412 protein-coding genes, 4 tRNA genes and 4 pseudogenes (2 of these 420 only partly in view) are annotated in these 454,340 nt (G+C 62.9%); 234 read left to right on the forward strand and 186 right to left on the reverse strand.

What is annotated here, in order from left to right; genetic code table 11:
* The 4 genes in view from MRBLMC3_RS13695 to fdhD are tightly spaced (at most 10 nt apart) and all read left to right on the forward strand, a layout consistent with a single transcriptional unit that may run on beyond the window.
* Positions 1-861, forward strand: the 3' portion of a protein-coding gene (locus tag MRBLMC3_RS13695; RefSeq protein ID WP_363829652.1) for a formate dehydrogenase beta subunit. Its footprint begins 720 nt before the window's first position; the window shows 861 of its 1,581 coding nt (coding positions 721-1,581); its start codon lies off the left edge, out of view; its stop codon occupies positions 859-861.
* Positions 858-3,704: a formate dehydrogenase subunit alpha gene (gene fdhF / locus MRBLMC3_RS13700; protein WP_133652774.1), complete on the forward strand. Its 2,847-nt coding sequence runs from the start codon at positions 858-860 to the stop codon at positions 3,702-3,704. The genes MRBLMC3_RS13695 and fdhF overlap by 4 nt, the downstream gene beginning before the upstream one ends.
* 10 nt (positions 3,705-3,714) lie before the next feature.
* Entirely contained in the window at positions 3,715-3,951 is a 237-nt protein-coding gene (locus tag MRBLMC3_RS13705) for a formate dehydrogenase subunit delta (protein ID WP_363737385.1), read from the forward strand.
* On the forward strand, positions 3,948-4,766 hold the full coding sequence (gene fdhD, locus MRBLMC3_RS13710; RefSeq protein ID WP_363829654.1) for a formate dehydrogenase accessory sulfurtransferase FdhD: 819 nt from the start codon (positions 3,948-3,950) through the stop codon (positions 4,764-4,766). Before MRBLMC3_RS13705 ends, fdhD begins: the two co-directional genes overlap by 4 nt.
* Positions 4,767-4,878: 112 nt before the next feature.
* On the opposite strand, the gene MRBLMC3_RS13715 is transcribed toward fdhD, so the two are convergent.
* The 5 genes from MRBLMC3_RS13715 to MRBLMC3_RS13735 form a co-directional block, all read right to left on the reverse strand.
* Complete coding sequence (locus tag MRBLMC3_RS13715; RefSeq protein ID WP_363829657.1) at positions 4,879-6,447, reverse strand: DUF4139 domain-containing protein; 1,569 nt, start codon at positions 6,445-6,447, stop codon at positions 4,879-4,881.
* 8 nt (positions 6,448-6,455) lie between these two features.
* Positions 6,456-7,949: a DUF4139 domain-containing protein gene (locus MRBLMC3_RS13720; RefSeq protein WP_363829659.1), complete on the reverse strand. Its 1,494-nt coding sequence runs from the start codon at positions 7,947-7,949 to the stop codon at positions 6,456-6,458.
* 134 nt (positions 7,950-8,083) lie between these two features.
* Positions 8,084-9,478 carry an NAD(P)(+) transhydrogenase (Re/Si-specific) subunit beta gene (locus MRBLMC3_RS13725; protein ID WP_363737381.1) on the reverse strand — a complete coding sequence of 465 codons (1,395 nt, stop codon included), beginning with the start codon at positions 9,476-9,478 and terminating at the stop codon, positions 8,084-8,086.
* Position 9,479: 1 nt separating this feature from the next.
* Complete coding sequence (locus tag MRBLMC3_RS13730; protein ID WP_025549500.1) at positions 9,480-9,770, reverse strand: NAD(P) transhydrogenase subunit alpha; 291 nt, start codon at positions 9,768-9,770, stop codon at positions 9,480-9,482.
* On the reverse strand, positions 9,767-10,906 hold the full coding sequence (locus tag MRBLMC3_RS13735) for an NAD(P) transhydrogenase subunit alpha (RefSeq protein ID WP_363756034.1): 1,140 nt from the start codon (positions 10,904-10,906) through the stop codon (positions 9,767-9,769). Before MRBLMC3_RS13735 ends, MRBLMC3_RS13730 begins: the two co-directional genes overlap by 4 nt.
* Positions 10,907-11,123: 217 nt before the next feature.
* On the opposite strand from MRBLMC3_RS13735, the gene MRBLMC3_RS13740 reads away from it, so the two are divergent.
* Positions 11,124-11,822, forward strand: coding sequence for a FadR/GntR family transcriptional regulator (locus tag MRBLMC3_RS13740; RefSeq protein ID WP_363755835.1), 699 nt, complete (start codon positions 11,124-11,126; stop codon positions 11,820-11,822).
* A 64-nt stretch (positions 11,823-11,886) separates the two neighbouring features.
* Entirely contained in the window at positions 11,887-12,471 is a 585-nt protein-coding gene (locus MRBLMC3_RS13745) for a TetR/AcrR family transcriptional regulator (protein ID WP_363737379.1), read from the forward strand.
* Between the two features lie 36 nt (positions 12,472-12,507).
* Here MRBLMC3_RS13745 and MRBLMC3_RS13750 read toward each other — a convergent pair whose 3' ends face one another.
* Positions 12,508-13,221: a helix-turn-helix domain-containing protein gene (locus MRBLMC3_RS13750; protein ID WP_363737378.1), complete on the reverse strand. Its 714-nt coding sequence runs from the start codon at positions 13,219-13,221 to the stop codon at positions 12,508-12,510.
* Between the two features lie 127 nt (positions 13,222-13,348).
* Here MRBLMC3_RS13750 and MRBLMC3_RS13755 point away from each other — a divergent pair, with 127 nt between their 5' ends.
* From MRBLMC3_RS13755 to MRBLMC3_RS13765, 3 genes are all read left to right on the forward strand, one after another.
* Positions 13,349-15,082 (forward strand): acyl-CoA dehydrogenase, encoded by a 1,734-nt coding sequence (locus MRBLMC3_RS13755; protein ID WP_363829661.1) that lies wholly within the window; start codon positions 13,349-13,351, stop codon positions 15,080-15,082.
* 181 nt (positions 15,083-15,263) lie between these two features.
* Positions 15,264-15,530, forward strand: coding sequence for a DUF2171 domain-containing protein (locus MRBLMC3_RS13760; protein WP_363829662.1), 267 nt, complete (start codon positions 15,264-15,266; stop codon positions 15,528-15,530).
* Between the two features lie 27 nt (positions 15,531-15,557).
* Positions 15,558-15,749 carry a hypothetical protein gene (locus MRBLMC3_RS13765; RefSeq protein WP_363829665.1) on the forward strand — a complete coding sequence of 64 codons (192 nt, stop codon included), beginning with the start codon at positions 15,558-15,560 and terminating at the stop codon, positions 15,747-15,749.
* A gap of 207 nt (positions 15,750-15,956) precedes the next feature.
* Here MRBLMC3_RS13765 and MRBLMC3_RS13770 read toward each other — a convergent pair whose 3' ends face one another.
* Positions 15,957-17,834 (reverse strand): gamma-glutamyltransferase, encoded by a 1,878-nt coding sequence (locus MRBLMC3_RS13770; RefSeq protein WP_363829666.1) that lies wholly within the window; start codon positions 17,832-17,834, stop codon positions 15,957-15,959.
* A gap of 75 nt (positions 17,835-17,909) precedes the next feature.
* Entirely contained in the window at positions 17,910-21,029 is a 3,120-nt protein-coding gene (locus tag MRBLMC3_RS13775; protein WP_363829668.1) for a TonB-dependent receptor domain-containing protein, read from the reverse strand.
* Between the two features lie 102 nt (positions 21,030-21,131).
* Here MRBLMC3_RS13775 and MRBLMC3_RS13780 point away from each other — a divergent pair, with 102 nt between their 5' ends.
* The 3 genes from MRBLMC3_RS13780 to MRBLMC3_RS13790 all read left to right on the forward strand — a co-directional run bounded on the left by MRBLMC3_RS13780 (position 21,132) and on the right by MRBLMC3_RS13790 (position 26,319).
* Positions 21,132-21,362 carry a hypothetical protein gene (locus MRBLMC3_RS13780; protein ID WP_363829670.1) on the forward strand — a complete coding sequence of 77 codons (231 nt, stop codon included), beginning with the start codon at positions 21,132-21,134 and terminating at the stop codon, positions 21,360-21,362.
* Positions 21,363-21,483: 121 nt separating this feature from the next.
* Entirely contained in the window at positions 21,484-23,358 is a 1,875-nt protein-coding gene (locus MRBLMC3_RS13785; RefSeq protein ID WP_363829673.1) for a gamma-glutamyltransferase family protein, read from the forward strand.
* A gap of 12 nt (positions 23,359-23,370) precedes the next feature.
* Positions 23,371-26,319: an amidohydrolase family protein gene (locus tag MRBLMC3_RS13790; protein WP_363829675.1), complete on the forward strand. Its 2,949-nt coding sequence runs from the start codon at positions 23,371-23,373 to the stop codon at positions 26,317-26,319.
* Here MRBLMC3_RS13790 and MRBLMC3_RS13795 read toward each other — a convergent pair.
* Genes MRBLMC3_RS13795 through MRBLMC3_RS13810 form a run of 4 tightly spaced genes read right to left on the reverse strand, consistent with a single transcriptional unit; the run spans position 26,283 to position 30,874 of the window.
* A complete protein-coding gene (locus tag MRBLMC3_RS13795; protein WP_363829677.1) occupies positions 26,283-27,371 on the reverse strand; it encodes an acyltransferase family protein in 1,089 nt (362 codons plus the stop codon). The genes MRBLMC3_RS13790 and MRBLMC3_RS13795 overlap by 37 nt on opposite strands.
* Positions 27,368-28,591, reverse strand: a complete 1,224-nt coding sequence (locus tag MRBLMC3_RS13800; protein WP_363829679.1) for a polysaccharide biosynthesis protein GumE — start codon at positions 28,589-28,591, stop codon at positions 27,368-27,370. The genes MRBLMC3_RS13795 and MRBLMC3_RS13800 overlap by 4 nt, the downstream gene beginning before the upstream one ends.
* A 25-nt stretch (positions 28,592-28,616) precedes the next feature.
* A complete protein-coding gene (locus MRBLMC3_RS13805; protein ID WP_363829682.1) occupies positions 28,617-29,741 on the reverse strand; it encodes a polysaccharide biosynthesis protein GumK in 1,125 nt (374 codons plus the stop codon).
* Positions 29,738-30,874: a glycosyltransferase gene (locus tag MRBLMC3_RS13810; RefSeq protein ID WP_363829684.1), complete on the reverse strand. Its 1,137-nt coding sequence runs from the start codon at positions 30,872-30,874 to the stop codon at positions 29,738-29,740. The genes MRBLMC3_RS13805 and MRBLMC3_RS13810 overlap by 4 nt, the downstream gene beginning before the upstream one ends.
* 133 nt (positions 30,875-31,007) lie before the next feature.
* Between MRBLMC3_RS13810 and MRBLMC3_RS13815 the strand changes: the two genes are divergently transcribed.
* Positions 31,008-31,976, forward strand: a complete 969-nt coding sequence (locus MRBLMC3_RS13815; RefSeq protein ID WP_363829686.1) for a glycosyltransferase family 2 protein — start codon at positions 31,008-31,010, stop codon at positions 31,974-31,976.
* Between the two features lie 86 nt (positions 31,977-32,062).
* Here the strand turns inward: MRBLMC3_RS13815 and MRBLMC3_RS13820 are convergent, their stop codons facing one another.
* From MRBLMC3_RS13820 to MRBLMC3_RS13860, 9 genes are all read right to left on the reverse strand, one after another.
* Entirely contained in the window at positions 32,063-33,082 is a 1,020-nt protein-coding gene (locus MRBLMC3_RS13820; RefSeq protein WP_363755854.1) for a polysaccharide pyruvyl transferase family protein, read from the reverse strand.
* A complete protein-coding gene (locus MRBLMC3_RS13825; RefSeq protein ID WP_363829687.1) occupies positions 33,079-34,131 on the reverse strand; it encodes a glycosyltransferase family 2 protein in 1,053 nt (350 codons plus the stop codon). Before MRBLMC3_RS13825 ends, MRBLMC3_RS13820 begins: the two co-directional genes overlap by 4 nt.
* Positions 34,121-36,007, reverse strand: a complete 1,887-nt coding sequence (locus tag MRBLMC3_RS13830) for a WecB/TagA/CpsF family glycosyltransferase (RefSeq protein WP_363829690.1) — start codon at positions 36,005-36,007, stop codon at positions 34,121-34,123. The genes MRBLMC3_RS13825 and MRBLMC3_RS13830 overlap by 11 nt, the downstream gene beginning before the upstream one ends.
* A 5-nt stretch (positions 36,008-36,012) precedes the next feature.
* Positions 36,013-36,681, reverse strand: a complete 669-nt coding sequence (locus MRBLMC3_RS13835) for a hypothetical protein (RefSeq protein WP_363829692.1) — start codon at positions 36,679-36,681, stop codon at positions 36,013-36,015.
* Positions 36,678-38,048 carry an exopolysaccharide biosynthesis protein gene (locus MRBLMC3_RS13840; RefSeq protein ID WP_363829693.1) on the reverse strand — a complete coding sequence of 457 codons (1,371 nt, stop codon included), beginning with the start codon at positions 38,046-38,048 and terminating at the stop codon, positions 36,678-36,680. Before MRBLMC3_RS13840 ends, MRBLMC3_RS13835 begins: the two co-directional genes overlap by 4 nt.
* Before the next feature lie 30 nt (positions 38,049-38,078).
* Complete coding sequence (locus MRBLMC3_RS13845; protein ID WP_363829694.1) at positions 38,079-39,257, reverse strand: ATP-binding protein; 1,179 nt, start codon at positions 39,255-39,257, stop codon at positions 38,079-38,081.
* Between the two features lie 94 nt (positions 39,258-39,351).
* Positions 39,352-40,149, reverse strand: coding sequence for a polysaccharide biosynthesis/export family protein (locus MRBLMC3_RS13850; protein ID WP_363755865.1), 798 nt, complete (start codon positions 40,147-40,149; stop codon positions 39,352-39,354).
* A gap of 10 nt (positions 40,150-40,159) precedes the next feature.
* On the reverse strand, positions 40,160-41,359 hold the full coding sequence (locus MRBLMC3_RS13855) for an outer membrane beta-barrel protein (RefSeq protein WP_363829695.1): 1,200 nt from the start codon (positions 41,357-41,359) through the stop codon (positions 40,160-40,162).
* The gene (locus tag MRBLMC3_RS13860; RefSeq protein ID WP_363829697.1) at positions 41,359-42,384 is read right to left on the reverse strand and encodes a glycoside hydrolase family 5 protein; all 1,026 of its coding nucleotides are present in this window, start codon (positions 42,382-42,384) and stop codon (positions 41,359-41,361) included. Before MRBLMC3_RS13860 ends, MRBLMC3_RS13855 begins: the two co-directional genes overlap by 1 nt.
* Before the next feature lie 68 nt (positions 42,385-42,452).
* Between MRBLMC3_RS13860 and MRBLMC3_RS13865 the strand changes: the two genes are divergently transcribed.
* Positions 42,453-43,028 carry a hypothetical protein gene (locus tag MRBLMC3_RS13865; protein WP_363829699.1) on the forward strand — a complete coding sequence of 192 codons (576 nt, stop codon included), beginning with the start codon at positions 42,453-42,455 and terminating at the stop codon, positions 43,026-43,028.
* A 5-nt stretch (positions 43,029-43,033) separates the two neighbouring features.
* Here the strand turns inward: MRBLMC3_RS13865 and MRBLMC3_RS13870 are convergent, their stop codons facing one another.
* Genes MRBLMC3_RS13870 through MRBLMC3_RS13880 form a run of 3 tightly spaced genes read right to left on the reverse strand, consistent with a single transcriptional unit; the run spans position 43,034 to position 46,478 of the window.
* Entirely contained in the window at positions 43,034-44,029 is a 996-nt protein-coding gene (locus tag MRBLMC3_RS13870; RefSeq protein WP_363829701.1) for an NAD-dependent epimerase/dehydratase family protein, read from the reverse strand.
* Positions 44,026-44,754, reverse strand: a complete 729-nt coding sequence (locus tag MRBLMC3_RS13875; protein ID WP_363737354.1) for a class I SAM-dependent methyltransferase — start codon at positions 44,752-44,754, stop codon at positions 44,026-44,028. Before MRBLMC3_RS13875 ends, MRBLMC3_RS13870 begins: the two co-directional genes overlap by 4 nt.
* Positions 44,751-46,478 carry a glycosyltransferase family 39 protein gene (locus MRBLMC3_RS13880; RefSeq protein WP_363829702.1) on the reverse strand — a complete coding sequence of 576 codons (1,728 nt, stop codon included), beginning with the start codon at positions 46,476-46,478 and terminating at the stop codon, positions 44,751-44,753. Before MRBLMC3_RS13880 ends, MRBLMC3_RS13875 begins: the two co-directional genes overlap by 4 nt.
* A 242-nt stretch (positions 46,479-46,720) precedes the next feature.
* Between MRBLMC3_RS13880 and MRBLMC3_RS13885 the strand changes: the two genes are divergently transcribed.
* The 14 genes from MRBLMC3_RS13885 (at position 46,721) to MRBLMC3_RS13950 (ending at position 60,561) form a co-directional block, all read left to right on the forward strand.
* Positions 46,721-47,656 carry a glycosyltransferase family 2 protein gene (locus tag MRBLMC3_RS13885; protein ID WP_363737352.1) on the forward strand — a complete coding sequence of 312 codons (936 nt, stop codon included), beginning with the start codon at positions 46,721-46,723 and terminating at the stop codon, positions 47,654-47,656.
* A 3-nt stretch (positions 47,657-47,659) separates the two neighbouring features.
* Complete coding sequence (locus tag MRBLMC3_RS13890) at positions 47,660-48,637, forward strand: glycosyltransferase family 2 protein (RefSeq protein ID WP_363737351.1); 978 nt, start codon at positions 47,660-47,662, stop codon at positions 48,635-48,637.
* Positions 48,630-49,793 (forward strand): FAD-dependent oxidoreductase, encoded by a 1,164-nt coding sequence (locus MRBLMC3_RS13895; protein ID WP_363755880.1) that lies wholly within the window; start codon positions 48,630-48,632, stop codon positions 49,791-49,793. Before MRBLMC3_RS13890 ends, MRBLMC3_RS13895 begins: the two co-directional genes overlap by 8 nt.
* A complete protein-coding gene (locus MRBLMC3_RS13900) occupies positions 49,786-50,520 on the forward strand; it encodes a hypothetical protein (RefSeq protein ID WP_363829703.1) in 735 nt (244 codons plus the stop codon). Before MRBLMC3_RS13895 ends, MRBLMC3_RS13900 begins: the two co-directional genes overlap by 8 nt.
* On the forward strand, positions 50,517-51,707 hold the full coding sequence (locus tag MRBLMC3_RS13905; RefSeq protein ID WP_363829705.1) for a glycosyltransferase: 1,191 nt from the start codon (positions 50,517-50,519) through the stop codon (positions 51,705-51,707). The genes MRBLMC3_RS13900 and MRBLMC3_RS13905 overlap by 4 nt, the downstream gene beginning before the upstream one ends.
* A complete protein-coding gene (locus MRBLMC3_RS13910) occupies positions 51,704-52,921 on the forward strand; it encodes a polysaccharide biosynthesis protein (protein WP_363755886.1) in 1,218 nt (405 codons plus the stop codon). The genes MRBLMC3_RS13905 and MRBLMC3_RS13910 overlap by 4 nt, the downstream gene beginning before the upstream one ends.
* Before the next feature lie 3 nt (positions 52,922-52,924).
* Entirely contained in the window at positions 52,925-54,721 is a 1,797-nt protein-coding gene (locus tag MRBLMC3_RS13915) for an HAD-IIIC family phosphatase (protein WP_363829707.1), read from the forward strand.
* Complete coding sequence (locus MRBLMC3_RS13920; protein ID WP_363829709.1) at positions 54,718-54,951, forward strand: acyl carrier protein; 234 nt, start codon at positions 54,718-54,720, stop codon at positions 54,949-54,951. The genes MRBLMC3_RS13915 and MRBLMC3_RS13920 overlap by 4 nt, the downstream gene beginning before the upstream one ends.
* Positions 54,952-54,955: 4 nt before the next feature.
* A complete protein-coding gene (locus tag MRBLMC3_RS13925) occupies positions 54,956-55,486 on the forward strand; it encodes an acyltransferase (RefSeq protein WP_363829711.1) in 531 nt (176 codons plus the stop codon).
* Entirely contained in the window at positions 55,483-56,040 is a 558-nt protein-coding gene (locus tag MRBLMC3_RS13930; RefSeq protein ID WP_363829713.1) for an acyltransferase, read from the forward strand. The genes MRBLMC3_RS13925 and MRBLMC3_RS13930 overlap by 4 nt, the downstream gene beginning before the upstream one ends.
* A gap of 10 nt (positions 56,041-56,050) precedes the next feature.
* On the forward strand, positions 56,051-57,511 hold the full coding sequence (locus MRBLMC3_RS13935) for a lipopolysaccharide biosynthesis protein (protein WP_363829715.1): 1,461 nt from the start codon (positions 56,051-56,053) through the stop codon (positions 57,509-57,511).
* Positions 57,512-57,771: 260 nt separating this feature from the next.
* The gene (locus MRBLMC3_RS13940) at positions 57,772-59,706 is read left to right on the forward strand and encodes a PAS domain S-box protein (protein ID WP_363829717.1); all 1,935 of its coding nucleotides are present in this window, start codon (positions 57,772-57,774) and stop codon (positions 59,704-59,706) included.
* On the forward strand, positions 59,693-60,319 hold the full coding sequence (locus tag MRBLMC3_RS13945; protein WP_363737340.1) for a response regulator transcription factor: 627 nt from the start codon (positions 59,693-59,695) through the stop codon (positions 60,317-60,319). The genes MRBLMC3_RS13940 and MRBLMC3_RS13945 overlap by 14 nt, the downstream gene beginning before the upstream one ends.
* Before the next feature lie 89 nt (positions 60,320-60,408).
* Positions 60,409-60,561 carry a hypothetical protein gene (locus tag MRBLMC3_RS13950; RefSeq protein WP_363737339.1) on the forward strand — a complete coding sequence of 51 codons (153 nt, stop codon included), beginning with the start codon at positions 60,409-60,411 and terminating at the stop codon, positions 60,559-60,561.
* Here the strand turns inward: MRBLMC3_RS13950 and MRBLMC3_RS13955 are convergent.
* Positions 60,558-60,959, reverse strand: coding sequence for a hypothetical protein (locus MRBLMC3_RS13955; RefSeq protein WP_363829719.1), 402 nt, complete (start codon positions 60,957-60,959; stop codon positions 60,558-60,560). The genes MRBLMC3_RS13950 and MRBLMC3_RS13955 overlap by 4 nt on opposite strands.
* Before the next feature lie 277 nt (positions 60,960-61,236).
* Here MRBLMC3_RS13955 and MRBLMC3_RS13960 point away from each other — a divergent pair, with 277 nt between their 5' ends.
* Positions 61,237-62,628 carry a sugar transferase gene (locus MRBLMC3_RS13960; protein ID WP_414714648.1) on the forward strand — a complete coding sequence of 464 codons (1,392 nt, stop codon included), beginning with the start codon at positions 61,237-61,239 and terminating at the stop codon, positions 62,626-62,628.
* A 76-nt stretch (positions 62,629-62,704) separates the two neighbouring features.
* On the opposite strand, the gene MRBLMC3_RS13965 is transcribed toward MRBLMC3_RS13960, so the two are convergent.
* The 6 genes from MRBLMC3_RS13965 to MRBLMC3_RS13990 all read right to left on the reverse strand — a co-directional run bounded on the left by MRBLMC3_RS13965 (position 62,705) and on the right by MRBLMC3_RS13990 (position 73,877).
* On the reverse strand, positions 62,705-63,676 hold the full coding sequence (locus tag MRBLMC3_RS13965) for an alpha/beta hydrolase (protein WP_363829721.1): 972 nt from the start codon (positions 63,674-63,676) through the stop codon (positions 62,705-62,707).
* Between the two features lie 25 nt (positions 63,677-63,701).
* Positions 63,702-65,270 carry an alpha-N-arabinofuranosidase gene (locus MRBLMC3_RS13970; protein WP_363829723.1) on the reverse strand — a complete coding sequence of 523 codons (1,569 nt, stop codon included), beginning with the start codon at positions 65,268-65,270 and terminating at the stop codon, positions 63,702-63,704.
* Positions 65,271-65,310: 40 nt separating this feature from the next.
* Complete coding sequence (locus tag MRBLMC3_RS13975) at positions 65,311-67,935, reverse strand: glycoside hydrolase family 3 C-terminal domain-containing protein (RefSeq protein WP_363829724.1); 2,625 nt, start codon at positions 67,933-67,935, stop codon at positions 65,311-65,313.
* A 98-nt stretch (positions 67,936-68,033) separates the two neighbouring features.
* Positions 68,034-69,266 carry a glycoside hydrolase family 43 protein gene (locus MRBLMC3_RS13980; protein ID WP_363829726.1) on the reverse strand — a complete coding sequence of 411 codons (1,233 nt, stop codon included), beginning with the start codon at positions 69,264-69,266 and terminating at the stop codon, positions 68,034-68,036.
* A gap of 111 nt (positions 69,267-69,377) precedes the next feature.
* Complete coding sequence (locus MRBLMC3_RS13985) at positions 69,378-70,922, reverse strand: tryptophan halogenase family protein (RefSeq protein WP_363830438.1); 1,545 nt, start codon at positions 70,920-70,922, stop codon at positions 69,378-69,380.
* A gap of 63 nt (positions 70,923-70,985) precedes the next feature.
* The gene (locus tag MRBLMC3_RS13990) at positions 70,986-73,877 is read right to left on the reverse strand and encodes a TonB-dependent receptor (protein WP_363829728.1); all 2,892 of its coding nucleotides are present in this window, start codon (positions 73,875-73,877) and stop codon (positions 70,986-70,988) included.
* A gap of 268 nt (positions 73,878-74,145) precedes the next feature.
* On the opposite strand from MRBLMC3_RS13990, the gene MRBLMC3_RS13995 reads away from it, so the two are divergent.
* The 4 genes from MRBLMC3_RS13995 (at position 74,146) to MRBLMC3_RS14010 (ending at position 79,061) form a co-directional block, all read left to right on the forward strand.
* The gene (locus MRBLMC3_RS13995; RefSeq protein ID WP_363829731.1) at positions 74,146-74,856 is read left to right on the forward strand and encodes a SapC family protein; all 711 of its coding nucleotides are present in this window, start codon (positions 74,146-74,148) and stop codon (positions 74,854-74,856) included.
* Positions 74,857-74,900: 44 nt separating this feature from the next.
* Complete coding sequence (locus tag MRBLMC3_RS14000; RefSeq protein ID WP_414714649.1) at positions 74,901-75,875, forward strand: cupin-like domain-containing protein; 975 nt, start codon at positions 74,901-74,903, stop codon at positions 75,873-75,875.
* Positions 75,876-75,912: 37 nt separating this feature from the next.
* Complete coding sequence (locus MRBLMC3_RS14005; protein WP_363829735.1) at positions 75,913-76,983, forward strand: alpha/beta hydrolase; 1,071 nt, start codon at positions 75,913-75,915, stop codon at positions 76,981-76,983.
* 110 nt (positions 76,984-77,093) lie between these two features.
* The gene (locus tag MRBLMC3_RS14010) at positions 77,094-79,061 is read left to right on the forward strand and encodes a sialate O-acetylesterase (protein ID WP_363829737.1); all 1,968 of its coding nucleotides are present in this window, start codon (positions 77,094-77,096) and stop codon (positions 79,059-79,061) included.
* 40 nt (positions 79,062-79,101) lie between these two features.
* Here the strand turns inward: MRBLMC3_RS14010 and MRBLMC3_RS14015 are convergent, their stop codons facing one another.
* From MRBLMC3_RS14015 to MRBLMC3_RS14025, 3 genes are all read right to left on the reverse strand, one after another.
* A complete protein-coding gene (locus tag MRBLMC3_RS14015; RefSeq protein ID WP_363829739.1) occupies positions 79,102-80,661 on the reverse strand; it encodes a glycoside hydrolase 43 family protein in 1,560 nt (519 codons plus the stop codon).
* A gap of 11 nt (positions 80,662-80,672) precedes the next feature.
* On the reverse strand, positions 80,673-82,286 hold the full coding sequence (locus tag MRBLMC3_RS14020) for a glycoside hydrolase family 43 protein (RefSeq protein WP_363830441.1): 1,614 nt from the start codon (positions 82,284-82,286) through the stop codon (positions 80,673-80,675).
* A gap of 146 nt (positions 82,287-82,432) precedes the next feature.
* On the reverse strand, positions 82,433-83,425 hold the full coding sequence (locus MRBLMC3_RS14025; RefSeq protein WP_363829742.1) for a glycoside hydrolase family 43 protein: 993 nt from the start codon (positions 83,423-83,425) through the stop codon (positions 82,433-82,435).
* A gap of 223 nt (positions 83,426-83,648) precedes the next feature.
* Here MRBLMC3_RS14025 and MRBLMC3_RS14030 point away from each other — a divergent pair, with 223 nt between their 5' ends.
* Entirely contained in the window at positions 83,649-84,692 is a 1,044-nt protein-coding gene (locus tag MRBLMC3_RS14030) for a LacI family DNA-binding transcriptional regulator (protein WP_363829744.1), read from the forward strand.
* On the opposite strand, the gene MRBLMC3_RS14035 is transcribed toward MRBLMC3_RS14030, so the two are convergent.
* Together MRBLMC3_RS14035 and MRBLMC3_RS14040 are read right to left on the reverse strand one after the other, a co-directional pair.
* Complete coding sequence (locus MRBLMC3_RS14035) at positions 84,656-86,290, reverse strand: glycoside hydrolase family 43 protein (protein ID WP_363829746.1); 1,635 nt, start codon at positions 86,288-86,290, stop codon at positions 84,656-84,658. The genes MRBLMC3_RS14030 and MRBLMC3_RS14035 overlap by 37 nt on opposite strands.
* Positions 86,287-87,531, reverse strand: a complete 1,245-nt coding sequence (locus tag MRBLMC3_RS14040) for an MFS transporter (protein ID WP_363829749.1) — start codon at positions 87,529-87,531, stop codon at positions 86,287-86,289. Before MRBLMC3_RS14040 ends, MRBLMC3_RS14035 begins: the two co-directional genes overlap by 4 nt.
* Before the next feature lie 291 nt (positions 87,532-87,822).
* Between MRBLMC3_RS14040 and MRBLMC3_RS14045 the strand changes: the two genes are divergently transcribed.
* Both MRBLMC3_RS14045 and MRBLMC3_RS14050 read left to right on the forward strand, forming a co-directional pair.
* Entirely contained in the window at positions 87,823-90,768 is a 2,946-nt protein-coding gene (locus tag MRBLMC3_RS14045) for a TonB-dependent receptor plug domain-containing protein (RefSeq protein ID WP_363829751.1), read from the forward strand.
* Between the two features lie 263 nt (positions 90,769-91,031).
* The gene (locus MRBLMC3_RS14050; protein ID WP_363755904.1) at positions 91,032-92,381 is read left to right on the forward strand and encodes a cation:proton antiporter; all 1,350 of its coding nucleotides are present in this window, start codon (positions 91,032-91,034) and stop codon (positions 92,379-92,381) included.
* A 29-nt stretch (positions 92,382-92,410) separates the two neighbouring features.
* On the opposite strand, the gene MRBLMC3_RS14055 is transcribed toward MRBLMC3_RS14050, so the two are convergent.
* From MRBLMC3_RS14055 to MRBLMC3_RS14065, 3 genes are all read right to left on the reverse strand, one after another.
* A complete protein-coding gene (locus tag MRBLMC3_RS14055; RefSeq protein WP_363829752.1) occupies positions 92,411-93,415 on the reverse strand; it encodes an SMP-30/gluconolactonase/LRE family protein in 1,005 nt (334 codons plus the stop codon).
* Entirely contained in the window at positions 93,412-94,515 is a 1,104-nt protein-coding gene (locus tag MRBLMC3_RS14060; protein WP_363829753.1) for a Gfo/Idh/MocA family protein, read from the reverse strand. The genes MRBLMC3_RS14055 and MRBLMC3_RS14060 overlap by 4 nt, the downstream gene beginning before the upstream one ends.
* Positions 94,516-94,653: 138 nt before the next feature.
* Positions 94,654-94,950: a response regulator transcription factor gene (locus tag MRBLMC3_RS14065; RefSeq protein WP_363737318.1), complete on the reverse strand. Its 297-nt coding sequence runs from the start codon at positions 94,948-94,950 to the stop codon at positions 94,654-94,656.
* Positions 94,951-95,262: 312 nt separating this feature from the next.
* Between MRBLMC3_RS14065 and MRBLMC3_RS14070 the strand changes: the two genes are divergently transcribed.
* Complete coding sequence (locus MRBLMC3_RS14070) at positions 95,263-96,612, forward strand: gluconate:H+ symporter (RefSeq protein WP_363737317.1); 1,350 nt, start codon at positions 95,263-95,265, stop codon at positions 96,610-96,612.
* A 40-nt stretch (positions 96,613-96,652) separates the two neighbouring features.
* Positions 96,653-97,330 carry a FadR/GntR family transcriptional regulator gene (locus MRBLMC3_RS14075; protein ID WP_363737316.1) on the forward strand — a complete coding sequence of 226 codons (678 nt, stop codon included), beginning with the start codon at positions 96,653-96,655 and terminating at the stop codon, positions 97,328-97,330.
* A 6-nt stretch (positions 97,331-97,336) separates the two neighbouring features.
* On the opposite strand, the gene MRBLMC3_RS14080 is transcribed toward MRBLMC3_RS14075, so the two are convergent.
* Entirely contained in the window at positions 97,337-97,867 is a 531-nt protein-coding gene (locus MRBLMC3_RS14080; RefSeq protein ID WP_414714650.1) for a gluconokinase, read from the reverse strand.
* Positions 97,868-98,039: 172 nt separating this feature from the next.
* Between MRBLMC3_RS14080 and MRBLMC3_RS14085 the strand changes: the two genes are divergently transcribed.
* The 3 genes from MRBLMC3_RS14085 (at position 98,040) to MRBLMC3_RS14095 (ending at position 107,365) form a co-directional block, all read left to right on the forward strand.
* Positions 98,040-101,129: a glycosyl hydrolase family 28-related protein gene (locus MRBLMC3_RS14085; RefSeq protein WP_363829756.1), complete on the forward strand. Its 3,090-nt coding sequence runs from the start codon at positions 98,040-98,042 to the stop codon at positions 101,127-101,129.
* 145 nt (positions 101,130-101,274) lie between these two features.
* Positions 101,275-104,247, forward strand: a complete 2,973-nt coding sequence (locus MRBLMC3_RS14090; RefSeq protein ID WP_363829758.1) for a TonB-dependent receptor plug domain-containing protein — start codon at positions 101,275-101,277, stop codon at positions 104,245-104,247.
* Between the two features lie 70 nt (positions 104,248-104,317).
* Entirely contained in the window at positions 104,318-107,365 is a 3,048-nt protein-coding gene (locus tag MRBLMC3_RS14095; RefSeq protein WP_363829760.1) for a glycosyl hydrolase family 28-related protein, read from the forward strand.
* Positions 107,366-107,560: 195 nt separating this feature from the next.
* Here the strand turns inward: MRBLMC3_RS14095 and MRBLMC3_RS14100 are convergent, their stop codons facing one another.
* On the reverse strand, positions 107,561-108,466 hold the full coding sequence (locus tag MRBLMC3_RS14100; protein WP_363829763.1) for a DMT family transporter: 906 nt from the start codon (positions 108,464-108,466) through the stop codon (positions 107,561-107,563).
* Positions 108,467-108,742: 276 nt separating this feature from the next.
* Between MRBLMC3_RS14100 and MRBLMC3_RS14105 the strand changes: the two genes are divergently transcribed.
* Both MRBLMC3_RS14105 and MRBLMC3_RS14110 read left to right on the forward strand, forming a co-directional pair.
* Complete coding sequence (locus MRBLMC3_RS14105) at positions 108,743-109,303, forward strand: DnaJ domain-containing protein (protein WP_363737311.1); 561 nt, start codon at positions 108,743-108,745, stop codon at positions 109,301-109,303.
* 106 nt (positions 109,304-109,409) lie between these two features.
* Positions 109,410-109,928, forward strand: a complete 519-nt coding sequence (locus MRBLMC3_RS14110) for a CYTH domain-containing protein (protein ID WP_363737310.1) — start codon at positions 109,410-109,412, stop codon at positions 109,926-109,928.
* A gap of 30 nt (positions 109,929-109,958) precedes the next feature.
* Here MRBLMC3_RS14110 and MRBLMC3_RS14115 read toward each other — a convergent pair whose 3' ends face one another.
* The 5 genes from MRBLMC3_RS14115 to MRBLMC3_RS14135 form a co-directional block, all read right to left on the reverse strand.
* A complete protein-coding gene (locus MRBLMC3_RS14115) occupies positions 109,959-111,299 on the reverse strand; it encodes an alkaline phosphatase family protein (protein ID WP_363829765.1) in 1,341 nt (446 codons plus the stop codon).
* Between the two features lie 4 nt (positions 111,300-111,303).
* Positions 111,304-113,622, reverse strand: a complete 2,319-nt coding sequence (locus MRBLMC3_RS14120; RefSeq protein ID WP_363829767.1) for a TonB-dependent receptor — start codon at positions 113,620-113,622, stop codon at positions 111,304-111,306.
* 159 nt (positions 113,623-113,781) lie between these two features.
* Positions 113,782-114,531, reverse strand: coding sequence for an SDR family NAD(P)-dependent oxidoreductase (locus MRBLMC3_RS14125; RefSeq protein ID WP_363829769.1), 750 nt, complete (start codon positions 114,529-114,531; stop codon positions 113,782-113,784).
* A gap of 70 nt (positions 114,532-114,601) precedes the next feature.
* Positions 114,602-116,869, reverse strand: coding sequence for an amylo-alpha-1,6-glucosidase (locus MRBLMC3_RS14130; RefSeq protein ID WP_363829772.1), 2,268 nt, complete (start codon positions 116,867-116,869; stop codon positions 114,602-114,604).
* A gap of 15 nt (positions 116,870-116,884) precedes the next feature.
* Entirely contained in the window at positions 116,885-117,979 is a 1,095-nt protein-coding gene (locus tag MRBLMC3_RS14135; protein WP_363829774.1) for a glycosyltransferase family 4 protein, read from the reverse strand.
* Between the two features lie 283 nt (positions 117,980-118,262).
* Here MRBLMC3_RS14135 and MRBLMC3_RS14140 point away from each other — a divergent pair, with 283 nt between their 5' ends.
* The 9 genes from MRBLMC3_RS14140 (at position 118,263) to epsC (ending at position 126,964) form a co-directional block, all read left to right on the forward strand.
* Positions 118,263-118,799: a hypothetical protein gene (locus MRBLMC3_RS14140; protein ID WP_363829776.1), complete on the forward strand. Its 537-nt coding sequence runs from the start codon at positions 118,263-118,265 to the stop codon at positions 118,797-118,799.
* Between the two features lie 174 nt (positions 118,800-118,973).
* On the forward strand, positions 118,974-119,414 hold the full coding sequence (locus MRBLMC3_RS14145; protein ID WP_363737303.1) for a hypothetical protein: 441 nt from the start codon (positions 118,974-118,976) through the stop codon (positions 119,412-119,414).
* A 7-nt stretch (positions 119,415-119,421) separates the two neighbouring features.
* Positions 119,422-120,132, forward strand: coding sequence for a response regulator transcription factor (locus MRBLMC3_RS14150; RefSeq protein ID WP_133652844.1), 711 nt, complete (start codon positions 119,422-119,424; stop codon positions 120,130-120,132).
* Positions 120,133-120,337: 205 nt separating this feature from the next.
* Positions 120,338-121,036 (forward strand): carbonic anhydrase, encoded by a 699-nt coding sequence (locus tag MRBLMC3_RS14155; RefSeq protein WP_363737301.1) that lies wholly within the window; start codon positions 120,338-120,340, stop codon positions 121,034-121,036.
* A 4-nt stretch (positions 121,037-121,040) separates the two neighbouring features.
* Positions 121,041-122,537, forward strand: a complete 1,497-nt coding sequence (locus MRBLMC3_RS14160) for a SulP family inorganic anion transporter (RefSeq protein ID WP_363737300.1) — start codon at positions 121,041-121,043, stop codon at positions 122,535-122,537.
* A 292-nt stretch (positions 122,538-122,829) separates the two neighbouring features.
* Positions 122,830-123,675 (forward strand): TorF family putative porin, encoded by an 846-nt coding sequence (locus MRBLMC3_RS14165; RefSeq protein WP_363829779.1) that lies wholly within the window; start codon positions 122,830-122,832, stop codon positions 123,673-123,675.
* 166 nt (positions 123,676-123,841) lie between these two features.
* The gene (locus tag MRBLMC3_RS14170) at positions 123,842-124,552 is read left to right on the forward strand and encodes a response regulator (RefSeq protein ID WP_025549717.1); all 711 of its coding nucleotides are present in this window, start codon (positions 123,842-123,844) and stop codon (positions 124,550-124,552) included.
* Positions 124,549-125,868 carry an ATP-binding protein gene (locus MRBLMC3_RS14175; protein WP_363737298.1) on the forward strand — a complete coding sequence of 440 codons (1,320 nt, stop codon included), beginning with the start codon at positions 124,549-124,551 and terminating at the stop codon, positions 125,866-125,868. Before MRBLMC3_RS14170 ends, MRBLMC3_RS14175 begins: the two co-directional genes overlap by 4 nt.
* 91 nt (positions 125,869-125,959) lie before the next feature.
* Positions 125,960-126,964, forward strand: a complete 1,005-nt coding sequence (gene epsC / locus MRBLMC3_RS14180) for a serine O-acetyltransferase EpsC (RefSeq protein ID WP_363829781.1) — start codon at positions 125,960-125,962, stop codon at positions 126,962-126,964.
* A gap of 121 nt (positions 126,965-127,085) precedes the next feature.
* Here the strand turns inward: epsC and MRBLMC3_RS14185 are convergent, their stop codons facing one another.
* A complete protein-coding gene (locus MRBLMC3_RS14185; protein ID WP_363829784.1) occupies positions 127,086-128,750 on the reverse strand; it encodes an alkaline phosphatase family protein in 1,665 nt (554 codons plus the stop codon).
* 77 nt (positions 128,751-128,827) lie between these two features.
* Between MRBLMC3_RS14185 and MRBLMC3_RS14190 the strand changes: the two genes are divergently transcribed.
* The 9 genes from MRBLMC3_RS14190 (at position 128,828) to MRBLMC3_RS14230 (ending at position 138,758) form a co-directional block, all read left to right on the forward strand.
* Positions 128,828-130,861 carry a protein-disulfide reductase DsbD family protein gene (locus MRBLMC3_RS14190; RefSeq protein WP_363829787.1) on the forward strand — a complete coding sequence of 678 codons (2,034 nt, stop codon included), beginning with the start codon at positions 128,828-128,830 and terminating at the stop codon, positions 130,859-130,861.
* Positions 130,861-131,598: a TlyA family RNA methyltransferase gene (locus MRBLMC3_RS14195; RefSeq protein ID WP_363737294.1), complete on the forward strand. Its 738-nt coding sequence runs from the start codon at positions 130,861-130,863 to the stop codon at positions 131,596-131,598. The genes MRBLMC3_RS14190 and MRBLMC3_RS14195 overlap by 1 nt, the downstream gene beginning before the upstream one ends.
* An 87-nt stretch (positions 131,599-131,685) precedes the next feature.
* Positions 131,686-132,744 carry an efflux RND transporter periplasmic adaptor subunit gene (locus MRBLMC3_RS14200; protein ID WP_363829790.1) on the forward strand — a complete coding sequence of 353 codons (1,059 nt, stop codon included), beginning with the start codon at positions 131,686-131,688 and terminating at the stop codon, positions 132,742-132,744.
* Positions 132,745-132,756: 12 nt separating this feature from the next.
* Positions 132,757-135,861 carry an efflux RND transporter permease subunit gene (locus MRBLMC3_RS14205; RefSeq protein WP_363829793.1) on the forward strand — a complete coding sequence of 1,035 codons (3,105 nt, stop codon included), beginning with the start codon at positions 132,757-132,759 and terminating at the stop codon, positions 135,859-135,861.
* A gap of 20 nt (positions 135,862-135,881) precedes the next feature.
* Positions 135,882-136,430, forward strand: a complete 549-nt coding sequence (locus MRBLMC3_RS14210; protein WP_363829795.1) for a TspO/MBR family protein — start codon at positions 135,882-135,884, stop codon at positions 136,428-136,430.
* A gap of 45 nt (positions 136,431-136,475) precedes the next feature.
* A complete protein-coding gene (locus MRBLMC3_RS14215; RefSeq protein ID WP_363737290.1) occupies positions 136,476-136,766 on the forward strand; it encodes an accessory factor UbiK family protein in 291 nt (96 codons plus the stop codon).
* A gap of 91 nt (positions 136,767-136,857) precedes the next feature.
* A complete protein-coding gene (locus tag MRBLMC3_RS14220) occupies positions 136,858-137,364 on the forward strand; it encodes a YbjN domain-containing protein (protein WP_133652858.1) in 507 nt (168 codons plus the stop codon).
* An 11-nt stretch (positions 137,365-137,375) separates the two neighbouring features.
* The gene (locus tag MRBLMC3_RS14225; protein ID WP_363829798.1) at positions 137,376-138,188 is read left to right on the forward strand and encodes a pyrroline-5-carboxylate reductase family protein; all 813 of its coding nucleotides are present in this window, start codon (positions 137,376-137,378) and stop codon (positions 138,186-138,188) included.
* 66 nt (positions 138,189-138,254) lie between these two features.
* Positions 138,255-138,758 (forward strand): asparaginase domain-containing protein, encoded by a 504-nt coding sequence (locus MRBLMC3_RS14230; protein WP_363737288.1) that lies wholly within the window; start codon positions 138,255-138,257, stop codon positions 138,756-138,758.
* 58 nt (positions 138,759-138,816) lie between these two features.
* Here MRBLMC3_RS14230 and rsmA read toward each other — a convergent pair whose 3' ends face one another.
* From rsmA to MRBLMC3_RS14250, 4 genes are all read right to left on the reverse strand, one after another.
* A complete protein-coding gene (gene rsmA, locus MRBLMC3_RS14235; RefSeq protein WP_363829800.1) occupies positions 138,817-139,674 on the reverse strand; it encodes a 16S rRNA (adenine(1518)-N(6)/adenine(1519)-N(6))-dimethyltransferase RsmA in 858 nt (285 codons plus the stop codon).
* 5 nt (positions 139,675-139,679) lie between these two features.
* Positions 139,680-140,717 carry a 4-hydroxythreonine-4-phosphate dehydrogenase PdxA gene (gene pdxA, locus MRBLMC3_RS14240; protein WP_363829803.1) on the reverse strand — a complete coding sequence of 346 codons (1,038 nt, stop codon included), beginning with the start codon at positions 140,715-140,717 and terminating at the stop codon, positions 139,680-139,682.
* Positions 140,695-142,095, reverse strand: a complete 1,401-nt coding sequence (locus MRBLMC3_RS14245) for a peptidylprolyl isomerase (protein WP_363737285.1) — start codon at positions 142,093-142,095, stop codon at positions 140,695-140,697. Before MRBLMC3_RS14245 ends, pdxA begins: the two co-directional genes overlap by 23 nt.
* A gap of 86 nt (positions 142,096-142,181) precedes the next feature.
* Positions 142,182-144,446 (reverse strand): LPS-assembly protein LptD, encoded by a 2,265-nt coding sequence (locus MRBLMC3_RS14250; protein ID WP_363829805.1) that lies wholly within the window; start codon positions 144,444-144,446, stop codon positions 142,182-142,184.
* A gap of 194 nt (positions 144,447-144,640) precedes the next feature.
* Between MRBLMC3_RS14250 and MRBLMC3_RS14255 the strand changes: the two genes are divergently transcribed.
* From MRBLMC3_RS14255 to ndk, 3 genes are all read left to right on the forward strand, one after another.
* Positions 144,641-146,101 carry a leucyl aminopeptidase gene (locus MRBLMC3_RS14255; RefSeq protein ID WP_363829807.1) on the forward strand — a complete coding sequence of 487 codons (1,461 nt, stop codon included), beginning with the start codon at positions 144,641-144,643 and terminating at the stop codon, positions 146,099-146,101.
* Positions 146,101-146,550, forward strand: a complete 450-nt coding sequence (locus MRBLMC3_RS14260; protein ID WP_363829810.1) for a DNA polymerase III subunit chi — start codon at positions 146,101-146,103, stop codon at positions 146,548-146,550. Before MRBLMC3_RS14255 ends, MRBLMC3_RS14260 begins: the two co-directional genes overlap by 1 nt.
* Positions 146,551-146,644: 94 nt before the next feature.
* Positions 146,645-147,067, forward strand: coding sequence for a nucleoside-diphosphate kinase (gene ndk / locus MRBLMC3_RS14265; RefSeq protein WP_133652867.1), 423 nt, complete (start codon positions 146,645-146,647; stop codon positions 147,065-147,067).
* A 128-nt stretch (positions 147,068-147,195) separates the two neighbouring features.
* Here ndk and MRBLMC3_RS14270 read toward each other — a convergent pair whose 3' ends face one another.
* Positions 147,196-147,870 carry a glutathione S-transferase family protein gene (locus MRBLMC3_RS14270; RefSeq protein WP_363737281.1) on the reverse strand — a complete coding sequence of 225 codons (675 nt, stop codon included), beginning with the start codon at positions 147,868-147,870 and terminating at the stop codon, positions 147,196-147,198.
* A 226-nt stretch (positions 147,871-148,096) separates the two neighbouring features.
* On the opposite strand from MRBLMC3_RS14270, the gene MRBLMC3_RS14275 reads away from it, so the two are divergent.
* On the forward strand, positions 148,097-148,888 hold the full coding sequence (locus MRBLMC3_RS14275; RefSeq protein ID WP_363737280.1) for a sulfite exporter TauE/SafE family protein: 792 nt from the start codon (positions 148,097-148,099) through the stop codon (positions 148,886-148,888).
* 120 nt (positions 148,889-149,008) lie between these two features.
* On the opposite strand, the gene MRBLMC3_RS14280 is transcribed toward MRBLMC3_RS14275, so the two are convergent.
* Positions 149,009-149,716, reverse strand: coding sequence for an IS6 family transposase (locus MRBLMC3_RS14280; protein ID WP_363829812.1), 708 nt, complete (start codon positions 149,714-149,716; stop codon positions 149,009-149,011).
* A gap of 196 nt (positions 149,717-149,912) precedes the next feature.
* Here MRBLMC3_RS14280 and MRBLMC3_RS14285 point away from each other — a divergent pair, with 196 nt between their 5' ends.
* From MRBLMC3_RS14285 to MRBLMC3_RS14295, 3 genes are read left to right on the forward strand one after another with little or no spacing between them, the layout of a single operon-like run.
* Positions 149,913-151,625 (forward strand): TIR domain-containing protein, encoded by a 1,713-nt coding sequence (locus tag MRBLMC3_RS14285; protein WP_363737278.1) that lies wholly within the window; start codon positions 149,913-149,915, stop codon positions 151,623-151,625.
* Positions 151,626-152,225: a hypothetical protein gene (locus tag MRBLMC3_RS14290; RefSeq protein WP_363737277.1), complete on the forward strand. Its 600-nt coding sequence runs from the start codon at positions 151,626-151,628 to the stop codon at positions 152,223-152,225. It abuts the gene before it with no gap.
* A 54-nt stretch (positions 152,226-152,279) separates the two neighbouring features.
* Positions 152,280-153,737: a TRAFs-binding domain-containing protein gene (locus MRBLMC3_RS14295; RefSeq protein WP_363737276.1), complete on the forward strand. Its 1,458-nt coding sequence runs from the start codon at positions 152,280-152,282 to the stop codon at positions 153,735-153,737.
* Between the two features lie 89 nt (positions 153,738-153,826).
* Here MRBLMC3_RS14295 and MRBLMC3_RS14300 read toward each other — a convergent pair whose 3' ends face one another.
* The 3 genes from MRBLMC3_RS14300 to MRBLMC3_RS14310 all read right to left on the reverse strand — a co-directional run bounded on the left by MRBLMC3_RS14300 (position 153,827) and on the right by MRBLMC3_RS14310 (position 158,790).
* The gene (locus MRBLMC3_RS14300) at positions 153,827-154,480 is read right to left on the reverse strand and encodes a Crp/Fnr family transcriptional regulator (protein WP_363737275.1); all 654 of its coding nucleotides are present in this window, start codon (positions 154,478-154,480) and stop codon (positions 153,827-153,829) included.
* 312 nt (positions 154,481-154,792) lie between these two features.
* A complete protein-coding gene (locus tag MRBLMC3_RS14305; protein ID WP_363829814.1) occupies positions 154,793-157,795 on the reverse strand; it encodes a TonB-dependent receptor plug domain-containing protein in 3,003 nt (1,000 codons plus the stop codon).
* A 263-nt stretch (positions 157,796-158,058) separates the two neighbouring features.
* Positions 158,059-158,790, reverse strand: coding sequence for a hypothetical protein (locus tag MRBLMC3_RS14310; protein WP_363829817.1), 732 nt, complete (start codon positions 158,788-158,790; stop codon positions 158,059-158,061).
* Here MRBLMC3_RS14310 and MRBLMC3_RS14315 point away from each other — a divergent pair.
* Positions 158,783-159,124, forward strand: coding sequence for a hypothetical protein (locus tag MRBLMC3_RS14315; protein WP_363829819.1), 342 nt, complete (start codon positions 158,783-158,785; stop codon positions 159,122-159,124). The genes MRBLMC3_RS14310 and MRBLMC3_RS14315 overlap by 8 nt on opposite strands.
* 267 nt (positions 159,125-159,391) lie before the next feature.
* A complete protein-coding gene (locus MRBLMC3_RS14320) occupies positions 159,392-160,408 on the forward strand; it encodes a cation diffusion facilitator family transporter (protein WP_363737272.1) in 1,017 nt (338 codons plus the stop codon).
* A 53-nt stretch (positions 160,409-160,461) separates the two neighbouring features.
* Here the strand turns inward: MRBLMC3_RS14320 and MRBLMC3_RS14325 are convergent, their stop codons facing one another.
* The 7 genes from MRBLMC3_RS14325 to MRBLMC3_RS14355 all read right to left on the reverse strand — a co-directional run bounded on the left by MRBLMC3_RS14325 (position 160,462) and on the right by MRBLMC3_RS14355 (position 163,431).
* Complete coding sequence (locus tag MRBLMC3_RS14325) at positions 160,462-161,076, reverse strand: DUF1003 domain-containing protein (protein ID WP_363737271.1); 615 nt, start codon at positions 161,074-161,076, stop codon at positions 160,462-160,464.
* On the reverse strand, positions 161,073-161,252 hold the full coding sequence (locus tag MRBLMC3_RS14330; RefSeq protein WP_363737270.1) for a hypothetical protein: 180 nt from the start codon (positions 161,250-161,252) through the stop codon (positions 161,073-161,075). The genes MRBLMC3_RS14325 and MRBLMC3_RS14330 overlap by 4 nt, the downstream gene beginning before the upstream one ends.
* A gap of 19 nt (positions 161,253-161,271) precedes the next feature.
* Positions 161,272-161,394 (reverse strand): entericidin A/B family lipoprotein, encoded by a 123-nt coding sequence (locus MRBLMC3_RS14335; RefSeq protein WP_363737445.1) that lies wholly within the window; start codon positions 161,392-161,394, stop codon positions 161,272-161,274.
* A gap of 72 nt (positions 161,395-161,466) precedes the next feature.
* Entirely contained in the window at positions 161,467-162,249 is a 783-nt protein-coding gene (locus MRBLMC3_RS14340; protein ID WP_363829821.1) for an SH3 domain-containing protein, read from the reverse strand.
* Positions 162,250-162,331: 82 nt separating this feature from the next.
* Positions 162,332-162,496: a DUF3309 family protein gene (locus MRBLMC3_RS14345; RefSeq protein ID WP_363737268.1), complete on the reverse strand. Its 165-nt coding sequence runs from the start codon at positions 162,494-162,496 to the stop codon at positions 162,332-162,334.
* A gap of 72 nt (positions 162,497-162,568) precedes the next feature.
* On the reverse strand, positions 162,569-162,967 hold the full coding sequence (locus tag MRBLMC3_RS14350) for a glycine zipper 2TM domain-containing protein (RefSeq protein ID WP_363829823.1): 399 nt from the start codon (positions 162,965-162,967) through the stop codon (positions 162,569-162,571).
* Between the two features lie 104 nt (positions 162,968-163,071).
* Complete coding sequence (locus MRBLMC3_RS14355; RefSeq protein WP_363737266.1) at positions 163,072-163,431, reverse strand: response regulator; 360 nt, start codon at positions 163,429-163,431, stop codon at positions 163,072-163,074.
* Positions 163,432-163,760: 329 nt separating this feature from the next.
* Here MRBLMC3_RS14355 and MRBLMC3_RS14360 point away from each other — a divergent pair, with 329 nt between their 5' ends.
* Positions 163,761-168,044 carry a chemotaxis protein CheB gene (locus MRBLMC3_RS14360; protein WP_363829826.1) on the forward strand — a complete coding sequence of 1,428 codons (4,284 nt, stop codon included), beginning with the start codon at positions 163,761-163,763 and terminating at the stop codon, positions 168,042-168,044.
* On the opposite strand, the gene MRBLMC3_RS14365 is transcribed toward MRBLMC3_RS14360, so the two are convergent.
* Positions 167,968-168,705 carry an AraC family transcriptional regulator gene (locus MRBLMC3_RS14365; RefSeq protein WP_363829829.1) on the reverse strand — a complete coding sequence of 246 codons (738 nt, stop codon included), beginning with the start codon at positions 168,703-168,705 and terminating at the stop codon, positions 167,968-167,970. The two genes, MRBLMC3_RS14360 and MRBLMC3_RS14365, sit on opposite strands and share 77 nt — an antisense overlap.
* Positions 168,706-169,225: 520 nt before the next feature.
* Here MRBLMC3_RS14365 and MRBLMC3_RS14370 point away from each other — a divergent pair.
* Entirely contained in the window at positions 169,226-169,468 is a 243-nt protein-coding gene (locus tag MRBLMC3_RS14370) for a hypothetical protein (RefSeq protein ID WP_363829832.1), read from the forward strand.
* A 218-nt stretch (positions 169,469-169,686) separates the two neighbouring features.
* On the opposite strand, the gene MRBLMC3_RS14375 is transcribed toward MRBLMC3_RS14370, so the two are convergent.
* From MRBLMC3_RS14375 to MRBLMC3_RS14405, 6 genes and pseudogenes are all read right to left on the reverse strand, one after another.
* Positions 169,687-169,980, reverse strand: coding sequence for a hypothetical protein (locus MRBLMC3_RS14375; protein WP_363737261.1), 294 nt, complete (start codon positions 169,978-169,980; stop codon positions 169,687-169,689).
* Between the two features lie 7 nt (positions 169,981-169,987).
* Positions 169,988-170,317, reverse strand: a complete 330-nt coding sequence (locus MRBLMC3_RS14380; protein ID WP_363737260.1) for a hypothetical protein — start codon at positions 170,315-170,317, stop codon at positions 169,988-169,990.
* A 237-nt stretch (positions 170,318-170,554) separates the two neighbouring features.
* Entirely contained in the window at positions 170,555-170,782 is a 228-nt protein-coding gene (locus MRBLMC3_RS14385; protein WP_363737259.1) for a hypothetical protein, read from the reverse strand.
* A 60-nt stretch (positions 170,783-170,842) separates the two neighbouring features.
* Positions 170,843-173,166 (reverse strand): annotated as a pseudogene (locus tag MRBLMC3_RS23015) (IS3 family transposase).
* 164 nt (positions 173,167-173,330) lie between these two features.
* Positions 173,331-173,579: pseudogene (locus MRBLMC3_RS14400) on the reverse strand (transposase); the annotation flags it as partial.
* A gap of 145 nt (positions 173,580-173,724) precedes the next feature.
* Positions 173,725-174,999 (reverse strand): cation:proton antiporter, encoded by a 1,275-nt coding sequence (locus MRBLMC3_RS14405; RefSeq protein WP_363737258.1) that lies wholly within the window; start codon positions 174,997-174,999, stop codon positions 173,725-173,727.
* Positions 175,000-175,630: 631 nt separating this feature from the next.
* Between MRBLMC3_RS14405 and MRBLMC3_RS14410 the strand changes: the two are divergent.
* Positions 175,631-176,014: pseudogene (locus MRBLMC3_RS14410) on the forward strand (tyrosine-type recombinase/integrase); the annotation flags it as partial.
* A 153-nt stretch (positions 176,015-176,167) separates the two neighbouring features.
* Here MRBLMC3_RS14410 and MRBLMC3_RS14415 read toward each other — a convergent pair.
* The gene (locus tag MRBLMC3_RS14415; RefSeq protein ID WP_363737257.1) at positions 176,168-176,752 is read right to left on the reverse strand and encodes a TetR/AcrR family transcriptional regulator; all 585 of its coding nucleotides are present in this window, start codon (positions 176,750-176,752) and stop codon (positions 176,168-176,170) included.
* Positions 176,753-176,857: 105 nt separating this feature from the next.
* On the opposite strand from MRBLMC3_RS14415, the gene MRBLMC3_RS14420 reads away from it, so the two are divergent.
* A complete protein-coding gene (locus MRBLMC3_RS14420; RefSeq protein ID WP_363829838.1) occupies positions 176,858-177,772 on the forward strand; it encodes an SDR family oxidoreductase in 915 nt (304 codons plus the stop codon).
* Positions 177,773-177,955: 183 nt separating this feature from the next.
* Here MRBLMC3_RS14420 and MRBLMC3_RS14425 read toward each other — a convergent pair whose 3' ends face one another.
* A complete protein-coding gene (locus MRBLMC3_RS14425; RefSeq protein WP_363829841.1) occupies positions 177,956-178,234 on the reverse strand; it encodes a hypothetical protein in 279 nt (92 codons plus the stop codon).
* On the opposite strand from MRBLMC3_RS14425, the gene MRBLMC3_RS14430 reads away from it, so the two are divergent.
* From MRBLMC3_RS14430 to MRBLMC3_RS14440, 3 genes are all read left to right on the forward strand, one after another.
* Entirely contained in the window at positions 178,233-179,984 is a 1,752-nt protein-coding gene (locus MRBLMC3_RS14430; RefSeq protein WP_363829844.1) for a ParB/RepB/Spo0J family partition protein, read from the forward strand. The genes MRBLMC3_RS14425 and MRBLMC3_RS14430 overlap by 2 nt on opposite strands.
* A gap of 59 nt (positions 179,985-180,043) precedes the next feature.
* Positions 180,044-180,289, forward strand: coding sequence for a sigma-70 region 4 domain-containing protein (locus MRBLMC3_RS14435; RefSeq protein ID WP_363738185.1), 246 nt, complete (start codon positions 180,044-180,046; stop codon positions 180,287-180,289).
* Between the two features lie 90 nt (positions 180,290-180,379).
* Positions 180,380-181,291 carry a HEPN domain-containing protein gene (locus tag MRBLMC3_RS14440; RefSeq protein ID WP_363829847.1) on the forward strand — a complete coding sequence of 304 codons (912 nt, stop codon included), beginning with the start codon at positions 180,380-180,382 and terminating at the stop codon, positions 181,289-181,291.
* A 10-nt stretch (positions 181,292-181,301) separates the two neighbouring features.
* Here the strand turns inward: MRBLMC3_RS14440 and MRBLMC3_RS14445 are convergent, their stop codons facing one another.
* Positions 181,302-181,664, reverse strand: a complete 363-nt coding sequence (locus MRBLMC3_RS14445; protein ID WP_363829850.1) for a hypothetical protein — start codon at positions 181,662-181,664, stop codon at positions 181,302-181,304.
* Positions 181,665-181,939: 275 nt separating this feature from the next.
* Between MRBLMC3_RS14445 and rlxS the strand changes: the two genes are divergently transcribed.
* From rlxS to MRBLMC3_RS14480, 7 genes are all read left to right on the forward strand, one after another.
* Positions 181,940-184,003, forward strand: a complete 2,064-nt coding sequence (gene rlxS, locus MRBLMC3_RS14450; protein WP_363829852.1) for a relaxase/mobilization nuclease RlxS — start codon at positions 181,940-181,942, stop codon at positions 184,001-184,003.
* A gap of 153 nt (positions 184,004-184,156) precedes the next feature.
* Positions 184,157-184,576, forward strand: coding sequence for a hypothetical protein (locus MRBLMC3_RS14455; RefSeq protein WP_363737250.1), 420 nt, complete (start codon positions 184,157-184,159; stop codon positions 184,574-184,576).
* Positions 184,573-184,800 carry a helix-turn-helix domain-containing protein gene (locus MRBLMC3_RS14460; protein WP_363737249.1) on the forward strand — a complete coding sequence of 76 codons (228 nt, stop codon included), beginning with the start codon at positions 184,573-184,575 and terminating at the stop codon, positions 184,798-184,800. The genes MRBLMC3_RS14455 and MRBLMC3_RS14460 overlap by 4 nt, the downstream gene beginning before the upstream one ends.
* 365 nt (positions 184,801-185,165) lie before the next feature.
* Complete coding sequence (locus MRBLMC3_RS14465; RefSeq protein ID WP_363829855.1) at positions 185,166-185,588, forward strand: hypothetical protein; 423 nt, start codon at positions 185,166-185,168, stop codon at positions 185,586-185,588.
* Between the two features lie 300 nt (positions 185,589-185,888).
* Entirely contained in the window at positions 185,889-186,413 is a 525-nt protein-coding gene (locus MRBLMC3_RS14470; RefSeq protein WP_363829857.1) for a DUF4365 domain-containing protein, read from the forward strand.
* Positions 186,410-187,615 carry a hypothetical protein gene (locus tag MRBLMC3_RS14475; RefSeq protein ID WP_363829860.1) on the forward strand — a complete coding sequence of 402 codons (1,206 nt, stop codon included), beginning with the start codon at positions 186,410-186,412 and terminating at the stop codon, positions 187,613-187,615. The genes MRBLMC3_RS14470 and MRBLMC3_RS14475 overlap by 4 nt, the downstream gene beginning before the upstream one ends.
* A 39-nt stretch (positions 187,616-187,654) precedes the next feature.
* Complete coding sequence (locus MRBLMC3_RS14480; protein WP_363829863.1) at positions 187,655-188,491, forward strand: hypothetical protein; 837 nt, start codon at positions 187,655-187,657, stop codon at positions 188,489-188,491.
* A gap of 189 nt (positions 188,492-188,680) precedes the next feature.
* Here MRBLMC3_RS14480 and MRBLMC3_RS14485 read toward each other — a convergent pair whose 3' ends face one another.
* From MRBLMC3_RS14485 to MRBLMC3_RS14560, 16 genes are all read right to left on the reverse strand, one after another.
* Positions 188,681-189,931, reverse strand: coding sequence for a tyrosine-type recombinase/integrase (locus MRBLMC3_RS14485; protein WP_363829865.1), 1,251 nt, complete (start codon positions 189,929-189,931; stop codon positions 188,681-188,683).
* Positions 189,932-190,093: 162 nt separating this feature from the next.
* Positions 190,094-190,167 (reverse strand) — tRNA-Cys (locus tag MRBLMC3_RS14490).
* A gap of 86 nt (positions 190,168-190,253) precedes the next feature.
* Positions 190,254-191,321 carry a tyrosine-type recombinase/integrase gene (locus tag MRBLMC3_RS14495; RefSeq protein WP_363829868.1) on the reverse strand — a complete coding sequence of 356 codons (1,068 nt, stop codon included), beginning with the start codon at positions 191,319-191,321 and terminating at the stop codon, positions 190,254-190,256.
* Entirely contained in the window at positions 191,263-191,553 is a 291-nt protein-coding gene (locus MRBLMC3_RS14500; RefSeq protein ID WP_363829871.1) for a helix-turn-helix transcriptional regulator, read from the reverse strand. The genes MRBLMC3_RS14495 and MRBLMC3_RS14500 overlap by 59 nt, the downstream gene beginning before the upstream one ends.
* Positions 191,550-191,945, reverse strand: a complete 396-nt coding sequence (locus MRBLMC3_RS14505) for a hypothetical protein (RefSeq protein ID WP_363829874.1) — start codon at positions 191,943-191,945, stop codon at positions 191,550-191,552. The genes MRBLMC3_RS14500 and MRBLMC3_RS14505 overlap by 4 nt, the downstream gene beginning before the upstream one ends.
* Positions 191,942-192,307, reverse strand: a complete 366-nt coding sequence (locus tag MRBLMC3_RS14510) for a hypothetical protein (protein WP_363829877.1) — start codon at positions 192,305-192,307, stop codon at positions 191,942-191,944. The genes MRBLMC3_RS14505 and MRBLMC3_RS14510 overlap by 4 nt, the downstream gene beginning before the upstream one ends.
* On the reverse strand, positions 192,304-192,720 hold the full coding sequence (locus MRBLMC3_RS14515; RefSeq protein WP_363829879.1) for a hypothetical protein: 417 nt from the start codon (positions 192,718-192,720) through the stop codon (positions 192,304-192,306). Before MRBLMC3_RS14515 ends, MRBLMC3_RS14510 begins: the two co-directional genes overlap by 4 nt.
* Positions 192,717-193,859 carry a phage Gp37/Gp68 family protein gene (locus MRBLMC3_RS14520; protein WP_363829882.1) on the reverse strand — a complete coding sequence of 381 codons (1,143 nt, stop codon included), beginning with the start codon at positions 193,857-193,859 and terminating at the stop codon, positions 192,717-192,719. The genes MRBLMC3_RS14515 and MRBLMC3_RS14520 overlap by 4 nt, the downstream gene beginning before the upstream one ends.
* Entirely contained in the window at positions 193,852-194,271 is a 420-nt protein-coding gene (locus MRBLMC3_RS14525) for a hypothetical protein (RefSeq protein WP_363829884.1), read from the reverse strand. Before MRBLMC3_RS14525 ends, MRBLMC3_RS14520 begins: the two co-directional genes overlap by 8 nt.
* Complete coding sequence (locus tag MRBLMC3_RS14530; protein WP_363829886.1) at positions 194,264-194,545, reverse strand: DUF4326 domain-containing protein; 282 nt, start codon at positions 194,543-194,545, stop codon at positions 194,264-194,266. Before MRBLMC3_RS14530 ends, MRBLMC3_RS14525 begins: the two co-directional genes overlap by 8 nt.
* Positions 194,538-194,684 carry a hypothetical protein gene (locus tag MRBLMC3_RS14535; RefSeq protein WP_363829889.1) on the reverse strand — a complete coding sequence of 49 codons (147 nt, stop codon included), beginning with the start codon at positions 194,682-194,684 and terminating at the stop codon, positions 194,538-194,540. Before MRBLMC3_RS14535 ends, MRBLMC3_RS14530 begins: the two co-directional genes overlap by 8 nt.
* Entirely contained in the window at positions 194,681-196,234 is a 1,554-nt protein-coding gene (locus MRBLMC3_RS14540) for a hypothetical protein (protein WP_363829890.1), read from the reverse strand. The genes MRBLMC3_RS14535 and MRBLMC3_RS14540 overlap by 4 nt, the downstream gene beginning before the upstream one ends.
* Before the next feature lie 74 nt (positions 196,235-196,308).
* Positions 196,309-196,464 carry a hypothetical protein gene (locus MRBLMC3_RS14545; protein WP_363829893.1) on the reverse strand — a complete coding sequence of 52 codons (156 nt, stop codon included), beginning with the start codon at positions 196,462-196,464 and terminating at the stop codon, positions 196,309-196,311.
* The gene (locus MRBLMC3_RS14550; RefSeq protein WP_363829896.1) at positions 196,461-197,012 is read right to left on the reverse strand and encodes a hypothetical protein; all 552 of its coding nucleotides are present in this window, start codon (positions 197,010-197,012) and stop codon (positions 196,461-196,463) included. Before MRBLMC3_RS14550 ends, MRBLMC3_RS14545 begins: the two co-directional genes overlap by 4 nt.
* Complete coding sequence (locus MRBLMC3_RS14555) at positions 197,009-197,182, reverse strand: hypothetical protein (protein WP_363829898.1); 174 nt, start codon at positions 197,180-197,182, stop codon at positions 197,009-197,011. Before MRBLMC3_RS14555 ends, MRBLMC3_RS14550 begins: the two co-directional genes overlap by 4 nt.
* A complete protein-coding gene (locus tag MRBLMC3_RS14560) occupies positions 197,179-197,622 on the reverse strand; it encodes a hypothetical protein (protein WP_363829900.1) in 444 nt (147 codons plus the stop codon). Before MRBLMC3_RS14560 ends, MRBLMC3_RS14555 begins: the two co-directional genes overlap by 4 nt.
* A gap of 398 nt (positions 197,623-198,020) precedes the next feature.
* Between MRBLMC3_RS14560 and MRBLMC3_RS14565 the strand changes: the two genes are divergently transcribed.
* On the forward strand, positions 198,021-198,299 hold the full coding sequence (locus MRBLMC3_RS14565; RefSeq protein ID WP_363829903.1) for a hypothetical protein: 279 nt from the start codon (positions 198,021-198,023) through the stop codon (positions 198,297-198,299).
* Here MRBLMC3_RS14565 and MRBLMC3_RS14570 read toward each other — a convergent pair.
* Positions 198,287-199,084, reverse strand: a complete 798-nt coding sequence (locus MRBLMC3_RS14570; protein ID WP_363829906.1) for a hypothetical protein — start codon at positions 199,082-199,084, stop codon at positions 198,287-198,289. The genes MRBLMC3_RS14565 and MRBLMC3_RS14570 overlap by 13 nt on opposite strands.
* Before the next feature lie 80 nt (positions 199,085-199,164).
* Between MRBLMC3_RS14570 and MRBLMC3_RS14575 the strand changes: the two genes are divergently transcribed.
* The 17 genes from MRBLMC3_RS14575 to MRBLMC3_RS14655 all read left to right on the forward strand — a co-directional run bounded on the left by MRBLMC3_RS14575 (position 199,165) and on the right by MRBLMC3_RS14655 (position 214,676).
* Positions 199,165-199,518: a hypothetical protein gene (locus tag MRBLMC3_RS14575; RefSeq protein ID WP_363829907.1), complete on the forward strand. Its 354-nt coding sequence runs from the start codon at positions 199,165-199,167 to the stop codon at positions 199,516-199,518.
* Entirely contained in the window at positions 199,515-199,703 is a 189-nt protein-coding gene (locus MRBLMC3_RS14580; RefSeq protein WP_363829910.1) for a hypothetical protein, read from the forward strand. Before MRBLMC3_RS14575 ends, MRBLMC3_RS14580 begins: the two co-directional genes overlap by 4 nt.
* A complete protein-coding gene (locus MRBLMC3_RS14585; RefSeq protein ID WP_363829912.1) occupies positions 199,696-200,172 on the forward strand; it encodes a phage regulatory CII family protein in 477 nt (158 codons plus the stop codon). The genes MRBLMC3_RS14580 and MRBLMC3_RS14585 overlap by 8 nt, the downstream gene beginning before the upstream one ends.
* A gap of 2 nt (positions 200,173-200,174) precedes the next feature.
* A complete protein-coding gene (locus MRBLMC3_RS14590; protein ID WP_363829914.1) occupies positions 200,175-200,456 on the forward strand; it encodes a hypothetical protein in 282 nt (93 codons plus the stop codon).
* On the forward strand, positions 200,453-200,863 hold the full coding sequence (locus tag MRBLMC3_RS14595; RefSeq protein WP_363829916.1) for a hypothetical protein: 411 nt from the start codon (positions 200,453-200,455) through the stop codon (positions 200,861-200,863). The genes MRBLMC3_RS14590 and MRBLMC3_RS14595 overlap by 4 nt, the downstream gene beginning before the upstream one ends.
* Positions 200,860-201,216 carry an acyl carrier protein gene (locus tag MRBLMC3_RS14600; RefSeq protein ID WP_363829918.1) on the forward strand — a complete coding sequence of 119 codons (357 nt, stop codon included), beginning with the start codon at positions 200,860-200,862 and terminating at the stop codon, positions 201,214-201,216. The genes MRBLMC3_RS14595 and MRBLMC3_RS14600 overlap by 4 nt, the downstream gene beginning before the upstream one ends.
* Positions 201,216-202,958, forward strand: a complete 1,743-nt coding sequence (locus MRBLMC3_RS14605; RefSeq protein WP_363829921.1) for a DNA cytosine methyltransferase — start codon at positions 201,216-201,218, stop codon at positions 202,956-202,958. Before MRBLMC3_RS14600 ends, MRBLMC3_RS14605 begins: the two co-directional genes overlap by 1 nt.
* The gene (locus tag MRBLMC3_RS14610; protein WP_363829924.1) at positions 202,955-203,878 is read left to right on the forward strand and encodes a hypothetical protein; all 924 of its coding nucleotides are present in this window, start codon (positions 202,955-202,957) and stop codon (positions 203,876-203,878) included. Before MRBLMC3_RS14605 ends, MRBLMC3_RS14610 begins: the two co-directional genes overlap by 4 nt.
* The gene (locus MRBLMC3_RS14615; RefSeq protein ID WP_363829926.1) at positions 203,875-204,162 is read left to right on the forward strand and encodes a hypothetical protein; all 288 of its coding nucleotides are present in this window, start codon (positions 203,875-203,877) and stop codon (positions 204,160-204,162) included. Before MRBLMC3_RS14610 ends, MRBLMC3_RS14615 begins: the two co-directional genes overlap by 4 nt.
* Complete coding sequence (gene dnaN / locus MRBLMC3_RS14620) at positions 204,159-205,373, forward strand: DNA polymerase III subunit beta (RefSeq protein ID WP_363829928.1); 1,215 nt, start codon at positions 204,159-204,161, stop codon at positions 205,371-205,373. Before MRBLMC3_RS14615 ends, dnaN begins: the two co-directional genes overlap by 4 nt.
* A gap of 3 nt (positions 205,374-205,376) precedes the next feature.
* Positions 205,377-205,685, forward strand: a complete 309-nt coding sequence (locus tag MRBLMC3_RS14625) for a hypothetical protein (RefSeq protein ID WP_363829930.1) — start codon at positions 205,377-205,379, stop codon at positions 205,683-205,685.
* Positions 205,685-205,891 carry a hypothetical protein gene (locus MRBLMC3_RS14630; protein WP_363829931.1) on the forward strand — a complete coding sequence of 69 codons (207 nt, stop codon included), beginning with the start codon at positions 205,685-205,687 and terminating at the stop codon, positions 205,889-205,891. Before MRBLMC3_RS14625 ends, MRBLMC3_RS14630 begins: the two co-directional genes overlap by 1 nt.
* Positions 205,888-207,249 carry a DNA-methyltransferase gene (locus MRBLMC3_RS14635; RefSeq protein ID WP_363829933.1) on the forward strand — a complete coding sequence of 454 codons (1,362 nt, stop codon included), beginning with the start codon at positions 205,888-205,890 and terminating at the stop codon, positions 207,247-207,249. The genes MRBLMC3_RS14630 and MRBLMC3_RS14635 overlap by 4 nt, the downstream gene beginning before the upstream one ends.
* A gap of 264 nt (positions 207,250-207,513) precedes the next feature.
* Positions 207,514-210,753 carry a DNA primase gene (gene dnaG / locus MRBLMC3_RS14640; RefSeq protein ID WP_363829935.1) on the forward strand — a complete coding sequence of 1,080 codons (3,240 nt, stop codon included), beginning with the start codon at positions 207,514-207,516 and terminating at the stop codon, positions 210,751-210,753.
* A gap of 297 nt (positions 210,754-211,050) precedes the next feature.
* A complete protein-coding gene (locus MRBLMC3_RS14645) occupies positions 211,051-211,731 on the forward strand; it encodes a hypothetical protein (RefSeq protein ID WP_363829938.1) in 681 nt (226 codons plus the stop codon).
* Positions 211,732-211,930: 199 nt separating this feature from the next.
* The gene (locus tag MRBLMC3_RS14650; RefSeq protein WP_363829940.1) at positions 211,931-212,536 is read left to right on the forward strand and encodes a hypothetical protein; all 606 of its coding nucleotides are present in this window, start codon (positions 211,931-211,933) and stop codon (positions 212,534-212,536) included.
* Positions 212,537-212,576: 40 nt separating this feature from the next.
* Complete coding sequence (locus tag MRBLMC3_RS14655; protein ID WP_363829942.1) at positions 212,577-214,676, forward strand: terminase gpA endonuclease subunit; 2,100 nt, start codon at positions 212,577-212,579, stop codon at positions 214,674-214,676.
* On the opposite strand, the gene MRBLMC3_RS14660 is transcribed toward MRBLMC3_RS14655, so the two are convergent.
* Entirely contained in the window at positions 214,673-214,957 is a 285-nt protein-coding gene (locus MRBLMC3_RS14660; protein ID WP_363829945.1) for a zinc ribbon domain-containing protein, read from the reverse strand. The two genes, MRBLMC3_RS14655 and MRBLMC3_RS14660, sit on opposite strands and share 4 nt — an antisense overlap.
* A 321-nt stretch (positions 214,958-215,278) precedes the next feature.
* Here MRBLMC3_RS14660 and MRBLMC3_RS14665 point away from each other — a divergent pair, with 321 nt between their 5' ends.
* The 20 genes from MRBLMC3_RS14665 to MRBLMC3_RS14760 all read left to right on the forward strand — a co-directional run bounded on the left by MRBLMC3_RS14665 (position 215,279) and on the right by MRBLMC3_RS14760 (position 236,123).
* Positions 215,279-215,518: a hypothetical protein gene (locus MRBLMC3_RS14665; protein ID WP_363829948.1), complete on the forward strand. Its 240-nt coding sequence runs from the start codon at positions 215,279-215,281 to the stop codon at positions 215,516-215,518.
* Positions 215,519-215,534: 16 nt separating this feature from the next.
* On the forward strand, positions 215,535-217,217 hold the full coding sequence (locus MRBLMC3_RS14670) for a phage portal protein (protein ID WP_363829951.1): 1,683 nt from the start codon (positions 215,535-215,537) through the stop codon (positions 217,215-217,217).
* Between the two features lie 2 nt (positions 217,218-217,219).
* Positions 217,220-218,656: a S49 family peptidase gene (locus MRBLMC3_RS14675; protein WP_363829954.1), complete on the forward strand. Its 1,437-nt coding sequence runs from the start codon at positions 217,220-217,222 to the stop codon at positions 218,654-218,656.
* Between the two features lie 92 nt (positions 218,657-218,748).
* A complete protein-coding gene (locus tag MRBLMC3_RS14680) occupies positions 218,749-219,417 on the forward strand; it encodes a head decoration protein (protein WP_363829957.1) in 669 nt (222 codons plus the stop codon).
* 87 nt (positions 219,418-219,504) lie between these two features.
* On the forward strand, positions 219,505-220,539 hold the full coding sequence (locus MRBLMC3_RS14685) for a major capsid protein (RefSeq protein WP_363829959.1): 1,035 nt from the start codon (positions 219,505-219,507) through the stop codon (positions 220,537-220,539).
* Positions 220,540-220,619: 80 nt separating this feature from the next.
* On the forward strand, positions 220,620-220,964 hold the full coding sequence (locus MRBLMC3_RS14690) for a hypothetical protein (RefSeq protein WP_363829962.1): 345 nt from the start codon (positions 220,620-220,622) through the stop codon (positions 220,962-220,964).
* Between the two features lie 3 nt (positions 220,965-220,967).
* The gene (locus MRBLMC3_RS14695) at positions 220,968-221,321 is read left to right on the forward strand and encodes a head-tail joining protein (protein WP_363829965.1); all 354 of its coding nucleotides are present in this window, start codon (positions 220,968-220,970) and stop codon (positions 221,319-221,321) included.
* A gap of 3 nt (positions 221,322-221,324) precedes the next feature.
* On the forward strand, positions 221,325-222,053 hold the full coding sequence (locus tag MRBLMC3_RS14700; protein WP_363829968.1) for a hypothetical protein: 729 nt from the start codon (positions 221,325-221,327) through the stop codon (positions 222,051-222,053).
* Complete coding sequence (locus tag MRBLMC3_RS14705) at positions 222,050-222,523, forward strand: hypothetical protein (RefSeq protein ID WP_363829970.1); 474 nt, start codon at positions 222,050-222,052, stop codon at positions 222,521-222,523. The genes MRBLMC3_RS14700 and MRBLMC3_RS14705 overlap by 4 nt, the downstream gene beginning before the upstream one ends.
* 17 nt (positions 222,524-222,540) lie before the next feature.
* Positions 222,541-222,840, forward strand: coding sequence for a hypothetical protein (locus MRBLMC3_RS14710; RefSeq protein WP_363829972.1), 300 nt, complete (start codon positions 222,541-222,543; stop codon positions 222,838-222,840).
* A gap of 42 nt (positions 222,841-222,882) precedes the next feature.
* Positions 222,883-224,046 carry a hypothetical protein gene (locus MRBLMC3_RS14715; RefSeq protein WP_363829975.1) on the forward strand — a complete coding sequence of 388 codons (1,164 nt, stop codon included), beginning with the start codon at positions 222,883-222,885 and terminating at the stop codon, positions 224,044-224,046.
* A gap of 7 nt (positions 224,047-224,053) precedes the next feature.
* On the forward strand, positions 224,054-224,677 hold the full coding sequence (locus tag MRBLMC3_RS14720; protein ID WP_363829978.1) for a hypothetical protein: 624 nt from the start codon (positions 224,054-224,056) through the stop codon (positions 224,675-224,677).
* 125 nt (positions 224,678-224,802) lie between these two features.
* A complete protein-coding gene (locus tag MRBLMC3_RS14725) occupies positions 224,803-224,997 on the forward strand; it encodes a hypothetical protein (protein ID WP_363829980.1) in 195 nt (64 codons plus the stop codon).
* Between the two features lie 6 nt (positions 224,998-225,003).
* On the forward strand, positions 225,004-227,763 hold the full coding sequence (locus MRBLMC3_RS14730) for a hypothetical protein (RefSeq protein WP_363829983.1): 2,760 nt from the start codon (positions 225,004-225,006) through the stop codon (positions 227,761-227,763).
* Positions 227,760-228,386, forward strand: a complete 627-nt coding sequence (locus MRBLMC3_RS14735; protein WP_363829985.1) for a DUF2460 domain-containing protein — start codon at positions 227,760-227,762, stop codon at positions 228,384-228,386. The genes MRBLMC3_RS14730 and MRBLMC3_RS14735 overlap by 4 nt, the downstream gene beginning before the upstream one ends.
* Positions 228,383-229,453, forward strand: coding sequence for a baseplate hub protein (locus MRBLMC3_RS14740; protein ID WP_363829988.1), 1,071 nt, complete (start codon positions 228,383-228,385; stop codon positions 229,451-229,453). Before MRBLMC3_RS14735 ends, MRBLMC3_RS14740 begins: the two co-directional genes overlap by 4 nt.
* Complete coding sequence (locus tag MRBLMC3_RS14745; protein WP_363829990.1) at positions 229,453-229,902, forward strand: NlpC/P60 family protein; 450 nt, start codon at positions 229,453-229,455, stop codon at positions 229,900-229,902. The genes MRBLMC3_RS14740 and MRBLMC3_RS14745 overlap by 1 nt, the downstream gene beginning before the upstream one ends.
* The gene (locus MRBLMC3_RS14750; protein ID WP_363829992.1) at positions 229,895-233,989 is read left to right on the forward strand and encodes a phage tail baseplate protein; all 4,095 of its coding nucleotides are present in this window, start codon (positions 229,895-229,897) and stop codon (positions 233,987-233,989) included. Before MRBLMC3_RS14745 ends, MRBLMC3_RS14750 begins: the two co-directional genes overlap by 8 nt.
* A 13-nt stretch (positions 233,990-234,002) precedes the next feature.
* Positions 234,003-234,722 (forward strand): DUF2793 domain-containing protein, encoded by a 720-nt coding sequence (locus MRBLMC3_RS14755; RefSeq protein WP_363829995.1) that lies wholly within the window; start codon positions 234,003-234,005, stop codon positions 234,720-234,722.
* A 3-nt stretch (positions 234,723-234,725) separates the two neighbouring features.
* Positions 234,726-236,123, forward strand: a complete 1,398-nt coding sequence (locus MRBLMC3_RS14760) for a hypothetical protein (protein ID WP_363829997.1) — start codon at positions 234,726-234,728, stop codon at positions 236,121-236,123.
* On the opposite strand, the gene MRBLMC3_RS14765 is transcribed toward MRBLMC3_RS14760, so the two are convergent.
* Positions 236,098-237,270, reverse strand: coding sequence for an acyltransferase family protein (locus MRBLMC3_RS14765; RefSeq protein WP_363830000.1), 1,173 nt, complete (start codon positions 237,268-237,270; stop codon positions 236,098-236,100). The genes MRBLMC3_RS14760 and MRBLMC3_RS14765 overlap by 26 nt on opposite strands.
* Positions 237,271-237,421: 151 nt before the next feature.
* On the opposite strand from MRBLMC3_RS14765, the gene MRBLMC3_RS14770 reads away from it, so the two are divergent.
* The 5 genes from MRBLMC3_RS14770 (at position 237,422) to MRBLMC3_RS14790 (ending at position 239,747) form a co-directional block, all read left to right on the forward strand.
* A complete protein-coding gene (locus tag MRBLMC3_RS14770) occupies positions 237,422-237,859 on the forward strand; it encodes a hypothetical protein (protein WP_363830003.1) in 438 nt (145 codons plus the stop codon).
* Between the two features lie 62 nt (positions 237,860-237,921).
* The gene (locus MRBLMC3_RS14775) at positions 237,922-238,623 is read left to right on the forward strand and encodes an N-acetylmuramidase domain-containing protein (protein WP_363830005.1); all 702 of its coding nucleotides are present in this window, start codon (positions 237,922-237,924) and stop codon (positions 238,621-238,623) included.
* Positions 238,620-239,006: a hypothetical protein gene (locus MRBLMC3_RS14780; RefSeq protein ID WP_363830008.1), complete on the forward strand. Its 387-nt coding sequence runs from the start codon at positions 238,620-238,622 to the stop codon at positions 239,004-239,006. Before MRBLMC3_RS14775 ends, MRBLMC3_RS14780 begins: the two co-directional genes overlap by 4 nt.
* Positions 239,006-239,326: a hypothetical protein gene (locus MRBLMC3_RS14785; protein WP_363830010.1), complete on the forward strand. Its 321-nt coding sequence runs from the start codon at positions 239,006-239,008 to the stop codon at positions 239,324-239,326. The genes MRBLMC3_RS14780 and MRBLMC3_RS14785 overlap by 1 nt, the downstream gene beginning before the upstream one ends.
* Positions 239,327-239,369: 43 nt before the next feature.
* A complete protein-coding gene (locus tag MRBLMC3_RS14790; protein WP_363830012.1) occupies positions 239,370-239,747 on the forward strand; it encodes a hypothetical protein in 378 nt (125 codons plus the stop codon).
* A 17-nt stretch (positions 239,748-239,764) separates the two neighbouring features.
* Here MRBLMC3_RS14790 and MRBLMC3_RS14795 read toward each other — a convergent pair whose 3' ends face one another.
* Positions 239,765-240,088: a hypothetical protein gene (locus tag MRBLMC3_RS14795; RefSeq protein ID WP_363830014.1), complete on the reverse strand. Its 324-nt coding sequence runs from the start codon at positions 240,086-240,088 to the stop codon at positions 239,765-239,767.
* The gene (locus tag MRBLMC3_RS14800; RefSeq protein WP_363830017.1) at positions 240,088-240,258 is read right to left on the reverse strand and encodes a hypothetical protein; all 171 of its coding nucleotides are present in this window, start codon (positions 240,256-240,258) and stop codon (positions 240,088-240,090) included. The genes MRBLMC3_RS14795 and MRBLMC3_RS14800 overlap by 1 nt, the downstream gene beginning before the upstream one ends.
* Positions 240,259-240,670: 412 nt before the next feature.
* On the opposite strand from MRBLMC3_RS14800, the gene MRBLMC3_RS14805 reads away from it, so the two are divergent.
* The 4 genes from MRBLMC3_RS14805 (at position 240,671) to MRBLMC3_RS14820 (ending at position 245,619) form a co-directional block, all read left to right on the forward strand.
* Positions 240,671-241,303 (forward strand): protein-L-isoaspartate O-methyltransferase family protein, encoded by a 633-nt coding sequence (locus MRBLMC3_RS14805; protein WP_363830019.1) that lies wholly within the window; start codon positions 240,671-240,673, stop codon positions 241,301-241,303.
* Between the two features lie 18 nt (positions 241,304-241,321).
* Positions 241,322-242,794 carry a TolC family outer membrane protein gene (locus MRBLMC3_RS14810; protein ID WP_363830022.1) on the forward strand — a complete coding sequence of 491 codons (1,473 nt, stop codon included), beginning with the start codon at positions 241,322-241,324 and terminating at the stop codon, positions 242,792-242,794.
* A gap of 68 nt (positions 242,795-242,862) precedes the next feature.
* Positions 242,863-243,354, forward strand: coding sequence for a DUF2497 domain-containing protein (locus MRBLMC3_RS14815; RefSeq protein ID WP_363755942.1), 492 nt, complete (start codon positions 242,863-242,865; stop codon positions 243,352-243,354).
* 210 nt (positions 243,355-243,564) lie between these two features.
* Positions 243,565-245,619: a S9 family peptidase gene (locus MRBLMC3_RS14820; protein WP_363830025.1), complete on the forward strand. Its 2,055-nt coding sequence runs from the start codon at positions 243,565-243,567 to the stop codon at positions 245,617-245,619.
* Between the two features lie 35 nt (positions 245,620-245,654).
* Here MRBLMC3_RS14820 and MRBLMC3_RS14825 read toward each other — a convergent pair whose 3' ends face one another.
* Positions 245,655-246,371 carry an alpha/beta fold hydrolase gene (locus MRBLMC3_RS14825; protein ID WP_363830027.1) on the reverse strand — a complete coding sequence of 239 codons (717 nt, stop codon included), beginning with the start codon at positions 246,369-246,371 and terminating at the stop codon, positions 245,655-245,657.
* Between the two features lie 77 nt (positions 246,372-246,448).
* On the opposite strand from MRBLMC3_RS14825, the gene MRBLMC3_RS14830 reads away from it, so the two are divergent.
* Together MRBLMC3_RS14830 and MRBLMC3_RS14835 are read left to right on the forward strand one after the other, a co-directional pair.
* Complete coding sequence (locus MRBLMC3_RS14830) at positions 246,449-249,148, forward strand: valine--tRNA ligase (RefSeq protein WP_363830446.1); 2,700 nt, start codon at positions 246,449-246,451, stop codon at positions 249,146-249,148.
* Between the two features lie 78 nt (positions 249,149-249,226).
* Entirely contained in the window at positions 249,227-250,678 is a 1,452-nt protein-coding gene (locus MRBLMC3_RS14835) for an MATE family efflux transporter (RefSeq protein WP_363830029.1), read from the forward strand.
* Positions 250,679-250,682: 4 nt separating this feature from the next.
* Here the strand turns inward: MRBLMC3_RS14835 and MRBLMC3_RS14840 are convergent, their stop codons facing one another.
* Positions 250,683-252,341 carry an ATP-binding protein gene (locus tag MRBLMC3_RS14840; RefSeq protein ID WP_363830032.1) on the reverse strand — a complete coding sequence of 553 codons (1,659 nt, stop codon included), beginning with the start codon at positions 252,339-252,341 and terminating at the stop codon, positions 250,683-250,685.
* A gap of 194 nt (positions 252,342-252,535) precedes the next feature.
* On the opposite strand from MRBLMC3_RS14840, the gene MRBLMC3_RS14845 reads away from it, so the two are divergent.
* Positions 252,536-253,609 carry an acyltransferase family protein gene (locus tag MRBLMC3_RS14845; protein WP_363830449.1) on the forward strand — a complete coding sequence of 358 codons (1,074 nt, stop codon included), beginning with the start codon at positions 252,536-252,538 and terminating at the stop codon, positions 253,607-253,609.
* Here the strand turns inward: MRBLMC3_RS14845 and MRBLMC3_RS14850 are convergent.
* The 11 genes from MRBLMC3_RS14850 to MRBLMC3_RS14900 all read right to left on the reverse strand — a co-directional run bounded on the left by MRBLMC3_RS14850 (position 253,577) and on the right by MRBLMC3_RS14900 (position 264,427).
* Positions 253,577-254,593, reverse strand: coding sequence for an LLM class flavin-dependent oxidoreductase (locus MRBLMC3_RS14850; protein ID WP_363830034.1), 1,017 nt, complete (start codon positions 254,591-254,593; stop codon positions 253,577-253,579). The two genes, MRBLMC3_RS14845 and MRBLMC3_RS14850, sit on opposite strands and share 33 nt — an antisense overlap.
* A gap of 197 nt (positions 254,594-254,790) precedes the next feature.
* Complete coding sequence (locus MRBLMC3_RS14855) at positions 254,791-255,234, reverse strand: Hpt domain-containing protein (protein ID WP_363830036.1); 444 nt, start codon at positions 255,232-255,234, stop codon at positions 254,791-254,793.
* Between the two features lie 108 nt (positions 255,235-255,342).
* On the reverse strand, positions 255,343-255,558 hold the full coding sequence (locus MRBLMC3_RS14860) for a sulfurtransferase TusA family protein (RefSeq protein WP_363830039.1): 216 nt from the start codon (positions 255,556-255,558) through the stop codon (positions 255,343-255,345).
* Positions 255,545-256,912 carry a ribosome biogenesis GTPase Der gene (gene der / locus MRBLMC3_RS14865; RefSeq protein ID WP_133652891.1) on the reverse strand — a complete coding sequence of 456 codons (1,368 nt, stop codon included), beginning with the start codon at positions 256,910-256,912 and terminating at the stop codon, positions 255,545-255,547. Before der ends, MRBLMC3_RS14860 begins: the two co-directional genes overlap by 14 nt.
* Positions 256,913-257,029: 117 nt before the next feature.
* A complete protein-coding gene (locus tag MRBLMC3_RS14870) occupies positions 257,030-258,373 on the reverse strand; it encodes a PQQ-binding-like beta-propeller repeat protein (protein WP_414714656.1) in 1,344 nt (447 codons plus the stop codon).
* A 14-nt stretch (positions 258,374-258,387) separates the two neighbouring features.
* Positions 258,388-259,086 (reverse strand): tetratricopeptide repeat protein, encoded by a 699-nt coding sequence (locus MRBLMC3_RS14875; RefSeq protein WP_363737235.1) that lies wholly within the window; start codon positions 259,084-259,086, stop codon positions 258,388-258,390.
* 74 nt (positions 259,087-259,160) lie between these two features.
* Positions 259,161-260,033: a 3-methyl-2-oxobutanoate hydroxymethyltransferase gene (gene panB / locus MRBLMC3_RS14880; protein WP_363737234.1), complete on the reverse strand. Its 873-nt coding sequence runs from the start codon at positions 260,031-260,033 to the stop codon at positions 259,161-259,163.
* A 251-nt stretch (positions 260,034-260,284) separates the two neighbouring features.
* A complete protein-coding gene (locus tag MRBLMC3_RS14885) occupies positions 260,285-262,759 on the reverse strand; it encodes a TonB-dependent receptor (protein ID WP_363830045.1) in 2,475 nt (824 codons plus the stop codon).
* A gap of 170 nt (positions 262,760-262,929) precedes the next feature.
* Positions 262,930-263,121 carry a YezD family protein gene (locus MRBLMC3_RS14890; RefSeq protein ID WP_363830047.1) on the reverse strand — a complete coding sequence of 64 codons (192 nt, stop codon included), beginning with the start codon at positions 263,119-263,121 and terminating at the stop codon, positions 262,930-262,932.
* A gap of 99 nt (positions 263,122-263,220) precedes the next feature.
* The gene (locus MRBLMC3_RS14895; protein ID WP_363830050.1) at positions 263,221-263,889 is read right to left on the reverse strand and encodes an RBBP9/YdeN family alpha/beta hydrolase; all 669 of its coding nucleotides are present in this window, start codon (positions 263,887-263,889) and stop codon (positions 263,221-263,223) included.
* A 172-nt stretch (positions 263,890-264,061) separates the two neighbouring features.
* Positions 264,062-264,427, reverse strand: a complete 366-nt coding sequence (locus MRBLMC3_RS14900; RefSeq protein WP_363830053.1) for a PRC-barrel domain-containing protein — start codon at positions 264,425-264,427, stop codon at positions 264,062-264,064.
* A 94-nt stretch (positions 264,428-264,521) separates the two neighbouring features.
* On the opposite strand from MRBLMC3_RS14900, the gene MRBLMC3_RS14905 reads away from it, so the two are divergent.
* Positions 264,522-264,950: an OsmC family protein gene (locus MRBLMC3_RS14905; RefSeq protein ID WP_133652899.1), complete on the forward strand. Its 429-nt coding sequence runs from the start codon at positions 264,522-264,524 to the stop codon at positions 264,948-264,950.
* Here the strand turns inward: MRBLMC3_RS14905 and MRBLMC3_RS14910 are convergent.
* The 9 genes from MRBLMC3_RS14910 to MRBLMC3_RS14950 all read right to left on the reverse strand — a co-directional run bounded on the left by MRBLMC3_RS14910 (position 264,947) and on the right by MRBLMC3_RS14950 (position 275,262).
* Entirely contained in the window at positions 264,947-265,852 is a 906-nt protein-coding gene (locus MRBLMC3_RS14910) for a DMT family transporter (protein ID WP_363737229.1), read from the reverse strand. The genes MRBLMC3_RS14905 and MRBLMC3_RS14910 overlap by 4 nt on opposite strands.
* A gap of 61 nt (positions 265,853-265,913) precedes the next feature.
* Positions 265,914-266,726, reverse strand: a complete 813-nt coding sequence (locus MRBLMC3_RS14915; protein ID WP_363830056.1) for a class I SAM-dependent methyltransferase — start codon at positions 266,724-266,726, stop codon at positions 265,914-265,916.
* 186 nt (positions 266,727-266,912) lie between these two features.
* On the reverse strand, positions 266,913-268,439 hold the full coding sequence (locus MRBLMC3_RS14920; RefSeq protein ID WP_363737227.1) for a CpaF family protein: 1,527 nt from the start codon (positions 268,437-268,439) through the stop codon (positions 266,913-266,915).
* Positions 268,440-268,627: 188 nt separating this feature from the next.
* Positions 268,628-268,882: an ATP synthase F1 subunit epsilon gene (locus MRBLMC3_RS14925; RefSeq protein WP_133652903.1), complete on the reverse strand. Its 255-nt coding sequence runs from the start codon at positions 268,880-268,882 to the stop codon at positions 268,628-268,630.
* 55 nt (positions 268,883-268,937) lie between these two features.
* Positions 268,938-270,383, reverse strand: coding sequence for a F0F1 ATP synthase subunit beta (gene atpD, locus MRBLMC3_RS14930; protein WP_363737226.1), 1,446 nt, complete (start codon positions 270,381-270,383; stop codon positions 268,938-268,940).
* A gap of 25 nt (positions 270,384-270,408) precedes the next feature.
* The gene (locus tag MRBLMC3_RS14935) at positions 270,409-271,293 is read right to left on the reverse strand and encodes a F0F1 ATP synthase subunit gamma (RefSeq protein ID WP_363830058.1); all 885 of its coding nucleotides are present in this window, start codon (positions 271,291-271,293) and stop codon (positions 270,409-270,411) included.
* 114 nt (positions 271,294-271,407) lie between these two features.
* Positions 271,408-272,937, reverse strand: coding sequence for a F0F1 ATP synthase subunit alpha (gene atpA / locus MRBLMC3_RS14940; RefSeq protein ID WP_363737223.1), 1,530 nt, complete (start codon positions 272,935-272,937; stop codon positions 271,408-271,410).
* 2 nt (positions 272,938-272,939) lie between these two features.
* Positions 272,940-273,494 carry a F0F1 ATP synthase subunit delta gene (locus MRBLMC3_RS14945; RefSeq protein WP_133653031.1) on the reverse strand — a complete coding sequence of 185 codons (555 nt, stop codon included), beginning with the start codon at positions 273,492-273,494 and terminating at the stop codon, positions 272,940-272,942.
* A 217-nt stretch (positions 273,495-273,711) separates the two neighbouring features.
* Positions 273,712-275,262 carry a S1C family serine protease gene (locus MRBLMC3_RS14950; protein ID WP_363830061.1) on the reverse strand — a complete coding sequence of 517 codons (1,551 nt, stop codon included), beginning with the start codon at positions 275,260-275,262 and terminating at the stop codon, positions 273,712-273,714.
* 118 nt (positions 275,263-275,380) lie between these two features.
* Between MRBLMC3_RS14950 and ada the strand changes: the two genes are divergently transcribed.
* On the forward strand, positions 275,381-276,439 hold the full coding sequence (gene ada, locus MRBLMC3_RS14955) for a bifunctional DNA-binding transcriptional regulator/O6-methylguanine-DNA methyltransferase Ada (protein ID WP_363830064.1): 1,059 nt from the start codon (positions 275,381-275,383) through the stop codon (positions 276,437-276,439).
* Positions 276,440-276,473: 34 nt separating this feature from the next.
* Here the strand turns inward: ada and MRBLMC3_RS14960 are convergent, their stop codons facing one another.
* The 3 genes from MRBLMC3_RS14960 to MRBLMC3_RS14970 are packed head-to-tail and all read right to left on the reverse strand — an operon-like array spanning position 276,474 to position 279,522.
* Positions 276,474-276,623 (reverse strand): DUF1289 domain-containing protein, encoded by a 150-nt coding sequence (locus MRBLMC3_RS14960; protein WP_363756038.1) that lies wholly within the window; start codon positions 276,621-276,623, stop codon positions 276,474-276,476.
* Between the two features lie 14 nt (positions 276,624-276,637).
* Positions 276,638-278,809: a primosomal protein N' gene (locus tag MRBLMC3_RS14965; RefSeq protein WP_363830067.1), complete on the reverse strand. Its 2,172-nt coding sequence runs from the start codon at positions 278,807-278,809 to the stop codon at positions 276,638-276,640.
* Positions 278,810-278,856: 47 nt separating this feature from the next.
* Positions 278,857-279,522, reverse strand: coding sequence for a DUF2490 domain-containing protein (locus MRBLMC3_RS14970; RefSeq protein WP_363830070.1), 666 nt, complete (start codon positions 279,520-279,522; stop codon positions 278,857-278,859).
* Between the two features lie 146 nt (positions 279,523-279,668).
* On the opposite strand from MRBLMC3_RS14970, the gene fsa reads away from it, so the two are divergent.
* From fsa to MRBLMC3_RS14985, 3 genes are all read left to right on the forward strand, one after another.
* A complete protein-coding gene (fsa, locus tag MRBLMC3_RS14975) occupies positions 279,669-280,322 on the forward strand; it encodes a fructose-6-phosphate aldolase (RefSeq protein ID WP_363737217.1) in 654 nt (217 codons plus the stop codon).
* Between the two features lie 185 nt (positions 280,323-280,507).
* Entirely contained in the window at positions 280,508-280,852 is a 345-nt protein-coding gene (locus MRBLMC3_RS14980; protein WP_363830073.1) for an antibiotic biosynthesis monooxygenase family protein, read from the forward strand.
* Positions 280,853-281,044: 192 nt separating this feature from the next.
* Complete coding sequence (locus MRBLMC3_RS14985) at positions 281,045-283,066, forward strand: acyltransferase family protein (RefSeq protein ID WP_363830076.1); 2,022 nt, start codon at positions 281,045-281,047, stop codon at positions 283,064-283,066.
* Positions 283,067-283,079: 13 nt separating this feature from the next.
* Here MRBLMC3_RS14985 and MRBLMC3_RS14990 read toward each other — a convergent pair.
* Positions 283,080-283,156: transfer RNA gene (locus tag MRBLMC3_RS14990), tRNA-Arg, on the reverse strand.
* 84 nt (positions 283,157-283,240) lie between these two features.
* Here MRBLMC3_RS14990 and MRBLMC3_RS14995 point away from each other — a divergent pair.
* On the forward strand, positions 283,241-283,960 hold the full coding sequence (locus tag MRBLMC3_RS14995) for a queuosine precursor transporter (protein ID WP_363830078.1): 720 nt from the start codon (positions 283,241-283,243) through the stop codon (positions 283,958-283,960).
* 31 nt (positions 283,961-283,991) lie between these two features.
* Here MRBLMC3_RS14995 and truA read toward each other — a convergent pair whose 3' ends face one another.
* Together truA and fmt are read right to left on the reverse strand one after the other, a co-directional pair.
* Positions 283,992-284,738: a tRNA pseudouridine(38-40) synthase TruA gene (gene truA / locus MRBLMC3_RS15000; RefSeq protein ID WP_363830080.1), complete on the reverse strand. Its 747-nt coding sequence runs from the start codon at positions 284,736-284,738 to the stop codon at positions 283,992-283,994.
* Positions 284,739-284,742: 4 nt separating this feature from the next.
* Complete coding sequence (fmt, locus tag MRBLMC3_RS15005) at positions 284,743-285,651, reverse strand: methionyl-tRNA formyltransferase (protein WP_363737212.1); 909 nt, start codon at positions 285,649-285,651, stop codon at positions 284,743-284,745.
* A 124-nt stretch (positions 285,652-285,775) separates the two neighbouring features.
* Here fmt and recR point away from each other — a divergent pair, with 124 nt between their 5' ends.
* Both recR and def read left to right on the forward strand, forming a co-directional pair.
* The gene (gene recR / locus MRBLMC3_RS15010) at positions 285,776-286,372 is read left to right on the forward strand and encodes a recombination mediator RecR (protein WP_133652959.1); all 597 of its coding nucleotides are present in this window, start codon (positions 285,776-285,778) and stop codon (positions 286,370-286,372) included.
* A gap of 48 nt (positions 286,373-286,420) precedes the next feature.
* On the forward strand, positions 286,421-286,951 hold the full coding sequence (gene def / locus MRBLMC3_RS15015; protein WP_363830083.1) for a peptide deformylase: 531 nt from the start codon (positions 286,421-286,423) through the stop codon (positions 286,949-286,951).
* A 112-nt stretch (positions 286,952-287,063) separates the two neighbouring features.
* Here def and MRBLMC3_RS15020 read toward each other — a convergent pair whose 3' ends face one another.
* The 8 genes from MRBLMC3_RS15020 to MRBLMC3_RS15055 form a co-directional block, all read right to left on the reverse strand.
* A complete protein-coding gene (locus MRBLMC3_RS15020) occupies positions 287,064-287,495 on the reverse strand; it encodes a DUF2147 domain-containing protein (protein WP_363830086.1) in 432 nt (143 codons plus the stop codon).
* A gap of 135 nt (positions 287,496-287,630) precedes the next feature.
* Positions 287,631-288,623 (reverse strand): type II secretion system F family protein, encoded by a 993-nt coding sequence (locus MRBLMC3_RS15025; protein ID WP_363737209.1) that lies wholly within the window; start codon positions 288,621-288,623, stop codon positions 287,631-287,633.
* A 13-nt stretch (positions 288,624-288,636) separates the two neighbouring features.
* Positions 288,637-289,635 carry a type II secretion system F family protein gene (locus tag MRBLMC3_RS15030; RefSeq protein WP_363737208.1) on the reverse strand — a complete coding sequence of 333 codons (999 nt, stop codon included), beginning with the start codon at positions 289,633-289,635 and terminating at the stop codon, positions 288,637-288,639.
* Positions 289,636-289,706: 71 nt separating this feature from the next.
* Entirely contained in the window at positions 289,707-290,990 is a 1,284-nt protein-coding gene (locus MRBLMC3_RS15035) for a pilus assembly protein CpaE (RefSeq protein WP_363737207.1), read from the reverse strand.
* A gap of 1 nt (position 290,991) precedes the next feature.
* Positions 290,992-291,663, reverse strand: coding sequence for a CpaD family pilus assembly protein (locus MRBLMC3_RS15040; protein WP_363737206.1), 672 nt, complete (start codon positions 291,661-291,663; stop codon positions 290,992-290,994).
* Positions 291,664-291,680: 17 nt separating this feature from the next.
* The gene (locus MRBLMC3_RS15045) at positions 291,681-293,204 is read right to left on the reverse strand and encodes a type II and III secretion system protein family protein (protein ID WP_363830088.1); all 1,524 of its coding nucleotides are present in this window, start codon (positions 293,202-293,204) and stop codon (positions 291,681-291,683) included.
* Position 293,205: 1 nt separating this feature from the next.
* The gene (gene cpaB, locus MRBLMC3_RS15050) at positions 293,206-294,225 is read right to left on the reverse strand and encodes a Flp pilus assembly protein CpaB (RefSeq protein ID WP_363830091.1); all 1,020 of its coding nucleotides are present in this window, start codon (positions 294,223-294,225) and stop codon (positions 293,206-293,208) included.
* Between the two features lie 52 nt (positions 294,226-294,277).
* The gene (locus MRBLMC3_RS15055) at positions 294,278-294,730 is read right to left on the reverse strand and encodes an A24 family peptidase (protein WP_414714651.1); all 453 of its coding nucleotides are present in this window, start codon (positions 294,728-294,730) and stop codon (positions 294,278-294,280) included.
* A 63-nt stretch (positions 294,731-294,793) separates the two neighbouring features.
* Here MRBLMC3_RS15055 and MRBLMC3_RS15060 point away from each other — a divergent pair, with 63 nt between their 5' ends.
* Both MRBLMC3_RS15060 and MRBLMC3_RS15065 read left to right on the forward strand, forming a co-directional pair.
* Positions 294,794-295,774 (forward strand): alpha/beta hydrolase, encoded by a 981-nt coding sequence (locus MRBLMC3_RS15060; RefSeq protein WP_363830097.1) that lies wholly within the window; start codon positions 294,794-294,796, stop codon positions 295,772-295,774.
* Positions 295,771-296,874 (forward strand): NAD(P)/FAD-dependent oxidoreductase, encoded by a 1,104-nt coding sequence (locus tag MRBLMC3_RS15065; protein WP_363830100.1) that lies wholly within the window; start codon positions 295,771-295,773, stop codon positions 296,872-296,874. The genes MRBLMC3_RS15060 and MRBLMC3_RS15065 overlap by 4 nt, the downstream gene beginning before the upstream one ends.
* Positions 296,875-296,907: 33 nt before the next feature.
* Here MRBLMC3_RS15065 and MRBLMC3_RS15070 read toward each other — a convergent pair whose 3' ends face one another.
* Complete coding sequence (locus MRBLMC3_RS15070; protein WP_363830103.1) at positions 296,908-298,233, reverse strand: lipopolysaccharide biosynthesis protein; 1,326 nt, start codon at positions 298,231-298,233, stop codon at positions 296,908-296,910.
* A gap of 118 nt (positions 298,234-298,351) precedes the next feature.
* On the opposite strand from MRBLMC3_RS15070, the gene MRBLMC3_RS15075 reads away from it, so the two are divergent.
* Positions 298,352-299,119 (forward strand): phosphocholine cytidylyltransferase family protein, encoded by a 768-nt coding sequence (locus tag MRBLMC3_RS15075; protein ID WP_363737199.1) that lies wholly within the window; start codon positions 298,352-298,354, stop codon positions 299,117-299,119.
* Here MRBLMC3_RS15075 and MRBLMC3_RS15080 read toward each other — a convergent pair.
* The 3 genes from MRBLMC3_RS15080 to MRBLMC3_RS15090 are packed head-to-tail and all read right to left on the reverse strand — an operon-like array spanning position 299,107 to position 301,714.
* Positions 299,107-299,535, reverse strand: a complete 429-nt coding sequence (locus MRBLMC3_RS15080) for an HIT family protein (RefSeq protein WP_363830106.1) — start codon at positions 299,533-299,535, stop codon at positions 299,107-299,109. The two genes, MRBLMC3_RS15075 and MRBLMC3_RS15080, sit on opposite strands and share 13 nt — an antisense overlap.
* Entirely contained in the window at positions 299,532-300,626 is a 1,095-nt protein-coding gene (locus MRBLMC3_RS15085) for a CDP-alcohol phosphatidyltransferase family protein (RefSeq protein ID WP_363830109.1), read from the reverse strand. The genes MRBLMC3_RS15080 and MRBLMC3_RS15085 overlap by 4 nt, the downstream gene beginning before the upstream one ends.
* Positions 300,623-301,714 (reverse strand): glycosyl transferase, encoded by a 1,092-nt coding sequence (locus MRBLMC3_RS15090; RefSeq protein WP_363830111.1) that lies wholly within the window; start codon positions 301,712-301,714, stop codon positions 300,623-300,625. The genes MRBLMC3_RS15085 and MRBLMC3_RS15090 overlap by 4 nt, the downstream gene beginning before the upstream one ends.
* Positions 301,715-301,867: 153 nt before the next feature.
* Between MRBLMC3_RS15090 and MRBLMC3_RS15095 the strand changes: the two genes are divergently transcribed.
* The 8 genes from MRBLMC3_RS15095 to lpdA all read left to right on the forward strand — a co-directional run bounded on the left by MRBLMC3_RS15095 (position 301,868) and on the right by lpdA (position 312,064).
* A complete protein-coding gene (locus tag MRBLMC3_RS15095) occupies positions 301,868-302,656 on the forward strand; it encodes a succinate dehydrogenase iron-sulfur subunit (protein WP_025547823.1) in 789 nt (262 codons plus the stop codon).
* Positions 302,657-302,690: 34 nt separating this feature from the next.
* Positions 302,691-303,134: a PaaI family thioesterase gene (locus MRBLMC3_RS15100; protein WP_363830451.1), complete on the forward strand. Its 444-nt coding sequence runs from the start codon at positions 302,691-302,693 to the stop codon at positions 303,132-303,134.
* Positions 303,131-304,243: a cell division protein ZapE gene (zapE, locus tag MRBLMC3_RS15105; protein ID WP_363830113.1), complete on the forward strand. Its 1,113-nt coding sequence runs from the start codon at positions 303,131-303,133 to the stop codon at positions 304,241-304,243. The genes MRBLMC3_RS15100 and zapE overlap by 4 nt, the downstream gene beginning before the upstream one ends.
* Positions 304,244-304,538: 295 nt before the next feature.
* On the forward strand, positions 304,539-305,501 hold the full coding sequence (gene mdh, locus MRBLMC3_RS15110; RefSeq protein ID WP_363737195.1) for a malate dehydrogenase: 963 nt from the start codon (positions 304,539-304,541) through the stop codon (positions 305,499-305,501).
* 104 nt (positions 305,502-305,605) lie between these two features.
* Positions 305,606-306,490, forward strand: coding sequence for a succinate--CoA ligase subunit alpha (sucD, locus tag MRBLMC3_RS15115; RefSeq protein WP_025547828.1), 885 nt, complete (start codon positions 305,606-305,608; stop codon positions 306,488-306,490).
* Between the two features lie 86 nt (positions 306,491-306,576).
* Positions 306,577-309,387, forward strand: a complete 2,811-nt coding sequence (locus tag MRBLMC3_RS15120) for a 2-oxoglutarate dehydrogenase E1 component (protein ID WP_363830116.1) — start codon at positions 306,577-306,579, stop codon at positions 309,385-309,387.
* 8 nt (positions 309,388-309,395) lie between these two features.
* Positions 309,396-310,637: a 2-oxoglutarate dehydrogenase complex dihydrolipoyllysine-residue succinyltransferase gene (gene odhB / locus MRBLMC3_RS15125; RefSeq protein WP_363830118.1), complete on the forward strand. Its 1,242-nt coding sequence runs from the start codon at positions 309,396-309,398 to the stop codon at positions 310,635-310,637.
* A 26-nt stretch (positions 310,638-310,663) separates the two neighbouring features.
* Positions 310,664-312,064 carry a dihydrolipoyl dehydrogenase gene (lpdA, locus tag MRBLMC3_RS15130; RefSeq protein ID WP_363830120.1) on the forward strand — a complete coding sequence of 467 codons (1,401 nt, stop codon included), beginning with the start codon at positions 310,664-310,666 and terminating at the stop codon, positions 312,062-312,064.
* Between the two features lie 165 nt (positions 312,065-312,229).
* Here the strand turns inward: lpdA and MRBLMC3_RS15135 are convergent, their stop codons facing one another.
* The 3 genes from MRBLMC3_RS15135 to gph form a co-directional block, all read right to left on the reverse strand.
* Positions 312,230-313,402: a GGDEF domain-containing protein gene (locus MRBLMC3_RS15135; RefSeq protein ID WP_363830123.1), complete on the reverse strand. Its 1,173-nt coding sequence runs from the start codon at positions 313,400-313,402 to the stop codon at positions 312,230-312,232.
* Positions 313,403-313,541: 139 nt separating this feature from the next.
* On the reverse strand, positions 313,542-314,303 hold the full coding sequence (locus MRBLMC3_RS15140) for an enoyl-CoA hydratase/isomerase family protein (RefSeq protein WP_363830126.1): 762 nt from the start codon (positions 314,301-314,303) through the stop codon (positions 313,542-313,544).
* The gene (gph, locus tag MRBLMC3_RS15145; RefSeq protein WP_363737190.1) at positions 314,300-314,968 is read right to left on the reverse strand and encodes a phosphoglycolate phosphatase; all 669 of its coding nucleotides are present in this window, start codon (positions 314,966-314,968) and stop codon (positions 314,300-314,302) included. Before gph ends, MRBLMC3_RS15140 begins: the two co-directional genes overlap by 4 nt.
* 160 nt (positions 314,969-315,128) lie before the next feature.
* Here gph and glmU point away from each other — a divergent pair, with 160 nt between their 5' ends.
* From glmU to MRBLMC3_RS15175, 6 genes are all read left to right on the forward strand, one after another.
* Positions 315,129-316,421: a bifunctional UDP-N-acetylglucosamine diphosphorylase/glucosamine-1-phosphate N-acetyltransferase GlmU gene (glmU, locus tag MRBLMC3_RS15150; protein WP_363830128.1), complete on the forward strand. Its 1,293-nt coding sequence runs from the start codon at positions 315,129-315,131 to the stop codon at positions 316,419-316,421.
* A 26-nt stretch (positions 316,422-316,447) separates the two neighbouring features.
* On the forward strand, positions 316,448-317,275 hold the full coding sequence (locus tag MRBLMC3_RS15155; protein ID WP_363830453.1) for a metallophosphoesterase: 828 nt from the start codon (positions 316,448-316,450) through the stop codon (positions 317,273-317,275).
* Between the two features lie 83 nt (positions 317,276-317,358).
* A complete protein-coding gene (gene glmS, locus MRBLMC3_RS15160) occupies positions 317,359-319,182 on the forward strand; it encodes a glutamine--fructose-6-phosphate transaminase (isomerizing) (protein ID WP_363737188.1) in 1,824 nt (607 codons plus the stop codon).
* A 513-nt stretch (positions 319,183-319,695) separates the two neighbouring features.
* Positions 319,696-320,367: a TadE/TadG family type IV pilus assembly protein gene (locus MRBLMC3_RS15165; RefSeq protein ID WP_363737187.1), complete on the forward strand. Its 672-nt coding sequence runs from the start codon at positions 319,696-319,698 to the stop codon at positions 320,365-320,367.
* A complete protein-coding gene (locus MRBLMC3_RS15170; protein WP_363737186.1) occupies positions 320,340-321,035 on the forward strand; it encodes a TadE/TadG family type IV pilus assembly protein in 696 nt (231 codons plus the stop codon). Before MRBLMC3_RS15165 ends, MRBLMC3_RS15170 begins: the two co-directional genes overlap by 28 nt.
* Before the next feature lie 98 nt (positions 321,036-321,133).
* On the forward strand, positions 321,134-322,924 hold the full coding sequence (locus tag MRBLMC3_RS15175) for a pilus assembly protein TadG-related protein (protein ID WP_363830129.1): 1,791 nt from the start codon (positions 321,134-321,136) through the stop codon (positions 322,922-322,924).
* A gap of 117 nt (positions 322,925-323,041) precedes the next feature.
* On the opposite strand, the gene MRBLMC3_RS15180 is transcribed toward MRBLMC3_RS15175, so the two are convergent.
* Together MRBLMC3_RS15180 and MRBLMC3_RS15185 are read right to left on the reverse strand one after the other, a co-directional pair.
* Positions 323,042-324,655: a bifunctional GNAT family N-acetyltransferase/carbon-nitrogen hydrolase family protein gene (locus MRBLMC3_RS15180; RefSeq protein ID WP_363737438.1), complete on the reverse strand. Its 1,614-nt coding sequence runs from the start codon at positions 324,653-324,655 to the stop codon at positions 323,042-323,044.
* A gap of 86 nt (positions 324,656-324,741) precedes the next feature.
* On the reverse strand, positions 324,742-325,962 hold the full coding sequence (locus MRBLMC3_RS15185) for an NADP-dependent isocitrate dehydrogenase (protein WP_363755978.1): 1,221 nt from the start codon (positions 325,960-325,962) through the stop codon (positions 324,742-324,744).
* Positions 325,963-326,179: 217 nt separating this feature from the next.
* Here MRBLMC3_RS15185 and MRBLMC3_RS15190 point away from each other — a divergent pair, with 217 nt between their 5' ends.
* Both MRBLMC3_RS15190 and MRBLMC3_RS15195 read left to right on the forward strand, forming a co-directional pair.
* Complete coding sequence (locus MRBLMC3_RS15190; protein WP_133652990.1) at positions 326,180-326,914, forward strand: phosphatidylserine decarboxylase; 735 nt, start codon at positions 326,180-326,182, stop codon at positions 326,912-326,914.
* Positions 326,914-327,690, forward strand: coding sequence for a CDP-alcohol phosphatidyltransferase family protein (locus MRBLMC3_RS15195; RefSeq protein ID WP_363737183.1), 777 nt, complete (start codon positions 326,914-326,916; stop codon positions 327,688-327,690). Before MRBLMC3_RS15190 ends, MRBLMC3_RS15195 begins: the two co-directional genes overlap by 1 nt.
* Before the next feature lie 3 nt (positions 327,691-327,693).
* Here the strand turns inward: MRBLMC3_RS15195 and MRBLMC3_RS15200 are convergent, their stop codons facing one another.
* Positions 327,694-327,921, reverse strand: coding sequence for a hypothetical protein (locus MRBLMC3_RS15200; protein WP_363830131.1), 228 nt, complete (start codon positions 327,919-327,921; stop codon positions 327,694-327,696).
* 248 nt (positions 327,922-328,169) lie between these two features.
* Here MRBLMC3_RS15200 and rpsB point away from each other — a divergent pair, with 248 nt between their 5' ends.
* The 13 genes from rpsB to MRBLMC3_RS15265 all read left to right on the forward strand — a co-directional run bounded on the left by rpsB (position 328,170) and on the right by MRBLMC3_RS15265 (position 340,291).
* Entirely contained in the window at positions 328,170-328,928 is a 759-nt protein-coding gene (gene rpsB / locus MRBLMC3_RS15205; protein WP_133652993.1) for a 30S ribosomal protein S2, read from the forward strand.
* 101 nt (positions 328,929-329,029) lie between these two features.
* Positions 329,030-329,956, forward strand: a complete 927-nt coding sequence (gene tsf / locus MRBLMC3_RS15210) for a translation elongation factor Ts (RefSeq protein ID WP_133652994.1) — start codon at positions 329,030-329,032, stop codon at positions 329,954-329,956.
* A gap of 171 nt (positions 329,957-330,127) precedes the next feature.
* Positions 330,128-330,853 (forward strand): UMP kinase, encoded by a 726-nt coding sequence (gene pyrH / locus MRBLMC3_RS15215; RefSeq protein WP_363737180.1) that lies wholly within the window; start codon positions 330,128-330,130, stop codon positions 330,851-330,853.
* 6 nt (positions 330,854-330,859) lie between these two features.
* Positions 330,860-331,417 (forward strand): ribosome recycling factor, encoded by a 558-nt coding sequence (gene frr, locus MRBLMC3_RS15220; protein WP_133652996.1) that lies wholly within the window; start codon positions 330,860-330,862, stop codon positions 331,415-331,417.
* A gap of 43 nt (positions 331,418-331,460) precedes the next feature.
* On the forward strand, positions 331,461-332,201 hold the full coding sequence (gene uppS / locus MRBLMC3_RS15225) for a polyprenyl diphosphate synthase (protein ID WP_363737179.1): 741 nt from the start codon (positions 331,461-331,463) through the stop codon (positions 332,199-332,201).
* A 4-nt stretch (positions 332,202-332,205) separates the two neighbouring features.
* Positions 332,206-332,985: a phosphatidate cytidylyltransferase gene (locus tag MRBLMC3_RS15230; protein WP_363830132.1), complete on the forward strand. Its 780-nt coding sequence runs from the start codon at positions 332,206-332,208 to the stop codon at positions 332,983-332,985.
* Positions 332,982-334,139, forward strand: a complete 1,158-nt coding sequence (locus MRBLMC3_RS15235) for a 1-deoxy-D-xylulose-5-phosphate reductoisomerase (protein ID WP_363830135.1) — start codon at positions 332,982-332,984, stop codon at positions 334,137-334,139. The genes MRBLMC3_RS15230 and MRBLMC3_RS15235 overlap by 4 nt, the downstream gene beginning before the upstream one ends.
* Positions 334,136-335,269, forward strand: coding sequence for an RIP metalloprotease RseP (gene rseP, locus MRBLMC3_RS15240; RefSeq protein ID WP_363830137.1), 1,134 nt, complete (start codon positions 334,136-334,138; stop codon positions 335,267-335,269). The genes MRBLMC3_RS15235 and rseP overlap by 4 nt, the downstream gene beginning before the upstream one ends.
* Positions 335,270-335,381: 112 nt before the next feature.
* The gene (gene bamA, locus MRBLMC3_RS15245; RefSeq protein WP_363830139.1) at positions 335,382-338,084 is read left to right on the forward strand and encodes an outer membrane protein assembly factor BamA; all 2,703 of its coding nucleotides are present in this window, start codon (positions 335,382-335,384) and stop codon (positions 338,082-338,084) included.
* The gene (locus MRBLMC3_RS15250) at positions 338,084-338,743 is read left to right on the forward strand and encodes an OmpH family outer membrane protein (RefSeq protein ID WP_363737175.1); all 660 of its coding nucleotides are present in this window, start codon (positions 338,084-338,086) and stop codon (positions 338,741-338,743) included. Before bamA ends, MRBLMC3_RS15250 begins: the two co-directional genes overlap by 1 nt.
* 8 nt (positions 338,744-338,751) lie before the next feature.
* Positions 338,752-339,234: a 3-hydroxyacyl-ACP dehydratase FabZ gene (gene fabZ / locus MRBLMC3_RS15255; RefSeq protein WP_363755984.1), complete on the forward strand. Its 483-nt coding sequence runs from the start codon at positions 338,752-338,754 to the stop codon at positions 339,232-339,234.
* A 183-nt stretch (positions 339,235-339,417) separates the two neighbouring features.
* Complete coding sequence (gene rpmE, locus MRBLMC3_RS15260; protein WP_007687040.1) at positions 339,418-339,642, forward strand: 50S ribosomal protein L31; 225 nt, start codon at positions 339,418-339,420, stop codon at positions 339,640-339,642.
* A 229-nt stretch (positions 339,643-339,871) separates the two neighbouring features.
* Positions 339,872-340,291, forward strand: a complete 420-nt coding sequence (locus MRBLMC3_RS15265) for a hypothetical protein (protein WP_363830142.1) — start codon at positions 339,872-339,874, stop codon at positions 340,289-340,291.
* A 262-nt stretch (positions 340,292-340,553) separates the two neighbouring features.
* Here MRBLMC3_RS15265 and aroB read toward each other — a convergent pair whose 3' ends face one another.
* Both aroB and MRBLMC3_RS15275 read right to left on the reverse strand, forming a co-directional pair.
* Positions 340,554-341,666: a 3-dehydroquinate synthase gene (gene aroB / locus MRBLMC3_RS15270; RefSeq protein WP_363737173.1), complete on the reverse strand. Its 1,113-nt coding sequence runs from the start codon at positions 341,664-341,666 to the stop codon at positions 340,554-340,556.
* Complete coding sequence (locus tag MRBLMC3_RS15275) at positions 341,657-342,205, reverse strand: shikimate kinase (protein ID WP_363830456.1); 549 nt, start codon at positions 342,203-342,205, stop codon at positions 341,657-341,659. Before MRBLMC3_RS15275 ends, aroB begins: the two co-directional genes overlap by 10 nt.
* Before the next feature lie 94 nt (positions 342,206-342,299).
* Here MRBLMC3_RS15275 and MRBLMC3_RS15280 point away from each other — a divergent pair, with 94 nt between their 5' ends.
* The 5 genes from MRBLMC3_RS15280 (at position 342,300) to MRBLMC3_RS15300 (ending at position 347,738) form a co-directional block, all read left to right on the forward strand.
* The gene (locus tag MRBLMC3_RS15280; RefSeq protein WP_363737171.1) at positions 342,300-342,488 is read left to right on the forward strand and encodes a hypothetical protein; all 189 of its coding nucleotides are present in this window, start codon (positions 342,300-342,302) and stop codon (positions 342,486-342,488) included.
* Between the two features lie 5 nt (positions 342,489-342,493).
* On the forward strand, positions 342,494-344,308 hold the full coding sequence (locus MRBLMC3_RS15285; protein WP_363830144.1) for a hypothetical protein: 1,815 nt from the start codon (positions 342,494-342,496) through the stop codon (positions 344,306-344,308).
* The gene (locus tag MRBLMC3_RS15290) at positions 344,308-345,225 is read left to right on the forward strand and encodes a tyrosine recombinase (protein ID WP_363830146.1); all 918 of its coding nucleotides are present in this window, start codon (positions 344,308-344,310) and stop codon (positions 345,223-345,225) included. The genes MRBLMC3_RS15285 and MRBLMC3_RS15290 overlap by 1 nt, the downstream gene beginning before the upstream one ends.
* Positions 345,226-345,236: 11 nt before the next feature.
* Positions 345,237-346,181 (forward strand): acetyl-CoA carboxylase carboxyltransferase subunit alpha, encoded by a 945-nt coding sequence (locus MRBLMC3_RS15295; protein WP_363830149.1) that lies wholly within the window; start codon positions 345,237-345,239, stop codon positions 346,179-346,181.
* A gap of 78 nt (positions 346,182-346,259) precedes the next feature.
* Positions 346,260-347,738: a M48 family metalloprotease gene (locus tag MRBLMC3_RS15300; protein WP_363830152.1), complete on the forward strand. Its 1,479-nt coding sequence runs from the start codon at positions 346,260-346,262 to the stop codon at positions 347,736-347,738.
* A gap of 67 nt (positions 347,739-347,805) precedes the next feature.
* On the opposite strand, the gene MRBLMC3_RS15305 is transcribed toward MRBLMC3_RS15300, so the two are convergent.
* Positions 347,806-347,967 (reverse strand): Flp family type IVb pilin, encoded by a 162-nt coding sequence (locus MRBLMC3_RS15305; RefSeq protein WP_363830155.1) that lies wholly within the window; start codon positions 347,965-347,967, stop codon positions 347,806-347,808.
* A gap of 136 nt (positions 347,968-348,103) precedes the next feature.
* Positions 348,104-348,289 carry a Flp family type IVb pilin gene (locus MRBLMC3_RS15310; RefSeq protein WP_363737165.1) on the reverse strand — a complete coding sequence of 62 codons (186 nt, stop codon included), beginning with the start codon at positions 348,287-348,289 and terminating at the stop codon, positions 348,104-348,106.
* Between the two features lie 77 nt (positions 348,290-348,366).
* Between MRBLMC3_RS15310 and MRBLMC3_RS15315 the strand changes: the two genes are divergently transcribed.
* Positions 348,367-348,774: a (deoxy)nucleoside triphosphate pyrophosphohydrolase gene (locus tag MRBLMC3_RS15315; RefSeq protein ID WP_363737164.1), complete on the forward strand. Its 408-nt coding sequence runs from the start codon at positions 348,367-348,369 to the stop codon at positions 348,772-348,774.
* 197 nt (positions 348,775-348,971) lie between these two features.
* Here MRBLMC3_RS15315 and bfr read toward each other — a convergent pair whose 3' ends face one another.
* From bfr to MRBLMC3_RS15330, 3 genes are all read right to left on the reverse strand, one after another.
* A complete protein-coding gene (gene bfr, locus MRBLMC3_RS15320; RefSeq protein WP_013847267.1) occupies positions 348,972-349,451 on the reverse strand; it encodes a bacterioferritin in 480 nt (159 codons plus the stop codon).
* Between the two features lie 150 nt (positions 349,452-349,601).
* Positions 349,602-349,772 carry a (2Fe-2S)-binding protein gene (locus MRBLMC3_RS15325; RefSeq protein ID WP_025547882.1) on the reverse strand — a complete coding sequence of 57 codons (171 nt, stop codon included), beginning with the start codon at positions 349,770-349,772 and terminating at the stop codon, positions 349,602-349,604.
* A 54-nt stretch (positions 349,773-349,826) separates the two neighbouring features.
* On the reverse strand, positions 349,827-351,071 hold the full coding sequence (locus tag MRBLMC3_RS15330; protein ID WP_363830158.1) for a DUF418 domain-containing protein: 1,245 nt from the start codon (positions 351,069-351,071) through the stop codon (positions 349,827-349,829).
* Positions 351,072-351,132: 61 nt separating this feature from the next.
* Between MRBLMC3_RS15330 and MRBLMC3_RS15335 the strand changes: the two genes are divergently transcribed.
* Complete coding sequence (locus MRBLMC3_RS15335; protein WP_363830160.1) at positions 351,133-351,951, forward strand: methyltransferase domain-containing protein; 819 nt, start codon at positions 351,133-351,135, stop codon at positions 351,949-351,951.
* On the opposite strand, the gene MRBLMC3_RS15340 is transcribed toward MRBLMC3_RS15335, so the two are convergent.
* Positions 351,920-352,780, reverse strand: a complete 861-nt coding sequence (locus MRBLMC3_RS15340) for a LysR family transcriptional regulator (protein WP_363756000.1) — start codon at positions 352,778-352,780, stop codon at positions 351,920-351,922. The genes MRBLMC3_RS15335 and MRBLMC3_RS15340 overlap by 32 nt on opposite strands.
* 85 nt (positions 352,781-352,865) lie before the next feature.
* On the opposite strand from MRBLMC3_RS15340, the gene MRBLMC3_RS15345 reads away from it, so the two are divergent.
* Positions 352,866-354,011, forward strand: coding sequence for an isovaleryl-CoA dehydrogenase (locus MRBLMC3_RS15345; protein WP_363830162.1), 1,146 nt, complete (start codon positions 352,866-352,868; stop codon positions 354,009-354,011).
* A gap of 1 nt (position 354,012) precedes the next feature.
* Here MRBLMC3_RS15345 and MRBLMC3_RS15350 read toward each other — a convergent pair whose 3' ends face one another.
* Positions 354,013-354,351 (reverse strand): DMT family protein, encoded by a 339-nt coding sequence (locus MRBLMC3_RS15350; protein WP_363830165.1) that lies wholly within the window; start codon positions 354,349-354,351, stop codon positions 354,013-354,015.
* Positions 354,352-354,414: 63 nt separating this feature from the next.
* Here MRBLMC3_RS15350 and MRBLMC3_RS15355 point away from each other — a divergent pair, with 63 nt between their 5' ends.
* The 4 genes from MRBLMC3_RS15355 to MRBLMC3_RS15370 are packed head-to-tail and all read left to right on the forward strand — an operon-like array spanning position 354,415 to position 359,256.
* Entirely contained in the window at positions 354,415-356,016 is a 1,602-nt protein-coding gene (locus MRBLMC3_RS15355; RefSeq protein WP_363830168.1) for a carboxyl transferase domain-containing protein, read from the forward strand.
* Positions 356,013-357,971, forward strand: a complete 1,959-nt coding sequence (locus MRBLMC3_RS15360; RefSeq protein WP_363830171.1) for an acetyl/propionyl/methylcrotonyl-CoA carboxylase subunit alpha — start codon at positions 356,013-356,015, stop codon at positions 357,969-357,971. The genes MRBLMC3_RS15355 and MRBLMC3_RS15360 overlap by 4 nt, the downstream gene beginning before the upstream one ends.
* Positions 357,971-358,423 (forward strand): MaoC family dehydratase, encoded by a 453-nt coding sequence (locus MRBLMC3_RS15365; RefSeq protein WP_363737156.1) that lies wholly within the window; start codon positions 357,971-357,973, stop codon positions 358,421-358,423. Before MRBLMC3_RS15360 ends, MRBLMC3_RS15365 begins: the two co-directional genes overlap by 1 nt.
* Positions 358,420-359,256 (forward strand): HpcH/HpaI aldolase/citrate lyase family protein, encoded by an 837-nt coding sequence (locus tag MRBLMC3_RS15370; RefSeq protein ID WP_363830173.1) that lies wholly within the window; start codon positions 358,420-358,422, stop codon positions 359,254-359,256. Before MRBLMC3_RS15365 ends, MRBLMC3_RS15370 begins: the two co-directional genes overlap by 4 nt.
* A gap of 48 nt (positions 359,257-359,304) precedes the next feature.
* Here MRBLMC3_RS15370 and MRBLMC3_RS15375 read toward each other — a convergent pair whose 3' ends face one another.
* A complete protein-coding gene (locus tag MRBLMC3_RS15375; RefSeq protein WP_363830176.1) occupies positions 359,305-360,252 on the reverse strand; it encodes a DUF2171 domain-containing protein in 948 nt (315 codons plus the stop codon).
* 227 nt (positions 360,253-360,479) lie between these two features.
* On the opposite strand from MRBLMC3_RS15375, the gene MRBLMC3_RS15380 reads away from it, so the two are divergent.
* A tRNA-Ala gene (locus MRBLMC3_RS15380) sits at positions 360,480-360,555 on the forward strand.
* A 485-nt stretch (positions 360,556-361,040) separates the two neighbouring features.
* On the opposite strand, the gene MRBLMC3_RS15385 is transcribed toward MRBLMC3_RS15380, so the two are convergent.
* The 3 genes from MRBLMC3_RS15385 to MRBLMC3_RS15395 all read right to left on the reverse strand — a co-directional run bounded on the left by MRBLMC3_RS15385 (position 361,041) and on the right by MRBLMC3_RS15395 (position 364,657).
* Entirely contained in the window at positions 361,041-361,808 is a 768-nt protein-coding gene (locus MRBLMC3_RS15385) for a hypothetical protein (protein WP_363830179.1), read from the reverse strand.
* 72 nt (positions 361,809-361,880) lie between these two features.
* Positions 361,881-362,246, reverse strand: coding sequence for a DUF6152 family protein (locus MRBLMC3_RS15390; protein ID WP_363830182.1), 366 nt, complete (start codon positions 362,244-362,246; stop codon positions 361,881-361,883).
* 56 nt (positions 362,247-362,302) lie between these two features.
* Complete coding sequence (locus MRBLMC3_RS15395) at positions 362,303-364,657, reverse strand: TonB-dependent receptor (RefSeq protein ID WP_363830185.1); 2,355 nt, start codon at positions 364,655-364,657, stop codon at positions 362,303-362,305.
* A gap of 478 nt (positions 364,658-365,135) precedes the next feature.
* Here MRBLMC3_RS15395 and MRBLMC3_RS15400 point away from each other — a divergent pair, with 478 nt between their 5' ends.
* The 3 genes from MRBLMC3_RS15400 to MRBLMC3_RS15410 all read left to right on the forward strand — a co-directional run bounded on the left by MRBLMC3_RS15400 (position 365,136) and on the right by MRBLMC3_RS15410 (position 367,699).
* Positions 365,136-365,501, forward strand: a complete 366-nt coding sequence (locus MRBLMC3_RS15400) for a DUF6152 family protein (RefSeq protein ID WP_363737119.1) — start codon at positions 365,136-365,138, stop codon at positions 365,499-365,501.
* Positions 365,491-366,342, forward strand: coding sequence for a hypothetical protein (locus tag MRBLMC3_RS15405; protein ID WP_363737118.1), 852 nt, complete (start codon positions 365,491-365,493; stop codon positions 366,340-366,342). The genes MRBLMC3_RS15400 and MRBLMC3_RS15405 overlap by 11 nt, the downstream gene beginning before the upstream one ends.
* Before the next feature lie 82 nt (positions 366,343-366,424).
* Positions 366,425-367,699: a hypothetical protein gene (locus tag MRBLMC3_RS15410; RefSeq protein WP_363737117.1), complete on the forward strand. Its 1,275-nt coding sequence runs from the start codon at positions 366,425-366,427 to the stop codon at positions 367,697-367,699.
* A 102-nt stretch (positions 367,700-367,801) separates the two neighbouring features.
* On the opposite strand, the gene MRBLMC3_RS15415 is transcribed toward MRBLMC3_RS15410, so the two are convergent.
* On the reverse strand, positions 367,802-369,109 hold the full coding sequence (locus MRBLMC3_RS15415) for a hypothetical protein (RefSeq protein ID WP_363830188.1): 1,308 nt from the start codon (positions 369,107-369,109) through the stop codon (positions 367,802-367,804).
* A gap of 183 nt (positions 369,110-369,292) precedes the next feature.
* Positions 369,293-370,243, reverse strand: a complete 951-nt coding sequence (locus MRBLMC3_RS15420) for a LysR family transcriptional regulator (protein ID WP_363830190.1) — start codon at positions 370,241-370,243, stop codon at positions 369,293-369,295.
* Between the two features lie 445 nt (positions 370,244-370,688).
* Here MRBLMC3_RS15420 and MRBLMC3_RS15425 point away from each other — a divergent pair, with 445 nt between their 5' ends.
* Positions 370,689-372,758: a TonB-dependent receptor gene (locus tag MRBLMC3_RS15425; protein WP_414714652.1), complete on the forward strand. Its 2,070-nt coding sequence runs from the start codon at positions 370,689-370,691 to the stop codon at positions 372,756-372,758.
* A 237-nt stretch (positions 372,759-372,995) separates the two neighbouring features.
* Here the strand turns inward: MRBLMC3_RS15425 and MRBLMC3_RS15430 are convergent, their stop codons facing one another.
* Entirely contained in the window at positions 372,996-374,492 is a 1,497-nt protein-coding gene (locus MRBLMC3_RS15430) for an NAD-dependent succinate-semialdehyde dehydrogenase (protein ID WP_363830192.1), read from the reverse strand.
* Between the two features lie 60 nt (positions 374,493-374,552).
* Positions 374,553-375,761, reverse strand: a complete 1,209-nt coding sequence (locus MRBLMC3_RS15435) for an acyl-CoA dehydrogenase family protein (RefSeq protein WP_363756294.1) — start codon at positions 375,759-375,761, stop codon at positions 374,553-374,555.
* Positions 375,762-376,179: 418 nt separating this feature from the next.
* Here MRBLMC3_RS15435 and MRBLMC3_RS15440 point away from each other — a divergent pair, with 418 nt between their 5' ends.
* Together MRBLMC3_RS15440 and MRBLMC3_RS15445 are read left to right on the forward strand one after the other, a co-directional pair.
* Positions 376,180-377,505, forward strand: coding sequence for a helix-turn-helix domain-containing protein (locus MRBLMC3_RS15440; protein WP_363830195.1), 1,326 nt, complete (start codon positions 376,180-376,182; stop codon positions 377,503-377,505).
* 45 nt (positions 377,506-377,550) lie between these two features.
* Positions 377,551-377,925, forward strand: a complete 375-nt coding sequence (locus MRBLMC3_RS15445; protein WP_363737110.1) for a hypothetical protein — start codon at positions 377,551-377,553, stop codon at positions 377,923-377,925.
* Between the two features lie 104 nt (positions 377,926-378,029).
* On the opposite strand, the gene MRBLMC3_RS15450 is transcribed toward MRBLMC3_RS15445, so the two are convergent.
* From MRBLMC3_RS15450 to MRBLMC3_RS15480, 7 genes are all read right to left on the reverse strand, one after another.
* On the reverse strand, positions 378,030-378,608 hold the full coding sequence (locus MRBLMC3_RS15450) for a cytochrome b (RefSeq protein WP_363830198.1): 579 nt from the start codon (positions 378,606-378,608) through the stop codon (positions 378,030-378,032).
* Between the two features lie 28 nt (positions 378,609-378,636).
* The gene (locus MRBLMC3_RS15455; protein ID WP_363830200.1) at positions 378,637-379,437 is read right to left on the reverse strand and encodes an SDR family NAD(P)-dependent oxidoreductase; all 801 of its coding nucleotides are present in this window, start codon (positions 379,435-379,437) and stop codon (positions 378,637-378,639) included.
* Positions 379,434-380,990, reverse strand: coding sequence for an acetolactate synthase large subunit (locus MRBLMC3_RS15460; protein ID WP_363830203.1), 1,557 nt, complete (start codon positions 380,988-380,990; stop codon positions 379,434-379,436). The genes MRBLMC3_RS15455 and MRBLMC3_RS15460 overlap by 4 nt, the downstream gene beginning before the upstream one ends.
* 73 nt (positions 380,991-381,063) lie before the next feature.
* Complete coding sequence (locus MRBLMC3_RS15465; RefSeq protein WP_363737106.1) at positions 381,064-381,951, reverse strand: alpha/beta fold hydrolase; 888 nt, start codon at positions 381,949-381,951, stop codon at positions 381,064-381,066.
* Positions 381,952-381,980: 29 nt separating this feature from the next.
* The gene (locus MRBLMC3_RS15470) at positions 381,981-382,589 is read right to left on the reverse strand and encodes an amino acid synthesis family protein (protein WP_363737105.1); all 609 of its coding nucleotides are present in this window, start codon (positions 382,587-382,589) and stop codon (positions 381,981-381,983) included.
* A 128-nt stretch (positions 382,590-382,717) separates the two neighbouring features.
* Positions 382,718-383,200, reverse strand: coding sequence for a VOC family protein (locus MRBLMC3_RS15475; RefSeq protein ID WP_363830206.1), 483 nt, complete (start codon positions 383,198-383,200; stop codon positions 382,718-382,720).
* 34 nt (positions 383,201-383,234) lie between these two features.
* The gene (locus tag MRBLMC3_RS15480; RefSeq protein WP_363830209.1) at positions 383,235-384,752 is read right to left on the reverse strand and encodes an aldehyde dehydrogenase family protein; all 1,518 of its coding nucleotides are present in this window, start codon (positions 384,750-384,752) and stop codon (positions 383,235-383,237) included.
* Positions 384,753-384,919: 167 nt separating this feature from the next.
* Here MRBLMC3_RS15480 and MRBLMC3_RS15485 point away from each other — a divergent pair, with 167 nt between their 5' ends.
* A complete protein-coding gene (locus tag MRBLMC3_RS15485) occupies positions 384,920-385,711 on the forward strand; it encodes a 2-keto-4-pentenoate hydratase (protein ID WP_363830212.1) in 792 nt (263 codons plus the stop codon).
* On the forward strand, positions 385,708-386,511 hold the full coding sequence (locus MRBLMC3_RS15490; RefSeq protein WP_363756310.1) for an SDR family NAD(P)-dependent oxidoreductase: 804 nt from the start codon (positions 385,708-385,710) through the stop codon (positions 386,509-386,511). The genes MRBLMC3_RS15485 and MRBLMC3_RS15490 overlap by 4 nt, the downstream gene beginning before the upstream one ends.
* 224 nt (positions 386,512-386,735) lie before the next feature.
* Here the strand turns inward: MRBLMC3_RS15490 and MRBLMC3_RS15495 are convergent, their stop codons facing one another.
* The 4 genes from MRBLMC3_RS15495 to MRBLMC3_RS15510 form a co-directional block, all read right to left on the reverse strand.
* Positions 386,736-387,890: an MFS transporter gene (locus tag MRBLMC3_RS15495; RefSeq protein ID WP_363830215.1), complete on the reverse strand. Its 1,155-nt coding sequence runs from the start codon at positions 387,888-387,890 to the stop codon at positions 386,736-386,738.
* Positions 387,891-387,983: 93 nt separating this feature from the next.
* Positions 387,984-389,354 carry an aminotransferase gene (locus MRBLMC3_RS15500; RefSeq protein WP_363737101.1) on the reverse strand — a complete coding sequence of 457 codons (1,371 nt, stop codon included), beginning with the start codon at positions 389,352-389,354 and terminating at the stop codon, positions 387,984-387,986.
* Between the two features lie 248 nt (positions 389,355-389,602).
* Entirely contained in the window at positions 389,603-390,091 is a 489-nt protein-coding gene (locus MRBLMC3_RS15505; protein ID WP_363737100.1) for a DUF6644 family protein, read from the reverse strand.
* 40 nt (positions 390,092-390,131) lie between these two features.
* Positions 390,132-390,620: a DUF6644 family protein gene (locus MRBLMC3_RS15510; RefSeq protein WP_363737099.1), complete on the reverse strand. Its 489-nt coding sequence runs from the start codon at positions 390,618-390,620 to the stop codon at positions 390,132-390,134.
* Positions 390,621-391,442: 822 nt separating this feature from the next.
* On the opposite strand from MRBLMC3_RS15510, the gene MRBLMC3_RS15515 reads away from it, so the two are divergent.
* Positions 391,443-391,817 (forward strand): DUF6152 family protein, encoded by a 375-nt coding sequence (locus tag MRBLMC3_RS15515; protein ID WP_363830218.1) that lies wholly within the window; start codon positions 391,443-391,445, stop codon positions 391,815-391,817.
* Between the two features lie 570 nt (positions 391,818-392,387).
* A complete protein-coding gene (locus MRBLMC3_RS15520; protein WP_363830219.1) occupies positions 392,388-394,661 on the forward strand; it encodes a TonB-dependent receptor in 2,274 nt (757 codons plus the stop codon).
* Positions 394,662-394,711: 50 nt separating this feature from the next.
* On the opposite strand, the gene MRBLMC3_RS15525 is transcribed toward MRBLMC3_RS15520, so the two are convergent.
* A complete protein-coding gene (locus MRBLMC3_RS15525) occupies positions 394,712-395,155 on the reverse strand; it encodes a hypothetical protein (RefSeq protein WP_363737096.1) in 444 nt (147 codons plus the stop codon).
* A 220-nt stretch (positions 395,156-395,375) separates the two neighbouring features.
* Positions 395,376-395,636, reverse strand: coding sequence for a hypothetical protein (locus MRBLMC3_RS15530; RefSeq protein ID WP_363830222.1), 261 nt, complete (start codon positions 395,634-395,636; stop codon positions 395,376-395,378).
* A 594-nt stretch (positions 395,637-396,230) separates the two neighbouring features.
* Here MRBLMC3_RS15530 and MRBLMC3_RS15535 point away from each other — a divergent pair.
* From MRBLMC3_RS15535 to MRBLMC3_RS15550, 4 genes are all read left to right on the forward strand, one after another.
* Positions 396,231-396,746 carry a hypothetical protein gene (locus MRBLMC3_RS15535; protein WP_363830224.1) on the forward strand — a complete coding sequence of 172 codons (516 nt, stop codon included), beginning with the start codon at positions 396,231-396,233 and terminating at the stop codon, positions 396,744-396,746.
* A gap of 117 nt (positions 396,747-396,863) precedes the next feature.
* Positions 396,864-397,904, forward strand: coding sequence for a WD40/YVTN/BNR-like repeat-containing protein (locus tag MRBLMC3_RS15540; RefSeq protein WP_363830227.1), 1,041 nt, complete (start codon positions 396,864-396,866; stop codon positions 397,902-397,904).
* An 886-nt stretch (positions 397,905-398,790) separates the two neighbouring features.
* Positions 398,791-400,959 (forward strand): TonB-dependent receptor, encoded by a 2,169-nt coding sequence (locus MRBLMC3_RS15545; RefSeq protein WP_363830230.1) that lies wholly within the window; start codon positions 398,791-398,793, stop codon positions 400,957-400,959.
* A gap of 115 nt (positions 400,960-401,074) precedes the next feature.
* Positions 401,075-402,682 carry an alpha/beta hydrolase domain-containing protein gene (locus tag MRBLMC3_RS15550; RefSeq protein WP_363830233.1) on the forward strand — a complete coding sequence of 536 codons (1,608 nt, stop codon included), beginning with the start codon at positions 401,075-401,077 and terminating at the stop codon, positions 402,680-402,682.
* A 94-nt stretch (positions 402,683-402,776) separates the two neighbouring features.
* Here the strand turns inward: MRBLMC3_RS15550 and MRBLMC3_RS15555 are convergent, their stop codons facing one another.
* From MRBLMC3_RS15555 to MRBLMC3_RS15570, 4 genes are all read right to left on the reverse strand, one after another.
* The gene (locus MRBLMC3_RS15555) at positions 402,777-403,118 is read right to left on the reverse strand and encodes a transposase (RefSeq protein WP_363830236.1); all 342 of its coding nucleotides are present in this window, start codon (positions 403,116-403,118) and stop codon (positions 402,777-402,779) included.
* Between the two features lie 21 nt (positions 403,119-403,139).
* Entirely contained in the window at positions 403,140-403,643 is a 504-nt protein-coding gene (locus tag MRBLMC3_RS15560) for a hypothetical protein (RefSeq protein ID WP_363830239.1), read from the reverse strand.
* 12 nt (positions 403,644-403,655) lie between these two features.
* Positions 403,656-404,375, reverse strand: coding sequence for an SDR family NAD(P)-dependent oxidoreductase (locus MRBLMC3_RS15565; protein WP_363830242.1), 720 nt, complete (start codon positions 404,373-404,375; stop codon positions 403,656-403,658).
* A gap of 110 nt (positions 404,376-404,485) precedes the next feature.
* Positions 404,486-405,313, reverse strand: coding sequence for an alpha/beta fold hydrolase (locus MRBLMC3_RS15570; protein ID WP_363737087.1), 828 nt, complete (start codon positions 405,311-405,313; stop codon positions 404,486-404,488).
* Between the two features lie 138 nt (positions 405,314-405,451).
* Here MRBLMC3_RS15570 and MRBLMC3_RS15575 point away from each other — a divergent pair, with 138 nt between their 5' ends.
* Positions 405,452-406,462 (forward strand): GlxA family transcriptional regulator, encoded by a 1,011-nt coding sequence (locus MRBLMC3_RS15575; protein WP_363830245.1) that lies wholly within the window; start codon positions 405,452-405,454, stop codon positions 406,460-406,462.
* A 268-nt stretch (positions 406,463-406,730) separates the two neighbouring features.
* Here MRBLMC3_RS15575 and MRBLMC3_RS15580 read toward each other — a convergent pair whose 3' ends face one another.
* From MRBLMC3_RS15580 to MRBLMC3_RS15595, 4 genes are all read right to left on the reverse strand, one after another.
* Positions 406,731-408,347, reverse strand: coding sequence for a glycoside hydrolase family 32 protein (locus MRBLMC3_RS15580; protein WP_363830248.1), 1,617 nt, complete (start codon positions 408,345-408,347; stop codon positions 406,731-406,733).
* A gap of 333 nt (positions 408,348-408,680) precedes the next feature.
* Positions 408,681-409,691: a class 1 fructose-bisphosphatase gene (locus tag MRBLMC3_RS15585; RefSeq protein WP_363830251.1), complete on the reverse strand. Its 1,011-nt coding sequence runs from the start codon at positions 409,689-409,691 to the stop codon at positions 408,681-408,683.
* Positions 409,692-409,724: 33 nt separating this feature from the next.
* Positions 409,725-410,564, reverse strand: coding sequence for a shikimate 5-dehydrogenase (locus MRBLMC3_RS15590; protein WP_363737084.1), 840 nt, complete (start codon positions 410,562-410,564; stop codon positions 409,725-409,727).
* Positions 410,565-410,568: 4 nt separating this feature from the next.
* The gene (locus MRBLMC3_RS15595; RefSeq protein ID WP_363830254.1) at positions 410,569-411,576 is read right to left on the reverse strand and encodes a LacI family DNA-binding transcriptional regulator; all 1,008 of its coding nucleotides are present in this window, start codon (positions 411,574-411,576) and stop codon (positions 410,569-410,571) included.
* Positions 411,577-411,709: 133 nt separating this feature from the next.
* Between MRBLMC3_RS15595 and ptsP the strand changes: the two genes are divergently transcribed.
* From ptsP to MRBLMC3_RS15615, 4 genes are read left to right on the forward strand one after another with little or no spacing between them, the layout of a single operon-like run.
* Positions 411,710-414,223, forward strand: coding sequence for a phosphoenolpyruvate--protein phosphotransferase (gene ptsP, locus MRBLMC3_RS15600; protein ID WP_363830257.1), 2,514 nt, complete (start codon positions 411,710-411,712; stop codon positions 414,221-414,223).
* Complete coding sequence (locus MRBLMC3_RS15605) at positions 414,223-415,170, forward strand: 1-phosphofructokinase family hexose kinase (RefSeq protein WP_363830260.1); 948 nt, start codon at positions 414,223-414,225, stop codon at positions 415,168-415,170. The genes ptsP and MRBLMC3_RS15605 overlap by 1 nt, the downstream gene beginning before the upstream one ends.
* A complete protein-coding gene (locus tag MRBLMC3_RS15610) occupies positions 415,167-416,846 on the forward strand; it encodes a PTS fructose transporter subunit IIC (protein WP_363737080.1) in 1,680 nt (559 codons plus the stop codon). Before MRBLMC3_RS15605 ends, MRBLMC3_RS15610 begins: the two co-directional genes overlap by 4 nt.
* A gap of 42 nt (positions 416,847-416,888) precedes the next feature.
* Complete coding sequence (locus tag MRBLMC3_RS15615; RefSeq protein ID WP_363830263.1) at positions 416,889-418,238, forward strand: carbohydrate porin; 1,350 nt, start codon at positions 416,889-416,891, stop codon at positions 418,236-418,238.
* Positions 418,239-418,543: 305 nt separating this feature from the next.
* Here the strand turns inward: MRBLMC3_RS15615 and MRBLMC3_RS15620 are convergent, their stop codons facing one another.
* A complete protein-coding gene (locus tag MRBLMC3_RS15620) occupies positions 418,544-419,692 on the reverse strand; it encodes an ROK family transcriptional regulator (RefSeq protein ID WP_363830266.1) in 1,149 nt (382 codons plus the stop codon).
* Positions 419,693-420,368: 676 nt separating this feature from the next.
* On the opposite strand from MRBLMC3_RS15620, the gene MRBLMC3_RS15625 reads away from it, so the two are divergent.
* The 4 genes from MRBLMC3_RS15625 to MRBLMC3_RS15640 are packed head-to-tail and all read left to right on the forward strand — an operon-like array spanning position 420,369 to position 424,089.
* Complete coding sequence (locus MRBLMC3_RS15625) at positions 420,369-421,349, forward strand: ROK family protein (protein ID WP_363830269.1); 981 nt, start codon at positions 420,369-420,371, stop codon at positions 421,347-421,349.
* Positions 421,342-422,730, forward strand: a complete 1,389-nt coding sequence (locus MRBLMC3_RS15630) for a sugar porter family MFS transporter (protein WP_363830272.1) — start codon at positions 421,342-421,344, stop codon at positions 422,728-422,730. Before MRBLMC3_RS15625 ends, MRBLMC3_RS15630 begins: the two co-directional genes overlap by 8 nt.
* Positions 422,727-423,695 carry a glycoside hydrolase family 32 protein gene (locus MRBLMC3_RS15635; RefSeq protein WP_414714653.1) on the forward strand — a complete coding sequence of 323 codons (969 nt, stop codon included), beginning with the start codon at positions 422,727-422,729 and terminating at the stop codon, positions 423,693-423,695. The genes MRBLMC3_RS15630 and MRBLMC3_RS15635 overlap by 4 nt, the downstream gene beginning before the upstream one ends.
* Positions 423,652-424,089 (forward strand): hypothetical protein, encoded by a 438-nt coding sequence (locus MRBLMC3_RS15640; RefSeq protein WP_363830275.1) that lies wholly within the window; start codon positions 423,652-423,654, stop codon positions 424,087-424,089. Before MRBLMC3_RS15635 ends, MRBLMC3_RS15640 begins: the two co-directional genes overlap by 44 nt.
* 204 nt (positions 424,090-424,293) lie before the next feature.
* Here MRBLMC3_RS15640 and MRBLMC3_RS15645 read toward each other — a convergent pair whose 3' ends face one another.
* From MRBLMC3_RS15645 to MRBLMC3_RS15670, 6 genes and pseudogenes are all read right to left on the reverse strand, one after another.
* Positions 424,294-424,698, reverse strand: coding sequence for a DUF5110 domain-containing protein (locus MRBLMC3_RS15645; protein ID WP_363830278.1), 405 nt, complete (start codon positions 424,696-424,698; stop codon positions 424,294-424,296).
* A gap of 134 nt (positions 424,699-424,832) precedes the next feature.
* Positions 424,833-425,633, reverse strand: coding sequence for a YncE family protein (locus MRBLMC3_RS15650; RefSeq protein WP_363830280.1), 801 nt, complete (start codon positions 425,631-425,633; stop codon positions 424,833-424,835).
* Positions 425,634-425,679: 46 nt separating this feature from the next.
* Positions 425,680-426,534: a hypothetical protein gene (locus MRBLMC3_RS15655; RefSeq protein WP_363830282.1), complete on the reverse strand. Its 855-nt coding sequence runs from the start codon at positions 426,532-426,534 to the stop codon at positions 425,680-425,682.
* A gap of 308 nt (positions 426,535-426,842) precedes the next feature.
* Positions 426,843-427,952: an endonuclease/exonuclease/phosphatase family protein gene (locus MRBLMC3_RS15660; protein ID WP_363830285.1), complete on the reverse strand. Its 1,110-nt coding sequence runs from the start codon at positions 427,950-427,952 to the stop codon at positions 426,843-426,845.
* Between the two features lie 137 nt (positions 427,953-428,089).
* Positions 428,090-429,529, reverse strand: a complete 1,440-nt coding sequence (locus tag MRBLMC3_RS15665; protein WP_363830288.1) for a CHAD domain-containing protein — start codon at positions 429,527-429,529, stop codon at positions 428,090-428,092.
* A gap of 200 nt (positions 429,530-429,729) precedes the next feature.
* Positions 429,730-429,876 (reverse strand): annotated as a pseudogene (locus tag MRBLMC3_RS15670) (IS110 family transposase); the annotation flags it as partial.
* A gap of 249 nt (positions 429,877-430,125) precedes the next feature.
* Here MRBLMC3_RS15670 and MRBLMC3_RS15675 point away from each other — a divergent pair.
* The 3 genes from MRBLMC3_RS15675 to MRBLMC3_RS15685 all read left to right on the forward strand — a co-directional run bounded on the left by MRBLMC3_RS15675 (position 430,126) and on the right by MRBLMC3_RS15685 (position 431,980).
* Complete coding sequence (locus tag MRBLMC3_RS15675; RefSeq protein WP_363737432.1) at positions 430,126-430,887, forward strand: NUDIX hydrolase; 762 nt, start codon at positions 430,126-430,128, stop codon at positions 430,885-430,887.
* A 3-nt stretch (positions 430,888-430,890) separates the two neighbouring features.
* On the forward strand, positions 430,891-431,616 hold the full coding sequence (locus MRBLMC3_RS15680; RefSeq protein ID WP_363830290.1) for an extensin family protein: 726 nt from the start codon (positions 430,891-430,893) through the stop codon (positions 431,614-431,616).
* 91 nt (positions 431,617-431,707) lie between these two features.
* Positions 431,708-431,980: a DUF4242 domain-containing protein gene (locus tag MRBLMC3_RS15685; RefSeq protein WP_363830292.1), complete on the forward strand. Its 273-nt coding sequence runs from the start codon at positions 431,708-431,710 to the stop codon at positions 431,978-431,980.
* 72 nt (positions 431,981-432,052) lie between these two features.
* Here MRBLMC3_RS15685 and MRBLMC3_RS15690 read toward each other — a convergent pair whose 3' ends face one another.
* Positions 432,053-434,725 (reverse strand): hypothetical protein, encoded by a 2,673-nt coding sequence (locus MRBLMC3_RS15690; RefSeq protein WP_363830295.1) that lies wholly within the window; start codon positions 434,723-434,725, stop codon positions 432,053-432,055.
* 80 nt (positions 434,726-434,805) lie between these two features.
* Between MRBLMC3_RS15690 and MRBLMC3_RS15695 the strand changes: the two genes are divergently transcribed.
* From MRBLMC3_RS15695 to MRBLMC3_RS15795, 21 genes are all read left to right on the forward strand, one after another.
* On the forward strand, positions 434,806-435,108 hold the full coding sequence (locus MRBLMC3_RS15695) for an Hpt domain-containing protein (protein ID WP_133653981.1): 303 nt from the start codon (positions 434,806-434,808) through the stop codon (positions 435,106-435,108).
* Positions 435,109-435,186: 78 nt separating this feature from the next.
* Complete coding sequence (locus MRBLMC3_RS15700) at positions 435,187-436,353, forward strand: hypothetical protein (protein ID WP_363830298.1); 1,167 nt, start codon at positions 435,187-435,189, stop codon at positions 436,351-436,353.
* Positions 436,354-436,399: 46 nt separating this feature from the next.
* Positions 436,400-437,497, forward strand: coding sequence for a hypothetical protein (locus MRBLMC3_RS15705; RefSeq protein ID WP_363830300.1), 1,098 nt, complete (start codon positions 436,400-436,402; stop codon positions 437,495-437,497).
* Positions 437,497-438,879, forward strand: a complete 1,383-nt coding sequence (locus MRBLMC3_RS15710; protein WP_363737062.1) for a sensor histidine kinase — start codon at positions 437,497-437,499, stop codon at positions 438,877-438,879. Before MRBLMC3_RS15705 ends, MRBLMC3_RS15710 begins: the two co-directional genes overlap by 1 nt.
* A gap of 235 nt (positions 438,880-439,114) precedes the next feature.
* Entirely contained in the window at positions 439,115-439,945 is an 831-nt protein-coding gene (locus tag MRBLMC3_RS15715) for a type II secretion system protein N (RefSeq protein ID WP_363830303.1), read from the forward strand.
* Complete coding sequence (gene gspD, locus MRBLMC3_RS15720; RefSeq protein ID WP_363830305.1) at positions 439,942-442,116, forward strand: type II secretion system secretin GspD; 2,175 nt, start codon at positions 439,942-439,944, stop codon at positions 442,114-442,116. Before MRBLMC3_RS15715 ends, gspD begins: the two co-directional genes overlap by 4 nt.
* Positions 442,117-442,140: 24 nt before the next feature.
* The gene (gene gspE, locus MRBLMC3_RS15725) at positions 442,141-443,685 is read left to right on the forward strand and encodes a type II secretion system ATPase GspE (protein ID WP_363737059.1); all 1,545 of its coding nucleotides are present in this window, start codon (positions 442,141-442,143) and stop codon (positions 443,683-443,685) included.
* The gene (gene gspF, locus MRBLMC3_RS15730) at positions 443,678-444,895 is read left to right on the forward strand and encodes a type II secretion system inner membrane protein GspF (RefSeq protein ID WP_363830308.1); all 1,218 of its coding nucleotides are present in this window, start codon (positions 443,678-443,680) and stop codon (positions 444,893-444,895) included. The genes gspE and gspF overlap by 8 nt, the downstream gene beginning before the upstream one ends.
* Before the next feature lie 40 nt (positions 444,896-444,935).
* Positions 444,936-445,487 (forward strand): type II secretion system major pseudopilin GspG, encoded by a 552-nt coding sequence (gene gspG / locus MRBLMC3_RS15735; RefSeq protein WP_363830461.1) that lies wholly within the window; start codon positions 444,936-444,938, stop codon positions 445,485-445,487.
* 25 nt (positions 445,488-445,512) lie between these two features.
* A complete protein-coding gene (locus MRBLMC3_RS15740; RefSeq protein WP_414714654.1) occupies positions 445,513-445,962 on the forward strand; it encodes a GspH/FimT family pseudopilin in 450 nt (149 codons plus the stop codon).
* Complete coding sequence (gene gspI / locus MRBLMC3_RS15745) at positions 445,955-446,347, forward strand: type II secretion system minor pseudopilin GspI (protein ID WP_363737056.1); 393 nt, start codon at positions 445,955-445,957, stop codon at positions 446,345-446,347. Before MRBLMC3_RS15740 ends, gspI begins: the two co-directional genes overlap by 8 nt.
* Positions 446,344-447,081 carry a type II secretion system minor pseudopilin GspJ gene (gspJ, locus tag MRBLMC3_RS15750; protein ID WP_363830313.1) on the forward strand — a complete coding sequence of 246 codons (738 nt, stop codon included), beginning with the start codon at positions 446,344-446,346 and terminating at the stop codon, positions 447,079-447,081. The genes gspI and gspJ overlap by 4 nt, the downstream gene beginning before the upstream one ends.
* Positions 447,074-448,063: a type II secretion system minor pseudopilin GspK gene (gene gspK, locus MRBLMC3_RS15755; RefSeq protein ID WP_363830316.1), complete on the forward strand. Its 990-nt coding sequence runs from the start codon at positions 447,074-447,076 to the stop codon at positions 448,061-448,063. Before gspJ ends, gspK begins: the two co-directional genes overlap by 8 nt.
* The gene (gspL, locus tag MRBLMC3_RS15760) at positions 448,060-449,172 is read left to right on the forward strand and encodes a type II secretion system protein GspL (RefSeq protein WP_363756371.1); all 1,113 of its coding nucleotides are present in this window, start codon (positions 448,060-448,062) and stop codon (positions 449,170-449,172) included. Before gspK ends, gspL begins: the two co-directional genes overlap by 4 nt.
* Positions 449,169-449,654, forward strand: a complete 486-nt coding sequence (locus tag MRBLMC3_RS15765; protein ID WP_363737052.1) for a type II secretion system protein M — start codon at positions 449,169-449,171, stop codon at positions 449,652-449,654. Before gspL ends, MRBLMC3_RS15765 begins: the two co-directional genes overlap by 4 nt.
* Positions 449,651-450,373 carry a type II secretion system protein N gene (gene gspN, locus MRBLMC3_RS15770; protein ID WP_363830319.1) on the forward strand — a complete coding sequence of 241 codons (723 nt, stop codon included), beginning with the start codon at positions 449,651-449,653 and terminating at the stop codon, positions 450,371-450,373. The genes MRBLMC3_RS15765 and gspN overlap by 4 nt, the downstream gene beginning before the upstream one ends.
* Positions 450,370-451,131, forward strand: coding sequence for a prepilin peptidase (locus MRBLMC3_RS15775; protein ID WP_363830321.1), 762 nt, complete (start codon positions 450,370-450,372; stop codon positions 451,129-451,131). The genes gspN and MRBLMC3_RS15775 overlap by 4 nt, the downstream gene beginning before the upstream one ends.
* Before the next feature lie 106 nt (positions 451,132-451,237).
* Positions 451,238-451,314 (forward strand) — tRNA-Met (locus tag MRBLMC3_RS15780).
* A gap of 113 nt (positions 451,315-451,427) precedes the next feature.
* Positions 451,428-452,837, forward strand: a complete 1,410-nt coding sequence (locus MRBLMC3_RS15785) for a circularly permuted type 2 ATP-grasp protein (RefSeq protein ID WP_363737049.1) — start codon at positions 451,428-451,430, stop codon at positions 452,835-452,837.
* A gap of 43 nt (positions 452,838-452,880) precedes the next feature.
* Positions 452,881-453,813: an alpha-E domain-containing protein gene (locus MRBLMC3_RS15790; RefSeq protein WP_363737048.1), complete on the forward strand. Its 933-nt coding sequence runs from the start codon at positions 452,881-452,883 to the stop codon at positions 453,811-453,813.
* A 13-nt stretch (positions 453,814-453,826) separates the two neighbouring features.
* On the forward strand, positions 453,827-454,340 hold the 5' portion of the coding sequence (locus MRBLMC3_RS15795; RefSeq protein WP_363737047.1) for a transglutaminase family protein. Its footprint extends 356 nt past the window's final position; the window shows 514 of its 870 coding nt (coding positions 1-514); it begins with the start codon at positions 453,827-453,829; its stop codon lies off the right edge, out of view.

A 454,340-nucleotide genomic window follows, 5' to 3' on the forward strand; every position in this document is an offset into this window, starting at 1 on the left:
GGCGCCGGCGCCTATGTCTGCGGGGAGGAGACTGCGCTGCTCGACAGCTTGGAGGGCAAGCGGGGGCAGGTGAGGGCAAAGCCGCCACTTCCGGCGCTGGCCGGGCTGTTCGGTCAGCCGACGGTGATCAACAATGTGCTCAGCCTCGCCGCCGTCCCCTTCATCGTGACGGAGGGGGCAGAGGCCTATGCGGCGGTCGGCTTCGGCCGGTCGCGGGGCACCATCGCCGTGCAGCTTGCGGGTAATGTGAAGCATGGCGGCCTCTATGAGATCGGCTTCGGCATCACCCTTGGCGAACTGGTGAACGGCATCGGCGGCGGCACGGCGAGCGGAAGGCCCGTTCGCGCCGTGCAGGTCGGCGGACCCCTGGGCGCCTATTTCCCGGCCAGCATGTTCCACCTGCCATTCGACTATGAGGCTTTTGCCCAGGCGGGCGGGCTGATCGGCCATGCCGGGATCACGGTGTTCGACGATAGCGTCGACATGGCTCATATGGCGCGTTTCGCCATGGAATTCTGTTCGGTCGAAAGCTGCGGCAAATGCACGCCCTGCCGGATCGGATCGACGCGCGGGATCGAAGTGATGGACCGGATCATCGCGGCGCGCGATGGTGTCGCCGCGTCGCCGCCGGACCGCGGCTGGGAGGGATATCTTCAAAAGGCGCTCAACTCCCGGACGCCTGACCGGATCGATGTCGGGCTGGAGGCGCAGACGGGGCTGCTGCGCGACCTGTGCGACACGATGAAATATGGCTCGCTCTGCGCGCTGGGCGGCTTCACGCCCTATCCGGTGCTGAGCGCGCTTGACTATTTCCCTGAGGATTTCGGCGCCCCCGCCCCGATCAAGGAAGCTGCGGAATGAGCTACACACGCGAAACCGACCATGGAACGCCCCCCGCCATCGCGACGGGCAAAAGCGTGACCCTGACCATCGATGGACAGCCGGTGACGATGCCGGAGGGAACGTCGATCATGCGGGCGGCCTCGCTGACCGGCTGCTCGATCCCCAAGCTGTGCGCGACCGACAATGTGGAGAGCTTCGGTTCCTGCCGCCTCTGCCTGGTCGAGGTGGAGGGACGGGGTGGCTATCCCGCTTCCTGCACCACGCCGATCGCCGAGGGCATGGTGGTGCGCACGCAGAGCGAGCGGTTGAAGCAGCTTCGGCGCGGCGTGATGGAACTGTACATCTCCGACCATCCGCTCGATTGCCTGACCTGCCCGGCCAATGGCGATTGCGAGTTGCAGGAACAGGCGGGCGCGGTCGGCCTGCGCGACGTGCGTTATGGCTATGATGGCGCGACCAATATGGGCCAGGCCAAGGACCAGTCGAACCCCTATTTCGATTTCGACCCCAGCAAATGCATCGTCTGCTCGCGCTGCGTGCGCGCCTGCGACGAGGTGCAGGGAACGTTCGCCCTGACGATCGAGGGGCGGGGCTTCGATTCGAAGGTCGCGCCGTCCCAGGGACAGGATTTCCTCTCGTCCGAATGCGTGTCCTGCGGCGCCTGCGTACAGGCCTGCCCGACCGCGACCCTGACCGAGAAGAAGGTGGTGGAGGTCGGCACGCCGGATCGCGCGGTCGTCACCACCTGCGCCTATTGCGGTGTCGGCTGCACGTTCCGCGCGGAGATGCGGGGCGAGGAACTGGTGCGCATGGTGCCGTGGAAGGACGGCAAGGCCAATCGCGGGCATAGCTGCGTCAAGGGGCGCTTCGCCTGGGGCTATGCCCAGCATCGCGACCGCATCCTCAATCCCATGATCCGCGCATCGGTGGACGAACCCTGGCGCGAGGTGTCGTGGGAGGAGGCCATCGCCCATACCGCCAGCGAGTTCCGCCGGATCCAGGCGAAATATGGCACGCGCAGCATCGGCGGCATCACTTCCAGCCGCTGCACCAATGAGGAGACGTTCCTCGTCCAGAAGCTGATCCGCCAGGGCTTCGGCAACAACAATGTCGATACCTGTGCCCGGGTCTGCCATTCGCCGACCGGCTATGGGCTGAAGACGACGTTCGGGACGTCCGCTGGGACGCAGGATTTCGACAGCGTCATGCAGGCCGACGTGATCCTTGTCATCGGCGCCAATCCGACCGACGGCCATCCGGTCTTCGCCAGTCGCATGAAGAAGCGGCTCAGGCAGGGCGCGAAGCTGATCGTCATCGATCCCCGCCGGATCGACCTGGTGAAATCGCCCCATGTCGAGGCGGATCATCATCTGCCGCTGCGGCCCGGCACCAATGTCGCCATGCTGACGGCGCTGGCGCATGTGATCGTCACGGAAAAGCTCTATGACGAGGCGTTCATCCGGGAGCGCTGTGATTGGGACGAGTTTGCCGAATGGGCCGATTTCGTCTCCGAACCGCAGCGTTCGCCAGAAGCCGTCGAGCCGCTGACCGGCGTCAGCGCGGAGGAAGTCCGCATGGCTGCGCGGCTCTATGCGACCGGCGGCGACGCTGCCATCTATTACGGGCTGGGCGTCACCGAACACAGCCAGGGGTCATCCACCGTGATGGCGATCGCCAATCTTGCCATGGCGACCGGCAATATCGGTCGCGAAGGCGTTGGCGTGAACCCGCTGCGCGGGCAGAATAATGTCCAGGGCGCCTGCGACATGGGGAGCTTCCCGCACGAGCTTTCCGGCTATCGCCATGTGTCGGACGATGCGGCGCGCGGCCAGTTCGAACAGGCCTGGGGCGTCACGCTGGATGCCGAGCCGGGGCTGCGCATTCCCAACATGCTCGATGCGGCGACGGACGGGACGTTCAAGGGTATCTTCATCCAGGGCGAGGATATCCTTCAGTCCGATCCCAACACCCATCATGTCGCCGCGGGACTGGCGGCGATGGAATGCGTGGTGGTGCAGGATCTGTTCCTCAACGAAACCGCCAATTACGCCCATGTCTTCCTGCCGGGATCGACCTTCCTGGAAAAGGACGGGACCTTCACCAACGCTGAACGCCGCATCCAGCGCGTGCGCAAGGTGATGGCGCCGTTGAATGGTTTTGAGGATTGGGAGATCGTGCAGCTCGTCGCGCAGGCGATGGGGCTGGGCTGGTCCTATGCGCATCCGTCCGAAATCATGGACGAGATCGCGGCCCTGACCCCGACCTTCGCAGGCGTGCATTATGACCGGCTGGAGGAGGAAGGGTCGCTGCAGTGGCCCGCCAATGACGCCGCTCCGGACGGGACGCCGACCATGCATATCGACGGTTTCGTGCGGGGCAAGGGCAAGTTCGTCGTCACCGACTATGTGCCGACGGACGAAAAGACGGGGCCGCGCTTCCCGCTCCTGCTGACGACAGGGCGCATCCTCAGCCAATATAATGTCGGCGCGCAGACGCGGCGCACGGCCAATGAGGCCTGGCATGCAGAGGACAGGCTGGAGATCCATCCCACCGATGCGGAAAACCGGGGCATCAATGACGGCGACTGGGTGTCGCTCAAGAGCCGCGCCGGCGAAACCAGCCTGCGCGCCCTGATCACCGAGCGCGTGGCGCCGGGCGTGGTCTACACCACCTTCCACCATCCCGACACGCAGGCCAATGTCATCACGACCGATTATTCGGACTGGGCCACCAATTGCCCGGAATATAAGGTGACGGCGGTACAGGTCATGCGTTCGAACGGGCCGAGCGACTGGCAGCGCGATTATGCAAGTCAGGCCCGCCAGAGCAGACGCATTGCGCCCCTGGAAGCGGCCGAATAGGATAGCGCGCATGAGCGATGAAAATGAGGTCATGTCGACCGAGGACCGCCTGATCTACATGGCCAACCAGATTGCCCGCAATGTCGCGGCATTGGGTGAGGTGGAGGCGGTCGCCATGACGGCGGATCATATCCGCGCCTTCTGGGATCCGGCGATGAAGCAGCGCATTGCTGTGCTGGCGACGGCCCGCCCCGATGCGCTGTCGCCCATTGCCGCCGCAGCTGTCGGACGGATCACGGCGCCTTGAGCGCGGAGCAGGAAGATCGATCCTTCATTTTCAGGCGAATAGTGCCGGAAGGCCCCATCGCGCCCGTGACGCGCGAACTGGCCGATGAAATGCCGATCGCCATCGAATTTAACGGTATCGGCTATGCCGTGCTGATGGCCACGCCCGCCGACATAGAGGAACTGGTGCTTGGCTTTGCGTTGGCGGAGCGGTTGATCGGGCGGGAGGATGCGCTCCTTGATGTAGATGTGCATGCGACCGGGCAAGGCATCATTGCCCGCGCAACCCTGCCGGAAGGGCGAACCGAAGCCTTGCTGAGCCGGGTGCGGCATCGCGCCTCGGAATCCTCCTGCGGAATTTGCGGGCTGGAAAATCTGGACCAGGCGATCCGGCCCCTGCCGTCCGTCACGGCCTCTTCAATGAGCGACAGCCAGGCTGTTTTCCGGGCATTGGGGGATTTGAAAAAACATCAACCACTCAATGCGAGAACAGGGGCGGCCCACGCAGCGGCTCTCGTGGCGGCCGACGGCACGATCCGCCTGGCGCGGGAGGATGTCGGGCGGCACAATGCGTTCGACAAGCTGATCGGCGCGATGTGGCAGCGTGGATGGGCATGGGATGGCGGCTTCGCGCTGCTCTCCTCGCGCTGCTCATACGAATTGGTGGAGAAGGCCGTGTTGGCGGATTGCCCCTTGCTGGTGACGATTTCGGCGCCGACGCGCCTTGCCGCCGAAAGGGCGGCGGGGGCGGGGCTTGCTCTGGTGGCGCTGGCGCGCTCCGATTCCATCCTGTTGTACGGGGAAGGGGCGCTGGGTCTGGATAAGTGCGGGGAATAGAGCGATTTCCAAGCGATCGGTTCGGATCGCTGGTTGAGAAATCGCGGAAAGCAAAGAATCCAGAGCCGGCGCGCGCTGCCTTGTATGAGGGGGCAGGTTTCCGCGCGAAGCTCTAGTTGGTCCGCTCGGCCGATCGGAAGTGCAGGCTTATCGTCCCGTTCGCCGGCACCGTCATGGCCCAGACCTGCTTGCCCGGCTTTTTCGTCAGGCGACCGCTGAAGCCGCTGAACAGCCGCCCGCTGTTTGTTGGAAAATCGATCTCGAAACGGATGGGAAATGGGTTGGCGTTCCGCACGACCATGCTGTGGCGGATGACCCCCTTGCCCGCCGCCTCCTGTTCTGGGTCCAAGGTCACGTTGCTGGCTTCAGCGAAGGACCATTCGACCTCCTCATCGACGGCCTTGTCGCCTGTCGCGTTTTCCCCGACATACATGCGGCCCCAGGGGCTGTCCTGATAGAGAACCGCTCGGCCCGCCGGAAGAGGGTCGCCCAGCCCGTCCTTCTTGCTGTTGTTGAAACGGAACAGCATCCGGATCTCGTCCGGCTCTTCCCAGTTCATTGCCGTCCGATAGATCAGGCTACCCTTAACCTTCTGCTTCACCAGGAACGCCACTTGCTTCTGTGCACGGGCGGTGACCGTGACGGGAACGGGAATGCGATACATCTTGAGGTCGCCCAGATTTTCCGCCCTGGCGACCACGGCGACCGGCATGGGCGCCGACAGCATGACTTCCTGTCGCCGCTGGGCCGTCACGACGATATCCTCGCCTGCCATCATCATGGCCATGGGCGGCGGTGCAGGGGGTGGCGGCGACAGGCCGTTGCCCAGGTCGCTGGTCGTCCCGGCGGGCCAGCAGGCACTGGACCTGTTCAGATAGCGGGCCTCATCGCGTGCCCTTTCCCCGCTTTCGTCGCGACTGTCATCCGACCGGTTCACCCTTCCCGCCACGGCGGAAGCGGTTGCATCGGCAAAGCTGGTGTCGTCCGCGCTCGCCAGCGTCAGCCATCCGAGCAGGTCCAGCGACCGGCCGTCCGGGGCCAATGTGCCGACATAGGTCGCATCCCAGTCGAAGCCGGTGGCTATATAGGCCAGCGTGATCGTGGCCAGGCCGCCGGGCTGGTCCCTGGTCGTCATGGTCAGCACCGGCTTTGCGGAGAGGGTCGCGGGCGCCCCCGGATAGAGGAGGGTCTGACGCAGTCCGGAACAATAGAGCGCTTCCACTCCGCGCGCCGTCGTCACCACCAGCCGGTCGGCGGCGGATCGGACGGTTGCGCTTTCCTCGACCGTCCTGCCGCTCGCCGGATCGGTGCGGCGCAGGATCACCCGTTGCCCGGTGAAGGCGTCGACCAGCCCCTTTTGCGACAGCAGCGCCGCGTCGCGATTGCGCTCCCGCGGCGGCGCGCCAAAGAGGATCGCCGATTGCGGCACGATGCCGCTTGCGACCCCTTCGAACCGGATCACGGCTTCGCCCGGCGGCAACATCACCGTGCGTGTCTCCGCGATCAGGGCGAAGGCAGCGGGATCATCGCGGTTGAGCGGCTCCTCTCCCCGCGCCGGATCGCGGTAGAGCGTGACCGCGACCTTGTCCGGGCCGCTGGAGATCACGACCGGCAACTGCGCCCTTGCCGCCATGGGCGTCCAGAGCGGCAGGATCAACAGCCACGGCCACAGGCGGGGCATGACGGCGCTTACCAGGGAGTGAGGAAAGTGGCGGTCAGTTCGACCTTGCCATTGGCGGGCACCGGTACGACCCATCGCCGGACGTCAGCCGTTTCCTGCACGCCGGGAATGCTCTCCTCCGGCACGCGCAGGTCGCGCCACCACCACCATTGGGAAAGGCCGGACTGGACCACATCGACATTCACCGGCACCGCCTTGGCATTGGTGACGATATAGCGCATGCGCGTGCGATAATATTTCTGCGGCCGCTCGGCATAGCCTTCCGCCTTCGTGCCGTCGGGATAGGTGACGCGCCAGCGTTCCGTCTTCGTCCATTCGTCCGTCGTGATCGTGTCGCGCTGTTCCACCACCGGCTGCACCTTCACGTCGAAGGCGTCGCCTGTGCGCAAGGCAAGGGTGGAGCCGCCGGGCGTGTGCGGAATGCCGCTTTCCCCCACGAACTGGGCCTGCCCCCGCGTATCGCGCATATAGACGCGAACCGTGCCCGCGGGCAGCGCCGCGCCGATACCCGATGCTTTGGCATTGGAGAATTTGAGCACGGATGCAGCGCTTTCCGCCTGATCCTTGCTCTCCATCCAGTTGCTGCGGAACTCGTAACCGCGTTCCGCCGGGACGCCTGAAGCGTCGAGGAAGCTCACCTGCTTGGTCTGCGCATTGGCGATCGTCGTGTGGCCCTCGATCGGATAGACATGGAAATCGCCCAGTTGCTCGCCGCCGCCACTTTCCGTCCCGGGCCGGTTTCCGCGAGGCTGGGGTCGCCCGCCATTATATCCGACATAACCCTGCTGCACCTGTCCCACTTCCCCGGCGACCAGCAGGGCGCGGGCGTTGGCGAAGGTGGTGCCGGTGCTGTTGTTGAGCGTGATCCAGCCCTGCATGTCGAGCTTGCCCGCTTTCTCGTCGAACAGGGCGACATAATCCGATTTCCAGCTCATGCCCGGCGTCAGATAGCTCAGCGTCACCGGCCTTGCACCGCCCTGCGGCGCATCCATGGTGACGCTCAGCGTCGGGCGCGCGCGCAGATTGGGCGGAATGGAGGAAAAAATGACCCGCACCGGCAGACCGTCGTCGCGCAGCACCTCGATCCGTTCGCCGATCTTCAGCACCACGCCGCCATTGGCCGCCAGCACCAGCGCCTGTTCCCGCGTTTCCGCGCCTGTGGCGGGGTTGGTGCGGAGCAGGGTGATCGTCTGGCCGACCGCTTTTTCCATCAGCGATGCGGGCGACAGAAGGTCATAGTCGAAATTCTGTTCGACTATGCCGATGCCTTCGCCCGACAATGTCACTGTTTCGGGGCGTATGCGCGCGGAGACATCGGGAAATTCCTGACGCGAGCGTCCGGAGGGGAGCGCGATACGGCGGACGTCCTGCACCAGCGCCAGATCATTATTGTAGATGGTGACGGACAGATCGCCCTGGGCGTTCGGGGTCGATGATTGAGCGAAAAGCGGCTGGGGAACCAGAACGACAACCGATATTATCGCAGAACATATCAGACGCATCGAAGCTCCCTCCGCCAACCGTGCAAGACATGCCGCAAAAACAAAGGCCATTCCAGAGACATAATCCCGGAACGACCTTTGTTGCCTTTCAGGAGGAAGGCGGACCTGCGCGCGAGGAGCGGCCGGTCCGTCGTTCAGTGCAGGCCGGAACCGCCGCCCGCCAGCTCCTTGGCGATGGTGCCGACCATATCCTTGGCATCGCCGAACAGCATCTGGGTGTTGCTGTTGTAATAGATCGGATTGTCGATCCCGGCAAAGCCCGCATTCATTGACCGCTTGATCACGAATACCGACTTGGCTCGATCCGCCTCGATGATCGGCATGCCCGCGATCGCGCTCTGCGGATCGTCGCGCGCCGACGGATTGATCGTGTCGTTCGCGCCGATGATCAGCGCCACGTCCGCCTGCGGCAGCTCCGGATTGATGTCGTCCAGTTCGATCAGCTGCTCATAGGGCACATTCGCTTCGGCCAGGAGCACGTTCATATGGCCCGGCATGCGGCCGGCGACCGGATGGATCGCGAACTTCACGTCGATGCCCTTCTTGGTCAGCGCCTGATACAGTTCGCTCACCTTGTGCTGCGCCTGCGCCACCGCCATGCCATAGCCGGGAATGATGACGACGCTACTGGCATTTTCAAGCTGCAGCGCCGCTTCCTCGGCAGAGGCGGATCGGACGACGCGGTCGTCCTTGCCGCCCACGGCGCCCGCCACGACCTTTCCGAAGCCACCGAACATGACGTTCGCAAAGCTGCGGTTCATCGCCTTGCACATGATGACCGCCAGGATGAAACCCGACGCCCCGTCGAGCGCGCCCGCCACGATCAGCAGCTTGTTGCCCAGGGCAAAGCCCATGGCGCTTGCCGCCAGACCGGCATAGCTGTTGAGCAGCGCGATGACGGTCGGCATGTCGGCTCCGCCGATCGGGATCACCAGCAGGATGCCGAACAGCAGCGCCAGCGCCACGAAGGCGGGGAACAGCCACGTCTGGGTCGGATCGATCGCCAGCATCGCGCCGATCGCCACCGTCGCCACCGCGACGCCGCCATTCACCACCCGCTGTCCGACGAAGGAGACGGGGCGACTGCCCATGATCTCCTGCAACTTCGCGAAGGCGATGACCGATGCCGTGCAGGTCAGGAAACCCAGCAGCATCTCGAACATCAGCGCCCACATGATGAAGCTGCCGGCATATTCGCCATGGGCATGCTTGTAATATTCCGCCGCGCCGATCAGGCCGACGGCGAGCGCGCCGAAAGCGTGGGAGATGGCGGTCCGCTGCGGAATCGCCGTCATCGGCATCAGCAGCGCCATCGGGATGCCGGCGGCCGCGCCTGCGATCATGGCGATGATGATGAGGTTGTAGTCGACCACCTCATGCTGGACCAGCGCGCCGACAATCGCCACCAGCATGCCGATCTCGCCCGCGCGCACGCCCCGCCGCGCGGTCGAGGGATGGCTCATCCACATCAGTGCCAGGATGAACAGCGACGACGCGATGATCGCCGCAAAGGGTACGAATGCGTTCATCTCATTTCCCCCGCGGCTTGAACATCTTGAGCATGCGGTCGGTGATCATGAAACCGCTCACCAGATTGACCGTGGCGCAGAATACGGCGACAAAGCCCAGCGTCTTCGCCAGCGGCGTCGCGCCTTCCTCGCCGGTGATGGAAATGGCGCCGACGATCACCACCGCCGCGATCGCGTTGGTCAGCGACATCAAGGGCGAATGCAGCAGCGGCGACACCTTCTTGATAAGCTGAAAACCGACAAAGGCCGCCAGGATGAAGACGAACAGATAATCGGGATTTAGCGAACTCATTGCATTCCCCCCGCCAATTGAAGCAGCCTTTCGCTGACGATTTTCCCACCTTGCGTCACGCGGACGGCGTTGCCGATTTCCTCGTCCAGCACTGGAGCGTTCCGTTCCTTGTTCCAGAAGGCGGAGAGGAAGTTATAGAGATTGCGCGCGAACAGCGCCGATGCGTCAGCGGCGAGGCGCGATGGCACATTCCTGTGTCCGACGATCTTCACCCCATGCCGCTCGACCACTTCGCCCGCTACTGCGCCCTCGACATTGCCGCCTTGTTCGACGGCCAGGTCGACAATGACGCTGCCCGGCTTCATCGACGCGATCTGCGCGTCGGAAACCAGCCGCGGCGCGGCCTTGCCGGGGATCAGCGCCGTCGTGATGACGATGTCCTGCTTGGCAATGTGCGACGACACGAGCTCAGCCTGGGCCTGCCTGTACTCTTCGGACATTTCGGTGGCATAGCCGCCCTTGCCTTCACCCTCGATCCCCGCGACGCTTTCCACGAAGATCGCCTTGGCGCCCAGGCTCTCGATCTGTTCCCTGGTCGCAGAGCGCACGTCGGTCGCAGAGACCTGCGCGCCGAGCCGCCGCGCCGTTGCGATCGCCTGAAGGCCCGCGACGCCCACGCCCATGATGAAGGCCTTGGCCGGCGAAACCGTGCCTGCTGCCGTCATCATCATCGGGAAGGACCGGCCATATTCGGCCGCGGCGTCCAGCACCGCCTTGTATCCGGCAAGGTTGGATTGCGACGACAATATGTCCATCGACTGCGCCCGTGTGATGCGCGGCATGAACTCCATGGCCAGGGCTTCAAAGCCGGCCGCCGCATAGGCGTCTATCCGCGCGCGCTCGACAAAGGGATTGAGCCCGGCGACGATCCAGGCGCCGGGCCTGGCGCCGGCGACGCTGGCCGCATCCGGTCCCTGCACGCCCAGGATGATGTCCGCGTCCGCCACCGTGGCGGCGCGATCGGCGACCGTCGCGCCCATGGCGACATAATCCGCGTCGGATATGGCGGCGGACAGACCTGCACCCGTTTCCACCGCCACCGTCGCGCCCAGCGCTGTGAATTTCTTGACCGTTTCCGGCGTGCCGGAAACGCGGCGCTCACCAGGCGCCATCTCTTTCACTATGCCGATTTTCACTATTTCCACCCTCGTCCTGCGTTGGCGCGCCCCTGATCCGGCCGAAGCCGCCACATCCCCAGCCTGGTCTAATGTGCCCATTATCGACCTTTATGAATCGCCATACCGTCGATTCGTTATAATTCCAACAAATAATATGCATATAATTGAGGATGGCGGAACAGCAGTGCCATTTCCTGCGCGAATTCGCTAAGGGCAGGGGATCCAGACGAGGAGCATGATGAGCATTCGCAAGCAGAATTCCCGCGAAGGACTGGTGACGGCGGCGGTGGCGAAGCTTCGCGACATGATCGTGGCGCAGCCGCCCGAAGCGCAGATCGGATCCCTGCCGGATCTGGCGAAGGCGCTGGGCGTGGGCATCGTCACCGTTCAGCAGGCGGCGCGCGTGCTGGAGCATGAAGGCTTTCTGAAGGTTCGTCGCGGGCCCGGCGGCGGCTATTACGGCACCCGCCCCGATGCAGAGGGCCTCAGCCAGGCGATTTCCGGCTTCCTGGCCATGCACCATTCCGCGCACCCCGAAGCGATCGACATCATCACCTTGCTTGACTGCGAACTCATGGCCGCCGCTGCCCGGGCGACGAATGAGGAGCTTCGGCAAAAGCTTGCCGCGCTCGTCAAATCCATCGACGGGCGCAATACGGCGCGACAGCGCGGCGCATTTGACCAGAGTATGCTGGACATCCTCTATCTGATGGTCGACCGGCCGCTCATGGAACTTCTCTCCCGCGTGGCGGTGCACCATTATGCCGAATATCCGCGTGGCCCGGTCTATGGCGGAAGCGACGGCAAGCAGCGCTGGAAGCGGGAGCGGCGCGCCATCATCGCCGCGATCCTCGACGGCGACCCGGAGCGGGCCCGGTTCGAAGCGCTACGGCGCCGCCGTGAGATCATGCGCCGGCTCGACGCTGCCATCTGAAGGAAACGGCCCCCACTCGAACAGAGGCTTCGCGGCCAATCGAGGATATGCTAGCGCCCCGACGATGACAAAGCCTGTCCCACCCGCCGAACCGCATGAGGAGCCATCGACGCGGCGGCGCCAGATATTGGAGATTGCCGCCCGGCTATTTGCCAGAAAGGGGTATCGCGGCACGTCGATGCGGGACATCGGGGAGCAGGCCGGCGTGCTGGGCGGTTCGCTCTACCATCATATCAGGTCCAAGGACGCGCTGTTCGTCGAACTTCACAATGCCGCCCTTGACCAGGCGGAAACGCGGATAATCCAGGCGGTGCAGGCGCAGTCCGATCCATGGGCCAGGCTGAAGGCGGCTTGCGAGACATTGTTGGATATTCAGCTCGCCCCCGATTCTCTGACCACCCCGATGATGAACGACTTTCGGGAAGTGGCCGAGGATGTGCGCCAGCAACTGATCGCGCGGCGCGACCGGTTCGAGGGGCTGTTTCGCGCATTGGTGCAGGAACTGCCGCTTCCACCTCATATCGACCGGTCGGTATATCGCAATCTGCTTCTTGCGCAGTTGAATTCGACCGCGGACTGGTATCGGCCCGGCAAGCTCACGCCGGCGGAACTGGCTGCCCAGGTCGTTGCCGTCTTCCGGCACGAATGATCCCTGCCTGATGGGGGAACGGGCAGCCCGTGAGCGCTAGAATTCGATGGAGATGTGCACCTTGAGCCGGTCCACTCCCGCAGCTTCGGCAATGCGCGTCTTCGATTGATCGATGATGTCCTTTAGCGATCGGGCATAGGCTTCCCGTCCCGATCGATCCGTTTCCTGAACCGCCGGACGTCCTTTGCCATAAAGCAGCTGCTGTTCGGTGAGGCCGAAAACGGCCGAGAGAATACGCAGATTCTCCCGTCGCGGCGTGGTTCGGCCCGTTTCCCAGCCCCAGATGGTCGGCTTGCTGAACCCCGTCCGTTCCGAAAGCGCCGTGCGGCTCAGCCCCTTTTCGTGGCGCAGGCGGAGCAGGCGCGCGCCCAGATCTTCCTCGGCCGGGCTTTCCGGGCGCTCGGCGGCAGGCCGCATGTCGTCGTCGCGGCCGGGATTGCGGAGCCTGATCGCGCTTACCACCCCTTGGGGAAGCGTGGTCTCGAAACGGCAGCCGAACAGGATATCATTCTGCCAGACGACGCGAGCCACGACCTGGTCCGCGTCTGGCAAGGACAGCATGACACTCTGCCCGATCTCCAGCGTCGATTTCGTCTCCACCAGCATGCCGGCCGTCGAAATATCATGGATCACCAGACTGGCGGCGCCATCCTCGGGCGTGCCGGGAAGTTCGAGTCGGATGCGCCAGCGCGGGGCGTCGCGCCTGTTGTCGGACTCGGGTGACTGATCGACAGTTGCATGAATGGGCATGGTCCCTTCATGCGCGCAAGCGGGTTTCCGGAACGTTAATAGCGGCTTTACGGGATGGCCGGCGCTCGGATAAGATTGATTGTAACAGATGTTTGGTGTATGAACTCCACACCTTCAGGAGATTCCGATGTTCAGCTACGTTCCGCCGATCGACGATTATCGTTTCCTGCTGACGCAGGTGCTCGGTTTCGACCAAGCGATGGCGGACATCGGCAAGGAAGTGGATGCCGATCTGGCGGTGGCGGTGCTGGAGGAAGCCGGGCGCATGTGCGCCGACCGGCTGCACCCGCTCAATCGCCATGGTGATGAGCAGGGCAGCCGCCTGGTCGACGGGTCGGTGAAGACGCCGGACGGCTTTGCCGAGGCCTGGCGCGATTTCGCGGCGGCCGGCTGGCCGTCCTTGTCGGCGGATCCGGAATATGGAGGGCAGGGGCTGCCGTTCATCCTTCAGCTCTGGCTGGACGAGATGCTCGCCGCGACGAATCTCTCCTTCGGCCTGTTCCCCGGCCTGACGCGCGGGGCGTGCGAAGCGATTATCGCCCATGCCAGCGCTCCCCTGAAAGCGACCTATGTACCGCCCATGGTGAGCGGCGCCTGGACCGGCGCCATGGCGCTCACCGAAAGCGGCGCGGGTACCGATCTCGCCCTGCTCAAGACAAGGGCGATGCCGCAGGAGGACGGCAGCCATGCCATCACCGGGCAGAAGATCTTCATCTCCTCGGGCGACCATGATTTCGGCGGCAACGTCATCCATCTGGTGCTGGCCCGCCTGCCCGATGCTCCCGCCGGGGTGAAGGGGATCAGCCTTTTCCTGGTGCCCAAATATCTGCCCGATGCCGATGGCGGCTTCACGATCCGCAACGCCATGTCGGTCGGTGCGCTGGAAAAGAAGATGGGGATCCATGCCCAGCCGACCTGCGTGATGAACTATGATGGCGCGACCGGCTGGCTGATGGGGGAACCGCACAAGGGGCTGGCCGCGATGTTTACCATGATGAATGCCGAGCGGCTGATGGTCGGCATCCAGGGCCTGGGCATCGCTGGCGCATCCTACCAGCAGGCGGCGGGTTATGCGAAGGAGAGGCTCCAGGGACGCAGCGCCGATGGAGCGCGCAATCCGGTCGCTATCATCGAGCATGCCGACGTGCGGCGCATGCTGCTCAACGTCCGCGCTTTTGTGGAGGCCGGGCGCGCGCTTGCGGGATGGACGGCGTTGCAGCTCGATCGGGCGCACCACCATCCCGACGCTGGCGAGCGGGCAAAGGCGGATGCGCTCGTCGCGCTGCTGACGCCGGTGGTGAAGGCGGCCTTCACCGATTTCGGCTTCGAAAGCGCGGTGCAGGCGCAGCAGGTGTTCGGCGGTCATGGCTACATCCGCGAATGGGGCATGGAGCAATATGTCCGCGATGCCCGCATTGCCCAGATCTATGAGGGCACCAACGGCGTCCAGGCGATGGATCTGGTGGGACGCAAGCTGCCCATGGCCGGCGGCGCGGTGGTCGAGGGCTTCCTCGCCCTTGTCGAAGCGGATCTGGATGCTGCGGCGGGGCTGGACATCGCCGCGAAGACTGCCGAAGCGCTCGCTCTGCTGCGCGGGGTGACGATATCGCTCCGTGGTGCCGGGGCGGACGCGGTGGGCGCGGCTGCAGTCGATTATCTGCGCCTGTTCGCGCTGGTTTCCATGGGCTGGATGTGGACGCGAATGGCCGTGGCGGCGCAGGGAAGCACGCCGCTGCATGAGGCGAAGCGCGCGGTGGCCGACTATTTCGCGCAACATATGCTGCCGCAGGCCCACGGGCTGGCCAGCGGCATCGCGGCGGGTGAAGCCACCATCATGGCGCTCGGCGCCGATGCCTTCTGAAGAGATCGTCATCGCTGTCCACGCGGCCGATCGTTGGAGGGAAGGAAGGCGGTGTTGCTGTGCCCGCCTTGACCGCTTGATGGATGGTTCTGCGTGAAGCCGTGGCTTCAGCGCGCCGATCGGCGATGGCTGACGCATCTCTTGCGGCGTCCGGTCGTTCAGGACGAAGAAGGAGAGAGCCATGGCAGATTTGAGCGCAATCAGGGAACATATGGACATCATCGGCGCCGACGGCGTTCATGTCGGTACGGTCGACAAGGTCGAGGGTGACCGGATCAAGATGGTGAAGGCTGACAGTGGTTCGCACGGCAACCATCATCATTTCATCGCCGGCGGACTGGTCGCGGCGGTCGAAGGCAATCAGGTCCGCCTTTCTGCGGAGGGCGCCGCAGCGGTTCTTCTGGAGGAGGAGGAAAGCGGCGAAGCAATCATGGACGATGGGGGCTGACTCCAGCTTTCCGCATGGAGAAGCGTCATGACTGGAAGTAGTCCCGGCGATCATCGAGCCGAAGTTGCGAACATGACCGATGAGGAACTCATCGACAGCTGGGAAACGGCATCGGGGGAGGAGACGGAAAATCTGTTTCCCTTCCTCCGGGCCGTGGTCGACGAAATGGCTCGGCGCGAGATCGCTCTCTCGGCCGATCCGGGCGCGCCTAATGGCTAAAACCCTTAGGAAAGGCGACGCCGCGACATGACAGACGTGGCGGAGAGGCTCATGGCAAGGTGGTGAAGGAGGTTACCGGCACCACCCGGATCAAGGACCACAAGGCCCTAGCCACGCCTGACAGTCCTGAGTTTGTCCTGGAAACGGATGAGGGCAAGAGGCCGCGCATAAACCGGAATCGCTACAGAAGCGGTAAGATCCGCGGCCTCAATAGCCCACGGCATAACCCATGCGGCGGGAATCCGCCCCGCCCATGCGCGCGCCCGATGAGTCGACCAATATTCCCTGGACGCTGCCAATCGCATAGGGACCGACCTTCTCGATCCGATGGCCCATGGCGGTCAGCCCTTGCAGCACAGTATCGGCAAATCGCCCCTCCGCCTGCACGGTAATGGCCGCGCCGGGCTTGTAGAAATTCGGATCCGCATCGAGCGCGAAGCGCGGCGCCTCTATGGCCTGTTGGATAGGCATGCCGCGATCAACGATGTTCACCAGGAACTGGAACTGCGTCTGTCCGATCGTCTCGCCGCCTGGCGATCCAAACACCAGATGCAACCGGCCCTTGTCGAGGAGGATGGTGGGACCATTGCCCAAAAGCGCAAGCTTTCCTGGCACTACCTTGTTCGGGTGGTCGTCATATGGCGCCGTCGATCCCAGCCGGAGGCCATTGTTGAATAGGATACCCGTATCGCCCATTACCAGGAACGTACCGAAACCGCCGCCGATGGTCGTCGTGACGGCGATGGCGTTCCCCTCGGCATCGACGGCGGAAAGGCTGGTGGTATCGCCGTCACGCGTGCGGTCGTCTCCCCGCGCGGCAAAGCGGGGTCGCGATCCTTGCTGCGCCATCCGGCCGTAGGCGGCGGCGTTGCCACCCTCCGGATAGGAGGCCGCTTTGGTCGGATCGATCAACTTTCGCCGTTCTGCCGCGAAAGGCTTGGACAGCAGGCCCTCGACCGGCGTCTGCGCGAAGCGGGGATCGGCGGCATAGCGGTAGACATCCGCCTTGGCGACCTTGATCGCCTCGATCAGCAAATGGGTAAGTTGCGGTCCGTCCGCGGGCAGGGCGGCAAGGTCGAAACCCTCGACCAGATTAAGCTGCTCGCACAGTTCCAGCCCGGTGCGGGATGTGAGCGGACTGCTGTAGACGTCCAGCCCGCGATAATGCGTGCTGACCGGATCGCTCCAGCGCGGCTGATAGGCCTTGAGATCGTCAAGGCGCAACCAGCCTCCACTTTCGTTCGAAAAGCGAGCAAATTCCTGGGCGATGGGGCCTGAGTAGAAATAGTCATAGGCCGCTTGCAGGGCCCGGTCGCGGTCAGCGCCGCCGTCCAGCGCCTTCATCTCGGCATCGGCCAGCGTCTGGAAGGTGCGGGCGAGATTGGGATTGCGGAAGATCGAGCGGGGTGACGGCGGCTGCCCGTCCGGCAGGAACAGGGCGGCACTGGTCGGATAGAGGCTCAGCGTCTTCTGCGCCCGGCCGATGAACAGAGCGATCGACGGATCGAGGGGGTGACCGTCGCGGGCATAGCCGATCGCCGGTTCCAGCAATATGGCGAGCGGTAGCCTGCCGAAGCGTCGGGCCAGTGCGATCCAGCCACCGAACGCGCCCGGCACGGTGAGTGCCCTTGGTCCATGGTCGAGCGCCCTGGGATCAACCTGTGGATCGAGCAGGCGCGGTGCACCGCCCGTAAAGGCGAGCGAATGGACCTTGCCCGCCTTGCGGTCGAGGCAGGTGGCGAAGCCGTTGCCGCCCGCGCTCGACGCCCAGGGTTCGACGACGTTCATCACAGCCATGGCCGCCACCACCGCGTCGGCCGCGCTGCCGCCCTGCATCAGCATGCGCGTTCCCGCCATTGCGGCGAGCGGATGACCGGCGGTGACGCCGCCATGCGGCATCGGCACCTCGACGCGGTGTGCTGCGACGCTAGTCCCGCCGGAGCGGGGCGCATCCGGTGCACGGGAGCCCGACTGCGCGCGGGCAGCGGAAGGAAAGCCGGCGAGGACCATGCCTGAAAGGCCGGCGGCGAGCAATTCTCGACGATGGAGCGCTTCCGGGCGCACGGGCTTATTGGGAGCGGACATGGGTCAACCTTTGATCCTCATGGCAAGGGGAGGAGGGGGTGCGGCGTGGGAACCCTGGCGCCGCACCCTGCCGCATCAGAAGGATTTCTTGATGCTGGTGTACCAGTAGCGTGCTTGCGGCTGGTAGAGGTTCGACAGATAGCCGGTCGATGCCAGTGGGGGATCCTTGTCGAAGATGTTGCGGGCGCCGATCTGGATGCTGGTGTCTTTGAGCGGGCCACCATTCCTGAACGTATATTGGGCATAGAGATTGACGGTCGTCTGCCCCTTTACGATCCAGGGATTGGTCGAGGCGTCGCGTGCCGCGTTTTCATAGACGCTGTCGATGAACTGCGTATAGGCGCCGATCTTCACCGGCCCCAGGGTCCAGTCCAGCGTCGCGGCGAGACGCCAGCGCGGCTGGCCGTCGCGCCCTACGACATCGCCCCCGCCCTGGATTGGCACGCCCGCATTGACAAGGCCCGCGGACCGCCCATTGATGACCGCCGTCACGCCCGCCGGAGCATCGACATAATAGCTGATCAGGCGCGATGCGTTGACATTCAGCGAGAAGGTTCCGACGGTCACGGTGGGCAGCAGATAGTCGAGGTTGAAATCGATGCCCTGCACGGTCACCGGCAGCAGATTTTCGAAGTTGGCGACCACATAGAGCAGTTCGCCCACGGGCGCGAGGCCGGTGCCCGCAACCAGCGCTATATCATCCGCAGTCGGATCGCGACGTACGACATTGGGATTGTTGCTGCCCTGCACGCGCTGCAGATAGTCGAGGTTGAGGCCGTTCTGATAGTCAAGCAAACCGACCACATTCTTCTGTTTGATGCGCCAGCGGTCGACGGTGAAGGTCACCTTGCCCCATCCTTCGCCCAGCGGCGGCGAGATGACCGCGCCAAAGCTCCAGCTTTCCGACTCCTCAGGCTTCAGATTGGGATTGCCTCCACTGCGCCGCAGCACGGAAATACTGCGGTTGCATTGCGAGAAATTGGCGATTCGTCCGGCGCGCAGGTCCGCTTCGCACAGCACATAATCGATGCCGGTGTTCACGCGGTCCAGCGTAGAGGTATTGATCACCTCCAGGTTGGGAGCGCGGAAACCCTGTGACCAGGAACCGCGCAGCCGCATGCCCTCAAGCAGTTCCCAGCTCCCCGCGATCTTCGGCTTCGCGACCGACCCGACGTCGCTATAATCTTCATAGCGTCCGGCGATCTGGAAATCGAGGCTGCGGAAGAAGGGAACCTCCATCTCCGGACTGAAGATCGGGATGGCGAGTTCCGCATAGGCGGACTTTACGTCGCGCTTGCCGCGCACGTCCGGGCTCGGACTAGCCCCGCCCAGGTCGGAACCGTAGAAGATGCCGGTGACCGCATCGGTATAGGTTGTATCGATCCCTCTTATTCCGCCCTGATAGGGGGAGCGGTTGTCATGATAGGTCTCGCGGCGATATTCGACGCCCGCCGCAATGCCGATGCTGTTGTCCGCCCACAGGCCCAGCAGATTAGCATTTGAAATCTTGAAGTCCCACAGCGCCAGCGATGTGCGTGTCCTGCGCGTCGCCTTGATGCGGAAACTGTCGATGGTCGCATCGCTGTTGGGCGTACAGTCCCCGATCGACGGCGTATCGACGCAGCCGCCGTTGAAGGGATTGTAGGCATCGGGCGTGGTACGGTTGATTGCGGCCTGCAGCAAGCTGTTGGAGAAGTTCTCCTGCGTGTCCGCGGCGGTCGCCCAGGTGTACAGGGCTGCCGAATCCCAGTCCCAGTTCCCGATATTCCCCTTGAGGCCGCCGAGGAACCGATATTGGTAGTTGGTGACGTCGACCTTGCGCGATCCGAAGTCGACATAGCTTAACGAGGTGATCTGTACAGGCAGGCCTGAGGCGGGAACGACCGCGGTATTGAGGCCGGGCAGGCGGTTGGGCGAGCCGACGGGCCCGAGCGGGTTCCAATAGGCGTTGGCGGCGACTGTGATGGGAATGTTCGCCAGCGAGCCCGGCGCACCGATGGTCGCCTGTGTCTTGCCGCGATAGAAGCCCGCTTCGCCATAGAGGGTCAGATTATCGGTCAGGTCGAAATGTCCGTTGGCGAACAGGTTGACGCGCTTGACCGAGGGCTGCGTGGTGAGGTTCTGGAACGTTGCGGGCGCATTGAAGCGCAGGTTGCTGTCGACCGTAGCCATCTCCGTCGCGCCGTTGCCGTCGTCATAGCAGGTACCTGCGGGGCCGGAGGGGATGCGGCATCCGCTGTTGGCGCTTGGCTGAATGTGGAACTGGCTCGAACTGTTGGTGAAGGCGATGCCGTTGCTGGTGATCGTCCGGTTGAGGAAGGATCCGTTGGCGGCCGGACTGAGCGCGCGGAACGTGCCCCACGGCGTGCTGGTGCTGGTGCCGTTGAACGCGGCGACATTGGCGAAGCTGGTGCCGGCCACATAACCACGCCGGTCGACATTGGCGGTATAGTCCTGGTCGCTGAGATACAGCTTCGACTTCCGCGCATAACCGGCGAACAGCGTGATGTTACCGCGCCCTTCGCTGAAGTCCTTGCCGACCAGCCCATTGATCGTGAACTCGCGCAGGTTCGTGCCTTCAGCTCCGCCATATTGCGCGTCAAACTTCGCGCCGTTGAAATCGGAATTGAGGACATTGTTGATGACGCCGGCAACGGCATCTGATCCGTAAAGGGCCGCAGCACCATCGCGCAACACTTCCACGCGCGCAATATTGCCGACGGGAATTGTATTGGCATTATAGCCGAAGGTCGGAACGCCGGAATCGATGACGCCCGATATGGCCTGAGATGTCGGATGCAGCACGGTTCGGCGGCCATTGATCAGCAGCAGGGTATTGCCTTGGCCCAGGCCGCGCAGGGATACGGTGGAAACGTCGCCACGGGCGGCGTTCGCGTTGCCGCCGCCCAGCACCTGCTCGTTGAACGTCACGCCGCCCAGTTGCGGGATGGAACGAAAGAGATCGGCGCCTGAGACTGCAGCCACTGCTTCGATCTGCTGTTCGCCCACGACGCTGACAGGTAGCGCGCCGGTCGTGTTCGCGCCTCTGATCTGGGTGCCGATAACGACGATCTCAGCGCCCTTGTCCATTTCTGACAGCGGGACGCTATCCGTCTGCGCATGCACGGCGCCGGCCGACAATACCCAAAGACTGGCTCCTGCCAATTTTGAAAATCTCTCTCTTCTTACCCTCATCTTTCTGTTCCCCTGTAAAGAAGTCCTTGTTTCCGACGTTGCGGTCAAAGGACTTTGCGTGGTTTCAGCTATCAGGCGGCCGCGCGCCGATGGAGATCGTGCATGACCGGCAAAGAATCTGGTAAGTTCTGTATTTTTCCGGACTGTGCATTTGCGGACCCCGGTAGCTGGAGTTCCGGCATCATCCCCATATGGGCCTATGTGCTGCCGGCTCCCTGCCGGCAGCATGCATCGGCGGGCGCAGCGCCCACTTCCGCGCCCGTTCAAATGGGTAGAACTAATGAGATCAAGATTTCCGCCATATTCAGACGAATATTTTCCTGGGACGCGTGAAATATCCCAAGGATAGCGGAAAGCGGGTTCTTTATCGTTACAGGGAAAAGGAACTGGCAGGACCAATGCCCGCTTGCCCTTGGGCAGCGCTATCCATGTCGACTACAGGGGATCTTCGTTCATGACGGATACCGCAGGACAGGGATTGAGCCGTCGCGACTTGGCGACACTGGCTGTCGGAGGCGCCGCCCTGGCGCAGGGGCAGGCGTTCGCGCAGGGCGCCGCACCGGCGGCAAAAGCGCCGCTGGAACCTACCCGGCTGGTGAGCGCCGGCGAAACGCTGCGCCCGGAGATCGTGGGGAATTTCGGTATCGTCGCCGCTGGGCGCCATTATGCGGTCGCCGCGGGAACGCGTATCTTGATGGCGGGGGGCAATGCCACCGACGCGGGTGTCGCCGCCGTGTTTGCCGCCGCGGTGACGGAAATTTCCCATTTCGGCTTTGGCGGCGAGGCGCCGACGATCGTCTACGACGCGAAGGCGAAGCAAGTCTCCGTGGTGAACGGGCAAGGGGTGGCCCCTGCGCTCGCCACGCCGGACAAGTTCGCCAAGGCGGGCGTTATTCCCGGCAATGGTCCCAATGGCGGAACGGTTCCCGCCATGGTCGACGCCATGGCGCTGGCCTTACAGCTTAACGGCACCATGACTTTGAGCCAGGTTCTGCAGCCCGCCATGGAACTGGCGGACGGTTTCGTGATGTACAACTTCCTGGCTGAAGTCTTCGCGAACCAGAAGAAGGCGACATCCCGGTGGAAAGATGCCTACGAAACCTATTATCCGGGTGGAAAATCGCCCAAAGTGGGCGAGATATTCCGCCAGCCCAATCTGGCCAGGACTATCCGCATCATCGCGGAAGCGGACCGGATCGCCTACAGGAAGAAGAAGGACCGCAAGGCCGCGATCCAGGCTGGACGCGACGCCTTCTACAAGGGAGACATCGCCCGTCGGATCGGCGCGGCGATGGAGCGCGACGGGGGTCTGATGCGCTACGAAGACCTTGCGGCCTACAGGGGCAAGGTCGAGACGCCGACGATGACCAGCGTCTTCGGCTATGAAGTCTGCAAGGGGGGCTTCTGGAGCCAGGGCCCTGCCATGCTGATGGCGCTCAATATTGCAGAGGCGGCGGGCATCGCGACGATGGAACCGGGATCGGCCGCCTACCTCCATGTCGTGGCGGAATCGATCAAGCTCGCCTTTGATGACCGTAACGCCTATTTCGGAGACCCTGATTTCGCGACCATCCCGATGAAGGGCTTGCTATCCAAGGCCTATGCGTCGGAACGCGCGAGGCAGATCGGCCCCAAGGCCTCGCTGGAGCATCGCTATGGCGATCCCTGGGTATTTGAGGGAAGCGCCCGCACAACGCCCGTCTTCACGCCCCATGTGCTAAAGGCTCCGCCGCGTCCGACCGCTGATACCACCGCCATCGAAGTGGTGGACAAGGACGGGAACCTGTTCAGTGCGACGCCAAGTTCGGGCTGGCTGCTGGGCGGCGCCTATATTGCGGGAGATACGGGTGTGCCGATGAGCAATCGCCTGACCGTCTTTGACCTGGATCCCGAAAGCCCCAACGTTCTCGCTCCCGGCAAGCGTCCGCGCACGACGCTCTCCCCCTGCATGGTGCTGAAGGACGGCGCTCCCTATCTGGCTATCGGCACGCCGGGCGGTGACAATCAGGACCAGCAGATCATGAATGTGCTGCTGCGCGTGCTGGCCTTCGACCAGCCGCTCCAGGCCGCGATCGAAGCGCCCCGCATCAACAGCAATCATTTCCACGCCTCCTTCGCGATCAAGAAGGACGAGCCGGGCGTGCTGGAAATCGAGGACCGCGTGCCGCAGGCGGTGCGGGACGATTTGGCCGCCCGCGGGCACAAGCTCGATGTATTGGGGTCGTTCGCTGTTTCCACCGGCATCGTTGCCGCCGGTGTCGTGCCCGACAGCGGCACCCTGCGCGGCGGGGCGGATGTGCGCCGCGAACGCTATGTCTTCGGCTGGTAAGAGGACCGCTCTATGCAATCTCCGCTGAAATATCTGTCCATCGCCCTGCTTTCGGCCTGCGCCGTGCAGGCCTACGCCCAGCCAGCCAATCTGCCCCCGCCGGGCGGTGAGAAGCCCATCGCCTTCGACGTGCATGAGGGTACGTCCATGAGTGTGTCCGTCTCACCGGACGGCAAATGGCTGGCGGTCGATCTTCAGGGCACCTTGTGGATCATCCCGGCCAAAGGCGGCAGGGCGAGGCGCATCACCGACTATTTCAACGATGCCCGCCAGCCGGTCTGGTCGCCCGACGGATCGCGGCTTGCCTATTTCGCCTATCGCGACGGCGGCTATGATCTCTGGACGATCAAGCCCGACGGCAGCGGCATGCGCAAGCTGACGGATGGCGCGTGGGACGATCGCGAACCAGCCTGGTCGCCGAACGGCAAGACCATCGCCTTCTCCTCCGACCGCAGCGGCAATTACGACATCTGGACGCTGGACGTAGCCAGCGGGGTAGTGAAACAGGTCAGCCGCAATCCGCGTGAGGACAGGATGCCAAGCTGGTCCCCGGATGGCGCGAGGATCGTCTATGCGGGGACGGAAGGCAATAAGACGGCGCTCTACACGACCGCTTTGGCGGACGGCGCGGAAAGCCTGCTCAGACAGGCGGAGGGCAGGATCGACGCGCCCTCCTTCGGTCCCGGCGGCGAACTCGCCTATGTGGTGCAGGACGCGAAGGGCAGCCGGCTGGAAATCGAGGGCAAGGTGGTGAGCGGAACCGAGAATGTCTTTCCGTTCCGCATCGGCTGGGGGAAGGGCGGCTATTATTATGTCTCAGACGGCAAGATCAGGCACCGCAGCGGCGGGCGATCGTCGACCGTCGATTTCGCTGCCACGCTGGAAGTGGTGAAGCCCAGCTATGCCAGGGCGAAGCGCGACTGGGATTCCACTGCGCCGCGCAAGGCGCTGGGCATCGTCCATCCTACCATTTCGCCCGACGGAAGCCGTATTGCCTTCGTGGCGCTGGGCGATCTCTATCTCCTGTCGTCCAAGGGCGGCGTGCCCGAAAATCTGACCAGGGACGCCGCGATGGATGCCGATCCTGCCTGGTCGCCCGATGGGCAGAGCATCGCCTACACTTCCGACAAGGGCGGCGGCCTGCCGCAGCTGTGGATACGCGATGTCAAGACGGGCAAGGATCGCAGGCTCACCAATATCGAGACCCAGCCTCTGGCCGCCGCCTGGTCCCATGACGGCAGTCGCATTGCCTTCCTTGATGTCGATGGGCGCTGGGGCGTGGCGGGCGTGTGCGTCGTCGACGTGGCGAGTGGCAAGGTGACGCGGCTCCAAGCGTCGCTTGGGCAGCCGGGAAACCCCAGCTGGTCGGCTGACGGAAAATATGTCGCCATCGCACTTTCCTACAAATATTCCAACAGCTTCCGCGAGGGCGACAATCAGATCTATATGATCCCAAGCGACGGCAAGGGCGAACCCTTCTGGCAAGTGCCCCAGGAAAATGCCGGAACCGACACGCGGGGCGGGGGCGGGCCTGCCTGGTCGCCCGACGGCACGAAGATGGCGGCCATTTATGAAGGCCTGCTGAAGATCTGGCCCGTGGCCGCCGACGGCAAGCCGATGGGGCCGCCGCGCAGCTATACCTCCGAAATTGCCTATTTTCCCAGCTGGACCGCCGACAGCCGGACCATTCTCTATCAGTCATCGGACAAGTTGAAGGCGATCGACACGGAAACGGGCGTCATCCGGGAAATTCCGGTCGACCTCACCTACCGCCTCGCCAACCCGACCGGGCGGATGGTAATCCATGTCAGCAATCTGGTGGACTCCGTCCGCGACGAAACCCAGCACGACAAGGACATCGTGATCGAGGGCAACCGCATCTTTGCAATCCGCGATCATGATCCGGTGCTGCATCGGGCGGACCGCTTCGTTGATGGCACGGGCCTCACCGCCATTCCCGGCCTGATCGAGCATCATGCCCATCTGCAGAAGGATTTCGGCTCGAATCTGGAGCGTGCATGGCTGGCCTATGGCATCACCACCGTGCGCGATCCGGGCAATCAGGTCTATGACGCGATAGAGGACAGGGAGGCGGCCGAAGCGGGCGCGCGCATCAGCCCGCGTCTCTACGTCAATGGCCCGCTGCTCGAATGGCAGCGCGTCTATTATAAGATGGGCGTCGCCATATCCGGCCCGGCGCATTTGGAGCGGGAGCTGGAGCGCGCCCGCATCCTCAAATATGACATATTGAAAAGCTATGTCCGAATGCCCGATATCTACCAGCGTCGCATCGTGGAAGCGGCGCACGAGATGGGCGTGCCGGTCACCGGCCATGAAATCTTCCCCGCGGCCTATACGGGCGTCGATGCGACGGAGCATCTGGGCGCGACCAGCCGTCGCGGCTATTCGCCCAAACAGGGGCCGACGGGCATGGCCTATGAGGATGTCATCCAGCTATTCGGCAAGAGCGGCCGGACGCTGACACCCACCAATTTCGGCGCGCTGACCAATTATCTGGAGAAGAACCCTTCCTATCGCGATGACCCGCGCATCAGCCTCTATCCGATCTGGGCGCGCAAGACCGTGACGGAGAGTGAGCCGATGATGGCGTTGTTGCGGCCGATGATGGCGGGAAGCCTGGCCAGCCTGAAGAAGATGTTCGATGCCGGCACGCTGGTTGCGGCGGGCACGGACACGATGATCGCGACCAACCTGCATGCGGAGCTGTCCTCCTATGTCGATGCCGGGCTGACGCCCTTTCAGGCGCTGCAGACGGCGACGGTCAATTCGGCCCGGTCGCTCAACCTGGACGCAGGAACATTGGAGGCGGGCAAGCTCGCTGACATTGCCCTGCTCGCCGGCGATCCGCGTGAGAACATCGCCAACACTTTCAATGTCAGGAAAGTCATTGCCAACGGCAAATATTATGATGTGGGGGAACTCGTGTCCGGCGGGCAATAAGGGGACAATATGATGACCTTGGACTGCCGGTCGAACAGCCCTGCAAGCAGGCGGCGCAACCGATGGTTGGCCGGTTCTTCGATGAAGCGATGGGACAGTGCCGCGATGCCGACCGCCAGCAGCAGCGATGCCATGGCGCGTGGGACCTGCGGTATCGGCAAATATCCCGCCAGATAAAGAGCGGGCATGTGCAGCAGGTAGAGCGAAAAGCTCCATGCCCCCAGCCGCCGCATGACGCAATTGCCCCACAACCAGTCGTTCAGCCTATGATCGATGGTCGCGCTGTAGATGACGCAGGCGCAGAGTAGGACCTTCGCCAGATCGCCATAATAGCCGATATGCTTGGGGTCGCCGCGCGTCGAAGGGAAGAGGAAGGGCTCCGCCCACGGTGGGGAGAGCAGGATCGCCGCCAGGAAGGCAAGCGCGCTTGCCAGCACCAGCATGGCCGGGAGCGGGCGCGGGGGTCCGGCCCAGACCAGCAGCGCCGCGCCGATCCCGGCGATGAAGATATGCAGCTTTGCGAAGACGGAAAAGCCGGGCGTCCAACTGCTGATCGCATAGGTGAGACAGATCGCGCTCGTCAGCGCCAGGAAGGCGATGGGCCTGTTTCGGCGGCTGCTGTAGAATGCCATCCACATCAGCGGAAAGAGGAAGTAAAATTGGAATTCTGGGCCGATGGACCAGAAGATCGGCTGTGCGCTTGTAAAGCTGAGCAGTCGCAGGAGTTGCTGGCCGTCTATGCGATAGATGAAGGCGGGATCGGCATAGTTGAACAGGAAGAAGGACAGCAGCGATACCCCCAGATAGAGCGGCAGTATCCGCGCCGCCCGCGCGATTCCATAGTGCAGCAGCACCTGGGCGTCGGGCCTCTGCCGCAGATAGAGATGGCCCATCAGGAAGCCGCTGAGCACGAAGAACAGCATTACCCCATGATCGCCCAGGCGGTGATTGACCCAGGACGGCAGCCCGACATCGGGGAAATGCGACAGCATCACGATCAGCGCCGCAAAGCCGCGCAGTCCGTCCAGCGCTGGAATATGCCGCCCGTTCATGCCGTATCTATGCCGTTCGCCGCCGTCTGCCCGCGTGCGAAGCAGAAGCCATAGAGCGCCCACATCAGCGCCGCAGTCTTGATGGAGAGTAGTGAATTGCTGATCGGCAGGCACAGGATGAGGAACAGCATGATGCCATGTTTCGCCATGCGATCGCCGGGTGCCGTGCCGAACCCCGTCAGCGACAGCGTCAGCCATAGGCCAAGTGCGATGAGCACGGATTGGGACTGGATGAAATCTGCCCAACCTGCGTCGTCCAGTCGCGCGAATTCGGGATTGACCCCCAGCAATGCGGTGGCGTCCATTGTTCCCAGTGCATGCAGGCCGATGCCCAGCCGGCCGGCGAAATTGTCGCCATTGGGCATCAGAAGACCGAGCGCATCCCCCAGCCAAAGCAGGCCCAGCATGACGGGAAGGTAGACCGCGCTCCAGCGATCAGGCAGATAACGGCAGAGAGGCAGATAGAGGCAGAAGAGCAGGATGACCGTCATCGCCAGCCGCCCGTCGCAGATCACCAGCAAGGCGAAGGTGGACGCGACCATGAAGGTCCGGCACCAGCGCGACAGTTCCCGCCAGCAGGCCGCCGTGAAGATGGTGGCGACAACCGCCCAGTTGCCGAGCGACACCGGCTCCAGGAAAAGGGATGATCCGCGATGGAAGCCGAAGCCGTTCAGCAGCAGCCGCCCGCCCGGCCGTTCCGAACTCAGGAACAGCGATCCGCCCGCCCAGAAGGCATTGGCGTCGTAACCGCGCGTGTTCACATAATAGTCGACCACGTTGAAGAATGCACCATATTGGTCCGGCCGCGCTAGTTCCCATATGCCCACGAGCAGGATGCACGCCTGCATGACAAGGATCGACCGACGGAACAGATCGATGCGAAGCGCCGTGCCCAGCAGGATGAAGGCCGGGATCAGCAGCACGTCGCCCAATATCTTGGGATTGAACTGCGCCCGGATTGCGCTGGTCAGCAGCACGACCATAACCAGCAGCGCGGCCAGCACCCACCATCGCGCCGCCAGTGCGATCGGCTGGAACAGGCCCATCAGTAGCGCGGAAATGACGATGCCTCCCTGCATCACGGAAACGATCGATCCGCTCATCTGCGCCACATGGCTGTTCACCCAGGCGAGGAGCGGGTTGAACAGGACCGTCGCCGCCAACAGCGCAACGGCCGCCACTGGCATGACCGCGCGCGGCATGTCCACGGCGCTTCGCATACGGACGTCTCTTTGCAGGACAAGCTCAGCCAAGGGCGGCCTCCACCAGCCGGTCTGCCACATCACCCCAATCCTGCGTCGGCGCGGGCCGCCTGCGCGTCTGGGCGGCCTTGGCGAAGGCCTGCACCATGTCCCGGCTATCGCCCGGGCGATAGCCGAAACGCAGCTTATGCTCGCCCACCGCGAAATCCGGGCAGACGGCCGGCAGGCCGATAGCGCCATATTGCATCAGTTTGAGGCTGGAATCCGCCAGATAGGCCGATGATTCCGCCGGCAGATAGGCTGCGATGCCGACATCGGCATGCTGAATATAGGGCAGCGTCCGTTCGAAAGGCATCTCGTCGTGCAGCACCACATTGGATGGGAAGGCGCGTTTGGGCGTGCCGATCATGTGGAAGGTGAAATGCGGTACGGCTTGCGCCAGCGTGCGGATCGCGCCCTCGTCAAACAGCATCGATCCGACCGCCACCGCATTATGGGGCTGGTCATAGGGGCTGATGGTCGGCCGGCGCAGGTTGCGCAGGTCGACGCCATGGGGAATGAAGATGCGCGGACAATCGAAGGCGTCGAAATGCGGCAGCATGCTGCGGGCGACGACCACGACCATGTCGATGTCGTGCGCGTGCCTTTGCAACGTCGCCTCGATGCATTGCGGCACGCCCGCAGTCGCCAGCAGGTCGGTCGCACGATAGACAATGCGCGCATGCGGGGCGATGGCGCGCACGCGTCCGATCAGCGCGGGGGCGATGCCGGATTCGATGAGGATGAGGTCCGCCTTCGCCGCTGCCTCATCCAGAACAGGGCAGGCCATGCCGGCCCAGCGGTGGAACAGCCATCCGGTCAGCGCGTCGGGTAGCGGCATCTTTACCGGATGCCAGCGCGTCCGCCACAGACAGGCGTGTAGGCCGTCCACTCTTTCCCAGCGGTTGGCGCGCGGGTCCAGCCGCGCCCGGCTGTCGCCGCGCAGCCGCGACAGCCAGCTGTAGCCGATAGAAAGGAAGGCGACGTCGTGGCCCCTCTCGGCCATTTTCTGGGCGATGAAATGCACGCTGGCGCGCCGTGCCGTGCGATAGTCATGGCGCGACAGGATGAGGATGCGGGCGTTGGAGATGCCATTGGGAGCGAGGGCGGCCGAAAAGGGGATGTTCAATGGCGTTTCTCCCTGCGGCCGACGATTTCGTCATAATAATCCTCCAGCTCCGCCATGTTCGAGCGGATGTGGAAACTGTTGTTGACCCATTCCCGTCCGGTTCGGCCGAAGCTTTCGCACAGGTCCGCTGTCAGCAGCAGTCGTTCGAGGTGCGCGGCATAGCCGCCCGTGTCGCGTCGCTCCGCCAGCAGGCCGCTTTGCCCCGGCAGGATCGCTTCGCGCATCGGTCCGTCGTCGAAGGCGACCACCGCCATACCCATCGCCTGCGCCTCCATCAGTACGATGGGCAGCCCTTCGCTGTCGCCATTCGCGGCGCGCATGCTGGGCATGGCGAAAATCCGATGCCGCGCCATGGCCGCGAACACCGCCTCACGGGGTTGCGGACCGACAAAGGCCGGTTGGATGCCCAATTTCCGCGCCTGATCCATCAGCGCCGGTTTCATCGGACCGTCCCCGATGATGGTGAGCGGCTCTTCACGCAGGCGGAGCGGCAGCCTGGCCCAGGCATCGAGCAGGAAATTGACGCCCTTCTTCTCGACCAGTCTGCCCACGAACAGCGCGCCGCGGCGCAGCGAGGGGGAATCGACCGGCGGCAGCGCGGCGGGATCAATGCCCAAGCGAATGACCCGCAGCTTGTTTTCGGGATAGCCGGCCTCCAGCAGGCATTGCCTGATCCAGTTCGACACGCAGATGATGCCGTCGGCATAGCGTATCAGGACGGGCTTCAGCATCAGGTACCAAAGTCCTTCAGTCCTCCGCGCATGTTCGCGGGCGGTGACGGTGGCGTCATAGCCATGGGCCGTCACTACCAGCGGCATGCCTCGCCGCAAGGCGAGCGGCAGGATAGCCGCGCCGTCCTGAAGGAAATGGGCGTGGATAAGGCCGGTGGAGCGTGAGCATAATTGTCCGCCAAGATTCTCATAATGTCCGGTCAGTCGATTGCTGATCCTTTTCCACTTTCCAGAGCCCGGTCGATGGAGGAGATGCAGTTGCTGTCCATCCCGATAATGTCCACCTACAATATCGTCGGCCATGACGAAGGGTCGATACCGGCGGAGCGAACGGATATGGTCCACGATGAATGTTTCGGACAAGGGTAGGAAACCGCGTCTGTAAATGGCGACCATGGGCATGATATCTGTCCGCACTGGGAAGAGCAGGTTCCGACCCTCGGGATATATCCTAGGGGTATTCCCTCAATTCGCTGCTGCCTGTGCGGCTGTTATATCCAAAGCCCACAGCTGTTTCGAGTAAGGCATAACACCTATGCAGCGGAACCTAACCCCTTGTGTCTCCGTGATAATTGCGGCCTATAACGCGCAGGATACGCTGGCGCGCGCGGTCAGTTCGGCTCTGGCGCAAAAGATATCCGTCGAAGTCCTGATCATCGACGATGCGTCGAGCGACGACACCGTTCGAGTGGCGCAGGAACTGGCGCTGGCACACGATAATGTCCGCCTGATCGTCAGCACGGAGAATGGCGGACCTTCGATCGCGCGCAACAAGGGGTTGGCCGCAGCGCAGGGCGACTGGGTCGCGATACTTGACGCCGACGATGCGTTCCTTCCGGGTCGGTTGCAGCGTATGATCGGGCTGGCCAGGCGGCATGAGGCTGATCTGGTGGCCGACAATCTGCTGTTCTTCGACTGGCAGGCGCAGGCATTGGCGGGCCGGGCGTTCAGGCTGGCGGACGATCATGTGCAGCAGGTCAGCGCGGCGGATTTCGTCGGGCATTGCATGACCGGCCGTTCCCCCTTCGATTATGGCCAGCTCAAGCCAATATTTCACCGCCGATTCCTGACTGCACGCGGGCTGCAATATCCGCCCGATCTGCGTCATGGGGAGGATTTCGCCTTTGTTCTGGACTGGTTGCTGGCCGGCGCGCGCTTCATGTTGATGGGCGAGGGGTTTTATCTCTTCACCCAGCGCATCGGTTCGATCTCCTCGGACAGTTCGGGCCAGTCGCGCACTATTCTCAACCTCCAGTCTATGCGCGAGCATACGCTGGGCCTGCTCGCCCGCCCGCGCATTCGGGCAGACAGGGCATTGGCGCGCCTGTTGTCGAAAAGGGCGGACGCAATTCGCGATCAGGCGATCTGGAATCGCGCCTATTCCCACCTGCGCGCCCGGCGGCCGTGGGCACTACTGATGGAAATGCTGCGCGACCGGCGCAGTTGGCCAATGCTGGCCCGCCACCTTGTCCGGCGACATCGGGCGCGGGCGTCGGCGCGGTAGGGACAATGCAACCTGGTGCAAAATCTGCCATCAGCGATCTTCCAGTCAAAAAGCAGCGCAAGGAAACCGTTTCCTTTCCACCCATTTCACCGCCCTCCTGCGATCCCATTCAGCGCACTGCTCAATTGCTCGACCCTTTGCTGGAAAATCATGTCGCCGCTCATGAAGGCAGGCGCACTGTCCAGTTGATGCAAAACCATTGCCATCCGCTCCGTTCGCCGCCTGTCCCACCGCGCCATCGCGTCCCGCGCGGCTGCTTGCGCCGGCAGGCGCCCTGGCAGCGCACGCAGATGGTGTCTCAGCTTGGGCCGCACGGATTGCCATAGCCTGTTGCCTTCCCGGCGCATCATCCGCCGGTAATGTGCCATGGCACTCTCCCTGTCCGGCCGCGGTAAACGGAAATCCTGTCCGGTGCAGCGCTGCACCTGCCCCTCATAATAGGCTCCTAGGCTGATCGATGGCAGCACGATCGGTTCATAGGGCAGGTCCAGCGACAGGGTCCAATCGAGCCATTTGAAGCTGTTGATACGCCGGGAGGATGCCACAGGAACCCAGGGCACCCGCATCGTATCCGCGATGATCGCGGCATGCATGGAATCCGCTATCACCAACCGCGCTGTTCGGATGCGCTCGATAACACGATGCCCGCATTGCCGGGGATCGACCAGTTCCACGCCCGCCAGCCTGCACGCCGTTTCCCAAGGGCCTTCATCCATCGCCTCATAATGGGGAATGAGGATCGTTCCGTGCCGTTCTTCCGCGGCCAGAGGCCTCAGCCGCGGCAGCGTCGATAGCAGCAGCGCGCCATCTGCCACCGCCAGTTCCGGGCGCCCGACCACCTGTGCGGTCAGCGGCCCGCGCAGGGCCGTGACGTTCCAACGTTCGCTGTTGAAATCGGCGGGCAGGGGACGATAGCCGATTCCGCTGGAAAACACCCTGATCCTTTTCGCCTGCGGCATGTCGTTGCCGATGATCGTGCCGATCCCGCAGAACAGCTCCCCATCATCCTCGTCCGACCAGCGGCCTGGCGCCAGCTCTTCCCAGAGCCAGCTGTTCAGGTCATCACCGAAATTTCCCTGCGTCGCCCGATAGTAATAGAGCTTCATACGGACACCTCCCGCATATCGGGATGTAGCTTGCGGCGCGCTATTTCCGTCCAATAGCCGGGCAGTTCGCGTCCCAGATGCCGATATGCCCTTGCGATCGTCGCTCGCTGGAGCTGGTCCGTCAGGCCCAGATAAAGCCGCGGGTGCATCAGAATCGCCGCCAGTTCCATTTGAAAGCTGCGTCGCCGTTGCTGTGTCAGCATCAGGCTTTGCGCATCGATGCCGTCGATCGCGCCCATCAACTCGTTCATCCGGATCATGGAGAGGATGCGACGCAGATTGCGCCCGCTCAGGCGCTCATGAGCGTCGCGATACAGGTTGATGCCTTCGCCGCGCACGCTGTTAGCGGAAAGCGAGAAGGAGATGCCCCGCGCCCGATGCGCCAGCCGCGCCCACATCAACCAGTCCTCCCCGGCATGACGCAGGCTCTCCTCGAACCGCAGTGGTCCCACAGCCGAAGCGCGCAGGATCACCGACGACGTCTGGCACAGGTAATCACGCATCATCGACGATCCGCCATTTGCCCCGATGAAGCGATATGTGCTGCGCGTGCCGTCGAGTGGTTCGACACCATGTTGGGTCGGCAGTGTCCGGAAAAATGCCATGGCCGCAAACATGGTCGTCGGCGGCATGGCGCTGTCGCAGAAGTAGAAATCATTCGCCGTCCCCAACGTGTCGATCCCGCAGGCGAGATGGTGGGTCGACCATTGGTCGTCGGAGTCCAGAAAGGCGATATAGTGGGAATCTGGCGACATGGCGTCCAGACCATGGTTGCGCGCTGCAGCCGGGCCCGCATTGGCCTGGCGGAGGATGCGCAGCCTGATCCAGTCGGGGAGGACGAGGTTATGGGCATCGAGATCGGCCGCGACCGGCGAACCGTCATCGACGACGATCAGTTCAACTTCGGCAGGCCAAGGAAGATATTGGCAGGCGACCGACCGGAGAGCTTCGCGCAGCAGCCCGCGCTTTCTCTGGAAGAACGGGATGATGACCGATATGCGCTTCGGGCTGTCCGTTCGGCCCAGAGCCATGCTGGGGTCAGGCTGCATCGGTCCCCCGCAGGGCGGTGGTTGGGGCAGGCGGAGGCATATCCTCCCAATTATGCCCGCGCCGGGCATCCTTCAATGCACGGACGATGAAGCTCAGATTGCCGAGCAGATAGCGATCCGCGAGTCGCGAGGGTTCCTGCCACAGCCGCCAGACCCATTCTAACCGTACCCGCCGCACCCAGGCCGGGGCGCGCCGCACCCGTCCGGCGAGGAAGTCGAGCAAAGCGCCGCCACAGAGAACGGGTCGTCCGAATTCCGGCGCCCAGCGCGCCGCCCAGATTTCCTGCCGAGGATTGCCCATGCAGGCGAGCACCAGATCAGCTTTGCTTGTCCGGATTTGTTCGCTGAGGTCTGCTTCCTCCTGCTGGTCGAAGAAGCCGTGCCGCATTCCCACGATGGAAAGGCGCGGGCACAGGCGGGAGAGTGTCGCCGCCGCTCGCTCCGCCACGCCTGGAGCCGCGCCGACTAGGAACAACCGGAGCCGTTCGGGATGATCTTTCAGCAGGAGCGGGATGAAATCCGTGCCGTTGAGGTTGACGGGAAAGGGCCGACCGTAGCGCAGGCGGCTCGCCAGATCGACGCCGATACCGTCGTTCAGCACCAGCGCGTCACTCAGAGCTCTGGCCAACCGGTCGTTCTGCCGCGCCAGATTGGCCATATGAGCGTTGCAGAAGGCGATGATCCTGGGGTTTTGCGCACGTATGTGGCAGCGGATTTGCGCCAGTGCCTCCGCCTGGGAGAGTACGGCAACCTTCACCGGGCCGATGGTCCGTTGGCGATGGCCCAATATTTGGTCATAAATATGTACGATGCGCGCCGAGACCTGCGGCCAGCTATAGCTGCGCAGCGGTTCCTCCGCGTCCTTCAGGGCTCCCCCGGCTCTGGCCGTGCGGAAATCCTTGAACAGCCGCGCCGCGGACAGTGGATCGTCGAAATGCATGAGCGTACCGATACCCAGTTTCTCGCAGGACCGGCGATGCGCCGGAATGTCGCTGGCGGCGGGATAGAGGCCGGCGGAGACCGCTTCGATCAACGATATACCGAACCCTTCATAGGCGCTGGCCGAAGCGAAGATGCTGCTGCGCCCGATCAGCGCGCGAAGCGCCTCGTCACTGGGGCTATCGTGAAATTCGATCTTCTCGACTACGCCTTGTTCGCCAGCGATCCGGCGCAGGTCAGGGATGGCGACACCCATCGGCTTGCCCGCGACGACCAGCGACCAGCCGGGGTCGAGCGCATTCAACGCGGCGAACCAGCGGATCAGCCGGTCAATCCGCTTGTTGGGGGCGATGCGGCCGAAATAGAGAATTGTCCGCGCATCCGGGTCGGCGGTGGCTGCAAATTTGTCGATGTCGACGCCATTTTCCACCAGCATCAGCCTCGGGCCGCAAATGCGCGCAAAACTGTTCTGATCCGCCTCGCTACAGGCGATCGTCGCGTTGAAACGGCTCAGCGACAGACGAGATATGCTGTGGAAATAGACCTGCTTCAGCCGCTGCGCATAATTGGTGTGGAAAAAGCCGCCATGCGTGCTGAGCACCATCGGCTTCTTGTGCAAGAATCGCGTGAGCGCGAGGAAATCAACGAAGAAATCCATGGCATGGACATGGATCAGATCGCAATCCTGCACATGGCGCAGCACCGAGGGCGCGATCGGATAGCGCCGTCCACCGCGGAAGGGCAGGCGGACGATCTCCACGCCGCCCATCGTCTCCCGCGCGGGCAGTTCCGCGCCGTCGCCGTCGAAGATGCGGTTCAGCGTGACCATGCGGACATCATGGCCTGCCCGTGCCTGCTCCTCGCAGAGGTTGCGGGTGAAATTCTCCAGCCCGCCGATGCCGGGATAATATTGGCGCGAGATATGGACGATCTTCATGCGTGTCACACGATCATGACCGTGCCGATCAACGGCATGCCCAGTATCGACAGCTTGTTGATCGTGGATTTGAGGTCCGCGGTCGTAGTGGCGTCGCGGCTGACGGCCAATATCGCCACCTCCGCGCTGGCCGCTGCCAGAGCGAGATCCTCGACATGGCTGGCATCGACCAGGCACAAATCGAAATCGGCCATCATGTCGGCCAGGCCCCGACAGTCAAACGTCGCCGCGAGAAGCGATAGTCGGGGGATCAAGGCAGGTCGGATGAAGGCATGGAGATCGTCGTCCGGATCGGTCGCCATGACCGGCGATTGGCCGAGCAGCCGGTGCTGCAGGAAGTCCGACTGTTTCATGTCGACGAGCAGCGTCCGCAGCCCGCTCATCGCCGCCGATACGGCGACATTGGCGGTCAGGATAGCCGCCTCGTCGACCGCGCCGATCGTGAGTACCGCGATGGAGGAGGGCACCCGTCCGTCGGCCAGGCGAAGTGCAGCCAGTGTCGACTGTATGTCCCGCGCCTGCACCGCCAGCCGGTCTTCCGGGTCGCTGATCGCCACGACCAGCGGATCGACCTGGACCGGAGCCGGGGCCTCCATTCCGGCCTCTTTGTTCTGGCCCGCAGCGATGAAGATCGCGCCGGGTTCCTCGGTTCTTTCGGTGGATCGGAGTCTCATGACCATTTGGTTCCTTCAAGGCGGAGTTGCTGGCCGATGTGACGGAGATCGGCCTGTCCCAGCATAGGCACTCCGGTCAGATATCCGACGGTATCGCGGCTGCGGACGCGGGGCTGGAGCCATTCCAGCAGGACTGCCGTGCCGATGGCGAGCATCAGGCCCAATATCGTCATCATCAGCAGCCGCACGGGGATGTTCGGCGCGTTCGGCAGCAACGGCGCCTCCGCCGCGTTCAGATGCAGCACGTTCAGCGAGGGGATGCTGCTCTTGGCGCGCAGTTCGGCCAGTTGCTGCGTCTCGGTCTCATATTGCTTCTTGGCCGATTCCACATTGCTTTCCAGCACATTGAGCTTGCCGCGGTCGCCAGCCAGCGACAGCATGCGGGCGCGGTGCTGGTTCAGCAGCGACTGCATGGCGCCCCGGTTGGCCGCAGCAGCGGAACTGGCTGCGGACAGGCTGCCCGACGTCTTGGCCGTTTCCTGCGCCAGTGTTGTCTGCAATTGGGCGAGTTGCGAATGGGCCGCACGCATCAGTTCATGGCTTGGCCCCAGTTCTGCCGACATCTGGCGGATTTCGGCCGATTTCGTCGCGATCTGCGCTCGCAATCCCTGCACTACCCCGCTCGACTGCACTTCAGGCATGCTTGCCCCGGCCGCGGCGCGGGCGCCCGCATCGGCTGCAGAAGCCTCGGCGGCGGACAATTTGGACGACAGTTCGCTCAGCCGCGTGCTTTCCGCATCGATCGCGCCGGTCGAGACAATGCCATGCTCGCGCTGGAACTTCGCCAGTTCGCCCTGCGCCCTTTCCATCCGCGTTTCGGATTCGCCGAGGCGCGTCTTGAACCATTCGGCATAGCGCTGGGCGAATTCATTGCTCATCGACAGGCGCGTCCTGTTGAACGCGTCGGCAAAGGCATTCGCCATCTCAGCCGATTTCGTCGCATTGGTGCTGCGATAGGCGATGTCGATGGTGCTGCCTGTTGAGCTGGGCGTGACCTCCAGCCCGCTCTGGACGCGCCGGTTGAGCCATCCCTGAAAGGTCTGGGTTCCATTGGTCTGGTCGAACCATTGCTTGTGCAATTCGGGATCCTTGTCGAGACCCAGGACGCGGGCGACATGGCTCGTGATTGCCTCGCCGCGCAATATCTGCGCCTCGGTCGCCAGCATGGCAGCGGGCTCGCTGGCCGTGCGAGTCTCGCCCGGCAGCGGGTCGGGCGCGCGAGTGTCGAACAGCAGCGTGGCCGACGCCACATATTCGCGCGGCGTCATCAATATCCAGATCGCGGTGAGCAGCATCACGCCACAGAATATTCCCGCCATCAGTCGCCAACGCTGCAATATCGCGCGAATTATGTCCAATATCAGCATAGTCACTATCCTGTTTGATGGCGATCCGATCTATTCAGCGGCGATCTGGCGATGAAAATCGTTCATGCTGATGATGTTTTCGTCGATTTTCTCGCTGTTCTGGGCCGCGAACAGCATGGCCAGAAAAAATTGCGGTGCGAGACTGTCCTGGAATGTAATGCGATCATTTTCCGCATCGATGATCAATGCATTCTTCAACTGGAACAAAATGCAATCGCCTCTTTCATCATTCCTTGCAGCCCGGGTCATGAAACCTTGGGCGGCTGTGGTACGGACGATGGTTTCGATGATGTTCCAGTGCGGGCTGTTCGTTGTGATCACCTTCCGGAACAGCGCTGCATCCTCCGCATTGGTGAGCGCCCAGTCATTCACAGCCCGCGACACCCCCGCCAGCGTGGCGGGCAGGCCTACTTTACGTTCCTTCCGCTTGATCACCTCGAAACAGGCAAGAGCGCAGAACAGCCGGACATGATAGGGCGACCCGCAGGCGAGATGCGCAATGGTCTCGCGGCTGGCATCGGTGAAGCTCATGCCGACCGACGCCGCACCCCTGGCTATGATGTCGAACACGGCCTGGGATTCTATCCGCGAAATCGGAATCACGGACATGTGACGCCGCAGGGAGGCGTGACCCGCGATCAGGGCGTCCACTCCTGCGGCGATGCCCACTGCGACGATATGGACCGGTATCGCCGCGTCGGAAAGCATCTTCATCAACCTGGCGACGTCATGTTGCGCGGCACGGTCGGTGATGCGGTCGAATTCGTCCAGGATCAGCACGAAGCGACGACGCGTGCGAGGCGCGATCTGTTCGATCACGTCCCGCGGATTGACCGGACGATCCGCGGGCCATTCTATCCGCGTCCCTGCCATAGCATCGACATAGGGCTTGATGAGCGCGCCGAAATCCTGATCGGGCTCGCAGGCTGAATAGAGGACGACCAAACCCCGTTCGTCGGCCATATTGGCGAAGACACGCGCCAGCGAGGTCTTGCCGGACCCGCGCGCGCCGTAGATCAGGGCGTGATTGCCCCGGTCCAGTACGCCCTCGCACAGTAGTTCCAACTGGTCCTGCCGGCCGTGAAGATGGCTGGAACTGGTGACGGGCTGGGTCGAGTTGAACCCCTTGCGGATGGCCGACTTCAACATGTCGGCTGTCGAGGACTGTGGCGTAGCAGGTGCAGCGACGGCGGTGCGGATGGCCGCCATGCGACGCGCCAACTCCTCGCTCTTGGTGCGTCTCGGCCTCAGCCATTGAAGTATCCTGGAAAACAGGGACATTTCGGGATCCTTCCCAGCCTGGTCAGAAGATGCGTTCCTGGACAGTGAAGACGTCACCGGGCTTCACCAGCATGTCCAGATCGGCGCGCTTGATTCTCTGATTGCCGCGATTGAGGCTGATCTTCTTTTCAGATCCGCCCAATGTCGGACCTCCCGCCTGCGCCAGCATCTGGCGCAGCGTCATGCCGCTTTCATAGGGGATCTTGCCGGGCTTGTTGACTTGGCCGTAGATGAACACATCCTCGGCCTTGGGCACGAACAGGGAGTCGCCGGGGCGCAGCATCTGCCCGGTTCCTGTCACGCCGCTCAGATCTTCGAGCGGGACGCGGCGGTCCTCCTCGCCCTGGCGCTGCAATATGGCATAGTCGGCTGCATCGGTGCGCGCGCCGCCGGTGCGGGCCAGCATCATTGCGATTGTCTGTGGCCGGTCCAGCGGATAGATGCCGGGATTCTGGAGATTACCGAACACTGTTACGGCCCGGCTGACATAGCTCACGACCTCTACATTGACGATCGGATTGACGAAATAGCCGCCCGCCTTCAACTGGTCGCGCACCTTGGTCGCCAGTGTGCTGGCGGTCACGCCCTGCGCCATGACTTCCCCGACGCTGGGCAGGGTGACGTTGCCGTTCTCCTTGATCCGGGTTTTGACGTCAAATGGATAGGCGCCGAAGACGGACACCCTTATCTCGTCATTGGCGCCCAATATATAACTGGACGCCAGAGCCGCGCCAGGCGCGGCATCCGTCGCCACCGCCGGGACGGCAGCGGCAAGGAATGCGAGGGCCAGGACGGAAAGGGCGGGGAAGATCGGTTTCATGGCCAGTACCTCATAGATCCAGTCCGACGAACAGCAGGCCCGACGTACTTTTATACCGGAACTGGTCGACGGCCGTTGTTCGCCATTCGTGGCGTATCTCCGCTCCGGCATTGAGGCGGCCGCGCAACTGGTAACGATAGCCCGCGAAGACTGCGCTGGTGCGGTCCGACCGTCGCAGCAGTGGAGTGTCGAGCTGCAGCTCGCCCTTGAACAGGCGGCGGCTATAGGTTCCGCCGAGCGAGAGGCTCGACCGCCCGCCGAGCTTCAGATTACCGCGCAGGGTGAAGTCGGTTTGTACGATATAGGTCGCGCCCGTATTACTCTGATTGCGCGAGCTGCGATCGACATCGAACCTGATCGACAGCCGGTTGGAGGGGGTATAGGCCGCCCGTGCTTCCACCCCCAGGCCAGAGAAATCCGCAATGCCTGGCGCGCGCGGCTTGGTCCTGAAATAATTGGCGCCCAGCTGCCAGCTCAGGCGCGGGGCAACGGCCCGACGGAAGAGGATGCCCGCGCGATGATTCTCGGCGCCGTCGGGCAGATCGTCTATTGCCTCGTCGGCATTGGGGCGACGAAAGCGCTCATATTGGAACGTTACGCGGATTTCGCCCAAGCTGGCCATGGAATAGCCGATGCCCGCCATCGCCGTGGACGTATCGATATCGAACACGCGGCGTCGTGAAGCGCTGTTGCTGGTGTTAAGATAGCCGACGGCAGCCACGGGAAAGAAACCATAGGGCTTCTCGCAATCGACGGCGATGCGATAATCCTGCGTTTTTTGGGTGTTGCCGTCGATCACACCCTGATCGGACAGATTCGACTGTGCGAAGTTCAAGCGCGCCCGAGGATGGACATGGCAGTAACCGGAAACGGATAGATCGCCGTCGGCCTGAAGACTGATCCGTTCCCGGTCCAGAAATTCGAAACGCTGGTGGAAATCATAACCTGCCGACCCGATCACCGTCAGCTGGTGAAGGCCGAACTGCCGCCGGTAGGTCACATCCACGCTGGGCGTGATGCGCAGGTCGTCCTGTTCCCCCGTGACCAGATCGTCATTCTGTCGCAGGATGTTGTTGTCGTAGAGCAGGCGCACGGTCGGCCTGACTCGCAAGCCGTCGGGTGGAACCTCCACCTCGGTCTGGGACAAGGCCGCCTGCGGGATCATGAAGGCCGCCGTGGCGGCAGCGCTCATGACGGAAAACTGCTTCATCAGGGCTCTCTTGCAACGATATATTTGCTGAGGATCGCAGCCTGTGGACGCGGGCCGTCGATCGGCTGAACGCTCATCGGATAGCGCGTGCCCCACCAGGCGCCGCCTGCCCAATAGGTCCATCCCATCCAGACGTCGCCATTGGCGCGCAAATGGGTGAGCAGAATGTCGAGACCGTGCAGGCAATTGTCGTTTGGCGGTGCACCGAATTCGCCCAAAAAGCCACGATGACCATTGGTCCGCAGCCATGTCGTCGCGGCCGCCAGGTGCGCGTCGATCATGTCCGGACTGACGCAGCTCGTCGCAGTGCCGGAACTGTCTGTGTCGAGATATTGGTGCATTTCGAAGGCATAATTGCTACCGGGATCGTGGAAATTGGCGAAGGCGAGCGCATTGGAGTTCGATCCGCCAGCGGTCCAGCTGTGTGCGCCGCTATATTTTGAGCCCGGCACCAGGATGAGATTTGCGGCCCCCGTTCGCCGGATCGCCGCGACGCTGCCGTCCGCCAGCAGTCGCCAGGCGTCGGGCGTCATGCCATAGGGCTCGTTCATCAAACCAAAGGCGATGGCGTCATCGCCCTTGTAATGCTCTGCCAGCCGCTGCCACAGATCGGCTAGCATGGCGGAACCATTGGAAATCTGATCCAGCCTCTGGCCGTTATACCGGCCATAATTATGGACGTCCAGCACGATGGTCCGGAACGGCGCCAGACTGGCGAGCGACTTGTCGATCAAGGCCATCTCCGTCGTGGAGAGTGGCTTCAACGGCGTCGGCTGCACCCGTTCCCAAAGGATCGGCACGCGGACAACTTGCATTCCCATGTCAATGAAGGGCTGGGCCGTCTTTGCGTCGGGATAGATATAATCCTTCCCGAAGATACCGGGCTTGCGGGCGGAGTTGAATTCCCCACCGGCTATGTTGACGCCCGACAGGGGTGCGCGCCCGGTGGCAGGTTGCTCGGCAGTCAGCGGCAGGGCCAGCAGCATCAGCAGCGGCGCCGTGGCGAGGCGAGTTGCCACCCTCATCGGATGAAGTCCCTTTGTTGCCATGGCGATGTGCCTGCGTCCCCGCTAGGTGCTGAAGGGAAGGAGACATGATGAGCGCGAAAGCCGACCTGCTCGCAAAGGCCCTGCCCGGCGATCCCCCACCCGACATGGTGGAGACGGATGCCTTCTCCTGGTTTCAGGGTGCCGACAATGTGCCTACCCATTTCGGCATGGTGGGATTGCTCCAGGAAAAGGGCAGGGTCGTAGATCTCGGCGCGCCTCAACCGGGCGGCACCCGGCCAATCCATTATCGGCGGTCTTCGGGCGCCTTGCTGTCGCTTTCCCTCCCGATTTCCATGGCTATCGCGGCGGGCGATTTCCTGCTGGTGAAATCGCTGACCTGCCCCGATGGTGCGGTGCGGCCGATCGCTGTGCGTCCACCGGTCAGCCGGGACTGGATCGCCATAGCCGATCTGGAGGCCATATTGCGACAATATGGCGCGGGTGCTTCCCGCTTCGTTCGATGGAGCGCCGGCGCGGGCACGGTCTGCGGTATCGCCGCGCTGTGCGGGGTTGTCGCGCCGGTTACGGCCCTGGCGGGCATGGTCGCGGGCGCGGCCGCGCTCGGCCTCCATCGCCGGGACCGGCGTGACCGGGGGCGCGTCAAGCGCCTGGTCGGTTGAAGCGCTCACGCCAGCAACCCTTCATTGCGATACCATGCGACGGTGCGGCGGAAGCCCTCCTCCAGCCCGACGGCGGGCTGGAAGCCCAGCGCTCCCTCCGCCCGCGCGATGGAAAAGGCGCGGTTATGCTTGAAGAAGGTCAGGCGGCGGCGGTGCAGAGGGGGCTGCAGGCCCAGCGGCGCGCAGAGCAGTTCGCAGCCGTGCGCGGCCAGATTGACCAGCCCATATGGTACGGTGCGTTTGGGCGTCGGCACGTTCAGCACATTGGCCGCGGTCGCAACATAATCGCGCAGGGGCAGATAAGTCTTGCCACCAATGATGAACGTGCCGCCGGGTGCTGCGTTGCGCGTCATCGCCAGCAGGAAGCCATCGACCAGATCGTCGATATAGACCGGGTGGAAATTGGGTCGCCGTGATCCGATGAACAGAAAACGGCCCTGCTGCACCAGACGGAACATCTTCAGCATGCGCGTATCGCCCGGCCCGTAAATGGCGCAGGGGCGGATGATGACGACGTCCATGCCGGGCTGCATCATCGCGTCGCGGCAGAGGTCCTCCGCCAGCAACTTGCTTTCCTGATATGCGTCGCGCGGATCGAAGGGTGCGCTTTCGTCGGCTGGCGTTTCCGCCACATCGCCGTGCACGCCGATGGATGAGCAATAGACGAAGCGCGCTACGCCCACCTTCCGCGATTCTGCCAGCAACGCGGCCGTACTGTCGCGATTGGCGCGCAGGAATTCCTCCCGCGTGCCTTCGGACCGGTACATCGCGGCAATGTGGAAGCAGGTCGTCGCACCCTCCACCAATTGGCCAAAGGCATTGGTGTCGGTCAGCGATCCGTCGATCCATTCGATGCCGCTCTCCCTTTCGGCGGCGCTGGGCGGGCGGCGGGTCATGGACCGGACGTGATAGCCCATGCCGATCAGCCGGCGTGCCAGCGCTCCGCCGGTGAAGCCGGTTGCACCGGTGACCGCCACGACAGGGCGCTCGTCCCCGCTCATGCCTCCTTCTCCCGGTCGAAGCGCTGGAGTACCGGATTGCCGATCAGCCTGGTAACGCCAATGAGGCGCAATCCTTCCTCCATCATGCGTACCGGTTTCCCCGCAAGGCGATGGAGGCCCATGGGCGCGCTGAATTGCTTGAAGCTGCGTCGGGATGCGAAGCCGTTGCGGCGGAAGGCCTGCTCGATCTGGCCCGGCCAGAAGCTGCGATAGGAGCGCGTGTCCTTCTCGATCAGCCGCTTGATGGGAAAGGTGGCTGCCGACAGCGCATTGGCGCCGATCAATGTCGGATAATCGATGATGACGCTGTAGCGGGCGACGCGACAGAGTTCATCCATCAGCTTGTCCGGATCGTCGATATGGGCCAGCAGCCTGATGCTCGTAACGAGGTCAAAACTGCCGTCCGGGAAGGGAAGGGCCAGCAGATCGCCGGTCACATAGTCCACCCTGCCGGTGTCGGTGCCCTGAAACAATTGCTCGGCGCAGTCCGCCGTCGAGCCAAGGACTGTCGTCTTCAGCCCCATGCCCAGCAGCCCGCCGACAAGTTGTCCATGACCGCCGCCGACATCCAGCGCGCTTTGGTGGACGGGCGGTCCATCGTCGACCAGATCGCGCAGCCCTCGCTCCTGAATGTCGAGCAGATAGGCGCCCGAGGGCCCTGCAAAGCGGCGGGCATATTGGACAGACCCTGTTTCCAGGTCAGGGGGAGGAAGCAAACCAGTCATGCCGCGCCTGCGGTTGCTGCAATGCTCAAGAACGCATGCGGACATGACTGGCCTGACGGCACGCACCGCCCGCGGGGCGGCAGGGGCCTGACCACGGACGCACCTTTTGTGCCGGGAAGGGCCTGCTTCCCGACATGGGGGCAGGCGCGCCGCACGGTTGGGTGCCGCCAGCTGTAGACGTGGAAGCTGCTGTGCGTCGGGACGGGGGTCAGCCGCCGCTCGATCTCATTGGCGATTTCCGGGCGCACGCCCATGGGGTTGCGCCACTGATGATCGGACACGATGACCACGCCGCTATCCATGCAGTCGATGACTTCGGATAGGGCTGCCCTGCTGTCGATCAGCGGGCGGCCGGTGCGGAAGTCGCTGTTGAAATCGGACGGCGGCTTGAGCTCGCCCAGCCGGCTGTGGCTGATGAACAGGTCGAACGGTCCGATATGCGCCAGGGTACGCAGGTCGTCACCGGTGATGAGCAGGCTGCTGCCTTGCGCGATATGCCGCAGTTCAGCTGTCGCCTTGTCCCATTCGCCATCAGGTACCCGGGCGGCGAGTGAGGCGGGTTCCTGCGCAAGGGCCGATGCCATCAGCCGTGCGGAATGACGATAGGCCAAGTCTCCGCCCATCAACAGCAATAGCGCCGTGCCCGCCAGCGCGACGGGGCGCAACGGCGATCCGGTGCCGCCGAGCCGTTCGATCAGCGTGCTTATCGCGAGGCCATAGGCCATGCAGATGAACGGAAAGACATAGTAGCTGTAGCGCCACGCCTTCATCCCCGCGAAGCTGTGGAGCGCCAGGCACAGCGTCACCATGACCGCGCACAGGCTGGCCAGCGAGCGATTGCATCGCCAAGCCGCCGCGAGCGCGACCGGCCAGAGCATCAGCATAAGGGGCATTTGCGTCCAGAATTCTCGCAGATAATAATAGGCATCATGCTGCGATCCGACCGCCCAGCGTTCGGCATGGCGATAGCTTTCCAGCGCCGAATCCGCCTGCGACAGGACAATGGCTGCGCCGGCGAGCGCGACTGTGCCCAGTATGACAAGGTGCAGTGGGCGCATCGCCCCGATGGTCTTGCGCTGATCGACCAGCAGCCAGCATCCCATGGTCATCGCGGCGATAGCCGTCACGGGTTGCAGATGGGCGGCGATGGCAAGGCAGAACGCTGCCGCAGTCAGCCATCCCGGCTTGAAACGGCTCTCCGGCCGCGTGGCCACGAACAGGCTTCCCGCCGCAGCCAGGATCGCCAGCGCGTGCAGGGCGTAGAAGCGAGCGAAATGCGCGATATCGAGTGTATAACCGGCAAGCGCGAACAATGCGGCGCCGGTCACTGCGCTCCAGATGCCGCCGCTCTGTCGCAACCAGTGGAAGACCAATCCCACACTGATGCCCGAACAGAGCAGCGCGGGAATGCGTGCCGCCCAGAGGTCGGACCGCCCGAACAGATCGAAGCTGCTGCCGACCATGACGGTGAACAGGCGCGCCCGCTCATAACGTCCGTCCAGGATCGCGAAGCTGCCGTCCGCGGCCCAGCTACGTCCCGCCAGCAGATGGTAGAATTCGTCGATATGGGCCGGGCGCGTCTGAATGGTCAGTGCGTAGACCAGGCACGCGAACAATGCCGCAAGCAGGGACGCGGCTGCTCCGGGCAGCGCCATGGGCGCGCGCCAGCCATTCTGCGACGGCAGGGCAACACGCGATCCCAGATTCTCTGATATGGTGGCCATGAATATGATCTCACATTCGGCAAAAGCCGACAGGATGTTCGATGGCCCAAGAATTCGATCTAACAGTATTCAAGTCAATATACGGGAGAACGCCTAGCCGTAGGTATGACTACATAATGGTATGTTTCTGCAATTCATGTGAATGTGTTTCTGAGGTCGCGGAATCGATTGGCGTGGAACCCGATTGTGGAAATCTTGAGGGCATCGCCGGCAATATTTTATAATATTGTAGGAATGAACGCATGGTCGATGTTTCTATTGTCGTCCCTCTTTATAATGAAGAGGACAATATAGGGCTCTTGCATGAAGCGATCAGCCATGCATTGGCGGATTTTCAACCCAGCTATGAAGTCGTGCTGGTTGACGACGGAAGCAGGGATGCGACATTTGTCCGCGCCGCGGAAGTTGTCGAGCGGGACAGGCGTGTGCGCATAGTAAAATTCCGCGGCAATTACGGCCAGACCGCGGCGATGGCGGCCGGTATCCAGAATGCCCGCGGCGACATCATTGTCACGATGGACGGCGACCTGCAGAACGACCCGTTGGACATACCGCGCATGGTCGAGCTGATCCACGCCGGGCATGACATCGTCGTCGGCTGGCGCAGGAAGCGACAGGATGGCGGGCTGCGCGTCTTCGTATCGAAATGCGCCAACCGCATCATGGCCCGGCTGATGGGCGTGGCGGTACGGGATAGCGGCTGTTCGCTGAAGGCCTTCCGCAGCATCCTCATCAAGTGCTTGCCCATGTATGGAGAGATGCACCGCTTCATTCCGGCCCTATCGCGCCTTGCCGGTGCGCGGCTGGCGCAGATCGAAGTCCGGCACCATCCGCGTCAGTTCGGCGTCTCCAAATATGGCTTCTCGCGGATTTATAAGGTGATGCTGGACATCGTTTCGATCCGCATCCTGCTTAGCTTCGTGCGGCGGCCCATGGCATGGCCGCGGCACATGATAGTCGGCATCACCCTGCTTGGCCTGCTGTCCGTCGCGGTAGCGATCTGGGGCGAGGGGCTGGCACTGCCGATGCTGGCGATTGGCGTACTCTGGCTGTCGCTGGCGCTGTTCCTGCTGGGTTGGGCGGTGATCGGACAGATGCTCGCCAGCCTGACCGGGAATGTTTCCGATTTTGCGTCGCTAGGCGCGAAACTGTCGACCCAAATCAAATCGGGGAATTGAGCAATGGTTGCCACGGCAAAGCTGGATCTGGTCAAAGTCATGGACATCTCTGTCATCGTCCCTGTCCTCAAGCGTTTCGATGATGTTGCAAGCGTCTACGGTGAATATCGGGATAGAATCGTGGCCTCGGGGAAAAGTTATGAGTTCATTTTCGTCGTCGATGGACAGCCGGATTACCCAGTCTCCACGCTGGAGCAATTGCAGCGCGACGGCGAACCCATAGAGATCATCCGCTTCGGCCGGGAGTTCGGCGAATCGGCCTGCCTGCGCGAAGGTATCCGCCAGTCGACCGGACGACACCTGCTGTTCCTGCCCGCCTATTTCCAGATCGGTGGCGCGGCGATCTCCGAACTTCTGGACCATCTGGACGAAGCCGACGTCGTCGCCGCCCGTCGCGACAGGCGGGCGGATGCCATGTTCAACCGGCTGCGCGGCTGGGGTTTTCAGAAGATGGCGCGCTTCGCCGGGGCCAAATATGATGATCCAGGTTGCCTCGTCCGCGCCGTCCATCGGAGTGTGTTCGACGAGATTCCGATCCAGGATGAAAAGCAGCGCTTCCTGCCCCTGCTGGCGGAGGTGCATGGCTTCAAGGTCGTCCAACTCACCTTGCCTCAGGCGGAAAGCGACGCGGGCCGGCCGCAGCATAAGCCGGGCGTCTATTTCGACGTGATGATGGACCTGCTGGCCGTCGGCTTCCTCGTCCGTTTCATGCAACGTCCATTCCGCTTCTTCGGCACTGTGGGCGCGGCGTCGATCCTGTGTAGCCTGGCCCTGATGGCTTTCCTGCTGTTCCAGCGGGAGGTCAGCAATATTCCGCTGAGTGACCGGCCATTGCTGGTGCTGGTCGTGCTGCTGCTGGTGCTGGGCATCCAGATCGCGGCGATCGGCCTGATCGCGGAGATCGTCATCTTCACCCGCGGCGACGGCAAGCAGCATTATCGTGTCGAAAAGATCGTGGAGCATGTGTCCGCCGATGCCTGAAACCATAATAATAGGGGCAGGCATCCAGGGCACCACGCTGGCACTGGCCGCGCTCGAACGGGGCGTGTGCCCGGTCCTGGTCGATCGGGATGATCATCCCTCCGGCGCGTCCGTCAACAGCTATGGCATCATCCATGGCGGGTTGCGTTACCTCCAGTCGATGAACATCCCCCGCTGGGTGCGCAGCCGCCGCGCGCAGAACTGGTATATCGACCGCTATCCGCATCAGGTCCGGCCACTGCGCTGTGTGATGCCGCTCTATGACGGCACCCCCCGGTCGCCCCGCCTGTTCGCCCTCGCGCGAGGACTTGACCATATGCTGCGAACGGCACTCGGCCAGCATGTGCCGCTTCCCAAAGACGGGGCCTGTTCGCGGCAGGAGGTCTTGCAGGCCTATGATGTCGCGACTCACGGTCTGCTGGGCGGCGCGGTCTGGTATGATGCGCAGTTGCTGAACCCGCCCGCGTTGCTGAGGGAAATGCTGGCTGAGGTGGAGCAGCGCGGCGGCGTCGTCCTGCGCTCCACTGAGATAACCGGCCTGATCGAGCAGGGCGGAGGCGTCCGGGCCGTCCAGTTGCGGAACGTGAAGGACGGGCGGGAGCAGAGGATCGCTGCCGACCTGCTATTCGATTGCGGTGGCGCGCAAGCGGGGCGCTGCCTCGGTCCGGCGCGCCGGGTGCCGAGCGCGGCGGTCCTCGCCTTCAACCTGCTGATGGACATTCCCGCGCCCCCCGCCAGCGACGCCTATGCCCTGTCGCCTACGCCCGGCCGCGGCCGCAGCTTCTTCTTTCGCCGCTATGGCGCAGCGACGCTGGTCGGCACTTTCTACCGTCCCGGACCCGGCAGCCTTTCGCCTCAACCGACGGCGGAGGATGTCCGGTCCGCCCTCGCATCCATTCGCCAATGCCTTCCGAACCTTGAACTGGACGAAGGATCGGTGCTGGCCATCTATGCCGGTCTGCTGCCGGATCGTGACGGCAGCGGGCGGGCGCTTCATCCCGGAGACCGGCATTTGCGTCCCGGGCCGGAGGGCTATCATATGCTATTGGGCGGCAAGCTGACCACCGCGCCGCTGCTGAGCGAACAGGTGGCGCGCCGCCTGTGGCCCGCCGCGCTCTTGCCGCAAACCGGCGGATGGCGACCGCGTCATGCCTGAACTGATGATCGACGCGCACGTCCATCTGCATCCCGGCGACGACCCATGGGACAGGTTGATGCAGGCGCATGAACGCATGATGGCGGCGGCGGGTGGGAAGGATTGCCTGGCTGTCTTCATGCTGGCGGAGCAACAGGGGTGCGATGCGTTCGGAACGTTGAAGGCATCGGCGCGGACCACGGCGGAACCGGAAAGCCTCTGGCTGGAAACCGGTTCGGCCGACCTGCTGGTGCTGGCCGGAAGGCAGGTCGTCAGCGCCGAAAGGCTCGAGATGCTGGCGCTGGCTACGGCCGCCGACTTTGCCGATGGCGCGCCGGCCGAACAATTGATCGAGGCGATGGACGCTGCGGACGCGCTGATCATCCTTCCCTGGGGGGTCGGCAAATGGGCCGGTGCGCGAGGGCGGCTGGTCGACAGGCTGCTGGCCGGAGATTCGGAGGAGCGACTGCTGTTGGGCGACAATGGCGGGCGTCCTGCTTTCTGGCCGGAGCGTCGCTTCCGCCATCGGACGGTGCTGCGCGGATCGGACCCCTTGCCGTTGAGGGGCGATGCCCGGCGGATCGGTACTTTCGGGACCATGGTGCAGGGCAGGCTTTCGGCCGATCGTCCCGGCCGCGACCTGCGCCTGCTGATCCGCTCGACCGGCAGGCAGGCGCGGCATTATGGTGCGCTCGCCGGGCCGTTGCATTTCCTCGGCAACCAGTTCCGCTTGAGAATGGCCTCATGAAGATATTGATGCTGGCGCCACAGCCCTTTTACGAGGAGCGCGGCACGCCCATTGCCGTGCGAATGGCAGCCGAAGCCTTGGCTGCGCAGGGACATGACGTTGATCTGTTGAGCTTCCATGAGGGGCGCGACGTGCCGATGCCCGGCGTGCGGCATCACCGCATCGCGGCTCCGCCGGGGGTGCGGAATGTCCCGATCGGCTTTTCGCTCAAGAAGCTCGCCTGCGATTTCTGGATGCTCTTCACCGCGATCGGCCTGCTTCGGCGCTATCGCCATCATGTGATCCACGCTGTCGAGGAGGCGGCCTTCTTCGCGCTGCCCCTGTCCCGGCTCTTCGGAACCTGCCTCGTCTATGATGCGGACTCGATCCTGAGCGAGCAGATCGTCGAGAAATGGCCCGGAGCCGGCGTCCTCGCCTGGATCGTCGAGCGATGCGAGCAATTCGTCTTCCGCCGCAGCGATCTGGTGATCGCCGTCTGCCCCGCCATCCTGCAAAGCGCCAGCCGCTTCGCAGCCCCCGGGCGCATCCATCTGCTGCCCGACGTCGCGATGGAAGGACCCGCCGCTGCAGCACCCGTCGAAGATCTGCGCCTCTATGCGAAGGATCGTCCGCTCGCGCTCTATGTCGGCAATCTGGAATCCTATCAGGGTGTCCGCCTGCTGATCGAAGCGATGGCGGCCCTTGCGCCTGTTGAGCGCCCCGCGCTGGTCGTGATAGGCGGCCAGGCGGACCATGTCGCGCAGCATCGGCAATTCGCCTTGCAACGCGGGCTGGAAGGCGACGTGCATCTGCTGGGGCCGCGCCCGCTGGATGGCCTCAGCCACTATCTGGCGCAGGCGGACATCCTCTGCTCGCCGCGCCTGAAGGGCCGGAACACGCCGATGAAGATCTTCTCCTATATGGCGTCGGGCAGGGCGCTGCTGGCAACCGATATCGAAAGCCATTCCCAGGTTCTGGATGGTCGTTGCGCCATGCTGACACCGGTAACGCCGCAGGACATGGCGGAAGGGCTGCGACGGCTCTGCGCTGACGACGCGCTGAGAGAGGGTCTGGGGAAGGCGGCGGCCACAAGGGCTCGGCTCGACTATGGCCATGCCGCCTTCGTCGAGCGGCTGCGGAGCGCCTATGCCGTGCTTTCGTCAGATGTCACGACACCCCCTTCGCCCACGGCGCTGGAGGCCGCATGACGGCCATCGGCACCAGCGCGCGGGTGGTGAAGGGCGCACCCTCCAGCCTGTTCGCCGCGCTGGGTTTCGGTCTGTCGGGCGCAGCCTTCACCCTGGGCATGCTTCTGCTGGCGCGGGTGCTGCCGGTGGAGGCTTATGGCCGTTTCACGCTGGCGGTTGCTTTGTTCAATATCTTCGGCCTGCTGACGCCGATGGGCGTGGATCAGTTGTTCCTGCGCGGGCCGATGCGGGCGGGAAGGGGCTTGCTGGCTTTCCTCATCCTCTCCGGCCTTGTGGTGGGCGGTGTGGTGGGCGCGGTAACTGGCCTGCTGGGCGGACTGCACCGGGGCGAGGCATGGCTGACGGCCTTGGCAATTGCCGGCGGCGGGCTTGTCGCGGCGACCAGCACCGGCCTTCGCGCTTGGGAGATGCCCGGTGCCTCCATGCTGCTCGCGATTTCGGCCAGTTTCATCCTCCTGCTTGCCGGAACCCTGACTGTCCTTCTCGGCATCAAGCATGGGGCGACGCCTCTTGCCATATTCGCCGCCGGAAACATCGTCTTCGGCGCGATCGGCTGGAGTCTTTTGCGATGCAGGGCGAAGGAAGGCGATGTCGGCCATCCCGCCCGGCGCTGGCGCGAGGCGGGGTCAATGCTGGGCCTCGTCGCCCTCGGCACGCTGTCGCTACAGATCGAACGGATCGTCATTCCGATCCTGCTGGACCTGAAGGATCTGGCGTTGTTCGGCGTGCTGGCGTCGGTCGCGATTTTTCCCTTCCGCCTGCTCGCTTCCGGCGTTGGCTTCACCCTCGCGCCCCGGCTGATCGGTGCGGAACCGGCGCGCCGACAGGCCATTGTGCTGGCGGAGGCCAGGCCGCTGCTCGCGGTGATCATCGTGGCGACGGCGGGCCTTGCCGTCTGCGGCCCGTTGCTCGCCACGATGGTGACCGGTGGCCTCTACGCCATCAGTCCGGCCCTGGTCTTCGCCGCCTGCGTGAACGGTGTGGGAAAGGTCGCCATGGCCTTCCCTCGAGCGATGCTCACGGCGGCGGGATCGCCCGCCGATCTGGTGCTGCTCAACGGATGGGGCGTGGTGGGTCTGGCGCTGACGGTTAGCGGTGCGCTGGCCGGGGCCGCTTACGGCATCACCGGGCTGCTATGGGGCGCGACGCTGGGCGGTGCGATCCCCACGCTCTTTACCCTGCACCTCGCCTGGCGTCGGCTTGGAAAGGATTGAGACATGACCACCCAAATGGGCTTTTCTGAGATGATGCAATCCCTGTATACCGGATCGGCGTCGCTTGATTATCGCAAGACCGGCAGGCTATTGCGCGAGATGGAGGCGCAGGCCGGCGTGCGCGTCGCGCTGATGGGTAATGTCACGCTGGACCTTCTCACCCCCTTCCTGCGTGTGGAGGCCGCGAAGGCCGGCCAGATGTCCGCATTCCATGTCAGCCCCTTCGGCCAATATATGCAGGATCTGCATGGCGAGGCGCTGCAGTGCTTCGATCCCCACGTCATCGTTCTGCTACTGTCGACGGAGGTGATGCGGCCCGATGCCTTCGCACGGTTCCATCAACTCTCCGTTGAGGACCGTCATCGCTTGCGGGACGATATGGCGGCGGAGATAGAGGGTTGGATCGACAGCGCGGTCATGCGCACCACGGCGACGCTGATGGTAGGCAATTTCCCCTGTCCTTCCAGCGCGCTGGGCGTCGCGGACCTCAGCAGTGAATATGGCGAGCGCGAATTCTTCCTGGAGCTGAACCTGGCGTTGATCCGCGCCGTGCGGGCGCGCCCCAGGGCGATGATGCTGGACGTGGTCGAAGCGATGGGCCGGGTCGGCGCGCGGCATGCGATAGACCGCCGGATGCACTATCTCGCCGGTTTGGGCTGGACCGACATGATGATGCGGGAATTCGGCGCGGTCTTCGCCCATGCGCTTGTGGGCGCACTCGGAGCGGCGCGCAAATGCCTGGTGCTGGACCTCGACAACAGCCTGTGGGGCGGGGTGGTGGGCGAGGACGGGCCGCACGGTATCCGCGTCGGCCGCGGCGACATGGTGGGTGAGGCGTTCCGTGCCTTCCAACTCCGCATCAAGGCGCTCAAGGAACGCGGCATCATGCTCGCATTGTGCAGCAAGAACAATCCGGAAGATGTCGAGGAAGTGTTTCGCCTGCGTACCGACATGCCGCTACAATTGTCGGACATGGCGGCGACGGCGATAGGCTGGAATACCAAATATGCGAGTATAGAGAAGATCGCGAGCCAGCTCAATATCGGTCTGGACGCTCTGGTGTTCCTGGATGACAACGCGGCGGAGATCGCGGCCGTGCGGCAATATTGCCCGGATGTCCATGCCGTGCTTCTGCCGCCAGATCCGTCCGACTTTGTCGATATATTGGACGCGCTGCCCTGGTTCGAGAAAAGCCGGTTGACGGCGGAGGACAGGGCCAGGACCGAACAATATGCGCTGGCTGCCAAGCGGGAGGCTCTGTGTGCTTCCTGCGATCCGATGGATTATCTGCGCGACCTTGACATGCGCGCGGCGGTCCGCGCCGCGGGGCCGGCAGACCTGCTGAGAGTGCATCAGCTTTTCAACAAGACCAACCAGTTCAACCTGACCACCGGCCGCCCGACCATGGGGGAGGTGGAGGCGATGATGACCGGCCCGGCATGGCAGCTCATCGTTGCGGATCTGCGCGACCGCTTCGGGGAATTGGGCACGGTCGCGATCTGCGCCTTGAGGCGAGAGGGCACAGCGCTCCATATCGGGCATTTGCTGATGAGTTGCCGCGCCATGGGCCGCGGCCTGGAACATGCCATGATGAATGAAGTCAAGCGTCGCTTTCTGGAAAGCGACGCCGCATTCCTGCACGGCAGCTACGTTCCGACGGCCAAGAACGATCCGGTGCGCGGCTTTTTCAACGATCAGGGCTTTGCCGCCATCAAGGGCGGCGACGGCACGGACTACGCGCTTTCCCGGGCGGATGTCGCGTTCAGGGAATGCGACTGGATCATGCTGGAGGCGAGATGATGATTGTGGATATGGACGACCTGCTGAACCTCGTCGGTGATATCATCGAAGTCGATCCGTCCCGGATAGACCGGCGTCTGGACCGGGACGGGGTTCCCGGCTGGGATTCGCTGGCCCATCTGCGGATCATCACGGCGTTCGAAGCACAATATGGCGTGCGCCTCAGCATGGAGCAGATTGCCGGAATACGTACGGTGGAACAATTGTCGCAGACATTGGGCGAGGCATGACGCCATGCGCCTGGGTGTCGCCATACGCCGTTTCGCCATTCCAGGCTTCGTGCACAGCCTCTACCATCTGTTCGTCGGGCGCGCGATCGTCAGCCCGCGCGCGGAACTGGAATGGAGCAGGCTGCTGAAGATCGGTCGCAAGTCGCAGATCAGCTCCTTCGTGAAGATCAAGGCGAGCGAAGGGCCGGTGAGGGTGGGTGAACGGACCGACATAGGCTGCGGCGTGTTCATCGCCGGGCACAGCCATGGCATCGTCATCGGCAACGACTGCCTGATCAGTCCCAACGTATCGATTATCGGCGTCAATTACCGTTATGACCGCGCCGACCTGCCGATCCGCGAACAGGGGGTGCAGTCGGCTGGCCCGACCAGCATCGGCAACAATGTCTGGATCGGCGCGGGCGCGGTGATCCTGGACAATAGCCAGATAGAGGATGGCGCGATCATAGCGCCGAACGCGGTGGTGTCGGGCCGGGTGCCCGCTATGTCGGTCATGTCGGGCAATCCCGCCAAGCTGGTGTTCATGCGCCGATGAGGCTCTTCGTCACCGCCCGGCTCGACGACCTCTATGCGCGATGGACCCGCTGGCGTCTGCGGGTGGCAGGCGGCAAAGGGGGCCGTGCTCTGCGGGTGCGGGGTGGCGTGCCCTATCTCGCTGGGCAACTTGTTCTGGGTGAGGCCGTGCGCTTGCGCAACGAGCCCGCCCGCATCAGGCTGAAGGCCGTTGGAAGCGGCCGGATCGTCTTGGGCGATCAGGTGTCGCTCAACAGCGGCGTCACCATCTTCAGCGCCGCCAGCGTGGAGATCGGCGCCTTCAGCCGGATCGGGGACCATGCGAGCCTGTTCGACACCAGCTTCCATGCGGTCCATGAGGGGCATGCCGTACGGCCCCGGCCGATCCACATCGGCCGCAACGTCTGGATCGGGCGCCACGCCACGATCCTGCCGGGCGTGTCGATTGGCGATCACAGCGTGATAGCTGCAGGTGCAGTGGTATTCGAGGATGTTCCCGCCCGCCAGCTCTGGCGCGGCAATCCAGCGGGTTTCGTCAAGCATGTCCGCGCGGGCGACGATTTCATAAGGCGATAAGGGAAGCATCATGTCCCCAACCACTGGCGGCATAGCCGGAAAAATCCGATCGGGCATGGCCTGGTCGCTGGTCGAAAGCTGGGGCGTTCAGGCGATTCAGTTTCTGGGGTTCATGATGGTAGCCCGCTATGTCGACGCCGCCGCGCTGGGTGTGGTAGCCATGGCGCTGCTGGCGGGGCAGTTCTTCCAGATGACCTTGCTGTCGGGCATAAGCGCCCCGATGGTCAGCGCGGGGCGCGACGATCCAGATCTGGATGATACCGCCTTCTGGATCGCCTTCGCGATCGGCGCGCTGCTGTTGCTGCTCACCCTGGCCTGCGCGGGCGTTGCGGAACGGGCGCTGGAGCAGCCGGGACTGGCGTGGGTGCTGCGCTGGCTCAGCATTGCCAATTTTCTCTCCGCGCTGAACGTCGTGCCCCAAGCCTGGCTGACCCGGGCGTTGATGATGCGACCGCTGGCGGTGCGATCCACCCTGTCGACCTTGGCAGGCGCGCTGATTGGCATTCCGATGGCCATGGCGGGCTATGGGCTGACGGCGCTCGTGATGCAGAATATGGCGACCGCTCTGGTCGGCACTGCGATCCTCTGGGCGGGGTGTTCCCGGCGCCCGCGCTTTCGCTTCGTTCGGAAGAAGGGACAGGAAATTTTCTTTTACAGCCGCCATGTGACGCTGACGGGCATCGCCAATTTCTTCAATTCCAACTCCGACGTGCTGATCGTGGGCGTTGTCTTGGGTGCGGCGGCGACGGGCGTCTATACGGTCGGCAAGCGCGCGCTGCTGGCGGCCAATCTGCTGCTGGCGCGGGCTCTCTCCCGGATCGCCTTCCCGGCCTTCTCGCAGCTCAAGCATGATCCGCCGCGATTGGCTGCGGCCTTCCTCAAGCTCGTCTCCGCGACATCGCTGATCACCACCCCGGCCTTCGTCGGCATGGCGCTGGTGGCCGATTCCTTCATCCATCTCTTCTTCGGGCCGCGCTGGGCAGGAGCGGTGCCGGTGATGCAATGTCTCAGCTTCTTTGGCGCGCTCCAGGCAATCGGCATTTATAATCAATCGCTTATGCTTGCCCTTGGTAAGCCACAATGGCAGACGTGGTTGGCCGCCCTCTATGCCGTGGTGAACTGCACCCTCTTCCTGGCGGCGGCGGATCAGGGGCCGGGCGCGATCGCAGCCGCCTTCACGCTCCGCGCCTGGTTGCTTTATCCGCTCTCCGTCCTGGGCGTGATCCTGTTGCTGCCGATCAGCTGGAAGGACTATTGGAAGGCCGTTCGGCCGGGCTTGTTCGCGTCCGCAGCCATGGCGGGATGCGTATTGGGCGCGCGGCCTTTTCTTGTCGAGATGGCGCCGGCGGAAGTCCTGACCCTCACTATCCTCATCGGAGCGCTGACCTATGGCATGGCCCTTTTGTTGCTCGGGCGAAACGCTCTGGTTCAGCTGTTGATGTTCGCCAAGGGGCGGTACGGAACAGTGTAACCTATGCTAGCATATTGCTCTTGGGCGATTTTGTTGCCGTAAAGATGTAAAATTCCGTAGCAATACCTACTAGGCAATCCCCGATCATGCTGTTACGACCATTGCAACGCAGCAATTTCCCTTAAGCTATTTCCCTTAAAGGGGCTGGCGTATGGGATGATGCATGAGCTGAGCCGGGCCGATCCCGGCCGGGTCCAATAAATACGGTAAACCGAGGTCGCAAGAAATAGTTCTGGGCTATAAGCGCGGAGTGAAAGACTATGCTTGCAACCGGCGCCGATGAGCGTCTTCAGCGGCGTTTCTCGCTGGCACTCATGCGTAATGCGTCGCAGCGGTTCACCCCTGCCGCGTGGATTGTCGAAGTGCGTTGGAGCGGCCTTGGCAAATATATTGCCTCGCTGATCATCGTCTTTCTCGCCTCCTCCTGGATTTTCCGCGACGGGGTCGCGTCGCTGGCTGCCGAGGACTATGCGATCCTGACCCTGATCGTGATTTCCGTCGCAACCCTGATGGGAATTGGCCCGGCCGCTGTCACTACTGCCGGCCTGCTGACGGTCATCTACGCCATTGTCGACGTGCAGATCAGGGGCGGAAGCGGCGAGGACGGCCTGGCTTTCCTGCTGGTCATGGTGGCGGCCAATGGGGTGGCGTTTAAATCCACCTTCTGGCGCGCGCGGGCGGAGCGGCAAGGCGCCTATGTCAACCGGCTGACCGAGCAGTTGAAGCTGCTGACTGACGGATCGGTCAACTATGCCCTCTATATGACCGATGTGGAGGGGCGGGTCGTCCACTGGAACAGGGGCGCCCAACGCTTCACCGGTTGGGACAGCCGCGACATCATGAATCGCCCCGTATCGCTGCTCTACTCACAGCTTCCCGGCATGGGGGACAATATGGCCGAAGCCTTCGCCCTTGCCAAGGAGCATGGGAGTTGCGAATTCGACTGCTATTTCATCAGGAACGACCGCAGTGCCTTCATGCAGAATTGCGTGGTGACGGCGCTGCGGGACGGCAAGGGTCGGCTCCAGGGTTTCGCCAAGCTGGTACGCGACGTGACGGCGGAAAGGGCGCAGGAAGTCGCCCTGCAGGAACGGGAAGCGGAACTGCGCTCCATTCTGGAAACGGCCCCCGATGCAGTGTTCGTCGTCGATATTTCGGGGCGGATCGATTATATGAACAGCACCGCCTGTCGCATGTTCGGCTATGGTCTGCGCGAACTGGAAGGCGGAGAATTCGATCTTCTCCTGACCGGGGCGCAGCCGCCGCGAGAGGTTCGCGAAGAGCCTCTCCATGTCGAGAGCGATACCCCGCTATCCTATCCACGCAGGCTGATCGGTCGCCGCCGCAATGGCTCCAACTTTCCTATCGAGATGAGCTTCGTGAAGATGGAGGGCGCGCATGAGACGCACTATACTGCCTTCATCCGCGACCTGACCGAACCGGAGGCGACCAAGGCGCGGCTGGAACTGCTCCAGACCGAGATGCTGCACGGTACCCGCTACAGCGCAATGGGTGCGATGGCATCGATGCTGGCGCATGAACTGAACCAGCCGCTGACCGCGCTCGCCGCCTATATGGAGGGCAGTTCGATCCTGCTGATGCGCGGGCAGGAGGCCGACCGGCCGAAGCTGAACCGTATCTTCCGCTCTGCCGCGCAAGAGGCCGTGCGGGCCGGCGCGATCATGCGCCGCCTGCGGGATTTCGCCAGCGACGGCGAGGCGCTGTTGGAAATTCATGATGCGCAAGATGTGGTGCGCAGCAGCCTGGCGCTGATTGCGGCCATGGCCGCGGCGGCGGACATCACCGTGGAAATGGAGGTCGCGCCGGACACCGGGTCAATATTTGCCGATCCGATCCAGATTCAGCAGGTGATCGGCAATCTCTGCCGGAACGCCATCGACGCCATGCGCGACGAGCCGGAACGGCGACTGACCGTGCGGGTCGCGGCGGCAGATGACCTCACTACGCATTTTCTCGTTTCCGACACAGGCTCGGGCATTCCACCCGCGATCAAGGACCGGATTTTCGATGCCTTCGTCAGCAGCAAGGAAGAGGGTACCGGCGTCGGCCTGTCCATCTGCCGCACCATTGTCGAAGCCCATGGCGGACGGATCTGGCTGGAACCGAGCGCCACGGGAAGCTGCTTCGGTTTCAGTCTCAGACGCAAGAAGGGAAACGCCATTGGAAGTCACTAAGCTGATCCACATCGTGGATGACGAAGATTCCGTTCGCGCCGCAACGGCCTTCCTGCTGGAGCTGGAGGGCTATACGGTCCGTACCTGGCAGCGCGGCACGCATTTTCTGGCTGCGGCCGCGAATGAGCCGACGGGTTGCGTGATCATGGATCTGCGCATGCCGGAAATGGACGGGATAGAGGTGCAGCGGCGTCTGAACGAGGCGGAGCTCTATTTCCCAATCATCATGCTGACCGGCCACGGTGACATTGCCTCCACCGTGACCGCGATGAAGATGGGCGCGGTCGATTTCCTGGTGAAGCCGTTCGAGCGGGAAACGCTGCTGCGCGCGGTGGAAAATTGCTGGACGCTGTTCCAGGATAGCGGTGCGCGCCGTCAGCGGGCGATACGCGCCGGGGCCATGGTGGAAAAGCTCACGCCCCGGGAGCGCGACGTGCTGTCGGGCCTGACCATGGGCCTGCCGAACAAGCATATCGCGCTGCAATTGGGGATCAGCCCACGTACCGTGGAAATACATCGCGCCAATCTGATGTCCAAACTGGAGACGCGAAGCCTGTCCGATGCGTTGCGCGTGGCCTTTGCCGCAGGGATCGGCGGGCAGTTGGATTGTTGAGAAGACTGGCGATTTGCGACCTGTAGGTTTTCTGCGCTGAAGAGGCAGTTTCTTGAAAATGCATCGCGTTCGGCCGCCACTTCGGATGAATGAGTCATAAGAGCGGTTCGACCGGCAATGTTTTCGGTCGAACCGCTCTGTCGCGCCTGGATGCCGAGCCTTCGTCCTCCGTTCCATGGCGCGACGATGCCTTTTCCTCCTTGTTCTGGAAGTTCAGCGCGGTCGTCCTGCTGGCAATCTAATCGTGAACAGGGCATCGTCGGGCGCTGCCCCGTTCCTGACGACCTGCAATTGCGATCCGCCATTGGGGGCATGCGGCAGGCTGGTTTTCCTGCTTTTTCCGTCCAGCTGGACAGACGATTTCACCAGCCGCAGCGAGGCCCGTTTGGCGTGAACCGACCGGCGCCATGAACGTCCTCTCCGCTTTCGCCTGATCAGATCCCAGGTGAGATAGGGCAGCGAAATGACCAGAAGATAAAGCGATACCGGCAACCATATGATCGCGAAGAGCCGATCGCGCCATCCAACCTTCACAATGTTCCGCGACTTGTTCTGCAATCGCCACAGATTGCAGGAACCATGAACCCATATCCCGGAGAGGACTGCCATCGCGATAATCATTGCCATCCTGCTCCATCATCCAATCGCAGCTCTTCGGGATGCGTCGCGAAGCTGTTTTCAGACAAAATATAGATGAAAGTGATCACCTGTCATCTACGCAGGAATACGCACCGATGGATATCGGGACGAGCCGTCCACCCCTCTGTATTCTTCCGGATTGTACGTAAAGCGATAATATGTCTGATTTGGAGGGGGCAAGGATCGGTTGCAGGAACGGATATTCTGCGACAACTGCGTTTCGATCGAATGCGTGCCATGGCGCGGAGAGCCCTCCGAGCGCGCAAAATGAGGTGTGCATGTCGAGAATTGACCTGGCGATGGCGACCCGTCCAGCCGGCGGACGGGGTCCCGCCACGGCGCATCGCGCGGTGCGGATCGGGCTTTGCCTTGCACTTGCCCTGTGGGACATGGTGGCGTTGACATGCGGACTGAGCGTTGGACTGGCGCTTGCGCCCTTGGATGTCGGGCTTCGCGATAGCGGCGCTTCTGTCGCGGCGCTGCTCATGGCCTATCTCATCATCGCCTTCCACAATCAGGCCTATGACCCCCGCAGCCTTACCAACGCGACGACCAGTTGCCGCAATGCCGGAAGGGCCTTCGCCGGCATGGTGCTGATCTTCTTCCTCCTGCTGTTCGCGGTGAAATCCGCCTCGACCTTCTCACGCACCGCAGTGCTGGCCGGGCTGAGCTGTGCGGGCGGGCTGCTGCTTGCGCAACGGCTGCTGCTGAGCCGTCTTATCGAACGTCATTTCGGGGATCGGCTGTTTGCCGAGTTGTTGATCGTGGACGATTGCCCGATCCCCGAGGATCCGGGCCGGTTGGCATTGATCGATGCGCAGGCCATCGGTCTTCGCGCTGATCTGGACGACCCCTATATGCTGCACAGACTGGGTATGCTGCTGCGTGATCACGATCGGGTGGTCGTCGCCTGTCCAGCTGATCGGCGTGTGGTCTGGGCGCAGATGCTGAAGGGCGGAAATATATTGGGCGAGATCATTTCTCCCGAAGTCGAATCCATGGCGCCGCTGACGGTCGGGCGCTGGCAGGACATGGCTACATTGGTAGTCGCGCGCGGGCCGTTGAACCTGGCGAACCGGGCGACGAAGCGACTGTTGGACCTGATCGTCACGGTGCCCTTGCTGATCGGATTGTTGCCGCTGATGATTGCCGTCGCCATTGCGATCAAGCTGGATTCGCCCGGTCCGGTCTTTTTCCGCCAACAGCGGATCGGGCGGGGCAACACCTTGTTCAGCATCCTGAAGTTTCGCAGCATGAAGGCGGAGCGATGCGACCTGGACGGCGTCCGGTCGGCCAGTCGCACTGACGACAGGACCACGCGGGTCGGCCGGATCATTCGCCGGACCAGCATCGATGAATTGCCGCAGCTCATCAATGTCATTCTGGGGGAGATGAGTCTTGTCGGGCCAAGACCTCATGCCATTGGATCGACGGCGGAGGACATATTGTTCTGGCGCATCGACCACCAATATTGGAAGCGGCATGCGTTGAAGCCCGGAATCACTGGTCTCGCGCAGATTCGCGGATTCAGGGGTGCAACGGAAACCCGGGCGGATATTTTACGGCGGGTTGAGGCCGACCTTGAATATATGAATGGCTGGAGCCTGATGCGCGACATCGTGATCCTTTTCGGCACCATCCAGATTCTGATGCACAGAAACGCTTTCTGATCCCTTTGCAAGAAGTCATTTCAGGATAGGAAAAGGGGCGATCCGGCCGCATGAGATCAACCCCTCCATCCCGATTTTACCGCGTCCGCTTGAGCATTCCGTGCATGTCGATCCACCGCACGAAGGCGTCGAACCAGCCGGTGCTGGTGGTCGCCTTCGGATACATGCCGAAGCCATGGCCGCCCTTTTCGTACAGGTGGAATTCCACGGGGCGACGCGCTGCACGCCAGTCGTCGATCAGCTTGAAGTCGCGATTGCCGAACAGCGGATCGTCGGCGGCGATGGCCGCGAACATCGGCGGCGCGTCCTGGGGCACGGTCATGCTGCCCAGCGGGCCGTAGATGTTGCCGACGAAGGCGGGCTTCGCCTCCGTGGTCGACAGCGTCGTCGCCATGGTCAGCATCGCCCCGGCGGAAAAGCCGATCATGCCGATCCGGTCAGGATCCACATGCCATTGTGACGCCCGGGCGCGGATCAGGCGAAAGGCCGCCGTGGAATCCGCCAGTTGCGGAGCAAGGTCGGTCGCCGCGGAGGTGGGAGCGGGCAGCGGCGTCCTGGCCGCGCCGGAGAACATTTCCTGCATCGACCGTTCGAAACCAGCCATGTCGGCCGGTGTCTGGCGCAGCCGATATTTGAGGACGAAAGCCGCAACGCCCCTGGCGGCCAGCGCTCGCGCGACGTCATAGCCCTCATTGTCCATGGAAAGCGTGCGGAAGCCGCCGCCGGGCGCCACGACTACCGCCGCGCCCGACGCCTTGGCCGGATCGGGAAGGAAGGGCGTCAATGTCGCCACCGTGACATTGCGCGCAAAGCGGCTGCCATATTGGCGGTGCCAGCTTTCCTTTGCCGTGGCGCCGGGAAGCGCGCCGGTGCCCAGTTCGATCGCGTCGGGCTGGGCAGGGGCGGCAATGGGCGTCATCCTGTCGTCCTGTGCCTGCCCCGGCGCCGGAGCAGCAAGGGCGCATGCGGCGATGCCGAAGGCGAGGGCGCATGCCGCCGGGAAACGGAAGGGGCGCCGCAATGCGTCGCCGGCAGATAGAAGCATCATGTCATCCTCCTCTGATCATCCATTCTCATTGCAGGTCCAGCACAACCACCGACTTGGGCGGCAACGTCACCGTCAGCGCGCCGCCGCTGATCTGCGCACCTGCAAAGGCCGCGGGCTTCACCACCTCCGGCGCGTCGAAGCTGTTGTGCGAATTGATGGCCGGGGCGGTCAGGACGCGGCCTGAGACGTTCGCGGCGTTCAGCCCGTCCAGCTTCACCGTCACCGTGTTGGCTTGGTTGGGGTCGAGGTTCGACAGGGCGACATGCACCTTGCCGTCCCGTGCCCGCACCGCCGATCCGCTGACTGCCGGCATGACGAACCTGTCCTTGTTGTACCAGGGCGTGTCGATGTCGATCGGGAGCACCGTCGCGTCCTGCCAGGGCTTGTACATCTCGAAGACATGATAGGTGGGCGTCAGCACCATCTTCCTGCCCTCGGTCAGGATCATCGCCTGGAGCACGTTCACCATCTGGGCGATGGCCGTCATCCGCACCCGGTCGGCATGCCTGGCGAATATGTCCAGGTTGACCGAGGCGACCAGCGCGTCGCGCAGCGTGTTCTGCTGTCGCAGGAAGCCGGGATTGGTACCGGGATCGGGCGCATACCAGGTGCCCCATTCGTCCACCGCCAGGAAGATGCGCTTCTGCGGATCATATTTGTCCATCACCCTGCTGTGGCCGGTGATAAGCTCGTCCATCTTCCAGGTGGCGGCCAGCGTGTCGGCCCATGCGGTCTCGTCGAAATTGACCGGGTCGGCCTTGGGCGGCCAGCCACCCTGCGGCAGCGTGTAATAATGGAGGGAGAGCGCATCCAGTTGCTTGGCGGCATCGCGCATCATCACTTCGGTCCAGTTATAGTCGCCGCCATTCGCGCCCGACGCGATCCGCACCATTGTCTTGCCAGCGGGAACCTTCAGGAAGGTCGAATAGCGCTTCGTCACGTCGGCGGCATATTCGGCACGCATATTGCCGCCGCATCCCCAAAGCTCGTTGCCGATGCCGAAGGCGGGCAGCGCCCAGGGTTCCTTATGTCCATTCTTCGCGCGCTCATCGGCCAGGCTGCCGGCGGGCGCGGTGATATATTCGACCCACTCCGCCATTTCCTGCGGTGTGCCGTTGCCGACATTGCCGGAAATATAGGCTTCCGCGCCCACTTGCCGCAGCAGCTCGAAATATTCATGCGTGCCCACGCTATTGGGCTCGGTCACGCCGCCCCAATTGGTGTTGACCTTGGTCGGGCGCTTTGCCCTGGGGCCGATGCCTTCCCGCCAGTGATATTCGTCCGCGAAGCAGCCGCCCGGCCAGCGGATCACTGGGACGGAAAGGTTGCGCAGCGCGGCCACCACGTCATTGCGGAAGCCGTTGGTATTGGGGATCGACCGATCATTGCCCACCCACAGGCCGCCATAGATGCCATGCCCCAGATGTTCGGCAAATTGCGTGAAGATGCGGCGGTCATAGATCGGACCGGGCCGGTCGGCATGGACGGTGGCGGTGGTCGGCTTGCCGTTGGTATCGGCGCTGGCGGTCGTCGCTGCCAATGCGCTGGCACACAGGAGCAACGCGGCAGTCTTGCGGCGCAGGGTCTTGATCATGGTCGTCCTCTTGGGAAATTGGCGGCGGAATGGGTGAAACCTATTTGGGCAGGGGGATCATTTTGGTGATGGTGTAGCGGGCCTGTTGGCCCTGCACGCCCTCGTCCGGCTGGCCGCTGCCGACGCTCAGGCCATAGTCGCCCGGTATCAGCCCGCGCTCGCCCGCGATGGTGACGAAGCTGAGATCCCGGGGGCTCAAGGTGAATTCGACATTCCTGGTCTCGCCGGGCTTCAGCGTCACGCGCTGGAAGCCCCGCAGGGCAAGGCGCGGCGCGCCCTCGAAGCGGGGCGGCGTGATGTAGAGCTGCGCCACGTCGTCGCCGGCCCGCGCGCCCGTGTTCGTAATGGCGGTGCGCACATGCAGTCCATTCTCGACCGAACCGTTCACCGGTTCGACCGCCAGCGGCGCGTAGCGGAAGCTGGTGTAGCTGAGGCCGTGGCCGAAGGGATAGACGGGCTTCCCCCTGAAATAGCGATAAGTGCGTCCCTCCATCCCATAGTCGCCAAAGGGTGGAAGGTCATTCACGCTTCTGTAGAAGGTGACGGGCAGCCGGCCGCCCGGATCAACCCTGCCCGACAGGACATTGCCGATCGCCAGCCCGCCAGACTGGCCCGGATACCAGGCCTCGACGATGGCGGCGGCATTGTCCTTCGCCCAGGACAGGTCGATGGCGCTGCCGTTCATGGCGACGATGACCAGCGGCTTGCCAAGCGCCTTGGCCTTTTCCAGAAAAGCGCGCTGGTCGGCGGGCAGGTCCAGCGTCGTCTTGTCGCCACCGTCGAAACCATCGACCTTGATGGGCATTTCCTCGCCCTCCAGGTCGGAGGTCAGACCAACCACCGCGACCACGACGTCCGCATCCTTCGCGCCGTTGGTCAGGTCACGGTCAACATCGTCAGTGACACGCTTCCAGAAGATGGCCGGGCTGGCGGCGACGGCGCTCTCTCCCTGCAGGTGGATGGCGTAGCGCTCGCCCCTGGTCATCCGCACGTCGACCAGCTTGAGCGGTTCTGCCCAGCGCGAATATTCGCCGGCCGAGACGACGGCTCTGCCGTTCAGCGAGACGTCGCCCTTCACGCCGGTCAGGGCCAACCGATAAAGGCCGGTTTCGGGCGCAACCAGATAGCCGCTCCAGCGGACCCGATGCTTTTCCGATACCTGCCTGAACTCGCTCGCCCGCGACACGATGCTGGTCTCGGTCCGCGTCAGCACCGGACGGGTTGCAAACTGGTCCTTGCCTGTGGCGTTGAAATATTCGGCCTTGATGCCGGGCTTGCCATCCGGCGTCAGCAGCGCGGTGCTCGGAACGAGGTCGCCGTCGGTGATGGACGGGCTGAAGGGGATCACGGTCACGGCATCCCCGCCCATGACCTGCTTCAGGCCTTCGGCAACGGAAATGGGCGGCGCGCTGCGGGCGGAGGAATAATTGCCGCGCAGCACGCGGGTCGCATCCGCCAAAGGTCCGGCCAGCGCGATCTTCGTGCCGGGCTTGAACGGCAAGACGCCGTCATTCTTGAGCAGCACGATGCTCTTTTCCGCCGCGCGCAGCGCCAGCGCCTGGTGATCGGGCGTGCCGATGGCGCTCGGCGGGGTCGCGTCGGGCTGGCGGGACGACAGGCCCGGCAGGTCGCCATTGCGGTATCGCGCGGAAAAGAGCCGGACGAGGGCGGTATCGATGTCGGCCATGCCGATATGGCCCCGCGCCAGTGATTCCTTGTATCGATCGCCCAGGTCGGTGCGCCCGCCCAGCGTCGCGTTGTTGCATTCGCTGTCGACCCCGTATCGCAGGGCAACGGCGACGCCGGTGGCGGCGTCGGGCGCATATTTGTGATGCTCGTAAATATCGACCACGGCGTCGCAGTCGGACACGACATAGCCGTTGAAGCCCCAGGCGCCGCGCAGATAATCTTGAAGCAGCATATGGCTGCCGCAGGCCGGTTGCCCGTCGACGCGGTTGTACGCGCACATGATTGACCCGGCCTTGCCCTCGACAATGGCGGCGCGGAAGGCGGGCAGATATGTATCCTCCAGATCGTGCGGCGTGGCGAAGATATTGTCGGTGTGGCGGCTGGGTTCCGGGCCGCTATGGACCGCGAAATGCTTGGGCGTCGCGACCACGAGCGGCAGGTCCGGATTGTCCCCCTGCATGCCCTGGATAAAGGCGACGCCGATCCGCGCTGTCAGATAGGGATCTTCGCCATAGGTTTCCTGACCCCGACCCCAGCGCGGATCGCGGAAGATGTTGATGTTGGGCGACCAGCTGTCGAGGCCGGTGCCGATCCGTCCGAGATGTCCGGTCTGCCGCCCTAAAGTGTGCAGCGCGCGGACCTCTGTCCCGATGGTGGAGGCGACCTGATGGATCAGCGGCGCGTCGAAGGTAGCGGCGAGGCCGATCGGCTCCGGGAAATTGGTCGTGGGCACCGCACCGATCGCCCCGTGCAGGGATTCGGTCCACCAGTTATAGGTGGGTATGCCGAGCCGCGGAATGGCAGGCGCGACGTTCAGAAGCTGCGCGACCTTCTCGTCCAGCGTCAGCTTGTCGACAATCGCCTGCGCCTTGCTGTCGGCCTCCGCCCAAATGTCGCTGGCCTGGGCATGGGCCATGGGGGATGTGGCAAGGCACAATAAGGCGCTGGCCGCGCGAAGGGCGAGTGCGGTCTTCATGATCATTTCCCCATGAGCGCGCCGTTTTCGGCATCGCCCGTCGCTTTCAGTCAAACAGGTGGGCGCGGGGGATGGCACTTCCCCCGCGCCCGGCGCGCTCATTGGGCGGCGCCCCCCTTCGCGCCCTTGGCGACGAAGGGATTGATCGTCCGGATCATGCCGTCGGGGTTATAATGCAGTTCGGTCACCTTCACGTTGCGCAGGCGGGTCTGGCCCGACAACTGGCTGTCGGCGTAGAACAGCCACCATTTCCCGTTCCATTCGACGATGGAATGGTGGGTGGTCCAGCCTTCCACCGGGTCCAGGATACGGCCCTTGTAGGTGAAGGGGCCATAGGGGGAATCGCCGACGGCATAGACCAGATAATGGGTGTCGCCGGTCGAATAGCTGAAATAATATTTGCCCTTATATTTGTGCATCCACGACGCCTCGAAGAAGCGGCGGTCATGGTCGCCGCCCAGCAGCGGCTTGCCCCTGTCGTCCAGGATCTGGATCGCGCGGGGCGCTTCGCTGAATTCCAGCATGTCGCCGGTCAGCTTCGCGACGCGCGGCGCCAGCGCGGGCTTGTCGTCCTGGCCCAGGTCGGTCTTCGAACCGTCCGGATCATATGTGCCGCCGACATTGCGCTGAAGCTGCCCGCCCCAGATGCCGCCGAAATAGATGTAGCTCGAACCGTCATCGTCCGTGAAGACGGCGGGATCGATCGAATAGCTGCCCTTGATCGGCTGCGGCTGCGCCTTGAACGGGCCCATCGGGTTCTTGGCAGTGGCGACGCCGATGCGGAAGGCGCCCGCCTTGTCCTTGGCCGGGAAGTAGAGATAATAGGTGCCGTTCCTGTACGCCGCGTCCGGCGCCCACATCTGCTTGTCGGCCCAGGGCACGTCCTTGACGTCCAGCGCCACGGGACCGACGCTCACGGGGCCGCCGATCTTGTCCATCGACAGGATGCGATAGTCGCGCATCTCGAAATGGCTGCCCAGGTCATCCTCCGGCGTCGGCCCGTCAATGTCGTGGCTGGGATAGACATAGATCTTCCCGTTCCACACATGGGCAGATGGATCGGCGGTGTAGATGTCCTTGACGAGAGGCTGGGACAGATATTCGGACGCGTCGCGCTTCGCCTCAGTCTTTGGCTGGGCTTCGTTCGCCGGCTGCGACTGCTGGCACCCGGCGGTGAGCAAGAGGACGGCGAGCGGCAGCACTTCCAGGGCAGGTTTCGATCTTCCTGAACCAGATTGCCGCTCCCGATTCGCGGCCTGCGCAAATGTCCTGACCTGCGACCAGGCCCGATTGGCTGGAAATCGCTCTGCGGCGCGCAACATCTTGGGCATGCTGATCCTCTCTGTTATAACTTTCACGATAGCGCTACCATTTTGTGAACGCAATCTTCTCTGACAAATTATCCGGCACCCTCGACGATCTTCGATCGCCAGACCTGCAGGTCAGACGGGCTGCAACCCATGGCTCATGATCTTGTCGATCAGGTCGCGATGCCGCGGCAGGCCGGCGAGCAGCTTCGCCGTCATGGCCGCGTTTTCGCGCCGCGCGCGTTCTGCGAGATGAACGTCGCGCGCCAGTGCAGGCTGCTCCACTTCCGTGCGGAAGCCCATGCCGTAGAGCACATATTGATAACTCGCCGCGGGGAATATTTCCTCAACCCGGTCGAACTCGTCAAGGAACCAGGGCGACTGATAGCGCCATAGCAGCATCAACTCCTTCAGCCGATCGGGAATGCTGTCATCACGGACATTGTCGCGCCAGAATTCGCTGTCGGTTCGCTTGGTCAACACATAATGCAACTTCAGGAAATCAATGATCCTGCCCCAGCGATAATGGGTCGTCGCATTGAAGCGGGCAGCGACGATGTCCATCACCTCGCGGCAGGCGGGCATCTGTTCGGCGATGATCTTGGCCGACAATTCGATCAGGACGATGGCAGATGCTTCCAGCGGTTCGAGGAAACCGGCCGCCAGCCCGACGGCGACGCAATTGCCCTTCCAGAAGGTTTCGCGATGGCCGGATCGGATCGCGATCTTCCGCGCGGTCAGCCCGTCGGCAAGCGGACCGATATAGGCACGCAGTTCCCGTTCCGCCTCATCCTCCGAAATATGGCTGCTGGAATAGACATGGCCGACGCCGCGCCGCGTCGGCAGGCCGATGTCCCAGATCCATCCCGCGCTCTGCGCCGTCGAAATGGTGTGCGACGCCATGGCACTGTCGGGTCGTTCATAGGGCACCTGCATCGCAAGCGCGGTATCGCAGAACAGCACGTCCCCGCAGTCCCTGAACGGCACCTTCATCGCGCCTTCGATCAGCAGCGCCTTGAATCCGGTGCAGTCGACGAACAGGTCGCCCTCGATCTCGCCGGCCTGGGCGGTGCGGATGGCGCGAATGTCGCCGTCCTCCTTCATCAGCACCTGCTCCACATCGGCCAGGACATGACGCACGCCCAGCTTCTCGCAGCAATGGCGTTGCAGGAAGGGGGCGAACTTGCCGGCGTCCAGATGATAGGCATAGTTGGCCAGCGCATCATATTCGGCGGTGGCGATCGTCTTGGGCGCCAGGCCGTCGTCGCAGATGCGGCCCTGCGAACAGACGCTGTCGCAGAAACTTTCGTCCCCCTCGCTCGCCAGCCAATGGGGCGCAAGGTTCACCTGCCCGAAATTCTGGGGCAGCATCAGGGGGTGGTAATAGCCGTCGTCTGGCGTTCCCGTCGTCCAGCGGGCGAAGCGCGCGCCCTGCTTGAATGCGGCATCGCATTCGCGGAACAGGTCGGTTTCGGAAATCCCCATGCGCGACAGGGTCGTGCGCAGTGTCGGCCATGTCCCTTCGCCCACGCCGATGATGGGGACATTGGGGGATTCCACCAGCGTGACGCTGAATCCGCGGCCGATGCGGCTGCGATGGCGGGCAGCGATCACGCCTGCCGTCAACCAGCCGGCGGTGCCGCCGCCGACGATCACGATGTTGCGGACCGGATGGACCATATCGAAATTACCCGTAAAAAAGGGAGGGGATGTCAACCGACACCCCCTCCAGGGCGAGATAGTTCAGAAGCGATAGCGAACGCCCGCGGTGAACCGCCGGCCATAGCCATAGACGTCAAGCAATTGATTGCTGAAGCGGCCATGAGTGCTGTAGGTTTCGTTCGTGATGTTCAGCGCTTCGCCAAAGATGCTGAACTGGTCGGTCAACCGGATATTGGTGCTGAGATCGATCTGAAGCGCGGAATTGACGAAGGTCGGTTCCGCACCGAAGGCCGAATTGTTCTGCGCCTGGCCGAATTGGAGCAGATATTTGTCGCGCCAGTTCACCGCGGTCCGGAATTCGAAGCCATTCTTGTCGTAAAAGGCGACGAGGTTTGCAGAATTAGCGAGGCCCGTCACGGCAAAGCCGCTCTGCGACAGGTCGGTCCGATCGTAGGGCTTGTTGGTCTCCACGAAGGTGGCGTTGGCGTTGAAACCAAAGCCGCTGTCGCCGAACACATGCTGCCATGCCAGTTCGATGCCCTTGACCGTCGCATTGGGTCCATTCACGCGCTGCGACACGGTGAATATCGCCGGCTGGCCGGTCGTTGGATCGATGACATTGTTGATGGTCTGGCGCTGGGTGCCCGCGACGATGAAGTTCGACACATTCTTCAGGAACAGGTTGACCGCCGCGTAGGAGTTGCGCTGGTAATACCATTCCATCCCAAGGTCGAAATTATCGGCCAGATAGGGCTTGAGGAAGGGATTATTGCCCGTCGCGCCCAGTGCGCCCACGCGCTGGCCGGCGCCGACGTTCAGGACCGGCCCGAGATAATCGAGACGGGGCCGGGTCATGGTGCGCGACGCATCAAACCGCAGGTGCAGATTGTTCGTCAGTTCCAGCTTCATGTCCAGGGCGGGCAGGAAGTAGGAATATTTATTGCGCTCCGTAACCGCCTGGTTCGGAGAGAAGGCGACGGTCAGCAGCGTGGGGTCCGCCGCGCTGCCCGTGATCGATACCGGCAAGCGGCCGATGCCGGACGATACCAGGCTGGTGATCTCCTCGCGTGCGCCCGCGTTGAAGTGGAAGGGCATGCCGGCCACTTCGGTATTGAAGTTTACGCTGATCCAGGCAGACCAGCTCTTTTCCTTGATATCCTGGACGCTGCCCGGGTCGAGGGCGAGATCAAATGTACCGTTAAAGCCCGTGCAACAGCCGCTATTATATCCGGGGGTGTTCGGCCCGGTCCAGAGCCCTTCCAGATATTGCTGGTAAGCGCGCGCATCATAATTGAGCAGGACCGGCGGAAGCGAGCCGGAGAAGCCCGGGATCCAGCCTTTCGTGCTGATCGTGCCCTGGATCAGGCTCGCCGGGATCGGCACGCCGCTGGTGCGGCCGGAAGGCGTGCCGTAACCGGCATAGGCCTGCCAGAAATTATTGGCGAAAGTGTTGCTGTTCTGGAGGGTGAACCGATCCTCCATATAGCGACCGCCCAGCTTGATGGTCAGGTCGTCCTGCTTCCAGGTCGCGCCCAGCCGGAACTGCTTGATGGTGTCGCTGTTCTTCTGCGCCTGGCGGACGGTCACATGCGAACCGATGATCGACTGGTCGGTCCAGCGTGCCTGATCCCCCGCCGGGCCGTAGGTCGTCAGTTCCGGGAAGGAATTGCTGCTGTTGCCGGTCACCCGCACGCCCAGCGAGGTGCCGAGCAGGCCGCCATAGCCGATATCGCCATTCTCGCTGCTGACCTGCCCATCCGGGTTGAGCCGGCTCTTGGAATAGCTGGCGTCGGCATCGATCGTCAGATTCTCGGTCGCTTCCCATTTAATGTTGCCGCCGACCTGGTTGGTTTCCAGGATGTTCTTGTCGGTCCCGGCGGTAAAGTCCGTGGGCGAGCCTGCCTGGAGGAAGTTGACCGTGGTGCCGTTACTGTCCAGTTCGACATTGCGCAGATCGCCCTGGTTGAACCAGATGCCGAAACCGGCAATGTCGGTCACCACCTTCTGGCGCGAATAATTGTCGTCGATCGTCAGCACGACATCCTCGGACGGCTGCCATTGGAAGGCGATCCGGCCGTCGAGGCGCTCATCCTTGGTATAACGCTGGTCCGCGCCATATTGCTGCTGGTACCAGCCGACCACATTCTGCCTGTTGGTCGGCGTTGCCCAGGCCGCGGAGGTGGGATCGGAGGTGGGCGAACATGCCGCCGCGGTGCTGCCCGCGATCTGGCACGGCGCATAGCGGCCACCCTGCCAGCCCGACACATAGACGCGGTTCGTCTGCGTGTCGCGACGGGTGTAGATGGCGTCCACCAATATGCCCATCGTGTCGTCGGCGAAGGTCGTGCTGAACAGGCCGCCCACGGTGGGGACGATCTTTCCGGCATCATCCTGGATCGATCCGGCGGCGCTCAGCGCCACATGGGTGCCGGGCTTGTCGAACGGCTTGGGGTAGGAAATGTTCAGCGTCGCGCCGATTGAACTGCTCGACAACGAAACTTCCGGCGTCTTGTAGACCGCGAGCTGTCCGACAAAGTCGGCGCCAACGGTGGTGAAGTCCACCGAACGACCGCCTGATGCAGTGGAAAGACGTCGTCCATCCACTAGCGTTTCATTGAAGTCGCCACCAAAGCCGCGTACCGTTATTCCCTGCGGTTCACCGCGCGATCCATTGCGCTGGATCGACACGCCGGGCAGTCTCTGTAATGAAGCCGCAACGTTCGAGTCCGGGAATTTTCCGATATCTTCGGCAGAAATGACATCGACGACGCCGGATGATTCGCGTTTGATATCAAGATTGCGCTGCAGCGACCCGCGAATGCCCGTGACTATGATGTCCGCATCGCTCGCCGAAGGGGCAGCAGCATCCTTCGCCGTCTCCTGCGCATGGACCGGCGTCGCGATGGCGAGAACCAGCAGGCTTGCCGTGGCAGCAAGCGCGGCCCGGCCACGCCCCGACTGTGCTTTGTTCATTCTATGCGTCATGATCCTCCCCTTGTTCAGACAATATCTCGCCCGAACGCCGCTGCACTATTGCTGCGGCGATCATGTTTTCTTGATCGGGGTGATTTGCGCCGCTCTTTTTAAGCGGTTTTGATCATCCTCACCCTTCTCTTCTTTTTTCTGTGGGAAAATGTTAGCGCTATCTAAAAGCGTGATCAAGCGGAATTGTAGGTGTAATCATTATACGCCAGGATGCAGTCTCCGCATGCGCCTGAAGCTGGCCGGGAAGGCAAGTCGAATGGCGGCGAATCGGGAGGGTGAGGATATGGAGAAGGTGGAACTGCTGAACAGCGCGCGTCACGCGGCCTTGCGGATGCGACCGGCATATAGGGAGGTTGATCCCTTCGTCCGTATCGTGATCAGCGAATTTCCGGCCGCCGCCATTGCCTGTCCGCTGCTTTTTTCCAAGCATGCGGATACCGGCGCATTCTATGTCGGCGCGCTCATGGGTTTCAGGAAGGGAGAATGCCTGATCGATTCGCCGGACGGGCGCCCGGCGTTCCGGCCGCTGGAGGCGGATCGCGCAGGCTTCTTCGCGATGGGGGAGAGTATCGCCTTCGACGCGGCGCACAGCCGTTTTGGCGAGTGGGACGGCGAATCGCTGTTCGACGCGCAGGGCGCGCCGACGGCATCGCTCAAGGCTGTTCAGAACGCGCTGGGGCGCCTTATGGCGGGGGCCGAGGCGACCGATGCCTTCATCGCGGCCATGCTGGAGCATCGGCTGATAGAGCCGATCGACATCTCGCTCAGCTTCGACGACGGGGATCGGCTGCGACTCGACGGCCTCTATACCATCAGCCTCGACGCGCTCGGCGATCTGGACGACGCGACGGTGCTCAGGCTGTTCCGCTCTGGCCATATGCAAAGCGCTTATGCAATGACCGGCTCGCTCCGGCATATCGCGCTGATGGCGCGCCGGCGCAATGAACGGCTGGCGGTGCCGGCCTGACCATGGGCGGCTCCGGGCCAATGGTGGAGCTTGCGGCAGCGGACATGGCGACCGCGGATGACCTGCGCTCGCTCGCCGCACTGTGCCGGCCCGCAGTGATCCGGCAGGGGTTCAGCGACTGGCCGGCGGTGGCGGCAGGCAGGCAAAGCGCAGCGTCGGCACTGTCGCACATCGCCCGTTTCGCGGCCGGACTGAGCGCGGAATATTTCACTGCCGGCGCCGAGCTGAGTGGACGTTATCATTATGGCACGGGGCCGGGCGGCTATAATTTCAGGCGGGAAACGGCCAGCGTCGGCGACGCGCTGGGCCGGATCGCAGCCAATGCGGAGAGCGGCGCGGAAACCGCCTATCTGGGGTCGCTGCCGGCGGATGCCTATTTTCCCGGTTTCGCGGAGGAAAATCCCTGCGGACTGGTGAGTGCAGGGGTCCATCCGCGCCTGTGGATCGGCAATCGATCGACGATTGCCTGTCATTATGACGGTTATGACAATCTCGCCTGCGTGGTGGCGGGGCGACGGCGCTTCACCCTCTATCCGCCGGATGCGATCGGTGATCTTTATGTCGGGCCGGTGGATCATACGCTGTCCGGTCAGCCCGTTTCCATGGCGGCGGGCAAAGCCGATGCGGCGACGACCTATCCCCGTTTCGCTGCCGCGCAGGCAAGGGCGCTGGTGGTCGACCTCCTTCCGGGGGACGCTCTCTACCTGCCCAAGCTCTGGTGGCATCAGGTCGAGGCCATGGATAACGTCAACATCCTCGCCAATTATTGGTGGGATGGGTTCGCGGCAGGGCCTGACGCGCCCTATACGGCGATGCTGCTCGCGATGATCGCAATTGCCGAGCGGCCCGCGCCTGAACGCGCCGCGTGGCGGGCCTATTTCGACCATTATGTCTTTCGCCCGAACGGGCATCCGCTGGCGCATCTGCCGGATGAACGGCATGGCGTCCTGGGTCCGCTGGCGCAGGGCAATTACGGCCGCATCCGAACATTGGTCATGCGCCTGCTGCGCGGCGGCTAAGCCGGAACGACAAATCAAAGGAAGAAGAGGGGACGATATGAAGAACAGGATCATGGCGGCGTTGATCGGATCGGCACTGGCGATGGGCGTCGCGCCCGGCAAGGCGCAGCCGGCGACGGACGGACCCGCGGCCGCAGCAGGCGCGAAAGCCGCGACCATCGAGCGCATCAAGGTGCATGCGCCGACCATCCAGGGCAATCTGGAAGGAGACGCCGCCGATCGCGATGTCCTGGTCCTGTTGCCGCCCAGCTATGGCCGCGAACCGGCCAGGCGCTATCCCGTTATCTATGCGCTGCATGGTTATACCCTGAGCGCTGAACAATGGACGAAGGATCTCAATGTCCCGACGACTGCGCAAAATGCCTTTGCGAAGGGCGCCAGGGAGATGATCGTCGTTTTTCCCGATTCGAAGACTGCGCATAACGGGTCGATGTATTCATCTTCGGTGACCACGGGCGACTTCGAAACCTTCATCGCGCGTGACCTGATCCGCTATATCGACGCCCATTATCGCACGATCGCCCGGCGGGAAAGTCGCGGCCTGATGGGGCACAGCATGGGCGGCTATGGCGCCAGCCGCATCGGCATGAAGCATGCGGACATGTTCGGCGCCCTTTACATCATGAGCCCCTGTTGCATGTCGGCGCGCCCCGCCGGGCAGATGGACGCGGCAGCGATGAAGACGCTGGAGGCGCTGAAGGCCCCCGCCGATTCGGCTGGCCTGCCTTTCTTCCTCCGGGCGCAACTCGCGGCTGCTGCCGCCTGGTCTCCCAACCCCAAAAATCCGCCACTCTATCTGGACCTGCCGATCAAGGACGGCCAGATGCAGCCGCAGGTCCTGGCTCGCTGGGCGGCCAACGCGCCGCTTGCCTTTGTCGACCAATATGTCGGCAATCTGCACCGCTACCGGGCCATCGCCATCGACGTGGGGGACAAGGATAGCCTGAAGGATGATACGCAGACGCTGCATGAAGCGCTCGACCGCTACGGCATTGCCAACAGCTTCCAGATCTATGACGGCGACCATGGCAACAGGATCACGCAGCGCTTTCAGGACGATGTGCTCCCCTTCTTCTCCACCCATCTTGATTTCGGAGCGACGAAATAGAACAGGCTTTGGGTAGCGATAACAAAAACGGTTGCCGCCGGAGGAAAGTGGATTATCCCGGCGCGCAACGGCCCGGCACAGGGCCATGCCAGAGGGAGGAGCAACGGCCCATGTTTTCCCGCCACATCATCCGCTATTCCGGCCTGACTGCCATAGTGGCAGCGCTGGGTGCGGTTCCGGCATTGGCAGCGCCGCGCTTCGATCCGATGTTTGGCGATCATGCGGTGATCCAGCGTGACCATCCGGTGACGGTTACGGGCCGATCCGATCCCGGCGAAACCATCGCGGTCACGCTATCGGATCAGGTTCGTCAGGTCCGCGCCGACAGGGAAGGGCGTTTCGCGGCGTCCTTCGGTTCCCTCGCCACCGCTGGCCCGGTGGTGCTGGAGGCGCGCGCCGCTTCGGGCAGCATCGTCGCGCAGGACGTGATGGTGGGCGATGTCTTCCTCTGTTCAGGCCAGTCGAACATGGAGCTGGAGGTCCGCAACGCGCAGGATGCGGTTGGCCAGATTCGCGCTTCTGCCGACGCCCAGTTGCGGTTGATGCTGGTGCCGCGCGCGGTCGCGGACGTGCCATTGCGCGACTTCCCGCAGGCGCCGTCCTGGCGCCCGGCCGGGCCCGACAGCGTCGCTGATTTTTCGGCGGCCTGCTATTATATGGCGCGGGAATTGCGGAAGATGACAGGGGCGTCGGCAGGGGTGCCGGTCGGCGCCATCGCCAGCAGCTGGGGCGGATCGCGGATCAGCCCGTGGATGGGCGCGCGGGCGCAGGCGGCCATTGGCCAGGCGGCGCAATCTGCGCTCGTGTCGCTGCATGGGCGGGACCCCTTCGCGGCAGAACGGGCGGCGAGCGCCGAATGGGAAAAATGGTGGCGCAAGGAAACCGGCGACACCCCCGGCAAGGAACCCTGGCAGCCGGACAGCAGCCTTGCGTGGCAGGACGTGCCTCGCATAGGCCCCTGGGAAGAATGGGGTGTTCCCATGCTGGCGGATTATAATGGCATGATCTGGTTCCGCCGTGAAATCGATCTGACGGCGACGCAGGCGAGGCAGGCGGCCACGCTGTCCCTGGGTCTGCTGGACGATGTCGGGCGCGTGTGGATCAATGGCAAGCCAGTGGCGATGAGCGCGCGAAGCTGGCAGCCCAGCATGTTCGACGTGCCGCCCGGCATGTTGAAGCCGGGGCGCAATGTGCTGATCGTCAATGTGCAGGACAATTACGCCAATGGCGGGCTGTCGGGCCCGGCGGAGGTCATGAAACTGGGGCTTGGGCAGGGCGTGGAACTGCCGCTGGGCCAGGGTTGGCGCTATGCGGTGCCGGCGATTTCGCCTGCGGGCGCCCCGCGCGTTCCATGGGGCGATACGACCGGCTCCGGCACGCTTTATAACGGCATGATCGCGCCGCTGGGTTCCATCGGGCTGAAGGGCGTCGCGTGGTACCAGGGCGAATCGGATGTCGACCTGCCGGGCTATGCCGACCGCATGAAAGCGATGATGGAGGATTGGCGGCGGCAGTTTGGCGCGCCGGACCTTGCCTTCGTCGCTGTCCAGCTTGCCGCTTACGGCCGGCCGGTGACCCAGCCGGGCGAAAGCGGATGGGCGGCGATGCGGCAGGTGCAATATCAGGCGATGGCGCGGGATGCGCATGGCGGCCTCGCCACCGCCATCGATCTGGGCGACCCGTTCGATATCCATCCGGGCGAGAAGCAGGAGGTCGGTCGCCGCCTGGCCCGCGCGATGCGGGCCGTCGCCTATGGCGAGCCGGTGTCGCGCATCGGGCCGCAGGCGGCGCGGGTGACGGCCACCGCTGACGGCGGCGCGGCGGTCGAATTCACCGGGCTGACCGGAATGCTGCGCTTGCGCAGCGCGAGCCAGGCAATCGGCTTCGAACTATGCGGTACGCAGGCGGGAAGCTGCCGGTTCGTACCCGGCCGGGTCGAGGGGGCACGCGTCATGCTGGCGGGCGATGGCCTGCCGGCGACGCGTGTGCGCTATGCTTGGGCGGAATCGCCGGTCGTCAACCTCTATGATGAAGCGCCGCTGCCGGTCGGATCGTTCGAATTGCCCTTCACGCGGTGACGGGCGGAGAGGATCAGCGCTACAGCGCGGCGGATGGAGCTCATGGCCGCGCACCCTGCGGAAGCGGCATGAGGGTGAAGCTGTCAATGTCGAGATAACCGCCCGCCGGCGCGGGATTGTAGCAGGAAAGCGCGATCTGCTGCCCCTGGAACGTGCCGGTGCGCCAGTCGAAGGCGAGCGGGAAGGCTCCGCCCGCCTCTGCCCATTTCCGGTTATCGAGGCTGTAGGCGACGCGCCCCCGGCTGCTGTCGAAATCCATGTCGATGCGCAGCCAGAGCGTGCGGCCGGGGATGGACAGGGCGGGGACGCGCACCTCCGTCCTGGGCCCGTCCTTCATGCTCTCGGTCAGCATCATGCGAAGCGACCGCCTGCCCCTGGCGCCGCCGACAACCGAAAGCTGGGCGCTATATTTGCCGAAGCTGCCAAGGCCGCAAACATCGCCCGGCCGCATGCCGGCGGTGTCGATCTTCGCCACGGCGCGCATCCTTGGCCCCTGCGCCTTCTCAGTCAGCGTGTTGCGCGCGGTCCAGATGCCGTCGGCCTGCGTGGCGTGAAGGCGCAGATAGCCAGGACGCGCCGTCAGCGACCATTTGCGGTCGTCGGGATTATGGTTCCACTGCCATTGCAGGCCAAGCACGCGTGACGAGAAATCGTCCGAAGAGGCTGGTTCGGCGAAGCCCCGGCCCTTGATCGGCTTGGGCGATCGTTCGGGCACCTGGTCGGGCCGGTCGGGGGTGCCCCACCAGGGCCAGTCATCCTTCCAGAAGATCGGGCTGATGTTGGTCATGCGGCCGATCGCGCCCGCGTCCACCATGACGAAGCCGTACCAGCTGCCGTCAGGCATATCGACGATCGCGCCCTGATGGCCGCCTGTCCTGTCGTCGATGGAGCGCTTTGTCTCCCATGGTCCCCAGAGGCTGCGGGATCGTGAGACGGTCATCGCCAGCTTGCCGGGAATGGCATTGAACAGATAGTACCAGCCATTATGGCGGATGATCTTCGATCCTTCCGCGCCCTTGTTGTAATAGGTGACCTTCGCGGCGGTGACGGCGCTCAAGTCCTTGTTGAGGGTCAGCAACGTCACCGTGCCGTCAGTGCCGATCGAGGTGCCGAGATAGGCGGTTCCGTCCGCATCGATGAACAGCGCAGGGTCGAAGGCCTCGCGGTCCAGTTCCCTGTAAGTCCAGGGGCCGGTGATGGACGCCGAGCGATAGATGCGCGTCCGGTGCCCGACGGGCGTCACCGCGACGTAGAACATGTCATTGTGGCGACGCAGGCTGGCGGCGTAGAAACCGTGGCGATAGTCCCCGCCATCCTTCAGGTCATAGCGCGGGTCGCCGTCGAGCCGGTCGACGACATGGCTGACGATGCGCCAGTTCACCAGATCCTTCGAATGCAGGATCGTGACGCCCGGGGAATTGGCGAAGGTCGTCGAGACGAAATAGAAATCCTCGCCGACGCGGATGATGTCGGGATCGGGATAGTCGGCGAAGAGGACGGGATTGCGATAGGTGCCGTCGCCCTGGTCGGCGCGCCACACCTGCGCGGGCGCGGCGGCGGCGAGGCTGGCGGCCAATGCGACGGCAACGGGGCGGAGCATGGTGCGCTTCCTCATGAGGCGGGCGTGTAGTGATAGGGGCCGACGATCGTTCCGACGAAGCCACCGGCCTTCTTCGTGCTGAGCAGCGTGGCGTCGACCCCCTGCTTCAGCGTCCGGGTCTTGCCGCCGACGCCATAGTCGAACGCCATCGTTCCGCCCGTGATGCGGATCGTGAGTGTCAGGGGGCTGCTCGTGGAGACTGGCGCGGCGGCGACCAGCGTGTCTGCGTCGGCCGCATCGCGGGTGTAGAGTGCAACGACCGGCTTCCCGGCCAGGCGGGTCAGGCCGAAGAAAAGGTTGCTGCGATCGCTCTGCACGGCGGCGAGCCCGGCGCGATCGCTGTCCTTGACCGGCGTGTAGCGCAGGGTGGTGGAAAAGGTGGCATTGGCATGCTGCTGCCGTCGCCCGATGAAAGCGGGGACGCCGTTGAGGTCGCCGATCGGCGACCCGCTCTCCAGTTCCAGCGCGCCGCCGCTCAGCCGGTAGAAGGGTGCGTGCGGGGTGCGGATGCCGATCCACTGCATGGGGAGATGCGCGCCGTCGAATTCCTCGACATAGGAGAAGTCGCCGCTCGGCGGGATTGCCGGTCTGGGCTGCGGCGGCAGGTCGGGGATTTTCCCTGCATGTGGGATAGCCTGACCGCGGGGCAGGATGGTCGGCCAGCCGTCCTTCCATGTCACCGGCAGCAGGAAGGTTTCGCGCCCGATATTATAGTGATCGGCGGCATCATAGGGGCGCACGGCAAGGAAGGTCGCCCACCAGTCGCCCTTTTGCGTTTCGACCAGCTGCGCATGGCCGGCCGCCGCGATCATGTCCGGGCGGTCGGGGGCTAGATCGCGCTGGGTGAGGATCGGATTGCCCTCATAGGCGGTGTAGGGGCCGCGCAGCTCCTTGGATCGGAACACGACCTGCGAATGGTTGACGCTGGTGCCGCCTTCGGCTGCGGTCAGATAATAATAGCCGTCCTTCCTGAAGATGTGCGGCCCTTCGATCCAGACCGGCTTCCGGCTGATGTCGACGCCGCCATTGATGAGCTGCGTGCTTTCCCCCACCATCTTGCCCGCGCGCCAGTCATATTCCTGGATCCAGATGGCGCGATGGCCATCATAGCGAGGCGACTCGTCGGGGGCGCGGTTGTTGACGATCCAGGCCTTGTCCCCTTCCCAGTAGAGGGACGGGTCTATTCCCTCGAACGGCAGCCATATGGGGTTGGACCATGGGCCCGCGGGGTCTTTCGCCGTGATGATGAAATTGCCCCTGCATTCGACGCAAGTGTTGACGATGTAGAAGGTGCCGTCGTGCCAGCTTATGGCTGGTGCGAATACCGCCTGCGAAATGCGGCGGCCGTTGAAGTCGAGCTGTTCCGGCCGATCGATGGCGTTGCCGATTTGCGTCCAGTTGACGAGATCTTTCGACCTGAAGATCGGCAGGCCGGGATAATGGGCGAAGGAGGAGTTGACGAGATAATAGTTGTCGCCCACCCGCATGACCGATGGGTCGGGATAATAGCCGGTCAGGATCGGGTTGCGATACTCACCGGGCTTGACCGCGATCTTCTCGATCGATGTTCCCTCATAGGCAAAGCGATCGAAGCGGGCGGGCGCGGCGGCGGCGGCGCCCGGCATGGCCAGCGCAACGTACAGCAGCGCGGAGGAAAGGGGCAGAAGGCGCAGGGTCCGGTGCGTCACGATCAATCTCTCCTCGAAGTGCCGACCATCCCGCGGCGTCCTGTATTGATAACGCTACCATCACCATGTGTCGAGCGGGATGCTCAGTTCTGCGCGCGGGGTGCCGTGATGCCGGCCTCCGTCTGCACCACCGGCTTCAGGGTGCCGTCGGGATTATATTCCAGCCGCTCCACGGTGACGGCCCGGCGACCGATGGCGCCGTTGAGATCCCCGATCGCGAGCGAGGCGTTGTGCAGGAAAATATACCAGTCGCCCTTATATTGCGCGATCCCCGGATGGATGGTGAAGCTGTACTTGCCCGATCCGGTGAGTTCGCCGCGATAGGTCCATGGACCGTCAAGGGACGTTGCCGTCGCATAGGAGATGCGCTCGTCCCGGTGCGTCGCCCGGTCGAGGGAAGCATAGGTCAGATAATAGAATTTGCCGCGCTTGTGCAGCCAGGGGCCTTCCTCGAAATGGGGCGGCGTGATTTCGCGGATCGACCCGTCCAACTCGATCATGTTGGACTTCAACTTTGCGATATAGGCCTGACGATTGCCCCAGGCGATCCAGGTCGTGCCATCATCGTCCGTGAAGACTGTAGGATCGATGTCTTCCCAACTATGCGTGCCCTTGGGCGTCATCTGGTTGGTGATGAGCGCCGAACCCTTGGCGTCGACGAACGGGCCCGTCGGTTTGTCCGATACCGCGACGGCGATCGCCTTGCCCGGATGGGTCTGATCATGCTCGACAGCGGCGTAGAACCAGTACCGGCCGTTCTTCCTGATCGCCTGCGCCGCCCAGGCATCCTTCTTCGCCCATTTGAAGTCGGACACCTTCATGATCGGCCCATGGTCGGTCCAGTGGCGCATGTCGGTGGTGGAATAGACCAGCCATTCCTTCATGTTGAACATCTCGTCCCGCTGTGCCTCGTCATGGCCGACATAGAGGTAGAGGCGTTCGCCATCGACCATGGGCGCGGGATCGGCGGTGAACTTGTCGCGGATGATGGGATTGCTCCCGGGCGCCGCGTCCTGCGACAAAGCGGGCGCGGCCATGGCGGCAAGGGCAAGGAAGGGGAACAGCGATCGGCGCATGGGAGGAAAGTCCTTATGATGATGAGTTTGAAATGATATGGCGCCCGCGCACCAGGCCATGACGCGTGCTTGCAATGGCGTTGCGCGGCTTCGCCACCCGGCAGCGCGGCCGCGCTACCCAGCGACGACGCCAACCGTGCCTGCACCTGCCTCTTTGCCCCTTTGCCGAAGGCGATCCTTGGCTTAGATCATTTGCGGGTTTGGCGAAGACTTGGGGGTGGACATGGCGAGACCGGAGCGTCCGGCGCGCGGGGCGACGATCGTCGATGTGGCGGCGCGGGCAGGCGTGTCGTCCATGACGGTGTCGCGCGTCATCAACGGGCGCGCGGGCGTCAGCGCCCAGGCACGCGCCGTGGTGGAAGAAGCGATCAAGGCGCTTTCCTACACCCCGAACGTCGCGGCCCGCAGCCTGGTGACGTCCAGCGAACTGAGGATCGGCGTCATCTACTCCAATCCCAGCGCCGCGTTCATGAGCGAATTCCTGACCGGGGTATTCGAGGAGGCGTCCGCCCGCAGCGCGCGGCTGGTGCTGCTCAAGGGGGAAGGGGGTCGGGCTCCGTCCGGCGCGGTGCTGGAGGACTGGATCGATTCGGGGATCAGCGGCGTGCTGCTCGCGCCCCCGTTGGGCGAAGCGCCGGAGTTGCTCCGCGTCCTGCGGAACAGGGATTGCGTCATGGCGGCGGTGGGCGCCTATCAGTCGCCAGAGACGATTTGCGTGCGGATCGACGATCGGGCGGCCGCCTATCAGATGACCGGGCTGCTGCTGGACAAGGGGCATCGCCGTCTCGGGTTCATCCTTGGCAATCCCGATCAGGCGGCGAGCGCCGAACGCATGGCCGGTTTCTACGCCGCCGTTCGGGAGCGGGGCGGGGTGGAGGTGCAGGTCGCCCAGGGCGATTTCACCTATATGTCCGGCCTCGCCGCGGCGGAGCAGTTGTTGGGCGCGGACAAACCGCCCACGGCGATCTTCGCTAGCAATGACGACATGGCGGCCGCCGTGGTATCCGTGGCGCACCGCCGCCATCTCGACGTTCCGGCGGAACTGACCGTCGTGGGGTTCGACGATACGACCGCCGCCCAGACGCTGTGGCCGCCGCTGACGACCGTGCACCAGCCGGTGCGCGCATTGGCGGCGGAGGCTCTGAGCCTGCTGGTCGCGGAAATCGCGGCGGGGCCCCGTCGTTCCCGCGTTCCACGTGAGAGGATTTTGGAGCATCGGATCGTGGAGCGTCAGTCCACCGGAGCGCCGAATTCTTCCTCCACATAGACGAAGTTGGCGAAATCCGCTGGATGGGCCTGCCCCGACAGATCCTGACAGGCCATGCCGATGAAGGTGCCGGTGAAATTCGGCAGTCCGGGATGGGTGACTTCATCTGACAGGATGCTGGCGTCATGGACATCCGGAAGGATATGCCACCCCACCTCTCCATTGACCCGCCAGGCGAAGGTCAGCCGGTCGCCATCCACATCGGCGCGCAGATCGATCGCGCCGTCGGGCAGCCGATCAACGGCGATGTCGAATCTGTTGCCCTCCGGATTTTCCGGTGACGCGGAAAGAAGCTGAAGCTGCCGCCGGCCTCCCTCCGCGCTGACGCACAGATAGTAGAATTTGGTGCTGTTATAATAATGGATCAGGCCCGCCGCCTGCTGGAACCCCTGAGGTTCGAAGGAGAGTGTGGTCGTCGCGGTAAAGCGGAAGGCGGTTTGCCGCCGGGCCACCAGCGCCTGTTCGAACAGGCTGCCAACGGTTTCGCGGCCGTAAAGCCGCAGGAAGCCGGGCCGCGCGGTCAAGCTGAACAGCCGTTCCGGGGCGGGGCTGCGCAGCCATTGCAGATCCTTTGGCAGATGGGGAAGGTCAAAGCGGCCGTCCCAGGCCTCGATATCCCATGGGGCGGGCGGCAGATCCGGCGCCGGCGGCGTTTCGTCGGGCTGCGCGTCGCCCGCAATGGTGCGCAGCCACCCGTCCTCGCCCCATCGCATCGGCTGTATCGCGGTCTCACGCCCCATGATGCAGCGTTCGCGTCCCGGCAATGGCCGGCCGCATAGATAGGCGAGCCAGGGGCTGCCGTCCGCCAGTTCCACCAGATCGCCATGGCCGGCACGGGTGATGGGCGCATCCCTGCGACCCGCGCTGGTCAGCACGGCTCCATCCGGATGCACGTCATAGGGACCGAGCAGGTCGCGCGAGCGGGCCATGACGACGGCATGGTCCCAGCCAGTGCCCCCTTCGGCGACAAGCAGATGATAGAAGCCGCCCCGCTTGTAGATATGCGGCCCTTCGGTAAAGCCGCGCTCCGTACCCTTGAAGATCAGCGTCGGTTCGCCGACCAGTTTCTGCGTCGCGCGGTCCAGCTCCTGCGCCTGGATTCCGGCGAACCGGCCATGGCCGGGGCGGTGGTCCCACAGCATGTTGAGCATCCAGCTGCGCCCGTCATCGTCATGGAACAGCGCCGGGTCGAAACCGCTGCTGTTGAGGTGCGCCGCGTCCGACCATTGACCATCGACCGTCTCGCAGGTGACGAGATAATTGGGGAAGTCGCGCAGCGACATGCCCTTCGCTCCCTGGACCGTGGTGGCCCCGTACCGCTTGACGTCGGTGTAGACCAGCCAGAAGCGGCCGTCCGCATGGCTGAGATCCGGAGCCCAAACGCCGCAGCCGTCGGGATCGCCGCGCATGTCGAGTTGCGCGGCGTGATCGAGCGGGCGGGCGACGAGCCGCCAGTTCACCAGATCGCGGCTGTGGTGGATCTGCACCCCCGGATACCATTCGAAGGTGGATGTCGCGATGTAGAAATCGTCGCCCACGCACACGATCGACGGATCAGGATTGAAACCCCGCAAAATCGGGTTGGAAATGTTTGTCATCGAGGTTTGCGCACCAGCGTCCACAAAAGGGCGGCGCCGACCAGGTCGAGCACGCCGAGAAGGATGAAGAAGGGTTCATAGCCGACCCGGTCGACCATCTGCCCCAGAGAGAGGGAAAAGATCAGCACGCCCAGATTACCCGCCAGGCCCGCCATGCCGGCGGCGGTCGCCACCTCATTTTTGGCGAACAGGTCGGACGCCATGGTGATGACCGTCACAGACAGGGTCTGATGGGCAAAGCCGCCCAGGCAAAGCAGAGCGATCGCGGCATAGGGATTGGTGGCAAGGCCGACAAAGGCCATGCCGGTCATCAGCACGGCGCCCAGCGTAAAGGCCGCGCGGCGCGCATCGATAAGGTCGATCCCCCTGCGCTGGAGAAAGGCGACGACGGCCGGGCCGAACAGGCATCCAAGGTCCGCGGCCAGGAAGGGAAGCCAGGCGAACAGCGCGATCTGCCCCAGATCGAAGCCGCGCACGCGGGCCAGATAGAGCGGCATCCAGAAGGAGAGCATGCCCCAGACCGGATCGGCGAGCAGGCGGGGGAGCGCTATGCCCCAGAGGTCGCGCCGCCGCGCGAGGGCCAGCACCGAGGGCCGTTCCGCGCGAGCGGCCAGGCGCACTTCCTGGTTGTTCAATATATAGTCGCGTTCCGCCTGGCCCAGGCGGCGATGCCGCGCCGGGCTGTTGTAATTGAGGAACCAGAGGACCGACCAGATAAGGCCGATGCCGCCCGCGACGACGAAGGCCAGCCGCCAGCTATGCACCATTACGGCCCAGGCAACGAGCGGCGGAGCGAAGACCGCGCCGAAGGAAGCACCGATATTGTAGATGCCACCCGCGGCGCCGCGTTCCCTGGACGGGAACCATTCCGCCACCAGCTTCTGGCCGGCCGGCTGGGCCGATCCTTCCGCAAGGCCCAGCAGTCCGCGTAGCGCGGCGAAACCGAACCAGCCATTCACCAGGCCATGCGCCATGGTGATGAGCGACCAGAGCGCGACGCACAGGGCAAAGCCCACGCGCAGCCCCACGCTGTCGAGGAAATAGCCGGCGGCCGGCTGGAGCATCACGCCCAATTGGAAGGCGCCGGTGATCCAGCCATATTCGATGTTGCTGATCTTCTGCTCGGCCAGGATCACGGGCGCGGCGACGCCGAGCACGGAGCGCGAGAGATAGTTGATGACCATCGCGCCCACAAACAGGCCGATGATCGTCCAGCGGAACTTGCCGGCCAGGGTCAGCATGGCGCCCCGCTCTCCCGCGAAGCATGGAACCGCCGCTGTTTTCGGGCGTGGAGAGCCGGACGGCCATCGTCTGGCCACATCGCGCGATGTGGGCATTTGTGGTTCGAAAGCAACGTCCCCTCCCAATAATCTTGTAGGAGTATTGACAATAATCCCGCTCCAATCAATAGGGATTGTTAGCGCTAACTAAAAAACCGTCGATTCATTGTTATCGTCAGACGGAAAAGGTGTGGCGTCGGGGCGGCTGCCCCGCATCCAGATGCAAAGCATCATAATATTGGGGAGAGCAGGATGTCGGATTTCCAGTTCAAGCATAGCCTGATGCGCGCGGGTTGCGCAGTGGCAAGCATGGCGGCGCTCAGCGTCGGCCTTGTCCATGCGCCCGCTTTCGCGCAGGCGACGGCCCAGGATTCGGCGCCTCAAGGCGGTGAAGAGCGTGCCAGCACGTCGGACATCGTCGTGACCGGATCACGCATCAAGGCCAGCGGCTATACCGCGCCGACGCCCACGACCGTGATCGACGAAGGCTCGATCCAGGCCAATGCGCAGCCGAACATCTTCACCACCATCGCCCAGTTGCCGTCCCTCCAGGGGTCGAGCGGCACCACGGTCAACACTTTCAGCACGTCAAGCGGCCAACAGGGCCTCAGTTCCTTCTCGCTGCGTGGCGTGGGCGCGATCCGTACCCTGACGCTGATCGATGGCCAGCGGGTTGTCGGCGCGAACGTAACCGGTGTTCCCGATGTCAGCCTGTTTCCGCAATTGCTGATCCAGCGAGTGGACGTGGTGAACGGCGGCGCGTCCGCGTCCTACGGGTCGGATGCCGTGGGCGGCGTCGTCAACTTCATCACCGACACCCGTTTCAAGGGGCTGAAGGGCAATATCCAGGGTGGCATCAGCAAATATGACGACAATCAACAGGTGCTGGTCCAGCTTGCGGCCGGCACCAGCTTCCTGGACGATCGCGCGCATCTGGTGGTCAGCGGCGAATATGCCAATGAAGATGGCGTAGGGGGTGGCGAATGGGGCATCGGCCTGGCTGGCGGCCGCGACTGGTTCAAGCAGACCAGCCTGATCGACCGCGGCATCACCAATGACGGATCGCCGCGCTATGTGCTGCGCGATTATGCGCAGGCCTATAATTACACCAAATATGGCCTCATCACTTCCGGTCCGCTGCAGGGCACGGCGTTCGACCAGAACGGAAGCCCGTTCCAGTTCAACTATGGATCGAACGGGGTTCCCGCGCGGGACGGCACGACCAACGTGCGCGGTTGCTTCCCCGGATTCTGTCTTGGCGGAGACCTGTCGGGCAATGTCGACGCGGGCCGTTCGCTCCAGTCGTCGATAGAACGGATCAACACTTATACCCGTCTCGGCTTTGACTTTGCTGATAAAAACGAACTCTACTTCACCTTCAACTTCGGTCAGGTGAAGACGCAGAACCAGCCGGTGGGCGGCATGAACCGTCCGGGCCTGACCATTCAATGTTCCAACCCGTTCGTACCCGCGTCGATCGCCGCTGCATGTGCCACTGCGGGCATCACCAGCTTCGGCTACGGCACCAGCAACGCCTCGCTCGGCAATACGCAGGTCAACACCGACCGCCGCCAATATCGCGCGGTGATCGGCGCCAAGGGTCAGTTCGACTTCCTCGGCACCGAATGGTCCTACGACAATTATTATGAGCACGGCACGAACTATACCGACGTCGATGTCTCGAACATCCTGCTCACCAACCGTTTCAACGACGCGATCAACGCGACCACGCTGAACGGCGCGGTGGTGTGCGCCAGCGCGGCGGCGCGGGCGAACGGATGCCAGCCGCTCAACATCTTCGGCGGCAACCCGTCGGCGGGGGCCCTTGCCTATATCATGCCGGAGAACGGACCCTATCAGCGGACCCGCCAGACGCAGGACGTGGTCAGCATCAACATCTCCGGCTCGCCGGTGGAACTGTGGGCCGGGCCGCTGTCGATCGCGTTCGGCGGCGAATATCGCCACGAATTCTATCGCGTGAGGGCCGATCCCTATGGCGTCGGCACCAATTTCCAGCCGAACGAACCCGATTACCCGTTCGATCCTACGCTGCTGCCGGGAGGCAACAACTGGTATGCCGGCAATTACAAGAGCGGCGGCGGCGCCTATGGCGTGAAGGAAGCCTTTTTCGAAGCCGACCTACCGGTCATCAACAGCGACGCGCTTGGTCGCGCCAATATCAACGGCGCGGCGCGCGTGACCGACTACAGCACGTCCGGCACCATCTGGGCGTGGAAGGTCGGCGGCACCTGGAACTTGCCGGTAGAGGGCTTCCGCCTGCGGGGCGTGACGTCCAAGGACGTTCGCGCGCCCAACCTATCGGAACTGTTCGCCGCGCCCGTCACCACGACATTGCCCAATTTCTTCGACCCGTTCCGGGGCGTCAACGTGCTGGCGATCCAGAACAGCATCGGCAACCCCAACCTGCGTCCGGAAACCGCGCGCAACACGACGGCGGGCATCGCCTTTTCCGGTGCATCATGGCTGCCGGGCCTCAGCGTCTCCGTCGATTATTACAAGATCAAGATCAAGGACGTCATCTCCAGCCTGGGCGCGGGCGACATCGTCAACCTCTGCTTCCAGAATGTCCGTCCCGAAACCTGCAGCGCGTTCAATCTGAACAACCAGCAGGGGCCGAACTTCATCAACGTACAGGCGTTCAACCTGGCGTCGATCGACACCAGCGGGTTCGACATAGAGGCGAGCTACCAGTGGCGCCAGCCTCTGGGACTGCCGGGCACCCTCACGCTGCGCGGCCTGGCGACGCATGTCCGCAAGTTCGTGACGGACTCCGGCCTGATCGGTACGATCCCGGTCGACAGCGCGGGCGTCAATACCGGCAACACGCCCGACTGGAAATTCCTGGCGATCCAGAGCTACGAGAATGAGAAATTCTCGTTCATGGTCCAGGAACGCTGGTTCAGCGATGGTGTGCTGGGCCATCAATATGTGGTTTGCCAACCGGGCACCTGCCCCGCATCCACCAACAATCATCCGACCATCGACCAGAACTTCATGCCCGGCGCCTTCTACATGGACATTGGTGGCACCTATAATGTCACGCCGCAGGTGACGGCCTATTTCAAGGTCGACAATCTGTTCGATCGTGACCCGGCCAAATCCCCATTCTTCGTCAATCCCGCGCTCTACGATGTGGTCGGGCGCATGTATCGGGCGGGCGTACGTTTCCGCTTCTAGGCGATTTCCAGGCAGCACGAAAAGACCATGCCGTGCGCGACGAAGCGCGCCAGACGGCATGACGCTGAACTGGGGAGAGGTTTGTGTCCGGGCCTTGTCCGGACCATGGCAGCGGCGGTTTCCCCCTCCCCCGCCCTGCCTTAGGCCTCTCCTCCCTCTTCCCGCGGCATCCAGCGATTTGCGCAGGGGCCGGCCGGGCACAAACCCTTTCTTCCGCCCGCAATATGTGGTAGCGCTCCCAACAATAAGAGGAGAGGGTGGAGATGGCTGGGGAGATTTTTCCGTCGCTGGCGAACATATTGGCGCCTCACGGGCCGCCGGTAGGCGCGAAACTGATGAGCTTCGTTCCCGGCGACTACAGCATTCATTTCTTCCTGCAACTCGCGCTCATCGTCCTTGCCTGCAGGGGGGTGGGCTGGTTCTGCCACAAATATCTGGCGCAGCCCCAGGTGGTGGGCGAAATGATCGCCGGCGTGATCCTGGGCCCCTCGCTGTTCGGCCTTGTCGCGCCCGACCTGCAGGCGATGGTCTTCCCCCGGGAAACCAACAATGTGCTTTATGCCGGCGCGCAATTCGGCGTCGCGCTCTATATGTTCCTTGTCGGCCTGACCCTGCGCCTGGATCATTTCCAGTCCAAGGCGCGGAATGCCGCGATGGTGTCGGCGGCGGGACTGTTCGCGCCTTTCGTCATCGCCATCCTGATCACGCCCTGGCTTGTCACCATGCCCGGCCTCTTCGCTGAGGGCATTGGCCAGGGCAGCGCGACGCTCTTCATGGGTGCCTGCATTGCGCTCACGGCTTTTCCGATGCTCGCCCGGATCATCAACGAACGGGGCTTGGCCGACAGCCCGCTCGGCACGCTCTCATTGACCGCCGGAGCATTTGATGACGCGGCGTCCTGGTGCGTGCTGGCTATCGTCCTCGCCCTGTTCGGCGGTGGCAGCGGCGTTGCCATTCTCGCGATCGTCGGCGCCTTCCTCTATGTCAGCTTCCTGCTGCTGTTCGGGCGACGCCTGCTCGCGCCGCTCGGGCGCGCGGTGGAAGCGCGGGGCGAAATGAGCATGACCGTGCTGGCGATCACGCTGGCGCTCTTCTGCCTGTCTGCCTTCATCATGGACGCAATCGGCATTCACGGCATATTCGGCGGCTTCATCCTGGGCGTGTTCATGCCGCGCGGGCTGTTCGTGGAAGAGCTGAAAAAGAAGGTCGAACCGCTTGCCGTCGTCATATTGCTGCCGATGTTCTTCACCTATTCCGGGTTGAACACGCGGCTCGACATGGTGAATTCCCTGTCTTTCCTGCTCATCGCCCTGGGCATATTGGTCGCCTCCATCCTCGCCAAGTTCGGCGCCTGCTATGCGGCGGCGCGCCTGTCGGGCGAGGATAATCGGACCGCGCTGGGGATAGGCGCGCTGATGAATTCCCGTGGACTGATGGAACTGATCATCATCAATATCGGCATTCAGAAGGGCATTATCCAACCGGCCCTGTTCTCCATGCTCGTATTGATGGCTATCGTCACCACCATGATGGCGGGACCGCTCTTCGAGATATTCTATGGAAGGCGGGCACGCGCCGATGGAGAGTTGGGCAGGCTCGGCGCCGCGACCTGATCTCCCGGTCGGGTCGCCTGATCGGCCGCTCAAGCCGAACGGATCGGCACAACCGCCAGCATGTCGGAGGATGTGAGGAACAGTCGCCGCTCGGCGCTGTCCAGCGCGCAATTGGCCACCGCCTTGCCCGTCCCGACCATGCCCAGCGCCCGGCCGTCCGGCGTCAGTATATGAACGCCCCCCGGACCCGTCGCGAATATATTTCCATGCCTGGACAGCTTGATGCCGTCGGGCAGGCCAGGCAGGCCTTTCTCCTGCTGGGCGCGCATGTCGTGGAACAGGCGCCGACCCGTGGGAAAGCCGCGCTCGTCCAGCGCATAGGCCAATATTTCCGGCTGCCGTTCATCCGACAGTGCAAGATAAAGCGTCCTGCCGTCAGGGGTGGTCGCGACGCCATTGGGCCGACGCTGGCTGCCGTCTAGCAACGACAGCCTACCGTCCGGGCTCAGCGCATAAAGGCCGCAATGCTCCAGTTCGCGCAGCGAAGATGCGTCGCCATCCGTCAGCCCATAGGGGGGGTCCGTGAAATAGATCATGCCCGACGGCGCGATGCACAGGTCATTGGGACTGTTGAACCGCTTGCCCTGGAACCGATCGACCAAGATGGTCCGGGCGCGCGTGCGCAGGTCGATCCGCACGATCGCACGCGTGCCGCTGTCGGCGGCGATCAGCGCGCCCGAGGAATCGATCGCCATGCCGTTGACGCCCGGCTCCCTTATGCCCGGCGGAACGGCGCTCTGCAGCCCGGACGGAGACAGGAAGGGACGCACCCCATCCTTCGCCCGCCAGCGATACAGCATGTTGGAAGGTGGATCGTTGAACAGCAGGCAATTGTCCCGCTGCACCCAGACCGGACCCTCGGCCCATTTATAACCTGTGCCAAGGACGGTCACCACGGCCGATGGCGCAACGATCCGGTCCAGGCCGGGATCGAGCCGGGTGATCGAGCCGATCGCGGAAGGGGCGGCCGCGTTCAGGCGGGCGCCGGCCGACAGGCTTGCCAGACCGGCCAGGACCATTCGGCGCGCGATCATGCCTTTACGGCGACTTCCCGCCGCTCGGCGGCTGAACGGTAAATCGCCTCGATGACGCGCATGTCGGCCAGGCCCTCCTCGCCTGGAACGATCGGGGTCGTGCCATTGACGATGCATTCGGCCATATGATCCAGCTGCCCGGCAAACTGGTTTTTGGCAGCCGTCGGCAGCGTGCGCGGGGTCGAGACGCCGTCCTTGCGAATTGTCATCCTGTGCCCTTCATAGGGTGTCGCCGGTTCCATATCGATCCAGCCCTGCGTGCCGATGACGCGATAGCTGTTGTGCGAGGAACTGTAGCTGGAGATGCAGTTGGCGACGATGCCCGACGGAAAGCGCAACAGGAAGCTGATCCGGTCCTCGACCGTCCTGAACCGGGGGTCGGATCGGTCAGTCGACTCGACCGCGCTGACCGAAACCGGCTCTTCCCCGGTCAGGTATCGGGCCGCGTTCAGGCTGTAGATGCCGATGTCCATCATGGATCCGCCGCCCGACAGCGGCCGGTCGAGCCGCCACTGGTTCGGCCCGGCCGGGAAGCCATGTTCGGCCGTGATCAGGCGGGTAGGGCCGACATGACCACTGCGCGCCAGTTCGATGGCCAGGCGGTTATAGGGTTCGAAGCGCGAGCGATAGCCGATCATCAACTTGGTTCCGGCCTTGCGGCAGGCGGCGATCATCGCCTCGCACTCCGCGACGGAAACCGCCATCGGCTTTTCGCACATCACATGCTTGCCCGCCTGTGCGGCGCGAATGCTGTATTCGGCATGCATGCTGTTGGGCAGCACCACATAGACGACGTCGATATCCGGATTGTCGCGAATGCGGTCGAAGTCGGCATAGCTGTATCGATGGGTCTTCGGGATGCCATATTGCGTCCCATATTGGTCGAGCTTGGCAGGCGTGCCGCTCACCAGCGCCACCAGCCGGGCCTGCTCGCAACCGGCGAAGTTCGGCATGATCTGGCGCGTGGCGTAGGAACCGAGCCCGACCACGGCATAGCCGATCTTGCGCGCCGGTGCGGCGTTCGCATGCGTGCCCATGCCGGCCAGAACCATTCCGGCGCCAAGGCCGCCCAGAATTTCACGACGGGAAGTGATCGCCATGCGGGTCTCCCAATGTTCGGAGGATGAAGGGACTTTCAGAATGATTTCCCGGCAAGCTGAACCGATCGCTGGTCGGGAAATCGCGGGACAACGGGCAATCCGGGGCGACGATCCGATCCAGTCAGATCGAACCCCGTCCTAGTCGTTGGCGCGGCCTAGCGCAGGGCGCAGCCAACCCAGATTGCGCGCAACAATGGCGGCCTGGGTCCGGTTGCGAACGTTCAGCTTGCGCATCAGGGCCGTCATGTGGACCTTGACCGTCGCTTCGGCCATGCCAAGCTCATAGGCGATCTGCTTGTTCAGCAGGCCCGAATGGACACAGCGCAGCACTTTCATCTGGGTCGGGGTAAGCGGAGGCGGTTCGGCGGTTCTGAAGCCCTGGGGCCTTTGATCCTGATGACCGAGGCTCTCATGCAGATCCAATGCGATGTGCATCCTCTCTCTCCCTGTTATGCCCGGCCTGCTGCGGCGCGGATTTCGGCACGGCCGCAATGCCGGATTCGATAACGCTAACATATCGGAATCAGTCAGACAGCTTCAAGCGGAAAATGCGATATACGACCCCATGATTGTGGTTTTGCGGTGAAATCGGGATTATGACCTGTCCAACAGGTTTCTGGAACGGCTGACCACAATATAGCCGGATCGCCATGTAAAGTGAGGGGAGAGGATGGCGTTTTCATCAGTCATGGCGGCGCTGGTTCCCAATCGGCCGCAGCCGCGCGCCAGGGTTGGAGCGGGCAAGCCATGAGCCCGGCGGATTACCGGCTGATATTGTCAGCCATCGTCGGCATAGCCTTGTCTATTGCGCTGATCATCCGGGGCAGGCTGCACCCCTTTGTCGGCCTGCTCTGCGGCGCCTTCACGGTCGGCCTGCTCGCGGGCCTGCCGATGGAGGAAACCGCCAAGGCCGTGGAAAAGGGCGCTGGCGCGATCCTGGGCGGCACGGGTCTTGTCGTGGCCCTGGGCCTTGGCCTTGGCGCCATGCTCCAATTGTCCGACGGCGCAGGGGGCCTTGCCCGCGGGGCGCTGCGCATTTCGGGCATCAGGGGCGCCCCTTGGGCCAGCCTCTTCACCGCCATCGTGATCGGCCTGCCTCTCTTCTTCGAAACGGGGCTGGTGCTTCTGCTGCCCATCGTCGCATCGGCGGCGGCGGCCCTGCCCAATGGCCAGAACAACGACACGGCCAAGCTTCGCCTGATGCTGCCTGCCCTGTCGGGACTTTCGGTGGTCCATGCGCTGGTGCCGCCGCATCCCGGTCCATTGCTCGCGGTGAATGCGCTGGGGGCCAATCTGGGCCTGACGCTCGTCTATGGCCTGATCGTGGGCATTCCCACCGCGATCATCGCCGGCCCGTTGCTGGCGCGCTTCACAGCGCCCGGTGTGAAGCTCAGCCCGCCGCTGCTCGATCCGGTGCGGGTGGATGTCCCGACGCCCTCCGTGGGCCGTGCGCTGATCGCCGTGCTGCTGCCGGTCGTGCTGATCGCGGCGGGGCAGGCGGTCGCGCTGATGCCGCCGGACATGGCGGCGCTGTTCCAGTGGCTGCGCTGGATCAGCGACCCGGTGGTCGCGCTGCTCGTGGCGGTGCTGGCCGCATTGCCGCTGCTGTTCGGACGGCGCATCGCGGACCGGAGCATCCAGAACGCCATCTGGACGGAGGCGATGACGCCGGCGGGCGGCATCATCCTGGCCATCGGCGCCGGCGGCGCGTTGAAGCAGGTGCTGGTGACGGCTGGACTTTCCGACATGCTGGTGCGGCTGGCGCAGGGCGGGGCGATCTCGCCCATCCTGCTCGCCTGGGGCGTGTCCGTCTGCATCCGTCTGGCGACCGGATCGGCCACCGTGGCGACGATCACCACGGCGGGCGTGATGCAGGGGCTGGTCGCGGCCTCCGGCGTCGCGCCCGAATGGATGGTCCTCGCGATCGGGGCGGGGTCACTGTTTTTCTCTCATGTGAACGATCCCGGCTTCTGGCTGGTGAAAAGCTATCTCGGCACCGACATGCCCGGCACTTTCAAGACCTGGTCGATCATGGAAACGGTCGTCGCCGTCGTCGGCCTGCTTCTGGTGCTCGTGGCGAGCAGTATCTTCCAATAAGGGGGGCAGCGATGACTTGGGCAGACATGCAGGCATCCCGATGACGCAGGTACGACTTTCCGATCACGTCTATGCCGGCATAGTCGAGATCATCAAGTCCGAGGGTCTGGAGGTCGGGGAACGCCTGCCCTCCGAATCGCGACTGGCGGAAATGTTCGGCGTGTCCCGCGCCATCGTGCGGGAGGCTTTGGTCAGGCTGGCGTCGGACGGCATCACCGAGGCGCGGCGAGGCGCCGGCTCCTTCGTCAAGAGCCGCCCGTCGGAGCGGCTGACCGCCTTCATGCCGCTCAGCGAATTGCCGACGACGCTCGGCAGCTATGAGGTGCGCTTCGTGCTGGAGGCAGAGGCGGCGCGGCTGGCGGCGACGCGCCGCACCGCGGCGGAGATGGCGCATGTCGATGAAGGCCTGGTCCGGCTGCGCGAAGCCCTTTTGTCGAGCGAGCCCGCCCATGTGGAGGACATGGACCTGCATCGCCGCATTGCCGAAGCGACCGGCAATCCCGCCTTCGTCATCGCCTTCGATGCGCTCTATGGCGATGTCGAGAAGATCATGCGGGCCGGCGTCGACATCTCCCGCTCGCGCCCGCCGGAGGTTATCGCGACCATGCTGCGCGAACATGAACTGATCGTCGACGCGATCCGCGCGCAGGATCCGGAGGGTGCGGCCCTCGCCATGCGATGGCATTTGTGGGAAGGACGCCGCCGGCTGATGCCGTAAGGGCGATCAGCGCAACCAGTCCAGCGCGATGTCGCGCAACGCCTCGGCGGGCGTGTCGGAGATCAGGATCATCGCGCCTTCGTCGGGCAAGGGCCGCTCCAGCGTGGCGAGCTGGCTGTCCAGCAGGCAGGCGGGCATATAATGGCCGGGTCGGTTGCCGAGGCGCGCCAGCAGCAGGTCGCGGCTGTTTTCCAGCAGGATGAAGCGGACAGGTGCCCCGATCCCGACGCGCAGCCGATCGCGATAGCTTCTGCGCAGCGCCGAACAGGCAAGGACCACTGCCCCGTTCGCGGCCATGGTCGCCGCTGCCGCCTGTCCCAGCCGGTCGAGCCAGGGCCAGCGGTCCTCGTCCGTCAGGGCACGTCCGCCCCGCATCTTCTCCACCGCATCGGCCGAATGGAAATCGTCGCCCTCCAGGAACGGGCAGCCGAGCGCGTCTGCCAGCAGCGCGCCCAGCGTCGACTTGCCGCAACCGCTGACGCCCATGACGATGACGACGAGCGGCGGGGCAGGGGCAATATCGGCGGATGATGGCAAAATGGCGTCCCTTGCAGGCGGGCGGCGGCACGCCCTGGCGGACCGCCCCCTTATCGCTATCGCTATAGCTTTGCCGATAGAGGGATGAAAACTACGACCTTTGTCGCAAGTGCCAAGGCGCGCCACCGGCTCTAGCCATGGATCAAGGCGACAACCATCTTGGGAGAGAGCGATGATCCGACCAGCCATGATGGCGGCTCTGCTGGCGGCGACGGCCCTGGCCGGGGCCGAACAGGTGCACGCTGAACAGGACCACGTCGAACAGGGCCACGTCGAACAGGTCCGGGCGAAACAGGCATCCCCTGCTGGCCAATCGGTCTTCCCCGGCGCTCCCGACGAACCCAATGCCGTCACCGTCAGGGCGAAGGGCGACGGCCGCGCCGATGACAGCGCCGCGATCCAGCAGGCGCTCGACAGGGCGCGGGACCAGACCGGCCATGGCATCGTCTTCCTGCCGTCCGGCGTCTATCGCATCACGCGCACGCTGGTGATCCCGGCGGGCGTGCGCGTCTATGGCGTGGGGCCGACGCGCCCCGTGATCCTGCTGGGCGCCAATACGCCGGGGTTCCAGCAGGGCGTGTCGACCATGATCGTCTTCGGCGGCGGCGACCAGTATAATGTCGGCCAAGTGCCCGTGCCGGTGCCCACCGTCGTCCCGCGCGAAAAGGTGGTGCGCGACGCCAATTCAGGCACCTTCTATTCGTCGATGAGCAATGTCGATATAGAGATCGCGCCGGGCAATCCGGCGGCCGCGGGCGTTCGTTTTCGCATGGCGCAGCACGCCTTCCTCAGCCATATGGAATTTCGCCTCGGCACCGCCTTTGCGGGCGTCTATCAGGCCGGCAACGTCATGGACAATGTGCATTTCCAGGGCGGCCGTTATGGCATCGTGACGGAAAAGACCTCGCCCGCCTGGCAGTTCACCCTGCTCGATTCCACCTTTGACGGTCAGCGCGACGCCGCCATCCGGGAACATGAGGTGGACCTGACGCTGGTCAACGTCACAATTCGCAACACGCCGGTCGGGATCGATATCGACCGGGGTTATGGCGACAGCCTCTGGGGCAAGGATGTCCGCTTCGAAAATGTATCGAAGGCGGGTGTGGTCATTTCCAATGAGAAGAATGTCTTCACCCAGATCGGCTTCGAAAATGCGATCGCGGCAAACAGCCCGGTCTTCGCGCGCTTCCGCGACAGCGGGCAGGCGGTGAACGGCAAGGGCAAAGTCTATAAGGTAACCTCCTTCTCCTACGGTCTGGACGTGCCCGCGCTCGGCCAGATGGGTGCGTACGGCACGCAGGCGGAGGTGGAGGCGCTGCCCGCCATGCCAGCGCCCCGCGCGCCCGCCATCCGCGCGCTTCCTGAAATGGCGCAATGGGTCAATGTCCGCACGCTGGGCGCGATGGGCGACGGCAAGGCGGACGACACCGCCGCGATCCAGAAGGCGATCGACAGCCACCCCATCCTCTATTTCCCGACCGGCTTCTACAAGGTCACCGACCGGCTGAAACTGCGCCCGGACAGCGTGCTGATCGGCCTGCATCCGGCGATTACCCAGCTCTATATTCCGGACAACAACCCCGGACATGCCGGCCTGGGCGCAGTGCTGCCCCTGTTGGAAAGTCCCAAAGGCGGCGACAATATCCTCTCGGGCCTGGGCCTCTTCACCGGCCGGGTGAACCCGCGCGCCTCCGCGCTGCTGTGGCGATCGGGTGCGAACAGCCTGGTGGACGACGTCAAGATCATGGGCGGCGGCGGCACGCCGACGGCCGACGGCAGGATGCTCGGCACCCTGCGCGTCCACACTGGCGATCCCGTCACGGACGACCGGCTGGACGCGCAATATCCCAGCATCTGGGTCACGGACGGGGGCGGCGGCACCTTCGTCGATGTGTGGAGCCCCAACAGCTTCGCGCAGGCGGGTTTCTATGTCACCGACACCAGCACGCCCGGCCATGTCTATGAAATGTCGGTCGAACATCACGCCCGCAATGAGTTCGTGCTCGACAATGTGCACAATTGGGAATTTCTCGCGCCCCAGACCGAGCAGGAAGTGGGCGACGGGCCAGACGCCATCTCGCTCGACATCCGCAATTCCAGCAAGCTGCTGTTCGCCAATTATCACGGCTATCGCGTGACGCGCACCTATGCGCCGGAGGAAAGCGCGGTGAAGCTCACCAATTCGGGCGACATCCGCTTCCGCAACGTCCACATCAACGCCGAAAGCGGCTATGCGACCTGCGACGAGGAGGGCTGCGGCACCTTCCTGCGGGCCAGCAAATATCCGTTCGACAATGCGATAGAGGATGTTACGCGCAAGCTCTTCGTGCGGGAAAGGGAGTTCGCCAGGCTGGACATCGGCCCGGCAGGGAGCAGCATCCCCGCAACGCCGCCCGGCAAGACGAAGGTGGAGAAGCTGGAGGACGGCTTCTGGTCGATCTCCGGCGCGGCGGTGGACCCGCAGGGCGCACTCTATTTCATCGACCGCCGTTTCCAGCGCATCCACCGCTGGAGCGAGGACAAGGGGCTGGAGATCGTGCGCGACCATGCGCTCGATCCTGTGAACCTCGCCATCGACGCGTCGGGCCATGTGATGGTGCTGTCCTCCCTGGGATCGAAGGCGGGCGTCTATTCCTTTGATCCGGCGGGGCCGAAGGACGCCATGACGCTGATCCAGCCCACCCCGGTGCGCAGCGGCGGTGCGGCCAGAACCTTGCTGCCCGTCAACTGGTGGAACAATGGCGAGTTTCGCGACCAGTTCGACTTCAGGACCAATCAGTTCACGACGCTGACGGAGATGTTCGCGCGCGATGCCGGAACGCCCAAGGCGCAGGAATATCTGTCGCCCGACGGCAGCCTCTCGCTGCCCGCCTTCCGCACCTGGCAGCAGGGGCCGGTCGACCATACGGGCTGGCGCTGGTCCGACAGCCTCAACGCCTATGGTTTCGTTTCGGGCAAGTCGGGCGATCGCCTGTTCGTCACCAATGCATCGGAAAACATGACCTACAGCGGCACCGTCGGCGCGGGCGGCGCGCTGACCGACCTTCATCGCTTCGCCAATCGCGGCGGGGAAAGCGTGGCCGTGGACGGGCAGGGCCGCGTCTATGTCGCGAACGGGCAGATCTTCGTCTATGGCCCCGACGGCCAGGAAAGCGGCCGGATCGACGTGCCGGATCGTCCCTTGCAGATCCTGTTCGGGGGGCCGGACAAGCGCACGCTGTTCATCCTGACGCATCATGCCCTTTACGCCGCGAAGCCATGAAAAACGCCGTGCCGCCCTGCCTACGACCTATGTCGTAAGTGCGGTCGAACGGGCCGGAGGATAAGCTTTGCAGGATCGCCGGCGGGGGCGCGGTCAGCCGGCAACAGGCGGACAGATAACATAGACAGAAGGCAGGGAAGGATCCATGAAAGTGAAGATCGCACATCGACATCTGACGGGCGCCAGCCTGGCCGTCATGGCCAGCATGGCGCTGGCCGGCATGGCGCAGGCCCAGGACGCGGCAGCGCCCCCGGCCCCCGCAGCCGCGCCCCAGGCCCAGACGGAAGATGCAGGCGCGCCCCGCAGCGCCGACATTGTCGTCACCGGATCGCGCATCACCACCAGCGGCTTCAACGCGCCGACGCCGACCACGGTGATCGGTGAGGAGCAGATCATCAACAATGCACAGCCCAATGTCTTCAACACCATCGCGCAGCTCCCCTCGCTGCAGGGGTCGACCGGCGCGGCGACCGGCACCTTCAGCACGTCGAGCGGCCTGCAGGGCCTCAGTTCCTTCTCCCTGCGCGGCCTCCAGCCGATCCGCACCCTGACCCTGCTGGATGGCCAGCGCGTCGTCGGCGCGAACGTCACCGGCGTTCCCGACATCAGCATGTTCCCGCAGCTTCTGGTGAAGCGCGTCGACGTGGTGACGGGCGGCGCCTCCGCCTCCTATGGCTCCGACGCGGTCGGCGGCGTCGTCAACTTCATCACCGACACCCGGTTCGAAGGCTTCAAGGGCAATATCCTTGGCAGCATCACGAAATATGGCGACGATGAAACCGCGCTGGTGCAGGCGGCCTGGGGCAAATCCTTCCTCGACGATCGCCTGCATGTCGTGGTGAGCGGCGAATATGACCATGAAGGCGGCGTGGGCGCCGGCAATTTCGGCACGGACCTTGCCGGCAGCCGTGACTGGTACCGCGCGACCACGCTGATGAACACCGGCCAGGCCAATAACGGCCTGCCGCAGTTCAATTATCGCGATTATGCGCAGCCCTATCAATATGCGCTATACGGCCTGATCAACAACGGCCCGTTGCAGGGCATAGCCTTCGACCGGAACGGCATGCCCTATAATTTCAACTATGGATCGGGTGGCCAGCCCCTGGGCAATGGGCAGGTCAGCAATTGCTTCCGCGGCAACAGCTTTTGCGAGGGCGGGGACCTGTCGGGTGCGCCGGGGTCGGGCGCTTCGCTGAAATCGGCGCTGCAACGCATCAATGGCTATACCCGCATCGGCTACGACTTTGCCGACGACAATGAAGCCTATGTGACGGTCAATGTCGCGCAGGTGAAGACCAGCAACCAGCCGAGCCCCGGCTATAACCGGCCCAGCCTGACCGTGCAGTGCGCCAATCCCTTCCTGCCGCAACTGGTGCGTGACCGCTGCGCCACGGCGGGCATCACGGAATTCGGCTTCGGCTCCAGCAACGGCGCCTTCCCGGACCCCAATGTCCATACCGACCGCAGGCAATATCGCTTCGTCGGCGGCCTGAAGGGCAAGGTCGGCGTCGGCGGGACGGACTGGAATTACGACGCCTATTATGAACATGGCATCACCATCTCCGACATCCGGGTGCGCGATATCGTCCTCCAGAACCGCTATGTCGCCGCGACCAACGCCATCACGCTCAACGGCGCCATCGTCTGCGCCGATCCGGCGGCGCGGGCGGCCGGTTGCCAGCCGATCAACATCTTCGGCGGCTTCACCCCGTCGGACGCCGCGCTCGCCTATGTCGCGCCCCATGAGAACGGACCGTTCCAGCATACGAAGCTGACGCAGGACGTCGCCAGCCTGAACTTTTCGGGCAACCCCTTCGAACTGTGGGCCGGACCCGTCTCGGTCGCGTTCGGCGGCGAATATCGCCGCGAATTCTACCGCGTGAACGCCGATCCCTATGGCGCGGGCGTATCGCCGCTCAGCCCGAACAGCGCCGAATATCCGACGGACCCGCTGCTCAACTCGACGCTGGGCAGCAACTGGGCAGCCGGCAACTACAAAAATGGTCGCGGCAAATATGAAGTGTGGGAAGGCTATGTCGAAGTCGACCTGCCGCTGATCAACAGCGACGCCATGGGTCGCGCGAACCTGAACGGCGCGGCCCGCGTCACCAACTACAGCACGTCGGGCACGGTCTGGACGTGGAAGGTCGGCGGCACATGGGACACGCCGCTCGACGGCATCCGCCTGCGCGCGGTGACCTCGCGGGACGTGCGCGCGCCGAACCTGTCGGAACTGTTCGCGGCGCCCACGGTGACGACGCTGCCCAACTTCAACGACCCGTTCCGCAACCAGGCGGTGCAGGTGTTCCAGAACACGATCGGCAACACCAATCTGAAGCCCGAAGTGGCGCGCAACACCGAACTGGGCATCGTGCTCGCGCGGCCGTCCTGGCTGCCGGGCCTCAGCCTGTCCTTCGACTATTATGATATCAAGTTGAAAGGCGTCGTCTCTTCCCTGTCGGCGGACCAGATCGTCCGCTTCTGCTTCGAGGGCAACCAGGCCTTTTGCGGCGGTTTCCAGCTTGATGGGCCGCAGGGCACCAATTTCGTCAATGTCCAGCCCTTCAACCTCGCCTCCTGGAAGACCAGCGGCTTCGACATAGAGGCAAGCTATCAGTGGCAACAGCCGCTGGGCCTGCCGGGCACCTTCACCATCCGGGCGCTGGGCACGCACATCCGCAAGTTCATCGTCAATGCAGGCATTGCGGGCGTTGATCCGGTCGATCAGGCAGGCGCCAACAACGGCGCGACGCCGGACTGGAAATGGCTGGCGGTGCAGACCTATGACAGCGGCCGGTTCAGCTTCACGGTGCAGGAACGCTGGATCAGCGACGGCACCTTCGGCAACCAATATGTGGTGTGCCAGTCGTCCTGCCCGCCCTCGACCGCCAACCACCCGACCATCGACTATAACAGGATGAAGGGCGCCTTCTACGTCGACATCGGCGCAACCTTCAAATTCGGCGACAATCTGTCGATCTACGGCAAGGTGGACAATCTCTTCGACAAGGATCCGGTGGCCGCTCCGCAGACCAACACCGGGCTGGACATCAACCCCGCGCTCTACGACACGCTGGGCCGCATCTACCGCGCGGGGGTTCGCTTCAACTTCTGACCTGCCACTCTCTCCCCCACCTCGTCCCGGCCTTCACCGGCCGGGACTTCTTTGTAACCGGAGTATGTCGATGGTTCGTGGATTGAGCGGGGCCTGCGCGGCGGCGCTGCTGTTGCTGGCGGCGCAGGAGCCTGCTCTCGCTTCGTCCTCTGTCTATACGCGCGCGCCCGACGAGCCGCGCGCCATTACCGTCAAGGCTGTGGGCGACGGCCGGGCGGACGACAGCGCGGCGATCCAGCGCGCCATCGACGCGGCGGCGGAAAAGGGCGGCGGCATCGTCTTCCTGCCGGCCGGCACCTACCGCATCAGCCGGACCATCTTCCTCTGGTCCGGTGTCCGCATCTTCGGCATCGGGGAAAAGCGCCCCGTCATCCTGCTCGGCAGGAGCACGCCGGGCTTTCAGCACGGCGTCGCCCATATGCTGATGTTCACCGCCAACAGGCGCCAGACCGACGGGGACAGCCCGCCCGTTGCCTTCCCCCCGGCGGGCAGCGTTCCGTTCAACAGGAATATCGCGGACGCCAATTCCGGCACCTTCTATTCCGCGCTCGGCAATATCGACTTCCGCATCATGGACGGCAATCCGGCTGCCACCGCGATCCGCTTTCATTCCGCCCAGCACAGCTTCGTCAGCCATGCCGATTTCGACATCGGCTCGGGCCTTGCCGGCCTCTACCATGTCGCCAATGAAGCGGAAGACCTGCATTTCAGGGGCGGGCGCTACGGCATCCTCGCGGAAAAGCCGTCTCCCGCCTGGGGCTTCGCGCTGGTCGACGCCACGTTCGAGGGGCAGCGCGACGCCGCCATTCGCGAACATGAGGCCGGGCTGACGATGATCAATGTCGCCTTCCGCAACGTGCCGGTCGGCATAGAGATCGACCGGGGCTATGGCGATTGGCTCTGGGGCCAGGACCTGCGGTTCGAAAATGTGGCGAAGGCAGGCATCGTCATCTCGAACGAGAAGAATGTCTATACCCAGATCGGCTTTCAGAACGTGCTGGCCGCCAACACGCCTGTCTTCGCCCGTTTCCGGGAAAGCGGCCGCACCATCGCGGGCAAGGGGCCGGATTACAAGATCGCCTCCTTCACCCACGGCCTGACGCTGCCGGGGGTCGGACAAATGGGCGCCTACCGGACGGACATGCAGGCGGAGGCCATGGGCGCCCTGCCGGCCCTGCCGGCTCCTGCCATCCGTCCCTTGCCGCCCGTGTCGGAATGGGTGAGCGTCCGCGCGCTCGGCGCCAAAGGGGATGACAAGACCGACGACACCGCCGCCATTCAGAAGGCGATCGACAGTCACCGCGTCGTCTATCTGCCCGCCGGCTTCTATCATGTCAGCGACACGCTGCGTCTGCGCCCCGATACGGTGCTGCTGGGCCTGCACCCCAGCCTGACGCAGATCGTGCTGCCCGACGGCGCGCCCGCCTGGTCAGGAGTGGGCGCGCCCAAGGCGCTGGTGGAAAGCGCGCAGGGCGGCGACGCCATCGTCGCGGGGCTTGGCCTCAACACCAACGGCGCCAATCCCCGCGCCACGGCGCTGTTGTGGAAGGCCGGCGCCCGTTCCATGGTCAATGATGTCAAATTCCAGGGCGGCCATGGCACCGACCGCTTCGACGGCAGCCGGGTCGATCCCTACAACAACAATGCGACCGGCGATCCCGACGCCGCCCGCCGCTGGGCCGGCCAATATGCCAGCCTCTGGGTCACGCAGGGCGGCGGGGGAACTTTCGCCAATATCTGGAGCCCCAGCACCTTCGGCCATCCGGGCATCCTGATTTCCGACACGGACACGCCCGGCCGCCTCATCCAGGCGTCGGTCGAACATCATGTCCGCACCGAAATCGGCCTGAACCGCGTCGCCAACTGGGAACTGCTCGCCCCCCAGACGGAGGGCGAAGCGGGCGAGAGCGGCGATGCCGTGGCGTTGGAGATCAGGGATTCGCGCAACATATTGGTCGCCAATTTCCACGGCTATCGCGTCACCCGCACCCGGGAGCCCGCACCCGCCGCCGTCACCCTCTACAATTCCCATGACATCCGTTTCCGCAATGTCCATGTGAACGGCGAAAGCGGCCTTGGCACCTGCGATGAAAATGGCTGCGCGACCTTCCTGCGGCTCACCAAATTCCCGTTCGAAAACGCCATTCGCGACGTGACCCACGGGCTCGAGGTGCGTGAACGGGAATTCGCCGTGCTGGATGTGCCCGCCCGACCGGCGCCGGTGAAGTCCGCCAATTTCCTGGGTGGAAATGTGGAGAAGCTGGCCGACGGCTTCCATTCGGCAGGCGGCGGCGCGGTGGACGCGCAGGGGCGGCTCTATTTCATCGATCGCCGGTTCCAGCGCATCTGGCGCTGGTCGGACGCGGGCAGGCTGGAGATGGTGCGCGACGCCTCCCTTGATCCGGTCAACCTCAGCATCGACCGTTCCGGCAATCTGCTCGTCCTCTCCTCCTACGGACGCAACGGCACGGTCTACAGCGTCAGGCCCGGCGCGCCCGACAGCGAGATCAGCGTCATTCCGGCAACGCCCGTCGCCGCCCGCCCGGCCAGAAGGACGGTGCTGCCGGTCAACTGGTGGAACAATGGCGAATTCCGCGACCAGATCGATCCCCAAAGCTACGCGTTCACGACGCTGGCGGAGATGTTCGCGCGCGACATGGCATTGCCCAAGGCGAGCGAATATGTCTCCCCGGACGGCAGCATCGCCCTGCCGGCCTTCCGCACCTTCGCGCAGGGTCCGGCCGACCATCGCGGTCTGCGCTTCTCCGATTCGCTCGACAGCTACGGCTTCATCCAGGGAGAGCCGGGCCAGCGCGTCTTCCTGACCAATGGTTCGGAAAACCGCACCTATAGCGGCCTGCTGGGCGCGAGCGGCGAGATCACCGACCTCCGGCCCTTCGCGGATCGCGGAGGGGAGGGCGTCGCGGTGGATGCGCAGGGGCGGGTCTATGTCGCCAATGGGCAGGTCTTCGTCTATGCCCCCGACGGCAAGGAGATCGGCCGCATCGATGTGCCCGAACGGCCCCTGCAACTTCTCTTCGGCGGGGAAGGGGGCAGAACCCTCTTCATCCTCTCGCACCATGGCCTGTACGCGGCAAGGCCGGGGCGCGATCGGTAAGAGCGATTTCCAAGCGATCGGAACCGATCGCTGGTCAAGAAATCGCGGCAAACAAGGAAACCAGAGCGGCGATCTGATTCAATCAGATCGAAACCCGCTCTATGTTTTTGATGCCGCATCGTTTTTGCGCAAAACCGGTTCCCACTTTTGCGCACGATGCTCTAAGGTCCGCGACGCCGTCCAGGACGGGATCGGTCAGCCTCGCTTCTCCGCCATCCGCGTGCGTGCGCCCCAGCCCAGCAATACGCCGCCCAATATCAGCGCCATGCCAACCAGATGATAGGCGAACAGCGGTTCCCCCAGGATCATCGCGGCCAGGACGGCGCCCAGCAGCGGCATCAGGCTGATCGCCTGTCCGGCCGCGCCGGGCCCCACATGGCTGACCGCCGCATTGAACGACATATAGGCGAGGATGGAGGGAAAGATCGCAACATAGGCTATGGCGGCGACCATGTGTGTGTTCCAGTGTATCTGCGCGATCGCCTGCGCTTCGCTCAGGGCGCCGACACCCATTGCCAGCGCGCCGATGGCGAAGGTCACGAACAGGAAGACCAGCGGATCGATGGGTGGGCGCATGCGGAGGGACGCGGTGTAGATCCCCCATGAGGCGCAGCCGCACAGCACCAGAAAGTCCCCCATGCCCAATCGCAGCCGCAGGATTTCGGACAGCTCGCCCCGGAACACGATGAACGTCACGCCCAGCGTCGACAATGCGATGCCGGCGACCTGGCGCCAGGGCGCCTTGTCGCCGAAAACAACGCTGCCGACGATGACCACCAATGTCGGGATCAATCCCTGCAGCAACATGCTGTTCGCCGCGGTCGTGTAGCGCAGCCCCGAATAGAGGAAGCCGTTGAACGCAGCGACGCCGGCCAGGCCGAGGAGCAGGATCGCGCCCCAATGGCGGCGGATCAGCGCGCGCTGGGCGACGGCCCGGCGCCACGCGAACGGGGCCAGGATCAGGAGCGCCAGCGTCCAGCGGCTGAAGGCCAGCATCAGCGGCGGAATCTCGCCCCGTACCGCCCGTCCGACTATCACATTGCCCGCCCAGAAGGTCATGGTCATGCCCAGCATGGCATAGGCCCGTACCTGCAAGTTCAAAACCGGTCGCCTTTTCACTTCGCTTTCGTCGGCCGCTCCTTAGACGCGGGACGGCCGCGTTGCCAGCCTGCTCTCATCGTCCCTCTGCCGCTACCGGCCTGGGTTGAATGGGGCGGCGGCGCTAGGCGATTTCGATCTGGATGTTGTGGCTATGCTGCCCGATTGGCCGGGGTCGATATGGCCTACCCCTCGGGCAGTCGACATCAGCGTCAGAGTTGTTGCTGGCGGCTGTCCGGGCGGGCATATGCAGGGGGATATTGTTCGGGGGACGTCGTGATGGCTGATGGCCAATCATTCATTGATTACTACAGTGTCTTGCAGGTCAGCCCGAACTGCGATGCGCGCAGGCTGGAGGCCGCCTATCGCCTGCTTGCGAAGATGTACCATCCCGATCATGCGGAAACCGCCGACGTCACGAAGTTCAACGACGTGGTTGCCGCATATAAGGCGCTCAGAAACCCGGAGCAACGCGCGCAATACGACCTCCTCTACTCGGCCAGGACAGGCTTTCGGTTTCAGGCGGAAGATGAAGGGGATGGCGAACAATCGGCTTATGACGACGCGGACGCCCACTCCAAAATTCTGCTGTTCCTGTACAAGAGGAGAAGGGAGAATGCGCAGGATGCCGGCGTGGGGCGCTATTATGTTCAAAAGATGCTCGGCTGTTCAGATGCGCATTTTGAATTCCATCTCTGGTATTTGAAGGCGAAGGGCCTCATCGAAATTACCGAGCATGGGACATTGGCGATCACCATTGAGGGCGTGGATCACGTGATTGCCATGTCTCAGACGGTGATGCGGGAAAAATTGCTGATCGGGCGGACGATCGACCCCTGAAGGCGATTCCAGCCATCGGCCCGAAGCCGTGCACCGGTGGTTTCGGGAAGCATGATTGTTCAGCTGCGACGAACCGACTCCCGCTCACGTCCCGCATGCGCTAAACATGGATCAGTTCGCCGGCGACTGGCGATCCTTTGTCGGAGCGTTCATGGCAGTCGAGATCGAACGGAAATTCCTGGTCGTGAGCGATGCATGGCGAAGGATGGCGGATGCGGGGCGGCCCCTGCGCCAGGGTTATGTCTCGCATGAAGGGCATGCCAGCGTCCGCGTCCGCCTGTCGGGGGACCAGGCATGGCTCACCGTGAAGAGCGCCCGTGCGGGCATGGTCAGGGACGAATTCGAATATGCGATACCGGCTGCGGATGCGGCGGACATGCTCGACCGGCTCTGCACCGATACGCTGATCAGGAAAACGCGTTACCGCGTGCCGCATGACGGCAAGATCTGGGAAGTCGACGTCTTTGCGGGGGCAGCTGAGGGACTGGTGCTGGCAGAGGTCGAGATGCGATCCCTGGACGAACGGTTCGACCTGCCCGATTGGGTGGGGGAGGAGGTGACCGACGACCTGCGTTTCCGCAACTCCGCCATTGCACTCATGCGGGGTTTCGAAGCGGCGGTTTGATCGCGGGATTTTGCCGCAACGGCATATCGGTCAGGGGCGCAGATCGATCGCCGGCTTCTCTGCATCGGGCAGACTTGCGCCCATGATCCGCGCCAGCGTCGGGGCGATGGCGCGCATGTCGACCTGCCCCAGTTTCCGACCGGCGGGAATGCCCTCACCCATCAGCAGGAAGGTTGACTGCAGATGGGCTGGTCCCGGAAAATAGCCGTGCATGCCCTTGATCGGGGCAGGCGCGACCAGCGGCGCGGCAGGCCCGCGGAAGATGTCGGTCACGAAGCCAGGCTGGAGATCGACATAGAAGGCCGCCAGCGGATTGCCGCCCATCTGCGCGATCTGTGCGCGGTCGGCGATGCGCGCAATGCCATAAGCGGGGTCGGCCGCCAGCCTGTCGAGCAGCGCCCTGACCCGCGCGGCGAGCGCCCTGCCATCCGGCCGGGCCAGCATGATCGCGGCCGATCCGCCGGATATCCAGGGCATGGCCAGCCAGGAGGCGACCTTGCCGTCCTGCCCCAGCGTGATCAGCTTTTCGTCGATGAAGGGACGGAACAGGTTGACGGCGCTGTGCGTAGCCTCGAACCCGTGGTCGCTGACCAGCGCGATCACCGCATCGGGATGTGCCTTGCGTTCCGCGGCAACCAGTTGGCCGACGATCTCGTCGATCTGTTCCAGCACAGCATGGGCTTCCGGTGTGTCCGGACCCTTTGCGTGCTGCTCATGGTCAAGCGCGGTCAGATAAACGGTCAGGAAATCCGGCCGATGCGCTTCGATCAGCGCAGTGGCAAAGCGGCCGCGATTTTCATCGCCCGCCAGGCTTTCGTCTATCCCCATGGCATAGGATGTGCCCGTGGCGCGTTCCAGTTCCGCTCGCAGCCCGGGCGTTGCCAAAGCATCCAGCAGCTTGACGTCATCGGCATGGCCGGTGCGCCAGATTTGCGGCAGGTTCCAGGTCACGCCCTTCGCCGCGACGCTGACCGGCCAATGGACATTGCCGGTGGTGAGACCCGCTTTGCTTGCCTCTTCCCACAGGGTCGGCACCTGGATATCGGAAGCATACCAGGTCCAGCCGCCCTGGTTGATCCCGGTGGGATCAAAGCTGTTGTTGGCCGTGATCCCGTGCCGCGCAGGCGCCACGCCGGTGATCAATGTCGTATGGCTTGGATAGGTCAGGGTGGGCAGCACCCCGGTCACTCCGGAGGCGTATGCGCCCTCCCGAACGAAGCGGCGCAGATTGGGGATGGCAAGGCCGCGCTTGTCTGCCTCCAGCACGTCGCCGGGGCGCAGCCCATCGATGGAGATAAGCAGGACCGGGTTCGCCATGGCTGCTCCCGGAAGAGCGGCGAGGGCGGCCAGCAGCAGCGCGACCTTGTTCATCGCCTTAGAACCCGGCCTTCAAGGTGGCGAAGAATTGCGCGGGGGCGCCGACCAGCAGGGTCTGGGCGTCGCCGCTATTGCCGAAGCCGCCCGAACCGATCGTGCCGATATAGCGCTTGTCGAGCAGGTTGGTCGCGTTGAGCTGCAACTCCAGATTCTGGTTGAAGCGATAGCCGACGCTGGCATCCACGATCACCCGGCCCGGTACCGATTGATCATTGGTGTAGGTATAATAGCGGCGCGACATATAGTTGACGCCGATCCGCCCGAACGCGCCCTCATGGTCGTAGCTGATCTCGGCCCGGGCGATATGCTTGGGGCTGTCGACCACAGTCTTGCCCTTGATCGGCGTGACGGTGCCGCTGGCGTCAACCACATCGTCGCGATAGGTCGAATCCGTGTAGCTGTAGGAACCATAGAGGCTGAAACCGCGGCCGAGCGTCAGCGTGCCTGCCGCTTCCACGCCGATTGCGCGGACATTACCGACATTCTGAAGGGCGGATGCGAAGCCCTGAATGGGGCTGCCGACCTGCACCGCGAGGAGACGGTTGCGGAAGTTGACCAGATATGCGCCAATCACGCCGTTGAAGATGCCGTCATGATGACGCAGGCCCAGTTCATAGGTGTCCGACGCTTCGGGTTTCAGGCTGCCCTTGATCGCGTCGAAGCCGGCCTGGCTGGTCGAGAAGGGGCCGGTCGTCGTCGCGCTGGCGAAGGCGCGGGTCGCCTGGGTGAACCCGCCGAAAACTTCCGTCTGCGGGGACAGTTCCACCGCGAAACCGGCATGCGGCTGGAACCAGTCCTCCGCCTTGATGCGCCCCTCCGGGAAGCTGGCCTTGACGACGGCATCGGCTTCGTTCGTGACCTTGAAGCCCTTCCAGCCCAGGTTGATCTTCACCATGCCAAGGTCGATCTTGTCCTGGACATAATATTGGGCGGTGTCGGTGGTGAAGTCGAATTCCCACTGCGTTGCAAAGGGATTTGTCGGATAGTCGCGGAAGTTGAGGCCCGGCTCGGTCCGGCTGGCGAACGCATAGAAACGGCGGGCCTGGTTGAACCTGTTGTTCTCATACCAACCGCCGACGGTGAAATTCTGTATGCCCAGCGCGAAGTCGACGCTGCCGAAGACGCCGATCCGGTCCATCTCATATTCGGTGGTGCGAACCGACATCGGCACGCCATTGGGACTGGGTACATAGGGCGTCGCCCACAGGCCCATGCCCTTATTGTGGTGGTAATAGCCCTTGAGCTTGAAGCTGGCCTGTTCGCCCAAGGGTGCGGCGATGCCGACCGCGCCCAGCCAGTCCTTGCGCAGGCCGGCGGCATCATAATAGGCGTCGTCCGCGCTGGTGACGTTGCCGGGATAGACCTGCCCCGTGGCGACCAGCGCCCCGCTATAGTCGTAGCGCCCATCGGGGAAGGGCGACCCGCCGCTGTTGCTGACCCGGTCCACGTCGTTGAGGCGGCTGGCATAATCGATCGCGCGGGCATAGTCGGGATAGGTGTTGTCCCAATTCCAGCCGAGCCGGCGGATCATGGACATCGACATGTCCTGATAATCCTGTTCACGCCGGTCGGAATAGCTGAGCCAACCGTCGACCGTCACGTCACCGACCGGGATCACGACCTTGGCATTGCCCATATGCTGGTCCTGCGTGCCATTGCCCTTATATTTGTCGGTCGAACCATAGGCATAAGAGGCATAGCCGCGGATGCCGTCGCGGCGGCCCAGCGCCAGGCGGGCGAAGGCGCGCCAGGTTTCATTGCTGCCATAGGTAAGGTTGCCCTGGCCAGCCAGCGCGCCGCCGCTCAGATAATCGGCCGGATCGGCGGAGAAGGTTTCCACAGTGCCGCCCAGCGCATTGGTCGCCTGGGTGCCGATGGAGCCGGCCCCCTGCGAAACGCGCACATTGCCGATATTTTCAGAACTGATGGCGCGGGTGATGTGCAGGCCATTATGGTTGCCATAGCTCATGTCGCCCAGCGGAATGCCGTCGAAGGTGAAGCCGAGCTGATTCTGGTTGAAGCTGCGGATGGTGACGCGCTGCGACCATTCATAATTGCCGAACGGATCAGCCGACTGGAAATTGACGCTGGGCAGCTTTTCGATGGCCTTCAGCGGGTTGGTGCCGGGCGTCAGCGTGACGATGTCCTGCGCCTGGATTTCCTGAACCTGACGGGTTTCGCCCCGGCCGAAGACGATGATGTTCGCATCTTCGGCTGCTGCTTCCGCCGCTGATGGCGCAGGCGCGGTTTCCTGCGCGAAGGCTGGCATGGCGATCATGGCCGTGGAGGCCATCAGCAAGGTTGTGGTGATACGCATGTGAACTTCCCCTTTTTCCGCAATCGTGGATTGGGGGGCGCCCTAGCGGCTCAATGTTGCACTGCGATGTGGAGTGTTTGACGGGAGGGAGACGTTTCCGTGACGGTGCTGTCACAATGCCGGTGCATGCATGGCCCGGCAGTGACGGCGTGAATTTCCCTAACCCTCGCGAGCGACCTGGAACCCGGCAAAGGACTGGGTGACCGGCATGAGTTCGATGCGATTGAGATTGATGTGGGGCGGCTGGCTGGCGACCCAGAACAGGGTTTCGGCGATATCCTCCGCCGTCATCGGATTGGCGGCCCCATAGAGCGCGTCCGAAGCCGCCTGGCTGCCGGTGCGGACCAGGGTGAATTCGGTTTCGACCATGCCCGGCTCGATCGACGTCACGCGCACGCCGGTGCCATGCAGGTCAGACCGCAGCCCCAGAGAAAACTGGCTGACGAACGCCTTGGTGCCGCCATAGACATTGCCGCCCGTATAGGGATAGGTCGCCGCGACCGAGCTGATGTTGATGATCGCTCCCCTGCGCGCGATCAGGCGGGGCAACAGCTTGTGGGTGATGGTGACCAGGCTGGTGACATTGGTGTCGATCATCTGGCGCCATTGGTCGAGATCGGCCTGTTGTGCGGGCGCCGTACCCAGCGCCAGTCCGGCATTGTTGATCAACAGGTCGACATCGGCAAAGTCCGCGGGCAGTTCGGCCAGGGCGGCGTCGATGGCGCCTTCGTCGCGCATGTCGAAGCTGATCGCATGCACCTTTTCCTCGCCCAGTTCCCCGACCAACGCCTCCAGCCGTTCGGCGCGGCGGCCAGTGACGACCACCTTCCATCCGGCAGCGACAAAGCGCCGCGCGGACGCGGCACCGATGCCAGCGGTTGCTCCGGTGATCAGCGCCGTTCCTGCCATGCTTCATTCCATCCTGTCAGCCAATGACGGGGGATGTAAGCCGATTTGCGGCAATGCCAAGCGCCATTTGTCAGGCAATGGTCACGACGCGCGCATGTCCCTTCCGGTCGAGCGGCTTCACCACGACCTTGTCGCCCATCCGGTCGAAGGCGATGTCGACCGCCGCGTCCCCGAGGCGCAGGCCGTAGAGCGTCAGCTCGTCGATGAAGCGGGGCAGGGTGGGGTCGCGCAGGGCGATCTCTGCCCCTGCGACATCGAAGGTCAGGCCCAGGCTCGACTGGATCAGCGACAGGGGCGCCGCCGCGGACCAGGCCTGCGGACTGCACGCCACGGGGTAGAAGGTCGGGCCCTGCGCCCGCCGCCGGGGAAAGCCGCAGAACAGCTCGGGCAACCGCATCAGGTCGACATAGGTCGCGGCGGCGAACAGCCCTTCGAAGATCTGCGCCGCCTGCGCGCGATAGCCATAGCGGGAGAAGCCTGCGGCGATCAGCGCATTGTCATGCGGCCAGATCGATCCGTTATGGTAGCTCATCGGGTTGTAGCGCGCCTCTGTCGAGGCGATGGTCCGCACGCCCCAGCCGGAAAAGGAAGCGGGCGCCATCAGTGTGTGTACCACCATATCCGCGCGCTCTTCCCTGGCGAGTCCGGTGAACAGCACGTGTCCGGCATTGGAGGAGCGGACGCGGCACGGCCTCTTTTCCCCATCCAGGGCCAGCACATAGGTGCCGATCCCGGCGTCGAAAAAGGCGGCGTCGAACCGGTCTCGCAGATCGTCCGCCCGCGCCCGATGGTTCAGCGCCTTGTCCCGGTCGCCCAGCGCAGTGAAGATCGCCTCCGCCGCCCGCCAGGCGCCGTAGACATAGGCCTGCACCTCCGCCAGCGCGATCGGGCCGCGCGCAATGGTGCCATCGGCGTGGAAGACCGAATCATGGCTGTCCTTCCACCCCTGATTGACCAGCCCCTGATCGGTCAGTCGACCATATTCCACGAAGCCGTCGCCGTCGCGGTCGCCATGCTCGTCTATCCATCTGAGCGCAGCCTCGACATTTGGCAGGATGGAGGCGATGAAGCCGCCGTCGCCCGTTCGTTCCAGATAGGCGCCGGCCAGCATGACGAACAGCGGCGTCGAATCGATGCTGCCATAATAATGGCGGAAGGGGACTTCCCCCAGTTCCGCCATTTCGCCATGGCGCACTTCATGCAGGATCTTGCCCGGTTCTGCATCGGCGGCGGCGTCGTAGGCGGTCGCCTGGTTCGCGGCCAGATAGCCCAGGACTCCCCGACTGATCGCCGGGTCCAGCCATAGCGTCTCCAACGCGGTGATGATCGCATCGCGCCCGAACACAGTGCTGAACCACGGAATGCCGGCATAGGGATAGGGCCCATATTCGGTGTCGGTCGACAACATGGTAATGTCGGCGACGGATCGCCGTGTAACCTCGTTGAACAACTGGTTGGATGATATGATGGTCGCCCCGCGCGTACGCGCCTGTTTCAACGCCTGCATCGATTCGCGCAGCGTCTTGAGGAAATGCTTGGACAGGTCACCTGCCGGCTCGTCGTCCCGCGGTTGACAACAGATGAGCAGGTAGAGCGTGCGCCGCTCACCGGGCGGAACGCTCACCTCGAACCGCGCCCGGCTTTCCGTCAGAATCTGCGGCGCCGGGTCGAAGCACAGCAAGGTTTCGCGCCGCATGTCGTCGCGCCCGTCATAGCCAAGCCGTACGGACCGGGGGCCAATCACCGGCTCACGCATGGTTCCGCGCCGCAGCCGGGTCATGCCGCGTATTTCGAACAGGTCCGCAAAATCAGCGGCGAAGCTGATATTCACCTCCACCGTGCGGACTTCGGTGTCGAAATTGCGGATCGTGATCCGTTCATGGACCGCACCTTCCCACAGGAAACGGGTGCGACGCAGGTGGATGAGATCATGTTCCACTGCCACTTGTCCGTCCTCGCCCGTGAAATCGGGATTGGTAAGGTCGCAGGTGAGCATCGCGTTATCGTCGCGAAGGCCTGAACTGAGCAGGATCGGCCGGGTGTCGTTGATGGTGAGATAGAGATGCGACAAATGCCGGGTGTCGCGATGATACAGCCCTTCCGGACTGCCCGGACCCGCGATCGCGTCGCCGCTATGGTCGAAGACGGCGAAGCTGTCTCCATGTTTCAGCGTTCGGGGGCGTCGCTCATGGAGCGACGCCGTCGCCGGAATGAAGAATTGCGTTTGCGCCTGCGACAGCGCCTGTCCTGGATTGCCGGTACCGGGGTCCATGGCGCCGGGATCGACATTCCGGACCGGAGGGGTCGGGTTTTCCGGCTGCAACTGGCTTGCCGTCATGCCTCTCTCCTGATCTTATCCCACGGCCTGAAGTTCCGAACCTTCGCCGCGTAACCGGCGCAGCATCGCGGCCTGCGTCCGCGCACCGGGAAGATCGTGATAAAGCTGAACATAATCGGCGGCCATCCGCTCTGCCGTGAAGCGTGCGTCAAAGGCGGCGCGTACCTTCGCGCGGTCGAGCTCGTGGAGCCTGTGGACCGCCTCGACTGCTTCGTCCTCGCTTTCGACGATATAGCCCGACCGGCCATGGTCGATCACTTCCGGGACGGACCCGCAGCGAAAAGCGATGACCGGGGTGGCGCAGGCCATGGCCTCTATCATCACCAGGCCAAAGGGTTCGGGCCAGTCGATGGGAAACAGCAGAGCGCTTGCACGGCTCAGAAATTCCGCCTTCTGCGCCTCGTTGATCTCCCCGACATAGTAGACATTGGGATAACGCTCGATAAGCGGTGCGATCTCCTGCTCCCAATAGGCGCGGTCCACCGCGTCGATCTTCGCCGCCATCCTGAGCGGCAATCCCGATCGCGCGGCGATGCGGATGGCCCGGTCGGGGCGCTTTTCCGGCGAAATCCGGCCAAGAAATGCGAGATAGCCCTCGCCCTGACCGATGCGGGGCAGCAGCAGGTCGGCCGGCAGGCCGTGATGGATGGTCCTCGCCCAGTTCACCGGCGGCATCGGCAGCCGCTGATGGTCGGAAATGGACACCAGGCTGTGATCGGGAAAGGCGCGGTAGAAGGCGGGAAGATCAGGCAGGTCCAGCCGGCCGTGCAGCGTCGTCACGCAGCGGCCGAGGAAATCCTGCACCAGCGGCATGTGGATGAGGTCGATGTGGAAATGCAGGGCGTCGAATTCATCCGCCCTACGGCGCACCGCGTCGAGCAGGATCATATGGTAGGGAATGGGATCGCGCACGTCCGGATTGAGCCGCAGCGCCATGTCGGTCACCGGCACCAGTTCCGCCTGGGTCACCGAATCGCCGCTGGCGAACAGCGTCACCTCATGACCCTGCCTCACCAGTTCTTCGGTCAGATAGGACACGATGCGTTCGGTGCCGCCATAGAGGCGCGGCGGCACGCTTTCGGCAAGCGGAGCGATTTGTGCGATTTTCATGGTCGGGGGCATCCCTTTCGTGAAGAGAGCGCCTCCACCGATCCCCCGACCTGCGATGGGCGCCCATCGTTAAAAGCGTGAACGGCCTGCAGGTTGCATGGCCATTGCGCTTTCATGTCAGGATTTTTCCGTTGGGTGAGCCTGCTCGGCCGGTCGCCGGAAAGCGCCCGTCCGCATCATTTTCCAAGCCGCTGACTTCGGTCTGACATAGTCGCCACCTAGGAAAGCCTCAGCGAGAATCTGGCTGGCCGGTCCGAAGAGGGGGCGGACATGGCCTTGGAATATGGAGAGCGAGTTGACGATCCTCACGATCGATTTCGAGGCGTCGTGCCTGCCCCGGCATGGCCTGTCCTATCCCATCGAAGTCGGCATAGCCTGCAATGGCAAGGCGCGAAGCTGGCTGATCCGGCCGCATGACGATTGGGCGGGCTGGCATTGGTCGGCCGAGGCGGAGGGGCTGCACGGCCTGACCCTCGATCGGGTCTTCCGCGAGGGCCTGCCCGTCGAAACCGTGCTGGCGGAATTGACCGATGCCTGCGGGAAATCGCGGATGGTGGCCGACAGCATGATCGACCAATATTGGCTCGACACCCTGGCTGATGCGGCAGGGCAGGCCACGCCCTTCCTGATCGACCATGTTTCGCTGCTGCTTGACGAACATCGCGCAAGCGAGCGGCAGATCATGGATGCGGTCGCCTTTGCCGACGCGCTTCACCCGCAACGTCACCGGGCGGCGAGTGATGCGCTATGGCTGTCGTCACTGCTGGAACATGTCGCCAGTCACAAGGTCGAGGCTCCCATCCTGATGCGCATGGCGTGACAGATCGGCCATCGGAATAGATGGTGGGGAAGGATACGGGTCGCGCCTCATGTCCTCCCACCCGCCTGGGTCGGAAAATGCTTGAGCAACAATTTGTAACGCTCGGCAAATTTCGGAGACATTCAGTCCGCCTAAAGCCTGATGACCATTTCCGGTTGTCAGGGAGAAGGCTCCATGTTGCTCATTCTTGCGTCCAGCGCGGCGGCGCTCGCCGTCGCCACGCCAATCCACAGCGCTGAAATCGCCCATGCATCGAACGCCTATCAGGCGCGCTACGAAACCGAATCGACCGTCCGCTTCCGTGAGGTCGAATCGCGTTTGGCCAATCGTCCGTCCATGCCGGTATGCCGCTGGCAGGCCGAACTGGTGGTGAACCGCGACGTCGCGACGCAGGGTCGCACGCTGGCTGCCGTCGCCAAGCCGATCCACCGCTTTGCTCCGCTGTCGGGCAGCCATGCCGGCAGCTGCACTGCCGCCCGCGATGAAATCCAGGCGGAAGTCGCGCGCCATCACAGCGCCCGTGCGGCCCAGGCCGTAGCCGTGGCGCAGCAGGACCGTGCCGTGTTGCTGGGTGAACTGGACGGCATTCAGGCACTGTCCACAAAGGGTTCGTAACCCGCGAATGAGTCCACCGCTCATTTTGATCGCGGAGGCCCAGCGGGATGCGCGCCACGACGTGCGCCAGTCGCTGGAGGAGAACGGGTTTCGGGCCCTCGCCGCTGCCTCCGCGAACGAAATCTGGAATGCGATAGACAGCATGCCCGTTGGAGCGGTCGTGCTGGATGCTGCTTTGCGTGGTCCGGACGGCATGGATCTGTGTCGCGACGTGCGCGAACGCAGCGACGTGCCGATCATCCTGGTCGGCGCCAACAGCAGTGAGGTCGACCGCGTGGTCGGGCTGGAACTGGGCGCCGACGATTACATGGCGAAGCCCTATTCGACGCGCGAGCTGGCCGCCCGCCTGCGCGCCGTGCTGCGGCGGGGACGCAGCGAACGAGCCCTGGGCGCGCGCCGCCCGGCCGAGGCGCGGTTCGAAGGATGGGTGGTGGATTCCTCCCGGCGCGAAGTTCTCGATCCCGACGGTGCGCAGGTCGAGTTGACCGCAGCCGAATTTTCGTTGCTTCTGGTTTTGCTCGATCATCCGCAGGTGGTGATCGCCCGTCCGCGCCTGATGGAACTGGCCGGCGTGCGCGACACGCCATCCTCCGACCGCAGCGTTGACGTGCTGGTCAGCCGGTTGCGGCGCAAGCTGAGCCATGGCGGCCGGCCCGCGCCCATCGTTACGGTGCGCGGCGGCGGATATATGTTCAGCGCCGAGGTCGACCGGCGCTGATCCACCCGGGCGCGGCTGAATGTTTCTCTTCCATTGCATTGATTCTGCGGCAAAATCGGACGAACCGCGAGCTTGATCGCGCTTTCCATCGCTCAGACATATTATTTAACAAAGCCGCTGCGACGCAGCAAAAACGCTTCCCTATTGTGCATCCTCAAGGCCGGTCTGCCCCTGACCGGTCACCAGACAAGAAGGATGCAACGACATGAACGATCTGATCGGTCGCGTCTTCAGCTTCGAAAGCCATGTCTTTCCGAACCAGAGCGCGCTTTACAACCGCCTCGCCAGCGATGGGCAGAACCCCAAGGCGCTGATGATCTCCTGCGCGGACTCGCGCATCGTGCCGGAACATATCATGCAGGCTGATCCGGGCGACCTGTTCGTCTGCCGCAATGCCGGCAACATCGTGCCGCCCCATGCAACGCAGAATGGCGGCGTGACCTCCACGGTCGAATATGCCGTCATGGTACTGGGCGTGCGCGACATCATCGTGTGCGGCCACAGCGATTGCGGCGCGATGAAGGCGCTGTCCACCAATGCCGACCTGAGCGCCATGCCCAATGTCGCCGCCTGGCTGCGTCACAGCCATGCCGCGCAGAAGGTCTGTCGCGAAAGCTACCCCGCCGATCTCAGCGATGCGGAGAAGCTGCGCAACATGGCACTTGAGAATGTGGTGGCGCAACTCGCCCATCTGCGCACCCATCCGTCCGTTGCGTCGGGCATTGCCCGCGGCGAGATCGCCCTGCACGGCTGGTATGTCGATATCCATGCCGGCCACGTTCTGGGCCTTGACGGCGAGACCGGCCGTTTCCTGCCTCTGCGTGAAGGTCAGCCGCTGCCCGTGGCGCTGCCCCACGCCAAGCGACTGGCGGTCGACATCGCCTATGCCGAGGCCGCGGAGTAAACCCATGCTCAAGGCATTTTCCGGCGGTACCTTCAGCCGCGACTTCACGGCCTCCATTGTCGTCTTCCTGGTGGCGATGCCGCTCTGCATGGGTATCGCCGTTGCTTCCGGGGTGCCGCCGGAAAAGGGTCTGATCACGGGCATGATCGGCGGTCTGATCGTCGGCCTGCTGGCGGGTTCGCCCCTTCAGGTCAGCGGCCCGGCGGCGGGCCTGGCGGTCATCGTCTTCGAAATCGTGCAGAAACAGGGGCTGTCCGCTCTCGGGCCGATCCTGATCCTGGCCGGTGCCATTCAGGTGATTGCAGGGCTGCTGCGGGTAGGCGGCTGGTTCCGCGCGATCTCGCCCGCGGTCGTGCACGGCATGCTGGCGGGTATCGGCGTGCTGATCGTCGTCGGCCAGTTTCATGTGCTTTTCGACGACAAGCCGCTTTCGAGCGGCCTTGCCAATCTGGTCGCCATGCCAGGGCAGATTTTCGGCCTCAGCAATCAGGACGCAGCCACCGCCTTCGCGGTCGGCCTCGTCACCATCGGCGGCATGCTGGGTTGGGAGAAGCTGCGTCCTGCCTCGATGAAGCTGCTCCCGGGTGCTCTTGTCGGCGTGGTGCTGGCGACCCTGGTCGCCTTTTCCCTCGGCTTGCCCGTCGCGCGCGTCGTGGTGCCGGAATCGATCGTCTCGGCCATTTCGCTGCCGGGCGATAACCTGGTCCAGCAGCTCCTGAATCCGACGACCATCACCACGGCCATCGCCATCGCCTTCATCGCCAGTGCCGAAACGCTGCTGTCCGCGGCGGCGGTCGACAGGATGCATGACGGCGTTCGCACCAACTACAACCGGGAGCTCAGCGCACAGGGCGTGGGCAACCTGCTCTGCGGCGTGGCGGGTGCATTGCCGATGACTGGCGTGATCGTCCGCAGTTCGGCCAACGTCCAGGCCGGCGCCCGGACGCGGTTGTCGGCGATCCTGCACGGCGTCTGGATTCTGGGCTTCGTCGCCCTGCTCCCCTGGTTGCTGCGCGAAATTCCCATGGCGGCGCTGGCAGGCGTCCTTGTGGTCACCGGCGTGCGTCTGGTGAGCGTCGACCATGTAAAGCATCTTCTCCACCGCTATGGCCCGCTTCCCGCCGTGGTGTGGGCGGCGACGCTGATCTGCGTCGTGGCGACTGACCTGCTGACCGGCGTTCTGGTCGGCATCGGCCTCTCGCTGCTGGAGCTTCTGCCCCATGCCCGCCGTCTCCGGTTGAGCGTGGACGAGGAAAGCCGCGAAGAAGCGCATGAAGTTGCACTGCACGGCACGGCCACTTTCCTCAACCTGCCGAAGCTGTCGGCCAGGCTTGAGGGGCTTCCTTCCGGAAGGCTCGTCATCCTGAACGTCGAGCGCCTGAGCCATATCGACCATACTTGTGCGGAAATGGTCCGCGAATGGGTGGACCGTCGTCGGGGTACCGGAGCGCAGGTCGAACTGTTCGGCGCCACCGGCCGCATGCGCCACCTCGCCGCCTGATACTACCCCCTCGTCAGGCGTCGAACGAGCCGCCGCATCGCTCCTGAAGCGATGCGGCGGTTTATTTATGATATATATTAGAAACAATATAGAAATATTAGGAAATCCAAAAGACAATAATCGTGTTGCAGGCAACACAGTGACGACATTCCTTCTCGCAGGTGCGAAAAGTCGTTTCCCCATTTGGCATAGTCCTCATAACCTGCCTGCGATCCGCCGTACCGACGACGACAACACAAAAGATCTTCGGACGAAATGGACGCAGGACGGAACATTCTTGCCTAAAAGGGGAATGTTCATGAAGTATCAGATTGCCTGTGCCGCACTTGCGCTGCTTTCCAGTGCTCCGGCTTTCGCTCAGGAGGAGCCGGCAGGCCCCGTCACCGTTACCGGCAGCGTCGGCCTGGTGTCCGACTACCGCTTCCGCGGCGTATCGCAGAGCGACCGTGGCATGGCCATTCAGGGCGGTATCACGGCAACGCATGAAAGCGGCTTCTACATCGGCACCTGGGGTTCGAACCTCGGCGGCTGGGGTCGTTTCGGCGGCGCCAACATGGAACTCGACCTGGTCGGCGGCTATTCGACGTCGTTGGGCGAGGGCACGACGGTCGATGTCGGCCTGACCTGGTACATGTATCCGTCGGGTGCCGACAAGACGGATTTCGCTGAACCCTATGTGAAGCTGTCGCACCAGTTCGGCCCGGTCAAGGGCCTGGTCGGTGTCGCCTACGCTCCCAAGCAGCAGGCGCTGGGCAATTGGCAGAGCAGCGCATCCAGCGGCATCGACAATCCGGGTGACAAGGAAGACAATCTCTATGTCTGGGGCGACGTCAATGCCGCCATCCCCGACACTCCCGTCACGGTGAAGGCCCATCTGGGTTGGTCGGACGGCAATCCGGGCCTTGGTCCCAATGGCACTTCGATCGCTCCTACCGGCAAATATCTCGACTGGCTGGTGGGCGCCGACTTCGCCATTCCCGGCACGCCGCTGACCGTTGGCGTGGCCTATGTCGACACCGATATCGCGCGCGTGGAGGAAAATTATCTGCGCCCGAACTTCATGGTCAACGACAGCAAGGATTTCGGCAAGGCGATCGCGCGCAGCACGGTCCTCTTCTCGCTGACCGCTGCTTTCTGATCCCTTGCGCCGGGCCTGGTGGACCCAGGCCCGGCCATGCTTCTTTCCCGGCTGTGACAAATTGTTTCTGCTGTTGCATCCGGGGCTTTCCGGCCGCCCCTGCGGTTGACCATGGCTCCGGCCACCCCTATCCCGCTGTCATGCTCAAAGCCGTGCCGACATTGTCATGACCGCGCCGACCATAATCCTTGTCGAAGATGATCCGCCGCTGCGTACCCTGACCGCGCGCGCCTTGCAGGAGCATGGCTATCAGGTCCGCCCGGCTTCTTCCGGCCCCGAAATGTGGGTAGCGTTCGACGCCGGTCCTGTCGACCTTGTCGTGCTCGACGTCATGCTCCCCGGCACCAACGGCATAGATCTTTGCCGCCAGATCCGGCGCAAGAGCGACGTTCCCATCATCTTCATCAGCGCCAAGGGCAGCGAGACCGACCGTATCGTGGGGCTGGAACTGGGCGCCGACGATTACCTGCCCAAGCCGTTCGGCACGCGTGAACTCATCGCGCGCATCCGCGCCATATTGCGCCGCGTCGGGGTGGAGCGGGGTCCGGACGAGCATCGCGAGAATGAAGCACGGTTCGACGGCTGGATCGTCAATTTCCCGCGCCGCGAACTGCGTTCGCCCACTGGCGCCATCGTCGACCTGACCGGTGCGGAATTCGATCTGCTCGGCAGCTTTCTCAGCCATCCGCAGCGCGTGATCGCCCGCGAACGGTTGATCGAACTTTCGCGCACCCGCATGGGCGACAGTTCCGACCGCAGCATCGACGTGCTGGTCAGCCGCCTGCGCCGCAAGCTCTCGACGCAGGATCGCACGGCGCCGATCACCACCGTGCGGGGCGTCGGCTATATGTTCAATGCGGAGGTCAGCCGCGCTTGAGACGGCATGTCAGCCTGGTCGGGCAGATCTTCGCGATCCTGCTGCTGACCTTGACGCTGGAATTCGCCGTCGGCATCCTGTTGAATGAACGATCCAATCATCTTTCGCTGCAGGATGACGAGGCCCGGCGCCTGGCCGAACATCTGGTGATTGCCCGCAAGTTGCTGACGGAGCATGCGCCCGATGAGCGGCATGCGCTGTCACTGCAACTCACCACGGATCGCTACGACGTGCACTGGACCCCGTCCTCGCCGCCGCCACCCGCGCTTGCGCCGGGGCTGGAGAGGATGCGGCGACAGATCGTCAACTGGGAACCGACCCTTGAACAGTCGGGCCTGTGGCTGCGTCTGGCCTCGCCCGGACGCGTTTCGGAGATCAACGGCGGCCTGCGCCTCGCGGACGGAAGCTGGCTCTATTTCGGCATGCGCCACAGCGGCGGCAAATGGACCTTCACCATCGGCCGCATGGGGCTCGCGTTGATCCCGGTGTTGGCGCTGCTGCTCGTGGGCGGCATCCTGATCCGGCGTACGCTGGCGCCACTGCGCGACCTCACCCGCGCAACCGAACGCATCGGCCTTAGCGATGAAGTCATTGTGGAGGAGGGTGGCTCCAACGATGTCCGCAACCTCATCCGCGCCTTCAATGCCATGCAGAAGCGCATTCATCGGTTGATCACGGAACGGACGGAGACGCTGGCCGCCGTCGGCCATGACATGCGGACGCCACTCGCGCGGCTGCGGCTGAGGCTGGAGAACCTGCCGGACACGGAAGCGCGGGAGGCGATCGAGGGCGACCTTAGCGAAATGGGCGAGATGATCGATTCGCTGCTTGCCTTCCTGGGCGGGGAGAAAAATGGAGAGCCGCCCGTCCGCACCGACCTCGCCGTGCTGGTCGCGACGGTGGTCGACGCCTTTCAGGACCAGGACAGGCCGGTCGATTATGTCGGGCCCGACCACCTGGAAATGGCGGTTCGGTCGCTCAGCCTGCGTCGGGCGATCGTCAATCTGATAGAAAATGCGCTGCACTATGGCAGCCGCGCCCGGGTCGCGCTGGAGCGTCGCGATCGCGAAGTGCTGATCCGGGTCGACGATGACGGTCCCGGCATTCCCCGCGACAAGCTGGAGGAGGTGTTGAAGCCCTTTGCCCGCCTGGATGAGGCCCGGCAGCGCAACACGCGCGGGCTGGGCCTGGGCCTTGCCATCGTTGCGCGCACCGTGGAACTGGAGGGTGGGGAACTGATCCTCGCCAACCGGCCCGAAGGCGGATTGCGGGCCGAAATATGCCTGTATCTTCCGGCCCAGCCCCAGAAGCACTGACAAAGAGAATCTGCCCACCCCCAAGCAAAACTCATTTACTGCCGGGCGCCATGCCGCGCTATGCCGGACGCCTGTTCGGAAAGAGGCATGTATGACGGCAGAAGGCGAAAAGGAAATCGCCCAGGGTTATTGGGACATTGACAGGCTGGCGGCCGAACTGGGCACGGTCCGGCGGCGTTGGCGCCAGGGTCAGGAACATCATGCCGAATATGGGGCGGAGGGTTTTCCGTCGCGCGCGACGCTGACCAAGATCATGGAGGCGCTTTGCGGCGCACTGTTTCCGCTTCGTCTGGGGCCCAGCTTCGTGCGTCTGCACAATGAGGACGCCTATGTCGCGCAAACCCTTCAGACGGTGCTCAGCCGCCTCTACGGCCAGATCCGGCTGGAGCTGATCTATGCGATGAAGAACGCACCGATAGAGCAGGTCGACAGGGAGGCGTCGCGCATCATCGGCGATTTCGCCGAAGGACTGCCAGCGCTCCGCGAACTGCTGGACAGCGACGTGGAGGCGGCTTTCCTGGGCGATCCCGCCGCGCGCAGCGTCGATGAGGTGCTGATCTGCTATCCCTCGATGATGGCGATCACGCACCATCGCCTGGCACATCGGCTGCACCGGTTGGGAGCACCGCTCGTGGCGCGGATCATTTCGGAAATCGCGCATGGCAGTACGGGGATCGACATTCATCCCGGCGCGAAGATCGGCCACAGCTTCTTCATCGACCACGGCACGGGCGTCGTCATCGGGGAAACGGCGATCGTCGGGGATCGGGTTCGCATCTATCAGGGCGTGACGCTGGGCGCGCGCAGCTTTCCGGCCGATGGCAAGGGCGCGCTGGAAAAGGCCCTGCCGCGTCACCCGATCATCGAGGATGATGTGGTGATCTATGCCGGCGCGACGATATTGGGCCGCATCATCATCGGTAGCCGGTCCGTGATCGGCGGCAATGTCTGGCTGACCGACAGCGTGCCGGCCGACAGCAATGTCCGGCAGGCCAAGGCGCATTATGAAGTGACCAGCCGGGTTGAGGTGTCCGCCCCCCATCGCGTCCACGCGCTGCTGGAGGAAGGACGCGATGGGATAGCGGAGAATATTTGAGGGCCTATGCGCAGGAATATGGCGCCGATGGCTGGAGCATTCTCACCATGAGCGGAAAAGCCCCAGCCATCTGATGCCGCGTTTCCGAGGCGTTGGCCTTAACGATCAGTTTGAAGATGCGTTATTCAGCGCAGCTATCCCCGTCGCCGGCGATCAGGTCAAGGCAGCGTCCGTCGATCTGGTCCTTTGCTACGGGCAATTTGATCAGCGCCGCCAGGGTCGGCAGGATGTCGACCGTTTCCACGCCGAGCGGCTGTTCGAAGTGGGGCAGCCCCTTGCGCCAGAACAGGATAGGCACGCGGCGATCCATATCCCAAGGCGATCCATGGGTCGCGACCGACCCCATCACCGCCGCTTCGGGGATCGACATGACCCGCGGCTTCAGCAGCAGCAGCAGGTCGCCCGAACGCTGCGGGTCGAAGCTGGCTCTGGCCTCCTGGATCAGCGACCAGCTTTCCGGAGGACCGGATGGAGCGGGGGTGGCGGCGATCTCCGCCTTGGTGAAGACGGTCTGGACCTGCGGATGGACGCGGAGCAGGGCGAGAGTTGCCGCTTCCACCCTGGCGCGTTGCGCCGCCGTCAGGCCGCGGTCGAAATACAGGTCGCCCGCCGGGCCATCGCCCCAGATCAGCGTCCTGCCCGTGATGCCAGTCTTTTCCGCGATGGCGGCCGATAACGCCTTGGGCGTGAGCGCCTTGTCGACGCGCTGTTCCATCGGCATGGCATTCAACCGGTGGCGTTCGGGCAGGTCATGCCCGCCATGATCGGCGGTCAGCACCACGGCATAGTCGATGCCGTCCTTGTCGAGTCGGTCGAAAAAGGCGCCCAGCTCGCGATCCAGCCGATCGACCTGTATGCAGCTTTCCGTACCCTCCGTGCCGTAGGTGTGACCGATATAGTCCGTCGCGGACAGGCCGATGGAGATGATGTCTGTCTGCGCCTGTTTGCCCAGCGCCATGCTCTCGATGGCGGCGGCGGCAAAAGCCAGGGTCATCGCATCCTGTTCCGGCGAGATGCGGAAGGCCTTGTAATCGCCCGCCGCCCGCGCGAAGCGACCTGTCCCGACCGTGCGATCTCCGGCCTTCACGGGGAAATCCTTGGCCGCGCATTGCGGCGGCAGCTCGAAGCCGGGATTGCCCTCTGCCAGCCGCCGCGCCATGACCTCATTGACTTTGGCGACCAGCGGTGGGGTCGCCACTCCCTTGTAGCTGACATAGCCCTCCGGTCCGCCCAGCCACCAGACCTGGTCGGCGGTTGGCCCGCCCATCATGATCGCCGCACGGTCCTTCCCCGCAATCGATACGACGCGTGTCGCCGGATTGGCGGCCTTCATCCGCCCGCCCAGCGTCGGCACCCTCAGATGTACGGGAGAAGCCTGATAATGTTCGCTGTCGGTGCCCGGCTGCGTCTCGTCCTCCGCGCAATAGACCAGCTTGTCGGCGCGCGCGGTGCCAAGGTCAAACCAGCTGTTGGCGATGATGCCGGTGCGCGAGGGGCGGCTGCCGGTCAGGATGGTGCTGTGTCCCGGACAGGTTTCGGTGGCGGCATGGCTTTGATAGCCGCGGGGGAAGACGATGCCCTGTTCCGTCAGCCGCCTGAGGCCGCCGCTGTAATATTGACGATATTCGCTGAACAGATCGGCCGAAAACTGATCCACCGCGATGGCGACGATCAGCCTGGGCGGCGTGGCGGGCGCGGCAGCCGCCACGGCGGGCGGAGCCTCGGTCTGGGCCAGGGCCGGCAGCGAACCGGCAAGAAGTAGGGCTGCCGCGACATTTTTCAACATTATGGAGTACCTTCTCATGCCTTGACGGCGGATGCATCGAGACCTAGCCCCCTTGCGTCCACCGGAACAGAGGCCCGATGCGCATTTTTCATGTCCTTCTGATGACAATGCTGCTGTTGCTCGCGCCGGTGGCGGCGCGGGCGGAGGGTGCGTTTGGCCAGGGCGTCCCCCACATTGCGGCCGAACTCACCGCCGAAAGCAATGCGCCGCGGCCGGGCCAGGATCGGGGCAGTGGCACGACGATCGCCTTTTCCATGACGCCGGAATCCGGCTGGCACGGCTATTGGGAAAATCCGGGGGATGCCGGCCTGGGCATGACGGTCAAATGGACGCTGCCCAAGGGAGTCATGGTCGGTCCCCTGCGCTATCCCGTGCCGGAGACATTGCTGATCGCCGGCCTCATGAACCATGTCTATGAGGGGCCTTATGGAGTGCTTGCAAAGCTGACCGTGGCGCCGGACGTGCCCAGGGGTACGAAGCTGCCGATCCGCGTCCGCGCCAACTGGCTGGCCTGCACCGACAAGGTTTGCGTTCCAGAAGGCGCGGAGCTGTCGCTGGACCTGATAGCGGGCGACGGATCTGTCCTGCCGGGCGGCAGGGCGCAGTTCGATGGCTGGCGCAGCCACTTGCCGCGTCCGCTGGGCAGCGATGCGACCTATGCCCTGGCTGACGGCCGCCTGCGCCTCTCCATCCCCTTTCCCGCAGCGGCCGAAGCCCGCGACGTCCATCTCTTCGCGCTGGCCGATGGTCTCACCCGTTACGCGGCTCCGCAGAGCGTCGCGCGGCAGGGTGACCGGCTGCTGATCGAAACCGAAGCCGGGCAAGGCCCGCTGTCCGGCCCGGTTCAGGCGGTGCTGCGCACCGGCGACCATGTCGGTTTTCTGCTGACGGCCCGTCCCGGCACCGTGCCTGCTGCTCGATCCGCCACTGCCCGGACCCTCTTCCTTGCGCTGGGCGGTGCACTGCTCGGCGGCCTGCTGCTCAACATCATGCCCTGCGTGTTCCCCATATTGGGACTGAAGGCGATGAAACTGGCGCGTGCGGGGGGGGACGAGCATATCGTCCGGCGGGAGGCGCTAGCCTACAGCCTTGGCATCATTCTCACCTGCCTTGCCCTGGGCGGCCTGCTGCTTGGCCTGCGCGCTGCGGGAACGGCGGTCGGCTGGGCCTTCCAGTTGCAGGATCCGCGCATCATCCTGCTGCTGCTGTTGCTGGTGACCGCGATCACGCTCAACCTTGCCGGCCTGTTCGAACTCAGCGCTTTCGGTGGCGGCGAGCGGCTGGCGGGAAAGGCAGGCGCGTCCGGCGCCTTCTGGACCGGCGCGCTGGTCGCTTTCGTCGCCACGCCTTGTACCGGGCCGTTCATGGGCGCGGCGATGGGGGCGGCGCTGGTACTGCCGATCGGCGCCGCTCTGGCAATCTTTGCGGGGCTTGGCCTGGGCCTCGCACTGCCATTTCTGGCTCTGGCCTACATCCCCCCAATCCGTACACGCCTGCCGAAACCAGGCGCCTGGATGGGGCGGCTCCAGAAAATACTCGCTATTCCCATGGCGCTGACCGCGCTGGGCCTGTTGTGGCTGCTGGGGCAGCAACGCGGCACGGTTGCCATCCTGCTGGGGGCCGGCGCAGCCTTGATTCTGGCCGCTGTGCTCTGGTGGCTTGGGCGCAGGCAGCATCACGGACGGCACGGCGGATTTGCCGTGGTCTGCGCCGCGCTCATTCTCTTTGCGGGAACCGCCTTCGTGCTGCCGACCCGTGCGCCTGCCATCACCGCCTCCGCCCATGGCATCCCCTTTGACGAGGCGCGTCTGGCCAGCCTGCGTGCCACCAAAAAGCCGGTTTTCCTTTATTTCACCGCCGACTGGTGCCTCACCTGCAAGGCGAATGAGGCCGCGGCCATCGACCGCAGTGAAACCCGCGCCGCTTTCGAGAAGGCGGGCGTCACCATGATGGTCGGGGACTGGACCAATGCCGATCCCGCCATCACCCGCTTTCTGGAGGCGCAGGGGCGTTCGGGCGTTCCGCTCTATCTCTGGTATGCGCCGGGCAGGGACGCGCAGACATTGCCCCAGCTCCTGACCCCTGCCACGCTGACGGCGCTGGTGTCCTGATGGCCAAGGTCCGCGCCGACCAGCTCCTCGTCGATAGCGGCTTGGCGGAAAGCCGCGCGCGCGCCCAGGCATTGATCCTCGCCGGCCTCGTTTTCCTGGGGGAGCGGAAGGTCGACAAGGCCGGGCAACAGGTCGCGGCCGATGCCGAGCTGGAGGTGAAGGGCCGTGACCATCCCTGGGTCTCGCGCGGCGGCATCAAGCTCGCGCATGCGCTGGAGCATTTTCATATCGACGTGTCGGATGCCGTCGCCATCGATGTCGGCAGTTCGACCGGCGGTTTCACCGACGTCCTGCTCACCAACGGCGCGGTGCGGGTCTATGCGGTCGACAGCGGCACCAACCAGCTTGCATGGAAGCTGCGTTCGGACCCGCGCGTCATTGTCCATGAACAGACCAGCGCCCGCATCCTCACTGCCGATCACATTCCGGAGCCTGTGGATGTCATCGTCTGCGACGCCAGCTTCATCTCGCTCGCCAAGGTGCTGGATTGCCCGTTGGGCTTTGCCCGTTCCGGCGCGCGCCTGATCGCCCTGATCAAGCCGCAATTCGAGGCAGGGCGAGAGGAAGTCGGCAAGGGTGGCGTCGTGCGCGATCCTGCCATCCATGAACGGGTGTGCAACGAGGTGCGGGACTGGGTGTCGGGTCGGGGGTGGCAGGTCGAAGGGATCACCGCCAGCCCGATCACCGGCCCGCAGGGCAATGTGGAATTTCTCCTCTTCGCAACATTTGGCGGATAATCGCACTCCGTTCGTTTCGCCGCTATGATTACCATTTGCGACAAATGCCGGTTTGAGTCGCTTGCAGAGGCCGATTAGCCTGATCCGATGCGCATTTTCCTGCCAATCTTCCTGATCGCGCTCAGCCTTTCCGCTTGCGGCGCGCCAAAGGAGAAAAAGCCGCGCCCTTCCGCGCTGGTTGAGGCCGCGCCCATTCTGCACGATACCTTCACCGACAATCTGGATGCGGTCGGGACTGCATTCGCCAATGAGCAGGTGGTCTTGTCCGCTCCCGTGACGGAGCGGATCACATCCCTCCATTTCAGCGATGGCGGTTATGTCAGCAACGGGCAGGTGATCGCCACCCTGGCCGTTGGGCAGGAGAAGGCGGAACTTGCCGCCGCCCAGGCCCAGGCGCTTGCAGCCCAGCAGCAACTGGAGCGTATTCAGGCCTTGAAGGCGCGGGGCTTTGCCACTGCTGCCAGCCTGGAGAGCCAGGTCGCGCTCGCCAACGCCGCCCGCGCCAGTGCACAGCAGGCCCGCGCCTCGATCGGCGACCGGGTGGTTCGCGCGCCCTTTGCCGGCTGGGTGAGCCTGCGTATGGTGTCGCCTGGCGCCATTGTCACGGCAGGCACGCCGATTGCCACGGTCAGCGACATCTCGCGGATCAAGCTGGACTTCACCATCCCGGAAACCCGCCTGTCGCTGGTGCGGGAGGGGCAGCCGATCAAGGCGGTGTCCGCCGCCTGGCCCGACCGGCGCTTCGCCGGCACGATCGCCACCATCGATCCCGTGATCGATCCCGCCACCCGCGCCGTCCGGATACGCGCCATTCTGCCCAATCCCGACCGCGCCTTGAAGCCGGGCATGCTGCTGACGGTAAATGTGGTTGCAGGGCAGCGCCAGTCACTGGCCGTTCCTGAACTGGCCGTGGTCGGCGACGGCAGCGACCATTTCGTCTTCCTGGTGGAGAAGGGCAAGGCCAAGCGGGTCAAGGTCGATACCGGCATCCGTCAGAACGGCCTGGTCGAGATATTGGGGGGAGTGAAGCCGGGCCAGACGGTCGTCACCGACGGCGTTGTCAAACTGACCGACGGCGTGCCGGTGCGCGTCCCGGGGGGCAAGCCGGAAGCAAAGAGCGCCAGCGCCGGGCAAGCGGCCGGCTGAGGAGGCGAGGCGATGCAGCTTTCGGACCTGTCCGTCCGTCGTCCGGTCTTCGCGGCGGTGGTTGCCGTGCTGCTCTGCATCATCGGCATTGTCGGCTATCTCAGCCTTTCCATCCGCGAATATCCCGATACCGACCCGCCCATCGTCTCGGTCGAGACCAGCTATACCGGGGCGGCGGCTTCGGTCGTGGAAACGCGCATCACCCAGATCATCGAGGATGGCGTCGCCGGGGTCCAGGGCATCCAGAACATCACCTCGACCTCGCGCGATGGCGTTTCTTCAGTCAGTATTGAATTCGACCCCTCGCGGGACATCGATTCGGCAGCGAATGACGTGCGCGATCGCGTGGGCGCTGTGGTGGAGGATCTGCCGGAGGATGCGCTCGCGCCGGAAATCCGGAAGGTCGACGCCGATGCGCGGGCGATATTGTTCATCGTCTTCACCAAGGATGGTTGGACCCCGACGCAGATTGCGGATTATCTGGACCGCAATGTGCTGGATCGCTTTTCCGCCATTGACGGCGTCGCACGAGTGACCGGCGGGGGCGAGGAAAGGCCCTCCACGCGCATCTGGCTGAATGCGGAGAAGCTGACAGCCTTCGGCATCACGCCGGGCGACATAGAGGCGGCGCTGCGCGCGCAGAATGTGGAACTGCCGGCCGGGCGCTTCGAATCGAAGGACCAGAACCAGACGCTGCGCGTAGAGCGGGCCTTTTCGACGCCAGAACAATTTGCCGGGTTGGTCGTGGGACGTGGCGCGGACGGTTACCAGGTGAAGCTGGGCGACGTGGCGCGGGTCGAGCAGGGCGCCGAAAACCCCTATACGTCCTTCCGCTCCAACGCGGCGACGGGCATCGGCGTGGGCATCATCCGTCAGTCGGGCGCCAACACGCTGGAAGTTGCGGAGAAGGCCAAGGCGCTGATCGACGAGCTGCGGCCCACCTTGCCGCCGGGCATGAAGGTCACGATCGGATCGGACGAGTCGCTGTTCATCAGCCGCGCCATCGACAATGTCTATGATACGCTGGCCGAGGCGGCACTGCTCGTCGTGCTTGTCATCTTCCTCTTCTTGGGTTCCCTGCGGGCGACGATCATTCCGTCCATCACCGTGCCGATCTGCCTGCTGGCGACCTGTGCCGTCATGTGGCTGCTGGGGCTGTCGATCAACCTGCTGACGCTGCTCGCCTTCGTGCTGGCCATCGGTTTGGTCGTGGATGATGCCATTGTCGTTCTGGAGAATGTCTATCACCGCATAGAACAGGGGGAGGATCCACTGGTCGCATCCTATCTCGGCACGCGGCAGGTGGGTTTTGCGATCATTTCGACCACGCTGGTGGTCTGCGCGGTGTTCGTGCCGGTCATGTTCCTGGCGGGGCAGACGGGCCTGCTGTTCCGCGAACTGGCTATATCGATGATCGCCGCCATCGCCTTTTCGGGCTTCATTTCGCTCAGCCTGGCGCCGATGCTCTGTTCAAAGCTGCTGCGACGTTCGGAGCGGTCACGCCTGTCGCTCTGGGTGGATGCGCGATTCCAGCGGCTGGAGGGGACCTATGCGCGCCTTCTCGACCGGGTGCTCACGCGGCCTGCGGGCGCCATCGTCGCCGTTGCGCTGTTCCTTGCCGTCGCCGGCGGCCTGTTCACCATGCTTCCGACCGAACTGGTCCCAGCGGAAGATACGGGCGTCGTCGACGGCCAAGTGACGGCGCCTGAGGGCACCGGCTTCGATCGCATGAAAGGCTATATGCGGAAAATCGAAACCGATCTGCAGCCGCTTCGGGACGAGGGCACGCTCCAGGTGCTGAACATACGCGCGCCCGCCGGTTTTTCGAACAGTGACGATTTCAACGGCGGAAATATCATCGCCTTCCTGCGGCCGTGGGAGGACCGCACGATCACCACGGTGCAGGTGGCCGACATGATCAACAAGGTGATCGCCGACCAGCCCGGCGTCCGGGGCAATGTCGCGCCGCGTTCGGGGCTGGGCCGGGGAAGGGGCCTGCCGGTCAATCTCGTGCTGGCAGGAGCGACCTATGAGGGGCTGGTCGCCGCGCGTGATCGCATCATGGCCGCCGCGGCCGCGAATCCGGGCCTCATCAATCTGGATTCCGACTATAAGGAAACCAAGCCGCAGATGCGGATCGATGTCGATCAGCAACGCGCGGGCGATCTGGGCGTGTCCGCCAACGACATCAGCCAGGCGCTGCAGACGCTGCTTGGGTCCCGCCGCGTTACCACCTATGTCGACCGGGGCGAGGAATATCGCGTGCTGCTTCAGGCAGAGCGGGAGGGGCGCCAGACCCAGGCCGATCTGGAGCGGATCAATGTGCGCAGCCGCACCGGCGCGCTGGTGCCCCTGTCCGCCGTCGTCACGATTCGCGAAGTTGCCGGGCCGCGCCAGCTCAACCGCTACAACAAATTGCGCGCCATCACCCTGACAGCGGCTCTGGCGCCGGGTTACTCGCTGGGCGAGGCGTTGAACTTTCTCGAGGACCAGGCGCGCCAGTCGCCGGAAATCCTTGCCGTCGGCTATAGGGGGGAGAGTCAGTCGCTGCGTGAAACCGGCGGATCGATCTGGCTGGTCTTCGGCCTGACCATATTGATCGTCTATCTGCTGCTCGCTGCCCAGTTCGAGAGCTTCGTCCATCCCGGCGTGATCATCGCCACCGTGCCGCTGGCCGTGGCGGGCGGGGTGCTGGGCCTTGCCTTGGCAGGCGGGTCGATCAATCTCTACAGCCAGATCGGCATCGTCATGCTGGTGGGACTGGCGGCGAAGAACGGCATCCTGATCGTCGAATTCGCCAACCAGTTGCGGGACGAAGGGCTGGAGATCAGCGCGGCCGTTCGTCACGCTGCCGTCCGTCGCCTGCGCCCCATATTGATGACCTCCATCGCAACGGTCATCGGCGCTGTTCCCCTGGTCATGCGGGGCGGCGCAGGCGCGGCGGCCCGGCATTCGATCGGGGTGGTGGTGGTTTCCGGCGTCAGCCTGGCGACATTGATCACGCTGTTCCTGATCCCGATTCTCTATTCACGGGTTGCAGGACGAACCGTTTCACCGCAAACCGTCAGTCGGCGGCTGGACTCGGCCTTGAAGGATTCGCCCGACGCCGCCGAGTAAAAGGTGGAGCTTCGTTGCCGATGAACGAGATTGCGTCTCCGGGTCAATTACGTCTTGCCTATGCGCGCTGGGCACTGGTTACTGTGCCGGCGCTTGTTTTCCTTGGCTTTCTTTCAGGCAAGCTCGCCAATAGCGGCTATGGCAATCGCTGGTTCGCGGCCTTGGCCAAGCCCGACCTGATCCCGCCCGGTTGGGTCTTTGGCCTTGCCTGGACCATCCTCTATATAATGATGGCGCTCGCCTTCGCCGTCGTGCTGCATGCCAGGGGCGCGAGGGGCCGGGGGATCGCGATAGTCGCATTCCTCGCGCAACTGGTGCTCAACCTTCTCTGGTCCCCGTTGTTCTTTCGTGCGCATCTGGTGGATCAGGCGCTGGTCCTGATCGTCGCGCTGTTAGGGCTTGTGGCCGTCACGATCCTGTTGTTCTGGCGCGTGCGGCGTGTCGCGGGGCTTCTGCTGCTGCCCTATCTGTGTTGGCTGGCCTTTGCCTCCTACCTCAACTATGAGATCGGCCGCCTCAATCCGGACGCGGAAAGCCTTGGCAAACCGGCTTTCCAGACCCAGATATGATTTTTGGCGCCACGACCGTGGTGCTGCACGGAAGGACATAGCATCATGCAGAGCGAAAACCGCTTTTTCGACGACCTTGCCAAGCTGGTGAACGGCGCGGCCGGAACGGTCGCGGGCATGAGCCGCGAATTTGAGAGCAACGCCCGCGAAAAGGCCAAGCAGTGGATCGGCGGCATGGATTTCGTCAGCCGCGACGAATTTGACGCCGTCAAGGCGCTGGCCGCCGCTGCTCGTGAAGAGGTGGAATCGCTGAAAGCCCGCCTCGATGCGCTGGAGGGCAAGGCGTCCGAACCCGTCAAGCAGACGGTCCGCGCCAAGCCCAAGGATGCAGAATAAGCGGCCGGTTTCGGGCGAAAGCGGAGTTGTCCACGCATTTTCCATGCCGCCCCGGTTTCCACCGGCGCAAAAAATGCTTTAAGGCGCGCAGATGATGGACAGCGACGAATTTGAAAATGGCGGTCAGGAGGCCGCACCGATCGACATGCTGGCCGCCTTTTTCGAGGCGCACGGCTGGAGCTACGATCAGGTCGGTGAGGACGAAATCGTCGCCAGTACCCAGGGATCTTGGGCACAATATGAACTTCGCGGCATCTGGCGTGACGAGGATCAGGTACTGCAAATGCTCGCCCTCCCCGACATAAGGGTGAACGACGACAAGCGCAGCACCATCTACGAAACGCTGGGCCTGATCAACGAACAGCTTTGGCTTGGCCATTTCGAACTCTGGTCCTCCAGCGGCATCGTGCTGTTCCGCCACGGCGCGCTGTTGGGGGCGGGCGGCACGCTGACCCTCGATCAGGCGCAGCTTCTTGTGGAAACCGCTATCGACGAATGCGAGCGCTTCTACCCGGTGTTTCAGTTCGTCCTCTGGGGCGGCAAGACGCCGACCGAAGCGATTTCCGCCAGCCTCATCGAAACGCGCGGCGAAGCCTGAGGCGCAATTCGATGACCGACATCTGGCCCGATCATCTCTTCCTTGTCGGCTGCGGCAATATGGCGGGGCAGATGCTGCAGCGCTGGCTCGCCTGCGGTCTTGATCCCGCAACAGTCACCGTGCTGCGCCCCAGCGGCAAGCCGGTGGCCGAGGGAGTAAGAGTGGTCACCGACTATCCCGCCTCGCTGCCGGGCGGCACTACGGTCCTGCTGGGCATGAAGCCCTATCAGCTTGGCGATGTCGCGGGCTGTCTCGCGCCTCTTTGCCGCGGCGATATGCGGATCGCCTCGATTCTCGCGGGAACACGTCTGACCGAACTGCGCGCGGCCTTTCCTGCAGCAGGAGAAATCGTGCGCGCAATGCCCAACCTTCCGGTGGGTATCGGGGAGGGCGTCATCGCCTTGCATGCGGAAGACGCTTGCGCGGCGCTCTCGCGAAAAGCGGTCGAAGCCTTCATCGCTCCGCTCGGTCTGGCCGAATGGATTGAGGATGAAGGCCAGTTCAACGCGGTCACCGCGCTGTCCGGCTGTGGCCCCGCCTTTTTGTTCCGCTTCATCGATGCCCTGGCGCGGGCTGGCGAGTCGATCGGTCTGCCCGGCGATCAGGCAGAGCGTATGGCGCTGGCCACCGTGCGCGGATCGGCAAGCATGGCTGCCATGGCGCGCGAAAGCCCGGCGGTGCTGGCGGATCGAGTGGCCAGCCCTGGCGGCATGACGCGGCAGGGACTGAACGTGCTCGATGCCGACGATCGATTGCTGGATCTGCTCACCGACACGCTGGCCGCTGCCCGCGACCGGGGCGATGCGATGGCCCGGGGCGAATAGCGCCGACGCGGTTCACCTTGGCCTGGAAATGCTCTACAGGCTCGGCGTTCCTATGGGAGTCCTGCAATGTTGTCCCCCGAAATGCCCATTCTTGTCCTCACCACCGGGGGAACGATCGACAAGATCTATTTCGATGCACTGTCGGACTATCAGGTGGGTGAGACCGTAGTATCGAAGCTGCTCGACATCGCCCGGGTCAAGCGGCCATTCCGCATTGAGGAAGTGGTGCGCAAGGACAGCCTGGAGCTGGACGATGCCGACCGCGCCCTGATCCGCGACCGGGTCGCGACGGCGCCCGAAAGCCACATCATCATCACCCATGGCACCGATACGATGACCGAGACTGCGAAGCTGCTGTCCGCCATTGCCGGCAAGACAGTGGTGCTGGTCGGCGCGCTCGCACCGGCACGCTTTGGCGAGAGCGACGCCAGCTTCAACCTCGGCATGGCCTTTGCGACGGTGCAGGTCGCCGCTCCTGGGGTTTACATCACGATGAGCGGATCGGTGTTCCGGGCCGACAAGGTCGTGAAGGATAGGGAAAAGGGCGCCTTCGTCCCGACAGAAGGCTGAATTCGCAAGGGCAAGTGGCTGTCGACTCGTCGTGGATCCATCCGAAACCGCGTGAAGGTCAAAGACTGCCCAGTACGCGCGCCGTCTCCACGAATTCCTCGACGCTGACGGTTTCGGCGCGGCGTTGCGGGTCGATGCCGACGGTCTCCAGCGCTTCCAGAGCGCCGGGCAGCCCTTTGAGGCTCTGGCGCAGCATCTTGCGGCGCTGACCGAAAGCGGCGGCGGTGAGGCGTTCGAGATGCTTGAGCTGCACGCCTTGGGGGGCTGGCCTGGGCGTGATGTGAACCACGGCGGACATGACCTTGGGCGGTGGGGTGAACGCGCTGCGGTGGACCTTCATCGCGATGCGGGCGTCGCCGCGCCATTGGGCGAGCACGGCCAGACGGCCATAATGATCGCCATTGGGCTTTGCGACAATCCTTTCGGCGACCTCCATCTGGAACATGAGGGTCAGGCTCGACCACCAGGGGAGCGGAGACCAGTCGGCTGAAAGCCAGCCGATGAGCAGTGCAGTGCCCACATTATAGGGAAGATTGGCGATGATATGCGCCCCTTCGCCGGCTTCGGCCCGGACATCGACGGCCATCGCGTCGCCGGAAATCACACGAAGCTGGTTCGGAAATGCCTCCGACAGTTCAGCAAGGGCTGGCAGGCAGCGCCGGTCGCGCTCCACCGCGACCAGCCGCGCCCCGGCGCGCAGGACGGCGCGGGTCAGGCCGCCGGGACCAGGCCCAACCTCGAAGGCAGGCTGGTCCTTGAGCGGTCCGGGAATGGCGGCGATCCTGTCCAGCAATTGCTCGTCCAACAGGAAATTCTGGCCGAGCGCCTTGTTCGCCTGCAGCCCATGGGCGGCGATGACGTCTCGCAGCGGCGGGAGCTTGGGCGGTGACAGCCTGGGGTGGGTATCGGCGGTCATCGACCTTAGCAGCCAGGGGTCAATCGTGCACGCGCGGCCTCGGCGGCCATCTTGATCGCGGCCATCATCGCGCCGGGATTGGCACTGTCCTTGCCTGCAATGCCGAATGCGGTGCCATGGTCGGGTGAGGTGCGCACGATGGGAAGGCCCAGGGTGATGTTGACCCCCTCGTCGAAATTCAGCGTCTTGATCGGGATCAGCGCCTGGTCGTGATACATGCAGAGCGCCGCATCATAGGTTTCGCGGGCGCGGCTGTGGAACAGGGCATCGGCGGCGATCGGTCCCTGAATGTCGTATCCTTCCGCCAGCAGCGACTCCACGGCCGGCCGGATGACATCGATCTCTTCCCGCCCCAGCGCGCCGCCCTCGCCTGCATGGGGGTTGAGGCCCGCGACGACCAGACGGGGACGACCGATGCCGAAATTGCGCTGGAGCCCCTTTGCCGTGGTAATGGCGCGGGCGCGGATCAGGTCGATCGTCAGCACGGACGACACCTCGGCCAGCGGGATATGGATGGTGATCGGCACCACCTTCAGCGATGGTCCCGCCAGCATCATGACGGCGTTATGCGGCGCTACGCCGCAGCGCTCCGCGATGAATTCGGTCTGTCCCGGATGGGTAAAGCCGACACCGTAAAGCTGTTCCTTGCCGACCGGGGCAGTGACAATCCCGGCGGCCGAACCGCTGCGGGCGAGGCCGACCGCCACTTCCAGAGCCTGAAAAGCCGTGCGCGCGCCGTCGATGCTGGGCATGCCGGGCGTGATCTCTCCCGCGTCGGCCACTTGCAGGCAGGGCAGGGCCTTGCCGAAGACTTCCGCGGCTTCCTCCGGCGTGCTGACCACCTCCACCGGACCAAGCCAGACGGCGCGCAGAGAGGCTGCGTCGCCCACGGCGAAGAAGGAGGGCAGGCCGCGCGCCTCGCGCATCACCCAGCTCTTGGCGACGATTTCCGGGCCAATGCCGGCCGGATCGCCGAGCGAAACGGCGAAGGGCGGCCCCATTGCCGGAGGGGCCGCAGGATCAGTTATAGTCGATGACGGCATCGCGGCGAAGATCGCGCAGATAGATGCGGGCGCGCTTGTTCACTCGTTCTTCCTCAAGCTGCGCCATGATCTGTTCGGCATTGGGGGCAGCGGCGGTAGAGGCTTCGTCACGGCCGCAGACGACCAGCACGCGCACGCCGTCATTGATCGATCCGAATGGCGGCGTCGCTTCGCCGACCTGGAGGTTGATCAGGATTTCCTGCAATTGCGGTGGCAGGTCGCGCAGCTTCACATTGTCGTTGTCGACCACGTCCGCGCCGATCTTGCCGCCCAGTTCATTGGCCTGGCCGCATCCCTTGATCGCCTTGACCTGTGCGGCAAAGGCCGCGGCCTTGGTGCTCGCCTGCTCCTTGGTCGTGCCTGCGGGGAAGCTCACGGAGAGCTGTTTGAGACTGAGAAGCGCATCACGCGGATCGGCGGTCAGCACCTTGCGCTTGTCCATGACGTAGATGATCGATATGCCGCCGGGCACCCCGATGGGCCCGGCAATCTGGCCGACCTGCATTTCCGCTGCCGCCTGCGCCAGTTCATCGGGCAATTGTGCGGGGCGAACCCAGCCCAGATCGCCGCCGACCGCCGCCGTAGAGGCTTCGGAGAATTGCCGCGCATAGGCCGCGAAGCTGCCGCCCTGCTTGATCTGTTCGATGATGTTGCGGGCGTTGGCGATGATCTGCTGCTGATTTTCCGGCGTGGCCGAAAGGTAGATTTCGCCGATGCGGAATTCGTCGCTGCCCTTCGCCGCATTCATCCGGTCGACCACCGACTTCACCTCATCCTCCGACACGTTGACGAAGGGCTGGATGTTGCGGCGGAGCAGGCGGCTCCAGGCCAGTTCGCCCTCGATCTGGCGCCTGATGCTGGCGGCGGAGCTGCCCTGCTGGCGCAGATATTGGTCGAACTGCGCGGGGGACTGGCGGAAATTGGCTGCGACCCGTTCATAGCTCTGGTCGATCTCGGCCTTGTCCACCTTGATATCGTTGGCGGCGGCTTCCTGGATCTGCAGCGTCTCGTCGATCAGGTTGCGCAGCACCTGCACGCGCAGCCTTTCCTTTTCCTCGTCCGACACCTTGCCGCCATTGGCGGTGATGATGAGGGCGAGGCGCTGGTCGACGTCGGTGCCGGTGATGATGCGGCCGTTGACGATCGCCGTTGCCTTGCGGACATTGGGATCGCTCTTGCCGAAGATGGTCACGTCCTTGGGCAGGTTGAGCTGCTGGGTGGCGACATTGTCATCGTCATTCACCGTCTGGGCGAAACTTCCGGAGGCGCCGGTGGCCAGCAGGGCCGAGGACAGAAGCAGGGTACGCAGGCCCTTGGCGGCGGCGCTGCCAATGCGGGAAAACCCTTTTAAGGCATAATGGGAAACGACAGGCTGCATCGTCGACAAAACTCTCCAATCGGGTCGGCACGAGATGCGCCGATCCGCCTTAACCGGCCCTGAGCAGGAAACGGGACGGCTGATCCTTATATGCCAATATTGCGAAAAGCCAGCCGAAGCTGGAAGCTGTTGCCCTTTCGTGCGTCGCCCAGCACCTGATAGTCGCGCCGCCAGGTCAGGCCGAGCGTCAGGCAGTCATCTTCATAAGTGACGCCCAGCCTGTGTCGGACGGGTTGATAGCCGTTGGCGACGCTCAACGGATCTTCCCTCGCATTGGTGAGGTCGATCACGGTGGAACCGAACAGCGACCAGAAACGCGCAAACTGCAAGCGGCCGCCCAGCCGGAGCTCCTCCCGGTTCCGCAAATCCTCCAGGCTGAGGTCGGCATTCCGGTTGAGCCGCAGATAGCTGACCATCGCATAGGTCTTCTTGCTGCCGATGGTGGCGTCGATCTCGTTCCGTCGGATGGCGAGATTATCCTTGTCCAGCCGGAAGCGGTGCGTGAAGCTGAGGAAGTCCCGATAACGGATCGTGGTGCGACCGACGATGTCGGACAGCCGGTCTGACAGGCCCGTGCCCACCGGTAGGATATTTTCCCGGCTGTTCAGGCGGTAGCTCTGCCCGATCACGCTTTCGAGCGAGAAATGGCGCAGCGCCAGGCTATATTCCAGCCCATAGGTGACGCGGGTCGAATCCTCGAACCGGTCGTAGCCGGAAAAGCGATTGAGCGCGAAAAGGTTGCTGTCCTCCAGGTCGATGGAGCGGGCATCCTCGTTCGGGACGGTCAGATTGGCGATTCTGGGCGCCGCCACGATCTGCACGCGCGGGGCGATACGCTGCACGCCGCCAAAGGCCTCACCCATGAACGGCCAGCGGACGTCGATCGCCGCCGCCGCGATCCCGCGCGCCTGCCACCCCGGATCGCCGGCATAGCTGGCGACGGTGGCCAGCTGATTTTCGTCGCTGTGGTAGACATCGCCGCGCAAATAGGTCGTGAAGGTGACTTCCTGACCCATCGGCGTCAGCTTGCGCAGATTCCATTCGAACGCCGCGAAAGCGCGCTGCGTATCCTCTCCATGGGTGCGGGTGATCGCCAGGCTGTTGGCCTGGAACTGGATGACGCCGCCCAGCAGCGGGTCCTTCATTCGCAAGCGATAATCGACGACGGGCAAGGCGATCGGCATCTGCCCCTGAGGATCGCCGGTGCGCAAAGTCTGCACGGCCCACCCGGCGATCGAGAAATAGCTGTTGTCCCCGATCCGCTGCGCATTGATGGTCGACCGCAGCCGGTCATCATTGCTGATATAGTAGCGGCGCAGGAAGGTGCGGTCGGTCGTCGCGCGAATCGATCCGTTGATGTTCCATTCCGGCGTCAGCTGCAGCGCGCCACTGGCATCGAGATAGCCGCGAAAATCCTTCTGCGTATCGGCCGGCGTGGTGGTGGATGTGCTGCCGGTAGCGACGCGACTGCCATAGGTTGCATAGCCGGTGATCTGATAGGCGCCCCGATCCCACAGGTGGCGATAGTTGCTCTCCAGCAGGGGCAGGGCGTTGGTGAAGACGTGGGGCGTGACGGTGATGTCGCGATTGGGTCCCAGCTTCATATAATAGGGCAAGCCGAGTTCGAAGCCGTTGTTGCGGTTGTAGCGCAATATCGGCACCAGCAGGCCGCTGCCGCCATTGTCGCCGACCGGGTGGGAGAAGCCGGGCATCGGGATGAGCGGGAGGCCGAACAGCTCGACGCTAGCATTGGTATATTTGACCCTGGCCTTCACCGGATCATAGATGACCTTCACAGCCTTGATCTGCCAGGTCGGTTCCTTGGGGCAGCCCTTGTGATCCTCCACTGCGCAGCCGGTATAGACCGCCTTTCGCAGGGTGTAGACGCCGCCCTTCCGCTCGCCGTTCACGGCGGCCAGGCGCCCGCCCGACTGCAGCACCAGCAGCATGTTCTGGACCATGCCGTCCTGCAGGCTGTCGGTGACGTCGAACCTGTCGCCATAGGCGATATTGCCCTCGGGATCCGTGACGGAGACATTACCGCTCGCCTCCACCTTGCCGGTATCACGGTTCCAGACGACCTTGTCGGCGCGCAGCCGGTTGCCGTCGCGCAGCAACTGCACATTGCCGTTGGCGGTCACGACCTCCTTATTGCTATCATATTCCAGCGCATCGGCGGAAAAGCCGATCTGATCGTCATTCTCCGGCACCGGGGCGTCGGGCGCGCTGATCGTCGTCTGCGGTTCCTGGAGTTGCTGGGCGGCGGCATGCGGGATGACCGCCAGGCACGGAAAGGCGACGCCAGCGGCCAGGAGCCGATTGAAACGCAAAAGGAAGGGGCGGTTCTGCAAAAGAATGGGGCCTCTTTGACGGGGCGTTCTGTTTCCCGGACTATTGCACTGCCCTATTGCACCGCTTTGTCTGCGCTGCAATCGTCTCGGCCAAGAGTTTTGCCGGAAAATCAGTCGAACGGCTTTGCCAGACCGGGCCGGCCGCACTATCTGGGCAGAGAGATACAAGCCTTGCAGGAAATAAAGGACCCCAGATGGAAATCGCGTTCAGCCCTGTCCGTCCCGAAGCCGATACACTGGTCTTCGCCGTGCCCAAGGGCGGCTTCGACGCCTTGCCCCTGAGCGCCGCGTCCGTGCTGGTCGGGGGGGCGGCGGCCGCGCGTTTCACGGGGGAAGCGGGATCCAGCTTCGAGAGCTTCGTGGACGAGGGCGGCAAGGTGCTGCGCGTCGTTCTGGTGGGTACCGGAGCCGGCGGTGATGTGGATTTCGAGCGGGCGGGCGCCGCGTTGACGGCCCGGCTGGCGACAAGCGGGGCGGTTCACGCTGCGGTGGAGTTCGTGGGCGCGGCCGGCGGCGAACAGGCGGCGCGCCTTGCCTTCGGCGCATTGCTGCGCGGCTGGCGGATCGACACCTACCGTACCCGGCAGGCGGAGAAGGCCAAGCCGACCCTGAAGCAGGTCACGCTGGTGTCGAGCGACGCAGGGGCGGCCTGGGAAAGACAGGCTGCCGTGGCCGCGGGCGTGGCCTTCACCCGTGAACTGGTGGCGGAGCCGGCGAACGTCCTCTATCCCGAGAGCTTCGTCGAACGGTGCAGGCATCTGGAGGAACTGGGCGTCAGGATCACCGTCCTGGACAAGGCGGCGATGGCGGAACTGGGCATGGGCGCGCTGCTGGGCGTGGCGCAGGGTTCCATGCGCGAACCGCGGCTGCTGGCGATGGAATGGGATGGCACAGATTCGGCGGGGACGGGCGGCGCGACCGAAAAGCCGCTGGTCTTCGTTGGCAAGGGCGTGACCTTCGACACGGGCGGCATTTCGCTCAAGCCCGGCGCGGGCATGGAAGACATGAAATGGGACATGGGCGGCGCCGGTGCGGTCGCGGGTGCGATCAAGGCGCTGGCCGGACGCAAGGCGAAGGCCCGCGTCGTCGGCATCTGCGGCCTTGTCGAGAATATGCCCGACGGCAATGCGCAGCGTCCGGGCGACATCGTAACCTCCATGTCGGGGCAGACCATCGAGGTGCTGAACACCGATGCCGAGGGGCGGCTGGTGCTGTGCGACGTCATCACCTGGGCGCAGAAAACCTATGCGCCCGAGATCATCATCGATCTCGCGACATTGACCGGGGCGATGATCATCTCTCTGGGCAATGAATATGCAGGCATCTTCGCCAATGACGACGGGCTGGCCGACGATCTGATCGCGGCTGGCAAGGCGGCGGGCGATCCGCTGTGGCGCTTCCCTCTCGGGGATGCCTATAACAAGCTGATCGACAGCCCGATCGCCGACATGAAGAATATCGGGCCGCGCTATGGCGGGTCGATCACGGCGGCGCAGTTCATCAAGCGTTTCGTCGAGGAGGGCGTCAAATGGGCGCATCTCGATATCGCTGGCATGGTGTGGGCCGACAAGCCCGGCGCAACCTGGGACAAGGGCGCGACAGGCTATGGCGTGCGGCTGCTCGACCGCTATGTGGCTGACAAGATAGAGAAATAATGCAGGTCGATTTCTACCAGCTCAGCCGCGATCCGGTGGAACAGGTGCTGCCCGCGATTGCGGGCCGCATCCTGGCCATGGGCGCGCGGCTGATGGTGGTCGCAAGGGAGCCTGAGCGGCTGGATCGGATTTCCGCCGGGCTATGGGCCGGGCCGCCCGAAAGCTTCCTGGCGCATGGCCGGGCCGGCGAGGGTGCCGAATCGGTGCAGCCGATACTGCTCGCACAGGATTGCCCGGCGGGCGAGTTGGCCGCCAACGGGGCACGGCATGTCGCACTGGCGGATGGCCTCTGGCGTGAGCAAGCGATGGGTTTCGAGCGGGCTTTCTACTTCTTCGACGCTGAAACCATAGAGGGCGCGCGCTCCAACTGGCGCGATCTCTCGAAACGGGACGGGGTCACCCCCCGCTTCTGGCGGCAGGAAGGCCGCAAATGGGTGCAAGGCCCCTAGCAGGGCCCTGCCCCATCAGCCCTCTTGCGATAGGCTCCGGCCCGGTCTAAAGGGCGCGCCAACTTATCCCAACAATTCGGAGCTTTTGAGCCTTATGGCCGTTACCCGCACCTTTTCGATCATCAAGCCCGATGCGACCCGTCGCAACCTGACGGGCGCCGTGACCAGGAAACTGGAGGAAGCGGGTCTGCGCGTTGTCGCTTCCAAGCGTATCCGCATGAGCCGTGAACAGGCTGAAGGCTTCTATGCCGTGCACAAGGAGCGCCCCTTCTTCGCCGATCTGGTTGCCTTCATGATTTCCGGCCCGGTTGTCGTCCAGGTTCTGGAAGGCGAAGATGCGGTGAAGCGCAATCGGGACATCATGGGCGCCACCAACCCGGCCAATGCCGATGAAGGCACCATCCGCAAGGAATATGCCGAATCGATCGAAGCCAATTCGGTCCACGGCTCCGACAGCGAGGAAAATGCCGCGATCGAGATCGCCTATTTCTTCAAGCCTGAAGAAATCGTCGGCTGATCGGGCACGATAATCTGGAAAGGGCCGGGGGTGATATGCCTGCCGCCCCTTTTCCATGGCGGAAATGGCGGAACGGGCCATCTGCTCGCGACATTTGCCCAACCTCCGCAGATGACCGAAAACTTGCCTTATCCCAATTGCGGAGGCGCTTCGAAACGGTCGATCACCCATTCTTCCGCCTGTGCGCCGCCAATCCATTCCTGCATCCAGGGATGATTGATGATGGCGCGCATATAGGCTTCCGCAAAGCGGGCAACGGGGAGTTGATAGGTGATGAAGCGGGTCACCACCGGCGCGAACATCACATCGACCGCGCTGAAATCCCCGAACAGAAACTCTCCCTCGCCGCCATGGCGGGCGCGGGCCTCCGCCCAGAGTTGCATGATGCGCGCGATATCCTGAGCCGCGGCCTCGGATGGAGGGACGGGAGCATAGATCTGGCGGATGTTCATGCTGTGCTCACGTCGCAGCGCAGCGAAACTGGAGTGCATTTCCGCCGCCATTGACCGGGCCATGGCGCGCGCGGCGATGTCTGCCGGCCAGAATCGGTCGCCGCCCGACTTCTCGTTCAGATATTCGACGATCGCCAGGCTGTCCCACACGACGACGTCGTCGCCGTCCCACAATATTGGCACCTTCCCGGAAGAAGGGGCGAATTCGTCACCCTCGCGGCGCTTTTCCCACGCTTCGTCGTAAAGCGGCACAACAACCTCCTCGAAGGGGAGGCCGGACAGCTTGCACGCCAGCCATCCGCGTAGCGACCAGCTTGAATAGGCCTTGTTGCCAATGAACAGCTTCATCATGTCCCTGTCTTTACAGCCTGTTGGGAAATTCGCGGAGGAACGCATTTTGGCCAGATAGTCTCTTAGACGCCGGTGGCAAGGAAAGTCGAGAGCATCGCGTCACTCTTGCATTCAACAGCATTTGTTTTGGAGGCGATAAATTTCCAATCCAAAAGGGGGCTGGCTGGCGCGGTTTTTCGGTCCTACACATCGCGGATTACACGACGTAACGAATTTGGGGCGAAATATGGATTTGTTGCACGCGATCGCAGGCCTTTTCGTCGGCCTGATGGTCGGCATGACCGGAGTGGGTGGCGGCTCGCTGATGGCGCCGATCCTGATCCTGCTGTTCGGCGTCGCGCCCACCACGGCGGTCGGCACCGACCTGTGGTTCGCGTCGATCACAAAGGCGGTCGGCGGCGCGGTTCACCACCATCAGGGCGGTACCGAGGGCGGTCCGGATTATGAAGTCGTGAAGCGCCTGATGATCGGCAGCATCCCCGCCTCGCTGATCACGTTGGCGATCCTTTCGCAGATGCACCTTGGGCAGATCAAGACGGGCGTGATCACGGCGGCGCTGGGCGTGGTGCTGATCGCTACCGCAGGTGCGACCCTGCTGCGCGGCCGTTTCCATAGCTGGGCGCTCGCCCGCCGGGTGGGCACGGCCGACGGTTTCACCCGCTGGCAGCCGGCGCTGACTGTGCTGGCCGGCGCCCTGCTGGGTGCGATGGTGACGCTGACTTCGGTCGGTGCGGGCGCGATCGGTGCGACGTTGCTCCTGGCGCTCTATCCACTCCGCATGCGGATGCAGCGGCTGGTGGCGACCGATATCGTTCATGCCGTGCCGCTGACGCTTGTCGCCGGACTTGGCCATTTGTGGATCGGGAACGTCAATCCGGTGCTGCTGGTCAACCTGCTGGCGGGGTCGCTGCCCGGTATCGTGATCGGATCGCTGCTGGCCACGCGCACGTCGGATCGCGTGCTCCAGCCCCTGCTGGCTGCGGTGCTGGTGGTGGTGGGATGGCGGCTGATCGCCTAGCCGCGAAATATCTGCCGAGCCGGAATCCAACTTGCTACAGTTTTATATGAATTTTCGGTGCTGTCAGACAAAGGCGAACCGCTCTCCACACGATGCACTTCGGGCTTAGAACGGAGAAACTCAGCTCGCGAGAGACTGCCACTGGGCCAAGGCGGCCGAGCGTCTTTGCTTGTAAATCTCTCGATCGACGAGATGGCGCTCCAGGGCGAAGTGATTGTGAAAGTGGGCGTGGACGGATGCGAATTTCTGGGATCGCATCTGTCGAAACCTGAGCATAGCCCGCTCCCGTCGTCGGAAGGAGAGATGGCTGTTTTCAACCCGATTGTTCAGCCACTGCCCCATTTCCTGCTGCTCGATATTGCCCAGGTCACGCATTGCTGCTGGATAGGATCGGAGTCCGTCGGTTACGATTTTTCCTGGTGATCCGTGCCGTTTCAATGCCTTCTTCATGAAGGCCAAAGCTGCCTTTTTATCCCGCTTCTTCGTAACGTAGCTCTCCAGAATTTCGCCTTCGTGATCGACGGCGCGCCAGAGGTAAACCATCTTACCGTTGATCTTCACGTACATCTCATCAAGGTGCCAGCGCCAGTGGCGAAAGCTGCACATCCTGTTGATCCGCTGGCGTCGGATCTCGCTGGCCAATAGCGGGCCGAACCGGTTCCACCACAGCCGCACCGTTTCGTGGCAGATATCGACGCCGCGCTCGAACAGCAGGTCCTCGACGTTCCGCAGCGACAGCGGGTAACGGACATACATCATCACCACCAACCGGATCACCTCCGGGGAGGATTTGAAATACCGAAACGGATTAACGGCGGGCTTGGTCATGACCCACCATTTACCGAACCCCGGTTTGCTTTGACAGCACCGCGCCGCCATGCGAACTTTGCGGGCAACCTTCCCCCACGGCGGCTTTTTCGATAGCCAAACCCCTCGGCTCCATTGGGCGAGCGTGCAAATTATGGCACTGGACGACGATGTGGTGCACCGCCCGCTAAAGAGAGGAACAGGGTCAATCCTTGTGATGGAGGACAACGGAACGAAGGCGACCTATGCCGCCTTTCTGAGCTATAATCATAGGGACGTTGCGTGGGCGCGCCCGTTGCAGCGGCGACTGGAATCCTATCGCTTTCCAGGCAGGACGGTCCGTTCGGATGGTAAGCGCAAATTGGGGCCGATCTTTCGCGACCGCGATGAATTGCCCGCAACGGCCGACCTGTCGGAGGCCGTCAAGCAGGCGCTGTCAAAGTCCGCGGCATTGCTGGTCCTGTGCTCACCCAATTCAGCGGCGTCGCCATGGGTGGACAAGGAAATTCGCCTGTTCCGGGCCCTCCATCCCGATCGGCCGATCCTGGCGGCGATCATTGATGGCGAACCGACGGATGCCTTCCCGCCGGCGCTGAGGGATGGGGTCGAACCGCTTGCGGCCGACCTTCGGCGGGAGGGCGATGGCGTCCGGCTCGGCACCTTGAAGATCATTGCCGGGCTGGCTGGGATCGGTCTGGACCGGCTGGTGCAGCGCGACGCGCAAAGGCGCATCCGGCGCGTGATGGCTGTCACGCTGGCTCTGTTGCTGATCATGCTAGCTTTCGTCGCGCTGTCGGTTGCGGCTTTGCAGGCGCAGCGAGAAGCCGAGCGGCAACGCGCCGAAGCAGAAGGGATCATCGAATTCATGCTGACCGATTTGCGGGAACGTCTGCGTAGCGTCGGTCGCCTGGATGCCCTCTCTGTCGTCAACGACCGGGCAATGAACTATTATCGCGATCAGGGAAATCTCGACGATCTGCCGGACGACAGTCTGGAAAGGCGTGCGCGTATCCTTCAGGCCATGGGGGAGGATGACATTGCCCGCGGCAGCCTGCCTGCTGCACGGCGCAAGTTCGAAGAAGCGCATCGCACGACAACCGCACTGCTGAACGACGATCCGGAACGGCCCGAATGGATCTTCGTCCACGCGCAGAGCGAATTCTGGATCGGGCAGGTCGATCAGCTGTCCGGGCAGCCCGATAGGGCGCTCAACCATTATTGGGCCTATCTGCATTGGGCCCGTCAGCTTTTGCAGCATCAACCCCATGCCGCGCGCAGCTTTACGGAAGTGGGTTATGCGCTCAGCAATATCGCCTCAGTCCAATCGGAGGCGAAGAACGACCATGCCGATGCGATCCGGAATTATGAAAAGTCGCTTTACTGGTTCCAGCGAGCGCAGCAGGCCGACCCACGATCTCTCACCATTCGCAAGGAGGTGGCCGAACGCCACGCGCGGCTGGCCGACGTGCAGTATGACCGTCGTGATTTCCAGGCCGCGGCCCAGCATCGGCTGGAGCAATTAAGGCTGCTCGAGCCGCTGCGGCGGGAAGACCCGCAAAATGGCGACATTGCCTATGATACTCTGGTGGCGACTCGTTCCCTCGCGCGAATCGCGTTCGAAACCGGAGAGACGGCCAAGGCGGTCAGGCTGATTCAGGATGCGCAAATCCAGTCTTCGGCGCTCCGCCGGCGCGACCCGCAAAACCAGAACTGGTTCGAACAGCATCTGCGGCTGCTGATGGATGCGGCAGAGGTGGCGAGGGCGCGCCACCAGGGAGCAGAGGTCCATCGCCTCGTCGGCCAGGCCCGTCGGATCATGCACGACGCAAGCCCGAATGCCGCGGCAGATCCGGCATTTCGGATTACGTCGATCAAGCGTCTGGATGCTATAGCGCAGGCCGATAACAGGGCTTTGGCAAAGGGGGATTGAATGCTGCCTTACGGAAACAGTGTCAGGACCGTTGGACCCGGCGACGAGATCGACCATGTCACCTTGCTCTACATTCGCGTGCGGGAAGGCGTATGGAATGTGAGTCGCTGGTTCGCGACGATTTGCGAACGGGGGCTACAGGCCACCGAGGCGCGCCTGCTGAAGCTGGCGCAGTCGAGCGATCCCGCGCACCATGCCGAATTCAGGGGCTACGGATTCGAGAATATCGAGTTCATCGAATATATGTGCTTCTTCACCATCATCCTGGATGCGCCCGGCTACAGCTTCCATGATGGGAAGGATACCGATCCGCTCTGGTTCCTGGAGAAGAAGGAGAATAGCTCGCTGGCTCCGCCGCCCGCCCCGGTGGCGCCCAACCGCAGCTTCTTCGACCTGGAGATGATTGAGATTGGCGGCTATCCGGCGCTGCGGTGCCGTAACTATATGTGCAACGGCTATACGGGCGAACCGCTGAAGGAAGGGGAGGAGCAGGGCTTCATCTTCAACTTGTATATTCGCGGTCGCTATGAACATGGCGGCGATGGCGGCGTTGTCCTGGCGATCGATCCGGACGGCGTCAGCAAAGGGCCGCGCAAATAGCGCAGCGGGCGAATTCGGTGGCGGCGAACAGGCGCTTATGGGACAAGGCTGGCAATGATCAGGCCGCAGCTTAACAGCATTACGCGACTGGCGCGGGCGGGCGCGCTGGAACAAGCCTGGGCAACGTTTCATGCCGCCGGCCTGTCGCCACAGTCGGACGATCCGGATGTCCTGACGGTCTACGGGCGCCTTCTCAAGGATCGCGCGGCGGCGGAAAGCGGCACCGTGCGGGAAGATCTGCTGAACCGCGCGATCACCGCTTATGAGCGTGCTTCGGCTCTTTCGCGCGCGACCTATCCATTAATCAACGCGGCGACGCTCGCTTTTCTTGCCGGACGAGGCGAGGCGGCGACAACGTTGGCTCATGCCGTAATGGCGCTGCTCGATGATCCGCTGCGCGCCGCCGAGACGCCTTATTGGATTGATGCGACGCGCGCCGAAGCGCTGTTGCTGCTGGGCCGGACTCGGGATGCCGAACGGATGCTGAGGCGAGCGATCGGACATCAGCCCGAAGCATGGGAAGATCATGCCTCTACGCTGCGGCAGTTCGCCATGATCCTGGCCGAGGCGGGGCAGCCCGTCGACTGGCTGGACCGTCATCGCCCGGCCTCGCCGCTCTATTTCGAAGGCATATTGGGCCTTGCCACGGATGATGACCGGGCGGCCGAGGCGGTTGCCGGGGCGGTGGATGCATTGGCACCTTCCATGGTGGTCGGTGCGCTGGCGGCCGGGACCGACATATTGGTGGCAGAAGCCGCCGTCGTCGCGGGCCGACAACTGCATGTCGTTCTGCCCTGTCCGGCTGAACTGTTCCGGACCACCTCGGTCGAGCCCTTCGGACCTAGCTGGGCCGATCGGTTCGATGCGCTGCTGGAGCAGGCAGTCGCGGTGAAGGAAATGGATGATTGGCAGCCGCTCAGCGATGCGTCCGTCGAGGTGTCGAGGCAGGCCGCCATGGGACTTGCCTTGTGCGAGGCAAAGCGCCTGCAATCTTCGGCCCGCGCCTTGCAGATCGTCGGACGGGGCGAGGAGCGCGGGAAGTGCATGGCCCGCTGGGAGGCCCTCGGGCTTCGGCTGGATCGTCTGGAACTCGAACGGAGCGACAGTCGACGGGTCACCCTGTCGACAGAGGCTGAGGCTGCTGCCCTGATCGCGATACCCGAATCTTTGCATTTCTGCTTGAATGGGGACGGCGTGGATCTGGCGAGGCAGGAGGGACAGCGCGCCTATCGTCTGCCTTCCCTCGGCGAAGCTGCTCGCCGGGTTTCCGACTTGCGGAGTGAATATCCTGATGCCCGGCTGGGACTGGATTACCGGGCCGTCTCAGATGCGCGGGCGGGGCGCTGGGATCGCGTGCTCATGATTGCCGTGGCGGATCTCAAGGGGGCGGTGGTTCTCAGCGAAGCCGCCGCCCTGGCCCTTGCCTTGCATGCGCCGGAGGCAAATGTCCAACCGATGGGCGACATCAGGACGGCGCTGGGCGATCTGACGCTGTATGGCCTGTTTCCTTAATTAGGGCAGAGTCGCTGACTTTCAGCCCGCAACGCTTGGAATGGTGCGAGCGGACCGACGGCTTTTTAAGCAAGTCTTGGTTGGTGTTCTCAGGCTACCAAGTCGGCCAGGAGGCGGGGCGCCAATATGTTGAGCGCCTCATCGGTCCTGCTAACGATACCACGCCGCAACAGGTGTGCGATCGCCCGGGATGTCGTTTCGCGCGTGGTATGAACCGACAATGCAAGCGCCGACAGCACGGGTGGCGGCTCAATCCGGTTAGAGGGGCCGGCCAGGCGCAGCAGTTCGGCGTAGACCCGGCCATAGGCGGTCAAAGTGGTTCGTGCAGCCATACGGTCAAGCATCACATCCAGCTGCCGGGCGAACAGCATGCTCAGGCCATGGGCAATCTCCGCGCTATATCGGGCAAGGTCCACCAGCGTCGCCGTTTCAATACAGAGTAGATGGAGCGAACCTTGGGCGACGATGTCGCTGCGCAACACTGCTGGCACAGGGTAGCTGCCGAAGATTTCGCCGGGACCATGGGAAGCGAGCAACGTCCGTTGACCGTCAGCCGAGTTGATCTGGGCTTGCGCAGCCCCTTCCACGACGACCCAGCAATGATGGGCCAGGTCGCCCTGATGCGCGACGAAGGCCTTGTGTGGAAAGACCGCGTCGCGAACGGCAGATGCCAGAGCCTCGGCACCAGCCTGCCCGCACGAGAACACGCTTCTGATAACGGCCAGCCGTTCCGCCTCAAGCAAGCTTTTCCCCCAAAACCCTGTGGGCCAGCGCGGTCGAACCTACCGGCTGATGGCTCTTAAAAAAAGGCCCAGCAGCGCGAAGGCTGCCGGGCCCAAAAGTTTGGAAATCAGGCAAGCCTGAATTCCTCGGGTCGCGGCCCGGACAATAAGCGTCTCTTTCGAGTTTGCGCGTGACGTGCATCACGCTTCACGGGTCGCCGGCCGACCTATCGAACCATCGGTCATCTCCTGTTCCGGCCCTAAGTTGGCGCCATGGCGTCCGATCCTGAAAATCTGAAGAACGCTAAAGGCCAGACCGCTGCCCGTCCTCGGTCAGAACAGCCGGTCGGTCTGCACCTTAAAGCCTGCGTAGACGAACCGTCCGACACCCGAAATCGGGTAGCTCAGTTGACCGATATCCGGCGTCTGGTCGGTCAAATTGTTGACGCCTGCGTAGAACTGAAACCGGTCGTTGACGTCATAGGCAAGGCGAAGGTCGTGTTGCTTGAGTTCCTTGTACCAGACATATTTGGGGTCCACGAGGTCCGGATTGGCCGCCAGTTGCTCGGTCGTGTAGCGGCGTGTCTTGCTGAAATAGTTGAACGAATAATTGGCCGTGAACCCCTTGAGCTTCCAGACGAGGTCCAGCGTTCCGCGCCAGCGCGGGTTGTAGGATTCGAGAATATCGTCATCCACATCAGCGCCGATAGAAGGCACCTCGGTTTTCTTGTCGAGATAGCCGCCGACAAGGCTGACGGCGAAGGAGCCCAGATTGCCCGCTGGAGTGAAGGCATAGCGAACGGAGAAATCGGCGCCCGCCGTTCTGATCGCTGCGACGTTTTGCGGCCGGACATTGAAGCCGATCCGCCGCTGGATATCGTCGCCATCGCCCAGGACGAAGCCGGTGCCCGTGTCGCGGAAGATGTTCTCGCAGAACACATTGTCGACCGTTGGCTGATCGACGCACAGTTCGGCGAGCTCGGTAGCCGTCGGTGTGTTGACCGCATCCTTGATCTTGATGTCGTACCAGTCGAACGTCAGCGTCAGCCCTGGAATGAAGCGCGGCTGGAGGACGACGCCCGCAGTCCAGGACTTGGCCGTTTCTTCCGTCAGGTCGGGATTCCCACCGGTCGTGCCGCGCCGTGATGTGGTGGCCTGCGGATCGGTTGTCGGACTGAAGGCGGCGATTTCTGCTGGTGACAACCCCAACCCCGACAGGATGGTGGTGCAATTGGCCTGCCGATATTGTGTGCCGTCATTTATGCGGCGAAAATCGCAGGGATCATCGACAAAATCGAATGTTCCGGTAGCAGGTTGGAACAGTTCGCCGATGTTGGGCGCACGCACCGCCTGCGAGTAGGAACCCCGGAAACGGATATCGCGTATCGGGGCATAGATGCCGTCGACCTTCCATGTCGTCGTTTTGCCGACCGTGCTGTAGTCGGAAAAGCGGATGGCTCCGCCAACCGAGAGCAGTTCGGCAAAGCGCATGTTGGACAGGATCGGAGCGTTCACTTCGGCGAAGAACTCCTTCACATTGAACTTGCCGCTGCTAGGGGACAAGGCCGCCGTGTCGCGGAAATCGCCATTCTGGATCAGCAGGTCGGGCGTATCGGAGCTTTTCTCGCGCCGATATTCCCCGCCCAGGGCAAAGCCGAAGGAGCCGCCGCCGGGGAAGGTGAAGGCAGAGTCGAGATTGCCCGAAATCGAACCGGTAAGGACCTCCTGAGTGATCTTCGATCGGCTAAGATTGTCCGCCAGCACGAAATCGAGCGCCTCCTGCGACGCCACGCCGTTACCCAGGATGTTGAGGGGACGGCAGGCGCTGCCGGCGCCCGGCGAGAAGGTGGTGGCCGGCCCGCCGAAATTGTCGGGATCGATCACGCCGTCATATTCGAGCGTCGACCGGCAGACGATCTGACCCGTCGTCGGATCGCGGACCGCGTCCAGTGCGGCATAGTAGCGATCACCGATCAGATTTGCCGTCTGGCGGTTCCGTACTTTCGTCTGACCGTAAATGTAGGAAATATCATATTTGAGGTTGCTGCCCAGATCCCCGTCGAAGCCGGCAACGAAGCGCATCGTCTTGCGCTTTACGGTTTCACCGCGAATGCCGAAATCGAAATTGTCGCGCGAGACATAGGCGCCGTCTGGCGCTGCACCGGCGCCAAAGCGATCGACCAGATAAGCGTTGTCGGGCTGGAGATAAGTGAAAAAGTCAAAGCTGGGCTGTCCGACCGAATAGGCCTGCGTCGCGGCATATTTGCCTTCCGCGTAGAAGCGGATGGCCGACGAGAATTCATAGCTGGTCAACATGTTGAAAACATGCCGCTCGGTTTTGGGCTGCAGGTCGCCGAAATAGCCTGCGACCGGCGTGTTGGATCCGCCAACGGCGCGAGCGTTGCCGCCGATCAACGGGATGCCGCGATCATAAGGCAAACCGCTGCCCGTGAAGTCGGGAATGCCGTCGAGATCGATATCGACGGCGCCATCAGGTGCGCTGTCTGCCCATGTGAGATTGCGGTAGAGAATGCGATCAGGGACGCTCGGATCGTCGCCCAGATCGTCCTGATTCTGGAGGATTTCGCCATAGCGGGCGGGATCGCCCGAAAAGCTCCGCTTGAAGGGGCTGAGGCGGTCTGACTTGTTATATTCGTAAGCGAAAGCGATGTTGCCGCGATCTTCGCTGAAATTCTGGCCAGCCGTCAGGCTGAAATAGCGGTTCGCAGCATCCCCCTTTGAGGAGATGCCTGACTGGCCCCGGACGGAAAGCCCTTCGAAGTTGCGCTTAAGGATAAAGTTGACCACGCCCGACACGCCGTCTGCCCCGTATATTGCGGAGGCGCCGCCCGTGAGCACGTCGACCCTGTCGATCAGATCTTGTGGAATGGAGTTTATGTCAACCGCCGCGGAATTTGCGATTCCGGCGACATGACGCTTGCCGTTCACCAAGACGAGCGTGCGATCAGTGCCCAGGTTGCGCAGGTTGAGCAGGTTTACGCCTGTCTCGCCGAAGCCCGCATCCGCGCCGCCTGCGAGCGAACTGCCGGTCGACGCCGACAAGGCCGGATTGCGTAGCAGGACGTCGGTGATGTTGGTGCGGCCGGTCTGCTCAATCTGCTCTGCGGTGACGGCGACAATGGGATTGGCGACATCGAGTTCGGGCCGCACGATGCGGGAACCCGTCACGATAATCGTTTCTCCGGCTTCCACGGTGCCTTGCTCATTTTGAGGCGCCTGTTCCTGCGCATGCAGTGACGCCTGCATCAAAGCGACCCCGGCTAGAGCCGTGGCTGCACCCGCGCGCAGACGCGCGGTCTTCAAAATTCTGTTCATGCTCCAGTCCCCTTGCTCTGGAAATAGGCGCCCCCCGCCCACTATCCCGCCCCAACCGAACCCTTGCGGAATGCGATGGTCAGGTTAATTCCCCGAGCAAAGCTGTAAAGTATAAACTATTGTGATTTAAGAAATTTTCAAACAAGCTGTTACGCAAATGACACAGGCTTGATATAACTTCGTGGCAGGAACCGATCCGAGATATTCGTGGCCTTTTGAAGCGTGTACGACACGGAAGGCTTTGGCGGATTAGCGGTCATCCTTTATGTGCAGTGCAATGGTGCATAATTGTTGTTTGAAACATTCGAACTTGAATAGATGTGTGAATGAATTCTAGCCCAGTGTGGCTGCCGATGGGTGCGGCCTATGGTGCCGCTTCTCGCTCTGTCTAAATGCACGCAAATTTTTTCTGCATAGGGAGCGAGAAGGTCGCCACGTGGCACGTCCCCGGTCTCGTCTGCATGTTCCTCAAACCATTCCGACAGCCATTTCTTGATTGCCCTGATCGCCGCTGCCCGGTTGCTCATGTCCAGCGCGCTCAGTCGAGCGTCGCCGATCAGAGATATAAGAGCGTCGCTATAGGCATATTTCGCGTTCCGGCCTGGACCACCGGCCCGCTTGGGTTTGATGCCGAGTTCCTTGATAACCTCGTCGGGGTCTTTCTCGATCTTGATCGCGCCGGAAATCCGGTTCCCGCCCGGCGAGACGCAAAGCGCCCGGACGGCGGCAAATTCCGACAGAAGCAGGACTCGTAAATTTCCGAAGAAATAACGGCGCCCCAGATAGATCGGGGTGCCACTCCAGTTGCGGTAGTAGGCCCTTGGTGCGCTTTCGCGCTGGAGATAGGCAAAGAGCTTTTCAAGCGCTTCCCGCGTCTCGTCGGTGGCGTTCGCGTAGATTGGCTCTCGTGGCTTCCGCAGCCTGCCGGTCTCGTATTGGAAACGACGCCAGAGCCACGCCATGATCAGCGGAATGAGGCAGGCTGCGATGGCCATGTTCAAAAAGGTCTCGGCAACCGCTTTGGATGTCAGCGGGCCTCGCGAGGCCCCCAAGGTAGGCCCCCATCGTCTGCGGTCACAGGCAAATAGAGGCAGTCGCTGCCAATCAGCGATTACCTGTAAACTAGCGGAAATCATGGGTTTTTTCAATTATCAGCGAGCATTGGCTGACAGCAATCTGGAGGCCGAGCCGGAATCGAATTACTTAAATAAGATAATGAAAAATAAACAAAATTTCACTTGTATGACAAATGAATCCATCAATCGGTCCATCATCGCTGGAATCAAAATGGGTTCGATTCTCAAACGCGGAAACACAGACCAAAAATAAGGCCGATTCGTCGGCCCTATTTCTACCGAATCATGCTTCAAATGTCATTGTCGAGGGTAAGCGCTCACGGCAGGGATGTCGGACATTTCGGAATGACGGTTACGGAACTAGGCCGCAAGAATTTGCCGTTCGCTTGTGCGCAGGCCGGTTATACAATTTGCCAACGCCGGGTCTGCCTTCACGCCTGTTCTCTCTTTGAGGCAGGTACTGGTCTGAAGGTACACGCGCTGAGAATCACGACGTGCAAGGCCGTATATGGTAACAAGAATGAGCAATATTCTGAGAATGACCGCTATGGCAGGTGGGATGAATTCAGAAACAAAGATTCTCGTAATCGCACTCGTTGCGAACGGAGGAATCTCAATCGCCAAGTTCACAGCGGCAGCGATTACGGGATCGTCCGCGATGTTGACCGAGGGTGTGCATAGCCTCGTCGATTCGGGCAATGAGTTATTATTGATCTATGGCCAGAAGCAGGCAGCCAAGCCTCCGGACGCTGCTCATCCTGGAGGCTACGGCCGCGAATTTTATTTCTGGAGCTTTGTCGTGGCGCTCCTTGTCTTTGCGCTCGGCGCGGGTGTGGCGATCTATGAAGGAATCGTTCACCTACTGGCCCCCGAACCAGCTGTCTCACCGCTCATAGCTTACACAGTTTTGGCAATAGCCTTTTTTCTGGAAGGAGCCTCGACCGCAGCAGCGTTTCGCCGGTTCGACGCGGCTCGGGGCGACAAGCGTTGGTGGCAGGCGCTTACTTCTACCAAGGATGCGGCGACCGTCATCATTTTGTTGGAAAATGGTGCAGCAATGGTCGGTGTTGTTATCGCCGCGATTGGGCTTGGCCTTTCCCAGGCGACCGGTGAACCACGGTTTGACGGTGTTGCGTCGATCCTGATCGGCCTCCTGCTCGGGGCCGTGGCTATCTTTTTGGCCAGGGAAGCGAAAGGCCTACTTATCGGTGAAGCGGCCGATCCTGAACTTATCGCCGGCATTCGCCGCGCCGCGACCCGGGAAGGCGTGATGGGTATCGGCGAGATCGTCACCGTCCACAACGGACCGACCGAAATCATTGCCACTGTAAATGTCGATTTCGATAATCGGATTTCGGCGGGAGATGTCGAGCGTATCATCAGGGAGATCGAGCAGATATTGCGAACAGACTTTCCCAGCATCTATCGTGTCTATATCCGGCCACACGAAGATGCCGGGGTCAAATTCGGTGTAACACGGGGATTGGTAAAGCCGGGGCAATCGTTCGATCAGATATCCCATCCAGACGTAGGATAGGCATCCTCATACTCCTGGGGTTGACGTCATCAACGTCGGAAGGCTGTCGAGCTTCATGAGACGACTGGAGCGCGCTCCATTGGCCTGAATTGAACAAGCTGTTCAAGCAATTCACCCTGGCTCCTTAGCAACATTTCCAATCGGTCGATCCGCAGAGCATCGAGCTTTTCGTGCAAGGCCATGATCTCCAGTTCAGCCTTAAGATTGATTTCATAATCGAGGCCGGCCGAAATCCGATCGCGTGCAGCCTGGCGGTTCTGCGACATCAGGATGATAGGTGCCTGCAGCGCGGCGATCATCGAGAGAATCAGGTTCAGGAAAATGAAAGGATATGGGTCGAGCGCTGGACCGAAATATATCAGCACCAGCGTGTTGAGTCCGACCCATGCAACCAGCGCCACCACGAAAATGATGATGAAGGTCCAGGAACCCCCAAAGCGCGCGACCCGGTCCGCGATATGGTCGCCAATGGTCTGGTCGTCGTCTACCGCACGATTGACGCTGCGCGTGACATGATGCCGGTCGACAATTGTGGAAATGACCCGCTGTTCGCGCACCGAAAGTTCGGACAGCCCTCCCTCCAGTAATCGCTGGGCAAGATCTGCAACGCGTGCGGCTGGTTTGCCTTCAGCCATGCTGCGAGCCGGTTGAACCTGAATTTCACTCATCCTATGCCACCTTGTTCATCAGCCAGCGCAACCAAATCCTGTTGCAATTCATAGGAAACGTTTCGCGATTTTTCGGGTGAAGCGGCAAGACGGCAGCTTTTTTCATCGCTTATCGCGGAGGTCAGGCCGCACTTCAGACCCTTAATCCCTCCGCTGTTCCAGCGGGCTGATTTCATAAATTCCTGTTACGCGCCGTCATTTTGCATCCTGCGCCGTTTGCTCAACAGCTCTACCCGCCGATTGCACATCCTTTCCGGCGCCTTCGACAGTGTTGCAACTCGCAACGGCGAAGCCGCCCAGCAAAATTGCAAATCGAATATAATGTGAAATTCTCACAATAAGGCTCCATATTCATTCATGAGGGTATATGCCCTTCGACGACGCGGATCGTTATTGCCGGTCATTGTGCATATTGTCGCCCTCGGCCTTCCTCCTGGCGTGCTCCTGGGCATCGTCTTGCTTCCCGGCAGCGGAGTCATTCCTTCCTTGCGCAGGGGGCGTGGCTTCCCAAGGCCGCTGATCACGATGCCGCATCGCACCGGGGCTAACGCTGGGGTGGTCGGGCGTCGGTACTGCCTGGGGGGTCGCGTCGCGGCGGTAAGGATTTACCGGCTGATCCCTGTACCCAGACCCACGCCTGTCCGGCGCCATCTGCGGACGCTGCCAGTCGCTCCCGCGCCGATACCGATCCGGGGTGGTGGGACGGGGTCCCCATTCAGGCCTGTAATTGTCGTAATAGTGACTCTCCCAACGAGAGCGATCGGAATAGAATGGACGGCTGCGATAATGATTGTCCCAATAGTCGTCGAACCGGAACGACAACACAAGGATGCTCATATAGGGCGCAACCGTGACAAACGACTGCCGTCTCCCCCGGTAATCGGCACCCAGAAAGCGGCCGGCAACCCAGCCGCGATCCGAACGGTAGCCCACATCGCACCAGCTCCAGTTGTTCAGGCAGCCGTAAATATCGACCCGGCGGTTACCGGGGATGGAGCGTATGCCAGGATAATCGGTGTCCGGCCCGGCCCACATACTGACCTGCCTCAAGGTATAGCCGGCCGATGTCCGATCATGCCGCGACCATCCTGATTGGGCTTGGGCCGCAGGAGCGAGCGACACCAGCGGTATGGTCAGTGCGGCTACTGACGCCATGAGAATGAATGCGCGCATGAAAAATATCCTTTGATGCTGTTCTATTATCATCAATGAAGCTGAAGCCCCCTCGCGCTTGCGAGCGCGCCGGGAACTATATTCACAGCCGACCGGTCAGAAACAGCAGCGCAACGATGATCAGAATAACGCCGATCACCCCAACTCCGCCGTGACCATAGCCATAGCCATAGCCGCCAAAGCGGCCACTGAAACCGCCCAGCAATAGGATGACGAGGATGATGATGAGGATGATACCGATGGACATAACCTATCTCCTGCCGATCCATCCCCTCACTGCGGATGGATCGGCAATGTTCGATCCCATGCCGTTGCTGCTTCAGCGGCAACGGGTATCGCGATCAATCTCGCGGCCCGCAAGCGCCCCCGCGCCGGCGCCAAAGATTGTACCGAGCGTTTCCGATCCGCCGGGCGCGATCATGTTACCGAGCACGCCGCCCGCAATGGCGCCGATGACCAGGCCTGTGCTGCCGTCCGAACGGCGGCAATAATAGCGCCCGTCCTGACCGCGATAGATGCGGTCATTTTGCGTCAGGCGGCGCTCGCCGTAGCGACGGTCCTCACGATAATATCGATCGGCATAATATCCGCTATAATTCGGGTCTGGCCGGTTATAGTCATATTGTCGCCATTGTGCGTACGGACGACGATTATTGCCGTCGTTCATACAGCCCGTAAGCATGACCGCGGCCATTGCACCTGCTATGAAGATACGCATAGTTTCTCTCCAGCCATGATTGCTATTAATCATTAGGGATGATCATATACGGCTTAAGGATGTATTTTGAGGATCGGAAACTACTCATTTGGTCGAGTGAAGGATCAGTCCGATGACTGGCTGGAAAGTTCGATGGCACTGATGAGTTCATGAAGTTTGAATGGCTTGCGCAGGATGACCGCACCTGGCGCCAATTCCTGCACCTGATAGGGATCGCCCGTCATGAATATATGCGGCACGAAGCCCCCGAGGAGGATTTGAGCGACAGCTGAGATGCCGCTGCTTTCATACAGGTTGGCATCGACGATCATCAGATCGGGCCTGCATCGAACGGCGGCGGCCACCGCTTCCGCTTCGGTCTCGGCAAATGCGCAGACGGTGTGTCCCAGGCCGCTTAGCAGATCTGCAAGGGACATTGCGATGACCGCATCGTCTTCCACGAGCAATATCTGAAGCGGCTTCATGATGCGGCATACTCCCATGCGTCGCCTTTTCCAAGCGTGCACCTCTGGACGATCTTCGATTCTGACCGGCGCTGTGCGCCCAAGAGCGGTCCGGCGAGGGGCTTGCCCATGACCATAGCAGAGCCGTCACCAGACCGATCAGGGTCGGAAATTACTCAAATCTCGCATATGCCATATCGTTTGGGCGTAATGGGTTGCGCTGGCCGACATGCTATAATCCGATCCATGGCAGCATTTACTCCCGAGTCGGGTGTCGGCCAACGACACCGCGGCATCTCGGTCGAAGGGCATGCGACTCCGTCAGCCGCCGAACGACCTTGCCAGCGCACATGATGCAGCGGAGCCCCTCTTTTCCCATCATCGCCATAGGGGCTTCGGCCGGTGGGCTCGAAGCCGCCACCAAACTCGTCGCCGGATTACCCGCCCATTCCGGCATGGCCTTCATTCTGGTCCAGCATCTAGCCCCGACGCATGAGAGCATGATGGTAGAACTGCTCGCCGAACATAGCGCCATGAACGTCGTCCAGGCGAGCGACGGTGCGCTGCTTGAGCCCGATTGCCTCTATGTCATTCCGCCCGGGCGCTATCTGTCGGTACGCTCCGGCGCGCTGCATCTGTCTTTGCCCCAGGCTCGGCACGGCGCGCGTCTTCCCTTCGATTTCCTGATCAAATCGCTGGCGCAGGATTGCGGTTCACGCACTGCCTGCCTGATCCTTTCCGGCACAGGCGCGGACGGAAGCCTCGGCGTGCCTGCACTCAAGGAAAAGGGCGGCTTCATCATCGCGCAGGACCCTGACGAAGCGGACTATGACGGTATGCCGCGCAGCGCCATTCTCACCGGCAAGGTCGACGCGGTGCTTCCTGTGGGCCGGATGCCGGAAGCACTTGCGAAATTCGGTAAGCATGTCGCTGCTTTGCCCGATCGGCCTGAATCGACCGGCTTGCCCGATGTCATCGACTTTCTCCGGCAGACGACCGCGCATGATTTCCGGCTGTACAAGCGTGGCACGCTGGAAAGGCGGATCGAAAGACGGATCGGCCTTGCCCCGATCGAGGCGAAGAATATGCACAGCTATTTGCAGCTGTTGCGGAATGACCCGCGGGAGCGCGATCAGCTCGCCAAGGACCTGCTCATCAACGTCACCCGCTTCTTTCGGGATCCGCAGGTCTTCACGACCCTGGGCAAAACGATCATTCCAGACCTCATTGGGGGATTGAAAGAGCATCGGGCGCTGCGGATATGGGTGCCGGGTTGCAGCACGGGCGAGGAAGCCTATTCCATTGCGATGGTTTGCCGTGACGCCATCACGGCCGCCAGGCGCGATATCAAGCTCCAGCTATTTGCGTCCGACGTTGAGCCCGATGCCATCGCTGCCGCCCGCGAAGCCCTTTATCCCGGAACCATTTCGGAGGATGTTTCGCCCGACCGTTTGGCCCGATTTTTCAGGAAGGAGGATGGCGGCGGCTATCGCGTCGTTGCCGACCTGCGGGGCGACGTCATATTCACGGTCCAGAATCTGCTGGCGGACCCGCCTTTTTCGCGGATCGACCTGATATCGTGCCGGAACCTGCTGATCTATCTGAACCCCGAAGCGCAGTCGAAGGCCGTCGCGCTGTTTCATTTCGCCCTGCGCGAACAGGGGATATTGCTCCTCGGCCCTTCGGATGCCGCCGGTAATATCGACGACCGCTTCGAACTGATCGCGAAGACCGAGAAAATCTATCGGCATATCACGCGGAGCCGGCCCGGCGATCCGGGCTTTCCGTTGAGTTTCGACGAGAGCATTCCCACATTGGCCGCGTCAACCGGAACGCAACCGCCGGCGCGTCAGGCGACGCTTGCCGATCTGTGTCGTCAGGCCGTGCTCAGAACGCATGCGCCGGCCGCCGTGCTGGTCAATCGTCAGCGCCAGTGCCTCTATTCGCTTGGCCCCACGGACCGATATCTGCGCGTAGCGCCCGGTTACCCCTCGCACGACCTGCTCGCGATGGCGACCCCTGCCTTGCGGACGAAGCTGAGGCTCGCGATCGAACAGGCCGGGAAGGACAGGCCGCAGGTCAGCGCCGGACGCAGCCGGCTGAACCGCGATGGCGCGACGATCTGGTTTGACATCGATGTCCGGTTTCTGACGCATGAGGGAGAGGAGCTGTTGCTCGTCTGCTTCATCGAAGAGACTGGCCGGGAACGCATGCCGGGTTCCATCCTGGCGCGTGTCGACCGGTCCCGGATCGCCGATCTGGAACGCGAACTGGAAGAAACCCAGGACGAATTGCAGAATGCGCTGCAGAATCTGGAAATGTCGACCCAGGAACAGAAAGCCATCAATGAGGAGGCCTTGTCCGTCAACGAGGAGTTCCAGTCGACCAACGAAGAATTGCTGACATCCAAGGAAGAGTTGCAATCCCTCAACGAGGAGTTGAAGGCACTGAACTCGCAGCTCCAGGAAACACTTGATCGCCAGCGGACGACCGCCGACGATTTGCAGAACGTGCTCTACAGCACGAATGTGGCGACGCTGTTCCTTGACCGTGAACTCAGCATCCGCTTTTTCACGCCCGCAACCAGATCCATTTTCAACGTCATACCTGGCGACATTGGCCGGCCGCTCGCCGACCTCCATTCGCTCGCGACGGATGAAGATCTGCTCACCGATGCCCAGGCGGTCCTGGCGGGCAAGGATGCCATTGAACGCGAAATCGGCGCGAAGAACGGTGTCTGGTTCGTGCGGCGCATTCTTCCCTATCTTGCCCATGACAATCGGGTCGAAGGCGTCGTCATTACCTTCGTCGATATCACCGAGCGCAAGCTGGCCGTATCGGCCGTGGACGCGGCGAGGCAGGAAGCTGAACGGGCGAACCTGGCCAAATCGAGCTTTCTGGCGGCGGCAAGCCACGACCTGCGGCAGCCGCTGCAATCGCTGACGCTGCTACAGGCGCTTCTGGCGCAGCTGGTCGAAGGCGAGGATGCTCAGAAACTAATCGCCCGGTTCGATCAGACGGTCGGCGCGATGTCGGGCATGCTCAACGCTTTGCTCGACATCAACCAGATCGAAGCGGGTGTGATCACGGCGCGGCCCGTGGCCTTCCCGATCAGGGATTTGCTCGACCGGCTGCAGAATGAATTCACCTATCTGGCCCAGGCGAGGCATTTGTCTCTGCATGTCCGGCCAAGCTCTGCGATAGTCGAAAGCGATCCGCGCCTGCTGGAACAGATGCTGCGTAATCTGCTTGCCAACGCCATAAAATATACCAAGCGGGGCCGCATAGTGCTGGGCTGCCGACGCAGCGGCGACGGGCTGCGCATCGAAGTCTGGGACAGCGGGATCGGTATCCCGGAAGACCAGCTTCATGCGATCTTCGATGAATTTCATCAGGTCGACAACGCCGCGCGCGAACGCAGCCTTGGTCTTGGCCTCGGCCTGTCGATCGTCCAGCGCCTCGGGGCATTGCTGGATCATGAAGTGCGCGTCCGGTCGGCCCCCGGCAGAGGGTCGGTTTTTTCCATCGGCGTCAGGCGAGGCAGCGGCGGCTCCCGCCCGGCGCTCGTTGCCGAACGGGGCGAGCATGATGCCGGAAAAACGGCCCGCTCAGGTTGCGAGATCATCCTTGTTGAAGATGATCCCGACGTCCTTGACCTGCTCGCGCAACTGCTCAAGGCTGAAGGGCATATCGTCAGGATCGCGCCGGACGGAAAGACTGCCGTGAAGCTCGTATCGGGTGGAGCGATCCGGCCGGATATCATCCTGGCCGACTATAATCTTCCGGGCGGCATGAACGGCCTGCAACTGCTGGCGAAGCTCCGCAATCTGCTTAATCATCCCGTGCCCGGCATCATCCTGACCGGCGACATATCGACGGCTTCCCTTGCGGAGATCGCGCTTCAGGATTGTGTGCAACTGAGCAAGCCGGTACAGCCCCGCGAACTTGCCGCGGCGATGGAGCGGCTCTTGCCGGACAGTGCGCCGCATGGCGCCCCGATGGATGGGGCGTCGGGCGCCGGTCCGGTGCCCACCGTGTTCGTCGTGGATGACGACCCGGAAATTTGTGCGTCCCTTCGCGACGTACTGGAAGCCGACGGCAGCCATGTCGAGGCTTTTGGAAGCCCGGAGGCGTTTCTCGCCGGATATCTGCCGGGGGGCGAGGGATGCCTGCTGATCGACGCCAACCTGCCCGGCATGAGCGGCATCGCACTTTTGGAAGCGCTTCGGGACAGGGGCGACCGATTGCCGGCGATCATCATCACGGGCAGCGGCGAAATCGGGCTGGCGGTTCAGGCGATGAAAGCGGGTGCCTGCGATTTCATCGAAAAGCCGGTCGGACGCGCGGCACTGCTCGCCAGCATTGGCGGTGCGCTCGAACAATCTCATGATGCCGGTAAATCGTCCGGGGTCCAGGAAGCCGCCTCACGCCGGATCGCTGCATTGACGAAGCGGCAGCATCAAATAATGGACATGGTGCTTTTGGGGCATCCCAGCAAGAATATCGCTGCGGATTTGGGCATCAGCCAGCGTACCGTAGAAAATCACCGGGCATCGATCATGCGTAAAATGGGGGCAAGGTCGCTTCCTGAACTGGCGCGTCTGGTATTTGCGTGGCCATCGGCAGTTTCCTGATCTGACTGGGCGTGCGGCCAAGGAACTGCTTGATTTCCCTGATGGAATGAGACTGGTCATAAAAACTGTCGTAGCAAAGCCCGTGCCGGTCCTGACCACCGCGCGCGATCTGCACGGCAAAGCGGAGCGCCCTATATTTGCGAGCCAGATATTGAGGGGGCGCACCATAGAGGCGATTGGTCAGCCTGCCGACTTGCCGTTCCGAGAGGCCGGTGGCGGCCCGAAGTTCGCGCACTTGCGGCGATGTCTCGCTGGCCAGCCAGTCGTCCACCGTAGCGACAAATGCCCTTATCGCCGGACGCACCTCGGCCATATTCGCTCGCAGATAATCCCAGAGCAAGATCACCGCTTCTTCCGGCTCATCAGCTGCCTTGAGTCGACTGAGAATCTCCTCATGGGCGGCGCCACCAGCACTCGCCGTCATGTCATAAAGGCGGTCAATATGCGCCGATGCATCACGGCCGGTAAGCGCAAGCCAGCCCAACGGCAGCAATGCGACCCCCAACATTTGCAGAGGCCCAGCCAACAGAAAGCGGGTCGCCCCCATGGTCGGGCCGAGCATGCAGACCATCGGCGTCGCGAAGGTGGCGGAATCGGCAAAGATATAGTGGCCGCTGCCCGACAGCATGAAGCGCAATTGGGGAAAGTCTGCGCCCATCATGCCAGTGGCATGATCTGTATCCGTCGTGACCAGATATATGCAGCCGATGTGCAATCGCAGATCGGCTGGCGGGGCGAAATAACGCAGACGGATCGAATTGGGACTGCCGGATGGATGAAAATCCTGTCTGGTCAGGATATCGGAAGCCGAGTTCCTTCCCGAACGCGATCCCTTTCGGTGCAGACCCACATTTGTCATGGCAATTCCCCCATGTTTCCGCTTCACTCGCCCCGTATTGCTGCAACCATCCGCACTTCCGAGCGCGCTTCGCCGACAATGTCGGGTTCACTGTTCGCAAAGAAGCCTCGGAAATTACTCAGCCGGTTCTGGCGACCTGAATGCGGTGATCTCGCAGCTTTTCTCCGGGCTGCAGAAATATTGGCCATGAGGATGGAATCGATGCCGTCATCCAACCGGATATATGGTATAGTGCTTCATCACTCGCTTTTGATCGCAAGCATCCTGTGACAGAGAGACATCCGCTCCCGCTTGCCTGATGGGAGCTCCTCCTATGATTACGATGCGTAAATATGAGACGAAAAATCCCCAAAGGAATGATGATTTTGTCGGGGCGGTCGCCCGCATGGCCTATGCGGGATCGATCCACGGCTATGAGAAAATCGTCGCTGCCAGGATTTGGTTGAAAGGCCATATTCGAAGAGCCGGCGACGAGGCGTGGGCTGCGGGACGAAAGGTTGAGCTCGAAGATGCCCTCGACGAATGGGAGAATGAGGGTGGCGGCCTGGTTCAGCGGGAATGCTGATCCCGGTTGCGCCGTTCCTGCTGCGAGCCGTCCATTTTGATCTTGAAGGAGCGTTCCGATGGCCAAAAGTCAGAAAAGATCGAACCGCGAAGTTCGTAAACCCAAGGCCGCAAAGCCCCGGAAGCACAATGCCTCCAGCCCTTCGCAGAAGCCGGGTACATTGAGCATCGTGACGCTGAAAAGCTGATGACGTTATCCGTGCTGGGCGGGTGCGTCTTTCAATCGTCTGCAGGGCGTTGCAGACGATTGAAATCGCTCTTGTCCGCGCCGCGCTTCATGAGGGCGCGTTCCTTTTCCTCGTCCTCCCGGTGCAATTCCAGAGCGATCGCTGCGCCTTGTGCGCTTAACATGCCCCGCTCTCCGCTTTCCTGTGCCTCCGCCTCCATGGCCTGGACCTCCCAGGCGTTGGCGGCCGCAAGCGCGATCCTGCGCACCTTCTCAAGGGGTGAGGCCGCCGCGACCTGCCGATGATACGCTGCCTGCCGCCTGCACATGGCTGAACTGTTGAGCATGGCTGACCTATCGGCTGTCGTCGGCGGGTATGTTTTGGACCCAGAGAGGAACCGAGGCCCGATTCGCGGGCGGGACCCCGGCCACTCGCGCTGCCCTTTGATCGCGCTCCCAGGCCGCATCCAGATGCTCAGGGTTGACCGGGTGACGCTCGATGGCCGCGCCATTTCTGATGCGCAGCGTTGTAGCTATCCGGCGTAAGGCCGTATGGACATTGCCCTTAAGCACCTCCTCTTCCGTTTCCACATCATAGGTGCCGGCGGGAAGAGGCGTTTCGAATTCCGGCAGTTGGAATGGCTCGGAAAATATCACCGATTTGTGGGTGGTCTGGCTGATCATGACGGCTGCTCGTTAGAGGGGCATGTAGGCGGCAAAGCGTCTGACATCGATTATCTCCCATTTGCAGGCGGGAACACGATGGTCTCTCTGTCACGACATGCCTGGGGCAAAAATCCGGGTGATCGCACATTGTAGCACAGATATGGCTCAGGGCTGCACCTAATCGAGGCGGACGGGAAAGGGCGGAAAGGAATGCCGCCGCCGGTCCTTCTTCACCACGCGACCCGCCAGCGACGCTCACGTGGCTTGCAGGTCGTCGAGGGCGCCGTTGAGGCGTTGCATATCGGCCCGGGACAGCGCTCCCCCGCGCGCAAGCTTGTCGCGAGCAGTCGTGAGCAGACATTCCAGCCGCTGTAATTTTATCAGTTCGCTTGCCGGCACAGACGGCAGGCGAGATTGTGCCTGTATCAGTGAAACCGCCAGGCCAACGCTGTTCTGGGATATATTCATGATGCCTTTTTCCATGATCCAAATGCGGCGCTTGAGGGCGCTGGCGTCAATTGTTCATGAATAGCCCCTAGTTTTCTAGACGCCTTCCGCTTTCAAAATCTTCTGCCGTTCGAACTCGACAGGCGACAGCATCCCGTTCCTGACCTGCTTTCGAACCGGGTTGTAGAACATCTCGACGTAATTGAACACGTCCTGCCGGGCTTCCTCGCGGGTTCTGTAAGTCCGGCGCCGGATGTGCTCGCGCTTGAGCGAGGAGAAGAAGCTCTCGGCCACCGCGTTGTCGTGGCAATTGCCGCGCCGGCTCATCGAGTGCTCAAGATTGTGAGCCCGGATGAACGCAGCCCAGTCCATACTGGTGAACTGCGAGCCCTGGTCCGAATGGATCAGCACCCGGTGCTTCGGCTTACGCCGCCATACCGCCATGTGCAGCGCCTGCAGCACCACATCGGTGGTCTGCCGGCTCTGCATCGACCAACCCACCACGCGGCGGGAATACAGATCGATCACGACAGCCAGATAGGCAAACCCTTCCAGGGTGCGGATGTAGGTGATGTCTGTCACCCAGGCCCGGTCTGGTGCAGCCACGTCGAACTGGCGATCGAGGGTGTTGTCGACCACCAGGGACGGCCTGCCGCCATAGCTGCCGGGCCTGCGCTTGTAGCCGATCTGCGCCCTGATGCCCGCCAGCCTGGTCAACCGGGCAACGCGGTTCGGGCAGCAGGTCTCGCCTTGATCCAGCAGGTCATCGTGCAGCTTGCGGTAGCCATAGATCTTGCCGCTGTCGTTCCAGGCCTGCCGGATCAGTTCCGTCTGCCGAGCATCTTCTCGAGCCCGCTGGCTCAGCGGGCTCTTCTGCCAGGCATAGAAACCACTGGGCTGGATGCGCAGGCATCGACACATCGACCGAACCCTGAACTGGTCACGATGCTCAGCAACGAACGCGTATCTCACTTTGCATCCCTGGCGAAATACGCGGTGGCTTCCTAAGAAACAGCCATATCAGGCTCCGGTGTCAGTTCCTGAAGCGAGAAGCCAAAGGCCTTGGCGCGGCGCTGGAGGTTGCCGATCACCCGGCTGCGATACCGCTCTTCATATTGGGTGGCGCCGGGATCATGATACGCCATCCCGAAGCGCAGGCTGTTATAAAAAAGGACAGCGATCTTTCGCGCCGTTGCGGTCACGGCTTTCGCCTTTCCCGCTCGGGCAGATAACCGCCGGTAAAACGCGCCCAGCGCGGTGTCGCTGCGGCCGATCGTGGTTGCAGCCAAGCGCAAAAGTGCCGCCGCGCGGCTCGACGATCGCCGTGTCTTTGATGACAGCAGCTTGCCGCCCGATATCTTGTTACCCGGCGCCAGGCATAGCCAGGACGTAAAATGCTTTGAACTGGGCCAAGCCGAAAGGTCGGTGCCGCACTCGCCGACGAGCTTGAGCGCCAGAGACGGTCCGATTCCATGGATCTGTGTCAGGTCCACGCCCAGCACGCGATAAAGCGCGGACCGGACCTCGAAGTCAGGCGCGTTCACCTGCCGTCTTTTAGTCCGGACTTTGGGGAGGCGGCGGATATCGTGCCCCTTGTCGATTTCGAGCGCCTTGAGCGCGACCTCCAGCTTACGATCGCATTCGAGGATTTTGGTCTGATAAAAGTCGTACAAGGCCAGCGACTGGCAGAGTGCAAAGATGTGCTCATCCCGCCAGTTTCCCGACAAGGCGGCGCAAATGGTCTCCACGGACGCGTGGCAACGGACGTCGCGCATTTCCGCCAGCGTGATGGGCGTGCGTTCGCCGGCCACAATGGCCCTGATGATCCGCATGCCCGTAACCCCGGTGATATCGGAAACGACGTGATGAAGCTGCACGTTCATCTCCATCAGCGCCTTCTGCATGTGCTGGATATGGGACGCTGCATATTCGATCAGACGCTCGCGCTGCCGGAGGTAAGAACGCATGGTCGCCACGCCCGCCTCAGGACGGAAGCTCCCTCGCAATAGCCCATAGCTGTGAAGGCGTTGCAGCCAGGCCGCATCGCTGACATCGGTCTTTCGGCCCGGGACGTTCTTGGCGTATCGGGCGTTGACGAGAATGACGTGAAAGCCGTGCTCCTCCAGCACTTCATAGGCCGGGATCCAGTAAACGCCGGTGGATTCCATCGCCACGCTGGTGACACCACTCGCCTTGAACCAACGGGCCATATCATGCAGCTCGCCGGTGAACGTGCCAAATGCCCGCACGGGATTGTCGTCCGCCTGCGGATTAATGGCCGCCAAGTGCATGGTCGAGCCGATATCGATCGCGGCGGCGCCAGGGTTGACCATGGACAAAGCGTCTGAACCTGGGGATTTTGCTCCTGTCATTCCATGTCCTCCTTCAAAGCGGAGGGTATGGGCTATGCCAACCGTCATCTTCCTAATCGGGATCGCCGCAGCACGGCGTCACCACTCTCAAGTACGCAAATGCCCATGGGCCACGTTTTTTAACGGGGTATCATGCCTCCAATAAGCGAACGGCCGCGACCCTCCTAGCCAACACCATAGCACGGCCCGTTTCTACCCTGCACAGGCGGGCTCAGCCGGGGACCGTTTTTTAATATGTCGCGCTCCTCGGTCACCCGGGCCAGCTCGCGCTTCAACTGGCGGATCTCGGCATCCTTGCCGGCATCGCTCGACACTTGCTTCGCCAGCTGCCGCTTCCACGCATACAGCGAGTGCTGACTCACGCCTAGCCGCTGCGAGACCTCGGCTACCGGATACCCGCGCTCGGTGATCTGGGCCACCGCATCACGCTTGAACTCATCGCTGAAATTGGGCTTCCCCATCATCACCTCCTGTCCTCAAAAGTAGGATTGAAGGCGTCTAGAAAACTAGGGGCTATTCAGCATGTAACGGTGAGGCCACCTAACGACTTGTTTGGAAGAAGCCCCTTCCAGCAATGCCAGAATGTCCTCGGAGAAGCTTGCTTCCTCACATTGAGGGTGGCCTTCCAGCATCGGCCTTCGGCCGCGCCTGCCATTTATCAAGGAACTGCAAGGCCGGAGTGACGGTGATGCCATGCAGCAGGATCGAAACAAGCACCGTCAAGGCGACGATGCTCCAAAGCTTCGCCGGGTCAGGGAAATCAGCCTGATTGAGGGCGAAGGCGAGATAATAGATCGTGCCCATTCCTCTAATTCCAAAGAAAGAGATCACGACTTTTTCCCGCCAGGGTATCTGCGATCCGCTGAGGCTGATGAAGCCGGCGAGCGGACGCGCGACAAGAATGGTGAGGGAAGTGAACACAATGATCCGGGCGTCCAGCTTTGCCAGTAAGCCGGCATGCATGACCATGCCGCCGAACAGGACGAGCAACAGCATCATGAGCAGGCGTTCGGTTTCCTCCGCGAACGCATGCAGCCGATGCTGATAGCTGTGGTCACGGCTGGCATGACGAAGGCCGAGCGCTGCGACGAACACAGCAAGAAAGCCGTACCCACCGGCCAGTTGCGTTAATCCGTAAGCAACCAGCGCGGCGCCCAGGGCGACGAAACCGTCGCCGGTGCGCGACAGCTTGGCCACATTGGGAAGGTGGAAGGTCAAATGGCCAAGCACCCTGCCAATGCCATAACCCATGCAGAGCCCGACCAGAAGTTTCCAGATCAGGTCGATCAGCAGCCAGCGCCCGAACGCCTCGGTCCCGAACGACAGGCCTGTCATGGCGATCGCCAGATTGACGAAGGGGAAGGCCAACCCGTCATTCAGTCCCGCTTCGGATGTGAGCGCGAAGCGGGCTTCCCCTTCCTCCCCCTCTCCGGGTGCTCCAACCTGAACGTCGCTGGCCAGCACGGGGTCGGTCGGCGCGAGACTTGATCCTATCAACACTGCCGCGGCAATTCCCAGCCCCAGAAGGGACGAGGCGAGCGCCGCGACCAGCAGGATCGTGATCGGCATCGCAATTGCAAGAAGACGCCAGGTGAGTGCCCAGCGATGAAGCCCGATAAGCCGGTCAATCTTCAGGCCGGCGCCCATCAGTGAAACCACCACGACCAGCTCGCTCAGGCGTTCGACAGCGATCGGGTGTTGTAGCGGATGAACGGCAAAGGGGTGCAACGCTGGCAGCATGAACAAGGCTGCGCCGGCCCCGACACAGAAGATTGGCAGCGAGAGCGGCATTTTCCGCATGATCATCGGAACCCAGGCCGTCATCAATATGATCGCACCGAGGCCCGCCAGTATCTGGATGTAAAGAGCGGCGTTGGGCATGGGCCTTCCTGCACCCCTTCAGAGCGGTACCACGCTCACGCGAACGCCCATGTCGAGGAAATCGTCCGGAGCGACAGTGAAGCCGGTGGCGCGCAGTGCATCCTCAATCACCTTGCGCACGCCGGTCGCGACTGTGGGTCGGACATTGATGCGCTCTTCATGACAGGGGGTGACGGAGCCTGCGTGGATGCAAGCGACGGGACAAGCGCCCGCGTTGCCAGCGGTGTCTTGATCTCACGGTCCCGCTCAACAGCGTCCTTGGTCAAACCCCAGAAGCCGTGGGTACGCTGAAATGTCGCTCGGGCTTGATCGTCGATCAGGGTCACGCGGCGACCAAACTGGGCCTGCACCTCCACCGCCTATTTCTCGCAATAGCCGAAGCCGGGATCGCGATGCACAACGATAGGCGCGGCCGCGCTGGCTGCGGTCGAAAACGGCATCAATGCAGCAGCAATCAGGTGACGTTTCATGCTTCGAGACCTCCTCGCATGCTTCTCTATACGCGCATGAGTACGCGAAACCTCAATCTATCTTGGCGCTCCGATAGGTTTGAATTTTGGTCGGGACCATTGGGAGATATCCGTGACGTCTCCCTACGGAATGCCCATAGTTTTAGCCGAGCGTTTTTTGCGCGGCCATCAAAGGTCGTAGGAGACGTGCGATGGTGCAATTCGAGATCATGTCCGAGGCACGCAAGAGCCTCAAAGCATGGCTTGATCGGCGCGGCGGGACGATACGCCACTTCGTATTCCCAAGCGGGATCGACCTCGGTCATTTGAGCACACGTCAATATGCGCGCCTCGTCGATGAATGGGTCTCGACGATCGGCCTCGACAGACGCGAGTATGGCACACACTCGATCCGACGGACCAAGGCGGCGCTGATCTACAAAGCCACAGGCAATCTTCGCGCCGTGCAAATCCTGCTCGGCCATACCAACATCGAAAATACAGTCAGATATCTCGGCGTAGATGTCGATGATGCTCTGACGCTGTCCGAACGGACCGAAATTTGAAAATTCCGGCTTCCTGATATCTCTGGGAAGCCGGTCCACCCCTATGAACGACCGGCAGGTATCAACGAGCGAATCTGCCCCCGCGAACGACAGCTTTGTCGGCGGCAGCAGCCGCCGAGCAGGAAGACTTCGGTTGTAGAATTCGAAGTAAAATTAGGGCGCGATTTCGTTGTCCAACGCTTCAAAAGCCTCGCGGAGCACCGCCTCGATTGGACGTTGTCCGCCCTCGTTGTGAAATATTTCCGTTGAAAGCCGGATGGCGCCGATGGCCATCATTGCGACGAGCCGCAGTGCCATCTCACTCGGCTGATCTGGCCAGCGCTCTCGCAGCGCCGCGAGCAGTGTTTGCTCGTGTTGCACATAGCTTGCCTGCTTTCGCGCCTGAACCGCTTCGCTAGAGCGCATGAGCCTGTCGATAACGATCATGTCGTCCGTCGGTACTGACGCGCTAACCACCACCACTGCCTCGCGGATCGCATCGAGTGGTCGCATGGTGTCTGGCGCACGCCGGATTGCGTCCGCGATCATCGCGCCCATGCCGCTCTGCAAAGACAGGAGGATGTCGTCCTTCGACTTGAAATAATAGAAGAACGTCCGCCGAGAGATTCCGGCCGCGACCGCGATCTCGTCGATGGTGGTCGTCTCGTAACCCTTGGCGACGAAAAGCGCGATTCCCGCATCGGTTATCCGCTGCAGGGTCTCGCGGCGCTTGCGCTCCCGCAATCCGTCGGTGGACATTTGAGAGGTTGCGCTCGGCACAATAAGCATTGCCTCTTGAAAATTACACTCAGTGCGATATTTGTCTTTTTACACTAAGTGCGCTTTTTTGAAAAGGCTCCTCCCGTGACGACATGGACCGTATCCGACATTCCCTCCCAGCGCGGCCGATCTGCGGTCATTACGGGAACAGGAGGCCTAGGCTTCGAGGATGCGCTGGCCTTGGCAAGTGCTGGTTGCGACGTCATCATCGCAGGCCGTAGCCAAGAAAAAGGGGCTGCAGCGATCGCATCGATCCGATCCCAGGTCCCACATGCCCATGTGCGCTTCGAGCAGCTTGATCTCGCCAGTCTGAAGTCCATTGCAGCATTTGGAGAGAGGCTGCGAAATCAGCAAGCGAGCCTCGACCTCCTGATCAATAATGCCGGTGTCATGGTGCCTCCACAGCGCCGGGAGACAGAAGACGGGTTCGAGTTGCAGCTTGGGACCAATTATCTCGGCCATTTCGCGCTCACAGGCCAACTCCTGCCGCTCCTGAGAGCCAGCGATGGCGCCCGGGTCATTACACTGTCGAGCGTCGCAGCACGGAGCGGCTCGATCGATTTTGACGATCTGAATGCGGACAAGCACTACAAGCCCATGCCGATCTACAGCCAGTCGAAGCTGGCCTGCCTCATGTTCGCGCTGGAACTACAGCGCCGCAGCGAGGCAAATGGATGGGGACTCTCCAGCATTGGCGCACATCCGGGTATCGCGCGAACCGATCTGCTTCACAATGCACCAGGACGCTGGAGCGCGATGGGCCTGACGCGATCGCTGCTATGGTTCCTGTTCCAACCCGCGTCTCGGGGCGCACTCCCGACGCTCTTCGCCGCAACATCCCCCGACGCGGAACCGGGAGCCTATTATGGTCCGGACGGGTTGAGTGAAACGCGAGGCTTCCCAGCTCGGGCGAACATACCTTCAAGGGCTTTGGATGAAGTGGCGGCCACACGCCTGTGGACTGTCTCGGAACAACTCATCGGCATGACGATCGTATAGCTGAATGTAGGACCGCTATCGGGCTGCGCAATTCGGGCCACGAACGTCGGGGATCAGGGCGATCGCAGTCGGACCGAAATTTGAAAAGAGATGATCGGCGTTTCGCGCCGCTGGCGCGATCCTGCTCTATTCCGCTTCGCTCCACCGAGCCGCCCTTGGCGTCTCGTCCCATGCGGGTAACGATCAGTAACGCATGAGGGCCGGTGCTACGCACCGCCCCGGCGGTCGCCGCGCCTGCGGTGCGACAGCGTTGGCCTTGGCGGCGTCGATCTGGCGGGTGGGCGTCGCTTGCCCTTTAGGCCCGCCGCGCCGGGCCGCAACTCCGGCTTCACCGGAGTCCTCCACCTGCGTTCCGGTCCTGCGGATGCAGCCCGGCTCTGCCGGCGGGCCTGCCGGTCCGCTCCTGCCGCCCACCCGCCATTCCGGCGCCGGTTGCTGCGGTTTGAAGGAGTGAAGGATCATGGAACTCAAGCATATCGACATCGCAAAGCTCGCCGTCTCTGCCGTCAACATGCGCGGCAAGGGCAAGGCGGACCTGTCCAATATCCTCCCGTCCGTCAGGGCGCGGGGCGTGTTGGTGCCGCTGATCGTGAGGGTGAATGGCAGTCCGGACACCTATGAGATCGTGGCAGGCAAGCGGCGCTATCAGGCGGCGCTGGCCGTGGCGCAAGAAAGCGGCGAAGCCGATCCGCTGCCCTGCGCGGTGATCGAGGCAGGGGACGATGCGGCAGCGCTGGAAGCCTCGCTGATCGAGAATATCGCCCGGCTCGATCCTGATGAAATGACCCAGTGCGAGACCTTCACGCGATTGATGCGCGAGGGACGGAGCGTCGAGGAACTGTCGCTGACCTTCGGGCTTACCACGTTGCAGGTGAAACGGACCCTAGCCCTGGGCAATCTGCTGCCCCGCATCCGCAATCTCTATCGATCCGGGAAGATCGACACGGTAACCGTGCGGCATCTGACCCTTGCCTCCAAATCCCAGCAGCGCGACTGGCTGGCCCTGCTCGATGACGAGAGCGCCTATGTGCCGACGGGATCGGCGTTGAAGGCGTGGCTGTTCGGAGGGGTGTCGATCCCGGTCAAGGCGGCGCTGTTCGATGTGGAGAGCTATGACGGTGGGATTGTTGCCGACCTGTTCGGGGAGGAGCGCTATTTCGCGGATGTCGCTGCCTTCTGGCAGGCCCAGAATGCGGCGATAGAGGCGCGGGTCGAGCAATATCGGGATGCCGGGTGGCACGATGTCGTCCTTCTCCCGCAGGGCGAACCCTTCCATGGCTGGGAATATGAGCGCTGCCCCAAGCGCAAGGGCGGCAAGGTCTATGTCGTCACCAGCCATAGGGGCGATGTCACTTTCCATGAGGGTTATCTCACATCGAAGGAGGCCCGCAAGCTTGCCAAGCAGGGTGAGAGCGAGGACATCACCAACAAGCCCTCACGGCCCGAAGTGACGAGCAGCCAGCAGGATTATATCGACCTGCATCGCCATGCTGCCGTCCGGGCGCGGATGATCGGTCAGCCTGGCCTGTGCCTGCGTGTAGCGGTGGCGCATATGATCGCAGGATCGCCGCTCTGGACGATCCGAACCGAACCGCAGCGCGCCGCCGATGCGATTGCCGAGAGCGTCGAGAACAGCCCATCCGAGGCGCAGTTCGATGCCGAGCGGCGCAGGCTGCTGGCGGTACTGGACTTCGATCCCGATACCCCAACCATCACGGGTGGCAGCGATGGGCTGACCAGCCTCTATGCCAAGCTCTGCACCTTGGACGATGCCACCGTCATGGCCATTCTCTCAGTGGCGATGGGCGAGACATTGGATGCCAGGTGCGATCTTGTCGATGCGCTGGGCGTCCAACTCGCTATCGACATGGCGCAGGTCTGGCAGGCCGACGATGCCTTGCTCGATAGTCTGCGCGACCGTGTGGTGATCGACGCCATGCTGGCCGAGGTGGCGGGCAAGGATATTGCCGAGGCCAATGCGAAGGAGACCGGCAAGACCAAGCGGCAGATCATCCGCGACTGTCTTGCGGGCACCAACGGGCGCGCCAAGGTCGAGGGCTGGGTGCCGCGCTGGCTGTATTTTCCTCCCAGCAGCTACACGCAGCGGGGTGGCGTTGGCAGCGTCAGCCGGACAGCCAGGGCCGCCGAGGCCATGGCCTTATCCACCGATACCGTGGACGCCGAACCCGCGCCCCTGTCGCTGGCTGCATGACCTGCCCTGACCGGCGGTCTTTCAGGCCGCCGGTCCTTCCTTTGAACGGGAGACATGTCATGACCGACACCCCCGATCCTGATCGGCTGGAACGTCTGGAGGCGGCCCTGCTGACGATGCCGCGCCTGCGCCGCGAGATATTCCTCGCCGTCCGGCTCGACGCCATGACCTATGAGGAGGTCGCCAGAATAACCGGCCTTTCCGTCCGGGCCGTCGAGCGGCAGATGGGCCGCGCCATCGCCCATATCGGTTACCATCTGCGCCATGGAGAAGCATCGCCACCGCGCCGATGGTGGCGCAAATGATTGCGAGGCGGAGAGATTTCATGCCGTCAACCTCGTCGCTGCTACGCGGCGAGGTTGGCGGATTTGCGATAGCAGGTTAGGACTAGGGCCATGAAGACCAGCCTCGACCATCTGCCCGAAGGCAAGCGGCGCGAACTGGCGCATGTGGTCGAGACCGTGCGCGAGGGCTTTGCCCGTGCCACCGCGCAGCGCACCCAGCCGCGCTATCGTAACGGCAGGCTGCTCAAGATCATCCTGTTCGGCAGCTATGCGCGGGGCGATTGGGTCGAAGACCCGGTGGGCCGCTATTTCTCCGATTATGACCTGCTGATCGTCGTCAATCATGACGATCTGACCGACATTGCGGAGTTTTGGGAGAAGACCGAGGCGCAGCTTCTCGCCGACCTGTCGGCGGGCACAATCCTGCGCACGCCGGTCAGCCTGATCTATCACAGCCTCGACGATGTGAACGAGAAGCTGCGGCTGGGTCGCTATTTCTTCATGGACATATTGCGCGACGGCATCGCCCTGTTCGAGGAGCCGGGCCACCCCTTTGTCGAACCACAACCGCTATCGCCGGAGCAGGCGCTCAAGGAGACGCAGGACTATTTCGACGAGTGGTTTGAAAGCGCTGAAACTTTCCTGAAAACGAGTCAGCTCGTGAAGGAAATGGATCGTCCGAAGGAAGCGGCGTTTCTCCTGCATCAGGCGACCGAGCGCTTCTATCATTGCCTGTTTCTCGTCCGCACTTTGTACAGCCCCAAGAGCCATAATCTGAACCGGCTGCGCGATCTGGCCGAGGAACTGGAGCCGTCGCTCAAAACCGTTTGGCCCCGCGAGACCCGTTTTGAGAAGCGCTGCTATTCCCTGCTGCGAGATGCCTATATCAAGGCCCGCTATTCACGCGCCTATCGCATCACCGAAGAGGAATTGGACTGGATCGCGCAGCGGGTGTCGCTGCTGCAAAATCTTGTCCGCGAAGCTTGCGAAAGCCGCATCGAAACCCTCGCCAAGGCTGCCTGAGCGCAGCGCGTCACGCCGCCTCCCTGGCTTCTATATCCAGCACCAATTGCCGCCCGTCATCATGCGGTTTGGCATGGATCGGACACAGCGTCTTGCTGCCACAGGCGAGCGTCATCCATTCGACTTTCCATTCAATCTGCGCCTGGTCGTGACGTCCATCACGCACGATCCTGACAATGGCCGCACCCTCCGCCGCGAGCGTGAAATGGCAGCGCCCGCTGCCAATATCATGATGGCCGCGCAGCAATGTCCCATCGGAAAAGGCGAAGGAAAAGCCGTCTGTCACCGCGCTGGCAGGCAGGTCGAATATGGTCTCGACCTCGCCGCTCAGCCTCAGCCTGCCGCCGTCCATTGCCTCGATCTGCACGCCCATGCCTGGCCCTTCCCTGAGAATCGCTATGGGCCTGAGAATAGAACATATAGGGAACATAAGGAAGGGGTGCCGGGTTAGGAGATCGCAGCAAGATAAAGGCCGGCACGCTTCGTCGCATCTGCCCGGCCAAGCCTTTGTCTGCACATCCTTTTTGCTGGAGACGGCCTATCTCCCGATAGCCAGAAAACCGGCACTGTCTGCTCGCAAAGCCGCAGCAAAGCGTGACTTTCGCGCGAGATACTTGAGGTCCTGGGGCCTTTCTCGCCATATCCTCGATGATGGCACAGGATGACGATAGCTTCGAGCCCCGCGTCGGGCGTTCGCGGCGCAAGGGCGCCCGCCCGCCGCGTGCGGCTCGGCTGCGCTCGCAGATTCTGAAGCAGGTTGCCCGGCGCGGCGGCAACCCGCGCCGCCTGGGGCTTGATGGGTCGGCTTCTGGCCCTCGCTCCGGCCGCTTCAATGCACGGGGTCGCGGCGCGCGGATCGCGGCCGCCGTGCCACGCGGTTCGGGCTGGTCCTTTGACCGGGGCAGCGGCATGCGGGTGCGGCCCCGGCGGGTGACGGTGAAAGCGCGGGTGGTGAAGCTCGCCGGCAAGGTCGGCGCTGTGGGGACGCATCTGCGCTATCTGCAACGCGATGGCGTCAGCCGCGATGGTGAGCCGGGGCGCTTCTATTCGACGTTCGCGGATGAGGCCGATTCTAGGGCCTTTGCGGAACGGGGTCTGGACGACCGTCATCAGTTCCGCCTGATCGTCGCGCCGGAGGACGGCCCGGCCTTCGATACGCTGCGCGATTTTACCCGCGATCTGATGGCGAAGATGGAAGAGGATCTGGGCACGACCCTCGACTGGGTGGCGGTCGATCATTTCGACACGGGACACCCCCATAGCCATATCCTGATCCGGGGCGTCACCGAGGACGGCAAGACCCTGAACATAGCCGGCGACTATATCGCCCATGCCATCCGCTATCGGGCATCGGAAATCATGACCCGGTCCCTGGGTCCGCAGAGCGAGATCGAGGTGCGCCAGCAGCTCGAACGCGAGGTCGATGCCGAACGGCTGACCCGGCTCGACCGGATGATGCTGTCACAGGCACAGGACCATGTCATCGACCTGCGCCACATGGAGGGCCCGCAGGGCATCGATGCGGGCCAGCAGCAACTGCTCGTCGCCAGGGCGCGGGTGCTGGAGCGGATGGAACTGGCGGAGCCCGCCGGACCGCTCTCCTGGTCGCTGGCGCCGCATATGGAAAAGACGCTCGCCGACATGGGGATGCGGGGCGACATCATCCGCCTCATGCATCGGGAGATGACGCGGGAGAAGGAAGCGCCCCGGATCGATGCCCACCGCTATGTCGTGCATGGCATCGATCAGGCGCCGGAACAGATCACGGGGCCCATCATTGGCAAGGTCATGAAACGGGGCGCCGCCGATGACGATCATGAGCGCCGCTATCTCATGGTCGACGGCATCGACGGACGCAGCCATTATGTCGATGTCGGGACCAGCGCCGAGCCGACGCCGGTCGGCGGCATGGTGAGCCTGACACCCAGGCAGACAGAACCGCGCGCCGTCGACCGTACCGTCGCCCAGATCGCCGGCGCCCATGCCGGGCATTACAGCCTGGGCATTCACCTCAACCATGATCCCGATGCCAGCGAGGCTTTTGTCGAGACCCATGTGCGGCGGCTGGAGGCTATCCGCAAGGCGACCGGCAAGCCCGAGCGCGAGCCCAATGGCACATGGAAGATGGGTCCCGATCATCTCGATACCGTGCGCGCCTATGAGCAGCGCAAGGCTCGCGCCGAGCCGGTGAAGGTGGAGATGCTGTCGGCCGCACCGATCCTCGAGCAGACAGGCGTTCAGGCTGCCACCTGGCTGGACAAGGAACTGACGGCGACGGACAAGACCGCCATTGCCAGCAGCGGCTATGGTCAGGAGGTGCGCAAGGCGCTGGCCCTGCGCCAGCAATGGCTGGTCGATCAGCAACTGGCCGAACGGCAGGGGGAAGAGGTGATCTACCGCCGCAATCTGTTGCGCATTCTCAGAGAGCGCGAGGTGCGGGCCGTAGCCAACCAACTCTCGAAGGAAATGGGCCTGCCCTTTGCCGAGACGGTGCCGGGTGAGCGTGTGGAGGGGACACTCAGGCGTCGGGTCGATATGACCTCCGGGCGGTTCGCGCTGATCGAGCGCAGCCATGAATTCACGCTCGTCCCTTGGCGCGACGAGCTGGACCGCCATGTGGGCAAGCAGCTTTCCGGGCTGATGCGCGAGGACCGGCCGATCAGCTGGACCATCGGCCGGGGCCGCGGCGGTCCGACAATCGGCGGCATGTGAGTCCGATCCGGGCCGATCTGGGCCGATCTGCACCATCCCCAAACAGAGGCCGAACGGCCATAATCGTCCATGGCAGCGGATCGCTCCTGTGTCCCCCCTTGCGCTAAGCTGGTCCGCTGCCACCGGACATCATCATGAGCAGGCCGACGCCCGATGAAAACCTACAAGACCCGGCACCAACTGTTCCTGCCCGAGGAGATGAGCAGGCGGCTCGAGCATCTGGCGAAAAGTTCGGGCCGGGCGCGGTCGGAGATATTGGTCGAGGCACTCGACGCCTGGTTCAACCGGCGGCAGGCGCCGAAGAGCGACGAAGCCATTGGCATTCGCCTTACCAGGATCGACCGCAACACCGACTGGCTGCGGCGCAACCAGGCTCTGGTCTGGGAGGTACTGGCGCGGATGGTCCGGCATCAGCTCGTCACCGGGGCCATGAACCCGGTTAGCGAAGCCGCACAGGCCGCAGGCGCCAAGCTGTTTGCGCAACTGATCGACGAGATTGCCGATCGGTTCGCGGGCAAGGCGCCGCCAGCCACCGACGATCCCATCATCCAAAAGCTGAGGAGTTTGCAATGAGCCGTGAACATCGACCGTTCAAGAATATCGACCTGCCGTCTCAGGACAGGATCGAGCCGATCACGGTGCGCATTCCCGATGCCTGCCGGATGCTGGGGATCAGGCGCAGCAAATTCTATGAACTCATTGCCGAGGGCGAGATCAGGACGCTCAAGCTTGGAAGCGCGACACTGGTCCCAGTCGAGGGGATCAAGGCATTGGTACGGCGCCTGGAAGATCGTTGATCTGATAGAAAGCGGTTCGACAGCAACGCGCCACTATCGGTCATTCGAACTGAGCGGCCTCATTCCCAAAACACGACACTCGTTCGGTGCCACTTCTTGCTGGTCCCTGGAGTACGAGATATATTTTTGCGAAATGTGATTCCGCGCACACCGTCAGTCCGTTAAGGCCAACAGCCCACCTATGAGGTCGAATGCCGATATACCGGTACTTTTCTGAAGAACGCTTTGCGAACGCATTCATAACTGGCGGCCAGATGCGGTTTGGGTCACTCGCCTCGTATCGGGCATACGAAGATGGCGGCGTCAGAGGTGATCCTAGGGACGGGGCGTTGCACTACGCTCCGCCCGAAGGGCTGGAAATCACAATGGTGAAAGACGGTCGTAAGCTGACCGGCGTGAGCTTCACCACCGCCGCTCAAAACATGTTTGTTTACTGCGTTAGTAATGAGCCATCCGACCGCTGCGTCAAAGAGCTCGGTCCTTTCTGCGTCGAGATCAGTGATTCGAACGAGATTGTCGCACGACTAAAAGCGCGTGCGTGTCGCCACTCAAAGCTGGATTATGCGCAGACTTCATTCGGGTCTGTAGAATACCGACCGCTAGACGCAATACCCGGGGTGGATTGGGCATTCCCCGAACGGGTTGTGCTGATGAAGCCGCCCGAGTATGACTGGCAAAATGAATCTCGATTTGTGCTACCGTCGAAGCCCGAGACTCAATCTGCCGACCTTTTCGTAATGATCGAAATTGGCAGTCTTGAGCATCTGACGAAGCTATACCGCTACTAACGCTGTGGATCACCATCGCTTTTGCACGCCAATGTCGTCAATCAGTGGCGCAATAGCCAAGCATCAAAGCGGTCGGTGATTCATCGACCATGTGGCAATCTGGAGCGCCCATAAAACGGACCTTTTTGAAATTTTGAGTTGGCAGCGGCGCCCCGCTGTTTGAAGGGGCGCGACCATCATCCAATCAGTCCTTTTCAGTACCACCTTGCCTGCGCGCGCCTACAATTGTTTGACATGTCGAAAGCTAGAGCTATCCAGCAAAAGAAACGGGCCGCGCGATGCAGGGGTGGGGAGCGTTAGGTGCCGATAACTATAGAACACACCAAGGAAAACCTTTGCGCCGCGCACGTCTACGCCATTTGCGCATCGGCAGGAGTGTTACTGGGTAAAGCCCACGTCCACGACTACGGCGTGGATGGCAGCTTCAACACCGTTATCCATCGCGGCACCAGGCGCGTCGTTTCCGGCTTTGGCCTCGACTTTCAGGCGAAATCGACGGTTAATTGGGAGATTAAAGACGACGAGGTCATCTATGATCTTGAGTCCAAAACCTACAACGACATCGTTTCGAGAACGCCAGCTGAAACGACGCTTATTCTCGTGCTCCTCTGTCTCCCCAAGGATGCCACTCACTGGCACTCCGTAACGAACGAACTTACGATCCTGCGCAATTGCTGCTTCTATCACACATTCCAAGGCCCAGTGGTCGGCAACGAGGACTCCACTAAGCGCATCAAAATCCCTTTGGATCAGCTTTTGACGCCGGATAGCCTCATCGATCTGCTGGCAGCGGAGAAGTCGCGGCGAGAGGAGCAAGCGGCATGATGGATTTTCGCGATACTGGTCCCGGTGCAGTTCCGTTGGACATGCTCCGGCGATACCTTGTGGCGACGGGCTGGCATGTGCGTGCGTCGTCCACAGTCTTGGCCTCATCGGAAAAGTCTACTGCCCATGCGCTCTTGCGAAGCCGAACCGGAGGGAACCGGAACTTTGAGGTTTTCGTCTCAGGATCACCGGATTTGAGAGGGATCGAGCTGGTTGTACCAAACAGCATCAGTTCCTCGGAATATGCTTCACAGGTATCTCGGGTTATAGACGCCCTCTCAGCTATTGAGGACCGGGCCGAGTTAGACGTTGCGCGCTCCATACGGGAGGTCGCGTTCGACGTACTGCGGTCTCGCATCCCTGATGCATTGGTGGTCGATGACTCAATCCGTTTAGAAATGGCGCAGAGCTTTGTGCTTGGCATCCGTGGTGTTCTGGCAGCTACGGCGCACACCGAGCTAGACCCCCTGCCCTACTACCTGCGGACAAAAAAGGAGGCGTCAGATTACGCCAATCGGTGCCGGTTTGGCCACACTTTCAGGGGCAGTTTCGGCTTCACCGTAGAATCACCCATCGAACCGTCAATTCAATCCACCTTACCTGGAATCGACCCCGCACCGCCTTTCGAGCGTAGGGTAATCCAGCGCCTAGTGCGCGGCCTTGAAGCGGTCTCGGTAGCTGTCTCGACCGACAGTACCGATCCGATCACGGACACCACCAAGACTGGCTTTAGTGCGAACGTGTGCGAACAGTTGGCTGCCTTGGTCGACGGCACATCGCCGAGCGGCATCGTTTTCGATTTCTCCTTTAGTCCCGAATGGAAGGACGTACGGGCAATCCACGTCGGTCCCGAGCATTTTATGGTTGGCCCGCGTCAGGTCGAAGCCGTGCGAGAAGCTGCAAAGGTGCTGCGCTCCCGTGTTTCATCATGGGATGAGACAGTATTTGGCCGGGTCATCCGGCTTGCCTCCCAAGCCGACCCATCGGACCTTCTGGATATGATGGGGGACCGAGAGGTTGCGATCCTGTGGTCCAGCGAAGCGACCGGTGACATAACGGTCCGCGCCTCTCTTAACCCCGCAGAGTACCTCCAAGCCGTTGAGGCGCACGCAGCTGGGCGCGCGGTCGAGGTTAGTGGAACCTTGGAGCGGCGTGGGCGCAGGTGGGTCTTGCTCAATCCCATTAATTTTCAGGTGCATTAGGGGCTACGCTCAGACCTGCGCGCACTAGAAAGCTAGCCGATGATCGTATCACAGCAGTTTCGTTTGCTAAGCCAAGAAGGCCACCTTGCCAGCCGAGCCTTTCTGACGGGCTTCCAGGATATGGCATCGGTTGATTACGATCGCCCCGGCACCGTATATTCCGCACTGTTCCAGCTTTCCATAGCGCTAGAACGGCTGATGAAGATCGTCATCATACTGGACCACATGGCGCGGCACGATTTTAGCACTCCATCAGATAGAGACCTTCGCAGCTTCGGGCACTCAATCACCACGCTCTATACGGCAGTCGAGAAGGTAGGCCACCGCGTGGGCGTGGTCGACGGCTGGTTCCAGGCACCAGCCTTCCAAACTGAAATGCTTGGCGCGCTTTCGGAGTTCGCCAAGGGGGCTAGGTATTTCAACATCGATCAGTTGGTGAGCGGCGCTGCAAACATTGACCCTCTGACCCGATGGTTCGGTGTTCATATGAAGGTTGCAGAGGCCTCGCTGAGCCATAAGAAGCGAGAAAGCATCATGACCCGCTCCCGTGCCCACTGCGAAGCCCTTGGGCTATTTGGATGGGAAATGGGGCCAAAGGGTCAGTATGACCTCACGATTGACGTCACGTATCAGCTAGAGCTCGCCAGGGTGACCCGAGGGCACGTCGTCTGGACCGTGATTGAAATTCTAGAGCCGATGTACCGCGTCATATGGGCACTGGAAGATGCCCTGCATGGGGCAGAGCTGGCTAAAGGTATGACCATCGCTGTCGTACCTCATATGACAGAATTCTTCCCGTTCGGCATGACCGACCGCGCAACCGCGATCCGTCGTAAGCAATGGACATCGCTATTTTATATCGGTGGCAGGATCTGAGTGCGGCAGGGGTACGGAGGGGCCGTGGGGCGAACACAAAAAAGCAAGGTTATTGAGATTATCGCATACTGTCCTGCGGTTGTTAATCGACACCGCGTGAATGCAGCTATCCGCGCGACCCAGCTCCGAAGCGGACATTCGCCTATCGGCCAGTTGCGGCCGCTATGCCATCGATTCCTCAATGGCAAATTATGATCCGCTATGCCCGAATTTCGGTCGCAAAACGGTAGCGCCGTCCCGTAGCTGGTCGAGATAATCTGACCAGTGCTGCATCATTCGGACCCGCTCTTCCCAATATTGCCCGCGCGCGTAGGCGCGGCGGATCGAATTTCCGTCTGCGTGAGCGAGCTGGCGTTCGATGGCGTCAGGGTTCCAGATACCCATCTCATTGAGGAGCGTCGCCGCCATAGCGCGGAAGCCGTGGCCGGTCATTTGATCCTTGGAATAGCCAAGCCGTCTTAGGGCAGCGTTGATCGTATTGTTCGACATCGGTCGATCAAGCGCCCGCAACGAAGGAAACAGAAAATCGCTGTACGCAGCGTCGTGGTCGATCTCGCTTATGATGGCGAGCGCCTGCCGTGACAGGGGGACGGCGTGCGGGCGGCGCATCTTCATTTTGAAGTCTGGGATCGTCCATACGCCCTTTTCAAAATCGAACTCCTTCCATTCAGCCCATCGCAATTCACCAGGACGAACAAAAAGGTGCGGAAGGAGGCGGAGGGCAATTCGGGTGAGGGGGCTGCCTTCGTAATCCTCAACGGCTCTCAGCAATGCGGTGGCTTCACCGGCCGTCGTGATCGCGGCGCGATGTTGTTCACGCGGCGTGATGAGTGCGCCCCGTAGGTCCACGGCGATGTCACGCTGAGCGCGGGCGGTGGCGATCGCGTAGCGGAATACCTGGCTGCAGGTGCTGCGAATGCGGTTGGCTGTATTGTAGCGTTTCGTGGCCTCCTCCTTTTTCAGGACCAAGAGGAGCTCATGCGCTGAAATCTCGGTAATAGGGCGGCGACCGATCGCGGCGTAGGTTTTGCCCAGTAGCCATCTTGCTTTTTTAAGGGTGAGCGGCGCGGCGCCCTCTTTTTCGATCTTGTCCAGCCATTCCTCCGCAATTGTCTCGAAGGTGTTGGTTGCAGCCAATGACTTGGCGATCTTGTCCAGCTTCGCCTGCTCGGCCGGATCGACTCGCTTCGCCAGCTTCCGTCGCGCCTCGAGAAGCATTTCCCGCGCCTCGCTCAGCATGATTTCTGGCCAGCGGCCAAACGACAGGGTGCGCTGCTGTCCGTTGAAGCGATAGTTCATGCGCCAGTACCGGACACCGGTCGGCTTTACGAGGAGGTAAAGGCCATCACGATCGGAGAGCTTGTACGGCTTCTCCTTGGGCCTAGCGTTTTTCACCGCATTTGCGGTGAGGCCTGTTCTGCGACTGCTGCCTTCTGCCATGATGGACCTCCCAAGCGGTGCTCGGCGGGCGGTCCATCAACTGTACCCTCATTGTACTCGGAAGAGGATGGAGCCGGCCGGATTTGCCTGGCAAGTCTAGCACAAAAAACGGCAGAAATCAGCCATTTATCGGACGTCTGCGGACGTCTCTGGAAGCTGAAATGGAGGCCCGAGCCGGAATCGAACCGGCGTATACGGATTTGCAGTCCGCTGCGTCACCACTCCGCCATCGGGCCTCGATCGCAGTTTTGCGTGGGTTTGGCGCTCCTAGACGGGAAAAGTTCGCAGTGCAATCCCGGAAAGTTCGCACTGCCCCGATTTCTTACGCCTGCAACTTCTCCATCGCGGCCTTCGCGCGGAGTCGCTGGGTGGCGTATTTCAGCGCCATCTTGAAGGTGTTGTGGCCGAGGATCGACTGGATTTCAGCGACCGTGCAACCGGCCTCTTCCATGCGGCTGGCGGCGGCGTAGCGCAGTCCGTGCAGCGACCGATCGGCCGGCATGTCGGGCGTCGCCTGCACCGCCCGGTATAGCGCCGCGCCGAAGGCGTTCGGGTTCCAGACCTCGGCCGGATGATCCTGCGTCGCGGCGGTGCGGATGCAGATCAACGCGCCCTCCCGCTTCTTCTTTTCCGCGACCAGGTGCGTCTTCAGTTTCGGGTGGCAGGGGATGTCCAGCAGCGCCCCCGTCTTCGACTGGCGCACGCGGATGATGTCGCCCTGGAAATTGGTCCAGCTCATCGTCAGGATGTCCTGCTTGCGCTGGCCGGTGTAGAGCGCGAGCAGCACCGGGGTGACCATGCGATCGGGGCAGTGCTTCAGGAATAGGTCGATTTCCTCGTCGCTCCAGACCGTGATTTCCTTCTCGCCGCCCTGGGCCTTCAGCCGCTTGATCTTGGCGGCCGGGTTCATTCCCTCCGGCACCAGATCCTCCTCCTCGGCCCATGTGTAAAGGCGGCTCACCATCTGCTTGACCTTGTGGGCCTTGCGCGCGGTCTCGGCATAGTCGTCGCGGACGGCCTTCACCATCTTGCGGGTGATGTAGAGAAAGGGCTGCTCGCCCAGCTCCTCTTCCAGCAGCCGGAGCGTTGCGCTGTAATCATTCCGAGTCGTGACCGCGAGCGCCTTGAACTCGGCGCTGCGCTCATATTTGCGAATCAGCCAGTTGAACGAGCTGCGCGGCGGCGATCGGTCGGACGCGAGCGCGTCCTCCTGCGCCATCAGCGCCTGATAATGTTCGAAGAACTCCCTGCTGCCGGGTGCGCCGTTGATCTTCGTGTCGCGGCCGCCGCGTCGAAAGCGCCAATATCTGCCCTTGGCCAGATAGGTATATTCAAGGTTGAGCTCTGCCACGTTTTTCGGCGCGCCTTCGGAAAAATGCGTCTTCGACATGGGCAGCTTCTTCCTTGCGGTCGGATTCTTCAAGGGGCTGGTCGTCGAGCCTGTCGGCCCAGCGATCGAGGTCGCGGATATCGTAAAGCACGGCGCGCCCCAAATGCTTGGGTTTGGGGCCGTGATCGCGGAGCGTCGACTTGCCGATCGACAGATATTCGCAGGCCTCCGGTTCCTTCAGCAGCCGGGGCCACCGCGCCCGGACAGCGCGAATCGGGGTCATGTCCGTCACGATGAAGCCTGGTTACAGGAGCAGGCGCGGAGGGCGGCGGCGGTCAGGGCGAGGGCTGGCGTGGCGGAGCAACCAAACTGGTTGCTGTCTATCTTTCCAGGTTTCCAAACTTCCGCTGCACCACGTCCTACGCCTACTGATCCGTGCCAGCCTTCCGGCACCAGCGTCACCGCCGCGTCGATCGATGCCGTGAACGCCCGCAGCGGCTGCACATAGCCGTCCATGTCCGCTGGCCCGAGCCGACTGTAATATGGCTGGCCCTTGGCTGTCAGCTTGTCGAAGCGCGCTTGGCGTTCGCCGGGATAGATGGCGTCCCAGATTTCGCAGTCGAGCGCATAGGATGGCCCCTTCGCCCGCTCAATTCGCTCTGCAAGGTCGATGAGGTTGCTCATGCCGCCTTCCTCCTGCGGCTCCAGCGCAGCGCCTGATTCTGCACGGCCGGGATCAGCTCATAGTGCGATTCCTCGATGCAGAGCGTCCGCTCGCAGCGGTGGTCGAGGTTCATGCCTTCCGGCACGCGCGGCGTCGGGATGATGCCCGTTACCCAAGCCACCGCGACATGAACGCGTACGGCGTTGAAGCCGGGGATCCAGATCGAGCCATAGGGCCCGCCGTTCGGCCGCTTCCCGCCCTTCGACTGCGCGCCTGTCCACAGGCGGCAAGGCTTTTCCAGTCCGTTGCGCGAGCCGATCAGCACGCGCTGTCTTTCCGCAAGGCGGGCGGCGATGACGATGCGGAGGCAAGCCGGGATCATGCCGCCAACGCCTTCTCCCGGCCGTCGGGCAGGGGATGGATCATCGTGTAGAGCAGCGGGTATTCCAGCGCCCATGCGATGTGCATCAAGGCTTTCAGCTTCGCCAGGTCTTCCGGCCTCGTGCTGCCCGCGAGCACCACCAGCATGCGCTGCAACGTCGCGCGGGCGTTGCGGGCCATCGTCTCGCGCTCGGCTTTGGACCAGTCTCGCGGCTCGCGCCGATCGCCAGACCAGCGGCGGAAATAGTGGACGATGTTCGACCATAGCGCATCGTCCTGATCCGCCTTTTCCTTCGACACCTTTCCCGCCTCGACCGCAGCGCGTGAAGCTTGGGCCCGGCGCGCCCGTTCATCCTGCGCGGCGCGCTGGAGGGTGGCGGGGGCGATCGGATCGGAGTTGAGATAGCGGCTCATGTCGGCATCCCGTCGTGCTGGATGCCGTCGAGCAAGCGGCCAGCCTTGCCCTTGCCGACCGCCATCATCTGCATGGCACCGGTGCCGTGCAGGAACGCGCCATCCTCCAGGAAGTGATGCTGCGACCCGTCATCGTGAAGGATGTGGGAATCGACCTTGCAACGACGGGATGCCTCTGGATGGCGGGCTGGCGCCGGGTGATAGCAACTGTCGATCAGATCTTCGCTCATCGCACAAACTGGAATCCAGCTACCCCATTGCTTGAAGAAGAACGGCACATCTGCCTGTGCGCAGTCATCGCGTAGCGTGCGAGTCCACGCCGGGTGCATAGGCCGCGCGTCGGGTCCGCTCTCACCGCCGGCGACGACCCAATCGATCTTGCGGGTGAGCGTGCCGTCTCCGCCGGCACGACGGCAGCCTGGGTCATAGCCGAACAGTCTGCTGCAATTGCAATCGCCCCAACATTCGGGATCCAGCACGGTTGAGCCGCCATCGGCGATGTCGGTCAAATAGATCGGGCCGAGCAGCGGCTCACAGGATAGCCAGCGCACGGCGGCTGGCGTCGCGAGCAGGTCCGGAATGCGTGTCAACGCGCGGGCCTGGTCTTCAACTGAGACGCCCAGCCAGACGTTGGGAAGCGGCCACCAAGAAGCGCCCGGCCGGACATGGTCCAGCGGCACCGTAATTACGCGCTCACCCCGATGCCGCCGCATCGAGATGATCGTATCTGCGATACGTCCGCATGCACGCTCCATGTAGGCGCGCATTCGTTCGGCACGCTTCGTCAGCACCTGGTGAATGTGCTGCGGCGTCATGGCCATGACGGCGAAACAGCGGTCGATCCATTCATCGGGCACGGCCGGATGGAACATATCGCCGTGGGCATTCCAGAATATCCGGCGCGGCTTTGCCCAGCGAAGCGGCTGGAGCAGTTGGTCCTCGTTCAACCGGACCTCGCCGTTCCAGACCGGCCCGGCCTTGCTGTCGATGGTCAGGCCGGCGCGGGAGGGATGATGCTTCAGCCGTGTTCCGGCGAGCCGCATCGCATAGCAGTTGGTGCAGCCCGGCGACAGGACGGAGCAGCCGTTGATGGCGTTCACCGTGGCGTCGGTCCACTCGATCCTGGTGCGGTCAGCCATTGGCGCGCTCCCGAATGTGCTGGGCCACCGCACGCAGCGTGTCCGGTTCCAGATGGAAGAAGCTGAGCTTGCCCCGGCAGGCGACCAGTGGCAGCGGAAAGGCGTCGCGCAGGACGAAGCCATAGCGGCCGAAGAACCAGCGCGAATCCATTTCCGTCACGCAATCGACGATGCGGGCCATTCCCACGACGCCGCCGCGTGGCATGGCGGCTTCGGCTGGATCGTCCATGTCCAGCTCGCTCTTCGACACGCCGGCATGAATGATGAACCAGCCCCGTCCTCTGGTCGACCAGTCCCGGTTCTCGACATCCTTGCCGTCATGGAAAATGTGATGGGGGTATGGCTGCTTGATGGACAGCGCCTTGATCTCGCCGCGCTCGACGCGGTCCGCGAGTTGGAGGAGGTCAACCATTGGCGATCTCCAGCAGCACGTCGGCGTGGCAGGGCTCGCCTGGCCGGCACCAGCAGGCGAGGTTCTTGCCCCGTAGTTCCCTGCTCGCCATTTCGCGCAGGGCGGGGCTGGCCAGGAGGTGCAGGCGAAAGGATGCGACGGCCATGGGCGCTGTGCGGGTGGTGTCGACAGGGTAGGGATTGCCCCACTTGGTCGATCGGTCGACCTTCACGGTGTCGGGGGGCATCTTCCAGCCCTTGGTGCGGGAAAGCTGGATGCGCTGCGGCTTATCCATGGGTGGCCTCCTCTACCGGCGCGCCGCAGTCTGCGCGGTTGCCGGGGATTGAGGGGAGCTTGCCGAAGTCGACCACGCTGAACAGCATCAGCACGGCAACGGCGACCAGCGCGGCGAAAAAGGCGGATGCGCGCGTCATTGCCGCTCTCCCGCTTGATGCTCGCCGCTGGCAATAGGCAGGGCTGATCCAGTTGGCTTTGCCGCTTGCTTGGCGCGGATCGCTTCAACCTTCGTCCAGATGCGGGCCAGTTCGCGTTCGGCCTCCTCGACAATGTCCAGCCCAACCGGATTGCACAGGGCCGCCAGCGTGACCATGACGCCACCGACTTCCTGCCCGCGCGCGCCAACGGGGCGGCTGAACACGTAATCGACCAGCGCATGGGCGCGCTCGGCATTGAACCCGGGCATAGTCTGCGCCAGTTCCAACGCCTCTTCGGTGAAGCGGTCGGCCCGCTCCAGAAGATCACCGGCTATCTCCGCCCCGAAGCAGGCCAGCATCCATTGCTGAACGCCCGCTTGGAAGTCGTCAGGCTCGCTCGCAACTATCCGCTGCGTCTCTGTCGGCTGTGGGGTGGCGTAGAGGGGGATCGGGTGCGCATCGGAGGGCGTCGGCCAGATGAAGCCTTCACGACCATCCTTGAGCGCCATCAATGACCCGCTTCCGGTATATGCCACCGCCTCCCCCGCTGCTTGCTGGGCTGACAGGGCTGCGTCCCTCGCCGCTTGAAACGCCGACACAATAATCTCGGCCTTATCGGCGCACTGGCCCAATTCTCTGATCAGGCAGAATGCGTCATTGTGCGCTGGAGATCGGGAAGCCCATTCCTCTCCGCCTTCCTCACCCCCTTGCTGGGCTGTGGGTTCGGGTTGCGTGAGGGCGAAGTAGACAGCGGCAGCGCGGCGAAAGTCGTTCTTGGTCAGTTCGGCATAGCCGCCCTGCAATTTGTTCTGCCGGTGCACCACATCGCCATCCCGCTTGTCGGTGCGTTCAACATGCTCTGCGATGCGCGCAAACGGCTCCAAAGCCTCCCTCATCCTCGTTTCTGCTGCGGCTGGCTGGGATGTGGGGGTGGAGAGCAGTGCCGCACGGGCGCGGCGAAGATTGCCAACTGTTAGGCAATGCTCTGCGTCGATGCTTTCGTGATCTTCGTAGACCAAGCCGTCATTCTTGTGCTCATCCCACCCTAGCGCCTCTTTGGCAAACGGCGCTAACGCCTCCCGGAGCGTCGCATCGGACGAAAGAAATGAGGTGGATCGCAAGGCAACGCAGGCGCGGGCTTGCCGGTATGCAAGGTCGCTGATCCCATGGCCGGGGTTGGCCTCGTCTTGGATCGCCCTCGCCAGCCGCTCAAGTCCCTCCCCCTTGTCGGTCGCTGCTTGCTGGGGGAGAGTGGAAAGGGCTGCACGGGCAATAAGTTCGCACTCGTAGAGAGCATTGCGGGCAGCAGCCTCAACCTCATCGTCGGGAACGCCCGACAGGTCATTCTTGCCAGCTATCCGCTCCAGCGCATCGCATAATCCCTGGTCCTGAACTGCCGGACACGTGGCGTGCGGGGTCCATGCGATAACGGCCTCCGCTTCCGTGGAGAATGACCGGAACAAGTCAGTCGGAACAGCATACATCGGGCAGCTATCCGCATGATCGAACGTGACATACCATGGATAACCGGGGTCATCGTCCCGCCGCATGACGGCGCGGCCAGCGCACCACGGGCAGGGTTTCAGCGCAGGCTCTTGAAGCCCTTCATGGGGGTGGGTCATGGTTATCCAATCCTCTTGAAGCCATCAGCTGTCAGTCGCTCGAACCCGCGCGCCGTCATCTCGACGTCGCCTACATTCTTGACGGTACGGGCCTCTCCGGCCGGCGTGCGCCAGGCGGGGCGGAAGCGGGCGGCGGTGCTGCGGGGCGCGGCGGTCATGCGGCACCTTTGAGGGCGTCAAGGACAATGGCCCAAAGGTCGGCGGGCGAGACCTGAAACCGGTCGAATGATTGATCGAATTCAACGCCGTGACTGATCAGGGAGGAGGCGTGAATGTCACCCTCTCTGACCTTGCTCATGAGGGTGACCACGATCCCCTCATTGGGCGTGGAATGATAGGCGAGCTTTGGCATGAAGTAGACGCCGCCCGCCGGGATCACTTCCATGTCGCCGCCCTCGACCTGCACGCGCTCGGCCACATAGGACAGGCGGCCGCCCTTCTCGCTGCGCGGCCCGTCATGGCTGATGCGATCGTGCGAACCGCGATCAAATGCATAGACATCGAAGCGCCGGTTCACCTGTTGCCCGATCAGTACACGGCTGACGAAGCTGAAGCGGTGGTTGTGGATCGAGGAATGGAAATAGCAACTGCGTCGCGGCAGATCGGGGTGCCAGACATGCAGGCGCTGGTTTGCCGGCAGCTTCACCTGAATGAAGCCCAGCCCATGCAGGCTGATCTGCTCGGCGGTCGGGGTAAAATCCTTCATCGTCCGCGCCTCCCGTCCACCGGCTGCCCCTCGCGGAAGCGCTGGCCCGGCATCGGCTCGCCCGACAGGGCGGAGATGATGTGATCATGATATTCGGCCAGCATCCCGCAGATGAGGGCGAGGGCGAACCATGCGGTGCCGAAGATCAGCACGACCGCGCCCGGCGTCATGCCGCCGCTTCCTTCGGTGCATAGAGGGCGAGGCAGAAGCCGCTGCGGATCCCGTTGCGATGAAGCTGTCGGCCCTTTGTCGCCTGAAAGCCGCAGGCGCGCAGGCGGCGGTCCAGTGCGGCTTTGTCGATCGTCGGCTCGCTCTGGTAGACCGCGCGGTACCAGGCGAGGAAGTCGGCCCAGATATCATCCATCACGGCGAAGGCCGAGCTGCTGACGCAGGCGATGCGCGAGGATGCCCACAGGTCGACGGCATCTTCGGGCGAGGACCATGGCGTGAGCTGGTCAAGCGCCACGGTCGCGGTCACCACCTTGCGCCGTTCGGCCTGGCCGATCACCAGGCGCGTGCCGTTGGGGTTGATGCGCTGGATGCGCACCTTCGTGCCGCGAAAGACGGCATAGCTGCCGACGTGTGGGAATTCGGTTGGTGTCTGAAGCATGGCGCAAACTCCGTCATATATGACGCATGAGATATACCGTCATAAATGACGGGTCAAGCGTCACAGATGACGGGATGATTGCCATAGGCTTCGGAGTTACTTTTCGAGCGCAGTGAGACTGGAGGGAATCAATGGGTTTCGGGGCTTTTCTGATGCTGATCGCACATCCTGCGGCGGCGCTTGCGGCGCTGCCGATGCATTCGGAAACGGGGCATCCGGCCGTTGCCGAAGGGACGGGCCGATGGCGGGCGCTGCGTAGTGCCGATCCGATTCGGGGTGGCGACAATCTGGCTTTGGTAATCGAGTCGGAAAATCGCCACGAGTTCGCGGCGCCTTATCGGGGCGGATCAGCGTTGCGGCTTTGGCTTGCTCGAAACGCTGCGGGTGGAGAAGGCGTCATGATTGAGCTGACGCGTGGTCAACTGGTTTGCCTTGCCAGCCAGCCTTGCACTGCGCTCGTTCGGTTCGATGATCGTGCGCCTCATCGGATTTGGCTGGAGATGATGGAGGATTATGCGCCAAACCGATTACGCGTTGTCGACGGCGAATTGTTCGGAAAGGAACTGGCCGGTGCGCGGCGTCTGGCGATCGAAGTCACCGTCTTCCAAGAGGGGGCACCGCAGTTTCTGTTCGACCTGGCCGGCCTGAAAGAGGCTGTTGCCGCTCAGATGCCGTAGAGGTCGTTGTTTTCCATCACGCGATGCATTCGGTGAACATGCTTCGCTGGCAGTCGAAAGACGAGTGGCGGATTATACTGCTCCAGCTCCACATATTCACTTGTGCGTTTGAGGAGAGTCTTCACCAGCACGCTGAATATCCTGATGTCGCCGTCAAAGTCGTCAGGCCGCGCGACCTGAACGATCACCCCATCGCCTACGCTCGGCTCCCTCCGTGTTTCGATGAAGGATAGCTGGCCGGGCCAATAGCGCGGCTGCATCGAAATGCCAGTGTGATAGATGGCGTAGATATCCTTGCGGCCTGCGGCCCCCGATGGGCGGCGCACATAGTCGATCACCTCATTCTCATCGAGCTCGATCATTTCGACAATCTTGCTGATTCCATCCTGGTCGAAATGCATGTCGCTGCCCATCGCCGTTCCCAGAACTGCCACGTCCTTCCCAAGTTTAGCATGGTCGAAGCTGGTCAAATCGGCAAGGGCGCGGGTCGCCTCTGGCGCCGATGGAAAAGGGTAGGGTTCGGCGGCGGGGGATTCGGGCAGGCCCGGCTGTTCATCGCGGCCGAGAAGCCAAGCGACGGTAGTGCCCAGCTCCCGCGCAATGCTCTCAATCCTGTCACCGCTTGGCATATGCCCGCGATAGATGCGGCGAATCGCGTCCGGATTGCCGGTCGCAGCCTTCGACACGTTAGCCGCCGATCGATGGACGGCCTTCAAACGTTGTTCGATGCGGTCTTTGAGAGTGTCAGACATCGCGGCATTTATGCCGGATTTGCTGGGCGTCATGCTATCGTCATCGGTACCGGTTGACGGTGACGCAAAAACCGTCATATATAACGGTATCCGATTTGAGGAAGCCGTTAACCGTGGACCAAGACAATCCATCCTCTGTCCTCATCGATCCGATGCTGGCGTTAGCCGAAATCTGGTCGGCAAAGGCAGGCAAGCCCCTTACCGCTTTGGCGGAACGGATCATTTCAAGTAGCCAGTTCTTCGCCCGCGTGCGGGAACAGCGCGACATCACCGTGCGCAACTATGCGCGGGTGATGGCGTGGCTCAGCGATCCGGCGAACTGGCCAGATGAGCGGATGCCGAAGGCGGCCAAGCGCATTGTCGAGATCATGCCCCATGGTGCGGATATTGCCAGCGCATTGGCGGCGCCGTCATCTCATAATGCTGACCCGTGCATGAGCACGCCCGATCTGGGTGCCGCGGCATGATGTGGTACGACTGGATCGTCGCCTGGCTGGCGATAGGGGCCAATGTCGCGGTTTTGGTCGTGCCACCGAAATGCGCGGAGATCAGGGAATTTTTCGGCGCGGTCGACCGGTCGACCTTCGTGCTGTGCTGCCTCTTCGCAGTGCTGCTGTGGCCCGTCGCGCTGTGGAGCCATCGTCATGGCTAATGGCGTCACGCTCTCCGCCGACCAGCTTTACCTGAAGAAGGAAACCCGCGCTGCGGTCGACGACGTCAACGGGCAGGAGAAGGTCGCCCGGCTGCTGGGCCGCTCGCAGCCGCGCATATCGCATTACTGCTCGTCGAACCGGGACGAGTTCATGCCGATCGACCTGGTGGCGGAGCTGGAGCAACTGACCGTCGGCAAGCCGGGACATCCGCGGATCACTCGCGCGCTCGCCCGGCAGGCCGGGTTCCTGCTGGTGCCCGAAGGGGGCGATGCGCGGGAGCGCCGGTCGCTGGGCGAGCACCTGGCCGACGTGGTGGGCGAGGCGTCCGACGTGATGGGCGCGATGAAGGCCGCTTTGTCCGATCACCGGTTGGCACCCGCCGCCCGGATGCGCGCGCTGGTCGAGGCGCGCCAGCTTCAGGATCAGGTGGCGGAACTGGTGGCAGCGCTGGAAGCGGAGGGAGAATAGGCATGCATGGGGGCGGAGCGGAACAGGGCGCAAAGCGGGTCGCCGCGGGGCGCCGGATCAATCGCGAGGATCTGATCGAATGGGTGCTGGCCGCGCAGCCTGGCGCGCGGCTGCTTTACGGCCATGGCGAGCACGCGACCCATGTCGCCAGCGAAGAGGTCAATGACGAACTCAAGAAGCTTGCGGAGCAGGGCTATATCTACCTGTTCCACGGCAGGAAGGAATTGGGGCGCCACACCCACGACTATATCGCGCAGCGCAGCAGCCGGCAGGTGACGGCATGAGCGGCGAGGGCTTTCCGATCGCGGCCGATCGCCGCATGCATGGCGACCTGGTGCAGTGCTGCACCTGCGACGCGATGCACCAGGGCGTTGCGTTCCCCTCCCTGCCGGCGGGCTGGGACGCCCTGTTCATCGCCGGCGACGGCCTCGCCCTCTTCTGTGGCGCCTGCGTCCATTCGGGACGGATGGAGATGTTCCGCGCCACGGCGCATCTGCCCCGGCAGCAGCAGTGGCGGTTTTCGACCTGCGTCATCGCGATCTACCGGCCCGCGACCCGCGAGATACTGATCGCCACGCCCGACGGCATGGCGGCCATTTCCGAGGCGGATGCGGAGGCGCTGGTGGCGTCGATCTCCGGCGCGCTGTCGGACCGGGCGCTTGGCGATCGCCTCGCGAGAGAATCCGCATGATCGCGTCGCTGCCCGACCAGGTCGCGGCGATGCTGTGTCGCATCAGGGGCGTGCACCTTTCCGACGAGGATGCGCTCGACCGGGACAAGCGTCTGGTGCGCGACCTTCATTTCGACCAGATCGACCTGATGAGCCTGGCGCTGGAGGTCGAAGACCGCTTCGGCGTGCGGATCGGTGACGAGGAGCTGCTGTCGCTGGTGACGGTGGGCGATCTTCGCGCGCTCCTCTTCGACAAATGTTTCGATGTTTCTGCCGGGGCCTCGTTCACCCCACCCGGCACGGCGGGAGCCGCCCTTCGGGTCGCACCGGCTCCCGCCGACCCCTTGTCCTGTGTCTCCATGGAACGCGGCTGATGAAAACAGTGAGCCTTCTCGACGACGCGCGCGGTCCGCTGGAACGCGACTGGTCCGTCGGCATCAACGTCGACAATTTCGCGGGCGGTGGCGGCGCCTCCACCGGGCTGGAGCAGGCCGGGATCGAGGTCCATGTCGCCATAAACCATGATCCGGAAGCGGTGGCGATGCATGCCGCCAATCATCCCCGCACCCGTCATCATTGCCAGAGCGTGTGGAGCATCGACCCGCTGGAGGCCGTGACCTGGGCCGACGATGACGGCGTGGCGCGGGCGCATCCGGTGCGTGGCGCATGGTTCTCGCCCGACTGCAAGCATTTCAGCAAGGCCAAGGGCGGCAAGCCGGTGGAGAAGAATATCCGCGACCTTGCATGGGTCGTGCATCACTGGATCGATCGGCTCGGCCCGGCGCTGCGCCCGGCAGTGATCTGGCTGGAGAATGTCGAGGAATTTCGTACATGGGGGCCGCTTGGTGATGACGGGCGCCCTTGTTCGGCTCGCAAGGGCAAGACGTTCAACCAGTGGGTCGCGAAGCTGCGGCGCGCTGGATACCGTGTGCAGTGGAAGGAGTTGCGGGCGTGCGACTATGGCGCGCCGACTTCGCGCAAGCGCCTGTTCCTGAAAGCGCGCTGCGACGGACGCAGGATCAGTTGGCCGAAGCCGACGCATGGTAATCCCGGCAGTCCGGCGGTGCTTAGCGGTCGTCTGCTGCCTTGGCGCACGGCGGCCGAGATTATCGACTGGTCGATTCCCTGCCCGTCGATCTTCGAGCGTGCCCGCCCGCTGAAGGATGCCACCTGCCGCCGTATCGCTGCGGGGATCATGCGCTATGTCATCAACGCGCCGCATCCGTTCATCGTGCCGGTCTGCAATAGCAGCTGGGCAGCAGGCCGCGCCTATGCCGGTGACGAGCCGCTGCGCACCATCACGACCGCGAAGGGCGGGGAGTTCGCCGTGGTCACGCCCTATTTCGCACCGCTCACCCATCATGGCAGCTCCGAACGGGTCTATGGTCCAGAAGATCCCCTGCCGACCGTGACCGGCGCGCATCGCGGAGAGATTGCGCTCGTGGCGCCCACGATCGTTGGATGTGGTGGCCGTCGCGGTCAAAGCGGCCCGGTTGATCCCCGCGCTCCTTTTCCGACCGTGACTGCCAAGGCAGACGCATGCCTGGTCGCAGCCTTCATGGCGCAGCACAACAGCATGCCGAGGGGCGGGCTGCACGCGGGCCATGATGCCCGGTTGCCGGTCAGCACGATCACTGGACGCGGCACGCAACAGCAGCTTGTCGCCAGCCATATCGTCAAGCTGCGGGGCACGTCGAAGGACGGCCAGCCCACCGACACGCCGCTGCACACGGTCAGCGCCGGGGGCCTGCATCATGCCGAGGTCCGCGCCTTCCTCGTCAAATATTATGGCAATGAGCATGACGGCCACGGCCTTGCTGCGCCGCTGGGCGCGGTGACGACGAAGGATCGCTTCGGCCTCGTCACGGTGACGATCGCCGGCGAAGAATATGCGATCGTCGATATCGGCATGCGGATGCTCAGCCCGCGCGAACTGTTCCTCGCCCAGGGGTTCCCCGCTGATTACATCATCGAGCTGGAGGTCAACGGCCGTCCGCTGACGAAGACGGCGCAGGTCCGCATGTGCGGCAACAGTGTCAGCCCGGTCATGGCGCGCGCGCTGGCCTCGGTCGACTTCGCCAATGACGATGATGCGGCTGAATGGATCGCGGCATGAACCCGGCCCAGGCGAAAATCGTCGCGGTGCTGCGGGAACAGCATCCGTCTGCCGGTTGGACCGCATCGAAGCTGCGCGTCGCGACCGGCCTCGACAAGGCGACTTTCCAGGATGCGCTGCGCGTCCTGCGCAACACCGGCAAGATATGCTTTGCCGGGTTCGACCTTTCGCCATCCATGCTGGAGCGGGATGTCCCCGTTTTGGTTCCGCCGCCATCCGACCTGGTGGCGTTGCTGGACGGCGACGCCTTCCTGCACGCCGAACGCTGCCTGGCCAGCGGCCGGGGCGCTCCGCTGCGCAGTGGGGAGGCGATGGCGCTGCTGCAGGCGATCGAGGGTTGGTGCGCGCGCAATCTGGTTGCCGAGACCAGGGTGGGCGAATGGCTGTTCCGCCATGCCGGCTTCGTCGCGCTGCTGCGCAAGCGGCTGACGGTGCGGTCGGTGCCGGCGCTGATGGTGAGGGCGCTGATGGCGCGCTGGCCCGACGGCATGGGCGACGAGGATGTCGCGCAGGCGCGCCGCGTCGCGCTGGGCGAGGAAGCCGCCTCCATGCAGGCCCGGTCGATCGCGGCGGCGCCGGCGCGGGCGGTCCGACCGGTCGCCGCCGCGGTGAATGCCGAAGCGGCGGCGATCGGCGTGAACCGGATGGCGGCGCGGGTGACCGGAGGCGGCGGGCTGACCAGGGGTGCGGTCGACGCGGCGCTGACCGGCCTGTCGATCGGCGCGCAGATCCAGCATGCGGCGCTCAGCGACGACCAGCTCGCGGCCGCGCAGATAGCGCGCTCGCAATGGAGCGACCTGTGGGACCGGCTCTGCCTCAGCGCGGCGGCCGCGGGGGAGCGGCCGGTGCAGGCGATGCGGCGGCTGATCGAGGCTGGTCTTTGGGTGGAACAGCTTGATGGGGAGGAAGAGGCGGCATGAGCAGAGCACGCAAGCCTGCGGCGGCGCAGGCCGACCAGCGCAAATCGATGGAGCGGCTGCTGGCGGAGCATGAGGAGCATCGCAAGCTGGTGGGCAAGAATTTCGTTCATCGCGGCAGCGGCGATTCCTACCAGTTGCTGGCGCTGGCCCATACCGAAAGCGGCAATGAACTGGTGGCGGTCTACTGCCTCAACGCGCTGTCGCGCCTCAAATTCACGCGCCCTATCGCCGAATTCCTCGACCGGTTCGAGGAAGGGCTTGGCATCAAGCAGGAGACAGAATGATGGCGAAAGCCAGCACGACGGCGGAGCCGCCGGCAGAGGGTGACGAACAGGGCACGGCCGGAAAGGGCAAGGCGCCCATCAATCCGCCGATCATCGAAGTGGGCGTAAAGCAGCTCCGCGCCGCGATGAAGGCGGTGTCCGGCGTGATCGAGGGGCGCAACATCATTCCCATCCTCGTCAACGTGCTGATCAATTGCGACGGACGGCGATTGTATCTGACGGGCACCGACCTCGACATGATGATCGAGGCCACGGTGGAGGCGCAGAAGGCGCGGGGCATCGCCGTGACCGTCGGCGCCAAGCTGCTGGAGGACATCGCCAAGAAGCTGCCGGCCGACGCCCTGGCGACCATGGTGCACGACGGCAACCAGTTGATCGTCAGCGCCGGCAGGGCGCGGTTCCGGTTGCCGACGCTGCCCGTCCAGGATTTCCCGATTCTGGGCTCGCCCGAATGGCAGCACGAGTTCGAATGTCCCGCGTCTTTATGGACGCAGATGATCGACCGCGTCGGTTTCGCCATGGCGAACGAGGAGGCGCGTTATTATCTGAACGGCCTCTATCTGCACCAGACCCCGGCGGGATTGCTGGGCGCCGCCGCTACGGACGGGCATCGGCTGGCCGTGTTCCGCACGGACATGCCGGAGGGCGGCGAGGGGCTATCGCCCATGATCCTTGGTCGCAAGGCCGTGGGCCTGGTCGCCAAGCTGCTGGACGAGCTGAAGCCCGGCGACGACGGTGTCTCCCCGATGGTCAGGTTTGCCACCGATGGCAAGAAAGCGCGGTTCGACTTCGGCACGGTGACGCTGACGACCAAGCTGATCGACGGCCAATATCCCGATTACACCCGCGTGATCCCCATCGGCACCGACAAGCGCTGCGAATTTGTGCCGTCGGTCCTGCGCGAAGCGGTCGACCGGGTGATCGTCGTCACGACCGAAAAGACGCGGCTGGTGAAGGCGGCGTTCGGCGGCGATCTGCTGCAACTGGAATCGGTCAGCCCCGAAAATGGGCGCGGCACGGAAGAGCTGGCGGTCGAGCATGAGGGCGACCCGCTGACGATCGGCTTCAACGGCAGCTATCTGCTGGCGGTGCTCGACCATCTGAACGCGGGCAGCGCCGAAGTGCTGATGGGCGACCAGTCCGGCCCGACGCTCTGGCGCGACGATGAACAGGCCGCGTCCTTCTATGTGCTCATGCCGATGAGGGTTTGAGCGATGGATCATGTCAGCCAGATCAAAGCCGAAGGGTTGCGGGTGAGTGCCGCAAGATTCTACCATGATGCGAGCCTTCGCAGCATCGTGCTGGAAACGACCGGCGAACTTTCTGATCGTCTCGATCGGTGTGATCCCAAGCCTGAAGCAGCCTTGGCTGTCATAGCGGGAATATCCGCCTGGATGCTGAGCGCCGTGAAATGCAGCTTTAAAGCCAATGGCACAAGATACAGCGAAGAAGAGATTGATGCGGCTTATGAGGTTCTAGTGACCACGGCCAGCGCCAAGATGGCGCGGGCGATGGGTGATTAATGGGCGTCGCCGGCTCCTTCGATCCCGCCGACGGTCCTGCCTTGCTGTCCGCCAGCGAGCTGTATCGCCGCGCGCGCAAGGTCGAGGAACTGGCGCGCATCGCCATGGATTGCACGAGCGCCGGAGCGCGATGCCGGGACGTAGCGCGGGCGACGCGCATCATGGCCGAGATCGGCGCGATCGTTGGTCCGGGGGGTGAAGCATGACGGTTCGGATATTGACAGGCGATGCGCTGGAAGTGTTGCGCACCCTTCCGTCCGACAGCATCGATTGTTGCGTGACGTCACCGCCCTATTGGGGGCTGCGCGATTATGACGTCGAAGGCCAGATCGGCATGGAACCGACGCTGGGCGAGCATCTGGCGATCATGGTTGAAATATTCGAAGAGGTTCGGCGGGTATTGAAACCGACCGGAACCTGCTGGGTGAACTATGGTGACTGCTATGCGACCGCGCCGAATGGGCGCAGCGCGGCCGATACGAAGGCCGCAGGCAGCGACGACAGGACATTCCGCGACAAGCCGTTCAGCACGGTCGGGCCGGTTTACGATCCCGGCCATCACAAGAGCGTTCGGTCACGGCAATGTGATCCGGTTACGGGCAATACCCGCGCTGAACATGCAGGCAGGGTGGTGTCGGGAGGCTATCTCAAGCCCAAGGACCTGTGCATGCTGCCGAACCGGCTTGCTATCGCATTGCAGGATGCGGGCTGGTGGGTCCGGTCGGAAATCGTATGGGGCAAGCCCAATGCGATGCCCGACAGTAGCGGCAATTACCGTCCGTCGGTCGCGCACGAAAAGATTTTCCTGTTGACGAAGTCGGGCGATGGCGACGTCTGGCGGGCGCGGGATACCGGGGAGATCAGCTTCGCGCCCGATCTGTCGGAGCGCTGTCCGTTGGTGACAAAGCCGGAACAGGAGGGGCGGCGCTGGGTTCGGCTGGGCGCCTATTTCGATGCCGATACCGTGATGCTGTCCAGGACGACGTCCAGCGACGGCAAGCAACCCGATGGATGGGATACGGGCACTGGAGGGCATGGCGTCTTTCACCGCGGCGGTCGGGAAAAGGGCAAGCGGAAGGATGATCCGGGTCGCGGCAATGTGAAAAAGATTGGTCCGCGTGGCAGTCATAGTGCTCGGCACAAGGGGCATATCTCCAACACAGGATTGGCAGCGCTGGGTCGCGGCGAAGGGCGCCTGCTCCGCAACTTCGAAAGTGATGTCGCTGAATTGGTACCGCCTGATGTCATGGCATGGGAAATCGCCATACAGGGCTTTTCGGGCGCGCATTTCGCCACCTTTCCGCCTGCGCTGGTTGTGCCTTGCGTCCTGGCCGGTTGTCCGGCCGGGGGCACGGTTCTCGATCCCTTCGGCGGCGCTGGCACGACGGGCATGGTTGCCGACCGGCTGGGCCGCGACGCCATCCTGATCGAACTCAACCACGATTATGCGCGCATCGCGCAGGATCGCCTGCGCGGCGCCATGGTGGGCGTCGAAAGCAATCTGGCGCCAGTCCACAAGGCCGTTGGCGACATGGTCGACATCATGAGGGGAGAGGCGGCATGACGATCAGGCCGGACAATATCCGTTCTGTCACAGGTGGGGAGCCGGTGACGGCGAGAGAACTGCAGCGGGGCGGATGGACATTTCGCGACGGGTTCAAAATCCAGATCGACACCAATCCCAAGCCGCGTGGGGACGTTCAGTTTCGACGCATCTTCACTCTTTCATGGCCTAGCCAGGCAGCGGAATAGCGGGCCGTCGGCCTGACGGCCGCGACTTGTCGCATTGTGTTTGATTGCCTGATTTTCGGGGTGGGTATTCGTGTCCTTGTCGCCGCAATTTCTTGACCAGCTTCGCGATCGGACGACGCTGTCCGCGCTGATTGGCGGGTCGATCAAAGTCGAAAAGGCAGGGCGCGAGCACAAGGCGTGCTGTCCGTTCCACAATGAAAAGACGCCCAGCTTCACGATCAACGATGACAAGGGTTTCTATCACTGCTTCGGCTGCGGCGCGCATGGCGACGCCATCCGGTGGCTGACCGATCATCGGGGCCTGACCTTCATCGATGCGGTGAAGGAGTTGGCGGACAAGGCCGGGCTTGATGTCCCCGCGCCGTCGCCGGAGCATGCCCAGCGCGAAGCGAAGGCGGCCAGCACCGGCGATGTGCTGGGCGCGGCCGCGCGCTTCTATGCGCAGCAGCTCGATCGCGCGCCCGCCGTCAAGCAATGGCTGATCGACCGGGGCGTGACGCTCGCCCAAGCGGAGGCGTTCGGCCTTGGCCTGTCGTCCTGGCGCAACTCGGTCGCGGGCTGCGGCGCGTCGGCCGATGCGCTGCTCGACGCGGGGCTGCTGGTGGAGCAGGGCGGCGACCAGGCTGGGCTGCGCCGGGATTATTTCCGTGGCCGGCTGATGGTGCCGATTCACGATCCGCGCGGTCGGGTGGTCGGCTTTGGCGCGCGCGCGTTGCCGAACCGGGACGGCGAAACGCCCGAACCCAAATATCTGAACAGCGCCGACAGCGAGATATTCGACAAGGGCCGGTTGCTGTTCAACCATCATCGCGCCGCGCCGGCCGCGCGCATCGCCCGCAGGCTGGTGATCGTCGAGGGCTATTTCGACGCGATCGCCATGGACCGGGCTGAGATCGTCGAGTGCGTCGCGCCGATGGGGACGGCGCTGACGGAAGCCCAGATGGAGCGCGCCTGGCGCATCTTCCACAATCCCACGCTGCTGTTCGATGGCGACGCCGCCGGGCGGAAGGCGGCGGCCAAGGCGTGCGAACGCGCCCTGCCGATGGTGGGGCCGGGGCGAATGCTGTCGGTCGCCATGCTGCCGGACGGGCAGGATCCCGACGATCTGGAGCGGGAAGGCGGTCGCGCCGCGATCGAGGCGGTGCTCGACGCAGCCGTGCCCATGTTCGATTTCCTGTGGCGGGACGAGCTGGCGGCGGCGGACACGTCCACGCCGGAGGGTCGCAGCGCGTTGCGCCGCCGGCTCGCCCGTCTCGCCGCCGGCATCCAGGACGAGGAAACCCGCGCGCAATATCGGGTCGAATGGGACGGCCTTTACGCCGCCGCCTTTCCCCCGCCGCCCCCTGGGTTGACGGAAAATGACATGCTTCCGAATGGAAGCGTGGCGGCCTCTCTCTCCGCGCTGGGGGAGGGGGAGCGCGCGGTGGCGATGCGGGTCGCGGCGGCGTGGCTGGAACGCGAGACCGAAAGGCTGCGCGGATGCACCCCGGCGGAGCTGTGCCGCTTCGCCTGGGGCATCGGGCGGCGCGCCGGCGCGGGGTTGATCGATTTCTACAAGGGCCGCGCCGCCATAACATCGGTGCGGGAAGAGTGTCCCGATGCGAAGGTCGAGGATATCGACGCGGCTTGGGACGCGGGCGACCGCAAGGGTTTCGACCTGGCGCCAATGCTGCTCGACCTGCGCTGCGCGGGTTTCGAGCGCACCGACCTTGGCAATGCGGAACGGTTCGAGGCGCGTTTCGGTCGCGACTATCTCTACACCACGGCCAAGGGCTGGCTGGGGTGGGACCAGCGCCGTTACCAGGTGCTCAATCAGGAAAAGGACGTGACGCCTGCCGAAGTGCAGGGCGCGGTGTTCGAGACCGTGCGCGCCATCCAGCGCGAGGCAGCCCTGATCCGCGATAGCGGCGTTCGGCGGCCTGGCATTCTCGATGGGCTGGAGGAGAACGCGTCGAAGCTGGACATTCTCCAGTACAACATGTGGGACGCGCAGGGCCGCCCCGAATTCGGGCTCGACATGATCGTCGACATCAAGGGCAAGGGGCCGGTGCTGCTGTCCGACCTGATCGGTCGATGGGGGCGCGCTTCGGAGGCGTCGGGGCGGCTTGGCTGCATCGCCAATCTGGCGAAGCGGTGGCTGACGGTCGAGATCACCGCGTTCGACACGAATGCGATGCTGCTCAACTGCCAGAACGGCACGCTGCATTTCCTGCGCGCCGACGATGAAGGGCCGGCGCGGGTCGAGTTGCGGCCGCATGATCGGGCAGACCTGCTGACGAAGATCACGGCATGCGACTTTGATCCGCAGGCGGAGGCGCCCGAATGGCAGAAGCTGGTGCGATGGGCGCAGCCGAACAAGGGACGGCGGCGCTATCTGCGGCAATGGGGCGGCTATAATCTGACGGGCGAGATGGGGGAGCAAATCTTCCATATCTGGTGGGGTCCGACCGCCGCCAACGGAAAGTCGACCGTCGGCAACGCGATGCGCGAGGCGGTGGGCGATTATGGCGACATCACCAATGTCGACACCTTCATGGACGACGGGCCGAAGAAGCGCGGCGACCAGGCCACGCCCGATATCGTCCGCCTGCCCGGTGTCCGCTTCCTGACGTCGGGTGAGCCGGCCAAGGGCGCGAAGATCAACGAGGCGCTGATCAACAGCGTCACGGGTGGCGACCCGATGCTGGCGCGCGACAATTTCCGTTCCTTCTTCCGCTTCACGCCGTCCTTCAAATGGACGCTCTGGTGCAACGCCAAGCCCGATATCCCGCAGGGGACGGAGGGCATATGGCGGCGCGTGAAGGTGCTGCTGTGGGAGTCGCATCTGGAGCCGCACGAGCGCGACCGGATGCTGCCGGCGCGGCTCGCCAAGGAATATCCGGGCATTCTCGCCTGGATGGTGCGCGGCCTGATCGACTGGATGGAGAATGGCTTTGTCGAGCCGGAGGATGTGACGCTCCAGTCCGAAGCCTATCGCGACGACAGCGACCCGCTGGCCAGCTTCCTGCGCATGTGCACGGTCGATGATCCCGCGGGACGCGTTCAGTCCTCGCACCTCTATGAGGTCTTCTGTGGCTGGGCCAAGGCGGCGGGAGAGGTCGAATGGAAGCAGAAGGGCTTCAGCAAGGCCATGAAAGACCGTGGCTTCGACAACAAACAGTCGAACGGGATGCAATGGCTGGGGCTGCGCCTCGTCAAGTCCAAGAGCGATTTCATCGACGAGCACGGCAATGTCGTGACGTTCCGCGACGACAGTCCGCCGCCGGCCGACGACGTCGGTCCGCCCGGTGATGATGACGATTACGTGCCCTTCTAGCGGCGGCGGGGCGAAGGACGATGCTTCCATTTGGAAGGGTGGCGGAAGCATCGACGGAAGGAAGAAAGGGCGGGTTTGTGCGGGTTTGGAAGGTTTGGAAGGTTTTATGAAACGCTACGGCGCACATGCGCGTGCGTGCGCAGGCATGCATGAAACAAGAATATTCTAAACCCTTCCAATCCTTCCAAATATTCGAATGAGGATAAAAGAAATGGGAAAAGACAAAGGCTTAGCGGTGGAAGGTTGGGGGACGCGATGCTTCCTCCTTCCTTCCATGGGTGGAAGGGAGCGCGGCGCATGGTGAAGATCATTCGGTCAGGCAGGATGCCGGAGCATCGGGTCACTCGCGAACAGGACTTCGCGCCCTTGGCACGGCCATGGGAGCGCACCGGTTCGGTGGACGTGGAGGAGTTGGCGACGTGGGCCTATCGCGACCAGAAGGTGGACCGGTTCGCCACCATGGGCTTGCATGCGATCGAGATCGCGGCGTCGGGTATGGAGGCGGGCGGGCGTTCGTCCGATGGGTGCGCTGCCATTGCCGACATCAACCATATGGGATGCCGGATCGACTATTCAGGCCGTATGGTGAAGGACAGCGTGCATCGCGCCGCCGAGATCGTGGCGGCGCTGCTGGCCGATATCGACCATGGCCGCATGGTGGCTTTCCATGCGCGCCTTGGTGGCCGTCCAGAGGGCTGGCAGCAGCCAGCGCACTGGTATCGGGCGACGGTGTGGGTGAAGCCGTGGCAGGACGCGCAGGTGGAGCGGACAGGGCGCGGCACCTCGCCCACATTCTGCAGCGTCATCCCGACGGTCACGCGGGAGGAACTGGCGCGTCGTCGTCTCGACTATCTCAACTGGTGGAGCGCGCTGGATGCTCTGGCGTGGAAGCTCTCCCTTCGGTCGATGGGGTTCACGGTGCGCCGGCCTTCGGCTCCGCAGGCGCCATGGGAAGCCGCAGGCGAGGGGGACGCCTGATGCAATCGGTTCGCACCTTTCCGATTTCGCTTGACCTCGGCCGAGGGGCCTCGACCCCCACCCCCCTTGGGTCCTCCCGGCCCCTCCAGCCCGATTGCGGTGCGGCAGCGCAGTCGGCGCGGGGAGCAAAAATGGCGGGAATGCTTGGGTTTTTGATTGGTGTTTTGGACTGAACGAAAGAAAATTACGCGAATAGGGCATGGGCATGACTGAGCAACCGCAAGAACTGATCGTCAATCTGGAAGAGTTCGCGGATCTGTGCGGCGTGACCGGGGAAACGATTCGCGCCCATTTGAAGGTCGTCGAGGGCGAGCCGATCTGGTTGCTGGAACGGGGCGATCGGGGTCGCGGGTATAAGATCGAGGCGCGCGGCGGCGTTGCCTGGTGGCGGGCCAAGCGGGATGAAGAGGAGCAGCAGAGCGCCGAACGGCGGGCCCAGCTTGCACAGTTGCGGCTCGATCTTGTGGGCGATCAGATCGAGCAACCTGCGCAGCTCGGTATGTCGGGAAAGCAACGGCGTGAAGAATATGCAGCCGGGGAGGCCGCGCTCAAATATCGCAAGATGATGGGCGATCTGATCGACCGGAATGAAATGGTTCATGAGTTGTCGTCGGCTGCCGCGAACCTTCGTCGCCGTCTTTTGCAAGTGCCGGGTGAATTCGCGATTCGTGAAGGACTGTCGCCGCAAAGCGTCGTGCCACTGGAGGGTATGTTGGGGCGCGCAGTGGATGATTTTATTCGGGCCGTTGCCGAAGGATCAGCAATCGAAATAGATGAAGCGCGAGGGCCGAACCCTGATGCTTGAAGCTGCATTTCCCCCTCCATCTTTGGCTAGCGCTCGCGATGTGCTGGCGAATGCGCTGGAGGCGCTGCGCTTTCCCGAAAAGGTCTCAATTTCCGAAGCTGCCCGCCGTCACCGTGTGCTGATGAACCCCGGCGCCTATTCAGGCCCTTGGGATGAAAGCCCGCACGACATGCGTTGCCTGGACCGGCCAATGGATTGCCTGCATGGCGATTCCCCCTATTCGGTGGTCGGCGTCATGGGGCCCAGTCAGACGGGCAAGTCGGAGATCGGCAATAATTGGCAGCTTCACACGGTCCTTTATGATCAGGCCGACCTGCTGTTCGTCGCACCGACGCGAGACCTAACCAACGTCTATGTAACGACGCAGTTCGACAAGATGCTCGACCTCGCTGTCTATGAGGATGGCAGGGCTGGCATATTGCGCGACCGCCAGCTTGGTGGCGTGTCGGCGGACAATATCAATCTCAAGCGCTTCCTCGGCTGCGATTTTCATTTCCTGTGGCCCGGCGGCCCGACATTTCGCGCCAAGCCATTCCCCCGCGGGCGCATGGATGACTATGAGGAGTTCGCCAAGGACGTCGCTGACCAAGGCAGCGCTCTTGGCCTGATGGAAGGTCGCATGGGCAGCTTCGCGGCTTATGGCCGCACGAAGACATATGCCAACTCAAGCCCAACGCTTGGCCGCACGAAGGGTATCGAGGCGCTGGTGGCCAGCGGGACCGACGAACGCTGGTATGTGGATTGTCTCCAATGCGGGACGCCGTTCCGCCTCTGCTTCGATCATCTGCATTATGACAAGCAGGGGACTGCGGAAGATGCTGCAACCAGTGCGGTTTTGGTTTGTCCCGCATCCGATTGCGGCGGCGCTCATGTCCAATCTGATAAGCGCATGCTCATGTCAACGGGGCGCTGGGTCGGGCGCGGGGAACGTGCGGTGTCGCTGCGCGACAGCAACATTGGCAAGGTTGGTGAGCTGATCCGAACCGATCGCGCGACCTTTCGTCTGGAAGGGTTGATGGGCTTTCGTCCATGGACCCAGATCGCGAAGCTGGCGCGCGCGGCCGAGATTGCTTTTGCGATTGAGCAGGATCCGGCATCGCTGGTGTCGTTCGACAATACGGTCGTCGGCCGCAACTATGTGCCACGCGAAGACGGCGAGCCGGCTGTTACCGAGGACGCGCTCTACACGCGGGCGCGCAACAGCTATTATCGGATGGGCGAAGTGCCTCCCGGCGTGCTGTGCCTGATCGCCACGATCGACCAGCAGGGGAATCGCTTCGAGGTCGCCGTGTGGGGCTTTGGCGCGGGTTTCCGTTGCTGGCTCATCGACCGTTTTGCGGTGCTGACGACGATGGAGAATGGGCGCGAGCGTCCGCTCAAGCCGTTCAACCGACCGGAGGACTGGTCGGTGCTGCATGCCCGCGTATTGTCACGGACCTATCCTATGGCTGGCGCGCCCCAGCTCCGCATGAAGATCATGAACACGTCGATCGACACCGGCGGCCTTGATGGTGCGACCGATAATGCCTTCGCCTGGTGGCACGCTATGGTGTCGGGCGATGTCGGATCGGGACGGCCACCATTACCCGCGACAGCGATTACCCTGTTGAAGGGCGGCAACAAACCGAAGGGCAGGTTGCTGCCACCGCCGACGGTCGATGCAAAGCGCCAGATCAAGGGAGCACCCCAGGCTGAGCTGTTCGTGCCGAACGTCAATCGCTACAAGGATATTGCTGACGTCCGCCTGAAGCGGATGGAGGAAGGGCCGGGCTACATCGCCTTCCCGAACAACCTGCCCCAGGCCGATGACGGGTCGTTCCCCTATCTGGCTGAGCTGCGCGCCGAGCATAATGTCAACGGGCAGTGGACCCGCGAGCCGCATCGCGCCAACGAAACATGGGATCTCTATATTCAGGCGTGCGCGGTCGTCACCCGCTTCGGTGGGAATGACGCCAGCTTCGCTTGGGTCCCGGAATGGGCACGGCCGCCAAAGGATGCGCCGCGCAAGTTGATGCCGGAACCGCAGCCTGATCCTAATGGCATCACCGGTGATGAGCCGCCGGCACAGCCGCCAGCGCCGCCACGCTCGCAATCACGGATGCAGCGACCGCGCCGTTCGGTGCGCGTTTCGCGCGGTTAAGCGGCGACCTGTTCCAGGTCACTGCCGCAATATCGGCACTTGATGGCCTCGGCCTTGATCATCTCGGCGCAGGCGGGGCATTTGCGCATGGTGAGATTGCCGCGTTGCGCCGCCCGCGCCGGGTCAGCCTCACCAGCGATCAGCAAGATCAAAACGGCGAAAATCCCCAACAACGCCCCGAGAAATCCCCATAGCGCAGCATCGCGATTCCGTTTCTTCGCCATTTTCGCGCACAGCACAATCAAGCCGATCCATATGGCGAGAAAGAACAGAAAACCCATAGTGCACCCCCAACCCCTGAAGCGCATGAATGTACGGCGGCCCGTTGCCCGCGTCCATAGCGTCGTTGCTGGTGTCATGATCGCCATTTGTGTCGCGGCGGTGCGGTATCATCGTCACTCATAAATGCGGTCGATTTATTAGTCGCGCCAATGCCGATTACTTTGCATAATGCCGCTCTACCCCTGCTCCGGCTCCCAAACTTGACGGCCCAATCGTTTATTTGACATAGGCCAGAAGGTCAGAAGAGCTGTGCACGAAAAGACCCGCCCCGGTGCCCGGAGGCGGGTCTTTTTGCGCCGCTCGCTTTCCGGAGACAATTCATGGCCCTCACCCCGGCGGAGATCGAGCTGCTGCAAGCCCGGCTCGATGCCTATTATGAGGCTGAGAAAGCGGTCCTCCGGAATCAGTCGTACAAGATGCCCGACGGCAGGGAGCTGACGCGCGCCTCTCTGTCGTCGATCCAGACCGCGATCGATAGGCTGCGCAACGAAATCGCCAACGCCAGCGGCGCGCCGATCGTGCGCGGACGGATGCGCCGCGGCGTGATCATGGGGCGCTGATCGGATGGACCTGCACATGACCCTGGTCGATCGCATGGTCGCGGCAGTGTCGCCGGAGCGCGGGGCCCGGCGTATGGTCGCTCGCGCTACGCTGAACGCCGGCACGATGATGGCCAGCGGTTCGCCGGTTGCACCGGGTGGGAAGGTGACCGGGCAGGGCGGCTATTATGGCGGCCAGACCAACCGTCGGCAGACGCGCGGGTGGCGTGCTCGCCTCCGCACGCCGAACCAGGATGCGGCGAAGCGCGACGATCTGATCGCCCGTTCGCGCGAAGCGGCGATGAACATGCCGCTGGGCACGGCGGCGATCGAGCGGCCGATCGACTTCACGGTCGGTTCCGGCCTGATGGCGATTCCGGAGATCGTCGGCAGCGAAGTGGGCCTCAGCGAAGAGGGCGCCGCAGCGCTCAACCGTCAGCTTGGCAAGGATTATGACGACTATATGTCGTCAACGGATCCCGATGCGGAACGCGGCGCGACCGGATATGGTCAGCAGGAAATCGTCATGCGCGCCGTGCTGGAATCTGGCGATGTCGCCGCGTTCCGCTGCTGGGCCGATGATCAGGTCGGCCGATCGCACTATAGCGCGTGGAAGCTGGTCGAAGCCGAATGGATCGTTTCGCCCTTCGGTCATATCGAAGGTACGGCGTTCATCGGCACCGGCAATATCGTCACCGATGGGGTCGAAGTCGACGGCTATAATGCACCCATTGCGGTGCATGTTCTGAAGAAAGCGCCTGATGGGGCCTATGGCGGGCGGTACAACCGGCGCAGCGGCGACACGGTGCGCGTGCCGCTGTGGGGCGAGAAGAGCGGACTTCCCACGGTCGTCCTTGTTAAATCGAAGCGCAGGCCGGGACAGACACGTGGCATCCCCGCGCTGGCGCCGGTGATCGAAATCCTGCGCCAGGTGTCGGACCTGACGGAAGCTGAGCTGTTCGCGGCGGTGATGACCGCCATGCTCGCGATCATCTACAAGTCCCCCGGCGCACAGGCGATGCCGGAGGCCAATTATGGCGACGGTGAAGGCAATGGCCGGCTCGATGGGCTGGACATCCCGACACGGCCCGAAAGCAATATCCGCATGGAAGCGGGGCAGGTACTGGAGATCGACACCGATTCAGAAGTCGATGTGAAGTCTCCGGGTCGACCCAACCCCGCGTTTGATCCATTCTTCCTGGGCATGGTCCGGCAGTTGTCGGCCGCGACCAAGGTGCCCTATGAAATCCTGCTGCTGCACTTCACCGCCAGCTATTCGGCAAGCCGGGGTGCGTTGGAAAGCTTCTACGTCTCCTATGTCTTCCCGAAGCGGGAATGGCTGTCCTCGCTCTGGTGCGACATCGGTTATCAGGTCTGGCTCTACGAACAGGTCGTGCGCGGCGTCTATCGGATGCCCGGATTCCTGACCAACGCCAAGCGCCGCGCGGCCTGGTCCCGCGTGCGGCATCGCGGCGACGGCAAGATTTCGCTGAACCCGGCGCAGGAAGCAAAGGCGCTGGAGGTCTATGAGGCTCATGCATGGGCCACTGGCGCGCAGATCACCGCCGGCCTCAATGGCGGCGATTATGACACCAACGTCACGGTGCGGACCGCTGAGCACCAGCGCTTTGTCGACGGTCGACTGCCGATTCCCAACGCGAAGGGCGGCGGCAGCGATACGGGCGGATCACCGCCGGACGATCCGGCACAAGGGGATTGATCATGAACCGTCCACAAGCGCGTGCGTTCTCGCTCGTCGACATTTCAGAGCGTGCCTTCAACAGGCCGTTGATGATCACGCCTGAGAAGGCGCAGATCGTGCTGGGGGTGATCGGTCCGCGTCTCAATGTCTCGTCGCTTGTCATGCAGGGCGAGGGCGGCGCCCCTGTGCCGATCGCAACGCTGCAGGCTCGCGCCGTAGCTACGCACGCTGAAATGGAGAAATTGCCCGGCGACGATGCGCTGGCGCCTCGCGACTGGAATACGGGTGCGGTGCTCGATCCGTATGAAATCTGGAACGGCGCGGCGATCATTCCCGCGCGGGGCACGCTGATGGCGGAGAACGGGCTCAATCCGGCTTCCGGCGCCACCGGTTATGATGGGCTCAGCTACAAAATCCGTCACGCGCATGAGGCGTGGCGGGAAGGGCGCGTGAAGGGAATTGCCCTCGACATCGATTCGCCGGGCGGCGAGGTTGTCGACCTGATGGAGCTTTGCCATCAGTTGCTGGCGATCCGCGAAGATATGCCCATCCGGGCGATCGTGCGTGGATGTGCGGCTTCGGCGGGCTATGCGTTGGCGAGCTGCGCGAGTCCCGGCCAGATCACCAGCGCGCCCTACAGCATGGTCGGGTCTATCGGTGCGATCATGATGCACGCTGACTGGTCGAAGAACCTGGAGAATGACGGCATCGCCGTGACCCTGATCACCAGCGCCGCGCACAAGGCCGATGGGACCGCTGTTCTGCCACTGGCAGAGGATGTTCGCGAACGGCTGGAGGCGTCGGTAAAAGCCTGCGCATCCAGCTTCATCGATCATGTCGCGGAAGCGCGTCCGGTGATGAGCCGAGACGCGATAGAGGCGCAGGAGGCCCGTTTCTATACCGGCGAGGATGCGCTGGGTCAGGGCCTCGTCGACAAGTTCATGGCGTGGGACGAATCCCTGCGGGAATTCGCCACGCTGTTGAATGGCAGCGGAAGTTCCGGACGTGCTGCCCGTCCCGCGCCCGGTGCGCGATCAATGAAAGGAAGCACTATGGACCCGAACGCGCAAGCACCGGCGGGTAACGAGCCGGTCTATACCGAAGCGCAGATGAGCGCCGCGAAAACGGAAACGGCCCAGACGGCCACGGCCGCCGCCACCACGGCGGAGCGCGCGCGCATCAGCGCGCTGGCAGAGCTGGATAGCGACAGCACGTTGTCCGCGTCGCTGACCAAGGCGATCAACGAAGGCACCAGCGCTGGCGACTATGCCATCGGCCTTGCTCGCGAAAACAAGGCGGCGATTGCCACTGCCGCCGAAGCGGCGAAGAGCGAGGCGGTACGTCCTGGCGAACTTCCGTCGGGCCGCACTGCGCATGGCGGCCAGGCCAATCGCGGACAGGCGGCGGTGGACCGCCTTCGCGGCAAGATCCCCGGCCTGCCTGCCAAGGCCGGCTGACGGACCGACCATTCGGGCCGATCACGGCCCATCGTTGCAATATCGGGCGGCTCCATCGGGGTCGCCCGCTTTCGTGAAGAAAGGATTTTTCCATGGCTTACGAACAGGCGGGCTACACCCAGGAAGACCCGTACAACCCCAAGCATCTGCTGGCGTCCGGCAAGTACACTACGCGCAAGGTGACGATCCTCTCGGGCCAGAATCTTGTTGCTGGTGCGGTGATCGGCGCCATCCTGCTCGGCGCGGTCACGGTGACTCCGGGCGCGGCGGTTTCAGCAACTCCGGCGGGAACCCCCGGCAACGGTTCGATCGGAACGGTCACGTCCGACGCCGGCGCGCAGGAAGGCACTTACCAGGTCGTCATTATCGAACCGGCAGCCAATGGCGGCACCTATGAGGTGACCAAACCCGACGGCACCGTCGACGGGACCGGTGTGATCGGCCAGGCCTATAATGGCTCGATCAATTTCACCCTGGCCGATGGCGCGACCGACTTCGTGGCAGGCGACCTCATTCCCGTGGTCGTCGATTATGCGACGGGATCCGGCAAATATAAATTGTCGCTGGCCGCCGCGGTGGATGGGTCGGAAGTGCCTGACCTGATCCTGTCCTACGATGTCGACGCCACCGACGGCGACGTCGAGGCGATTGCCTATGAGACCGGCAATTTCGCCAGTACGGCGCTCACCCTTGGCACTGGCCACACCATCGCCAGCATTCGCGCCGGTCTGCGCGAAAAGGGCATCATCATCGACGGCTGACGCCGTCCTTCCCCGTCAACAGGCCCCATGGGTCGCACCCCGGTTCCGCAAGGCGCCGGGGTTTCGTTTTTCAAGAAAGGTAGTGTCATGGCCGATCATCTTTACGGCACCGAAGAACTGCTGCCCATGGTGGACTCCCTGTTCATCCCCGGCAATTTCCTGGTGAAGGCGGTTTTCCCCGGCATGATGGAATTCGATACCGAACAGGTGTCGTTCGACCGCGTGCTGGACGACCTGCGCATGGCGCCGCTGGTGTCGCCCTATTCGCCTGGCGAGGTCCAGCAGCCGCGCGGTTTTCAGAAGGAATCCATCGTCCCGGCCTATGTGAAGCCGCGCAATCCGGTCCCCGCCAATCAGGTGATGAAGCGCCTGGCGGGTGAAAGGCCGTGGGGCGAACTGAGTGCTGCGGAACGCCGCGACCTTATCGTGCTCAACCTTCTGACCGGTCACCGCACGAAGATCGACCGTCGCTGCGAATGGATGGCGGCGAGCATCATCCGGACGGGATCGCTGGTGCTGGTCGGCAATAAGTATCCTGCGGTAACCGTCAATTTCCAGCGCGCCGCCGCGCTGACCAAGCAGTTGCTGACGACCGATCGTTGGGGCGAAACCGGCGTGTCGCCCTATGACGATGTCGACGGTTGGGTCGACGAGGTGGGCGAGGAAAGCGGCGCCGCCGTCAACCTGGTCATCATGGACAAGGATGCATGGAAACTCTACATCGCGGATCCCAAGGCGCAGAAGGCGCTCGACAAGACGCTCGGCCAGACCAGCGTCGCCTATGAGCTGGGCCTGACCGTCCAGCTTCCCGGTTCCCCGGTGTTCAAGGGTCGCGACGGCAATATCGAGTTCTATGTCTACAACGACACCTATGAGGCTGATAACGGCAGCATCTCCAAGCTGTTGCCGCAGTACAGCGTCGCGCTGATCAGCCAGGGCGGCGTGCAGGGCACCATGGCCTATGGTCTCGTCCAGGACGCGCTCAACAATTTCGAGAAGGGCGCCTATTTCTCGAAAAACTGGATCGACATGGATACGGGGGCGGAGCTGCTGGAAAGCGCCTCGGCTCCCATTCCTGTGCCGGGCCGCATCAACGCGACCTGCTTTGTCCAGGTCCGCTGATCGCAGGCGACTCCTCTCCCTGCGTACCCTGGGCGGTGGCCTGCACGCCGCCGCCCTTTTTCTCATCATAGGAGGCCTGCATGGCCACGAAGACCATTCTCGTCGCGGCGCGCGAGCTGCGCGGCGGCGTGCCGCCCAAGGACAAGGAAGGCGCAGTCGAGCGTCACGTCGCCAAGCGCGGCGACCATCTGACCAGCGCAGTGATCAAGAAGCTGGGGCTGAAGGCCGCTGACATCGAAGCGCTCAAGCTGTCCGGCGCGATCGAGGAAAGGGACGCGCTTGCGGCGGATCGCGACGACAGCGACCTCGATCTGCTGTCCGCGGCGGAACTGGAGTCGGTGCTGCTGATGCGCAAGGTGGCGATCGAGCCCGGTACCGACAAGACCGGCCTGATCGCGCTGGTGAAGTCCGGCAAGGCGGGCTGATCCATGCCCGTCGAATCGGCGGCGGACCGCGCCAGCTTCTTCTCCACCAGCGAGTTTGCGGAGCTGGCGCTGTTCACGCCGGCGGGCGGTTCCGGCTCTGTCTGCACGATCATCTATGATCGCGGGCAGGGCCAGAACCGGATGGCGGTCGGCGAGGCTTCGGCCTCTGGTGCGGAGCGGTCCGCATGGATCAACGCTGACGAGGTGGAGGCGGTTGTGCGCGGTGCGCGCCTTGTCGTGCCCGTCGATGAGGATGGCGACGCCCTGCCCGGCGCGGAGACGCTGGAGGTCATCGGCGAGCCGAAGCTGGATGACACCGGCTTCATGTGGGCCGCCGACCTGGTGCTGGTGGACTGAGCCATGGTCTTCGTCCCCGGCAGGAAGCTGACCAGCTATGAACGCGGTTTCGGGCGCGGCTTCGGGATCGAGATCGCCGGGGAGGCGGCGGACCAGGAAGGTCGCGCCATCCTCGAACAGGATGCCATCAGTATCAAGGGCGCGGCGGTCGACGCGGTGGAGCACACCACCAACAGTGTGAAGACCAAGATCCGCAGCTTCATCGACCAGCATTTCGGCGGGTCGGAGATGCACGGCAACAATCACCGTCGGGTGTCCAACGCAGCGGCGCAGTCGAAATTCTACAACGACCTCTCGACGCAGGGCCAATATACCGGCCTCGTCTATTCGAAATGGGGACGCGGCAAGGGGCCGGGCAGCTTCATCGACTTTCTGGTGCTGCATATTCAGGGCGGCGTCCTGGAAGCCAGCGACGGCGGCAAGCTGAAGATTCCGAACCGCAAGGCGCCGGGATCGCTGATGGGGCAGGTCGGCAATTTCGGCGACAGCCGGATATTCATCCGCAAGTCGAAGAAGGAACCGGGCAAGTCGTTCCTGATGCGGGCCTTCAAGAACAGTGCCGGCGCGAAGCGCGGCGGCAAGGTGGTGTTGCTGGCGACGCTGGTCGACGAGCTGCGCTTTCCGGCCTCGCTGCGCGGGATCGATACCATCCTCGCCGCCGCCGGGCCGGAGCTGGAAAACAACTTCCTCTCCCTGCTGGGGCAGAGGGGCACGACAGGACCGGCAGCATGAGCAGTGTTCGCGAGCAGGTGTTGCAGGCGGTGTTCGCCAAGGTCGAGGCCGTCAGGGTCGCGCTCGAATGGACGACGGCGGTCCGCAACCCCAGCGACCCGCTGGGCGACGACCAGTTGAACGCCCTCGTCATGTTCGACGGCGGCCTGCTCGACCCGCGCGGCCTGTCGGGCGGCGTGCAGGAAGACGAGGTGGAATTCTCCATCGGCCTCATCATCCGCGAGAAGGAATCGGAAGGCGTAGCCAAGGAAGCGCTGATCGACGCCGGATTCGTGGCGGTGATGGATGCGCTGCTTGACCGGAATGACATCCAGCTCGGCGGACTGGTCGAAATGATCGAGGCGCGCGGGGGAAGTGACCCGGTCTACGGACGCGCGGAGAAAGGCGCCCGCGTCGTTGGCGGGATGGTCATGGATTTTTCAGCACGGTTCCTGGCGCGCGAGGGCGACGCCTCGCAGGTCGGGCCGTGAATCAGAAGGAGGCAGTCATGGGCGAAAAGAAGGGAATGAGCTTCACCCCGCGCAGCGGCGACACGCATGTGATCGGGGATGATGGCGAGGCGGTGAATGTCGATGCGCAGGCCCGCGGTGCTGCGCTGGCGACCGTCGTCGACCGGGAAGTGGTACCGCTGGCGCCGACTTCCGGGGACCTCAGCGATCCACCCGCTCCTATCGCGCCTGACGTGGATGCCGGCGGCTTGGGTCATGCCTCTGCTCAACCGAGTACACCGCTGGCTCCTCCACCCCGCCCGTCACATGCGTGGCCGCCGACGCGCCCTACTCGCTAACGCACGGGCCTAATTTCAACCGATACAAAAGGACAGTGACCGATGGGTGATTTCCTGATCAAGAACCGCCTGGTGCTGGCGAAGGTGGAAACCACCGCCGGCACCGATGCGTCGCCAGTGCCCGCGACCGACGCCATACTCTGCGAAGAGCCGCGTGTCGCGCCGAACATGGAGCTGGAGCGCACCAATGAGGTGACCGGCTCCCTCGATTCCATGCAGTCGATCGTCGGCGGCGGCTATGTCGAGCATAGCCAGCGTGTTTTCGCCAAGGGTTCCGGCACGCCGGGCACCGCGCCGGAAATGGACCCTTACCTCAAGGCCGGCGCGCTGGGCCTCACCACGCTGGCGGCGGCCAGCACCGGCACCGCGCAGGCAGGTGCGGCTGCCAGCATCACGCTGGCCGCTGGCGCGCCGTCGACCGATCTCAAAGGCTTCGTGATCGTGACGACCGGGGGCATCGGACCCGGCCAGACCCGCGTTATCACCGCCTACAACACCACGACCAAGGTCGCGGCGGTCTATCCCAATTGGGATGTCGAGCCGGACGCCACCACCACTTATTCGGTGAAGGCCGGGAACCTCTACATTCCGGCTTCGGCCGCGCTCAAGACGATCACCAGCTATGTCTATCAGAAGAATAGCGGCACCGGGAACGCGATCCTCAAGAAGCTTCTGGGCGGCGCTGCGAACATCGCCTTTGCCATCCAGACCCGGCAGACTGGCAAGTTCACCTTCACGCTGCGCGGTGTGCTCAGCGATCCCGAGGACGTGGCGAATCCGGCGGCGGGCGTGTTCGACGCGACGCGGCCGCGCCCGCTGCGCGACGCCGACGCCTTTCTCGACGGCACGCGGGTCTGCTTCCGCAACTTCACGCTCGATTGGGGCAATGTGCTGACGCAGGCCGACTGCCCCGGCGCGACCTATGGCTATGATCCCGCGCGGGTGACCGATCGCCGGGCAACGGGCCGGATCAACCCGCAGATGAAGACGCTGTCGGAACGCAATGCCTGGGCCGACATGGTCGCCGGCACGACCAAGCCGCTCTGGCTCAATTGGGGCGAGGTCGACGGCAACCGCATTTCCATCTTCATCCCGGCCATCTCCTATACCGGCAATGAGGAAGAGGATCTGGACGGCATCGCCGCCGACGGCCTGCCCTTCGAAGCTGTCGGTCCCGACAGCTGGGTCTATCTGCTGTTCTGGTGAGGGGCGCATGACGACTGTGATGGATCATCGCCCATTGAAGACGCTGGGCGGCGTGGACTTCGTGTTCCGCCGCCCCGATCTTTACGACCTTCCCGCGATGCGCCGTCGGCTGCGCATGGCCCGCGTGCGGCGTCCCACGCTGCTCGAATATAGCGCCATCGGCGCGGCTGGCGCCCGGCGCATCGGCGAAGCGGCTGGCGATCCGGCGGAGGGAGCGCGCCAGGCCGAGATCATCGAGCGCTGGTATGAACTGATGGTGCCGCTCGACGAGGATAAGATCGACGAGCCGGACCTGGAGGCGCGGGCCAAGCTGTTCGCGCAACAGCAGCAGGAGCGCCGGGAGGAGATTGCCAGCCTCTATCCCGACGTGCTGGCGATCGAGGCCAATCTCGACCGCCATTGCCAGGATTGGGCGGAGCTGAAGGCCGATGCCGACTATTGGGAGGAGATCAGCCGGATCGATGCGGTCCGGCTGCTGCTGGTCGAGATCGGCGGCAAGGTCTTCCCGCGCGACGCGGACGGGCTGATGATCGAGGATGGCTATCAGAGCATCCCTCCGCAACATCGGCTGCCGCTCGGCACCTTCGCTCTCGGCCTGCTCGCGCCGGACGAGACCATAAGAAAAAACTGATCATCGCCGCCGCCTGGGCTTTCGACCCGGCGGCCTATGACGGCGGCGAGGAATATACCCCGCGCAGTCCCCTGCGCGGCGACAGCTTCATCGCGCAGGAGCCGGCGGGCATCCGCTGGCTTCATGTGCATCCCGAATATCTGGTCGATGACGAAGTCGCGCTGATCGTGCGGCTTGCCCGGCTGTGGCGTGACGGCGTGCTGCCCGAAGAGGGCGGAGCGCTGGCGCAATCGGCCTGGACCGTCGCGGCCATCATGATCGTGCTGAAGGCGTGGGCCGACATGCAGGCGGCTCGCGATCGGAAGAACCGAAGGGATTGACCTCAAATGGTTCAGACCTCTCGCGCCGTTAACCTGGCGCTGCGCATTGTCGGCATCGCGGACGCGGAGCGGGACTTCAAGCGCGTCGGCGATGCCGGCGGCAGTGCGTTCCGTCAGATCGAGAAGGAGGCGATCGACGCCGAGAAGGCGATCATCAAGGCCACCAGCGCGGAAAAGTCGGCTGCACTGGTCAGCCAGCGACGTCGCACCGCCCAGGCCGAGGCGCGCGCCTTGTTCCCGACCAGCAGCGGGCCAGCGGCGGCGGTCCGACAGCAGCGGCGCAGCTATGTCACAGATGCCGTGTCCAAGGCCGAAGCCGCGATCGACGATGCGCAGGGCGCGCAAGCGCTGGAGAATATCGCGACGAAATCGGCGGCGGCGGAAGCCCGGCTGGTTGCCCTGGGTCGTGCCGCAGGGCTGGCGGGCGTCGCGGTCATTGCGTTGGGCGTCGCCACCTACAAGGTGGCGGAGGCATCCGATGAGCACAACAAGGCGCTGGAGTCCTTCAACCGGCAACTGGAGCTGACCGGCAATGTGTCGGCCGCCACGACGGAGGAACTGGAGCAGTTCGCCGATCAGGCGGCGCGGACCAGCATCGCGACCGAAAAAACGGCGCTCCAGGCCGCCGCCACGTTGGCAAAGGTACCGGGCCTCGCGCGCGAAACGCTGAAAGAGGCGCTCAGCGTCGCGGGTGACCTGGGGGACGATCCCGAGGCGATCACCCAATGGGCGGAAAAGATGGGCAGCGTGCTGACCGCGCTGGCCCGTAACGATATCGAGGCGTTGCGCAGCGCGCTCGCGGACACCAATCCCGAATTGCAGATCACGGTCATGCGTCTTGCCGAGGCGGGCAAGACGGCGGAAGCGCAGAAGACTTATATTCAGGGCCTCGCACGAGCAGCCAGCGGTTCGGGCGGGCTCGACGAAGCGGCACAGTCGGTCGACGAGGCATGGGACCGGATGCTGACCCGCATCGGAGACAGCACCGGTGTCAGCAGCGGGTTGATCAGCCTGTTCAACGGCGTCGCAAACGCCATCGACTGGACCGCCGATCGCGTCGCCAATTTCGGCACGCGCGTTGCCAACTTCTATCGGTGGGCGCGCGGGCAGCAGCAGGAGCAGGAAACCCGCTCCCCCTTCGCAACGCCGATCGACAATATGCTGGCGATGGGTCGGCAGGCACAGGGCCTGGCGACCGACGCGGCGGCCCGCGCCCTGATGGCGAAGCCCGATTCGCCGAAGCGGACGAGCGGCGGTGGCGGCAAGTCGGATGCAGAGCGGGAGGCGGAGCGGCAGGCCCGCGAAGCCGAGCAAGCCCGGCAGGCGGCCGACCGCATCAAGCAGTCGAATGATGAGGTCATTGCCAGCTACAAGCTGCGCGCGGACGAAGCGCAGGCGCGGCTGGGGCTGGAGGACGATGCGCTGGAAGCGGTCGTCCGCCAGCAGGCAATCGATGCGGCGGCGCGCCGGATTTCCATCGAACTGGTCGACAAGGAAGTGGCGGCGCAGAAGCTGGCGGCGAAGGGGCATCTCGACGAAGCGCAGGCCCGCGCCGACGCGACCGCGACCGTCAATGAGCAGACCGAAGCGGTGCGGAAATATGCCGCCGCCGAATATGATGCGGAACGGGCGCAGAAGCTGTTCATCGAACGCCAGCGCATCGCCACCCAGATGTTCGATGAAACCCGCACGCCGCTGGAAAAGATTGCGCAGGAAGTCGCGAATGTGCAGGCGGCTTTTGATGGGGGGGCCATCAGCGCCTTCACCTTCAGCCGCCGCATGAAGCAGCTTGCCGAGGACTATGTCGATCTCGGCAAAATGGGGAACAAGGTGTGGGAGGGGTTCGGCCAGGATGTCGGCCGCACGCTGAGCGACATCATCCTCAATGGCGGCAATGCCCGCGACATATTGAGCGAATTGATTCGGCTGCCGCTGGAGCGACTGCTGGCGCAGAATGTCGAGGCGCCCATCGCCAAGGTCATCGACGGTCTCACCGGCAATGATGTCCAGAAGAATGTCGCCAAGGCGAAGACCGATATCCTGCCCGGTCTGCCGCAGCAGCTCGGCATTGAAGCGGAGCCGGAATTTCTGCGGTTGACCACGGCGGCCAGCATGGCGGCGGATGCGTTGATGCGGGTGGCGGCGGCGGGCGGGTCGCCCGTCGTCGATCCGCTGGCCGACCTTGGCTCCGATGCGACAAAGGCCGCCGAGGGCATGAACGCGATCAGCAGCCAGTCGGCGCAACTCGGCTCCGCCTTCAACAGCCTGATCGCCATGGCGACGGGCGGATCGGTGTCGGGCGGCGGCGGTTTCCTGGGCACGGTGCTCAGCCTCGGCTCCAGGCTCGTCGGCCCCGCGATCGGCGGGACGGCGGTGACCAGTGCCGGCACCGACGCGGTCTATGGCGGCACGCTGGGCGGCATCTATCACGATGGCGGTACGGTGCGTCCCGGTGGCAAGCAGCGGGCCATGCCGTTCGACATGGGGGCCTTGCCGCGCCTGCATAATGGCACGCTGCGCAACGATGAATTCGCCGCCGTGCTGCAGCTCGACGAGGAAGTGCTGGACCGATCGCAGGCGCGCGCCTTCCGCACGCTGCTGCGGGGCGGGTCGCCGCGCCGGCAGGACGGCGGCGGAGGCGGGGGGCCGACCATCGTCAACAACTGGAACATGCCCGCCACGCCGGACCGCCGCCGGACCGGGGCGGAGGTCGCCCGGCGCCAGGCCGAGCAGCAGGATGACTATCGCCGCAGGGGGCTTGCATGATCGACGATGTACGCCTGCCTGAAAACTGGTCGAAGGGGTCCAATGGCGGCTTCGGCTTTTCGACGGAGGCCGTGACGACGGACGACGGCGCCGTCGAGACCAATGAGAATTGGGCGGTGCCGCTGCGCCAATATGAGATCAGCCACAATGTGAAGTCGCCGCAGGACATGGGGCTGCTTCGCGCCTTCCATGCGGCGCGGCGCGGCGCTTCACGCGGTTTCCTGTTCAAGGACTGGATTGACTATACCAGCAACGACGACGGCAATTCCCCGCCGACCATGCTGGACCAGCCTTTGGGCGTCGGGGACGGCGCGGCAACCGATTTCCAGCTTATCAAGCGCTATGACGATCCGGTCAGCCCGCTCGACGTGCCGATACTCTGGCCGGTCGAGGACACGCTGCTGATCGCTGCCGACGGCGTCGCCCTGATGTCGGGGTGGACGGTCGATCGCGGAACCGGCGTGGTCAGCTTCGCGCCCGCGCCCGCGCTGGGCGTCGTGCTGACGGCGGGGTTCGAATTCGACGTTCCCGTGAAGTTCGAGGACGATCTGCTGCGCATCAGTTGGGACACGATCAACAGCCGCAGCGTCGGCAGCGTGCCGTTGCGGGAGGATCGCGCATGAGCCGCACGATCCCGGCAGGGATGGAGCCGCATCTGGCATCGCTCCACCGTTCGCTCGCCTGGTGCCTGCGCATCGACGCGGCGCACGGCGCCAGCGTCGGCCTCAGCACGCATGACCAGCCCTTGACGATCGACCTGGGCGACGGCGCGATCGACTATGGGGGCGGTCTGACTCTGTCGGAAGTGTCGCTGTCCGCTGGCCTGGGCGCGGACAATTTCCAGGCGTCCGGCCCGCTCGGCCCGCTGTTCACGGCGGAGGATGTCCTGGGCGGGCGATGGAGCAAGGCACGCTTTCGCCTGTTCCAGGTCAACCATCGTTCCCTCGCCGTGGGATCGATCCGGGTGCTGGGCGGAAAGCTTGGCCAGCCCCAGGTCAACGGCCGGTCCTTCTCGCTGGAGGGGCTGGGTCATACCGCCGGCTACAATCAGGAAATCGGTGGGGTGACGTCGCCCTATTGCGCGGAGACCTTCGGATCGGCGCGGTGCAAATATCCGCTGCTGCCCGCCATCTGGAGCGCGGGCGCGGCGGTGACGGCGCGCGGGACATGGGATGCCGGCGCAGGCAGCTTCGTGCGGCCGTCGCTGTTCAACGGCTATCATTATTCCTGTTCCGTCGCCGGGACGACCGGCGGCATCGAACCGACTTGGCCGACGGTGCTGGGGGCGACGGTCAGCGACGGCGATGCGACATGGACGTGCGTCAAGGCCGCGACGATCGAGGCGGTGGTGGAAAGCGTCGTCAGCGGCTTCGTCTTCACTGTAGAGGCGCTGCCGATGGCGACCGTCGACCAGGAACTCGCCTATGGGCGGATGGCCTTCACCAGCGGCGCGCTGGCGAATGATCTGGAGATCGAGATTTTCAAATGGACTGCCGCGAGCCGTCGGATCGAGCTGTACGCCAGCATGTCGACCCTGCCGGAGGTCGGTGACACGCTGGTGATCCGCCGGCCCTGTCTCAACACAAGGGTCGATTGCCGCGATAGCTGGCGCAACACATGGAATTTCCGGGGAGAGCCGGACCAGCGGGGCAGCGATCAGACGCTGCGCATGCCGGGGGGCGCCGGCTGATGGCGACGCGGGCTGACATCATGGCGGAGGCGCGGCGCTGGATCGGCACGCCCTTTCATGAGCAGGCCAGCCTTCGCGGCGTGGGCTGCGACTGCAAGGGGCTGGTGGTGGGAATCGCGCGCGAATGCGGTCTGCCCGAGGCGGCTGGTTTCCATGCGCGACTGGCCGTCTATGGCGAATGGGTCGATATCGCCTTGCTCCGGCGCGGGCTAGAAAGCGAGCTGCGACGCGTTGCCCAGCCACGGCCGGGGGACGTGCTGCTGCTGAAGGTAAAGGGCAGGCCGCAGCATCTGGCGATGCTGGTCGACGGCGGATCCATGATCCATTGCTGGGGCGGGGGGCGGCGCCAGGTCGTGTCATCCCCCTGGACGCCGGGGCGGGCTCTGCGCGAACTGGATTCGGCCTGGGCCTTCCCGTCGATCCTGGATGCGGAGGCCGCGCATGGCTGATCCTGTCTCGTTCGGCCTGACGCTTGCGCTGACGGCGGTGCAGATGGGCCTGCAGGCCTCGCGCAAGATCGAGGGGCCGCGCCTCAGCGACCGCACGGTCAGCCTGGGCGATCCCGGCGATTCGAAGAATTATTTCCTGGGCACATGCCGCCTCGACAGTTGCAGCTTCCTGTTCGCGGAAGACATTCGGGAGGTGAAGCGCAAGCGCAAGAGCAAGAGCGGCAAATATACCGAATATCGCAATTACGGCACATGGGCGAACCATATTGCCGATCATCCGATCGAGGCCGTCACGCGCATCTGGTTCGACAAGCATCTGATCTATGACGTCACCGGCGTCGGGCCGGTGACCCCGATCACGTCCCTCAATCTCAGCGACTTCCTGACCATTTATGTGGGCGGCGAGGATCAGGAACCCGATCCCCGCCTGGCGCAGACGATCGACGCGAAGCTGGGCGAGGGGAGCTGCACCGCCTATCGCGGCGAGTCCTATGTCGTGTTCAAGGACATCTTCCTTGAAAAATGGGGTAACCGCCTGCCCCAGCCGTCGATCGAGGCGACCCGCAGCCCCGCGCCCAACTATCCATGGGAAAGCTTCGATTACGCCTTCAACAAGCCGCTCAACCTGACGCTCGATTCGTCCGGCACCTATGCGCTGTGGGGCGGGAGCACCTATGAATTATGGGACATCGTCACCCGCACGCGCCTCAGCAGCGGCACATTTTCCGAACCGGTCAGTGGCGGTCGGATGGGGATTTCCAGCGAAGGCCGCATCTATGCCGCGAAGGCGGGCGGGCTTGCCCATTATGAGGGCGGCGGCATCATCCAGGTGTTCGATGGGGCGACGGGCGAATTCAAGGGCGGGCTGGACACGGGCGGTTCGTACCAGGACAGTTGCATTGTCCTGACAGACGGCAAGGGCAACGATCATCTGCTGACCTACGCATGGTCGTTCTGGAACCTGCAATATCACATGAAGATATCGGAGGGCTTCGGGGGCTGGCTGCTGCTGAGTTTCGGCTGGAAGGTCACTCAGTATCTGGTCGACAGCTATGGCGACATATGGGCGGTCGGAACCAATTGGGGCCCGTTCGTCGTGCCCACGACCATGTATCTGCAGCGGATCGTCGACACCGGCGTGCGATCTGGCGCGCCCTCCTATGCCGAATTCACGGTTCCCGCGACGCCCAGCCCCGTTTCGGTCGATGCGGTCCATCATGACGGCAATTTCGTCATCCAATGGGCGGGGACCGACCTGTATCTGGTCGATGACGAGACGCTGACCGTCACCGATCATCGCGCCTTCGGCTACCAATATGCAGGCAACAACTGGGTCAATCACAACCCGATGCAGTCGAACATCTGGTTGGGAACGACGGAAGTGTCGCTGAGGGATCTGTCGACGATCCGCACGGTCGACCCGTACGACTGGAAGGCGGAAGGCAGCGTGACCGGTTCGGTCAGCTATATCAGGACGCTCAACGCGCTCCTGTCGTCCCCGGTCGATGCGGACCTGTTCACGCTGCGCTATCTCGACCGGGTTGGCGCGGGCGACCTGACAGTCGAGTCGGTCGTCGACCTGATCAGCAGCATGTGCGCGGTCGAACCGCAGGATTACGACGCTTCGCTGTGCACGGACGTGCTCAAGGGGTTCAAATTCTCCGCCGGCGCGGCGAAGTCGATCCTGGCACCGGTGCTGGAGGCGTTCGACATCGATCCGGGCTCCGAGGATTTCCTGGTGCGCTTCCGTCCGCGTGGCGGTGCGAGTGAAGGATTGATTCCAACTGGCAAGATCGTGCCGTCGGGCGACAGCCGCTTTCGCATCCCGCAGGCGCAGCCGGAGGATCTGCCGCTCCAGGTCACGATGGCCTTTGCCGACGTCAATCGCGATCAGCAGGTGAATGTGGCTGAATCGGCCCGCGCGGCCGATGCGGTCCGCACGAAGCGGATCACCCAGCTCGACATGCGGAATATGTCGATCGATGCCGATACCGCGCGCCATCTGGTCGACCGGTTCATGCGCCGCCAGCATGCGGAGAAGGAAAGCTACGAATTCTCGCTGTCGGACCGGTTCCTGAAGGTGACGCCAGGCAGCGTCTACACGATCGAGCTGGACGACCTGACGCGAATCGCGCGTTGCGTCACAAGCCGCATGGGCGCGGACCGGGTGACTGAAACGCGCTGGGTGCGCGACAATCCCACTTTGGCGGACCGGGGCACCGCGCCGGGGGCGGAAATGGAATCGCGCGAGCCGGAGCGCATTCAGGTGGCGGGCCCGTCGCGGGGCTTCATCCTGGACGTGCCGTTGCCGGTGGATTCGCTGGACAGTCCGACGCCCTTCCTGCTGCTGGCGGCGGCGCCTTTCTCGGCCGACTCGCTCTGGGGCGGGGCCTATGTCTATGCCAGCGATACGGGTGCCGCGGACGAATATGATGCGGGCTGGGCCGAAATCCCCTCGCAGTCCATCGCCCATTGGGGCGTCTGCACGACGGCTCTGGGCGATGCGCTGCCCTGGCTTCCCGATCTTGGCAACAGCATCACGATCGACATGCGAACGGGCACGCTCACCAGCGTGACGATGGACGATCTGTTGCTGGACCCGACGTTGAACCTGGTGCTGATCGGTCAGGAATATGTGCAGTTCGCCACCGCGACCCTGGTGGCGCCCCGCCAATATGAACTTTCGGGCTTCCTGCGCGGACGGCGTGGCACGGAACAGCATGTCGACGGCCATGTCGCGGGCGACAGCCTGCTGGTGATGGACGCCGCCGTGCTGTCCCGCACTATGGGGGCGTCGGAGATAGGCGACACCGACTGGTATAAGGTGGTGAGCGTCGGGCGGGAGGAGGAGATTGCCTGGGCACAGTCGCTCGCCTTCACCGCCGCCGCGCAAAAGCCCTATGCGCCCGTCCATGGGTCGCTGACGCTGGATAGCGGCACTGGCGACTGGTCGATCGACGCGGTCCGCCGCACGCGGATCGGCGGCGCCAATCTCGACGGGACCGACGTTCCCCTGGGCGAGACGGCGGAAAGCTGGTCCTGCGACATATTGTTCAACGGCGGCGTGGTCAGGACGCTCACCGGCAGCAGCCTGCCCCTGACCTACACAGCGGCGCAGCAGGTGGCGGACACCGACCGGGAACTGGTCAGCCTTTCGGTCAATCTCTACCAGGTGTCGCCTGCGCTCTCCCTGCGCGGCTTTCCGCTGGCGATATCGGCCAACACGGTCAGCTATGGGGAACATCTCTATTGGCGGCTGCTGGCGCTCGACAATTGGGGCGACGGCAGTGTGACCGGACTGAGCGACATCGAATTGCGCGGCGTGCAGGGCGGCCCGAATCTGGCCACTGGCGGAACGCCATCTGTCTCGAATGCGGGTGGCGGTGGTTCCGCGGCCGGGGCTTTCGACGGTGATCCGGCAACCGGATGGGTGGCTTCCGGTACCACAAACCAATGGGCGCAATATCAGTTTGCAGACCCGGTCGAGATCGTCGAGGTCCAGCTCTTCTCCGGCAATATCGGCGGAATCGGGCGGCTGCCCCGCGACTGCAAGCTGCAATATTCCGACGATGGATCGAGCTGGACCGATGCCTTCGCCTTCACCTGGGACGCGCCGCTCTTCGGCGATGCACGGGCCTTTCCGCAACCGGCCTATGCCAGTGGCTATGCGCGGGCATGGCGGCTCAACGTCACCGCGAACAATGGCGACAGTGTCACCTATATCGAGCAGTTGGAATTCCGGGCAACGGCCGGCGGCGCGGATCAGGCGCACCCGATCCCCAGCGACGGCAATGGCGACAGCACGGGACGCGCCGTCGGTACGTCGGGCACGCCCTGGGGCGCGTTCAACCCCGGCGACCATTGGGGTAACGCCACGTCCCTGCCGGCCTATGCGGGCTTCGTCTTCCCGGATCCGGTGAAGGTCGAGGAGATCGCGATCACGAACCTGTCCACCACGGGCCGCAGCCCGCGCGACTTCACGCTCGACTATCTCGACGATGACGGCGTGACATGGGTGACGCAGAAGACATGGACCGGAATCACCTGGTCGGCCGTCCCTGAAACTAAGACGTTGGCGGCAATCTAAAAGGGAAAGCAGCATGAACTTGCCACGCACCGGCGCCGCCATGTGGGCGGGGCCGCAGGCCACGCCGTGGGACGTGGTCAACCTGATGGCGCGCCTGCTTGACGCGGGCGCCTGCCGGTTCCTGATCGAGGATCGAGACCTGACGGCGCCGCCGGGAAGCTGCGCGGACGGGGCGTGCTACCTGATTGCGACATCGCCCACCGGGGACTGGTCGGGCGAGGCGGGCAAACTGGCGGTGGCGATCGGCGCCAATGCCTCCAATGGGTGGCAGTTCATGACAGTCGCGGTCGAGGGCATGAAGCTCTATGTCCGCGATGAAAATCTGGAGATCACGTATGACGGCAGCGCATGGACGGCCTCCGCCGTTCTGGGTGCGCCTTCCGCGACGATCCAGGCCAGCGAGGCGCTGACCGCCGGCCATGCGCTCAACCTCTACACCAGCGCCGGCGCCGCGCGCATCCGCAAGGCGAACGCGACGGACAGCAGCAAGCCCGCCAATGCCTTCACCCTGTCGGCCATTTCGAGTGGTGCCAGCGGTGCGATCTATTTCGCCGGGCAGATCATCACCGGCCTTTCCGGTCTGACGCCCGGCACGGTCTATTATCTCGACACGACCGGCGGTGCGCTCACCTCCACGCCGCCGTCCAGTTTCGGCAATGGCGTGCAGGAGGTCGGCATAGCCCTCTCCGCAACGACGCTGCTCTTCAACCCGCAACCCATGATCGAGGTGTAACCGATGAAGTGGTTCCTTTCCCTGCTGCTGGCGTTCGCGCTCGCGGCCCCGACCTTCGCCGCCGAAGCGCCGCTGGTCATCCAGTCCGGGCAGATCAGGAAGCTGCCCAGCGCGACCGCGCTCCAGCTCAGCGCGCCGACGACCGCGAACAGCAGCATCAACCTGCCGCACGGCACCGCTCCCGTGTCGCCGTCCAATGGCGATTGCTGGACGACCACGGCCGGGCTTTATTGTCGGATCAGCGGGGCGACGGTCGGCCCCTATGCGACCGGCCAGGCGGCTATCGCGGCCGACAACATCGTCGGCAACTTCACCGGTTCATCGGCGGTCCCGACGTCGCAGGCGCTCCCAAGCTGCTCGACGTCCGGCTATGCCCTGACCTACGACACCAGCACGCACGCGATCGGCTGCAGTTCGATCGGGCTATCAGCCATCGCGGCGGACAGCATTCTCGCGAACCTGTCGGGATCCTCGGCTGTTCCCTCAGCCGCGACGCTGCCAAGCTGCTCGGGATCGAACGACGCGCTTTATTACGACACGACGACCCATACGATCGGATGTCATGCTCCTTCGGGTTCTGGCGGGGGCACGGTCACCAGCATTGCGACGTCCGGCCTGGTCACTGGCGGCACGATCACCGGCAGCGGTACGATCAGCCTTTCAAGCATCAGCGCGGGCTATGTCGTCGGCAACGCGACGGGGTCGTCGGCTGTCCCGACAGCTTCGACGCTGAGTGCTCTCATCGATCAGGCGATTGGTGGGACGCAGGGACAGATACTATATCGCGGGGCTTCCTCATGGTCGGCACTTTCGCCTGGCACCTCTGGGCAGGTGCTTACGACCGGAGGTGTTGGCGCGAATCCTTCATGGGCGGCGGCGAGTGGTGGCCTTGTTCTGCTTGAACAGCATGCCGCGTCGAGTTCCGCTTCCCTTGATTTTACAGCATCGATCAGTGGAACTTATGACGAATATCTGATCGAATTGGTGAACTTAGTGCCTGCCAACAATGCAGTCACCCTTTACATGAGGTTGTCTACAGATGGAGGGGCATCCTATGATTCCGGAGCCAACTATGGCTACACTAGATGGATCACGAACAGATTCGGGTCCGGATCAGACGGAACGGACAGTGGTTCCAATGAAATTAGAATAAATAATAACGCAGTTGATAATACAGCTACCTATGGAATTTCGGGAAGTGCACGTTTTTTTAGTCCATCTAGTACAAGTTTGCACAAGATTGTTTCTGGAAGCATCACGCTCATCAATGCAGCTAATATTGAAAGTGGACTGTTCTCTGGTAGATATTTGTCGACGACCGCTGTTAATGCTTTCCGTTTTCTATTTTCCAGTGGGAACATCTCGTCAGGGACGATTAGGGTGTATGGCGTGGCAAAATGATGCTGCCCACATTCGGGAAGGTGTTCGCCTTACGATGAGGCGTGAATAGGCGAGGAACGCGCGCACTGATCCACCTTAAAACCGAATTAATGGAAAGGGTGAGTGGACGCCTTAGCCGTTCAACCCAAAGGCCGATTAGAAACGAGATGCAGAGCGATCCGCTGATGACCAGAAGCAGCCGGTCCACATCCGACTGCATGTACCAGAGCCGTGCCGCGATCATGAATTGCAGCGGGTAATGGAATAGGTAGATCGCAAAGCTCCCGTTTGCCAACCCTCGGAGCGCACGCCGCAAGATCGAGGGAACGGCCTGCGCTTGACCGAACACCATGTAGGCGCCAGCCAGATGAACGACGACGCAGATGCCGACATAGTTCATCCATGGGAAGTTCGCCGCGAACTTGAGCTTCAGAGCAATACTTCGTCCCAATGGTGAAGAGTGCAGAAAATCAGGCCAGAACCGGTCCAGTCCGATCCAATGCCCAACGATGATCGCATCGGCGCCAACAACCATCAGCGCTGCGCCAAGCCATAGAGAGTGGGGTAAAAAGTGCCGAAGCCTGTAAAGTAGGACACCGCCGATCCATACCGGCATGACGAGAAGCATCTTCGGTCCGAACAGCAGGACGGTTATCCCGATGAACGTCCAGCGCCAATAACCAGCGGAAAACAAATAGATTGTAAAGAGCAGGTAATAGAAAAACTCAAAATGAAGCGACCAGATCGGCCCGTCACTCAACAGCGAATACGACCAAAACCAAGCCTCGCCGGTGAATGTCGCTGACAGAAGCATCCTAAATAAAGGATGGCTGAACCCCATCGGCACACTGGAGAAGGAATAGGGCGCTGATGTCGCCGTCATGCCGATGAAATCGATAATTGGTACGATGAACACAGCCGGTAGCAGGACGGTCCAAAGTCTGGATAGTCTCGACGAAATGAAGTCCGCAGGCGATGCTTCCTTTGTTCCGGCCACAAAGGCAATGACGAAACCAGAAAGCACGAAGAAGGCCATGACTGCGTCGGGGCCGTAAGGAATGCCAACGCCGGAATAGCCCATTTCCGGCCTCATCGCATGATAGACCAGCACGATGACGGCGGCGATGAAACGAAAGCCGTCAAGATAACTTGAGAATCCCTTTGGCATTTATCGCCCCCTCATCACCGCAATTTAGCGTGCACGACGGGGCGCATCAAACATTTCAGCATCGCGGCGTCGTGCCAGAAGTGGACGCGACCAAACTATTTGACACCAAACACAACAGCGGGGGCGCTAGTGGACATGAAGGAAATGGCCGATGCCTGATCCGGGGGCAGGAACATCATTGGGCGAGGCCGGCGGACAGGTCGCGGGAGCACTCGCCATTCTCTACGCCGTCGGCAAGGCCTTCGCCTGGATCATCAACTGGCGGGACACGAGGGAACAAACCCGCGCCGCCAAGATGCAGGCCTGGCACGACGAATTGAAATCGCGAGAGGATGCGCTCGACAGGAAGATCGAGGATCGGATGGCGAGCTTTGAGCATCAGGTGGGCGAATTGACGCGGGTTGTCGACAAATGGCGGCTGGCGTTCCACCTGGTCGCCGCCGAACTGCTCCAGCGCGATCCGCAGTCCAAGGCGCTGCTCCAGGCGCAGCGCATCCTGTCGGAAGCCTTCCCGCTCAATCTGGCCGTGCCGGAGGATATGGTGGAAACCCTTGGTCAACTCGACGTCGCCAGGGGCAGCGGCCGATAGCGAGCGGCGCATCATCGACAAACGGGGCGCTTTCGGGCGCCTTTTTTTCATGGGAGAAAGTCATGGATCAGGCTGCGCTTCAGCGGCGGCTGGCGACGCTCGGCTATTATCATGGCGCGATCGACGGGGCATTCGAGGACAAGAGCAAGGCCGCGTTGCTGACATGCCTGACCGATGGTCCGGACTATGCGATCAACGCCGGCGACATTGCGATGGCGGCGAAAGACCTTGCGGTGGAGCCGGCGAAGGTCTGGGCGGTCTACGACGTGGAGGCGGCCGGCGACGCCTTTATCGACGGACGCCCGGCGATTCTGTTTGAACCGCACCGTTTCAGTCGGTCGACCGACCATCGCTATGACGCCAGCCATCCGCGCCTTTCGTCGCGAACATGGAACCGCAAGCTCTATCCTGGTTCGCAGGACGGGCGATGGCGGCAGTTGCTGGATGCCGTGGCGCTGGACGTGGACGCCGGCTTCATGTCCGCCAGCTATGGCGCGTTCCAGATCCTGGGGGAGAATTTCGACGTCTGCGGCGCGCCTGACGCATGGTCCTTCGCCTGGCGCCAATCGCGGACCGAAGGCGACCAGCTCGATGCCTTCATCGCGTTCGTCGCCGGGCGGGGTCTGAAGCGGGCCTTGCAGGCCATCAGCGCCGACCCGGCAACGTGCAAGCCCTTTGCGGACGGCTATAATGGGACCGCATCCGCCCTCAACCGCTATGCCGAGAAGATCGCCGCAGCCTATGCGAAACGGTGGGCGGCATGAGTGAACCGCGCAAGAAGGCCGTATATGTGGGCGCGCCGGCCTGTTTCGCTCTCGAAGCGGAATGTCAGCTTTTGAACCGCGCTTTCCCTGGCTCCTGCTATCTAGTCGGCTCGGCATTAGAGCGGCCTGACTGGCGCGATGTCGATGTGCGCATGATCATGGACGATGATGCTTTCGCTGCGCTCTTCCCGCATGCGAAGAGCCATTGGGAATTTGATGCGCGGTGGGTCATCATGACCGTGGCCATTTCGGAGCGGCTGTCGAAGCTGACCGGGCTTCCCATCGATTTCCAGTTTCAGCCGCGGACGCATGCCAATGACCGTCACAAGGGGCCACGAAACGCGCTGGGCCTGATCTTTTCGGCCCATGAGGAGGGGGATTGATGACCGTCCTCCCCGACACGTCCGCATGGACCGCGAGCGACTGGCGCCGCCTGATCGGCATCGTGTTCCTCGGCGCCGGCGGCGTGGCCTGCACGATCATCGCGTGGGTAGCGCTGACCTTCATGGCGGAAAAGTCGACCAGCCCATGGCCCGCCGCCTATTTCGGCTATGGCTGCCTGGTGCTGATCGGCATCGTGCTGACCGGCCTGTCCGCCATCCTCGGCCGCCGCACCTTCAAGTTGAAGATCGGCGGCAACACGGTCGAGAGCCTGGGCGAAGACACCGTCGACGCCATCAAGAAGGCGGCGGAGCAGCCATAGCGCTGCATTCCCTCATTTCCCCTACCTCAGCAGGAGCATTGCCATGTTCGGAATTCGCATCATCTCGAAATCGAAGCTTAATGAGCTGAAGGCCGCCGCGGCGGTCGCCATGGCCATCGTGCCGACGGAAACCGCAAAGGCAGTGCTCGCGCTCAAGCAGACGAAAATAGGCGCGGCGGTGGCCAGCGACATCGATGCGATGTCTTCAAAGGCCATGACCGGTACGGAAAAGTTCGAGGCGGTACTGGCGAACACGCTGCCGCTGGTGATCGAATTCCTCACCGACGGCGGCTTCAGCGCGGCGATCGATGAGGTCGAGGACATCGGCCGTGCTCTGGTCCAGAGCGTGTTCAACGACTTCAAGTCGACCACTGCGGGGAAGCTGGCAAAGACGATTCTCAGGTTGGTCGGCTTGGGCTGATCTTGTTAGGCCGCTGGTTATCCCCGGAAGCTGTTGACGATCCTTTTCCACTCCCGTTCATCGGGTAGGGGGAGGGTGATCGACGGAAGTTCGCGGACCAGTTCCAGCGTGACGGGCCGGACACGCTTCCCATAGCGGCGGCCGCATTCTCGACACCATAGCTTCTCCCGCACGCAGCCCATGCGGTCGTCTAGGCCACGGCGATGGAAGTGATACCAAAGGCCATGCGGATCGAAGACCGCCGCATGGCCGCACGTGCAGATGGCCTTCACGCAGTAGTGCCAAGCCGCCGCTTCGAAGAGGCATGTGGCGACTTTCAGGCCGTCCTTGTAGCGGGCCATCACTCGGCTGGCGGGCGAGCCTCGCGCCGCGCCCATGCGAGCGCGCCCAGCATGAAGGGGCCATCGTCGCGCTTCCCTTCCCTGATCTCCGAAATGAACTGTCGATTGCTCAGCCCGCGCGCCTCCAGCGCACACGCGACAGCGTCGCGCACGTCATCAATGCGTTCCATGATGTCCTCCTATACGTGAACGTATGAAGAACAAAATGCGAGTCGGTCAAGGGTTCTCAGAGGTGATCCGGGGTCCAAAAAGTTCGCAGCATGCCCGGAGACCCGCAGAAAAGCGTACGGAGAACATTTCATGAAATGTGCGAACTTTGACGCACTTGCGCGAGTCACGTGGGATTTGCAGTCCGCTGCGTCACCACTCCGCCATCGGGCCTCGGCGTGGGTGGCCGCAAATGTGCGGCTTTTGATGCAAAGTCAAGCAGCGCTGTGATATCGTAGCGCAAGATTCTGGTGTTGGAGCACGTAAAGCCGCTTGGCGTGGCTCGTTGGCTGATTTAGAGGTCCGATTTATATCTTTGCTGTATTGCTTTCCTAATACAGCTTTCCTAAAAGCTATCCCAGTCGAGGAATTGTCGTGACGGAGCAGAATTTTTCATCGATGCGGGCCGCCATGGTCGAAAGCCAGCTTCGCACCAGCGATGTGGATGATCAGCGCGTGATTGCGGCGATGGCGCATGTGGCGCGGGAGGAATTCGTGCCGGCTGAGCGGCGGGCCATGGCTTATGTCGATCGGCCGGTCCCGCTTGCGGGCGGTCGCGCGCTCAATCCGCCGCTGGTCACGGGCCGTCTGCTGAAGGAAGCGCAGATCGCCAAGGGTGACAGGGTGCTGTTGATCGGCGCCGCCACAGGCTACAGCGCGGCACTGCTGGCGACGCTGGGTGCGCAGGTCACCGCGGTCGAGGAAGAGGGCGGACCGGACATCGCGGTCGATGGCGTAACCGTGGTTCGCGGCCCTCTGAATGCTGGTTCTGCCGTTGGCGCGCCCTATGATGTGCTGTTCGTCGACGGTGCGGTGGAGGAAGTGCCCGCCGTGCTCGTTCAGCAGCTTGCCGATGGCGCGCGGGTGGTGACAGGCATTGTCGAGCGTGGCGTGACCCGCCTGTGCAGCGGTCGGGTGGTGTCGGGGGTGCTGGGTCTTTCCCGCCTCGCCGACATGGAAATGGTTGTACTTCCGGGCTTTGCCGCACCGGAACGATTTGTGTTCTGAAAGGGGCTATGGGGGGACATGACAGCAAGATCTTGGCTTTCGGGGCGTAATGCCCTCATCCTGTTGCTGTCGGTGTCCTCTGCCATGGCCGGGACGGTTCATGCGGAGACCCTGCAGGGGGCTCTGGCCAAGGCCTATCGCTCCAACCCGACGCTTACCGGCGCGCGTGCCGGGCAACAGGCGACCGATGAGGGCGTGCCTATCCAGAAGGCGGCGGGGCGACCCTCGCTTGGAGCGACCGGGACCTATACGGAAAGCATTCTCAAGCCGACGATCAGCTTCACTTCGCCGCAGCGGACGGTGGATGCGAATGCCCAGTTGACCGTACCGCTTTATTCCGGCGGCGCCGTGCGTAACGGCGTGAAGGCGGCGAAGACCCGCGTGGCAGCAGGGCAGGCAGATCTTCGCGGGACGGAGGCGAGTGTCTTTTCCCGCGTGGTTGCCGCCTATATGGACGTGATCCGCGACAGTGCCGTGGTCGCGCTCAACCAGGCCAATGTGAGGGCGCTGGAGGTCAATCTCCAGGCGACAGGCGACCGTTTCGAAGTGGGGGACGTGACCCGAACGGATGTCGCGCAGTCCGAATCGCGATTGGCGCTGGCCCGCTCCAGCCTCCAGACGGCCGAGGCGAACCTGATCACCAGCCGGGAAAATTATATCGCGCTAGTCGGCGAGGCGCCGGACGATCTTCAGCCGCCGCCAGCGCTTCCGGGACTGCCGGCGTCCCCTGATGCCGCGGTACAGGTCGCACTGAAGGACAATCCGGATATCCTGGCCGCCGCCAAGAATCGGGAAGCGACGGCTTACGATGTCAATGTGGCCAAGGCAGCGGTATCGCCCACGCTCTCCGCCTTCACCCAGGCGGGTTACACCAATTATCTTGATACGCTGAGCGCCATGAACAGCGCCGACGGGTCGCAGGTCAACAAGCAGGCCTCGGCAGGCGTGCAACTCAGCATTCCACTCTACCAGGGCGGACGTCCGGCCGCGCAGGTGCGGCAGCGCCAGGCGCTCGAATCGCAGGCTATGGAGCAGGTGATCGAGGTCGAGCGCGGCGTGATCGCGCAGGCCCGTTCGGCTTATGCAAGCTGGCAGGCGTCGCTGGAGAGCATCCAGTCCAACCAGAAGGCGGTGGACGCGGCGAACCTGTCGCTGGAAGGCGTGAGAGCGGAAAATTCCGTCGGCAGCCGCACCATATTGGACATCTTGAATGCCGAGCAGGAAGCGGTGAACGCCAAGGTTCAACTGGTGACGGCGCGCCGCAACGCCTATGTCGCCGGCTTCAGCCTGTTGGCGGCCATGGGCCATGCCGAGGCGGATGACCTGAACCTCGAAACCGGTACGCTTTATGACCCGATGGTTAATTATGACCGGGTGAAGGGCAAATGGTTCGATTGGGATTTCGACCCAGCGCCAAAGGTTCAATCGACGCGGACCGTTGACTCCCCGGCGCAAAACGCCAATGTGGACCCCGGTTTGGCACAGCCTTAACGCAATTTTAACCTCAGGAGCGTTCCTTGGTGGTATGGCGTTAACGGGGACAGGAATAGGGGTTAACCATGGGCGACATGAGCAAGGAACCCTCGATGGAGGACATCCTCTCGTCCATCAAGCGGATCATCGCTGAAGAGGGCGAGGAAGCGGTGCAGACCCTGCCACGCCGAGCACGCGGAGAAGCCGCGCAGAAGGTCCGGCCTGTTTCCGTGCCGGAGGCCCTGTCCGAACCAGCTGGTGACGAAGTGCTGGAACTGACCGACGAGGTTGCTGTGGAGGAACCCATGCCTGCTCATCGAACGTCCCGCGCGTCCCGGCCTGCTGCCGAGCAGGAAGATGCGTCCATCCTGTCCGTCGAAAGCGAAGTTGCGGCCCGGCATTCCCTGTCCGCCCTGTCATCCATGCTCGTTACGCCCAGGGAAGGCGAAGACAATACGCTGGATGGGCTGGTGCGTTCGATGCTGAAGCCGATGCTGAAGGAATGGCTGGACGCGCGCTTGCCGCAGATGGTCGAGGACATGGTCGCCAAGGAAATCGCCCGAATCACGGGCCGCTGAGTCGAGACGCTCTGATTCGCGCCATTGCGAGGTGCGGTTGCTTGTCTCCCGCCGCAATCATGCTGAACTGACCGCGATCATTCGGTCTTTGTTATTTTATTACGCACTAGTGGCTGATCCTTGCGAGCCAGCCGGCGGCTGCCTACACCCTTGTTGATAGCTTCGTCGCCGCCGCGAAAAGCGGCGCGATCCGGTTCAAGGGTGTCATCGATGAAATCTCTTCTGCAAGCGGGACTTGGTGCTCTGGCTCTCGCTCAAGCGGCGTGGATCGCCGCGCCAGCCTCTGCCCGGCCATTCACGCCCGGCGATATGGTCGACCTGCGTCGCGTGTCGGCGCCGGCGCTTTCCCGCGACGGGCGATGGCTCGCCTATCAATTGCGAGCGACCGATCTTGCAGGGAACAGGGGAAGGACGGACCTGTATCTGCTGGACCTGAGCAAGGCGGGTGCGGCGCCTCGCATGATTGCCTCCCTCCCGGACAAGAATGAAAGCGCGCCAGCCTTTTCGACGGACGGCAGATCGCTCTACTATCTCTCCAACCGGAGTGGGGAAGACCAGCTTTGGCGGGTCGTCGTCCAGGATGGCAAGAGCGAGCAGGTGACGAAGGCGCCCGGCGGGATTTCGGGGTTCCTGCTCAGTCCGGCGGGTGATCGCGTCGCGCTGTGGGCAGACCGGCCCGTGGGTGCGAAGACCCTTGACGATGTAAAGGCCGCGCCCCCGCCCACGGCTGGCACGGGACGTGTCTATGACCAGTTGTTCGTGCGCCATTGGGATACATGGGCGGACGGGCAGCGCTCGCAGATCTTCGTGATGCCGCTGGGTGGCGGCAATGCCGTGTCGGTCATGGGTGCGCTGGTCGGAGACAGCCCGTCCAAACCCTTTGGCGGTGCCGAAGAGATCGCCTGGAGCGTCGACGGCAAGACTCTGTTCTTCACGCTGCGCGAGGCGGGGCGCATCGAATCCCTGTCCACCAACATGGATATTTTCGCGGTTCCCGCTGACGGGCGCGCGGCACCCGTCGATCTGACGGACGCCAATGATGCGATGGACAGCATGCCCGCGGTGTCGCCCGATGGAAAATGGCTTGCCTATGCCGCGATGAAGCGGCCGGGCTATGAGAGTGACCGGCAGGTGTTGATGCTGCGCGACATCGCGACGGGCGAGACAAGGACGCTGACCGAGGCGTGGGACCGATCGGTCGCGTCCATTGTGTGGGAAGCCGATGGCAGGGGCATTCTGGTTACCGCCGATGATGTGCTGGACCATCCGGTATTCCGCGTGGACGCCGCGTCGGGCAAGGTCACGCGGCTGACGCAGGCGGGTCATGCGGGCAGCGTCCTGCCGCTGCCCAAGGGCGGCTTCGTCTACATGCTCGACAGCATTCAGTCGCCCGCCGATTTCTGGAAGATGCCGGGCGGCAAGGGCAGGGCCGTTCGGTTGACCAGCGTCAATGGGGACAAGCTGGCCGGGGTCGACGATGTGTCGGTGCAGCGATACAGCTTCAGGGGCGCGAATGGCGACATTGTCTGGGGCCAGATCGTGAAGCCGAAGGGGATTGGGGGCAAGCTGCCGGTGGCCTTGCTCGTCCACGGCGGCCCGCAAGGCAGCTTCAACGACAGCTGGTCCTACCGCTGGAATCCCAAGCTGTTCGCTTCCCATGGCTATGCAGCGGTCATCGTCGATTTCCATGGTTCGACGGGCTATGGGCAGGCCTTTACCGACAGCATCAACAAGGATTGGGGCGGCAAGCCTCTGGAGGACCTGAAACTGGGTCTGGCGGCCGCCGCGGCGCGGGACGCGCAGGTCGACGCAGGAAACGGCTGCGCACTTGGCGCCAGCTATGGCGGTTACATGATGAACTGGATCGAAGGGAACTGGCCCGACGGCTTCAAGTGCATCGTCCAGCATGACGGCGTGTTCGACGCCCGTGCCATGGCTTATGAAACCGAGGAATTGTGGTTCGACGAATGGGAACATGGCGGACCCTATTATGAAAATCCGCAAGAGTTCGAAAAATGGAACCCGGTCAACCATGTGACCCAATGGAAGACGCCGATGCTGGTGGTGACCAGCGAAAAGGATTTCCGCATTCCCTACACGCAGGGACTAGCGGCCTTCACCGCGCTGCAGAGGCGAAACGTGCCGTCAAAGCTGCTGATCTTCCCGGACGAGAATCACTGGGTGCTGAAGCCGCGCAACTCGCTGCAATGGTATGACGAGGCACTGGGCTGGCTGGATCGGTGGACGAAGAAGCAGGACCGGTGAGACTTCTATGGGTCTGCGCTCCAAATTAGGGCGGATCAGGCGATAGCGCGGATGAAGCCGGTCAGTATCTCCGCCAGCTTCTCCGGCGCCTCGACAGGCAGCATATGGCCAGCGCCCTCCACCACTTCCAGCCGGGCATGGGGGGCGCGGTCGACCATCTCCTGATGTTGGGCCGGGGGAGCCCAATTGTCCTCGCTGCCGGTGACCGCGAGGAAGGGGCAGCTTATGGACGCAAGCAGGTCCAATCGATCCGGCCGGCTGAGCAGGGCCTTCTGCTGGCCTGCGAAAATATCGGCGTCGGCGCGCAGCAGCATGTCGGTGATGCCCTCGATCAACGCCACATCCTCCAGTCGGTGCGGCGCCAACATGGGGGGCATCCACTGTTTCGCGACGCTGCCCATGCCCTCTCTACGGGCGAGATCGACCAGTTTCAGGCGCCCTTCCGCCTCATGCGCCTTGGGGCCGCCCGCGCCCGTATCCAGCAGCGCCAGTCCCACCATGCGGTCCGCCACCTGGTCCGCCAGCTCCAGCGCGACCCGGCCGCCCATGCTGTGGCCGATGACCACCATCTGACCGCTGACCCTGTCCGCGATATTCCGGGCCATGGCAGCCAGAGAATCGCAGCCGTCGGTGCGGGCGATATGGATGGAGCCAAGGCGGCTCAGCGCGCCGATCACGCCGTGCCAGACCCAGCCATCGTTCATCAGGCCGGGGATCAGTACGATGGTCAGCGGCTTTGGGGATGCGGTCACGGCTTTTTTGCCTCATGGACGGAGGAAAGATGCAGCGGATATTTGACGCCGCCGCCGCCTTGCGTAAAGGCCAGCCTATGACCGAATTGCCCAAGACCTTCGACCCCGCCGAAATCGAGTCCCGCTGGTACGCCCATTGGGAGGAGCGGGGGCTGTTCCGCCCGGCCCGGCCCGATGCTGAACCCTTCACCATCGTCAACCCGCCGCCGAACGTTACGGGCAGCCTGCATATCGGCCATGCGCTCGACAACACCTTGCAGGACATCGTCATCCGCTACGAGCGGCTGCGCGGCAAGGACGCGCTGTGGGTGGTGGGGACCGACCATGCGGGCATCGCGACGCAGATGGTGGTCGAACGGCAGATGGAGGCGCAGCAGGACAAGCGCACCAACTACACCCGCGAGCAGTTCGTCGAGAAGGTGTGGGAATGGAAGGCGGAAAGCGGCGGTGCGATCACGCGCCAGCTTCGCCGCCTGGGCTGTTCCATGGATTGGGCCAATGAGCGCTTCACCATGGACGAGGGCTTTTCGAAAGCCGTCATCAAGGTGTTCGTGGAATTGCACAGGCGTGGCCTGCTGTATCGCGACAAGAGGCTGGTGAACTGGGATCCGCGCTTCCGCTCGGCGATTTCGGACCTGGAGGTCGAGACGCAGGAGGTGAAAGGCGGCTTCTGGCACTTCCGCTATCCGCTCGCCGATGGGGTCAAGCTCCCCAGCGGGGCCGACCATATCGTGGTCGCGACGACAAGGCCGGAAACGATGCTGGCGGACATGGCGGTCGCGGTTCATCCGGACGATCCCCGCTACCGGGACGTCATCGGCAAGGACATCCTCCAGCCGATCACTGGCCGGCGTTTCAGGATAGTGGGCGACGAGCATGCTGATCCTGAACTCGGATCGGGCGCGGTCAAGATCACGCCGGGGCATGATTTCAACGACTTTGAAGTGGGCAGACGGGCGGGCTTCCGCGCCGCCGGGATGCTCAACATGTTCGACGCTGACGCCAATGTGACCCAGACCGCCGATGGGTTGATCCCGGATCGGTTCCTGGGGCTGCACCGTTTCCGGAAGGATGGCGTGGACGGCGCGCGCGAATTGGTGGTGGCGGAGATGAAGGCGCTCGGCCTGCTGGTGCCGCACGTCTCGAAGAACAAGGAAGGCGAGGAAGTCCTCTCCGACGCAGAGCCGCGCACCATCCAGACGCCCTTTGGCGACCGTTCGGGCGTGGTGATCGAGCCGTGGCTGACCGACCAATGGTATGTCGACGCGGAGAAGCTGGCGGTCGCGCCGATGCAGGCGGTGCGTGACGGGCGGATCGAGATCGTGCCCAGGACATGGGAAAAGACCTTCTTCAACTGGATGGAGAATATCCAGCCCTGGTGCGTGTCGCGCCAGCTCTGGTGGGGACATCAGATTCCCGCCTGGTATGACGAGGACGGCAATCCCTATGTCGCGGAGAGCGAAGCAGAAGCGCAGGCGATGGCCGGGAACAAGGCGCTGGTCCGCGATCCCGACGTGCTCGATACCTGGTTCTCCTCCGCGCTCTGGCCCTTTGGCACGCTGGGCTGGCCAGAGGAGACCGAGACGCTCAAGCGCCATTACCCCAATGACCTGCTGATCTCCGGCTTCGACATCCTGTTCTTCTGGGATGCGCGCATGGCGATGCAGGGGCTGGAGTTCATGGGTGATGTGCCGTGGCGCAAGCTCTATCTTCACGGTCTGGTGCGGGCCGCGGATGGGCAGAAAATGTCCAAGTCCAAGGGCAATGTCGTCGATCCGCTGGGCCTGATCGACAGGTTCGGCGCCGATGCGCTGCGTTTCTTCATGGCGGCCATGGAAAGCCAGGGGCGCGACGTGAAGATGGATGAAAAGCGCGTCGAGGGCTATCGCAACTTCGCGACGAAGTTGTGGAACGCGGCGCGTTTCCTGCAAGCCAACGGCGTCGCCGCATCGACCAGCCATGAGGCACCCCATGCGGAAGCCCCGGCCAATCGCTGGATCATCGCGGAGACGGTGGCGACCGTCCAGGCGATCGACACTGCCATGTCTGAACTGCGGTTCGACGCCGCGGCCAACGCCATTTATCACTTCGTCTGGGACCAGTTTTGCGATTGGTATATCGAGCTTACCAAGGGCTCGATGGACGAGGAAACGCGCGCCGTCGCGGGTTGGGCGTTCGACCAGATCCTGGTGATGCTGCATCCGTTCATGCCCTTCATTACCGAAGAGTTATGGAATCTGACCGGCAGCCGCGAAATAGAACTGATCGTCGCCCGCTGGCCGCAGGCGCTCTATGCCGTCGACAGCGAGGCGCAGGGGGAGATCGATTGGCTTATCCGGCTGATCGGCGCGATGCGGACGGCGCGCACCGAACTGAACGTGCCGCCCGGCGCGAAGCTCAGCGTGGTCGTGCATGACGCGGCCGAGGAAACCCGCCGCCGCATCGATCGCCAGGGGGCCGCATTGGCGCGTCTGGGCCGGGTGGAAAGCCTCTCCTTTGGCGATAGCGTCACGGGCGGCGCGGCGCAGATCGTGGTGGACGAGGCGACCTTCATCCTGCCGCTGGAAGGCGTGATCGACATCGCCGCCGAGAAAGCGCGGCTCGCCAAGGCCTTGGCGGCGGCCGAGAAGGAACGGGATTCGCTGTCCGGGCGTCTTTCCAATCCCAGCTTCGTCGAGAAGGCCAAGCCCGAGGCGGTGGCCAAGGCGCGCGAGGATCATGGTGAAAAGGCGGCAGAGGCGGAAAGATTGAAGGCGGCGCTGGAACGGCTCGCCTGACCGGCGAAGGAATCTGACCGGGAGTCACCGGGTCAGCCAGATGGTGCGAGTTGTCATCCGCAAGGGACAGGAGGGTTCATGGTTGCAGGGGAACAGCGGGCCAGAGACCTGACGCAAGGACCGATTGCATCGGCGTTGCTGCTGTTCGCCATCCCGACATTGGCGTCCAACATCCTCCAGTCGCTGAACGGATCGATCAACGCCATTTGGGTCGGCCGTTTCCTGGGCGCGCAGGCGCTAGCGGCGACCGCCAATGCGAACATCACCATGTTCCTGATGTTCTCCGTCGTGTTCGGGTTTGGCATGGCGTCGACGGTGATGGTTGCGCAGGCGGTGGGACGGAACGATCTTGACGCGGCGCGCAGGGCTTTCGGATCGGCTGTTGGTTTCTGCACCCTGCTGGGTCTGGTCGTAGCGACCGCCGGATGGATCGGCGCGCCGGCCTTGTTGAGGCTGCTGGCGACCCCGGCGGAGGCGTTCGACCTTGCGCTCATCTATTTGCGGGTGATCTTCGTCGCCATGCCCGCTTCCCTGCTGAGCGTCATGATGATGATGGGCCTGCGCGGAACGGGTGATGCGCGAACGCCGTTGATCTTCATGCTCGTGAGCGTCGGTGTCGATCTGGTCCTCAACCCCGTGTTGATCCTTGGTCTTGGTCCGATTCCAGCCATGGGCATCGGCGGTTCGGCTGCCGCCACGGCGGCGGCGGGTGTGATCAGCCTTATCGGCATCATCCTCTACACCTATGCGAAGGATCTGCCGCTGCGGCTGCGCGGGCGGGAACTGGCATATCTGCGCCCGGCGCCGGACCAGATGCGGCTTCTGTTCGGCAAGGGGCTGCCCATGGGATTGCAGATGATCGTCATGTCCACGTCGGGACTGGTGATGATCGGCCTCGTCAATCGCGAGGGGTTCCTTGTCACAGCGGCCTATGGCGCGGCCCAGCAGATCTGGACCTATCTCCAGATGCCGGCCATGGCGATGGGCGCGGCGGTCAGCGCCATGGCGGCGCAGAATATCGGCGCTGGCCGATGGGATCGGATCGGCCGCATCACCGGCTATGGCATGGGTTATCTGTTTCTGATCACCGGCACGATGGTCGCTGTTATCCTGCTGTTCCACGCGCCGTTGCTGTCGCTGTTCCTGGGACAGAATGAGGCAGCGATCGCCGCTGCCTGGCACATGCAGCTTCTGGCGAGCTGGAGCTTCATGCTGTTCGGCGGCACGATGATCCTGTTCGGGGTGATGCGGGCCAACGGCGTGGTGGTGCGGCCGTTGCTGATCCTTGTGTTCACTCTCTTCGCAGTGCGGCTGGGCTTCTACCATCTGGGTTATCCGCATCTGGGTGCGGATGCCCTGTGGCTGAGTTTTCCTGCGGGTTCGGCTGCCGCCTTCCTGCTTGCCGGGCTGGTCTATCTGCAGGGTGGCTGGCGGAAGGCGAAGCTGCTCGTTCCCGTGAACCAGGAAGAGTGCCGCGAAAGTGTCAATGCGGAGAGCGAACCAGCCGGGCGGGTCGTCCCGGCGGGATAGAAGCCTATCGCCCCTGGCTGCGCCAGCGCGTGATGGTGCGCGCCAGTATCTCCGCTTCTCCGCCCGACTGGCGCCAGAGTTCCGTAAAGCTCGGATCGCCCGAAGCGGGACGACGTGCTTCCTCCAGATTGTCCAGCGCCACGCGGATCGGCACGGCGACGCCTTCGCCGCAGATGATCGCTTCCCGGTTGCGCAGGGCGGGGATGGAATCCAGGAAGCCGCGCGCGCCTTCCGGCATGGCAGCCTTCACAAATGCCTGGTCGCGGTCATTGTTGAGGCGCATGGAGATGATCGTGCCGCATTGCGACAGCACGCCTTCCGCAAGGTCCGACGGACGTTGGGTGATAAGGCCCAGCGACACGCCATATTTACGGCCTTCCTTTGCGATCCGTTCCAGGATGCGGCGAACGGCCTGCCCGCTGCCGCTGGTGCTGCTGGGGATGTAGCGATGGGCTTCCTCGCAGACGAGCAGGATCGGGCGCTGTGGCTCGTCCCGCGCCCACAGCGCATAGTCGAACACCAGCCGCGACAGCACCGACACCACCACGGAGGTGATGTCGGACGGCATGGACGACACGTCTATGATCGAGATCGGCTTGCCGCCGGAGGGCAGGCGGAAGATCTTGGCAAGGAATTCCTGCATCGAATCCGCGACCAGCATGCCGGAGAACATGAAGCTGTAGCGTGGATCGCTCCTGATCTCGTCGATCTTGGTCTTCAGCCGCATATAGGGCAGCGATCCGGTGCCCTTGTCCAGCTTCCCCATCTCGTTCTGAAGGATGTTGGTGAGATCCGACAGCATATAGGGCACAGGTGAGTCGACGGTCAGCCGGCCAATGCTCTCCGCCAGCCGGTTTTTCGACCGCGCGGCAAGCAGGCATTTGGCGAGGATGTCGCAATCCACCGTCCGCTCAGAGCCTTCCGAGGTGACGAACACCTCGCAATGCTCCTCAAAATTCATCAGCCAATAGGGCAGGGCGAGGTTGTTGACGTCGTAGACCGCGCCATTCTGCTGGAAGGCGGCGCCATATTCGCCATGGGGGTCGATCATCACGATATGGCCCTGCGGCGACAGGTCGCAGATGCGGTGCAGGATCAGTGCGGCGCTGGTCGATTTGCCGGTGCCGGTCGAACCCAGCAGGGCGAAATGCTTGCCCAGCATCGAATCGACATAGAGCGCGGCGCGGGTGTCGGACGTGGGATAAACGGTGCCGATCTGCACATGGGGACGGTCGTCGGCGGAATAGATCTGCTGCATGTCCGCGCTCGACACCGGATAGACCTCCGTCCCCGGCGTCGGATAGCGGGTCACGCCGCGGCGGAAGCGGTAGATCCGCCCCGTCAGCTTCTCTTCATCGCCTTCGCCCAGAAAATCGATGTCGACAATGATGCTGTTGCTGTCCTGCCGGTCCATCGCCATCGCGCGGACGCTGGCGATCAGCCAGACGGGGCCAACGCGCATCTTGACCTGGCTGCCGACCTGCCCCGCCATGGCGAGCGAAGGGTCGGGATCATGCGCCAGTGACGCAATGCGGGCAGCGTCGATGATCAGTTGCGAACTGGATCCGGCGATTTGGAAAACCATTCCCATGGCATCGACAGGAGCCTGGAAGACATGCGGCTGCGCGCCGGCAAAATGGTCTGCACCGTGCATCTGGGTCATGAACCTGCTTTTCCCTCGACCGGACGGGATTCCGGCACGTTGGATCGATTTAACCGGCGACCGGTAAAGATTCTGCTTATCGCCTGCCCATGTTGTTGGTGCGGCCAGTCTGGCGCCGTGTTGGTCAGAGGAAATGCGTGTCAGGCTTGGCTGTTGAAACATTGACCGAAAGTCGGGGATATCCTGTGTCGCGGATGCCGATGACCGACGTGGCGCGGCAATCCGATGCGATTTCCATCGCGCGGGTGATCTGCATTCTGGGCGTGGTCTATGTACATGCATGGACAGGCCTTAACGGGCACGATCTGGAAAGCCTGCGGGGGACGCCACAGGACAGCTTGCGCTGGGGCCTGATGGAGGTTTTCGGGCGCAGTGCCGTACCTTTGCTCGGATTGATTTCTGGCTGGCTGGTCGCGGGATCGTCGCGAACGCATGACTGGCTGCGTCATGTCGGGCGCAAGGCGCGGACAATCCTGCTGCCTATGATCCTGTGGAATGCGCTGGCGATCCTGCTTGTGTCGGGTGCGGCCTGGGTACTGGGCCTGTCGGCGCCAGTGCCTTCGTCCGGCGACTGGATGTTCCAGGAACTGTTCATCGTCAGCCGCAATCCCGACATCAATGTGCAGATGCCGTTTTTGCGCGACCTGTTCCTGTGCATGCTTGCGGCCCCCCTGTTCGTTCGCCTGCCCGGTTGGGCGCTGGCCATGGTCGCGGCGATGGCGGCGCTGTGCCAGATCATGGGCTGGGGACCGCCAGTGCTGATGCGAGCGTCGATCCTGTTCTTCTTCACCATGGGCATCATCGCACGGCGCGAGGGGCTGGCAAGCCGGATGTCGGCGCTGCCCTGGATTGTTGCGGCGCCGCCCTTTGCGCTGTTGATGACGGCACAGCTCTATATGTCCCTGCATCCGGGCGTCTTGCCACCGGGCATCGGGACGGGCGTGCTTGACATGGCGGTGCGGATCGCGGCCGCGCTGTTCTTCTGGCGGTTGGCCTGGTCGCTGGCGGCCAGCGCGGCACGAGAAATGCTGCTGCGAATCGAGCCGTTCGCCTTCTTCCTGTTCTGCTCACACCTCATCCTGATCTGGCTGGGGGGGCCGGTGCTGGGTCAACTGTTCGGAAAGCTGGGATCGCCCCTCTATCCGGCCTATCTGCTGGTTCAGCCGCTGTTGGTGCTGATGGCCGTGGTGATGCTCGGATCCGTGCTCAGCCGCGCCGCGCCAGGGCTGGCGAAGCTATTGAGCGGGGGCCGGCTGATGTCTGTCTGACGCCGCCTGACCGGCTGCCATGGCGATCTCCAGACTGCGCTTGCGTGCAGCCAGATCGTGAATCTGGCCGCCGATGATGATTTCATCCACCTGAGTGCGGCGGATGAAGGCCGCCAGGTCGCGCTCCACATCGGCTTGGGTGCCGATGGTCGAAGCGCTCAATACATCGGCCAGCATCGCCTGCGCCTGCGGGGGCAGGCTTTCATAATAGCCGGGAACGGGCGGTTGCAGCTTGCCCGGCTGCCCGGTGCGCAGTCGAACAAAGGCCTGCTGCATGGATGTTGCGATCAGCCTGGCTTCGTCCATCGTATCGGCGGCGAAGACATTGTAGCCCGCCATCACATAAGGATGTTCAAGCTGCGCCGAGGGCTGAAAATCACGGCGGTAGATGGCGATGGCCTCGTCCAGCGCGCCGGGCGCGAAGTGCGAGGCGAAGGCGTAGGGCAGGCCAAGCGCGGCGGCCAATTGCGCGCCGTAGAGGCTGGAGCCGAGGATCCAGAGCGGCACATCCTCTCCTGCGCCAGGCGTCGCCCGGAAGCCGAGGCGCGCGTCGCCGGCGAAATAGGCCTGCAATTCCATCACATCGCGCGGGAATTCGTCGGGTCCGCCGCTTAGCGTTCGTCGCATCGCCTGCGCCACGCGCTGGTCGGAGCCGGGAGCGCGTCCTAGGCCGAGGTCGACGCGGCCCGGGAAGAGTGCGGCGAGCGTGCCGAACTGTTCAGCGATCAGCAATGGTGCATGATTGGGCAGCATGATGCCGCCCGCACCGATTCGAATGTGGCTGGTGGCCCGTCCGATATGCGCCAGCACCACGGCGGTCGCGGCGGAGGCGATGCCCGGCATGCCATGATGTTCCGCCACCCAATAGCGGTTGAACCCGAGGGTTTCGGCATGAATGGCAAAGGCAGCGGCGCGGTTCAGCGCTTCACCGGCAGTGCTGCCTTCGTTGACGGGGACGAGGTCCAATACGGAAAAACGGGTCATGGCCAGCATATGGGGCCATGACCCGTTTTATTTCAATACCTAATGGGGGCGGACGCCTGGAGCGGTTTTCGATCCGATTGGACCAGAACGATCACCCTATCCTTGTGGTGCCGCTATTTCTTGACCGTCAGATGATGCGATCCGAGTGGAAATCGCTCCATGCATGGTCCGGCGCCTGCGCCTGCCTGACCGCGCAATCAACCCGCGGCGCGGCCGAATCCGGGAGCGGGATTGTCGACGCGTCTGCCAAAGCCCTGCGGGCGGCGCGCGACGAGTGGATTTGCGTCGCGGTCGAGCAGCGCCATCGTCTCGGTGAAACAAGGGCGCAGCGCAACCACGTCCTCGATCAGTTCATCGGGCCCTTCCCGGCTCTCGACGCAGCGGCGGGCGACCATCTCTATCTTCTCGGCCAGGACGCTCAGTCGATAGGCGCCGAATTGGCCCGACTCGCCCTTCAGCGTGTGCGCCGGGGTGACCAGTGCAGCGGCATTGCGGGCGCGAAATGCCTCTTCGATCGCGCTTATCGCCTTTTCGCCATCCTCGCGGAAATAGCCCAGGATACGGAGGAAGGCGGTGCCCAACTCCGAACGGGATTTGGCAAAATCCGTCCAATTGACCAGTTCGGCCTCTTGATATGACACCCTGACACTCCCTGCCTTGCCGGGGGCAGCATAGAAGAAGAGCGTAAATAGGGGGTTAAGTCGCGAAAGATCGAAAGCCCCATATAATCCAGTGCCGTCCCACGGGCGTCATGGCGATCTGGAAATCTCGAAAAGCGAGGCACCAGTGGCGGTGAATTGCCAGCCCTGCTGCCGCGCCAAAGCCTCCAGTTCCGCCGGCGCGATCGGATCGTCGGCCTCCACCGTGACCGCATGTCCCGAACGCATCGCCCTTGCCACGCGCAGGGCGGGCCAGGGGCATTTCATCCCCCTGGCATCGATATGCACGGCCTCACTTGCTGGCATAGGGATTTTTGGCGCTGCGCAGCGTCAGGCGCACCGGCACGGCGCCAAAGCCCAGTTCCTTGCGGATGCCGTTGACAAGATAGCGGCGATAGCTTTCCGGCAGCTCATCCAGCCGGGTACCGAACAGCACGAAGGTCGGCGGGCGGGTCTTGTTCTGGGTGATGTAGCGAAGCTTGATCCGCTTTCCGCCGGGAGCAGGGGGCGGATTGGCCTCCAGCGCGCGTTCGAACCAGCGGTTGAGGATTCCGGTCGACACGCGCTGCGACCAGGCGGTGCGTGTTTCGAAGGCGACGCGGATGAGATCGTCCAGTCCCTTGCCGGTGGAGGCTGAGACGGTCATGATCGGTACGCCGCGTATCTGCGCGAGGCCGTCGGATAACGCCTGCTTGATGCCCTGATAGAGCGCCGAGCCGTTTTCCACCGTATCCCATTTGTTGAGGGCAATGACGAGGGCGCGGCCTTCCTCGATCACCTTGTCCGCGATGCGCAGGTCCTGCGCCTCCAGCCCGCGGGTGGAGTCAAGCAGAAGCACCACCACTTCGGCGAAGTTCACAGCGTTCAGGCCGTCCGAAACCGCCAGCTTTTCCAGCTTGTCCTGCACCTTGGCGCGCTTGCGCATGCCGGCGGTGTCGATCAGGCGGACCGGGCGTTCCTGGCCGTCGGCGCTGGTCCATTTCCAATCGACCGCGATGCTGTCGCGGGTGATGCCCGCTTCCGGGCCGGTCAGCAGGCGGTTTTCGCCCAGCAGGCGATTGATGAGGGTCGACTTGCCCGCGTTGGGGCGGCCGACAATGGCCAGTTTGAGCGGTGCGGATTCGATGTCGGCTTCATCGGGTTCGGCCTCCTCCTCCTCTTCCTCGCGGTCGATATAGGGCAGGAGAGCCTGGAAAAGGTCGGCCAGGCCCTGACCATGTTCGGCGGAAAAGGGGATGGGATCGCCCAGGCCCAGGCTGAACGCTTCCATTACGCCGTCGTCGCCCGCCTTGCCCTCTGCCTTGTTGGCCATCAGCACGACGGGCGCGTCGCCTTCGCGCAGCCAGCGGGCGATTTCCTCGTCCAGCGGAGTCACGCCGGCGCGGGCGTCCACGACGAACAGCGCTACGTCGGCATTTTCCACCGCCGCCTGGGTCTGCATGCGCATCCGGCCGGGCAGCGTCTGCGGATCTTCATCCTCATAACCGGCGGTGTCGATGATCGTGAAATCGATACCGAGCAGGTTGGCCTGCCCCTCTCGCCGGTCGCGGGTCACGCCGGGCTGGTCGTCGACCAGCGCCAGCTTCTTGCCGACGAGCCGGTTGAAAAGGGTGGACTTGCCCACATTGGGCCGCCCGACAATGGCAATGGTGGGCAGCATGAGAGGCCCTGTTCCTTTAAACTATGAGTGCTCCTGCGGAGACGGGAGCCCAGTCCAGGCGTTGGAACTGGGCTCCCGTCTCCGCAGGAGCACGGTTATCTAGCATTATCGATGGCGTCAGCGAAACGCCGTCAGCTTTCCATCGTCCGCCAGGATATAAAGCGTGTTGTTCGCGACGACCGGCGACAGCGACATGGATTTCTTCAGGTCGACTTCGGCCTGGACCTTGCCGGTCGTCGGATCGACATAGTTGAGGTCGCCATGGGTCGATACCAGGATCAGGCGGCCGCCAGCCAGCACCGGTCCGCTCCAGCGGATGGCCTTGTCCTTCTTCTTTTCCTTCTGCCAGCGGCGAAGCTGGCTGATCCAGCGGATCTTGCCGGTGGCGCGGGCGACGCAGAGCAATTTGGCGTCGCTGGTCACCGCGAACACCCATTCGCCCACGACCGCAGGCGTCGAGATGCCGGCGATGTTGATTTCCCAAAGCCGCTGGCCGCTCACCAGTTCATAGCTCGCCATGCGGCCGCCCTGACCAATGGCGAACACCCGGCCGCGATCGATAACCGGATCAGCATCAATGTCGGTGAGAGTGGCGACGGCCGTGGAAATGCTGGTGCGCGAAAGCGCATCGCCCCACAGCGTCCGGCCATTTTCATAACGATAGGCGGTGAGTTCGCCCGAACTGTAGCCCGCGATCACCGTGCCCTGCGCGGCGGCCGGCGCGGCGACGCCGAAAATGCCGGTGACCTGCAGCGTGCCGCTGTCCGTCCACTGCACTTCGCCATCGCTCTGGTTGAGGGCGAAGATCTGATTGTCCTGGCCCATCACATAGACATGGCCGTTGGCGAGCGTTGGCGCGCCCCGCAGCGGGCCGCCGGGGCGCTTCTTCCACAGGACAGCGCCTGTATTCGCATCCATCGCGGCGACATCGCCCACGCCGGTGCTGGCATAGAGCTTTCCGTCCACCACGCTGACGCCGCCGCCGAACAGGGCGCGGCCGCTGCCTTCGGCAGGGAGGGCGGTTTGCCAGAGCTTCGCGCCGCTGTTCGCGTCGAAGGCGATTACCCGCGCGTCAGCGTCGATCACATAGAGCTTGCCGCCCACGACCACCGGACTGGACGCCAGGCGGGCCTGGGGCGTGCTGCCGGCGATGGAGGTGGTCCAGGCTTGCGAGGGGGACGCCCCGAGCGCCAGATTGCCCATGGTCTTGGCGGGGCTGCCGCCCGGCTGCGACCATTGATCGTTCACATAGGGTTCGGGCAGGGTCACCGGCACGTCGGCCAGCGTCGGGTCGACCTCCACCCCCTGTTCATTGCTGAGGATCGAGGTGCGCTTGCCGACCACGGGGGTCTTGGGCCCGCCCTTCTTGCCGCCAACAATGCCGCAACCTGCGAGCAGGGCGATCATCATGGCAACGGTCAGGGCGCGGCTGGCGCCAGAAAATTTCGTCATGCTGTGCATTCCCATGCGCCCAATCATTCCTGTCCGGCCACAACCGGCGTTTCGACTGCGTCCACACCCAATAAGCCCGCCATCTGTCGCGCGCGTGAACGGATCGACTGGGGCACGTTCCTGTCCTTCGCCATGGCGGCGAACAGCGGCCCGGCAAGGTCGGGCTTGCGCATCTTCATATAAGCGATGGCGACCAGTTCCCCGGCGCTGCCGAACCAGGGCGCGCCCTCCACGGCGAGGGGCTTCAGCCTGTCGATCACCTGTTGCGGAGCCAGGCTTTCATATTCGAGCGTGGTCTGACGGATGAGGGCGAGGTCGCGATAGGGCTGGTCGAGCGAACTGTCATCGGCCATCGCCTTATAGGCGGCGATCGCGGCCTTGCTGTCGCCCTTGCGCGCGGCGGCGCCCGCCTTCACCAGCAACGCGGAGGCGCGAAAGCCGGGCTGGCTCGCCTGGGTGAGCTTGTCCAGTTCCTTCGCATCAGGGGTGCCGCCGCCGACGGCGGTAGCGATCACCTTGTCCATTTCCTCGGACACCGCCTGCGATTGCGTCCTGGTGTAATGCTGCCAATAGAGCCAGCCGCCGAAGGCAGCGAGGCCGATGATCACCGCCGCGACGATCCAGCGGCCAAAGCGCTGCCAGAAGGTCAGCAACTGGTCCTGCCGGACGGCCTCGTCGACCTCGCGCATAAAGGCTTCGCTGTTTTGCGGCGTCAGGGCCACTTGGGTCTCCAGAAATTCATCAGAAAAGGCAGGCGGAAGGCGCGATCATTAGCGGCGCTATTGCTTCGCGCAAATCACTTTTTGGGCCGATAGACCTGATCTTCGGTTGGAAAGTGCCGGTTTCGGACATCCGCCGCATATTGGGCAGCGGCCTTTTCGATGGTTTCCGCGATATTTTCATAGCGCTTCACGAAGCGGGGCACGCGATCGAACATGCCCAGCATGTCCTCCGCCACCAGCACCTGCCCGTCGCAATGGGCCGAAGCGCCGATGCCGATCACTGGCACGTCGACGCTGTCGGTGACGGTGATGGCGATGTCTTCCATCACGCCCTCCAGCACCATGGCGAAGGCGCCGGCCTGCGCCACGGCGCGGGCGTCGGCGATGATCTTCGCATGCTCCTCCTGGCTCTTGCCGCGCGCGCCATAGCCGCCCAGCGCGTTTACCGCCTGCGGGGTGAGGCCGATATGCGCCATGACCGGAATGCCGCGCTGGCTGAGGAAGCTGATGGTTTCCGCCATGGCGACCCCGCCCTCCAGCTTGACGGCCGCGCAACCAGTTTCCGCCATGACGCGGCTGGCGCTGGCAAAGGCCTGTTGCGGGGAGGCTTCGTAGCTGCCGAAGGGCATGTCGACCAGCACGACGCTGTGATAGCTGCCGCGCACCACGGCGGCGCCATGGGCGATCATCATGTCGAGCGTGACGGGCAGGGTGGAGGGGAGGCCATAGATCACCTGCCCCAGCGAATCACCCACCAGCAGCATGTCGCAATGCGAGTCGAGCAGTTGCGCCTGCCGCGCGGTGTAGGCGGTGAGCATCACCAGCGGTTCCTGCGTCTTCCCTTCGAACTTGCGGCGCTGGATGGCGGGCACCGTCAGGCGCTTCATCGGCGCGGGCGTCGGATTGGCGCGGCTGGTCGACGTGTCGAGCGTGAAGGTCGTGGACATGGCTGCGCTGTAACGCAGCGGGGCGCAGGGCGCAAATCATGCCACATATTTGGCATAAGTGGGGTTTTTCGATCTGATTGGATGAGGCCGATCGCTCTCTTGTTTCCTTCCATGCCGATTTCCCGACCGTCAGATGATGCCAGCTGACCGGAAATCGCCCATGTCTTCACAGGAGCACCACCCAAAAATACGGGAGCGACAGGGCCGTGTCGCTCCCGCAGGGGGTGAACCTCGCTTGAGTGTCCAGAGGTTCAGAAGGAAAATTTGATCGTTCCGCCCCAGGTCCTTGGGTCGCCGGGCGTGCCGGCGATAAGGCCGGTGTTGCCGGGGGCTACCTGAAGATTGTCGATATAGTTGACGTCGAAGGCGTTGCGGACCCAGCCGAAGACATCGAAGCCGTCACCCCGGAAGCCGGCGCGGAAGTTGGTGAGGGCGTAGCCCTTCACCTCCGTATAGATCGACGGCGTGGCGTTGGAGTTCCAGTGTGAACGATAGTTGCCGTCCACGCCGACATAGAGCTGGCCGTCCTTGTCGAGCAACGTCAGCGGAATATTATATTCCGCGCCGTAGGAGAAGGCCCATTTCGACACGCCGGGCAGACGCTCGCCGGAAATGTCGACGAAGGGCGGGCTGACCTGGCTGGCCGTAGCGGCGGGGCCAGGCGTGCCGGTGTAGGAGTAACGGCCGGTCACCACAATGCCAGTGCTTGATCCGCCAGCCAGTTCCGGCGGTGGCGGCGCGTTGCAGAACTTCACATATTTGGCGTCGGTATAGGCGCCGTTCGCATAAGCGGTGAAGCGGTCGCTGGCGACGATCTTGAAGTCGGCCTCGATACCCTGCGACCGGACCTTGTCGGCATTGGCGAGATAGCCGCGCGTCGTGCCGAACTGTCCGCCATTCACCGTCGCCTGGAAATCCTTGATCTCGGTGCGGAAGGCGGTGAGGTTGAAGGTCGCGCGACGGTTCCAGAACTGGGTCTTGAGGCCCACTTCGAAATGATTGACCGATTCCGGCTTCACCGTGCCGGCGGCATAGTTGACGGTGTTGTCGGAATTGAGCGGCAGGCCGTTCTGATTGATGCCCAGCGTCTTGAAGCTCTTGGCATAGGTCGCATAGGCCAGGATGTCGGGCGCGATCTTGTAGTTGACGTTGAAGTCGTAGGTGAAGTTCCAGGCGCTGTCGGAAGGTGCGCTGACCTGCGGCTGGTAGATGCCGCATTGGGCGGTCAGCACCGGATTGCCGGCCGTTGCCGAGGGAGCGCAGCTGGTGATGACCGCACCCGTACCGGTGGTCACGACCCGCTGATAGAAGCCCGACTTCTTGTCATAGTTGAGGCGCGCGCCCGGCTGAATGGTCAGGGCATCGGTGACTTTCCAGCTAAGCTGGCCGAACAGCGCCGCGCTTTCGCTCTTCAGCCATTGCGTGTTGGTTGCGGTCAACCCCTGCAGAATGCTCGGGTTGTTCGCATTCGCGCCCGTGAGGTTCCACTTGCTGGCTGCAGCGCCCTGCTGTTCGGTGCCCTGCGTGTCTATCCGCTGCTTGAAGCCGAACAGGCCGACGACGAAGTCGACCTTCCTGCTTTCGTAATTATAGCGGAATTCCTGGCTATACTGGTCCTGCTGCGAGGGGTTCTGCGACAGCGAGACAATCGGCAGGCCGGTGAAGTCGCGGTCGTTCGCAGGCTTCCAGTCCCAGAAGCGCCAGGCGGTGACCGACGTCAGCGTGCCGGGGCCGACATTCCATTTGATGCGGGCCGAGACGCCGCCGATCTTGTTGCCCGCATTCAGTTCCGAATCAAGGTCGGTCAAGCGGTCATAGGGATTGCGGCTGGGGACCACATAGCCCTGCGCGGCGGCGAGCGCGTCATATTGGCGGGTGAGCGGGCGCTGCGTCGTGCCGACGCGCACGAAGACGGTGCCGCAGCATTCCGGGTTTTGCCGGCTGTAATCGCCCGACAGGGTCAGGCTGAAGTCATCGTTCGGCTGGAACAGCAGCTGGCCGCGAATGCCCAGATTGTCCTGCTCATTGATCCAGCGGTCCGACGTCACATTGTAGATCGTGCCGCGGCGGCTGGTCGAGGCGATCGCGATGCGCGCGGCGATGGTGTCCGACAGCGGTCCCGAAACGGCGGCTTTCGCCTGCTTGAGGCCCAGATTGCCGACGCTGAGTTCGGCGCGGCCCTCGAAATTGAAAGTCGGCTGGTTGGTCGTGATGTTGATCGCGCCGGCGGTCGTGTTCTTGCCGTAGAGCGTGCCCTGCGGGCCGCGCAGCACTTCGACCTGGTTGACGTCGAGAAAGTCGAAAGTCGCAGCGGCGACGCGCGAGTTGTAGACGTCGTCGACATAGATGCCCACGCCCTGTTCGAACCCGTCACTGGTAAGGCCGAACGGCACGCCCAGGCCACGGATGTTGACGGAGGTGTTGCGCGGGTTGGTGGTGTAGACCTGGAGCGTCGGGGCGAGTTGCTGAAGCTTCACGACGTTGAAGTTGCCGGTCGCTTCGATGCTGTCGCCGCGCACGACGGAGATCGCCAGCGGCACCTCCTGCGCGGTTTCGGCGCGGCGGCGGGCGGTGACGATGATCACTTCGCCGCGGGCGCTGGATGCCTGTTCTGCGCTGTCCGCCGCGGATTGCGGAGAGGTTTGAGACGCATCCTGCGCTTGTGCGCTGGACGCGATGATGGATGCGCCCGCCACGCTGGCGAGCAACAGATAACGCGCAATCATGATGATTCCCCTTCCGGATGTCCGGTGAATGTTGATCGCGGCCTCTGCGGTGATCCGCTCAAAGCCCCTGGTCTGGGAATGGAAAATGTGGCCCACCCCTTGCCACCTGTTGTTCAGCCCTTTGGCGGGCCTTTTTCAGCAACCCTGTAGTCTTGCGCCCCCGCTTTGCTTCAGGCGGTAAGGCGCGTCTTTTCCGTCACGTCGATCTGCACCACCCGTGCATCATGGACGGTCAGCGTGACAGATCCGAAGCGAAGGGCCTCCAATACGCTGCGCACCTTTTCGATGCTGACCGCTATGTCGTGGCGCTGCCCATCGCCGTGGCCGTTGCGGGCGAATTCGATCGATCGGTTTTCACTCATAAATACCTCTTGGCCGCTCTTTATCTCAACTGTATCGATAGACAAAAAAGCAAATATAAGGGGCGCTCAAGTTTCCCTTGTCGCGCCCTGGAAGAAAGTTCAGCCGTTGACCCGCAATGCCGCCAATCGTCGCTCCTGATGCGCGAGCGGGATGGCGGGCCTTAACTGGCGCATTGCAGAGGCCTGCTCATGTGCATTGTCGATCAGCTTGTCGAGAAGAGCCTGACCGAAGCGCCATTCGCCCAGACCCGAATCCGCATTGATATGGCCGCAAAAGCCCGCGTCGACAAAGCTGCTGCCCCAGTTCTTGCCGATGCTGTGGGCGCGTTCGAAGAAAATATAGGGATCGTTGCGGCTCGCCACGACGATCGATGGAAAGGGCAACTGCGCGCGCGGTGTGGGGCCGAAGCCGCCGATCGTCTCGGGCGTTTCCATCCGGTCACAATCCGGCGGCGCCACCAGCAACGCGCCTGTCACGGGCCAGCCATAGGCCTGGCTCTGCAGGGCGCCCCACCAGGCGACCGCAAGGCAGCCCAGGCTGTGCGCAGCCAGGATGATCGGGCCGTTCGCCGCCCGGATCGCGGCATCCAGCCGCGTGACCCAGCTGTTGCGGCTGGGGCTGGCCCAGCTACCGAGGTCGACGCGCTCGCAATCGCCCCGCGTCTTTTCCCATAGTGTCTGCCAATGGCCCGGCCCGCTATTGTTGAGGCCGGGAATGGTCAGCACGACCGGTTGGCGCGCGTCTCCCGAATGTCCGAATCGCTCCATGGTGAGATCCTCGTCCTATTGTCGAGGGAGAGATAATTCTATTTATCCAGTAGACAATGGGGAAGCGACAAAATGTGTCGGAATCTAGGCAACCCGATTCATCTGACGTTCATCTAGCCAAAGGCGTCGCCGGCTACCTCCTTTGCGCGGCGGGACGCTGCCCGAATGTTCCTCACCAGGGGTAGATCAGCCCATAATAATGGAACACGCTGCGGCCATAGGCGTCGTCGTAATCCGGCCGTTCGTCGGGCAGATGCCGGGGCGCCTGGTCCAATATGTCCCGGGCGAGATCCACTACATAGCCGCCCCTGTCCGTGTCGTAGCTGAGCATCGACCAGGGCAGCGGATAATGGTCGGTGCCCATGCCCAGAAAGCCGCCGAAAGACAGGACCGCATAGCGCACCTGCCCGCTGCGCTTGTCCACCATGAATTTGGAGATATGGCCCAGCCGCTCGCCCTGCCGGTTATAGACTGTGGTGCCCTCGACCCGGTCGGATGCGATCAGGTCGCCATGATTTTCCCTCGACATGTCAGACATTGTCACTCTCCTGCGAAAAAATCGCGCTATGGTGACCGAACCCAGGGGGACCGGCAGGGTTCCCCGAGCTCGGCAGGCAGACAGGAGGACGATCATGAAGATCAATCGCAGCGGATCGGCGGTATGGAGCGGCGGGCTGAAGGATGGGAAGGGTGCGATCTCGACCCAGAGTGGCGCGCTTGACGCCTATCCCTATGGCTTTGCGACGCGGTTCGAGGGCGTGCCGGGCAGCAATCCGGAGGAATTGATCGCGGCTGCGCATGCCTCCTGCTTCACCATGGCCCTGTCGCTGATTCTGGGCGAAGCTGGACTGACCGCGGAGAAGATGGAGACCAATGCCGTCGTGACGCTGGAACAGCAGGATGGCGGCTTTGCCATCACGGCGAGCAGGTTGAGCCTGAAGGCGAGCATAGCCGGCGTGGACGATGCCCGTTTTCAGGAACTGGCGGCCGTAGCGAAGGCCAATTGTCCGGTGTCCAAGCTGCTGAAGGCGGAAATCAGCCTGGACGCGGAACTGCTCTAGGCTGGAGCCATGCGCCTGGCGCGGACATGTTCCCGCCAGGCGATGTACAGGCCGCTTCCGATGATCAGCGCCGCGCCCACCCAGGTCGTCACCATCGGCCAATTGCCCCAGATCGCCCAACTGAGCAGCGTCGTCCAGATGATCGCACTGTAGTCCATCGGCAGCACCACCGAAACCGGCGCCTGGCGCAGGGCGGCCGTCATGCAGATTTGCGCGATCCCGCCCGCTACGCCGATCAGCAGCAGCAGTCCCCAGGTGACGGCATCATGCGCCTGACCATAGAACAGCATGGCCACGCCCAATGGCGGCAGGGACAGCAGGGTGAACCAGAAGACGATCACCCCGGCGCTTTCCGTTCGCCCCAATTCGCGCAGGATCAGGCTGACGCTGGCGGTGATGAACGCGCCGCCAAGTGCGACCGCCACGCCGATGGCGGGGAAATGGCCGGCGTCTGGCCGGACCATGATGAGAACGCCGACAAAGCCGGCCAGAACGGCGCTCCACCTGTGGATGCCCGTCGCCTCGCGCAGGATCAGCGCGGACAATATGGTGCCGAAGATCGGCATGGTGAAACCGATGGTGGCCGCTTCCGCCGGCAGCAGCAGGATATAGGAGAGAAAATTGAGCGCCATGCCGGTCATGCCGATCGCCATGCGCGTGGCATGAACGCCGATGCGCCGCGTGCGGATCGATCCGATGCCTGTCGTCGTGGCAATCCAGACGAACACCACAGGCAAGGCCAGCGCCTGCCGGTAGAATAGCGATTCGACCAAATGGACGCCGTGCCTGTCGGCCAGCCTGATCGTCACCGACATGATCGACAGGCAGATGACCGCTATCAGTCGCAGGCCAATGGCCGTGAACGGACGATGCGGACGGCAGGAAGGGGAAGCGGGCGGCACGTTTTTCCCCTTAACCGGGAAGATGCGGCGCGCAACTACTATCCCCGTCCAGGGCGAGACGCTACTTCATCGGCTTGCGAAATTTGAGCGTCATCCTGTCGCTTTCGCCGATGGCGAGATATTTCGCCCTGTCGACCTCTCCATTGCTCAGGGTCGGCGGGAGCGTCCAAACGCCCTTTTCCCAATCCGCGCTGTCCCTGGGATTGGCGTTGACCTCCGACGATCCGACATATTGGAAGCCGGCGGCCTCGGCGAGATGGCGGATGGTCGAAACCTTGAGATATCCGCTCGTCTTCTCCATCGCGACATCGCGCGTTTCAGGTAGGCGATGGTCGACGATGCCCAGCGTGCCGCCGGGCTTCAGCAGGTTGAAAAAGGCCTTGAACGTCGCTGCTTCGGTTCCGTTCATCACCATATTGTGGACGTTGCGGAAGGTCAGCAGCGTGTCGACGCTGCCGGCCGGAACGAGGCTGGTCTGGTCAGGGAAGGGTACCAGCTGAACCTTGTCATAGACGGCGGGCTTTGTCGCAAGGAACGCCTTGTACCTGTCCAGGTAGCGGCCGGTCGGCTGAAGCGCGTAGAATTTGCCCTTCTCGCGCAGCAGGGGCGCCAATATCTCCGTGTACCAACCGCCGCTGGGCGCATATTCGACCACCGTCTGGCCCGGTTTCACGCCGAAAAAGGCGAGCGTTTCGGCCGGATGGCGATAGATGTCGCGGGCGACGTTGGCGGGCGTGCGGCTGGACGAGGCAACGGCAGCGGTGATCGGATCATTTGCCTGATGCTGGGCATGCTGGGCATGCTGGGCGGCGAGGGGAAGCAGCGGCAGGGACAGGCCGGTCAGCAGCAGGGCGGCGCGGGCTAGTCGGTTCATCGGCATTCCTCTCTTGCGGGAAGAGCGTCCGATGTGCCGATGATGCGCGCCTTGCGCAAGCGGGCCGGCGGAAAATGTCCGCCGGCAACACATTGTTACAAACCCAATCCGGGTTCCCTGCTTTCCCGGCATATCAGAGTCGGCGGCCAGTTCGGATCGCTTGGAAGCGACTGGAGGCGCCGATCGTTACAGGCAGGCTTCCAGGAAAGGCTGGTCGAAGCCGAACTGCCGGGCCTTGTCGAGCGTGTAGGGGCGCAGGCCCATGGATCGATATTCGCCGATGATCTTCCCGCTGTCGTCCTCGTCATGATATTCGAACTTGAACAGTTCCTGGGTGACGATCACGTCGCCTTCCATGCCGATGACTTCGGTGACGTTGGTGACGCGGCGCGAACCGTCGCGCAGGCGCTTCACCTGCACGATCAGGTCGACCGAGTCGGCGATCTGCTTGGAAATCGCTTCCTTCGGGATCTTGATGTCGCCCATCAGGATCATGTTTTCCATACGGCCCAGGCATTCGCGCGGGGAGTTGGAGTGGAGCGTACACATGGAGCCGTCATGGCCGGTGTTCATCGCGGCGAGCAGGTCGAAACACTCCGCGCCACGAATTTCGCCCAGGATGATGCGGTCAGGGCGCATACGCAGGGCGTTCTTGACAAGGTCGCCGATGGTGATCGCGCCCTGGCCCTCCAGGTTCGGCGGGCGTGTTTCCAGCGGCAGCCAGTGCGGCTGTTGCAGGCGCAGTTCGGCCGCGTCCTCGATGGTCAGCACGCGTTCGCCCGGGTCGATCATCTTCGACAGGGCGTTGAGCATGGTGGTCTTGCCCGAACCCGTACCGCCCGAGATGACGATGTTGAAGCGGCAGGCGCCTGCGATCTTGAGCGCCGTGCACATCTTCTGGCTCATCGCGCCCCATTGGGCGAGCATGTCGAGGGTGATCGGCTTGGCGGAGAATTTACGGATCGAGATGGCCGTGCCGCGCAGCGACAGCGGCGGTACGATCACGTTCACGCGGCTGCCGTCGGGCAGGCGGGCGTCGGCCAGCGGCGTGGTCTGGTCGACGCGGCGGCCGACCTTGTTCACGATGCGCTGGGCGATCTGGAACAGATGTTCTTCGTCGCGGAACTTGATGGGCGCGATCTGGAGCTTGCCCTTCTTTTCGATATAGGTCTGCTCAGGACCATTGACCATGATGTCGCTGACGTCCGGATCCGCCAGCAGTTCCTCCAGCGGGCCGAGGCCGAGCAGTTCGTCCACCAGCACCTTTTCCAGCGCGAATTGTTCGCGGCGGTTGAGGGTCAGCTTCAGTTCCGCCAGCACCTCCATGATGATCGGGCGGAATTCCTCGGCCAGTTCATCCTTGGTCAGCGTGGCGGCGGCTTCGGGGTCGACACGTTCCAGCAGGCGGGGAAGCACCTGCTCCTTGATCTTGTGGACCGAGGCTTCGAAGCCCTGGGGTCCGGCATCGGCGGCATGTTCGGCATTGGCGCGATCCGACAGACGCTGCATCGCGTCGGCGTTGCGCTGCATCTGGCCGGTGGGCGCGGAAAGCGGGTCGAGCGGCGCTTCCGTCGGGATGGCGGTCATGTCCAGGGGCGGGAATTGCTCGCCGCCCTTGACCTCTTCCCTGGGCGCGCCCCCCTGCATCGGTCGGGCGAGGCCGAAACCTGGCTTGATGCCTGCAGGTCCATTTTTCCGTCCAAACGCGCTCATAATTCTCCGCCGAAATGACTGGGGCACAGCTGTGGCTGAAAAAGGTGAATAAGGCGGAAACTTTGATAAATGCCTAATGGCGACGGGTCGTCTTGCCGGGGAAGGCAGGATGGAAACGCGCAAAAAAGAAGGGCCGCGCTCCGGATTGGAGCACGGCCCTTCTGTAGCATATGTCGCTGCGGCTGATGTCAGCCCGCATGCTCCGCAAGGACGGTCAGGCCCTTTTCATTGACCTCGGCGAAGCCGCCGCGAACCGGAATGACCTCCGGTGCAGCGCCTGACGACGCGAAGATCTGGATCGCGCCGTCGCGAACGGTCGACATGAAGGGTGCATGACCCTCCAGCACGCCGAAGTCGCCATCGGTGCCGGGGACGACCACCTGATAGACCTCTTCCGAGCGGACGAGCTTTTCCGGGGTCACGAGTTCGAAATGCAGTGCCATTCTTGGGAAGTCCTAAATCCCCTCCCATGAAGAGGGAGGGGGACATGAGCGTTGCTTAGGCGGCTTCGGCAGCCAGCTTCTTCGCCTTCTCGACGGCTTCGTCGATGCCGCCGACCATGTAGAAGGCGTTTTCAGGCAGATGGTCATATTCGCCTTCGACCACGGCCTTGAACGACTTCACCGTGTCCTCGATCTGGACGAACTTGCCCGAGATGCCGGTGAAGACTTCGGCGACGTGGAAGGGCTGCGACAGGAACTTCTGGATCTTGCGGGCGCGGGCGACAGTGAGCTTGTCCTCTTCGGACAGCTCGTCCATGCCGAGGATCGCGATGATGTCCTGAAGCGACTTGTACTTCTGCAGGATCGCCTGAACCGCGCGGGCGGTTTCATAATGCTCCTGCCCTACGACGCGGGGTTCCAGAACGCGGCTGGTCGAGTCCAGCGGGTCGACCGCCGGATAGATACCCAGTTCCGAAATGGCGCGGTTGAGAACGGTGGTGGCGTCCAAGTGCGCGAACGAAGTCGCCGGTGCCGGGTCGGTCAAGTCGTCCGCGGGGACGTACACGGCCTGCACCGAGGTGATCGAACCCTTGTTGGTCGAGGTGATGCGCTCCTGAAGGGCGCCCATGTCGGTGGCGAGGGTTGGCTGATAGCCCACGGCCGAAGGGATACGGCCAAGCAGGGCCGACACTTCAGCGCCCGCCTGGGTGAAGCGGAAGATGTTGTCGACGAAGAACAGCACGTCCTGGCCTTCCTGGTCGCGGAAATATTCCGCGATGGTGAGGCCCGACAGGGCGACGCGGGCGCGGGCGCCCGGGGGCTCGTTCATCTGGCCATAGACCAGCGCCACCTTGGAGCCTTCGCTGATTGCGTTGCCGTCGGCGTCCTTGGCGATAACGCCGGCGTCGAGAAATTCGTGATAAAGGTCGTTGCCCTCGCGGGTACGCTCACCGACGCCCGCGAACACCGAGGTGCCGCCATGGCCCTTGGCGATATTGTTGATCAGTTCCTGGATGAGCACGGTCTTGCCCACGCCCGCGCCACCGAACAGGCCGATCTTGCCGCCCTTCGCATAGGGGGCGAGAAGGTCGATGACCTTGATGCCGGTGACGAGGATCGACGCGTCGGTCGACTGGTCGACGAACTCGGGAGCCTTGGCGTGGATCGGGGCGGAGAGGGTGGTTTCCACCGGGCCGCGCTCGTCGATCGGCTCGCCGACGACGTTCAGGATGCGGCCGAGGGTGGCCGGGCCGACGGGAACGCGGATCTGCGCGCCGGTGTCGATGACTTCCTGACCGCGGGTCAGGCCGTCGGTCGAGTCCATCGCGATGGTGCGGACGGTGTTCTCACCCAGATGCTGGGCGACTTCCAGAACGAGGCGCTGGCCGTTGTTGCTGGTTTCCAGCGCCGAGAGAATGAACGGCACCGCATCGGGGAAGGTCACGTCGACGACAGCGCCGATGACCTGCGAGATGCGGCCTACATTGTTGGTGGTTGCCATGACTGCTTCCTTGCGTGCGTGATCTTTAAAGGGCTTCGGCGCCCGAAATGATTTCGACGAGTTCGGTGGTGATCGCGGCCTGCCGGCTGCGGTTATACTGGATCGTCAGCTTGTTGATGAGGTCGCCGGCATTGCGGGTCGCATTGTCCATGGCGGTCATCGACGCGCCCTGTTCGGACGCATTGTTTTCCAGCAATGCCTTGAAAATCTGCACCGTGATGTTGCGCGGCAGCAGGTCGTCGAGGATCGCTTCCTCGCTCGGTTCATACTCCACCGTCGCGCCGATGGCGTTGCGGTCGGCGTCTTCGGGAATCTTGACCGGGATGATCTGCTGCTCGGTCGGGATCTGCGCGAGCGCCGACTTGAAGCGCGAGAAGAAGAGGTGCGCGACGTCGAACTTGCCGTTCAGATACATGTCGGTCAGCTCGTGCGCTATGGCTTCAGCCTGCGCATAGCCCGGCTCCTTGGCGCCCGTCGTGTCATATTGGGCGACGATCATGCCGGGGAAAGTGCGGTTGATGACCGGGCGACCCTTGCGACCGATGAGGTAGAAACGGACGGTCTTGCCCGCGTCGATCAGTTCTTGCGCCTTGGCGCGGGCGGCCTTGACGATATTCGCGTTGAACGCGCCGGCGAGGCCGCGGTCGGAGTTGGCGACGACCAGCAGATGCACGTCGTCCTTACCGGTGCCGGCGAGCAGCGGGGAAGCGCCTTCGCCCGAACCGCCGGCGATCTTCGACGCGAGGCTGGCGACGACCGCTTCGAGGCGGCTGGAATAGGGGCGCGCAGCCTCAGCCGCGGCCTGCGCCTTGCGCAGCTTCGCGGCGGCGACCATCTGCTTCGCCTTGGTGATCTTCTGGGTCGATTTAACCGACCCGATACGGATCTTCAGTTCCTTGAGGCTGGCCATGTCCCGTCTCGTTCAATCCTGTTCCGTCATGCCAGCGCAGACTGGCATCTCACGCCCCCAGGTCGGACCTATCCGGCCTGAGACCCCAGCTTTCGCTGGGGTGACGGCTAAATATTAGGCGAAGGTCTTGCCGAAGCTGTCGAGCGCGGCCTTCAGCTTGGCCTTGGGCTCGTCACCCAAGTCCTTGCTGTCGCGGATCGCGGCCAGCACGTCGGCATGGTCGTGACGCAGATAGGCGAGCATCAGCTCTTCATAACGGGTCACGTCCTTGACGGGCACGCTGTCGAGATAGCCGTTGGTGCCAGCGAAGATCGACGCGGTCTGCTCTTCGAAGGGCAGGGGCGAGAACTGGGCCTGCTTGAGCAGCTCGGTCAGGCGAGCACCGCGGTTCAGCAGCTTCTGGGTCGAAGCGTCGAGGTCCGAACCGAACTGGGCGAAGGCCGCCATTTCGCGATACTGGGCCAGCTCCAGCTTGATCGAGCCCGACACCTTCTTCATCGCCTTGGTCTGCGCGGCGGAACCGACGCGCGACACCGACAGGCCGACGTTGATGGCCGGACGGATGCCCTGGTAGAAGAGGTTGGTTTCGAGGAAGATCTGGCCGTCGGTGATCGAGATCACGTTGGTCGGGATATAGGCCGACACGTCGCCCGCCTGGGTCTCGATGATCGGCAGCGCGGTCAGTGAGCCATTGCCATTGGCGTCGTTCATCTTCGCAGCGCGCTCCAGCAGGCGGCTGTGGAGATAGAAGACGTCGCCGGGATAGGCTTCGCGGCCCGGAGGACGGCGCAGCAGCAGCGACATCTGGCGATAGGCGACGGCCTGCTTGGAAAGGTCGTCATAGACGATCACGGCATGCATGCCGTTGTCGCGGAAAAATTCGCCCATGGTGACGCCGGTATAGGGCGCCAGATACTGGAGCGGAGCGGGTTCCGAAGCGGTCGCGGCGACGACGATGGAATATTCCATCGCGCCATTTTCTTCGAGCTGCTTCACGATCTGCGCGACGGTCGAGCGCTTCTGGCCGACCGCGACGTAGATGCAATAGAGCTTCTTGCTCTCATCGTCGCCCGCGTTGATGCCCTTCTGGTTGATGAAGGTATCGATCGCGACGGCGGTCTTGCCGGTCTGGCGGTCGCCGATGATCAGCTCGCGCTGGCCACGGCCGACGGGGACGAGGGCGTCGATCGCCTTCAGGCCGGTCTGCACGGGTTCGTGCACCGATTTGCGGGGGATGATGCCGGGCGCCTTGACTTCAACGCGCTTGCGTTCGGTATACTGGATCGGGCCCTTGCCATCGATCGGGTTGCCGAGGCCGTCGACCACGCGGCCGAGCAGGCCCTTGCCCACGGGAACGTCCACGATGGTGCCGGTGCGCTTGACGGTGTCGCCTTCCTTGATCTCGGCGTCCGAGCCGAAGATCACGACGCCGACATTGTCGGCTTCGAGGTTGAGCGCCATGCCCTGCACGCCATTGGCGAACTCGACCATTTCGCCCGCCTGGACGTTGTCGAGGCCATGGACGCGGGCGATGCCGTCACCCACGGTCAGCACGGAACCGACTTCGCTCACCTGCGCTTCGGTGCCGAAATTGGCGATCTGGTCCTTGATGACCTTCGAAATTTCTGCGGCGTTGATATCCATGTTCAGCCTTTCATCGCCAAAGCGAGACTATTCAAACGGGTGCGGATGGAGGAATCGATCATCTGGCTGCCGATCTTGACGACCAGCCCCCCCAGGATCGCGGGATCGACCTTGGCATCGAGCGCGACGTCGCGGCCGACGCGGGCGCGAAGGCCCTGCTGCAGGGCGCTGACCTGTCCGGCGTCAAGCGGATGGGCGCTCGTCACTTCGGCGCGAACCTCGCCCTTGTGATTCGACAGCAGCGTTTCATAGGCGCGGATGATCGCGGGCAGCTGGGAAAGGCGGCGGTTCTGGGCCAGCACGCCCAGGAAATTCGTGGTCAGCGCGTCGAGACCCATGGAGGATGCGACCGCGGCGATCGTCTTGCCTGCTGCGTCACGGCTGAGGACGGGGTTGTTCACCAGACCCTTGAAATCGGCCGATTCGGCCAGGGCCGCCTTGAGCGCAGCCAAGCTCGCCGCGACGGTGTCGAGCGTCTTGCCGTCGCGGGCCAGATCGAACAGCGCCACCGCATAGCGGCCGCTGAGGCTGGCCTGAATACCGCCGGTCGTCTCCACGCGCTTACCGTCCTCCACTTGATTCCAGGCAATTTGAATTGCCGGTCATGCAAAAAGGGGGCCCGGTCTGTCCGTCCCGATCCCCTGTTGGGGGGCCGGTTAGCAGTGGGATTGTGACTATGCAAGCCATGGAACGCGATTCGACCGTCAGTATGAAATCATCGCGATTTGACAGGGTTTCAATATGGGCCGAATCGTTGACCGGCTGCGGCGGGCGTCACCCTTCGCCCGGGGTGAGCCGACCCTTTTGGCAATGGTAGACGATCCGTTCGTTGGGCTGGGCCGGAAGCAGGGCGGCAAGATCATTCTGCAGACTTGCGATTTTTCCCAGCAGGGCAGGATCGCCCGCGCACCCCTTGATCGCGCCGCCGCCTAGTGCACGGGCCTTCGCCATGGTATCGATGTCTGGCAGCCAGCGCTGGACCCGGAGCGTGCCCGTCGCAGGATCGAAGCGGCTGACGGTCACGAAATTATGATCATCGGGCACGGATGCGCGCTGCCATCCTGTGCCGGAGGAAACATATTGGGTGTTTCCGTCGACGCACCCGCCCTCGGCCCAGTGGAACCCGATGTCATTGGGCTGGGATATGGTAAGCCGGCTGCGGTTCATGTCCACCCGGCAGATATTGTCGCCCGCCCAGGCATAGGCGCCGTTGCCGTTGACGCCCGAATCCTCCGGAAGTTTGATGCGCTCCTCTATGCTGGAGAAGCTGGGCTTCAGGAAAAACAGCCCGATTGCCGCGAACAGCAGGATGCCGCCGCCGGCCAGCCACCAGGTCGCGCGCTTTTCCCGTCCCTGGCTGTAGAGCAGGCCGCCCGCGCCCAGCCCGAGCACCGCCAGCGCCAGCAGCACGGCGGCGCCCGCCATGGCGTTCTCCCGCGCGGAGATGACGTCGCGTTCGGCTGTGTCGCGCGCCTTGTTCAGCGCCGCTTCGCGGGCGTCCGCGCGGGCGCGCTCGGATTGCTCGCTCCTGGCTTGCTCCCGCTGGGTCAGGGAGGATTCGGCGGCGTCCGCCTCCGCCATCGAACGGCAGGGAACGATCGTGTGCAGCGACGATACGCCCGCCTGCCGCAGGAAGGAGGCGATTTCGCGCCACGACACGGCGAATCCGAATTCCGCATCATTGCCGTCGGAGACAGACCCGAAGCTGTTGACGCCCAGCACCCGGCCGCAATCATCGATCAGCGGTCCGCCGCTGTTGCCGGCGGCCAGGGGCGCGGTGTGCAGCACCGTGTCGAAATTCTGGCTGGCCCGGCCGGAGGAAACATTGCCGCTGGTCTTCACCGTGCCGAGCGGTTCCACCAACTGCTTGAGGCCCAGCCCCTGCGCCCGGTCGACCGTGCCCGGATAGCCGATGGCGGTCACATGCTGCCCGTCGCTCACCGCTCCGGCATAGAAGGTGCTGACCGGCAGATGGCCTTCCTCCAGCTGGATCAGCGCAAGGTCGTTGCCGGGCGAGAAGGCGATGATCTTGCCGCCATAGGTCTTGGTTCCCTCCGAAGGGATGACGCCGATGACGAGATCCTTTTCCTCGCGCGTCAGTTCGACGACATGGGCGTTGGTGATGATCTTGTCCGGCGCGACGGCAAAGCCGCTGCCGTGGCCCACGAAATAGGCGTCGGAACCGTTGGTCGCCACCAGCACGACGCGGACCACGCCGCGGGCAGCGGCGGCAATGTCCTGCTGTTCGGCATGCACGCCGGTCGGTCCGGCAAGAGCCAGCAGGGCGGCCAGGAAGGGGGCGAGGCGACGGAATGATGCGACCATGACTGGCGGCATTCATATGCGATGGCGGGATAGAGGCAATGCGCAAAAAGCGCAGAAACCGCTTTTTGACCGCAAGCGGCAGGAAGCCTGATGCGTTCGGGCAAGCTATCTCTTATCCATGACCGAGATGAGACAGATCGAAGCCCAGATCCATGCCGTGCCTGACGCCGACGCCTGCTGGGACGCGTTTTTACGCCGCGATCGCAGCTTTGACGGGCGGTTCGTGGGAGCGGTGCTGACCACCGGCATCTATTGCAAGCCCAGTTGTGCCGCGCGGCATCCGCGGCGGGAGAACATGATCTTCCTGGCCGACCCGGAGGCAGCGCGGGCGGCGGGTTTCCGCGCCTGCCTGCGTTGCCGCCCCGATGAAGTGGGACGCGACCGGCTGGCGGTGGAGGCGGCCGTCGCCTTCATCGCCGCGGCCGAAACCCCGCCTTCGCTGGAGGCGGTGGCGGCGCATGCGGGCTATTCGCCGCATCATTTCCACCGGCTGTTCAGGCGGGAAACGGGCATGACGCCGGCCGCCTACGCCCGCTCGCTGCGCACTGAGCGGTTGAAAAGCGCGCTGGAGGATGGCGGCAGCGTCACCGGCGCCATCTATGAAGCGGGCTATAACGCCCCCAGCCGCGCCTATGCCGATGCGGAGCGGCACCTGGGCATGACGCCCAGCGCCTGGAAGCATGGCGGCCGGGGCGTGGCGATTCGCCATGCGGTGGTGCAGACCAGCCTGGGGAGAGTGCTGGTCGCCGGCACGGAGCGGGGATTGTGCCGGATCAGTTTCGATGAAGATGAGGCGGACTTGCGCCGCCGCTTTCCCAAGGCGGAAATCCTGCCCGCCGATGAGGCGTTTTCGGCGCTGGCAGCCCAGCTTGTCCGGCTGATCGACGCACCTGCCGAGTCGCTGGAATTGCCGATCGACGTGAGCGGCACGGCGTTTCAGCAGGCGGTATGGGCGGCGTTGCGGGCGATTCCGCCGGGGGAGACGCGCACCTATGGCGAAATCGCGGCGGCCATCGGCCGGCCAGGCGCAGTGCGGGCCGCCGGGACGGCCTGCGGCGACAATGTTCTTGCGGTGCTGATTCCCTGCCATCGGGTGTTGCGAAGCGATGGGAGCCTGGGCGGCTACGCCTATGGGGTGGAGCGCAAGAAGAGATTGCTGGAGAGGGAGAAGGGCTGAGTATCGGCGCGCTCCGGCGCAGGATCATCGGGCTTCAGCGGTCCTTCAACCGCTCCATGATCGCGCGGCGCTGGGCTTTGCTCATGCCCGCCCAGCGCTGGATTTCGTCCGTTGTCCGGCCGCAGCCGGTGCAGACGCGCCGGGCCTTGTCCAGCTTGCAGATGTTGACGCAGGGACTTTCCATGGGGTCTCAGGCCATCACATGAAGCTGTAGGGGTCGACGTCCACCGCGACGCGTGTCCCGGATTTCCAGGTCAGATTGCCCAGCCATTCGCGAATGGCGCCTTGCACGTCGACCTGCCGCGTGGCGTGGATCAGCAGGCGGTGGCGATGGCGCCCACGCAGCACCGACAAGGGAGCCGGGGCGGGGCCATAGACGCGCATCCCGTCGATCAGGGGTGCTGACTTGCCGATCAACCGGGCGATCTCGGCGGCTTCGTCCGCCTCCTCGCTGGAGACGATGATCGCGGCGAAGCGGCCGAAGGGCGGGGCATTGGCGTGGCGGCGATTCTTTGTCTCCACCTCGTAGAAACGCTCCGAATCGCCGGCGATCAGGGCCTTGATCACCTCCGCCTCCGGCATGCGGGTCTGGATGAAGACGCGGCCTGGCTTCTGCCCGCGCCCGGCCCGTCCCGCCACCTGCACGATCTGCTGGAAGGTGCGCTCCGACGCGCGCAGGTCGCCACCCTCCAGCCCCAGATCGGCGTCGATCACTCCCACGAGCGTCAGGTTCGGGAAATGATAGCCCTTGGTGACGAGCTGCGTGCCGATGATGATGTCGACGGCGCCTGCCTCCACTGATTTCACGAATTCGGCCACCTTGGCGGGCGACCAGAGCGTGTCGGAGGTGACGATGGCGGTGCGGGCGTTGGGCCACAGCGCCTTCACCTCGTCCGCGATGCGCTCGACCCCCGGCCCGCAGGCGACGAGCGAATCCTCCTCCTTGCATTCCGGGCAGAAGCGCGGGGCGGGGATGACATGGCCGCAATGATGGCAGGCCAGCCGGTGGGTCAGCCGGTGCTCGACCATCCAGGCGGTGCAATTGGGGCACTGGAAGCGATAGCCGCAATGGCGGCAGAGCGTCAGCGGCGCATAGCCCCGGCGGTTGAGGAAAAGCAGGCTCTGCTCGCCCTTCTCCATGGTCTCGTCAATGGCGCGGACCAGTGGCGGAGCGATCCAGCGGCCACGCTCCGGCGGATCGGTGAGCAGGTTGATGCCCTCTATCTCCGGCATGGCCGCGCCGCCGAAACGGGATGGCAGTTTGATCTCGCGATAGCGGCCGAGTTCCACCTGATGTCGCGTTTCTATGGCGGGCGTCGCGGAAGCGAGGATGACCGGGAATTTCTCGATGAGGCCGCGCATCACCGCCACGTCGCGCGCGTGATAATGAACGCCATCCTCCTGTTTGAAGCTCGCCTCATGCGCTTCATCGACGACGATCAGGCCCAGATTGGGGTAGGGCAGGAACAGCGCCGAGCGGGCGCCGACCACGACCGGCGCCTTGCCCGCCGCAATGGCTCGCCAGGCGCGTCGCCGCTCGCTCTGGCGCAGGCCGCTGTGCCAGTTCACCGGTACGGTGCCGAAGCGTTTTTCGAACCGCTCCAGAAAGGGTTCGGTCAGCGCGATTTCGGGCAGCAGCACCAGCACCTGCCGACCCTCCCTCATCGTCGCGGCCATGGCCTCGAAATAGACCTCCGTCTTGCCTGAACCGGTCACGCCGTCGAGCAGGAAGGGAGCAAAGGCCCTGTCCCTGACGGCCGCGATGAACTGGTCGGCGGCGGCGCCCTGCTTGTCCGACAGCAGCGGCGGGGCGTGATCGGGATCGGGCACGGGGAAGGGCGTGTCGACGCTAACCTCCACCGCTTCGAAGGCACCGGCCTTTACCAATCCGCGAATCACCGCGTCGCTGACTCCGCCGATCATCGCCAGTTCGCGGATCAGCCCCTGCCGCTCGCCGATGCGCTCCATCGCCTGGGCGCGCTGTTCGGTCATGCGGTCCGGAAGGTCGCCCGTGGCGCGATATTCGATGACGGTGCGCGCGCCCTCCAGCGCCGCCATCGAGGCCAGCGTCATGCGCAGGACGGCGGCGATGGGGGCGAGATAATAACCCGCCGTCCATTCGATCAGGCGGCGCACGGTTTCGGGCACGGGCGGCGCGTCGACGACCGCCATGATATTGCGCAGGCGATTGTCGCCCACCGTCTCTATCTCGGGGAAGCTGTCCTCTTCCCACACGACGCCGACGATCTGGCGCGGCCCCAGCGGCGCCACGACGACGCTGCCCGGCCTCACGGCCATCCCGTGCGGCACGCGATAGTCGAGGGGCCCCAGGGCGGCGTTCAGCAGGATGACACGGGCGCGCGAACTCATTGCCTCCTCCCTAAACTGCCGGGCAGGGGAGGCAAGGCCAAGAAGCGTCAGATCTTCCAGCTCAATGTCAGCCAGGGGATATGCGCCACCGCATCTGGGCGGCCGTCGCGAAAGCTCTGCTGCCGCATGTAGAGCAGTTGCGCGTCGAGCGCCCTGGTGATCGGATGGCGCAGGCCAATCTGGTTGCGCATGACGGCAAGGCCCAGCTTGTCATTGGGACGGGCGCGGTTCAGGTGGAACATCAACTCGGTTGCTGCGATCAGCGTCCACCGCTTCGCCGCATCCAGCGGGACCGAAGCCTGCACCCGTTGCCGCAACCGCCAGCTCGCCCTGTCCGCCGTATCGAAAAAGCGCTGCTCGATGCGGGTGCGGGACAGCCAAATGCCCCGGCTAAGGGTCACCTGCTGGAACAGCCGCATTTCCTGCTCCGGGTCGGACCGGAAGAAGGCGATGCCGCCGCCGATCTGCACCGCCTTTGCAATGCGGTGGTCGATCGTGATGCGCGCAGTCTGCTGCTCGCCACCGGAGGAGGCCTCGCGGAAACGTTGGCTGAAGTCGAGCGACACGATGTCCGCGTCGCTTGCCTGGACGACCAGCGATTCGCTCGTCCAGAACTGATTTTCCTGGCTGGCGGCAAGGGCGGGCGAGGCGGCCAGAAGGCCGGCAGAGATCAGCGCGTCCAATATGTGGCGGGGACGCAGGCGGCGGAGCATGGATCGGTCCTTTGGAAAGGTGCCGCCGTCATAATGGTGCGCGGGGCGCCCGGTAAAGGGCCAGTCATCGGCAATAATGGCTAATCTGTCAGGGAGCCGCTAAAGGAGACGCGATTCGACCCTTTCCCCTCTGCCGGAGCAGACCCATGAAGTTCTTCGTCGACACCGCCGACACCAATGAAATCCGCGAACTGGCCGCTACCGGCCTGCTCGACGGCGTCACCACCAACCCCTCGCTGATCCACAAGTCGGGCCGCAAGTTCCTGGAAGTGGTGGAGGAAATCTGCGGCATCGTCGAAGGCCCGGTGTCGGCAGAGGTCGTCGCGCTCGACCATGAGACGATGATGAAGGAAGCCGCCGTCCTGCGGAAGATCGCCGACAATGTCTGCATCAAGGTGCCGCTGACCATCGATGGTCTCAAGACCTGCAAGGCGCTGACCAGCGAGGGCGTGATGGTGAACGTCACCCTCTGCTTCTCGGCGAATCAGGCGCTGCTGGCGGCCAAGGCGGGCGCAAGCTTCATCTCGCCCTTCGTAGGGCGCCATGACGACAATGGCTTTGACGGCATGAAGCTGATCGAGGATATCCGCCTGATCTACGACAATTACGCGTTCGACACGGAAATCCTGGTGGCCAGCGTGCGCCACCCGATCCATGTGCTGGAAAGCGCGAAGATCGGCGCCGACGTGATGACCGCGCCTCCGTCCGTTATCAAGGCGCTGTTCAACCATGTGCTGACCGAGAAGGGCATTGCCGGTTTCCTGGCGGATTGGGAGAAGACCGGCCAGTCGGTTCTCTGATGTTCCTAGGATAGGGGTCAGGGAATGGCGGGTTCCTGCGAAGGCGGGAGCCCGTCCCTGCCGTCTGGACCGTGCCGGCGCGCCACTGGTCTCCTTCCAGCGGTTTGCAGGGACACGGCGCTTTGCTCTTTTTCGTCGCAACTCCCCGCCGCGCAGTTCATTCTCTCCCCTGAAGGAGAGAGGCGATGTTCGTCGCGGTCTATTGGTGGCGCGTCCACCCCGGCAAGGAGGATCAGTTCCGCAAGGCATGGCGCCGGGGAACCGACCTGATCCGCGAGAAATATGGCAGCTATGGTTCGCGCCTGCATCGCGATGCGGACGGACGGTTCGTCGGCTATGCCGAATGGCCGGACGAGGCGACCTGGCGCACGGCCTTCGATCAAAAGATGGTCTATGACGATCCCGACACCCGCGCCGCCTTCGTCGATGCCATAGCCGAAGTGCCGCCCGACGCCGATCCCATCTTCACCATGACGGTGACCGACGACTTGCTGTTGCGTTCGATGGGAGGGCGCGGCAGCAGCGACTGACCGATCGGTCAAGGACCCACCCCTTGCGCGCTCCTCCCTGCGCCTTCCAGCCAGCCTGCTAACACCTATGATCTTGTGGACTGTCCCGATGCGCCGATGCGCCGGGCGATACAGGCTCTATCACCATGAGCGCCTGCCAAATCCCTGGAAAAGAGGAGGGAAAGCATCGCTGCCAGTGCTTCCTGTCCGGTCTTGCCGGTTTCGTCCGCGACGGACGCCAGGCCATCCCTGGCCTATCGTCGCGATATCGACGGGCTGCGCGCTTTGGCGGTGCTGCCGGTGCTGTTCTATCATGTCCGACTTTGGCCCTTTACCGGGGGTTTCGTCGGAGTCGACATCTTCTTTGTCATCTCCGGCTATCTGATCGCCATGATCATCAGCCGGGAAATGACGGAAGGCCGGTTCAGCCTGACCGATTTCTATGCGCGGCGCATCCGCCGCATATTTCCCGCGCTGTTCGCGACCATCGCGGTCACCATCCTGGTCGGCAGCCAGATCCTGCTGCCGCTTGATTATCGCGCTCTTGGCCTGAGCGCCGCAGCGACGGTGCTTTTCGCCAGCAACCTGCATTTTGCCCGGCACAGCGGCTATTTCGGCAGCGCGGCGGAGGAGGCGCCGCTGCTGCACACATGGTCGCTGGCGGTGGAGGAGCAATTCTATATCCTCTTCCCGCTCCTGATGCTCTGCGCCTTTCGGGCGGGAGGGCGCAGCCGGCTGTTGCTGGCGATGATGGCGCTCCTGTCCTTCGCGACGGCGCTGCTTTTGGTCGATCGTGCGCCCGTGCTGGCCTTCTACCTTCCCTTTCCCCGCGCCTGGGAATTGCTGGCGGGGGCGTTGCTGGCGATGGGCCTGTTGCCGCCGCTGCGGAGGAGATGGGCGGCGCAACTTTGCGCGCTGGCCGGCGTGGCGTCGATCGGCTGGGCGTTGTTCGGCTTTTCCAGCGCAACGGTCTTTCCGGGGCTGAACGCGCTTTATCCCGTGCTCGGCGCATTGCTGATCCTGCATGCGGGGCAGAGCGGATCGGCGATCAGCCAGGTGCTGGGCGGCGCGGCGCCCGTGGCCATCGGCCGCATATCCTATTCGCTCTATCTGTGGCACTGGCCGATCGTCGTCTTCTGGACCTATCGCACCGACGGGGACTGGCGCTTGCGGGAGCAGTTGCTCGTCATCCTGCTTTCTTTCCTCTTTGCCTTTCTGTCCTGGCGTTTCATCGAGGAGCCGTTCCGCCGGGCGCGCCGCTTCACGAACGGCCGCGCCTTTGCGCTGGCTGGCGCGATGATGGCGGCGGGGTGCGGAGCGGGAGCGCTGCTCTATCTTTCGGGCGGTCTGCCCGCGCGGGTGGCGCCGTCCGTCGCTGCGCTCGACGCGGCGAGCGGGAGCATGGCCTACCTGCCCGAGCGCTGTTCGGGCATGGCGGCGGTCCGGCACCGGACGCTCTGTGCGGTGGGCGCGCATAACGGCACGGCGCCCAGCTTCCTGCTGTGGGGCGATTCTCACGCCCATGCGCTGAAACCTGCATTCGATCAGGCGGGCGATGCGCTGGGCCTGTCCGGACGGATCGCATCCTACCCCGCCTGCCCCACCCTGCTGGGGCTGGACCGGCTGGACCAGCCCGCTAGCCATGATTGCAGCGCGTTCAATGCGCAGGTTCTGGCAATGCTGCGCGACAGCCCGACCATCCACACCATATTCCTTGTGTCCCGCTGGGGCCTGTGCGCAGATGGACGTCGCCCGGAAGGCGGGATGCCCTGCTATCTTGGCCGGGACGAGAATGACGACAGGAGCCTCAGCCGGGATGCCCAACTATTCCGGGCGGGGCTGGAGGAGAGCGTGCGGGCGCTGACCGGCATGGGCAAGCGGGTCATATTGGTCGCCCCGGTTCCGGAATTCCGCCGCAATGTACCGGAAAGCCTGGCGCGGGCCCAACTCTACAGCGAACCGGCGGGGCTGGACCTGCCCCTGGCGGATTATCTGCGGCGTCAGCGCAGCGTTTTCGGCGCCTTCGACGCGATGCGGCGGCGCTTCGCGGTCAGCATCGTCTATCCGCACCGTCTTCTCTGCCGCAGCGGCCATTGCGCGACCATGATGCATGGCGTGCCGCTTTATTCCGACGATGACCATCTGTCGCGGCAAGGCAGCCTGTTGCTGACAGGCATGATCCATGAAGCGATGCGGCCGATCCGGGATGGGGCCGATCGCCGCGAAAAGCGGTGAAGCAAAGGGGAATTGGCGACCCCGACAGGATTCGAACCTGTGACCATTCGCTTAGAAGGCGAATGCTCTATCCAGCTGAGCTACGGGGCCGTTGGCGCGTTCGATAGCCGCCCTTCGCCCCGCTTGCAATCATGGGCGATTGCATTTGCGCGCGCGCCCGATATGCAGGAGCGCATGACCGACAAGGGGGTAAGGAAAATCGATGCCTATGCGCTGGGTGCGCGGCCCTTGCGCTATTTCGATTTCTGCATGGCTGGTTTCGTCGCGATCCTGCTGCTGTCCAACCTGATTGGCGCGGCGAAGCTGTCGACCGTAGGCGGCTTCACCTTTGGCGCCGGTATCCTCTTCTTTCCGCTCGGCTATGTGCTGGGCGACGTATTGACGGAAGTCTATGGCTATGCGCGGGCGCGGCGCTGCGTCTGGGCTGGCTTTGGCGTGATGCTGTTCATGGCGCTGATGAGCTGGGTGGTGGTGCAGTTGCCCCCGGCGGAGGGATGGCCGGACCAGAAGGCCTATGAGGCCGTCTTTGGCAGCACATGGCGCATCGTCTTCGCCTCCGTCACCGCCTTCTGGGCGGGGGAGTTCGCCAACAGCTTCGTTCTCGCCAAGATGAAGCTGCTGACGCAGGGCAGGCATCTCTGGATGCGGACGATCGGATCGACCATCGTGGGGCAGGGGGTCGACAGCCTGCTCTTCTATCCGCTCGCCTTCTACGGCAACTGGACCAACGCACAGGTGGCGACCGTGATGGTCACGAACTGGTTGATGAAGGTCACATGGGAAGCCGTGCTGACGCCCGTCACCTATGTCGTGGTCGACCGCCTCAAGCGCGCCGAGGGGCTGGACGTGTTCGACGAGGGCACGAATTTCACGCCGTTCCGGACCAGCCTGTGACGCATCCCGCTGCCGCCTGAGCCGGCGCGTCTCAATCGTCCGGATAACGCGCGCTTACGAAATACAGCCCGTCCGGCGGTGCATTGAGCCCCAGGGCCGCCCGGTCCTTCGCGTCCCGTGCCGCCTCCATGTCCGCCGCCGACCAGCGCCCCATGCCCACCATGGCAAGGCATCCCACCATCGACCGCACCTGATGGTGGAGGAAGGATCGCGCCTCCGCATGAATGGCCAGCCGGTCGCCCGAACGCTCCACGTCCAGTCGGTCCAGCGTCTTTACCGGGCTTTCCGCCTGGCAATGGACCGAGCGGAAAGTGGTGAAGTCGTGCCGCCCGACCAGCAGTTGCGCGGCCTGCTGCATCGCCTCCGCATCCAGTGGCTGGATCACGCGCCAGACCAGCCCATCTTCCCAGGTCAGCGGTGCGCGGCGGTTGGCGATGCGATAGACATAGGATCGGCCGTTGCAGGAAAAGCGCGCATGCCAATCATCCAGCACGGTCTTGCAGGCCAGGATCGCGACCGGCGCCGGGCGGAGCAGCGCGTTCAGCGCCTCCATCAGGCGGAAGGGCGTCATGTCCTTCGCAATGTCGGCATGGGCGCGCATGGCAAGGCCATGGACGCCCGCGTCGGTGCGGCCCGCCGCATGGACGGCGACCCGTTCGCCCGTGACGGCGAAGATCGCATCCTCAATCGCCTGCTGTACGCTCGGCCCATGGGCCTGCCGCTGCCAGCCCATGAAGGGGCGGCCGTCAAATTCGACAGTGAAGGCGAAACGGGCCATGGGGTCAGGCGTCGACCCGGCTGCCGGCGGGCATGTCAAAGCCGCGCAGCAATTCACCCGCCGACATGGCGCCCTTGCCCGCGCGCTGGATCGCTGCCGGGCGGATACTGCCATGGCCGCAGCCGATGAGCAGGCTGTTGTCGAGCAATTCGCCCGCCGGGCCTTCATCCTCCTCGACATGGGCGGCGAGGATACGGAAGCGCTCTCCGCGATATTCGAAGAAGGCGCCGGGCGCCGGGTTGAAGGCGCGCACCTGCCGTTCGACCTGACGCGCGTCGCGGCTGAAATCGATCCGCGATTCCGCCTTGTCGATCTTGGTAGCGTAGGTGACGCCTTCCTCCGGCTGGGCGACGGGCGGATGGAGGGCGATGTCGTCCAGCACCTCGACCATCAGCTCCGCGCCTGCATCGGCCAGTTCCTGCGTCAGCGCGCCGGCGGTCTTGTCCTCTATCGGTGTGACATGCTTGGCGCGCATCGGGCCGGTGTCCAGCCCTGCCTCCATGTCCATGATGGTGACCCCGGTGACATTGTCGCCAGCGAGGATGGCGCGCTGGATCGGCGCCGCGCCGCGCCAGCGGGGCAGGAGAGATGCGTGGATGTTCATGCAGCCGAAGCGCGGAGCATCCAGGACCGGGCGCGGCAGGATCAACCCATAGGCGGCGACCACCGCCACATCGGCGTCCAGTGCGGCGAAGGCGGCCTGCACTTCTGCATCCTTCAGCGAAACGGGCGTGCGCACTTCTATGCCCATTTCCTGCGCCATCGCGTGGACGGGCGAGGGGCGCAGCGCCTTGCCGCGTCCCGCGGGTCGGGGCGGTTGGCTGTAGGCCGCAACGATCTCATGCCCGGCCTTTGCCAGGGCGGCCAGAGCCGGCACGGCGAAATCGGGGGTTCCCATATAAACGATGCGCATGGCGGGCCTTTTGCTCGGTTTCGGCACGTTGAGGTGCCGCATCTGAAACGCGCCGGAGGCGTATTTACGAAGACGCCTCTCAAACCCCTTGTGTCCACGACTTGCAAGCCCTTATTCCGGTCCCATGGCCTCTCCCGAAATCGAAGCGTTGACGCATGCGCTCTCCCGCCTGCCCGGCCTTGGCCCGCGTTCGGCGCGACGTGCCGTGCTGCACCTGCTGAAGAAGCGGGAATCCGCGCTGGAGCCGCTGCTGCGCGCGCTGGACGCGGTGAACGATCGGCTGGTGACGTGCAGCCTGTGTGGCAATGTCGACACGGTCGATCCCTGCGGTATCTGCGCCGATCCGCGCCGGGATGCGCGGGCGCTTTGCGTCGTGGAGGATGTGGCGGACCTCTGGGCGCTCGACAAGTCCCGGCTGTTTCCGGGACGCTTCCATGTGCTGGGCGGACGGCTGTCTGCGCTGGAGGGCGTGCGGCCGGAGGACCTGTCCATCGACGCGCTGGTAGCGCGGGTGGAGGCGGGCGGCATAGACGAGGTGGTGCTGGCGATGAATGCGACGCTGGAGGGGCAGACCACCGCCCATTATCTGGCCGAACGGCTGGAGCGCTTTCCCGTGCGCCTCACGCAACTGGCGCATGGCGTGCCGGTGGGCGGGGAACTGGACTATCTGGACGAGGGGACATTGGCCCAGGCGCTGAGGGCCCGTCGTCCCATCGGGTGAATATGGCGATCGCTTGAAATTTTCCGGCCGGCCGTTTATTTTAGTGCCATGGCCATTCTTCCCATCCTGGAGGCGCCCGATCCGCGCCTGCGTACCATCTCGTCTCCGGTGGAGGCGATCGATGACGATTTGCGGCGTCTGATCGATGACATGTTGGAGACCATGTACGACGCGCCGGGCATCGGTCTGGCGGCGATCCAGGTGGGTGTGCCCAAGCGGGTGCTGGTGATCGACCTGCAGGAACCCGAATCCGATGAGGAAGGGGCGCCGCCGGTCAGGAAACCGATGGTGTTCATCAATCCGGAAATCCTGGAGGGGTCGGAGGATCTGTCGGTCTATAATGAAGGCTGCCTGTCCGTCCCCGACCAGTTCGCGGAAGTGGAACGGCCGGCCAGCATCCGGGCAAGCTGGATGGACCGGGATGGACGCATCCACGAGGAACGGCTGGAGGGATTGCTCGCCACCTGCCTCCAGCACGAGATGGATCATCTGCAGGGCGTGTTGTTCATCGACCATCTGTCCCGGTTGAAGCGGGACATGCTGATGAAGAAGCTGACCAAGGCCCGCAAGGCGGCCTGATCCTTGCGACAGAGCTTAAACAGGCGCCCCGGTCGTGGCCGGGGCGTTGCCGTTGGCGTGGCGCATATCTGTCGGGAAATGTCCGCATTCGCCGTCCGAACGGGTCATCAGATCAGCGGACGGGCGTCCATGTCTGGGTCTTGCAGAAGATCATGATGCAACCCTGCACCTTCAACGTGCCGTTGCCGTTGCGGCTGACCTTGCTGTTGTAGGTCTTGCCGCTCTCCGGATCGTAGATCGATCCTTTCCACAGCTCGCCTGCATCGGCAAAGCCCGTGAGCAGCGCCAGTCCGGCAAGGGGTTTGCTGCGTAGTGCAGGATCGGGGTTCTTGATGTCGGTCTGGGGCCGGCCCGGCGTGGGCTTCACGATCTTCTCGATACGCCCGCACAGCGTCTTTCCGCATGGGGCGATCTGGACGATGGCCTTGCCGTCGACAGTGGCCCAGTGGCCGATGATGGGCTGCGCAGCTTCAGCGGGCAGGGCGGCGAACAAGGGCAGCGCGAACAGTGCGGCGCGGGCGGCGATGCGGGTGATGGCGACCATTGACCTCTCCGGATTTTGCGTCTTTGCAAAGAGCGATAAGGCAGGTTCCGCCGGTTCGCCAAGCCGAAAATCAACGGCTTTCCTGGGGTTTTGGAAGGGACGCTACGGCAGCGCCCCTTTGTCGTCCCCCGATTTTCAGAAGGCCTTGCTGATAGAGCAGGCGGCAGGGCCCAGAATGACGACGAACAGGGTCGGTAGGATGAAGAGAATCAGCGGCACGGTCATGATGGCGGGCAGGCGCGCGGCCTTTTCCTCTGCGCGCATCATGCGTTCGTGGCGGAATTCGGCGGACAGCACGCGCAGAGCAGAGGCGAGGGGCGTTCCGTATTTTTCCGTCTGGATCATGGTGGTGACCACGCCCTTGACCGCGTCCAGCTTGACGCGGTTTGCCAAGTTCTCGAACGCCATGCGGCGCTCGGTCAGGAAGCTGAGTTCGATCGCGGTCAGGTGGAATTCATCGCCCAGTTCCGGATAGGCCTTGCCCAGTTCGCGTGCGACGCGGCTGAAAGCGGCATCGACCGTCAGCCCCGCCTCGGCGCAGATCACCAGCAGGTCGAGCGCGTCGGGCAGCCCCTTGCGGATCGCGGCGGAGCGTTTCTGGACCTTGTTGTCGATGAAGATGTCCGGCGCCTTGTAGGACAGCAGCAGGGCGCCCGCAAAGGCCATGAAGCGCTTGGCGCCGCCCCATTCGGGGAAGATGCCCACGGCATAGAGCAGCAGCGCCGCCATCCCGCCGATCACGATCGGCAGGATCATGCGGCCGAAAATGACCGCGACCGCCCAGTCCTTTGACCGGATGCCGGCCTGGGCCAGCTTGGTCTGCGCTTCCTTGAGCTGATCGTCCTGCAGGACCTTCAGGTTGGAAAGGAGCGACCGCATCTGGTCGGTCGCCTGATTCTTCTTCACCAGCTTGGCGCGGCGGCGCGCGGTGGAGGCGGTGATGCCCGCCTTCAACTGCTCGCGCCGGTCGTTGAGCGTCTTGACGCGCTTTGCCATCGGATCGCGCACCGTCATCACCGCGTAGAGCGCGAACAGAGTCGCCAGCGTCGCCAGAGCGGCGAGCAGCGTGCCGAAATCGGTGGCGGTCAGTCCGAACAGGGTGCCGGCAGGAACGGGCGTGCTTTCCATCTTGGCGGCTTCCTCAAATCTCGAAGTTGATCATCTGGGCCATGATGAAGGCTCCGATGGCCATCCAGCACATCCCGCCAATACCGACGACCTGCATGAGCGAGAGGCCGAACAGCCCCGCCGGGTCGGGCGTGAAGAAGGGCGACATGTAATTATAGTTGATGTAGCAGATCAGGCCGAACACCAGGAACGGCAGGACGCCGATGATATAGGCCGAAGCCTTGGATTCCGAGGACATCGCCCGGATCTTGAGCTTCATCTGCGCGCGCTGGCGGAGCACGGTGGCAAGGTTGGACAGCGTTTCCGCCAGATTGCCGCCGGTTTCGCGCTGAATCGCCAGGCTGATGACGAAGAACTGGAATTCGGGCGTGCCCAGCCGGTCTGCGGTTTCCTGCAGCGCCTGATCCATGCTCTTGCCGATCTTGATGCGTTCGGTGATCAGCTTGAATTCCTCGCCCACCGGTCCTGGAACCTCGGTCGACACGACAGTCAGCGTCTCGGAAATGGGAAGACCGGAGCGCAGGCCACGAGTCAGCAGTTCCAGCGCGTCGGGAAACTTGGCGTTGAACTTCAGCACGCGACCCTTGATGAGCCGACCGATCCACATATGCGGCAGGCCAAGGCCCGCTGCGAGGCCGAGCATCACCGCGAAAAGCGGCGGAAATCCGCGCAGCATCAATATGGCGGTCAGCAGCAGGAAGATGACGGCACAGGCGGTCATATACTGGCTGACCGTCCATTTCTTGCCGGTCATGCGGATGCGCTTGGCCAGATTTTCCGGATTGGGCACCAGCGACACCAGCATCGACGCTTCATTGCCGGCGGGGCGGTTGGATATCGCCTTGCGCATGCGCGCTTCCATGATGGCGTCCGTCGAATCGCTGTGCCGGCCGCGGATCAGCTGCATGCGGCGCTTCTGCGCCTTTTCCGGCGAAGGCCCGCCAAAGGCCATGACGATCAGGCCCAGCATGGCTGCGAGCAGCACCGTCATCAGGATGATATTGCCGTTCATGCGCCTGCCCGTTTCCAGTCTGGTTCCATCAAAGCGGCCATGCCACCCGCTGGCGGCATGGTCCGTCCTGTTCAGGCCGAAGCCTTGTCCTTGCGCCGCGAGGGGATCATGCTCTTGAGATCGCTGATCTTGCCCAGCAGGGAATCACCCTTCTTCGAAGAGGTTGCGCCACCTTCGGCATCCGCATCCTCTGCCGCGCCCAGCACCGCCTCCAGCAGGGCCTGGCAGGCGCCGCCCACCTTGCTGCCCTTGGCCGTTTCCGCCAGCGTCTTGCCCAGCTTCGCCGCCTGCGCGGCAATCTTGAGGTCGAAGGGGATCAGCACGTCCACCTTGCGTTCAATCGACTGCTCGAAATCCTTGCGGCTGATTTCCGGCGCGCCTGGATGAACGCGGTTGGCGACCACGAGCACGCGCGACTGCGGTGCATTGGTCTTGAGCCAGGACAGGATGCGGATCGAATCCCGCGCCGCCGCCAGCGTCAATTCCGTAACCACGACCGTGACGTTCACGTCGCTCATCAGATGGGGGTGCTGGATCAGCATGCCGCGCGGCAGGTCGATGACGCTGCATTCGAAAGCGACCCGGAACTCCTCCAGCAACTGGTAGAAGGCGCCGCCATCGGTCAGCATGGGCTGGCTGATCGGCGCCTCGGCCGACAGGATCGCCAGCGTGTCGCTGGCGCGCACCATGGCCCGTTCGATGAACAGCCCGTCGATGCGGCTGGGATTTTCGATGGCGTCGGTCAGCCCGCGTCCCGGTTCCAGATCCATCGCCAGCGCGTTGGTGCCGAAATGAACGTCCAGGTCGAGAAGGGCGGTCGGCCGCTTCTTCTTCTCGCTGAGCAGCCAGGCGAGCGAGGTTGCAACGCTGGAAGCGCCCACGCCGCCGCGTGTTCCGATGACCGCCGTGGTCATGTGCGGCCGTTCCGGCCCGGCGTCGCGGGGAGCGAAGAAAACGGCCTGCGCCTGGGCCAGTGCGTCGCGCAACTGGTCCGCGCCGAAGGGTTTCAGCAGATAGTCCTGAATGCCGCTGGCCAGCAGGTCGCGATAGAGGCGCACGTCATTGACCTGGCCGGCGGCAATGACGACCGTGCCGGGCTCGCACACTTCGGCCAGATTGTTGATGTCATTGAGCGGATCGCCGCTTTCCGACATGTCGATGAACAGGATCTGCGGCGAGGCGGTGATCGACAGGGACTGCACGGCGTTGCGCATGCCGCCCTTGTTCACCTTTTCCGGCGCCCAGCCCATCTCGGCCGCGACGACGCGCAGCAGGTCGAAGCTGTGATCATCGCAGACAAAGGCATGGAAAGGGTCACGCTGGCCGGATGCGCCGGGTTTCCAGGGTGCGTTCATATCACTTGCCTCCCGTTAAGGTCTTCAGGTCGCCCGTTCCCGTCGGCGGCTTGTCGCGATAGGTTGATATCGCCCGGTTGGACGTTGCGGTGCGCAGATCGCTGTCGGTGGTCTGGCCACGCACCAGATCCTCCGGATTGGCGATCATTGCGGCCAGATTGCCGTTCACGCCGCAGCCGAAATTTTTCGACGCGCCCAATTGCTGGTCTGCTTCCGGCTTGTCCGACCAGTCGGGGCATCCCGGCACGCTGGCGGTGGCGCGGCGCACGATCAGGCGTATGGCGCCCTGCGGCGCGGTGCCGGCGACGGCCGTGCTGTCTTCCCCCACCAACATGCCATGGCGCGCGACCACATCGGCTATACCTTCGCGCAGGGCGGGGCTGTAGTAGCCCGCCTCCGTCGCGACGGCGACCTGGTCGCCATAGCCAAGGCCGATGGAAACGAACCAGTCGTCCAGCCGGCGCGCTTCCGATGCCGAAAGGCCACCATCGGGCCCTGCCTGCACGTCATAGGTGAAGGCGGTATGGCCGACGACCGGCTGGTGGACCGACTGCACGCCGCGATTGGCGGCCTGGTCGGTCTGGCAGGCGGCGAGCGGCAGCGCCATCAGGGCGAGCGCACCCAAGCGGACGATGCCGGTGAGGACGGGGGTCTTGCGAGACTGGAAAGTCATGTCTTTCGTCCTTCGGGTCAGAAGCTGAAGCCCGGCGCGGCGTCCTTGGAACGCTTTCCGGTGTCACGGGAGGCGACGGGCGGCAGGGCCGCCGACGATTGCGGACCGGGCGCCGGGACCGGCGCACCCGGCGCGCGGCTCGGCATGGGTGCCTGGGCGCCGCTGACGCCGTCATGGCCCTGTTGCAGGAACAGGCCCTGACCCTCATTGGCATTGCGAAACCCGTCAGTCGGCAGCCGCACGTCCGATGCATTCATCGGCTTCACCAGATAGGGCGTGACGACGATCACCAGTTCGGTTTCGTGGCGCTGGAAATTGCGCGACTTGAACAGGCTGCCCAATATGGGCAGATTGCCAAGGCCGGGTACCTTGCTGATGTTATTGGCGGTATCGTTGTTGAGCAGACCCGCGATCATGAAGGCTTGACCCGAACCCAGTTCCACCGTGGTTTCGGCGGTGCGGCTCTTGAGCGCAGGCACGCTGGCGTTGATCGAGAAGTCGAGGCTCGACACGGTGGGGCGCACCCGAAGGGAGATGCGGCCATCCGCCAGAACGGTGGGCGTGAAGGCCAGCTGCACGCCATATTGCTTGAATTCGATGCTGTTTCCCTGCGTGCCGTTGCTGACGGTATAGGGATATTCGCCGCCCGCCAGGAAGCTGGCGGTTTCGCCGGACAGCGAGGTCAGGTTGGGCTGGGCGAGAGTGGTGGCGAGGCCGCTTGATTCTGCAAGGTCGAGCGCGGCGGCGACATCCATGCCCAGCAGCTTGGCGACGAAGCCCAAGGAGGTCGTGCCGTCCGTGGGACTGTTGAACAGCCAGGATCGCGAAATGTCGCTGGTCGGTGCGCCGCCACCGGTGTTGGTCTGGAACGCTCGATCGGCGCGGTTGATGTAACCGCTGAAGCTGCCGGTTCCGGTCCCGAGTCCCGTGATATTCATGCCGATCTTGTGCCCGACATCCTTGGTGACTTCGGCGATCTTGACCTGAAGGTTGACCTGGAGCGGCGTCGCGGTGCGCAGGCGGCTCACCACCGTCACTTCCTTGCCGACAAAGGCCTGGGTCAGCCGTTCGGCCTCTGCCGCGTCTTCCGGCGCGGCGATGGTTCCGGTCAGCAGGACCATGCCGTTCATCTTGTTGACGGCGATGTCCGCGTTGGGCATCGCCAGCTTCAACATCTCGTCGATGCTGGTCAGGTTGTTGCCGACGCGGACCGTGCCGGAAAACAGCACCTTCCCGTTGGTCGTTGTTGCGAAGACGGTGGTCTCGCCCGCCTTCTTCGCGATCAGGTAAAGCTGGTTCTGCGAACGAACATGGACGTCGACCACATCCGGATCGCCGATCACCACGTCCGACATCTTGGCCGGCAGGTTGATGACCTTGCTGCCGCCGACGGAGAGCAGGATCGCATTGTCCTGCATGGAGGCCGGCGCCGCGTTGAGCGCGGTGGTCGGCGCGGCGGCGATCGCAACCGCCAGGCCAAGCGCGATCGCCGGGCCGAGCAGCGGCCTGGCCGCTGCCGTGTGAACGATAAACCCCTTCATCTTACTTCCCCCCGACCGGAACGACGGTCACACTGGTTCCACGGGCGACGCGGATCACCGGCCCTTGGCCCGCAATGCTGCCGCCGACCGGCACGCCCATGGCCGGAGCGCCGCCTGCGCCCATGGCCTGCAAAGGCTTGGCGGGGACGCTGCTGCGCTGATAGCGCGAGACGTCGGCGCCGGTGGAATAGGTGCCGCCCTTGTCGACCGGGCGAGCGGCGATGCTGGCCAGCAGCTTCTTTTCCGCATTGGGATTGCTGCCGTCGGGCAGGTCGACGTCGCTGCCCGCGATGGCCGCGTCCAGCTCCGAACTATTGTCCGCCAGCGAGCGCAGCGAGAGCGAGAGCGAGCCGATCGTCTGCGCCACTGCGATCTTCTCCGCGATCTTGGGCGTGACTTCGATGGTGACGTTGGAATAGGTCTGGACGACAGGTTTGCCGTCGGCGCCCAGCGCGTCCATGCGCTGATCCGTGGCAAGCACGCGCAGGTTGCGCAGGATGGTTTCGGAAACCTTGAGCGGATCGCCATCGCCGCCGCCGCTGACGCTCTGCGTCAGCACCAGGTCGACGCGGTCGCCCGGGAAGACGAAGCCTGCCACCGAATTTTGCGCCGATACCGGCACGGTCACGGCGCGCATGCCCGGTCCCAGAGCCGCGGCGAGGAAACCGCGGTCGCCAGGCTTGATCACTGAACCCACCGTCATCGGCTGACCGGCGGAAATGGCGGTACGGATGACGCTGCCCACCAGCTTCTGGGGATCGGCCTGGCCCTTGATATAATAGGCCTGCTCGACGAGATCCTTGGGCCATGGCTGGAAACGGAAACTTTCCGCGTCCAGGATGGTGCCCACCGGCAGGGCCTTCGTCGCGACCAGCACATGGGGCTGGTCCGCCTCAACCGGCATGGACGATGCGCCCGCCTGCGGCGTGCTCGACGAACTCAGCATGTTGCGTGCGAGCAGGGCTGTAGTGACCGCTATGATCAGCGCTCCCACCAGCAGCACGATCTTCTTGGCATCCATGATGAAATTCGCCTCCCTCAATCAGACGAGTTGCGTCTGAGCCCCCGGATATTCACGCAAATTGGTTAATATATCGTTCGCCAAGTAGCCAAAGCGCCGCGAACGAGATGGCAATGCCATAGGGGATTTGCGGCTGACCCAGCCGCCGGGTCATGCGATGGTGCACGACGGTCACGATGGTGACGATGCCCCCCAGCACCGCCATCAGCATCAGCATCGACAAGGTCGCCTGCCATGGAAACCACAGCGCCAGCGCGGCCAGCAGCTTCACGTCGCCGCCGCCCATGCAGCCGAGCGCGAACAGCGCGGCGAACGCCAGGAACACGACCAGCGCAACCAGAAGCTGCACCGCCATTCCGGGCCAGAGCGCAAGCCCGCAGGCCAGCCACCATATCGGCGCCAGAGCGGCCACAGTCAGGTTCAGCCGGTTGGAGATGATACGTGACCGCAGATCGGTGACAGACGCCACGATCAGCAGCAGTGCCAGGGCGCCGATCAGCGCCATTTGGAAAATATCCCCCATCATGGGTTCGAAACTATAGACCGCATGCCTTACCAAAGCGTAACCATGCCGCGCATGGATTCGCCCCGCTTCGTTCCCGCTTCCTTCGACCGGCGTGCCTGGCCCATGGACGGACGGTTGGACTATTGGGCCGCACCCGACGGTTGGCGCCTGCGCCGCTTTCGGCTGGGCGATGGCGATCGGGGCCGGATGCTGGTGCTGGGCGGACGCGGCGACATGATCGAGAAATATCTCGAGGTCATCCGCCATTGGGCCGACCGCGGTTGGGCCGTCACCAGCTTCGACTGGCGGGGGCAAGGGGGATCGGGCCGAACAACGGACGATCCGCTATGCGGACATATTGACGATTTCGGACAGTGGATCGCCGACCTCAACGCCTTCGCTGCCGAATGGCGCGGGGAAGGGAGGGGACCGAAGGCGATCGTCGCGCACAGCATGGGGGGCCACCTGCTGCTGCGCGCCCTGGCGGAGGGCATGGCGCCGCCCGATGCGGCGGTGACGGTCGCGCCGATGATGGGACTGCATACAGCGCCTCTGCCCCGCTGGCTGGCGGTGGCGATTGCCGAAACCATGTGCACCCTGGGTTTTGCGGAAAAGCAGGCCTGGACCCAGAAGGAGGAGTCGGAACGGCAGCGGCGCATGCGGCAGAAGCGGCTGACGCACGATCCGGAACGCTATGCCGACGAATTGTGGTGGCGGGACCATAGCCGCGAGGTTGCGTTGGGGCCGCCAAGCTGGAAATGGGTGGCGCAGGCGCTGCATTCGACGCGCATGCTGGAGAAGGGGCGGGAAATGGAGCGGATCGTCGTCCCCTTGCTCGTCCTGGCGGCGCGGACCGACCAGCTCGTCTCCACCCCTGCCATCGAGCGGATCGCAGCACGGATCGCGGGCGCGCGGCTCCATGTTTACGGGCGGGAGGCCGCGCATGAGATATTGCGGGAGCTGGACCCGGTGCGATTGGACGCGCTGGGGCGGATCGACGGCTTTCTGGACGAAGTCGCGCCACGCAGGGGCGGCGGGGGATGAAGCGGCCTGATATCGTCATCGTCGGTGGCGGCATTGCCGGGGCAAGCCTTGGCGCCGTGCTGGCGGAGCATGCCAGCGTGCTGTTGCTGGAGATGGAAGCAAGCGCCGGCTATCATGCCACGGGGCGGGCGGTGTCCTTCTGGGAAGAAACCTATGGCGGTGTTGCCGTCCAGCCGCTGACCACGGCATCGGGGCCCATGCTGGCTGCGCCGGATCCCGATTTTTCCGACACCCCTTTCCTGAAGCCGCGCCGGACACTGCATATCGGGCGGGCAGGCGACAGGGTAGCGCGCGACCGGCTGCTGGAGGCGTTCGCCGGCAAGGTGGATCTGGTTCCGGTCGATCCTGCCGCATTTGTTCCAGGGCTTCGGCCGGAATGGACGCTGGGGGTGCTGGAGCCGGGGGTATGCGACATCGATGTGGCGGCCCTGCATCAGGCATGGTTGCGGCGCTTCCGCCGGCTGGGTGGCGAGGTGCGGTTGGCGACGGCCTTGCGAGGGGCCGAAGCGCGGCATGAGGGCTGGCGGGTCGAAACCGATGCAGGCGCGATAGACTGCGCGATCATCGTGAACGCTGCGGGGGCGTGGGCGGACGGCGTCGCCAGCGCTTGCGGCGTGGCGCCCATCGGCATCGCGCCGCTGCGCCGGACGGTGGTGCAGCTGCGCGTGCCCGCCATGCCTTCCGCCGATCTGCCGCTGGTCATGGACCTTGGCTCGCAATTCTATTTCAAGCCGGAGGGAGAGGGGCGCGTCTGGCTGACTCCGCATGACGAGGAGCCATCGCCCCCCTGCGATGCCGCGCCGGAGGAACTGGCAGTGGCGGAGGCCATCGCCCGTTTCGAGGCGGTCGTCGACTGGCCGGTCGAGGCGGTCGAGCGCAGATGGGCGGGGCTGCGCAGCTTCTCCCCCGACCGGGCGCCGGTCTATGGCTTTGATCCGGCGGCGAGAGGCTTTTTCTGGTTCGCGGGGCAGGGCGGGTTCGGTATCCAGACCTCGCCCGCCGCGGCTTTGCTGGGGGCAGCCCTTCTTCGGGGAGAGGCTTTGCCGGCGCAGATCGCGGGAATCGATCCGGTGCCCTATTCTCCTGCGCGGTTTCGCTAGGTCGGATTTCGATCCGATCGCTTGAAAATCGCTCTACGGCATCATGCGTGGCTGCTTCAAAACCCGTCGGCTCGCAAGGCCCATCATGGCAAAACCCGCGATCGAGGCGGCGATATTGGCGCCGGCCGCGCCGACGGTCCCATAGATCGGCAACAAGGCCGCCTGCATAGCCAGCAGCAGGCCGGTTGAAACCAGTGTGATGCGGAGCGACAGGCTGGCCCGGTCGGTCGCCATGAGGAGCGGTCGATAGCTCACCCCGACCAGATCGATGCAGGCGGCGATGCCCAGCAGCAGCAGCAGCGGATAGGCCGGCAGGAACGCCTTGCCTGCGATCAGCCCCAGCAATGGATGACCGATCGTCAGGATCAGTGCGATGATCACCGCGCCCGCGACCAATGCCAGTCGGTTGGTCCGCCGGAACAGCGTGCCGAGCGCTTCGTGGCCGTGGCTGGAATGGGTGCGGCTCAGTTCCACGAAAATGCTGCGGGACAGAAGGCTGGAAATCTTGGTCAGCGAGTTGGCGAGTTGATTGGCAAGCCGGTAGAGGCCGGCCCCTGCCGGGCCGACGAAGAGGCCGACTACCAGCACGGCCACCTGCTGGCCCACGGAGGACAGGGTCGTCTGCAAATTTGTAGCGGTGAGAAAGCCAACGATGCCGGGATTTTCCCCGCGCGCGTCCAGCGCCCGGCCCGCGCGCCAGCTTCCCAGCCTTTTACCCCCGACGCGCAGCGCGAGCCACCAATAGCTGATCGCGCAGAGCAGTTCGGCGGCGCCCCAGGCAATCAGGAAGCCAGTGATATCGGGCATCAGCACCCAGGCCAGCCCGGCGCCGATCATGCGTCCGACAGGGATCATGGTTTCGGCGAAGGCGCCGGAATCGAAGCGGTCGAACAGCCGCAGCACGCCGGTCGGGCTGGACCGGATGGTGATCATCATCACCATGCAGAAAATCCAGGTCTGCCATCCCATCCCGGCCGACAATTCCATCAGCGGCCCAAAGGCGAGGATGATGAAGGCGGCGATCAGCCCACCTGCCAAGGCCGACCCAAGATCGATCAGGATGCAGAAGCGCAACACCCGGTTCAGCGCATCGCCTTCGCCCGATGCCAGGTGAGGCTGGCCATAGCGCACCACGATCTGCCAACTGTCGAAGCTCACCAGCGTCTTGATCACGTTGGCGGCGCTCAGCACCAGCGCGAAACGGCCGAAATCAGCGACGCCCAGCGTTCGCGTGACGATGGCGAGATAGGCAAGGCTCAGCACCGCGCCCACGCCCTTGCCGCCAAGCAGCCAGCCCGTATTCGCCAGGATGCGGGCAAAGCCTTCCTGGGGGCCACCCGATCCACGCTTGCTCGTCACTTGGGTTCCGGCCTTTCGTCGCACGCCGACAGACCGGCGCGCGACTATCTATGATCGGCCGGGGAACGATGCAACACACGCTGTTCCTCCCCTTTCATTTGCTCTAAAGGCGCAGCCCATGACTATCGCAAAAGCCATCATCCTTTCCGCCGGTCAGGGGTCGCGCCTTCTGCCGCTGACCCGCGACGTGCCCAAATGCATGATCGACTTCAACGGCCGGACGCTCATCAGTTGGCAGGTTGCGGCGCTGGTGGCCAATGGCGTGACCGACATCGTCGTCGTGACCGGATTCCGCACCGAGCGGGTGGAGGATCACGCGCTCCAGCTCTATCGCGAAACGGGCGCGCGCATCCGCACGGTCTTCAACCCCTTCTTCCAGGTGGCGGACAATCTTGGCACCTGCTGGATCGTGCGGGAGGAAATGGACCGCGACTTCATCATCCTGAACGGCGACACCATCGTTTCGGACGAGATCGTGGGCAGGCTGATCGCCGGAGCGCAGGACGCCATCACCGTCACGGTCGACGTCAAGCCGGGCGACTATGATGATGACGACATGAAGGTGAACCGGGACGAGACGGGACGCCTGCACGCCATCGGCAAGAGGTTGCTGCCGCACGACACCAACGCCGAATCCATCGGCATGCTGGCCTTCCGGGGCGAGGGTCCGGCGATCTTCCGCAACCAGATCGACCAGATGATGCGAACGCCCGAGGGGGTGGAGCGCTGGTATCTGCGCGCCATAGACATCGTCGCCAAGGGCAATCGCGTCGGCACCGTCTCCATCGAGGGGCTGGACTGGCAGGAGGTCGACTTCCCGCAGGATGTCGAGGCGGCGAACACGCTCACCGCTCGCTGGCTGGCAGAGGGCCGCTACGCGAAATAGGGCTTCAGCCAGTCGGTGAGCAGGGCGACCTGCTCGGGCGAGAGCGCAACCGCGCTGCCGAGGTCGGGCTGTCCCGGCCATCCGGCGTCGGCTATCTGAAGGTCCGCATGGCTGCGGCTGCCCTCATGGCGGGGCAGCACATGGAAATGGACATGCGGGTCCACCATCATCAGCATCAGATAATTGATCTTGTCGTAGCCGACCGCCCCGGCCAGCGCGCTTTCGATCGCCCTGGTCACGGCCGCCAGCTCCGCATGGGCCTCCGCCGGAAGGTCGCCAAAGGCCGTGGCGTCGGATTTCGCCGCCAGCACCAGCGATCCCAGCGTCGGCTGGGCAGGACGCAGCAGAACGACCCAGTGCGTGAACTGCGCGACAAGCGTCGCGGGATAGCCGAATTTTTCGATGGTCGCGTTCATGTTCTTGCCTCCATCCAACTGACGATGGGCCGTCCGGAGCGCTTCGCGGCATAGGCCTGCATCAGCCGCACGACGTGGACGATGAGTGAGAGGATGGTCCACCATGCCAGTGCGATCAAGCCGATGTCGGGGCGCCCGGCCAGCAGCGCGAAGAACAGGATCACCATATTCGGGTTGCGCCGCGCGGTGATCAGGCGGAACCAGCTATCGAACCGGCCCCAGACATGGATGTCCATGCCGAAATCCCTGATGAACATCCCCTCGATCAGCCGCTGGAGCACATAGCCCGCGATCACCGCCGCCATCACCAGCGCGAAAGTCTGCGTCGGCAGCGCCAGCCCCCAGGCCGACAGGCCCACGCCCCAGAAATACCACCAGAAGGGCGGGTGGATCAGGTCCACGCCATGGTCCGCCACATTGCCCCATTTGGAGGAGGTGATGGTGCAGCGCGCGAGCTTCCCGTCCACCGTGTCCAGCACCATGAAGACGAAGCCGGCAAGCATACCGGTCCAATAGAGACCCTGGGCGAAGAACCAGGTTGCGAGCACGCAAAGCGTCGCGCCCATGGCTGTCACCATATTGGGTGTCATGCCTATGGAGGCTGCCAGGCGCGTCAGCCACAGCGCCAGTTCGGGCCAGAGATATTTGGTCAGAAGGTCCGTGACGCCCTTATAGGCGCCGAAATAGCTTTTTCGCTCGATCCCTCGCCGGGTGGCGGGGGTCAATTCTCGAACAAAGGGCTGCTCCAGCTTGCGGAGCTGCCGGTTGTAGAGCTTTTGCCCGTCCGACAGATCGACGACATGCGGCGCCGCCAACGGATCGCTGCCTGCCGGCACTTGTCCCACAATCGGGCTGGCATCCCAGACGAACACCGTCCCCGGCTCCTCCAGCACCAGCCGCAGCAGCAGCGGGTCGAAGGCGTAGGCGAGGTTGAACAGCAGTTCGTGGCCATCGGCCAATGCGCTCCCGTTCTTCGCGGAGCTTTCGGCCATGCGGCGGCAGCGCTCTGCATTGGACATGCCCCATATACGGGTGGGGTTGTCGCCCAGCAGCCGTATCGGCCCCAGCGCGGTCATGATCGTCTGCGTCATGCGGCGGCGGTCCCCTGGGATTTCCGGGCGAAATCGAGGATGAGGTCGGCCTGCCGTTCGGAGGCGGGCAGGGGCGAACGGTCGATGGAATCTGACATGGCCGTCTCCTGAGCATCAACGAAGCCGGCTTGCAAGTCCGCCGCGCGATCCAGCGCCTGGCGCAGGTCGCCGATATCCTCGATCACCTGCCCCAAGTGCCAGTGGGCGAAGGCGTCGCTGCCGTGCCAGTCGCGCCGGTCCAGATTGAGGAAGATGCAGGGCCGGGGACGGAGCAGGAATTCGTAGACCTGGCTCGACACATCGCCCAGATAGACGTCCGCGCTCATCGTGTAGCTCATGTCGATGGAATGACGGCTGCCCATGTCGACGCGGATATGCGGCGCCGTCGTGTGGATTGGCGCGGTGCGGCTGGCGAGCTTGCTATGGGGTGCGATGATGACGTTCCACCCCTCCAGCGCCTCCAATGCCGCCATCACCTCCGGCCCGTGACGGAGCCAGGACGATAATTCGCCGTCGAAATGCGGATTATAGAGCAGCACCGGCCGGTCATTGTCGAAAAACCGCCGTGGGGCGGCCTTCAGTTCGAACTTCGCATAGCCGCCGACCGCGCAATCCTGTGCCGCGCACAGACCGCGCTCGATCAGCCGCCGCCGGTCCTTCTCGCCTGCGACCAGGGTCAGGTCGAAGGCCGAATGGCGTGCCTTGTACCCGCCCTCCCGATCGCCCGCGCCATGCTTGATCTGTATCATGCGCGACGAAAAACCGGGCACGCGACGCAGCCAGCCGCTGGAAATCTCCGTCGTTACCAGCACGGGAAAGCGGCGGATGGTCGCATAGTTCAGCATCAGCGTCAGGAAACGCGAAGGCTGGCGGAATAGCGAATCGGGCTGCGAGGGCGGCCTGCGCAGCTGGATGAGGTTCAGCGCGCCTTCCTCATCATAGCCGGCGACCAGATCCAGGATCAGGCGGGAAGGGGAAAGCACGTGCACCTTCACCCCCGCCCGCCGCGACAAGGCAAGCGCCGACGGCAGCCAATGATAGGCCTGATGGGCTTCGGCAATGGCAAGGAAGGCGATGTCGGTCGGCAACGGGCTGGCCTCTTCAGGGTGTGCCGAGCCGTAGCGATCAGGACCGCCACAAATCAAGCAACCCGCTTTTGCAGTGCGTCAGTGCTGGACCTTTGCAGATTTTTTGTTATGCGCAACGCCGACTGAAGGATTATCCGAGAGGCTTGACGAGCAATGGCCGAATTTTCGCTGCCCAAGAACAGCAAGATCAGCGCCAAGGGCGTGACCCACAAGGCGCCCGACGGCGCGACGAACGTCAAGAGCTTCAAGGTCTATCGCTACGATCCCGACTCCGGCCAGAATCCCCGTTACGATACGTTCGAGATCGATCTCGACAATTGCGGGCCGATGGTCCTGGACGCACTGTTGAAGATCAAGAACGAATATGATCCGACGCTGACCTTCCGCCGTTCCTGCCGCGAGGGTATTTGCGGGTCCTGCTCGATGAACATGAACGGCCGCAACGGCCTCGCCTGCACCACCTCCATCGAGGAATGCGCGGGCAAGGAAGTGCGCGTGACGCCGCTGCCGCACATGGACGTGATCAAGGATCTTGTGCCCGACTTCACGCATTTCTACGCGCAGTACAACAGCATCAAGCCCTGGCTGCAAACCGTCAGCCCGGCGCCCAGCGGCAAGGAACGGCTCCAGTCGCCGGCCGATCGCGAGAAGCTGGACGGCCTCTACGAGTGCATCCTGTGCGCCTGCTGCTCGACCAGCTGCCCCAGCTACTGGTGGAACAGCGACAAGTTCCTTGGTCCTGCTATCCTGCTGCAGGCTTATCGCTGGCTGGCCGACAGCCGCGACGAATATACTGGCGAGCGTCTGGACGAGTTGGAGGATCCCTTCCGTCTCTATCGCTGCCACACCATCATGAACTGTGCGAATGTCTGCCCCAAGGGCCTCAGCCCCGCCAAGGCGATCGCGGAAACCAAGAAGATGATGGTCGAACGGCAACTCTGAGGAAGTGAGCGAGGAAGCAGGTCATCTGAGCCTGGTGGCCGACGGACCATGGGCGGGCTGGTCATGCTGGGCCGACATGGTGAAGGGCACCTTCCTCGATTCGGCCGTTGGCATCACATATTTGCGCTGCGATGCCGCGGGCAAAGCGACGGTCATGCTGGAAAGCAGACCATCGCACGCCAACCGGCTGGGCGTGCTGCATGGCGGTCTTCTCGCGGCGTTTGCCGACCATGCCTATTTCGCCGGGCTGGCAGCGATGGGCCGGCCGGAACAGGTGGCGGCGGTGACCGTTGACCTTGCCATGCAATATTGCGGTCCCGGGAAAATCGGTCCCGTCCTGCGCGCGGAGGTCGAATTGCTGCGCGAAACAGGTCGGCTGATGTTCCTGCGCCTGACCATTTCCCAGGATGATGAATTGATCGCGGCATCGACCGCGACCGTGCGCAAGGCGCCCGAAGCCAGGAGGCTTCCAGGATGAGCAGCGTCATCGCTCGCTACGACGCGCTTGTCGCTGCGGGCGAATTGCGCCCCGATTCCGACCAGCGGGCCGCGGCGGAGCGGCTGGAGCGGCTGCAACAGGAACTGGAGGCAACGCCGCCGCGTGGTTCCACATTGTGGCGATTGTTGCGCAAGGCGCCGGAACCGCCGCGCGGCCTTTATATGTGGGGCGGCGTGGGCCGCGGCAAATCGATGCTGATGGACCTGTTCTTCAACACGGTGCAGATCCAGCGCAAGAAGCGCGCGCATTTCCACGAATTCATGCTCGACGTTCACGCCCGGCTGGCCGAGGCGCGCAAATCGGAAACGGGCGATCCGATCCCCCCTGTGGTCGAGTCGCTGGCGGAAGAGGCTCGGCTGCTCTGTTTCGACGAGATGGTGGTCAACAATATGGCCGATGCCGCCATCATGTCCCGGCTCTTCACCGGCTTGCTGGAAAAGCGCGTGACGATCGTCACCACGTCCAACCGCGCGCCGGACGAACTCTACAAGAACGGTCTCAATCGCCAACTTTTCCTGCCGTTCATCGACCTTATCAAGGCGAAGCTGGACGTCATGACCCTGAACGGGCCGACCGATTATCGCCGTGATCGCCTGGGCGATGCCGCCTTGTGGCATTCACCCAATGGCGCGGAAGCGACAAGGGCGCTGTCGGAAGCCTTTTTCCGGCTGACGGACTATCCCGTGGAAGACCGGGCCAAGGTTCCGGCCGAGGATATCCAGGTGCAGGGCGGCCGGACGCTCCATGTGCCCAAGAGCCTGAAGGGCGTGGCGGTCTTTTCCTTCAAGCGCCTCTGCGCCGAGGCCCGCGGCGCCCCCGATTATCTGGCGATCGCCCGCAAATATCATAGTGTCATCATCGTCGGCATTCCGGTGCTGGGGCCGGAGAAGCGCAATGAGGCGGCGCGTTTCGTGACGCTGATCGATGCGCTCTACGAATATAAGGTGAAATTGCTCGCCTCCGCTGACGCGGAGCCGGCACGCCTCTATCCCGAAGGCGACGGGGCGTTCGAGTTCGAGCGCACCGTATCGCGGCTGATGGAAATGCAGTCCGACGACTATCTGGCGCTGGGTCACGGCGAGAAATAGTCTCGGCTGGTCGCTGGCTCGCTTATTCGATCAGAATTCAGGCTTAGGAAAGGGGCCGCGCGCTCCCGTCCAGGGAGGCGCGCAGCAGGTGGCCGCTGTGGGGAAGGGCCGTGCGCCAGGGTGGGAGCGCGTGGGCAACAGAGGCATTGGTTGTTTAATGCAATTGCGAACGAATTGCAAAGATAAATTGGGATAGGCGCTTTTGTGCGGTTGAAACCTAGGTCGTATAGGCCTAAGCGCTCATGCAGTTTCGGTTTCTCGGCAATCCAGTTTACGGCTTGGAGGATGATTGCATATGGCCCGTAATAAGATCGCGCTCATCGGCGCTGGTAATATCGGTGGCACCCTCGCGCATCTCGCGGCTCTCAAGGGTCTGGGCGACATCGTTCTGTTCGACGTGGTTGAGGGCATTCCGCAGGGCAAGGCGCTCGACCTGTCGCAATGCGCTTCGGTCGAGGGCTTCGACGCGAAGATCACCGGCTCCAATGATTATGCCGACATCGCGGGCGCCGACGTCATCATCGTCACCGCGGGCGTCGCTCGCAAGCCGGGCATGAGCCGCGACGATCTGTTGGGCATCAATCTCAAGGTCATGAAGGCCGTGGGCGAGGGCATCAAGGCCAATGCTCCCGACGCTTTCGTCATCTGCATCACCAACCCGCTCGACGCGATGGTGTGGGCGCTGCGCGAATTTTCCGGCCTGCCGCACAACAAGGTGGTGGGCATGGCGGGCGTGCTCGACTCGTCGCGCTTCAATCATTTCCTGGCGGAAGAATTCAACGTGTCGGCCAAGGATGTCACCAGCTTCGTGCTGGGCGGCCACGGCGACACGATGGTCCCGGTGATCGAATATTCGACCGTCGCCGGCATCCCGGTTCCCGATCTCATCAAGCAGGGTCGCTCGACCAAGGAGCGCATCGACGCCATCGTGCAGCGCACCCGTTCGGGCGGCGGCGAGATTGTCGCGCTGCTCAAGACCGGTTCCGCCTTCTATGCGCCGGCGACCAGCGCGATCGCAATGGCGGAGGCCTATCTGGGCGACAAGAAGCGCCTGTTGCCCTGCGCCGCCAATCTGACCGGTCAATATGGCGTCGACAATCTTTATGTCGGCGTGCCCGTGATCATCGGCAAGGATGGCGTCGAGCAGGTTGTCGAGATCGAACTGAACGATGAGGCGAAGGCGAACCTTCAGGTGTCGATCGACGCCGTCAAGGAACTGCTGGAAGCCTGCAAGGGCATTGATCCTTCGCTGGCCTGAGCCCCAAACGAGCTTGCACCGGACCGTCCCAGGTAAGTGCGCAGCCTGGGGCGGTTCGCCTTTAGACCCAAAGTGCCACGTCCACAGAAAATGAAGGGACGCTCATGTCCATTCTGGTGAACAAGAACACCAAGGTCATCACCCAGGGTATGACCGGTGCCACCGGTACCTTCCACACCGAAACCGCCTTGGCCTATGGCACGCAGATGGTCGGCGGCGTGACGCCTGGCAAGGGCGGCACGACCCATATCGGCCTGCCCATGTTCGACACCGTCGCGGAGGCCAAGTCGAAGACCGGCGCCGACGCTTCGGTCATCTATGTCCCGCCGCCGTTCGCGGCCGATTCCATCCTGGAGGCGATCGATGCGGAAATCCCGCTGATCGTCTGCATCACCGAAGGTATTCCGGTGCTGGACATGGTGAAGGTGAAGCGCGCCCTTTCCGGCAGCAAGTCGCGCCTGATCGGCCCGAACTGCCCCGGCCTGCTGACGCCGGGCGAATGCAAGATCGGCATCATGCCGGGCAACATCTTCTCCAAGGGCAGCGTGGGCGTGGTTTCGCGGTCTGGCACGCTGACCTATGAGGCGGTGTTCCAGACCACCAATGCGGGCCTGGGCCAGACCACGGCCGTCGGCATCGGCGGCGATCCGGTGAACGGCACCAACTTCATCGACGTGCTGGAACTCTTCCTGGCCGACGACGCCACCGAATCGATCATCATGATCGGCGAAATCGGCGGCGATGCCGAAGAGCAGGCCGCCCAGTTCCTGATCGACGAGGCGAAGAAGGGCCGCAAGAAGCCGATGGCCGGCTTCATCGCGGGCCGCACGGCGCCTCCGGGCCGCCGCATGGGTCATGCCGGCGCGATCGTGTCGGGCGGCAAGGGCGACGCTGAGAGCAAGATCGCGGCGATGGAAGCGGCCGGCATCAAGGTCGCCGCCAGCCCGTCCGAACTTGGCACGACCCTGCTGGAAGTGCTGAAGGGCTGAACCGGCCGAACGCGATGGCCGGGCTGCACCCCGGCCATCGGTTACCCCGCTCCGCGACTGCACGCGGTTGGCATGGGACAAGAGAAATGGGTTACGAGAACCAGGAAGTTTTTGACGGAGTTGGCGAGGCTGAACGCGGGCCGAGCTGGGCGCGCACCAACTGGCCGCCGATCGACACCGACGACCTGACCGGGGCGCTTGACCCCACGCAGATGCAAGTGGCCGTAAAGGCCGCCGCCAAGACCAATGGCAAGGCGATTTCGGACGCTGATGCCGTAAGCGCGGCTGACGATGCAATACGCGCGCAGATGTTGATCCGTACATATCGCGTACGTGGTCATTTGGCTGCCAATCTAGACCCGCTCGGCTTGACCCAGCGCGACCTGCCGGCTGACCTGACGCCGGAATATCACGGCCTGAACGACCCTGACAAAAAGGTCTATCTGGGCGGTACGCTGGGCCTGCAATATGCCACCGTGCGGGAGATCGTGGCGATCCTGCGCGCCAATTATTGCGGCAATGTCGGCCTTGAATATATGCATATCGCAGACGTGGAGGAACGCCGTTTCCTCCAGGAGCGTCTGGAGGGCAAGGACAAGGAAATCCACTTCACGCCGGAAGGCAAGAAGGCGATCCTGGCCAAGGTGATCCACGCCGAACAATATGAGAAGTTCCTGGGTCGCAAATATGTCGGCACCAAGCGCTTCGGTCTGGACGGCGGCGAATCGATGATCCCGGCGCTGGAAGCCATCATCAAATATGGCGGTGCGCAGGGCGTTCGCGAGATCGTCTACGGCATGGCCCATCGCGGCCGCCTGAATGTGCTGGCCAATGTGATGGCCAAGGGCTTTCGCGTCATCTTTCACGAATTTTCGGGCGGTACGGCCAATCCCGAGGATGTCGGCGGTTCGGGCGACGTCAAATATCACCTTGGCACCTCGACCGATCGCGAGTTCGACGGCGTCAAGGTGCATATGTCGCTGGTCCCCAATCCGTCGCACCTGGAAACCGTCGATCCGGTGGTGCTGGGCAAGGTGCGCGCGCAGCAGACTTTCCGCGACGACCTTGCCAAACATGAACAAGTGCTGCCCGTGCTGATCCACGGCGACGCAGCCTTTGCCGGGCAGGGCATCGTCTGGGAGTGCTTCGGCTTTTCAGGCGTGTCGGGCTATAATACCGGCGGTTGCATCCACTTCATCGTCAACAACCAGATCGGCTTCACCACCAGCCCGCAATTCTCGCGCGGTTCGCCCTATCCCAGCGATGTGGCGAAGGGCGTTCAGGCCCCGATCCTGCACGTCAATGGCGATGATCCGGAGGCGGTGACCTTTGCATGCAAGCTGGCGATGGAATATCGCCAGACCTTCCACCGCGACATCGTGATCGACATGTGGTGTTATCGCCGCTTCGGCCACAATGAAGGCGATGAGCCGTCCTTCACCCAGCCGCAGATGTATGCGAAGATCCGCCAGCATCCCCCCGTCAGCGATGTCTATTCGGCGCGGCTGAAGGCCGAAGGCGTGGTCGATGACGATTTCGTCGCCCAAGCGACCGGCGACTTCGTCAACCATCTGGAGGAAGAGTTCGAGGCCGGGAAGAGCTACAAGCCGAACAAGGCCGACTGGTTCGCCGGTCGTTGGTCCGGCCTGCACAAGCCGGCCGACGCGGAAACGACCCGTCAGAGCGTCGAGTCCGCGATCAGCCAGAAGCTGTTCGACAGTCTTGGCAAGACGCTGACGGCGATTCCGGATGGCCTCAACGTCCACAAGACGCTGAAGCGCGTGATCGACGCCAAGGCGGAGATGTTCAAGTCCGGCGAGAATTTCGACTGGGCGACCGGCGAGGCGCTGGCCTTCGGATCGCTGCTGTCGGAAGGCTATGGCGTCCGCCTGTCGGGCCAGGATTCCGGGCGCGGCACGTTCAGCCAGCGGCATGCGGTCTGGACCGACCAGGATACGGAGAACAAATATATCCCCCTTTCGACCGTGCCGCATGGCCGGTTCGAGGTGCTGGACTCGCCGCTCTCCGAATATGGTGTGCTGGGCTTCGAATATGGCTTCGCGCTGGCCGATCCCAAGAGCCTGGTGTTGTGGGAAGCGCAGTTCGGTGACTTCGCCAATGGCGCGCAGATCATCTTCGACCAGTATATCGCTTCGTCGGAGACCAAGTGGCTGCGTTCCAACGGCCTGGTCTGCCTGCTGCCGCATGGCTATGAAGGGCAGGGTCCGGAACATAGCTCGGCCCGACTGGAACGTTATCTCCAGCTTTGCGCGGAGGGGAATATCCAGGTTGCGAACATCACGACCCCGGCCAATTACTTCCACGTCCTGCGTCGCCAGATGCTGCGGCCGTTCCGCAAGCCGCTGATCATCATGGCGCCCAAGTCGCTGCTGCGTCACAAGCTGGCGGTCAGCAAGGCGGAGGATTTCCTGGGCGAAACGCACTTCAAGCGTATCCTGTCGGACCCCAATGGGTCGGCCGACAAGGACACTCGCCGCCTGGTGCTCTGTTCCGGCAAGGTGTTCTACGATCTGATGGAAGCACGCGATGCCGCCGGCGACACGGATGTGCAGATCGTGCGCATTGAGCAGATCTATCCGTTCGCGACGGAGGCCCTTACCAAGCGCATGGAGCGCATGACGAGCCTGGAAGACGTCGTCTGGTGTCAGGAAGAACCGCGCAACAACGGCGCATGGTTCTTTGTGGAACCCTATATCGAGGAAGCGCTGGCAGCCGCCGGCAAGGCGCCGATGCGCGCCCGCTATGCCGGCCGCAAGGCGTCGGCGTCGCCCGCCACGGGCCTCGCCAAGCGCCATGTCGCCGAACAGGGCGCCCTCGTCGCCGATGCGCTGGGTCACAGCGTCCGTGAAGAAATCCGTCGCCAGAAGAAAGGCTGAACAAGCTCATGGCTACCGAAGTCAAAGTCCCCACCCTGGGCGAATCCGTTACCGAAGCAACCGTCGGCCAGTGGCTCAAGAAGCCCGGCGATGCCGTGAAGGCCGACGAGCCCATCGTCAGCCTTGAAACCGACAAGGTCGCGGTGGACGTGCCCGCGCCGGCCGCCGGCACGCTGGGCGATATCATCGCCAAGGAAGGCGACACGGTCGAGGTCGGCGCGCTGCTGGGCTATGTGAACGAGGGTGCTGCGACTGCCGCTGCGTCCGCCGCTTCTCCGGCTCCCGCTGCCAAGGCGGAAGCCGCCACGCCAGCGCCGGCCGCTTCGGCGCCCGTCGAGGAGGATGAGGGCGGCAACCTGACCCTGTCGCCTGCCGTGCGCCGCCTGGTGCTGGAGCATGGCCTTGATCCGAGCAAGATCAAGGGCACGGGCAAGGATGGCCGCCTGACCAAGGATGATGTGCTGGCCGCTGCCGCTGCCGGTACTGCGCGGGCTGCGGCCGCCAGCCCTGCCGCCGCGCCCGCGGCCGCCGGTCCCGCGACTGGCCCGAGCCGCGCGCAGGAGCGCGTCAAGATGACCAGGCTGCGCCAGACGGTCGCCAAGCGCCTGAAGGAAGCCCAGAATAACGCCGCTTTGCTCACCACCTATAATGACGTCGACATGACCAACGTCATCGAGGCGCGGGCGAAGTACAAGGATCTGTTCGAGAAGAAGCATGGCGTCCGTCTGGGCTTCATGGGTTTTTTCACCAAGGCCGTCTGCATGGCGCTGCGCGACATTCCGGGCGTGAACGCGCAGATCGAGGGCGACGAGATCGTTTATAATGATTTCGCCGACATCTCGGTCGCGGTGTCCGCGCCGAACGGTCTGGTCGTGCCGGTGATCCGCAATGCGGAGTCGCTCAGCGTTGCCGATATCGAAAAGACGATCGGCAATTTCGGCAAGAAGGCGAAGGAAGGCACGCTGACCATGGAGGACATGAAGGGCGGCACCTTCACCATCTCCAATGGCGGGGTCTTCGGCTCGCTGCTCTCCAGCCCGATCATCAACCCGCCGCAGTCGGCGGTGCTGGGCCTGCACCGCATCGAGGACCGTCCCGTGGTCCGCAACGGAGAGATCGTGATCCGCCCGATGATGTATCTCGCGCTCAGCTATGACCATCGCCTGATCGACGGTCGCGAGGCGGTGACGTTCCTCGTCGCGGTGAAGAACGCGATCGAGGATCCGACCCGCCTGCTGATCGACCTGTAAGACATCACGCCAGAGGAAGGTGAACCATGGCAGACTTCGATTATGATGTTCTGGTAATCGGCGCCGGTCCGGGCGGCTATGTCGCGGCGATCCGCGCGGCGCAGCTGGGCCTCAAGACCGCCTGCGCCGAAAGCCGCGAGACGCTGGGGGGCACCTGTCTCAATGTCGGCTGCATTCCGTCCAAGGCGCTGCTGCACGCATCGGAGCTTTACGACGAAGCGGCCAATGGCGCGCTTGCCAAGCTGGGCGTGAAGATCGACAAGATGAGCCTGGACCTCGACACCATGCAGGGCCAGCGCAAGGAAGCGGTGAAGGGCCTGACCGGCGGCATCGAGTTCCTGTTCAAGAAGAACAAGGTCGACTGGCTGAAGGGGCTCGCGAGCTTCACCGGGGCCAATACCGTGGAAGTCGCGGGCAAGAAGGTGACGGCGAAGAATATCGTCATCGCCACCGGCTCGTCGGTCACGCCGCTTCCGGGCGTCGCGGTGGACAATGCGGGCGGCAAGATCGTCGATTCGACCGGCGCGCTGGAACTGGACAAGGTGCCAGGCCATCTGGTCGTCGTCGGCGGCGGCGTCATCGGGCTCGAGCTTGGATCGGTGTGGCGCCGCGTCGGCGCGAAGGTCACTGTGGTCGAATATCTCGACCAGATCCTGCCCGGCATGGATGGAGAAGTCCGCAAGGAGGCGAACAAGATCTTCAAGAAGCAGGGCTTCGAATATAAGCTTGGTACGAAGGTCACGGGCGCGGAAGTCGGCAAGAAGGGCGTGACCCTGACGGTCGAGCCGGCCGCCGGTGGCGCGGCCGAGAAGATCGAGGCCGATGTCGTGCTGGTATCGATCGGCCGTCGCCCCAATACGGAGGGGCTGGGCCTCGAGAAGATCGGCCTGGAACTCAATGCCCGCGGCCAGATCGAGACCGATCATGATTTCGCCACCAAGGTTCCGGGCATATGGGCGATCGGAGACGTGATTCCGGGCCCGATGCTGGCGCACAAGGCCGAGGATGAGGGCATTGCCGTCGCCGAGAATATCGCCGGCCTGACCGGCATCGTGAACCATGACGTGATTCCGTCGGTCGTCTATACCAAGCCGGAAATCGCGGGCGTGGGCCTGACCGAAGAGGCGGCCAAGGAAAAGGGCGCGATCAAGGTCGGCAAATTCCCTATGCTGGCGAACAGCCGTGCCAAGACCAACCATGAGCCCGATGGTTTCGTGAAGATCATTGCCGATGCCGAAACCGACAAGGTGCTGGGCGTCTGGATCATCGCGACGGTTGCCGGCACGATGATCGCGCAGGCGGCCCAGGCGATGGAATTCGGCGCGTCGAGCGAAGACATCGCCTATACCTGCCACGCTCACCCGACCCATAGCGAGGCGATCAAGGAAGCGGCCATGGCCGTCACGGGCAAGCCGATCCATATGTGATCGCGCGCAGCCTTCCGCGAAGATGAAGAGGCCGTCCTTCGGGGCGGCCTTTTTTCGGGGAGAGCGAGCGGTTGCAGCGCCGTCCGGAAGACCGGGGCCGGCTTTCCGCTCACCGGATGCTGCGACGGAGAATTTGGAGGCCCGCGTCGGATTTGAAGCGGCGCTTCAGCCGTTGCTGACCCGCGAGGTTACATCCTGTTCCGTCGTGGCAGGCGTCGAGAGCGCCCGGCGCACGCACACCCTGTTGCGGCCACGGGTCTTGGCTTCGTAGAGCGCCTCGTCCGCCCGCGAAATGGCGTCATGGATGGAAGCGTCGCCCCGCTGCACGGCTGAGAGCCCGAAGCTGGCCGTCATCGGCCGGGACAGGCCAACCTGTCCAGCGACCTCCTGAGCCAGGCTCTCGCGAATGTCATTGGCGATGGCCGCCGCGCGGGCAGCATTGGTATCGGGCAGGAAGAGCACGAACTCCTCCCCGCCGAACCGGGCTGTAACAGCGCCTGCGGGCGCGAACCGCGCCAATGTGCGCGCCAGCGTGACGATCACGCGATCGCCCAGCGCATGGCCATGGGAGTCGTTGATCGCCTTGAAATGATCGATGTCGCAGAGGATCAGGCTGCCCTGTGTCGGCAATTTGCGCGCTCTCTGGCCGACCGCGTCGTCAAAGCCGCGGCGGTTGAGCAGGCCGGAAAGCGGATCATGCAGCGCATCGCGCTGATAGCGGGAGAGCAGGTCGAGCATGTTCGCCGCGAGCGCCGCCAGAGCCAGGAACAGGCCAAAGACGCAGGCCAGCGCCTGCATCAGGAAGGCATAATCGCTGTTCAGGAAATTGCCGCCCGACAATGTGAGCGGCATGGTGCTGCCGCGTATCAGATTGTCCAGCGCGACCAATGTCGCCGCCCCGAACAGCGTGCGGTCCGACCAGTTGTCGAGCCGGCTCCTCCCCGCGATCAGCGGCAGGCCGATCAGCAGGAAACAGCCGAAATCGGACGATGCCAGTTCGAAGGGCAAATGGTCGAACAGGAGGGCGGCGGCGCACAGCAATATGGACAGGGCCCAGATCGCGATCCGCGCCCGCAGCAGCCAGTTCGGCCGCCACCGTTCCAGCAACGCCTGGCTGAACAGCAGGAATCCGCTGGTGAACAGCAGGTCCGCCGCCAGACTCCAGAGAGGTGAGGGCGCAAGGGCAAATCCCGCCGGCATGGCAAAGCCGCCAGCAACGCACAGATAGGCCGCGCTCCAATATCCGGCGGCGCGCACGCGCAGGCTCCAGACGAAGGCGAACACCACGCTGAAACTTGCCATCATGACGGGCAGGAAGAAGGCGAAATTTTCCCCCACGCTGTTGTGCCTGTTCCTCTTGTCGGTCGTCAGCCGGCGCGGCGTCTCTACCGCCAGACGGGTAAAAGCCGATCCTTAACAAATACTTCCAGATCGGACGAGATGTTCATCCGTTATGGATGAACCGTCGACGAGCAGATCAGAAGGAGGGGCGGCGCTTCTCTTTGAAGGCCTGCACGCCTTCATGAAAGTCGGGCTGGGTGAAGGCGTCGCGGAACATGGCGAGCGTTTCGTCATCGTCGTCTGCCTGTCCATCCAGGATGCGGCGGACAATGGTCTTGGACGAACGGATCGAATGCTGGGCGTTGGCGGCCATGCTGTGCGCCAGTGCCATCGCTGCCTCCCGTGGGGCGGGCGCGATCTGGTCGATCAGGCCGATGGCGAGCGCATCACCCGCGTCGAGGAGGGCGGCAGTGAACAGGATGCGCTTGGCCCGCGCAGGCCCGACCAGGTCGACCAGCAGCTTCGTGTCGAACAGCGAATAGACGATGCCGAGCCTGGCGGGGGTGATGCCCAACCGGGCGGCAGGGGAGCAGATCCGCAGGTCGCAGGCTATTGCGAGTCCGCATCCCCCGCCCACGGCATCGCCGTCTATCGCCGCGATCACCGGCTTTTCGGCATGGGCAAGGGCATATTGGCTGGCGCGGATCGCGGCCTGGTTGGCGAAGCGCCAGTCTTCCTCCCCCGAACAGCGCGCGAATTCGTGTATATCCGCTCCTGCGCAGAAGAGGCCTGGCGTCGCCGATGTCAGGATGAGCACGCGGATCGCCTCGTCCGCCATCGCCTCCTGCACCAGTTGGGGAAACTGCTCCCACATCTGCTGGTTCATCGCATTATGTTGGCGTGGCCGGTCGATCAGCAGCGTCGCGACCGGACCGTCGCTTTCCAGATAAAGCGTCATGCTGGCCAGTTTTCCAGCAAGGGCATCAGATCGTCATAATGGTGGATCACGGCGTCGGCCTCCAGCGCCTCCACCGGCCCATCCAGGAAGCCGAAGCTGACAGCGATGCTGGGGATGCCCGCATTGCGCGCGCCGGCAATGTCGTTGATGGTGTCGCCCAGGAAGATCGCCCGCCCGCCCCCTGCGCGTTCGACCATGGCGTGGATCGGCGCGGGGTCCGGTTTGGCGATGCCCACCGTGTCGCCGCCCACGACGCTGGCGAAGCGATCCGACAGGCCGATCTGATGAAGCAGGGGGATGGTGAAGCGTTCCGCCTTGTTGGTGCAGATGGCGAGCTTCACGCCTGCCGCCTGCAAAGCGTCCATCGCAGCCGTCAGGCCGGGATAGGGCAGGGAATGAATCGCCAGATTCTGCTCATAATAGTCGAGCAGGATGGGAAGCATCCTGGCCAGCATCGCCTCGTCATATCCGCCGGAGGCGTCGAGAGCCCGCTGAAGCATCACCTTCGCGCCCTTGCCGACGAAGGGGTGGATCGCTTCCACCGGGAATGGCGGGCGGCCGTCCGTCGCAATGGCGTAGTTGACCGCCGCCGCCAGGTCGCCGCTGGTGTCGAGCAGGGTGCCGTCAAGGTCAAAACCGACAATGTCGAAGGGAATGCTGGCCATGGCCGGCTCATGCCGCCTGCACAGTGGCAAAGGCAAGTCAAACATGGCAGAGAGCGCTCAGATTCTTGGCCCTTTCGTGAAGGATGCCCCTGTGACCTCCAGCCGCTCGCCCGCCCGTCCTCTGGCCGTGATCATCCTTGCCGCCGGGCAAGGGACGCGCATGAAATCAACGAAACACAAGGTGCTGCACCCGATAGCGGGGCGGCCGATGCTGCTCCACCTGCTCGCCAGCGTGGCGGCGTTGCAGCCTGAGCGGCAGGTGGTGGTCGTCGGCGCGGGGCGCGACCAGGTGGAAAAGGCGGTCGAGGGCAGCGGCGCCGTCATCGCAGTGCAGGAACAGCAACTGGGCACCGGCCATGCCGTAGCGCAGGCGCATGATGCGCTGGCCGGCTTCGCAGGCGACATATTGATCCTCTATGGCGACGTGCCGCTGGTGCGCACCGAAACGCTGCGAAGCATGCTGGACCGCCTGAACTGGGGTGACGAGCCGCGCGCCGTTGTGCTGGGTTTCCGGCCTGAGGACGCCGCCGCCTATGGCCGGATCATCGCCCGCGATCAGGGCGTGATCGAAAAGATGGTGGAATATAAAGACGCCAGCGCAGAGGAGCGGGCGGTGACGCTCTGCAATTCGGGACTGATGGCGGTGCGGTCGACCGACCTGTTCGTGCTGCTCGACAAGATCGGCAACGACAATGCGGCGGGGGAATATTATCTGCCCGACATCGTCATGCTGCCGGGCGCCCAGAGCGCGGTGATCGAGGCGGAAGCATGGGAAGTTGCGGGCGTCAACAGCCGCGCCGAACTGGCGGGGGTGGAGGCTGTCTGGCAGGACCGTCGCCGGGCGGAGGCGATGCGGGATGGAGCGACGCTGATCGCGCCGGAAACAGTGTTCTTCGCGCATGACACCCTATTGGGCCGCGACGTGGTGGTTGAACCCCATGTCGTCTTCGGTCCGGGCGTCAGCATTGCGGACGATGCGACGATCCACGCCTTTTCGCATCTGGAGGGCGCCTCTGTCGGCAAGGGCGCGGAAATCGGTCCCTATGCCCGCCTGCGCCCTGGGGCGAAAGTTGGCGGCAAGGCCAAGGTCGGCAATTTCGTCGAGATGAAGAAGGCCGAACTGGGCGAGGGCGCCAAGGTGAACCATCTGTCCTATATCGGTGACGCGAGCGTGGGCGCAGGCGCCAACATCGGCGCGGGCACCATCACCTGCAACTATGACGGCTTCTTCAAATATCGGACGGAGATCGGCGCGGGCGCCTTCATCGGTTCCAACAGCGCGCTGGTCGCGCCCGTGACGATCGGGGATGGCGCGATCGTCGCGGCCGGAAGCGTCGTGACCCAGCCGGTGGAGGCCGATGCGCTTTGTCTCGTCCGGCCGGCGCAGGAGGTGAAACCTGGATGGGCCGCCCGCTTCCGGGCGAAAATGCAGGCGCGCAAAGCCGCCAAGTGAAGGCCCTTTCCCGAACGCGGCGCTGGCTGATCGCGCTGCTGATCCTTTTGCTCCTGTTGACGGGAGCGGTAGTCTGGCTCGTGCTCAATGCGCGGGCCATGCCGGTGGTGCGGCATCTGGACGTCGCCCTTCCCTTCCCGACGGATGCGCCCCGACGGCCGGTCACGGTGGCTCTGCTGACGGACGGCCATTTGTCCGGTCCCGACAACAGTCCAGCCCGGATGGCGCGGATCGTCGCCCTGGTGAATGGCCTGAAACCCGATCTGGTCGTCCTGGGCGGCGACTATATCGGGGATCAAAAGGGTGGCGCGACCTATGGTCCGGAGCAGAGCATCGCGCCCTTTGCCGCTTTGCGCGCGCCGCTGGGCGTGGTCGCTGTGCTGGGCAATCATGACGCCCGAAAACATGCGCGGATCAGCCGCCGGCAATGGGCCGCCCTGTTTGCCCGCATCGGCATTCCTTTGCTGGAGAATCAGGCGGTGCGCCGGGGTCCGCTGGCGATCGGCGGGCTGCGCGACATCTATACCGACCGACCCGACATCCCCGCGACGCTGGATGCGATGCAGGCGTTGGGCGGTGCGCCGCTGATGCTGTCCCATGGGCCGGATGTCTTTCCGCTGCTGCCCGACCGGCCGATGCTGACGCTGGTGGGTCATACCCATTGCGGGCAGGTGGCCTTGCCCTTTGCCGGCATAGTCTATGTGCCTTCACGCTATGGCACCCGCTATGCCTGCGGGGTGTACCGGGAAGGACAGCGGACCATGGTGGTATCGGCCGGGCTTGGCACCAGCGGCCTGCCGATCCGGTTGCTGGCGCCGCCGGATGTCTGGCTGATTACAATTCATCCACGATGATGCGGTACCCCTGTCGCCCGCCGCGCGATCGTGGCATAGGCGGCACAAGCATAGAGTTTTCACGGCTTTGGGACTGAGCATCCATGTGCGGCATCATCGGAATCATCGGCAAGGACGACGTGGCGGAGCGGCTGGTCGAAGGTCTCAGGCGACTTGAATATCGCGGTTATGATAGCGCGGGCGTCGCCACCATCCATGATGGGCAGATCGACCGTCGCCGCGCCGAGGGCAAGCTCGCCAATCTGGTGAAGGAACTGGGCGCCGCGCCCTTGCCGGGTAAGACGGGCATTGCCCATACCCGCTGGGCGACCCATGGCGCACCCACGACCAGCAACGCCCATCCCCACGCCACAAAGGAAGTGGCGCTCGTCCACAACGGCATCATCGAGAATTTCAAGCCGCTGCGCGAGGAGCTGATGGCGCGGGGCCGCACTTTCGACAGCCAGACCGATACGGAAGTCGTCGCCCATCTGGTGAGCGAACTGGTCGAGCAGGGCGCATCCCCGAAGGACGCGGTGGCGCAGGTCCTGCCGCGCCTGCACGGCGCCTTCGCGCTGGCGATCCTGTTCCGCAGCCATCCCGATATGCTGATCGGCGCGCGCCTGGGCTCGCCGTTGGTGGTCGGCTATGGCGAGGGGGAGACCTATCTTGGCTCCGATGCGCTGGCGCTGGCGCCGCTGACCCAGCGCATCGCCTATCTGGAGGAAGGCGACTGGGTCGTCATCACCCGCGACGGCGCGGAGATCTTCGACAAGGACAATGTTCCCGTCGAGCGGCCTGTCACCATTTCCGGCGTCACCGGCGAACTGATCTCCAAGGGAAATCACCGCCACTATATGCTCAAGGAAATCTACGAGCAGCCGGTGGTGGTGGCGCAGACACTGCGTTCCTATCTGCGCCGGATGGATGACCAGGTGTCGCTGCCGATCCCGGATTTCGACCTTGGCAGCATTCGCCGCGTCACCATCGTCGCCTGCGGCACCAGCTACTATGCCGGCATGGTTGCCAAATATTGGTTCGAGCAGTTCGCCCGCGTTCCCGTCGACATCGATGTGGCCAGCGAGTTCCGTTATCGCGCGCCGGTGATGGAAGAGGGCGGGCTGATGATCGTCATCAGCCAGTCGGGCGAAACCGCCGACACCCTGGCCGCGCTGCGCCATGCCCGTGCCGAGGGACAGAAGATCGCCGCCGTCGTCAACGTGCCGACCAGCACCATGGCGCGGGAGGCCGACCTGTTGCTGCCCACCAATGCCGGGCCGGAAATCGGCGTGGCATCGACCAAGGCCTTCACCTGCCAGTTGGCGGTGCTGGCGGCGTTCGCGGCCAATCTGGCGCGGGCGAAGGGACGGCTGGACGCAAAGGCGGAAAAGGAACTGGTCCGTCACCTGTCCGAGGCGCCCGCCGCGCTCAATGCCGCGCTTGCCTATGATGAATCCATCGAGGGGATGGCGCATCTGATCGCGGGCGCGCGCGATGTGCTCTATCTGGGGCGCGGGCCGGACTATCCGCTGGCGCTGGAAGGGGCGCTCAAGCTCAAGGAAATCAGCTATATCCATGCCGAGGGCTATGCCGCTGGCGAGATGAAGCATGGCCCTATCGCCCTGATCGACGACAAGGTGCCGGTGATCGTGCTGGCGCCCAGTGGACCGCTGTTCGAGAAGACCGTCAGCAACATGCAGGAAGTGCAGGCGCGCGGCGGCAAGGTGGTGCTGATCTCCGATTATGACGGGGTGCAGGCCGCGGGCGAGGGTTGCATGGCGACGATCACCATGCCCAAGGTGCATCCGCTGATCGCGCCGATGGTCTATGCCGTTCCGGTGCAGTTGCTGGCCTATCATGTCGCCGTGGCCAAGGGCACGGACGTCGATCAACCAAGAAACCTTGCCAAGTCCGTTACCGTAGAGTGAGCGGCGGCTGCCGTGCGCAAAACCGGTTCCCACTTTTGCGCACGATGCTCCAGCCGGTGTTCAGCCGCCTCATAGTCGACATCCCGGATCGCCTTTGACAGCATGAGACATGGAATGACTGGCGGCCGGGAATGTCATCGCTGATCCGACGCCTTGGGAAACAGCCATTTTCCGCCGAAGTTCACACCATATGCGCGCGCGCACCAGCGCGCGTAGGCGGCTGCGCAATGTGTCGGACGTTTCAAAGAGGGTTCCGGAATGGGCCGTCGGCGCGAAATAGGACAGGCTTAACCGGCAGGGGTTGCGAAAATAGGACGCTTTTCGGCGAGGCTGTGGCCATTGCATCACGCGGGGTCATGAGTCGGTGTTAGAAGCGAAGATGTTGCGGGAAACCTCGTCGAGGCGGGACTCAGCCGGTGCTGGCGCACCCCCTTAACCCTGTCCATCCTGTGCGACGGGCCGTTTACCAAATTTGAACGCTGATCGTTGATACAGCCTCCGGGAGGCTCCGTAATGGCGGTTTTACGCAATATATTTTGCGCAGGGAAGGCGGTGCGCCGTTTCGGCAAGAACCTGTCGCAGGACAGGCAGGGTATGGCCATGGTGGAATTCGCCGTCATCGCCCCGGCCTTGCTCGCGCTGTTGCTCGCGATCCTTTACTCGATGCTGATATATCTGGCGCAGCAGATGCTGGAAACCGCGGCGCAGAGCGCAGGGCGCCTGATGCTGACGGGGACCGTCCAGACCGTGCAACTGGCCAATGGCCATGTCGGCATGACCGCCAGCGATTTCAAGAACGCCATCTGCAACGGTTTCTCCGGAACCGATGCCAATGGTCAGGCAATCACTGTCCCATCGCTGTTGCCCGCACTGCTCACCTGTTCCCGGCTGACGGTCAATGTCGCCACCGCGAGCACCTATAATGCCGGCAGCACCGCCAAGCCGACCTTCACTTATGACAGCAATGGCGTGCTGACCTCGACAGGCACGGGCTATAGTTACCAGTCGGGCGGCAGCGGCAAATCCCGCATCGTCGTTCTTCAACTGGTCTATCTCTGGCCGACAGGAAAAGGGCCGCTCGGCCTGAACCTGGTGAACCAACCCAACAGCAACCGCCAGCTTGTCGCGACATCGGTATTCACGACGGAAGATTATTCATGCAGCGCATCGCAAAGCTCATGTTGAGGCGCTTTGCACAGGACGCAAGTGGAGCGGTTCTCATCGAATTCGCGATTTGCCTGCCGGTGCTCGTGCTCCTGTACACCGGCGGATGCTCCCTGTCGGACATGATCGCCTGCAACCGCAAGGTCACGATCGCGACGCGCTCCCTTGTCGACCTTACCAGCCGAACGATGTCACCCACCATCGTCTACACGGACCCGACGAGCGCCGACGCGAAATCCTATCTCAGCGCCAGCGCAGTCGTCCTGTCGCCCTACAAGCTCGACAAGGCGACCGAGCAGATATCGCTGCTCAGGGTCTGCGATGCCACCCATGCCTATGTCGTGTGGACCCAGGCCCAGACGCAAAGCGCCGACGGTAGCACCGTCACCGCCGCGACTTCGGAACAGACGGCCGGGACGCTCCCCACGGCCGGGACGCAGTCAGCCAATACCGTTGTTTCCATCCCCGCCAACATGATCAGTTCCACGATGGTCCCGACCTCTCCGGACGGTTCGAATGTGTGCGGAAACCTTGGCCCCGGTACCGGCACCAAGACCCAGGTCGGTACGGCCGGTGGCTGGCTGTTCATGGGCAAGGTCAAATATAATTTCACGCCGTCGATCAGCTTTATCCCCATCCAGACGACTACGCTGACTCACACCCTCTACATGACCCCTCGTCTTTTCTAGGTGCTTGAATGATGACAGGATCCTCTTGCCCCAACTCTGCGCGTGTCCTGGCCAGGCTGGCTGCCCGGCTGAAGGGCGACCAGCGAGGCGGCGCCCTGATGATCACGGCATTTTCCCTCATCCCGCTGACCTTCGTCGTCGGGTTCGGGGTCGATTATTCCCGCGCCATGGCCCTTCAGACGCACTTGAACGCGGCGGCCGACGCGGCTGCGCTGGCGGCTGTCGGCCCTTCGCTTATCCTGCAATCGAACAGTGAAGCGACTACCGCCGCAAGAGCCATGTTCACGGCGCAGGCCAGCCTTCTGAACGGCTATCAGGACCTGCAGGTGACGCCCACCATCACCGACGGCACCTCAGGCAGCGGCGGCGCGCTGGGCTATCTTCGCAAGGCGACCGTCAGCTATACGGTCAAGTCGGTCAATATGTTCGGCAACATATTGGGGGTCGGTACATTAACAGTCAGCGGTACGTCCTCGGCCAGCGCCGCGCAGCCGCCCAATGTCGATTTCTACCTGGCGATGGACAATTCGCCTTCGATGCTGCTTCCCGCGACGTCGGACGGCGTCAGCAAGATCATCGCGGCCACCAAGACTTCCGAAAACGCGAACGGCTGCGCCTTTGCGTGCCACGCGATGCTTCCGACAAGCGACAATATCTATGTCAAGGATCAGAAAACACGCCATATATTGCTGTCAACGGGCTATTATACGTCGGGATCGGCGACCCGGAACGTCTTCTATAGATGGGATTATACTACGAACCTCATCTATGACAGCGCAGGCAATCTCATGACCTCGACTTCGACGCCGACGGTCGTGGGCCCCGTGCGGACAACATCTGGAAACGGAAATAACAAGAAGAACATCGATACCACCACCAGTACCTACGACGTCACCACTTATATTGTTTTGCCGGTGAACAAGAATCCAGGCGGCGTAACCAACATATACAAGAGAGTGACGCCGACCAAGAAGATTGTCGAGGATTCCACGCCGGCAAGCGGTGGAACCACGACGACCACGACGACCACGACGACGGGCACCCCAATCGACACATTGTATGATACCAGCTATTTTGCCGATGGTTATTGGCTCACCCATAATTATGGGCAGATCTACGGCAGTCCCGCCAGCATCACCCTGCGCAAGGACGATGTGGTTTCGGCCGCGACGCAGTTGATCCCCTTCGCGGCTAACCAGGCGTCCCAATATCAGGTCACCTATCGCGCGCAGATGTTTTCGTTCGACTGGACGCGATCGGGCAATTCTTCGCCGGTCAGGACGCTCAACAGCCTGACCAGCGTCGCTTCCTATGGCAGTGGCTTTTCCGCGGCATCGCTGTTCCCGGCTGACGATTATTGGTGGAAAAACTCCATGCCGACCAGCGGCAGCAACATCGACGATAAAGCCACCGAAGTGACGAACATGCTCACCGCCATGAACAACGTCATCCCCACGGCGGGAACCGGCGCGCCTGGAGCGACGCCGCAGAAGATATTGTTCATCATCACGGACGGCATGCTGGACCAGCCAAATGGCGGCGGCCGTTATTTCGGCCCGATGCGGAGCAGCGATCTGACACAATGCACAGCGATCAAGACCAAGGGTATCAAGATTGCCATTCTCTATACCCAATATCTGCCGGAGTCGCTTGCCGGCGATTCCTGGTCGCAGACGAATATTGCTCCGTTCCTGCCGCGTCCGCCTTCGCCCTATCCGGCCGGCAATGCGGGAAGTTCCGACCAGGTTCTCACCGCGCTGCAAAGTTGTGCGTCATCGGGCATCAATGGATCGCCACTGGTGCAGACCGTGACGGCCGATGACAATATCACCACGGCTCTCCAGCAACTATTCTCAACTGCCCTCCAGACAGCTCGACTGGTTCAGTGACGGGGCGCGGACATAGGGAGAGACCGTCATGATGCCTGAAATGACGCTGCCGGATGGGGTAACCGCCTGAAGCCTGCCGGCAGCATGTTCCGTCATCCTTGAATGATGGTATCTGCGTTATCCCCCGCCCGGCGCATTGTGCCCGCCCGCCGGGACCGGGCCTCCGCTTGGCGCGTGGGCGTGATCGGGATTGCTGTCCCAGTCGATGTGATAGAGGTCGAACCGCCGGTCGCGCAGGTTGCGTACCGTACCCTCCGCCCGGGCCCAACTGAGGTCCGCCAGGTTCACGTCGGCCATGGTCAGCGTCTCGACATTCTCGGTCGATTCCGCCGCGATCCCGTCGCGCGCGAAGGGCAGGTCGCAGGGCGTCAGGATCGCGCTCTGGGCATATTGGATGTCCATATTGTCGACATTGGGCAGGTTGCCGACATTGCCTGACATGACCACATAGCATTGGTTCTCGATCGCCCGCGCCTGCGCGCAGTATCGCACGCGCATGTAACCCAGCCGGGAGTCGGTGCAGAAGGGCACGAAGATGATCCGCGCGCCCTGGTCCACCAGCCGTCGCGCCAGTTCGGGAAATTCGCTGTCGTAACAGATGAGCACGCCGATCGGCCCGCAATCGGTCTGGATCACGTCCAGCGAGTCGCCGCCCTTGATATTCCACCAGAAGGCCTCATTGGGCGTCGGGTGAATCTTTTCCTGCCTGTGCAGCGATCCGTCGCGCAGCGCGACATAGGCGATATTCTGGATATCGCCGTCATCAGCGCGGGTCGGGTGAGAGCCGCCGATGATGTTGATATTATATTCCAGCGCCATTCTTTCCAGCTCTCTGGTGAGGCGCGGGGTGTAGCTGGTCAGCTTGTCGATCGCTTCGGCAGGGGAGAGGTTCCTGGTTTCGTAGGACAGCAGGGGCAGGGTGAACAATTCGGGAAAGACGATGAAGTCAGAGCGATAATCGGCCGCCACGTCGACGAAATATTCGATGTTGCGGATGAACTCGTCGAAATCCTTGACGGCGCGGGCCTGCAACTGACAGGTGGCGAGGCGGACACTCTCCACGCCGCGCGGCACGCGCATTTCCGGTGCTTCGTCGGGATCGACATAGGGGTTGCGCCAGACAAGATGCGCGGCATGTCCGTCGGACTGCTTGTCTTCAGGAAGGTAGTTTTCGAGCACGCCCAGCGGCTCGAACTGGTTCTTGAGCTGGAAGCTGACGACCTGGTCGCGCAGCTTGCCCTGGACGACCTTGTCCAGATAATCGGCCGGCCCATCGACGCGCCGCCTGGCCCTGGCGTAACCGGGCATGCGGCCGGCGATGACGATACCGTGCAGGTCCAGTTCCTCGGCCAGTTCCTTGCGCTCGTCATAAAGACGCTGGCCGATGCGCAGTCCGCGCAATTTGGGATCGACCGCCATTTCATAGCCATAGAGCCACTCGCCCGCCGCGCTGTGCCGGGTGCCGAAGCCATTGGCGGTGATCTCCTCCCAGTCATGGGGGGAAAAGGCCATCGCCTTGCTGACGCGCATGGTCGCGCAATAGCCGACGATCCGGCTGTCATAGAGGGCGACGAAGCAGCCGGTCGGGAAATTGTTGATCTGGCCGCGAAGGGTCGCGAGCGAATAATTGGGCAGGCCGGGATAGACTCGCGCGATCAGCCGCTGAATGCCGCGCACATCCGCCGGAACCGCCGGCCGGACTTCCAGGCGCTTCTTCGCCGTTGTCGTCATCATTCGCCTTTCCGCTCATGAAAAAGGCGGCGCCGGGATGCGGCGCCGCCTCGTTCCGTTACCGTATTGAACTGCAGAACGGCAGATCAGTTCCACTTGCCCATGGCGTCTTCCAGGTTCACGCGGATCGCCTCGAAGAACTGTTCGGTGGTCATCCAGGCCTGCTCCGGACCGATCAGCAGGGCAAGATCCTTGGTCATCTTGCCGCTTTCCACCGTTTCGATGCAGACCCGCTCCAGCGTTTCGGCAAACTTGGTGACTTCCGGCGTCTCGTCGAACTTGCCGCGATAGCTGAGGCCCTGGGTCCAGGCGAAGATCGACGCGATCGGATTGGTCGAGGTCTGCTTGCCCTGCTGATGCTGGCGATAATGGCGGGTGACGGTGCCGTGGGCGGCTTCGGCCTCGACGGTCTTGCCATCGGGCGAGAGCAGGACGGACGTCATGAGGCCAAGGGAGCCGAAGCCCTGCGCCACCGTGTCCGACTGTACGTCGCCATCGTAATTCTTGCAGGCCCAGACGAACTTGCCGCTCCACTTGAGGGCGGAGGCGACCATGTCGTCGATCAGGCGGTGTTCGTAGACCACGCCCACCTTCTTGAACTCGGCGGCGAATTCATTGTCGAACACTTCCTGGAACAGATCCTTGAAGCGGCCGTCATAGGCCTTGAGGATGGTGTTCTTGGTCGACAGGTAGAGCGGCCAGCCGCGGCCCAGCGCATAGTTCATGCTGGCGCGGGCGAAATCGCGGATCGAATCGTCCAGATTGTACATGCCCATGGCGACGCCGGAGCTCGGGAAGTTGAAGACGTCCTTCTCGATCTTCTCGCCATTGGCGCCGTCCCACACCATCCGCAGCTTGCCGGGGCCGGGGACGAGGAAGTCGGTGGCGCGATACTGGTCGCCGAAGGCATGGCGGCCGATGACGATCGGATCGGTCCAGCCGGGAACCAGGCGCGGCACATTGCGGATCACGATCGGCTCGCGGAAGACAACGCCGCCCAGGATGTTGCGGATCGTGCCATTGGGCGACTTCCACATTTCCTTCAGGCCGAATTCCTCGACGCGCGCTTCGTCGGGGGTGATGGTGGCGCACTTCACGCCGACGCCATGCTCCTTGATGGCATTGGCGGAATCGATGGTGATCTGGTCGTTGGTCTCGTCGCGCTTTTCGACGCCCAGATCATAATATTTCAGGTCGATGTCGAGATAGGGAAGGATGAGGCGCTCGCGGATCCACTGCCAGATGATCCGCGTCATTTCGTCGCCGTCGATTTCCACGACGGGGTTCTTCACCTTGATCTTAGCCATAGCGCCTGTGCCTTCTCATTCGGGTGGAATTTGCGAACGCCCTAGGGAAAGCGACGGCAATGTTCAACTGGAGTGTGCAGGGCGCGCGGGGAAATGGGCGCCGCCGCCGCCGGATATCACATGTTCGGGGAGAAGATGCGGCGCGGGATTATTTCGTGGCTCTTCGGAAGGGATCGGACGTTGTCACTGCAAGTGTCTGTCCTTAAAGACGGTGTCCATGGAAAATGACGAACTGACCGTCGCGCTGGGCGGCAATGTGAAATGGCGCTTCCCCTCGGTGCATCCGGAGGGCGTGAAATTCGGCCTGATCGCGGCCGCCATCACCGCGCTGCTGTTCCTGGTGGGCTGGGAGATTCCGGGCTGGCTGATGGTGATGGTGACGATCTGGGTCCTGGCGTTCTTCCGCGATCCGGTCCGCGCCGTACCGCAGGATGAGCACGCCATCGTCGCCCCCGCGGACGGGCTGGTGACACTGATCCAGCGGGTGCCGCCGCCGCGGGAGATGAGCGGGCCGGACGGGCTGGGCGACCAGCCGATGATCCGCGTGTCGATCTTCATGAGCGTGTTCGACGTGCACATCAACCGGACGCCGATCGGCGGGACGGTGAAGTCGGTCGTCTATATTTCCGGCAAGTTCCTGAACGCCGACCTCGACAAGGCGAGCGAGGATAATGAGCGGCAGCATATCCTGGTCGAGCGGCATGACGGGGTGCGCATCGGCTTCACCCAGATCGCGGGCCTTGTCGCGCGGCGGATCGTACCCTTTGTGAAGCCGGGCGACATGGTCGCGGCGGGGCAGCGCATCGGCCTGATCCGTTTCGGCAGCCGTGTCGACGTCTATCTGCCGGCGGGCACCGCCCCGCGCGTGGTGCTGGGGCAGCGCACCGTGGCCGGCGAAACGATCCTGGGCCAGATTGGCGACATGCGCGTGATTTCGGGGATTCAGCAATAATGCGGCAGCGGCGCACCATCCCGCGCGGTCTGCGCCGGGGGATCACCCTGCGGATGGTGGCGCCCAACGCCGTGACGGCGATGGCGCTGTGCTTCGGCCTGACGGGCGTGCGCTACGGCATTTCGGGCGAATGGGAGCGGGCAGTACTCTCCATCCTGATCGCCGGCGTGCTGGACGGGCTGGATGGCCGCATTGCCCGGCTGCTGCGGGGGGAAAGCCGCTTCGGCGCGGAGTTGGACTCCCTGTCGGATTCCATTGCCTTCGGCGTGGCGCCGGCCCTCGTGCTTTATCTCTGGTCATTGAACGCCATGCCGAAATTCGGCTGGATATTCGCTCTTGCCCATGCGCTTTCCTGCGCGCTGCGGCTGGCGCGGTTCAACGCCAATATCGACGCCGACGTGCAGCCGCACAAATCCGCCGGCTTTCTTACCGGCGTTCCGGCGCCCGCTGGTGCCGGTCTGGCCTTCGTGCCGCTCTATCTCTGGCTGGTGACCGGCGAACCGTTGTTCCGGCAATGGTATGTAGTGGCGCCGTGGACCGCCTTCTCAGCCTTCCTGATGATCTCCAACATCGCGACCTATAGCTGGTCCGCGCTGCGTCTGCGCAAACGCATAAGGCTGGAGGCGATTGCGCTGGCCGGGCTTCTGGCGGCGCTGCTAATCACAGATCCATGGCTGACTCTGCTGGTGCTGTGCGCCATTTATCTTGCGCTCATCCCCTTTGGCATGATGTCCTATGCCAGGGTTCGCCGCCAGCGCGCGGCCGAAGCACAATGATCCTCAGGCAGCCAGCACCGCGGCGGCAAAAGCGGGGCGTTCTTGTCGCGTCGAGGGTGCGGCGCGACGCCGGCTGATGCGCAGGCGATATACCGGAACCTGTCGCGAGATGGGTTCGAATGCGAGAGCCGCCACCATCTTGTCATGATAGGTCAGCAGCATGCCGACAATGACGCCCGCGGCGAGCAGGAATGATCCGGTGAAAACAAGTGCTGCGACCAGTGCGAACATATGCAGCTCACTTTCTGTCTTGCCATTTGCACGGCTTGGTTCACTATGGGCATGCAAACGGTGCAAATCCGCCGCTTGTTCCCAATGTTCTCCTTATGTTCTATCCAGAACGGAGAGTCAACCCCTTGCAATGATATTCCGACGCGTCTAAACGCGCGCCCATTCCACATGGGAATCGACATATCCGGTGCTGCGGCGCGCTGCTTCAGTTCCTGATTCCCAGAGGTGTAACCGGAAGGAGAATAATTATGGCGGCTCCTGTCGTCACCATGCACCAATTGATCGAGGCTGGCGCCCATTTCGGCCACCAGACCCACCGCTGGAACCCGCGCATGAAGCCGTACATCTTCGGCGAGCGCAACGGCATTCACATCCTTGACCTGTCGCAGACCGTGCCGCTGTTCGGCCGCGCCCTGGACTTCGTGTCCGCGACCGTCGCCGCCGGCGGCAAGGTGCTGTTCGTCGGCACCAAGCGCCAGGCGCAGGATCCGATCGCTGAAGCCGCCCGCAAGTCGGGCCAGCATTTCGTCAACCATCGTTGGCTGGGCGGCATGCTCACCAACTGGAAGACCATCTCTGGCTCGATCAAGCGTCTGAAGACCCTGGAAGAGAAGCTGTCGGGCGACACCCACGGCTTCACCAAGAAGGAAGTCCTCCAGATGACCCGCGAGCGCGAGAAGCTCGAAATGTCGCTGGGCGGCATCCGCGACATGAACGGCATCCCTGACGTCATGTTCGTGATCGACGCCAACAAGGAAGAGCTGGCGATCAAGGAAGCCAACACGCTGGGCATTCCGGTCGTCGCGATCCTCGATTCGAACGTCTCGCCCGACGGCATCGCTTTCCCGGTTCCGGCGAATGACGACGCCAGCCGCGCGATCCGCCTCTACTGCGACGCCGTCGCCGCCGCCGCCACCAAGGGCAACCGTGGTGCGCAGCAGGCTTCCGGCGTTGACCTTGGCGCTCTGGACGAGCCCGAGGCCGAAGAGGTCGTCGCTCAGGCCTGAGACGCGGTCTTCGAACTGCAAGATTGACAGGCTAGGGCGCGCTCCGATGGAACGCGCCCTAGCGCTTATTTGAACCATCCGAAACATTTAGGAGCCGAAACATGGCCGAGATTACCGCTGCCGCCGTCAAGGAACTGCGCGACCGTTCGGGCGCGGGCATGATGGACTGCAAGAAGGCGCTCACCGAAGCCAATGGCGACATCGAAGCGGCAACCGACTGGCTGCGCGCCAAGGGTCTTGCCGCCGCGCAGAAGAAGTCGAGCCGCACCGCCGCTGAAGGTCTGGTCGGCGTCGCCGTTGCCGGCACCAAGGGCGTCGCCGTCGAAGTGAACAGCGAAACCGACTTCGTCGCCAAGAACGACCAGTTCCAGGATTTCGTCCGCACCGTGTCGACCATCGCGCTGGAAAATGGCGTTGCCGACGCTGACGCGCTGTCGAACGCTGCCTATCCGGCTGGCGGCACCGTGGCCGAGAAGCTGGTCGCCAACATCGCCACCATTGGTGAAAACCAGACCCTGCGCCGCGTCGGCCAGGTCGAGGTGAGCCAGGGCGTCGTCGTTCCCTATGTCCACAATGCCGCCGCTCCGGGTCTGGGCAAGATCGGCGTGCTGGTCGCGCTGGAGGGCGATGCATCCGCCGACGTTCTGGAGCCGCTGGGCAAGCAGATCGCGATGCACATCGCTGCTGCCTTCCCGCTGGCGCTGTCCTCGGCCGATATCGATCCGGCCCTGCTGGAGCGTGAGCGCGCGATCGCTGCCGAAAAGGCGGCCGAATCGGGCAAGCCCGCCGAGATCGTCGCCAAGATGGTGGACGGCGCCGTCGCGAAATATGCGAAGGAAAACGCGCTGCTGTCGCAGCTCTTCGTGATGGACAACAAGACCCCGGTCGCCGACGTGGTCGCCAAGGCGGCCAAGGAAGCCGGCGCGTCGATCACGCTGAAAAACTATATCCGCTTCCAGCTCGGTGAAGGTATCGAGAAGGAAACGAGCGACTTCGCCGCCGAAGTGGCCGCCGCCGCCGGCGTCTGATCCGACAGTTCGTTCGCTTTCGGCGGTGTCGGGAGGCTGAGGCTTCTCGACAAGCCGGACGCGGGCGCTAAGGAAGTTCGGGGTTGCCAAAACCCTGCTTCACATAATGGCGCGCGCTGCTTAAGGTGCGCGCCATTTCCTTGCCCGATCATAAAAGGAATATTGCCCCGCATGTCTCGCCCAGCCTTCAAGCGCATCCTGCTGAAACTTTCGGGCGAAGTGCTGATGGGGCAGGGGCAGTTCGGCATCGAGCCGGAAACGGTGAACCGCGTGGCGGGCGAGATTGCCGCGGCGAAGGATGCCGGGTTCGAACTGTGCGTGGTCGTGGGTGGCGGCAATATCTTCCGTGGCCTTGCGGGCGCCGCCAAGGGATTCGATCGGGCGAGCGCTGATTATATGGGCATGCTGGCCACCGTCATGAACGCGCTGGCCGTGCAGAATTCGCTGGAAAAGCTGGGCTATGACACCCGCGTCCAGTCCGCCATCCCGATGGCGTCGGTCTGCGAACCCTATATCCGGCGCAAGGCGGTGCGGCATATGGAAAAGGGCCGGATCGTCATCTTCGCGGCGGGTACCGGCAGCCCCTTCTTCACCACCGACACCACGGCGGCGCTGCGCGCGGCGGAAATGGATTGCGACGCGCTGTTCAAGGGCACCAGCGTCGACGGCATCTACAATGCCGATCCGAAGAAGGTGCCCGATGCCGCCCGCTATGACGCGATCAGTTTCGATCAGGTTCTGAACGACAATCTGAAGGTCATGGACGCGAGCGCCATTGCCCTTTGCCGCGAAAACCACATCCCCATCGTCGTGTTCAACATCCGCGAAACCGGCAACCTGGCCAAGGTGCTGGCCGGCGATGGTGTGGCGACGATCGTGCAAAATCAGGAGCGCTGAAACAAAATGGCTCAATATGACAAGGCCGACCTCGAACGCCGCATGGCGGGTGCCGTGGAATCGCTGAAGGGCGATTTGTCGGGGCTGCGTACGGGCCGGGCCAATATCCAGCTTCTCGATCCTGTGACGGTCGAGGTTTATGGCGCGCATATGCCGCTCAACCAGGTCGCGACCGTTTCTGCGCCCGAACCGCGCATGCTGTCGGTCCAGGTGTGGGACAAGAGCAATGTCGGCCCCTGCGACAAGGCGATCCGTTCGGCGGGCCTCGGTCTCAACCCGATCGTGGACGGTCAGACGCTGCGCCTGCCGATCCCGGACCTGACGGAGGAGCGCCGCAAGGAACTGGCCAAGCTCGCCAGCAAATATGCGGAAGGGGCCCGCATCGCCGTCCGCAATGTCCGCCGTGACGGCATGGACAGCCTGAAGGCGGACGAGAAGAAGGGCGAGATCAGCGAGGATGAGCGCAAGCGCAAGGAAACCGAGGTCCAGAAGCTGACCGACAGCACCATCGCGGATATCGATGCGACGGCGGCGGCGAAGGAAAAGGAAATTCTCGGTCAGTGATCCGGGGCTTTCCTTTCGCGGCCAAAGCACGCATTCCTGTCTGATGGCCACCCAAGCCAAACCCGATCTGACCAGCGGCGCGCCAGCCCATGGCGCGCGTCATGTCGCCATCATCATGGACGGCAACGGCCGCTGGGCGAAGAAGCGCTTCCTGCCGCGTATCGCCGGCCATCGCGCCGGAGTGGAGGCGGTGCGCCGCGTCGCCCGCGCCGCGCGGGAGCTGGGCCTGGAATGCCTGACGCTCTACGCCTTTTCCTCGGAAAACTGGAAGCGTCCGGCGAGCGAGGTGGCCGATCTGATGGCCCTGCTGCGCCATTTCATCCAGTCCGACCTCGACGAATTCCACGCCAATGGCGTGCGGCTGCGCATCATCGGCAATTATCGGGCGCTGGATCCCTCGCTGGTCGAAATGATCGACAATGCGATGGCGCGGACAGCCGGCAACAGCGGGCCGATCATAGCCATAGCGCTGAATTACGGCGCCCAGGACGAACTGGTGCGCATGGCGCAGACGCTGGCGCGCCGGGTGGCCGCGGGCGAGATCGCGGCCGAGGAGATCGGTCTGGATGATGTGGATGCAGCGCTCTACACCGCCGACCTGCCACCGCTCGACCTGATGATCCGTACCTCGGGCGAGCAGCGGCTCAGCAATTTCATGCTGTGGCAGGCCGCCTATGCGGAGCTGTATTTCACCGACATGCTGTGGCCGGATTTCGACGCGAGGGCGCTCGCCGCCGCGCTGGACGCCTTCCGCCTGAGGGACCGCCGTTTCGGCGGGCTGTGACAGCATGTCGAGCGAGCTTCGCACCCGCGCGATAGTCGGTGTCCTCCTTATCCTGGTGGCGTTGGGCGCCTTGTTTGCGGGCGGTTTCGCCTTTTGGGTGCTGTTGTCCGTGGCGGGCGTGCTGATGCAGGGGGAGTGGGGCGACCTGACGGGAGCCAAGCCTGAGAATCGCAAGCTGGCGATGTTTGCCGTATCGGTGCCGCTGGCGATTCTTTGCCCCGCGGCGGCCGGCGTGTCCTGGCTTGGCTTCACGCTGATGGCGGCTGCCTTCTTCTTTGTTGCGCTGGCCGGTCGTTCGGTCAGGCTGGCGCTGGGCGTGCCCTATATCGTCGTGCCGGTGATGGCGTTGCTGTTCCTGCGCGAGCAGTCGCCCAATCTTCAGGGGCTGCTGCTGACCTTCTGGGCGCTGGGTCTCGTCTGGGCGACGGATATCGGCGCCTATTTCGCCGGTCGCTCGATCGGCGGGCCGAAACTGGCGCCACGTATCAGCCCTTCCAAGACCTGGTCCGGCCTGGGCGGCGGCGTGCTGGCGGCCCTGATGGTCGGTTTTCTGCTCTATCGGTTCGCGGACCTGCCGATCCAGCTCGCCGCGGCAAGCGGTCTGCTGGCAGTGGCGGCGCAACTGGGTGACCTGCTGGAAAGCTGGATGAAGCGCCGGGCCGGCGTCAAGGACAGCGGTACGCTGCTGCCCGGCCATGGCGGCGTGATGGACCGGCTGGACGGGGTGGTCGCCGCCGCACCGCTGGCCGCGATCTGCTATATGATCCTGGTGCAATTGCCATGAGGAAGGTGTCGGTCTTTGGCGCGACCGGGTCGGTCGGCATGTCCACGCTGGACCTGATCCAGCGTGATCCGGAAGGCTATCGGGTCGTCGCCCTGACCGCGCACAACGACGTGGCGGGCCTGGCGGCCGCCGCGCGGCAGAGCAATGCCGCGATCGCCGTGATCGGGAACGAGGCGCGTTATGAGGCGCTGAAGGATGCGCTGCGCGGTTCGGGGACGGAGGCGGCGGCGGGCGAAAGCGCTTTGATCGACGTCGCGGGGGCCGGTGCAGACTGGAGCATGGCCGCGATCGTCGGCTGCGCGGGGTTGCGCCCGACCATGGCGGCGCTCAAGGCGGGCGGCACGGTGGCGCTTGCCAACAAGGAGTCGCTGGTATCTGCGGGCGCGCTGATGATGGATGCGGTCGGCGCGTCGGGCGCCACGCTGTTGCCGGTCGACAGCGAACATAATGCCATATTCCAGTGCCTTGCAGGCAGTCGCATGGAAGATGTGGCAAGGATCACCCTGACGGCGAGCGGCGGCCCTTTCCGCACCCGCAGTCGGGAGGAGATGCGCGGCATAACGCCCGCGCAGGCGGTCGCCCATCCCAACTGGTCGATGGGCGCCAAGATCAGCGTCGACAGCGCGACGATGATGAACAAGGGGCTGGAACTGATAGAGGCGGCGCATCTCTTCCCGGTCGGGCTCGACCGGATCGAGATCCTCGTCCATCCGCAATCGGTCATCCATTCCATGGTCGAATATCGCGATCGATCCACCCTGGCGCAGCTTGGTTCGCCCGACATGCGCATCCCGATCGCCCATGCGCTGGCATGGCCGGAGCGGATCGCCACGCCCTGCCAGCCGCTGGACCTCGCCCGGATCGGTCGCCTGGATTTCGAGGCGCCGGATGAGGATCGCTTCCCCGCGCTGCGGCTGACCCGACAGGCGGCGGAGGCGGGCGGCGCCGCGCCCGCCATATTGAACGCAGCCAATGAGGTCGCCGTCGCCGCCTTCCTCAAAGGCGCCATAGGCTTCCTTGATATCGCCATGATTGTGGAGGATGTCCTGAACGGTTATAGCGCGCCTGTGCCCCAGCAGATCGACGATGTGCTGGAAGCGGACGCGCAGGCGCGCAAGAGGGCTGCGCAAGTGATGGAAAGATTGACCGCTTGATCCAGAATCCCGGTTTCCTGTTGACCGTAGTGGCATTCGTGGCGGTCATCGGCCCGCTCGTCTTCGTGCATGAGCTGGGCCATTATCTGGTGGGCCGCTGGTGTGGGGTGAAGGCGGAGGCCTTCTCCATCGGCTTCGGCCCGGAAATCGCCGCCTGGGTCGACAGGCGCGGCACCCGGTGGCGCCTGGGCGCCCTGCCGCTGGGCGGCTATGTGCGCTTCAAGGGCGATATGAACGTCGCCAGCCAGACCGACCCGCGCTGGCTGGAAATGCCTGCCGCCGAACGGGCGGAGAGCTTTCCGGCCAAGCCATTGTGGCAGCGGGCCGCGATCGTTGCGGCCGGGCCGGCGATCAATTTCCTCTTTGCCATAGCGATCCTGGCAACCTTCGCCCTTGTCCATGGCGAGAGCCGCACGCCCGCCGTGGCCGGGCATGTGCAGCCGGGCAGCGCAGCGGCCGCAGCGGGTATACTGGCGGGTGACCGTATCGTATCGCTCAACGGGCGGGCGATGACGACCTTCGACGATATCCGCCTGTTCGCTCAGATTCGCCCGGGTGAGCCCGTCACCATCCTGATCGACCGGCAGGGCAAGCTGATCGAAAAGCAGGGCAAGGTCGGCGCGGTCGAGGAAAATGACGGGTTCGGCAATAGATTCCGGCTGGGGCGGCTGGGCATCGCGCCGGGCGAGCCGGTGATCGAGCCTGTCAGCCTTGTCCGCGCGCCTGTCGTCGCGATCGAACGGACGGGTCAGATCATCCGCACCATGGTCGAGACGCTGGGCCAGATCGTCGGGGGCGGCCGGTCGGTCAAGGAACTGGGCGGACCGCTCAAGATTGCCGAGGTTTCGGGACAGGCCGCGACGCTGGGGGTGGAAAGCTTCGTCTTCTTCATGGCGCTGATCTCGATTAACTTGGGGTTCATCAACCTCTTGCCAATCCCGATGCTGGATGGCGGCCATCTGCTGTTCTATGGGGTGGAGGCGATACAGCGGCGGCCGGTCAGCCCGCAGGTGCAGGAATGGGCCTATCGTTCGGGTCTGGCGGTCCTGCTGGCGATGATGGTGCTGGTAACATTCAACGATTTATCCTCTTTCGGTCTCTGGGATCGTCTGTCCGGCTTGATCGGCTGAGCCGTATCGGGCAGGAGGGCGCGATTTGGCGCCGTCTTTCCGGATATGTACGGAATGGGTCCGGCGTGAACGACATGTTGCTTTTTTGTAGAAGGTGGAGCGGGTGACAGCGATGATGAGCAGCAACAGGCAGCGCCCGGTCGTCGTGGCCCTGTTGGCGACGACGATGATCGCGGGCATGTCTGCAGTCCCGGCGATGGCTCAAAATGCCCCGCCGGCGGCCGCACCTGTTCCCGCGCCCGTGCCAGCGGTTGCGCCCGCAGCCGGCACGATCCGCAACATCACCGTCACCGGCGTCCAGCGCCTGGAACCCGACACGGTGCTGTCCTACACCAAGCTGCGCATCGGCCAGCCCTTCACCCAGGAATCGCTCGACCAGGCGCTGCGCGACCTTTACGAGACGGAGCTGTTCGCCGACGTCCAGATCCGCAACGACAATGGCGCGCTGACCGTCGAGGTGAAGGAAAACCCGGTCATCAACCGCATCGTCCTTGAAGGTAATAAGCGCCTCAAGGAAGACAAGATACGTCCTGAAATAAAACTGGCTCCGCGGCAGATCTATACCCGGTCCAAGGTCCGCGCGGATGTTGCCCGCATCATCGAACTGTATCGCCGCCAGGGCCGCTTCGCCGCCACGGTCGAGCCGAAGATGGTGCAACTCGATCAGAATCGCGTCGACATCGTCTTCGAAATTTCCGAAGGGCCCAAGTCCAAGGTCCGTCAGATCAACATCATCGGCAACGAGAAGTTCAAGGACGGCGAACTGCGCAGCCAGATGGTGACGAAGCAGTCGCGCTGGTTCCGCATCTTCTCCTCGGGCACCAGCTACGACCCGGATCGCCTGGCCTATGACCAGCAGAAGCTGCGCCAGTTCTACCTGACCAACGGCTATGCCGATTTCCGCGTGATTTCCGCCGTGGCGGAACTGACGCCCGACAAGCAGGACTTCATCATCACCTATGTGGTCGAGGAAGGGCAGCGCTACAAATTCGGTGACGTGAAGGTCAACAGCGACATTCGCGACCTGTCGGGCGATTCGCTGACCAAGATGCTGCCGATGAAGAAGGGCGACTGGTACAACGCCAAGCAGGTCGAGGACACGGTCGACACGCTGAGCGAGACGGCGGGCCTGTTCGGCTATGCCTTCGCCGATGTCCAGCCGGACTTCCAGCGCAACAAGGACACGCTGACGATGGGGATTGATTTCCGCATCGCCAATGCGCCGCGCGTCTATGTCGAGCGCGTCGACATCAACGGCAACACGCTGACCCAGGACAAGGTCGTCCGGCGCGAATTCCGCCTGGCCGAAGGGGATGCGTTCAACAGCTTCCTGGTCAAGCGGTCGAAGGACCGCATCAACTCCCTGGGATTCTTCCAGGAAAAGCTGGACGTCGAACAGAAGCCGGGTTCTGCGCCCGACCGGATCGTGCTGGAAACGAACGTGCAGGAAAAATCGACCGGCGAACTGTCGCTGTCGGCTGGTTTCTCCTCGCTGGAACGCTTCATCGTCTCGGCGTCGATCACGCAGCGCAACTTCCGCGGCAAGGGCCAGGAACTGCGCACCAGCGTCAATTACTCGGCCTACAGCAAGTCGATCGAACTGGGCTTTACCGAGCCCTATTTCATGGACAAGAACATCGCGCTGGGCGGCGACATCTATCGCCGCGACCTCAACAGCTTCAACTATATCAACAATAACGACCGCAACCGCACCTACCAGCAGACTACGACCGGCTTCCAGCTTCGCGCCGGCGTGCCGATCACGGAATATATGTCGCTTGCGCTGCGCTACACGCTCAACCTCGACAATGTGACGCTGGACAAGTCGACCTATTATACCGACAGCAATGGCGACGGTCTTCGCGGCAACAGCGCCGGTGATACCTGCGACCCGATCCTGTCGGGCCGTTATCTTTGCGACGCCATCGGCAAGCGCACCACGTCCATGATCGGTTATTCGCTGATCTACGACACGCGCGACAACCGCATCCGGCCGACGCGCGGCAATAATCTGGTTCTCAGCCAGGATTTCGCCGGCCTGGGCGGCAGCGTCAAATATGTCCGCACCCGCCTCAGCGGCGGAAAATACTGGCCGGTCGGCGGTGGTTTCATTTTCTCGCTGACTGGCGAAGGCGGCTATATCCACAGCCTTGAGGGGGATCGCCGCGACAGCACGGGCGCCCTGGTTGATGCGGTTCGCCTCACGGACCGCTTCTTCCTCGGCAATCCGCAGATTCGCGGCTTCGACATTCGTGGCGTCGGGCCCCGGATCGTCCGTCGCTACTTCACGACCACAGCCAATAGCGACGGCACCTTCACCGGTGTCGAGAATACCGGCAACAACAATCGCGCCGACGACGCGTTGGGCGGCCGCATTTATTATCTGGCGCATGCGGAAATGGAAATTCCGCTGGGTTCGGGCGCGCGTGAAATGGGGCTGCGGCCTTCGGTGTTCGTGGACGCGGGCGCTGTCGGGGGGCTCAAGAGACCTGGTCTGGTCAGCGTACCTGGCTCCACCCCAGGCACCTTCCCGGGCTTCTGCTCGTCCACCAGCAATCCCGCCTTGCCGGTGGTTCAGGCTACCGGATCGGCCGTGGCGCCTGTCTGCAACACGGCTGTCGGCTATAATACGGTCAGCAGCGGCTTCGTGGAACAATATCTCGGCGACACGCTCAAGCCGCGTGTTGCCGTGGGCTTCGGCGTCAACTGGAACTCGCCCTTCGGTCCGTTCCGTATCGACATCGCCAAAGCCCTGCTCAAGGAACCAGGGGACGACACTCAGCTCATTAGCTTCAACGTAGGGACTCAATTCTGATGAAGACGATTTTCAAGGCTGCTGCGCTGGTTCTTGCGCCAATGACTGCCATGGCGCTGACCAGCGTTCCTGCCGCTGCCCAGTCGAAGACCGGCATCGCCGTCGTCGACCTGCAGCGCGCCGTTGCCACCAGCTCGGCCTATTCGACCGCGCGCACGCAGATCCAGACCACTTACAAGGCGCAGATCGACAGTTTCACCGCGCGCAAGAACGCGATCGACGCGGACCTGAAGGCGAAGGGCACTGCCCTGGAAACCGCGATGAAGGCCGCCGGCGGCAAGCCGACCCCGGCGATCCAGACCCAATATGAGGCCTATCAGAAGGCCGGGCAGGACGGTCAGGCCGAACTGCAGCGCCTGGGCCAGCCGATCGCGCTCGCCAACGCCTATGTCGAGGAGCAGATTTCGGCGAAGCTTTCGGACGCGCTCAAGTCCGCCATGACCAAGGCCAAGGTTGACCTGATCCTGTCGCCCGACGCGACCGTGTCCTATCAGCCGACCGTCGACATCACCCAGTCGGTGGTGACCGAACTCAACGCGCTGGTGCCCAGCGTCGGCATCACCCCGCCGGCCGGCTGGCAGCCGGGCCGTCAGGGCCAGGGCGCTGCCGCCCCTGCCGCTGCACCCGCCAATCCGTCGCAGCAGCCGGCCTCGCGCTGATCGCACGGATGACGGATCAGACTGACAATGCGGCCGCCGCCGTCGGCCCCATCGATATTCGTGGGGTGATGGCGGCGCTGCCGCACCGTTATCCGATGCTGCTCGTCGACCGCGTGATTTCGCTCGTGCCCAACAGCGCGATCCACGCGGTCAAGGCAGTGTCGATCAACGAGGACTTCTTCCAGGGGCACTTCCCCGGCCGGCCGATCATGCCCGGCGTATTGATCGTCGAAGCCATGGCGCAGGCCGCAGGCGTGCTGACGGTCGAGACGATGAACCTGCGGGGTTCGGGCAAGCTCGTCTATTTCATGAGCATCGACGGGGCTAAGTTCCGCAATCCGGTCGAACCGGGCTGCCTGCTCGACCTGCATGTCGATCTGGTCCAGATCCGTGGCCGCGTCTGCAAGTTCACGGGCAAGGCGATGGTCGAGGGCAAGCTCTGCGCGGAGGCCAGCTTCGTCGCGATGATTGCCGACCCGCCTGTGGATTGAGGCGGGGTAGTGATCCGGAATTTCCCGTCACTTCCGCCCCGGCGGGAATGACGGGGTCGACCGGCCAAGGGGCAAGGCCCGCTCTTCCCCTTGCTTTTGCGCGCATTCCCATGTAACGGCGCGCCTTCGCAATTTTTCGCATCCATGGCCGGTCGGAAACCGGCCCCTGAACGGAGCAGACCCATGAAGGCCGATACCCACCCCGATTACCACTTCATCACCGTCCAGATGACCGACGGCACCACGTTCCGCACCCGCTCGACCTGGGGCAAGGAAGGCGACACGCTGGCGCTCGACATCGATCCCAAGTCGCATCCGGCCTGGACCGGCGGTACCCGCCAGCTTGAACAGGGCGGCCAGGTTGCCCGCTTCAATAAGCGCTTTGGCGGCCTGACGCTGAAGAAGTAATCGACGCCTTCAAGGGGCATGATTTGAAAGGGCGCCTTCTGGGCGCCCTTTTTTGTTGGATAAGGGGGCAGGTTCGACCAGTTGTCGCTGGTCATGATATTGAGGAGATGCTCGAAAGCGGTCATGCCCTCAACTCATCCGCAAGATGCCGGACCTCCTATATCAGGTGTATGCTGTAGCGTTGAGCGTTGGCATCGCGTTCGCCAAGCGCATTTGATAAGCGGGAATCATGAAAAAAGCCTCGATGATCACCATCTTTGCGTCGATGCCAGCCATGTCCGTTCCCGCGCTGGCACAACCGGCTGCCACGGCATCTGATCCGCCCGAATCATCGTCCCCGCGAACCGTTAACCTGACCGTCTATGGCAATGATTCCTGTCCGCCGGGCCGGGATAATGAGATTGTGGTCTGTGCCCGTAGACCGGAAGCGGAGCGCTATCGCATCCCCAAGGAATTACGGGAAAAATCGGCTTCATCGGGTGCTCCAGGTTGGACGAGCCAAGCTGCGACCATGGAAGAAACGCAACGTGACAGCCTGCCCGTCAGCGGTTGTTCGGTCGTCAGCAGCAGCGCTGCCGGTTGTCTTGCCAAGGCGTTGCGACAATGGCGCGCCGAGCGGCGCATGGAGCATGCCAAAAATCACCCTTGAGGCGCTACACGGATATGCCCTTTGGAGATCGATAAATTGTTACGATCATCACCATGGGTGCTTCTCGATAGCGGACCTGCGCAAGTCAGATTAGATCATGGCAAGTTCGGCTGGAGATATGCCCGCGGTATGGCGAGAAATTCATGCCACCGGAAGAAGATGCGCCGGGATATGAGATTGTTTGGCCTGACAACAGCTTGCTGAGCACTTAAATTGGGCTGTATCCCCTGATACAACCCTGACCTTCATTCCTGCCTTGGTGTCAAACCTCGGCCGCGCGATCCTGATCCAGAAACGCAGCCACATCGTCCAGCACGACATCCTTCGACAGGAAGGTCTGCCCGATTCCCCGCGCCAGCAGGAAGGAGAGGGTGCCTGCCGCCATTTTCTTGTCGTGCAGCATATATGCGACAAGCGCCGCGCCGTTCGCCTTCACATGCGCGCTGGCCAGATCGTGCGGCAGGCCGACGGCCTTCAGATGCGCGGTCACCCGCTCTGCATCTTCGACCGTGCAGAGGCCGAGCCGCGCCGAATAACGGAACGCAAGGGCGGTTCCTGCCGCAACAGCCTCGCCATGGAGCAGAAGATCGGAAAAGCCGGTATCCGCCTCTAGCGCATGGCCGAAAGTATGACCTAGGTTCAGCAAGGCCCGCCTTCCGGACGTCTCCCGCTCGTCGTCGGCCACAATGGCCGCCTTGGCGGTCACGCTGCGCTCTATGGCATATTCGCGCGCCTGGACGTCGCCGGACAGCAGCTTATGTCCTTCCGTCTCGCACCAGGCGAAAAAGACGGGATCGTCGATCAGGCCATATTTCACCACCTCGGCATAGCCGGCCCGCGTTTCGCGCGCGGGCAGCGTGTCGAGCGTCGACGGATCGATCAGCACCAGCGAGGGCTGGTAGAAGCTGCCCACCAGATTCTTGCCCGCCTTCGCGTTGATCGCGGTCTTGCCGCCGACGGAACTGTCCACCTGCGCCAGCAATGTCGTCGGCACCTGGATGAAATGGCAGCCGCGCTTCAGGATCGAGGCGGCAAAGCCCACCAGGTCTCCGATCACGCCGCCCCCCAGCGCCACTACATGGTCGCCGCGCTCGATCTCCAGTGCCAGCAGCGCGTCGAGCAGTTCTTCCAGGTGGCGCCAGCTCTTGGTCTGCTCCCCCGGCGGCAGGATGATGGGTTCCACCGCGACATTGGCGGCGCGCAGGCTCGCTTCCAGGCGGGGAAGCTGCGTGGCGGCGACATTTGCGTCGGTGACGACGACCAGCCGTCCCTTGCGCGCATAGCCCGCCAGATGCGTCCCCGCCCGGTCCAGTGCACCTTGTTCGATCAGAATGTCGTAACTGCGCGAATCGAGCGCGACGCGGACTATGGCCATTGGGAAAGCTGCTCCAAGATGCTGTCGACTGCCACGTCATGCGGCGCGGCGGCGCTTTTCACATGAATGGGGCAGAGCGCGTAGACCGGATTGCGTATGGCCGCGAGCTCAGTCAGCACCACGCGCGGATCCTTGCCCTTCAGCAGCGGACGCCCCTCCCGTCGCGACACCCGGTCCACCAGCGTGTCGATGTCGGCGTTCAACCAGATCGCCAGCGCATGATCCAGGATCAGCGCCCGCGTCTCTTCCTGCATGAAGGCGCCGCCGCCGGTCGCGATCACCTTGGGCTCGCCGTCCATCAGGCGGGCGATCACCCGCCGTTCGCCGTCGCGGAAATAGTCCTCGCCATAACGTTCGAACATTTCGGTGATCGTCATGCCCGCCGCCTTTTCGATCTCCTCGTCGGCATCGACGAAACCCAGGCCGAGCCGCGCCGCCAGCCGCCGGCCGACGGTCGATTTGCCAACGCCCATCATGCCCACCAGGACGATGGGGCCGCGCTTCGCTTGCGCATCGGCGGATTTGCTGTTTCGCTGCATGGCGAGCGGGGCTATACATCCCCGCGTCGACAAGGCAAATCGCAACTTTCCTTCAGCTTTGGCCCAGCCAGAATAGCCAGCCAGAACAGGACTCATGAAGCGCAATCGTTCCTACAGCAATTTTGAGGGCAGCTCCCGGCGCCGCAAGACGTCCCTGCCGATCATTCCCATCATTGCGGTCCTCGTGCTGGCGGGGATCATCGCCCTGCTCTGGTCGCGCGGCGGCGAAAAGCCGCAGGCCCGCGTGGAAAAGGTCATTCCTGCCGAAAAGCTGGGCCGGTAAACGGCATGCGGCAGCGGCGGGTGAACGCGAAATGGGCGCTGGGCACGCTGGCGCTGGCGCTGGCGCTGCCTGTGGTGGCGCAGGAGACGCCCGAATCGCTCCTGCCGCCCGGCTTTGGCGATGCGCCCGCGGCGCCGCCACCCGTTGCGCCGCCGCCGCGCCCCGCACCGGGTACCCCGGCGGCGCCTGCCGGTTCGCCCTCCGTGGTGCCCATATTGCCGCCCGGCTTCGCCGTCACGCAAGAGGCGGGCGACAATGCAGCGGAACCGATGAGCGAGGAGGAGCTCTCCGCCGAAAAGCAGAAATATGACCTGCCTGAAAACGCGCATCGTTCGCTCGACCGCATAGGGCCGCTGACGCCCGGCCGGTTGGGACTGGCGCCCAATGCCTTTGGCGCGCAATCGGGCCGGTTCCTGGCGACGTTGATGAAGGAAACGCGCGCGCCGATCACATCGCGCTGGGCGTCGATCCTGCTGCGCCGGGCGCTGCTGTCGGCGACCGATACGCCGCGCGACATCGATGGCGCGGACTGGGTGGCCGAGCGCGCCTGGCTGCTGCTGCGCATGGGGGAGGCGGACAGTGCCCGCCTGCTGGTGCAGAGCGTTGATTCCGACCGTTTCACCCCGCGCCTCTACGCCATCGCCATGCAGACCTATCTGGCGACGGCCGATCCGGCGGGCCTTTGCCCGCTGTCGGCGGGCGCGCTGCGGTTCAGCAAGGAGCCTGGCTGGGACATGACGAGGGCGATCTGCCCGGCCTTGTCGGGGGATCAAGGAACGGCCAGCGGCGCGCTCAATCAGGAGCAGCGGCGCGGCATGGTGCGGGGCATCGACTATCGGCTGGCGGAAAAGGTCGTCGGCGCGGGATTCAACGCCCGCCGGTCGGTGAAGATCGAATGGGACGGGGTGGATCGGCTGACGGCTTGGCGTTTCGGTCTGGCGACGGCGCTCAATGTCGAGATACCCGATGATCTCTATGCCACGGCGGGTGCGCATGTCCGCGCCTGGGAAGCGCGCGCGCCTGCTTTGTCCGCCGTTCGCCGCCTGCCGGGAGCGGAGGTGGCGGCGCGGCTCGGCGTCTTTTCCTCGCAGGCGCTGGTCGATTTCTACGGCCAGTTGCAGTCCGATGGTGACGTGCCCGCCAAAGCGGCCGATCGGGTGGATGCGTTGCGTGCAGCCTATGCCGGCGCAGGGGCTGACGAGCGGCTGCAGGCCATGCGGACGCTCTGGCAGAATGAGGCGCGGCCGGATTTCGTCGGGTTGATCGCGACGGCGCGTACGGCCGCGGCGTTGCCGGTTTCAGAGCTGAGTGCGCGCGATGCGGCCAATCTGGTCGCGGCGATGTTCACCGCCGGCTATGATCGCAGCGCGGCGCAATGGTCGCGGCTCGCGGCGCAGGCGGACGGGGACGGCGCGGCGGACCTTTGGGCCCTGCTGGCGGTCGGCGCGCCGAGTGCGGTGGTGGAGATCGGTGCGGGACGGGTTTCCTCCTTCGCCAAGGATGCCGATCCGCGCAAGGCCCAGATGCTGATAGCGTCGCTGGCTGGACTTGCGCGGCTCAATGCGCAGGACAGCGCGTCGCTGGCGCAGGATCATGGTTTCAATCTGGCTGCCGCCAGCCGCTGGTCGCGCGCGATCGACGCCGCGGCTGCCCGTGGCGAGAAGGGCAGCGTCGCGCTGTTGGCGGCGGTCGGCATGCAGACCGCCGACTGGAACCGCCTGCCGGCCTTCCACCTCTACCATATTGTCGGGGCGCTGCACCGCGTCGGCCTCGATCCCGAAGCGCGGATGATCGCCGCGGAGGCGATGACGCGACTCTGATGGGAGAGGATGCCGCGCTTATCGACCGCTTTCTGGAGATGATGGCGGCCGAACGGGGTGCGTCGCGCAATACGTTGCTGGCCTATCGGGCCGATCTGCAGGGCGCGGCGGACCTTGTCGGCGGTCTGGTGGTCGCGACCAAGGATGGCCTGGCGGAACTGGCCACAGCCTGGGCGACATTGGCGGCCTCTTCGGTCGCCCGGAAATCTTCCGCCCTGCGCGCCTTCTACGCCTTTCTGGAGGAGGAGGGGCTGCGCGCCGACAATCCGTCCGCCGCCCTGCCGCGTCCCGTGACCCGTCGGCCCCTGCCCCGGATCCTTTCGACCCAGGAGGTCGAGTCCCTGTTCGCACTGATCGCGGCGAAGCTGGCCGTCGATCATCCTGCGCCACTGGATCTGCGACTGTCGGCACTGATCGAACTGCTCTACGGATCGGGGCTTCGGGCTACGGAGCTGGTGTCGCTGCCGCGCCGCGCCCTGGCGTCGGATCGCCCGTTCCTGATCCTGAAGGGCAAGGGCGCGCGCGAACGGCTGGTGCCGATCTCCGACCGGGCCCGTGCCGCCGTGGCGGCCTGGTTGCCCCATGTGCCGGCCGAAAGCCCCTGGCTTTTTCCTTCGGGCAAGAGCCATGTCAGCCGGATTCGTCTTTATCAGATGGTGAAGGCCCTGGCCGCCGCTGCCGGCATCGCGCCGGAGCGGGTCAGCCCCCATGTGCTGCGCCATGCCTTCGCCACGCATCTGCTGGAGGGTGGGGCAGACCTGCGCGCGCTGCAGTCCATGCTGGGCCATGCCGATATCGGCACGACGCAAATCTACACCCATGTCGACAGCCGCAGGCTGGTCGAACTGGTCAACAGCCGCCATCCGCTTGCTTCCATGACGCATCGCCGCGTTGACGGCGAAGCATCTGCGTCCTAACGCCATGCGCCATGGTTAGTTTTCTCGAATTCGAAAAGCCGATTGCCGAACTGGAAGCGCGCATCATCGAATTGCGCGCCAGCGCCAATGCAGGCGACATCGACATCAGCGGCGAGATCGACAAGCTGGAGCAGCGCGCATCGAAAATGCTGGTCGATACCTATGCCAGGCTGTCGCCCTGGCAGAAGACGCAGGTTGCTCGCCATCCCGAACGTCCGCATTTCAAGGATTATGTCGCGGGCATGTTCGACAATTTCATGCCCCTGGCCGGCGACCGGGCCTTTGCCGACGATCAGGCGATCATCGGTGGTTTCGCGACGCTGGACGAGCGGCGCGTGGTGGTGATCGGCCATGAGAAGGGCGATGATACGGCAAGCCGCGTCCGCCATAATTTCGGCATGGCGAAGCCCGAGGGTTATCGCAAGGCGATCCGCCTGATGCAGCTTGCCGACCGCTTTGGCCTGCCGGTGGTGACGCTGGTCGATACGTCGGGCGCTTTCCCCGGCGTGCAGGCGGAAGAACGCGGACAGGCGGAGGCGATCGCCCGTTCGACGGAGCAATGCCTGGCGATGGGCGTGCCGATGGTGGCCGCCGTGGTGGGCGAGGGCGGCTCCGGCGGTGCGGTGGCGCTGGCGGCTGCCAATCGCGTGCTGATGTTCGAACATGCGGTCTATTCGGTGATCTCGCCCGAAGGCTGCGCCTCCATCCTCTGGCGCACCGCCGAAAGGGCGAGCGATGCCGCAACTGCCATGCAGGTGACGGCGCAGCATCTGAAGGCGCTGGGCGTCATCGACCGCATCGTGCCGGAACCAGTCGGCGGCGCCCATCGCGAGCCGGTGCAGGCGATCGCCAATCTGGGCGCCGCGATCGGGGAGGAGCTGGATTCGCTGTCCGGTCTTGGCGCCGACGCGCTGCGTACCGATCGCGCCGACAAGTTTCTGGCCATCGGCGTCTGACCGCGCGATCCTCTGTTTCGGGGAACATCCGCCTGCTATTGCTCGTTACGCGAAGGTAACAGGGGAGCAGGAAAGGCCGTGGAACGAAGATCATCTCTGGCTGTCGCCGGGCTGGGCCTGATCGTCCTGGCGGCTTCGCCGTCGGCGGAAGGGCAGCAGCGCGCGATTCGGACGGTTTCGTCGATCAGTCCGCAGGAAAAGGAAGCGGGCGCCAAGCAGCATCCGCAGCTTCTCAACGAATTTGGCGGCGCCTATGCCGGGCCGCAGGCGAAATATGTGGAGGGCGTGGGACGACGCATCGCGGTCCAGTCCGGCCTGTCCAATGCACAGGGGGACTTCACCGTCACCCTGCTCAATTCGCCGGTGAACAACGCCTTCGCCATTCCCGGCGGCTATGTCTATGTGACGCGCCAGCTCATGGCGCTGATGAACGATGAGGCGGAACTGGCCGGCGTGCTGGGCCATGAGATCGGCCATGTCGCGGCCCAGCATGGTCAGAGGCGACAGCAGGCGGCGCAGCGCAACGCCATTGGCGGCACCCTGTTGCAGGTGCTGACCGGCGCTTTGCTGGGCGATTCGGCGTTTACCGGCCTGTTGCAGAAGGGAATTGGGCAAGGCAGCCAGCTGCTGACGCTCAAATTCTCGCGCAGCCAGGAATATGAGGCGGACGACCTGGGCATACGCTATCTGGCCTCGGGCGGTTATGATCCAAGGGCCCTGTCATTCATGCTGGCGTCGCTCGCCGCGCAAAGCAGCCTGGACGCCCGGTTTGCGGGCAGTTCCCGATCGGTGCCGGAATGGGCAAGCACCCATCCGGATCCCGCCTCGCGCGTCGGCCGCGCTTCGCGCAATGCAGCCAGCAGCGGGTCCACCAGCACGGTCCGGAACCGTGATGCATTCCTGAACGCGCTCAATGGCGTTCTCTATGGCGATGATCCCAAACAGGGCGTGATCGAGGGCAGCCGTTTCCGCCATCCTGATCTGAGGGTGAGCTTCACCGCACCATCGGGATTCGGCATGGAAAATGGCGCGAGTGCCGTCAGCGTCGTGGGATCGGGTGGCCAGGCGCAGTTCAGCGCCGCCCCTTATTCCGGCGATCTGTCCGCCTATATCGATTCGGTGTTTGCAAAGCTGGGCGGGGGCGTCGGCGGCGTTCCCGCTGGGGAGGTACGGCGCGTTACGGTCAATGGCCTTCCGGCGGCCTGGCGAACGATCCGCGCCAGCACCCAGTCCAGCCAGGTCGATGCGACCGTTTTCGCTTATGATTTCGGCGGCGGGAAGGCCTATCACTTCCTGCTGCTGACGGCGGCGGGACAGGGGATTGGCCCCTTTTCCAGCATGGTGCAGTCAGTGCAGCGTCTTTCAGCCCAGGATGCCGCGGCGATCAAGCCGCGTCGGGTCGAGGTTGTAACGGTAAAGTCAGGGGATACTGTCCAGTCCCTGGCAAAGCGTATGGCTTATACGGATTATCCGCTGGACCGGTTCCTGACGATCAATGCCCTGACGGCGAACAGCGTCCTGCGTCCGGGACAGCGGGTGAAGATCGTTAGCTGGTAAGGACGAACGCAATGAAAAAGGGCGACGGAATTGCTTCCGCCGCCCTTTTTTATCGACCAAGCTGAACTTAGTTCATGTTGTTCGAAACTTTGTTGAAGGTGTTGGTCAGCTTGCCGCCCAGGCTGGTCATCGCGCCAATGGCAGCGACAGCGATGAGAGCGGCGATCAGGCCGTATTCGATGGCGGTGGCGCCCTTTTCGTTCTTCAGCATCTTGCGGATGAACTGCATTGGAAGTCTCCTTGAATTAAATTCCACGTTTAACTACCCGGCCGCCCCCGCTTGAGATGAAGGTCAGCTTGGACTGATGTAGAAGAAGGGGGTTGATAAAGATTTAATGGGCGAAGGAGGTGTCAGATATAGATGGTTAATGCGCCAGGACCTCCGTCGCGACGTTGTTCCACATGCCGATTGTCTTGTTGGCGACGTTGGAAACTGCGCCCATGACAGCCAGACAGATAAGGGCAAGGATCAGCCCATACTCCACCGCCGTGGCGCCGCGCTGGCAATAGATCAGCTTCCAGAAGCTGAAATTTTTGAATAATGCCCGCATGTCGCACCCCATTTACACACAGCCCGGACGCCCTTGTAAAAGGGGCAGGGTTAACAAACCCCTCAAACGGGAACAGTATGACGATAAATTCTCCATTGCTGGTGGTGGCCGCCGCCTTGATCGACGCTGATGGCCGCGTCCTGTTGCAGCAACGTCCGCCCGGAAAGCCAATGGCGCATCTCTGGGAGTTCCCCGGCGGCAAGGTGGAGCCGGGGGAAGCGCCTGAAACCGCGCTGATCCGTGAGCTGGAGGAGGAATTGGGGATCCGCACCCATGCGAGCTGCCTCGCGCCCGCGACCTTCGCCAGCGAACCGCTCGGTGATCGCCATCTGCTGCTGCTGCTTTACGTCTGCCGCAAATGGCAGGGCGTGGCCGAAGCGCGGCATGCGACCGCGCTCCAATGGATCAGGCCCGCGCAGATGTATGCGCTGGAGATGCCGCCCGCGGACCTGCCGTTGATCGGTTTGCTTGATTCCCTGATCTAGAGCGATTTCCAAGCGATCGGAACCGATCGCTGGTCAAGAAATCGCGGAAAACAAGGAAACCAGAGCGGCGATCTGATTCAATCAGATCGAAACCCGCTCTAGCTGCCAGAGCCTTCCTTGCGAAGGCGCGGCCGGGCTGTCCACCCATGCCCGGAATGGGCGGGGCCGGCGTTCCGGAGGAGCCGGCCCCGCTGTGCTTATTCCTCCGCAGCCTTGCTCTGCAACTGGATGTAGTTCTGGATGCCCATGCGATCGATCATTTCGAACTGGGTTTCCAGCGTATCGACATGCTCCTCCTCGCTTTCGAGGATGTGCTGGAACAGGTCGCGACTCACATAGTCGCGGATCGATTCGCAATAGGCGATGGCATCCTTCAGCACCGGCAGCGCTTCATATTCCAGCTCAAGGTCGGCCTTCAGGATTTCCTCCACCGTTTCCCCGATCTTCAGGCGGCCGAGCAACTGGAAATTGGGCAGGCCGTCGAGGAACAGGATCCGCTCGGCCAGCTTGTCGGCATGCTTCATCTCGTCGATGGATTCTTCATATTCGAACTTGGCGAGCTTCTCGATGCCCCAATGATTGAGCATGCGATAATGGAGGAAATATTGGTTGATTGCGGTAAGTTCGTTCTTGAGAACCTCATTGAGATATTCGATGACCTTGGCGTCGCCCTTCATGGCGTTCTTCTCCGGCTGTAGGGGAAAGTGCCTGGATCATAAGCATTTCGCTTCCGTTTGTTAATCCGGAAAGCCGCGGGAATCCGTCATTTTCTGCCGCGCTATTGCGTCAAGTTCGCGTCATTCCGATGCGCTTGATTCGCAATGACTTCAGATGGAGGCGCGTTCGGCCGCGATGATCGTACGGGCGAAGGGCACGCATTGGCCGCATTTCGGCCGGCGACCAAGCCGGGCATAGGCGCTGCAGGGAGTTGCACAACCTTCGCGGGCGACCTCTTTCAGGTCCTTTTCACGGATGGCATTGCAGACACAGACAACCATGCAGATCTCCTGAACAGGGAGATAGCTTAGATGATAATAGGTCGCAATAGGAATTCAGTCGCTGTTGCGAATCTTTTGCGTTTGCCCTCGGGCAAGGCTGCGCCATAGCCATTCCGCCGGGCCCAGGGCGAATCGCCGTTGCCAGAGCGGCGACCAGATCAGCATGATCGCCCATGCCCCCACCACGAACAGCGGCAGCATATGGTGCGGAACATGGCCGAACAGACCCAGCCCCCAGCCATAGAAGATCGCACACATGACAAGGCTGCTGCCCAGATAGTTGCTGAGCGCCAGCCTGCCGACGGCGGAGATCCTCGCGGTCAGGGCTGCGCTGCGGTGACGGGTGAACAGCCACAGGATCAGCGCCGCCCATCCGACCGCCAGCGGGATTCGGAAGGGAAACGACCAGGCCAGTACCGATCCCAGCGCTGTGAGCGGAGCGAACCGGCTGGAAATGATCCATATCGCGAGCATCGCCATCGGGATCAGCCCGATCAGAAAACAGTGGCGCGCCGTTCGCCAATATTGCTCCGCCGCCCAGCGACCGGTCAGGAAGCCGCCCTTCAGCATCGCCATGCCCAGCAGCATGAACCCCAGCGTATCAAACGCGATGAACGGCAGGGTCGTAGGCCACTGCCCACCGAACAGGGCGACGTGATGCAGGACAATGCCGGCATAGCTGCCGCGATAGACGTCATATTCGTTCCGAATCGCCGCATGGGCAGGATTGGACAACGAGTCGATGAAATTGGCGAAACCGGCGCTGACATGGCTGGGCGCGCCGGATGTCGCGGCGGCATGGCCCCAGGCGTAAAGCGTGCCGATGAAGCCCGCGCAGATCAGGAAATGTGCCAGGAAGAAGAAAAAGGCCCATTTGACGAGCGACAGCGGTTCCCGCCGCGCAAAGGGCAGCGCCGCCAGCCCGACCAGCGCATAGATCATCAATATGTCGCCCCACCACAGCAGCAGATAATGGGCGAGGCCGAAGACGAACAGCCAGCCAGCCCGGATTATCTGCGCGCGTGCCCCGTTCCGCCCGGCCATTTCCTCCCTGTCGATCAGCAGCAGCATTGACGCGCCGAACAGCATGGAAAACAGGGCGCGCATCTTGCCGTCGACCAACAGGAAGCTGGCCGTCCAGAAGGCGATGTCGCCTGTGGACAGCCGGCCCGCGGCGGCCGGGCTGAAATAGGCCTGTTCGGGCATGGCGAAGGCCGCGATGTTCATCCAGAGGATTCCCATGACCGCGCAGCCACGCAGAACGTCCATGGCGGGAATCCGGGAGGAGGGGGCGGTCATGGGTCGGTGCGGTCCTCGAAAGGCTGGAAAAGGGAGTGCGGCTCTGTCATTGCGACTAGCCATGAACGGCCACCGCAAGCAACGAATAAGCGACGCATTTGGCGCGGCTGCGGAGCATTATGATGATCACGCCGGACCGCAGCGGCAGGCCGCGGCGCTCGTGGCCGATCTCGCGCAGCGGCAGCGGCGCGACGGCTCCGGCCGGATATTGGAAATCGGTTGCGGCACGGGTTTTCTGACGCGCGACATCCAGGCTCGCTGGCCCGGCGCGGAATTCGTGGTGACGGACCTGTCGCCCGACATGCTGGCCCGCGCCGCCACGGGCGGTTTGGTCGCGGGCACATTCCTGGCGATGGATGGGGAAGCGCCGATCTTCGAAGGCGAATGGTTCGATCTCATCCTTTCCAGCCTGGCCTTTCAATGGTTCGACGATCTGGAGGGCGCGATTGCGCGTCTGGCCGGACTGCTGCGGCCCGGCGGAAGCCTGCTTTTCTCGACCATGGGGCAGGGCAGTTTCACCCGCTGGCGCGCCGCGCATCAGGCCGCCGGATTGAGCGCGGCCATCCCGAATTATCCTACGCTGCAAGGGCTGCGGTCGATGCTGGCGGCTTATGACGACGCCTTCGCCTTTGACGAGGAATATGCCCTGCCGTGCGATGGCGCGAAGGGCTTGATCGCCCATCTCAAGGGCATCGGGGCGGTGGTACCGAACGAAGGGCGCAGGCCCCTTTCGCCGCGCGATCTCCGGCGCGTGATGGCGGTCTTTGACGAAGGCGGCGGCCATGACGTCTACCAGGTGCTGTTCGGCCGGGTGACGCGCAGCGCGGGCGCGGCCGCCGCTGGCATTGCTATGCCTTCAAGGACGCCTCGATCGCCTTGAGCATCGGCGCGCCCTGTAGTGCCGCGGCCCGCGCGCCAAAGAGAAATCCGACATTCCGCCGCTCGTGAAAGTCCCTGAGCGTGACCTGTGCCATGCCCGGCCAACGATAGCTTTCGGGCATGACGGTGATGCCCAGGCCTGCCGCGACCATCTGCATCACCCGCTCGTCATTGGTCGATCGCAGGGCGAAATGCGGGCGGACGCCGCGATCGACGAAATAGCGGCTGGTGGCGGAGAGCGCCTCGCAATGGCGGCGCACGATCATCGTTTCCGACGCTAGTTCCTCGGCCGCCACAACGGTCCGTCCTGCAAACGGATGGCCATCGGCCATGGCGACTGCATAGCCTTCCTCTATGATTGATTGCGTCAGAAATCGGTCCGCGCCGGGCCTGATCAGGGTAAGAGCCACGTCAATCCGTTCCGCGTCCAGCCGGCCCAGCAATTCGCGCTCACTGCCCGGAATGAATTCGATCCTGCCATCGCTGGGCAGGGCGCCGTCGGTCAGGGCATGGGCAATCCGTTCCCCTGAAATGCTCGACAACAGGCCGATGCGTAGCACGGGCACCCGCTTGCTGCTTTCTCCCGCGAGCTCCGCCAGGTTGAATTCGCGCTCGATCCGTCGGGCGTGCGTTACCAGCCTGGTGCCCGCCATGGTCAGTTCGACCCGCTGGTTGCTGCGCAGGAAAAGCGCAGCGCCCACCGCCTGCTCCAGCTTGGCGATGCCCACCGACAGCGTCGGTTGCGACACGAGGCAATGCGCGGCGGCGCGAGAAAAATTGCCCTGGTCCACGACAGCCAGGAAATAGCGCAGCAGATAGCGTTCGATCATAGACAGAAACTATACACTATCCCGCACCGTTTCAATTTTTCCTGAAGGCCGGTGAACGATAGGATGCGCCGCAAGGAGAGCCGCCATGACTGATTTCGACTTCGCGCTGGGGGATAATGCGGAAATGATCCGCGAAACGACGGCGCGTTTTGCTGCCGATCGCATCGCGCCTCTGGCGACGGAAGTCGATGCCAGGGACTGGTTCCCGCGCGACCTGTGGCCCGAAATGGGCGCGCTTGGCCTGCACGGCATCACCGTGGAGGAGGCTGATGGCGGCCTTGGCCTCGGTTATCTGGAACATGTCGTCGCGCAGGAAGAGGTGGCGCGGGCGTCCGCCTCCATCGGCCTCAGCTATGGCGCGCATTCCAATCTCTGCGTCAATCAGATCCGCCGCTGGGCCACGCCGGAACAGAAGGCCCGCTATCTGCCCAGGCTGATTTCCGGCGAACATGTCGGTTCGCTCGCCATGTCGGAAGCAGGCGCGGGATCGGACGTCGTCTCGATGAAGCTGCGCGCCGAGAAGCGTGGCGACCGCTACGTCCTCAACGGGACCAAATTCTGGATCACCAATGCGACCCATGCCGATACGCTCGTCGTCTACGCCAAGACCGGCGATGGATCGCGCGGCATCACTGCATTCCTGATCGAAAAGGATTTCAAGGGCTTCTCCATCGGGCAGAAGATCGACAAGATGGGCATGCGCGGATCGCCCACGGCCGAACTGGTCTTCGACGATTGCGAAGTACCGGAGGAAAACATCATGGGCCCGCTCAATGGCGGCGTCGGCGTGCTGATGTCGGGCCTGGATTATGAGCGGGCGGTCCTGTCCGGCATCCAGCTGGGCATCATGCAGGCCTGCCTCGACGTGGTGCTGCCCTATGTGCGGGAGCGCAAGCAGTTCGGCCAGCCCATCGGTACCTTCCAGCTCATGCAGGCCAAGGTGGCGGACATGTATGTGGCGCTCAATTCGGCGCGGGCCTATGTCTATGCCGTGGCGCGGGCCTGCGACATGGGCAAGACCACCCGTTTCGACGCAGCCGGCGCGATCCTGCTGGCCAGCGAAAATGCGATGAAGGTGTCGCTGGAGGCGGTGCAGGCGCTGGGCGGCGCTGGCTATACCAAGGACTGGCCGGTCGAGCGGTACATGCGCGACGCCAAGTTGCTCGACATCGGCGCGGGCACGAACGAAATCCGTCGCATGCTCATCGGCCGCGAACTGATCGGCGCGTGACTCAGCTGCGGCCCACGAACAGGAAGGCAACCCCCGCCATGATGCAGAGGAAGGCGGCGAAATGGCGCCAGTGCAGCGGTTCGCCCAGCACCGTCACCATGAATCCGCCGAAGACCAGCAGCGCTATGGCTTCCTGCGCGATCTTGAGCTGGCCCGCGCTCCAGCCATGGGCGAAGCCGATCCGGTTGGCGGGTACGGCGAAGCAATATTCGACGAAGGCGATGCCCCAGCTGATCAGGATGACCATGAAAAGGGGTTTGTTCATCCCGCCTTTCAGGTGCCAATACCAGGCTGTCGTCATGAAGAGGTTGGAAATGGTGAGGAGCAGGATGGTCGGCATGGAGGGACTCGGCTTGGGAAGTCCTCTGCCCTCTCGCATCAGCGTGCGGGGGAGCGCAAGGGGATGAGCGCGCCGACCCTTGATACGAAGCTTTCGACGGAGAGCGATTCCTTCCGCGACAATGCGGCGCATAACCGCGCGCTTCGCGATGAACTGTGCGTCAAGGTCGCACAGGCGGCGCTTGGTGGAAGCGAGGCCGCACGGGCTAGGCATGTGGCGCGCGGCAAGTTGCTTCCCCGCGATCGGGTGGAACGGCTGCTCGATCCGGGCAGCCCGTTTCTGGAGATCGGACAGCTCGCCGCCAACGGCATGTATCATGGCGAAGTGCCCGGCGCCGGGCTGATCGTGGGCATCGGCCGAGTGTCGGGGCGACAGGTGATGATCGTCTGCAACGACGCCACGGTGAAGGGCGGCACCTATTATCCGCTGACCGTGAAGAAGCATCTCCGCGCGCAGGAAATCGCGATGGAGAACCGGCTGCCATGCATCTACCTCGTCGACAGCGGCGGCGCAAACCTGCCCAACCAGGCTGACGTCTTCCCCGACCGGGAGCATTTTGGCCGCATCTTCTACAATCAGGCGCAAATGTCGGCACGGGGCATCCCCCAGATCGCCTGCGTCATGGGAAGCTGCACGGCGGGGGGCGCCTATGTGCCCGCCATGTCGGACGAGACGGTGATCGTGCGCAATCAGGGCACGATCTTCCTCGCCGGTCCGCCCCTGGTTCAGGCGGCGACGGGAGAGGTCATCAGCGCCGAGGATCTGGGCGGCGCGGACGTGCACGGCCGCCGCTCAGGCGTGGTCGATCATGTCGCGGAGAATGACGAGCATGCGCTGACCATCGTGCGGGACATCGTGTCGACCCTGCAACCGGCGCCGCGGATCGACCTGAACCTGCGCGAAGCCAGGCCGCCGAAACAGGATCCGGAGGAACTTTACGGCATTGTCCCCCAGGATGTCCGTGCGCCCTATGACGTGCGGGAGGTGATCGCCCGCATCGTCGACGGCAGCGAATTTCACGAGTTCAAATCGCTCTACGGCGCGACGCTGGTCTGCGGTTTCGCCCATATCTGGGGCATGCCGGTGGCGATCCTCGCCAATAACGGCGTGCTGTTCAGCGAAAGCGCGCAAAAGGGCGCGCATTTCATCGAACTCGCCTGCCAGCGGCGCATTCCGCTGCTTTTCCTCCAGAATATCTCCGGCTTCATGGTCGGCGGCAAATATGAAGCGGAGGGGATCGCCAAACATGGCGCGAAGCTGGTGACGGCGGTCGCGACCGCCAGCGTGCCCAAGATCACCGTGCTGATCGGCGGCAGCTTCGGCGCGGGCAATTACGGCATGTGCGGCCGGGCCTACAGCCCGCGCTTTCTCTTCACCTGGCCTAACAGCCGCATCTCCGTGATGGGCGGGGAGCAGGCGGCGAGCGTGCTGGCGACTGTCCACCGCGACGCCGCGAAATGGACGCCGGAGGAAGCCGAAGCCTTCAGGGGGCCGATCCGCCAGAAATATGAGGATGAGGGCAATCCCTATCACGCGACGGCGCGGCTGTGGGACGATGGCGTGATCGACCCCGCCCAGACCCGCGACGTGCTTGGCCTCGCCTTTGCCGCCACGCTCAACGCACCCGTCGAGAAGGCGCCCCGCTTCGGGGTGTTCCGCATGTGATCCAGTCCCTGCTCATAGCCAATCGCGGCGAGATCGCCTGCCGCATCATCCGCACCGCCCGGCGCCTCGGCATCCGCACCGTCGCGGTCTATTCGGATGCAGACGCGAAGGCTCTCCACGTCCGCGAAGCCGACGAGGCCGTGCATATCGGTCCATCCCCGGCCCGCGAGTCCTATCTCATCGGCGACCGCATCATCGCCGCCGCGCAGGCCACGGGAGCACAGGCCATCCATCCCGGCTACGGCTTCCTGTCGGAAAACGCCGCCTTTGCGCAGGCCGTGATCGACGCCGGGCTCATCTGGGTCGGCCCCAATCCCGACAGCATCACGGCCATGGGCCTGAAGGACGCCGCAAAGAAGCTGATGGCCGAAGCAGGCGTGCCCGTCACCCCCGGCTATCTGGGCGAGGACCAGAGCCCCGAACGCCTGAAGGCCGAGGCCGATACAATCGGCTACCCCGTCCTCATCAAGGCGGTGGCAGGCGGCGGTGGCAAGGGGATGCGGCGGGTGGACGCGCCGGAGGATTTCGCCGACGCGCTGCTCTCCTGCCAGCGGGAGGCGGCCTCCAGCTTCGGCAACGACCAGGTGCTGATCGAGAAATATATCCTCTCGCCGCGCCATATCGAGGTGCAGGTGTTCGGCGACAGCCATGGCAATATTGTCCATCTGTTCGAGCGCGACTGTTCGCTCCAGCGCCGCCACCAGAAGGTGATCGAGGAAGCGCCCGCGCCCGGCATGGACGAGGCAACCCGCCAGGCGATTTGCGGCGCGGCGGTGCGCGCCGCGCAGGCGGTGGACTATGTCGGCGCGGGCACGATCGAGTTCATCGCCGACGCCAGCGCCGGGGAGGGCGGGGGCCTGCGCGCCGACCGCATCTGGTTCATGGAGATGAACACGCGTTTGCAGGTCGAGCACCCGGTGACGGAGGAGATCACCGGCGTCGATCTGGTCGAATGGCAATTGCGCGTGGCAAGCGGCGAACCGTTGCCGAAAAGGCAGGAGGAATTGTCGATCGACGGTCACGCCATAGAGGCGCGGCTCTATGCCGAAGACCCTGCAAAAGGCTTCCTGCCAAGCACGGGACAGCTGGAGAGCTTCACCATCCCACACGCCATGAGACAAACGCAATGGAGGGATGAGCGGGGAACTGCGGAACTGTCGACCGACTATGACGTGCGCCTGCGGATCGAAACGGGCGTATCGCAGGGTGACGAAATTTCCCCTTGGTACGATCCGATGATCGCCAAGCTCATCTGCCATGCGGAAACGCGCCAGGAGGCTCTTGTCGGCCTTAACAAAATGTGTTGGGACAGCCGGATATGGCCAGTGAAGACTAATGCGTCCTTTCTGGGATCGCTGGTCGTCATGCCTGACTTTAGACGCGGCAAGATCGATACCGGCTTCATTGAAAGGCATATGGATGACACGGCTTATGAGGTTGATCCGCCTCAATGGATGCTCGACCTGATTGCCGAACGCTTTGTGGAACGGTTCTCACCACAGACTTCTGGTCGCAAAGGACTGCGTCTCAACGCAAGCCCTCAGGCCGAAGTTCGGTTTTCCGATCAGATGGCCCAATATAGGGGACGATGGGATAGCCGGATCGGTTATGACCAGCGCAGCTATCCGCTGATCCAAGACGATGGCGATGCAATATTCGTCACCTTCCAAGGCAAGACATGGCGATTCATGCCCTCCCGGACCGAGGGCGTGATTGGAGGCGCCGCATCCGACGGCGCGATCCTTGCCCCCATGCCGGGTCGCATCATCGCCGTCGCCGTGGCCAAAGGCGAGCGGGTCGCCAAGGGTCAGAAGCTGGTGACGCTGGAGGCGATGAAGATGGAGCACAGCCTTGTCGCGCCCTTCGACGGCGTGGTGGCGGAGCTGGCCGCCAGCGAAGGCGGGCAGGTGAGCGAAGGCACGTTGCTGGTGCTGGTGGAGCGGGAGGAAAGCTAATGGCAGGCCGCTATTATGACGAATGGACTGTTGGCGATCGGATAACCCATGAAATCCGGCGCACCGTCACGGAGACCGACAATCTGCTTTTCTCGACCATGACCCATAATCCCCAACCGTTGCATCTCGATGCCGAAGCGGCCAGGGCGTCCGAATTCGGCCAGATCCTGGTCAACGGCACCTTCACCTTCGCGCTGATGGTGGGGCTGTCCGTGGGTGACACCACGCTGGGCACGCTGGTCGCCAATCTTGGCTATGACAGGCTGGTCATGCCCAAGCCCGTCTTCATCGGCGATACCTTGAGAGCGGACAGCGAGGTGACCGAACTCAAGGAAAGCCGCTCCCGCCCCGAAGCGGGCATCGTGACCTTCACCCATCGCCTCCATAACCAGCGGGATGAAATCGTCTGCCAATGCCTGCGCATGGCGCTGCTGAAGAAGAGGCCGGCATGAAGCTCCGTTCGCTGCTGTTCGTGCCCGCCGACCGTCCCGAACGCTTTGCGAAGGCGGCGGCCAGCGGCGCGGATGCGATCATCCTGGACCTTGAGGATTCGGTCGCGCCGGAACGCAAGGCTTATGGACGGGCGGCCATGGCCGAGTGGCTGGCGTCGCCGCGCGACTGCCTGGCGTTCGTGCGGATAAACCCGCTGGATGGTGATGACAGCCGCGACGACCTGGACGCCGTGCTGCCGGCATCGCCGGACGGTATCATGCTGCCCAAGGCGGAGGGCGCGGACAGCATCCGGGCGCTGATCGCGCGGGCGGGGGGCGCCGACCTGCCGCCGGTCCTGCCCATCGCGACGGAGACTGCCGCCGCCATTTTCGAAATGGGCACATTCCGGCAGGTGAGCGACAGGCTGGCGGGGCTGAGCTGGGGGGCGGAGGATCTGCCTGCGTCGATCGGCGCCTCGACCTCTCGGGAGGAGGATGGCCGCTACACCGCGCCCTTTGAAATGGTGCGCAGCCTGACGCTGTTCGCCGCCCATGCGGCCGGTGTTCCCGCCATCGACACGATCTTTCCCCGTATTGAGGCGATGGACGATCTCAAGGCCTATATCGGGCGCGCGCGGCGTGACGGCTTTACAGGCATGATGGCGATCCATCCGGTGCAGATCGCGGCGATCAACCAAGGCTTCACCCCCAGCGAGGCGGAGATCGCGCGGGCAAGGGCCGTCATCGATGCCTTTGCCGCCAATCCGGGGGCAGGGGTGCTGAAGCTGGACGGCAGGATGATCGACCGGCCCCACCTCATCCAGGCGCAGCGGGTGCTGGCCGCGGGAGAATGAGAAAGGGTCCGGCGGTGCGGCCGGACCCTCCTTCATTTTTTCTGACCTTTATCGGTAGCGACCTTTTTCGAAGCTCGTGCCGCCAACGCCGCTATATCGTTCATTGGCGTCATCGCCCTGCGACCCGAACATCGCCTGCTGCTCGCGCTCCGTCCGCCAGGCGGTCTGTGCCTGTTCCGCCGTCTTTTCCAGCGTCACTTTCTGCGCATCGACCGACCTGATCCAGGATGACGGGATCGAATGATGGACGCCGCCGGATTCCTGGTCACTCTTGGTCAGGACGATGCGGTCGCCGCGCAGCTTGTCGACCGTGCCGACATGCTCGCCATCGCTGCCGACAACTTCCATATGCTCGCGCACCTGCTGCACGGCCTCGCGCTGTTCGCCGCGGCGGGTGCGCCAGGTGCCGAACTCATTGTTGAACCGTTCGCGGTTCTCGCGCTGATATTCGGCATAATCGCGGTCCAGCTCGTCGATCCGCTGCTGGCGCCAGGCATGGTAATTGGCGTCGTGATGCTCGCCATAATCATGGTTCACACCGAAGGAGCGCACCCGATAGCCATGATCCTCGCTGCCAAAGCCGCTGCGTTCGCCGGTATAGGGCGCATAACCGCGATTGGGCAGATAGCGGCTCGTGTTGGAGGCCGAGGCATAGCCGATCCGGCTGCTCTGGTCGCGCGGATCGCCATAGGGGCGGTTGTAATAATCGTCATATTCGCGACGGCGTTCCGCATCCTCGTCACCGAACCAGCTGCGGATTTCGTCTCCCGCACGGTCGAAGAAGCCGCGTTCTTCCGGATCATAATCGTCGGGCAGGCGCCGGTCGCGCGGCCCGCCATATCCGGAACCCGTTCCGCCGAACTGGCCGCGCGTGCCATATTGATAGCCGCGATCGTCCCGCCAGTCGCGCCGCGCGCGGTAACGGTCGGAATCGCGGTCCCAGTCCGTCCAGTTACGATCGCCGTCACCATAGCGACGTCCGCCTTGGTAACCCATTGTCCGTCTCCTTGTCTGCTTTTGCACGACGCCCATTCGGCCGCCGTCACCGCACCAATGAGCATGAAGCCGCATCGTTCCGGGCGTTACGCAGGAGTAATGTCCCGCCTTTGCCCCGGCATAGCTATTGAGCGTGACCTGGGCAGGCCGTTCGCAGCCGCCCCAATTTTGCGCAAAAAGACCGTTGCATGGCCGCAATCGCTCGCTTATAGGCAGCGCTCCTTTACGGGGCCGTAGCTCAGCTGGGAGAGCGCGTCGTTCGCAATGACGAGGTCAGGGGTTCGATCCCCCTCGGCTCCACCATTTCTCTTTGAAATCACTCGATTTTTCTGGGATTTGGGTATTCCGCCTTAAAATTGGGAACGATCCTGTCCGGCGAACGGCATCGGCCACTTTCTTGCTGCCGTTTCCCTCGGATCGAGAAGCCCAGACGGCATTTAACCCGCAAGATGACGTTTGATCGCGGCGCCGCTAGTTTGACGAGACCACCTAGCGCAATTCCCGGTCGGGATGGTTTGTTCAGCGCGGCGGCGTCCTCGGCAATGCGCTATGGACGACTCGCGCCGGAAATGTCAGCCGCACGCGGGACTGCTCCGAAAGATAGGGGGCGACCACCATGGTTATCGAGTTAGGATCCCGCTCGATACGTGCAAGCCGGTCAAGAGCAGTGCGAACCTATCTGGGCTGACCCGAAGTTTTCGCCTCGCATGAGATTCAAGGCAGGCTCTAAATCATAGCACGATGTCTCGCGGCATGGCCAAGCGATTCATGCAACTATCATCACGACTCTATGGTGTTTCCACCGCCATGCCCAGGCTGCCATCAGGCAATATGATCGAACGTTGGTTATCGCAGACATATTCAGAGATCTTGTACGAAAGGGGCTCCTTTTTGTACATGAACTTGAAATTATAATATTCTGAGAGATATTGGGGATCCTCAATCGACACTTCATCTATCAGAAATTTTTCGGCGTCCATGAATATCCTTTCCCTGACTATCATGTTCTTGGAATGGGGAATGTCCATGAACTTTACGTCTTCGCGGATTCCCGCCGTGGTGACCTCGAGAACATCGCCGTTCCATCGCGCCACCGAGTAGCCGAGATAACCCGGATCTATGCTGTCGATCGGCGGCAGATCTTCATCGAGATAAATGCGCCGGGTTTGCGCCATGAATTCGGAGAGCACCGTGATCTGCCTGAGATCAGGATTTTGCAGAATTTGCAGTGCGTAGTGCGCCCACATGATCATGGGGGTTCCGTCGGGCCGGCAAAGGGCGCTATCGTCGGGCAGCGGATGGCCCGCGGCTTCCGCGGCGGCCAGCTTTTCCTGTAGCTGGTGCCATTGCGTCTTATATGGCTCTCTGAGCGGCGGTTCGCCCGGATCCCATTCCGGAGGGTTCGGTTGACCTGAAAAGGTTCCGGGCAATGGAGGATAGTGATTCCATACCCCGCTGATGTTTGGAATGCCCGCAATGGCAGGCATTGTCAGGGCACAGGCGACGAGCACGATCGCAGATCGCAGGATGCCAAGGCGAGGGGAAGAGCATTTCATCGGATTGCTCCCTTCATGGACGAATTTGGGGGAAGCGTCGACGCGCCGGCGCTCGATCCATAGGTGGCGCGTTCACCATGCGCTCATCGATTTGCCGCCCGGCAGCGTGACGGTCTTCAACATCCCGCCAGGCTTGCCGTTGCGTAGAGGATAGAAGGCGACGTCAATCCTGGTTCCGGGCGTCAGCGTGTTGTGCTTCCAGCCCTGATGCCCCATGAGATTGGGGCTGCTGCATTCGAGCGTATAGGTGGTGGAACCGGCAGTCCCGATGACGAAGACATGCGGATTGGTCCATTCGAAACGTGTCACGACCAAGCTCTTAAGTCTGGTCTCCGTCCTTTGGTCAAACATGGCGAAAGAATGATGGCCCAGGGCAGGGAGTGGGATGATGGCCGCTGCCAGAGACGCAGGCGCCATCCATTTTACAAGCGATTTCATATCCGTTCCTTGGTCGAGAGCAGGGACGGCGGCACCATCCCGTGACCCAGTGGAAATCAAAAATTCAGCTGATACTGCACGCCGATCTGGCGTGGGCGGCTGACCACGCCACGAGGCAGGCGCTGATCATTTTCATCCCGCCGATCGAATGACGAAGATGGCTGGTCCCCATAATTCAATCGCTTATCCAACAGATTCTTGACGTAGATCAGAATCTGCGAATGGCCGATATTCAGACCAAGATTGCCATTGACCATGTCGATCGGTTGCCGCGAGAGAAAGCCGCCCTCGCCATCGGGAACCTTGGTCGAGCTGGTGTAGCTATAGTCTGCGGCGACGAACAGGCTGACATCGTCATTGACCGGCGCTTCATAATATCCGGAAATGGTGCCGGTCCAGTTCGGGACCAGGCCCAGGCGGCTATTCGGCGCCTGCGGCAGAACGCCCGGGTCCTTGAGGATTGCGTCGGTGTGACCGAGGCCAAGCTGGATTGACAGAGGCACCTCGGCAAAGGGCTTGCCGGAAATTTCGATCTCCGCGCCGTTTATCCGAGCTTTGCCGGCGTTCGTGGTAAACGATATTCCGCAGATCGGGAGCAGGGTGGCCTGTTGTATGTCAGACCAGTCCATTCGAAATGCGGCGGCTGACGCGCTCAGCCTGCCGCCAGCCAAGCGGCTTTTGGCACCGACTTCATAGCTCCACAGTGTGTCGGACTTATACTGTCCAATATCGTCTACCGTGAGTCCCAGCCTGGCAAGATCATCCCCGCAGAAATCGGGCAGACGCGCCTGTCGGCCCCCAGAACGAAATCCCTTGGACACCGAGGCATAAATGTTGCCGCGGTCGCCGATCTCGTAGGAAAGCACGGCCTTCGGCACCAGGCCCGTCTCCGTGTTGTGCACCGCAGGATTTTCCGACATGCCCGTTTCACCATAGATAAATCCGGTGTCGGTGCTGGCGGCGGTGTTCTGGGTTACCCAATATTTTCGTAGCCCCAGCGTCATGGTGAGCCTGGGCGCCAACTCGTAATAGACTTCGCCAAAGAAGGCGGTGTCGATCTTGCGTGTATCTGCGCTGGCTGAGCTCAAATAGGGAGGAATCAAGCCCGCGTCTTCCATTTCCTGAACGAAAATGCCCGGCGCAATCGAATAGGAGCGTTGATTCTGGTGGAAGAGGCCGACGATGCCGGAAAGATCCGGCAATATCGTGCCCTGGTCGAACGAAAGCCGCACTTCCTGCGTCAGGCGCCGCTCTTTGGAAAGGCTGGTGACATGGAAGGCCGGTCGTCCCAGATCGATGCCTTCATCCTGTTCGAAATATTGGTTCGTACCTTCCGTATTGTCTTCCAGTTCCCGGATCTTGCGCTTGAAATAGCTGCTCGACGATATCACCGAGAAGCCGTCACCTGCATAATTCAACACCAGCGACGCGATACCCCAGCGATCCTTTGAATATTCCTGCACATCGCGGTCGCGTTCCACCGTGTAGGACAGCGGTCTGTAAGCGGGAAGCGGTACGTAGCTGGCGGGAAAGCCGTGCAGCTTGCTGGTCTGCCCGATGCCGTTGATTGTCGCTTCCAAGTCCTCCGTCAGCTTTACGCGCAACGTAACGGAACCCGTATAGGTGTCGTTACGTCCCTGACCTTTTTTTGAAACGAGTTCGCCGGAGGCCGCGTCCGGAAACCGCCGCGTGATGAAGCCCGATTCCCGTGTATAGCCTAGCGCCACGTCCAGGGCGATCCGGTCCGGAACGAGGGCGGCGTTCACCATGGCGCTACCGTCGAAATCGAATCCGCCATTGCGGGTAGCGCCGCCCTGCACCTGCACAGCGCCGCTTGTTTCGTTAAGCGAGGCCCTTTTCGTGATGAATCGAAGCGTGCCACCCATGGAGCTGGCGCCGAACAGCGTTCCCTGTGGCCCCTTCAAGACTTCGATGCGTTCCAGATTCAACGTTTGGGGACTTACAGATGCCGGGACGGGCGTATCGTTGATGTAATAAGCAGTGGTGTCATTGCCGACCACGCCCCTGATCGTGGTTTGACGATCGCCGCTCCAGAGCAGGTTGCCGCCTTGCCCATATTGGAAGCTTAAATTGGGCACTTTGGTCGCATAGTCGGTGAACGTCTGAATATTCTGCTTTTCGAGGAAGTCGGAAGAATAAGCGGTGATGGAGGCAGGGACGTTGGTCAGCGCTTCGTCCCTGCGGCGGGCCGAGACGATGATTTCCGGGACGCTCACTGCCTCCTGATATTCGCCCTTCCTTGCACTGTTCTCCTGTGCATGCGCAGACTCAACGGGCAATGCCAGCGCCGAGCCGGCAAGAAGAAGGACTCCAAAAGGTAGCGACCCTGCGGCCCTGCCTGTGACGATGCCATATCCTGATGGCATCGTCCGAACTTTGGAATATTTCATGGTCCCTCTTTCCCCGTTTGCATGATGCTATTCGCGCCCGCTCGTTGCAGTGCGCAGCGTTTCCTATCGGCAACACATTCTGCAATTTGTGTAGTTTGTTATCGGAAAGTAAACAAAACAGACCAGTGTAACACTGTTCCGAAACGTTCAGATCCTGGCTGTAACGTTACCGGAAACCCGCGTCGGACTGCCGTTGGCTTGAAGGTTGCCCGCAGATTTCCGGTGGAGGGCAAGGAGGGTTGGCGTGATTGGAGGTTGTTACCCTGCGCAGTGCCCGTTTAACGGTTTCGCGACCCCTTTGTACTTCCGCCGGTGCAATGTTCCGTTACGTTGCGAGGCTCACCGGCTGTTTGGGCGGCTGGGTAAATTGAACCAAACCCGATCGGCCGATAGCCCCGGAAGGCAATCGATCAAGCGGCGATCGAACCATGCAGAGCAATTTGGCGCGGCCGCTCGTCGATCAAGGAGATATCCGTGAATGTCTAAAATCAGAATCCGTGCCGGTGTTCTTGGCGCCAGCCTTCTTGCACTCGGTCAACCTTTGGCGGCGCATCATTCCTTTTCGATGTTTGATCAGACCAGGACTTCCGAACTCAAGGGGGTGTCCGTCGCGCAATTTCAATGGGCAAACCCGCATGTATTCGTGGTCATTAAAAAGGATGAGACCACTTACACGCTGGAATGCGGCAGTCCGTCCAACATGTCAAAGACGGGCTGGAAGTTCAATTCGCTGAAACCGGGGGACAGGATCAACGTCAGCTTCTACCCGCTGCGCAATGGCAAGCCCGGCGGCGCACTGAAGGTCGCCACCCTGCCCAATGGGAGCAAACTGGATGCGTGGTGAACACCAGATGCCTCCCAAGGGGCAAGCCAAGCGAGGAAGAACGGAACAGCTGATGCGTTTAGGCCATCCAGGTGGGCTGACTTTCGCATTGACCGCCACGCTGACATGGGTATGCGGCGGCGTCGCACTTGCTGCGCCCATGCCCGCCAGGCCGGCGGCAGTCGCGAGCGTGAAGGCAGAGCCGGACATCTCAGGTGTCTGGGAACGGTATCCCGGCCCGTTTCTGGACGATGACGAAACAAAGCTGACGCCGCCGCCTGGCAAGGGCCCAGAGTTGAAAGAGCCCTATGCAAGCGAGTGGAGAGCCATTCGCAACAAGCGTCAAGCCGGGCTGACAGCGGGCACACCTCTGGTCGACGCCAGCACGCGTTGCCTTCCCGAGGGCACGCCTGGCATCATGGAGGGGATTTATCCTATCCAGATCCTGCAAAATCCGGGGCAGATCACCGTGCTGGCGGAGCTTTTCATGCAGACGCGCCGCATCTATCTCGATGCGCCTTTCCCCGCCCCCGACGATCTAGCACCGTCCTATTTCGGTTTCTCGTCTGGCCACTGGGAAGGGGACATGCTGGTCGTCGAAACGCGCGGCGTGCAGAAGGACCTCCAGTTCTACGATATTCCTCACAGCGATGCGATGACGATTACCGAGCGATATCGCCTGATCGCACCCGATATGCTGCGGCTGGATGTCTCCGTCGAGGATCCGGAATATCTCAAGACACCATATAGTTTCAGCTGGGAGTATAAGCGCAACCGCGCCTATCGAATTCCTGAATATGTGTGCGATCACCGGCTCGACGTGATCAACTCGGACGGCACCGTATCCATGGGTCTCAAATGAGCAGCCGAGGGCATGGCGTTTGATTTCGGTCGAAATCCGGGTAGCCTACCGAGGAACAGGCGAGCGCCAGACGAAATGGTGAATGACGATCGAAGATAGCTCAGTTTCCGAGGTAATGGCCCGCGCTTTGGCGGAAGAAGGTCGCCGGGTGCGGAGCTTTATCGCCTCGAACCGATCGGATACCTTGCTTCGGCTTTTCGATTTTCTGTTGCAGCAGTCCATCGGAGGGCGCCGGCCCAGAGAAGCGGAAATTGCCGAAGAGGTGTTTCAGGAGGGTTCGAGTGAACCGGGGCATCAGGGTTCCAGGGTCCGGGTCGGCGTCTATCGACTGCGCAAGAAACTGGACCTCTTCTATGTCGACAAACCCGGTGCACGCCTGACCATTCGGCAGGGTGAATATGGTCTTGTCCTCGAAACGCCCAGCATTGGGGGCGAGGAAGCCACACCGGTTGCCGAGTCATCGGGAGTGCCCCGCCAAGGTCTCGGTCTGATAGCGGCAGCCCTATCGCTATTATTGCTCATAAATGCCCTGCTGGCCCTGCTGTATTTCAGCCATGTCCTGGGCTCGGGTGATTCCCTTGGCCGTTCAGAACTTTGGCGCTCTTTTAGTGGAGAGAAAAATCCTCCATTAATCGTCATGGGCGACTATTTCATGTTTGTGAGAAAGCAGAAATCGGATAACTCCGATGAGGTTGTGCAGGATCTTTCGATAGAATCATCCGATACATTTTATGCGTATATCGCAAAAAATGTGGAGATGCGGAACATCTTTAATAATGAAGATCTCTATTCGGTAAGTTCAGATGTTTTGAGCCCGGTTAGCCATATTTCATCTTTTCTTGCAAATGTGTCGTCGCGGCCGGTTACAACATCCGAACTCAATCCCGATATGCTGAGGTCGTCCGGAATCATCTATCTCGGGGCGCTTGATGCAATTTCTCCTTTGCTGAGCAATCCGTTGTTTCAGGCTTCGAAGTTCCGTTGTGGTACGACCTGTTATGAGCTGATCGACACATTGTCCGGGCGGCGATTCCTGTCCGACAGTCCCTATTTGCTGGACGACAGGATTGTCCCCCGGCGAGATTATGGTTATGTCGCCAGCTATCCTGGCCCTTCCGGTAACCAGATACTGATCCTGTCAGGAACGGGAGATGCCGGTGCCGCGCAGATGGCCAATGTCGTCATGGACGCAAAAATGGTGGAGGAGTTGCGCCAGCGCCTTGGCGGAAACTTGCGGTCCTTCGAAGCTCTCTACCAAGTCCGCACGATGTTCAATCGAAGCTATGGCAGCAGGTTGCTGATTGCGAGGCCAATCGATTCACAACGGATGTGGGACAAAACGAAGCGTGATGAATAATCGGGCGCGCCCTCGAGCGTTGTCACTATGAGCGGAAACGCTCTGGTCTTTTGATACCGCATTTTCCGAGCCGTCGACCGTAACGGTCAACTTGAACATGCTCTAGGAAGAGGGCGCTTTGCGTGTGCCGGCATCCAAGGCCCGTGCGATCACGATGCTGGTGTCGAATATCAGTCCACCTGCCGTGCGAATCTGATAGAGCGCTTCAAACGCTTTCGCGCCGCCAGTCTTGCGTGACAGCAGATCGAGTTGTCGTTTGTCTGATACAAGCTTGACCATTTGAGACAGCGCCGTATCATCAATACCTGAAATCACAAGTATCTGGTTGCCGGAGGGCCCAGGATAGCTGGCGATATAGCCATAATCATAGCCATAGGGGTCGCTGGACGGCATATTTTCATCGAAGGATTTCTCGATAGCTGGGCGCACCCTGAAAATTCTGCCGGAGGGCAGGTCCGTTACCTCGTCAGGATCAGGACCAGGCGCAAAGCGGGACTGGCCGAGCACAGCAGATCTCAGCATGCCCAGCTCTGAGAAGTGCTCAATGTAGATGATATCGTCTGAATCGATGGTTTCTTGGGAAATCTGAGAGACTGGAACAATATCGGGCATGCCTCCGTCGGCTCGCACTGATGCGATCAGCGGCAGAAGCGCCGCAGCGCCTGTCGCAACTTTCGCCGGGACACGGCGGATATCACGGTCCCGCAACTTGCTGTATTGATCGGGATGCATTGTCAGATAATTGTCAAGGTCGCGCCCGGAGCGGATTGTCGGGCGCATGGAAAGGCGTTCGATTTTGCCATCCTGTCCGCTCTCGACGACCATATAGAAATCACCCGCCGCGATTAGCGGCAATCGCTTGTGTGTCGCGACGGGTTTCCAGAAAGAGGTTTGGCTGAGGGGCAGGTTGACTGGACTTCCACGGCCACTGGCCAGGAACAATGTCGTCCACAGCGCCAGGGTAGCCAAAGAACAGATTGCGATTGCCGCCCATAACCACTTTTGCCTGGAGTGAGGTCTCCGCAGGTCGGGAAACGTGGCGGCGTCATCCAGGCTTTCGGGCCCATCGGCCAACAGCAGACGATATTCCCCCTTGGGGATTTGCAGCAATGGGCCGCTCTTTCCGGCATTGCAACTTTCGAGCCGCTGGCGAAGGCGGTGGACATGGACCCGCACGGTCGAGTCCTGGGAGGTGTCGAACTCGGCGCTTTTGCCGAACACCGCCATCGCGACTTCGATCTCCTTGGGTGGGCGCGGATCGCCAGACCTTTCGAGCAGATAGTCAAACAAGTGGACGAGAGTTGCGGAACGGCTCTCCCCTATCAGGGTCGCTCGAAATTGCGCGGCCCGTTCGGCTAGGAGCCGTTTCAATTCCACGTCAGCCGGGCCGAAGGGGATGGAGCTTTTCAAATGCTTGTCCGCTACCCTCGATCGCGCCGCGTTTCATAATTGCGCAGCCATCAGCGCCGAATTCCACGCCGGGGGATGCGGAGACACGCCTGAAAAGAGCACTCTTCTCCTCACCTTGGGAGAGGGAGAGTTCATGGGATCGTGTAACACTGCAGGTGCAAAGACTATCGACATCAAAATCAGCTATATGGCCCGTGCCAGGGGTATGCCGCTTTTCCGTTTCCTCTTGGCTTTGGCAGTGGTCATGATCTCCTGCGAGAAAAAATCGACAAAAGCTTTGACTTTTGCGAGCTGATAACTGCCCTTGGGGAAGATGAGGTAGAGCGGCAGCCGTTCGGAAACAATGTCGGAAAGAATGACCTCCAGAGCGCCGGAACTGATGTCATCCTCGATAAGGAACCGCGGAAGATAGGAAATACCCATTCCCGCCAAGGTTGCTTCCCGCGTCATCCTGACGCTGTTGGATGCGAGCGAGCCGCGGCTGACGGAAACGATCTCGTCGGACGATAACCGCCACTCGCCAAGCTTGGACAAGTGAGTTTCCAGGATGCACGGATGCTCCTTGAGATCTGCGGCGGAAGCCGGCCTGCCGTTTGCGTCCAGATAATCGGCCGAAGCTACCAGGGCCATTTCATAATCGCGCAGCTTTACCGAATCCAGATCTGGATCATAGGTGTCCCCCACCCAGAAGGCGACGTCGAACTTGCCCTTGAGCAGATCGGCCCTCGTGTCCGACAGGTTCATGATCAGCCGGACGTCCGGATATTCCTGCAAGAATCGCGGAATGATTTGGGTGACGTTGAAAAGGGAAGCGACAACGGGCGCATTCACCTTCAGATCGCCACGAGGCTTTGACAGCATTCCGGAGATGACCTGATTGGCCTCGCTCACCTCGTCGACGATCCGCGCGCAGCGGGCGTACATCTCCTTGCCTGACGGCGTCAGCGTCACGGTACGAGTAGTGCGATCGAGCAACTTCAATCCGATCGTCGCCTCGAGCCGCGAGATCTGCCGGCTGACCGCGGCCTTGGAATAGCCCAATGTCTTGGCAGCGGCAGAAAAGCTGCCGGAGCTCACTACCGCCGCAAACGACATCATTGCGATCGCGTTGCCGATATCCAGCTTGTCGTCCATCTTAAAACCTTCTGTCCTCTTGCAATGCTGAATATTTCATTGAGTTGCGCCGGGTGTCCTCGTGAGCGAATAGCGCTCAATGCGTGCGGTTCGCCGATTCCTTGCAGACTCTCTCGGCGACATTGCGATCGTGGCATCCGAGAGATTGTTTCAGTTGTTACTCAGAGTCACGCCGTGCAATCTCCTCTCTTGCAAACCGGGCCGCCGGGCTGGTGCCTCTCGTTTTTTGAGAGTTTACTGTAGGTAACAGTTCCCTCAGCAGCAAGCATCTGTTGCGGATAACGGGCAAAAATCGCCTTCAGATCGCGGGTGGGTGCGACGATTTCCTCCGAACTTGTGCAAGAGGGAAACGCGATCGACACCGTTACAAACCGTAAACAACGAGACGCGTGCGGTTGCTGCAGCAAAGTAGGAAAGGCTTCGACCACGCGCTGACAGGTGATCATTGAAACATTCGCAACTTCCCATTTTCGCCTCCGCTGCATTGGCGGTGGCTGCCCTGCCTGCTTTTGCCCATGAAGAGGATACCCAAGCGGCTCTCTCGCCCTTGAGGGATGAAGGGGCCCCGAGCGAGCAGGACAAGTCCGGGGATCGAGACGGAAGCGCGATCGTGGTCTTCGGTCGCGGCGAGAACAAGATCGGCTCCGCTGGAGCGGCGAGTGAAGGCAGCGTCTCTGGCTCCGACCTTCTCATCCGTCCGCTGGTCAGGGTTGCCGAACTGCTCGAATCGGTTCCAGGCATGATCGCGGCCCAGCATTCCGGAAGCGGCAAGGCCAATCAATATTTCCTGCGTGGCTTCAACCTCGACCATGGGTCGGATTTCACGACCTATATCGATGGCGTTCAGATGAACCTGCGTTCGCACGGTCATGGGCAGGGCTATCTCGATCTTAACGGGCTGATTCCCGAAATCGTCGACCGCGAAGATTATCGAAAAGGTCCCTATCGAGCCGACGGAGGTGATTTTGCCCTTGCGGGCGCGGCCTATCTGACGACGATCGATCGCTATGCCGCGCCATGGGTATCGATAGAGGGGGGGTCTTATGGCTGGCGGCGTCTTGCCGGAGGCGGCTCGATCGATGTTGGCGGGAACAGCTTAACGCTCGTTGGCCAGTACAAGATGTATGATGGGCCATGGCAGGAAGCGGAGAAGCTCCGACATCTTTCGGGCTTCGGCAAATATCTCGTCACTACGGGCTTTGGCAGGCTGGATTTTACGCTGCACGCCTATCACGCCACTTGGCGGCCGACGGAACAGATTCCGGAACGGATCGTCGGATCGGCGTCATGCGCGGATGTCTTTTGTTCTCCGGACCCCTCGGCGAGGGGACGAACGACGCGGTTGGTGGCTGCTGTCCGCGCAAGCGGCAACGGGTGGTCGGCCAATCTCCATGGGCAATTCTATGATTGGGAGATGACCTCCAATCCCACCTATGCCAACGCAGATGGCAGCAGCGCCCAGATTGATCAGTTCGACAAGCGTTTCATTGTCGGTCTGGATGCGCGCAAGGATTTGACACTGCTGCCCTGGCTCGACCTGACGGTGGGAACGGAGAATCGTTTCGACGACATTGGTACTGTTGGTGTGCACCACACTGATCAGCGGCGCTTCGTCAAATCCCTCGGCGTCTACCGCGTGAAGGAGGGATCGCTCGCGCTGTTCGGTGAAGCGACACTCCGGCCGTTGCCCGGCCTTCGCGTGATCGCCGGGCTACGTGGCGATCATTATGGTTACTCGGTACGTGCGAAGGATGCCGAAGCCCTGGCTCTGGGAGAAGGAAGCGGGCACGCAACCCTTGTTTCTCCGAAAATCGCGCTTGCCTATTCCCCCGCGCCAATCCTCGAATTCTACGTCAATCTGGGGCGCGGTTTTCATTCGAATGACGTCCGCGGCGCGGTCAATAGCGCGTCGCCTGTCCCGGTGCTGGTGCGAGGCACCGGCAAGGAGATCGGTGCTCGGCTCCAGCATGGGCCGTTCAGCCTGACGGCAACCTATTTCTGGCTCGATGTCGGCAGCGAGTTGCGGTTTGTCGGCGATTCCAATGCGGTGGAGCCAACAGGCGCCAGTCGGCGTCGCGGCTACGAACTGGTGGCCTTTTGGCGGCCGACCCCATGGCTCGCTATCGACGGCAATTACACGGCAAGCCATTCGCGCTACGACAATGGCGACCATATTCCCAACGCTTTCGAAAACGCCGCGTCGGCGGGCGTGTCAGCGGTATTCAAGGGGTGGGTTGCAAGCGCGCGTCTTCGCCATCTCGGCCCCTATGCGCTGATCGAGGACAACAGCGTTCGCGATAAAGGGAGCACGGTGGTTAACGCCAGGGTGGCATGGAAACCCCGCAATCTCGAAATTTACGGCGAACTTCTCAACGTTCTGAACAGTCGAGACAAAGACATCGCCTATTATTACGAGTCCTATATTCCTGGCTACGATGCCGGGCCTGTCGAAGGACGGCTGAGCCGTGTCGTAGAGCCGCGAACGTTACGTCTGGGCGTAAAATACAGTTTCTGAAAATTTTACAGGAGGATGTCTTCCTGTTCTTCGGAGGGCCGATCTCTTGCTCCTCGGCGCGCCGAACAAAGCCATGCGGGAGAAGGATCACATCGGAACGGGGAGGAATGAGAATGAACTTGCTGATGAGAGGGTGCAGGTCAAGAATCCTTCGACGGTGCGAATTCAGCGGATCGTGGGAAGGAGGAAGCCCCGCCTTGCGCGCGGCAAGGCAGGGCTGACTTAAGGGCCGGGCGATCAGTTGCCGACGGAAAGGCAGATCGTCTTCATCTCCAGATAGTCGTCGACCCCATATTTCGAGCCTTCGCGGCCAAAGCCCGACTCCTTGACGCCGCCGAAAGGCGCAATCTCGGTGGAGATCAGGCCGGTGTTGACCCCGACCATGCCATATTCCAGTCCTTCCGAAACACGCCAGATACGCTCCAGATCGCGCGTGAACAGATAGGATGCGAGGCCTGCCGTGGTGTCATTGGCAAGCTTGATCGCTTCAGCCTCGTCCTTGAATCGTATCAGGCCAGCGAGAGGACCAAATGTCTCTTCGCTGCACATGAGAGCATCATGGGATACATCGATCAGGACGGTAGGCGCAAAGAACGAGCCTCCGCCCTTGATCCTGTCACCGCCCGTCAGGATCCTGGCGCCGCGCTTCACTGCATCCGCCACATGGGCCGCGACATCGGCGACCGCCTGATCATTGATAAGCGGCCCCTGGTCGCTGGGTCCGGCAAGGCCATCACCCACGACAAACTGGCCAACACGCGCTGCCAGTTTTCGCGCAAATTCATCATAGATGCCGTCCTGAACGAGGAAGCGGTTGGTGCAGACACAGGTCTGGCCAGTATTGCGGAACTTGGAGACGAGGGCGCCTTCGACCGCGGCATCGAGATCAGCATCATCGAAAACGATGAAGGGCGCGTTGCCGCCCAGTTCAAGGGACAGGCGCTTGACCGTCTGCATGCACTGCGCGGCCAGCCTCTTGCCCACCGCGGTGGAGCCCGTGAAAGTGAGCTTGCGCACCCGCTGATCGCTGGTGAGGACGTTGCCGATCGCCTGCGCGTTCCCGGTGATGACGTTAAAGACGCCGGCAGGAATGCCGGCATCCTCGCCAAGCTTTGCCAAAGCCAGAGCGGAGAAGGGCGTGAAGCCGGCGGGCTTCAGAACCATGGTGCAGCCGACCGCCAAAGCTGGGCCCGCCTTGCGCGTGATCATGGCGAGCGGAAAATTCCAAGGCGTGATGGCAGCGACGACACCGATGGGCTGGCGAACCACCATGATCCGTCGATCGGACCGGTGGGGTGTCAGCACATCGCCGTCGATGCGACGGGCCTCCTCGGCAAACCATTCGAGATAGGATGCGGCATAGTCCACTTCGTCCCGCGCCTCGGAGAGCGGTTTGCCTTGTTCGGCTGTCAGGATGCGGGCAAGGTTGTCCTTGTTTTCCGTGATGAGCTCGCCCCAGCGCCGCAAGATCTTGCCGCGCTCCTTGCCTGTGCGCGTCTTCCATCCCGCAAAGGCTTTCTCGGCGGCATCGACAGCTTCGGTGGCTTCAGCCTCGCCAAGATCGGGCACATGGCCGATGATCTCCCCAGTGGCCGGGTTGTCGACCGCGATGGATTTGGACCCGGTCAGCCAATTCCCACCGATGTAGGAGGCCGAACGAAGAAGATCGATGCCCTGCAGCGACGGGATGAGCGCGGGACCTGATTCAGCCCGGAGCGCGTCAGTAACGGTCATGATATTACCTCGAATCTTGGGATTGCGCGCCTTTCTCATGCCGAAGGCAGGCGGCGATCGTCAGACATCCTCGCAATCATTGGGAAAGCCGAAATAGACGGCCGCGAGATTGCGGGCATAGGGGAGCGGATTATTCATCGCATGCGCACGCGCGCAGTGAATATCAAGGAAGGCACGCTGCATGGCATTGCCCCTGTAGATCGCCTTGCCGCCGCTAAACTGCATCAGCTTGTCGACTTCCGTGACGCAACGGCTCACGGTCATCGTCGTCGATACGGCCAGTTCGGCGCGCCGTTCGATCGGCCAGTCATTATTTTCAGCGCGGCGTGTCAACTCGTTCAGATCCCGATCGAGGACGAGTTCGAGCTCGTCGAGCGTACGCTGGGCCTCCACCACGGCTTGCTGGATCGAGGGGTCGTTCGCCAGTCGCAAGCCAGTATAGGTCGCACGTTTTGCGCGGGTATTGTCGATGAATACTTCCACTGCACGCTTGAGAGCGCCCAATGAGGTGATCGCGACGGTCCGGTTGAACAGCTGCGCGAACGGGATTTTGTACAGGGGCGCGGGATGTGCGACATGGCCGGGACAATCGAGCATGAACATGGAATGTTCGCTGATCGCGCGATACTCGGGCACAAAGACGTCCTCGACGACGATGTCGTTGCTGCCGGTCGCGCGAAGGCCCATCACGTCCCAGTTTTCGACGATGCGGTAATCGGGACGTGGAACGAGGAAATGAAGCGCTTCGGGCTTTTCGCCTTCGCCTGCCGGCGCCATGCCGCCCAGTATCACCCACTTGCAATGGGCTGATCCACTGGAGAAGGCCCAATGGCCACTGAGGCGAAAGCCGCCCTCGACGCGCATCACCTTACCCGCCGGCATCTGCGACGAGCTGAGGCGGACCGATTTATCTTCCCCCCAGACATCCTCCGCGGCCCGCTCGTCGAACAAGGCCAGTTGCCAATTATGGACGGCGACAACGCCATAGACCCAGGCGCTGCTCATGCAGCCCTCTGCGAGGATGCGCGTCACATCGCAGTAGATTTTGGGCGACAATTCATAACCGCCATAGCGGGCGGGCTGGAGAATCTTGAAAAAGCCGGCCTGCTCGAAATCCTCGATGGTTTCAGGAGGAACTTGGCCGCCGGCATTTGCGGCGGCTTCGCGCTCGCGAAGGACCGGAACGAGGTTCCGGGCGCGTTCGCGCAGTAGATTGGCAAGATCGTCGCTCGCTTCGTTCCGCGACGGCTGCAACGCAGCGTGGCCCATGGCAATCCTCTTTAGCTGATATGTTTCGATCGTAATTGAAAAATAGCAACGCTATGTCGATATTATGCCATACTGTTTACGAAATGCAATACTGTTGCGCGTCGCTGCCTGGGCGGCAAAGGGAGTTTGCGGTAAACGTCCCCAACATCGCGACCATCTCAGGGCTGGCACCCGCCGAAATGCCCATCTGCAATTGCATTCCCCTCACTCCGCAGCAGGAAAGTTTACAATCTTAGATATTTCCCTCATATTGTTACCGCAAAGGCGCGATGGGGTTGGTGCGCGGATGAAACCGGGGAGGGCGTGATCACCGTGGATTTCGACCTGGAGGGTTCAAATTCCAAGCCGAGCCAAAGCTTTCTGGAGATTGGTGTGTCGGAAAAGGGTACCAAGCGGCTCAGAAACCTGGGTAGCATGCGTGGCGTCTGAAACCGGCAAGGAATTCGAAGCGCTTTGCAACGAGGCGGCGCTTGTCAGGCCCAAAATCACCTCGGCTCGATCAGATACGATGGTCAAGCTGTTCGATTATCTGCTTGAACGCACGATGGCGGGACAAGCGCCAAAAGAGATGGAGATCTTCCATGCCGTTTTCGCGAAGCGCACGCCCGAGGACGGCGGGCAGGATTCGACCGTCCGGGTCTACATGCACAGGCTGCGCGGCAAGCTGGACGATGTTTACGCTGACCGTCCGGGCGCGCGCCTCATCATCCCAAAGGGTGAATATCGCATCCTGCTGAGCGATCCCGCGGAGTTAAACCCACCCCGTCCGCCAGCGATGGCATGGCGGGCTGTTCACGCCGTCCGGGAACATCGACGCCTGCTCTGTATCATTGCTCTCGTGTCCCTGCTCAATATTGCGCTCTGGGTCTGGAAGGACCATCGCGATCGACAATCTGCCCCATTGGCGGACAGTTTTCTCTGGCGTCCGTTCGCAGAAAATGACGCCACTAATCTGGTGGTGGCGGGCGACCATTACCTGATCGGCGAACAGGCGCGTGGGCGAGTAATCCATCTTGTGCGCGACTTCTCGATCAATTCCAAGGAAGATCTTGAAATATATCTGATGAGTCATCCCGAGGACTTCGGGCGCTACACCGACGTCAATCTCAATTACATGCCGATCAGCGTTGCTTCCGCTTTGAACGACATCATTCCGGCGGTGAAGAATGCCGATCGGGCCAAGCCTCGGTCCAGCGTCATCGCCATGTCCCATTTGAATCCCGATCTCATGCGAAAATCGAACGTCATCTATGTCGGGCTTCTCAGTGGTCTGGGGATATTGCGCGATCCGCTGTTCGAGGCGTCCGGCTTCGAAGTCGGGGCGACCTATGATGAGCTGATCGATCGGGCCACAGGCAAGCACTATATTGCCAATTGGGGTCCGTTCGATGGAGAGACCAAACCACAGATCGATATCGGCTATATGGCGAGCCTGCCTGGGCCCTCGGGCAATGCCATCCTCGTCATCGCGGGGACCCGCGATGCGGCGGTCATGCAGATGGCTGAGGTCAGTGCGGATCCGGGGCAGCTGGAGGTACTGCAAAAGCGCTTGGGAGGGCAGGGGCCCTTCGAAGCGCTGTTCCGGGTGCGTTCGATCGGCAACATGAACGTCGACAGCGCATTGCTGCTCGCCCGTCGCCTGACGGCTACAAATGTTTGGACCCGTCAATTTCCAGACCAGCAGTTCCCCGATTCAGACCCCCAGACCGCTTCGCTCGCGGAGCGCCGCAGAGGGACAGACTGATCTCTTGCAACGCCCGACGAGGCATTTCTCAGGGAAGGCCGACCGATGCTCCATTATACACTCGACCCGGCTACGCGGCGGCTTCACTTGCGCTACAAAGGTTTCTGGTCCGTAGCGGAGGCTCTGCAAGCGCAAGCAATTTTCGAAGAGGCGCTTGACCGTGCGATGGCTGCCGGGAGCTCCTTTACGCTGTTGGACGATCTTTCGGAATGGGGTGCGCAATCCCAGGAAGTCGTTGAACTGAACAAGCGTTTCGTCGATCTGTGTATCGGCAGGCCGATCAGCCGCAATGCGATGGTCATCCCTCAGGCGCTTTTGCGCATGCAAGTGCACCGTACTCTGAAGCAAATGGAAAATTGCGTCATTTTCTCGGCATTCCACGAAGCGGATAGCTGGTTGAGGGAGGTCGAGCCGCAATGACGGTGCCCCTCAGTAGCCCATGCTTCATTGCCGTGTGACATTGCGGCCGGTTTAGGGCCGCGATCATGCCCAGGTTCAGAAGGCTGGGCCATCGTTTCTCCGGTTCAAAGCATGCGGTGCAGCACATCGCCCGCACGCGTGCGATCGAAGAAGCGGTGTTTTATGGCGCCGGCGACATGGAGTGCAATCAATCCCAGCAAGCTATAGGCTAGCACCTTGTGAAGCCATTGGAAGACGGCGAACCAATTGTCATTCTTCGGGAGCAATTCGGGCAGGTTGGTACCGAAGAAAAAGACGCCATCGCTCATCGTATAGGTGCTCGACATGGAATAGCCCATCACGGGCACGAGCACGAGAAGCACATATATGGCACGATGCACGAACTTGGCGAGAAACCGCTCACCGCGCGTGAGTGCCTCTGGCGGTTCGGGCAAATCAGGCGTCCGGGCGCGTATGATGAGCTGGACGACAACGACGAGAAAGGCAAGCAGTCCGAAGGATTTATGCCAAGGATAGAAGATGCCATATTTGGCGGGGACTTCATCCGCAAGGGACGTCATGGTCCACCCCACGATGATAAGGCCCAGGATCAGCACGGCGCGCGTCCAATGAAGGAGCCGGAGGGAGGGGGGGTAACGATCGACTACGCTTTCCCCAGTCCTGGGCTGCTCCGTCTCTTCCATCTCTTGTCTTCCTGTTTTGTGGACCCCGTTAAAGATAAATGCCGCGCGAAAAACCCCCGTCGATGGCGATCGATTCGCCCGTAATGGAAGCGCCGGCGGGGGAGGCCAGGAAGGCTACGACATCGCCGATCTCCTCGGCATCGATGACGCGCCGCAGCGGAATGCGCGAGATGAAGTCCTCTGCGACATCCTCTACCGTGCATTGGCCGTCATGGGCCAGTTCTTCGAAGAGCTCGTCAAGATGGGGGGTCCGGACGATGCCGGGGTGAAGCGCGTTGACCGTGATGCCCTTGGGTCCCAAGGCATCGGAAAGGGCCTTGGTCATATGCGTAACCGCGACGTTGCGCATCCCGCTCAACGTATCCGAATTACGGCCGGTCAGACCGCCGATATTGACGATCCGTCCCGCCTGCTGGCTGGTCATGGCGGGCGTCACGGCGCGGGTGTAGCGCAGATAGCCGCAGACCTTGGTATTGAGGTCATCGAGAATGGCATCGACCTCGATCTGTGCGACATCGCCCGAGACGCTCGATGTACTGGCGGCGCAGTTGACCAGCAGGTCGATACGACCGAAACGCTCGAGGACGGATGCGATCAGGTGGTCGACAGAGTTCTGATCGGTCGCGTCGGAATGCAGGGCCTCGATCACACCCTGGCTATTCTTCCTGAGCCGGCTGGCGGCGTCTTCCAGCCTTTGCATGTCGCGGGCCGTGATGACGACGGCAAATGTCTTGCGCGCTAGAACCGCGGCAATCGCATAGCCTATGCCGCCGCTGCCCCCTGTTATGAGGGCGACGGGGACATCGGTATCCCGTTGCAGGTGGCTCATGGCAGTTCGGCCTGAATGAGGAGGGGACCGTCATGCGAAAACCCCCGCTTCAGTGCTGCGGCGAATTCCTGCGAGTTGGTCGCCCGGATCGCTGCCACGCCATAGCCTTGCGCCAGCGCCGTCCAGTCTGTCTTGGGATTATCGAGGCGCGTGAGCGTCTCGATCGCGGGCAGGCTAAGGTCAGCATCGGCCCGCTTCAGTTCGGTCTGCAGGATCCCGTAGCGGTGATTGGCGGCCATGACGATGATGATGGGGAGGTTCTCGCGAGCCATCGTCCAGAGAGACTGCAACGTATATTGGGCGCTTCCGTCGGATTGCAGGGAGACGATTCGTGCGCCAGGCGCACCCAGCGAGGCACCTACCGCGCAGGGAAGCCCCTGGCCGATCGCACCGCCCGTGTTCGTCATCACGCGATGGCGCGCCGCACGGTAGGATTCGCGCAGGAACGGGCCGCCCAGCGTCGATCCTTCAAGGGAAATGATAGCGCCTTCGGGCAACTGCACGATCAGTTCTTCGACAATTTCGTCTGGCGTGAGGTCGTTGCTGCGGATTCGAGCGGAAGGCGGAGGGCTGGAAGGGGAAGACGAGCGCTCCTTCAGACGCTCGTAAAGCAGTTCCAGCGCGGTGGCGCCGCACTCATTGTCCTCGGCAAGGATCACCAGCTTCTCATCGCTGACGAGCTGGCTCGGTTGTCCCTCATAGCCGAAATAGCTGACCGGCGTCTTTGCGCCGACCAGGACGATCGTTGCATCGCCGAGCTGGGCGATCACATCCTGGGGAAAATAGGCGAGACGTTCGAGGCGGGGCAGATCGCCGCCGAGATCAACGATGCGCGGATAAGATTCCATGAGCAGCCGTGCGCCGATCTTGTCGGCCACGCGCCCTGCGGCCCGGATCGCGCCTTCGTGCAGAGCGCCGCTACCGCCCAAAAGGAAAATGACATCCGCGTCAGCCGGGATGGCCTTTGCCCGGTCGGCGATCTCGTCGGGTGACGGAATGCGATACTGTTCCCTGGCCGCGAGCGCAGGCGATCTGTTGGCAGCGGCCGGTGCGTCCATGATGTCCGTGGGTGCGATGAGCGTGACGATGCTGCCCGGCGCACTCATCGCCAGCGCGACGGCATGGGTCACGTCGGCGCTGAGGGTCGCGACATCGGCCAGGCGGATGACCGCCTGGGACACCGGCCTGGCAAGGGATTCGATATCCGAGGTGAGCGGCGCGTCATACGGCAAATGCCACGTCGCGTGGTCGCCGATCAGGTTGATGATCGAAGAGCGGGCGCGGCGCGCATTGTGGAGGTTTGCAATCCCGTTTGCAAAGCCCGGCCCAAGATGGAGAAGCGTGAGGGCGGTTTTGCCCGATACACGGGAATAGCCGTCAGCCGCGCCGGTGCAGACGCCTTCGAACAGGCCCAGCACCGGCCGGATTTCGGGAACACTGTCCAGCGCGTCGACGAGCGTCAGCTCGGTCGTGCCGGGATTGGCGAAGCAGATTTCCACGCCGAGATCGCGCGCCGTTTCAAGCAGCAGATGCGCACCATTTGTTGCGGCCACAATTTCCTCCAACTTCTCATTTCGCCTGGAAAATTTTCAGATTACCGCATGGCGATTCACGCGGCACCAAATGTCACGGTCGCAGCGTTGCGGACAGAAAGCGCCTTACGTGCCGAACGAAGGCAGCGGGCGCATCATCATGGACATAGTGGCTTGCGCCTGCGACGGTCAGCGACTGGATATACGCGTTTCGGCGCTGCATTTCCGTTACAGCCTCCATCGCGCAGAAGTCCGAACGCTCTCCGCGAATGATCAATGTCGGCGTGTCGATACGCTCGATCACCGGCCAGAGATCTACGACGCGCAGGGGATCGGGATGGAGGCGCGTCTCGCTGATCCCTTTTGCATCATATTGCCAGGCGATCCTGCCATCGGGGGCTTCCCGCAGACTCTCTGCAAGGCGCTGCTCAAGGGCTTCGGTGGAGACGGTCGGCCGTGCCGAGCGCCAATAAGCCCGAGCGGCGTCCCAATTCTCGAAATCAGACGGTAGTGCAGCCATTTCGGCCTTGATCCGTTCAGCCCCTTCGCCCTGGATGGAGGCGCCAGGCGCAATGTCCTCGATGATGAGTGCGAACAGGCGGTCGGGGTGCTTGGCCGCATAGACATATGCCGTGGTCCCCCCCATCGAATGGCCTAGAAGTGCGAAGCGCTGGAGACCGAGCGTTTCCACCACTGCCTCAAGGTCGTCCAGATAAGCATCGGTATAATAGTTTCGGCCCGGGTCCCAATCGCTTTCGCCCCGACCTCGCTGATCGATGGCGATGAGGCGATAATCCTCGGCCAGATGTTCGGCGAGACCGCGCCAGGTCCCCGAAAAGCCTCGCAATCCGTGCAGGAGCACGAGGGCAGGGGCGTCCTTGGCGCCCCATTCCCGGACGCGAAGCTTGATGCCGTTCCCCTCGTGAAAGGCGACACGCTCGCCTGGAAGGGGCTGCGGTGCGACTGGCGCGGTCTCTCGCATGGTTTTATTCCATCACCTGATGAGGGGAATCAGCGAAGGCCGTCCTTGCCGACGGCCTCAGCCGAAGTGAGGCCACCCAGGCGCGGGTGCAGACGGCCTCGAGTGGCGACTGCCATCGCGATGACGACTTCATCGGGGCTCGGCGCATCGCCGAAGCTGACAGAGAAGGTATCATAGTGCGAGCGCACATATAGCGCATCCTTGTGGGCGAGCGGAATGTCGATCTCGGTACCCGGACCGCCGCGCTTTCCGGTGGAGGGTACCCACGCCTCTGCGCCGCCCACGGCTTCGCGGACGGGATTGGCGAAGTTCGTCGTCAGGAATGCATTGCCATGTTCATATTCGCCATTGGCACCGACAATGGCGGCCTTGCCATAGCTTTCGACCTTTCGGCCGGCGAGGCGCTCCTGGATGCGGCGGCCGAATTCGATGCCCAGATGCTCGGATGCGGCGATCACCTCGTCGAAGGAATTGGTGAACTTTCCTGCATGGGGATTGGCGATGGCGGCGGCGACCACGATCTTGACCACCGGTTCGCCATCGGCCAGCCGGCCAGTTTCGATGGCCAGCGTTTCTTCCTCATAGGTGAACCACTTGCGAATGTGCAGGCCGTTGAAATTGCTCGGGCGCTCGGACATGGTAACGATGATTCCTTCCTGTTGTGATCGATGATATTGTCGCGCGGACATGGACGTGGGCAGCCTGTATCGCTGCGATAGGCTTGCCTCTCGGCCTCGGCGAAGGAGGGCGACGGCGCGCGGCGGGGCTAGTCGTAGAGCGGAGAAAGCTCGAACGGATCGGCTTGGCCTTCATTTCGGCCCAGTTCCTCGATCGCCGCGCCACCTGCAGGGGCGACGACCTGGGCGACGACTTCGAGCATATGTCCATCGGGATCATGGAAATATATGCCCACCGATACTCCATGGTTCAGAATTTCATGAATTCGCACCTTCTTTTCGATGAAGGTGGCATAGACCCGGCGAAGATCCTCCAGGCTATGCTGACTATCGAGCTCCAGAGCCACATGCTCGAATTCCAGCCCCTTGGTGGCGCCGGGAGGAGCGGGGAAAAGTGCGATGTCATGATCATGAACCCCGAAGGTGAGGAATATGCCGCCTTCATAGGGACCGCCGTTGATGCGGGTGACAACCTCCATACCGAGCACGTCCTTGTACCAGGCAGCGGAGGCTTCCGGATCTTTCACATAGAGGACGAGGTGCGCGATGCGCCGGATTTTAGGAGTGAACATGAGAGCTTCCTTCTGTGTCTCCATGGACTTCGTCTCAGGTCAGGTTGACCCAGACGCTCTTGGTTTCGCTGTAGAGTTCCATCGCCTGCCGGCCATGTTCGCGGCCCCAGCCTGACTGCTTGAAGCCGCCGAACGGCGTTGCAGGATCGACGAGATTGAAGCAGTTGATCCACACCGAGCCGGCCTTCACGGCACCGGCGATGCGGTGAGCGCTCTTGATATCATTGGTCCAGATACCGGCAGAAAGACCGAAGTCCGAATTATTGGCTTCAGCGATCAACTGATCCGCATCCTTCCACGACAAGGCGCTCAGAACCGGTCCGAATATCTCTTCACGCACCACGCGCATACCCGCTTGCGCATCGCCCAGGATGGTGGGCTCGAAGAAATAGCCATTATCCAGCCCGGATGGACGGGCACCGCCTGTCAGCACGCGCGCGCCTTCGTTCACGCCGATCTCGACATAGCCGCTGACCTGGTTCCACTGTTCCTCGGAGATCAGCGGACCGAAATTGACGTCTTCGTCCAGGCCATTGCCGATCTTGAGTGAGCGGGCATGGCCGGCGATCGCTTCCACGAGCTCGTCATAGACAGCCTCATGAGCATAGAGGCGCGAACCGGCCGTGCAGGTTTGCCCCTGGTTGAAGAAAATGCCTTGCGCGATCGACGCCGCCGCCGCGCTCAGATCGGCATCTGGCAGGACGATCTGGGGCGATTTGCCGCCCAGTTCCAGGGAAACCTTCTTGAGATTGCCCGTGGAGGCCCGCACTATAGCCTTGCCCACCTCGGTTGAACCGGTGAAAGCGACCTTGTCGACCCCGGGATGTTCGACCAGCGCCGCGCCCGCGTCACCAAAACCGGTCACGACGTTGATGATGCCCGCCGGAAAGCCTGCTTCGAGCGCCAGTTCGGCAAGACGCAGCGCCGTGAGCGGCGTCTGCTCCGCAGGCTTGAGCACGACGGCGCAGCCGGCCGCCACCGCCGGTGCAATCTTCCAGGCCGCCATCGACATGGGATAATTCCACGGCACGATCAATGCGGCCACGCCAACCGGTTCACGCGTCGTGTAGTTAAGGATCTGAAGGCCGCCCCGCGGTGAAACGGGGAGAGTCTCTCCGCCGAACTTCGAGGGCCAGCCCGCGAAGTAACGGAAGGTCTTGATCGAGCCTTCGATTTCAACAAGCCGCGTCAGGGTCGCGGGCTTGCCATTGTCCAGGCATTCGAGGACCGCCAGCTCATGGGCGTCCCGCTCGATCAGGTCGGCGAGACGATAAAGTAGCATCGAACGGTCCATGGCGCTCATCCGGCGCCATGCCGGATCCTCGAACGCGCGCCGCGCCGCCTTGACCGCCAGATCGACGTCTTCCGGTCCGGCATGGGCGACTTGGCACAGTTCCTCGCCGGTAGCCGGGTTGGTCGTTGCAAACGTACGGCCGGACAGGGCGTCCACATGCTTGCCGCCGATAAAAAGCTGGCGAGGGGCCTTGCTCAGCGACTCGCTGAGTCGCGCTGCAACCACGCGGGGTGTTTGAATGGAGGAAAGTGCCGTCATCCTGATGCTCCAACCGGGGCCCGTGGGAGGGCCCTCCTGTTCGTGTTGATGCAATACCTACATCATCTTGTTTAGCTGAACAATAGATAGTTTTTGAGCATGAATGTTGCATTGAATAGACAATGGAGGCATGTAGGCGGCCTGGGAACACTGAACTGGAGTGCATTGTGGAAACCGCATCGCGCGATGTTGTGCAGAGACTGGTCAAGGCCCGTCTGGGCGAGGGATTGGCAGCGCGACCCGTCGCCCCCTTCTCTTTGGACGAAGCTTATGCAATCCAGTCTGAAACCCTTGCGGCGCTGGGCGAGTCCCTGGGGGGCTACAAGGTCGGTTTGACGACCTCTGCGGCGCAGCATGCAATGGGGACGAGCGAGCCCATCGCCGGTGGACTGCGGAGCCGCGATTTCATGCAATCGCCTGTTCGGATCGATTCCGTCTCCTATCAGCGCTTCGCCGAAGCCGAGCTCATAGTCGAGATCGGCGAGGATTTTCCCGTCGGCTCTGCCCCCCTGTCCGAGAGCGATATCGCACGACGCATTTCCGGTCTGTTCGCGGGTATTGAGCTTTGCGCGTCGCGCTACGACGATGACGATGTAACAGTCGCGCAGCTCGTCGCCGACAACAGCAATGCCGAACTGCTCATCGTGGGATCCCGTCTTGCCTCGGGCTGGGACGAGCGCTTTTCCGATATTCCTGTGAATCTATATTGCAAGGGTCGCGATCCGGTTCGTGGTTCGACCGCGGCGGTGCTGGGCAATCCGCTTCGCTCCGTCACCTGGCTCGCCAACTGGCTTGCTCGCCGCGGCCAGCGCCTGACCCGTGGGCAATTGGTGGCGAGCGGCAGTGCCACCGGCATTACCGATCTTGAATCCGAAGAAGAAATCCTGGCCGACTTTGGCGGTCTTGGATCTGTATCCGTGACCATCGCGCGCGCGCCATTGAAAGGGAGAGACGAATGAGCATCGATCTTGGTTTGTCAGGCAAGGTTGCCATCATCACCGGCGGCAGTGTCGGCATCGGCAAGGAGACCGCCCGCAAGTTGGCGCGAGCGGGCGTCAAGGTGGTGATTGCCGCCCGCACAAAGGCCGCGCTGGACGCGGCGGCCGGAGAACTTCGGGCTGATACGGGGGGCGAGATCGCGGCGATCGCGGTCGATACGACCGACAAGGGGTCGGTCCAGGCGGCCGTCGACGAGACCGTGCGTCTCTTTGGCGGCTTGCATATCCTTGTCAATTGCGCCGCGGCGCCCGGCGGCCTGGTGCGTAATGCCATCGAGGAAGCCGATGAAGATGCGCTGCTTCTTGACCTGAACACGAAGCTGATGGGGTATTTCCGGATGTGCAAGGCGAGCGTGCCGCACATGCGCAAGGCCCAGTGGGGACGCATTGTCAATGTCGGCGGCCTTACAGCGCGCTGCACCGAAGCGCTGAGCGGCATGCGTAACACCGCGCTCGTGCATTTCACCAAGACGCTATCGGACGAAGTCGGCCAAGATGGTATAACGGCCAATATCATCCATCCCGGCGTCACGCGCACCGAGCACGTCGAAAGCTGGTTCCGCGAGATGGCCGATGAGGAAGGCACGACCTTTGAAGCGATCGTCGAGCGGGAGGCAGCCGGGCCTGCCGCACTGCGCCGCATGCTCGAGGTGGAGGAAGTTGCCGATCCGATCGTGTTCCTGGCGTCGCAGCTCGCCAGTGGCATCACCGGCGAATCCATTGCGGTGGATGGCGGCCTGTCTCGCGCTGTTTTCCTCTGAGCGGCTCTCCGGCGGATCGTCTTCGATCCGCCGATCCCCCTGGCACAAAGCAGGCGCGCCTTTGGTCATATGCTGATCCCTGGCAATGCTCCTTCTGCCTGACCCTAATGGTTTGCGGCGCTCAGGCGGATCGGGGTCTTGGCAGGCAGGCGTTGCGCGCGGTTCCACATCGGAATGCTCAACCGGTAGTAATAATCCTGCCAAGGTGGGTAGCTGTTTAAAGGTCAGCTTGTACGAATAGCGCTGACCACCAGAAGAAGGCTGGCCCCGAGCACGGCGCAGCTTCCCCACACGGCGAGGGAAAAGTTCCCTGATCCCAGCGTCGCGGCAACGGCTGCCGGGCCAAAGCCCATCCCGAACGTCTGGATCGATCCCATGGCGCAGACTATGCGGCCGCGCGGGTCGGCATCGGAGCAGACGCCTGAAAGAAGCGGTTGGGCATAGTTCCAGGCAAAGAGCAGCAGCACCATGGCAATGATGAAAATGTGCGGCGTCAGCCTGCCGTCCAGCAGCCGGAAGCTGATGATGGAAACGACGCCGCTCACAAGAAGGGGTCCTATCCGGCCAAGGCGTCGGGGCGTCAAACCCGCCAGAGCCGCCCCACCCATGCCTGCAAAGGTTCCGTAAGAGAGACCGCGCGCGATCTGGTGGGCGTCAAGGCCGCTGGCCTGACCGATGCGTTCCGCATAGCTCCACATCGCGCTGATTGCGCCGAAATAGAAGAACACGCCGATCAGCGCCAGGAAAGCGAGGCGCCGGTTACAAAGCGCCGTGGCTCTGGGGTCGTCGGCAGCGACACGGCCGTGCGGAAACCAGAACAGGCCGCCTAGGGTAAGCACGCCAAGCGCGCCATTCGCAAGGAACAAGGTTCGGGTGCCAACGCTTTCCTGCCAACTTGGCAGGTAAAGCAGGGCAATTGCTCCGGCGAGCGCGCCGGTGACGAGATAGATGGAAAAGGCACGATCAGGATTTTCGGCGCGACCGAACGCCGCGAAAGCAAAACCCACGGCAATGCCTTCTCCAGCGCCCGCGATCGTTCGCGTCAATGTGATCGCTGCATAGCCGGCGCTGAACGCGGTCGCGACATTGCCGGCGATGATGAAGGTAAGGCCGACCGCGACACACAGCCGCCAGTCCCAGCGCGGAAGCAGGAAGGTGCTGAGGCCGATTGTGACGGCCATCGCATTGATTTCCCAGGCAGCGACATATCCAAGCTGCTGATCGCTGAGCGCGCCCTGCACGGCCACGACCGCAAGGAGGCCCGGCGTGATCAGGATGGTCCAGGCACCAACGATTCCGATCAGGACACTCGCGGCAAGGCCTCCAGCACTTAGGCAGTGCACTGAAGTGCGCACGCTGGCTGATTCCGCCGAGCTCATTTTCATATGTCTTCGAGCCTCTCCAGAAACGATGTCCGAATACAGGAAAGGGCGAGCGGCTGAGGAGCCGCTCGACCGCATTCCGGTCTTCAATCAGGCGACGGTGCCGCGGACCGCCTCGACAGCCTGCTTGAACTTCTGCACCAGCTCGTCGATTTCCGCATGGTTGATGACGAGCGGCGGCGCGAAGACAAGGGTGTCGCCCAGGGCGCGGGTTATGAGTCCTTCCTTCGCGGCCGCCTGCAGTACGCGGCGACCCACACGGTCGGAAGCCGGGAAGGCCTCCTTGGTCGCCTTGTCCCTGACCAGTTCGATGCCGATCATGAGGCCCACGCCGCGGATTTCACCAACGAGCGGATCGTCTCTGAAGGCGGCTTTCATCGACCTATGGAGATAGGGTCCGACTTCAGCGACGTTCTCGACGACTTTCCTGTCATCGATCGCCTTGAGCGCTGCCAATGCCGCCGCAGCGCCAACGGGATGGGCGGAATAGGTGTATCCGTGAGCGAACAGGCCCGCTTTGGGAGAGCTTGATTCAATTACATCCCATATCTTTGGTGAGATGAAGCAGGCAGACATCGGAAAATAGCCGCTCGTCACGCCCTTGGCCGAAGTGATCAGGTCCGGCTCGACATTGAAGGTCTGGCTACCCCAGTAAGTGCCGAGGCGTCCGAAGCCGGAGACGACTTCATCAAGGACCAGAAGGATGTCGTGGCGCTTGAGGATCGGGACGATCTCTTCGAAATAACCTTCGGGCGGCGCGATGAGGCCGCCCGCGCCCATGACAGGTTCGGCGAAGAAGGCGGCGATCGTATCCGCGCCTTCTCGGGCGATCAGTTCCTCAAGTTCTGCCGCGAGCGCGCGCGAGAAATCACGTTCGGACTGGCCTTCGGCCGCCTTGCGGTAATGGTGCGGCGCGGTGACATGCAGGATTGGGCCGATGGGCAGATCGAACAGATTGTGCATGCTGGGAAGGCCGGTGAGGCTCGAGGTCATCACACCGGAGCCGTGATAGGCGTTCCAGCGCGCAATGATCTTCTTCTTGTTGGGACGGCCCAGAAGGTTGTTATAATACCAGATAAGTTTGATCTGCGTCTCGTTCGCGTCGCTGCCGGACGCGCCAAAGAAGACGCGTGCCATGGGGACGGGGGCACGCTTGAGCAACTCGTCGGCTGCCTCGATGACGACATCGGTCGACATGCCGTTGAAGGCGTGGAAGAAAGACAGGCGCTTGCTTTGCGCGGCGATCGCTTCCGTAACTTCTTCACAACCATAGCCCAGGTTGACGCACCACAGGCCCGCCATGCCGTCGAGATATTCATTGCCGTGAATATCCTTGATCCGAACGCCCTTGCCCTCGGTCATGACGTTGGGCCCGTCCCGCTTGAGATCCTCGATCCAGGTGAAGGGATGGAAATGGGTGGCCTGATCGATCTGGCCAGCGCGTTGAATGTCAAGTGTCATGAGCGGCATCCTGAAAATGCTGTTGAAGAAGACGTCGGGTCAGGGGCCAAGGTCGACATTTCATGCGTGATCCTTTCGTCCCAAAGCCCTGTCGGTGGCGGCAAGCGAACACCCGCGAGGCTTGTCCGCGCCCTGTAGACGGGGCTGCCTCCACTGCATATGCCTATTCTGATCTATACGCAACAGTTGATCGAAAAATCGGATTAGTGTTACCAAACATCAACAATAAGGCCGCGAGCCTGCTATTTTCAGATAAAACCGATCCAACGGCCGCAAATGACGACGGCAATCCAGAGGGCAAGCGAACTTGCGCCTGCGAAACGCGCTGAGGCCGGCGGCGGCAGCGCATCGTTCCAGTCGGCGATTTTCCGATAGGCGCCCATGTGGAATATGGCCATGTTGACGCCGGCCGCGACGAGCAACCCCATCTTGACGAGGAAGATGGGGTTCTCAGAATATTTGACCGCGTTGGAAATGAAGAGCAGCGATCCTGTCACGACCGCGAGCAGGAAAGCCGCCCAGGTGTAAGGCAGCAGTTCGACGATCAGTTGCCGTGCTCCGCGGCGATGCGAGGCATAGCCGATCAGGCGAAGATCAACGATCGCAATGGTTCCGACGACCAGGACGATGGCGAGAACATGGACCGATTCAATCCACGGGAAGCTGTTGTCGCCTTCCTTGATCGCCAGGGCTAGCGGTGTCTCCTCCAGTTTCTGGAAGATGGTAATCAGATCCACGGCAGATCCTTCCGGTAGAATGGGGTTGAAAAAGGGGCGTTCAGATCGTGTAGGCGATCCAGCGCCCACAAAAGATGACGCAGATCCAGATGGCCAGCGACAGCCAGGCGGCGGGCTTCACAAGAGGGCGCCATCTCGCGCTGTCGAGTTGAAACTCGGGATGGAGGAGTGGACGCCGAAAATACCAGGTGAGAAGGCATGCGACGACCACCAGCCCCATTTTGAGCCAGAAGGTGAAATTCGTCAGCACGCGGTCCGGTTCGCCGATTGCCATGAGTGAGCCTGTCGCGAGCAGGACGGCAAGGGCCACCCACATCCAGCGCAGATAACGACGCACGACGACATTGGGGAGCGTGTCGGTCGCCAGCACGCCTGCAAGTCGCAGGTCCGATACCAGGGCCGATCCGACAACCACCGCTATGGCGAGAATATGGACGCTCTGGACCGAAGGAATGATCCACGGCTCGTCACGGATCGTTGTTGCCAGCGGGGTGGCGTAGAGCCATGTTGCAAAGCTCTGAAGGCTCATCTGTCATTCTCCTGATGGTATCGCGGCTGGGACGTCCGCGTATCTTGCCGCGCACACATTGGGGGGACCGAATGCTGGCCGGCACACTCCTGCGTCCGCCCGGCATTCCACACGACGCTAACGCGGATCCGGACGCGTGGATCGACCGGGCGGCCTTGGTGCAGCGGCCATGTCGCCTGCGACACATTCACCGCTCAAAACTTCCAGCAATTGGCATGAGCTTCTCCCGATTGGTGGCGTTGAAAACGGCCGCGCCTTTCCTGCGGTCCGGAATTGCGCGTTATAATGCGTCGTTCCGGTGCACCAGCAGCGCAACAAATCGCTCGAATAATAGATGATTGTTGTAGAGCTTGATAGACTGTTTGGTGAAAATATCCCGTTTTCCAGGCCGATCGATGCGGGTGTGCCAACGAACATCCTTTGGCTCACGGAAATTGAATCAATACATTGATAAACAGGTATTTTCTTTCATTGACAATCAAGGTTGTCACGCCGCGCGCGATGTTCGTTACCGTTCATATAACGCAACAGTATTGCGTTAATACGGATATTAGTTACCTAAATTGAGCATCCGATTCGGCGTCATCCGATTCGTGAATGTTATCTGGCGTTCTGCAATTGGCATAAGCGAGGAGCCGGCCACAGCCAGCGATAGGGGGCGGACGACATATGAAGATGGAAAGCCGGTTGGTTTTGCGAGACAATCGTTCGAGCTTCACGATACCGTCGCGCTTTGGCGCCGCTCTTGCGTCGATGTCGCGGTTGGCGATCAATGGCATGAAAAGACCAGCAGGCTAAACAAGCTCTTTCAGGAGAATGAAGATGAGTGTGAAAATCGCGCGATCTGTACTTGCTCTCGCAATTCTGGGGGTGATCAGTGCGCCCGCTTCCGCCCATCATTCCTTTGCAATGTTCGACCAGACCAAGACCGTCGTCCTGCAGGGTGAGGTGGGCAAGTTCGAATGGACGAACCCGCATGCCTTCGTGATGCTCGACGTGCCGGTCAATGGAAAGACGGTTCGCTATACGCTGGAGTGCAGCAGTCCAGCATTGATGCGCCATGCAGGTTGGAAATTCAACACGATCAAGGCGGGCGAGCGCGTGCGCGTGGCCATGCATCCTCTCAAGAACGGGCAAACGGGTGGGATGCTGGCGAAGGTCAAGGTTCCGGACGGCCGATTGCTCGCCGCCTGGTGAAGCAGGCCACAAAGATGCGAGCAGAGCCGCGCAATCTTTAGAGCGATTTCCACGCGATCGGAACCGATCGCTGGTCAAGAAATCGCGGAGGTTCGCTACGAGGATATCCCGCATGGCGGGACCATGAAGATCGTCGAGCGCCTTCACCTTATCGGGTCGGATATTTTGCAGATCGATATCACAATCGAAGATCCCAAGTGTCTATCAAGGCCTTATATTCATTATCAAATATAGGCGTGAGATACACGAATATAGAATCACAGAATTTGTCTGCGAGAACAAAAAAACTGTGATGGAGAGAGACGGAATACTGGGCCTGAAGACCGAATAGCAATCTATTCGACGGAACGGAAATGACGCCCTTCCGCACGAGGCATACAGCAGAGGACAGCTTCAAGCGGAAGATCGGCCTTGAACAGTAGGGGGAAATTTATGCACTTCTCTAACACTACGTCATACCGCACCTTGGCATGGTTTTTCGGACTTTGCGCCATTCTCGCCGCTCCTGCGGGCCAAGCTCAGGTTGCCGAGAAAGGAAGCAATCAAGGCGCTGCCAGGGACGGGGCCGCAATGGGCGATATTGTCGTCACCGCTAACAAGCGCGGCGAGAATCTGCAGAAGGTGCCGCTCTCCGTCAGCGCATTTTCCGGCGAGCAGATTGCGCGCCTGAACATTCGCGACACCACGCAGATCACGCAACAAATCCCGGCTCTCCACGTCAATGCCTGGTCGCCCAAGCTCACCATCTTCAGCTTGCGCGGCATCTCGCAGAACAATTTCACGGACAATCTCGAAGCGCCGGTCGCCGTCTACCAGGACAACGCCTATGTCGCTTCGATGAACGCCATTTCAGGGCAACTTTTCGACGTCAAACGGATTGAAGTGCTGCGCGGTCCTCAGGGCACGCTTTTTGGCCGCAACGCAACCGGCGGTCTCATCCATTATATCAGCAACGACGCGAGCGAGGATGCTTTCAACGGCTATGTCCAGGGGGACTATGGTCGTTTCGAGAGCCGGGCAATCGAGGGGGCGATCGGCGGGGCATTGGCGACCGGATTGAGGGTCCGTGTCGCAGGACGGATCGACAAGGCTCATGGCTACATAAAGTCGCGTGACACTGTCCTTGCCGACGGGACCATATTGTCGGGCAGCGGCCAGGATCTGGGCGGTCGCAATGGATGGGCGGCGCGGGTCAATCTCCAATATGATCTCTCGCCGGAAGCGACGCTTGGCCTTTGGTACAAACATTCGGAGGACAATCACGTCGCGACCGGTGGTTATGTTTTCGAAAATTGCGATGCGGAGGCCAACGGCTACTGCCATACCGACGCCGCCGGGCTGAGCGATGGAACGGGGGGCGTGATCAACGGTCTGACAGGTCAGCCAGCCTCGCCCTGGGAGCATTTCGGAGAGCGTCGTGGCAACCTCGATCGACATGTGAATGACTATCAGGCGGACTTCAACTGGAAGGCGGGCGATGGCCTTACCCTCACGTCCATCACGAATTATCTTCAACTCAAGCAGGTCTATGCAGAGGATGGAGATGCCACGCCGCTTCTCACCGTGAATGTCGACACAGCCATGGATTTTCACCAATTCTCTCAGGAATTGCGGCTGAGCGGAGAAGCCGACCGTTTCAAATGGCAGCTCGGCGGCTATTTTCTCGACATGAAATATCAGGGCTACCACAATATCACGGGTGCCCCCGTCATTGACCTCGCCCTAGCGGCCAACGGCGCGTTCGCGACGCCAACCGTCCAACAGCCCTATAGCATCAGATCCCGCAACTGGTCGGTATTCGCGCAGGGCGATCTGACACTTGCCGAGCGATTGACGCTCACCCTGGGAGGACGCTTTTCGTCTGATCGCAAGTCGATCGATTATAGCGCTATTCTCGTCGATCCTTCGATCAATCCCAATCCGGTTACGCTGTTCACCGGCGAGGGGCTGGCCGCGATCGTGCCCGGGGTCAATCGGGACAGGTTCGACGGCTGGGCGGCGCGCGTCTCGCTTAATTTTCAGGCAACGCCCGACCTGCTCGTCTATGCCTCGTGGAACCGTGGCATCAAGGGCGGGAACTGGTCGCTTTCGTCGAACATCCAGCCACTCGATTTCAAGCATCGGCCCGAAACGCTCAACAGTTTGGAAGCGGGTTTCAAAGCATCGCTGCTGGATCGCAGGCTGCGTCTCAACGGCACGCTGTTTCACTATATTTACAATGACTATCAGGCCTTCTCCCTCGCCGGTGGCGTACCGCACGTCTATAACAGCGATGCCCATTCGACCGGCGCGGAGCTTGAGGCTTTCTGGTCTCCTTCGCGGCGCTTTGACGCGGTTCTCGGCGCGACATGGCAAACATCGCATGTCGACAGCATTCCGGCGACCGGTACGCAGGTGGGTCCTGAGTTCTTCCCTGGAGCGCCGGACTCGCAATATTGTGCGAACCAGGGCGGTTTCTTTCTCTGTGATTTTCCCCAGAAAACGATTGTGGGCGCGCAATTTCCCAATGCGCCGCGTTTCAGCCTGAATTATCTGCTGCGCTACAATGTGGATCTGGGCGGCGGCAATGTGGCGGGCCAGATCGACGGTGCCTGGTATGACGACCAATATCTGGAAGTCACCAATGGCCTGTCATCTCTCCAGAAAGCCTATAACGTGACCAACGCATCGCTCACCTATACGGATCGGGCGACAGGGATTGCGTTGACCGCATGGGGCAAGAACGTCTTTAACAAGGCGTTCCGTGCGTACGCGCTGAACCTTGGCATATTGGGCACGACGTCAATCTATGCGCCGCCGGCAACCTATGGGGTGACGCTGCGGATACCCTTCGGACGACGATGAGGCGGCAGGCACGCTGAGCGAAGGCTTCACGCGTGGGCTGACAGGCCGTCTCATTTCTTGAGATGCTGCAGCCGCGGATCGCCGCCATCGGGATACCAAAAGGTCATATGGCACCCTTCGCACGCACGGTCGATCTCGCTGCCAGCCTCAAAAAGGGCGACCGGATCCCGCCGGTCGATGGCTGCCAGCGCGGTCCTCGTTGTCCTCTGCATATTCTGGGCGAAGGACACCAGCGTTTCATGATCGCTGGCGAGCAGGCCGTCGATCTGTGCCGTGCTGAGTTCGCCCGACGGTCGGACAATGCCAGCCGGGGCTGCGTGCCGCCCCTTCATCATCACGAGATTCATCGCTTCGATCAGTGTCACCGCATGGCGTCGAACGGCATCCCATTCCTCGGCTGTGCGCGGCTCGCGCTTCACCACGCCCTTCTCGTCCGAAACGGTCGCGACGGATTCCCAAAGGCCGTCGGCCGCCGGATCGACCGTCGCGTTCATCAATTGCTTGATCGTAAAGGATGTATCGAAGGGTTCGGCCTCGTTTTGGGATGAGGCCGTCGTCTGATTGGAGCTTGCCTCAACCGGGGCCTTGTCCGAGCACCCACCCAGCCCCACCAGGGGGCCTGCCAAGACAGCGAGGGCAACGAAAGAGATGGCATGCCGCATGTTTGTTTCCCCACCAGCAATGTGAAAGCGCCTTTTGAAACCAACCGCCTACTTATTTGGCGTTCTGGTCGTCCTGTCTGGTGCTCGCGCCGCCATCGCCGCTGCGCTCATCGAAATTGACGACGCCGTCCTCGGCCGGGTTGATTGGTCTGTTCATGAACTTGTCGAGTTCGCTCGACATCTGGACTGGCTTGGCAGCAGGCGTGGAACTGGCGGTAGCGTCCGTCTCATTGTCGCTCGTCTTTCCGGAGCAGCCGGTGAAAGCCAGAACCATCAATGTCGGAAACACGGAAGCCGTTACAAACCTGCGCATTTGTCAATCCTTCTCTTCGAACCCCAAGATGTTGCACCACTTTGCTGCAAATCGTCTGGAACCTGCAACCGGGGCCGCATCAGGGATTGAACCTCTTCGCCCATATAAGCTTGAGGTTTACATTACGCAACAATAGTCTTGAATAATGCCGATGTGTTGCCATAACGGTAAATATGAATGATGCGGGGAGTCGCCGGGCGATCCAGCCTCTTCGCGTCCTGAAAATGGCGGATATGCGTCTGGATTGGGGAGAGCTTCGATGTTGCGGATACAAAGCGGCGCGGGTTGCGATCTTTCTGCGATTTGCTGTGGCGGCCTGGTGGAGGATCGGCTGTGAAGATCTGGCAAGTTTCCTTTTTGTCACTCGTCCTGCTGACCGCGGCCTGTGGCGGACTATCGAAGGATCAGGCTGACCGCGACGGCCCCCGGACTTCTGATGGCCGGCCGGATTTCTCGGGAACCTGGCAGCGCTATCCTGACGACTGGTACGGGACTGATCCCGACCATCCTCCGCCACCTGGCGGACCGTTTCCCCTGAAGGAGCCATTCGCGGGTCAATACGCGACGTTACTCAACAGGCTCCACGCGGCTGACGTGGCGGGCACACCGATCGCCAATTCGAGCACGAAATGCCTGCCGGAGGGCATGCCCTCGATCATGGGTGCGATTTACCCGATCGAGATCATGCAGGATGCAAAGCGACTGGTCGTGCTTGCCGAATTTCTCTCCCAGACCCGCAGGGTGCATATCGGCGAGAAGATGCCGCCGGCCGATGATACGGAGCCCTCCTACAATGGCTATTCGGTCGCGCGCTGGGACGGCGACACGCTAGTGATTGAAACCTCGCGCGTGCGACCCGACGTCCTCTTCTTCAATGTACCTCACAGTATAAACATGAAGATTACCGAAAGGCTGAGGCGGTCATCGCCGACCCTGCTCGAGAACAAGGTCATGATCGAGGATCCGGAATATCTCAGTCGGCCCTATAGTTTCACGTTCCAGTACAAGAAGACCGATTACAAGATCGGGGAGTTTGTCTGCGAGAATAACCAGACCAAGGTGGACGCTGAGGGCAAGGCGTCCCTCCAGCTTCAGCCGGACACGAAGTGATCGAACGTCGCAACGACGTCATCGATAACTTGGTGAGCCGAAAGATCTGGATGCTGTGGTCCAAGGATTTGGACAGCCGAGTGGTCGCCACGGCGCAGGCATTTGAAAGGTAGTAAAATGAGCAACGGAACGATATTAGTGGCGACGGTCGGGCAAGCGATCATTCGCAGCGCGGATGATGGCAAAAGCTGGAATCGCCTCGGCGTGGGCCAACAGCTCGAATTCGATGCGATCACCCGCTCATTAAGCGTCAGTCCGACGTCACCGGAGACGATCTACGCCGGAACGGACATCGGGCTATGCATCAGCACCGACACGGGTGGAAAGTGGGAACGGATCGCATCGCCCTTTGACGGGGAAACGGTCTGGAAAGTTGCGGTCGATCCCAATGACGCCGATCGGATTTTTGTTGGTACCGGGGCACCGTCGCGCGCCGCGTTGTGGCGCACCGAGGATGGCGGCCAGACCTGGTTGCGGGCGCCAGTCGAAATCCCCGAATTTTGTGCCGGCGTCAATCGGCCGCGGCTGCTGGCGTTCGCCTATGACCCGACTGATCGCAACAAATTGTGGTTCGGGCTCGAGGAGGGAGGGCTGTTTCACAGCAACAATGGCGGCGAAACCTGGGCCCGGCTGGATGACCGTCTGTTGTGGGATTTCAATTCCGACATCCACAATATTACGGTCCTGCCGAACCACGGCCGGAAGGTCGTGGTCGTGGCGAGCGTCAATGCCGTCTACCGCAGCTTCGATGATGGCCAAAGCTGGTCCGGGATTCTGGCGAGCGAGGCTTTCGGGCTCTACTATGTTCGCGCCCTCAACAAGCCATCGGCGAGCGAGAATGTGCTGTATCTCAGCATTTCCGATGGTACGCCTGGCACGACAAGCAAGCTGCTGATTTCCCGCGACGCTGGAGAAAGCTGGGAGGTTCTGCCTCTTCCCCAGCAGCCCAATTCCTGCTTCTGGGCCATTTCCGTCAATCCCTGGAACGATCGCCAGATCGTCGCGGGTACCAAATATGGTCATTTGTTCACGTCCGAAAATGGCGGCTTCAGCTGGCTCAAGCAATGGCGCGATTTCAGCGAAATCGCTGACGTTCTCTGGACCCCCGCCGTCGCTCAGATAAAGGCTGCGCACCAATCGCTGGTGACGGCGAAATAGCAGGAGCCAAGGATCGCCGACTGCGACATTGGTGACGGCCGGGCCTTGTCCCCCATACCGGGACCCTGCCCGTCAGCGATGGCGGGCGGGCAGCTGCGTGAACGACTGTCTTGATTGCCGGGCTGTTCGCTCGGTCTCGACATCGATTGATGCCAGGGTTCCCTGATCGCGCACTCCCACCTTGCTGAAGACTTCAACCAGGCTGTGCGCTGGCTTGCGGTTTCGACAGGGGCTGTCGTGCAGCCAGTGCGTGCTCGCCGGAAATGCAGCACAGCCAAGGAACAAGGCGAGACGCATCATTTATGCAACAATGATAGATAAAATTGACATTCTGTTGACTCTTAGTAAAAAGCATCGATAGTGTCCGTCTATCGATAGATGCGTCCTGGTTTTGCCGGGCGTGCGAGCAGGCGGGCAATGTCGAATGTCCGACGCGTGGCTCCAAGGAGGCAGGAAAGGTCTGCGCATATTGGACAGTGGAGCGGCGTTCGGTGCACCTTTGTCGGATCGGGCAGTTGAATGATACCGCCTCATTGAGGCTATTGATTTTGGATTACGGAAAAATTCAAAATTAGAAATAACCGTATCAAATATTATCAAACAGAGCGGGATTAAATCTTGCCACTATATGTTGAGCAGCAGGAACAATCGCTGGCGATTTCGCCGATTGTCTGAACCGTCGCAATCCAAATATTTACTGCCGCGACAACATGCAGGGAGGGTTGTTATGAAATATAATTCCACATCGGGGAAACATTGGGCGGTGCGCCAGGCAATAGCCTTGACGGCGTCTGCATCCGCTACCATGGCAATATGTCCGGCGGTTCTCCACGCCCAGGAGGAGCCGCAAGCGCAGCGGGCGAAAACGGACGCCGAGGCGATTGTTGTGACGGCCCGGCGCAAGGAAGAAACGCTCACGGACGTTCCCGCATCGATCACCGCCTATTCATCCGATTATCTGCAGAAGCAGAATATCCAGACGTTCGCCGACTATGCGACGAAAATTCCCAACCTGACCTTTCAATATGGTCAAGGTACCGATTTTTCGTCGGTTGGCTTCGTAGGTGGCCGTCAGACCGTTATTCGCGGCGTTGCCGGTTCCAACACGACCGCCTATTATATCAACGATACTCCTGTGCCGGCATCGATCAGTCCGCAGGTCCTCAATCTGGACCGGATCGAAGTGCTGAAGGGACCGCAGGGCACTTTGTTCGGTGCCAGTTCCATGGGCGGCAATCTGCGCTTCATTACCCGCGAGCCATCGCTCAACGACAATAGCTATGTCGTCCAGGCGCAAGGGGGTGGAACGAAGGGTGGCGGCTTCGACTTCGATGGCAATGCGCGGGCGGACGTCGTGCTCGTTCCCGATCGCGTGGCGCTCAACATGGCCTTTGGCTATTTGCGCGAATCAGGTTTTGTCAGTCGCCGTTTTCCCGATGGCGCGGGGGACTTCACCACGAAAGGCGGGCAGGGCCGCAACGACACCTATTCCGGATCGATCTCGGCACGCTTCAAGCTGTCTGATTCGATCGAAGCGACGCTGAGCGGGATCGGGCAGAGCAGCGATCTGCATGGCTTCCCGGCGGCTTATGCGCCGTTGCCAGGCTATCAGCCGCAAACCTATACCCTCGATCGCGACCGGGATGTTCAGGAATTCTCCAAAGACCGTTGGGGCCTGGGATCGCTCGCGCTCAAATATGCGGGCGACGGCTTTTCCGTCATATCGTCCACAAGCTATTTTGCCCGCAAGACCTATGAGCGCGAAGACAATACCGAAGGTACCAACTTCTTCATCGAAAACTCGCTAGGGGTCGATGCCGGCAATCCTGCGCTTTTCACGGACAATATCTCGCGCGACCGCCGTTTCACGCAGGAAACGCGTCTGTCCTTCGACGAAGGCGCGCTATTGCCGCATCTGTCCGGAACGGTGGGCGTCTTCTACCAGCATAAATATACCAGCTTTTACCAGCCGGCGGTTATCGTGCCGGAACTCGGCGCAGCCGGCTTCGATCCGCCCTATGTGACGAACCAGCGCTACCCCGCGCATGAAGATAATAGCGCCATCTTCGGTGAACTCTATTATGAGGTGGTCCCACGGCTCACCGTGACCCTGGGTTTGCGCCATTACTGGATCAAGCAAAAGGCCGATGCGGTGCTGAGCCAGGGCATTTTCAACGCGCCGGGCGGCGACTTCGCGCCGGAGCGACGCAGCCGGCAGCAGGGCTTTGTTCCCAAAGCGGTTGCTTCCTACAAGATCGGCACGGATGGCACCATCTATGCTTCGGCCGCCAAGGGCTTCCGGGTGGGCGGATCGCAGGGCAGGCTTCCCGATTTCTGCTCAGGGGATCTGGCGGCGATCGGACGCACCCAGGATGACGTGCAGGAATACAAGTCCGATACCTTGTGGAGTTACGAGGTCGGCGCGAAGAACCGTTTCGGGCGATTGAACGTTTCGGCAGCCGCCTTCCAGATCGACTGGTCCAACATCCAGCAGCAGGTTGCGCTGCCGACCTGCACCTTCTCCTTCATTGCCAACGCCGGCAAGGCACGGATCCGTGGCGGCGAACTTGAGATTTCGGGCCGGCCGGTTGCCGAATTGCCGCTCACCATCCAGCTTGGCCTTGGATATACCAACGGCAAGCTGATCGATCCGGGCCTCATCAATCAGGCGCCCGATACGCGTCTGGTGCAGGTTCCGGAATGGACCGCGACTGTCGGGGCAAATTATGAGCATGAGATCGGCGCGAATATGAGCCTGTTTGTCAGCGGCGATTATAGCTACACAAGCTCGGTCAAGGTCGCGAATAGCGCAGGGGGTTTCCTCACCCGCCACCCGTTCAATTTCGTGAACGCCAATCTCGGTCTGCGCTTCGGCTCTTCGGAAATCATGCTTTTCGGCAAGAACCTGCTCGACAAGCGCCTGAACCTTGGCGACCTCTACAGTTCGGGGTTCGAGCGTCAGGAGATCCTGGCGGACGGCAGCGCACAGCGCTTGCCCAGGGCGGCCGTAAGCCGGCCCCGGCAGCTGGGCGTGCAATATCGTCTGAAATTCTGATCTGTGGAGGTGTCCAGGTGGATCCCGTAGTACCTGGACGGAGGGCTGGTAGGGCAAGACCCTGCCAGCCTTCATTTGATGCGGGATTGGCATCGCATGGAGCCCATGAGGCAGAATGTGGGGCGATATGGTCATTCAGAGAGGGCATAAGCATGGTGGCAGTGTCATGACGTCAACCGTCGTCCGGTGCCTATGGCGCAAAAAGGGGGCCTATCGCTCGGCCGTCCTGCCGATTTATCTCGCTGCCTCCCTGATGGCGGCAGTTTCGCCCGCTCAGGCCGAAGTCCCATCCATGCCTTCGGCGTTGCCGGTGCCGTCCACCGGCCAACCGCCCCTGTCGTCCGCAACGCGGAGAGGAACCGAATATAGCGATCTCGAGAAGGCCGGGTATATCGAGGAGGAGTATTATCTGTCCGGAACCGCGCCGGCGATCACGGCGGCGGGCGAGGCGCTGTTCCAGGCACCATATATTACGCGCATCTTGGTGCGGAAGCCGAAAGATCCGGCCAAATTCAACGGCACTGTCGTCATTGAGCCTTTCAGCTGGTTTGGAGAACGAGGCGCGGGTTGGATACTCACTCGCGCCTATTTGCTGCGCAAAGGCTATGCCTATGTGGGCTATACCCTCAATATCAACAAGCCAGCGGAGGACCCCAAATTTCCGCCGGGTGAGTATGAGGCGACGGGCCGTCCCAACCGCTATACGGGGATCGTGAACTTCGAATTCATGCGGCGTTTCGATTATGCCCGTTATGCGCCGCTGGGCTCCTATTACGACCCGGCCCGCTTCAAACGCGGCGGAGCGCCTGATCCGTTTGTGCCGCAGTCTCAGGGTATTGGTGCTGGGCTGGCGCTGCTGCTCAAATCCAACCTCGCCGATGGTCCGATGAGTGGGCTGCGCGTGCAGCGTGTCTATGTGGACAGCTGGGCGGTGACTGCGCAGGTGTGGATGGATTATCTCGACCAAGGGCGTCATCAGCAATGGCGCATGCCCGATGGACGTCCGCTCATTGACGCCTATATGACCGGTCGCATGGCCTTTGGGGAAGTTGGCGGCGACGTCATCCGTGTGCCTCGCAAGATGCCGAGTGATGTGCCCTTCGTCACTGTCTATAGCCAGTCGGAGCTGATGCATGACGCGATCGAAGGCATCACCCTCCCGCCAGATACGGACCAACCGATGCTGCGCTATTATGAAGTGACGGGTATGCCGCATCTGCGACTGGCGGATCATGGCACCCAACATACCGAAGATGTCGCTGCCGATGTTGGCAAGGGCGATGTGCCGCGCTGCCAGATGCTGTACGACGAGCCGGCCGAGATGGTTGTCTCTGCCTTGCTGGACGACATGGACAAGTGGGTGCGGGAAGGGAAACCGATGCCCAGGGCGCCGCGTGTCGTTAGGAAAGGGAAGGGCGTCCTTCGGGATGCCACGACGCAGAACATGATCGGCGGCGTTCGACCGCCTTGGATCGCCGTTCCCTCTGCCACTTATTGGACCGAGCAGGAGTCTCACTGCGATATCATCTATGACACGAAGGTGCCGTATGACCACGCCAAGCTGCGTCGTCTTTACGGGTCGTACAGTACATATCTCAGAAAATATGAGGGAGCGAAGGAGGCCGCTGTCAAACAGGGTTATTTGCTACCGGAAGACCGTGACGAATTGAAAGCCATTGCTCAGCCCGGAGATTTCGAGCCAGCCGCGCGACAGCCCGAGTAGAAGGCGAAGTTGGCAATCGATGCCTATAGTCTATCAAGAATGAAGAAATCTGCGCTCCTCTGCCTATGCCGCATATATCAAGGCCTGTGGGGCTTCATGGCGAGTTGATGACGGCGGCGGCAAGGTAGATCATGGCCTCAAAGCTCTGATCGGTTTTGCATGCGCGCATGATGATGCGTTCGAACTCTTTGAGTTTACAGAAGAATTTTTCGATCAGATGCCGCCATTTATACATCTCTGTATCGAGCCCGATGAGAATGGCGCAGCGGGGGTGTTGCGAGATAACGATCTTTGCGCCGCGTTCGTTGAGTTCGGCGATGATCTCGTTGCTGTCGAAGGCGTTGTTGGCAAGCAAGGCACCGAACTCAACACCCTTGATCAGCGGGGCGATGCAGGCTGAGATCTTTCTCGACATCGATGCGACGAGGGCGACCATGTGGGCCGCCCTTGCCGGATGTCAGACGGATTTGACTGTCAGAAGACGCCGGCTCGCCCTAAAGGCCCGATAGCCAAGGCTGAGCATCGCGATCAGCAACACGCCTTGGGCGGCTGCGAACGGCGGCTCGTTTCCATGCGGCGCCAGCGCATTGAGCGTGGGTATTTTCAGGAAAGATTGAACCACCAACACAAACAGGTTGAGCCAGAGGCCAATCGTTGCGGTGACTGCGTAGATCGATGAGGCGCTGCCTGTGAGCTTGCGAACATACCAAGCCCAGAAGGCGACCCCGAGGATTAGGGTCGAAAAGATGCCGACCCCGAGCGCGGGGGTGAAAGCGACGATCGGGAAGAGGAAACCCGTCAGGCTGGTGAGCAGGGTTGTCCAGAGGAATATCCCGGTTGCCCGCGGAAGCACGCGGCCACGTGCGAAAGCGGGCAGGGCGATCAGGCCCGATCCGATGCCGACGAAGCTGATCGCGACATGGAGCATGGTGAACTGCGCTATGGTCAATCCAAGGATCATGGCATGTCTCCTTCAGAGGTAGCGCGCCGCAGGGCGCGACAGCGAAAGGTAAGGACGAAGCGTCGAGCGGGCGGCGATATAGGCTTCGTAATCGGCCATGTCGGGAAGCGCGGGAATGGTGATCACCTCGCCCTTGTCGAAGCCTGAAAGCGCGGCGTCGACCATGTCGTTTACGTCCATCACCATTTCGGCCGGTATGCTGGCAAGCTGCGCCTCGTCCCAGATCGCGGTGCGGGTGATGCCCGGAAGTACCGCCTGGATGCGGACTCCCTTCGCGCCAAGTTCGACCTGCAACGCTTCGGTGAAGGCGAGGACATAGGCCTTGCTGGCTGGATAGACGGCGGTGAAGCCGTCGGGCATCAGCGCAGTGATCGAGGTGATGTTGACGATCGCACCCGATCCCGTTTCCGCTAGACGTGGCGCGATCGCAGCCGAGAGGCGTGTCACCGCGAGGATGTTGAGGTTGATCATCCCGGTGAGATAGGCGGGGTCGGCGTCAACGAAGGTCGTTTCGCCCGCGATGCCGGCATTGTTGATCAGGCCTGTGATTGCCTCGTCGCTGTGGAGGCGTGCTTCGACGCGGCTCAGGTCGTCGGCATTTGCGAGGTCGGCCGAGAGGGTTTCGACCGACACGCCGGTCTCGCTGGTCAGGCGGGCGGCGAGGTCGGCAAGCTTGTCGGCCCGGCGCGCGACGGATGAGGTTGTGTCCGCGGCGGGCAAGGCGATCGGCATAGACGGCGCCGATGCCGTCCGATGCGCCGGTGATGAGAAAAGTCTGCTTGGTCATCTGACGTCTCCTGCGGAAGGAGGCGCAGTCCCCTTTGGACCGCGCCTATTCCTTATCAGCTGTTGATGAAGTCGAGAAGGTCGGCGTTGAACCGGTCCTGGTGAGTGACGGTCAGGCCATGGTCGGCGCCTTCGTAGATCTTCAGCACCGCCTGCTTGACGATTTTGACGGTTGAGCGAGCCGAGGCGTCGATCGGGACGATCTGGTCATCGTCGCCGTGGAGGACGAGGGTGGGCTTGTCGAATTTCTTGAGATCCTCGTTGAAGTCGCTTTCCGAAAAGGCGCGGATGCTGTCGAGCAGACCCTTGAGGCCACCGTTCATGCCTTGCCGGACGAAGTCGTCGCGCACCGCTTCGCTGACGTTGGCGCCCTCGCGGTTATAGCCGAAGAAGGGAAGCGTCAGATCCTTGAAGAATTGCGGGCGGTTGTCAAAGGTGCCCTTGCGGATTCCGTCGAATATCTCGATCGGTAGGCCGATCGGATTGGCTTCGGTCTTGAGCATCAGTGGGGGAACTGCGCCTATCAGTGCAACCTTGGCGACGCGATCCGTGCCGTGGCGCCCGATATAGCGGGTGACTTCGCCGCCACCGGTTGAGTGACCGACGAGGATGACGTCCTTCAGGTCGAGCTGCTCGATCAGTTCGGCGAGGTCGTCGGCGTATTGATCCATGGTGTTGTTATCCCAGACCTGGTCCGAACGGCCGTGGCTGCGGCGGTCGTGGGCGATGGTGCGGAAGCCTTGGTTCGCGAAGAACACCATCTGGGCATCCCAGGCGTCGGCGCTGAGCGGCCAGCCGTGGGAGAAGAGGATCGGCTGCCCGTCCTTCGGGCCCCAATCCTTGTAGAAGATGTGCGTGCCGTCGGTGGTGGCGATGGTGGTCATGTCGTGGTTCCTTTCGCTTCGTGAGAGACGGATCGTCCGCCGTTGAAAGGAGAGATAGACGCAGCGTCGCTTGCGCGGGATTGGCGGACCCGACAATATGCGGGCCGATTCCGACAAGTGATCGATCGGAGAACTGTCATGCCGAAGTTGAAGGTGCCCGATGGGCCGCCCACGCTGGTCGAGGTCGGAATGATGCTATATCCAGACTGCCAGATCGGTATGGTCCACGGGATTACCGACCTGTTCCATGTCGCAGGGCGTTTTGCGGTCGATCACGGTCGTACGCCGATCCGCGTCAGTCATTGGCGATTGCAGGACGCCGGGGGCTTCGCTCGTTGCTTCGACAGCCATCCGGAAGAGCCTTGCGGTAATTCGCCGGGCGTCGTCATCGCGCCGGGGAGCCTGCACAAGTTGCTCGAGGCCGAGGAAGCGGTCCCCTATGCGCGCTGGCTGCTCGACCGCCACGCGCAAGGGAGCATCCTCGCGTCGAATTGCGGCGGCGCTTTCGCGCTTGCCGCGACCGGTTTGCTCGCGGGGCGTCCCGCGACCACGCACTGGTATTTTGCCGAGGAATTCAGGGCGCGCTTTCCCGATGTCACGCTTGAAGCTGACCGGATGGTGGTCGACGAGGGTGACATCATTACGGCCGGCGGGCTGATGGCTTGGACTGAACTGGGTTTGCGCATTGTCGAGCGGTTGCTGGGTCCGTCGGTGATGATGGAGACCGCGCGCTTCTTCCTGATCGATCCGTCGGGGCGCGAACAGAAGAATTATGCGAGCTTCGCGCCCCGGCTCACGCATGGCGACGAACCAATCCTCAAGGTGCAGCACTGGTTACAGGGCAGGGGGGCGGGTCCGATCTCGGTCGCCGATTTGGCAGCCGAAGCTGGGCTGGAGGAGCGTACCTTCCAGCGGCGGTTCAAGGCGGCTACGGGCAAGACGCCCGTCGAATATGTTCAGCACATCCGCATCGGCAAAGCGCGCGAACAGCTTGAGTTCACGAAGCGCACCGTCGATCAGATTGCGTGGGAGGTTGGCTATGAGGATGCCGCTGCGTTCCGTAAGCTCTTCCATCGGATCACCGGCCTGTCGCCCCAGGAATATCGCCAGCGCTTTTCGTCGTCGTACCCGCTGGTGGAAGTAGCCTGAATGGCGGCTGTGGACGCCCCGCCGGATGCAAGCAGTAAATCGGGATGTGTGGCACGTAGCCGGATGCTGTCATCTGCCCGGCCTCGATGAGCAGGGCCATATGCTGCGGGCCACCTATCCGAAAATAACGGGGACCACCTCAGCCCCCAGCTACATCATGCCTGGGATACAACAGTAGGATTCCGCCAGGGTGAAGTTAAAATGGCTAATGGAATAGATGTAAATGAGTTTTGTCAGGAAGTGTTTATTTTCGGTAAAAAATTGTTATTCAACCAGAATTCGATAATGAAACTTGTGATACCCGAACACTGCCTCCTGACGCGCTGAGGTCCAGCGCTATGTCAATAATTCGGGCATTGATCAGTTCTGACAACGTGGCTGCACCCTCATTCAGGAACAGCTCCACAGAGCCCGCGTCGATGAAGAGGCTGATCTTCGCAATGCCGTCAGAGAAGTCGCACGGCAGGCATCGATTTTGACGCCAGGCATCGCTGTCGGGGGCACCGGGGCCGCTGGTGTCGCGTTTGATGAAAGTTCTATTATCGCTTAGCTCGAGGCCTATTTGAGTGAAATAGCCGCCGCCTCCGCGCACGGATAGCCACACTCCTGACGGCCAGTTCGATCCGATGCGCGTGAGGGTGAGGTCAATGCGGCCGGCGAGAGAGCCCGCATCTGCGGGCCAGATATAATTATTGCCTTCGGCAATCGTCTGATCAGTGCCATGAACCGCATGTGTGAATACGTCATTCTGCGCTGGGAGAGGGGTGCTGAAAAGCCGTGGCACGTTGTCAAGAAGCCGTAGGCGTAATTCTCGAACAATACTGAGTTGACCTCGGTAATCGTAAGTCGGTAGCAGTCGGTTGGCATACGCCCAGTTGTTCATCCATCCGATCGAATATGCATGGGTAAGGGGATCGGCAGCTTGCGGGTCAGTCCAGATAACGGCCGCGTAAAAATCGGCTCCGCCATCCAGCCATTGTTCATCGGGATTGCCGGTCGTGAAGGTCGCGCCATCGAATTCGCCGACCCAATAGCAGGTTCCGCCAGTGAATTCGGAGGCTGTTCCATCTCCACCTACCAGCAAAACCCATTTGTCCGAGGAGGTCGTGCCGTCCGGATTGTATAGATGTAGCTTGAAGAGATGAGAGCATTCCATCACGGCACCGGCGACCGTTGACAGAAATCCGCTTGAATAGGTCCACTGCTTCAGATCTGGCGAGGTGTAGATGCCGATCTTGCTTTCTTCCGAGAGCGTCATGACCCAACGCCCGCTGATCTCGTGCCAGAAAACCGTAGGGTCGCGAAATTGCCTGTTTCCTGGGAAGTTGGGCAGTACGATGTCGTGAAAGGTGAAGCTGGTGCCCTCGTCAAGAGAGTACCAGAGTGCGCAGGATTGATTTTGCCCGGCTGCATTGTCGGCAGGCATGGTGACGAGCGCTATCAGCGCACCGGGGCCGAATCCGGCAGTGTTGGCAGCGTCCACAATGGCACTGCCTGTCCAGATGTCTCCATAGGCTGTTGTGTGGCGTGGGATCGAGATACCCTGATCCTGCCAAGTGACGAGATCGGGAGAGGTCCAGCGGCGCCATTCGGTGCCATCGGTGGGATAGGTCGGATTGAATAGGGCCCACATAGTCCAGCGATTGCCCATTCGTACAGGACGCTGTGGGTCGTTGATCCAGCCCCCTGGCGGGGCTGCGATGTGATATCTTGGTCGCCCGTTTATTTCGGGTTCCGTTGGCAAGGCCGGAGAATTCGAAGCTCCACTCGGCGCGGACGTTGCACCAATTGCAGGTTCTGCTTCGCTGCCGCAGGATGAAAGCATTGGAAAGGCAGCGAGCATTTGCAGCGTTTGCCTGCGTGAATAGAAGGGGGTAAACGCCACTGGCCTACTCCTCTCACCAACTTTTTTGATTTTCTGGCTGTTGTCGGCGCGCTCGCTTGGAGCGGAGCGCATCGATGCCTGATTGCAGTCAGGTCGAAGGAGGGGCTCGCAATCTCTGCGTGCCCGCCAATTGGATGCGGCTGACGGAAAACGCCTTCATGACCCTTTTCCTCCTGTGCAGCATCATGCTTTTCCATGATCGCTTGCGATTAAATCTATATATGTGATTTAATCGCGTCAAGCCGTCAGGAAGGGGCGACTTATGGACATCTCTTGTGGAACTAGTCCATTGAATTTACGTGGTTTCTCTGGCGCGGCGTTGTCGGCTCGGCTTTAGTTTTCGGCTGTTCGGTCGCTCTGAAGTGAAACGACTTCTGCCTTGTCGCCCAGAATTACTCCTACCCGCTGGTGCAATTTGGTGGGCAAGATTTCCATGATCCTTTGGTCACCGTCTATGGCTGCGCCGCCTGCCTGTTCTACCAGAAAAGCCATCGGATTTGCTTCATACATGAGGCGTAGCCTCGCCTCGCCTTCCGGGCGCGCATCTTTGGGGTAAAGGAAGGTGCCCCCTCTTTTCAGAATTCGGTGTACGTCGGCCACCATGGAGGCGGTCCAACGCATATTATAGTCCGTGGCCAACGGCCCTTCCGCACCCTGAATACGTTCCTCGACATAGCGCTTGATTTGCGGCGACCATTGACGTCTGCGCGCCATGTTGATGGCGAACTCCCGATTGCCTTGCGGCATCTGCATGGGGCCATCGGTCATCCGCCATGAGCCGATTTCGCGATCAAGAGTGAATTCGTAGACGCCGGATCCGATCGTCAGAACCAGCAACGTTTGCGGTCCATATATCGCATAGCCGGCTGCAACCTGATGGATGCCGGATTGAAGACAATCCTGCTCCGTTACCTCGCGTCCTGAAGCATTTTCGGGTGCCTTGAGTACAGAAAAGATCGTGCCGACGCTCAGGGCGACATCAATGTTGCTTGAGCCATCGATCGGATCAAACAGCAGCAGATATTCGCCCTTCGGAAAGCGATTGGGAATGGGATAGAGGGTCTCCATCTCCTCGGACGCCATGGCTGCCAGATGGCCACCCCACTCATTGGCGTCGAGCAGCAACTCATTGGCAATGACATCGAGTTTTTTCTGAACCTCACCCTGAACATTTTCGCTGCCAAGGCTGCCAAGGACTTCGCCCAGTGCGCCCTTGGATACTGCATGACTGATCGTCTTGCAGGCGCGCGCGACCGTTTCGATGAGAAGGCGCAATTCTCCCGGCAACGCCTGAGCCTGACGTTGCTGCTCGATCAGGAAACGGCTGAGGGAGATGGCCTGCATGGTGCGCCTTTGCATGGGGGGAGGGAAGGAGAGCTAATCAGCTATTCTTGCGGCAACGTCTGCACCGTGGGCATATCGTGCTGCTTCATGGATATCGGCGGCTTCCGGCCTTACGCCTGTATACAGAATAAATTGCTCGACTGCCTGGAGCACGATGACTTCGCCACCGGAGATGATATTCTTTCGTGCGGCTCTTGCGGCGCGAACGAAGGGCGTGTCGACCGGTTGGGCAACGACATCGAAGGCAATGCTGCAGGCGGCGATCTGCTCCTGACTGAAGGCCAGAGCTGCGCTGTCCTTGCCGTCCATACCCAATGGCGTGACATTGATCAGCAACGGCGCGCCATCCTGCGGCGGATCCATGTGCCAGTGATAGCCATATTGGTCTGCGATCGCCCGCCCGGCCATTTCGTTACGCGCGATGATCATCCCATCGACGAAGCCTGCATCCTTGAGCGCGGCAGCGACGGCCTTCGCCATTCCGCCGCTGCCGCGGAGCAGAAATGGTACCGGTTTATCAATGCGCTTCTCCAATAACTGGCGAACCGCAACATAATCCGTGTTGTAGCCAGTCAGTCGGCCACTGTCGTTGACGATGGTGTTGACGCTATCGATCACGCGAGCGGAAGCTTCAAGCTCATCGATCAGGGGAATGACCACTTCCTTGAACGGCATGGAGATGGCGCAGCCGCGGATGTCCAATGCGCGGACGCCACCGATCGCTGCAGCCAGATCCTGCGTACTGAAACTTTTATAGACATAGTCCAGTCCCAGGATCTCGTAGAGGCGATTGTGGAAGCGTGATCCGGCGTTTCCGGGGCGACCTGACAGCGACATGCACAATCTGGTGTCTCTGCCGATTGGCGGTTTCATGTCCTCAGTCCCCATTGTGGCTTAGTGATGTGTCGCGCCGCATCGTGGATCCGCGAGCGATGAGCCGTCCGCTCAGGACGACCTTGCGAGCGGCGGCGTTCGGATGGTCGAGCCGGTCGAGCAGCATAGCCATGGCCGAGCGTCCGATCTCCTCCACCGGTTGTTCGATAACGCTCAGCCCATCCGCTGCAAATTCTGTCCAGCTATCATTGTCGAACCCCGCCAGGGCAAAGTCTTTGGGGACGCTCAGGCCCAGAAAACGAGCGGCTCGCAGCACCGACATCAGCATCACGCCATTGCTCGCGACGATGGCTTCGGGGCGATCGGGAGCCTGCAGCAGAGCACTGACCAGTTTTTCTGCTTCACCTTCGCCATGAGGCACGGAGAGCGACTGCGTGTGGATACCAATCGTACGGGCGGCTTGCTCAAAGCCGGCGCGCCGTTCGGCGCCGGTAGTGCTGGCCGCGCCGAACAGGCCGGTAATCGAAGTGAAGCCCTGTGCATGTAAATGGGTAACCAGGGCGCCTGCCATCGCTTCATTGTCGAGGACGACGCAATCCGTCGTTGTCGCGGCTACGCGATCGATCAGGATGATGGGATGCTCTGCCTTGGCCCGCGATACCTTCTCCGCACCTTGCCGGGTAGGCGCCAGGATCACCCCCGTTACCCGTTCTTCCTGCATCAACTGGAGATACATCGCCTCCTTGGCGGGATCTTCATCCGTATTGCACAATATGACCCGCAGACCTCGTTCATAGGCGATATCCTCGACCGTGCGCGACACGGCGGTGAAGAAGGGATTGCGGATATCCGCCACGATGAGGCCGATCGTGTTGCTGTGGCGCGACCGTAGCCGACGCGCTGCAAGATTGGGACGGTAGCCTGTTGTCGTAACCGCCGCCAGCACCCTGTCGCGCATGGCTGGATCAACCGCCCGCCCGGAAAGCACCCGGGAGACAGTGGCCGGCGATACCTCGGCGACTCGCGCAACATCCTTGATACCGGCTGTCATGGGAAAATCGTTTTCCTCATCCTCTCTAAATTCTGCCCAGAATATGGCCGACTATGTGGGGATATTGCAAGTGTATTGACAGAATCATGAGAAAACGTTTTCTTAAGAGGAAGAGAGAGGATGCCAAAGAGCTATGATTGCCGAACCCTTGAATGCGCTTCGTCATGAAGACCTGATCCGCATCGACGCGCGGACATCCGACAAGGAGGCTGCGATCCTGCAGGCCGGCCAGATATTGGTCGCTGCGGGCTGCGTCGCGCCCGGCTACGAACAGAGCATGGTGCGACGGGAGGCGGTGGCGAACACCTATCTGGGATCGGGCGTTGCCATTCCACATGGCCTGGGCGAGGACAAGGGGCTGGTGCGCCGCGACGGGATCGTGGTCCTGCAACTGCGCGAGGGGATCGAGTGGAATCCTGGCCAGCGCGCCCATCTCGTCGTCGGCATCGCTGCCAGTTCCGACAGTCATATCGCGATTCTCCGCCGCCTCACGCGCCTGATTCAGGATGAGGCGCGGCTGGCGACCCTGCTCGCCACCGACGATCCGGCGGATATTGCCGCTGCCCTCCATGAGGACGCCAACTCCGGCGAAGCCCGGCCCGTCGCAGAGGATCTGGCCGAACGGATCGAATGGACGATCGACTATCCGGCAGGTCTGCATGCCCGGCCCGCCTCAGCCTGGGCGGAAGCAGCCAAGACCTTGGCTACGCCCATACGCATCCGCCATGATGGGGACATTGCCGATCCGCGCAGCCTCGTCTCGCTGCTGCAACTGGGACTTAAGGCAGGCGACCGCGCGACCATTTCGGCAAGTGACCGGCAGGCGCTGGACCGGTTCATGCGTACCGTCACTGGCCTCACCGCCCGCGAAAAGGCAGATGCCGCCCGTGCCGCCGAAAAGGCGAAGGCACCTGTGCGCGGCTGGAAGCCGGTCAGCAATCACGAAAATGCTCCAGCCATGATTGCTGGGGTCGCGGCCAGCCCCGGTCTGGCGATCGGCCCGGTCCATGTTCTTGCTGCGGCGGAACTGGATGTGCCGGACCAGCCGGTCGATCTCGTTGCCGGCGGCGCGCTGCTCAACGATGCGCTGGTCCGCACGCGGGCGCAGATGAAGGCACTGGTCGACGACACCACCCGGCGTCTGGGTGCGGGGGAGGCCGCGATCTTTGCGGCGCAGGCCGGATTGCTGGACGATACCGATCTCATCACCCTTACCTGCCAGTTGATGGTCGAAGGTCATGGCGTAGCCTGGTCCTGGCATCAGGCGATCGACCGCATGGCAGGACAGCTTTCCGCACTGGGCAATCCAGTGCTGGCTGCACGTGCTGCCGACTTGCACGACGTCGGCCGGCGCGTGCTAGCCCATATCGATCCGGGCCTGAGCGTGGGCACATTGGCCGATCTGCCGGAACAGCCATGCGTGCTGGTCGCGACGGACCTGTCGCCGTCGGACACCGCGACGCTCGACATCAGCCGGGTGGCGGGCATTGCCACCGCGCTGGGCGGTCCGACTTCCCACAGTGCGATTCTGGCGCGCACGCTCGGTCTGCCTTCTGTGGTGGCTGGTGGCGCTGATCTGCTGGCGCAGGCGGCCGGGACCACCGCGATCGTCGACGGCGACAGCGGCCGCATCTGGCTCGATCCTTCGGCGGAGGATATCGCTTCCGCCCGTGCCTGGATCGCCGACATCGCCGCGAGGCGCGCGGCCGAGGAGGCGGAACGCGCCCTTCCTGCCCGCACGCTGGACGGTCATGAACTGGCTATCGGCGCCAATGTGAACCGGCCCGATCAGGTCGCCTTCGCGCTGGCGCAGGGCGGGGAAGGGGTGGGCCTCATGCGCACGGAATTCCTGTTCCTCGAACGCGGCGACAGCCCCGGCGAAGAGGAGCAATGCGCCATTTATCGCGCGATGATCGGCGCGCTGGGCGATCGGCCGCTGATCGTGCGCGCGCTCGACATCGGCGGTGACAAGCAGGTGCCGCATCTTGATCTGCCCAGGGAGGAAAATCCCTTCCTCGGCGTGCGCGGCGCGCGCCTGCTGCTGCGTCGCCCCGACCTGCTGGAGCCGCAACTGCGCGCCCTCTATCGCGCAGCAAAAGGGGGCGGCGACCTGTCGATCATGTTCCCGATGATCACCTCGGCATCCGAACTCATCGCGCTGCGCGAACGCTGCGAAGCGATCCGGGCGGAACTGGACGCGCCCCTCGTCCCCATCGGCATCATGATCGAAGTGCCCGCCGCCGCCGTCCAGGCCCATAAGCTTGCCGCCCATGCCGATTTCTTCTCGATCGGCACCAACGACCTCACCCAATATGCGCTCGCCATCGACCGGCAGAACCCGGAACTGGCGAGCGAGGCCGACAGCCTGCATCCGGCCGTGCTCCGCCTGATCGCCATGACGGTCGAGGGTGCACGCAGGCACGACCGCTGGGTCGGCGTCTGCGGCGGCATAGCGGGGGACCCGCTGGGCGCGGCACTGCTGACCGGGCTTGGCGTCCACGAACTGTCCATGACGCCGCGCGACATTCCCGCCGTGAAGGCACGCATCCGCGCAAGCAGCCTTGGCGCACTTCAGGCGCTCGCCGCCCGTGCCCTTGATGCGACAAGCGCCGCCGATGTGCGCGCGCTGGACGGGGAGGGTGCGTGATGGCCGTCTTCACCCTGACGCTCAACCCCGCGATCGACCAGACGGTCATGCTTGATCGGCTCATTCCCGGTGAGGTGCATCGCGCCCGTTCGATGAGGCTGGATGCCGGGGGCAAGGGGATCAACACTGCCAGTTGCCTTGCCGACTGGGGCGTGCCGTCGACGGTCATGGGGCTGTTGGGCAGCGAAAATGTCGCACCCTTCGACGCCCTGTTTGCCGCCAAGTCGATCATCGACCGTTGCCAGCGCCATGCTGGCAGCACGCGGGTCAACCTGAAGCTGGTCGACGCCCATGGCACGACCGACATCAACATGGAAGGCACCGCCGTGGCTCCGGCCGGCGTCGATGCCGTCATCGCGACCCTCGATGCGCAGGTGCAGGCCGGCGATCTCGTCATCCTGTCGGGCAGCCTTCCGCCCGGATGTCCGCCCGATATCTATGCCCGCCTCATCGTCATGTTGCGTGGCCGGGGCGCGATCGTTCTGCTCGACAGCAGCGGCCCTGCCCTGCGCCATGCACTGGATGGCGCCGTCCTGCCCAATATCGTGAAACCCAATCTGCATGAACTGGCGGAATGGCATGGCAGCCCGATTGATGCCCCACATCAGATCATAGAGGTCGCCACGGGGTTGCTGGATCGCGGTGTCGACCTGATTGCCGTATCGATGGGCGCACAGGGGGCATTGTTCCTGACCCGATCGGAACTGCTGCGCGCGGGCCTGAGGGCGAACAATGTGGAAAGCACGGTCGGCGCAGGCGACGCCATGGTTGCCGGTCTGGCGGCGGCTCTGATCGAGGAGGCGGGACTGGATCGTATCGCCCGCCTGTCGACCGCCTTTGCCGTCGGCAAACTGGGATGTGCGGGTCCGCATCTGCCCGCCAGGGACAGGATCGAGGCGCTCGCTGCCAGCGTCGAGACGGAAATTCTCATGGGAGAGAAGCAATGAGCAGGATTTTCGCGGTGGTGGAGGCCGGCGAGTCCGGCGTTGCCGGCGTCCTTGCTGGTGAAGCGCTGCGCAAGGCTGCCCGCGCCCAGGGGCGCGTCATCGAGATCGAACTGCGGACCGCGCAGGGCGTTGTCAACCCGTTGCCTGGCGATGCCGAGGGCGATTTTCTCCTCGTTGGTCCGGAAGGCGTCGATAGCGCCGCCGAAACCCGACCGCATCGCCGTCTTACCCTGGAGGCGGTGCTGGCCGATCCCGTCGCCGCTCTGGCTGGCGGTGGGGAGCCGGCCTCGGCTGCGACCAAGCCCCGCATCGTCGCGATCACATCCTGCCCGACCGGCATCGCTCATACCTTCATGGCGGCCGAAGGGTTGACCGAAGGCGCACGGCAGCTTGGCTATCCCATCCGCGTCGAGACGCAAGGCTCGGTCGGGGCAGGCAATCCCCTGACCGCCGAGGAGATCGCCGCCGCCGATGTCGTTCTGATCGCCGCCGATCGGGAGGTCGACCGCAGCCGTTTCGCTGGAAAGCGCGTGTTTGCGGGCAACACCAAGCCTGCCATCACCGGCGGTGCGAAGCTGATCGAGCGGGCATTGGCGGAGGCCACCGTGCAGGGCGGGGAAGCGGCTATGGCCCCGTCGGGCGACGCGGCGGCCGCGAAGCGCGCCGGTCCCTACAAGCATCTGATGACCGGGGTGTCCTTCATGCTGCCCTTCGTGGTGTCAGGCGGGCTGCTGATCGCGCTCGCCTTCGCGCTGGGTGGCATCCACGCCAATGATGCGGCTGCCCAAGGTACATTGGCGCATGCCCTGTTCGAAATCGGCGCCAAGGGCGGCTTCATGCTGATGGTGCCGGCGCTGGCGGGCTATATTGCCTATTCGGTTGCGGATCGTCCCGGCATCGCACCGGGCATGATCGGCGGCCTGCTGGCTGCCAATCTGGGGGCCGGCTTTCTGGGAGGCATCGTTGCCGGCTTCATTGCTGGCTATGGCGTCGACTGGCTCAATCGTCGCATCCGGCTTCCCAAGAATTTGCAGGGATTGAAGCCGGTCCTGATCTTGCCGTTGCTCGGCACATTGCTGACCGGGCTACTGATGCTCTATGCCGTGGGCACACCGGTCGCCGCGGTGCTGGCCTTCCTGACCGACTGGCTGCGCGGCATGCAAGGATCGAGCGCGCTGATGCTCGGCCTCATCCTGGGCGCCATGTCGGCATTCGACATGGGCGGGCCGGTCAACAAGGCGGGCTATGCCTTCTCGGTCGGCCTGATCGCCAGTCAGGTCTATACGCCCATGGCCGCGACCATGGCCGCTGGCATGACGCCGCCGCTTGCCGTCGCGCTCGCCACTCGCCTGTTCCGCAATCGTTTCACGCCTGAAGAGCGCGAAGCGGGAGCAGCGGCTGCGGTCCTGGGCCTGGCATTTATCACCGAAGGCGCGATCCCCTTTGCGGCACGCGATCCGCTGCGTGTCATTCCGGCACTGATGGCTGGATCAGCCGTGACTGGCGCCATCTCGATGGCAATGGGCGTCGAACTCAAGGTGCCGCATGGCGGCCTGTTCGTGCTGCCGATTCCGGGCGCGGTCACGCATGTAGGTGTCTACGCGCTGGCCATATTGGTCGGCACTGTCGTGAGCGCGCTGCTGGTCGGAATGCTCAAGCGCCCCGCAATCAAATGAAGGCCTGACGCCTAAGCGAAAGCATAATTGGAGAGGGTTTCAATGTATTTCAGGAAGATGAGTGCCGCCTGCGTGGCGAGCGCCGTGGCCTTTGCCGCGCCCGTCACACTGGCGCAGGATCAGGCTGAAGCCGGCAGAGATCGAGCACCCGCCCGGTCGGAGGCTCCAGCCTCATGGCAGCCGCTGGCCGAGCAGGGTGTGACGCTGTCGCTTAGCTATACAGGTGAGGCGGCGGCGAATGTTTCTGGCGGGCTTCGCCGCGAAGCGGCCCATGCCGGACAGGTCTATGTCGGTGCCGACCTTGATCTTGACAGTATCATCGGCATCGGAGGCGCGACGCTGCATTTTGCCGTCACCAATCGCCACGGCAAGAATCTGGCTGCCATGGCCATCGGCAACAACACGTCGGTGCAGGAAATCTACGGCACGCAGAATACGCATCTGGCAATATTGACCTGGCAACAGACCTTTTTCGACGGGCGTCTGGATGTCGAGGCCGGGCGCAGTCAGGCGAACATCCATTTCCTCAACTCGCCACTTTACTGTCATTTCCAGACCAATTCTGCCTGCGGCAATCCAACCTTCGTCTTCAAAAACAGCAATTTCACCTATTTCCCGGCATCGAGCTGGATGGCCCATGCCAAGCTGCATGTGACGCCGCAGGTCATGCTGCATGCCGGCGTCTACGAAGTGAACCCCGACCGCAAGCGCGCGAGCGACCATGGATTCAATTTCAGTACGAAGAATGCGACCGGGGTGATCGTGCCCTGGGAGTTGAGCTATGGTCGGGATTCTGCCGATGATCGTCTGCCGGGACATTATATTCTGGGCGGTTGGTTTGATCGTGGCGACTATGCCGATCCGCTGCGTGATGATCAGGGGGGTATCGCGATCCTGACCGGTCGGCCAGCGGCGACGCGGAACGGACGGTCAGGCCTCTATGTCCGCTTCGATCAGATGCTCACGCGCCCTGACCTGGCCTCGCAGCGGGGGCTGAGCATCTTTGGCGTGGCAATGACCAACCTGTCCGGCCGGGTTGAGGAAAGCCGCTATCTGGGCATGGGGATCGTACAGACCGGCACGTTCGCCGGGCGCGATCAGGACACGATCGGCTTCGCCATCAACGATCAGCGTTTCAGCGACCTTGCAATGCAGAGGATGAATGCTGCGCGGGTTACTTCAGGCGGGCGTGCCGATATTCGCCGCCATCAGTATATGATGGAACTGGCCTATGGATTTCAGGTCAATCCGGCGATCCGCCTGTCGCCCAACCTGCAATATATCTTGCATCCCGACCAGACCGGGGCGCCCGAGCGTAGGCGGAACATCAAGGATGCCTTCATCCTGGGGTTTAAGTTCACCCTGGATGCAATGCGTCTCCTGGGGAAATAGGGGATTTGGCCACTACCGGAGACGAGGCGTTCAGCAATGGCCGAGTAGATAGTGTCTCTATCCTGTGGTCTATGAAAGATCGGACCCGGATGCCGATATCGATCAGCACCTTTGCCTCGGCGGCGAGCCTATAGAACACTTCGCCATTGAGCAGTTCGTCGCGAAGCGACCCGTTGAGCCGCAGGCCGGCGAAGCCAGGCTTTCGTTATAGCCAATTCTCCGCGTCTTCACGCCGATCCTCAAGCATCTGCATTGAAACGAATCTTGGTTAACGGACGACGCGATCGTCATCTGTTGGCCAAGCATCATGGACCGACCTCTGCCGGGGTTGCATCGCTTTTTAGCAGGGATATGAGGTTTGGGGCGTAGGTCGAGAAAAGGGGGAGTAAGGCAGCACCAATTGCAGGAGCTTTTCCGCCATTTTCTCCGACTTTCAGTTCCGGACAGAAAAAGTCCCGCGGAGCCGCCTGTTGGATATTGCTGTGGATGCGGCCCACAAGGTTGCGCAATTTTTCCTGTGAAAGACCTCCCCCGATGACCACAGCGTCGAGGTCAAGAAGGCTGTTTGCGCTGATGATGATGAAAGCCAGCGCATCGGCGCAACGGGCTATCCAGCCTTCCCAATCCGGGTTTGCTTCGGCTGTACTGGTCGTCATTTGATAAAGGGATGCTGCGTGCAACAGGAAATCCACGCCGGTGCCTTGAGGTATCGGCATGGAGGCGAGCGCACCGGCATTGCCGTTCTTGCCGCGCTTGATCTCCCCGTTCAGGATCAGCCCGCCGCCGACAAAATTCCCGATATGCACATAGAGGAAATTGGTCAGCCCCACGCCCGATCCCGACATGAACTCGGCAAGGGCGCCTGCATTACCGTCATTTTCGAAGATAACCGCGCCATCCAGTTCCTTCTGGAAAAACTCCTCCAGCCCCGGCGCCGCCCAGGCAGCGGCCTGCGGGGCCGCGATGCCCGCTTCTTCGCGCCATTCGCCGATGAACCAGGGCATTGCGATTCCGAAGCCCAGAAAGCCTTCGCGCTGCTCCTTGCGTAGTTGCGGCATATATTTTCGCGCAAAGGATTGGATATGCTCCACGGCACTCGCTGGGCTGGGATAGGGCGCGCTTGTGCTCTCGCATGCGATGACGCGACCATCAAAATCGAGCATGGTGCATACCAACCTGTCGCGACCGATTTCGGCTCCGATCGTGCAGCCGCTGTCCCCGTTGATCTGGTAGATGACCGAAGGCTGGCCCATTCCTCCTGTCCGCTTTCCCGCTTTGATCAGGCGCCCTTCGTTCGCAAGGCTTTCGACAATGCGGACGGCCGCTTGCGGTGACAGACCGGTAATCCTTGAAAGGTCAGCCTTGGAGGCGCCGTTCAGTCGCCTTACCGTGGCAAGGATGAGGCGCTCATTATACCGCCGTACACCGACTGCATTGCTGCCACGTTTGTTCACCTGCGACTCCGCTCAAAGTATCGGCAGCAAGAGGATGCGCGATAGGGATGGATGATTTGGAACAGCCTTGAGGTAATTGGCAAGGGCGACCGAACGCGAGACTCGCTTGACACATTAAATCACATTGATAGATTTATTGGGTCAGGTGGGGATTCGAGCTTCAGACTATGACAGGTCGGGCAGCATAGTTCCGTGTCTTTTGGCTTCGTTCGGACCCGTGGCGCGCAGCGGCTGTGAATCTCTCCTTTCTTCCGTTGCGAGCGCCTGACCAACCCGACAAAGCTCGTCTGAACCGGACGGGAAGTGCCCAGTTTCCAGACTGCACGCTGGAAATGTAAGGGGGGAGGATAAGGGCTTTCAGCTCAGATCCTCCCCCATTTTTTTGGGAAGCGCGATATCTTTCATCGTCGCAAAAATGCGGTTGACAGACTAAATCACATTTGTAGATTTAATGAGAGCCACATGTGGTGACGGGCAAGCACGAATACGTGCTGCACAGCAGGGAAGAGGACGGTCGTGGCGGCTAACCCACTTGATTTTCGCAGATTGTGCCTTGACGGCGTTCTGTCTCTGGGCTCGCGCTGGGCGGCGCCGCATGCCCGCAATCAATCCTATATTCCTAAAGCTTCAGCCCATGCTTCACCATGCAGGGGTTGGCTTGCCGTGCGAGTAAATCATGCAGAATGACAATCTCCTCCTGGGGGCCATTGAAGCCGGCGGTACGAAATTCCTCTGCGGCATCGCAGATCGCGACGGGCGTATTATTCGGCAGCAACGGATTCCAACAACTCTTCCGGCTGATACCCTCGCCGCCGCGAGCAGATTCTTTGTGCAGGCCGGTGCTGATCTTGGTCCATTGTCGGCTTTCTCGATCGGCAGCTTTGGCCCTCTGTCGCTCAACCCTGTCGCCGGGGATTATGGCCGCATCACGTCCACACCCAAGGTCGGCTGGCAGGATGTCGATCTGCTTGGTCATTTTTCCCAAATGATCGACGCCCCGATGGCGCTCGATACCGATGTAAACTGTGCGGCGGTCGGAGAAAGGCTGTTCGGCAGCGGGCAGGGGCTCGATACTTTCTGTTATGTGACGGTTGGAACCGGCATTGGCGTGGGTCTGCTGATCGACGGCGCTCCCCATGGTGGTGCCAATCACCCCGAGGCGGGGCATATCCGGTTGCCCCGCGCCGCAGGGGATGAGCTGTTTCCAGGCATCTGTCCTTTTCACGGCGACTGCCTGGAAGGCTTGGCTTGCGGCCCTGCGATGCGGGCGCGCTGGGGTGTGCCGGGTGAACAACTGCCGATCGATCACCCGGGCTGGGAGATCGAAGCCGACTATCTTGCAGGCTTGTGTGCGACGTTGACGTACGTTGTTCGTCCGGACCGCATCATCATCGGTGGGGGCGTCATGGAATCGCCGGGCATGTACGAGCGGGTCCGGACTGCCCTGACCGCGAAGCTTGCTGGCTATGACACCAGCATGCGTGCCCTGGAAATGAACGACTATGTCGTGGCGCCTACAGCCGGAGCATCGGCGGGTCTGACGGGCGCGCTGGCGCTCGCCTACCGGACCGCGATACGCCAGTGGCCGATGCACTGGTCCGTCGAACTTCCATCATTCTCCAACCAATCCTCTCTGTCAGGAGCTGCATTTGCATAGTCCCTCTGTATCGGATCGCACGGCTCACCAGACGGGCGAGGCAGGTGATGCCCGGGTCACCAACGCGATCATCTTGAGCGCGGCCGGCGCGGCGCTCGGCGGCCTCCTGTTCGGTTTCGACACGGCCGTCATCTCAGGCACGACCTCGGCGCTGCAGGCACGATTTGGCCTCAGCGACGGCATGTTGGGCTTTACTGTCGCTTCCGCTCTCATCGGCACCGTGCTCGGTTCGTTGGTGGCTGGAGCGCCGGCCGACCGCTTCGGGCGCCGGGCCGTGATGCTGGCGGTCGCAATCTGCTATGTGGTGTCATCGCTTGGCACGGGCCTTGCGGGTTCCTGGTTGACGCTTCTGGCTTTCCGATTTCTGGGAGGGTTGGCAATTGGCGCTGCGTCCGTCGTGACGCCGATCTATATCGCCGAAGTTTCCCCGGCGCGGTTCCGGGGGCGGCTGGTCGCGATGAACCAGCTTAATATCGTCCTTGGCATCCTGATCGCCTTCCTGTCCAACTACATGATTGCCAACCTTGTGTCAGCGCAGACCGCATGGCGGTGGATGTTCGGCATCGTTACCCTGCCCTCGGCCCTTTTCCTTGTAGTCAGTGTTTTGCTGCCTGAGAGCCCGCGCTGGCTGGCGATCAATGGCAGGGGACCGCAGGCGCTCGGTGTCATGAGGAAGCTTGGCTTTCTTGATCCGGCCGGCGAACTTCGCCACATCCAGGAGGCTGAGGCACGTGTCGATCGGTCTGCGGCGCCCAAGCTGTTCCAGCCAGCTTATGCCCGTCCCGTCGCCTGCGCCATCGCGATTGCCATGTTCAATCAGCTTTCGGGTATCAATGCGCTTCTCTACTATGCGCCGCGTGTCTTCGAACTGGCAGGCGCAGGCGCGGACAGTGCCTTGCTGCAGTCCATCGCCATTGGCGGGACCAACCTGCTCTTCACGATAGGTGCGCTCTTCCTGATCGACCGCTTCGGACGCAAGCCGCTCTTGTACATCGGGTCCATATTGTGTGCCGCCGCCCTGCTTCTCGTCGGCTATCAGCTTGAAAGCGCCAATCCCGACGGTACGCTGATCCTTGTTGGTCTGCTGGGTTTCATCGCCGCCTTTGCCGTGTCCCAGGGCGCTGTCATCTGGGTGTTTATCTCCGAGGTCTTTCCGAGTGCTGTTCGCGGCAAGGGACAGGCGCTCGGCAGCACGACCCATTGGGTCATGGCCGCCGCGATCACCTGGGCCTTTCCGGTGTTTGCAGCCAGCGTCGGCGGCTGGGTATTCGCTTTTTTCGGCGCAATGATGCTGCTTCAGTTTTTCTGGACGTGGAAGGCCATGCCGGAAACCAACGGCGTGGCGCTGGAGGACATGGACCTGGGGAGCGCACAGGCATGACCGGAAAGATTGCCCTGCTGACGGCTGCGGCCCTGATGGTCCCGGTGCAGGCCGAAGCGCAGCGGGCCGACCCCCGCCCGGCCTATCATTTCGCGCCCAAGCGGAACTGGATGAACGACCCCAACGGGCTGGTCTATTTTGAAGGGGAGTATCATCTCTTCTATCAATATAATCCACATGGCGATCGCTGGGGTCATATGAGTTGGGGTCATGCGGTCAGCCGGGATCTGGTAACCTGGCAGGAATTGCCCGTCGCGATCCCCGAAACCGCTGATGTCATGGCCTTCTCCGGCAGTGCGGTGATCGACTGGAAGAACAGCAGTGGTTTTGGCCAAGGCGGCAAGCCGCCAATGATCGCCATCTACACGGGACATAATCCCAAGGCCAAGCTGCAGTCCCAATATCTTGCCTACAGCAATGATCGCGGCCGCACCTGGACCGTGCATGGCGAGGTGCTGAGCGTCGGTTCACCCGAATTTCGCGACCCCAAGGTCTTCTGGCACGAGCCGACGAAGTCATGGGTGATGATCGCGGTCATGGCGCTTGAAAATCGCGCGGTCATTTTCACTTCGTCCAATCTCAAGCAATGGACCTTCGCCAGCAGCTTCGGACCAGCGGGTGGTCGGGGACGCAACTGGGAATGCCCCGACCTCAATCTGCTTCCGGTTGAAGGCGGGAAGCCGGGCGAACAGCGCTGGGTACTCAGCATCAATCTTGGCGACCAGGCGGTCGGGGGCGGCTCTGGCGGCCAATATTTCGTGGGCGACTTTGATGGGCGTCGCTTCACTCCCGTCGAGGGGTGGGGCGGGGAACCGGTCTGGACCGACTATGGCGCCGATTTCTACGCCGCCGTTGCCTGGAACGACCTTCCCAAGGACGATCCGCGTCGCATCTGGATCGGCTGGGCCAACGACTGGCGGTATGCTCTCCGGCTTCGGCGTCCAGGCCAATGTCACCTATCTTGATGGGACCAACACGCTACCGACCGTCCTTGGGGAAGGTGCGCGCCAGGTGCGGATCACCGGCCTTTCCAAATGGGCCTATAATCTGACGGGCTTCTACGAGAAGGGGCCGGTGTCGGCTCGTCTGTCCTACAATCATCGCTCCAGCTACATCAACAGCTACAACCGCAACTCGAACGAGGATCAATATGCCGGGGAGATTACCCGCGGCATTTCGCGCCTTGATTTTTCTGCTTCCTACGAAGCGATCAAGGGGATTACGATCGTCGGCAATGTGAGCAACATCCTGGGCCAGCCGTTCAACAATTATCGCTACTATAATGAGACCCAGTATTTCCCCCGCGATCTCAGGGTCGAGGGACGTTACTTCAGTCTGGGTGTCCGGTTCAAAATGTAATCCTGATCATCTTGTCTCCGAGCGAGGGTCAGGCATGTGCCTTACCCTCGCAAATGACGATCTCGCCGGCGGTCAGCCGCCATTGGCTGTGGTCTTGCCTCAAGCTGAGCAACTCAGCACAGTCGGCGCCTTACGTTGGAAACCGGACTGGCGGGACGCGGTGCACCCACGCCAGTCGGAAACCATCTCCGAAGTGAGCCGGTTTCAGTCAATTATCAGCGTCCTTTCCTCCTTGCGCGCAGGAATAAGCACGGAAATCACCTCATCGCCGCGGACGATTGGAAGATCGCCAGACTTTGTGCCTTTGAGCACCGCCTTCCCGGCCTGATGCGACATCCCATGCACGATAACGTTGAACTCCCGCCACCAGGGTTGGAAGGTCCCTTCGCTCTTCCCGATGGTCATGGAAACGCTGCCGTCCTTCCCGACAGAACAGGTGAGGGCTTTTCTGACGAAAGAGCCCTTGCGGTAAGCAAAGCTTTTGCCGTCGTCCAGATACAGGCTGCCGCTGCAATCCGACCCATCCAGATCCAGCGGGCCGGTCGGCGTCTCATCGGTGCTCTGAACCAGCTTCTGACGCGGAATGATGCTTCCGCCCCGGACGAACACCGGGAGTTCGTCGAGGCGTGGCGTGACCTCAAGCGTATGGGCAGAAGCCCCGCCCTCATCCTTGAGCGTGATGAGGTTGCCGCCTGAGGTCGTCCGGCCTTTGTGGGCGGGTTTGCGGCTAAGTTAAGCTCATCCTATTCCCCTGGAATCTCGCTGGCGATCATTTCATTCTTCGCGCGGTCGATCGACCAGAGGCGGCCGGCGCGCACCGGATCCCAATCGATCGCCTGGCCCGGCGTCGCGATCGCGACGGTGCGGCGCAGTTCCAGCACCGAACCCGCTTCGGGCAAGGCGAGTTCGTACATTTCCGCCCGGTCATGCCCGGTCACATAAAGCCTGCCATCCTTGCTCCAGCTTGCGCCCGAACAGCTATAAGGGGCGAAACGGGCCAGGACCTCTGCCGGAAAGGTCCATGCCGCTTCCTGACGGAAGGTGTCGTCCATGCGAACCAGCAACGTGTAGCGCGTGTCGCGTCCCGGCTCTCCGCCCTTGCCTGCATAATTGGCGAATACCGCCCACCATTTGCCGTTATGCCGATCAAGCACCGTGAGCGACCCCGGGCCGAAACCCAGGCTTACGGTTCGCAGATGACGGAGTGTCGCCGTGTCGAAAAATTCGACCGCGCTGGTCTGCGGCACGGCGGGATAGTTGGATGCGGCGCATACCAGTTCCCGCCCGGCCACGGTACAACTGTTCATATGGGGAAACAGTCGCCGATCCCCCTGCCATTGCGCAACACGCTTGCCGGTATCGATGCGATATTTGCCGATCCGGTCATTATCGATGGCATAGACGAATCTGCCGTCCGACGCGGCGCCCTGATTGGCTTCGGGGGCGGAAAGGCGCAGGCTCACCCGCTCGGCAGGCGGCGAAGATGCCTCCTGCGCGAGGGCGGGGACCGACAGGCCTAAGCCGGCAAGCAGGAGCCATTTCATATATTGCCCTCCATGGGGAAATGACTGCTGCCGTAGGCAGCCAGTTTTACCAGTTGCAAGCGACATTCAGCATCAGCCCACGGGCCTGATCGGTCGCATGCACAATGCCCGAAAGGTCATTGCGCAACAGCGCATTGCTGGCAAGACGGTCGGAATCCGTCAGGCGCAGCGCGACGCTGAGCGGGGTGCGATCAAGACCGGCAATTTCGTACCGCAGCTCCCCCATGACATGCATCGGCCCCCGCAATTCCGTCGCTTCATGCCACAGGGCGGGCCGGCTGCTTCTTGTGCCGCTCAGCGTCGCGCTCCAGGGGCCGCTGTTCCAGCCAGCCTGGACCGTCATGCTTTGTTCGGTGGCGGAACCGTTTTCGGTCCGCTTCAGTTGCGTCGCGCCATAGCGCATCGACCAGTGCCATTTTGAGGAGAGGCGATGACTGATACTGACGGCGGCGCCCAGAAGGCGGGCGGAGCCGCCGTCCACCGGCATATATCCACGGTCGGTAAAGAGCAGCCGATCGTCGAGGCGCCCCTGAAAAGCCGTTACCTTCACGCCCAGATCCGCTGCGGGCAGCCAATCCGCGTCGAAGCGCAGGCGGCGGTGCCGTTCGGGCCTGAAATTCCGCGACCATGTCCTGAAATCCTCCCGGGTCAGTCCCATTGGCCCGGTCCGGCCGGTTTCGCCATAGCCGGTCAATGTTTCCCGATAGTCGATCATCAGGTCAAGATCCGCTCCCGGCCTCCAGCCTATGGCGACCCGCGGCATGAACCAGTCGCGCGTGAGAAGGCGTTCATTGCTGCCGAGCGAAGTGACATTTGCGCCGCGATTGCTGAGCTTCATCCCCTGGAAACCTGCCCTCAGAGTCAGCCGCTCCGCCAGCGGAATGCGGTCTTCAAAGGTCATCAATACCATGCGGCTTTGCGATAGGGCAGCGGATGAAACGGGTTGATCGCTACCGCCCCATCTGCCTCCAACGAACCGCCGCTTCTGCCGCCGGACGACTATCGCGATTTCATGGGTGCGATCGTCGACAGCAACCCGTGCCAGCCGCGGCAATCTTGAATGCCTGCTCATATTGGTTGCAGGCGGCAAAATCAGACGCGCGAGGCCGGGCTTGAGGAAAAAGGCTCCGTTCATGTCGGCGGTCTGCGCCTGCGCGGCCCCTCCAGACAGCAGGAGCGACGCCGCGAACCCGCAATATAGGGTACGCATCAGCGGCCTCCCAGTCCTGGGAGTTCGCCGCGCTCCGCAAAATGGATGAGTTCATGCGCTCCGTACCTCTTCGGGGCATAATCGATCACATAACCAAAATGATCGGATAGCGGTTCGCCTGTCACTTCGTTGCCGAAGGGCACTTGCGCCCGCCGAACGGGCAGGGCCGCGCCGCTCGCGTCGCGGCCGAACAGCCAGTCCTTGCCGTGGCGGGCGGCGTGTAACAGGTCCCGCCGCATAGTGCCTTCACCCAGCTGGCCGTGCGCGAGCGCCTGGCTTGCACCGCCCAGGGCAGGCGTGATGAAGGATAAGCCGGATCGCGCGAAGGCGGTAAAGAAACTGGCCTGGCGTTGCCGGTCGCTGCCGATATTCATGTCCCCACCCAGGATCATGGCCTGTCCCTGCGGCACATGCCGGGCAACGAAACCTGCCATCAGATCGACCTGACGGGCAAAGGCCTGTTGCGATCGCGCAACAGGCACCATCGCCGCCGAACGGGCGTTCAGATGGGCATTGACGACGCTGACTCGCCCGACGCCGGGAATGTTCAGATGGACGATCAACACGCCCTTATTGGCAAGGCAGTCAAAACCGGCACAGGCAAAGTCCGGAAAGGCCATGCGCTCAATCCCGAGGACAGGATAATCCGAAAGGATCATGAGGCCGCTGTTCAGAGACTTGCCCATATTTTCGCCCCGGTCCCAGCGGGCGGCCTTGATATAGCGCCTGTCGATACCGTCCATGGCCATCGTCGTGCGCAGGGCTGAATCGGGACCCATTACGGCATGCCGGTAACCGGCCACGGCAGCCACTTCCGCAGCCTTGGAGGAGAAAACCTCCTGCATCAGGACGATGTGCGGCTGGCATCGATCACGGCGCATCATTGCCAATCGCTCGCCAATCCGATCCAGGGCGTCATTCCGGTCGAGCGCGATCGGCCAGGGCAGTCCCTTGATATTATATGTCATGACCGACAGCACATTGTCTGGTCTCTCGACCCTGACAGTGTCTGCCGCGACTGCCTGGTCCCTGAGCCCTGTTTCGCCTATGCCGATAGGCGACAGCGCGCCTATAAAGGCGAACAGGATTGTGAAAGATGTTTTGAACATGGCGCCCCCCAAGTTTGAAGGGCAGCTACCCAAACATTGGGTCGTGGCGATTTCGTTCTTATGGCAGTATAATGAATATTCATCTTTCTACATGGGTAGTCCCGGCGATGCGGAGCATGCCTGTTTGAGCGGCCGGATCAGCGCCAGAAGCGTTTCAGGTCGATCAAGTCTTCCCATGCCTTGCTGGCGTGCCGGATCAGAGCGTGGCGATCGGCATGGATATGCTGAGTGCTGGACTTGTCGATGCCCAGCTTGTCGATGATCTCGTCAGCGGTTGCGAGGTCGTTGAGGGCGCCGAGATCGTCCTGCAGTTTTTCCATCGTCTTCAGGAATTTCCCGTGACGTCTTTGCTGTTTGGGCGTGTCGAACAGATGGGCGAAAAATTCCGAAGCGTAGCGGAGCTTCTTCGCATCCTTGCGCACCTCATGCCGCTTACTGTCCGATCCACGGGCGAGATGGCGACCGTCCTTCTTGATGCGCCGCCGCAACCGCCCAAGCCTGTCCTCCGCAAAACCGATGGCGGGCCTGTCCGCCAGTTCATGGTTGGTGAACCAGCCGTCGTCACCCAGCCATTCGATCAGATCCAGCATCAAGGCGCGGCTTTCGGCGGCATGCAGTCGCCGCTCCACCTTTTCATAGGCGGCTTTCCGTGCATCCTCGATCCTGCTCAACGCTGCTTGCGGTAAAGGCTTCTCCTTGAGGACGTCGAGATTGCGCGCATCCCCCAGCACCGCGGAAAGGTCGCGCAGCCGGGTCTTGAAGCGCTCGGCCCTCGCGCGTTCCAGGACCGGCTTGAAGATCGTGAATGCCGAGCGCAGCCGCCGCAGCCCGACCCGCGCCTGATGCAGGGCGGCGGGATTGGGCGCTTCCAGAAACAGCGTCTCGTTCAGCCGATATTGCCGCAGACAGCCATGGACGATGGCCCTGAATGCATCAGCAACGCTGGCGTCTTTGGCGAGCGACAGCGCCTCCGCCTTGAACGCGGCGCGTGCCGGGCCGAGCAGATCATAGCCGCGTTCCGCCTTGCTCTGAACGCCCAGGCGAACGGGGACGATGGCGTCGATCTGCCGGGCGAGCCGAAACAGATCGGCGGGCTGTCCGGATTTGAGTTCCAGCTCCATTTCGTTGATCGCGCTTGTCCGCCCTGCAACCACAGCCGCGCCATGATCGAGAACCAGTTCGACGTCCGATCCGCCCGACCGCAAATGCCATGTCCGCCGTTCATTCCGTACCTCGAAGATGACGCCCAGGCCGTTCACCTCCTTGCCGAGTGCGTCGATCAGGGGCTTCAGTCCCTCGACCTTGGGCTGGTCGTCCTTGACAGGCATTTCCCATTCCGATCGTTCGAACAGGCCAGCAGCCTGACCTTCGCAGCCTTTGAGGGTCTGGGTCCTGCTCCGGCCCGCGCGGCGGATGCGCAATGACATGGCATGGGCGCGAAGCTTCTGATCGGGCGTGTCGAAATAGAGCGAGCGCTGTCTGACCACGGGTGCCGCCTTGCCCAGAAGGTCGCTCGCCTCCAGAAAGGGGATGGCGTCGGGTTCGAGTTGCAGTTTGAGTTCCGTCTCGACCGGCATTGCGGCACTCCCTTGATCCGATGCCCACCGGGCCGTTCGTGAGCGCTTCATGAGCCATTGCGCAACGGACGAGGGAGCATGAAAGATGCGCAGCTCGGCCCTGACCGCTTTCCGCTTATGAAAAGTGGTTAACATGGATTGGTTTGCCGTTGAAGGCTATCCGGCTCAAGGCGGCAACGTGGTGCATGTTCGGCCGGATCGGCTGCGGCATCGGCAGCATTGTTCCTTTGCCGTTTGACGAATGGTTTGACGTAGATTGGCAGGATCAAGCGGACCTCATGCCCGAGTGATTGAGCATGGCGGCCCCAGAAATGGCTGGTCGCTCAGGCTTCCATCGCAATGATGCAGGAATCCTGCTCGCACAGAAGTTGCTCCATCTTCGCCCGTGACATCGTCCGATTGTACAGAACCGACCCCGCGCGATCCGTTCACAGATCTGGAAGCTCCGCTTTCGCCAAGATGTACCTTCTGCCATCTGCTCCCCCTCCGTGCGCCAGATCGGCGCAATCAGCATCATACGATGTCGGGCCAAGGGGTTGACGCAAGGGACTTTACCGCCAGCGATTTGGATGCCTATTGGCGGTTTCATGACAGATATGCTTCCTGAGAGCCGCGCTGCCTCGACCGTGGTGATCCTGCGCGACCGGCCGGGCGCGGCCGCGGAAATCCTGATGATGGAACGGGCGTCGAGCATGGCCTTTGCCGCAGGGGCACTGGTCTTTCCCGGTGGGGCCGTGGATGCCGGCGACCATGCGCTTGCCGAAAGGATCGCAGGTGGACTGCCTGTGGATGAGGCAGCGGCGCGGATAGCCGCCGTTCGGGAAACCCTGGAGGAAAGCGGCCTTGCCATAGGCTTCACATCTCCTCCGCCGCCGGATCGGCTCCCCCTCATGCGGCAGGCGCTTGCGGCGGGGATGGCCTTTGGCGACATGCTTGACGAGCATGGGCTGGAGATTGCGCTGGATCGGCTGGTGCCCTTCGCCCGCTGGCACCCCGCGCGACTGGAGCACGCGCAGCGCGTTTTCGACACCCGCTTCTATATTGCACGGGCGCCGGAAGGACAGAATGCGAGCGTGGACGCCACCGAAAATGTGCAACTTTTCTGGAGCAGCGCGGCGGACACGATCGCTCGCTGCGACCGGGGGGAGGGGCGGATCATCTTCCCCACCCGCCGCAATCTGGAACGGCTGGCTCAATTCAACGGCTTCGATGATCTGTCGGCGCATGCCTTGTCGATTCCGGTCCAGACGGTCACGCCCTGGTTTGAGGAAAGAGAAGGGGAGCGGCATCTCTGCATTCCCGATCATCTGGGCTATCCGGTTACGTCGGAACCAATGGGGACTGTCCGGCGTGCTTGAGGCATGCGCCGGCTTCACCTCTTTTTGCGCCGCCTTGTCCAGATCGGGGCAATCCTGAGCATTTGCCTGATCGGCTATGCCTATGTCGGTCGCCAGCCTCAGAATGTGCCGTGGACGCCCCTTGATCTGGCCCAGCCGGTCGGCCTGTTCACCGGGCGCAAGCTTGCCCTGCTGACCGCGCATCCCGCCGAATGCCGGGCTCTGCTCGACCGGGCGGGGGTCGCCTATGCGCGCATGAAGCGGGGAGGCAAGGACCAGTGCGCCTATGCCGATGCAGTGCGGCTGGCGCCCGCCAGGGACGCGATCATGCTGGAACCGGCGGCGGTAGCGCCCTCCTGTCCGGTTGCTGCCGGCCTCAAGGTCTGGGAATGGCAGGTCGTCCAGCCAGCCGCTCAGCGCTATTTCGGCCGTGCCGTGCGCCGGATCACGCATTTCGGCGCCTATAGCTGCCGTCGGCTCTATGGCCGCAGCGCCGGGGATTTCAGCGAGCATGCAACGGCCGATGCCATTGACGTGGCGGGCTTCATCCTGACGGACGGCCGCCGGATCGGCGTTGCGGCTGACTGGAGGGGCGAGGGGAAGGAAGCAGAATTTCTGCATGAGGTTCGTGACGGCGCCTGCGGCCTGCTTTCGACCGTCCTGTCGCCCGATTACAATGCGGCCCACCGCGATCACCTGCATCTTGATCAGGCGGAACGTGGCGCGTGGGGTGGGCGCGCCTGCCGTTGAGGTTCCAGGCCGGTCCTAACCCGATATCGTCCTCGAAATCGGCGCGCGAAGCGCCTATGATCCGCGCGTCTTTTCGGAAAGGGAGGACGTCATGCCGCAATTCGTGATCGAACGGGACATGCCTGGCGTCGGCCAGTTATCGGGTGAGCAGCTCAAGGGCGCGGCGCAGGGATCCTGCAATGTGTTGCGCCAGCTCGGCCCGGATATCCAATGGGTCCATAGTTATGTGACGGACGACAGGATCTACTGCATCTATCGTGCGCCGAGCGAGGAATTGATCCGCCAGCATGCCGAAATGGCGGGTTTCCCCGCAAACAGCATTGCCCGAATATACGCGACGATCGATCCGACAACGGCCGACTAATCTGTCTGGCGAAAGGGGTGGCGATGGTAAGCGCCTCATGCTCCTTCGCTTGAGCATGAGGCAGGATAACCCCTATTGCCGCAGCCTTTCGATCGCCTGCGCCAGCGCGACATAGAGCTTGCCCATGTCGGACGACAGGATCGCCACGCCCAGCGCATTGCCGTCACGGGCCGACAGGATGATCCGCAGCATCGATTCGAAGTCGTGGATGTAGCGATTCACATGTTCCTGAAATTCAGGATCATTGTCGTAATGCAGGGCAATTTCGCGGGATTCGCCCGCGTCGAGCAATTTGACGGCGCGGCGGGTGAAGACGCCGCGGTCGCCCTTCAGATAGGCTGACCAGGCCGAATCCGTCACATCATTGGAGAGTATCTTCGAAACATCGATCGCCGTGCTGTTGAGCGATTCGATGATCAGCGCGGACCGTCGCGCGAAATGGTCGCGGTCGCGGTCTTCGGCGACGCGATCGGCCTCCTCTATCCGCGCCTCCAGGCTGGCGCTGGTGTCTGCGATGGTCAGGAGCTGGCGGGTCAGGCGGTCGGAGGCCTGATGGGCGGCCTTGACGGCTTCCTCCGCCACCCTGGCGACCATTTCGATCTGGGCCGTGACCTTTTCGTCGATCGCGCGCTGCATGGCCTGTTCACTGGCGTCGGCAAGCGCGTTTGCCGCTTCGGGAATGGCGCGGCTCAACGCCTGGCGGGCGCGTTCGGCCGCCTGGTCGGCCGTGTCCTTGACGCGGAGCAACGCCGTGACGAGCAGTGGCCCCGCGCCTTCGGTGATGCGGGTCGCGTCCTGATGCGCATTGTCGAGCGCGGTGCGCAGCTTTTCCACCAATTCGCGATTGGCATCGACGCCGCTTTGCGTGCTTTCCAGCCATTCGGACAGGCGGCGTCCCTGGCCGCGGAGCAACTCCTCCGCCTCCTGGGTCCGGCCGAGCAGCGCCTCGGATATGGCCTCCAGCCGCTCGATCTCCGGCGCGGCACTGTCGAGCAGGGTGCGGCTGGTTTCGATCCTGCCGTCGAAGCGCTGGAGCGCCGCAGGGAAGGTTTCGTCAAGTTCGCGGACGCTGGAATCAAGCGCGACCATCAGCGTTTCTGCGCTGCCTATCAGCTTTTCGGCGGTCAGCCCGCCCGCCGCCAGGGCGGCGTCGATGCGCTGCGTTTCGGCCGTCAGGCGCGATAGCGCTTCGGTCAGCCGCTCATTGCGGGCGAGAGCAGACTCTTCCATCGCGGCAAAGCGGGACTGCGCAGAATCGACCGCCTCGTCCAGGCTGCGCTGCAGGCCGGAGACAAGCGTGCGCTGGCCCTCGACCAGATTATTGATCAGGTGCAGGCGACTTTCGATCTCACCCACATGATCCGCAAGGTTGGCGACGGTTTCATCCCCGATGGCGGCGATGCTGTCGCGCGACCGGGCGATGAGCGCCTCCAGCGCCTCCGTGTGGTGGATGATGCCCTCGTCCGTCAGCCTGATGCCCTCATGGGTCTGTGCCACGGCCGCTTCCACTCGCTGGCGCAGCTCGGCCTCCACGGTTTCGGCATCGCGGGCCAGGGTGGAGAGGGCGGACTGGCTGGTAGCTGCAATCCCGGCCTGCGCACCTTCTATAAGGGCCTTGAGCGATGTGGCCTGCGCGGTCAGATTGGCGTCGACCGCCGCCATGGTTTCCTGGGCGCGCCCATGCGTGGTTTCCAGGCGGTGCAGCACGTCGATCTCGACGCGGTTCAGTTCCTGCGTCAGCAGGGCGATGACCGACTGGGTGGTCTCCGCTATTTCCGACTTGGTCCGCTCGGTGAGGCCACTCAGCACGATCGACTTCTGTTCGATGTCGAGCCAGCTCTCCTCCATCGCCTTGCGCGCGCTCAGGGTCGTCGCCTCGATCCGGCCGGAAGCGAGATCCGCCATGCCGGTCACTTCCTGCGTCGCCGAGCGCGTGGCCTCCTGAAGTTCCGTGAGCTGGCTGGACAGGCTCTTGGTCGCGGACAGCGTCCGGCTGCGGGCATCGTCGGAAACCTCGCCCAGCGCATGCAGCCGCGCTTCCAGCATGTCGATGCGTTCCGCCAGCGCGTGGCCATTGTCGACGATCTGGGCCGACATGCGCGTCGCGCGATCCTCCAACGCCGGGATCGAGGTGGCCAGCGCTTCCATGCGCTGGACAAGCGCCAGTCCGGCCCGTTCGGCCGCTTCGGCGCGTTCGGCGGTGCTGTGGGCGCGGCTCGCGATCAGCTCGGCCGACGCCTCCATATTGCTGCTGGCGGCCGCACCATAGCTGTCGAGCAGTTCCGCCTGGTCCTGCATGGTCTGGCGTGCGGTCTGGAGCTGGCTGGCGATTCGCGCAACCCGCCGCTCCAGCAGTTCCGCTTCGGTCCTGAGGGCGCGGGCGGTGTCGAGATAGCGGCGGGATTCGCTGCGGCTGTTCCGCAAAAGCAGCAGGTAACAGACACCCAGCAGGATAAGCGGGACCATGATGGTCGCAACCAGTCCCGGCCATGCCGCGGGCCCGGCGCGCCATTGCCCCGACGACAGCGTCGCCCAGCCGGCAAAGCCGGTCCAGCCAAGGCCGGCGACGAGGAAGGCCCAGGCTGCGGCCGGCATACCATGCCCGTCGCCCTCTGCGGCCATGGCCTCATCCTCCAGGTCCAGAACGGCCTGTTTCAATAGCAGGGTGTCGTCCGCCTGCGCCGTGTCATCGGCCGGTGCTTCCTTGTCCCGCCAGAATTCGACGATTGTGCTGCCCCCATTCATGCGAGCCATCCTAGCAGCTTTTGCGCGTACGAAAATGCCCTGTTACCAAAACTTAACGCAAGCCAGATAGCGTTGACCCCATGTCCTATGATCCAGGCGCCCTGAATGCCGCTCTTGCCGCCGCTGTCGGCGACGACAGACCGCTGATCGAGGATCTGCGCGTCGCCTTCATCGAAAGCGCGGAGCGGCAGGTCGATCTGCTGGGGCGTTCGCGCTGCGACGCGAACTGGCAGCTCGCCGCATGGCGGCTGAAGGGGCTGGCCGCGAGTTTCGGCCTGACCGCCCTGATGGCGATGGCTGATGAAGCGGCCGACGCCGCGCCGGGGGATCCGCGCATATTGCGGCGGTTGCGCGCCGCTCTCGACGATCTCATGCAAGGTTGACGCGTCAGTCCGCTTGCGCGATCGCGTCCGCCTTGTAACAAGGTGGGCTAAACAAGGATCGGGTCGGTTTCATCACGCATGACTTTTGCGGCTATTCTCAGCGCGAGCCGGGCTGGCGGCGATTCGGCCGGATCGCTTCGCGCCGGCCTGCACTTCGCCGGACAGACGCTGGTGGAATATCAGGCGCGGCAGGCCGTGCGCGCAGGGGCCGACCGGGTGATGATCCTGGTCAGCGTCATCACGCCCGCCCTGTCGCAGGCCGTCGACCGGCTGTCGGCTGACGGCATCGCCATCGCACTGGTCCGCGACATGGTGTCGATGGTGCGCGATGCCCCCCGCGACGCTGACGCCCTGCTGGTCGCGGACGGCGCAATCATCGGGCAGGACTATTTCGAAGCCATGGCGGCGCAGCAGGGCGACGCCCTGCTGGTGACGGACGACAGTCGGGCCAGCGCTCCCTTCGAACGGATCGACGCCGGACAACGCTGGGCCGGGCTCGTCCGGGTCAGTCCGGACCTGTTGTTCAACACGCTCGACATGATCGGGGACTGGGATCTGGCGCTGACGCTGGTACGGGGCGCGGTGCAGGCCGGCGCGCGCCGGATCACCGTGCCGCAGGACGACCTGATGGAAGGCCGCGTCGCGCTGGTGGAAACGCAGGAGCAGGCGGATCTGGCGGCGCAGGCGGTGCTTGCCAGCGGACCGCGGCTCCGGCGTGTCCGGGGTGCAGCCGAACATTATCTGCTGGGCCCCGCCGCCCGGCTGATCAGTCCGGCGCTGATGCGCATGCAGGTTCCGGCATTGCAGGTGCGGATTGCCGCCATGGCGTTGGGGGCGATCGCGCTGGTGCCGATCGAACTGCTCTGGACGGGCACCGGCTTCTGCCTGCTGCTGGCGTCGCTGCTGCTGGCGGAGACCGCTGACCGGCTGGACGAGATGGCGCTGCGGCCGCTGCCTGTCGGCTGGATCGCCTTTATCGTGCCGGCTTTTGTTCTGGGGGGGATCGCTCTCGCGGGAGAAGGAACGATCGCGACCTATCTGGCGCTGCTGCTGGCGATCATCCAGATGGCGGATCGCTGGCAGAAGGCGGGACCAGCTCGCCCATGGATGATCTTCACGCCCGCCAGCGCGCTCTTACCCCTGCTGTTGGCGTCGCTCGCCGGGGCGCTCGCGCTGACGTTCGACCTGGCGATGCTGTGCGCCATCGCGTCGGTGGGAACGATGGTCCTGCTCCGCCGGAATTGAACGATTTTGCCCGTTACGGTTTAGTGCATTTTAACGACGTGCCATTATGCTGGCCGGCATGAGCGCCTTTTCGTCCCTGATCGGACCGACCCAGGCGGACTGCTGGCCAATGGCGCAAGTCATGGCGGGCTTGTCCGCCGTGCCCGTCGGCCATGCCATTGATCTGGCGTTTTTCTTTCCCGATGACGGACGGGAACGGCATGACGCGCTGGTGGCGGAGACCCGGCGGCATCTGGGCGGATGCCTGACCGCCATCGAGATCGGATTGCGCCTGGCGCTGGAGGAAACGCCGGAAATTGCGGCTGCGCTGGCGCCTTGGCCGCAACCCGTCTGCTGGCCGACCCTGTGCGCGCAACCGACACTGCTGGCGCCGCCGCTGCTCGCCCATATGCAGATGCGCGGCGGGATCAGCCTGATGCTGCGCCAGTTTGGTGGTCCCGATGGCGGCGTGGGCAGCGAATCGGAGGTGGAGCCGCTGTTCGCAGCGGGCGACCCGGCCCTGGGTGAGGCGCTGGCCGCACTGATGCTGGCGGAGGGGCGCTGGCTGCTGACCGCGGCGGAGGATCAGCCGATGCAGCCTGATCTGCCCGCCGGCTTTTTCGCGGAATTGCTGTGGACCGCCGCTGCCTGCCTTGCAGCCATCGCCCAGCGGAGCGGCCTGATCGAGGTGGAAGCGGTGCTGCCCGTGGTCGAAGCCGCAGCGCAGCGCCAACTGGCCCGGCATGATGAAGCGACGGGGCCAATCGCGGCGGCGGACAGGCTGGTCCGTCAACTGGACACCCATGCCGATGCGCCTGAACTGATGGCGGCCGCGCTGCAGCACAGGCATTTCCTGCTGTTCGCCGCGCTCGCCGGGCGAAGATTGCGGATGGCGAGCGCGCAGGTCGCCGACATACTGGTCATGGGGCCAGTGGGGCAGGTCGCTGCTCTTTGCCGCGCGCTCGGCGGATCGGACAGCGATTACCGGCAATTGCTGCTGGCGCTGCGGCCGGTGCGGCCATCCCTGTCGGACGCGACCATCGTCGGGGAAGCCATGCGCTATCAGGAACTGAGCGTGGCCCAGGCCGACGCGGCAGTGGGCGCCCTGCGCGCACCGGCAGCGCTGCGCGCGAAGCTCGATCATCTGCGGCGGATCGCCGGTTGATGAACATGCCGGCGCATCCCGCCGTCATCCGGGCCACCGTCGCCTCGGACGGTCGGCTGCTGAGTGCGGACGCGCCCTTGCTTTCCTTGCAACAGGAGGCGGGTGGCGACATCGGCAGCGCGCTGGCGATCCCGCAATTGGCGGCGATGGCGCGACTGGCGACGCATCTGGGCATCGCCCTGTCCCGCCCCGTGGTCGCGGCGGCGGAGCGCGGCGACATCGACATGTGGGTGCGCGCCAGGCCCGAAGACGAACGGGTACAGCTTGCCATCATCGATTGGCATGAGCGGCAAGCAGTGGCGCCCCCGCTCGACCTGGCGCGGCGGGAGACCGACATCGCCGCCCTGTCGGACGGCTGGACATGGCAGATCGACACGCAGCTGCGCTTCCAGATCGTGCTGGAGGGTTTGGGCAGCGAAGGAACGCTTCCCACCGCGCCGCCGGTGCCGGGCAGCCGCTTCACCAGCTATTTCGAACTGCGTGCCGACTCGGACGGCGATCTCGCCATCCTGCGCGGTTTTGCGCAGCGGCGCGCCTTTCGCGACCAGGTAGCCGGATTGACGAGCGACCCCGCGCAGCGCTTCATTCTGTCGGGCTTTCCGATGTTCGACCTTGCCGGGCAACTGGCGGGTTACCGGGGCAAGGCGCTGCCCATGGACCGCGCCGTGTCGGCGCCGCTCGCCACGCCGGAGCCGCTGCTATTCTATCCCGCCGAATTCGGGAAAAGGCTTGATCGTTCCCTGCGCCGTCCCCTGGGGCGGATCATCGCCAATGCGGATTCGATCGCCGCGCAACTGGAGGGGGCGCTGCGGCCGGACTATCTGGGCTACGCCCATGATATTTCGGCGGCGGGGCGCCATCTGATGGCGCTGATCGATGATCTGGCGGACCTGCAGGCGATCGACCGGCCCGATTTCAGCGTGATCGCGGAGGAAGTCGACCTGGCCGACATCGGACGCCGCGCCGCGGGTCTGTTCCTGGTCAAGGCGCGGGATCGGGAAATCGACATTCTGCCACCCGCGCTGGATGCAGCGGAGCCTGCCGTAGGGGAGTTTCGCCGGGCCTTGCAGATCCTCATGAACCTGGTCGGCAATGCGGTGCGCTATGCGCCCGAGGGATCGACCGTGCGGATAGAGACGGGCCGGTCCGGCGGCCAGGCCTGGATCGCCGTGCAGGATCAGGGAGGCGGGATAGCCGTCGACAGTCGCGAGCGCGTCTTTGACAAGTTCGAGCGGCTGGGCCGCAGCGATGCGGGCGGCAGCGGTCTTGGCCTTTACATTTCGCGGCGTCTGGCGCGGGCCATGGGCGGCGACATCCGCATCGACGACGCCCCCGAAGGCGGCGCCCGCTTCATCCTGCTGCTTCCCGCATTGCAGGGATAGGCGGTTTCGGCGCGACCGGAACCGATCGCTGATCAGGAAATAGGTCCGCTGGCATATGGTTGTCCGATCACCTCCGGCGCTTTGGGCGATCTCATTTGGTGGGGTGCTGGCCGCTCGAAATGCAAGCGCCGTCGCTTCGATCGTTGCGATTGTCTTCAAAGCGTCACAATAATGTCATCCAGTAGTAAGACATATTTTCTAGCAGCGCCGATATCAAGGGGGATGAACGACGCGCATGCGTGAGGCTTTCAGCGATACTATCCGGAACCTGGGCAATCGCCTGCCGCCTATCAACTGGCTGTCGGTCGTCGAGAAGCTGTTGCTTGGCCTGCTGGCGTTGCAATGCGCCCGATTGCTCTGGGCGGTGCTGACGCCGGTTGGCAGTTTTGGTCCGTGGGAAGGGCGACAGGCCCATTTCCTCCCCGTCGCGGAGCGGCAGGCCCTGTTTTCCAGCTTCGATCCCTTTTATCGCGGTGGCCTGCAACAGTCGGGCGGCGGCGTCGTGACTTCGCTGGCGCTCACCGTTTACGGCATTCGCCTGAACGAAGGGTCCGGGCTGGGGTCCGCGATCGTCGCGGGCCCGGACGGCGTGCAGAACAGCTTCGCCGTGGGGGAAGAGATCATGCCCGGCGTGGTGCTGAAGGCCGTCGCCTTCGACCATATCACCATCGATCGCGGCGGGGCGGAGGAACAGCTTTTCCTCGACCAGTCCCAACCGGCCCCGACCGCCGCCCCGGATGGCGGAGCGCCTGCCGGAATGCCGGCTTCCCCAATCGTGGGCATGGACAATCCAGGTGCCGACATGGTGAAGCGCGACGTCGGCTTCACCCCGCGAATGCAGAATGGACGCGTCACCGGCCTGATCCTGTCGGCCAGGGGGCCGGGCTTTCAACAGGCGGGCTTCCAGCCCGGCGATATCGTCACCCAGGTCGATGGCCAGCCGATCGGATCGATGAGCGATCTCCAGGCGCTGCAGGGCAAGATCCTGCCCGGCGCGCGCATTTCCCTGACCGTCGAACGCGGGGCCTCGCCCGCCACGATCAACCTGACACTGCAAGGCCAATGACCAGAAAACCGCTTCTTACCGTCGCCATGGCCCTCGCGCTGGCGGCTCCCATCGCATCGCCGGTCATGGCGCAGCAGACGCTGAACGTGCGCGACGCTGACATCCGCGCCTTCATCCAGGATGCGGCACGGGTGACCGGGCGGACCTTCATCATCGACAATCGCGTGTCGGGGAAGGTGTCCGTCGTGACTGACCGCCCCCTGTCCCGGTCCGAATATTTCGAGATATTCCTGTCCACCCTGCGCGCGAACGGCCTGGTGGCGGTGCCGGCGCCCGGCGGCGCCTATCGCATCCAGCCGGCCGATGGCGCGGCGGGCCAGCCCAGCGCCGTGGGCCGGGCGGCCAATCGCAACCAGTTCGTGACGGAGGTGTTCCGCCTGCGCTCCATCGACGCGGCGAGCGCGCTGGAAACGCTGCGGCCGCTTGTCAGCAAGGATGGCTCGGTGACGGCGAACCGGGCGGGCAACAGCGTGGTCGTGGCCGACTATGCCGACAATATCGGGCGCATCCGGCAGGTGATCGCGCGGATCGACCGAGATACTGCCTCGACCACCACGGTCATGCTGAAAAATGCCGGAGCGCGGGAGATCGCGACATCCCTGCAGGCGCTGGTGACGACAGGCGGCGAGGGGGCGGCGAAGCCGGCGACGATCGTGCCCATCGACAGCAGCAACGCCGTCGCGATCCGGGGGGATGCCGGGACGGTGGCGCGGCTGGCGCAGATGGCGCGCGATCTTGACAGGCAGGCGGCGAGCGGGACCGAAATCCGCGTCTATTGGCTGGAACATGCCGACGCGGAAAAACTGCTGCCGGTGTTGCAGCAACTGGTCGGGCAGGCAACTGCCTCGCCCGTGACCGCCTCCACCCCTGCTGCCGGGAACGCGCCCTCTGCAATGCCTGCCGCCGCAGCCGGTTCGGGCGGCGGGGGCAGCAACGGCATCTCGTCGCGTGGCCCCGCCATCGTCACGCGCTATGAAGGCGCCAATGCAATCATCGTCGCGGCCAACAGCGATGTGCAGCGAATGCTGGGCGAGACGATCCGCCAGATCGACACGCGGCGCGAACAGGTGCTGGTGGAGGCGATCATTGTCGAGATCAGCGACGCCGCCGCCAAGAAGCTGGGCGTGCAGTTCCTGATCGGCAGCACCAAGACCGGTTTTGCGGCGACCAACTATTCCAATGCGCAGCCCAATATCCTGACGCTGGCGGGGGCGGTTGCCGCGCGCGAACTAGGCAATGATACCACGGTCGAAACTTCGGCCAACGGCACTGTCACGACCACCACTTCCCATAATAACAGCGATCTGGAGACGACGCTGCAACAGGCGGCCGTCGACAGCCTGATGAATGCGACCGGCGGCTTCGGCGGCGTGGCGACATCGCTCGGCAGGAACGGGATATTCGGCGCGATCATCAATGCCGTCAAATCCGACACCGACAGCAACATCCTGTCCACGCCCTCGGTGATGACGCTGGACAATCAGAAGGCGTCGATCCTGGTCGGCCAGCAGGTGCCGGTGACCACGGGCGAGGCGCTCTCCCAGAATTTCGACAACCAGTTCCGCACTGTCCAGAGGCAGGATGTCGGCATCAAGCTGGAGGTGAAGCCGCAGATCAACACCGGCGGCGCGATCAAGCTGTTCCTGAAGCAGGAGGTGTCCAGCGTCGCCGGCCCGGTGTCGAACAAGGACAGCGACCTCATCATCAACAAGCGCGAGATAGAGACGACCGTGACGGTCGACGATGGCGAGATACTGGCGCTTGGCGGCCTGCTGGACGACAATGAGCGCAAGACGATCGAGCGCATTCCGCTGCTGTCCGATATTCCCGGCCTTGGCGAACTGTTCAAGTCGCGCAGCAAGAGCCGGACCAAGACCAACCTCATGGTCTTCATCCGCCCCACCATCCTTCGGTCCAAGGAAGATGCGCAGAAACTGACGCAGCAGCGCTACGGCTATATTCGCGGCATGCAGTTGCAGCGCAATCCGGACCAGGAACCGGGCATAGACGAGCTGGTGCGCGACTATATGGGCGCGACGCCGCCCGCCGCCGCGCCCCAGCCGGGCGATGCGGTGGTGCAGCCGCCTGCCGAGATCATCGAGCCGACCGCCCGCCAGTCGAGCGGCGTGGTGCGGCCCGTCGAGATTCCTGCCAGCGGAGCGAAGCGGTGAGGGGCTTTCCGAACGGAGGTGGATATGAATGAGCCGCTGATCGTGACGGCCGATATCCCCCCGCATGTCGCGCCGCGAGCGGTGGACATACCCTATGTCTTCGCCCGCAAGCATGGCGTCGTGATGCTGCCGCCGGAGGGGGAAAGGCTGACCATCGCCGTGCGCGAGGGCAGCGATCCGCGGGTGCTGCTGGAAGTGCGGCGGCATCTGGCGCGCAGCTTCGACGTGCGCTTCGTCGATGCCGCGCAATTCGACCGGCATCTGTCGGATCATTATGCGATGGAGGGCAGCGCCGCCGCCATGGCCGGATCGCTCGAGGTCGGGGCGGACGAGCTGGACATATTGGCCGCGGATATCCCGACCGCCGACGACCTGCTCGACAGCGCCGACGATGCCCCCGCCATCCGCCTCATCAACGGCATCATTGCGGAAGCGGCGCGGCAGGGCGTGTCGGACATCCATATCGAACCCTATGAAACCGGGCTGATCGTGCGGATGCGCATCGACGGCGTGCTGCGCGAGACGCTGCGCATGCCGCCGCATGTCGCGCCCGTCGTCGTCAGCCGCATCAAGGTGATGGCGCGGCTCGACATAGCCGAGCGGCGCGTGCCGCAGGACGGGCGGATCGGGTTGACGCTGGGCGGGAAACTGCTCGATGTGCGCGTGTCGACCCTGCCCAGCCGGGCGGGGGAGCGGGTGGTGCTGCGTATCCTGGACAAGGAGAATGCGGGCATGAACCTCGACCTGCTCGGCATGGCCGGGGCGGCGGACCGGATTTTCCGGGACGGGTTGCAGGAGCCGAACGGCATCATCCTCGTCACCGGACCGACCGGGTCGGGCAAGACGACGACGCTCTATGCGGGCCTGCGGCAGCTCAATGACGGCACGCGCAATATCCTGACGGTCGAAGACCCGGTCGAATATGCGATCGACGGCGTCGGACAGACGCAGGTCAATGCGAAGGTCGGCCTGACCTTCGCGGCGGGGCTGAGGGCGATCCTGCGACAGGACCCCGATGTGGTCATGGTCGGCGAAATCCGCGACCGGGAAACGGCGGAGATCGCCGTGCAGGCCTCCCTGACCGGGCATCTGGTGCTGTCCACCGTCCATACCAATGATGCAGTGGGCGCGATCACGCGGATGCGCGACATGCGGGTGGAACCGTTCCTGCTGGCTTCCACCCTGCGCGCCGTCATCGCGCAGAGGCTGGTGCGTCGGCTTTGCCAGAAGTGCCGCGAACCCGTGCAGGCGGACAAGTCGGCCAGCGCGCTGCTGGGCTTCGATCCGGGCACGATCATCTACCGCGCGCGCGGGTGCGAGGCGTGCAACGGCACCGGCTACAAGGGCCGGATCGGGGTGTTCGAGGCGATCAGGGTGGACGACACCATCCGGCGGCTCATCAACGATGGCGGCGATGAATCGCTGATCGCGCGCCACGCCTTTCTGAACGCGCCCAATCTGGGCTCGGCCGCGCGGGCGCTGGTGCGCGACGGCCAGACCACGGCGGAGGAGGCGATCCGCGTGTCGCGGCGCGACGCGGGCGAGGTGGAAACCATCGCCGATGGCTGAGTTCGACTATATCGCCATCGACCCCGCCGGACGGGAGCGCAGCGGCGCGATCAAGGCTGAGACGGTCGAGGACGCGCGGGCGAAGCTGGACTCGCGCAAGCTGTTCATCGTGCGGATCGAGGCTGGCGCGATGGAGAAGGCGCGCAGACGGACAGGGCTGTCCTTCCGGGCGCCCCGCCTCTCCGCCAAGGAACTGACGCTGTTCACCCGGCAATTGTCGACGCTGATCCAGGTCAGTCCGCTGGAGGAGTCGCTCCGCACCATCGGGCGGCAGAGCGAGCAGGCGCATGTCCAGGCGATTGTTGGCAAGGTGCATTCGGGCGTGCTGGAGGGGCGTCGGCTGGCCGATGCCCTGGGCGCCGAGCCGAGGAGCTTTCCGCCGCTCTATCGCGCGATGGTTTCAGCGGGCGAGAGTTCAGGCAGCCTGCCCACGATCATGGAGCGCCTGTCCGACCTGATGGAGCGGCAGGCGGTGATCCGATCGAAGGTGCTGACCGCCATCGCCTATCCTTCCGTGCTCGCTGCCTTTGCGGTGTGCGTGGTCGCGGCGCTGATGATCTTCGTCGTGCCCAAGGTGGTGGAACAGTTCGATACGGTGGGCCAGCAACTGCCGCTGCTCACCCGCATGGTGATGGGGATTTCGGCCTTCCTGGCGGGCTATTGGTGGCTGCTGGCGATCCTGCTGGGGCTGGCCGCCTTCGGCCTTTGGCGCGCGCTGAAGGTGGAGAGCTTCCGCTATCGTTTCGATTCGGTGCTGCTGCGCCTCCCATTGCTGGGGCGGTTGATCCGCGACCTGCACGCAGCGCGGATGGCACGCACGCTCTCGACCATGGTGGCGAGCCGCCTGCCGTTGATGGAGGGCTTGTCGCTCACGACCCAGACGGTGCACAACCGGGTGCTGCGGCAGGCTTCGGAGGAGATTGTGGAGGCCATTCGCGGTGGCGGCAGCCTGTCGGCGGCGCTGCGACGGGCAGGGGTGTTCCCGCCGCTGCTCGTCTACCTCACGGCCAGCGGGGAAAGCGCGGGGCGGCTGGACACCATGCTGGAGCGGGCAGCCGATTATCTGGAGCGGGAGTTCGACAGCTTCACCTCGGCCGCGCTCGCCATGCTGGAGCCGCTGATCATCATAGCGATGGGCGGCATTGTCGCCGTCATCATCCTGTCCATCCTGCTGCCCATCCTGCAATTGCAGAGCCTTACCGGGGCCTGAAGGAGTGAATATGCGTAATCTGAAGACGTTGAAGTGCGACATGCTCCTGCGAAGGCAGGAGCGTGACTGCGCAAGGGGCGAACATGGCCTCGAGTCTTCGAGACGTTCCGCCGAACACGGCTTCACGTCCCTGAAGCGTTCCGCAGAACACGGCTTCACGTCCCCCAAACGTTCCGCCGAACACGGCTTCACTCTGGTCGAACTGATGGTCGTGATCGTCATCATCGGCCTGCTTGCCACCATCGTGGCGATCAACGTCATTCCGGCCACGGATACGGCGCGCGTAGAAAAGGCGAAGGCCGACATCGCCACCATTGAGCAGGCACTGGAACAATATCGGCTCGACAACCTGACCTATCCGTCCGCGACCGACGGGTTGCAGGCGCTCCTCATTCCCCCGGCCTCGCTTACCCAGCCGCAGCGTTACAGGCGCGGGGGCTATATCAAGAAGCTGCCCAACGATCCCTGGGGACGTCCCTATACCTATGCCGTGCCGGGGCGGAAGGGCGCGTTCGACATCAGTTCGCTGGGGGCGGACGGACAGCCGGGTGGCGACAATGAAAATGCCGACATCTATTCCAGCGATCTTTGATCGCCCGCAGCATGGCTTCGGTTCCTTGAGGCGTCCCGCCGAACACGGCTTCACGCTGATCGAACTGATGGTCGTGCTGACGATCATCGGCTTCATTTCAGCCGTGGTGGTGCTGGCGATCCCCGACCCCCGCGGCCGGGTGATCGAGGATGCCGACCGCTTCGCCGCTCGCCTTGCCGCGGCGCGCGACGAAGCGGTCGTCACTGCGCGTCCCATGGGGGTGTGGGTTTCGGCTTCGGGCTACGGCTTTCAGCGCCGCGACGGCGGCCAATGGGTTGGGCTGGAGGACAAGCCCTTCGTCACCGTCAGTTGGAAGGCCGGAACGCGCGCGCTGGTCGGCAAGGATGGACGGCAGCAGATCGGCTTTGACGGAACGGGACTTCCGACCGATCCGATGACCGTGACCCTCGCCCGCGAGGGGGAGCGGGTGTCGATTTCGGTCGACATGGCCGGTAAGGTCGCGGTCGGTGGCTAGGTCGCGCCTCGTCCTTGCGACGCCGCCTACCGCGGAGCGGGGCTTCACCCTGCTCGAAATGCTGGTGGCGCTGGCGGTGTTCAGCCTCGCCGCCCTCGCGCTCGTCCGCCTGCAGGGCGTGACCCTGCACACCGCCGCCGACCTCGACAGCAAGGCAATGGGCCAGATCGTCGCGCGCAACCTGATGGTGGAGGTGCAGACCGATCCCGCACCGCCTTCGCTTGGCAGTGAAGAGGGCGACGTCGACAATGGCGGTCGGCGCTGGCATTGGACGCGGGCGGTCAGGGCGACCAATGACAGGCGCCTGCTCCGGGTCGACCTGACGGTAAACGGGCAGGCGGGCTCGTCCCCCGTGGTGCTGAGCTTCGTGCGGGCAGTGCAATGAGACGGGCCGTTTCCGCCGAGCACGGCTTCGAGTCTTTTGGGGGTTCCGCCGAACACGGCTTCACTTTCCTGAACCGCTCCGCCGAATACGGCTTCACGCCCCTGAAGCGTTCCGCCGAACACGGCTTCACGCTGATCGAACTGCTCGTCGCCTTGATGATCTTCGCCATGCTGGCGGCGGCGGGGGTGCTGCTGCTGGGCAACAGCGTGTCGGCTCAGGCGCAGATCAAGCTGCGGCTCGACGACATGGCGGCGGTGCAGCGGGCAAGCGGCGCGCTGGCGGCCGATCTGGGGCAGGCGGTGCCCCGCATCAGCCGCACCGAAGCGGGCACGCTGGCGCCTGCTTTCTGGTCGCATCGGGAGGGGGAGAACCTGCCCGTCCTCCAGTTCGTACGGGGTGGCTGGGACAATCTGGGCGACCTGCCGCGTCCCTCGCTCCAGAAGGTCGAATATTGGGTGCGGCAGGGGCGGCTGGAACGGCGCACTTATGCACAGGTGGATGGCGCGGCGGGCGATGAGCCGGCCGCACTGCTCACGCAGGTCGAAGATGTCGCGCTCCGCTTTCGCGACGCCAGCGGCGACTGGCGCGACCAATGGGTGCCGACACAGCCTGACCTGATGCCCCGCGCCGTGGAAATGACGGTGAGGCGGACGGGCGAATCGCCGGTGACGTTGCGCTTCCTGGTCGGACCGGGCCCGGCCGAAAGGCTGGAAGGGGTGCCGGCCAATGGCTGATCGCGGAAAGGCGGGCGAGCGCGGCGCGGCGCTGTTGACCGTGTTGCTGCTGGTGGCGGTGATGGCGGTGGTCGCATCGACCGCGCTGGAGCGGCTGGCGCTGGCCACGCGGATGACCGGCAATGGCGGCGCGATCGATCAGGCCCGCGCCTTTGCCGATGCGGGGATCGAGATCGCGCGCCTGCGGATCGGCGATCTGGTGACGGCCAATCCGGGCAAGACGACGCTGGCGGGGAACTGGATGGGTACGCCGCAGGCGATCCCGATGCCGGGCGGCACGGCGATCGCGCGCGTCACCGATGGCGGCAATTGCTTCAACCTCAACAGCGTGGTCGCGGGCGAGAATGAGGCGAACCTGAAGGTCCGTCCGGTCGGCGTGTCGCAATTTCAGGCTTTGCTGCAGGCATTGGGGATCGACGCCCGGCAGGCACAGGTCGCCGCCGCCTCGCTCGCCGACTGGATCGACACTGACAGCGTGCCCCAGCCCGGCGGCGCGGAGGATGAGACCTATGCGCGGGCGCCACGGCCCTATCGCACCTCCAACCGCTTCATGGTCGACGCTAGTGAGCTGCGCGCGGTGAATGGCGTGACGCCTGCAATCTATGATGTGGTGCGGCCATGGGTCTGCGCCCTGCCGACGGCCGATCTGTCGCCGATCAATATCAACACGCTGCTGCCGGATCAGGCGCCCCTGTTCGCGATGATGCTCCAGGGCCAGCTTAGCGTGGCGCAGGCACGGCAATTGCTGGCGCAGCGGCCTGCGGAAGGCTACGGCAGCACCGTGCAGTTCTGGGCTCCTCTGGCGAGCCAGGGGATCAGCCCGCTGGAAGAGGTTGGGCAGCAGGTCAAATTGACGACAGGGTTTTTCAGAGTGGACGTGTCGGTGAATGTCGGGGGGACAGAGGTGGTGGAATGGGCACTGATCGATGCGCGGCAGAGCCCGGCTAAATTGATCCGCCGTAGCGGGAGCAGCGGCGCATGAGCGTGCGGGAAGGATTGATCGTCGCCCTGCCGCAACAGGGCGAGCCGTTGTGGATGCGGGTGGTGGAAGGCGCCGTCGTCCAGAGCGGAACGGGCGCGAACTGGCTGGCGGCCTGCGGCCTCACCGCGCTGCCCGATGACGCGATCGTGTTGCTGGTGCCGCCTGCCGCGCTAGTGACGCTGAACTGGATCGAATATCCCGATCTTGCTCCCCGTCAGGGGCGCGCGGCGGCGCGGTTAGCGGCGCTCGCCGGCGCTATCGTGCCCGCAGACCAGCTTTTCGCCGCCGCCGATGAGAATGAGGATCCGGCGCGCCCGCACTGCATCGCCGTCGCGGCGCGCGCGGACATGCAGCACTGGCTGCTCTGGGCGCAGCACCATGGGCTCGACCCCGACATCATGGTGCCCGCCCCGCTGCTGCTGCCGGAACCGCAAGAGGGGTTTGAACGCGGCATGATCGGCGGCGAAGCAGTGCTGCGCGGGACCGATCTGGTGCTGGCGGGTGACCTGGTCTTGCCGGAACTGATAGGTAAAGCCGTTGTGCGGGATGTGCCCGCTGCTCAGATTGATGCGCTGGCGGTTGCGGCGCTGGAGCGGCCACCGATCGATCTGCGGCAGGGCGACTTTGCCAAACGGGTGAGACGGCCGTTCGACAAGCGAAGGATTGCCCGGATCATGCTGTGGAGTGGGCTCATCCTGTTCGTCAGTTTGCTGATGGCGCTGATCGGGACTGCGCGACAGCATGTCGCCGCAAACAGTCTCGATGCGGAAAGTCTGGCGCTTGCCCGGCAGGTCGTGCCCGGTGCCACCGACCTCGACCAGGCGGAGGCGGAGATGGAGCGCCGGCTCGCGGCGCGAGGAGCGGGGGCCTATGCCTTCACGGCGCCGGTGGCAGGGCTGCTCAGTGCGATGCAGGACGCGCCGGGCGTGTCGCTGACCGCGCTGTCGCGTGATAACGACGGCATGATCCGCGCCACGCTGGCCGCGGCGAAAGTGGAAGATATCAACATGGTACTGCTCGCACTCCAGGCGGAAGGTTTCACGATCACCGCCACGCCTTCGCAGGAGCCCGGCGGACGGATGCTGGCGGATATCACGGTGCAATCATGATGGAACGGTTACGGGTCTTGTGGGGTGAACGAAGCCCTCGCGAACAGTGGATGCTGGGCGTGATGTTCGCGCTGCTGGCGGCGGTGATCCTTTGGCTCGGCATAGCGCGGCCACTCGCCGCGGCGCAGCGTTCGGTGCGCGATGCCTTGCGGGAGGCGACGGACCGCAACGCCGCCATCCGCGCGAAGGTGACGTTGCTGAAGTCGCTGCCACGCACGGCGGGGCCGATCGATACGGCCGTGCCGCTGGAGCAGTTCATCGGCCAGAGCGCTGGCGAGGCCGGGTTGACGCTGGAACGCGCGCAGGCGCAGGGCGCGGACCGCGTCGACATGGCTATCGCCTCCGTCCGCCCGGTTGCGCTGCTGTCGTGGCTCGCCGCATTGGAAGCGCGGGGCATCCGAGTCGAAACGATGAGCGCGCGGCCGGCCGCGACGGCGGGCAGCGTCTCGGTGCAGGCCGTGCTGGTTCGGGGCGGGCAATGATGGGGCTCCATCTTTCGCGGCCGATGCGCATCGCGCTCATCGCTCTGTTCGCATTGGGCTTCCTAATCTTCCTTCCCATGCGCATCGCGCTCGGCATGACAGGTCTGGAGCGGCTGGGCGTGGCGGCGCGGGAGGTGCGCGGCACGGTGTGGAGCGGCAGGCTCGACCAGTTGATGCTGGGCACGGTATCGCTGGGGTCCGTCCATGCTGGCCTGTCTCCCCTGTCGTTGCTGGTGGGGCGGGCGCGGTTCGACGTCTGGCGCCGCAACGGCGTGGCGGATGATCTGAGCGGCGCGCTGACGGTCGGCTTCGGGCGCATGGGGATCGACGATGTGACAGGCGCCGTGCCGCTGGGCCGGACCTTCGCGCCTCTGCCGGTGAGCAGCTTCGTCATGGAAGACGTGTCGGCATGGTTCTCCGGCGACCGTTGCGGCCATGCGGAGGGGCGGGTCCGGGCGCAGATGGCGGGTCAGTTTCCGGGACTCAACCTGTCCCAGGGCCTGTCGGGCGTGGCCAGTTGTGATGGCGATGCGCTGCTGCTGCCGCTCGTCAGCCAGTCGGGGTTGGAAAAGGTCAATCTGCGCATCTGGCGATCGGGTCGTTACCTGGCGGAAATGCGGGTGGAAACCGCCGATGCTGCCCTGGGCGAGGCATTGGCCAGCGCGGGCTTTGTCGATGCTGGCGGCACGCGCGTGCTGAAGATCGAAGGAACGCTGTGATCCAGGCCTTTCCTGCCCTGCTGGGCGCGACGGCGGGGGCAATAGCCGGGAGTTTCCTCGCGACGATCATCCTGCGCTGGCCGCAAGGGCGCGGCGTGCTGCGTGGTCGCTCGGCCTGCGACGGCTGCGGGCGGGTCCTTGGCGTCGTCGATCTCGTGCCGATGGTGAGCGCGCTGGTTCAGCGCGGCCGGTGCCGGAGCTGCGGCGCCCCCATCGACCCGCTGCATGGCCGGGTGGAGGCGGGATGCGCGATCATCGGCGCGCTTGCCCTGGGCTTTTCGCCCGATCCGGGTGGGGTGGGGTGGGCCATGCTGGGCTGGCTCCTCCTGACGCTGGCGGTGCTCGACAGGCGGCATTTCTGGCTGCCCGACGGGTTGACCCTGCCATTGGCCTTCCTGGGCTTCACCATCGGGCCATGGGTCACCGACACGACGATGGCAGGGCGGGCGATCGGCGCAATGACCGGCTATCTGACGCTGTTGCTGATCGCGTTCGGATATCGGCGATTTCGTGGGCGCGACGGGCTGGGCCTGGGCGATGCCAAGCTGCTGGGCGGACTGGGCGCCTGGTTCGGCTGGCAGGCCTTGCCGTTCATCCTGCTGCTTGCCGCGAGCGGGGGGCTGCTGGCGGTCGGCGCGGTCATGGCGACGGGCAGGAGGATCGATGGCGCGACGCGCCTGCCGCTGGGGACTTTCCTCGCCATCGCGGCAGTGCCGGGATGGTGGCTCGCAACTGTCCTCACCAGCGCGGGCAGATAACCGGCAAGAGAAATTTCGCGATGCCGTGAAACCCCGTTGACCCATCAGCCTGCTCTGCTTATAGCGCCGCCTCACCGCAGGGCGCCGCCCGGCGGACAGCCCATGGGGCGGAGTAGCTCAGCTGGTTAGAGCAGCGGAATCATAATCCGCGTGTCGGGGGTTCAAGTCCCTCCTCCGCTACCACCTTTACAGACTGTCGTTCCCAAGCGGATTTTCCGCTTGCATTCGTCCTTCCCTGTTGCACTAATGTTGCAACGCACAACCAGCCGATTGTCGGCTGAGGGAGGATCGATACTTTGCCCTTCCACGAAATGTTTGAGCCGGATGGTTCGATACGCCCCTGCTACGCGGAAGTGCAGAATTGGGTGGAGCGAACCGGCATTGCCGGGCTCAATCGTCGAATGGATGAGGCGGAGGCGATATTCCGGCGCATCGGCATCACCTTTGCCGTCTATGGCGAGGGGGGCGATCCGGAACGGCTGATCCCCTTCGACCTGCTGCCCCGCATCTTCATGGCCCAGGAATGGCGCGTGCTGGACAAGGGCATTCGGCAACGGGCGCGGGCGCTCAACGCCTTTCTCCACGATGTCTATCATCGCGGCGAGATTGTGAAGGCGGGGATCATGCCCGCGGACATCATCTACCAGAACAGCGCCTATCTGGCGGAAATGGCCGATTTCACCCCGCCGGGAAAGGTGTACAGCCATATCGTTGGCATCGACATCGTCCGCACCGGGCCAGCGCGGTTCGAGGTGCTGGAGGATAATTGCCGCACTCCCTCCGGCGTGTCCTACATGCTGGAAAATCGCGAGATCATGACTCGCATGTTCCCGGAACTCTTTGCCCAGGGCGTGGTCGCGCCGGTCGATGACTATCCGGCCGAATTGCTGAAAAGCCTGAAGGAAGTCGCGCCGCCCGCCTGCAGGGGCGATCCGGTGGTGGTGGTGCTGACGCCCGGTTCGCTCAACAGCGCCTATTATGAGCACAGCTTCCTTGCGGACCTGATGGGCGTGGAACTGGTGGAGCCGGCGGACCTGTTCGTCGACGATGACCGGGTCTGGATGAAGACCACGCTGGGGCCAAAGGCTGTCGATGTCATCTACCGGCGCATTGACGATGAATATATCGATCCACTGGTGTTTCGGGCGGACAGCCTGCTGGGCGTGCCCGGCATCTTCAATGTCTACCGCAATGGCGGGGTGACGCTGGCGTCGGCGCCGGGATCGGGGATCGCGGACGACAAGGCCGTGTACATCTACGTGCCGGACATGATCCGCTTCTATCTGGGCGAGCAGCCGATCCTGGACAATATCCAGACCTGGCAATGCGGTAAGCCGGACGAATGCGCCTATGTGCTGGAAAATCTGCACGAACTGGTGGCCAAGGAGGTTCATGGATCGGGCGGCTACGGCATGCTGATCGGGCCGAAATCGACCAGGGACGAGATCGCGGCCTATGCCGACCGCATCCGTGCCAATCCGGGCGAGTTCATCGCCCAGCCGACCCTCGACCTGTCGACCGTGCCGACATTGGGACCGGCGGCGGTTGTGGGGCGGCATGCGGATTTCCGGCCCTATTGCCTGGTGGGCAAGCAACTCAGGCTGGTGCCCGGCGGATTGACGCGGGTGGCGCTGACCGAAGGATCGCTGGTGGTGAACTCCAGCCAGGGGGGCGGGGTGAAGGACACCTGGGTTTTGCAGGACTGATGATGCGCGCATTCATGTCCATATCTGATCGGAAATCTCTCGCATGCTGAGCCGGACCGCGGAGAATCTCTTCTGGATGGCCCGTTATATGGAGCGGGCAGAGGCCACCGCGCGTCTGTTGACCATGGGGCAGCGCATGGCCATCCTGCCTGGCGCGCATCATCGCGAAGAGTGGCGCTCGGTGGTGCGGGCGACCGGAGCGCTCAATCATTTCCCCGAAGGCGCGCCGGTGACGGAGAGCGACGCCATCGCCTTCCTGATGCTCGACATCGACAATCCTTCCTCCATCCGTTCCTGCCTGCTCAAGGCCCGCGCCAACGCCAAATCGGCCCGTACCATGCTGACGCAGGACATGTGGGAGGCGCTGAACGAAGGCTGGCGCAAGCTCGACAGCTATGACGTGGCGGAGGCGCGGCAGCAGCTTCCGGCGCTGATCGACTGGGTCAAGACGCGGGTAATGACCTTCCGCGGCGCGGCGCATTCCGGGCAGCTCCGCAATGAGGGGCATGATTTCCTGCGTGCCGGCTCCGCGCTGGAACGGGCGCAGATGACGCTGCGCCTGCTGGACGTCAAATATTATGTGCTGCTGCCGGAGACGGAGGTCGTGGGCGGCAATCGCGACCATTATCAATGGACGTCGGTGCTGTACGCGCTGTCGGGCGCGCGGGCCTTTCACCATGTCTATGGCGGTACCTATACGCCCTGGCAGATCACGGATTTCCTGATGCTGAACCGCCTGTTCCCGCGCAGTGTCGCCTATTGCTATGACCAGCTTGCCTATCGGCTGAACCGCCTGGCGGGATGGCATGACGCGCGATCGGCCTGCCACGACACCGTGCGCCAGATGGTGGCCGATCTGGAGCAGCTGGACAGCGGCGAAATCTTCCGGGCAGGCCTGCATGAAACGGTGCAGAATGGCCTGATGAACACCAACCGGCTGGGCGTGGAGATCGCCCAGGCCTATCATTTCGGCTGAGGGGAGGGCGCGCATGAAACTGCTCGTCCGTCACCAGACCGTCTATCGCTATGAGGCTGCGGCCGGGCGGGTGGCGATGCGGTTGAAGCTGATGCCCGTCGATACGCCGACGCAGAAGGTGCTCGACTGGCAGGTGAGCGTCAATGAGGAGCCGCTGACCGGTTTCCGCCGCAACAGCTATGGCGAGATGGAGGCGATCTGGGTTCGGCACGACCGGATGGACAATGCCGTCATCGTCGCGGAAGGACTGGTGGAAACGCGGGAGGGTCATGGCGTGGTGGGCTGGCTCGGCTGCCCGGTGAACCCGCGCTATTTCCTGCGGGAGACGCGGCTGACCGGGACATCACCGGAAATCCGGGCGATGGCGCTGTCCCTGCCGGACGAGGACGGGCCGCTGGCGCGGCTTCATGCGCTGTCGGCCGCCGTCAGCGATGCCGTGGCCTATCGCGCCGGCGTGACGACCGCCGACACCACGGCGGCGGAGGCTTTCGCGCTGGGTGCCGGGGTCTGTCAGGACCATGCGCAGG

The organism is Sphingobium sp. LMC3-1-1.1 (assembly GCF_040676285.1).
GTDB lineage: Bacteria > Pseudomonadota > Alphaproteobacteria > Sphingomonadales > Sphingomonadaceae > Sphingobium.

Excerpts from the sequence above, each read along its gene's own strand:
- fdhF (WP_133652774.1), top strand. The coding sequence starts at position 858 with ATGAGCTACACACGCGAAACCGACCATGGAACGCCCCCCGCCATCGCG.
- MRBLMC3_RS13705 (WP_363737385.1), top strand. The coding sequence starts at position 3,715 with ATGAGCGATGAAAATGAGGTCATGTCGACCGAGGACCGCCTGATCTAC.
- MRBLMC3_RS13715 (WP_363829657.1), bottom strand. The coding sequence starts at position 6,447 with ATGCCCCGCCTGTGGCCGTGGCTGTTGATCCTGCCGCTCTGGACGCCC.
- MRBLMC3_RS13720 (WP_363829659.1), bottom strand. The coding sequence starts at position 7,949 with ATGCGTCTGATATGTTCTGCGATAATATCGGTTGTCGTTCTGGTTCCC.
- MRBLMC3_RS13725 (WP_363737381.1), bottom strand. The coding sequence starts at position 9,478 with ATGAACGCATTCGTACCCTTTGCGGCGATCATCGCGTCGTCGCTGTTC.
- MRBLMC3_RS13730 (WP_025549500.1), bottom strand. The coding sequence starts at position 9,770 with ATGAGTTCGCTAAATCCCGATTATCTGTTCGTCTTCATCCTGGCGGCC.
- MRBLMC3_RS13740 (WP_363755835.1), top strand. The coding sequence starts at position 11,124 with ATGATGAGCATTCGCAAGCAGAATTCCCGCGAAGGACTGGTGACGGCG.
- MRBLMC3_RS13745 (WP_363737379.1), top strand. The coding sequence starts at position 11,887 with ATGACAAAGCCTGTCCCACCCGCCGAACCGCATGAGGAGCCATCGACG.
- MRBLMC3_RS13750 (WP_363737378.1), bottom strand. The coding sequence starts at position 13,221 with ATGCCCATTCATGCAACTGTCGATCAGTCACCCGAGTCCGACAACAGG.
- MRBLMC3_RS13755 (WP_363829661.1), top strand. The coding sequence starts at position 13,349 with ATGTTCAGCTACGTTCCGCCGATCGACGATTATCGTTTCCTGCTGACG.
- MRBLMC3_RS13760 (WP_363829662.1), top strand. The coding sequence starts at position 15,264 with ATGGCAGATTTGAGCGCAATCAGGGAACATATGGACATCATCGGCGCC.
- MRBLMC3_RS13765 (WP_363829665.1), top strand. The coding sequence starts at position 15,558 with ATGACTGGAAGTAGTCCCGGCGATCATCGAGCCGAAGTTGCGAACATG.
- MRBLMC3_RS13770 (WP_363829666.1), bottom strand. The coding sequence starts at position 17,834 with ATGTCCGCTCCCAATAAGCCCGTGCGCCCGGAAGCGCTCCATCGTCGA.
- MRBLMC3_RS13775 (WP_363829668.1), bottom strand. The coding sequence starts at position 21,029 with ATGAGGGTAAGAAGAGAGAGATTTTCAAAATTGGCAGGAGCCAGTCTT.
- MRBLMC3_RS13780 (WP_363829670.1), top strand. The coding sequence starts at position 21,132 with ATGACCGGCAAAGAATCTGGTAAGTTCTGTATTTTTCCGGACTGTGCA.
- MRBLMC3_RS13785 (WP_363829673.1), top strand. The coding sequence starts at position 21,484 with ATGACGGATACCGCAGGACAGGGATTGAGCCGTCGCGACTTGGCGACA.
- MRBLMC3_RS13790 (WP_363829675.1), top strand. The coding sequence starts at position 23,371 with ATGCAATCTCCGCTGAAATATCTGTCCATCGCCCTGCTTTCGGCCTGC.
- MRBLMC3_RS13795 (WP_363829677.1), bottom strand. The coding sequence starts at position 27,371 with ATGAACGGGCGGCATATTCCAGCGCTGGACGGACTGCGCGGCTTTGCG.
- MRBLMC3_RS13800 (WP_363829679.1), bottom strand. The coding sequence starts at position 28,591 with ATGCGAAGCGCCGTGGACATGCCGCGCGCGGTCATGCCAGTGGCGGCC.
- MRBLMC3_RS13810 (WP_363829684.1), bottom strand. The coding sequence starts at position 30,874 with ATGCCCATGGTCGCCATTTACAGACGCGGTTTCCTACCCTTGTCCGAA.
- MRBLMC3_RS13815 (WP_363829686.1), top strand. The coding sequence starts at position 31,008 with ATGCAGCGGAACCTAACCCCTTGTGTCTCCGTGATAATTGCGGCCTAT.
- MRBLMC3_RS13820 (WP_363755854.1), bottom strand. The coding sequence starts at position 33,082 with ATGAAGCTCTATTACTATCGGGCGACGCAGGGAAATTTCGGTGATGAC.
- MRBLMC3_RS13825 (WP_363829687.1), bottom strand. The coding sequence starts at position 34,131 with ATGCAGCCTGACCCCAGCATGGCTCTGGGCCGAACGGACAGCCCGAAG.
- MRBLMC3_RS13830 (WP_363829690.1), bottom strand. The coding sequence starts at position 36,007 with ATGAAGATCGTCCATATCTCGCGCCAATATTATCCCGGCATCGGCGGG.
- MRBLMC3_RS13835 (WP_363829692.1), bottom strand. The coding sequence starts at position 36,681 with ATGAGACTCCGATCCACCGAAAGAACCGAGGAACCCGGCGCGATCTTC.
- MRBLMC3_RS13840 (WP_363829693.1), bottom strand. The coding sequence starts at position 38,048 with ATGCTGATATTGGACATAATTCGCGCGATATTGCAGCGTTGGCGACTG.
- MRBLMC3_RS13845 (WP_363829694.1), bottom strand. The coding sequence starts at position 39,257 with ATGGCGGCCATCCGCACCGCCGTCGCTGCACCTGCTACGCCACAGTCC.
- MRBLMC3_RS13850 (WP_363755865.1), bottom strand. The coding sequence starts at position 40,149 with ATGAAACCGATCTTCCCCGCCCTTTCCGTCCTGGCCCTCGCATTCCTT.
- MRBLMC3_RS13855 (WP_363829695.1), bottom strand. The coding sequence starts at position 41,359 with ATGAAGCAGTTTTCCGTCATGAGCGCTGCCGCCACGGCGGCCTTCATG.
- MRBLMC3_RS13860 (WP_363829697.1), bottom strand. The coding sequence starts at position 42,384 with ATGAGGGTGGCAACTCGCCTCGCCACGGCGCCGCTGCTGATGCTGCTG.
- MRBLMC3_RS13865 (WP_363829699.1), top strand. The coding sequence starts at position 42,453 with ATGATGAGCGCGAAAGCCGACCTGCTCGCAAAGGCCCTGCCCGGCGAT.
- MRBLMC3_RS13870 (WP_363829701.1), bottom strand. The coding sequence starts at position 44,029 with ATGAGCGGGGACGAGCGCCCTGTCGTGGCGGTCACCGGTGCAACCGGC.
- MRBLMC3_RS13875 (WP_363737354.1), bottom strand. The coding sequence starts at position 44,754 with ATGACTGGTTTGCTTCCTCCCCCTGACCTGGAAACAGGGTCTGTCCAA.
- MRBLMC3_RS13880 (WP_363829702.1), bottom strand. The coding sequence starts at position 46,478 with ATGGCCACCATATCAGAGAATCTGGGATCGCGTGTTGCCCTGCCGTCG.
- MRBLMC3_RS13885 (WP_363737352.1), top strand. The coding sequence starts at position 46,721 with ATGGTCGATGTTTCTATTGTCGTCCCTCTTTATAATGAAGAGGACAAT.
- MRBLMC3_RS13890 (WP_363737351.1), top strand. The coding sequence starts at position 47,660 with ATGGTTGCCACGGCAAAGCTGGATCTGGTCAAAGTCATGGACATCTCT.
- MRBLMC3_RS13895 (WP_363755880.1), top strand. The coding sequence starts at position 48,630 with ATGCCTGAAACCATAATAATAGGGGCAGGCATCCAGGGCACCACGCTG.
- MRBLMC3_RS13900 (WP_363829703.1), top strand. The coding sequence starts at position 49,786 with ATGCCTGAACTGATGATCGACGCGCACGTCCATCTGCATCCCGGCGAC.
- MRBLMC3_RS13905 (WP_363829705.1), top strand. The coding sequence starts at position 50,517 with ATGAAGATATTGATGCTGGCGCCACAGCCCTTTTACGAGGAGCGCGGC.
- MRBLMC3_RS13910 (WP_363755886.1), top strand. The coding sequence starts at position 51,704 with ATGACGGCCATCGGCACCAGCGCGCGGGTGGTGAAGGGCGCACCCTCC.
- MRBLMC3_RS13915 (WP_363829707.1), top strand. The coding sequence starts at position 52,925 with ATGACCACCCAAATGGGCTTTTCTGAGATGATGCAATCCCTGTATACC.
- MRBLMC3_RS13920 (WP_363829709.1), top strand. The coding sequence starts at position 54,718 with ATGATGATTGTGGATATGGACGACCTGCTGAACCTCGTCGGTGATATC.
- MRBLMC3_RS13925 (WP_363829711.1), top strand. The coding sequence starts at position 54,956 with ATGCGCCTGGGTGTCGCCATACGCCGTTTCGCCATTCCAGGCTTCGTG.
- MRBLMC3_RS13930 (WP_363829713.1), top strand. The coding sequence starts at position 55,483 with ATGAGGCTCTTCGTCACCGCCCGGCTCGACGACCTCTATGCGCGATGG.
- MRBLMC3_RS13935 (WP_363829715.1), top strand. The coding sequence starts at position 56,051 with ATGTCCCCAACCACTGGCGGCATAGCCGGAAAAATCCGATCGGGCATG.
- MRBLMC3_RS13940 (WP_363829717.1), top strand. The coding sequence starts at position 57,772 with ATGCTTGCAACCGGCGCCGATGAGCGTCTTCAGCGGCGTTTCTCGCTG.
- MRBLMC3_RS13950 (WP_363737339.1), top strand. The coding sequence starts at position 60,409 with ATGAGTCATAAGAGCGGTTCGACCGGCAATGTTTTCGGTCGAACCGCT.
- MRBLMC3_RS13955 (WP_363829719.1), bottom strand. The coding sequence starts at position 60,959 with ATGATGGAGCAGGATGGCAATGATTATCGCGATGGCAGTCCTCTCCGG.
- MRBLMC3_RS13960 (WP_414714648.1), top strand. The coding sequence starts at position 61,237 with ATGTCGAGAATTGACCTGGCGATGGCGACCCGTCCAGCCGGCGGACGG.
- MRBLMC3_RS13965 (WP_363829721.1), bottom strand. The coding sequence starts at position 63,676 with ATGATGCTTCTATCTGCCGGCGACGCATTGCGGCGCCCCTTCCGTTTC.
- MRBLMC3_RS13970 (WP_363829723.1), bottom strand. The coding sequence starts at position 65,270 with ATGATCAAGACCCTGCGCCGCAAGACTGCCGCGTTGCTCCTGTGTGCC.
- MRBLMC3_RS13975 (WP_363829724.1), bottom strand. The coding sequence starts at position 67,935 with ATGAAGACCGCACTCGCCCTTCGCGCGGCCAGCGCCTTATTGTGCCTT.
- MRBLMC3_RS13980 (WP_363829726.1), bottom strand. The coding sequence starts at position 69,266 with ATGCCCAAGATGTTGCGCGCCGCAGAGCGATTTCCAGCCAATCGGGCC.
- MRBLMC3_RS13985 (WP_363830438.1), bottom strand. The coding sequence starts at position 70,922 with ATGGTCCATCCGGTCCGCAACATCGTGATCGTCGGCGGCGGCACCGCC.
- MRBLMC3_RS13990 (WP_363829728.1), bottom strand. The coding sequence starts at position 73,877 with ATGAACAAAGCACAGTCGGGGCGTGGCCGGGCCGCGCTTGCTGCCACG.
- MRBLMC3_RS13995 (WP_363829731.1), top strand. The coding sequence starts at position 74,146 with ATGGCGGCGAATCGGGAGGGTGAGGATATGGAGAAGGTGGAACTGCTG.
- MRBLMC3_RS14000 (WP_414714649.1), top strand. The coding sequence starts at position 74,901 with ATGGCGACCGCGGATGACCTGCGCTCGCTCGCCGCACTGTGCCGGCCC.
- MRBLMC3_RS14005 (WP_363829735.1), top strand. The coding sequence starts at position 75,913 with ATGAAGAACAGGATCATGGCGGCGTTGATCGGATCGGCACTGGCGATG.
- MRBLMC3_RS14010 (WP_363829737.1), top strand. The coding sequence starts at position 77,094 with ATGTTTTCCCGCCACATCATCCGCTATTCCGGCCTGACTGCCATAGTG.
- MRBLMC3_RS14015 (WP_363829739.1), bottom strand. The coding sequence starts at position 80,661 with ATGCTCCGCCCCGTTGCCGTCGCATTGGCCGCCAGCCTCGCCGCCGCC.
- MRBLMC3_RS14020 (WP_363830441.1), bottom strand. The coding sequence starts at position 82,286 with ATGCCGGGCGCCGCCGCCGCCGCGCCCGCCCGCTTCGATCGCTTTGCC.
- MRBLMC3_RS14025 (WP_363829742.1), bottom strand. The coding sequence starts at position 83,425 with ATGCGCCGATCGCTGTTCCCCTTCCTTGCCCTTGCCGCCATGGCCGCG.
- MRBLMC3_RS14030 (WP_363829744.1), top strand. The coding sequence starts at position 83,649 with ATGGCGAGACCGGAGCGTCCGGCGCGCGGGGCGACGATCGTCGATGTG.
- MRBLMC3_RS14035 (WP_363829746.1), bottom strand. The coding sequence starts at position 86,290 with ATGACAAACATTTCCAACCCGATTTTGCGGGGTTTCAATCCTGATCCG.
- MRBLMC3_RS14040 (WP_363829749.1), bottom strand. The coding sequence starts at position 87,531 with ATGCTGACCCTGGCCGGCAAGTTCCGCTGGACGATCATCGGCCTGTTT.
- MRBLMC3_RS14045 (WP_363829751.1), top strand. The coding sequence starts at position 87,823 with ATGTCGGATTTCCAGTTCAAGCATAGCCTGATGCGCGCGGGTTGCGCA.
- MRBLMC3_RS14050 (WP_363755904.1), top strand. The coding sequence starts at position 91,032 with ATGGCTGGGGAGATTTTTCCGTCGCTGGCGAACATATTGGCGCCTCAC.
- MRBLMC3_RS14055 (WP_363829752.1), bottom strand. The coding sequence starts at position 93,415 with ATGATCGCGCGCCGAATGGTCCTGGCCGGTCTGGCAAGCCTGTCGGCC.
- MRBLMC3_RS14060 (WP_363829753.1), bottom strand. The coding sequence starts at position 94,515 with ATGGCGATCACTTCCCGTCGTGAAATTCTGGGCGGCCTTGGCGCCGGA.
- MRBLMC3_RS14065 (WP_363737318.1), bottom strand. The coding sequence starts at position 94,950 with ATGCACATCGCATTGGATCTGCATGAGAGCCTCGGTCATCAGGATCAA.
- MRBLMC3_RS14070 (WP_363737317.1), top strand. The coding sequence starts at position 95,263 with ATGAGCCCGGCGGATTACCGGCTGATATTGTCAGCCATCGTCGGCATA.
- MRBLMC3_RS14075 (WP_363737316.1), top strand. The coding sequence starts at position 96,653 with ATGACGCAGGTACGACTTTCCGATCACGTCTATGCCGGCATAGTCGAG.
- MRBLMC3_RS14085 (WP_363829756.1), top strand. The coding sequence starts at position 98,040 with ATGATCCGACCAGCCATGATGGCGGCTCTGCTGGCGGCGACGGCCCTG.
- MRBLMC3_RS14090 (WP_363829758.1), top strand. The coding sequence starts at position 101,275 with ATGAAAGTGAAGATCGCACATCGACATCTGACGGGCGCCAGCCTGGCC.
- MRBLMC3_RS14095 (WP_363829760.1), top strand. The coding sequence starts at position 104,318 with ATGGTTCGTGGATTGAGCGGGGCCTGCGCGGCGGCGCTGCTGTTGCTG.
- MRBLMC3_RS14105 (WP_363737311.1), top strand. The coding sequence starts at position 108,743 with ATGGCTGATGGCCAATCATTCATTGATTACTACAGTGTCTTGCAGGTC.
- MRBLMC3_RS14110 (WP_363737310.1), top strand. The coding sequence starts at position 109,410 with ATGGATCAGTTCGCCGGCGACTGGCGATCCTTTGTCGGAGCGTTCATG.
- MRBLMC3_RS14115 (WP_363829765.1), bottom strand. The coding sequence starts at position 111,299 with ATGAACAAGGTCGCGCTGCTGCTGGCCGCCCTCGCCGCTCTTCCGGGA.
- MRBLMC3_RS14120 (WP_363829767.1), bottom strand. The coding sequence starts at position 113,622 with ATGCGTATCACCACAACCTTGCTGATGGCCTCCACGGCCATGATCGCC.
- MRBLMC3_RS14125 (WP_363829769.1), bottom strand. The coding sequence starts at position 114,531 with ATGGCAGGAACGGCGCTGATCACCGGAGCAACCGCTGGCATCGGTGCC.
- MRBLMC3_RS14130 (WP_363829772.1), bottom strand. The coding sequence starts at position 116,869 with ATGACGGCAAGCCAGTTGCAGCCGGAAAACCCGACCCCTCCGGTCCGG.
- MRBLMC3_RS14135 (WP_363829774.1), bottom strand. The coding sequence starts at position 117,979 with ATGAAAATCGCACAAATCGCTCCGCTTGCCGAAAGCGTGCCGCCGCGC.
- MRBLMC3_RS14140 (WP_363829776.1), top strand. The coding sequence starts at position 118,263 with ATGGAGAGCGAGTTGACGATCCTCACGATCGATTTCGAGGCGTCGTGC.
- MRBLMC3_RS14145 (WP_363737303.1), top strand. The coding sequence starts at position 118,974 with ATGTTGCTCATTCTTGCGTCCAGCGCGGCGGCGCTCGCCGTCGCCACG.
- MRBLMC3_RS14150 (WP_133652844.1), top strand. The coding sequence starts at position 119,422 with ATGAGTCCACCGCTCATTTTGATCGCGGAGGCCCAGCGGGATGCGCGC.
- MRBLMC3_RS14155 (WP_363737301.1), top strand. The coding sequence starts at position 120,338 with ATGAACGATCTGATCGGTCGCGTCTTCAGCTTCGAAAGCCATGTCTTT.
- MRBLMC3_RS14160 (WP_363737300.1), top strand. The coding sequence starts at position 121,041 with ATGCTCAAGGCATTTTCCGGCGGTACCTTCAGCCGCGACTTCACGGCC.
- MRBLMC3_RS14165 (WP_363829779.1), top strand. The coding sequence starts at position 122,830 with ATGTTCATGAAGTATCAGATTGCCTGTGCCGCACTTGCGCTGCTTTCC.
- MRBLMC3_RS14170 (WP_025549717.1), top strand. The coding sequence starts at position 123,842 with ATGACCGCGCCGACCATAATCCTTGTCGAAGATGATCCGCCGCTGCGT.
- epsC (WP_363829781.1), top strand. The coding sequence starts at position 125,960 with ATGACGGCAGAAGGCGAAAAGGAAATCGCCCAGGGTTATTGGGACATT.
- MRBLMC3_RS14185 (WP_363829784.1), bottom strand. The coding sequence starts at position 128,750 with ATGTTGAAAAATGTCGCGGCAGCCCTACTTCTTGCCGGTTCGCTGCCG.
- MRBLMC3_RS14190 (WP_363829787.1), top strand. The coding sequence starts at position 128,828 with ATGCGCATTTTTCATGTCCTTCTGATGACAATGCTGCTGTTGCTCGCG.
- MRBLMC3_RS14195 (WP_363737294.1), top strand. The coding sequence starts at position 130,861 with ATGGCCAAGGTCCGCGCCGACCAGCTCCTCGTCGATAGCGGCTTGGCG.
- MRBLMC3_RS14200 (WP_363829790.1), top strand. The coding sequence starts at position 131,686 with ATGCGCATTTTCCTGCCAATCTTCCTGATCGCGCTCAGCCTTTCCGCT.
- MRBLMC3_RS14205 (WP_363829793.1), top strand. The coding sequence starts at position 132,757 with ATGCAGCTTTCGGACCTGTCCGTCCGTCGTCCGGTCTTCGCGGCGGTG.
- MRBLMC3_RS14210 (WP_363829795.1), top strand. The coding sequence starts at position 135,882 with ATGAACGAGATTGCGTCTCCGGGTCAATTACGTCTTGCCTATGCGCGC.
- MRBLMC3_RS14215 (WP_363737290.1), top strand. The coding sequence starts at position 136,476 with ATGCAGAGCGAAAACCGCTTTTTCGACGACCTTGCCAAGCTGGTGAAC.
- MRBLMC3_RS14220 (WP_133652858.1), top strand. The coding sequence starts at position 136,858 with ATGATGGACAGCGACGAATTTGAAAATGGCGGTCAGGAGGCCGCACCG.
- MRBLMC3_RS14225 (WP_363829798.1), top strand. The coding sequence starts at position 137,376 with ATGACCGACATCTGGCCCGATCATCTCTTCCTTGTCGGCTGCGGCAAT.
- MRBLMC3_RS14230 (WP_363737288.1), top strand. The coding sequence starts at position 138,255 with ATGTTGTCCCCCGAAATGCCCATTCTTGTCCTCACCACCGGGGGAACG.
- rsmA (WP_363829800.1), bottom strand. The coding sequence starts at position 139,674 with ATGACCGCCGATACCCACCCCAGGCTGTCACCGCCCAAGCTCCCGCCG.
- pdxA (WP_363829803.1), bottom strand. The coding sequence starts at position 140,717 with ATGCCGTCATCGACTATAACTGATCCTGCGGCCCCTCCGGCAATGGGG.
- MRBLMC3_RS14245 (WP_363737285.1), bottom strand. The coding sequence starts at position 142,095 with ATGCAGCCTGTCGTTTCCCATTATGCCTTAAAAGGGTTTTCCCGCATT.
- MRBLMC3_RS14255 (WP_363829807.1), top strand. The coding sequence starts at position 144,641 with ATGGAAATCGCGTTCAGCCCTGTCCGTCCCGAAGCCGATACACTGGTC.
- MRBLMC3_RS14260 (WP_363829810.1), top strand. The coding sequence starts at position 146,101 with ATGCAGGTCGATTTCTACCAGCTCAGCCGCGATCCGGTGGAACAGGTG.
- ndk (WP_133652867.1), top strand. The coding sequence starts at position 146,645 with ATGGCCGTTACCCGCACCTTTTCGATCATCAAGCCCGATGCGACCCGT.
- MRBLMC3_RS14270 (WP_363737281.1), bottom strand. The coding sequence starts at position 147,870 with ATGATGAAGCTGTTCATTGGCAACAAGGCCTATTCAAGCTGGTCGCTA.
- MRBLMC3_RS14275 (WP_363737280.1), top strand. The coding sequence starts at position 148,097 with ATGGATTTGTTGCACGCGATCGCAGGCCTTTTCGTCGGCCTGATGGTC.
- MRBLMC3_RS14280 (WP_363829812.1), bottom strand. The coding sequence starts at position 149,716 with ATGACCAAGCCCGCCGTTAATCCGTTTCGGTATTTCAAATCCTCCCCG.
- MRBLMC3_RS14285 (WP_363737278.1), top strand. The coding sequence starts at position 149,913 with ATGGAGGACAACGGAACGAAGGCGACCTATGCCGCCTTTCTGAGCTAT.
- MRBLMC3_RS14290 (WP_363737277.1), top strand. The coding sequence starts at position 151,626 with ATGCTGCCTTACGGAAACAGTGTCAGGACCGTTGGACCCGGCGACGAG.
- MRBLMC3_RS14295 (WP_363737276.1), top strand. The coding sequence starts at position 152,280 with ATGATCAGGCCGCAGCTTAACAGCATTACGCGACTGGCGCGGGCGGGC.
- MRBLMC3_RS14305 (WP_363829814.1), bottom strand. The coding sequence starts at position 157,795 with ATGAACAGAATTTTGAAGACCGCGCGTCTGCGCGCGGGTGCAGCCACG.
- MRBLMC3_RS14315 (WP_363829819.1), top strand. The coding sequence starts at position 158,783 with ATGGCCATGTTCAAAAAGGTCTCGGCAACCGCTTTGGATGTCAGCGGG.
- MRBLMC3_RS14310 (WP_363829817.1), bottom strand. The coding sequence starts at position 158,790 with ATGGCCATCGCAGCCTGCCTCATTCCGCTGATCATGGCGTGGCTCTGG.
- MRBLMC3_RS14320 (WP_363737272.1), top strand. The coding sequence starts at position 159,392 with ATGAGCAATATTCTGAGAATGACCGCTATGGCAGGTGGGATGAATTCA.
- MRBLMC3_RS14325 (WP_363737271.1), bottom strand. The coding sequence starts at position 161,076 with ATGAGTGAAATTCAGGTTCAACCGGCTCGCAGCATGGCTGAAGGCAAA.
- MRBLMC3_RS14330 (WP_363737270.1), bottom strand. The coding sequence starts at position 161,252 with ATGAAATCAGCCCGCTGGAACAGCGGAGGGATTAAGGGTCTGAAGTGC.
- MRBLMC3_RS14340 (WP_363829821.1), bottom strand. The coding sequence starts at position 162,249 with ATGCGCGCATTCATTCTCATGGCGTCAGTAGCCGCACTGACCATACCG.
- MRBLMC3_RS14345 (WP_363737268.1), bottom strand. The coding sequence starts at position 162,496 with ATGTCCATCGGTATCATCCTCATCATCATCCTCGTCATCCTATTGCTG.
- MRBLMC3_RS14350 (WP_363829823.1), bottom strand. The coding sequence starts at position 162,967 with ATGCGTATCTTCATAGCAGGTGCAATGGCCGCGGTCATGCTTACGGGC.
- MRBLMC3_RS14355 (WP_363737266.1), bottom strand. The coding sequence starts at position 163,431 with ATGAAGCCGCTTCAGATATTGCTCGTGGAAGACGATGCGGTCATCGCA.
- MRBLMC3_RS14360 (WP_363829826.1), top strand. The coding sequence starts at position 163,761 with ATGATGCAGCGGAGCCCCTCTTTTCCCATCATCGCCATAGGGGCTTCG.
- MRBLMC3_RS14365 (WP_363829829.1), bottom strand. The coding sequence starts at position 168,705 with ATGATGGGCGCAGACTTTCCCCAATTGCGCTTCATGCTGTCGGGCAGC.
- MRBLMC3_RS14370 (WP_363829832.1), top strand. The coding sequence starts at position 169,226 with ATGCGTAAATATGAGACGAAAAATCCCCAAAGGAATGATGATTTTGTC.
- MRBLMC3_RS14375 (WP_363737261.1), bottom strand. The coding sequence starts at position 169,980 with ATGCTCAACAGTTCAGCCATGTGCAGGCGGCAGGCAGCGTATCATCGG.
- MRBLMC3_RS14380 (WP_363737260.1), bottom strand. The coding sequence starts at position 170,317 with ATGATCAGCCAGACCACCCACAAATCGGTGATATTTTCCGAGCCATTC.
- MRBLMC3_RS14385 (WP_363737259.1), bottom strand. The coding sequence starts at position 170,782 with ATGGAAAAAGGCATCATGAATATATCCCAGAACAGCGTTGGCCTGGCG.
- MRBLMC3_RS14405 (WP_363737258.1), bottom strand. The coding sequence starts at position 174,999 with ATGCCCAACGCCGCTCTTTACATCCAGATACTGGCGGGCCTCGGTGCG.
- MRBLMC3_RS14415 (WP_363737257.1), bottom strand. The coding sequence starts at position 176,752 with ATGTCCACCGACGGATTGCGGGAGCGCAAGCGCCGCGAGACCCTGCAG.
- MRBLMC3_RS14430 (WP_363829844.1), top strand. The coding sequence starts at position 178,233 with ATGGAACTCAAGCATATCGACATCGCAAAGCTCGCCGTCTCTGCCGTC.
- MRBLMC3_RS14425 (WP_363829841.1), bottom strand. The coding sequence starts at position 178,234 with ATGATCCTTCACTCCTTCAAACCGCAGCAACCGGCGCCGGAATGGCGG.
- MRBLMC3_RS14435 (WP_363738185.1), top strand. The coding sequence starts at position 180,044 with ATGACCGACACCCCCGATCCTGATCGGCTGGAACGTCTGGAGGCGGCC.
- MRBLMC3_RS14440 (WP_363829847.1), top strand. The coding sequence starts at position 180,380 with ATGAAGACCAGCCTCGACCATCTGCCCGAAGGCAAGCGGCGCGAACTG.
- MRBLMC3_RS14445 (WP_363829850.1), bottom strand. The coding sequence starts at position 181,664 with ATGGGCGTGCAGATCGAGGCAATGGACGGCGGCAGGCTGAGGCTGAGC.
- rlxS (WP_363829852.1), top strand. The coding sequence starts at position 181,940 with ATGATGGCACAGGATGACGATAGCTTCGAGCCCCGCGTCGGGCGTTCG.
- MRBLMC3_RS14455 (WP_363737250.1), top strand. The coding sequence starts at position 184,157 with ATGAAAACCTACAAGACCCGGCACCAACTGTTCCTGCCCGAGGAGATG.
- MRBLMC3_RS14460 (WP_363737249.1), top strand. The coding sequence starts at position 184,573 with ATGAGCCGTGAACATCGACCGTTCAAGAATATCGACCTGCCGTCTCAG.
- MRBLMC3_RS14465 (WP_363829855.1), top strand. The coding sequence starts at position 185,166 with ATGGTGAAAGACGGTCGTAAGCTGACCGGCGTGAGCTTCACCACCGCC.
- MRBLMC3_RS14475 (WP_363829860.1), top strand. The coding sequence starts at position 186,410 with ATGATGGATTTTCGCGATACTGGTCCCGGTGCAGTTCCGTTGGACATG.
- MRBLMC3_RS14480 (WP_363829863.1), top strand. The coding sequence starts at position 187,655 with ATGATCGTATCACAGCAGTTTCGTTTGCTAAGCCAAGAAGGCCACCTT.
- MRBLMC3_RS14485 (WP_363829865.1), bottom strand. The coding sequence starts at position 189,931 with ATGGCAGAAGGCAGCAGTCGCAGAACAGGCCTCACCGCAAATGCGGTG.
- MRBLMC3_RS14495 (WP_363829868.1), bottom strand. The coding sequence starts at position 191,321 with ATGTCGAAGACGCATTTTTCCGAAGGCGCGCCGAAAAACGTGGCAGAG.
- MRBLMC3_RS14505 (WP_363829874.1), bottom strand. The coding sequence starts at position 191,945 with ATGAGCAACCTCATCGACCTTGCAGAGCGAATTGAGCGGGCGAAGGGG.
- MRBLMC3_RS14510 (WP_363829877.1), bottom strand. The coding sequence starts at position 192,307 with ATGATCCCGGCTTGCCTCCGCATCGTCATCGCCGCCCGCCTTGCGGAA.
- MRBLMC3_RS14515 (WP_363829879.1), bottom strand. The coding sequence starts at position 192,720 with ATGAGCCGCTATCTCAACTCCGATCCGATCGCCCCCGCCACCCTCCAG.
- MRBLMC3_RS14520 (WP_363829882.1), bottom strand. The coding sequence starts at position 193,859 with ATGGCTGACCGCACCAGGATCGAGTGGACCGACGCCACGGTGAACGCC.
- MRBLMC3_RS14525 (WP_363829884.1), bottom strand. The coding sequence starts at position 194,271 with ATGGTTGACCTCCTCCAACTCGCGGACCGCGTCGAGCGCGGCGAGATC.
- MRBLMC3_RS14530 (WP_363829886.1), bottom strand. The coding sequence starts at position 194,545 with ATGGATAAGCCGCAGCGCATCCAGCTTTCCCGCACCAAGGGCTGGAAG.
- MRBLMC3_RS14535 (WP_363829889.1), bottom strand. The coding sequence starts at position 194,684 with ATGACGCGCGCATCCGCCTTTTTCGCCGCGCTGGTCGCCGTTGCCGTG.
- MRBLMC3_RS14540 (WP_363829890.1), bottom strand. The coding sequence starts at position 196,234 with ATGCGGCGGGACGATGACCCCGGTTATCCATGGTATGTCACGTTCGAT.
- MRBLMC3_RS14545 (WP_363829893.1), bottom strand. The coding sequence starts at position 196,464 with ATGACCGCCGCGCCCCGCAGCACCGCCGCCCGCTTCCGCCCCGCCTGG.
- MRBLMC3_RS14550 (WP_363829896.1), bottom strand. The coding sequence starts at position 197,012 with ATGAAGGATTTTACCCCGACCGCCGAGCAGATCAGCCTGCATGGGCTG.
- MRBLMC3_RS14555 (WP_363829898.1), bottom strand. The coding sequence starts at position 197,182 with ATGACGCCGGGCGCGGTCGTGCTGATCTTCGGCACCGCATGGTTCGCC.
- MRBLMC3_RS14560 (WP_363829900.1), bottom strand. The coding sequence starts at position 197,622 with ATGCTTCAGACACCAACCGAATTCCCACACGTCGGCAGCTATGCCGTC.
- MRBLMC3_RS14565 (WP_363829903.1), top strand. The coding sequence starts at position 198,021 with ATGATTGAGCTGACGCGTGGTCAACTGGTTTGCCTTGCCAGCCAGCCT.
- MRBLMC3_RS14570 (WP_363829906.1), bottom strand. The coding sequence starts at position 199,084 with ATGACGCCCAGCAAATCCGGCATAAATGCCGCGATGTCTGACACTCTC.
- MRBLMC3_RS14580 (WP_363829910.1), top strand. The coding sequence starts at position 199,515 with ATGATGTGGTACGACTGGATCGTCGCCTGGCTGGCGATAGGGGCCAAT.
- MRBLMC3_RS14585 (WP_363829912.1), top strand. The coding sequence starts at position 199,696 with ATGGCTAATGGCGTCACGCTCTCCGCCGACCAGCTTTACCTGAAGAAG.
- MRBLMC3_RS14590 (WP_363829914.1), top strand. The coding sequence starts at position 200,175 with ATGCATGGGGGCGGAGCGGAACAGGGCGCAAAGCGGGTCGCCGCGGGG.
- MRBLMC3_RS14595 (WP_363829916.1), top strand. The coding sequence starts at position 200,453 with ATGAGCGGCGAGGGCTTTCCGATCGCGGCCGATCGCCGCATGCATGGC.
- MRBLMC3_RS14600 (WP_363829918.1), top strand. The coding sequence starts at position 200,860 with ATGATCGCGTCGCTGCCCGACCAGGTCGCGGCGATGCTGTGTCGCATC.
- MRBLMC3_RS14605 (WP_363829921.1), top strand. The coding sequence starts at position 201,216 with ATGAAAACAGTGAGCCTTCTCGACGACGCGCGCGGTCCGCTGGAACGC.
- MRBLMC3_RS14610 (WP_363829924.1), top strand. The coding sequence starts at position 202,955 with ATGAACCCGGCCCAGGCGAAAATCGTCGCGGTGCTGCGGGAACAGCAT.
- MRBLMC3_RS14615 (WP_363829926.1), top strand. The coding sequence starts at position 203,875 with ATGAGCAGAGCACGCAAGCCTGCGGCGGCGCAGGCCGACCAGCGCAAA.
- dnaN (WP_363829928.1), top strand. The coding sequence starts at position 204,159 with ATGATGGCGAAAGCCAGCACGACGGCGGAGCCGCCGGCAGAGGGTGAC.
- MRBLMC3_RS14625 (WP_363829930.1), top strand. The coding sequence starts at position 205,377 with ATGGATCATGTCAGCCAGATCAAAGCCGAAGGGTTGCGGGTGAGTGCC.
- MRBLMC3_RS14630 (WP_363829931.1), top strand. The coding sequence starts at position 205,685 with ATGGGCGTCGCCGGCTCCTTCGATCCCGCCGACGGTCCTGCCTTGCTG.
- MRBLMC3_RS14635 (WP_363829933.1), top strand. The coding sequence starts at position 205,888 with ATGACGGTTCGGATATTGACAGGCGATGCGCTGGAAGTGTTGCGCACC.
- MRBLMC3_RS14645 (WP_363829938.1), top strand. The coding sequence starts at position 211,051 with ATGGTGAAGATCATTCGGTCAGGCAGGATGCCGGAGCATCGGGTCACT.
- MRBLMC3_RS14650 (WP_363829940.1), top strand. The coding sequence starts at position 211,931 with ATGGGCATGACTGAGCAACCGCAAGAACTGATCGTCAATCTGGAAGAG.
- MRBLMC3_RS14660 (WP_363829945.1), bottom strand. The coding sequence starts at position 214,957 with ATGGGTTTTCTGTTCTTTCTCGCCATATGGATCGGCTTGATTGTGCTG.
- MRBLMC3_RS14665 (WP_363829948.1), top strand. The coding sequence starts at position 215,279 with ATGGCCCTCACCCCGGCGGAGATCGAGCTGCTGCAAGCCCGGCTCGAT.
- MRBLMC3_RS14670 (WP_363829951.1), top strand. The coding sequence starts at position 215,535 with ATGACCCTGGTCGATCGCATGGTCGCGGCAGTGTCGCCGGAGCGCGGG.
- MRBLMC3_RS14675 (WP_363829954.1), top strand. The coding sequence starts at position 217,220 with ATGAACCGTCCACAAGCGCGTGCGTTCTCGCTCGTCGACATTTCAGAG.
- MRBLMC3_RS14680 (WP_363829957.1), top strand. The coding sequence starts at position 218,749 with ATGGCTTACGAACAGGCGGGCTACACCCAGGAAGACCCGTACAACCCC.
- MRBLMC3_RS14685 (WP_363829959.1), top strand. The coding sequence starts at position 219,505 with ATGGCCGATCATCTTTACGGCACCGAAGAACTGCTGCCCATGGTGGAC.
- MRBLMC3_RS14690 (WP_363829962.1), top strand. The coding sequence starts at position 220,620 with ATGGCCACGAAGACCATTCTCGTCGCGGCGCGCGAGCTGCGCGGCGGC.
- MRBLMC3_RS14695 (WP_363829965.1), top strand. The coding sequence starts at position 220,968 with ATGCCCGTCGAATCGGCGGCGGACCGCGCCAGCTTCTTCTCCACCAGC.
- MRBLMC3_RS14700 (WP_363829968.1), top strand. The coding sequence starts at position 221,325 with ATGGTCTTCGTCCCCGGCAGGAAGCTGACCAGCTATGAACGCGGTTTC.
- MRBLMC3_RS14705 (WP_363829970.1), top strand. The coding sequence starts at position 222,050 with ATGAGCAGTGTTCGCGAGCAGGTGTTGCAGGCGGTGTTCGCCAAGGTC.
- MRBLMC3_RS14710 (WP_363829972.1), top strand. The coding sequence starts at position 222,541 with ATGGGCGAAAAGAAGGGAATGAGCTTCACCCCGCGCAGCGGCGACACG.
- MRBLMC3_RS14715 (WP_363829975.1), top strand. The coding sequence starts at position 222,883 with ATGGGTGATTTCCTGATCAAGAACCGCCTGGTGCTGGCGAAGGTGGAA.
- MRBLMC3_RS14720 (WP_363829978.1), top strand. The coding sequence starts at position 224,054 with ATGACGACTGTGATGGATCATCGCCCATTGAAGACGCTGGGCGGCGTG.
- MRBLMC3_RS14730 (WP_363829983.1), top strand. The coding sequence starts at position 225,004 with ATGGTTCAGACCTCTCGCGCCGTTAACCTGGCGCTGCGCATTGTCGGC.
- MRBLMC3_RS14735 (WP_363829985.1), top strand. The coding sequence starts at position 227,760 with ATGATCGACGATGTACGCCTGCCTGAAAACTGGTCGAAGGGGTCCAAT.
- MRBLMC3_RS14740 (WP_363829988.1), top strand. The coding sequence starts at position 228,383 with ATGAGCCGCACGATCCCGGCAGGGATGGAGCCGCATCTGGCATCGCTC.
- MRBLMC3_RS14745 (WP_363829990.1), top strand. The coding sequence starts at position 229,453 with ATGGCGACGCGGGCTGACATCATGGCGGAGGCGCGGCGCTGGATCGGC.
- MRBLMC3_RS14750 (WP_363829992.1), top strand. The coding sequence starts at position 229,895 with ATGGCTGATCCTGTCTCGTTCGGCCTGACGCTTGCGCTGACGGCGGTG.
- MRBLMC3_RS14755 (WP_363829995.1), top strand. The coding sequence starts at position 234,003 with ATGAACTTGCCACGCACCGGCGCCGCCATGTGGGCGGGGCCGCAGGCC.
- MRBLMC3_RS14760 (WP_363829997.1), top strand. The coding sequence starts at position 234,726 with ATGAAGTGGTTCCTTTCCCTGCTGCTGGCGTTCGCGCTCGCGGCCCCG.
- MRBLMC3_RS14765 (WP_363830000.1), bottom strand. The coding sequence starts at position 237,270 with ATGCCAAAGGGATTCTCAAGTTATCTTGACGGCTTTCGTTTCATCGCC.
- MRBLMC3_RS14770 (WP_363830003.1), top strand. The coding sequence starts at position 237,422 with ATGCCTGATCCGGGGGCAGGAACATCATTGGGCGAGGCCGGCGGACAG.
- MRBLMC3_RS14775 (WP_363830005.1), top strand. The coding sequence starts at position 237,922 with ATGGATCAGGCTGCGCTTCAGCGGCGGCTGGCGACGCTCGGCTATTAT.
- MRBLMC3_RS14780 (WP_363830008.1), top strand. The coding sequence starts at position 238,620 with ATGAGTGAACCGCGCAAGAAGGCCGTATATGTGGGCGCGCCGGCCTGT.
- MRBLMC3_RS14785 (WP_363830010.1), top strand. The coding sequence starts at position 239,006 with ATGACCGTCCTCCCCGACACGTCCGCATGGACCGCGAGCGACTGGCGC.
- MRBLMC3_RS14790 (WP_363830012.1), top strand. The coding sequence starts at position 239,370 with ATGTTCGGAATTCGCATCATCTCGAAATCGAAGCTTAATGAGCTGAAG.
- MRBLMC3_RS14795 (WP_363830014.1), bottom strand. The coding sequence starts at position 240,088 with ATGGCCCGCTACAAGGACGGCCTGAAAGTCGCCACATGCCTCTTCGAA.
- MRBLMC3_RS14800 (WP_363830017.1), bottom strand. The coding sequence starts at position 240,258 with ATGGAACGCATTGATGACGTGCGCGACGCTGTCGCGTGTGCGCTGGAG.
- MRBLMC3_RS14810 (WP_363830022.1), top strand. The coding sequence starts at position 241,322 with ATGACAGCAAGATCTTGGCTTTCGGGGCGTAATGCCCTCATCCTGTTG.
- MRBLMC3_RS14815 (WP_363755942.1), top strand. The coding sequence starts at position 242,863 with ATGGGCGACATGAGCAAGGAACCCTCGATGGAGGACATCCTCTCGTCC.
- MRBLMC3_RS14820 (WP_363830025.1), top strand. The coding sequence starts at position 243,565 with ATGAAATCTCTTCTGCAAGCGGGACTTGGTGCTCTGGCTCTCGCTCAA.
- MRBLMC3_RS14830 (WP_363830446.1), top strand. The coding sequence starts at position 246,449 with ATGACCGAATTGCCCAAGACCTTCGACCCCGCCGAAATCGAGTCCCGC.
- MRBLMC3_RS14835 (WP_363830029.1), top strand. The coding sequence starts at position 249,227 with ATGGTTGCAGGGGAACAGCGGGCCAGAGACCTGACGCAAGGACCGATT.
- MRBLMC3_RS14840 (WP_363830032.1), bottom strand. The coding sequence starts at position 252,341 with ATGACCCAGATGCACGGTGCAGACCATTTTGCCGGCGCGCAGCCGCAT.
- MRBLMC3_RS14845 (WP_363830449.1), top strand. The coding sequence starts at position 252,536 with ATGCCGATGACCGACGTGGCGCGGCAATCCGATGCGATTTCCATCGCG.
- MRBLMC3_RS14850 (WP_363830034.1), bottom strand. The coding sequence starts at position 254,593 with ATGACCCGTTTTTCCGTATTGGACCTCGTCCCCGTCAACGAAGGCAGC.
- MRBLMC3_RS14860 (WP_363830039.1), bottom strand. The coding sequence starts at position 255,558 with ATGCCAGCAAGTGAGGCCGTGCATATCGATGCCAGGGGGATGAAATGC.
- der (WP_133652891.1), bottom strand. The coding sequence starts at position 256,912 with ATGCTGCCCACCATTGCCATTGTCGGGCGGCCCAATGTGGGCAAGTCC.
- MRBLMC3_RS14870 (WP_414714656.1), bottom strand. The coding sequence starts at position 258,373 with ATGCACAGCATGACGAAATTTTCTGGCGCCAGCCGCGCCCTGACCGTT.
- panB (WP_363737234.1), bottom strand. The coding sequence starts at position 260,033 with ATGTCCACGACCTTCACGCTCGACACGTCGACCAGCCGCGCCAATCCG.
- MRBLMC3_RS14885 (WP_363830045.1), bottom strand. The coding sequence starts at position 262,759 with ATGATTGCGCGTTATCTGTTGCTCGCCAGCGTGGCGGGCGCATCCATC.
- MRBLMC3_RS14890 (WP_363830047.1), bottom strand. The coding sequence starts at position 263,121 with ATGAGTGAAAACCGATCGATCGAATTCGCCCGCAACGGCCACGGCGAT.
- MRBLMC3_RS14895 (WP_363830050.1), bottom strand. The coding sequence starts at position 263,889 with ATGGAGCGATTCGGACATTCGGGAGACGCGCGCCAACCGGTCGTGCTG.
- MRBLMC3_RS14900 (WP_363830053.1), bottom strand. The coding sequence starts at position 264,427 with ATGTCTGACATGTCGAGGGAAAATCATGGCGACCTGATCGCATCCGAC.
- MRBLMC3_RS14905 (WP_133652899.1), top strand. The coding sequence starts at position 264,522 with ATGAAGATCAATCGCAGCGGATCGGCGGTATGGAGCGGCGGGCTGAAG.
- MRBLMC3_RS14915 (WP_363830056.1), bottom strand. The coding sequence starts at position 266,726 with ATGAACCGACTAGCCCGCGCCGCCCTGCTGCTGACCGGCCTGTCCCTG.
- MRBLMC3_RS14920 (WP_363737227.1), bottom strand. The coding sequence starts at position 268,439 with ATGAGCGCGTTTGGACGGAAAAATGGACCTGCAGGCATCAAGCCAGGT.
- MRBLMC3_RS14925 (WP_133652903.1), bottom strand. The coding sequence starts at position 268,882 with ATGGCACTGCATTTCGAACTCGTGACCCCGGAAAAGCTCGTCCGCTCG.
- atpD (WP_363737226.1), bottom strand. The coding sequence starts at position 270,383 with ATGGCAACCACCAACAATGTAGGCCGCATCTCGCAGGTCATCGGCGCT.
- MRBLMC3_RS14935 (WP_363830058.1), bottom strand. The coding sequence starts at position 271,293 with ATGGCCAGCCTCAAGGAACTGAAGATCCGTATCGGGTCGGTTAAATCG.
- atpA (WP_363737223.1), bottom strand. The coding sequence starts at position 272,937 with ATGGATATCAACGCCGCAGAAATTTCGAAGGTCATCAAGGACCAGATC.
- MRBLMC3_RS14950 (WP_363830061.1), bottom strand. The coding sequence starts at position 275,262 with ATGGTCGCATCATTCCGTCGCCTCGCCCCCTTCCTGGCCGCCCTGCTG.
- ada (WP_363830064.1), top strand. The coding sequence starts at position 275,381 with ATGACCGAGATGAGACAGATCGAAGCCCAGATCCATGCCGTGCCTGAC.
- MRBLMC3_RS14960 (WP_363756038.1), bottom strand. The coding sequence starts at position 276,623 with ATGGAAAGTCCCTGCGTCAACATCTGCAAGCTGGACAAGGCCCGGCGC.
- MRBLMC3_RS14965 (WP_363830067.1), bottom strand. The coding sequence starts at position 278,809 with ATGAGTTCGCGCGCCCGTGTCATCCTGCTGAACGCCGCCCTGGGGCCC.
- MRBLMC3_RS14970 (WP_363830070.1), bottom strand. The coding sequence starts at position 279,522 with ATGCTCCGCCGCCTGCGTCCCCGCCACATATTGGACGCGCTGATCTCT.
- fsa (WP_363737217.1), top strand. The coding sequence starts at position 279,669 with ATGAAGTTCTTCGTCGACACCGCCGACACCAATGAAATCCGCGAACTG.
- MRBLMC3_RS14980 (WP_363830073.1), top strand. The coding sequence starts at position 280,508 with ATGTTCGTCGCGGTCTATTGGTGGCGCGTCCACCCCGGCAAGGAGGAT.
- MRBLMC3_RS14995 (WP_363830078.1), top strand. The coding sequence starts at position 283,241 with ATGACCGACAAGGGGGTAAGGAAAATCGATGCCTATGCGCTGGGTGCG.
- truA (WP_363830080.1), bottom strand. The coding sequence starts at position 284,738 with ATGGCCCGTTTCGCCTTCACTGTCGAATTTGACGGCCGCCCCTTCATG.
- fmt (WP_363737212.1), bottom strand. The coding sequence starts at position 285,651 with ATGCGCATCGTTTATATGGGAACCCCCGATTTCGCCGTGCCGGCTCTG.
- recR (WP_133652959.1), top strand. The coding sequence starts at position 285,776 with ATGGCCTCTCCCGAAATCGAAGCGTTGACGCATGCGCTCTCCCGCCTG.
- def (WP_363830083.1), top strand. The coding sequence starts at position 286,421 with ATGGCCATTCTTCCCATCCTGGAGGCGCCCGATCCGCGCCTGCGTACC.
- MRBLMC3_RS15020 (WP_363830086.1), bottom strand. The coding sequence starts at position 287,495 with ATGGTCGCCATCACCCGCATCGCCGCCCGCGCCGCACTGTTCGCGCTG.
- MRBLMC3_RS15025 (WP_363737209.1), bottom strand. The coding sequence starts at position 288,623 with ATGGAAAGCACGCCCGTTCCTGCCGGCACCCTGTTCGGACTGACCGCC.
- MRBLMC3_RS15030 (WP_363737208.1), bottom strand. The coding sequence starts at position 289,635 with ATGAACGGCAATATCATCCTGATGACGGTGCTGCTCGCAGCCATGCTG.
- MRBLMC3_RS15035 (WP_363737207.1), bottom strand. The coding sequence starts at position 290,990 with ATGAACGCACCCTGGAAACCCGGCGCATCCGGCCAGCGTGACCCTTTC.
- MRBLMC3_RS15040 (WP_363737206.1), bottom strand. The coding sequence starts at position 291,663 with ATGACTTTCCAGTCTCGCAAGACCCCCGTCCTCACCGGCATCGTCCGC.
- MRBLMC3_RS15045 (WP_363830088.1), bottom strand. The coding sequence starts at position 293,204 with ATGAAGGGGTTTATCGTTCACACGGCAGCGGCCAGGCCGCTGCTCGGC.
- cpaB (WP_363830091.1), bottom strand. The coding sequence starts at position 294,225 with ATGGATGCCAAGAAGATCGTGCTGCTGGTGGGAGCGCTGATCATAGCG.
- MRBLMC3_RS15055 (WP_414714651.1), bottom strand. The coding sequence starts at position 294,730 with ATGGCGCTGATCGGCGCCCTGGCACTGCTGCTGATCGTGGCGTCTGTC.
- MRBLMC3_RS15060 (WP_363830097.1), top strand. The coding sequence starts at position 294,794 with ATGCCGCGCATGGATTCGCCCCGCTTCGTTCCCGCTTCCTTCGACCGG.
- MRBLMC3_RS15065 (WP_363830100.1), top strand. The coding sequence starts at position 295,771 with ATGAAGCGGCCTGATATCGTCATCGTCGGTGGCGGCATTGCCGGGGCA.
- MRBLMC3_RS15075 (WP_363737199.1), top strand. The coding sequence starts at position 298,352 with ATGACTATCGCAAAAGCCATCATCCTTTCCGCCGGTCAGGGGTCGCGC.
- MRBLMC3_RS15080 (WP_363830106.1), bottom strand. The coding sequence starts at position 299,535 with ATGAACGCGACCATCGAAAAATTCGGCTATCCCGCGACGCTTGTCGCG.
- MRBLMC3_RS15085 (WP_363830109.1), bottom strand. The coding sequence starts at position 300,626 with ATGACGCAGACGATCATGACCGCGCTGGGGCCGATACGGCTGCTGGGC.
- MRBLMC3_RS15095 (WP_025547823.1), top strand. The coding sequence starts at position 301,868 with ATGGCCGAATTTTCGCTGCCCAAGAACAGCAAGATCAGCGCCAAGGGC.
- zapE (WP_363830113.1), top strand. The coding sequence starts at position 303,131 with ATGAGCAGCGTCATCGCTCGCTACGACGCGCTTGTCGCTGCGGGCGAA.
- mdh (WP_363737195.1), top strand. The coding sequence starts at position 304,539 with ATGGCCCGTAATAAGATCGCGCTCATCGGCGCTGGTAATATCGGTGGC.
- sucD (WP_025547828.1), top strand. The coding sequence starts at position 305,606 with ATGTCCATTCTGGTGAACAAGAACACCAAGGTCATCACCCAGGGTATG.
- MRBLMC3_RS15120 (WP_363830116.1), top strand. The coding sequence starts at position 306,577 with ATGGGTTACGAGAACCAGGAAGTTTTTGACGGAGTTGGCGAGGCTGAA.
- odhB (WP_363830118.1), top strand. The coding sequence starts at position 309,396 with ATGGCTACCGAAGTCAAAGTCCCCACCCTGGGCGAATCCGTTACCGAA.
- lpdA (WP_363830120.1), top strand. The coding sequence starts at position 310,664 with ATGGCAGACTTCGATTATGATGTTCTGGTAATCGGCGCCGGTCCGGGC.
- MRBLMC3_RS15140 (WP_363830126.1), bottom strand. The coding sequence starts at position 314,303 with ATGACGCTTTATCTGGAAAGCGACGGTCCGGTCGCGACGCTGCTGATC.
- gph (WP_363737190.1), bottom strand. The coding sequence starts at position 314,968 with ATGGCCAGCATTCCCTTCGACATTGTCGGTTTTGACCTTGACGGCACC.
- glmU (WP_363830128.1), top strand. The coding sequence starts at position 315,129 with ATGAAATCAACGAAACACAAGGTGCTGCACCCGATAGCGGGGCGGCCG.
- glmS (WP_363737188.1), top strand. The coding sequence starts at position 317,359 with ATGTGCGGCATCATCGGAATCATCGGCAAGGACGACGTGGCGGAGCGG.
- MRBLMC3_RS15165 (WP_363737187.1), top strand. The coding sequence starts at position 319,696 with ATGGCGGTTTTACGCAATATATTTTGCGCAGGGAAGGCGGTGCGCCGT.
- MRBLMC3_RS15170 (WP_363737186.1), top strand. The coding sequence starts at position 320,340 with ATGCAGCGCATCGCAAAGCTCATGTTGAGGCGCTTTGCACAGGACGCA.
- MRBLMC3_RS15175 (WP_363830129.1), top strand. The coding sequence starts at position 321,134 with ATGATCACGGCATTTTCCCTCATCCCGCTGACCTTCGTCGTCGGGTTC.
- MRBLMC3_RS15180 (WP_363737438.1), bottom strand. The coding sequence starts at position 324,655 with ATGACGACAACGGCGAAGAAGCGCCTGGAAGTCCGGCCGGCGGTTCCG.
- MRBLMC3_RS15185 (WP_363755978.1), bottom strand. The coding sequence starts at position 325,962 with ATGGCTAAGATCAAGGTGAAGAACCCCGTCGTGGAAATCGACGGCGAC.
- MRBLMC3_RS15190 (WP_133652990.1), top strand. The coding sequence starts at position 326,180 with ATGGAAAATGACGAACTGACCGTCGCGCTGGGCGGCAATGTGAAATGG.
- MRBLMC3_RS15195 (WP_363737183.1), top strand. The coding sequence starts at position 326,914 with ATGCGGCAGCGGCGCACCATCCCGCGCGGTCTGCGCCGGGGGATCACC.
- MRBLMC3_RS15200 (WP_363830131.1), bottom strand. The coding sequence starts at position 327,921 with ATGTTCGCACTGGTCGCAGCACTTGTTTTCACCGGATCATTCCTGCTC.
- rpsB (WP_133652993.1), top strand. The coding sequence starts at position 328,170 with ATGGCGGCTCCTGTCGTCACCATGCACCAATTGATCGAGGCTGGCGCC.
- tsf (WP_133652994.1), top strand. The coding sequence starts at position 329,030 with ATGGCCGAGATTACCGCTGCCGCCGTCAAGGAACTGCGCGACCGTTCG.
- pyrH (WP_363737180.1), top strand. The coding sequence starts at position 330,128 with ATGTCTCGCCCAGCCTTCAAGCGCATCCTGCTGAAACTTTCGGGCGAA.
- frr (WP_133652996.1), top strand. The coding sequence starts at position 330,860 with ATGGCTCAATATGACAAGGCCGACCTCGAACGCCGCATGGCGGGTGCC.
- uppS (WP_363737179.1), top strand. The coding sequence starts at position 331,461 with ATGGCCACCCAAGCCAAACCCGATCTGACCAGCGGCGCGCCAGCCCAT.
- MRBLMC3_RS15230 (WP_363830132.1), top strand. The coding sequence starts at position 332,206 with ATGTCGAGCGAGCTTCGCACCCGCGCGATAGTCGGTGTCCTCCTTATC.
- MRBLMC3_RS15235 (WP_363830135.1), top strand. The coding sequence starts at position 332,982 with ATGAGGAAGGTGTCGGTCTTTGGCGCGACCGGGTCGGTCGGCATGTCC.
- bamA (WP_363830139.1), top strand. The coding sequence starts at position 335,382 with ATGATGAGCAGCAACAGGCAGCGCCCGGTCGTCGTGGCCCTGTTGGCG.
- MRBLMC3_RS15250 (WP_363737175.1), top strand. The coding sequence starts at position 338,084 with ATGAAGACGATTTTCAAGGCTGCTGCGCTGGTTCTTGCGCCAATGACT.
- fabZ (WP_363755984.1), top strand. The coding sequence starts at position 338,752 with ATGACGGATCAGACTGACAATGCGGCCGCCGCCGTCGGCCCCATCGAT.
- rpmE (WP_007687040.1), top strand. The coding sequence starts at position 339,418 with ATGAAGGCCGATACCCACCCCGATTACCACTTCATCACCGTCCAGATG.
- MRBLMC3_RS15265 (WP_363830142.1), top strand. The coding sequence starts at position 339,872 with ATGAAAAAAGCCTCGATGATCACCATCTTTGCGTCGATGCCAGCCATG.
- aroB (WP_363737173.1), bottom strand. The coding sequence starts at position 341,666 with ATGGCCATAGTCCGCGTCGCGCTCGATTCGCGCAGTTACGACATTCTG.
- MRBLMC3_RS15275 (WP_363830456.1), bottom strand. The coding sequence starts at position 342,205 with ATGCAGCGAAACAGCAAATCCGCCGATGCGCAAGCGAAGCGCGGCCCC.
- MRBLMC3_RS15280 (WP_363737171.1), top strand. The coding sequence starts at position 342,300 with ATGAAGCGCAATCGTTCCTACAGCAATTTTGAGGGCAGCTCCCGGCGC.
- MRBLMC3_RS15285 (WP_363830144.1), top strand. The coding sequence starts at position 342,494 with ATGCGGCAGCGGCGGGTGAACGCGAAATGGGCGCTGGGCACGCTGGCG.
- MRBLMC3_RS15290 (WP_363830146.1), top strand. The coding sequence starts at position 344,308 with ATGGGAGAGGATGCCGCGCTTATCGACCGCTTTCTGGAGATGATGGCG.
- MRBLMC3_RS15295 (WP_363830149.1), top strand. The coding sequence starts at position 345,237 with ATGGTTAGTTTTCTCGAATTCGAAAAGCCGATTGCCGAACTGGAAGCG.
- MRBLMC3_RS15305 (WP_363830155.1), bottom strand. The coding sequence starts at position 347,967 with ATGCAGTTCATCCGCAAGATGCTGAAGAACGAAAAGGGCGCCACCGCC.
- MRBLMC3_RS15310 (WP_363737165.1), bottom strand. The coding sequence starts at position 348,289 with ATGCGGGCATTATTCAAAAATTTCAGCTTCTGGAAGCTGATCTATTGC.
- MRBLMC3_RS15315 (WP_363737164.1), top strand. The coding sequence starts at position 348,367 with ATGACGATAAATTCTCCATTGCTGGTGGTGGCCGCCGCCTTGATCGAC.
- bfr (WP_013847267.1), bottom strand. The coding sequence starts at position 349,451 with ATGAAGGGCGACGCCAAGGTCATCGAATATCTCAATGAGGTTCTCAAG.
- MRBLMC3_RS15325 (WP_025547882.1), bottom strand. The coding sequence starts at position 349,772 with ATGGTTGTCTGTGTCTGCAATGCCATCCGTGAAAAGGACCTGAAAGAG.
- MRBLMC3_RS15330 (WP_363830158.1), bottom strand. The coding sequence starts at position 351,071 with ATGACCGCCCCCTCCTCCCGGATTCCCGCCATGGACGTTCTGCGTGGC.
- MRBLMC3_RS15335 (WP_363830160.1), top strand. The coding sequence starts at position 351,133 with ATGAACGGCCACCGCAAGCAACGAATAAGCGACGCATTTGGCGCGGCT.
- MRBLMC3_RS15340 (WP_363756000.1), bottom strand. The coding sequence starts at position 352,780 with ATGATCGAACGCTATCTGCTGCGCTATTTCCTGGCTGTCGTGGACCAG.
- MRBLMC3_RS15345 (WP_363830162.1), top strand. The coding sequence starts at position 352,866 with ATGACTGATTTCGACTTCGCGCTGGGGGATAATGCGGAAATGATCCGC.
- MRBLMC3_RS15350 (WP_363830165.1), bottom strand. The coding sequence starts at position 354,351 with ATGCCGACCATCCTGCTCCTCACCATTTCCAACCTCTTCATGACGACA.
- MRBLMC3_RS15355 (WP_363830168.1), top strand. The coding sequence starts at position 354,415 with ATGAGCGCGCCGACCCTTGATACGAAGCTTTCGACGGAGAGCGATTCC.
- MRBLMC3_RS15365 (WP_363737156.1), top strand. The coding sequence starts at position 357,971 with ATGGCAGGCCGCTATTATGACGAATGGACTGTTGGCGATCGGATAACC.
- MRBLMC3_RS15370 (WP_363830173.1), top strand. The coding sequence starts at position 358,420 with ATGAAGCTCCGTTCGCTGCTGTTCGTGCCCGCCGACCGTCCCGAACGC.
- MRBLMC3_RS15375 (WP_363830176.1), bottom strand. The coding sequence starts at position 360,252 with ATGGGTTACCAAGGCGGACGTCGCTATGGTGACGGCGATCGTAACTGG.
- MRBLMC3_RS15385 (WP_363830179.1), bottom strand. The coding sequence starts at position 361,808 with ATGAAATGCTCTTCCCCTCGCCTTGGCATCCTGCGATCTGCGATCGTG.
- MRBLMC3_RS15390 (WP_363830182.1), bottom strand. The coding sequence starts at position 362,246 with ATGAAATCGCTTGTAAAATGGATGGCGCCTGCGTCTCTGGCAGCGGCC.
- MRBLMC3_RS15395 (WP_363830185.1), bottom strand. The coding sequence starts at position 364,657 with ATGAAATATTCCAAAGTTCGGACGATGCCATCAGGATATGGCATCGTC.
- MRBLMC3_RS15400 (WP_363737119.1), top strand. The coding sequence starts at position 365,136 with ATGTCTAAAATCAGAATCCGTGCCGGTGTTCTTGGCGCCAGCCTTCTT.
- MRBLMC3_RS15405 (WP_363737118.1), top strand. The coding sequence starts at position 365,491 with ATGCGTGGTGAACACCAGATGCCTCCCAAGGGGCAAGCCAAGCGAGGA.
- MRBLMC3_RS15410 (WP_363737117.1), top strand. The coding sequence starts at position 366,425 with ATGACGATCGAAGATAGCTCAGTTTCCGAGGTAATGGCCCGCGCTTTG.
- MRBLMC3_RS15420 (WP_363830190.1), bottom strand. The coding sequence starts at position 370,243 with ATGGACGACAAGCTGGATATCGGCAACGCGATCGCAATGATGTCGTTT.
- MRBLMC3_RS15430 (WP_363830192.1), bottom strand. The coding sequence starts at position 374,492 with ATGACCGTTACTGACGCGCTCCGGGCTGAATCAGGTCCCGCGCTCATC.
- MRBLMC3_RS15435 (WP_363756294.1), bottom strand. The coding sequence starts at position 375,761 with ATGGGCCACGCTGCGTTGCAGCCGTCGCGGAACGAAGCGAGCGACGAT.
- MRBLMC3_RS15445 (WP_363737110.1), top strand. The coding sequence starts at position 377,551 with ATGCTCCATTATACACTCGACCCGGCTACGCGGCGGCTTCACTTGCGC.
- MRBLMC3_RS15450 (WP_363830198.1), bottom strand. The coding sequence starts at position 378,608 with ATGGAAGAGACGGAGCAGCCCAGGACTGGGGAAAGCGTAGTCGATCGT.
- MRBLMC3_RS15455 (WP_363830200.1), bottom strand. The coding sequence starts at position 379,437 with ATGAGCCACCTGCAACGGGATACCGATGTCCCCGTCGCCCTCATAACA.
- MRBLMC3_RS15465 (WP_363737106.1), bottom strand. The coding sequence starts at position 381,951 with ATGCGAGAGACCGCGCCAGTCGCACCGCAGCCCCTTCCAGGCGAGCGT.
- MRBLMC3_RS15470 (WP_363737105.1), bottom strand. The coding sequence starts at position 382,589 with ATGTCCGAGCGCCCGAGCAATTTCAACGGCCTGCACATTCGCAAGTGG.
- MRBLMC3_RS15475 (WP_363830206.1), bottom strand. The coding sequence starts at position 383,200 with ATGTTCACTCCTAAAATCCGGCGCATCGCGCACCTCGTCCTCTATGTG.
- MRBLMC3_RS15480 (WP_363830209.1), bottom strand. The coding sequence starts at position 384,752 with ATGACGGCACTTTCCTCCATTCAAACACCCCGCGTGGTTGCAGCGCGA.
- MRBLMC3_RS15490 (WP_363756310.1), top strand. The coding sequence starts at position 385,708 with ATGAGCATCGATCTTGGTTTGTCAGGCAAGGTTGCCATCATCACCGGC.
- MRBLMC3_RS15495 (WP_363830215.1), bottom strand. The coding sequence starts at position 387,890 with ATGAGCTCGGCGGAATCAGCCAGCGTGCGCACTTCAGTGCACTGCCTA.
- MRBLMC3_RS15500 (WP_363737101.1), bottom strand. The coding sequence starts at position 389,354 with ATGACACTTGACATTCAACGCGCTGGCCAGATCGATCAGGCCACCCAT.
- MRBLMC3_RS15510 (WP_363737099.1), bottom strand. The coding sequence starts at position 390,620 with ATGAGCCTTCAGAGCTTTGCAACATGGCTCTACGCCACCCCGCTGGCA.
- MRBLMC3_RS15515 (WP_363830218.1), top strand. The coding sequence starts at position 391,443 with ATGAGTGTGAAAATCGCGCGATCTGTACTTGCTCTCGCAATTCTGGGG.
- MRBLMC3_RS15520 (WP_363830219.1), top strand. The coding sequence starts at position 392,388 with ATGGGCGATATTGTCGTCACCGCTAACAAGCGCGGCGAGAATCTGCAG.
- MRBLMC3_RS15525 (WP_363737096.1), bottom strand. The coding sequence starts at position 395,155 with ATGAACGCGACGGTCGATCCGGCGGCCGACGGCCTTTGGGAATCCGTC.
- MRBLMC3_RS15530 (WP_363830222.1), bottom strand. The coding sequence starts at position 395,636 with ATGCGCAGGTTTGTAACGGCTTCCGTGTTTCCGACATTGATGGTTCTG.
- MRBLMC3_RS15540 (WP_363830227.1), top strand. The coding sequence starts at position 396,864 with ATGAGCAACGGAACGATATTAGTGGCGACGGTCGGGCAAGCGATCATT.
- MRBLMC3_RS15550 (WP_363830233.1), top strand. The coding sequence starts at position 401,075 with ATGTGGGGCGATATGGTCATTCAGAGAGGGCATAAGCATGGTGGCAGT.
- MRBLMC3_RS15555 (WP_363830236.1), bottom strand. The coding sequence starts at position 403,118 with ATGGTCGCCCTCGTCGCATCGATGTCGAGAAAGATCTCAGCCTGCATC.
- MRBLMC3_RS15560 (WP_363830239.1), bottom strand. The coding sequence starts at position 403,643 with ATGATCCTTGGATTGACCATAGCGCAGTTCACCATGCTCCATGTCGCG.
- MRBLMC3_RS15565 (WP_363830242.1), bottom strand. The coding sequence starts at position 404,375 with ATGCCGATCGCCTTGCCCGCCGCGGACACAACCTCATCCGTCGCGCGC.
- MRBLMC3_RS15570 (WP_363737087.1), bottom strand. The coding sequence starts at position 405,313 with ATGACCACCATCGCCACCACCGACGGCACGCACATCTTCTACAAGGAT.
- MRBLMC3_RS15575 (WP_363830245.1), top strand. The coding sequence starts at position 405,452 with ATGCCGAAGTTGAAGGTGCCCGATGGGCCGCCCACGCTGGTCGAGGTC.
- MRBLMC3_RS15585 (WP_363830251.1), bottom strand. The coding sequence starts at position 409,691 with ATGCAGGCCATCTCCCTCAGCCGTTTCCTGATCGAGCAGCAACGTCAG.
- MRBLMC3_RS15590 (WP_363737084.1), bottom strand. The coding sequence starts at position 410,564 with ATGAAACCGCCAATCGGCAGAGACACCAGATTGTGCATGTCGCTGTCA.
- MRBLMC3_RS15595 (WP_363830254.1), bottom strand. The coding sequence starts at position 411,576 with ATGACAGCCGGTATCAAGGATGTTGCGCGAGTCGCCGAGGTATCGCCG.
- ptsP (WP_363830257.1), top strand. The coding sequence starts at position 411,710 with ATGATTGCCGAACCCTTGAATGCGCTTCGTCATGAAGACCTGATCCGC.
- MRBLMC3_RS15605 (WP_363830260.1), top strand. The coding sequence starts at position 414,223 with ATGGCCGTCTTCACCCTGACGCTCAACCCCGCGATCGACCAGACGGTC.
- MRBLMC3_RS15610 (WP_363737080.1), top strand. The coding sequence starts at position 415,167 with ATGAGCAGGATTTTCGCGGTGGTGGAGGCCGGCGAGTCCGGCGTTGCC.
- MRBLMC3_RS15615 (WP_363830263.1), top strand. The coding sequence starts at position 416,889 with ATGTATTTCAGGAAGATGAGTGCCGCCTGCGTGGCGAGCGCCGTGGCC.
- MRBLMC3_RS15625 (WP_363830269.1), top strand. The coding sequence starts at position 420,369 with ATGCAGAATGACAATCTCCTCCTGGGGGCCATTGAAGCCGGCGGTACG.
- MRBLMC3_RS15635 (WP_414714653.1), top strand. The coding sequence starts at position 422,727 with ATGACCGGAAAGATTGCCCTGCTGACGGCTGCGGCCCTGATGGTCCCG.
- MRBLMC3_RS15640 (WP_363830275.1), top strand. The coding sequence starts at position 423,652 with ATGCTCTCCGGCTTCGGCGTCCAGGCCAATGTCACCTATCTTGATGGG.
- MRBLMC3_RS15650 (WP_363830280.1), bottom strand. The coding sequence starts at position 425,633 with ATGAAATGGCTCCTGCTTGCCGGCTTAGGCCTGTCGGTCCCCGCCCTC.
- MRBLMC3_RS15655 (WP_363830282.1), bottom strand. The coding sequence starts at position 426,534 with ATGACCTTTGAAGACCGCATTCCGCTGGCGGAGCGGCTGACTCTGAGG.
- MRBLMC3_RS15660 (WP_363830285.1), bottom strand. The coding sequence starts at position 427,952 with ATGTTCAAAACATCTTTCACAATCCTGTTCGCCTTTATAGGCGCGCTG.
- MRBLMC3_RS15665 (WP_363830288.1), bottom strand. The coding sequence starts at position 429,529 with ATGCCGGTCGAGACGGAACTCAAACTGCAACTCGAACCCGACGCCATC.
- MRBLMC3_RS15675 (WP_363737432.1), top strand. The coding sequence starts at position 430,126 with ATGCTTCCTGAGAGCCGCGCTGCCTCGACCGTGGTGATCCTGCGCGAC.
- MRBLMC3_RS15680 (WP_363830290.1), top strand. The coding sequence starts at position 430,891 with ATGCGCCGGCTTCACCTCTTTTTGCGCCGCCTTGTCCAGATCGGGGCA.
- MRBLMC3_RS15685 (WP_363830292.1), top strand. The coding sequence starts at position 431,708 with ATGCCGCAATTCGTGATCGAACGGGACATGCCTGGCGTCGGCCAGTTA.
- MRBLMC3_RS15690 (WP_363830295.1), bottom strand. The coding sequence starts at position 434,725 with ATGAATGGGGGCAGCACAATCGTCGAATTCTGGCGGGACAAGGAAGCA.
- MRBLMC3_RS15695 (WP_133653981.1), top strand. The coding sequence starts at position 434,806 with ATGTCCTATGATCCAGGCGCCCTGAATGCCGCTCTTGCCGCCGCTGTC.
- MRBLMC3_RS15700 (WP_363830298.1), top strand. The coding sequence starts at position 435,187 with ATGACTTTTGCGGCTATTCTCAGCGCGAGCCGGGCTGGCGGCGATTCG.
- MRBLMC3_RS15705 (WP_363830300.1), top strand. The coding sequence starts at position 436,400 with ATGCTGGCCGGCATGAGCGCCTTTTCGTCCCTGATCGGACCGACCCAG.
- MRBLMC3_RS15710 (WP_363737062.1), top strand. The coding sequence starts at position 437,497 with ATGAACATGCCGGCGCATCCCGCCGTCATCCGGGCCACCGTCGCCTCG.
- MRBLMC3_RS15715 (WP_363830303.1), top strand. The coding sequence starts at position 439,115 with ATGCGTGAGGCTTTCAGCGATACTATCCGGAACCTGGGCAATCGCCTG.
- gspD (WP_363830305.1), top strand. The coding sequence starts at position 439,942 with ATGACCAGAAAACCGCTTCTTACCGTCGCCATGGCCCTCGCGCTGGCG.
- gspE (WP_363737059.1), top strand. The coding sequence starts at position 442,141 with ATGAATGAGCCGCTGATCGTGACGGCCGATATCCCCCCGCATGTCGCG.
- gspF (WP_363830308.1), top strand. The coding sequence starts at position 443,678 with ATGGCTGAGTTCGACTATATCGCCATCGACCCCGCCGGACGGGAGCGC.
- gspG (WP_363830461.1), top strand. The coding sequence starts at position 444,936 with ATGCTCCTGCGAAGGCAGGAGCGTGACTGCGCAAGGGGCGAACATGGC.
- gspJ (WP_363830313.1), top strand. The coding sequence starts at position 446,344 with ATGAGACGGGCCGTTTCCGCCGAGCACGGCTTCGAGTCTTTTGGGGGT.
- gspK (WP_363830316.1), top strand. The coding sequence starts at position 447,074 with ATGGCTGATCGCGGAAAGGCGGGCGAGCGCGGCGCGGCGCTGTTGACC.
- gspL (WP_363756371.1), top strand. The coding sequence starts at position 448,060 with ATGAGCGTGCGGGAAGGATTGATCGTCGCCCTGCCGCAACAGGGCGAG.
- MRBLMC3_RS15765 (WP_363737052.1), top strand. The coding sequence starts at position 449,169 with ATGATGGAACGGTTACGGGTCTTGTGGGGTGAACGAAGCCCTCGCGAA.
- gspN (WP_363830319.1), top strand. The coding sequence starts at position 449,651 with ATGATGGGGCTCCATCTTTCGCGGCCGATGCGCATCGCGCTCATCGCT.
- MRBLMC3_RS15790 (WP_363737048.1), top strand. The coding sequence starts at position 452,881 with ATGCTGAGCCGGACCGCGGAGAATCTCTTCTGGATGGCCCGTTATATG.